Origin of the sequence: Synechococcus sp. CBW1107 (genome assembly GCF_015841355.1) — a bacterium.
Taxonomy (GTDB): domain Bacteria; phylum Cyanobacteriota; class Cyanobacteriia; order PCC-6307; family Cyanobiaceae; genus Regnicoccus_A.
This window is the reverse complement of the sequence record NZ_CP064908.1, coordinates 441,352-877,824: the sequence shown is the minus strand read 5'-3', so window position 1 is coordinate 877,824 and position 436,473 is coordinate 441,352. Positions and strand designations below refer to the sequence as shown.

The 436,473-nt window shown below is 66.7% G+C and carries 472 protein-coding genes, 7 tRNA genes, 1 other RNA gene and 5 pseudogenes (2 of these 485 cut by a window edge); 241 read left to right on the top strand and 244 right to left on the bottom strand.

What is annotated here, in order from left to right:
• Positions 1-66 carry the start of a hypothetical protein gene (locus tag I1E95_RS04700; protein ID WP_197165892.1) on the bottom strand. Its footprint begins 222 nt before the window's first position, so only the first 66 of its 288 coding nucleotides appear in the window; it begins with the start codon at positions 64-66; the stop codon falls past the left edge of the window.
• 231 nt (positions 67-297) lie between these two features.
• Here I1E95_RS04700 and glyQ point away from each other — a divergent pair, with 231 nt between their 5' ends.
• Genes glyQ through I1E95_RS04685 form a run of 3 tightly spaced genes read left to right on the top strand, consistent with a single transcriptional unit; the run spans position 298 to position 3,516 of the window.
• On the top strand, positions 298-1,206 hold the full coding sequence (gene glyQ / locus I1E95_RS04695) for a glycine--tRNA ligase subunit alpha (protein WP_197165890.1): 909 nt from the start codon (positions 298-300) through the stop codon (positions 1,204-1,206).
• 10 nt (positions 1,207-1,216) lie between these two features.
• Positions 1,217-1,396 carry a hypothetical protein gene (locus I1E95_RS04690; protein ID WP_197165888.1) on the top strand — a complete coding sequence of 60 codons (180 nt, stop codon included), beginning with the start codon at positions 1,217-1,219 and terminating at the stop codon, positions 1,394-1,396.
• Positions 1,397-1,446: 50 nt separating this feature from the next.
• Complete coding sequence (locus I1E95_RS04685; RefSeq protein ID WP_197165886.1) at positions 1,447-3,516, top strand: ComEC/Rec2 family competence protein; 2,070 nt, start codon at positions 1,447-1,449, stop codon at positions 3,514-3,516.
• A 56-nt stretch (positions 3,517-3,572) separates the two neighbouring features.
• On the opposite strand, the gene I1E95_RS04680 is transcribed toward I1E95_RS04685, so the two are convergent.
• The 4 genes from I1E95_RS04680 to I1E95_RS16800 all read right to left on the bottom strand — a co-directional run bounded on the left by I1E95_RS04680 (position 3,573) and on the right by I1E95_RS16800 (position 7,148).
• Positions 3,573-3,704 (bottom strand): hypothetical protein, encoded by a 132-nt coding sequence (locus I1E95_RS04680; protein ID WP_197165882.1) that lies wholly within the window; start codon positions 3,702-3,704, stop codon positions 3,573-3,575.
• Positions 3,705-3,734: 30 nt separating this feature from the next.
• Positions 3,735-6,206: a plasma-membrane proton-efflux P-type ATPase gene (locus I1E95_RS04675; RefSeq protein WP_231594870.1), complete on the bottom strand. Its 2,472-nt coding sequence runs from the start codon at positions 6,204-6,206 to the stop codon at positions 3,735-3,737.
• A 90-nt stretch (positions 6,207-6,296) separates the two neighbouring features.
• A complete protein-coding gene (locus I1E95_RS04670; RefSeq protein WP_197165879.1) occupies positions 6,297-6,698 on the bottom strand; it encodes a DUF302 domain-containing protein in 402 nt (133 codons plus the stop codon).
• A 99-nt stretch (positions 6,699-6,797) separates the two neighbouring features.
• On the bottom strand, positions 6,798-7,148 hold the full coding sequence (locus I1E95_RS16800; RefSeq protein WP_231594869.1) for a CsbD family protein: 351 nt from the start codon (positions 7,146-7,148) through the stop codon (positions 6,798-6,800).
• A gap of 388 nt (positions 7,149-7,536) precedes the next feature.
• Here I1E95_RS16800 and I1E95_RS04660 point away from each other — a divergent pair.
• A tRNA-Ser gene (locus tag I1E95_RS04660) sits at positions 7,537-7,621 on the top strand.
• A 223-nt stretch (positions 7,622-7,844) separates the two neighbouring features.
• A complete protein-coding gene (locus I1E95_RS04655; RefSeq protein ID WP_197165877.1) occupies positions 7,845-9,125 on the top strand; it encodes an integrase arm-type DNA-binding domain-containing protein in 1,281 nt (426 codons plus the stop codon).
• Here the strand turns inward: I1E95_RS04655 and I1E95_RS04650 are convergent.
• The 5 genes from I1E95_RS04650 to I1E95_RS04630 all read right to left on the bottom strand — a co-directional run bounded on the left by I1E95_RS04650 (position 9,098) and on the right by I1E95_RS04630 (position 12,389).
• A complete protein-coding gene (locus tag I1E95_RS04650) occupies positions 9,098-9,304 on the bottom strand; it encodes an AlpA family transcriptional regulator (protein ID WP_197165875.1) in 207 nt (68 codons plus the stop codon). The two genes, I1E95_RS04655 and I1E95_RS04650, sit on opposite strands and share 28 nt — an antisense overlap.
• A 50-nt stretch (positions 9,305-9,354) precedes the next feature.
• Positions 9,355-10,119, bottom strand: a complete 765-nt coding sequence (locus tag I1E95_RS04645) for a BRO family protein (protein WP_197165873.1) — start codon at positions 10,117-10,119, stop codon at positions 9,355-9,357.
• Positions 10,116-10,400, bottom strand: coding sequence for a hypothetical protein (locus tag I1E95_RS04640; RefSeq protein ID WP_197165871.1), 285 nt, complete (start codon positions 10,398-10,400; stop codon positions 10,116-10,118). Before I1E95_RS04640 ends, I1E95_RS04645 begins: the two co-directional genes overlap by 4 nt.
• Positions 10,400-10,915, bottom strand: coding sequence for a hypothetical protein (locus I1E95_RS04635; protein WP_231594868.1), 516 nt, complete (start codon positions 10,913-10,915; stop codon positions 10,400-10,402). The genes I1E95_RS04640 and I1E95_RS04635 overlap by 1 nt, the downstream gene beginning before the upstream one ends.
• A gap of 217 nt (positions 10,916-11,132) precedes the next feature.
• Positions 11,133-12,389 carry an IS256 family transposase gene (locus tag I1E95_RS04630; RefSeq protein ID WP_197161565.1) on the bottom strand — a complete coding sequence of 419 codons (1,257 nt, stop codon included), beginning with the start codon at positions 12,387-12,389 and terminating at the stop codon, positions 11,133-11,135.
• A 240-nt stretch (positions 12,390-12,629) separates the two neighbouring features.
• Between I1E95_RS04630 and I1E95_RS04625 the strand changes: the two genes are divergently transcribed.
• Positions 12,630-14,195, top strand: coding sequence for an IS3 family transposase (locus I1E95_RS04625; RefSeq protein WP_197165869.1), 1,566 nt, complete (start codon positions 12,630-12,632; stop codon positions 14,193-14,195).
• A gap of 183 nt (positions 14,196-14,378) precedes the next feature.
• Here the strand turns inward: I1E95_RS04625 and I1E95_RS04620 are convergent, their stop codons facing one another.
• The 6 genes from I1E95_RS04620 to I1E95_RS04595 form a co-directional block, all read right to left on the bottom strand.
• Positions 14,379-14,516, bottom strand: a complete 138-nt coding sequence (locus I1E95_RS04620) for a hypothetical protein (protein WP_197167593.1) — start codon at positions 14,514-14,516, stop codon at positions 14,379-14,381.
• Positions 14,506-14,745, bottom strand: coding sequence for a hypothetical protein (locus I1E95_RS04615; RefSeq protein WP_197165867.1), 240 nt, complete (start codon positions 14,743-14,745; stop codon positions 14,506-14,508). The genes I1E95_RS04620 and I1E95_RS04615 overlap by 11 nt, the downstream gene beginning before the upstream one ends.
• Positions 14,742-15,497 (bottom strand): hypothetical protein, encoded by a 756-nt coding sequence (locus tag I1E95_RS04610; RefSeq protein WP_231594867.1) that lies wholly within the window; start codon positions 15,495-15,497, stop codon positions 14,742-14,744. The genes I1E95_RS04615 and I1E95_RS04610 overlap by 4 nt, the downstream gene beginning before the upstream one ends.
• A 126-nt stretch (positions 15,498-15,623) precedes the next feature.
• A complete protein-coding gene (locus tag I1E95_RS04605; RefSeq protein WP_197165865.1) occupies positions 15,624-16,307 on the bottom strand; it encodes a helix-turn-helix transcriptional regulator in 684 nt (227 codons plus the stop codon).
• 30 nt (positions 16,308-16,337) lie between these two features.
• On the bottom strand, positions 16,338-16,865 hold the full coding sequence (locus I1E95_RS04600; RefSeq protein ID WP_231594866.1) for a hypothetical protein: 528 nt from the start codon (positions 16,863-16,865) through the stop codon (positions 16,338-16,340).
• On the bottom strand, positions 16,823-17,164 hold the full coding sequence (locus I1E95_RS04595) for a hypothetical protein (protein ID WP_197165863.1): 342 nt from the start codon (positions 17,162-17,164) through the stop codon (positions 16,823-16,825). Before I1E95_RS04595 ends, I1E95_RS04600 begins: the two co-directional genes overlap by 43 nt.
• A 71-nt stretch (positions 17,165-17,235) precedes the next feature.
• Here I1E95_RS04595 and I1E95_RS04590 point away from each other — a divergent pair, with 71 nt between their 5' ends.
• The 8 genes from I1E95_RS04590 (at position 17,236) to I1E95_RS04555 (ending at position 24,515) form a co-directional block, all read left to right on the top strand.
• Positions 17,236-17,424 (top strand): hypothetical protein, encoded by a 189-nt coding sequence (locus tag I1E95_RS04590; RefSeq protein ID WP_197165861.1) that lies wholly within the window; start codon positions 17,236-17,238, stop codon positions 17,422-17,424.
• On the top strand, positions 17,411-19,909 hold the full coding sequence (locus I1E95_RS04585; RefSeq protein WP_197165859.1) for an AAA family ATPase: 2,499 nt from the start codon (positions 17,411-17,413) through the stop codon (positions 19,907-19,909). Before I1E95_RS04590 ends, I1E95_RS04585 begins: the two co-directional genes overlap by 14 nt.
• A gap of 402 nt (positions 19,910-20,311) precedes the next feature.
• The gene (locus tag I1E95_RS04580; protein WP_197165857.1) at positions 20,312-21,022 is read left to right on the top strand and encodes a hypothetical protein; all 711 of its coding nucleotides are present in this window, start codon (positions 20,312-20,314) and stop codon (positions 21,020-21,022) included.
• Positions 21,023-21,119: 97 nt separating this feature from the next.
• Positions 21,120-21,467 (top strand): hypothetical protein, encoded by a 348-nt coding sequence (locus I1E95_RS04575; RefSeq protein ID WP_197165855.1) that lies wholly within the window; start codon positions 21,120-21,122, stop codon positions 21,465-21,467.
• Positions 21,468-21,470: 3 nt separating this feature from the next.
• Entirely contained in the window at positions 21,471-21,875 is a 405-nt protein-coding gene (locus tag I1E95_RS04570) for a hypothetical protein (protein WP_197165853.1), read from the top strand.
• On the top strand, positions 21,872-22,405 hold the full coding sequence (locus tag I1E95_RS04565; protein ID WP_197165851.1) for a hypothetical protein: 534 nt from the start codon (positions 21,872-21,874) through the stop codon (positions 22,403-22,405). The genes I1E95_RS04570 and I1E95_RS04565 overlap by 4 nt, the downstream gene beginning before the upstream one ends.
• Positions 22,402-24,060, top strand: coding sequence for a terminase (locus I1E95_RS04560; RefSeq protein WP_197165850.1), 1,659 nt, complete (start codon positions 22,402-22,404; stop codon positions 24,058-24,060). Before I1E95_RS04565 ends, I1E95_RS04560 begins: the two co-directional genes overlap by 4 nt.
• Positions 24,061-24,065: 5 nt before the next feature.
• Positions 24,066-24,515, top strand: a complete 450-nt coding sequence (locus I1E95_RS04555) for a hypothetical protein (RefSeq protein ID WP_231594865.1) — start codon at positions 24,066-24,068, stop codon at positions 24,513-24,515.
• Positions 24,516-24,707: 192 nt separating this feature from the next.
• Here I1E95_RS04555 and I1E95_RS04550 read toward each other — a convergent pair whose 3' ends face one another.
• A complete protein-coding gene (locus I1E95_RS04550; protein ID WP_197161565.1) occupies positions 24,708-25,964 on the bottom strand; it encodes an IS256 family transposase in 1,257 nt (418 codons plus the stop codon).
• Positions 25,965-26,931: 967 nt separating this feature from the next.
• On the opposite strand from I1E95_RS04550, the gene I1E95_RS04545 reads away from it, so the two are divergent.
• Positions 26,932-27,669 (top strand): hypothetical protein, encoded by a 738-nt coding sequence (locus I1E95_RS04545; RefSeq protein WP_197165848.1) that lies wholly within the window; start codon positions 26,932-26,934, stop codon positions 27,667-27,669.
• Positions 27,670-27,908: 239 nt separating this feature from the next.
• Positions 27,909-28,751: a DUF5677 domain-containing protein gene (locus tag I1E95_RS04540; RefSeq protein ID WP_231594864.1), complete on the top strand. Its 843-nt coding sequence runs from the start codon at positions 27,909-27,911 to the stop codon at positions 28,749-28,751.
• A 52-nt stretch (positions 28,752-28,803) separates the two neighbouring features.
• Here I1E95_RS04540 and I1E95_RS04535 read toward each other — a convergent pair whose 3' ends face one another.
• Both I1E95_RS04535 and I1E95_RS04530 read right to left on the bottom strand, forming a co-directional pair.
• Complete coding sequence (locus tag I1E95_RS04535; protein ID WP_197165845.1) at positions 28,804-29,655, bottom strand: GIY-YIG nuclease family protein; 852 nt, start codon at positions 29,653-29,655, stop codon at positions 28,804-28,806.
• A 147-nt stretch (positions 29,656-29,802) separates the two neighbouring features.
• A complete protein-coding gene (locus I1E95_RS04530) occupies positions 29,803-30,936 on the bottom strand; it encodes a hypothetical protein (protein ID WP_197165843.1) in 1,134 nt (377 codons plus the stop codon).
• Between the two features lie 193 nt (positions 30,937-31,129).
• Between I1E95_RS04530 and I1E95_RS16795 the strand changes: the two genes are divergently transcribed.
• The 7 genes from I1E95_RS16795 (at position 31,130) to I1E95_RS04500 (ending at position 37,954) form a co-directional block, all read left to right on the top strand.
• Positions 31,130-31,639 carry a transposase gene (locus I1E95_RS16795; protein ID WP_231594670.1) on the top strand — a complete coding sequence of 170 codons (510 nt, stop codon included), beginning with the start codon at positions 31,130-31,132 and terminating at the stop codon, positions 31,637-31,639.
• Positions 31,636-32,694, top strand: a complete 1,059-nt coding sequence (locus tag I1E95_RS04525; RefSeq protein ID WP_231594669.1) for an IS3 family transposase — start codon at positions 31,636-31,638, stop codon at positions 32,692-32,694. The genes I1E95_RS16795 and I1E95_RS04525 overlap by 4 nt, the downstream gene beginning before the upstream one ends.
• Before the next feature lie 272 nt (positions 32,695-32,966).
• Positions 32,967-34,556: a DUF4055 domain-containing protein gene (locus I1E95_RS04520; protein ID WP_197165841.1), complete on the top strand. Its 1,590-nt coding sequence runs from the start codon at positions 32,967-32,969 to the stop codon at positions 34,554-34,556.
• A 16-nt stretch (positions 34,557-34,572) separates the two neighbouring features.
• A complete protein-coding gene (locus I1E95_RS04515; protein WP_197165839.1) occupies positions 34,573-35,070 on the top strand; it encodes a hypothetical protein in 498 nt (165 codons plus the stop codon).
• A 3-nt stretch (positions 35,071-35,073) separates the two neighbouring features.
• Entirely contained in the window at positions 35,074-35,958 is an 885-nt protein-coding gene (locus I1E95_RS04510) for a LysM domain-containing protein (RefSeq protein ID WP_197165837.1), read from the top strand.
• A gap of 131 nt (positions 35,959-36,089) precedes the next feature.
• Positions 36,090-37,316 (top strand): IS256 family transposase, encoded by a 1,227-nt coding sequence (locus tag I1E95_RS04505; RefSeq protein ID WP_197161492.1) that lies wholly within the window; start codon positions 36,090-36,092, stop codon positions 37,314-37,316.
• Between the two features lie 311 nt (positions 37,317-37,627).
• Complete coding sequence (locus tag I1E95_RS04500) at positions 37,628-37,954, top strand: LysM domain-containing protein (protein ID WP_197165835.1); 327 nt, start codon at positions 37,628-37,630, stop codon at positions 37,952-37,954.
• A gap of 13 nt (positions 37,955-37,967) precedes the next feature.
• On the opposite strand, the gene I1E95_RS04495 is transcribed toward I1E95_RS04500, so the two are convergent.
• Genes I1E95_RS04495 through I1E95_RS16790 form a run of 3 tightly spaced genes read right to left on the bottom strand, consistent with a single transcriptional unit; the run spans position 37,968 to position 39,540 of the window.
• The gene (locus I1E95_RS04495) at positions 37,968-38,771 is read right to left on the bottom strand and encodes a DUF429 domain-containing protein (RefSeq protein ID WP_197165833.1); all 804 of its coding nucleotides are present in this window, start codon (positions 38,769-38,771) and stop codon (positions 37,968-37,970) included.
• Positions 38,768-39,157 carry a PIN domain nuclease gene (locus I1E95_RS04490; protein WP_197165831.1) on the bottom strand — a complete coding sequence of 130 codons (390 nt, stop codon included), beginning with the start codon at positions 39,155-39,157 and terminating at the stop codon, positions 38,768-38,770. Before I1E95_RS04490 ends, I1E95_RS04495 begins: the two co-directional genes overlap by 4 nt.
• Positions 39,154-39,540 (bottom strand): type II toxin-antitoxin system VapB family antitoxin, encoded by a 387-nt coding sequence (locus I1E95_RS16790; RefSeq protein WP_231594863.1) that lies wholly within the window; start codon positions 39,538-39,540, stop codon positions 39,154-39,156. The genes I1E95_RS04490 and I1E95_RS16790 overlap by 4 nt, the downstream gene beginning before the upstream one ends.
• 22 nt (positions 39,541-39,562) lie before the next feature.
• Between I1E95_RS16790 and I1E95_RS04480 the strand changes: the two genes are divergently transcribed.
• Positions 39,563-40,447, top strand: a complete 885-nt coding sequence (locus I1E95_RS04480) for a hypothetical protein (RefSeq protein WP_197165829.1) — start codon at positions 39,563-39,565, stop codon at positions 40,445-40,447.
• 256 nt (positions 40,448-40,703) lie between these two features.
• Here the strand turns inward: I1E95_RS04480 and istB (I1E95_RS04475) are convergent, their stop codons facing one another.
• A complete protein-coding gene (gene istB / locus I1E95_RS04475; RefSeq protein ID WP_304623244.1) occupies positions 40,704-41,567 on the bottom strand; it encodes an IS21-like element helper ATPase IstB in 864 nt (287 codons plus the stop codon).
• On the bottom strand, positions 41,564-42,931 hold the full coding sequence (istA, locus tag I1E95_RS04470) for an IS21 family transposase (protein ID WP_197163956.1): 1,368 nt from the start codon (positions 42,929-42,931) through the stop codon (positions 41,564-41,566). The genes istB (I1E95_RS04475) and istA (I1E95_RS04470) overlap by 4 nt, the downstream gene beginning before the upstream one ends.
• Positions 42,932-42,984: 53 nt before the next feature.
• Here istA (I1E95_RS04470) and I1E95_RS04465 point away from each other — a divergent pair, with 53 nt between their 5' ends.
• Positions 42,985-43,218: a hypothetical protein gene (locus tag I1E95_RS04465; RefSeq protein WP_197165827.1), complete on the top strand. Its 234-nt coding sequence runs from the start codon at positions 42,985-42,987 to the stop codon at positions 43,216-43,218.
• Between the two features lie 460 nt (positions 43,219-43,678).
• Positions 43,679-45,301: an FAD-dependent oxidoreductase gene (locus tag I1E95_RS04460; protein WP_197165825.1), complete on the top strand. Its 1,623-nt coding sequence runs from the start codon at positions 43,679-43,681 to the stop codon at positions 45,299-45,301.
• Here the strand turns inward: I1E95_RS04460 and I1E95_RS17235 are convergent.
• The 6 genes from I1E95_RS17235 to I1E95_RS04435 all read right to left on the bottom strand — a co-directional run bounded on the left by I1E95_RS17235 (position 45,298) and on the right by I1E95_RS04435 (position 47,975).
• Positions 45,298-45,435, bottom strand: coding sequence for a hypothetical protein (locus tag I1E95_RS17235; RefSeq protein ID WP_370594575.1), 138 nt, complete (start codon positions 45,433-45,435; stop codon positions 45,298-45,300). The two genes, I1E95_RS04460 and I1E95_RS17235, sit on opposite strands and share 4 nt — an antisense overlap.
• Positions 45,436-45,674: 239 nt before the next feature.
• The gene (locus I1E95_RS04455; protein WP_231594862.1) at positions 45,675-46,004 is read right to left on the bottom strand and encodes a hypothetical protein; all 330 of its coding nucleotides are present in this window, start codon (positions 46,002-46,004) and stop codon (positions 45,675-45,677) included.
• A gap of 162 nt (positions 46,005-46,166) precedes the next feature.
• Positions 46,167-46,502: a hypothetical protein gene (locus tag I1E95_RS04450; protein WP_197165817.1), complete on the bottom strand. Its 336-nt coding sequence runs from the start codon at positions 46,500-46,502 to the stop codon at positions 46,167-46,169.
• Positions 46,503-46,616: 114 nt separating this feature from the next.
• On the bottom strand, positions 46,617-46,883 hold the full coding sequence (locus I1E95_RS04445; protein ID WP_197165815.1) for a hypothetical protein: 267 nt from the start codon (positions 46,881-46,883) through the stop codon (positions 46,617-46,619).
• Between the two features lie 54 nt (positions 46,884-46,937).
• Positions 46,938-47,681 (bottom strand): L,D-transpeptidase, encoded by a 744-nt coding sequence (locus I1E95_RS04440; protein ID WP_197165813.1) that lies wholly within the window; start codon positions 47,679-47,681, stop codon positions 46,938-46,940.
• A 96-nt stretch (positions 47,682-47,777) separates the two neighbouring features.
• Entirely contained in the window at positions 47,778-47,975 is a 198-nt protein-coding gene (locus tag I1E95_RS04435; protein WP_197165811.1) for a hypothetical protein, read from the bottom strand.
• 285 nt (positions 47,976-48,260) lie between these two features.
• Here I1E95_RS04435 and I1E95_RS04430 point away from each other — a divergent pair, with 285 nt between their 5' ends.
• Positions 48,261-49,424 carry a Fic family protein gene (locus I1E95_RS04430; protein WP_197165809.1) on the top strand — a complete coding sequence of 388 codons (1,164 nt, stop codon included), beginning with the start codon at positions 48,261-48,263 and terminating at the stop codon, positions 49,422-49,424.
• 121 nt (positions 49,425-49,545) lie between these two features.
• Here I1E95_RS04430 and I1E95_RS04425 read toward each other — a convergent pair whose 3' ends face one another.
• The gene (locus I1E95_RS04425; protein WP_197165807.1) at positions 49,546-49,902 is read right to left on the bottom strand and encodes a DUF5615 family PIN-like protein; all 357 of its coding nucleotides are present in this window, start codon (positions 49,900-49,902) and stop codon (positions 49,546-49,548) included.
• Positions 49,899-50,117 carry a DUF433 domain-containing protein gene (locus tag I1E95_RS04420; protein WP_037979383.1) on the bottom strand — a complete coding sequence of 73 codons (219 nt, stop codon included), beginning with the start codon at positions 50,115-50,117 and terminating at the stop codon, positions 49,899-49,901. The genes I1E95_RS04425 and I1E95_RS04420 overlap by 4 nt, the downstream gene beginning before the upstream one ends.
• A gap of 103 nt (positions 50,118-50,220) precedes the next feature.
• On the opposite strand from I1E95_RS04420, the gene I1E95_RS04415 reads away from it, so the two are divergent.
• The 7 genes from I1E95_RS04415 (at position 50,221) to I1E95_RS04385 (ending at position 54,601) form a co-directional block, all read left to right on the top strand.
• Positions 50,221-51,129, top strand: a complete 909-nt coding sequence (locus I1E95_RS04415) for a major capsid protein (protein ID WP_370594574.1) — start codon at positions 50,221-50,223, stop codon at positions 51,127-51,129.
• A 33-nt stretch (positions 51,130-51,162) separates the two neighbouring features.
• Positions 51,163-51,597 carry a hypothetical protein gene (locus I1E95_RS04410; protein ID WP_197165797.1) on the top strand — a complete coding sequence of 145 codons (435 nt, stop codon included), beginning with the start codon at positions 51,163-51,165 and terminating at the stop codon, positions 51,595-51,597.
• Between the two features lie 10 nt (positions 51,598-51,607).
• Positions 51,608-52,300, top strand: a complete 693-nt coding sequence (locus I1E95_RS04405) for a hypothetical protein (protein WP_197165795.1) — start codon at positions 51,608-51,610, stop codon at positions 52,298-52,300.
• Positions 52,301-52,380: 80 nt separating this feature from the next.
• Positions 52,381-52,623 (top strand): hypothetical protein, encoded by a 243-nt coding sequence (locus I1E95_RS04400; RefSeq protein WP_197165794.1) that lies wholly within the window; start codon positions 52,381-52,383, stop codon positions 52,621-52,623.
• A 40-nt stretch (positions 52,624-52,663) separates the two neighbouring features.
• Positions 52,664-53,341, top strand: a complete 678-nt coding sequence (locus I1E95_RS04395; RefSeq protein WP_197165792.1) for a hypothetical protein — start codon at positions 52,664-52,666, stop codon at positions 53,339-53,341.
• Positions 53,342-53,353: 12 nt separating this feature from the next.
• Positions 53,354-54,403: a hypothetical protein gene (locus I1E95_RS04390; protein WP_197165790.1), complete on the top strand. Its 1,050-nt coding sequence runs from the start codon at positions 53,354-53,356 to the stop codon at positions 54,401-54,403.
• Positions 54,404-54,406: 3 nt separating this feature from the next.
• Complete coding sequence (locus I1E95_RS04385; RefSeq protein WP_197165788.1) at positions 54,407-54,601, top strand: hypothetical protein; 195 nt, start codon at positions 54,407-54,409, stop codon at positions 54,599-54,601.
• A gap of 11 nt (positions 54,602-54,612) precedes the next feature.
• Here I1E95_RS04385 and I1E95_RS04380 read toward each other — a convergent pair whose 3' ends face one another.
• Together I1E95_RS04380 and I1E95_RS17190 are read right to left on the bottom strand one after the other, a co-directional pair.
• Positions 54,613-55,242, bottom strand: a complete 630-nt coding sequence (locus I1E95_RS04380) for a sigma-70 family RNA polymerase sigma factor (protein ID WP_197167093.1) — start codon at positions 55,240-55,242, stop codon at positions 54,613-54,615.
• 491 nt (positions 55,243-55,733) lie between these two features.
• Positions 55,734-56,030, bottom strand: a pseudogene (locus I1E95_RS17190) (helicase-related protein); the annotation flags it as partial.
• 71 nt (positions 56,031-56,101) lie between these two features.
• On the opposite strand from I1E95_RS17190, the gene I1E95_RS04370 reads away from it, so the two are divergent.
• The 16 genes from I1E95_RS04370 (at position 56,102) to I1E95_RS04295 (ending at position 72,718) form a co-directional block, all read left to right on the top strand.
• Positions 56,102-57,277 (top strand): DUF3293 domain-containing protein, encoded by a 1,176-nt coding sequence (locus I1E95_RS04370; RefSeq protein WP_197165786.1) that lies wholly within the window; start codon positions 56,102-56,104, stop codon positions 57,275-57,277.
• 149 nt (positions 57,278-57,426) lie between these two features.
• Complete coding sequence (locus I1E95_RS04365; protein WP_197165784.1) at positions 57,427-59,583, top strand: class I SAM-dependent DNA methyltransferase; 2,157 nt, start codon at positions 57,427-57,429, stop codon at positions 59,581-59,583.
• A 78-nt stretch (positions 59,584-59,661) separates the two neighbouring features.
• Complete coding sequence (locus I1E95_RS04360; RefSeq protein ID WP_197165783.1) at positions 59,662-60,264, top strand: type IV toxin-antitoxin system AbiEi family antitoxin domain-containing protein; 603 nt, start codon at positions 59,662-59,664, stop codon at positions 60,262-60,264.
• On the top strand, positions 60,261-61,190 hold the full coding sequence (locus I1E95_RS04355; RefSeq protein WP_197165781.1) for a nucleotidyl transferase AbiEii/AbiGii toxin family protein: 930 nt from the start codon (positions 60,261-60,263) through the stop codon (positions 61,188-61,190). The genes I1E95_RS04360 and I1E95_RS04355 overlap by 4 nt, the downstream gene beginning before the upstream one ends.
• On the top strand, positions 61,157-62,506 hold the full coding sequence (locus I1E95_RS04350; RefSeq protein WP_197165779.1) for a restriction endonuclease subunit S: 1,350 nt from the start codon (positions 61,157-61,159) through the stop codon (positions 62,504-62,506). The genes I1E95_RS04355 and I1E95_RS04350 overlap by 34 nt, the downstream gene beginning before the upstream one ends.
• On the top strand, positions 62,503-63,648 hold the full coding sequence (locus I1E95_RS04345) for an ImmA/IrrE family metallo-endopeptidase (RefSeq protein WP_231594859.1): 1,146 nt from the start codon (positions 62,503-62,505) through the stop codon (positions 63,646-63,648). The genes I1E95_RS04350 and I1E95_RS04345 overlap by 4 nt, the downstream gene beginning before the upstream one ends.
• Positions 63,648-64,148 (top strand): DUF4411 family protein, encoded by a 501-nt coding sequence (locus I1E95_RS04340; protein ID WP_197165769.1) that lies wholly within the window; start codon positions 63,648-63,650, stop codon positions 64,146-64,148. The genes I1E95_RS04345 and I1E95_RS04340 overlap by 1 nt, the downstream gene beginning before the upstream one ends.
• Positions 64,145-67,111: a type I restriction endonuclease subunit R gene (locus I1E95_RS04335; RefSeq protein WP_197165767.1), complete on the top strand. Its 2,967-nt coding sequence runs from the start codon at positions 64,145-64,147 to the stop codon at positions 67,109-67,111. Before I1E95_RS04340 ends, I1E95_RS04335 begins: the two co-directional genes overlap by 4 nt.
• Before the next feature lie 54 nt (positions 67,112-67,165).
• A complete protein-coding gene (locus tag I1E95_RS04330; RefSeq protein WP_197161742.1) occupies positions 67,166-68,656 on the top strand; it encodes an IS66 family transposase in 1,491 nt (496 codons plus the stop codon).
• A gap of 123 nt (positions 68,657-68,779) precedes the next feature.
• Entirely contained in the window at positions 68,780-69,298 is a 519-nt protein-coding gene (locus I1E95_RS04325; protein ID WP_197167091.1) for a helix-turn-helix domain-containing protein, read from the top strand.
• A gap of 79 nt (positions 69,299-69,377) precedes the next feature.
• The gene (locus I1E95_RS04320) at positions 69,378-69,752 is read left to right on the top strand and encodes a hypothetical protein (protein ID WP_197165765.1); all 375 of its coding nucleotides are present in this window, start codon (positions 69,378-69,380) and stop codon (positions 69,750-69,752) included.
• A gap of 174 nt (positions 69,753-69,926) precedes the next feature.
• A complete protein-coding gene (locus I1E95_RS04315) occupies positions 69,927-70,826 on the top strand; it encodes a hypothetical protein (RefSeq protein WP_197165764.1) in 900 nt (299 codons plus the stop codon).
• 68 nt (positions 70,827-70,894) lie between these two features.
• Positions 70,895-71,077, top strand: coding sequence for a hypothetical protein (locus tag I1E95_RS04310; RefSeq protein ID WP_231594858.1), 183 nt, complete (start codon positions 70,895-70,897; stop codon positions 71,075-71,077).
• A 328-nt stretch (positions 71,078-71,405) separates the two neighbouring features.
• Positions 71,406-72,008 carry a hypothetical protein gene (locus I1E95_RS04305; protein WP_197165760.1) on the top strand — a complete coding sequence of 201 codons (603 nt, stop codon included), beginning with the start codon at positions 71,406-71,408 and terminating at the stop codon, positions 72,006-72,008.
• Complete coding sequence (locus I1E95_RS04300; protein ID WP_197165759.1) at positions 71,992-72,513, top strand: hypothetical protein; 522 nt, start codon at positions 71,992-71,994, stop codon at positions 72,511-72,513. The genes I1E95_RS04305 and I1E95_RS04300 overlap by 17 nt, the downstream gene beginning before the upstream one ends.
• A gap of 16 nt (positions 72,514-72,529) precedes the next feature.
• On the top strand, positions 72,530-72,718 hold the full coding sequence (locus tag I1E95_RS04295; RefSeq protein ID WP_197165757.1) for a hypothetical protein: 189 nt from the start codon (positions 72,530-72,532) through the stop codon (positions 72,716-72,718).
• Positions 72,719-72,810: 92 nt separating this feature from the next.
• Here the strand turns inward: I1E95_RS04295 and I1E95_RS04290 are convergent, their stop codons facing one another.
• On the bottom strand, positions 72,811-73,326 hold the full coding sequence (locus I1E95_RS04290) for a GNAT family N-acetyltransferase (RefSeq protein WP_231594857.1): 516 nt from the start codon (positions 73,324-73,326) through the stop codon (positions 72,811-72,813).
• Here I1E95_RS04290 and I1E95_RS04285 point away from each other — a divergent pair.
• Positions 73,320-73,787, top strand: coding sequence for a secondary thiamine-phosphate synthase enzyme YjbQ (locus tag I1E95_RS04285; protein ID WP_197165755.1), 468 nt, complete (start codon positions 73,320-73,322; stop codon positions 73,785-73,787). The genes I1E95_RS04290 and I1E95_RS04285 overlap by 7 nt on opposite strands.
• 481 nt (positions 73,788-74,268) lie before the next feature.
• Here the strand turns inward: I1E95_RS04285 and I1E95_RS04280 are convergent, their stop codons facing one another.
• The gene (locus tag I1E95_RS04280) at positions 74,269-74,907 is read right to left on the bottom strand and encodes a thermonuclease family protein (RefSeq protein WP_197165753.1); all 639 of its coding nucleotides are present in this window, start codon (positions 74,905-74,907) and stop codon (positions 74,269-74,271) included.
• 110 nt (positions 74,908-75,017) lie between these two features.
• Between I1E95_RS04280 and I1E95_RS04275 the strand changes: the two genes are divergently transcribed.
• Positions 75,018-75,578, top strand: a complete 561-nt coding sequence (locus I1E95_RS04275; protein WP_197165751.1) for a DUF4236 domain-containing protein — start codon at positions 75,018-75,020, stop codon at positions 75,576-75,578.
• Positions 75,579-75,597: 19 nt separating this feature from the next.
• Here the strand turns inward: I1E95_RS04275 and I1E95_RS04270 are convergent, their stop codons facing one another.
• From I1E95_RS04270 to I1E95_RS04260, 3 genes are read right to left on the bottom strand one after another with little or no spacing between them, the layout of a single operon-like run.
• Positions 75,598-76,266 carry an alpha/beta family hydrolase gene (locus tag I1E95_RS04270; protein WP_197165749.1) on the bottom strand — a complete coding sequence of 223 codons (669 nt, stop codon included), beginning with the start codon at positions 76,264-76,266 and terminating at the stop codon, positions 75,598-75,600.
• Positions 76,256-76,942, bottom strand: a complete 687-nt coding sequence (locus I1E95_RS04265; protein WP_197165747.1) for an HD domain-containing protein — start codon at positions 76,940-76,942, stop codon at positions 76,256-76,258. The genes I1E95_RS04270 and I1E95_RS04265 overlap by 11 nt, the downstream gene beginning before the upstream one ends.
• Positions 76,943-76,962: 20 nt before the next feature.
• Positions 76,963-77,223 (bottom strand): hypothetical protein, encoded by a 261-nt coding sequence (locus I1E95_RS04260; RefSeq protein WP_197165745.1) that lies wholly within the window; start codon positions 77,221-77,223, stop codon positions 76,963-76,965.
• 506 nt (positions 77,224-77,729) lie between these two features.
• Between I1E95_RS04260 and I1E95_RS04255 the strand changes: the two genes are divergently transcribed.
• Positions 77,730-78,188 (top strand): hypothetical protein, encoded by a 459-nt coding sequence (locus I1E95_RS04255; RefSeq protein WP_197165743.1) that lies wholly within the window; start codon positions 77,730-77,732, stop codon positions 78,186-78,188.
• A 36-nt stretch (positions 78,189-78,224) separates the two neighbouring features.
• Here I1E95_RS04255 and I1E95_RS04250 read toward each other — a convergent pair whose 3' ends face one another.
• The 8 genes from I1E95_RS04250 to I1E95_RS04215 all read right to left on the bottom strand — a co-directional run bounded on the left by I1E95_RS04250 (position 78,225) and on the right by I1E95_RS04215 (position 84,361).
• Positions 78,225-78,596 carry an AbrB family transcriptional regulator gene (locus I1E95_RS04250; protein ID WP_197165741.1) on the bottom strand — a complete coding sequence of 124 codons (372 nt, stop codon included), beginning with the start codon at positions 78,594-78,596 and terminating at the stop codon, positions 78,225-78,227.
• A 106-nt stretch (positions 78,597-78,702) separates the two neighbouring features.
• Positions 78,703-78,915, bottom strand: coding sequence for a hypothetical protein (locus I1E95_RS04245; RefSeq protein WP_197165739.1), 213 nt, complete (start codon positions 78,913-78,915; stop codon positions 78,703-78,705).
• Positions 78,916-79,337: 422 nt separating this feature from the next.
• Entirely contained in the window at positions 79,338-79,898 is a 561-nt protein-coding gene (locus tag I1E95_RS04240; RefSeq protein ID WP_197165737.1) for a class I SAM-dependent methyltransferase, read from the bottom strand.
• 60 nt (positions 79,899-79,958) lie between these two features.
• Positions 79,959-80,213, bottom strand: coding sequence for a hypothetical protein (locus tag I1E95_RS04235; RefSeq protein WP_197165736.1), 255 nt, complete (start codon positions 80,211-80,213; stop codon positions 79,959-79,961).
• 132 nt (positions 80,214-80,345) lie between these two features.
• Positions 80,346-80,633, bottom strand: a complete 288-nt coding sequence (locus I1E95_RS04230; RefSeq protein WP_197165734.1) for a DUF167 domain-containing protein — start codon at positions 80,631-80,633, stop codon at positions 80,346-80,348.
• A 496-nt stretch (positions 80,634-81,129) separates the two neighbouring features.
• Complete coding sequence (locus I1E95_RS04225; RefSeq protein ID WP_231594856.1) at positions 81,130-82,482, bottom strand: transposase; 1,353 nt, start codon at positions 82,480-82,482, stop codon at positions 81,130-81,132.
• Positions 82,483-82,867: 385 nt separating this feature from the next.
• Positions 82,868-84,094 carry an IS256 family transposase gene (locus I1E95_RS04220; protein ID WP_197165731.1) on the bottom strand — a complete coding sequence of 409 codons (1,227 nt, stop codon included), beginning with the start codon at positions 84,092-84,094 and terminating at the stop codon, positions 82,868-82,870.
• A 105-nt stretch (positions 84,095-84,199) separates the two neighbouring features.
• Positions 84,200-84,361 carry a hypothetical protein gene (locus I1E95_RS04215; RefSeq protein ID WP_197165729.1) on the bottom strand — a complete coding sequence of 54 codons (162 nt, stop codon included), beginning with the start codon at positions 84,359-84,361 and terminating at the stop codon, positions 84,200-84,202.
• Positions 84,362-84,534: 173 nt separating this feature from the next.
• On the opposite strand from I1E95_RS04215, the gene I1E95_RS04210 reads away from it, so the two are divergent.
• Both I1E95_RS04210 and I1E95_RS04205 read left to right on the top strand, forming a co-directional pair.
• Positions 84,535-85,464 carry a calcium-binding protein gene (locus I1E95_RS04210; RefSeq protein WP_197165727.1) on the top strand — a complete coding sequence of 310 codons (930 nt, stop codon included), beginning with the start codon at positions 84,535-84,537 and terminating at the stop codon, positions 85,462-85,464.
• Between the two features lie 265 nt (positions 85,465-85,729).
• Complete coding sequence (locus I1E95_RS04205) at positions 85,730-86,248, top strand: hypothetical protein (RefSeq protein WP_197165726.1); 519 nt, start codon at positions 85,730-85,732, stop codon at positions 86,246-86,248.
• Positions 86,249-86,397: 149 nt separating this feature from the next.
• Here I1E95_RS04205 and I1E95_RS04200 read toward each other — a convergent pair.
• Positions 86,398-87,036: pseudogene (locus I1E95_RS04200) on the bottom strand (MBL fold metallo-hydrolase); the annotation flags it as partial.
• A gap of 139 nt (positions 87,037-87,175) precedes the next feature.
• On the opposite strand from I1E95_RS04200, the gene I1E95_RS04195 reads away from it, so the two are divergent.
• Positions 87,176-87,523, top strand: a complete 348-nt coding sequence (locus I1E95_RS04195) for a helix-turn-helix transcriptional regulator (RefSeq protein ID WP_197165724.1) — start codon at positions 87,176-87,178, stop codon at positions 87,521-87,523.
• Here I1E95_RS04195 and I1E95_RS04190 read toward each other — a convergent pair whose 3' ends face one another.
• On the bottom strand, positions 87,524-88,819 hold the full coding sequence (locus I1E95_RS04190) for an FAD/NAD(P)-binding oxidoreductase (RefSeq protein WP_231594855.1): 1,296 nt from the start codon (positions 88,817-88,819) through the stop codon (positions 87,524-87,526).
• Between the two features lie 109 nt (positions 88,820-88,928).
• Here I1E95_RS04190 and I1E95_RS04185 point away from each other — a divergent pair, with 109 nt between their 5' ends.
• Positions 88,929-89,870, top strand: coding sequence for an ion channel (locus tag I1E95_RS04185; RefSeq protein WP_231594854.1), 942 nt, complete (start codon positions 88,929-88,931; stop codon positions 89,868-89,870).
• A 30-nt stretch (positions 89,871-89,900) separates the two neighbouring features.
• On the opposite strand, the gene petC (I1E95_RS04180) is transcribed toward I1E95_RS04185, so the two are convergent.
• From petC (I1E95_RS04180) to psbA, 7 genes are all read right to left on the bottom strand, one after another.
• Positions 89,901-90,449, bottom strand: coding sequence for a cytochrome b6-f complex iron-sulfur subunit (gene petC / locus I1E95_RS04180; RefSeq protein WP_197165723.1), 549 nt, complete (start codon positions 90,447-90,449; stop codon positions 89,901-89,903).
• 70 nt (positions 90,450-90,519) lie between these two features.
• Positions 90,520-91,164 carry a DUF3365 domain-containing protein gene (locus I1E95_RS04175; protein ID WP_197165722.1) on the bottom strand — a complete coding sequence of 215 codons (645 nt, stop codon included), beginning with the start codon at positions 91,162-91,164 and terminating at the stop codon, positions 90,520-90,522.
• 4 nt (positions 91,165-91,168) lie between these two features.
• A complete protein-coding gene (locus I1E95_RS04170; RefSeq protein WP_197165720.1) occupies positions 91,169-91,426 on the bottom strand; it encodes a DUF4079 domain-containing protein in 258 nt (85 codons plus the stop codon).
• 242 nt (positions 91,427-91,668) lie between these two features.
• Positions 91,669-92,727, bottom strand: coding sequence for an IS3 family transposase (locus tag I1E95_RS04165; RefSeq protein ID WP_231594669.1), 1,059 nt, complete (start codon positions 92,725-92,727; stop codon positions 91,669-91,671).
• Positions 92,724-93,233: a transposase gene (locus I1E95_RS16780; RefSeq protein ID WP_231594670.1), complete on the bottom strand. Its 510-nt coding sequence runs from the start codon at positions 93,231-93,233 to the stop codon at positions 92,724-92,726. The genes I1E95_RS04165 and I1E95_RS16780 overlap by 4 nt, the downstream gene beginning before the upstream one ends.
• Complete coding sequence (locus tag I1E95_RS04160; RefSeq protein WP_197165718.1) at positions 93,230-93,493, bottom strand: DUF4079 family protein; 264 nt, start codon at positions 93,491-93,493, stop codon at positions 93,230-93,232. The genes I1E95_RS16780 and I1E95_RS04160 overlap by 4 nt, the downstream gene beginning before the upstream one ends.
• Positions 93,494-93,672: 179 nt before the next feature.
• Positions 93,673-94,752 (bottom strand): photosystem II q(b) protein, encoded by a 1,080-nt coding sequence (gene psbA, locus I1E95_RS04155; RefSeq protein WP_197165716.1) that lies wholly within the window; start codon positions 94,750-94,752, stop codon positions 93,673-93,675.
• A gap of 186 nt (positions 94,753-94,938) precedes the next feature.
• On the opposite strand from psbA, the gene I1E95_RS04150 reads away from it, so the two are divergent.
• On the top strand, positions 94,939-95,430 hold the full coding sequence (locus tag I1E95_RS04150; RefSeq protein ID WP_231594853.1) for a DUF3122 domain-containing protein: 492 nt from the start codon (positions 94,939-94,941) through the stop codon (positions 95,428-95,430).
• A gap of 207 nt (positions 95,431-95,637) precedes the next feature.
• Here I1E95_RS04150 and I1E95_RS04145 read toward each other — a convergent pair whose 3' ends face one another.
• The 12 genes from I1E95_RS04145 to I1E95_RS04095 form a co-directional block, all read right to left on the bottom strand.
• Entirely contained in the window at positions 95,638-95,892 is a 255-nt protein-coding gene (locus tag I1E95_RS04145; protein ID WP_197165714.1) for a DUF1651 domain-containing protein, read from the bottom strand.
• On the bottom strand, positions 95,889-96,401 hold the full coding sequence (locus I1E95_RS04140; RefSeq protein WP_197165713.1) for a cytochrome: 513 nt from the start codon (positions 96,399-96,401) through the stop codon (positions 95,889-95,891). Before I1E95_RS04140 ends, I1E95_RS04145 begins: the two co-directional genes overlap by 4 nt.
• Complete coding sequence (locus I1E95_RS04135) at positions 96,398-96,640, bottom strand: galactose oxidase (protein ID WP_231594852.1); 243 nt, start codon at positions 96,638-96,640, stop codon at positions 96,398-96,400. Before I1E95_RS04135 ends, I1E95_RS04140 begins: the two co-directional genes overlap by 4 nt.
• Positions 96,641-96,712: 72 nt before the next feature.
• Positions 96,713-97,201 (bottom strand): hypothetical protein, encoded by a 489-nt coding sequence (locus I1E95_RS04130; protein ID WP_197165711.1) that lies wholly within the window; start codon positions 97,199-97,201, stop codon positions 96,713-96,715.
• Entirely contained in the window at positions 97,198-97,536 is a 339-nt protein-coding gene (locus I1E95_RS04125) for a hypothetical protein (RefSeq protein ID WP_197165710.1), read from the bottom strand. The genes I1E95_RS04130 and I1E95_RS04125 overlap by 4 nt, the downstream gene beginning before the upstream one ends.
• Positions 97,537-97,619: 83 nt before the next feature.
• Positions 97,620-97,871 carry a hypothetical protein gene (locus I1E95_RS16775; protein ID WP_231594851.1) on the bottom strand — a complete coding sequence of 84 codons (252 nt, stop codon included), beginning with the start codon at positions 97,869-97,871 and terminating at the stop codon, positions 97,620-97,622.
• A gap of 96 nt (positions 97,872-97,967) precedes the next feature.
• Positions 97,968-98,426: an RAD52 family DNA repair protein gene (locus I1E95_RS16770; protein WP_231594850.1), complete on the bottom strand. Its 459-nt coding sequence runs from the start codon at positions 98,424-98,426 to the stop codon at positions 97,968-97,970.
• Between the two features lie 34 nt (positions 98,427-98,460).
• Positions 98,461-98,679 carry a hypothetical protein gene (locus I1E95_RS04115; RefSeq protein WP_197165709.1) on the bottom strand — a complete coding sequence of 73 codons (219 nt, stop codon included), beginning with the start codon at positions 98,677-98,679 and terminating at the stop codon, positions 98,461-98,463.
• 85 nt (positions 98,680-98,764) lie between these two features.
• Positions 98,765-99,385, bottom strand: a complete 621-nt coding sequence (locus I1E95_RS04110) for a siphovirus Gp157 family protein (protein WP_197165708.1) — start codon at positions 99,383-99,385, stop codon at positions 98,765-98,767.
• Positions 99,386-99,437: 52 nt separating this feature from the next.
• On the bottom strand, positions 99,438-99,959 hold the full coding sequence (locus tag I1E95_RS04105; RefSeq protein ID WP_197165706.1) for an SLOG family protein: 522 nt from the start codon (positions 99,957-99,959) through the stop codon (positions 99,438-99,440).
• A 433-nt stretch (positions 99,960-100,392) separates the two neighbouring features.
• On the bottom strand, positions 100,393-100,779 hold the full coding sequence (locus I1E95_RS04100) for a hypothetical protein (protein WP_197165697.1): 387 nt from the start codon (positions 100,777-100,779) through the stop codon (positions 100,393-100,395).
• A 604-nt stretch (positions 100,780-101,383) separates the two neighbouring features.
• Positions 101,384-101,896, bottom strand: coding sequence for a cytochrome (locus I1E95_RS04095; RefSeq protein WP_197165695.1), 513 nt, complete (start codon positions 101,894-101,896; stop codon positions 101,384-101,386).
• A 196-nt stretch (positions 101,897-102,092) separates the two neighbouring features.
• On the opposite strand from I1E95_RS04095, the gene I1E95_RS04090 reads away from it, so the two are divergent.
• Positions 102,093-102,287 (top strand): hypothetical protein, encoded by a 195-nt coding sequence (locus tag I1E95_RS04090; protein WP_197165693.1) that lies wholly within the window; start codon positions 102,093-102,095, stop codon positions 102,285-102,287.
• An 84-nt stretch (positions 102,288-102,371) separates the two neighbouring features.
• On the opposite strand, the gene I1E95_RS04085 is transcribed toward I1E95_RS04090, so the two are convergent.
• Together I1E95_RS04085 and I1E95_RS04080 are read right to left on the bottom strand one after the other, a co-directional pair.
• A complete protein-coding gene (locus I1E95_RS04085) occupies positions 102,372-102,608 on the bottom strand; it encodes a chlorophyll a/b-binding protein (protein ID WP_197165691.1) in 237 nt (78 codons plus the stop codon).
• Positions 102,609-102,838: 230 nt separating this feature from the next.
• On the bottom strand, positions 102,839-102,982 hold the full coding sequence (locus I1E95_RS04080) for a chlorophyll a/b-binding protein (protein ID WP_006171031.1): 144 nt from the start codon (positions 102,980-102,982) through the stop codon (positions 102,839-102,841).
• A gap of 578 nt (positions 102,983-103,560) precedes the next feature.
• Here I1E95_RS04080 and I1E95_RS04075 point away from each other — a divergent pair.
• From I1E95_RS04075 to I1E95_RS04050, 6 genes are read left to right on the top strand one after another with little or no spacing between them, the layout of a single operon-like run.
• The gene (locus I1E95_RS04075; protein WP_197165689.1) at positions 103,561-103,860 is read left to right on the top strand and encodes an acyl carrier protein; all 300 of its coding nucleotides are present in this window, start codon (positions 103,561-103,563) and stop codon (positions 103,858-103,860) included.
• A complete protein-coding gene (locus I1E95_RS04070; protein ID WP_197165688.1) occupies positions 103,857-104,666 on the top strand; it encodes a ferritin-like domain-containing protein in 810 nt (269 codons plus the stop codon). Before I1E95_RS04075 ends, I1E95_RS04070 begins: the two co-directional genes overlap by 4 nt.
• A 14-nt stretch (positions 104,667-104,680) precedes the next feature.
• Complete coding sequence (locus tag I1E95_RS04065; protein WP_197165686.1) at positions 104,681-105,514, top strand: ferritin-like domain-containing protein; 834 nt, start codon at positions 104,681-104,683, stop codon at positions 105,512-105,514.
• Positions 105,471-106,349 carry a cyclopropane-fatty-acyl-phospholipid synthase family protein gene (locus I1E95_RS04060; RefSeq protein ID WP_231594848.1) on the top strand — a complete coding sequence of 293 codons (879 nt, stop codon included), beginning with the start codon at positions 105,471-105,473 and terminating at the stop codon, positions 106,347-106,349. Before I1E95_RS04065 ends, I1E95_RS04060 begins: the two co-directional genes overlap by 44 nt.
• A gap of 11 nt (positions 106,350-106,360) precedes the next feature.
• On the top strand, positions 106,361-108,001 hold the full coding sequence (locus I1E95_RS04055; protein ID WP_197165676.1) for an AMP-binding protein: 1,641 nt from the start codon (positions 106,361-106,363) through the stop codon (positions 107,999-108,001).
• Positions 107,998-109,758 (top strand): fatty acyl-AMP ligase, encoded by a 1,761-nt coding sequence (locus I1E95_RS04050; protein WP_197165674.1) that lies wholly within the window; start codon positions 107,998-108,000, stop codon positions 109,756-109,758. Before I1E95_RS04055 ends, I1E95_RS04050 begins: the two co-directional genes overlap by 4 nt.
• A gap of 39 nt (positions 109,759-109,797) precedes the next feature.
• On the opposite strand, the gene I1E95_RS04045 is transcribed toward I1E95_RS04050, so the two are convergent.
• Entirely contained in the window at positions 109,798-110,016 is a 219-nt protein-coding gene (locus I1E95_RS04045; protein ID WP_197165672.1) for a hypothetical protein, read from the bottom strand.
• Between the two features lie 805 nt (positions 110,017-110,821).
• Between I1E95_RS04045 and I1E95_RS04040 the strand changes: the two genes are divergently transcribed.
• Positions 110,822-111,364, top strand: coding sequence for an isoprenylcysteine carboxylmethyltransferase family protein (locus I1E95_RS04040; protein WP_197165670.1), 543 nt, complete (start codon positions 110,822-110,824; stop codon positions 111,362-111,364).
• 29 nt (positions 111,365-111,393) lie between these two features.
• Here I1E95_RS04040 and hemN read toward each other — a convergent pair whose 3' ends face one another.
• Positions 111,394-112,773: an oxygen-independent coproporphyrinogen III oxidase gene (gene hemN, locus I1E95_RS04035; protein WP_197165668.1), complete on the bottom strand. Its 1,380-nt coding sequence runs from the start codon at positions 112,771-112,773 to the stop codon at positions 111,394-111,396.
• 70 nt (positions 112,774-112,843) lie between these two features.
• The gene (locus tag I1E95_RS04030) at positions 112,844-113,545 is read right to left on the bottom strand and encodes a biliverdin-producing heme oxygenase (protein ID WP_197165666.1); all 702 of its coding nucleotides are present in this window, start codon (positions 113,543-113,545) and stop codon (positions 112,844-112,846) included.
• Positions 113,546-113,939: 394 nt separating this feature from the next.
• Between I1E95_RS04030 and I1E95_RS04025 the strand changes: the two genes are divergently transcribed.
• On the top strand, positions 113,940-114,239 hold the full coding sequence (locus tag I1E95_RS04025; RefSeq protein ID WP_197165664.1) for a Mo-dependent nitrogenase C-terminal domain-containing protein: 300 nt from the start codon (positions 113,940-113,942) through the stop codon (positions 114,237-114,239).
• Between the two features lie 23 nt (positions 114,240-114,262).
• Here I1E95_RS04025 and pdxH read toward each other — a convergent pair whose 3' ends face one another.
• From pdxH to I1E95_RS04010, 3 genes are read right to left on the bottom strand one after another with little or no spacing between them, the layout of a single operon-like run.
• A complete protein-coding gene (pdxH, locus tag I1E95_RS04020; RefSeq protein WP_197167083.1) occupies positions 114,263-114,916 on the bottom strand; it encodes a pyridoxamine 5'-phosphate oxidase in 654 nt (217 codons plus the stop codon).
• Between the two features lie 31 nt (positions 114,917-114,947).
• Positions 114,948-115,394, bottom strand: coding sequence for a hypothetical protein (locus tag I1E95_RS04015; RefSeq protein ID WP_197165663.1), 447 nt, complete (start codon positions 115,392-115,394; stop codon positions 114,948-114,950).
• Between the two features lie 12 nt (positions 115,395-115,406).
• Entirely contained in the window at positions 115,407-115,949 is a 543-nt protein-coding gene (locus tag I1E95_RS04010; protein WP_197165661.1) for a rhodanese-like domain-containing protein, read from the bottom strand.
• A gap of 399 nt (positions 115,950-116,348) precedes the next feature.
• On the opposite strand from I1E95_RS04010, the gene I1E95_RS04005 reads away from it, so the two are divergent.
• The gene (locus I1E95_RS04005; protein WP_197165659.1) at positions 116,349-116,654 is read left to right on the top strand and encodes a hypothetical protein; all 306 of its coding nucleotides are present in this window, start codon (positions 116,349-116,351) and stop codon (positions 116,652-116,654) included.
• A 95-nt stretch (positions 116,655-116,749) separates the two neighbouring features.
• Here the strand turns inward: I1E95_RS04005 and I1E95_RS04000 are convergent, their stop codons facing one another.
• Positions 116,750-117,271, bottom strand: a complete 522-nt coding sequence (locus tag I1E95_RS04000; RefSeq protein ID WP_197165657.1) for a hypothetical protein — start codon at positions 117,269-117,271, stop codon at positions 116,750-116,752.
• 334 nt (positions 117,272-117,605) lie between these two features.
• On the opposite strand from I1E95_RS04000, the gene I1E95_RS03995 reads away from it, so the two are divergent.
• From I1E95_RS03995 to I1E95_RS03980, 4 genes are all read left to right on the top strand, one after another.
• Positions 117,606-117,818: a Nif11 family protein gene (locus I1E95_RS03995; RefSeq protein ID WP_231594847.1), complete on the top strand. Its 213-nt coding sequence runs from the start codon at positions 117,606-117,608 to the stop codon at positions 117,816-117,818.
• A 121-nt stretch (positions 117,819-117,939) separates the two neighbouring features.
• Positions 117,940-118,185, top strand: coding sequence for a hypothetical protein (locus tag I1E95_RS03990; RefSeq protein WP_197165654.1), 246 nt, complete (start codon positions 117,940-117,942; stop codon positions 118,183-118,185).
• Between the two features lie 90 nt (positions 118,186-118,275).
• Positions 118,276-120,456: a PhoX family phosphatase gene (locus I1E95_RS03985; RefSeq protein WP_197165652.1), complete on the top strand. Its 2,181-nt coding sequence runs from the start codon at positions 118,276-118,278 to the stop codon at positions 120,454-120,456.
• Positions 120,457-120,477: 21 nt separating this feature from the next.
• Positions 120,478-122,919 carry a plasma-membrane proton-efflux P-type ATPase gene (locus I1E95_RS03980; RefSeq protein ID WP_197165651.1) on the top strand — a complete coding sequence of 814 codons (2,442 nt, stop codon included), beginning with the start codon at positions 120,478-120,480 and terminating at the stop codon, positions 122,917-122,919.
• Positions 122,920-122,932: 13 nt separating this feature from the next.
• On the opposite strand, the gene I1E95_RS03975 is transcribed toward I1E95_RS03980, so the two are convergent.
• Both I1E95_RS03975 and I1E95_RS03970 read right to left on the bottom strand, forming a co-directional pair.
• Positions 122,933-123,808 carry a sulfite exporter TauE/SafE family protein gene (locus tag I1E95_RS03975; RefSeq protein WP_197165649.1) on the bottom strand — a complete coding sequence of 292 codons (876 nt, stop codon included), beginning with the start codon at positions 123,806-123,808 and terminating at the stop codon, positions 122,933-122,935.
• 3 nt (positions 123,809-123,811) lie between these two features.
• Entirely contained in the window at positions 123,812-124,969 is a 1,158-nt protein-coding gene (locus I1E95_RS03970; protein ID WP_231594846.1) for a rhodanese-like domain-containing protein, read from the bottom strand.
• 248 nt (positions 124,970-125,217) lie between these two features.
• Here I1E95_RS03970 and I1E95_RS03965 point away from each other — a divergent pair, with 248 nt between their 5' ends.
• A complete protein-coding gene (locus I1E95_RS03965; protein WP_231594845.1) occupies positions 125,218-125,439 on the top strand; it encodes an ArsR family transcriptional regulator in 222 nt (73 codons plus the stop codon).
• A gap of 150 nt (positions 125,440-125,589) precedes the next feature.
• Here I1E95_RS03965 and I1E95_RS16765 read toward each other — a convergent pair.
• Positions 125,590-125,728, bottom strand: a pseudogene (locus I1E95_RS16765) (photosystem II q(b) protein); the annotation flags it as partial.
• Between the two features lie 213 nt (positions 125,729-125,941).
• Here I1E95_RS16765 and I1E95_RS03960 point away from each other — a divergent pair.
• From I1E95_RS03960 to I1E95_RS03935, 6 genes are all read left to right on the top strand, one after another.
• Entirely contained in the window at positions 125,942-126,262 is a 321-nt protein-coding gene (locus I1E95_RS03960) for a YciI family protein (RefSeq protein WP_197165647.1), read from the top strand.
• A 240-nt stretch (positions 126,263-126,502) separates the two neighbouring features.
• Positions 126,503-128,395, top strand: coding sequence for an APC family permease (locus I1E95_RS03955; RefSeq protein WP_231594844.1), 1,893 nt, complete (start codon positions 126,503-126,505; stop codon positions 128,393-128,395).
• A 150-nt stretch (positions 128,396-128,545) separates the two neighbouring features.
• Entirely contained in the window at positions 128,546-129,955 is a 1,410-nt protein-coding gene (locus I1E95_RS03950; RefSeq protein WP_197165645.1) for an efflux RND transporter periplasmic adaptor subunit, read from the top strand.
• Positions 129,955-131,232 carry an ABC transporter permease gene (locus I1E95_RS03945; protein ID WP_197165643.1) on the top strand — a complete coding sequence of 426 codons (1,278 nt, stop codon included), beginning with the start codon at positions 129,955-129,957 and terminating at the stop codon, positions 131,230-131,232. The genes I1E95_RS03950 and I1E95_RS03945 overlap by 1 nt, the downstream gene beginning before the upstream one ends.
• Positions 131,233-131,235: 3 nt before the next feature.
• Positions 131,236-131,931 (top strand): ABC transporter ATP-binding protein, encoded by a 696-nt coding sequence (locus tag I1E95_RS03940; protein WP_197165641.1) that lies wholly within the window; start codon positions 131,236-131,238, stop codon positions 131,929-131,931.
• Positions 131,932-132,025: 94 nt separating this feature from the next.
• Entirely contained in the window at positions 132,026-133,939 is a 1,914-nt protein-coding gene (locus tag I1E95_RS03935) for a transketolase C-terminal domain-containing protein (protein ID WP_197165639.1), read from the top strand.
• Here I1E95_RS03935 and I1E95_RS03930 read toward each other — a convergent pair.
• The 3 genes from I1E95_RS03930 to acsF are packed head-to-tail and all read right to left on the bottom strand — an operon-like array spanning position 133,911 to position 136,608.
• A complete protein-coding gene (locus I1E95_RS03930; protein WP_197165638.1) occupies positions 133,911-134,645 on the bottom strand; it encodes a hypothetical protein in 735 nt (244 codons plus the stop codon). The genes I1E95_RS03935 and I1E95_RS03930 overlap by 29 nt on opposite strands.
• A 50-nt stretch (positions 134,646-134,695) precedes the next feature.
• A complete protein-coding gene (locus I1E95_RS03925; protein ID WP_231594843.1) occupies positions 134,696-135,556 on the bottom strand; it encodes a fatty acid desaturase in 861 nt (286 codons plus the stop codon).
• 23 nt (positions 135,557-135,579) lie between these two features.
• Positions 135,580-136,608 carry a magnesium-protoporphyrin IX monomethyl ester (oxidative) cyclase gene (gene acsF, locus I1E95_RS03920; protein WP_197165634.1) on the bottom strand — a complete coding sequence of 343 codons (1,029 nt, stop codon included), beginning with the start codon at positions 136,606-136,608 and terminating at the stop codon, positions 135,580-135,582.
• A gap of 134 nt (positions 136,609-136,742) precedes the next feature.
• Here acsF and I1E95_RS03915 point away from each other — a divergent pair, with 134 nt between their 5' ends.
• From I1E95_RS03915 to I1E95_RS03890, 6 genes are read left to right on the top strand one after another with little or no spacing between them, the layout of a single operon-like run.
• A complete protein-coding gene (locus tag I1E95_RS03915; RefSeq protein WP_185466874.1) occupies positions 136,743-137,048 on the top strand; it encodes a helix-turn-helix transcriptional regulator in 306 nt (101 codons plus the stop codon).
• A complete protein-coding gene (locus I1E95_RS03910) occupies positions 137,048-137,731 on the top strand; it encodes a pentapeptide repeat-containing protein (RefSeq protein ID WP_197165633.1) in 684 nt (227 codons plus the stop codon). Before I1E95_RS03915 ends, I1E95_RS03910 begins: the two co-directional genes overlap by 1 nt.
• Entirely contained in the window at positions 137,722-138,894 is a 1,173-nt protein-coding gene (locus tag I1E95_RS03905) for an HlyD family secretion protein (protein ID WP_197165632.1), read from the top strand. The genes I1E95_RS03910 and I1E95_RS03905 overlap by 10 nt, the downstream gene beginning before the upstream one ends.
• Positions 138,872-140,815, top strand: a complete 1,944-nt coding sequence (locus tag I1E95_RS03900) for an ATP-binding cassette domain-containing protein (RefSeq protein ID WP_197165630.1) — start codon at positions 138,872-138,874, stop codon at positions 140,813-140,815. Before I1E95_RS03905 ends, I1E95_RS03900 begins: the two co-directional genes overlap by 23 nt.
• Positions 140,812-141,939 carry an ABC transporter permease gene (locus I1E95_RS03895; RefSeq protein WP_197165629.1) on the top strand — a complete coding sequence of 376 codons (1,128 nt, stop codon included), beginning with the start codon at positions 140,812-140,814 and terminating at the stop codon, positions 141,937-141,939. Before I1E95_RS03900 ends, I1E95_RS03895 begins: the two co-directional genes overlap by 4 nt.
• A complete protein-coding gene (locus I1E95_RS03890) occupies positions 141,936-143,072 on the top strand; it encodes an ABC transporter permease (protein WP_197165627.1) in 1,137 nt (378 codons plus the stop codon). The genes I1E95_RS03895 and I1E95_RS03890 overlap by 4 nt, the downstream gene beginning before the upstream one ends.
• Here I1E95_RS03890 and I1E95_RS03885 read toward each other — a convergent pair.
• Positions 143,038-146,367 carry a chemotaxis protein CheB gene (locus I1E95_RS03885; protein ID WP_197165625.1) on the bottom strand — a complete coding sequence of 1,110 codons (3,330 nt, stop codon included), beginning with the start codon at positions 146,365-146,367 and terminating at the stop codon, positions 143,038-143,040. The genes I1E95_RS03890 and I1E95_RS03885 overlap by 35 nt on opposite strands.
• A 450-nt stretch (positions 146,368-146,817) precedes the next feature.
• On the opposite strand from I1E95_RS03885, the gene I1E95_RS03880 reads away from it, so the two are divergent.
• Positions 146,818-147,888: a helix-turn-helix transcriptional regulator gene (locus I1E95_RS03880; protein ID WP_231594842.1), complete on the top strand. Its 1,071-nt coding sequence runs from the start codon at positions 146,818-146,820 to the stop codon at positions 147,886-147,888.
• 106 nt (positions 147,889-147,994) lie between these two features.
• Positions 147,995-148,921, top strand: coding sequence for a cation diffusion facilitator family transporter (locus I1E95_RS03875; protein ID WP_231594841.1), 927 nt, complete (start codon positions 147,995-147,997; stop codon positions 148,919-148,921).
• 7 nt (positions 148,922-148,928) lie between these two features.
• Here the strand turns inward: I1E95_RS03875 and I1E95_RS03870 are convergent, their stop codons facing one another.
• The 3 genes from I1E95_RS03870 to I1E95_RS03860 all read right to left on the bottom strand — a co-directional run bounded on the left by I1E95_RS03870 (position 148,929) and on the right by I1E95_RS03860 (position 151,201).
• Positions 148,929-149,363 carry an Rrf2 family transcriptional regulator gene (locus I1E95_RS03870; protein WP_197165621.1) on the bottom strand — a complete coding sequence of 145 codons (435 nt, stop codon included), beginning with the start codon at positions 149,361-149,363 and terminating at the stop codon, positions 148,929-148,931.
• 503 nt (positions 149,364-149,866) lie between these two features.
• On the bottom strand, positions 149,867-151,033 hold the full coding sequence (locus tag I1E95_RS03865) for a glycoside hydrolase family 10 protein (RefSeq protein WP_197165619.1): 1,167 nt from the start codon (positions 151,031-151,033) through the stop codon (positions 149,867-149,869).
• 83 nt (positions 151,034-151,116) lie between these two features.
• Positions 151,117-151,201, bottom strand: a tRNA-Ser gene (locus I1E95_RS03860).
• A 34-nt stretch (positions 151,202-151,235) separates the two neighbouring features.
• Between I1E95_RS03860 and I1E95_RS03855 the strand changes: the two genes are divergently transcribed.
• The 3 genes from I1E95_RS03855 (at position 151,236) to I1E95_RS03845 (ending at position 153,137) form a co-directional block, all read left to right on the top strand.
• A complete protein-coding gene (locus tag I1E95_RS03855; protein WP_197165617.1) occupies positions 151,236-151,607 on the top strand; it encodes a hypothetical protein in 372 nt (123 codons plus the stop codon).
• Position 151,608: 1 nt separating this feature from the next.
• Entirely contained in the window at positions 151,609-152,436 is an 828-nt protein-coding gene (folP, locus tag I1E95_RS03850) for a dihydropteroate synthase (RefSeq protein WP_197165615.1), read from the top strand.
• A gap of 116 nt (positions 152,437-152,552) precedes the next feature.
• Positions 152,553-153,137, top strand: coding sequence for an EF-1 guanine nucleotide exchange domain-containing protein (locus tag I1E95_RS03845; RefSeq protein ID WP_197165613.1), 585 nt, complete (start codon positions 152,553-152,555; stop codon positions 153,135-153,137).
• A gap of 65 nt (positions 153,138-153,202) precedes the next feature.
• Here the strand turns inward: I1E95_RS03845 and I1E95_RS03840 are convergent, their stop codons facing one another.
• The 4 genes from I1E95_RS03840 to I1E95_RS03825 form a co-directional block, all read right to left on the bottom strand.
• The gene (locus I1E95_RS03840) at positions 153,203-154,165 is read right to left on the bottom strand and encodes a carbon-nitrogen hydrolase family protein (protein ID WP_231594840.1); all 963 of its coding nucleotides are present in this window, start codon (positions 154,163-154,165) and stop codon (positions 153,203-153,205) included.
• Positions 154,158-156,371, bottom strand: coding sequence for a catalase/peroxidase HPI (gene katG / locus I1E95_RS03835; RefSeq protein WP_197165612.1), 2,214 nt, complete (start codon positions 156,369-156,371; stop codon positions 154,158-154,160). Before katG ends, I1E95_RS03840 begins: the two co-directional genes overlap by 8 nt.
• Before the next feature lie 223 nt (positions 156,372-156,594).
• A complete protein-coding gene (locus I1E95_RS03830; RefSeq protein WP_197165604.1) occupies positions 156,595-157,425 on the bottom strand; it encodes an SDR family NAD(P)-dependent oxidoreductase in 831 nt (276 codons plus the stop codon).
• 40 nt (positions 157,426-157,465) lie between these two features.
• Positions 157,466-158,071 (bottom strand): nitroreductase family protein, encoded by a 606-nt coding sequence (locus tag I1E95_RS03825; protein ID WP_197165602.1) that lies wholly within the window; start codon positions 158,069-158,071, stop codon positions 157,466-157,468.
• A 78-nt stretch (positions 158,072-158,149) separates the two neighbouring features.
• Here I1E95_RS03825 and I1E95_RS03820 point away from each other — a divergent pair, with 78 nt between their 5' ends.
• Entirely contained in the window at positions 158,150-159,103 is a 954-nt protein-coding gene (locus I1E95_RS03820) for a glutathione S-transferase family protein (RefSeq protein WP_197165600.1), read from the top strand.
• Positions 159,104-159,107: 4 nt separating this feature from the next.
• Here the strand turns inward: I1E95_RS03820 and I1E95_RS03815 are convergent, their stop codons facing one another.
• Positions 159,108-163,130 carry a magnesium chelatase subunit H gene (locus tag I1E95_RS03815; protein WP_197165598.1) on the bottom strand — a complete coding sequence of 1,341 codons (4,023 nt, stop codon included), beginning with the start codon at positions 163,128-163,130 and terminating at the stop codon, positions 159,108-159,110.
• Positions 163,131-163,272: 142 nt separating this feature from the next.
• Here I1E95_RS03815 and dapB point away from each other — a divergent pair, with 142 nt between their 5' ends.
• The 5 genes from dapB (at position 163,273) to I1E95_RS03790 (ending at position 166,710) form a co-directional block, all read left to right on the top strand.
• Complete coding sequence (gene dapB / locus I1E95_RS03810) at positions 163,273-164,130, top strand: 4-hydroxy-tetrahydrodipicolinate reductase (RefSeq protein ID WP_197165597.1); 858 nt, start codon at positions 163,273-163,275, stop codon at positions 164,128-164,130.
• A 4-nt stretch (positions 164,131-164,134) separates the two neighbouring features.
• Positions 164,135-164,779 carry a hypothetical protein gene (locus tag I1E95_RS03805; protein ID WP_197165595.1) on the top strand — a complete coding sequence of 215 codons (645 nt, stop codon included), beginning with the start codon at positions 164,135-164,137 and terminating at the stop codon, positions 164,777-164,779.
• Between the two features lie 77 nt (positions 164,780-164,856).
• Complete coding sequence (locus tag I1E95_RS03800) at positions 164,857-165,141, top strand: high light inducible protein (protein ID WP_197165593.1); 285 nt, start codon at positions 164,857-164,859, stop codon at positions 165,139-165,141.
• Between the two features lie 74 nt (positions 165,142-165,215).
• A complete protein-coding gene (locus I1E95_RS03795) occupies positions 165,216-166,448 on the top strand; it encodes an FAD-dependent monooxygenase (protein ID WP_197165591.1) in 1,233 nt (410 codons plus the stop codon).
• 49 nt (positions 166,449-166,497) lie between these two features.
• Positions 166,498-166,710 carry a DUF2949 domain-containing protein gene (locus I1E95_RS03790; RefSeq protein ID WP_197167078.1) on the top strand — a complete coding sequence of 71 codons (213 nt, stop codon included), beginning with the start codon at positions 166,498-166,500 and terminating at the stop codon, positions 166,708-166,710.
• Positions 166,711-166,712: 2 nt separating this feature from the next.
• Here I1E95_RS03790 and I1E95_RS03785 read toward each other — a convergent pair whose 3' ends face one another.
• Positions 166,713-167,270, bottom strand: coding sequence for an adenine phosphoribosyltransferase (locus tag I1E95_RS03785; protein WP_197165589.1), 558 nt, complete (start codon positions 167,268-167,270; stop codon positions 166,713-166,715).
• A 51-nt stretch (positions 167,271-167,321) separates the two neighbouring features.
• Here I1E95_RS03785 and I1E95_RS03780 point away from each other — a divergent pair, with 51 nt between their 5' ends.
• The 4 genes from I1E95_RS03780 to I1E95_RS03765 all read left to right on the top strand — a co-directional run bounded on the left by I1E95_RS03780 (position 167,322) and on the right by I1E95_RS03765 (position 169,368).
• Positions 167,322-167,903, top strand: a complete 582-nt coding sequence (locus tag I1E95_RS03780) for a DUF3038 domain-containing protein (RefSeq protein ID WP_197165588.1) — start codon at positions 167,322-167,324, stop codon at positions 167,901-167,903.
• Entirely contained in the window at positions 167,900-168,538 is a 639-nt protein-coding gene (locus I1E95_RS03775) for a DUF4335 domain-containing protein (protein ID WP_197165586.1), read from the top strand. Before I1E95_RS03780 ends, I1E95_RS03775 begins: the two co-directional genes overlap by 4 nt.
• A gap of 119 nt (positions 168,539-168,657) precedes the next feature.
• Positions 168,658-168,900, top strand: a complete 243-nt coding sequence (locus I1E95_RS03770; RefSeq protein ID WP_197165584.1) for a hypothetical protein — start codon at positions 168,658-168,660, stop codon at positions 168,898-168,900.
• 12 nt (positions 168,901-168,912) lie between these two features.
• On the top strand, positions 168,913-169,368 hold the full coding sequence (locus I1E95_RS03765; RefSeq protein ID WP_197165582.1) for a hypothetical protein: 456 nt from the start codon (positions 168,913-168,915) through the stop codon (positions 169,366-169,368).
• A gap of 15 nt (positions 169,369-169,383) precedes the next feature.
• On the opposite strand, the gene I1E95_RS03760 is transcribed toward I1E95_RS03765, so the two are convergent.
• Positions 169,384-169,884, bottom strand: a complete 501-nt coding sequence (locus tag I1E95_RS03760) for an EF-hand domain-containing protein (protein ID WP_197167077.1) — start codon at positions 169,882-169,884, stop codon at positions 169,384-169,386.
• A 181-nt stretch (positions 169,885-170,065) separates the two neighbouring features.
• Between I1E95_RS03760 and I1E95_RS03755 the strand changes: the two genes are divergently transcribed.
• The 4 genes from I1E95_RS03755 to I1E95_RS03740 all read left to right on the top strand — a co-directional run bounded on the left by I1E95_RS03755 (position 170,066) and on the right by I1E95_RS03740 (position 173,595).
• Positions 170,066-170,791 carry a response regulator gene (locus I1E95_RS03755; RefSeq protein ID WP_197165580.1) on the top strand — a complete coding sequence of 242 codons (726 nt, stop codon included), beginning with the start codon at positions 170,066-170,068 and terminating at the stop codon, positions 170,789-170,791.
• A gap of 3 nt (positions 170,792-170,794) precedes the next feature.
• Positions 170,795-172,159: an ATP-binding protein gene (locus tag I1E95_RS03750; RefSeq protein ID WP_197165578.1), complete on the top strand. Its 1,365-nt coding sequence runs from the start codon at positions 170,795-170,797 to the stop codon at positions 172,157-172,159.
• A 66-nt stretch (positions 172,160-172,225) separates the two neighbouring features.
• Positions 172,226-173,233 carry a polyphosphate kinase 2 gene (ppk2, locus tag I1E95_RS03745; RefSeq protein WP_231594839.1) on the top strand — a complete coding sequence of 336 codons (1,008 nt, stop codon included), beginning with the start codon at positions 172,226-172,228 and terminating at the stop codon, positions 173,231-173,233.
• Between the two features lie 35 nt (positions 173,234-173,268).
• Complete coding sequence (locus tag I1E95_RS03740) at positions 173,269-173,595, top strand: hypothetical protein (protein ID WP_197165576.1); 327 nt, start codon at positions 173,269-173,271, stop codon at positions 173,593-173,595.
• 180 nt (positions 173,596-173,775) lie between these two features.
• On the opposite strand, the gene I1E95_RS03735 is transcribed toward I1E95_RS03740, so the two are convergent.
• Complete coding sequence (locus tag I1E95_RS03735) at positions 173,776-174,285, bottom strand: hypothetical protein (protein ID WP_197165574.1); 510 nt, start codon at positions 174,283-174,285, stop codon at positions 173,776-173,778.
• Between I1E95_RS03735 and I1E95_RS03730 the strand changes: the two genes are divergently transcribed.
• Positions 174,284-174,688: a hypothetical protein gene (locus tag I1E95_RS03730; protein WP_197165572.1), complete on the top strand. Its 405-nt coding sequence runs from the start codon at positions 174,284-174,286 to the stop codon at positions 174,686-174,688. The genes I1E95_RS03735 and I1E95_RS03730 overlap by 2 nt on opposite strands.
• On the opposite strand, the gene I1E95_RS03725 is transcribed toward I1E95_RS03730, so the two are convergent.
• From I1E95_RS03725 to I1E95_RS03715, 3 genes are all read right to left on the bottom strand, one after another.
• On the bottom strand, positions 174,636-174,845 hold the full coding sequence (locus I1E95_RS03725; protein WP_197165571.1) for a hypothetical protein: 210 nt from the start codon (positions 174,843-174,845) through the stop codon (positions 174,636-174,638). The two genes, I1E95_RS03730 and I1E95_RS03725, sit on opposite strands and share 53 nt — an antisense overlap.
• 107 nt (positions 174,846-174,952) lie before the next feature.
• The gene (locus I1E95_RS03720) at positions 174,953-175,204 is read right to left on the bottom strand and encodes a DUF6737 family protein (protein ID WP_197165569.1); all 252 of its coding nucleotides are present in this window, start codon (positions 175,202-175,204) and stop codon (positions 174,953-174,955) included.
• Positions 175,205-175,217: 13 nt separating this feature from the next.
• Positions 175,218-175,460, bottom strand: coding sequence for a hypothetical protein (locus I1E95_RS03715; protein WP_197165567.1), 243 nt, complete (start codon positions 175,458-175,460; stop codon positions 175,218-175,220).
• A 103-nt stretch (positions 175,461-175,563) separates the two neighbouring features.
• Between I1E95_RS03715 and I1E95_RS03710 the strand changes: the two genes are divergently transcribed.
• Positions 175,564-176,775: a glycosyltransferase gene (locus I1E95_RS03710; protein WP_197165566.1), complete on the top strand. Its 1,212-nt coding sequence runs from the start codon at positions 175,564-175,566 to the stop codon at positions 176,773-176,775.
• A 134-nt stretch (positions 176,776-176,909) separates the two neighbouring features.
• Positions 176,910-177,578: a sugar transferase gene (locus I1E95_RS03705; RefSeq protein ID WP_197167075.1), complete on the top strand. Its 669-nt coding sequence runs from the start codon at positions 176,910-176,912 to the stop codon at positions 177,576-177,578.
• Here the strand turns inward: I1E95_RS03705 and cbiB are convergent.
• The 6 genes from cbiB to I1E95_RS03675 form a co-directional block, all read right to left on the bottom strand.
• Entirely contained in the window at positions 177,572-178,648 is a 1,077-nt protein-coding gene (gene cbiB / locus I1E95_RS03700; RefSeq protein ID WP_370594573.1) for an adenosylcobinamide-phosphate synthase CbiB, read from the bottom strand. The genes I1E95_RS03705 and cbiB overlap by 7 nt on opposite strands.
• A gap of 5 nt (positions 178,649-178,653) precedes the next feature.
• The gene (locus I1E95_RS03695) at positions 178,654-179,739 is read right to left on the bottom strand and encodes a hypothetical protein (protein ID WP_231594838.1); all 1,086 of its coding nucleotides are present in this window, start codon (positions 179,737-179,739) and stop codon (positions 178,654-178,656) included.
• 50 nt (positions 179,740-179,789) lie between these two features.
• On the bottom strand, positions 179,790-180,785 hold the full coding sequence (ilvC, locus tag I1E95_RS03690) for a ketol-acid reductoisomerase (RefSeq protein WP_197165562.1): 996 nt from the start codon (positions 180,783-180,785) through the stop codon (positions 179,790-179,792).
• A 50-nt stretch (positions 180,786-180,835) separates the two neighbouring features.
• Complete coding sequence (locus tag I1E95_RS03685; RefSeq protein ID WP_006170202.1) at positions 180,836-181,438, bottom strand: ATP-dependent Clp protease proteolytic subunit; 603 nt, start codon at positions 181,436-181,438, stop codon at positions 180,836-180,838.
• A gap of 82 nt (positions 181,439-181,520) precedes the next feature.
• Complete coding sequence (locus tag I1E95_RS03680; RefSeq protein ID WP_197165560.1) at positions 181,521-182,195, bottom strand: ATP-dependent Clp protease proteolytic subunit; 675 nt, start codon at positions 182,193-182,195, stop codon at positions 181,521-181,523.
• Between the two features lie 32 nt (positions 182,196-182,227).
• Complete coding sequence (locus I1E95_RS03675) at positions 182,228-183,340, bottom strand: PIN/TRAM domain-containing protein (protein ID WP_197167072.1); 1,113 nt, start codon at positions 183,338-183,340, stop codon at positions 182,228-182,230.
• A 139-nt stretch (positions 183,341-183,479) separates the two neighbouring features.
• Between I1E95_RS03675 and hemW the strand changes: the two genes are divergently transcribed.
• A complete protein-coding gene (gene hemW / locus I1E95_RS03670) occupies positions 183,480-184,706 on the top strand; it encodes a radical SAM family heme chaperone HemW (protein WP_197165559.1) in 1,227 nt (408 codons plus the stop codon).
• Here hemW and panB read toward each other — a convergent pair.
• Positions 184,603-185,445, bottom strand: coding sequence for a 3-methyl-2-oxobutanoate hydroxymethyltransferase (gene panB / locus I1E95_RS03665; RefSeq protein ID WP_231594947.1), 843 nt, complete (start codon positions 185,443-185,445; stop codon positions 184,603-184,605). The genes hemW and panB overlap by 104 nt on opposite strands.
• 46 nt (positions 185,446-185,491) lie before the next feature.
• Between panB and ffs the strand changes: the two genes are divergently transcribed.
• Positions 185,492-185,588, top strand: an RNA gene (ffs, locus tag I1E95_RS03660) — signal recognition particle sRNA small type.
• Positions 185,589-185,596: 8 nt separating this feature from the next.
• Here ffs and ftsZ read toward each other — a convergent pair.
• The 5 genes from ftsZ to miaB form a co-directional block, all read right to left on the bottom strand.
• Positions 185,597-186,703, bottom strand: coding sequence for a cell division protein FtsZ (gene ftsZ, locus I1E95_RS03655; protein WP_197165556.1), 1,107 nt, complete (start codon positions 186,701-186,703; stop codon positions 185,597-185,599).
• A gap of 213 nt (positions 186,704-186,916) precedes the next feature.
• Positions 186,917-187,756, bottom strand: coding sequence for a cell division protein FtsQ/DivIB (locus tag I1E95_RS03650; RefSeq protein WP_197165554.1), 840 nt, complete (start codon positions 187,754-187,756; stop codon positions 186,917-186,919).
• Positions 187,753-188,163: a hypothetical protein gene (locus tag I1E95_RS03645; RefSeq protein ID WP_197165553.1), complete on the bottom strand. Its 411-nt coding sequence runs from the start codon at positions 188,161-188,163 to the stop codon at positions 187,753-187,755. Before I1E95_RS03645 ends, I1E95_RS03650 begins: the two co-directional genes overlap by 4 nt.
• On the bottom strand, positions 188,160-189,281 hold the full coding sequence (locus I1E95_RS03640; RefSeq protein WP_197165551.1) for a D-alanine--D-alanine ligase family protein: 1,122 nt from the start codon (positions 189,279-189,281) through the stop codon (positions 188,160-188,162). Before I1E95_RS03640 ends, I1E95_RS03645 begins: the two co-directional genes overlap by 4 nt.
• A gap of 49 nt (positions 189,282-189,330) precedes the next feature.
• Positions 189,331-190,755: a tRNA (N6-isopentenyl adenosine(37)-C2)-methylthiotransferase MiaB gene (miaB, locus tag I1E95_RS03635; RefSeq protein WP_197165549.1), complete on the bottom strand. Its 1,425-nt coding sequence runs from the start codon at positions 190,753-190,755 to the stop codon at positions 189,331-189,333.
• 34 nt (positions 190,756-190,789) lie between these two features.
• On the opposite strand from miaB, the gene I1E95_RS03630 reads away from it, so the two are divergent.
• On the top strand, positions 190,790-191,920 hold the full coding sequence (locus I1E95_RS03630; protein WP_197165547.1) for a dipeptide epimerase: 1,131 nt from the start codon (positions 190,790-190,792) through the stop codon (positions 191,918-191,920).
• Positions 191,914-193,002, top strand: a complete 1,089-nt coding sequence (locus I1E95_RS03625; RefSeq protein ID WP_197165545.1) for a DUF1611 domain-containing protein — start codon at positions 191,914-191,916, stop codon at positions 193,000-193,002. Before I1E95_RS03630 ends, I1E95_RS03625 begins: the two co-directional genes overlap by 7 nt.
• Here I1E95_RS03625 and I1E95_RS03620 read toward each other — a convergent pair.
• Positions 192,972-193,044, bottom strand: a tRNA-His gene (locus I1E95_RS03620). The two genes, I1E95_RS03625 and I1E95_RS03620, sit on opposite strands and share 31 nt — an antisense overlap.
• Positions 193,045-193,086: 42 nt before the next feature.
• Between I1E95_RS03620 and I1E95_RS03615 the strand changes: the two genes are divergently transcribed.
• Genes I1E95_RS03615 through I1E95_RS03605 form a run of 3 tightly spaced genes read left to right on the top strand, consistent with a single transcriptional unit; the run spans position 193,087 to position 196,372 of the window.
• A complete protein-coding gene (locus tag I1E95_RS03615; protein ID WP_231594837.1) occupies positions 193,087-193,536 on the top strand; it encodes a DUF4359 domain-containing protein in 450 nt (149 codons plus the stop codon).
• On the top strand, positions 193,530-194,852 hold the full coding sequence (locus tag I1E95_RS03610; protein WP_197165543.1) for an amidohydrolase family protein: 1,323 nt from the start codon (positions 193,530-193,532) through the stop codon (positions 194,850-194,852). Before I1E95_RS03615 ends, I1E95_RS03610 begins: the two co-directional genes overlap by 7 nt.
• 47 nt (positions 194,853-194,899) lie before the next feature.
• Positions 194,900-196,372 (top strand): FAD-binding oxidoreductase, encoded by a 1,473-nt coding sequence (locus tag I1E95_RS03605; RefSeq protein WP_231594836.1) that lies wholly within the window; start codon positions 194,900-194,902, stop codon positions 196,370-196,372.
• A 5-nt stretch (positions 196,373-196,377) separates the two neighbouring features.
• On the opposite strand, the gene I1E95_RS03600 is transcribed toward I1E95_RS03605, so the two are convergent.
• The 5 genes from I1E95_RS03600 to murA all read right to left on the bottom strand — a co-directional run bounded on the left by I1E95_RS03600 (position 196,378) and on the right by murA (position 200,968).
• Positions 196,378-196,980 (bottom strand): pentapeptide repeat-containing protein, encoded by a 603-nt coding sequence (locus tag I1E95_RS03600; protein WP_231594835.1) that lies wholly within the window; start codon positions 196,978-196,980, stop codon positions 196,378-196,380.
• A 38-nt stretch (positions 196,981-197,018) separates the two neighbouring features.
• Complete coding sequence (locus tag I1E95_RS03595; protein ID WP_197165541.1) at positions 197,019-198,272, bottom strand: folylpolyglutamate synthase/dihydrofolate synthase family protein; 1,254 nt, start codon at positions 198,270-198,272, stop codon at positions 197,019-197,021.
• Between the two features lie 13 nt (positions 198,273-198,285).
• On the bottom strand, positions 198,286-199,473 hold the full coding sequence (locus I1E95_RS03590) for an aspartate aminotransferase family protein (RefSeq protein WP_197167064.1): 1,188 nt from the start codon (positions 199,471-199,473) through the stop codon (positions 198,286-198,288).
• Between the two features lie 80 nt (positions 199,474-199,553).
• Positions 199,554-199,635: transfer RNA gene (locus I1E95_RS03585), tRNA-Leu, on the bottom strand.
• A gap of 31 nt (positions 199,636-199,666) precedes the next feature.
• Positions 199,667-200,968 carry a UDP-N-acetylglucosamine 1-carboxyvinyltransferase gene (murA, locus tag I1E95_RS03580; protein ID WP_197165539.1) on the bottom strand — a complete coding sequence of 434 codons (1,302 nt, stop codon included), beginning with the start codon at positions 200,966-200,968 and terminating at the stop codon, positions 199,667-199,669.
• Positions 200,969-201,156: 188 nt separating this feature from the next.
• On the opposite strand from murA, the gene I1E95_RS03575 reads away from it, so the two are divergent.
• From I1E95_RS03575 to I1E95_RS03550, 6 genes are all read left to right on the top strand, one after another.
• Positions 201,157-201,240, top strand: a tRNA-Leu gene (locus I1E95_RS03575).
• Positions 201,241-201,313: 73 nt separating this feature from the next.
• Positions 201,314-201,562 (top strand): hypothetical protein, encoded by a 249-nt coding sequence (locus tag I1E95_RS03570; RefSeq protein ID WP_197165531.1) that lies wholly within the window; start codon positions 201,314-201,316, stop codon positions 201,560-201,562.
• Positions 201,537-202,409 carry an RNA methyltransferase gene (locus I1E95_RS03565; protein WP_231594834.1) on the top strand — a complete coding sequence of 291 codons (873 nt, stop codon included), beginning with the start codon at positions 201,537-201,539 and terminating at the stop codon, positions 202,407-202,409. The genes I1E95_RS03570 and I1E95_RS03565 overlap by 26 nt, the downstream gene beginning before the upstream one ends.
• A complete protein-coding gene (lpdA, locus tag I1E95_RS03560; protein WP_197165529.1) occupies positions 202,406-203,854 on the top strand; it encodes a dihydrolipoyl dehydrogenase in 1,449 nt (482 codons plus the stop codon). The genes I1E95_RS03565 and lpdA overlap by 4 nt, the downstream gene beginning before the upstream one ends.
• Before the next feature lie 84 nt (positions 203,855-203,938).
• Positions 203,939-204,823 carry an indole-3-glycerol phosphate synthase TrpC gene (gene trpC / locus I1E95_RS03555; protein ID WP_197165527.1) on the top strand — a complete coding sequence of 295 codons (885 nt, stop codon included), beginning with the start codon at positions 203,939-203,941 and terminating at the stop codon, positions 204,821-204,823.
• Positions 204,824-204,854: 31 nt separating this feature from the next.
• Entirely contained in the window at positions 204,855-205,859 is a 1,005-nt protein-coding gene (locus I1E95_RS03550) for an amidohydrolase family protein (protein WP_197165525.1), read from the top strand.
• 96 nt (positions 205,860-205,955) lie between these two features.
• Here the strand turns inward: I1E95_RS03550 and rpsD are convergent, their stop codons facing one another.
• Entirely contained in the window at positions 205,956-206,564 is a 609-nt protein-coding gene (gene rpsD / locus I1E95_RS03545; RefSeq protein ID WP_094554269.1) for a 30S ribosomal protein S4, read from the bottom strand.
• Between the two features lie 73 nt (positions 206,565-206,637).
• Here rpsD and yidD point away from each other — a divergent pair, with 73 nt between their 5' ends.
• The 4 genes from yidD (at position 206,638) to aqpZ (ending at position 209,666) form a co-directional block, all read left to right on the top strand.
• Complete coding sequence (gene yidD, locus I1E95_RS03540; RefSeq protein WP_197165519.1) at positions 206,638-206,934, top strand: membrane protein insertion efficiency factor YidD; 297 nt, start codon at positions 206,638-206,640, stop codon at positions 206,932-206,934.
• Positions 206,931-207,245: a glutaredoxin family protein gene (locus tag I1E95_RS03535; protein ID WP_231594833.1), complete on the top strand. Its 315-nt coding sequence runs from the start codon at positions 206,931-206,933 to the stop codon at positions 207,243-207,245. The genes yidD and I1E95_RS03535 overlap by 4 nt, the downstream gene beginning before the upstream one ends.
• 51 nt (positions 207,246-207,296) lie before the next feature.
• Positions 207,297-208,823 carry a UDP-N-acetylmuramoyl-L-alanyl-D-glutamate--2,6-diaminopimelate ligase gene (locus tag I1E95_RS03530; RefSeq protein WP_197165517.1) on the top strand — a complete coding sequence of 509 codons (1,527 nt, stop codon included), beginning with the start codon at positions 207,297-207,299 and terminating at the stop codon, positions 208,821-208,823.
• Between the two features lie 120 nt (positions 208,824-208,943).
• Positions 208,944-209,666, top strand: a complete 723-nt coding sequence (gene aqpZ, locus I1E95_RS03525; RefSeq protein ID WP_197165516.1) for an aquaporin Z — start codon at positions 208,944-208,946, stop codon at positions 209,664-209,666.
• 4 nt (positions 209,667-209,670) lie between these two features.
• Here aqpZ and I1E95_RS03520 read toward each other — a convergent pair whose 3' ends face one another.
• Together I1E95_RS03520 and I1E95_RS03515 are read right to left on the bottom strand one after the other, a co-directional pair.
• Entirely contained in the window at positions 209,671-210,846 is a 1,176-nt protein-coding gene (locus I1E95_RS03520; protein ID WP_197167060.1) for an aminotransferase class V-fold PLP-dependent enzyme, read from the bottom strand.
• Between the two features lie 139 nt (positions 210,847-210,985).
• The gene (locus tag I1E95_RS03515; RefSeq protein ID WP_197167592.1) at positions 210,986-211,156 is read right to left on the bottom strand and encodes a hypothetical protein; all 171 of its coding nucleotides are present in this window, start codon (positions 211,154-211,156) and stop codon (positions 210,986-210,988) included.
• 122 nt (positions 211,157-211,278) lie between these two features.
• On the opposite strand from I1E95_RS03515, the gene I1E95_RS03510 reads away from it, so the two are divergent.
• From I1E95_RS03510 to I1E95_RS03500, 3 genes are all read left to right on the top strand, one after another.
• Positions 211,279-211,521 (top strand): hypothetical protein, encoded by a 243-nt coding sequence (locus I1E95_RS03510; RefSeq protein ID WP_197165514.1) that lies wholly within the window; start codon positions 211,279-211,281, stop codon positions 211,519-211,521.
• A gap of 100 nt (positions 211,522-211,621) precedes the next feature.
• Positions 211,622-214,003, top strand: coding sequence for a phosphoketolase (locus tag I1E95_RS03505; RefSeq protein WP_197165513.1), 2,382 nt, complete (start codon positions 211,622-211,624; stop codon positions 214,001-214,003).
• 2 nt (positions 214,004-214,005) lie between these two features.
• Positions 214,006-215,133, top strand: coding sequence for an acetate/propionate family kinase (locus I1E95_RS03500; protein ID WP_197165511.1), 1,128 nt, complete (start codon positions 214,006-214,008; stop codon positions 215,131-215,133).
• Here the strand turns inward: I1E95_RS03500 and I1E95_RS03495 are convergent.
• The 9 genes from I1E95_RS03495 to sppA all read right to left on the bottom strand — a co-directional run bounded on the left by I1E95_RS03495 (position 215,078) and on the right by sppA (position 221,313).
• Positions 215,078-216,559 (bottom strand): AAA family ATPase, encoded by a 1,482-nt coding sequence (locus I1E95_RS03495; RefSeq protein ID WP_197165509.1) that lies wholly within the window; start codon positions 216,557-216,559, stop codon positions 215,078-215,080. The genes I1E95_RS03500 and I1E95_RS03495 overlap by 56 nt on opposite strands.
• Positions 216,556-217,098 (bottom strand): DUF177 domain-containing protein, encoded by a 543-nt coding sequence (locus tag I1E95_RS03490; RefSeq protein ID WP_197165505.1) that lies wholly within the window; start codon positions 217,096-217,098, stop codon positions 216,556-216,558. The genes I1E95_RS03495 and I1E95_RS03490 overlap by 4 nt, the downstream gene beginning before the upstream one ends.
• The gene (yidC, locus tag I1E95_RS03485; protein WP_197165504.1) at positions 217,098-218,234 is read right to left on the bottom strand and encodes a membrane protein insertase YidC; all 1,137 of its coding nucleotides are present in this window, start codon (positions 218,232-218,234) and stop codon (positions 217,098-217,100) included. Before yidC ends, I1E95_RS03490 begins: the two co-directional genes overlap by 1 nt.
• Positions 218,235-218,354: 120 nt before the next feature.
• Positions 218,355-218,783, bottom strand: a complete 429-nt coding sequence (locus I1E95_RS03480; RefSeq protein WP_197165503.1) for a PH domain-containing protein — start codon at positions 218,781-218,783, stop codon at positions 218,355-218,357.
• Positions 218,780-219,169, bottom strand: coding sequence for a ribonuclease P protein component (locus tag I1E95_RS03475; RefSeq protein WP_197165502.1), 390 nt, complete (start codon positions 219,167-219,169; stop codon positions 218,780-218,782). Before I1E95_RS03475 ends, I1E95_RS03480 begins: the two co-directional genes overlap by 4 nt.
• A gap of 25 nt (positions 219,170-219,194) precedes the next feature.
• Complete coding sequence (gene rpmH, locus I1E95_RS03470; protein WP_006170261.1) at positions 219,195-219,332, bottom strand: 50S ribosomal protein L34; 138 nt, start codon at positions 219,330-219,332, stop codon at positions 219,195-219,197.
• 53 nt (positions 219,333-219,385) lie between these two features.
• The gene (locus I1E95_RS03465; RefSeq protein WP_197165500.1) at positions 219,386-220,018 is read right to left on the bottom strand and encodes a DUF2808 domain-containing protein; all 633 of its coding nucleotides are present in this window, start codon (positions 220,016-220,018) and stop codon (positions 219,386-219,388) included.
• A 105-nt stretch (positions 220,019-220,123) separates the two neighbouring features.
• Positions 220,124-220,504 carry a chorismate mutase gene (aroH, locus tag I1E95_RS03460; RefSeq protein WP_197165498.1) on the bottom strand — a complete coding sequence of 127 codons (381 nt, stop codon included), beginning with the start codon at positions 220,502-220,504 and terminating at the stop codon, positions 220,124-220,126.
• Positions 220,501-221,313, bottom strand: a complete 813-nt coding sequence (sppA, locus tag I1E95_RS03455) for a signal peptide peptidase SppA (RefSeq protein WP_197165496.1) — start codon at positions 221,311-221,313, stop codon at positions 220,501-220,503. Before sppA ends, aroH begins: the two co-directional genes overlap by 4 nt.
• A 53-nt stretch (positions 221,314-221,366) precedes the next feature.
• Here sppA and I1E95_RS03450 point away from each other — a divergent pair, with 53 nt between their 5' ends.
• The 3 genes from I1E95_RS03450 to I1E95_RS03440 are packed head-to-tail and all read left to right on the top strand — an operon-like array spanning position 221,367 to position 225,302.
• Entirely contained in the window at positions 221,367-222,332 is a 966-nt protein-coding gene (locus tag I1E95_RS03450) for a DMT family transporter (RefSeq protein WP_197165494.1), read from the top strand.
• The gene (locus tag I1E95_RS03445) at positions 222,329-223,420 is read left to right on the top strand and encodes a glycosyltransferase (RefSeq protein WP_197165492.1); all 1,092 of its coding nucleotides are present in this window, start codon (positions 222,329-222,331) and stop codon (positions 223,418-223,420) included. Before I1E95_RS03450 ends, I1E95_RS03445 begins: the two co-directional genes overlap by 4 nt.
• 25 nt (positions 223,421-223,445) lie before the next feature.
• A complete protein-coding gene (locus I1E95_RS03440) occupies positions 223,446-225,302 on the top strand; it encodes a glycosyltransferase family 39 protein (RefSeq protein ID WP_231594832.1) in 1,857 nt (618 codons plus the stop codon).
• Here the strand turns inward: I1E95_RS03440 and I1E95_RS03435 are convergent.
• On the bottom strand, positions 225,296-225,829 hold the full coding sequence (locus I1E95_RS03435; RefSeq protein ID WP_197165490.1) for a DUF721 domain-containing protein: 534 nt from the start codon (positions 225,827-225,829) through the stop codon (positions 225,296-225,298). The two genes, I1E95_RS03440 and I1E95_RS03435, sit on opposite strands and share 7 nt — an antisense overlap.
• Before the next feature lie 90 nt (positions 225,830-225,919).
• On the opposite strand from I1E95_RS03435, the gene I1E95_RS03430 reads away from it, so the two are divergent.
• From I1E95_RS03430 to I1E95_RS03410, 5 genes are all read left to right on the top strand, one after another.
• Complete coding sequence (locus I1E95_RS03430) at positions 225,920-226,696, top strand: PspA/IM30 family protein (RefSeq protein WP_197165488.1); 777 nt, start codon at positions 225,920-225,922, stop codon at positions 226,694-226,696.
• Positions 226,697-226,769: 73 nt separating this feature from the next.
• Positions 226,770-227,090, top strand: a complete 321-nt coding sequence (locus I1E95_RS03425) for a co-chaperone YbbN (protein ID WP_197165480.1) — start codon at positions 226,770-226,772, stop codon at positions 227,088-227,090.
• A complete protein-coding gene (locus I1E95_RS03420; protein WP_197165478.1) occupies positions 227,077-228,306 on the top strand; it encodes an aminotransferase class I/II-fold pyridoxal phosphate-dependent enzyme in 1,230 nt (409 codons plus the stop codon). Before I1E95_RS03425 ends, I1E95_RS03420 begins: the two co-directional genes overlap by 14 nt.
• A gap of 7 nt (positions 228,307-228,313) precedes the next feature.
• On the top strand, positions 228,314-229,069 hold the full coding sequence (locus tag I1E95_RS03415) for a biotin--[acetyl-CoA-carboxylase] ligase (protein ID WP_197165476.1): 756 nt from the start codon (positions 228,314-228,316) through the stop codon (positions 229,067-229,069).
• A 64-nt stretch (positions 229,070-229,133) separates the two neighbouring features.
• Entirely contained in the window at positions 229,134-230,312 is a 1,179-nt protein-coding gene (locus I1E95_RS03410) for a M23 family metallopeptidase (protein WP_197165474.1), read from the top strand.
• Between the two features lie 28 nt (positions 230,313-230,340).
• Here the strand turns inward: I1E95_RS03410 and I1E95_RS03405 are convergent, their stop codons facing one another.
• Both I1E95_RS03405 and I1E95_RS03400 read right to left on the bottom strand, forming a co-directional pair.
• Positions 230,341-231,072, bottom strand: coding sequence for an ABC transporter ATP-binding protein (locus I1E95_RS03405; protein ID WP_231594831.1), 732 nt, complete (start codon positions 231,070-231,072; stop codon positions 230,341-230,343).
• On the bottom strand, positions 231,069-232,634 hold the full coding sequence (locus I1E95_RS03400) for an NAD(P)H-quinone oxidoreductase subunit N (RefSeq protein WP_197165470.1): 1,566 nt from the start codon (positions 232,632-232,634) through the stop codon (positions 231,069-231,071). Before I1E95_RS03400 ends, I1E95_RS03405 begins: the two co-directional genes overlap by 4 nt.
• Positions 232,635-232,756: 122 nt before the next feature.
• On the opposite strand from I1E95_RS03400, the gene topA reads away from it, so the two are divergent.
• Genes topA through I1E95_RS03375 form a run of 5 tightly spaced genes read left to right on the top strand, consistent with a single transcriptional unit; the run spans position 232,757 to position 238,966 of the window.
• Positions 232,757-235,510, top strand: a complete 2,754-nt coding sequence (gene topA, locus I1E95_RS03395) for a type I DNA topoisomerase (RefSeq protein WP_197165468.1) — start codon at positions 232,757-232,759, stop codon at positions 235,508-235,510.
• On the top strand, positions 235,510-236,037 hold the full coding sequence (locus I1E95_RS03390) for a hypothetical protein (protein WP_197165466.1): 528 nt from the start codon (positions 235,510-235,512) through the stop codon (positions 236,035-236,037). The genes topA and I1E95_RS03390 overlap by 1 nt, the downstream gene beginning before the upstream one ends.
• 11 nt (positions 236,038-236,048) lie before the next feature.
• Positions 236,049-236,708, top strand: coding sequence for a DUF2232 domain-containing protein (locus tag I1E95_RS03385; protein WP_197165464.1), 660 nt, complete (start codon positions 236,049-236,051; stop codon positions 236,706-236,708).
• A 6-nt stretch (positions 236,709-236,714) separates the two neighbouring features.
• Complete coding sequence (locus tag I1E95_RS03380) at positions 236,715-237,869, top strand: nicotinate-nucleotide--dimethylbenzimidazole phosphoribosyltransferase (protein WP_197165462.1); 1,155 nt, start codon at positions 236,715-236,717, stop codon at positions 237,867-237,869.
• 20 nt (positions 237,870-237,889) lie between these two features.
• A complete protein-coding gene (locus I1E95_RS03375; protein ID WP_197165460.1) occupies positions 237,890-238,966 on the top strand; it encodes a hypothetical protein in 1,077 nt (358 codons plus the stop codon).
• On the opposite strand, the gene I1E95_RS03370 is transcribed toward I1E95_RS03375, so the two are convergent.
• Together I1E95_RS03370 and I1E95_RS03365 are read right to left on the bottom strand one after the other, a co-directional pair.
• The gene (locus tag I1E95_RS03370; protein WP_197165458.1) at positions 238,963-240,141 is read right to left on the bottom strand and encodes an aldo/keto reductase; all 1,179 of its coding nucleotides are present in this window, start codon (positions 240,139-240,141) and stop codon (positions 238,963-238,965) included. The genes I1E95_RS03375 and I1E95_RS03370 overlap by 4 nt on opposite strands.
• Positions 240,107-240,715 (bottom strand): bifunctional nuclease family protein, encoded by a 609-nt coding sequence (locus I1E95_RS03365; RefSeq protein WP_197165456.1) that lies wholly within the window; start codon positions 240,713-240,715, stop codon positions 240,107-240,109. The genes I1E95_RS03370 and I1E95_RS03365 overlap by 35 nt, the downstream gene beginning before the upstream one ends.
• A 55-nt stretch (positions 240,716-240,770) precedes the next feature.
• Here I1E95_RS03365 and I1E95_RS03360 point away from each other — a divergent pair, with 55 nt between their 5' ends.
• Both I1E95_RS03360 and I1E95_RS03355 read left to right on the top strand, forming a co-directional pair.
• Entirely contained in the window at positions 240,771-241,421 is a 651-nt protein-coding gene (locus tag I1E95_RS03360) for a riboflavin synthase (RefSeq protein ID WP_197165454.1), read from the top strand.
• Between the two features lie 44 nt (positions 241,422-241,465).
• Positions 241,466-242,062, top strand: coding sequence for an HdeD family acid-resistance protein (locus tag I1E95_RS03355; RefSeq protein WP_197165452.1), 597 nt, complete (start codon positions 241,466-241,468; stop codon positions 242,060-242,062).
• A 27-nt stretch (positions 242,063-242,089) separates the two neighbouring features.
• Here I1E95_RS03355 and I1E95_RS03350 read toward each other — a convergent pair whose 3' ends face one another.
• From I1E95_RS03350 to I1E95_RS03335, 4 genes are all read right to left on the bottom strand, one after another.
• On the bottom strand, positions 242,090-242,521 hold the full coding sequence (locus I1E95_RS03350; protein ID WP_197167057.1) for an AbrB family transcriptional regulator: 432 nt from the start codon (positions 242,519-242,521) through the stop codon (positions 242,090-242,092).
• Between the two features lie 96 nt (positions 242,522-242,617).
• Complete coding sequence (locus tag I1E95_RS03345; RefSeq protein ID WP_231595032.1) at positions 242,618-243,142, bottom strand: cytochrome c oxidase subunit 3; 525 nt, start codon at positions 243,140-243,142, stop codon at positions 242,618-242,620.
• 209 nt (positions 243,143-243,351) lie between these two features.
• Positions 243,352-245,022, bottom strand: a complete 1,671-nt coding sequence (gene ctaD / locus I1E95_RS03340; protein ID WP_197165450.1) for a cytochrome c oxidase subunit I — start codon at positions 245,020-245,022, stop codon at positions 243,352-243,354.
• Positions 245,023-245,125: 103 nt separating this feature from the next.
• A complete protein-coding gene (locus tag I1E95_RS03335; RefSeq protein ID WP_197165448.1) occupies positions 245,126-246,025 on the bottom strand; it encodes a cytochrome c oxidase subunit II in 900 nt (299 codons plus the stop codon).
• A gap of 200 nt (positions 246,026-246,225) precedes the next feature.
• Between I1E95_RS03335 and I1E95_RS03330 the strand changes: the two genes are divergently transcribed.
• From I1E95_RS03330 to I1E95_RS03305, 6 genes are read left to right on the top strand one after another with little or no spacing between them, the layout of a single operon-like run.
• Positions 246,226-247,188 (top strand): heme A synthase, encoded by a 963-nt coding sequence (locus tag I1E95_RS03330; RefSeq protein WP_197165446.1) that lies wholly within the window; start codon positions 246,226-246,228, stop codon positions 247,186-247,188.
• Positions 247,181-248,179 carry a heme o synthase gene (locus I1E95_RS03325; RefSeq protein ID WP_197165444.1) on the top strand — a complete coding sequence of 333 codons (999 nt, stop codon included), beginning with the start codon at positions 247,181-247,183 and terminating at the stop codon, positions 248,177-248,179. Before I1E95_RS03330 ends, I1E95_RS03325 begins: the two co-directional genes overlap by 8 nt.
• A 52-nt stretch (positions 248,180-248,231) precedes the next feature.
• Positions 248,232-249,239: an ATP-binding cassette domain-containing protein gene (locus I1E95_RS03320; protein WP_197165442.1), complete on the top strand. Its 1,008-nt coding sequence runs from the start codon at positions 248,232-248,234 to the stop codon at positions 249,237-249,239.
• A gap of 60 nt (positions 249,240-249,299) precedes the next feature.
• Positions 249,300-250,172: an ABC transporter permease gene (locus I1E95_RS03315; RefSeq protein ID WP_197165440.1), complete on the top strand. Its 873-nt coding sequence runs from the start codon at positions 249,300-249,302 to the stop codon at positions 250,170-250,172.
• Between the two features lie 8 nt (positions 250,173-250,180).
• Complete coding sequence (locus I1E95_RS03310) at positions 250,181-251,497, top strand: hypothetical protein (RefSeq protein ID WP_197165439.1); 1,317 nt, start codon at positions 250,181-250,183, stop codon at positions 251,495-251,497.
• 6 nt (positions 251,498-251,503) lie between these two features.
• Entirely contained in the window at positions 251,504-252,211 is a 708-nt protein-coding gene (locus tag I1E95_RS03305) for an N-acetylmannosamine-6-phosphate 2-epimerase (protein ID WP_197165438.1), read from the top strand.
• Positions 252,212-252,233: 22 nt separating this feature from the next.
• Here the strand turns inward: I1E95_RS03305 and groL are convergent, their stop codons facing one another.
• Entirely contained in the window at positions 252,234-253,904 is a 1,671-nt protein-coding gene (gene groL, locus I1E95_RS03300) for a chaperonin GroEL (RefSeq protein ID WP_197165437.1), read from the bottom strand.
• A gap of 199 nt (positions 253,905-254,103) precedes the next feature.
• On the opposite strand from groL, the gene I1E95_RS03295 reads away from it, so the two are divergent.
• Complete coding sequence (locus I1E95_RS03295; RefSeq protein WP_197167591.1) at positions 254,104-254,352, top strand: hypothetical protein; 249 nt, start codon at positions 254,104-254,106, stop codon at positions 254,350-254,352.
• A 7-nt stretch (positions 254,353-254,359) separates the two neighbouring features.
• Here the strand turns inward: I1E95_RS03295 and fabG are convergent, their stop codons facing one another.
• The 3 genes from fabG to I1E95_RS03280 form a co-directional block, all read right to left on the bottom strand.
• Complete coding sequence (fabG, locus tag I1E95_RS03290; RefSeq protein ID WP_197165436.1) at positions 254,360-255,118, bottom strand: 3-oxoacyl-[acyl-carrier-protein] reductase; 759 nt, start codon at positions 255,116-255,118, stop codon at positions 254,360-254,362.
• A 62-nt stretch (positions 255,119-255,180) separates the two neighbouring features.
• Positions 255,181-256,311: a TrkA family potassium uptake protein gene (locus tag I1E95_RS03285; protein ID WP_197165435.1), complete on the bottom strand. Its 1,131-nt coding sequence runs from the start codon at positions 256,309-256,311 to the stop codon at positions 255,181-255,183.
• Between the two features lie 29 nt (positions 256,312-256,340).
• Positions 256,341-257,159, bottom strand: coding sequence for a glycosyltransferase family 9 protein (locus I1E95_RS03280; protein ID WP_231594830.1), 819 nt, complete (start codon positions 257,157-257,159; stop codon positions 256,341-256,343).
• A gap of 108 nt (positions 257,160-257,267) precedes the next feature.
• Between I1E95_RS03280 and ispD the strand changes: the two genes are divergently transcribed.
• Positions 257,268-257,957 (top strand): 2-C-methyl-D-erythritol 4-phosphate cytidylyltransferase, encoded by a 690-nt coding sequence (gene ispD, locus I1E95_RS03275; RefSeq protein ID WP_197165433.1) that lies wholly within the window; start codon positions 257,268-257,270, stop codon positions 257,955-257,957.
• Here ispD and I1E95_RS03270 read toward each other — a convergent pair.
• Positions 257,954-258,883, bottom strand: a complete 930-nt coding sequence (locus I1E95_RS03270) for an LD-carboxypeptidase (protein ID WP_197165432.1) — start codon at positions 258,881-258,883, stop codon at positions 257,954-257,956. The two genes, ispD and I1E95_RS03270, sit on opposite strands and share 4 nt — an antisense overlap.
• On the bottom strand, positions 258,880-259,761 hold the full coding sequence (locus I1E95_RS03265) for a 4-hydroxybenzoate polyprenyltransferase (RefSeq protein WP_197165431.1): 882 nt from the start codon (positions 259,759-259,761) through the stop codon (positions 258,880-258,882). The genes I1E95_RS03270 and I1E95_RS03265 overlap by 4 nt, the downstream gene beginning before the upstream one ends.
• Positions 259,762-259,872: 111 nt before the next feature.
• On the opposite strand from I1E95_RS03265, the gene I1E95_RS03260 reads away from it, so the two are divergent.
• Positions 259,873-261,501, top strand: coding sequence for a Ppx/GppA phosphatase family protein (locus tag I1E95_RS03260; protein WP_197165430.1), 1,629 nt, complete (start codon positions 259,873-259,875; stop codon positions 261,499-261,501).
• Positions 261,502-261,569: 68 nt separating this feature from the next.
• Positions 261,570-261,989 carry a tellurite resistance TerB family protein gene (locus I1E95_RS03255; RefSeq protein ID WP_197165429.1) on the top strand — a complete coding sequence of 140 codons (420 nt, stop codon included), beginning with the start codon at positions 261,570-261,572 and terminating at the stop codon, positions 261,987-261,989.
• Between the two features lie 40 nt (positions 261,990-262,029).
• Here the strand turns inward: I1E95_RS03255 and I1E95_RS03250 are convergent.
• The 5 genes from I1E95_RS03250 to petC (I1E95_RS03230) all read right to left on the bottom strand — a co-directional run bounded on the left by I1E95_RS03250 (position 262,030) and on the right by petC (I1E95_RS03230) (position 265,426).
• A tRNA-Val gene (locus I1E95_RS03250) sits at positions 262,030-262,101 on the bottom strand.
• A 28-nt stretch (positions 262,102-262,129) separates the two neighbouring features.
• The gene (cobM, locus tag I1E95_RS03245) at positions 262,130-262,903 is read right to left on the bottom strand and encodes a precorrin-4 C(11)-methyltransferase (protein ID WP_231595031.1); all 774 of its coding nucleotides are present in this window, start codon (positions 262,901-262,903) and stop codon (positions 262,130-262,132) included.
• A 77-nt stretch (positions 262,904-262,980) separates the two neighbouring features.
• Positions 262,981-263,841, bottom strand: coding sequence for a prolipoprotein diacylglyceryl transferase (gene lgt / locus I1E95_RS03240; RefSeq protein WP_197167054.1), 861 nt, complete (start codon positions 263,839-263,841; stop codon positions 262,981-262,983).
• 69 nt (positions 263,842-263,910) lie between these two features.
• On the bottom strand, positions 263,911-264,843 hold the full coding sequence (gene petA / locus I1E95_RS03235; RefSeq protein WP_197165428.1) for a cytochrome f: 933 nt from the start codon (positions 264,841-264,843) through the stop codon (positions 263,911-263,913).
• A 46-nt stretch (positions 264,844-264,889) separates the two neighbouring features.
• The gene (gene petC, locus I1E95_RS03230; protein ID WP_197165427.1) at positions 264,890-265,426 is read right to left on the bottom strand and encodes a cytochrome b6-f complex iron-sulfur subunit; all 537 of its coding nucleotides are present in this window, start codon (positions 265,424-265,426) and stop codon (positions 264,890-264,892) included.
• 144 nt (positions 265,427-265,570) lie between these two features.
• Between petC (I1E95_RS03230) and I1E95_RS03225 the strand changes: the two genes are divergently transcribed.
• Positions 265,571-265,924, top strand: a complete 354-nt coding sequence (locus I1E95_RS03225; RefSeq protein ID WP_370594605.1) for a DUF3067 family protein — start codon at positions 265,571-265,573, stop codon at positions 265,922-265,924.
• Positions 265,925-265,949: 25 nt separating this feature from the next.
• Here I1E95_RS03225 and tatC read toward each other — a convergent pair whose 3' ends face one another.
• The gene (tatC, locus tag I1E95_RS03220) at positions 265,950-266,765 is read right to left on the bottom strand and encodes a twin-arginine translocase subunit TatC (protein WP_197165425.1); all 816 of its coding nucleotides are present in this window, start codon (positions 266,763-266,765) and stop codon (positions 265,950-265,952) included.
• A complete protein-coding gene (locus I1E95_RS03215) occupies positions 266,762-268,558 on the bottom strand; it encodes an NFACT family protein (RefSeq protein WP_231594829.1) in 1,797 nt (598 codons plus the stop codon). Before I1E95_RS03215 ends, tatC begins: the two co-directional genes overlap by 4 nt.
• A gap of 67 nt (positions 268,559-268,625) precedes the next feature.
• Here I1E95_RS03215 and gmk point away from each other — a divergent pair, with 67 nt between their 5' ends.
• Positions 268,626-269,192 (top strand): guanylate kinase, encoded by a 567-nt coding sequence (gene gmk, locus I1E95_RS03210; RefSeq protein ID WP_231594828.1) that lies wholly within the window; start codon positions 268,626-268,628, stop codon positions 269,190-269,192.
• 143 nt (positions 269,193-269,335) lie between these two features.
• Here gmk and psaJ read toward each other — a convergent pair whose 3' ends face one another.
• Together psaJ and I1E95_RS03200 are read right to left on the bottom strand one after the other, a co-directional pair.
• Complete coding sequence (gene psaJ / locus I1E95_RS03205; protein ID WP_185465876.1) at positions 269,336-269,452, bottom strand: photosystem I reaction center subunit IX; 117 nt, start codon at positions 269,450-269,452, stop codon at positions 269,336-269,338.
• A 103-nt stretch (positions 269,453-269,555) separates the two neighbouring features.
• Positions 269,556-270,035, bottom strand: coding sequence for a Photosystem I reaction center subunit III (locus tag I1E95_RS03200; RefSeq protein WP_197165423.1), 480 nt, complete (start codon positions 270,033-270,035; stop codon positions 269,556-269,558).
• A gap of 76 nt (positions 270,036-270,111) precedes the next feature.
• Between I1E95_RS03200 and tsaD the strand changes: the two genes are divergently transcribed.
• Both tsaD and I1E95_RS03190 read left to right on the top strand, forming a co-directional pair.
• Complete coding sequence (gene tsaD, locus I1E95_RS03195; RefSeq protein WP_197165422.1) at positions 270,112-271,167, top strand: tRNA (adenosine(37)-N6)-threonylcarbamoyltransferase complex transferase subunit TsaD; 1,056 nt, start codon at positions 270,112-270,114, stop codon at positions 271,165-271,167.
• A 42-nt stretch (positions 271,168-271,209) separates the two neighbouring features.
• Positions 271,210-271,392, top strand: a complete 183-nt coding sequence (locus I1E95_RS03190; RefSeq protein WP_006170318.1) for a hypothetical protein — start codon at positions 271,210-271,212, stop codon at positions 271,390-271,392.
• 34 nt (positions 271,393-271,426) lie between these two features.
• Here the strand turns inward: I1E95_RS03190 and I1E95_RS03185 are convergent, their stop codons facing one another.
• Complete coding sequence (locus I1E95_RS03185; protein WP_370594572.1) at positions 271,427-272,599, bottom strand: type IV pilus twitching motility protein PilT; 1,173 nt, start codon at positions 272,597-272,599, stop codon at positions 271,427-271,429.
• A 139-nt stretch (positions 272,600-272,738) separates the two neighbouring features.
• On the opposite strand from I1E95_RS03185, the gene wecB reads away from it, so the two are divergent.
• A complete protein-coding gene (wecB, locus tag I1E95_RS03180) occupies positions 272,739-273,863 on the top strand; it encodes a non-hydrolyzing UDP-N-acetylglucosamine 2-epimerase (protein ID WP_197165413.1) in 1,125 nt (374 codons plus the stop codon).
• 19 nt (positions 273,864-273,882) lie between these two features.
• Here wecB and I1E95_RS03175 read toward each other — a convergent pair whose 3' ends face one another.
• Complete coding sequence (locus I1E95_RS03175; protein WP_322782580.1) at positions 273,883-275,076, bottom strand: efflux RND transporter periplasmic adaptor subunit; 1,194 nt, start codon at positions 275,074-275,076, stop codon at positions 273,883-273,885.
• Positions 275,077-275,180: 104 nt separating this feature from the next.
• Between I1E95_RS03175 and ychF the strand changes: the two genes are divergently transcribed.
• Positions 275,181-276,272: a redox-regulated ATPase YchF gene (gene ychF / locus I1E95_RS03170; RefSeq protein ID WP_197165411.1), complete on the top strand. Its 1,092-nt coding sequence runs from the start codon at positions 275,181-275,183 to the stop codon at positions 276,270-276,272.
• A 132-nt stretch (positions 276,273-276,404) separates the two neighbouring features.
• Here the strand turns inward: ychF and I1E95_RS03165 are convergent, their stop codons facing one another.
• Positions 276,405-277,229 (bottom strand): proteasome-type protease, encoded by an 825-nt coding sequence (locus tag I1E95_RS03165; RefSeq protein ID WP_231594826.1) that lies wholly within the window; start codon positions 277,227-277,229, stop codon positions 276,405-276,407.
• An 18-nt stretch (positions 277,230-277,247) separates the two neighbouring features.
• Between I1E95_RS03165 and I1E95_RS03160 the strand changes: the two genes are divergently transcribed.
• Positions 277,248-277,484, top strand: a complete 237-nt coding sequence (locus tag I1E95_RS03160; RefSeq protein WP_197165409.1) for a hypothetical protein — start codon at positions 277,248-277,250, stop codon at positions 277,482-277,484.
• Between the two features lie 17 nt (positions 277,485-277,501).
• On the opposite strand, the gene I1E95_RS03155 is transcribed toward I1E95_RS03160, so the two are convergent.
• Positions 277,502-278,677 carry an MFS transporter gene (locus I1E95_RS03155; protein ID WP_197165407.1) on the bottom strand — a complete coding sequence of 392 codons (1,176 nt, stop codon included), beginning with the start codon at positions 278,675-278,677 and terminating at the stop codon, positions 277,502-277,504.
• A gap of 50 nt (positions 278,678-278,727) precedes the next feature.
• Between I1E95_RS03155 and I1E95_RS17185 the strand changes: the two genes are divergently transcribed.
• Complete coding sequence (locus I1E95_RS17185) at positions 278,728-280,326, top strand: alpha/beta fold hydrolase (RefSeq protein ID WP_304623249.1); 1,599 nt, start codon at positions 278,728-278,730, stop codon at positions 280,324-280,326.
• 9 nt (positions 280,327-280,335) lie between these two features.
• Here the strand turns inward: I1E95_RS17185 and I1E95_RS03145 are convergent, their stop codons facing one another.
• The 14 genes from I1E95_RS03145 to I1E95_RS03080 form a co-directional block, all read right to left on the bottom strand.
• Positions 280,336-281,355: an ABC transporter permease gene (locus tag I1E95_RS03145; RefSeq protein ID WP_197165403.1), complete on the bottom strand. Its 1,020-nt coding sequence runs from the start codon at positions 281,353-281,355 to the stop codon at positions 280,336-280,338.
• The gene (locus tag I1E95_RS03140; RefSeq protein ID WP_197167050.1) at positions 281,352-282,947 is read right to left on the bottom strand and encodes an ABC transporter substrate-binding protein; all 1,596 of its coding nucleotides are present in this window, start codon (positions 282,945-282,947) and stop codon (positions 281,352-281,354) included. The genes I1E95_RS03145 and I1E95_RS03140 overlap by 4 nt, the downstream gene beginning before the upstream one ends.
• Before the next feature lie 47 nt (positions 282,948-282,994).
• Positions 282,995-283,273, bottom strand: a complete 279-nt coding sequence (locus I1E95_RS03135) for a hypothetical protein (RefSeq protein ID WP_231594825.1) — start codon at positions 283,271-283,273, stop codon at positions 282,995-282,997.
• Positions 283,274-283,572: 299 nt separating this feature from the next.
• Positions 283,573-284,877: a homoserine dehydrogenase gene (locus tag I1E95_RS03130; RefSeq protein ID WP_197165402.1), complete on the bottom strand. Its 1,305-nt coding sequence runs from the start codon at positions 284,875-284,877 to the stop codon at positions 283,573-283,575.
• A 34-nt stretch (positions 284,878-284,911) separates the two neighbouring features.
• Positions 284,912-285,331, bottom strand: coding sequence for a SufE family protein (locus I1E95_RS03125; RefSeq protein ID WP_197165400.1), 420 nt, complete (start codon positions 285,329-285,331; stop codon positions 284,912-284,914).
• Between the two features lie 43 nt (positions 285,332-285,374).
• On the bottom strand, positions 285,375-285,902 hold the full coding sequence (locus tag I1E95_RS03120) for a hypothetical protein (protein ID WP_231594824.1): 528 nt from the start codon (positions 285,900-285,902) through the stop codon (positions 285,375-285,377).
• Between the two features lie 51 nt (positions 285,903-285,953).
• Positions 285,954-286,169: a hypothetical protein gene (locus I1E95_RS03115; protein ID WP_197165398.1), complete on the bottom strand. Its 216-nt coding sequence runs from the start codon at positions 286,167-286,169 to the stop codon at positions 285,954-285,956.
• A 53-nt stretch (positions 286,170-286,222) separates the two neighbouring features.
• Positions 286,223-286,828 carry a 5-formyltetrahydrofolate cyclo-ligase gene (locus tag I1E95_RS03110; protein WP_197165396.1) on the bottom strand — a complete coding sequence of 202 codons (606 nt, stop codon included), beginning with the start codon at positions 286,826-286,828 and terminating at the stop codon, positions 286,223-286,225.
• The gene (ruvC, locus tag I1E95_RS03105) at positions 286,828-287,289 is read right to left on the bottom strand and encodes a crossover junction endodeoxyribonuclease RuvC (RefSeq protein ID WP_197165394.1); all 462 of its coding nucleotides are present in this window, start codon (positions 287,287-287,289) and stop codon (positions 286,828-286,830) included. The genes I1E95_RS03110 and ruvC overlap by 1 nt, the downstream gene beginning before the upstream one ends.
• A gap of 4 nt (positions 287,290-287,293) precedes the next feature.
• Entirely contained in the window at positions 287,294-288,379 is a 1,086-nt protein-coding gene (gene bchI, locus I1E95_RS03100) for a magnesium chelatase ATPase subunit I (RefSeq protein WP_197165393.1), read from the bottom strand.
• On the bottom strand, positions 288,376-289,854 hold the full coding sequence (locus tag I1E95_RS03095) for a DUF3370 domain-containing protein (RefSeq protein WP_197165391.1): 1,479 nt from the start codon (positions 289,852-289,854) through the stop codon (positions 288,376-288,378). The genes bchI and I1E95_RS03095 overlap by 4 nt, the downstream gene beginning before the upstream one ends.
• A 6-nt stretch (positions 289,855-289,860) precedes the next feature.
• Entirely contained in the window at positions 289,861-290,949 is a 1,089-nt protein-coding gene (locus I1E95_RS03090; protein WP_197165389.1) for a serine hydrolase, read from the bottom strand.
• A 33-nt stretch (positions 290,950-290,982) separates the two neighbouring features.
• The gene (locus I1E95_RS03085; RefSeq protein WP_197165387.1) at positions 290,983-291,771 is read right to left on the bottom strand and encodes an RNA methyltransferase; all 789 of its coding nucleotides are present in this window, start codon (positions 291,769-291,771) and stop codon (positions 290,983-290,985) included.
• Positions 291,768-292,166 (bottom strand): cytochrome c, encoded by a 399-nt coding sequence (locus tag I1E95_RS03080; protein ID WP_197165385.1) that lies wholly within the window; start codon positions 292,164-292,166, stop codon positions 291,768-291,770. Before I1E95_RS03080 ends, I1E95_RS03085 begins: the two co-directional genes overlap by 4 nt.
• 73 nt (positions 292,167-292,239) lie before the next feature.
• On the opposite strand from I1E95_RS03080, the gene petG reads away from it, so the two are divergent.
• Entirely contained in the window at positions 292,240-292,353 is a 114-nt protein-coding gene (gene petG, locus I1E95_RS03075) for a cytochrome b6-f complex subunit V (RefSeq protein WP_006170345.1), read from the top strand.
• Between the two features lies 1 nt (position 292,354).
• Here petG and I1E95_RS03070 read toward each other — a convergent pair whose 3' ends face one another.
• From I1E95_RS03070 to I1E95_RS03040, 7 genes are all read right to left on the bottom strand, one after another.
• Positions 292,355-292,933, bottom strand: coding sequence for an RsmD family RNA methyltransferase (locus tag I1E95_RS03070; RefSeq protein WP_197165383.1), 579 nt, complete (start codon positions 292,931-292,933; stop codon positions 292,355-292,357).
• Positions 292,930-293,562, bottom strand: coding sequence for an imidazole glycerol phosphate synthase subunit HisH (gene hisH / locus I1E95_RS03065; protein WP_197165381.1), 633 nt, complete (start codon positions 293,560-293,562; stop codon positions 292,930-292,932). Before hisH ends, I1E95_RS03070 begins: the two co-directional genes overlap by 4 nt.
• Positions 293,559-294,614 carry an LOG family protein gene (locus tag I1E95_RS03060; protein ID WP_197165379.1) on the bottom strand — a complete coding sequence of 352 codons (1,056 nt, stop codon included), beginning with the start codon at positions 294,612-294,614 and terminating at the stop codon, positions 293,559-293,561. Before I1E95_RS03060 ends, hisH begins: the two co-directional genes overlap by 4 nt.
• A gap of 35 nt (positions 294,615-294,649) precedes the next feature.
• The gene (trxA, locus tag I1E95_RS03055) at positions 294,650-294,973 is read right to left on the bottom strand and encodes a thioredoxin (RefSeq protein ID WP_006170349.1); all 324 of its coding nucleotides are present in this window, start codon (positions 294,971-294,973) and stop codon (positions 294,650-294,652) included.
• 213 nt (positions 294,974-295,186) lie between these two features.
• Positions 295,187-296,350, bottom strand: coding sequence for a GuaB3 family IMP dehydrogenase-related protein (locus I1E95_RS03050; RefSeq protein ID WP_197165377.1), 1,164 nt, complete (start codon positions 296,348-296,350; stop codon positions 295,187-295,189).
• Between the two features lie 83 nt (positions 296,351-296,433).
• Complete coding sequence (locus tag I1E95_RS03045; protein WP_231594823.1) at positions 296,434-297,117, bottom strand: CAAD domain-containing protein; 684 nt, start codon at positions 297,115-297,117, stop codon at positions 296,434-296,436.
• 69 nt (positions 297,118-297,186) lie between these two features.
• Complete coding sequence (locus I1E95_RS03040; RefSeq protein ID WP_197165375.1) at positions 297,187-298,350, bottom strand: homocysteine biosynthesis protein; 1,164 nt, start codon at positions 298,348-298,350, stop codon at positions 297,187-297,189.
• Positions 298,351-298,418: 68 nt separating this feature from the next.
• Here I1E95_RS03040 and gyrA point away from each other — a divergent pair, with 68 nt between their 5' ends.
• Positions 298,419-301,022 (top strand): DNA gyrase subunit A, encoded by a 2,604-nt coding sequence (gyrA, locus tag I1E95_RS03035; RefSeq protein ID WP_197165373.1) that lies wholly within the window; start codon positions 298,419-298,421, stop codon positions 301,020-301,022.
• Positions 301,019-302,260: a lycopene beta cyclase gene (crtL, locus tag I1E95_RS03030; protein ID WP_197167042.1), complete on the top strand. Its 1,242-nt coding sequence runs from the start codon at positions 301,019-301,021 to the stop codon at positions 302,258-302,260. Before gyrA ends, crtL begins: the two co-directional genes overlap by 4 nt.
• 15 nt (positions 302,261-302,275) lie before the next feature.
• Here crtL and I1E95_RS03025 read toward each other — a convergent pair whose 3' ends face one another.
• The 3 genes from I1E95_RS03025 to I1E95_RS03015 all read right to left on the bottom strand — a co-directional run bounded on the left by I1E95_RS03025 (position 302,276) and on the right by I1E95_RS03015 (position 305,429).
• The gene (locus tag I1E95_RS03025; protein ID WP_231594822.1) at positions 302,276-302,674 is read right to left on the bottom strand and encodes a universal stress protein; all 399 of its coding nucleotides are present in this window, start codon (positions 302,672-302,674) and stop codon (positions 302,276-302,278) included.
• A 120-nt stretch (positions 302,675-302,794) separates the two neighbouring features.
• Positions 302,795-303,055: a hypothetical protein gene (locus I1E95_RS03020; protein ID WP_197165370.1), complete on the bottom strand. Its 261-nt coding sequence runs from the start codon at positions 303,053-303,055 to the stop codon at positions 302,795-302,797.
• A 763-nt stretch (positions 303,056-303,818) separates the two neighbouring features.
• The gene (locus tag I1E95_RS03015; protein WP_197165368.1) at positions 303,819-305,429 is read right to left on the bottom strand and encodes a glycoside hydrolase family 57 protein; all 1,611 of its coding nucleotides are present in this window, start codon (positions 305,427-305,429) and stop codon (positions 303,819-303,821) included.
• Between the two features lie 78 nt (positions 305,430-305,507).
• On the opposite strand from I1E95_RS03015, the gene I1E95_RS03010 reads away from it, so the two are divergent.
• The 6 genes from I1E95_RS03010 to I1E95_RS02985 all read left to right on the top strand — a co-directional run bounded on the left by I1E95_RS03010 (position 305,508) and on the right by I1E95_RS02985 (position 310,808).
• A complete protein-coding gene (locus I1E95_RS03010; RefSeq protein WP_197165366.1) occupies positions 305,508-306,179 on the top strand; it encodes an NYN domain-containing protein in 672 nt (223 codons plus the stop codon).
• Positions 306,180-306,218: 39 nt separating this feature from the next.
• On the top strand, positions 306,219-307,841 hold the full coding sequence (locus I1E95_RS03005) for a 2-isopropylmalate synthase (RefSeq protein WP_197165364.1): 1,623 nt from the start codon (positions 306,219-306,221) through the stop codon (positions 307,839-307,841).
• A gap of 65 nt (positions 307,842-307,906) precedes the next feature.
• Entirely contained in the window at positions 307,907-308,671 is a 765-nt protein-coding gene (locus tag I1E95_RS03000; protein ID WP_231595028.1) for a carbohydrate ABC transporter permease, read from the top strand.
• A 164-nt stretch (positions 308,672-308,835) separates the two neighbouring features.
• Positions 308,836-309,831, top strand: coding sequence for a sodium-dependent bicarbonate transport family permease (locus tag I1E95_RS02995; RefSeq protein ID WP_197165361.1), 996 nt, complete (start codon positions 308,836-308,838; stop codon positions 309,829-309,831).
• Positions 309,832-309,858: 27 nt separating this feature from the next.
• A complete protein-coding gene (locus tag I1E95_RS02990; protein WP_197165360.1) occupies positions 309,859-310,140 on the top strand; it encodes a transcriptional regulator in 282 nt (93 codons plus the stop codon).
• Positions 310,141-310,160: 20 nt separating this feature from the next.
• A complete protein-coding gene (locus I1E95_RS02985; protein WP_197165358.1) occupies positions 310,161-310,808 on the top strand; it encodes a TMEM165/GDT1 family protein in 648 nt (215 codons plus the stop codon).
• Between the two features lie 18 nt (positions 310,809-310,826).
• Here I1E95_RS02985 and I1E95_RS02980 read toward each other — a convergent pair whose 3' ends face one another.
• Positions 310,827-311,180 (bottom strand): DUF6464 family protein, encoded by a 354-nt coding sequence (locus I1E95_RS02980; RefSeq protein ID WP_197165356.1) that lies wholly within the window; start codon positions 311,178-311,180, stop codon positions 310,827-310,829.
• Between the two features lie 5 nt (positions 311,181-311,185).
• A complete protein-coding gene (locus tag I1E95_RS02975) occupies positions 311,186-311,974 on the bottom strand; it encodes a DUF475 domain-containing protein (protein WP_197165354.1) in 789 nt (262 codons plus the stop codon).
• 60 nt (positions 311,975-312,034) lie between these two features.
• Here I1E95_RS02975 and I1E95_RS17180 point away from each other — a divergent pair, with 60 nt between their 5' ends.
• Positions 312,035-312,862 carry a hypothetical protein gene (locus tag I1E95_RS17180; RefSeq protein ID WP_197165352.1) on the top strand — a complete coding sequence of 276 codons (828 nt, stop codon included), beginning with the start codon at positions 312,035-312,037 and terminating at the stop codon, positions 312,860-312,862.
• On the opposite strand, the gene I1E95_RS02965 is transcribed toward I1E95_RS17180, so the two are convergent.
• The gene (locus I1E95_RS02965) at positions 312,813-313,673 is read right to left on the bottom strand and encodes a hypothetical protein (RefSeq protein WP_231594821.1); all 861 of its coding nucleotides are present in this window, start codon (positions 313,671-313,673) and stop codon (positions 312,813-312,815) included. The two genes, I1E95_RS17180 and I1E95_RS02965, sit on opposite strands and share 50 nt — an antisense overlap.
• 140 nt (positions 313,674-313,813) lie before the next feature.
• Between I1E95_RS02965 and mfd the strand changes: the two genes are divergently transcribed.
• Together mfd and I1E95_RS02955 are read left to right on the top strand one after the other, a co-directional pair.
• Positions 313,814-317,377 (top strand): transcription-repair coupling factor, encoded by a 3,564-nt coding sequence (gene mfd, locus I1E95_RS02960; RefSeq protein WP_197165350.1) that lies wholly within the window; start codon positions 313,814-313,816, stop codon positions 317,375-317,377.
• A gap of 109 nt (positions 317,378-317,486) precedes the next feature.
• Positions 317,487-317,669, top strand: a complete 183-nt coding sequence (locus tag I1E95_RS02955; protein ID WP_197165348.1) for a hypothetical protein — start codon at positions 317,487-317,489, stop codon at positions 317,667-317,669.
• Positions 317,670-317,761: 92 nt separating this feature from the next.
• Here I1E95_RS02955 and I1E95_RS02950 read toward each other — a convergent pair whose 3' ends face one another.
• The 3 genes from I1E95_RS02950 to I1E95_RS02940 form a co-directional block, all read right to left on the bottom strand.
• Positions 317,762-319,108, bottom strand: a complete 1,347-nt coding sequence (locus I1E95_RS02950) for a S41 family peptidase (RefSeq protein ID WP_197165346.1) — start codon at positions 319,106-319,108, stop codon at positions 317,762-317,764.
• 100 nt (positions 319,109-319,208) lie between these two features.
• Positions 319,209-320,453, bottom strand: coding sequence for a (E)-4-hydroxy-3-methylbut-2-enyl-diphosphate synthase (ispG, locus tag I1E95_RS02945; RefSeq protein WP_197167039.1), 1,245 nt, complete (start codon positions 320,451-320,453; stop codon positions 319,209-319,211).
• Between the two features lie 38 nt (positions 320,454-320,491).
• The gene (locus I1E95_RS02940; RefSeq protein WP_197165344.1) at positions 320,492-321,148 is read right to left on the bottom strand and encodes a uracil-DNA glycosylase family protein; all 657 of its coding nucleotides are present in this window, start codon (positions 321,146-321,148) and stop codon (positions 320,492-320,494) included.
• Positions 321,149-321,350: 202 nt separating this feature from the next.
• On the opposite strand from I1E95_RS02940, the gene I1E95_RS02935 reads away from it, so the two are divergent.
• The 7 genes from I1E95_RS02935 (at position 321,351) to I1E95_RS02905 (ending at position 327,879) form a co-directional block, all read left to right on the top strand.
• Entirely contained in the window at positions 321,351-322,529 is a 1,179-nt protein-coding gene (locus I1E95_RS02935; protein ID WP_197165342.1) for a pyridoxal phosphate-dependent aminotransferase, read from the top strand.
• Positions 322,530-322,534: 5 nt separating this feature from the next.
• On the top strand, positions 322,535-323,500 hold the full coding sequence (locus I1E95_RS02930; RefSeq protein ID WP_197165340.1) for a putative selenate ABC transporter substrate-binding protein: 966 nt from the start codon (positions 322,535-322,537) through the stop codon (positions 323,498-323,500).
• Between the two features lie 16 nt (positions 323,501-323,516).
• Entirely contained in the window at positions 323,517-323,774 is a 258-nt protein-coding gene (locus I1E95_RS02925; RefSeq protein ID WP_231594820.1) for a hypothetical protein, read from the top strand.
• A 58-nt stretch (positions 323,775-323,832) separates the two neighbouring features.
• Positions 323,833-324,588: an ATP-binding cassette domain-containing protein gene (locus I1E95_RS02920; protein WP_197165338.1), complete on the top strand. Its 756-nt coding sequence runs from the start codon at positions 323,833-323,835 to the stop codon at positions 324,586-324,588.
• On the top strand, positions 324,585-326,156 hold the full coding sequence (locus I1E95_RS02915) for an ABC transporter permease (protein ID WP_197165329.1): 1,572 nt from the start codon (positions 324,585-324,587) through the stop codon (positions 326,154-326,156). The genes I1E95_RS02920 and I1E95_RS02915 overlap by 4 nt, the downstream gene beginning before the upstream one ends.
• Positions 326,157-326,167: 11 nt before the next feature.
• Positions 326,168-326,848: a GDSL-type esterase/lipase family protein gene (locus I1E95_RS02910; protein WP_197165327.1), complete on the top strand. Its 681-nt coding sequence runs from the start codon at positions 326,168-326,170 to the stop codon at positions 326,846-326,848.
• 110 nt (positions 326,849-326,958) lie between these two features.
• On the top strand, positions 326,959-327,879 hold the full coding sequence (locus I1E95_RS02905; RefSeq protein ID WP_197165325.1) for a sigma-70 family RNA polymerase sigma factor: 921 nt from the start codon (positions 326,959-326,961) through the stop codon (positions 327,877-327,879).
• Here I1E95_RS02905 and I1E95_RS02900 read toward each other — a convergent pair.
• Positions 327,797-328,555 carry a DUF92 domain-containing protein gene (locus I1E95_RS02900; RefSeq protein WP_197165323.1) on the bottom strand — a complete coding sequence of 253 codons (759 nt, stop codon included), beginning with the start codon at positions 328,553-328,555 and terminating at the stop codon, positions 327,797-327,799. The two genes, I1E95_RS02905 and I1E95_RS02900, sit on opposite strands and share 83 nt — an antisense overlap.
• A gap of 128 nt (positions 328,556-328,683) precedes the next feature.
• Between I1E95_RS02900 and I1E95_RS02895 the strand changes: the two genes are divergently transcribed.
• Positions 328,684-329,076 carry a hypothetical protein gene (locus I1E95_RS02895; RefSeq protein WP_197165321.1) on the top strand — a complete coding sequence of 131 codons (393 nt, stop codon included), beginning with the start codon at positions 328,684-328,686 and terminating at the stop codon, positions 329,074-329,076.
• Between the two features lie 15 nt (positions 329,077-329,091).
• Here I1E95_RS02895 and I1E95_RS02890 read toward each other — a convergent pair whose 3' ends face one another.
• Both I1E95_RS02890 and I1E95_RS02885 read right to left on the bottom strand, forming a co-directional pair.
• Positions 329,092-329,856: a 16S rRNA (uracil(1498)-N(3))-methyltransferase gene (locus I1E95_RS02890; protein WP_197165320.1), complete on the bottom strand. Its 765-nt coding sequence runs from the start codon at positions 329,854-329,856 to the stop codon at positions 329,092-329,094.
• 5 nt (positions 329,857-329,861) lie between these two features.
• Positions 329,862-330,314, bottom strand: coding sequence for a DUF3531 family protein (locus I1E95_RS02885; protein WP_197165318.1), 453 nt, complete (start codon positions 330,312-330,314; stop codon positions 329,862-329,864).
• An 84-nt stretch (positions 330,315-330,398) separates the two neighbouring features.
• Between I1E95_RS02885 and I1E95_RS02880 the strand changes: the two genes are divergently transcribed.
• Both I1E95_RS02880 and hslO read left to right on the top strand, forming a co-directional pair.
• The gene (locus I1E95_RS02880) at positions 330,399-331,046 is read left to right on the top strand and encodes an ABC transporter ATP-binding protein (RefSeq protein WP_197165316.1); all 648 of its coding nucleotides are present in this window, start codon (positions 330,399-330,401) and stop codon (positions 331,044-331,046) included.
• A gap of 19 nt (positions 331,047-331,065) precedes the next feature.
• Complete coding sequence (gene hslO / locus I1E95_RS02875; protein ID WP_197165314.1) at positions 331,066-331,980, top strand: Hsp33 family molecular chaperone HslO; 915 nt, start codon at positions 331,066-331,068, stop codon at positions 331,978-331,980.
• Here the strand turns inward: hslO and I1E95_RS02870 are convergent.
• From I1E95_RS02870 to I1E95_RS02860, 3 genes are all read right to left on the bottom strand, one after another.
• Positions 331,977-332,666, bottom strand: coding sequence for a CPP1-like family protein (locus I1E95_RS02870; RefSeq protein WP_197165312.1), 690 nt, complete (start codon positions 332,664-332,666; stop codon positions 331,977-331,979). The genes hslO and I1E95_RS02870 overlap by 4 nt on opposite strands.
• Positions 332,667-332,773: 107 nt before the next feature.
• The gene (locus tag I1E95_RS02865) at positions 332,774-332,998 is read right to left on the bottom strand and encodes a hypothetical protein (RefSeq protein WP_197167031.1); all 225 of its coding nucleotides are present in this window, start codon (positions 332,996-332,998) and stop codon (positions 332,774-332,776) included.
• 60 nt (positions 332,999-333,058) lie between these two features.
• The gene (locus I1E95_RS02860; RefSeq protein WP_197165310.1) at positions 333,059-334,723 is read right to left on the bottom strand and encodes a peptide chain release factor 3; all 1,665 of its coding nucleotides are present in this window, start codon (positions 334,721-334,723) and stop codon (positions 333,059-333,061) included.
• Positions 334,724-334,899: 176 nt separating this feature from the next.
• Here I1E95_RS02860 and nrdJ point away from each other — a divergent pair, with 176 nt between their 5' ends.
• The 9 genes from nrdJ (at position 334,900) to I1E95_RS02815 (ending at position 343,890) form a co-directional block, all read left to right on the top strand.
• Complete coding sequence (nrdJ, locus tag I1E95_RS02855; protein WP_231595026.1) at positions 334,900-337,224, top strand: ribonucleoside-triphosphate reductase, adenosylcobalamin-dependent; 2,325 nt, start codon at positions 334,900-334,902, stop codon at positions 337,222-337,224.
• Positions 337,221-337,490 (top strand): hypothetical protein, encoded by a 270-nt coding sequence (locus I1E95_RS02850; RefSeq protein ID WP_197165308.1) that lies wholly within the window; start codon positions 337,221-337,223, stop codon positions 337,488-337,490. Before nrdJ ends, I1E95_RS02850 begins: the two co-directional genes overlap by 4 nt.
• 18 nt (positions 337,491-337,508) lie before the next feature.
• Positions 337,509-338,087: a TMEM175 family protein gene (locus tag I1E95_RS02845; RefSeq protein WP_197165306.1), complete on the top strand. Its 579-nt coding sequence runs from the start codon at positions 337,509-337,511 to the stop codon at positions 338,085-338,087.
• A gap of 123 nt (positions 338,088-338,210) precedes the next feature.
• Positions 338,211-338,966: a class I SAM-dependent methyltransferase gene (locus tag I1E95_RS02840; RefSeq protein ID WP_197165304.1), complete on the top strand. Its 756-nt coding sequence runs from the start codon at positions 338,211-338,213 to the stop codon at positions 338,964-338,966.
• A gap of 458 nt (positions 338,967-339,424) precedes the next feature.
• On the top strand, positions 339,425-339,577 hold the full coding sequence (locus I1E95_RS02835; protein WP_197165302.1) for a hypothetical protein: 153 nt from the start codon (positions 339,425-339,427) through the stop codon (positions 339,575-339,577).
• Between the two features lie 123 nt (positions 339,578-339,700).
• Positions 339,701-341,053 (top strand): IS21 family transposase, encoded by a 1,353-nt coding sequence (istA, locus tag I1E95_RS02830; RefSeq protein ID WP_197163515.1) that lies wholly within the window; start codon positions 339,701-339,703, stop codon positions 341,051-341,053.
• On the top strand, positions 341,050-341,916 hold the full coding sequence (istB, locus tag I1E95_RS02825; RefSeq protein WP_197163513.1) for an IS21-like element helper ATPase IstB: 867 nt from the start codon (positions 341,050-341,052) through the stop codon (positions 341,914-341,916). The genes istA (I1E95_RS02830) and istB (I1E95_RS02825) overlap by 4 nt, the downstream gene beginning before the upstream one ends.
• Positions 341,917-342,111: 195 nt before the next feature.
• Positions 342,112-342,360 carry a dihydrofolate reductase family protein gene (locus tag I1E95_RS17230; RefSeq protein WP_370594571.1) on the top strand — a complete coding sequence of 83 codons (249 nt, stop codon included), beginning with the start codon at positions 342,112-342,114 and terminating at the stop codon, positions 342,358-342,360.
• 231 nt (positions 342,361-342,591) lie between these two features.
• On the top strand, positions 342,592-343,890 hold the full coding sequence (locus tag I1E95_RS02815) for a serine hydrolase (RefSeq protein WP_231594819.1): 1,299 nt from the start codon (positions 342,592-342,594) through the stop codon (positions 343,888-343,890).
• Between the two features lie 593 nt (positions 343,891-344,483).
• Here I1E95_RS02815 and I1E95_RS02810 read toward each other — a convergent pair.
• Positions 344,484-344,651, bottom strand: coding sequence for a hypothetical protein (locus I1E95_RS02810; protein ID WP_197165296.1), 168 nt, complete (start codon positions 344,649-344,651; stop codon positions 344,484-344,486).
• A gap of 216 nt (positions 344,652-344,867) precedes the next feature.
• Here I1E95_RS02810 and I1E95_RS02805 point away from each other — a divergent pair, with 216 nt between their 5' ends.
• Together I1E95_RS02805 and I1E95_RS02800 are read left to right on the top strand one after the other, a co-directional pair.
• Positions 344,868-345,527, top strand: coding sequence for a GDSL-type esterase/lipase family protein (locus I1E95_RS02805; protein WP_197165294.1), 660 nt, complete (start codon positions 344,868-344,870; stop codon positions 345,525-345,527).
• Between the two features lie 188 nt (positions 345,528-345,715).
• Entirely contained in the window at positions 345,716-345,943 is a 228-nt protein-coding gene (locus tag I1E95_RS02800) for an SDR family NAD(P)-dependent oxidoreductase (RefSeq protein ID WP_197165292.1), read from the top strand.
• 50 nt (positions 345,944-345,993) lie between these two features.
• On the opposite strand, the gene I1E95_RS02795 is transcribed toward I1E95_RS02800, so the two are convergent.
• A complete protein-coding gene (locus I1E95_RS02795; protein ID WP_231594537.1) occupies positions 345,994-347,487 on the bottom strand; it encodes an IS66 family transposase in 1,494 nt (497 codons plus the stop codon).
• Positions 347,488-347,593: 106 nt separating this feature from the next.
• Here I1E95_RS02795 and I1E95_RS02790 point away from each other — a divergent pair, with 106 nt between their 5' ends.
• On the top strand, positions 347,594-347,791 hold the full coding sequence (locus tag I1E95_RS02790) for an SDR family oxidoreductase (protein ID WP_231594818.1): 198 nt from the start codon (positions 347,594-347,596) through the stop codon (positions 347,789-347,791).
• Positions 347,792-348,172: 381 nt separating this feature from the next.
• Here I1E95_RS02790 and istB (I1E95_RS02785) read toward each other — a convergent pair whose 3' ends face one another.
• Both istB (I1E95_RS02785) and istA (I1E95_RS16745) read right to left on the bottom strand, forming a co-directional pair.
• Positions 348,173-348,955 carry an IS21-like element helper ATPase IstB gene (istB, locus tag I1E95_RS02785; protein ID WP_197165288.1) on the bottom strand — a complete coding sequence of 261 codons (783 nt, stop codon included), beginning with the start codon at positions 348,953-348,955 and terminating at the stop codon, positions 348,173-348,175.
• A gap of 622 nt (positions 348,956-349,577) precedes the next feature.
• Positions 349,578-350,414 (bottom strand): annotated as a pseudogene (gene istA, locus I1E95_RS16745) (IS21 family transposase); the annotation flags it as partial.
• A gap of 99 nt (positions 350,415-350,513) precedes the next feature.
• Between istA (I1E95_RS16745) and I1E95_RS17225 the strand changes: the two are divergent.
• From I1E95_RS17225 to I1E95_RS02770, 3 genes are all read left to right on the top strand, one after another.
• The gene (locus tag I1E95_RS17225; RefSeq protein WP_197165286.1) at positions 350,514-350,666 is read left to right on the top strand and encodes an SDR family oxidoreductase; all 153 of its coding nucleotides are present in this window, start codon (positions 350,514-350,516) and stop codon (positions 350,664-350,666) included.
• A gap of 201 nt (positions 350,667-350,867) precedes the next feature.
• Positions 350,868-351,401, top strand: coding sequence for a hypothetical protein (locus tag I1E95_RS02775; RefSeq protein ID WP_231594817.1), 534 nt, complete (start codon positions 350,868-350,870; stop codon positions 351,399-351,401).
• Between the two features lie 105 nt (positions 351,402-351,506).
• Positions 351,507-351,677, top strand: coding sequence for a DUF1214 domain-containing protein (locus tag I1E95_RS02770; protein ID WP_197165282.1), 171 nt, complete (start codon positions 351,507-351,509; stop codon positions 351,675-351,677).
• Between the two features lie 29 nt (positions 351,678-351,706).
• On the opposite strand, the gene I1E95_RS02765 is transcribed toward I1E95_RS02770, so the two are convergent.
• Positions 351,707-353,251 carry a glutamate synthase-related protein gene (locus I1E95_RS02765; RefSeq protein ID WP_197165280.1) on the bottom strand — a complete coding sequence of 515 codons (1,545 nt, stop codon included), beginning with the start codon at positions 353,249-353,251 and terminating at the stop codon, positions 351,707-351,709.
• A 278-nt stretch (positions 353,252-353,529) separates the two neighbouring features.
• Here I1E95_RS02765 and I1E95_RS02760 point away from each other — a divergent pair, with 278 nt between their 5' ends.
• Positions 353,530-353,820 (top strand): hypothetical protein, encoded by a 291-nt coding sequence (locus tag I1E95_RS02760; RefSeq protein WP_197165271.1) that lies wholly within the window; start codon positions 353,530-353,532, stop codon positions 353,818-353,820.
• Positions 353,821-353,832: 12 nt separating this feature from the next.
• On the opposite strand, the gene I1E95_RS02755 is transcribed toward I1E95_RS02760, so the two are convergent.
• Positions 353,833-354,168: a hypothetical protein gene (locus I1E95_RS02755; protein WP_197165269.1), complete on the bottom strand. Its 336-nt coding sequence runs from the start codon at positions 354,166-354,168 to the stop codon at positions 353,833-353,835.
• 3 nt (positions 354,169-354,171) lie between these two features.
• Here I1E95_RS02755 and I1E95_RS17115 point away from each other — a divergent pair, with 3 nt between their 5' ends.
• The 7 genes from I1E95_RS17115 to I1E95_RS02720 all read left to right on the top strand — a co-directional run bounded on the left by I1E95_RS17115 (position 354,172) and on the right by I1E95_RS02720 (position 359,384).
• On the top strand, positions 354,172-354,414 hold the full coding sequence (locus I1E95_RS17115; RefSeq protein ID WP_197165267.1) for an MFS transporter: 243 nt from the start codon (positions 354,172-354,174) through the stop codon (positions 354,412-354,414).
• On the top strand, positions 354,408-354,665 hold the full coding sequence (locus I1E95_RS17110; RefSeq protein ID WP_197165265.1) for an MFS transporter: 258 nt from the start codon (positions 354,408-354,410) through the stop codon (positions 354,663-354,665). The genes I1E95_RS17115 and I1E95_RS17110 overlap by 7 nt, the downstream gene beginning before the upstream one ends.
• Positions 354,666-355,511: 846 nt before the next feature.
• Positions 355,512-356,276 (top strand): hypothetical protein, encoded by a 765-nt coding sequence (locus I1E95_RS02740; RefSeq protein ID WP_197165257.1) that lies wholly within the window; start codon positions 355,512-355,514, stop codon positions 356,274-356,276.
• Between the two features lie 116 nt (positions 356,277-356,392).
• Entirely contained in the window at positions 356,393-356,935 is a 543-nt protein-coding gene (locus tag I1E95_RS02735) for a cupin domain-containing protein (protein ID WP_197165255.1), read from the top strand.
• A 350-nt stretch (positions 356,936-357,285) separates the two neighbouring features.
• The gene (locus I1E95_RS02730) at positions 357,286-357,603 is read left to right on the top strand and encodes an HPF/RaiA family ribosome-associated protein (RefSeq protein WP_231594816.1); all 318 of its coding nucleotides are present in this window, start codon (positions 357,286-357,288) and stop codon (positions 357,601-357,603) included.
• Between the two features lie 348 nt (positions 357,604-357,951).
• Positions 357,952-358,968, top strand: coding sequence for a zinc-binding alcohol dehydrogenase family protein (locus I1E95_RS02725; protein WP_231594815.1), 1,017 nt, complete (start codon positions 357,952-357,954; stop codon positions 358,966-358,968).
• Positions 358,969-359,138: 170 nt separating this feature from the next.
• Positions 359,139-359,384: a GlsB/YeaQ/YmgE family stress response membrane protein gene (locus I1E95_RS02720; protein ID WP_197165251.1), complete on the top strand. Its 246-nt coding sequence runs from the start codon at positions 359,139-359,141 to the stop codon at positions 359,382-359,384.
• A 90-nt stretch (positions 359,385-359,474) separates the two neighbouring features.
• On the opposite strand, the gene I1E95_RS02715 is transcribed toward I1E95_RS02720, so the two are convergent.
• Entirely contained in the window at positions 359,475-360,212 is a 738-nt protein-coding gene (locus I1E95_RS02715) for a hypothetical protein (protein WP_197165250.1), read from the bottom strand.
• A 105-nt stretch (positions 360,213-360,317) separates the two neighbouring features.
• Positions 360,318-360,566, bottom strand: a complete 249-nt coding sequence (locus I1E95_RS02710) for a hypothetical protein (RefSeq protein ID WP_197165248.1) — start codon at positions 360,564-360,566, stop codon at positions 360,318-360,320.
• 210 nt (positions 360,567-360,776) lie between these two features.
• Here I1E95_RS02710 and I1E95_RS02705 point away from each other — a divergent pair, with 210 nt between their 5' ends.
• Positions 360,777-361,358: a PliI family lysozyme inhibitor of I-type lysozyme gene (locus tag I1E95_RS02705; RefSeq protein WP_197165246.1), complete on the top strand. Its 582-nt coding sequence runs from the start codon at positions 360,777-360,779 to the stop codon at positions 361,356-361,358.
• 27 nt (positions 361,359-361,385) lie between these two features.
• Here the strand turns inward: I1E95_RS02705 and I1E95_RS02700 are convergent, their stop codons facing one another.
• Complete coding sequence (locus I1E95_RS02700) at positions 361,386-362,123, bottom strand: hypothetical protein (RefSeq protein WP_197165244.1); 738 nt, start codon at positions 362,121-362,123, stop codon at positions 361,386-361,388.
• Between the two features lie 28 nt (positions 362,124-362,151).
• A complete protein-coding gene (gene dnaG / locus I1E95_RS02695; protein ID WP_197165242.1) occupies positions 362,152-364,224 on the bottom strand; it encodes a DNA primase in 2,073 nt (690 codons plus the stop codon).
• 109 nt (positions 364,225-364,333) lie between these two features.
• Here dnaG and I1E95_RS02690 point away from each other — a divergent pair, with 109 nt between their 5' ends.
• The gene (locus I1E95_RS02690) at positions 364,334-365,185 is read left to right on the top strand and encodes a DMT family transporter (protein ID WP_197165240.1); all 852 of its coding nucleotides are present in this window, start codon (positions 364,334-364,336) and stop codon (positions 365,183-365,185) included.
• 16 nt (positions 365,186-365,201) lie between these two features.
• On the opposite strand, the gene I1E95_RS02685 is transcribed toward I1E95_RS02690, so the two are convergent.
• Together I1E95_RS02685 and I1E95_RS02680 are read right to left on the bottom strand one after the other, a co-directional pair.
• Entirely contained in the window at positions 365,202-366,650 is a 1,449-nt protein-coding gene (locus I1E95_RS02685) for a glutamate decarboxylase (protein ID WP_370594570.1), read from the bottom strand.
• 87 nt (positions 366,651-366,737) lie between these two features.
• Positions 366,738-367,247, bottom strand: a complete 510-nt coding sequence (locus tag I1E95_RS02680; protein ID WP_197165238.1) for a hypothetical protein — start codon at positions 367,245-367,247, stop codon at positions 366,738-366,740.
• A gap of 23 nt (positions 367,248-367,270) precedes the next feature.
• Here I1E95_RS02680 and ruvA point away from each other — a divergent pair, with 23 nt between their 5' ends.
• The 3 genes from ruvA to I1E95_RS02665 all read left to right on the top strand — a co-directional run bounded on the left by ruvA (position 367,271) and on the right by I1E95_RS02665 (position 368,741).
• Positions 367,271-367,936 carry a Holliday junction branch migration protein RuvA gene (ruvA, locus tag I1E95_RS02675; RefSeq protein ID WP_197165236.1) on the top strand — a complete coding sequence of 222 codons (666 nt, stop codon included), beginning with the start codon at positions 367,271-367,273 and terminating at the stop codon, positions 367,934-367,936.
• A gap of 71 nt (positions 367,937-368,007) precedes the next feature.
• A complete protein-coding gene (gene rpsO, locus I1E95_RS02670; RefSeq protein WP_006170432.1) occupies positions 368,008-368,277 on the top strand; it encodes a 30S ribosomal protein S15 in 270 nt (89 codons plus the stop codon).
• Between the two features lie 8 nt (positions 368,278-368,285).
• Complete coding sequence (locus I1E95_RS02665; protein ID WP_197165234.1) at positions 368,286-368,741, top strand: PAM68 family protein; 456 nt, start codon at positions 368,286-368,288, stop codon at positions 368,739-368,741.
• 4 nt (positions 368,742-368,745) lie between these two features.
• Here the strand turns inward: I1E95_RS02665 and I1E95_RS02660 are convergent, their stop codons facing one another.
• From I1E95_RS02660 to I1E95_RS02620, 9 genes are all read right to left on the bottom strand, one after another.
• Positions 368,746-372,285 (bottom strand): DNA polymerase III subunit alpha, encoded by a 3,540-nt coding sequence (locus I1E95_RS02660; protein WP_197165232.1) that lies wholly within the window; start codon positions 372,283-372,285, stop codon positions 368,746-368,748.
• A 77-nt stretch (positions 372,286-372,362) separates the two neighbouring features.
• Positions 372,363-373,823: an Asp-tRNA(Asn)/Glu-tRNA(Gln) amidotransferase subunit GatA gene (gene gatA / locus I1E95_RS02655; protein ID WP_197165230.1), complete on the bottom strand. Its 1,461-nt coding sequence runs from the start codon at positions 373,821-373,823 to the stop codon at positions 372,363-372,365.
• Positions 373,824-373,852: 29 nt separating this feature from the next.
• Positions 373,853-374,101: a DUF1816 domain-containing protein gene (locus tag I1E95_RS02650; RefSeq protein WP_197165228.1), complete on the bottom strand. Its 249-nt coding sequence runs from the start codon at positions 374,099-374,101 to the stop codon at positions 373,853-373,855.
• Positions 374,102-374,183: 82 nt separating this feature from the next.
• A complete protein-coding gene (rlmB, locus tag I1E95_RS02645; protein WP_197165226.1) occupies positions 374,184-375,968 on the bottom strand; it encodes a 23S rRNA (guanosine(2251)-2'-O)-methyltransferase RlmB in 1,785 nt (594 codons plus the stop codon).
• Entirely contained in the window at positions 375,965-376,387 is a 423-nt protein-coding gene (locus tag I1E95_RS02640; protein ID WP_197167025.1) for a ribonuclease III domain-containing protein, read from the bottom strand. The genes rlmB and I1E95_RS02640 overlap by 4 nt, the downstream gene beginning before the upstream one ends.
• Positions 376,388-376,406: 19 nt before the next feature.
• A complete protein-coding gene (locus I1E95_RS02635) occupies positions 376,407-376,757 on the bottom strand; it encodes an STAS domain-containing protein (RefSeq protein ID WP_197165224.1) in 351 nt (116 codons plus the stop codon).
• Between the two features lie 95 nt (positions 376,758-376,852).
• Positions 376,853-378,067 carry a glutamine-hydrolyzing carbamoyl-phosphate synthase small subunit gene (gene carA, locus I1E95_RS02630; protein ID WP_231594813.1) on the bottom strand — a complete coding sequence of 405 codons (1,215 nt, stop codon included), beginning with the start codon at positions 378,065-378,067 and terminating at the stop codon, positions 376,853-376,855.
• A gap of 14 nt (positions 378,068-378,081) precedes the next feature.
• Positions 378,082-379,128: an anthranilate phosphoribosyltransferase gene (gene trpD, locus I1E95_RS02625; protein ID WP_197165222.1), complete on the bottom strand. Its 1,047-nt coding sequence runs from the start codon at positions 379,126-379,128 to the stop codon at positions 378,082-378,084.
• A gap of 153 nt (positions 379,129-379,281) precedes the next feature.
• Positions 379,282-379,611 (bottom strand): DUF3288 family protein, encoded by a 330-nt coding sequence (locus I1E95_RS02620; protein WP_197165220.1) that lies wholly within the window; start codon positions 379,609-379,611, stop codon positions 379,282-379,284.
• 38 nt (positions 379,612-379,649) lie between these two features.
• Between I1E95_RS02620 and I1E95_RS02615 the strand changes: the two genes are divergently transcribed.
• From I1E95_RS02615 to ppk2 (I1E95_RS02595), 5 genes are all read left to right on the top strand, one after another.
• Entirely contained in the window at positions 379,650-381,401 is a 1,752-nt protein-coding gene (locus I1E95_RS02615; protein ID WP_197165218.1) for an ABC transporter ATP-binding protein, read from the top strand.
• 73 nt (positions 381,402-381,474) lie between these two features.
• The gene (locus tag I1E95_RS02610; RefSeq protein WP_197165216.1) at positions 381,475-381,738 is read left to right on the top strand and encodes a hypothetical protein; all 264 of its coding nucleotides are present in this window, start codon (positions 381,475-381,477) and stop codon (positions 381,736-381,738) included.
• Between the two features lie 24 nt (positions 381,739-381,762).
• The gene (msrA, locus tag I1E95_RS02605) at positions 381,763-382,521 is read left to right on the top strand and encodes a peptide-methionine (S)-S-oxide reductase MsrA (protein WP_197165214.1); all 759 of its coding nucleotides are present in this window, start codon (positions 381,763-381,765) and stop codon (positions 382,519-382,521) included.
• Positions 382,522-382,773: 252 nt separating this feature from the next.
• A complete protein-coding gene (locus I1E95_RS02600; protein WP_197165212.1) occupies positions 382,774-383,592 on the top strand; it encodes an SDR family NAD(P)-dependent oxidoreductase in 819 nt (272 codons plus the stop codon).
• Positions 383,593-383,728: 136 nt separating this feature from the next.
• Positions 383,729-384,568: a polyphosphate kinase 2 gene (gene ppk2, locus I1E95_RS02595; RefSeq protein WP_231594812.1), complete on the top strand. Its 840-nt coding sequence runs from the start codon at positions 383,729-383,731 to the stop codon at positions 384,566-384,568.
• Positions 384,569-385,620: 1,052 nt separating this feature from the next.
• Here the strand turns inward: ppk2 (I1E95_RS02595) and I1E95_RS02590 are convergent.
• Genes I1E95_RS02590 through I1E95_RS02580 form a run of 3 tightly spaced genes read right to left on the bottom strand, consistent with a single transcriptional unit; the run spans position 385,621 to position 388,502 of the window.
• Entirely contained in the window at positions 385,621-386,037 is a 417-nt protein-coding gene (locus tag I1E95_RS02590; RefSeq protein ID WP_197165202.1) for a cyclic nucleotide-binding domain-containing protein, read from the bottom strand.
• On the bottom strand, positions 386,038-386,856 hold the full coding sequence (locus tag I1E95_RS02585; protein WP_197165200.1) for a PEP/pyruvate-binding domain-containing protein: 819 nt from the start codon (positions 386,854-386,856) through the stop codon (positions 386,038-386,040).
• Entirely contained in the window at positions 386,853-388,502 is a 1,650-nt protein-coding gene (locus tag I1E95_RS02580) for a PEP-utilizing enzyme (protein ID WP_197165198.1), read from the bottom strand. The genes I1E95_RS02585 and I1E95_RS02580 overlap by 4 nt, the downstream gene beginning before the upstream one ends.
• A gap of 162 nt (positions 388,503-388,664) precedes the next feature.
• On the opposite strand from I1E95_RS02580, the gene I1E95_RS02575 reads away from it, so the two are divergent.
• The 4 genes from I1E95_RS02575 (at position 388,665) to I1E95_RS02560 (ending at position 391,352) form a co-directional block, all read left to right on the top strand.
• A complete protein-coding gene (locus I1E95_RS02575) occupies positions 388,665-389,324 on the top strand; it encodes a cupin domain-containing protein (RefSeq protein ID WP_197165196.1) in 660 nt (219 codons plus the stop codon).
• 405 nt (positions 389,325-389,729) lie between these two features.
• On the top strand, positions 389,730-389,897 hold the full coding sequence (locus I1E95_RS02570; protein ID WP_231595024.1) for a chlorophyll a/b-binding protein: 168 nt from the start codon (positions 389,730-389,732) through the stop codon (positions 389,895-389,897).
• A gap of 414 nt (positions 389,898-390,311) precedes the next feature.
• Positions 390,312-390,875 carry a tetratricopeptide repeat protein gene (locus tag I1E95_RS02565; protein ID WP_197165194.1) on the top strand — a complete coding sequence of 188 codons (564 nt, stop codon included), beginning with the start codon at positions 390,312-390,314 and terminating at the stop codon, positions 390,873-390,875.
• Positions 390,876-390,980: 105 nt separating this feature from the next.
• Positions 390,981-391,352 (top strand): hypothetical protein, encoded by a 372-nt coding sequence (locus I1E95_RS02560; RefSeq protein WP_231594811.1) that lies wholly within the window; start codon positions 390,981-390,983, stop codon positions 391,350-391,352.
• A gap of 15 nt (positions 391,353-391,367) precedes the next feature.
• Here the strand turns inward: I1E95_RS02560 and I1E95_RS02555 are convergent, their stop codons facing one another.
• Positions 391,368-392,453 (bottom strand): class I SAM-dependent methyltransferase, encoded by a 1,086-nt coding sequence (locus tag I1E95_RS02555; RefSeq protein ID WP_231594810.1) that lies wholly within the window; start codon positions 392,451-392,453, stop codon positions 391,368-391,370.
• Positions 392,454-392,754: 301 nt separating this feature from the next.
• On the opposite strand from I1E95_RS02555, the gene I1E95_RS02550 reads away from it, so the two are divergent.
• The gene (locus tag I1E95_RS02550) at positions 392,755-392,976 is read left to right on the top strand and encodes a GlsB/YeaQ/YmgE family stress response membrane protein (RefSeq protein WP_197165190.1); all 222 of its coding nucleotides are present in this window, start codon (positions 392,755-392,757) and stop codon (positions 392,974-392,976) included.
• 25 nt (positions 392,977-393,001) lie between these two features.
• A complete protein-coding gene (locus I1E95_RS02545; RefSeq protein ID WP_231594809.1) occupies positions 393,002-393,277 on the top strand; it encodes a hypothetical protein in 276 nt (91 codons plus the stop codon).
• Here I1E95_RS02545 and I1E95_RS02540 read toward each other — a convergent pair.
• Positions 393,267-393,827 carry a TspO/MBR family protein gene (locus I1E95_RS02540; RefSeq protein WP_231594808.1) on the bottom strand — a complete coding sequence of 187 codons (561 nt, stop codon included), beginning with the start codon at positions 393,825-393,827 and terminating at the stop codon, positions 393,267-393,269. The genes I1E95_RS02545 and I1E95_RS02540 overlap by 11 nt on opposite strands.
• Here I1E95_RS02540 and I1E95_RS02535 point away from each other — a divergent pair.
• From I1E95_RS02535 to I1E95_RS02500, 8 genes are all read left to right on the top strand, one after another.
• Positions 393,808-394,356: a DUF4334 domain-containing protein gene (locus I1E95_RS02535; RefSeq protein ID WP_231594807.1), complete on the top strand. Its 549-nt coding sequence runs from the start codon at positions 393,808-393,810 to the stop codon at positions 394,354-394,356. The two genes, I1E95_RS02540 and I1E95_RS02535, sit on opposite strands and share 20 nt — an antisense overlap.
• 37 nt (positions 394,357-394,393) lie before the next feature.
• Entirely contained in the window at positions 394,394-395,395 is a 1,002-nt protein-coding gene (locus tag I1E95_RS02530; RefSeq protein ID WP_197165179.1) for an NAD(P)-dependent alcohol dehydrogenase, read from the top strand.
• Positions 395,396-395,420: 25 nt separating this feature from the next.
• Entirely contained in the window at positions 395,421-395,837 is a 417-nt protein-coding gene (locus I1E95_RS02525; RefSeq protein WP_197165177.1) for an NUDIX hydrolase, read from the top strand.
• On the top strand, positions 395,834-396,634 hold the full coding sequence (locus I1E95_RS02520) for an ABC transporter ATP-binding protein (RefSeq protein ID WP_197165175.1): 801 nt from the start codon (positions 395,834-395,836) through the stop codon (positions 396,632-396,634). Before I1E95_RS02525 ends, I1E95_RS02520 begins: the two co-directional genes overlap by 4 nt.
• Before the next feature lie 78 nt (positions 396,635-396,712).
• The gene (locus I1E95_RS02515) at positions 396,713-397,069 is read left to right on the top strand and encodes a hypothetical protein (protein WP_197165165.1); all 357 of its coding nucleotides are present in this window, start codon (positions 396,713-396,715) and stop codon (positions 397,067-397,069) included.
• A gap of 4 nt (positions 397,070-397,073) precedes the next feature.
• Positions 397,074-397,259 (top strand): hypothetical protein, encoded by a 186-nt coding sequence (locus I1E95_RS02510; RefSeq protein ID WP_197165163.1) that lies wholly within the window; start codon positions 397,074-397,076, stop codon positions 397,257-397,259.
• Between the two features lie 5 nt (positions 397,260-397,264).
• A complete protein-coding gene (locus I1E95_RS02505) occupies positions 397,265-397,630 on the top strand; it encodes a hypothetical protein (protein WP_197165161.1) in 366 nt (121 codons plus the stop codon).
• A 15-nt stretch (positions 397,631-397,645) separates the two neighbouring features.
• A tRNA-Pro gene (locus tag I1E95_RS02500) sits at positions 397,646-397,719 on the top strand.
• A gap of 4 nt (positions 397,720-397,723) precedes the next feature.
• On the opposite strand, the gene I1E95_RS02495 is transcribed toward I1E95_RS02500, so the two are convergent.
• Positions 397,724-398,707 carry a CHAD domain-containing protein gene (locus tag I1E95_RS02495; protein ID WP_197165159.1) on the bottom strand — a complete coding sequence of 328 codons (984 nt, stop codon included), beginning with the start codon at positions 398,705-398,707 and terminating at the stop codon, positions 397,724-397,726.
• 55 nt (positions 398,708-398,762) lie between these two features.
• Positions 398,763-399,554 (bottom strand): substrate-binding domain-containing protein, encoded by a 792-nt coding sequence (locus tag I1E95_RS02490; protein WP_231594806.1) that lies wholly within the window; start codon positions 399,552-399,554, stop codon positions 398,763-398,765.
• A gap of 401 nt (positions 399,555-399,955) precedes the next feature.
• On the opposite strand from I1E95_RS02490, the gene I1E95_RS02485 reads away from it, so the two are divergent.
• A complete protein-coding gene (locus I1E95_RS02485; protein WP_231594805.1) occupies positions 399,956-400,360 on the top strand; it encodes a hypothetical protein in 405 nt (134 codons plus the stop codon).
• Positions 400,361-400,365: 5 nt separating this feature from the next.
• Here I1E95_RS02485 and I1E95_RS02480 read toward each other — a convergent pair whose 3' ends face one another.
• The 6 genes and pseudogenes from I1E95_RS02480 to I1E95_RS02450 all read right to left on the bottom strand — a co-directional run bounded on the left by I1E95_RS02480 (position 400,366) and on the right by I1E95_RS02450 (position 404,208).
• Positions 400,366-400,626, bottom strand: coding sequence for a Nif11-like leader peptide family natural product precursor (locus I1E95_RS02480; protein WP_197165155.1), 261 nt, complete (start codon positions 400,624-400,626; stop codon positions 400,366-400,368).
• Positions 400,627-400,733: 107 nt separating this feature from the next.
• Positions 400,734-401,024 (bottom strand): annotated as a pseudogene (locus tag I1E95_RS16735) (CorA family divalent cation transporter).
• A gap of 64 nt (positions 401,025-401,088) precedes the next feature.
• Positions 401,089-401,241: a hypothetical protein gene (locus I1E95_RS02465; RefSeq protein WP_197165151.1), complete on the bottom strand. Its 153-nt coding sequence runs from the start codon at positions 401,239-401,241 to the stop codon at positions 401,089-401,091.
• A gap of 52 nt (positions 401,242-401,293) precedes the next feature.
• Complete coding sequence (locus I1E95_RS02460; RefSeq protein WP_197165149.1) at positions 401,294-402,928, bottom strand: Na/Pi cotransporter family protein; 1,635 nt, start codon at positions 402,926-402,928, stop codon at positions 401,294-401,296.
• Positions 402,929-402,930: 2 nt separating this feature from the next.
• A complete protein-coding gene (locus tag I1E95_RS02455; protein ID WP_197167004.1) occupies positions 402,931-403,188 on the bottom strand; it encodes a hypothetical protein in 258 nt (85 codons plus the stop codon).
• A gap of 108 nt (positions 403,189-403,296) precedes the next feature.
• The gene (locus I1E95_RS02450) at positions 403,297-404,208 is read right to left on the bottom strand and encodes a 3'-5' exonuclease (RefSeq protein ID WP_197165147.1); all 912 of its coding nucleotides are present in this window, start codon (positions 404,206-404,208) and stop codon (positions 403,297-403,299) included.
• Between the two features lie 112 nt (positions 404,209-404,320).
• Here I1E95_RS02450 and I1E95_RS02445 point away from each other — a divergent pair, with 112 nt between their 5' ends.
• The 3 genes from I1E95_RS02445 to I1E95_RS02435 all read left to right on the top strand — a co-directional run bounded on the left by I1E95_RS02445 (position 404,321) and on the right by I1E95_RS02435 (position 405,983).
• Entirely contained in the window at positions 404,321-404,818 is a 498-nt protein-coding gene (locus I1E95_RS02445; protein ID WP_370594569.1) for a peroxiredoxin, read from the top strand.
• 5 nt (positions 404,819-404,823) lie between these two features.
• Positions 404,824-405,570, top strand: coding sequence for a DUF1350 family protein (locus I1E95_RS02440; RefSeq protein ID WP_197165145.1), 747 nt, complete (start codon positions 404,824-404,826; stop codon positions 405,568-405,570).
• 95 nt (positions 405,571-405,665) lie between these two features.
• A complete protein-coding gene (locus I1E95_RS02435) occupies positions 405,666-405,983 on the top strand; it encodes a DUF805 domain-containing protein (RefSeq protein WP_197165136.1) in 318 nt (105 codons plus the stop codon).
• A 21-nt stretch (positions 405,984-406,004) separates the two neighbouring features.
• Here the strand turns inward: I1E95_RS02435 and acs are convergent, their stop codons facing one another.
• Positions 406,005-407,972 (bottom strand): acetate--CoA ligase, encoded by a 1,968-nt coding sequence (gene acs / locus I1E95_RS02430; RefSeq protein ID WP_197165134.1) that lies wholly within the window; start codon positions 407,970-407,972, stop codon positions 406,005-406,007.
• Between the two features lie 47 nt (positions 407,973-408,019).
• On the opposite strand from acs, the gene I1E95_RS02425 reads away from it, so the two are divergent.
• Positions 408,020-408,670, top strand: a complete 651-nt coding sequence (locus tag I1E95_RS02425; protein WP_197165132.1) for an HAD family phosphatase — start codon at positions 408,020-408,022, stop codon at positions 408,668-408,670.
• Positions 408,671-408,691: 21 nt separating this feature from the next.
• Here the strand turns inward: I1E95_RS02425 and I1E95_RS02420 are convergent, their stop codons facing one another.
• Positions 408,692-408,913, bottom strand: a complete 222-nt coding sequence (locus I1E95_RS02420; RefSeq protein WP_197165130.1) for a hypothetical protein — start codon at positions 408,911-408,913, stop codon at positions 408,692-408,694.
• A gap of 129 nt (positions 408,914-409,042) precedes the next feature.
• On the opposite strand from I1E95_RS02420, the gene I1E95_RS02415 reads away from it, so the two are divergent.
• The gene (locus I1E95_RS02415) at positions 409,043-410,239 is read left to right on the top strand and encodes a fatty acid desaturase (RefSeq protein ID WP_322781400.1); all 1,197 of its coding nucleotides are present in this window, start codon (positions 409,043-409,045) and stop codon (positions 410,237-410,239) included.
• An 8-nt stretch (positions 410,240-410,247) separates the two neighbouring features.
• Positions 410,248-410,553, top strand: a complete 306-nt coding sequence (locus tag I1E95_RS02410) for a hypothetical protein (protein ID WP_197165128.1) — start codon at positions 410,248-410,250, stop codon at positions 410,551-410,553.
• Between the two features lie 160 nt (positions 410,554-410,713).
• On the opposite strand, the gene I1E95_RS02405 is transcribed toward I1E95_RS02410, so the two are convergent.
• Positions 410,714-411,649, bottom strand: coding sequence for a phycobilisome rod-core linker polypeptide (locus I1E95_RS02405; protein ID WP_197165126.1), 936 nt, complete (start codon positions 411,647-411,649; stop codon positions 410,714-410,716).
• A 250-nt stretch (positions 411,650-411,899) separates the two neighbouring features.
• Complete coding sequence (locus I1E95_RS02400; protein ID WP_231594804.1) at positions 411,900-413,345, bottom strand: adenylate/guanylate cyclase domain-containing protein; 1,446 nt, start codon at positions 413,343-413,345, stop codon at positions 411,900-411,902.
• A gap of 109 nt (positions 413,346-413,454) precedes the next feature.
• Between I1E95_RS02400 and I1E95_RS02395 the strand changes: the two genes are divergently transcribed.
• Positions 413,455-413,718: a hypothetical protein gene (locus tag I1E95_RS02395; RefSeq protein WP_197165124.1), complete on the top strand. Its 264-nt coding sequence runs from the start codon at positions 413,455-413,457 to the stop codon at positions 413,716-413,718.
• A 34-nt stretch (positions 413,719-413,752) separates the two neighbouring features.
• On the opposite strand, the gene lipA is transcribed toward I1E95_RS02395, so the two are convergent.
• Positions 413,753-414,655, bottom strand: a complete 903-nt coding sequence (gene lipA, locus I1E95_RS02390) for a lipoyl synthase (RefSeq protein WP_197167000.1) — start codon at positions 414,653-414,655, stop codon at positions 413,753-413,755.
• Positions 414,656-414,672: 17 nt separating this feature from the next.
• A complete protein-coding gene (gene recR, locus I1E95_RS02385; protein ID WP_231595023.1) occupies positions 414,673-415,242 on the bottom strand; it encodes a recombination mediator RecR in 570 nt (189 codons plus the stop codon).
• Positions 415,243-415,366: 124 nt separating this feature from the next.
• Here recR and psbP point away from each other — a divergent pair, with 124 nt between their 5' ends.
• Positions 415,367-415,951: a photosystem II reaction center PsbP gene (gene psbP / locus I1E95_RS02380; RefSeq protein WP_197165122.1), complete on the top strand. Its 585-nt coding sequence runs from the start codon at positions 415,367-415,369 to the stop codon at positions 415,949-415,951.
• A gap of 12 nt (positions 415,952-415,963) precedes the next feature.
• Complete coding sequence (locus tag I1E95_RS02375; protein ID WP_231595022.1) at positions 415,964-417,085, top strand: FAD-dependent oxidoreductase; 1,122 nt, start codon at positions 415,964-415,966, stop codon at positions 417,083-417,085.
• A 3-nt stretch (positions 417,086-417,088) separates the two neighbouring features.
• On the opposite strand, the gene I1E95_RS02370 is transcribed toward I1E95_RS02375, so the two are convergent.
• The 4 genes from I1E95_RS02370 to I1E95_RS02355 form a co-directional block, all read right to left on the bottom strand.
• Positions 417,089-418,003 carry an LCP family protein gene (locus I1E95_RS02370; RefSeq protein ID WP_197165118.1) on the bottom strand — a complete coding sequence of 305 codons (915 nt, stop codon included), beginning with the start codon at positions 418,001-418,003 and terminating at the stop codon, positions 417,089-417,091.
• Positions 418,004-418,222: 219 nt separating this feature from the next.
• Entirely contained in the window at positions 418,223-418,864 is a 642-nt protein-coding gene (locus I1E95_RS02365; protein ID WP_197165116.1) for a ParB/Srx family N-terminal domain-containing protein, read from the bottom strand.
• A gap of 57 nt (positions 418,865-418,921) precedes the next feature.
• A complete protein-coding gene (locus I1E95_RS02360) occupies positions 418,922-420,718 on the bottom strand; it encodes an ABC transporter ATP-binding protein (protein ID WP_197165114.1) in 1,797 nt (598 codons plus the stop codon).
• A gap of 133 nt (positions 420,719-420,851) precedes the next feature.
• A complete protein-coding gene (locus tag I1E95_RS02355; RefSeq protein ID WP_197165112.1) occupies positions 420,852-421,172 on the bottom strand; it encodes an RNA-binding protein in 321 nt (106 codons plus the stop codon).
• 337 nt (positions 421,173-421,509) lie between these two features.
• On the opposite strand from I1E95_RS02355, the gene I1E95_RS02350 reads away from it, so the two are divergent.
• On the top strand, positions 421,510-421,710 hold the full coding sequence (locus I1E95_RS02350) for a hypothetical protein (protein ID WP_197165110.1): 201 nt from the start codon (positions 421,510-421,512) through the stop codon (positions 421,708-421,710).
• 20 nt (positions 421,711-421,730) lie between these two features.
• Here I1E95_RS02350 and I1E95_RS02345 read toward each other — a convergent pair whose 3' ends face one another.
• From I1E95_RS02345 to I1E95_RS02330, 4 genes are all read right to left on the bottom strand, one after another.
• Entirely contained in the window at positions 421,731-422,090 is a 360-nt protein-coding gene (locus I1E95_RS02345; protein WP_197165108.1) for a hypothetical protein, read from the bottom strand.
• 41 nt (positions 422,091-422,131) lie between these two features.
• Complete coding sequence (locus I1E95_RS02340; RefSeq protein WP_197165106.1) at positions 422,132-424,057, bottom strand: DEAD/DEAH box helicase; 1,926 nt, start codon at positions 424,055-424,057, stop codon at positions 422,132-422,134.
• A gap of 174 nt (positions 424,058-424,231) precedes the next feature.
• Entirely contained in the window at positions 424,232-424,597 is a 366-nt protein-coding gene (locus I1E95_RS02335; RefSeq protein ID WP_197165104.1) for a phosphomannose isomerase type II C-terminal cupin domain, read from the bottom strand.
• Positions 424,598-424,603: 6 nt separating this feature from the next.
• A complete protein-coding gene (locus tag I1E95_RS02330) occupies positions 424,604-424,825 on the bottom strand; it encodes a hypothetical protein (protein WP_231594803.1) in 222 nt (73 codons plus the stop codon).
• Positions 424,826-425,007: 182 nt separating this feature from the next.
• On the opposite strand from I1E95_RS02330, the gene I1E95_RS02325 reads away from it, so the two are divergent.
• A complete protein-coding gene (locus I1E95_RS02325) occupies positions 425,008-427,176 on the top strand; it encodes a glutamine synthetase III (RefSeq protein ID WP_197165100.1) in 2,169 nt (722 codons plus the stop codon).
• Positions 427,177-427,192: 16 nt separating this feature from the next.
• Here the strand turns inward: I1E95_RS02325 and I1E95_RS02320 are convergent, their stop codons facing one another.
• The 4 genes in view from I1E95_RS02320 to I1E95_RS02305 are tightly spaced (at most 30 nt apart) and all read right to left on the bottom strand, a layout consistent with a single transcriptional unit that may run on beyond the window.
• On the bottom strand, positions 427,193-428,902 hold the full coding sequence (locus I1E95_RS02320; protein ID WP_231594802.1) for an AAA family ATPase: 1,710 nt from the start codon (positions 428,900-428,902) through the stop codon (positions 427,193-427,195).
• Positions 428,899-432,777 carry a UvrD-helicase domain-containing protein gene (locus I1E95_RS17175; RefSeq protein ID WP_197165098.1) on the bottom strand — a complete coding sequence of 1,293 codons (3,879 nt, stop codon included), beginning with the start codon at positions 432,775-432,777 and terminating at the stop codon, positions 428,899-428,901. Before I1E95_RS17175 ends, I1E95_RS02320 begins: the two co-directional genes overlap by 4 nt.
• Positions 432,774-436,106, bottom strand: a complete 3,333-nt coding sequence (locus I1E95_RS02310; protein WP_197165096.1) for an exodeoxyribonuclease V subunit gamma — start codon at positions 436,104-436,106, stop codon at positions 432,774-432,776. The genes I1E95_RS17175 and I1E95_RS02310 overlap by 4 nt, the downstream gene beginning before the upstream one ends.
• 30 nt (positions 436,107-436,136) lie before the next feature.
• A protein-coding gene (locus tag I1E95_RS02305; RefSeq protein ID WP_197165094.1) for a metallophosphoesterase crosses the window boundary here: on the bottom strand, positions 436,137-436,473 show its final stretch. It continues 344 nt past the right edge of the window; only the last 337 of its 681 coding nucleotides appear in the window; the start codon falls outside the window, past its right edge; it ends in the stop codon at positions 436,137-436,139.

Sequence of the window (436,473 nt, the reverse complement as noted above, 5' to 3'; positions counted from 1 at the left end):
GATCACGGGCATGGACAGCGACGCCAGCACGTAACAGCTGAGCCCCAGGGCCTGGAGTGTCGTCATGGGCGATGTCCGTGCGGATTCTCAGGGTAGTGAGGCCTTCGGGCCCGTCAGCCGTTGTCGTCAAAGCTGCGGTTTGTGCTGCCCTGGGCTGGCCCAGGACCCACCAGTGGGGTTGCTTCTCGCCCTGCAGCACAGTGGTGAGCCCCGGCCCCTGGGCGCCGTCTCCCTTCAGAATCCCTGCCAGCGGGTGTCTGCCCCGCCCACGACTCCCTCCCAGATCCGGTCAGCTCCGTGCACTTCCAGGACATCATCAGCACCCTGAACCGCTTCTGGGCCGATCAGGGTTGCCTGCTGCTGCAGCCCTACGACACCGAGAAAGGCGCCGGCACGATGAGCCCCCACACGGTGCTGCGGGCGATCGGTCCCGAGCCCTGGGCCGTGGCCTATCCGGAACCCTGCCGCCGTCCCACCGACGGCCGCTACGGCGACAACCCCAACCGCGCCCAGCACTATTTCCAGTACCAGGTGCTGATCAAACCGTCTCCGGACGGCATCCAGGAGACCTATCTGGCCTCGCTCGAGGCCCTCGGCATCCGCCAGCGCGAGCACGACATCCGCTTCGTGGAGGACAACTGGGAGTCGCCCACCCTCGGCGCCTGGGGCGTGGGCTGGGAGGTGTGGCTCGATGGCATGGAGGTCACCCAGTTCACCTATTTCCAGCAGTGCGGTGGCCTCGACTGCCGGCCGGTGTCGATCGAGATCACCTATGGACTCGAGCGTCTCGCCATGTACCTCCAGGACGTGGAGAGCATCTGGGATCTGAGCTGGAACGGCCAGCGCAGCTACGGCGATCTCTGGCTGGCCTCCGAGAAGGGCCAGTGCACCTACAACTTCGAGGCCTCCAACCCCGAGCGCCTGCAGCAGCTGTTCGCCCTCTACGAGGCGGAAGCCGGCGACCTGGTGGCGGCGGGCCTGCCCGCCCCGGCCCTTGATTACGTGCTCAAGTGCAGCCACACCTTCAACCTGCTGGAGGCCCGCGGCGTGATCTCGGTCACGGAGCGCACCGCCACCATCGGCCGCATCCGTCACCTGGCGCGCCAGGTGGCCGAGGCCTGGCTGCAGGAGCGCCGCGCCCTGGGCTTCCCCCTGCTGAACGACGACCAGCGCCGCGCCCTGGCAGCGGAACCGGCTCTGGCCTGAGGGCACTCCGATGAAACGCAGCCTGCTGGCGGTGGTGCTGATCGCCGGGAGCTTCCAGGCGGGCCGGCTCACGGAGCGGGCGATCTGGCCCTGCCGGCTGCGGCCCCTGGCGGTCCTGGTGGCTCCGCTGCTGGGTCAGGAGCTGCCCAGCCGCCAGCTCTGTGAACTGATGCTCAGCCTGCCCGGCTGACGACCGGAGGCCCCTGGGCTGGGAACCCTTGCGGGGCTGGTGTTGGTCCCATGCCCTTTCTGGTGGTGTCGCTCGCCCTCGCGGGGCTGGCCCTGGGCACCGTGCCCCTGGCCGCCGCACCCCGGCTGGCCCTCCTGCTCCTGCTGGGCGCCGCCGGCTGGTGGCGGGCGCGGCGGCTGGGGGCACGGCCGCTGCCGGCGCTGGCCCTGCTGGTGATCGCCCCGTCGCTGCTGCTCTGGGCGCTCTGGCGTCAGCCCCATCCTGGTCCCGCCGATCCCGTTCAGCTGTTGCAGGGCCTGGACGGCCGTGAGCTGGTGCTGCGTGGCCAGCTCAGCAGTGATCCCCGCCTGCGCGGCGATTCGGCGGGCTGCTCGGTGCCGCTGCGGCTGGCGGGCGGCAGCACCGAGCTGCAGCTCCAGCCCTGCCCGCCCCTGCGTCAGGGCTGGCTGGTGGAGGCCCATGGAATTCTGCGGCGGCCGGCCTCAGGGCCCCATCCGCTGCTGAGCGGTCCGGCGGAGCGCCTGGCCCGCCGCGGCATCTGGAGCCAGCTGCGCCTGGGGGCCAGCACGGATCTGAAGGTGCTGGCGCGCCCGGCCACCCCCATCGCCGACCTGCGCCGCCGCATGGCCGCCACCCTGATCCGGCAGGGCGGCGAACGCCGGGGAGGGATTCTGGCGGCCCTCGGGCTGGGCAGCGCCGTGGTGCCTCTGCCGGCGGATGTGGCCGCCAGCTTCCGCGCCGCCGGGCTCTCCCATGCCCTGGCGGCCTCCGGCTTCCACCTCTCGGTGCTGCTCGGCGCCGTGATGGCTCTCGGACGGCGGCTGCCGAGGCCCCCCCGCTGCGCCCTGGCCCTTGGGGCCATGCTGCTGTTCCTGCTGCTGGCGGGCCCCCAGCCCTCGGTGGTGCGGGCGGTGCTGATGGGTGGGGTGGCCTTTGCGGTGCTGGAGAGCGGCGGCCGCAGCCGGCCCCTGGGGGTGCTGCTGCTGAGCGTGCTGCTGATGCTGCTGGTGCAGCCCTGGTGGCTGCAGGACGTGGGGTTCCAGCTCTCGGTGGCGGCCACCGCCGGACTGATCCTCACCGCCCGCCCCCTGGAGACGGCCCTGGCCGGGCGTCTGCCGGCCTGGGCGGCGGCGGGGCTGGCGGTGCCCGTGGCCGCCTCGCTCTGGACCCTGCCGCTGCAGTTGCACCACTTCGGCATCGTGCCGTTGTACGCCGTGCCGGCCAACCTGCTGGTGGCCCCCCTGCTCAGCCCGCTCACCCTCGGCGCGATGGCCCTGGCCCTCTCGGCGGTGCTGCTGCCGCCCCTGGTGCCGTTGCTGGCCTGGCCGCTTCTGCCACTGAGCGGCCTGCTGCTGGCCATCACCCGCGCCATCGCGGCCCTGCCGATGGCCCAGTGGCAGCTGGGTCGTCCGCTCCCGGCGCTGGTGCTGCTCTTCGGCCTCTCGCTGCTGCCCTGGTTGTTGCCGGGCGCGGGGGCCTGGCCGCGGCGGCTGGGGGCGGCGGGGCTGGCCCTGGTGCTGGCGGTGCATCTCGCCCTGCTCGGCGGCGATGCGCTGCTGCTGGTGCACCGCTGGAGTGGCGATCTGCTGGTGGCCCGCCACCGGGGCCGCGGCGCCCTGGTCAGTGGCAAGGCCGATGGCCTCAGCTGCTCCGATGCCCGCAAGCTCGCGAGCGGCCTGGGCATGGAGCGCTACGACTGGATCACCCTGCTGGATCCGGTCGCCCCGGACGATCCGGCCTGCTGGAGCGGCCAGACCTCCCTGCTGGTCTCCAGCAGCGCCGGCCAGAACAGCCTGCAGCCGGGTCAGCGCCTGGAGAGCCCCGGCCTCAGCCTGGCTCCCCTCAGCGGCGACAGCCAGGCCCTGGCCCTCGGCATCGGCCGCCACCGCTGGTGGCTGCTGCCGGATCCCCAGTCGCTCGAGGCCTGGAGCCATCAGGGCCCGGCCGGCGGCGAACCGGTGGCGGGGGTGTGGCTGGGCTTCCGTCCCAGCCGCCGCCAGCAGCGGCAGTTGAGCGCGGCTGGTCCCCGGCAGGTGTGGCTCAGCGGCGAAGCCCCCGGGTTGCCCCAGGGCTGGAGTGCCAGCGGGGCGAGCGGATCCCTGCAGGGCGCTCCAGGCTGATGGCTCCGAGCTGATCACCATGTGCCGTTCTCAACGGCGTGTTGCCCAGAGCAGTCCTAATTCTGTTGCTCAATCATCTCCTTGAGCTTTGGATGAATTGTGGTGGCTACGGCAAGCCGTCTGAACCATTGGTGATCTGCGGGGATGATCGACCTGGGTGCGTGGGCTGTGCTCGTGTGGTTGAACATGGCCCCATAGGCAGCCCTGGCGAGTCTGCTTTAGGCATGCATCTGCCGGCTTGAATCGGCTGGGTTGAGGCCTCCTGGCCGCTGGTGATGGGGCTGTGGGATCAGGATCCGATAGGTGAGTAATTTCAAGCGGTCGTTGACGAGGAACCAGGCAAGGGCATAGCCCCACACCAGCAGGGCCCAGCCCCAGCCGAGGGGGGTCATGAACCATCCATACACCGCGATCAACGTCGCCACCAGCTGTGTGCCGCAGACTGCCCACAGCAGAACCCGTGCGGGACGGATCGACCAGAAGGGTCCGCGGGTGCGTGTGAGGAAGATCGTCAGATGACCGGCCACAGAGAGCTTCAGATACATCAGAGTCTGGAGATGAGAGCGATCCAGCTGAAAGACGCGCTCTCCGAGATAAAACAAGCCAAAGGCTGAGACGACTCCGACAAGGCCCAGGATTGTCGCGACCCCCATCACCACGCGCATGTTCCATCGTTCTGGATCGTTGCTGTAATGAACGTTGTCATAGGCAATTGACAAGATGGCGCCGTCGTTGAGCAGGGCCAGCATCACGATCATCACGGCCGTCACAGGATAGAAATTAAAGGCCAGGATCGAAAGCGTCATGAAGAACAGCACACGCAGTGTTTCGGCGATGCGATAGATCGCATAGCTGTTCATCCTCTGGAAGATTTTGCGGCTCGTCTTGATGGCCTCGACAATCACGGACAGTCCCGGTGTCATCAGCACGATGGAGGCCGCGCCGCGCGCCGCATCCGTTGCATCCGCAACGGCGATGCCGCAGTCGGCCTTTTTCAGCGCGGGTGCATCGTTGACCCCATCACCGGTCATGCCGACGATGTGGCCGTGCCGCTGGAGGACATCCACAATCTGAAACTTGTGCTCAGGAAACACCTGGGCGAAGCCATCCGCCTTCTCGATCGACTGCGCCAGCTGCTCCGATGGCTGGGTCGTCGTGGTTCCGAAAACACTGGCATCGAGGATCAGGGAGCCCATCCCCAGGTTCTCGGCTGTTTCTTGGGCGATCGGTAACTGATCACCCGTCACCATCTTGGTCTTCACGCCCATCTGGAGCGCGGTCGCGATGGTCGCCTTGGCTTCCTCTCGAGGAGGATCAAACAGGGGAAGGACACCGAGAAACTGCCATTGGTCTTCCGCATCCGTGCGGGCCACTCCCAGTGAGCGGAAGCCCCGTGCAGCAAACCCGTTGATTGCGCGCTCGACGGCGGTCTTCACCTGGGCAGCATTGGCTGACAACGCCAGAATCACCTGCGGGGCGCCCTTGGAGACCTTGAAGGCCACTCCATCCAGCCCCCTGACGGTGGCTTCAGTTCGCTTATGCACCGGGTCGAAAGACTGGAAATGAACCACCTGGTAGTCCTCCAGACTCTGGCCCTCACTGAGTCCATCAAGCACAGCCCGGTCGATCGGATCCTTGTTGTCAGCTCGCGACGCCAGGGCCGCGGTGAAGATCACCAGGTCCGGCCCACTGGCAACGGCCGATGAATCCACGCTGAAGGGATCGCCAAGGGTCAGAGCGTTCTTGGTCAGCGTGCCGGTTTTGTCCGAGCAGAGCACATCCACCCCAGCCAATTCCTCGATCGCCGCCAGCCGCGTCACGATCGCCCCTCTCATCGTCAACTGGCGCGCCCCCACAGCCATGGTCACTGAGAGCACCGTGGGCATGGCCACGGGGATCGCGGCAACGGTCAACACCAGGGCGAACTGAAGGGTGGTGAGTAGGGGGTCGCCGCGCAACACCGCCACGGCAATGATCACCGTGACCAAAGCCAGTGCCAGCAGGATCAGGACATTTCCGATCTTCAGAACGGCTTGTTGGAAATGGCTGACGCTGTGAGCAGCCTGCACCAACTCCGCTGTTTTGCCGAAGTAGGTGTTCGCACCTGTGGCATAGACCATCGCATCGATTTCACCCCGGCGAATGATCGATCCCGAGAACACGGCTTCACCGCATCGGCGCGTGGCTGGCAACGATTCTCCCGTCAGGGCAGATTGATCGACTTGCAGCGGCTCCCCATCCAGCAGGCGGGCATCCGCCGGCACGATGTCGCCGAGGCGTACATGGATGACGTCGCCCGGCACCAGTTCACGTGACTCCACGGAGGTCCACTGGCCATCGCGTTTCACCTGGGCCTTGATGGCCAGCTTGGCTTTCAGTGCCGCGATGGCATTGCCGGCCTGGTGCTCTTCCCAGAAGCCAATCCCAGCGTTGGCAAGAAGCAGCAGCAGGATGATGGCGAAGTCGGGCCAATGCTGGGCCAGCGCGGAAAGAACCACGGCTGCTTCAATCATCCAGGGAATTGGTCCCCAGAAATAGGTCAGAAACTTCAGAATCTGATTCGTCTTCTTTTCGGCAAGCTCGTTGCTGCCGTACTGCTTCAAGCGGCGCAGAGCTTCACCCTGGCTGAGCCCGTCCGGAGAAGACTTCAGCTTGTCCTGCAGTTGCTGGGTGTCCAGATCGTCCAGCAACTCATTGTGGCCATGGCGTTGATGTGCTGGATTCATCGTCCTTTCCCTGGAGCTAAGCCAGCTCGGCCACGCATGGATCAGGCATCATCCTCAGGTGCTGTGGGACGCTGCTGCCTGGATGATGGCTGTGGTGGAGGATTCGACCTCTCGCGCCACCTCCGCCAGCTCCGGTTCCGAGGACAGATTGAGCAACATGCCCTCGGGCCGGATCATGCCGATCCGGGTCTGGCCAGCCTCGGTGTAGATGGAGATCCGGCAGGGCAGAGCCATGGTCAGCCTCATGTCGTTCATCAACACCTTGGCCGCCTGCCTGGGGTTGCAGACCTCGAAGACCCGGCAGTTCTCAGCGAAGGTGATGCCCTTGCTGCGCAGGCTGTCGCCAAGATCAAGCACAGTCAGAACACCGAACCCCTGGGCGGCAACAGCAGCCTGAAGATCGCTGCTGGCCTGCTCGAACGATTTGTCCGTGTCAACGATGAAATAGGGATTCATAGAATCAGATTCTTCGAATGCTCAGAGCCGATGCCCGCTGATCAGGCGTGCCTGGATGGCAAGCAGCGCGCTGATCAGCAGGCCCTTGTGGCGCGTGATTCAGCTGAGATCGTCGGCCACCTGTCCGGCGGCATCACGAACATTTCTGGCGACTGATTGTGCGCCTTTCTTCAGGTTCTCTGCTGTGTTCATGGCAGAAGCCTGGACCTGCTTGGCCTTGCCTTTGATCTGGTGGCCTGTATCGCCTGTGAGTTCGCCGTAGGCCGATTCCAGTTTGCCTTCGGCCTCTTTGGCAGCGGCGTCCATTTTGTTTGACATGGTTGCGAATGCGATGGGGTGAGTGAGAGGCGTCATGGCCATGGCTGAGCCAGTCAATGGAATCAGCATGGTGACGAGCGTGATGGCCAGTGCCATCAGCGAGGCCATCAACTTGGTTGGGAGAATGGTCATGGAATCTGCAGCGGCACCTCTCTGAGTTCAAGGCTAGCCACGCGTTCAGGCAGGGAGCCTGGGTGCCTGTCCGTAGGGGCTGTTCACGGCTCCACCCTGCAGATTGACCTGTCGTCGCAGGCGGTTTCATTGTAATAACGATTCATGTAGTTATTTCCCGTTCTCCTGTGGTGTCCGAGGAGTCTTTGTTCCCGCTCGGCCGACAGCTGGGATGTGGGTGCCCTCTCCAAGACACCCAGCGGCAACCGTCAGGTCGTCCCGCACGGATCGACGGTGATCGCCTCGATGCCGAGCCCTTCAGGCCTCCGGGCCTCGGCCCCGGACGGCGGCTCCGTAGAGTGGCGCCTGGGCGATTCACCGGTGTCCGCGGGCACGGGCGGTTGGCTCTGGAGAGGTGGCTGAGTGGTCGAAAGCGAACGACTCGAAATCGTTTGAAGGGAAACCTTCCGTGGGTTCGAATCCCACCCTCTCCGCTTTCACAGGATCCGAAGGGATCCGCGGAAATTCTGAAACCGTTGTGGGGCAGTCGATCTGCGCTTTTAGGTCGTACGGGCAGATCCGCTGAGAGCCCGCTACAGCCGCTGCGGATGACGGTATTTTTGACGGTATAGCCAGCCGGGTCCGGGTCTATACCGTCACCTGGCTTGCCGAACCGCCGACATCCCCTCCCGCGCCAGCGTTCCGGCGCTGTCCGTCATGCTCAGTGACAAGGCGATCCAGGCCCTGCGGCCCGATCCGGACCGCCCGGGCACCAAGCACCACGACCGTGACGGCCTCTACCTCTGGGTGGCGCGCTCCGGCTCCAAGACCTGGCGTAAGGACTACCGCTGGCAGGGAGTACGCCGCACCTTCACCATCGGCTCCTATCCGGCCGTGCGGCTAGCCGATGCCCGCAAGCTGGCCCTGGAGCTGAACACCTGGATCAAAACCGGCATCGACCCACGCACCCAGGCCCCAGGCCAGCAGCGCAAGCAGGTGCAGAACAGTCGCCGACCGTTCACCCAGATCGCACAGGTCTGGTTTGAGCACCACAGCGCCAGCTGGAGCCCCCGCTACTGCAGAGATATGCGGGAGAAACTTGATCACTTCGTGATCCCGGTACTGGGTCAACTGGATATCGAGGCGATCACGCGCAGCGATATTGAAACCCGGCTGCTCGCACCCATCCTCGCCAGGGGTGCCCATGAACAGGCCCGTCGCTGCAACGACGTCACCCGTCGCGTGATTGAGCACGCCGTTGACCTCGAACTTCGGCAGGACAATCCCGCCGTCAAAGCCCGCAAGGTCATCGCCGCCACCCGCGTCACCCACTACCCCCGCATCAGCTGGGTGGAGCTTCCCGAGCTGCTGGCAGTGATCGATCGCTTTGAGCGGCAGCGGCTGGCTGAGCGCAGCAGCATCATCGCGCTGCGCCTGATGATGCTCACCCTGGTGCGACCCAGTGAACTCAGGGAAGCCCGTTGGAGCGAAGTTGATATCGAGGGTCGTCAGTGGATCATTCCCGCTGAACGCATGAAGACGCGCGTTCGTCACATCGTGCCGCTCTCATCGCAGGCGCGGCTGTTGTTTGACCTGCAGCGGCCGATCAGTGGCCACACCGATCTGGTCTTTCACACCCCCAACCACCGAGGCAATGGAGAACTGCGGGTGATGAGCAATGGCTGCCTCTCGATGCTGCTGCGGCGCATGGGCTTCCAGGGGCGGCAGACACCCCATGGTTTCAGGGGGTTTGGGCAGACGAACTGCATCGAGCAGCTCAAGATCCCCAGGGTGGTCACCGAAAAGCAGCTGGCCCATGCCGATGGCAACAGCGTCAGCCGCGCCTACGACTGGGCCGAATACCTCGAGGAGCGGTCCGACATGCTGCAGCGCTGGGCCGATCTGCTCGATCAGGTGGCCGTCGCTGCCGCTCTGGCGCCGGTCTCAGAGCTGAGCGCAGAGATGGCTGGTCAACCATCAGCGCTGCAGGCCGCCTGACGCTTCGAAGTGATCCAGTCCTCCAGCTCCTGCTGGGACCAGGCCACCGCCCGCGGGCCAATCACGATTTGCCTAGGGAACTCGCCTGTGGCGATCAGGCTGTAGATGGTGGTGCGTGAAAGGCCGACCCGGTGGATCACCTCCGGGAGCCGCAGCAGTCGATCGGTTGCGGATGTCATGGCTGATGGTCTGGGTCTCAGGTGCGTGTCTTGGATTGGTTGGGTGCCTTTCAGTTGGTCTGGTGCAGCAACGCCACCACTGCCGGATCCCAGAGGATCTGCTGGCGGCGCTCTCCCCGACTGCAGAGCGGCAGGGCGACGCCCCAGTCGCGACCGGCTTCTGTGAGCTGCCAGTCGTCGTCCTCGTTGCGCTGCTGCAATTCGGCGGCAGCGAGCCGCTGGTTGGTGTGGCGAAGCGTGCCATCCAGTCGGTCCGCCAGTTGATCGGCCGTCAGCCAGGCCGCCCCTGCGCGGTGCGAGACGCGTTGCTGCACCTCAGCGCCGGCGGTACTTCTGCTGGCCTGGATCTCCTCCAGGACGCTGAGCAGGGCCTCGGCCTGCGACACGCCGGTGAGGTGGATGATCTCGTCTGCCCCGCGCAGCACCTCTGTTGCGGTCTCCTTGCGGATCGCCTCGATGTTGTGTCGCGGCAGATCCCCTCTGCCCTGGTGACGGCGCTGCAGGGCGGGCAGCAGCTCGTGGGTGAGCCAGCGCCTCATCCGGGGTGCGCTGGGGTTGTCACTGTTCAGCAGCCTGCGCAGCAGCGCGGCCTCGTTGATCAGCGCCAGCGTGAAACCACCGGCGCCGGGACCCTCTTCTGAATGGAGGCAGTGCTCCTCCTCGCGCTGGATCGCCATGGCCCAGACCATTGGGCTTACAGGTAGCGCGTCGCAGACATCGGCGACGACGAACCAGGCCTCGCCCTGTTGATCGGTGCTCACCCGGATGCGGTGCCCCTCGAACACGTAGGGCACCAGAGCGGACGTGTTGCTCATGGCTGGGAAGGTGAGGGGACAGAGGTGCCATGCGGCGACGCGAACACTGCAGGGGTGAATCGCCCCGGGGCCGAGGCCAGTGGTGCCGGCACCGGGCCCGCCAGGACCAGCAGCACCGTGCTCAGCTGCAGGGCCAGCACCAGCCACAGCAGCCACTGCAGCTGCCGCATGCTGCTCAGCCGCACGGTGGTGGTGATCGGCCGGCGCGTGCGGCAGAAGGCCGGCAGCTGTGGCTGTGCCATAGGCCGCGGCGTGCGGCCGGGGTGTTGGGGGTGGGCCATCAGAAGGGCACCTCCTCATCGGCGAACTCATCGCCGTAGTCCTCCCCATCCGCCAGCGGGATCGCCTGCTGCTGGCGGGCAGCGGCTTCATCGGAGCGGTAGGCCTGCTCCGCCGCCTCGATCCAGGCCGGATCGCCGCCCTCGCGGATGCTCAGCGGGCCGTAGAAGCCGATCGTGACGTTGCGCGGCACCGCATCGGCCGCGGCCTGGTCTTCGATCTTGGGGCCCTTGGGGTTGCCGTCCTGGTCGTACTGCTGGGCCCAGCGGGTCTCCAGCACCAGCACATCCCCCACATTCAGCCGGCCGCGGCGATGCTGACGCCGTGCCTCGATCCACTCGCCGAAACCCTTGGCCTTGAGGATCAGCCGCACCCGATCCCCCGGTGCCGGAACGCCGCCCTCATCACCGATGCGAGCCTCCATCGTCGTGCCGGGCATGGCGATCGCATGGACGACCATCTCCTGCTTGACCTTGGGCCGGCCCTGGCGGTCAATGCCGTTGGGGATCGGCTCCATCGCGCCGCTGGTGAGGTTCTTGCGGGTAGCGCCCCTCCGAGTGGTGTAACTCAGGAGGTCCTGTGACCCTCTCCGGAGGGTGAACAGGAGCAGTCAGGGGATGACTGCTTGGAAGCTGATTGCGCAGCTCCATTGATCCATTATGAACCCTGATCGCTGAATTGGCAACTCAGCGATCGATGTGTTCTGTGTAGATCGAGGTAGAAGCTGGTGCGCTTCAGCTGATGGTTGCAGCCGGCTGGGCGTTCGGATCTGCATCGGTGAGCTCCAAGGGCTCTTCTGGCTCTGGGATCTTGGCCATGGTGGCCTCAGAGAAGAAGCGGCGACGCTCCAGCTGCCATTCCTCCTGCTGCTCCAGCAGCTGGCTGCCCACCAGGCGCACGATCGCTGGATCATTGGGGAAGATGCCGACCACGTTGGTGCGGCGTTTGATCTCCTTGTTGAGGCGCTCGAGCGGGTTGGTGCTCCAGACCTTGCGCCAGTGCTCCTGGGGGAAGTGCAGGAAGGCCAGCACGTCGTCCCGGGCGGCTTCCATCACGGGCACGGCGCCGGGGAACTGCTTGCGCAGCATCTCGGTGACCCGCTGCCAGTGGGCGCGCACCTGATCTGGAGCCTGGATCACGAACACCGCTTTCATGGCAGCGGCCACCATGTCCTGGCCGGCCTTGGGCACATGGCTCAGCAGGTTGCGCAGGAAGTGCACCCGGCACCTCTGCCAGCTACTGCCCTGGAACATCCGCTTGATCGCTGCCGTCAGGCCCAGGTGGGCATCCGAGATCACCAGGCGGGTGCCGTCGAGGCCACGCTCCTTGAGTGAGCCCAGGAACTGACGCCAGAAGCCCTCCGCCTCGCTGTCGCCCACGGCAATGCCGAGAACTTCGCGGTAGCCGAGGGCATTGATGCCGATCGCCACCACCACCGCCCGCGACACCACCTGCATATTTCGGCCCAGGCGGCCGTGGAGGTAGGTGGCGTCGAGGTAGACGTAGGGAAAGCGGGCATGGTCAAGCGGCCGGCCCAGAAAGGCTTTCACCTGCTCATCGAGCCCCTGGCAGATGCGGCTCACCTCCGATTTGGAGATGCCGCTGGCCCCGCCCAGCGCCTCCACCAGGGCGTCGACCTTGCGGGTGGAGATCCCGCCGGTGTAGGCCTCCATCACCACGGCGTAGAGCGCCTTGTCCACCCGGCGGCGTGGCTCCAGCCAGCTGGGAAAGAAGCTGCCCTGCCGCAACCTGGGAATGGCCAGGCTGAGGTCGCCCACCTGGGTGGTGAGCAGCCGCTCCCGGTAGCCGTTGCGATGGGTGGAGCGCTGATCGGGGCAGCGCTCATGGAGTTGAGCGCCCGTGAGGGCAGAAACCTCGGCTTCCAGCAGGTCCTGGAAACCCCGGCGCACGATCTCTGGGATCAGGGCGCCAGCGGTGGTGCCCTCCATGAGCTGGCTCAGCTCGGAGGCGCCACTATGGGTGAGGGTCATGGTCTGTGTTCGGTTTGGTGGTAGTTCTCCGAACAGGGTCACAGACCGGCCCACCCATTGCCACAGCTGAAATCTGAGGGAGGTGAGCCGTCAGCCCCGGCTACGCCGGGGCTGATCCTCCTGAGTTACACCACTTGCTGGGACGCCGCTTTCTTGCGTAATCGGTCGCGCTGCTCCCCCTGCGTCAGGAAAGTTGTCCGCTCGGTCTGACCCATCCACCAGGGGGCCAAACCGACGACCATGAAACCGACCTATGACACCGCTGTGCGGGACCAAGTCCGCCAGCGCATGAGCCCGCCAAACCGGGAGAGCGTGGCCGAGATCGCCCGCTCTACCGGGATCACGACCCAGACCCTCTACAACTGGCGCAGCCAGTGGCAGAAGCAGGGTCAGCTCGTGCCAGCCACCACCAAGCCGCCAGAGCAGTGGAGCGCTCTCGACAAGCTGGCCGCTGTGATCCAGGCGGCCGGCCTGAGTGGCCCTGATCTCGGGGCCTTCTGCCGTGAGCGGGGCCTCTACCCCAAACAGCTTGCCCGCTGGCGGCAGGCCGCCGAGGATGCCAATGGCCCCAGCGCTCCGAGCATGGCTGATCAGCGAGAACTTCAGCGTAAGAATCAGGAGCTGATTCGCCAGAATCGCCGCTTACAACGCGAATTGGAGAAGAAGGAGAAGGCTCTCTCGGAGGCGGCAACACTGCTGATGCTCTCAAAAAAAGCTCGATCAGCTGTGGCCACGGGACGAGGAACAATGATCCCGCCAGAGGATAGAAGTCAGCTGATGGAATTGTTCCGAGAAGGTCTCAAAGAAGGGGCTTCTGCCACGGCGATTGCAGATCTGATCGGTATCTGCTCACGCACGTTACGGCGCTGGGGCATTGCGTTCCAGACACATGGATTCAGCCAGGATCGCCGCAAAGGCTCTCCACGGAATGTGGCGCACCGATTCACACCAGAAGAGCGGCAGCGCTTAATTCACATCGTCAACGATCCGCGATTCGCGGACCTCACTCCCGCCCAGATCGTGGCCATCCTTGCCGAGGAGCGAATCTATGTGGGTTCAGAGTCCACGATTTACCGCATCATGCGGCAAGAGGGTCTGCTGAACCACCGTGGCAGAACCCGCCTGCCGCGTGAGCCCAGGGAGGTTCCGGTGTTGGAAGCAACGGGCATCCATCAAGTACTGGCCTGGGATATCACCCTCCTCCCCGGCCCCGTGAAGGGGCAGTTCTATTACCTCTACATGGTGATGGATGTATGGAGCCGGCGCATCCTCGGCGCAGAGGTGCATGAGCATGAATGTAGCGAGTTGGCCAGCGCATTCTTTGATCGTGTCTGCCGCGATGAAGGGATCAGCAAGGAGACTGCTGCGGTCCTGCACTCGGACAATGGCGCCCCCATGCGCTCATTCACTCTGGCGGCCAAGATGGCGGAGCTGGGGGTGTCGCTTTCGTTCTCGAGGCCACGCGTCAGCAATGACAACGCCTATGCCGAGTCGTGGTTCCGCACGATGAAATACCACCAGAGTTATCCGCTCAGGCGATTCCGGGATCTGCTTTCGGTGAAAGCCTGGGTGGATGGCTTTGTCGAGTGGTACAACGCTGAGCACCGGCACAGCGGCATCAAGTACGTGACGCCCAATCAGCGCCATTACGGCCAGGCTGACGCGATCTGCGCCATCCGCCAACAGACCTATGAGGAAGCTCGGCAGAGGCATCCTCAGCGCTGGAGCCGGCCACCCCGCAACTGGTTACAGCCACAGGTTGTGAGCATCAACCATCCGCGACCGCAGAAACCTGTGGCTGCTTGACCCTCAACAATCCAGGCCCCCGTGGCTGTCCGATGGCGCCCCTCCAAGGGCGCGATCGGCAACAGCCGCGATCAGGGACCGGACGCCCCAACCCCGACCGAAGACAGCCATCGATGACAACAACACCCCGGCCGTGCGGCCCCTGAACCTCAACTCGCAGTACAGTCCATCTCGGTGCTCAGCTCAGCACCCCGAGCGGACAACTTCCCTGATAGGTCCCGGCTCGGGGCGCACGATCGCCAGATAGGCCACCTCACCGAGGCGCTGCTGACGGATCACCGGCGCCGCGATGCGGCTGCCGTCGTTGAGTTCAATCGCCATGGGACTTGCTCGAAAGAGTGGACGGGGAAGAGGTCAGGGGAAGCAGTGGCTCCAGGCCGGCGCCCAGCCGCAGCAGGTGATGGGCGGCGCCGGAGAGGCTCAGCTGGTGCTCGGCCGACAGTTGCCGCACCTGCCGGTAGACATCGCTGTGCACGCAGACGCACAGGTAGTGACGGCCGTGCTGTGAGCGCGGCTGGGGCCTGGCGTAGGCGCGGCGGCAGACGCTCATGGCGTTCCCCCCGCCAGCTCGCGCTCGAACACGTCGATGAAGTCCTTGTGGCGCCGCTGGGTGATGCGGTCCTTGATCGTCCGCACCTCCCTGGGCACCTGGAAGTGGTGGCGGAACTCGATCGTGAACCGCTTGCGCGCCTCCTGAGGCATCGCGGCCAGGAACTTGTGCAGGGTGGCGATCTCCTCGTCCGTCAGGGGCTCCAGGCCGGAGTCGCTGGCTTCGGGGCCATCCGGAGCGCCGGTGTCCCACTCGTCGTCTGCGGCTTCAGTGTCGTCCGCAGCGGGGGAGGCGGCTGCACTGCCGGCGCCTGCGGTGTCCGCCACCGACGGCTGCGTCTGTTCCGGCTCGATAGTCCGAGGAGCGCTGCCCACGGGAATGCCCAGCAGGCCCGCCAGCAGGGAGGCGGTGAGCGCATGCCAGGCCGCACTCCCCTCCTGCGGTGCCTGGGCTTCGCTGAACTCCTCGGCGCCGCCGCGGTGCCGCAACGTCACCCGCAGCACTTCGTGCTCCTCGTTGATCAGCTTCTGGGCGCTGAACGAGAAGCCCAGGGCAAAGGCCGGCGCCGCCGCCTGAACAACCTCCTGCATGGAGGTTTCGGCGATGGCGGCCATCTGGGACTGGAACTGGGCCAGGCCCTCGGCCCACAGGGCGCGAGCCTGCTCGCGGCTCTGCAACAGGGCCTGGTTGAGATCAAAGGCGGAGGTGGGACCTGGCGTCGGCTCCATCCGCCCGCAGGGGGTGGTGGTCATCGAAGGCGCTGCGGGACCGGCGCCCGCTTGCCTCGGATATTAGCGGCTCGCTAATCCGAATCTGTATCTTGCGCAACGCAAGGCATGGCGTACTCCGAACCTGCTCCGAGCCTGTTTGTGCATCCCTCAGCTGGCACCCGACTTGATGGACCATTCCTCCAGCCAGCGCTGCGGCAGCCACGCCTCTCCGTCCCACATGCCCTGCAGCTGCTCGGCGGAGTACGGCTCAAAGCCGGCCAGCATCGCCTGAAAGGCCTGCCGCTGCTTGGCTGGCGCCGCCTTGGCGGCGGAACTCAGGGCCTCCATCACGCCGATGCCGTGCTGCTTGGCGGTCTGCACCAGCTGGCTGCGCCACTGCTCGCTCAGCTTCGCCGCTTCTGCGGCATCGACCTCTGGCTGGGCCGGCACCGCAGGCGCCTGGTAGGTGGTCGGCACCGGCAGCAGGCCCAGGTGGCAGCTCCAGAACTCCGCCGGCCCCCACACCCGTCCCTCGTCATCCACCAGAGGCCTGGCCTGGCTGATCAGGTCCTTGAGGGCTCGGGTGCGCACGCCGCTGAAGTCTTTGGCGGCCAGTCGGCGGTTCACCTCCGCCAGGGCAAAGAAGCTCTCCGGGCGTGGCTTGGGTGCCTTGCCGTTCTCGAACACGCTCAAGGTGCTGGGGGCCATCACTTCAAAGCCGGCCTCCTTGGCCCACTTGTAGGCCGTGTACTGGGTCCAGTTGTTCAGCTCCCGCCAGCGCCTCAGCATCCGGCCGAACTCCTGACCGGCTTCGAGCTGTTTGGCCTCGATGTACCGGTACTCAGAGGACATCAGGACTGGGTTCTGGCCATTAGCGAAAGGCTAAGGCTTTTGCTGCCGATTGGAATTGGCAGCATCGTGATGCCAGAACGCCATGGGCCTGGCCCGCTGTCGCCAGTGCCGGCCCTTGCCGCGGCGAACCTCAGGCTCCACCAGGCCACAGAAAATGGCTTGATCAGGCGTGAGCAGAGGCGCTGGCCAGCAGATGGCCTCCCGCAGCCGCAGCTCCAGGTGTTGGCGGTGCTTCAGCTCCAGCAACGCCACCGGCTCCACGATGCGGCTGTCGGGCCCCAGGGTCCAGTCGTCGCGCTGACAGCCGAACTCCCAGTCGCGGCCATCGGCGGCCCGGGCCCAGAGCAGTGCTCCAAGCTGGTCGCGTTCGATCGCGATCTGCAGCTGCCAGCCGCTGGCCAGATCGAGGCGCATCCTCCCCCACCAGATCTCGTGCCAGGGCCTGTCCGCCAGGAAGGCCTCTCCCGCCAGCAGGGCCAGCAAGGCATGCTGGATCTCGGCGGCGCAGCAACGGCTCAGGTGGCGCAGAGCGGGTGACGCAGGCCAATGCCACGGCACCAGAGCGCCCACTCCCCCGGCGCGATCGGGTTGGCGCAGCACAGGCAGCGGCCGGGATGGCGTACGCGGATGCGGCGAAAGCCCGCCGGGTCTTGCCCCTGCTCCACGCCCGTCGCCACAGGTGACTTGGCGGGCGAAGGGCGATGGGTTGCGATCTGCAGCCCGTGCTCGCGAATCAGGCGACAAGCCAGGAAGGCGCTGGTGCGCGCTTCCTCCAGGTGGGGCGAGGCGCTCATCGCCACCAGCTTCTCGACCTTGGCCAGCGCTTTCTGCGCCGCTGCTCCAGCGTCCATCGCCATTCAACTCACCGGTTCAGCCTAGCGAGCCCGAGTTAGTGCCGATAGGCTGGCTCGGTCCATCGAAGTCCCCCATGGCTCCGCTGATGACCCCGCTCTCGGTGCAGTTCACCCCCGAGCAGCAGGCCTGGCTGGACCGGCGCACCCGCGGCGGTCTGCTGTCGCGCTCCTCGGTGATCCGCCTGATCGTCGCCGAGGCGATGGAGCGGGAACAGCTGAGCGCCCAGGCACTGCAGCGTCAGAGGCTTCATGGCCAGCGCTGAACCAGCCTCCGCCCCCACGCTGGCCTGTATCGACCACGCCGCTGCCCAGCAGTTCCTCTCCCTGCTGGGCAAGGACCCCACCAGCGCCCGGCTGCGCGCCTTCCCCCACCGCGCCAACCCCGCCAAGGAAGTGATTGGCGCCCGCAAAGGCCCCTTTGACCTGGAGCTGGCGGACCAGTGGCAGCGGGAAGGCCGCGGCATCTACCTGGTGATCAACGACGGCGGTGACCGCAAGAGCGAGATCACCGCTTGCCGTGCCCTGTTCGTGGAGTGGGACGACCGGCCGATCGATTGTCAGCTGAACGCCTGGCGGGAGCTGGCACTACCGGAGCCGTCGCTGATCGTGCTCAGCGGCGGCAAGTCAGCCCACTGCTACTGGCTGCTGCACCGCCCCATCCCGCCGCAGGAGTGGGCACCGCTGCAGACGGAGCTGATCGCCTATGCCGGCGGCGACCCCCACTGCAAGGACGCCTCGCGGGTGATGCGGCTGCCGGGCTGCTGGTACGTGGATGCCTCCGGTGAGCCCACCGCTCTGGTGGAGCTGGTGCACGTGAGCGGCCACCGCTACACGCCGGAGGACATTGCCCTGGCGCTGCTGCCAGATGAGTTCGCTGAATCCGCTGCAGACCCGTCGCCCCAGCAAGCCATCCCCTTGGAGCAGCCCTGCGAGGGTTCATCCAGCGGCATTCCGCTGCCCGAGCTGGGCGACGAGGACTACGGGCCGCCGCGGCCACTGGAGCAGATCCGCGCTGCCCTGACGGCCATCCCCCGCCGCGTGGCGGGCAGCAACACCTACGCCGACTACCGCAATCTCCTCTGGGGACTGATCCAGGCCTGCGAGCAGGCCGGCCACGACCGTGAGCTGGCGATCGCCCTGATGGAGGCCCACAGCCCATCGGCCAGCTGCGGCTGGGACATCCGCCAGGTGGCCAGCTCCGGCGGCGAGCAGATCAGCGCCGCCACCTTCTGGTTCCACGCCCGTCAGCACGGCTGGCTGCCGCCGGAGCCGGCCCACACCCCCAGGCCTCCCGGAGCGCAGGCCACAGGCAGCCGCCGAAGCCAGGGCGACACCGGCGGGCGCCATCCCGGTGGCAGGAGCAACGAGCGCAGCAGCAGCACCAAAGGTGCCGGCACCCGCCAGCAGCGCTTCTACCCCAGACCCGACACCCCGGTGCGCTGGGGAAAGGTGCATCTGCCGATCAACCGCCGCCTCAACGCCTTGGAACACTGCATCCGTTCCCTGGTGGGGCGAGAGCGCAACAGCCTGCGCCGCTCCGCTCGCGTCCGCGAGGCCCACGCCGCCCTGCAACTGAAAACGGCCCTTCGGCTGCAGGAGATCGGCCAGCTAATCCTCGAGGCCCACGACCTGCGCAACGGCAACCGCTTTCGCGGCCTCGATCAGGCCGAGCGCCTGGCGATGCCGCAACCCGTGGTGGCCTGGGAGATCCCCGGCTGCATCCCCCGCCGCGACCTCTCGATCGTGGGCGGCCGGGCCAAGGTGGGCAAGACGCGGCTGGTGCATGCCCTCGCCCGCTGCCTGCTCTGCGTCGAGGACTTTCTCGGGTTCGGGGCCCCGGACGAGCCAAGGCCGGTGATCCTGGTGACCGACGACCAGGGCGACGGCGACACCGCCCAGATGCTGCAACAGCTGGGGATCTGGGATCACCCGTTGCTGCTTTGGTCGCGCCGCTTCCGGGTCACCGAGGCCAACCTTGATGCCCTGCTGGCCTGCCTGGCCGCACACCCGGGGGCTGTGGTGATCCTCGATTCGCTGCGCTCAATCACACGCAGCTGCTGCTTTGGCGAAAACGACCCCGAGATGGGCTCGCTGATCTACGACCTCAAGCACCAGATCACCGATGCCGGCGGCACGTTGCTGTTGATCCACCACTGCAACAAGGCCAACGACACCACCGGTACCGAGGCCCTCTCGGGCCACAACGCCATCGCCGGAGCGGCCAACACGATCCTCACCCTGCACTACCTGGCCAAGGGCAACCGGCTGATCAAGGACTCGCCCCAGCGACGCCTGGTGCGCGAGGCCCGCTCTGGGCCGCCGGCGGATCTGGTGGTGGCGATTGACGGCAACAGCGGGACCTTCGCGCGGCTCGGCACCTACGACGACCTGCAGGAGCAGCAGGAGCAGGAGAGCGATCTCGATCGCGCCGGCCAGAGGCTGCGCAAGGCCAATGAGAAGCAGCAAGAGGCCCTGCGTTACCTCCAGGCCCTCCATGCCAGCGGTCTGGCTGGAATCGGTCTGCTGGAGCTGCTGCAGGCGATCGGCATGGCGCCGGCTGAGGCACGGCTCAAGCGAGACCTGGAGGGAGAAGCCCTGACCACTTACAAGGGCCTGGGCCGATTCCTCGGCAGCCTGGATGGCCTGGTGACGTCCACCCGTGTGGGCACCAGCGGCCAGAGTTACTACCTGCGCTACGGGCTCAGTGACGCCGGGGCGGAATGGCTGGCCCGTGAGTTCAATCTGTAGAGGTGGATTCTTGCGATTCTTTCGATCCCCCTCCAGCGCAGACCATCTCACGGCCCCAGGTGAGCGGACGCTTTCGGGATTCTTTGGATTCTTTGCTGGCCACTCCCTGTCCGCCGCCGCTCACGTGCCACTGACCCACGACGGCTGGAACGGGAGCTGGATTCTTGGGTTTCTTTGGACCCGCCTCCAGCGCAGGCACTTTGGCGCCCCAATGGGGATGGATCCGATCTGGATTCTTGGGATTCTTTGCGGCATCCCCTTCCCTGGGGTCGAAAGCTCCTGGGCACCAAAGAATCCAAAGCAGCCAAAGAATCCCACGTCCGATCTTCTGCCCAGAACCCTTGCGCTGCAACGGGATCCAAAGAATCCAACCAATTTGGTGTTTCACGTGAGGTTCTGGTGATGGCGCTTTCCACCAAGGCCCCCTGCTCAGAGCGCCTGAGTGAATCCACGGGCTGGTTGGCGCCGATCCCAGGCTTGCGGCGCACGGATCCGCAGCACCGCTACTGGCTGGGGGATCACCTGTTCGCCGTGTCCGTCACCGGTGTGGTCGGCTCCAGCAAGAGCGACTGGGCGATGGCCCGCATCGAGGCCACCCGCCACCTCTGGGAGCCGCGCGGCCACACCGTGCACCTGGCGCTGGAGGCCCTGCTGCACAGCCGCTTTCATCCCCTGCACCAGACCCGCCAGCAGGCCAGCGAGCTGCTGCAGCACCTCCGCTCTGGCGACTACCGGGACTGGATCGAGCCCTTGCTGGCCCACCCCCACTGGCGGCAGGTGACGGTGATCGCCTCTGAGCGGCCTACCTGCTGCCTGATCCGCAACCTGGCCGGCACCTACGACACCGGCTATATCCAGCACACCAGCGGCCTGCGGGTGCTGGCGGACCTGAAAACCCTGTCTGGGCGCCACTCGAGCAGCTACTGCACCCGCGCCCAGCTGGGCGGCTACTTGGCCCTGGAAGCGACCTGGGGGGTGCACTACGACGCCGGCCAGACGATCTGGGCGCGGCCGGGTGAGACCCGCTTCTCGCCGCTGTATTCCCGCGAGGAGTGCCTGGCGGCATGGGCAGCGGCATGGGCGGGCTACGTGAGTCGCTTTCGGCCGTGGTGACCCGCTATCCGAATCGTTGTATTCGGACTATCGAGCCGCTATCCTGCATGGCAGGCCCTGCTTCCTGCGCCGCACGACGCTTCCCTTGTTCTCGCCCATGGCTGCCAGCTCCACCACTCCTGCAGCCGCTGGCGCCGGTGATCTCGATGCGCTGCTGGATCGCATCACGGTCCTCAAGGTTGAGCAGAAAGCGATCGAGGCCGCACTCACACCGCTGCTGGAGCAGCTCAGCGGCGCCCTGGAGGCCGGCGAGCTGGATGCGAACTTCTCCCACAACGACTGCAGCTTCTGCTGGTCGGCTGGCCGGATCAGCTACGTCTACCCCGAGCCGCTGCAACAGCAGGAGCAGGCCCTGAAGCAGGCGCAGCGGTTGGCGGTCGCCAGCGGGACGGCCAGCCAGAAGCAGGGCAAGGCGTTCTGGACGATCAAGCCGGGCCGGAGCTGAGCGATGGCCAATCCCCAGAAGCGCAAGGGGGATGCGGCGGAGCGGGAGGCAGCGCTGCTTTTGAGCGAGCTGCTGGGGATGACGGTGCGCCGCCGACTGGGGGCAGGGCGGACCACCAGCGCTGGCGGTGACACCGGTGATCTCGATGGCGTGCCCGGCCATGTGATCCAGGTGGCCAGCTGGGCTAACACCGCCGCCGCGGCCCGCACCAAGCCCGAGGAGGCCGCGCTGCAGTCCGTGCATGCCGGTGTCCCGTTCGCGGCGACGTTGGTGCGGTTCCGTGGCGGCACCTGGCGGGTTGTGCTCACCCCCCAGCAGTGGGCTGCCTATGTGGCCTGGATCCTGCGGCAGTCCCCCCAGGGGACTGCGCTCCCTGATCTGCCGCCCAGTAGTGGAGGTGGAGCATGAGCCCCGAGCAGCCACCGACAGCGGGCGCTTGCTCAGACGCGGGCGTTGAGTCGCTGGAGGAGCTGCGTACTGCCCCGCCCCAGCAGGACGACGACGGCAACCCGATCTGGCCTGCCGCCGACCCCAGCAGGCCGGTGGGCAAGGGCAACCCGCCGCGGGGGCGCCGCAGCAAAACCCACAAGCCCCGCGCCACCCACATGGAGGTGGAGACCCGCATCGCGGAGGCGCAGCTGTGGGTCGCGAAGCGGCTGCCACTGGCCGTAATCAGGGAAAAAGCTGCCCAGAACTGGGGAATCACCAACATCAAAACGGTGAGCCGCTACCTGGCCCTGGCGCGGCAGCGAATGGTGGAGGAGCTGCTCACCGATCGGCGCCGGCACCAGGCTGAGCAGATCTTTGCCCTAAATGAATGCGCCAGGCGGGCGATGGACGCCGAGCAGTTCAACGCGGCGGTCGGTGCCTTCCGGGTGATTGCCGAGATCGGCGGATTGCTGCGGGCACCGATCAAGCCGCCGGAGCCACGGGCATGACGGCGAGCACCACCATCACCGCGATGCCTGCACCGGTGTTCACGCCACAGGCCCCTGCAGAAGGCGGATTGCTGTTGCCGGAGCTCGACCCATGGGGCGACGGTGGCCTGCTGTACCTCCCCACGGCCACTGCTGCCGAGCCATCGGAACCCCAGAGCCTGCGCAGCTTCATCGCCGAGGCCTACCCCCGCTACGGCTTCCACCACTGGGCTGAGCTGCTGATCGACCTGCTCCAGCAAGTGGCCGATGGCCAGCTGAGCAGGCTGATCGTCACCTGTCCTCCCCGGCTGGGGAAGAGCCTCCTGGTGTCCAAGCTGTTCCCGGCCTACTTCCTGCAGCGCTACCCGCATCTCTTTGCGGCGATCGCCTCGTACTCAGCCGAGCTGGCCTACGCGCACTCCCGAGAAGCCCGCCACTTCTACCGGGTGACCGGCCACCTGCTGGCCCGCGATTCGGCGGCGGTGGGCAACTGGCTGACGCGGCAGCGGGGCGGCTGCATCGCCGCCGGTGTGGATGGGCCGTTCACGGGCAAGGGCTACAGCCTGGGAATCATTGACGACCCTTACAAGGGTCCCGGTGATGCCGCCAGCCCTGCGCTGCGGCAGAAGCTGATCGACTGGTTGCGCTCGGTGTGGCTGACCCGCGCCGAGCCGGCTTCTGTGTTGGGGCCGGACGGCAGGGAGCAGCCGAACCTTTCGGCCCAGGTGGTGGTGCTCACCCGCTGGGACCACCAAGACGTGATCGGCTGGCTGTACGAGCAGGAGCTGGGCGAGGCCCCCCAGCACTGGACCGTGCTCGATCTGCCGGCCATCGCCGAGGACCCGACCGATCGCCCCCAGATGCCGCCCACCTGCACCCTTATCCCCGACTGGCGCCACCCAGGCGAGGCGCTGTGTCCAGAGCGGTTCCCCCTGCCGGAACTGCTCAAGATCAGAGCCCGCCTCGGTGCCTACTGGTGGGCGGCGTTGTACCAGCAGCGGCCCAGCCCGGCGTCGGGCTCGATTTTCCTGCGCCAGTGGATCAGGCCGCCCTTCCCCCGCGAGGGGACAGGAACGGCCGCTGGCCGGCAGCGGCAGTACGCGCTGCTGGCCCTCTCCTGCGACCTGAGTTTCAAGGGGGAGGCGGAGAGCGACTATTGCGGCTTCTGCCTGGCCGGCCTGCTGGCACCACCGCCCAGGTCGATCAACCCGCGCAGCGGTGAACCCGAGGGGCAGCTGCAGTGCAACGCCTTGGAGATGGAAGTGCTGTGGGCAGCGCGGCATCGCTTTGGCCTGCCGGAGGTAATCCGCTTCCTGCTCGGCTGCCTGGAGGCATTGGAGCAGCAGGGCTTGAGGCCCAATGCGGTTCTGATCGAAGACGCCGCCAATGGCCCGGCGGTGCTGCAGATCCTCAGGCGCCGCGTGCCGGGGATGCTGCCTATCACCGCTCGCGGCAGCAAGGAAACCCGCGCCCATGCCGTCGCCCCCCTGGTGGAGGCGGGGCAGATCCGTTTCCACCACCGCGCCCAGCCCCTGGTGGAGGAAGCGATCCGCTTCCCCAAGGGCAGCAAGGACCTGGTGGATGCCTTCTGCCAAGGAGCCCTGTGGCTGGAGGGCCGCTACTGGAAGGCCCAGGGCATCCAGCCGGTGGTGACGCCGCTGCTGGTGAGTCGGTGAGGGGGATGGTGAGCGAGCCGATGGTGTCCGCGGTGCGGGAACTTCCCACGCCATACCTACCGGCGAGTCCAGGGGCTGCCGTGTTGGCACCGGATGTGGTGCAGCTGGTGCTGCCGATCACGGTGGTGCTGGTGGGCGATGCCGCTGGCGCAGAGCGGATGCTGCGGCAACGGCGCTACCACCGGCCGGCGTGCCATGCCCGAGCACAGCAGCTGGAGATCAACCTGCAGACACCGGCACGTCACCCGCCCAGAGGCCAGGGTCAGCGGCCTCAGCGCTGCAGACCCCGTCGCCAGCGCCCGGTGCGGCCCCATGCCGCTGTCGATGCCCTGGCGCTGGAGCACATGGATCTGGCCGAGAAGATCGCCGGCAACTTCGCTCGCCGCACCGTCCATCCCAAGGAGGACTTGCTGCAGCTCGCGATGATCGGGCTGATCAAGGCAGCGCGCCGCTAGGTAGCGCCCCTCCGAGTGGTGTAACTCAGGAGGTCCTGTGACCCTCTCCGGAGGGTGAACAGGAGCAGTCAGGGGATGACTGCTTGGAAGCTGATTGCGCAGCTCCATTGATCCATTATGAACCCTGATCGCTGAATTGGCAACTCAGCGATCGATGTGTTCTGTGTAGATCGAGGTAGAAGCTGGTGCGCTTCAGCTGATGGTTGCAGCCGGCTGGGCGTTCGGATCTGCATCGGTGAGCTCCAAGGGCTCTTCTGGCTCTGGGATCTTGGCCATGGTGGCCTCAGAGAAGAAGCGGCGACGCTCCAGCTGCCATTCCTCCTGCTGCTCCAGCAGCTGGCTGCCCACCAGGCGCACGATCGCTGGATCATTGGGGAAGATGCCGACCACGTTGGTGCGGCGTTTGATCTCCTTGTTGAGGCGCTCGAGCGGGTTGGTGCTCCAGACCTTGCGCCAGTGCTCCTGGGGGAAGTGCAGGAAGGCCAGCACGTCGTCCCGGGCGGCTTCCATCACGGGCACGGCGCCGGGGAACTGCTTGCGCAGCATCTCGGTGACCCGCTGCCAGTGGGCGCGCACCTGATCTGGAGCCTGGATCACGAACACCGCTTTCATGGCAGCGGCCACCATGTCCTGGCCGGCCTTGGGCACATGGCTCAGCAGGTTGCGCAGGAAGTGCACCCGGCACCTCTGCCAGCTACTGCCCTGGAACATCCGCTTGATCGCTGCCGTCAGGCCCAGGTGGGCATCCGAGATCACCAGGCGGGTGCCGTCGAGGCCACGCTCCTTGAGTGAGCCCAGGAACTGACGCCAGAAGCCCTCCGCCTCGCTGTCGCCCACGGCAATGCCGAGAACTTCGCGGTAGCCGAGGGCATTGATGCCGATCGCCACCACCACCGCCCGCGACACCACCTGCATATTTCGGCCCAGGCGGCCGTGGAGGTAGGTGGCGTCGAGGTAGACGTAGGGAAAGCGGGCATGGTCAAGCGGCCGGCCCAGAAAGGCTTTCACCTGCTCATCGAGCCCCTGGCAGATGCGGCTCACCTCCGATTTGGAGATGCCGCTGGCCCCGCCCAGCGCCTCCACCAGGGCGTCGACCTTGCGGGTGGAGATCCCGCCGGTGTAGGCCTCCATCACCACGGCGTAGAGCGCCTTGTCCACCCGGCGGCGTGGCTCCAGCCAGCTGGGAAAGAAGCTGCCCTGCCGCAACCTGGGAATGGCCAGGCTGAGGTCGCCCACCTGGGTGGTGAGCAGCCGCTCCCGGTAGCCGTTGCGATGGGTGGAGCGCTGATCGGGGCAGCGCTCATGGAGTTGAGCGCCCGTGAGGGCAGAAACCTCGGCTTCCAGCAGGTCCTGGAAACCCCGGCGCACGATCTCTGGGATCAGGGCGCCAGCGGTGGTGCCCTCCATGAGCTGGCTCAGCTCGGAGGCGCCACTATGGGTGAGGGTCATGGTCTGTGTTCGGTTTGGTGGTAGTTCTCCGAACAGGGTCACAGACCGGCCCACCCATTGCCACAGCTGAAATCTGAGGGAGGTGAGCCGTCAGCCCCGGCTACGCCGGGGCTGATCCTCCTGAGTTACACCACTTGCTGGGACGCCGCTACGGGTTCCTGCTGAAGGTTCCACCGACATGGCGGGAAATTCATGCTCGGGGACAGCGGTTGTTGACCTCAGGAGTAGGCGTGTGCGATATGCTGGAGCGAATAGGGATCAGCCGCGTGCAGTGGATTCAGATCGTTGATGCTTGCTCAGTACGGGTGGTTGCTTTTCCAGGGCACCTCGAAAAATAGCCTCTACCAAGACGGAGCACTCAAGCTTGGCCTGTCGGGGCAATGAGTCTCAATTGCCGGATCCCGCAGATACCGAGTTTTTCGAGGTGCCCTCCAGTCGAATGATCCCTGTTCCTGGGGAGTGGACAGCAAAGGATTAACAACTAAAGTTAAATATGCAATGCGGTCCACCAATGGGAGACAGTGCGCGAAGGCCAGGTCAATCTGGCTGCATAATGCCCATGCCTCGATGCTTGCAATAGATAAATTACAATCCGATCTCAATCAGACATTCACCCGTTGAGACAATGTTCTCGATAAGCCCCCTGCTTCCCAAGTCATGCGCATGTAAGGTGAAACCACGGTTGTCCCCATGCTTCTTAAGGAGCAATCAGACAGCCTGATAATTTGCAGCAATAGTCGAAAAATCTAGCAATCCGACTAGGGCGCGCTCTCGCAGTCTCCTTGACTACAATTGAGCAAGGCTATGATGAACCCCATCGCAAAACCGGCATGAAAAGAGAGGCATCTCTTCAGCTTATGGTTGCCAAGCGAATGTTTATACAGGGTGTCGAGCATGCGTGTTCAAACAATAAGTTGTTATCGGGCATCGCAATCTCGCTATTCCAAGACTCAATAGAGTTGGCCTCTTGGCCGCAATCAACAAGAATGACATTGATCCGGGAAAGCGCACTTGCGACTTGAATAGGTACATCGAGCTTCTAGAGAAAGAAGACATCGAAGTCCCGTTTAAGCAGCGAATACGCCAGATCAACAATACTCGGATTCAGTTTAAGCATTATGGAGTATGCCCTGATCCGTCAGAGGCCTTAAGATTTGAGGAGGCTACAAAGGCTTTTCTGAATCAATTTCTGTTGCAGTGCTTTGACTTAGAAATTGAACAAGTCTCGCTTTGCAGTCTCATCGAGGACGACGAGCTTAGATCTATTTTAAGCCAAGCCGAAGATAATCTGAATTCACAAGATCTTTCTGGCTGCCTGGTGCACCTATGCGCGGCGAAGACAATTATCTTTGCACGGCATGCCAAACTATTGAAGCCTCCACGGACTGGAAGCACTGGTCATGATCAGGGCATCAAGGATATAGTTCAGAACTCCATTAAGCCCTTGGAGACAGTTGCTATTGCCGGAGTCCTTGGCATTAATGCTTTTGAGCTGAGAAAGATATTGCCACTACCTTCTGCCTCTAAAAAGCAAGATGGTGAATGGAATGCCGTTTTTCATGCTCCATTCTGGAACTCTGAGACATTAGCAGATCGTGACTTGGCATTAGAGACTCTGGATATTCTGGTTTCTATCTCCATACGAATCGAGGAGTCTCTTAAGCCTGTTAGATACGGTCGTGAGTGGATGAATGCCTTCTACTAATTCATATTTCTCCCCCATGCTGCCTCACCAGTACGGAGGAGCCAACCGTTCTGGCTTCGGTCTGTCAGCCCTTCAACGCTGCCCCTGAGTGGTAGACAGGCAGCCTGCGGTGGCGCAGCAGAGATTATCGGTGGCCTGACCACTCGAGGGGTTTGTTGGGCTGGCTGATTGTGACGATGATATAAAGGTTAGAGTATAGAATAAACAATCTGCGGTTGTGATTTATGGACCGAGCTCAAGTGTCGCACGAGCTTGACTCTGCAGTAGCCGCAATCCTTGATAGGCTTGGCTCCTGGCTTGATTCAAGAGTCGAAACTAGTGAATGGAGATTACCAGGTTCCAAGGACGAATCCGAACAAGATCAGAAGGTAAGGGTCGTGATATCTTTTTTGCTAAGAGCATATCACGATCTACATGCTGTTAAACATCTGGCCTCTAGTGGCATGGTGGTTCAAGCGCTTGTCATTGTCAGATCTCTCGTAGAAATGGCAATTGACTTGAGATACATTGCTACAAACCCGCTGCAGCTTTCATCCCTCTATGTGGAGCACGAAGGCATCTCCCTGCTTAGAGATGGTGTTGAAATAAGGGATCAAGGTGTGACGCTCCCTCAGCAAGTATTGGATAGACTTGATGGCTTGCATGAGAGAAGTATCAGATTCTATGAGCTGTTATCGCATATAGAAGGAAAGGAAATCCGTAAGGTCCCGGGTGGCTCATGGACTATTCAGGACAGGAAGCACCGAGAGCAGATTGGTCGCGCGACGATTAACGACGGAATCAACCTTTATAGTCTTTATAAATCGCTTTGCGTCTTTGCGCATGGCGAAGCGCGAATGGTCAAAAACTACCTTTGCATGAAAAATGGATCAATGGCATTCAGACTAGGTCCTTCGTGGCATAAGCAACCCTACGCGCTCTATCTCTCTATCTTGGCGATTAGGTCGATTCTGATTGCTGCAATGAGGATTGGAGCCCCAATTCAGAAAGAGGTGTTTGATATCGACTTACAGCTCGACCAAGAACTTATTGATGAAATACTGGCTAGCGGCGGCGCTTTGGAGCAATTTTCAGGCCAATAGATAACGCTCAGCATCAGCGGCGGCGCGCAGCGCCGTCGGCTGGATGCTGTTGTTAGGCCTTTTCATCGAGCTCTTTAAGTGTGATCCCATCCTTGGTCTTCCATTCCGTAAGTCCATTTGCGCCGCCTCCATGCACAGTGGCTGCTGCAGCGCTCGGGCTGGAGAACTCAGCGTCCCTGGTGAAGGTCAAGTAGCCGCCCTTCTCAACAAGGACTCCGTCTGCGATGAGCTTCTTGCGAAGCGTGACCACGAACGGGTGCTGCTGTTGTGCAGACGGCCGGTCTTTCAGCACGGCTGTCGATCCACTGAACACGACGAACCCGTCAGGAGTGCGCTGTCCCCGAGCCTCTGCACCCTTGATGCGACAGATGAGTTGGCCCCCGGACTGGCCCTTGGCGTGCGCCTTCGTGATCGGTGTGAGAAGGTCGGATCCGAGGACGGGCAGTAGTTGACGAATACGACCAAGGAAGACCTCCATGTCTTCGCGATCGGACTCCGGCAGCTTCGAGCCTCCGGCCTGATTCTGCTCAATGGAGAAGCGGCCGACCTGAATGGCTTCGGCCAACAGGCGACTCTCTAGGTACCGAACATGAGCCTTCGTAAGATTCTCGTCCTTGCTGATGAACACAATCGCCGAGACCCAGAACTCCTTCCCCTTGTGCTGCTTTAGCCTGTCACGAATGACCTCTGCCTCGCCAATGTAGGCGTGCGGCCCGTTTGTAGCCGGGTTGGTGCCTGTAAGGATATAGACGCCAGCCTTCTCACACTCTTCACGGGCAACTAGACCGTCCAGCTCAGTACGAGGTGCGGCGAGGGCCTTGCCAGTCCAGTTTGAGATCTCCGCCGTGCGAAGCGCTTTCGCGTCTCCGTGCGGGAGGAAGAGCTTGATAGTTGCTGATGTCACGTGTGCAGCATAGGCCTAGCGCCTCGTATAAGTGGCGCAGGGAGCACATCATAGCAGGCGAACAGAAGCCAGATTCTTTAGTCATCAACACTTGAGAATATACACAGCCCTTCGCCCATTCCATGCTTACGATATGTGCCCACGCAGCTACTGTTTCTGAACCGTATCGATAAATCCCTCGAAGACGCCGAACAGTTGCTTCAGATTCTGCTCCTCGGCGAAAACCTTGAGAGGGATTGATGGACGCCTATTGATGGAATTCTTCGGCAGCGATACGCCCGCAATGGCATTCAACTGCTGGAGTAACTCCAAGCGCTTCACCTCATCATCGAATGGTGGCTTCCTCGCATACCAATAAAAGTAGATCTCGATGCTACCTGCTGTCCATACGGCAAACATCGGGTGGTGAGCCCCATCATGCTGGTAGACGGGGATGAAGGAGCCAAGGCGCTGCCCTTTGCCCCACCACACGTACTCCGTGCGTGGGCGTGCCCACTCCAGAATGCGACGTGCCACAGATACTTCTACTTCCGAGCATCTATCAGCCAAGTGGTGGAAGAAGCTCGGCTCGTCCCACTGACGCTTCTCGGCAGTGGGCGTACCTTTACGCTGCTGAGCCTCTGCAGTTTGGCCGATGAGCGTCGGGACAAGCGTGCGCAGACCCTCTCCGGTGTACTGTTTGATCTCCACGGCCAGCACTTCCGCTGGATCCATCTGCTGATTGAGGAACTCCACAATCCTTCGCAGCTCTGAGGGGATCTCATCGGCTACAAAGACGAGCCGAACCTTTCCTGCCTGGAGATTAGTCTTTGCCTGCTGCCAGAAGGTGCTTGGCTCATCTTCTGGGCCGAGGAAGCTTGCCAGTTCTTGCTCAGGATCGAGACTGCGGGCGGTACATGTTGATTCGAACTGCGCCCGAAGATGCTCGACGGGCCAGTACACCACGGCGTTGGCTGCGTAGTCGAGCATCTGGCTCACCACCTCGCGACGAATCCGGGAATCGGTGCTTCGCTTCACCTCAACAAGCGTCGGGATCGCATCCTGGTCCAGGAAGAGATGGTCAATGGACCAACGCCCAACACCCCCTTCCTCCCCCGGAATGCCCGCTTCGCGCGCAATAAGAAGCCAGCGCCGGGGGGAGGACCGATCTATCTGGTCACCTGCGAGCAAGCTCGGGTGCGTTGCAAGCAGACGCTGGAGTAGATCCTCGGAGTCGTACAACTCCTCACGGAGCTCCACCAGCTGCTCTCCACCGTCGATCAGAAAGATGGTTCGATTCACAAGAGGCTGAAGAGAGGGTAGAACGTGTTGTTGCGCCTAACGCTAAATGGGCGGACCCTCGCTAAGAGGTAGCCGGGCCCTTCGTTGTCCATATAAGAAGCCAATGCAGATCCTGCATAGCTTCTCCTCCCCCTGCGTCAGGAAAGTTGTCCGCTCGGTCTGACCCATCCACCAGGGGGCCAAACCGACGACCATGAAACCGACCTATGACACCGCTGTGCGGGACCAAGTCCGCCAGCGCATGAGCCCGCCAAACCGGGAGAGCGTGGCCGAGATCGCCCGCTCCACCGGGATCACGACCCAGACCCTCTACAACTGGCGCAGCCAGTGGCAGAAGCAGGGTCAGCTCGTGCCAGCCACCACCAAGCCGCCGGAGCAGTGGAGCGCTCTCGACAAGCTGGCCGCTGTGATCCAGGCGGCCGGCCTGAGTGGCCCTGATCTCGGGGCCTTCTGCCGTGAGCGGGGCCTCTACCCCAAACAGCTTGCCCGCTGGCGGCAGGCCGCCGAGGATGCCAATGGCCCCAGCGCTCCGAGCATGGCTGATCAGCGAGAACTTCAGCGTAAGAATCAGGAGCTGATTCGCCAGAATCGCCGCTTACAACGCGAATTGGAGAAGAAGGAGAAGGCTCTCTCGGAGGCGGCAACACTGCTGATGCTCTCAAAAAAGCTCGATCAGCTGTGGCCACGGGACGAGGAACAATGATCCCGCCAGAGGATAGAAGCCAGCTGATGGAATTGTTCCGAGAAGGTCTCAAAGAAGGGGCTTCTGCCACGGCGATTGCAGATCTGATCGGTATCTGCTCACGCACGCTACGGCGCTGGGGCATTGCGTTCCAGACACATGGATTCAGCCAGGATCGCCGCAAAGGATCTCCACGGAATGTGGCGCACCGATTCACACCAGAAGAGCGGCAGCGCTTAATTCACATCGTCAATGATCCGCGATTCGCGGACCTCACTCCCGCCCAGATCGTGGCCATCCTTGCCGAGGAGCGAATCTATGTGGGTTCAGAGTCCACGATTTACCGCATCATGCGGCAAGAGGGTCTGCTGAACCACCGTGGCAGAACCCGCCTGCCGCGTGAGCCCAGGGAGGTTCCGGTGTTGGAAGCAACGGGCATCCATCAAGTACTGGCCTGGGATATCACCCTCCTCCCCGGCCCCGTGAAGGGGCAGTTCTATTACCTCTACATGGTGATGGATGTATGGAGCCGGCGCATCCTCGGCGCAGAGGTGCATGAGCATGAATGTAGCGAGTTGGCCAGCGCATTCTTTGATCGTGTCTGCCGCGATGAAGGGATCAGCAAGGAGACTGCTGCGGTCCTGCACTCGGACAATGGCGCCCCCATGCGCTCATTCACTCTGGCGGCCAAGATGGCGGAGCTGGGGGTGTCGCTTTCGTTCTCGAGGCCACGCGTCAGCAATGACAACGCCTATGCCGAGTCGTGGTTCCGCACGATGAAATACCACCAGAGTTATCCGCTCAGGCGATTCCGGGATCTGCTTTCGGTGAAAGCCTGGGTGGATGGCTTTGTCGAGTGGTACAACGCTGAGCACCGGCACAGCGGCATCAAGTACGTGACGCCCAATCAGCGCCATTACGGCCAGGCTGACGCGATCTGCGCCATCCGCCAACAGACCTATGAGGAAGCTCGGCAGAGGCATCCTCAGCGCTGGAGCCGGCCACCCCGCAACTGGTTACAGCCACAGGTTGTGAGCATCAACCATCCGCGACCGCAGAAACCTGTGGCTGCTTGACCCTCAACAATCCAGGCCCCCGTGGCTGTCCGATGGCGCCCCTCCAAGGGCGCGATCGGCAACAGCCGCGATCAGGGGCCGGACGCCCCAACCCCGACCGAAGACAGCCATCGATGACAACAACACCCCGGCCGTGCGGCCCCTGAACCTCAACTCGCAGTACAGTCCATCTCGGTGCTCAGCTCAGCACCCCGAGCGGACAACTTCCCTGATAGGTCCCGCCTGCTGCTCATTGCTGCCGCTGGCAAGAGCTGTGACCCCACCAACAGCCAGTGCCCACCACCCGCCGCCGCAGGACAACTACCTCCAGCAGCCCCTCCTCCCCACCTGCGCTGCAGCCCCAAGCACTGGCTGAGCCCCCCTGGCTGGAGCACCCCACCCTCTTTGGCCTGCGGGAGCGCCTGCAGCTGGTCTACGACTGCTGGACCCTGCTGGAGCTGCCTGACGGCACCAGTCGCCGGCCGGTTTATCTCCCCCGCGGCATCGAGGAGCCCGAGACCTGCTACTTCAAGCGACTGGAAGCGGCCCGGCCAACGGGCTTTTACCGCGATGCCCTGCGTACCTACGCGGGGATGCTGTCGAGGTTGGCCTGGCACGAGTTGCCCGACTCCCTGACCCGGGTGGCCACCGATGTGGACGGCCAGGGCACCGACCTGGGGGTGTTCCTGTTCCTGGCCGACCTGCTCACCCTGCGGGATGGCGGCTGCCTGATCTTGCAGCTGCCGCCCCACCACCGCTGGCCCTCAGAAGGGGACCGGCTGGAGGCACTCGCCAAAGGCGACCGGCTCTCCCTGCCCCGCCTGCAGCTGGTGCCCCGGGGCGACCTGCTCAACTGGCGCCTGCCCACCGATGGCGCCACAGGCGCTCCGGCATCGGGGCCGGTGGAGATCGTCTGGCGGGAGCCACGCAGACAGGCCCTGCCGCCCCGGTTCGCCAGCGGCAATGCGGCAGTGCCCACGGTCGTGATCGACGCCCACGGCGGTTTGGTGCCCGATCCGCAGGCCTGGCTCTATCGCAGCCTGTCGGTGACGGATGACGGCCTGGTGCTGCGCAGCTGGCAGGCCAACCCCAACCCCGGCGCGGTCGATGGCTACGACGTGGTGCCGTTGGGTGAGCCGGAGCGGATGCCCCAACGTTTTGACCTGCCGGCCCTCTGGTACTCGGTGGATGGCACCGCCTTTGGCGAGGGCGATCTGCCCCACCTGGGCCTGGCGCACCAGTACCTCAACCACTACCGCTGCCGCAGCGACTACGAAGACCTGCTCTCCCGCACCGCCCTGCCGGTGGGGGTGCGCACGGGCCTGGTGGATGCCTACGGCTTCTGCCGCAGCGACGGCGCCCTTGGGTCGGGTGCAGCCACCGGCGGCGCAGGAGGCCAGCGCCCGCAACGCCTGGTGCTCTCCACCTCCTCCTTCATGGACCTGCCCGAGGGGGCCACGTTCCAGTGGGTCGAAATCGAGGCGCGTTCGCTGGCGGAGCACCGGGCCTACCTGCAGCAGCTGGAAGAAGCCATGCGCCGCGATGCGCTGATCCCGGCCGGCGGCCAGGGCCCGGCCCGCACCGAGCTGGAGGTCTCGCTCACCGCCGGCCAGAGCTTTGCGGTGCTGCAATCGCTGGCAGGCCAGAAGGCCTCAATGCTCAGCACCCTGCTGCGCCAGTGGACTCGCCTCACTGGCGAAAAGCTGGCGGATGTACCCGCCTGCAGCGTGGAGATCTGCCCACTGGTACCGCCGCAGCCGCCGCGGAAACCCCAGCCCTCGGTGCAGGAGTGGCTGGTGTTGCATGAGCGGGGGGTGATCGACGGGGCTGAGCTGCGTCAGCAGCTGGGGCTGGGCGAGCCCAACGGGACCAAAGGCGGCTGAGCTGGCAACGGAGGGCATGACCCAACCTTCCCCACCCACCTGCACCTGGCGCTCCGGCGATACCGAGGCTCTACGCGTCGCCCTCTCCATCCCGGTGACCAGTGCTGCCCTGGCGGCCCTGAACCGGGAGATGGCGCAGCTGCAGACCCACTACCCCACGGGGGTTTGCACCGCCCAGGGCCACCTCGATTCCATCGCGGCGCTGAATGAGCAGCTGGCGGCGCTGACCCCGGCGGAGGTGAACAGCCCGGTGCGCAGCAGACGCAAGGGCGTGGCCGGTGGCGTCGTGCCCAACCCGCTGCCGCTGAGCAAGTTGGCGGTGGTGGAGTACGCCACCGAGCTGCTGCTCGAGGAAACCGAGAGCGAGTGGGACCCCGCGGCCCCTTCACCGGCGGTGGTGCTGGGGAAGCAGCGCAGCCAGCACATCGGCCAGCTGGCGCTGCTGCTGCCAAGGCTGCAGAACTGGCGCCAGTGCAACCCGGACCCCTTCCGGGGATCGCTGGTGCGGGGCTGAGCGATGGAGCAACCCCTCTCGCCACTCAACCAGGGCCTCAACCCCCTGCGGGGTGGGCCGCTCTGGGGCCAGCTGGTGTCTCTGCCGGCAGCTACCCCGGGGATCGACAGCCGGGTGGCCCAGCCCGCGTCTGCGCCCCCTGGGGCTATGCCTCTTTGGCTGGCGCTGCAGCCCTACGCCAACGCTCGCCTCTGCTTATTTGAGGTGGACCGGCCCGAGAGCCGCAACCCCATTCCGATCCGCCGACACGTGATCGACTGCTTCCTGGAGCAGAGCGGCATCGTCAGCGGCTACAACGACACCGCCCTCACCGACCCGGGCGATGTGCTGCTGCGCGGCTACCTCTGCCGGGCGGCGATCCTGCCGGTGAGCACCAGCAACACCTTCGATTGGCTGGCGGCCGAGCTGGACTGGGCCATCCCAGGGTTCCGCGATGAGGCGCCATTGCCCTGGGATCCAGAACTGCTGGGCACCACGGTGCAGGCCCCCTGTCAGGGGGTGATGTGGCTGGGAGACCTGGCCCTGCTCCACCCTCAGGGCGGTCTGCCATCCGGCGGCCGGGCCCAGTTCGCGGGCTGCCAGGTGATGCACTTCGGGGCGGACTACGGCCCGGGCGGCATCGGCCTGCTGCTGCAGCCGCTGCTGGGGGAAGCGATCCAGCTGGTGCTCAGACCCCACAGCGTGCTGGTGCTGCGGGATGGCGACACGCTGAACCTGATCGCTGAGCGCTACGGCACCACGGTGGCCACTTTGCGGCGGATCAACCCCCAGCTGGAGAGCACCCAGACGATCATTGTCGTCGAGGGGGATTCCCTGGCGGTGCTGGCTGGCCGCCATGGCACCACGGAAACCAAGCTGCGCAGGCTGGCGTCCCCGGCAGTGGTGTAAATCCCCAGGGCCTCAGCCCGGCGTAGCCGGGCTGAGCGTCCGCACCTCAGGCGATCGGCTCCACGGCTGACGTTGCAAGGGGTGGGCAGGCCCGTTTCCCTGGTTTGAGAACCACCTCAACCAGACAGACCATGCCCAAGACCCATGCTGCCGTACCTGAGCTGGCCTCGCTACTCGATGGCAGCAGTGCCGGGGAGCTGATCCCTGAACTGGCACGCCACGGCCTGCAGCAGCTGATCGAGCTGGAGCTCGCTGCCTTCCTCGGTGCGGACTGGCACGAGCGCACCGAGGAGCGGCTCGGCCACCGCAACGGCTACCGGCCTCGCACCCTGACCACCCAGGTGGGGGATCTGGCACTGCAGATCCCGAAACTGCGCGCGGGCAGCTTCCTCCCCTCGATCCTCGAACCCCGCCGCCGGGTTGATCAGGCCCTGTACGCGGTGATCATGGAGGCTTACATCGGTGGGGTCTCGACCCGCAAGGTCGATGCCCTGGTGGCGGCGCTCGGCTCCCAGAGCGGCATCTCCAAGTCGCAGGTGAGTCGCATCTGTCAGGAGATCGACCAGCAGGTGCAGGCGTTCCTGGGCCGGCCGCTGGAGAGCAGCGGCTACGCCTACGTCTACCTCGATGCCACCTACCTCAAGGGGCGGCTGGGCAAGGCTCAGCAGGTCTGCTCCCGCGCCGTCGTCGTCGCCATGGGGGTGAACGAGGACGGGCGCCGGGAGTTGCTGGGCCTCAAGGTGGGCGACAGCGAGAGCGAGCCCTTCTGGGCGGAGTTCATCGCCCACCTCAAGGAGCGAGGCCTCGCTGGCGTCAAGCTGGTGATCTCTGACGCCCACAGCGGACTCACCAAGGCCATCCGACGGCAGCTGCAGGGCAGCGTCTGGCAGCGCTGCCGGGTCCACTTTGCCCGCAACCTGCTGCAGTGCGTTCCCAAGGCTCACCAGGGCATGGTCACCGCCGCCCTGCGCAGCGTGTTCGCTCAGGAGAGCGCGGAAGAGATCGAGTCCCGCTGGGATGATCTGGCGGCCTCGCTGGCGGAGCGCTTCCCCAAGGCCGCTGCGCTGATGCATGAGGCCAAGGAGGACGTGCTGGCGTTCCGCCACTTCCCCAAGGACCACTGGCGCAAGATCTGGAGCACCAACCTGCTCGAGCGGGTCAACGAGGAAATCAAACGCCGCACCAGGGTCGTCGGCATCTTCCCCAACGACGCGTCGATCACCCGCCTGGTGGGCGCGGTACTGCTGGAGCAGCACGAGCACTGGCAGCTGGAGGGCCGGCGCATGTTCTCAGCCGAGAGCATGGCGACCATCCCGGAGCTGGATGCCATCCCTGCTCTCCAGGCCCTCAGCACCTGAGAGAGGCAGGACGCAGGCCCCAGGTGATCGAGGCTGCAGCGCCCCCAGAGGGCGCAGCGGCCTTGATCGCAGCCCGGGGGCCGGCCGCTGCCACCTCCAGGCCGCAGAAGTCACTCCAACTCACAACACATCCGCAAGCTGACGAAAGACTTGACAAGTCATTCGTCCTGATTCATCGTGATTGAACGAGGCGCATCTGCACCTCCGGAATGACAGCCCGTCATTCCACCCTGTTCACCCTCTGACTAGGGCATTCGGGCCTCGGGTTTTACACCACGCAAAGGGACGCGGCCCTGCGCAGCCTCAACCCGGTGCTGCAGCAGAGCGAGCCCTATGTCACCGCAGAAGGAGACACGTTGAGCAGCGTGGCGAGTGAGCAGCAGCTGAGCCTGACCCTGCTGCGCCAGTTCAACCCAGAGCTGAGCAGCTGGCCCAGCGAGGAACCGTTGCCGACTGGCAGCACCCTGCTGCTGCCCATCTATCGCTCCACTACGCCGATCCCGGCAGGGATGCAACTGCTGGTGCCGGGTTATCTGCCCTCCACGCCCTTACCTGCTGGGGAGTGGATCTACCTGCCAGCCCGGCGCTCAGGGGGCGTGGCGGATGACCTTGCCGATCTGCCATCGGCAGGGGCCTGACTGCAGCTGACGGTTAGTGCGGACACCAGATCGCGGCCGTGCTGTCGCCCAGGGCGCACGTGCGGCCGCGGAGATGCTCCATCGCCACCCAGGCGCAGACCAGGGCATCGAGGCTGTCTTCCAGGGGTTTGAGCTCCGTCAGCGTCGCCACCGCTGCGGGCTGCGGCAGGGGCTGGTTGATGGCCCCGATCTGCTGCTGCAGCGCGTTTTGAATGCGCTGGAAGTTGGCCAGGAGCTTCTCGATCCGCTGCCGGATTGAGGCAGCAGGCCAGTAGCGAGAGGAGCGGCTGACCTTGTACTCCAGTCGGTAGTCGAGACCCAGCAGGGCGAGCAGGGCCACATGGGGATAGACCTCCAGCACCCCACCAGAGCCATGGCGAGGCGTTGCCGTGGTTTGCAGGGGGTGGCCCAGCTGCTCCAGCTCTGAGCGCAGCCCATCCGCCAGGGCCCCGGGTCTGGCGGTGGTGGGGCTGTGCACCGCGCAGCCCCGGCTGCCGTACTGGATGGAGACCTGCTGATCGGCATTGCGGCGGCCGCCGATGGGCTCGGTGGAGAGGGGCATGTCGATGGCGATCAGATCCACCGGCCGGCCCGCCAGGCGGGCGCTGGCACGCAGCAGTGTCCCCATCTCGGGTGTGCTGCCGCGGTGGCGTGCCTCCCAATCCACCGGGTGGCCCTCGGCGCAGGCCAGAAAGCTGGCGTAACTGGGTGCCACCGCCAGGCAATGCCAGCGCTGACCCTGCTCCTGCACCAGCGCCACCCCGCTGGGCTGATGGGCCGTCCAGGCGGCATCGATGCCCAGCACGGTGCGGCTCATGCCGCTTCCAGACCCAGATGATCGACGTAGGGCTGAAAGTCGCGGTCGCTGAACAGCAGCGGCAGGTTGGCCTCAATGCAGGCGGTGGCGATGATCCCGTCGATCGTCTTGCGCACCGTGATTCCCTGGCGGCGCAGCGTTCTGTAATTCTCTGCTGCCTTCCAGGCGTTGCTGCCACCAAGCATCGGCAGCAGAGCCAAGGAGCGGAACAGTTGCCGGGCGGTGGCCACGTCGCGCTCGCTGCGGAAGCCCTGCATCACCTCCACCAGGATCAGATCGCCGATCGCCAGCGGTGTCACCCCGAGCCATCCATCCAGCCGCTCCACCTCGGGGGTGCTCACCCCATTGAAGAAGTCGATCCAGACCGAGGAATCGACCACGATCACGGCTGATGCTCGGCCGTCTCCATCCCGGCATCGAGCCGTTGGGCGTCCAGATCGCCATCCCAGGCCAAGCGGCCGCGGAAGGAACGGATCTGGGCCTGCTGCTGCAGCTTGACCAGCGTGCGCAGACCGAGCTCCACCGCTTCTCGCTTGCTGCGGGCACCGCTGGCCTGCATGGCCTGCTTCATCAGGGCGTCGTCGATGACGATGTTGGTGCGCATGGGACCCATGGGCGATGTGTAAAGCGTAGGGCGGCTATACACATCCGGGATCGGGCCGGCTGGCAACAGGAAGAGCGAGCGCAGCCCGGACGGGGCGCCCGCAGCACCACAGCCGTGATGGGTGATGCCCTCCTCCTTCTTCTCCTCTGATTCCAGCGTCGCCAACAGCGGCGCTGCTCCAGGTCCCATGGTCCCTCCTGGCCGATGGCAGACCTACCGCCAACAGCAGCAGCAACCCAACCAGGGCCCTACGGGCTCAGCTCCACCTGCCACCGACCCTGACCTGCTCGACAGCGACGGCGCTGCTGACGCTGGTCTGGATGCTGCCGACGGCGACGACACCCTCGACCTCTCCCTGCCACAGGACTCCAGCCCCAGCGACAACGACGACCCCCCTGCCGCTGCTCCCAGCAGTGCTGATCCCCTGCGCGCCGAGCGCCGCCGCAGCAACCAGCTCGAGAAGGAGCTGCGCAAAGCCCGCGCCCAGCTCTCGCGTTTCTCCGAGATCAACCCGGATGAGTACGCCCGCCTGCAGGACGCCGAGCGCAAGCGCGAGGAGTTCGAACGCCAGGTGGGCGAGCGCGAACGCCAGCTCAATGAGGCCAACCTGCGCCGGGTGCGCAGTGTGGAAAAAGAACGCGACGAGGCCCGCTCCCAGGTGCAGAACCTGCGCAAGGAGCGCTTGATGGAGCGCCTGTTCTCCGAGGCCGAGGGCCGCGTCGGCGGCGATGAGCGGGGCACGTTCTTTGACACCTTCGTGACGCTGTGCGGTGGCCACTTCCAGCTCGGCGAGGTGGACGGCCGCGAGCGGCTGCTGCCGGTGGATGGCAAGGGCCAACCCCTCACCGCCGATGGCGTGGCCCTCAGCGACGGGGACTACATGGAGGAGCTGCGCCGCCACCCGGTGTACAGCTTCCTGTTCCAGCAACGCAGCGGCCTCTACTCCGCTGCGGTGCCTGAAACGGGCCATGAGCACGGCGGAGCGGTGAACCTGCAGACCCTGAGTACGGCCGAGCTCTATCTGGAGGCCGTCAAGGGCACCACGCCCAGGGCTGCTGCACCGCGGCGCTGATCACCCTGCCGGTAGCGCGATGGCCTGGTATCTGGTGTTCTGGCGCAACCGATCCACCGCCACGGTGGTGCCGGCCGCCAGCGCCAGCCAGGCCCGCTCCCGTTGTCAAGCGACATCCGGAATTGGTCCTCCGGCGACACGAAATCTGGCCCACTCTGTGAGGCTGTAGCACCGGCTTGTTGACGCCGTGGCCGGCGTCGGTTGGTCTTGCTCATCAGTCGTTGGGAATGGGGGTGGAGGGGGAGGGGCGGGATGCTCATGGGCTCCCTTCCTCCCCGGTGGCGGGGATGGTCCTCACCGCACTGCTGCTCTTGATCAGACCGGAGCGGCGTTTCTCACGCAGGCGGTAGCTGTCGCCCCGCACGGTCAGCACATGGCTGTGGTGCAGCAGCCGATCGAGGATCGCGGTGGCGACGACCTGATCACCGAACACCTCGCCCCACTCCATGACGGGGCGGTTGGAGGTGATCAGCACGCTGCCGCGCTCGTAGCGACGGGAGATCAGCTGGAAGAACAGGTGGGCCGCATCGGGCTCCAGCGGCAGGTAGCCCAGCTCGTCAATGATCAGCAGCTTGCTCTTGCCGTACTGGCTCAGCCGGCTCTTCAGCGCCGTCTGGTTGTGGGCCCGGGCCAGGGTGGAGATCAGCTCCATCGCCGAGACGTACTGCACGGTGTAGCCCTTGCTCACCGCCTCACGCCCCAGGGCGACGGCCAGGTGGGTCTTGCCCACCCCCGGCGGACCCAGCAGCAGCAGGGTGTCGCCGTTGGCGACCCAGCGGCAGGTGGCGAGTTCCCGGATCTGGCCTGGATCGAGCGAGGGCTGGGCCTCGTACTCAAACCCCTCCAGCGTCCGCACGAACGGGAATTTGGCAATGCTCATCGCCATCGCGATTCGCCGCTGGTCCTTGCGGGCGATCTCCGCCGCGCACAGCCAGGCCAACGCCTCGCGCAGGTTCAGCTCCTTGCGGGCCGCCTCCTCGAGCAGGTTGTCGAGCTGGTCCCGGATCGCGGTCAATCGCAGGCGGGTGAGCATGTCATCGAGCTCCAGGGCGGAGACCGGCGGTGTCGTGACCATCAGCTCCTGACGACGATCTGGTTGACCGGTTTTGGCGGGACTCATGCCGCCACCTCCTCGCCCACCTCGGCGGCATAGACCGCCAGGGAGCGGGCCAGTTCTGAGCTGCGCACCACCGGTGCCCGCCGCCGCGTTCCGCCCCCACAGGGCGGGGACGTGGTGGAGGCGGGCCCAACGCAGAGCGCGCCATCGGCTGACGGCAGTGACCGTTCGGCCAAGTCCTGCTGCGGCGCTGGAACCAGCCCGTCCCAATGCCCCCGCAGCACGGAGCGATGACGACGATTGGCCGCCACGCGCCCATGCCGGGCAACAACCCGGCCGCCATGGCGGATCTGCACCTGCTGATCCCCCACCAGCACGCTCACCCGCTGCTTGAGCAGCGCCCAGGGCACGCTGTACCAGTTGCCCTCCACCTCGACGCAGGCGTCGTTGTGGACCACCCGCACCAGCTCCCGTTCCGCCAGGAACGACGGCTTATGGGGTAACGGCTGCAGGGCAGCGGCCTCCTCCCGCTGGAATCGCAGGAGCGGTTGTTCGCCGGTCGTTCCGTGGATGCGAACATCGGCCACCTCCCGGCTCCAGCGCTCCAGGTGCGCTTCCAGCGCCTCCCAGCTGGCGAACTCACGGCCGGCCACCGCATTGGTCTTGACGTAACCGACGCCGCGCTCGTCCTTTCCCTTGGTCCTGGCCCGGTAGGGCCGGCAGGCTTTGGGGAGGAACCCCCAGTAGCGGGCAAAGGCATCGAGCCGTTCGTTGAACACCAGCACCTGGCGAGCCGGATCGTGCTCCTTGACCAGGGCACGGGCGTTATCGAACAGCACCTCGGCCGGCACCCCCCGCCAGTGGCGGAAGGCCTCCTCCATCGCCAACAGCCAGTTGACCTGGCGCTCGTGCCGGTAGGCCCGCACCACCAGCCGCCGCGAGTACCCCAGGGTCAGCACGCACAGGTGCACCTTGGCCCTCTCGCCGGCGATGCGGGCGTAGGTCTCACCGAAATCGGCCTGCAGTTGCTTGCCCGGCGGCGTCTCAAACCGCACCGTTGCCAGGGCAGCGGCCCGCAGCTCCTGCCGCCAGGGCTCCACCGCCCGCTCCACGGTGCGCAGTGACACGGCGATGCCTTTCTCGCTGGCCAGCTCCTGGCGCACCACATCGGCATTGCCGTTGTGGGCCAGGAACCGCTCCTTGAGCCAGTCGTACTGACCATCGAGAACGCCGATCCGTCGGGGTTTGCCGTAGGCCTCCCAGCCGCCCTGCCGCCGGTACTTGCGGACGGTCTCAGGCGAGCAGCCCAGTTCCCTGGCGATCCGCCGCCGGCCCCAGCCAGCTGCGGTGAGGCCAAGGATCGCCTGGACATCCTCTGGGGTTTCCAACGCCGCATCCCGGGAGCTCTGCTCCAGAGGTGACAGCACCGCAGGCTGCGCACTGGCCCTGATCAGTGGCTCGCGGAGGGGGGCCAGATTTCGTGTCGCATCTGGGCCAGTTTTCGCTGTCGCCTGACACCCGTGCCCAGCGCCGACACAAGAAGGGCTATGGGTCGATCGTGGCTGCACGCCGCGCCAATTCAGAGGACTCTCGTCTGATTCGCCGCGGCGTCTGGGTGCGGCGGCGGCGAGATGGCTCCAGCCCTCAGTTCAGCAGCAGCGGCCATAGGACTGCAGCACGGCGCCACCGCAGCCGCTACCGCTCCTGGCTGTAGCTCACGGCTGCAAGCCCCGGCTGTAGGCCAGCCGCACGGGCGACCGTGGGCGACCGTCCCTACCCGCGCCATCCACCAGCGGAGCGGGCACTGCGGCTGGAGAAGCGAGCGCAGCGGGCGGTCGTTCCCCTGGCTGCTGGAGGGCTACCGGTTGCATGCTTCGCAGTCAGCTGTCAGTCGAGCCCACCCGAACCCAGCGAAATCAATCGAACAAAAGAACAATCAAATTGTATTCAACAAGGCGGTATATAGGGTGAACTCGCTGAAACGTAGCCAACGTGCTTGCGAAATCTCCCAAATTCTGGAGATTGAATTATTCACCTGAGACAGTCACGCTGCAGCATTCATGGCATCCGTCGCGCCTCTCCCAACGCTCCAGATCAGAAGCGGTACGACGGAACGGCGAGCTCCATCACTCTCTGAGTAACTTGCAGAAGATGAGCCGACGTTCGTAGCAGCCATGCCAGACGAGACCATGCCCGGCGGAAGGCCATCCCATGTCGTCGTCATCGGAGCCGGATGGGCTGGTTGGGGCGCAGCCAAGGCACTCTGTGAAGCCGGTATTCGTGTCACCTTGATTGATGGGATGCCCGATCCAACAGGCAGTACACCAATCACAACCAAAAGCGGCAAACCTTTCGAAGCAGGCACCAGAGGTTTTTGGAAAGACTATCCCAACATCAATGCCCTAACCGATGAACTCGGCGCTGGTGATATCTTCACTGACTTCACAACCAGTGCCTTCTGGTCTCCCGATGGGTTAGAAGCAACAGCGCCTGTCTTTGGAGAGGCACCCCAATGGCCAAGTCCCCTTGGCCAGATGGTGGCGACAATCACCAACTTCACACGACTACCCATTCAAGACCGGCTCAGCATTGCAGGGCTTCTCTATGCGATGCTTGACCTCTATCGCAGCGACAAGACTTTCCAGAGGTACGACGATCTCGATGCGCAATCACTCTTTGTCAAGCTCGGCATCAGCGATCGGCTCATCAATGAGTTCCTGCGCCCCACCTTGCTGGTTGGCTTGTTCAAGCCGCCCGAAGAGCTTTCGGCCGCGGTCACCATGGAGCTCCTCTATTACTACGCCCTGGCCCACCAAGACTCTTTTGATGTCCGTTGGATCAAGTCGAAAAGCATCGCTGAACATCTGTTTTCGCCTCTGAGTCGAAGGCTGATCTCCCGCCATCATCTGCAGGTTCTTGGGGGAACGTTGGTGAGACGGGTGAATGTGTCGTCTGACTCGCGGCGGGTCAGCTCGGTTGAGGTGAAGAACGTGGCTACCAATGCAGTTCAGGTGATTGACGAGGTGGATGCTCTGGTCTTGGCCGTTGGTGCAAAAGGGCTCAAGTCTCTGATGGCTCAATCTCCAGAACTCAGCAAGGCAGCACCACAGCTTGTTGGCGCTGCTTCGCTTGGTTCCATCGATGTCGTGTCAGCACGTCTATGGCTGGATCGTTATGTTCCAATCGCTTACCCAGTCAACGTGTTCTCCCGCTTCGAATCACTGAAGGGCTCTGGGGGCACTTTTTTCATGCTGGATCAGCTGCACAAGGATGCTCAACAGACTCTCTGGGGTGATGAGCGGCCCCAGGGCTCCGTGGTCGCCAGCGACTTTTACAACGCATCGGCTATCGCAGCGATGAGCGATCAGGAGATCATCGATCGGCTCACGCGCGACCTGCTTCCCATCGCTCATCCAGAATTCACCAATGCCAGGGTGGTTGATTCCGAGGTACGGCGCTATCCAGGCTCGGTGTCGCTCTTTTCTCCGGGCAGCTTTAGAAAACGGCCACCCTTGGAAACCTCAGTGGAGTCGATCGTCTGCGCTGGCGACTGGGTGCGGATGGGCGACAAAGAACATGGAGCCAAGGGCCTGTGTCAGGAACGAGCCTATGTGTGCGGGCTGGAGGCAGGGAACTCGCTGATCAGGCGCAAGATTGTCAACGGTGCCGATCAGTCGCATCCCGTTCTCCCTATTCGGGCAGACGAGCCACAAGTCGTTCTAGGCCGTGCTCTCAACAAGCTCGTGATGGATCCAATCGAAGCCCTTGGTCTGAAACTGCCGTGGTTCAACTCCTAACGAGTGCTGGACTGACGGCTGACCTCATCCAGGGTCCTCTCGCTGGGAGTCCCCCGCTCGTGGAGCAGCGGCTCGATGCGGAAGTTGAGGTCACTCACAATCTTGTATTGCCGCCTGGGTTCCCGTGTCCACACCAGCCAGGTGAAGTTGAGAGCACTGTCTGACAGTGCTGATTCCCGGCAACTCGGGCACGGAGTCGGTGCTGCGGCTTGCGCTGCGCCGGGTTCTGGCGGTGCTGGTTTTGCCGGTGCTGCACTTGCGCGGGCGGCGGCTGGTTCTGGTGGCCATGGCCTCGCTGGGCTTACTGCGGCTCTTGCCAGCCCTGCTGCAAAGGCCCGGCCACCAACCGGCAGCCGGGCCTGACCCCCCTGGCTCAGCAGACCGAGACTGTGCAGCCGGGGGTGCCCTGCAGCTTGCGGGCAAAGGCGAACGCCTTCTCAGCAGGGATCAGCCGCATCTTCTTGACGGGCTTGCCGCGGCGGCCCAAGAACTCGACCTCACAGGGGGTGGTGCCGAGCTTCTGGACTCCTGGCTGATAGCGGTGAACCACAAGCAGGCGGACTTCGCAGACGGGGCCTTGGGGAGTGGCCATGGCTGGGGTGGAGCGGAGAACACCGACCAGACGCCCCGCAGGCGCAGTGCTGGCCAGGGGCGAGCCCAGCGAGCCCGCGTCAGCCCTGGCCAGCGCAAGCCGGAGGGGCATGCTGCGGAGGGGTTTTGCTCCGCCCAGCCAGGCACGTCCCACGGGCATGGATGCAACTCCGTGCTGAACGCCCACCGCGCCCGAGCCGTGGAGCTGCTGCGCCAACCCTGGGATCGAGAGACAGGCAAGGGGGCCGCAGCTGCAGCCCCCAATCCATGGCGCTCAGGCCATCTGCAGCTTCTGCACAGACAGTGGCTGGCGCTGCAGCTCGAGCTCACAGCGCTGCAGCAGCTCCTGCTGGGCCAGGAGCCGCTCATCCAGCTCATCCACCCGTGCCAGACACTGCTGGATCGCCGGAATCACCTCCTCCTCCAGCAGGGTGATCTCTTCTTCTCCATAGGGCTGCTCGATCCAGGTGCGGCGCAGCGGCAGCCCACGACGACGCAGCAGGATCTCCTCCACCGAGCGCAGCGTTGATTCGAGCAGCAGGAACGGATCCTCTTCTGGCCTGCAGAACGGGGAGGTGGCAGCGGCACTGCCTGCAGAGAGCGTGGCCATGACGATCGGCGCCCAAACGGCGCAGCGACGGGACCGATCCCAGCGGAGGCGCGGCCGCAGGACGGGCCTCAGACTGGAGAGGCCCGGAGCAAGCCCTCCTCCCGCTCCCAGGCGTTACCGATCCATACGCGTCAGCGCTGCTCCGCCCAGCAGCGCCAGCAGCAGCTTGAGGGTGGAATCAAAGCCGCCCTGCAGCTGCTCCAACGTGCCGGGGCAGATCTGCCCGATCGATCGCCCCTCCAGCGCCCGCTGGCCGCAGACCCCAGCGGCGAGGGAATTGATCAGCAGCTGGGTGCCGATCACCACCGCCAGGATCTTGAAGACGAACCGTTCGCGGTCGAACGGCGGCTTGGGCGGTCGGGCCAGTGGGCCTGAGTCCATTGCTGCTCTTCCCTCGCGATCAGGCCCCAGCCGGTGGAAGCACCAGAGCCGCCGTCACTTTTTTTCCTGGAACACCCCCACATAGACGGTGCCCTGCCGACAGAGGGGCAGCACCTTGTCGCGCAGATCGGCGTTATGGAGCCGGATGCAACCGAGGGTGGGGTGCAGGGGTTGCTGCGGTGCCCAGGCGCCGGGCCAGCCACAGGCCGAGCCGCCGCCGTGGAGCATGATCCCGGCCCGACCATGGGCCACCTCCTGGCCCTCCAGCTCTTCCATGTCGAAGGAATACCAGCCGTAGCCCATGGCGGTGTCGCTGCAGGGCGGGTTGGGGTACTGCTCGTAGTCGGCATACAGCTGCCCCAGTCGGTAGAGCCCAGGCGGGGTGTCGGTGCTGTTCTGGGTCCAGTCGGTGTCGCTCCCCTGGCCGCGGGCCAGGCAGGGGATCTTCCAGAGGAAGGCCCCGGTGTAGTCGTAGGCCTCCATGTCCTCGTCCCGGTCGTTCACCAGCAGATAGGAATCCCCGGGCTGGACGGGTGCTGCCAGCTGCGGGCCGGCCATGCCGGCCTCCTCTGAACCGCGGGGATCCAGACCACCGGCAGGAGCTGCTGGGACCGGGGGCGCAGCGGGTTTTTGGCTGAAGGTGAGCGCCCAGGGGGCCTGCTCATCGAGGACGGCCTCGCTGCCAGGCAGGCCAGCGATCACGGCATGGAGGGTCCAGACGCCGGAAACCTGCTGGGGTTCACCGAGGAACGCTTCAAAGCGGTCCTGGAACCGCTCGGGTGTCATGGGGCTGGCCATGGGCGTGGTGCTGCTGAGCCCTGTTGCCAGTGGTCGCTTCGGAGCGCCGGCTGCGGGCAACAAGAGAGCGCCCCAGCCGCAGCCGGGGCCGCCCCTTCAGAAGGGCAGCTCGCTTTCGGGGAAGGAGCTCACCCGGTGAGGATTGAGGAGCTGGCGATCGAAGAGCAGATCAGCGCAGAGCCGCTCGAGCCGCTCCAGAGGAGCAGGGCGGTGGGCCGAGGCCTCCTCGCACAGGAACTCCAGGGTGCGGGAGCTCAGGAGCTGGAAGGTGCGGATCCGGGATGCGGAAGCCATGGCAGGCGTAGCGAAGACCCCGAAGCAGGCCGGGCGGGGTCAAGGGGCAGCCACCGCTGCAATGCGGAGCGCAGCGCAGCCAACGCACCAGTCCGGCTGACTCGCGCAGCCCTTGAGGCCGCCCGGACCATGAGGAGGGCTGCGCTTAGCCGATCCACTGAGCGCCGGTGGGGAAGAGCCGCAGCCTGCCTGACGATTCGAGCGCATGCCCCAGCCGCGGCGGCGGCCATGAAGCGAATACCTGTCACTAACCGCTTCATCGGATGAAGCGATTAGGCTGCGGTGATGGCTTCATCCTGGATCTGGCAGCAGCCCGACTGGCCCCAGTTCCGCTGGAAGAGCTCCGCTCTGGATCCTCTGCTGGAGCAGGCCCGCTCTGCACGCCAGGAGCTGCTGAGCCGGCTGGAGACGCTGGAGCCCCCGCTCGATCGGGAAGCGATCTCCGCCTTGCTGGGTCGGGAGAGCCTGGGCACGGCCGCCATCGAAGGCGAGCTGCTGGATCCCGGCCAGGTGCGCTCCTCGATCGCGCGCCGGCTGCACCTTCCCCTGGCCGAGGGGCAGCCGGCCGCCAGCGCCCAGGTGGAGGGCCTGCTGGATGTGTTGCTGGAGGCCACCAGCACCCTGGAGGCGCCCCTCACCCTGGCCACGCTGAACCACTGGCACCAGCGCCTGTTCGCCGCTGGCCCCGATGGACTGCGCGCCATTCGGATCGGTGGGCTGCGCGATGAGGCCCCGATGCAGGTGCTCTCCGGCGCCATTGGCCGTGATCGCCTGCACTTTGAGGCGCCGCCCCGAGACCAGCTCGAGGAGCAGCTGGAGGCCTTCCTGGATTGGGTCGCCTCCCCCCCTGCGCAGCTGGACGGGCTGTTGCGCGCCGGCCTGGCCCACCTCTGGTTTCTCACCCTCCACCCCTACCAAGACGGCAACGGCCGCCTCGCCCGTGCCATCACCGATCGGCTGCTGGCCCAGGACTGCAGAGCCCAGAGCCAACAGGCGTTAGCTGCCTGCGCCCTTTGCATCTCCGCCCAGATCCTGCGGGAGCGGGAGGGCTATTACACGGCACTGGAGCGCTGCCAGCGGGGAGATTTGGATGTCACGAGCTGGCTGAGCTGGTTCCTGGAGCAACTCACGGCAGCGGCGGCCACCAATGGCGCCGTGATCGATGCGGTGCGGCGCAAGGCGGCCTTCTGGTGGAGCCACCGGCACAGCGGCTTCAACAGCCGCCAGCAGAAACTGCTCAATCGCTTGCTGGATGCCGAACCGGAGGGGTTCACGGGCGGCATGACACTGCGCAAGGCCATCGGCCTCACCAAGGTGAGCCGCGCCACGGCCTGGCGCGATCTGGCCGAGCTGGTGGAGCAACAAGCAATCGAGCCGATCGGCGAAGGCCGCAGCCGCGCCTATCGCCTCCATTGGCCAGGCGGGCCCTCACCAGGAGATGGCGCGTAAGCCGGGAGCAGCTCCAGGGAGCGCAAGCTCAGCAAAAGGGAGGCGCAGATCAGAGCTGCGGAAACGGACAAGGCGGATCGGGCAGGCAGGACGCGACCACTCCGCCTCGGTGCTGCCGGGATCAGGCCTCTGCGTTGGCCTGCGGCCGGATCTCCACCCAGGGTTCACCGGTGCGCAACAGCTCCAGCGCTGGCAGCAGGGTCGTGCTCAACACCTGCTGCAGTGCGGCATTGCTGCTGTTCCCCAGCCGCAGCCAGATCACCTGGGGAGGAGGGCTCTGCTCATCCAGCAGGCGGATGAAGTCCCGGTCTTTGGTCATCACCACCGCCTCAGCGGCCCGTGCCTGGCGAAAGATCTCCGGATCGCTGGCATCCCGCAACCCGATCTCCCGCACAGGGACGGCATCCACTCCCCATGGCTGCGCACCGATCCAGAGGGCCAGGGCTGGCGGCAGCTGGGCATCCAGCCAGAGCCTCATCCCACCAACACTGGATGGTCGATCTCCCGGGCTGCGTAATCCAGTGCCGCACTGAGATCCTCCGGCTCCAGATCCGGGTAGTCGGCAAGGATCTGCTCGCTGCTCAGCCCAGCGGCATAGAGCTCCAGGACATCCCGCACGCGAATGCGCATGCCGCGGATGCAGGGCTTACCGCCGCACTGCTCCGGGTTGTGGGTGATACGGGATGGCGCCATGGGTTCAGGCTAAGCGGCTTCTTTGGCTGCTGATCACGCCACCAGGGCAACGACCTGGCAACAGCTGCTGTTGTCACTGGGGCGAGGCCCCGGGAGCGTGCCCTTGGGCCTGACCTTGATCGAGGCGCAGAAATACGCCCGCCGCGCCGAACAGCTGGCGGTGCTCAAGACCTTTGCGGAGGGGGAGCTGCTGCGCCGCCTGCCCTTCCGCAACCTCGTCGGTGGCTCCCTGAGCTTCCCGGCGGAAACCAAGTTGCCCCGCGTGGGTTTTCGGGCCGTCAACGAGGGCTACCGCCAGAGCTATGGGGTGATCAACTCCGATTCGGAGTTCGTGCACCTGTTCGGCGGCGACCTGGATGTGGACCGCTCGATCGTGGACCTGCAGGGCCCCGAGGCCCGCGCTGCCCAGACCGAGATGAAGGTGCGCTCCATGCGCCTCACCCTGGAGGCGGCGATCATCAATGGCGACGACACCTTTGACCCGCGGGCCTTCAACGGGCTGAGCAAGCGCCTGGTGCCCGGCGAGGACCAAACGATCGACAACGGCGGCAGCACGCTCAACCTGCTGGCGCTGGAGGCGTTGACCGACAGCGTCATCGGCTACGGCGGCGACAAGGTGCTGATCGGCAGCAAGGCGGCCCGCCGCCAGATCAGCACTGCCTCCCGCCAGGCCGGCGGCGACCTCTACGAGGTGATCGACGGTCGCCACTATTTCGAGGGGATCGAGATCCTGCTGGTGGAGGAGGACGCCGAGGGCAACGCCGTGCTCGGCTACGACGAACCGGGGGACACCACCTCGATCTACTGCTGCGTTCTCGGTGATGCCGCCGTCTGCGGTCTGCAGGGCCCGTTCGAGGGTCGCTACGGCATCTCGGTGCGGGACTTCGGGGAGGTGCACGACGCGCCGGTGTTCCGCACGCGGGTGGATTGGTACGTGGGTTTTGCCGTGTGCAACCGCAAGGCGGCGGCCCGCCTGTTCAACGTCGCCCCCATGCCGCTGGTGCTGCCCTGAACCCTTCATCCCATCCCTTCCGGAGACCCTTCCATGACCTCTCAAGCCACCCGGCTGCTCGATGCCCAGACGGTGCTCGTCGGCTGGATCAACCACTCCGCCACCGACTGCTACGAACACACCCGCAGCAGCGGTGATGTCGTCAACCTCGGCACCGATCTCGATGCCACCAGCTCCTTTGTGCTGGTGGCCTCCCACCCCGGCCACAGCGAGGCCGTGACCGTGACGCTGGAGCTGGCGCCGCTGCTGGCCGATGGCAACGCCGGCAGCTGGATCACCGCCGCGGCCGTCGCCATCCCCGCCGCTGGCGGCAAGGTGGAGGCGATCATCAGCGGCGCCGCCCTGCTGATCAACCCGGCCGACAGCGCGCTGATCACCCCGCCCTGCCTGCGATTGGCGCGGGCGACGGTCTCTCCCGCCACGCCGGTGGGGATGACCGTGGCGCTCACCGCCAACCAGGGGCTGTGAGGTGAGCGCCATGAGCAACCCACTCGACACCCTCAATGTGGCGGCGGAGGCTGAGGCCCTGCCGCTGGAGCTGCTGCAGCCCCTCGACAGCAACAACCCCTCCTCCACGCCTGTTCGCCTCTCGGGCCCGGAGCAGCGGCTCACCGTCACCCCGGATCCGGGTGTGGGCGATGCATCGCTGTTGCCTCCCAGCCAGCTGCTGATCGGCAAGGACGGCGTGACCCGCTCGATCTGGCCGGTGCACCTGGCCGGCTGGCAGGCCCTGGGCTGGCAGTTGCTCAGCCCCGCCAGTGGCGGCGATGAGCCGGGCCCGGTGGATATCGGCGACAACACGCCGGAACCGGAGCTGGTGGACTCGCTCGACCTCGAGCCGGAGCAACCGGCAGCGACGGAGACCGCCCCGGCACCAGATGAGCCCACTTCTGCCGACGACCCGCTGGAGACCACCACCGATGGTGGCGAGGCCCTGCTGGTGAGCGAGCGCACCGACTTCCAGGCGATGACCAAGGCCCAGATCGTGGAGTTCTGCTCCACCGTCTACGGCGTGGAGCTCGATGGCAGCCAGACCAAGGCCGAGCTGGTGGAGCAGGCCATGGCGATGGAAGCCCAGGCCAGTGCATCGGGCACTGCCAGCGGCAGCAACGAGGGCATCAACGATGCCGCCGATCTCGCGGCCCTGGAGCTGGGGAGTGCCCTGCTCTGATCCCAGCAGCCAGCGCTGCCCCGGCCAGCGCATTCCTGGCTGGGGGCTGGCAACAGCTCAGCAGCACTGCCCTGGCGCCGATGGCCACTCCCGATCCGGCTGTGCTGGCCGAGCTGACGGCCCAGTGCCGCAGCAGCAGTCGGCCGCAGGGGGTGATTTTCCTGGGACAGGCCCAGCTGCAGGACGGCGGCACCCCTGAACCGCCGCCCACCGGTGGTATCACGGCACTGCAGGCACTGGCGCCGCTGCTCAGTGCCACTGCTGGCGAGGGAGTGGTGGTGATCGCGCTGGACCTGCGCCTGCTCAATCCCCTGCCGCCTTGATCGTTCCGCTCAACCGCCTTCCCCTTCTGTACTGATCGCCATGGCCACCACCACCGAGAGCCGCACCGCCGGCCGTTCCCTGCCCCAGCCCACCGACCTGCTGCTGATGCAGCGCGGCAGCACGCCCTACCGGGCCACTGCCGAGGAGGTCAAGGCGTTCATGCTCACCCCGGCCACCGCGGCGGCGATCGGTGCGATCAAGCCCGGCACCAACCTCTCGGTGGATGGCGACGGCACCCTCCATGCCGCCATCCCTGGCGCGCTCACCTACAGGGGCGCGATCGACCCCACCACCACCGAGGCCCCGGCTGGGGCTGAGGCGGGGGATGTGTACCTCGCCAGCAGCGGTGGCCCTGCCCTGGCCAGCTGGAGCGGCATCGCCGGCCAGGACATCGCCCAGGGGGATCTGCTGCTGTTTGACGGCAGCAACTGGAGCGCCAACGCCGCCCTGGGGCCCGATGGCGCCGGCGTGATCCGCATCCAGGTGGTCGCACCGCTGGCCGTCGATGAGAGCGATCCCGCCCAGCCGCTGCTGAGCGTTGCCCTGGCCACCTCTGATACTGCCGGCGTTGTGCAGCTGGCCGACCCATTGGCGCTGGCAGACGGCACGCCCGGGCGGGTGGTGGATGCGGCCCAGCTGCAGGCAGCGATGGCCACCGCCCAGCCGGCCGGCGACTACATGCCGCTGGACCTGAGCACCCTGCCGGCCCTGCCCTGATCGCCGCAGCTGATGACCCTCCAACCAGGCGACCTGCTGGCGATCACCCGCCCCGCTGGGCCCCAGGCCGGCACCTACCAGCTGCCGGCAGCGGCGATGGCAGACCTCCTGAGCCCGCCGCCGGTGCTGGGAATCAGCGGCGTGCTCTGGTCGACCGTGCGCTCGCCTGCGGACAACAGCTGGCAGGCGATCTGCTGGTCGCCGGAGCTGGGGCTCTACGCCGGCGTAGCGGGTAGCGGCAGCGGCAACCGGGTAATGACCTCAAGCGATGGCATCCGTTGGAGCACCCAACCGGCTGCCGCCGATCAGAACTGGGTGGCGCTCTGCTGGGCCGCGGAGCTGGGGCTGTTTGTCGCCGTCAGCGACAGCGGCACTGGCCAGCGGGTAATGACCTCACCGGATGGCAGCAGCTGGACCATGCGCCAGACGCCTGCCAACAACACCTGGACTTCGATCTGCTGGGCACCAGAGCTGGGCCTGTTGGTGGCGGTCGCCAGCAGTGGTACGGGCAACCGGGTGATGACCAGCAGCGATGGCCTCACCTGGACAGCCGGCCCGGCTGCCGCCGATCAGGAGTGGCGATCGGTCTGCTGGGCGCCCCAACTGGGGCTGTTTGTAGCGGTGAGCAGCACGGGCGCCGGGCAGCGGGTGATGACCTCCAGCGATGGCCGCAGCTGGAGCCTGCGCAGCACCCCAGCAGACGTGAACTGGATGGCGCTCTGCTGGGCGACGGAGTTGGGCCTGCTGGTGGCGGTGAGCAGCAGTGGCAAGGGGAACCGGGTGATGACCTCCCCGGATGGCATCAGCTGGAGCAGCCGCAGCTCGGCGGCCGACAACGCCTGGACCTCCCTCTGCTCGGCGCCGGAGCGGGAGCTGTTGGTGGCGGTGAGCAGCAGCGGCACCGGCAACCGGATCATGACCAGCGTCGATGGTCTCAACTGGACGGTGCGCAGCTCCCCGGCTGATCTGGGCTGGCGCTCGCTTTGCTGGTCGCCCCAGCACAGGCAGTTTGCGGCGGTGAGCAACAGCGGCTCTGGCAACCGGGTGATGGTGAGTCCTTGACCCATGCCTGACACCACGACACCCCTGCCGGCGATTGGCTCGCGTTGCTGGCGCGACCAGATCAGCTCAGAGACCGGCGCCACTGTGCTCAGCCTTGCAGCCGAGACGCCCGAGGACGATCCGATGGTGGAGCTGGCCTACGACGAGGGCAGCAGCGGTTGGTGGCCGCTCTCCACGTTGGTGTTTGAGCAGGCCTGAGCCGAGCGGCCTCAGCCCGCCCCCACCAGCTGATGGCGCAGGGCGGCGAGGGCCTTCTTCTGGGCCCGCTGCACGGCCATCGGGCTGATCTGAAGCTGCGCCGCAGCGGCTCGCAGGGACAGCCCCTCGAGGACGGTGAGCCGCAGGGCCGTGGCCGGGGCCGCCGGCAGCTGATCGACCAGCTGCTCCAGCGCCAGGCCATTCACGGCCTCGCCCCAGGCCGGCTCGGCATCAGGCGCTGCCAGCTGATCGAGCATGCAGGGCTCGCCATCGGATGTGGCATCGAGGCTGATGTGCCCCAGCGGGCAGGTGCCCTTCTCATGCTCTCGGCGGGAGATGCGCACGAGGCGGACACGATCGCGGAGGTGGTGCTGCAGGGCCCCGGTGATGCAGCGACGCAGATAGGGCCCAGCGGGCTCGCCTGCTCTGCAGCGGGGAGCGGAGCGAACCAGGGCTTCACGGGCCACCTGGATCAGATCCTCCCGCTCCACCAGCGGGAACAGGAGCCTGGCGGCGGCCGAGGCAATGGCATCAGCCAGAGGCAGGTGCTCCAGCACCAGAGCATCGCGGGCCCGCAGGGCAGAACGGCCGAGAGGCTGGGACTGCTGCTGGCGGCGGCGGGGGGAAGCGGAGGAAGCCATCTGGGAGACGGCGGAGAACCCCACCCCCACCGGCCGGCCGCAACGGCGAGACAAGGACGCCCCCCTGGGGGCGCCTGGCCCGATCCTTGACGCGGCGTGAGGACCGGCCGAGGGATGCGGCGGGTGTGCTCTGGCCCGGTGGCAACTCACTCCCCCACGCATGAGCAGCAGCACCATCCGCAGTCTTCCTGGCTCATGGTCAGAAAGTCCTGGGCCTGAATGCTGGAGATCTCCGCTGAGAGAGGGCCCTCCGCCCCCACTATGGCGGCAGCGCCTCCAGCTCAAGATCCAGCGGCGGCTCATTTCGGCCGAGCACCGCACCGACAGCCTCAGCGCCTTCTTCGGTAACTGAGGCGGGAGCTACACCGGTGACCACACGAGCTGCTACCTCGAACTCTGCACCCACCTGGGCGTGATCGCCACCCGCAGCACTGCGGCGTGGCCCACAAGAACGGCGAGATCGAGGGGCGAACCGGCACTGGAAACACCGGCTGGCCGATGAAATCCAACACTGTGAGGCAGCTCTTGCCGGTTTCAGGCGACAACCGCAGGCCCCGGCCCAGCTGCTGCGGGAACACCACCGCGCTCTCGGTGGGACGCAGCAGCAGCACGGTGTCGATCGAGGGGATGTCGAGGCCTTCGTTGAACAGGTCGACGGCGAAGAGGATCTGCAGCTCGCCGGTGTGGAGGCGGCGCAGGGCTTCGCGGCGCTCTTCAGCGGGGGTGGCTGAGTCGAGCTGTTCGGTGACGAGACGAGGCGCCGCGAGGCGTGCGGCCATGAATGATGCGATAAGCGGCTTAGCAATGTGCTGCCATGACAGATAGTCATGGATAACCTCGGTTAAGCGGACGGGGCTTGATGTTCAAGGACTATGCAGGCGTCGAGATCCTCGCAAAAGAAGCCATTCGAGCTGAACATTTCGCCACATCTGACTTGCTATTTGCAAAGCCCGATGACATTGCTGGGGAAGTTCTGGCATGGATGACCGGGAACGACTTTGATATTGTGCCAGTTAGAGGCAATGTCGATCGCGGATTTATACGCAAAGAAGCCCTTCGGGAAATCGACCGGCAATCTCGCATCAGAGATATAATTCAACCACTTGACGAAGCTCTGATCTTCACACCATTGCTTCCCCTCGAGGACGCGCTCTTTCAACTTGCAGAGAACGGGTGGTTCTTCCTCGAAGAGAATGGAACGCTAGTTGGCATTGCCACACGTGAAGACCTTGGTAAGCCAGCCGTTTCCCTGTATCTATTCGCCAAGACGATTGCCTTTGAAACAGGCCTTCGTCGGCTCGCTGGCACGTACGACACGACACCCATCCCCGATTCGCCCCCAGACGAGGATGATGAGACTCCTGGGCCAAGATTTCTTCGAGAAGTGATTCTCAAGGCAAAGCAGAATAAGGCACTCCTAAAAGATCTTGGATATTCAGGAAAGGGCTCAAGTGGCAGATTCGATGAACTGACAAAGTTTATCAATAGACTGCGGAACCATATCGCCCATGGCAGGAGCATCCTTGCGATCAGTGAAAAGTCTGAAAGCTACAGTAGCCGGCTGAAAGAGCTGGATGCTCTACTCGGGACAATGAGAACACTCACAGAGCATTCGACCCAGGCATGGGAGGCCTATGCTTCGACGCAGATCATTCATCGTGTCGTGATCGAAGAGATCTGGGCAGGCGTTGACGCAGGAGATCTCCCCGAGGGTGGACCGTGGATCATTCTTACTGCGTCAAATCCGCATGAAGAAGTGCTCGGCAAAGCTGAGAATCGAGCGCGAAACCATGAGCTTGTGAATCTCATCAAACAGAGGGGCTACGAGTCGATTCCTGTGGAAGGCCGCTCACGTTGTGGCCGCTGGACTGAGGAGAGCGTTGCTATTCATGGAATGCCGAGGGAAGAAGCCGCCGAACTATGTAGGCTGTTCCGACAACGGGGATTCTTTGAGATCACCGACTCGGAACTCGTAGTTTATTCCGCAGATGGCCTAAAAATGCGACAGCGGCGCAGAGTTTTTAAGCCAGAGTGAGTTTGCATGGATACTTTACCGGCAGCCTTCCTGCAGCCTCATGGCAGCAGCTTTCTTGCCTTAAGAATTGCCAATAAAGTGAACATTCGCCTTCTTTGTGAACATCAGCAATGCATTGCTACACTGCCTTCTAATGGCGACCGGCCTCTATGAACCACAATGAGATCGTCAGCTTCCTGTGGGGTGTCGCCGACCTGATCCGGGACACCTTCAAGCGCGGAAAATATCAGGACGTGATCCTGCCGCTCACGGTGCTGAGGCGGCTCGATTGCGTGCTCGCTGAAACCAAGCAGCAGGTGCTGGCAAAGCAGGCCGAACTGCGCGAAAAGAAGCTGGAGAATCTCGATCCCCAGCTGCGCAAGGCGGCCGGCTTTGCGTTCTACAACACCTCCCGCTACGACTTCGAGAAGCTGCTGGCCGATGCGCCCGATCTGGCCAAGAACCTCCGCAACTACATCGCGGGTTTCAGCCCCAACATGCGCGAGGTGATCGAGAAGTTCGATTTCGATAACACGATCAGCAAGCTCGATGAGGCCGGGCTCCTCTTCCAGGTGCTGGAGCGGTTCAAGAAGGTGGATCTCCACCCCGGCAAGATCGACAACGCCACCATGGGCACGATCTTCGAGGAGCTGATCCGCAAGTTCAACGAGGCGCTCAACGAGAACCCAGGGGAGCACTTCACCCCGCGCGATGTGGTGCACCTGATGGTGGATCTGATGCTGGCCGGCGATGAAGAGCGCATCCGCCGGCCAGGCGTGGTGGCCACCGTGTACGACCCCTGCTGCGGATCGGGCGGGATGCTGATGATCACCAAGGAACACATCACAGCCGGCCTGCGCAAGAACGGAGAGCTGCTGCGCCCGGCGATCAACGAACAGGCCGAGATTCATCTGTTCGGGCAGGAGGTGAACCCTGAAACCTGGGCCGTGTCCAAGTCGGACCTATTCATGAAGGATCCCAGCGGTCGCGATGCCGACAACCTCGTGTTTGGCAGCACGCTCTCGGCCGACAAACTCAGCGGCAAGACGTTTGATTATCTGATCGCCAATCCTCCCTACGGCAAGGACTGGAAGCGGGACGAGAAAGATGTGCGCGCCGAACACGAACGGGGCGCCGCCGGACGCTTCCAGCCCGGCCTGCCCCGCATCAGCGACGGTCAGCTGCTCTTTCTGCTGCACATGCTGGCCCACGTGAAGGATACCGCCGAAGGCGGTTCCCGCATCGCCATCATCATGAACGGATCACCCCTGTTCACCGGCGACGCCGGCAGCGGCGAAAGCGAGATCCGCCGCTTCATCCTCGAGAACGATCTGCTGGAAGCGCTGATTGCCCTGCCCGAGCAGCTCTTCTACAACACCGGCATCGCCACGTATGTGTGGGTGGTGACGAACCGCAAGGCCCCACAGCGCCAGGGGAAGGTGCAGCTGATCGATGCCACCAGCTTCTGGGTGCCGATGCGCAAGAGCCTGGGCGACAAGCGCCGCGAGATCTCGCAGGAGCAAGCCCAGGACATCCTCCAGCTCCTGGCGGACTACAGGGACGGCGAAACCTGCACTGTGACGAAGGACGGCAAGAGCGAGGAGATCGTGGTGAGCCGCATCTTCCCCACCACCCACTTCGGCTTCCGCAAGATCACGGTGGAGCGGCCCCTGCGCCTCAGCTTCCAGGCCAGTCCCGAGCGGATCGCGCGGCTGGAGCAGGAGAAGGGCTTCCAGGCGCTGGCCACCAGCAAGAAGAAGGGAGAGGCAGCGGCTAAGGAGATGGCCGCTGGCCGCGCCCTGCAGGAGCAGATCCGCGCCCTGGTGAATGATCTGCCGGAGGAGCCGTTCTCGGATCGCGAGGAGTTTGAGAGGCTGATCACTCTCGCCGCCAAGCACGCGGGTGTGAAGCTCACCGCGCCAGCCCGCAAAGCGATCCTCGCCGCCCTGGGTGAACGGGATGAGAACGCGGAGATCTGCACCAACAGCAGCGGCACGCCTGAGGCCGACCCCGAACTGCGAGATGCCGAGAGCGTCCAGCTGCCATCAGGACCAGACCCGGTGGATGCCGAGGGGATTCCGGCGAGCGTGCAGGCGTTCTTCGAGCGCGAGGTGCTTCCCCATGCGCCGGATGCCTGGATCAACACCGGCAAGCGCGACGAACTTGACGGCCTGGTGGGGCTGGTGGGCTACGAGATCAACTTCAACCGCTACTTCTATCGCTACACTCCGCCTCGGCCGATCGAGGAGATCGAGGCCGACATCCGCACGATCGAAGACGACATCCTGAGGATGCTGGCGGAGGTGACGGCCGCCGGCAGGGCCTGACGCAAGATGCCGGCACCTTGCCACAGGATGCCGACAACTCGCGTTGACAGCGGCCCCGAACTCGCTCAGATTGTCGGCATGGCTGCTCCATCTGCCGACATTTCGCGCCAGGAGGCCGGCCTCGGCGCCTTCTTCCGCTCAAGTGATCTGGATGCGGCTGGCCTCAGCCGCCACCAGCTACCCAGCCTGCTGCGCTCCGGGGCGGTGGAGCGACTCGGCCGTGGCCTCTACCGCCGCACCGACGCTGAACCCAGCGAGCTCTATTCCCTGGCGATGGCCTGCGCCGCCGTGCCCCAGAGCGTCGTGTGCCTGCTCACGGCCCTGCAGGTGCATGACATCGGCACCCAGTCCCCATCGGCCATCTGGCTAGGCATCCCCCACAAGGCCCGGCTGCCGCGACTGCAGGCTCCCAAGCTGCGGATCGTGCGCTTCAGCGGCCCGGCCTGGACCTACGGCGTGAGCGACACCACGTTCGAGGGTGTGCCTGCCCGGATCACCTCGCCGGCGCGCACGATTGCCGATTGCTTCCGCTTCGAGCGGCTGGTGGGCGCCGAGGCGGCGATCGAGGCTCTCGACGAAGGCCTGCGGCAACACAAGGTGAGCGTGGCGGAACTGGAGCGGGTGCTGGAGGTGCTGCCGTCGCGGCGGCTGCGTGCGGCCCTGGCGGTGCTACAGCGATGAAGGCGAACCCGGCCGCGTCGGTGAAGGCACGCCTGCTGGCGCTCGCCGGTGGTGAGGATTTCCAGCGCACCCTCACGCGCTATGCAGCTGAGCGGTGGCTCTTTCGGCTCGGTGCTTCGGCGGTGCGGGAGCGTTTCGCCCTCAAGGGGGCGAGCCTGCTCACGGTGTGGATGCCCGATCCCTACCGCGGCACCAAGGATGTGGACCTGCTGGCATCCGGCGATCCCAGCGATGAAGGCCTGCGGGCTTTGCTCGAAAGCGTCTGCACGGTGCCTTGCCCGGAGGATGGCCTGATCTTTGATCTCAGCTCCCTCCGTCTGGAGACGATCCGCCCCGAGGAGGAATACTCCGGCAAGCGGGCCCGCTTCCACGCCCTGCTGGGCACCACCAGGATCCGCGTGCAGCTGGATCTGGGCTTCGGTGATGCTGTGGTACCGGAGCCCGCCGACATCACCTACCCCACCCTCCTGAACGATCTGCCGGCGCCGGAGCTGCTGGCCTATCCGCGGGAGGCGGCGGTGGCGGAGAAGTTCGAAGCGATGGTGAAGCTCGACCTGAGCAACAGCCGCATGAAGGACTTCCATGACCTCTGGGCCCTGGCCAGCACCTTCCGCTTTGAAGGGCCGCTTCTGCGGGCGGCGGTGGAGGCCTGTTTCCAGAGGCGCGGTACCCCTTGGGCTGAGGAGATCCCCACCCCGCTGACCCCCGGCTTTTACCAACGGCCGGAGTTAGCGGCACGATGGGCGGGTTATCTCGCCCGCGAGGCCGTGCTGGTGCCGCCGCCGAATCGGTTCGAGGAGATCGGAGAGGTGGTCGTGGCCTTTGTCGGGCCTGTGCGGAAGAGCCTGGTGGAGGAGGGACCCTTTGACCGGAACTGGGAGCCTGGTGGACCATGGTTGGCTCTGAGCAAGGAGGAGTCACCGTGACAGCGATGGAAACGGCCATCCAGGAGGAGGCGCTGCAGCGGTATCGGCCTTACCCCGCATACAAGGATTCGGGGGTGGATTGGCTTGGCGAAATTCCGACACATTGGGAGATCGCGCGCGTTGGGGATCTCATGAAGCTCGTTAACGGCTATCCATTCGATTCCGAGTTCTTTTTGCGAGGGGAAGGCGTGCCGCTGGTGCGAATCCGTGACTTGGGTTCGACTGAGACCGAGGTGAACTATACCGGGCCTGTAATCGACGAGGCATGGATCGAGACGGGAGACATCATTATCGGAATGGATGGTGACTTCAATGTGGGTCGTTGGCGTGGACCGAGAGCGCTACTCAACCAGCGCATGTGCTGCCTCCGTGCGCGCTCCAGTACAGATTCGGGCTTCGCCTCGTACCTTCTTCCTGCCCCGCTGAAGGTCATCAACGACCTGACCTACTCGACGACGGTTAAGCACTTGTCTTCGAATGATGTCCATAAGATCCGCCTTGGCCTTCCCCCCGAGCCCGAGCAACGCTCCATTGCAGCCTTCCTCGACCGCGAGACCGCACGGATCGATGCGCTGGTGGCGAAGAAGCAGAGGCTGATCGAGCTGCTCCAGGAGCAGCGCACCGCCCTCATCACCCGCGCCGTCACTACGGGTCTAGATGCAAGATCCGATGCCTATATAGCTGGCACTGAAATTTTCCCTTTACTCCCCTTGGGCTGGAAAATTCGTAAATTGCGCCGGATCCTTACTCAGAAGAAGCGGCCTGTTGAGGTTCAGCAGGATTCCGATTATCAGGAAATCGGAATCCGCTCGTGGGGTCGAGGAATCTTTCACAAGGAACCCCTGAAGGGGGCCTTGCTGGAGGAGAAAAGCGTGTACAGAATACAACCAGGCGATTTTGTTCTCAATATAGTCTTTGCATGGGAAGGGGCTGTTGCTATTGCCAGCGAACAAGAGCGTGGAATGATTGGTTCTCACCGCTTCCCGACATTTCTTGTCTCCGAGGAAGTTGATCCTGATTATCTTCTGATGGTTTTTCAAGTGGGTCAGGGTCGTTGGCTTATGGAGGTGAATTCTCCTGGGGCGGCCGGCAGGAATAAGACCATTCGGCTCAATCAATTTCTCGACGAGCTCATCCCTCTGCCGCCCTTGGCGACCCAGCAAGCATTGGTCCGCAGAGTTCGTGAGGAAGAACAGAGGCTGGCTGATTTAACCCAGAAACTTCGGATTGCGATTGCCCGACTCCAAGAGCTCCGAACAGCCGTGATCTCCGCCGCCGTCACCGGCAAGATCGATGTGCGGGAGGAGGTTGTATGACCCGCGTGGCAGTCGAGGGCACCATGCTCTCGTGGGCGCGCGAGCGCGCTGGGAGAACCAGAGAAAGTCTCACGCCCAAATTTTCCCGCCTCGCGGAATGGGAGCACGGAGAAGTGCAGCCCACCCTGAAGCAGCTGGAGGCTTTTGCCAAAGCTGTTCATGTTCCGATCGGCTATCTGTTCCTACGCGAACCCCCCGAAGAGCCTGTACCGATTCCTGATTTCCGCACCGTTGCGGACCAACCCCTCCGCCGCGCGACCCCAGACCTTCTGGACACGGTGTATCTGTGCCAACAGCGCCAGGAGTGGTACCGGGATGATGCCCGGCAGGCAGGCGCTGAGCCGTTGCCCTTCGTGGGATCTCTTGCGCTTGGTGCTGATGTGATTCGCAGCGCCGCCTCCATTCGTGCAGCCCTCGGCTTGGATCTGGAGGCTCAGAGCCGCCTGCCGACATGGACCAATGCCCTGCGCGCCTTCATTGAGAAAGCGGATGCGCTTGGCGTTCTTGTGATGGTGAGTGGAGTCGTGGGCAGCAACAACCGGCGTCCGCTCGATCCTGAGGAGTTCCGCGGCTTTGCCCTGGCCGATCCCGTGGCGCCACTCGTGTTCATCAATGGAGCCGATACCAAGGCGGCGCAGATGTTCACCCTGGCCCATGAGCTGGCCCATCTCTGGCTGGGCGAAAGTGCCCTCTCCGATGCCCGTGCCGCAGAGGCCCCCACCCAGGCCGTGGAGCGGTGGTGCAACAAGGTGGCTGCCGAGATGCTCGTACCTCTCAGCGTGTTCTCGGCAGTCCATGATCTCGAAGCTGATCTGCGCGGTGAGCTCGATCGCCTGGCGAGGCGATTCAAGGTCAGCACGTTGGTGGTGCTGCGGCGGATGCACGATGCAGGCAGCTTGACAGGGGATGCCTATTGGCGGGCATTCAACGACGAAGTTGAGCGGCTTCAAGAGCTTCCCGGTGGCAGTGGTGGAAACTTCTATCTCACCCTGGGGGCAAGGGTCAGCAAGCGATTCGCCCGAGCGGTGGTGAGCAGCACCCTGGAGGGGCGCTCTTCCTTCACAGAGGCATTCCGGCTGTTGGGATTCAAGAAGATGAACACATTCAAAGAGCTCAGCAACGGCCTTGGAGTTGCGTTCTGATGGCCTACCTGCTGGATGCCAATGTCTTCATCTCAGCCAAGAACCTTCACTATGGGTTCGATTTCTGCCCGGCATTCTGGCAATGGCTGGACGATTGCAACGCGGATGGAACGGTCTTCAGTGTCGAGAAGGTTGGAGATGAAGTGCAGGCAGGGGCCGATGATCTGTCCACTTGGGCAGCTGCGAGAGGAGCGCGTTTCTTCTTGCCACTTAGCCCTGGCGTAGTGCCATCGCTGGCGGCTGTCAGTGCTTGGGCCACTGCGCAGAGCTACGACCCGGCGGCAGTGAGCACGTTTCTGAGCATCGCTGATTATTATCTGGTTTCCCAGGCTCACGCAGGTTCGCACACGGTTGTTACCCATGAGAAGCCGCGTGCCTCCATCAAGATAATTAAGATCCCTGATGCCTGTATAGGCCTGGGCATTCGATGCATCACTCCCTACGAGATGCTCCGCAATGAACGTGCTTGCTTTGTATTGGGGACTGGAGGCCCACCATGACACCTGACATCTCCGAACGTGTTCTTGAAGACGCGATCGAAGCATCCCTGCTCAACAGTCGTTACCACAAACGCACCCCTGAGCAGTACGACCGCAGCCTCTGCCTGCTCTCACAGGACCTGCTCGACTTCGTGCTCGCCACCCAGCCGAAGCCATGGAAGCAGCTCACCCAGCACCATGGCGCCGCCGTGCGCGAGCAGTTCCTGCGCCGTGTTGCAGCCGAGATCGAGCGCCGCGGCACACTCGATGTGTTGCGCCAGGGCGTCAAGGATTCCGGCTGCAAGTTCCGGCTTGCCTACTTCCAACCCGCCAGCGGCCTGAACGAGGAAACCCGCAGGCTCCATGGCGCCAATCTCTTCTCCGTGGTGCGCCAGCTCCGCTACAGCACCCGCAATGAGAACAGCCTCGATCTGGTGCTGTTCCTCAATGGCATCCCCCTGTTCACCGCCGAACTGAAGAACCCCCTCTCGGGCCAGAACGTCGAAGACGCGATTCACCAGTACAAGGCCACCCGCGATCCCCGCGAACCACTGTTCTCCTACGGACGCTGTCTGGGCCACTTCGCAGTGGATTCCGAACTGGTCTATGTGGCCTCCCAGCTGGCGAAGGAGAAAACCCGCTTCCTTCCCTTCAACCAGGGGCGTTTCGGCGGTGCCGGCAACCCTCCTGTTCCACCCACCCGTTCCGGTTACGCCACCGCCTACCTCTGGGAGCAGATCTGGGCGCCCTCCAGCGTGCTGGATCTGGTGCGGCAGTTCATCCACGAGGTGGAAGAGGAAGACGACAAGGGCCGCAAGACCGGCAAACGCTTTCTGATCTTTCCTCGCTACCAGCAGCTCGACGCCGTGCGCCGCCTGGTGGCCGATGCGCGCAGCCGTGGCCCCGGCCAGCGCTACCTGATCCAGCACTCGGCCGGCAGCGGTAAGAGCTTCACGATCGCCTGGCTCGCCCACCAGCTCAGCACCCTCCACAACGCCTCCGATGAGCGGGTGTTCGATTCGATCGTGGTGATCACCGATCGCCGCATCCTCGATCGCCAGTTGCAGAGCACCATCCGCCAGTTCGAGCAGACTCTCGGCGTGGTCGAAACCATCGACACCACCTCCCGCCAACTGAAGGACGCGCTCGAATCCGGCAAGACGATCATCGTCACCACCCTCCAGAAGTTCCCGGTGATTGCCCAGCAGATCGGGGAACTGCCAGGCAAGCGCTTCGCCGTGATCGTGGATGAGGCCCACTCCTCCCAGTCGGGCGAAAGCACCAAGAGCCTCAAGGCCGTGCTCAGTGCCCCCTCCTTGGCGGCTGCCGAAAGCGAGGAAGAAACCGCCACTTCCCTAGAGGAGGAACTCGAAGGCACGATCCTGGCCGAGATGGAGAAGCGTGGCCAGCAGCCCAACATGTCCACCTTCGCCTTCACCGCTACCCCCAAGCCCAAGACTCTCGAGCTCTTTGGCGTGCGCCGGCCCGATGGAACCTTTGCGCCGTTTCACCTGTACAGCATGCGCCAGGCGATCGAGGAGGGCTTCATCCTCGATGTGCTCGCCAACTACACCACCTATCAGGCCTTCTGGCGCCTGCTCAAGAAGGTTGAGGATGACCCCCGCTACGACAAGCGCAAGGCGGAATACCTGCTCAAATCCTTCGTGGAACTCCATCCCCACGCCATCGGTGAGAAGGTGCGGATCTGCGTGGAGCATTTCGCCGCCAATACGCAGGATCAGATCGATCGCCTGGCCAAAGCGATGGTGGTGACGCGCTCACGCCTCCATGCCGTTCGCTACAAGCTGGCCATCAATCGCTATCTCGCCGAGCACGGCTATCCCTTCAAGGCGCTGGTGGCCTTCTCCGGCACCGTGCAGGACGGCGGCAAGAGCTACACCGAATCCGGCATGAACGGGATCCCAGAAGCGCAGACCGCCAGCACCTTCGAGCAGGCTGAGGTCCGTTTCCTGATCGTGGCCAACAAGTTTCAGACCGGCTTCGATCAGCCCCTGCTCCACACCATGTATGTGGACAAGAAGCTCGGGGGTGTGGGTGCGGTGCAGACCCTCTCACGTCTGAACCGCACCCATCCCAAGAAGACTGGAACGCTGGTAGTGGACTTCGCCAATGACGCAGACACGATCAAGAAGGCGTTCGAACCCTATTACGAAGCGACCCTGCTCTCGGAAGCCACCGATCCCAACATCCTCTACGAAATCGAAACGCGCCTCTCGGCCTTCCCCGTCTACACCCCAGCCGATATCAACGCCTTCGCCCAGGTGTTCTTCAGCCCGAAGGGCACCCAAGACGGCATCTACCAGGTGTTGCTGCCGCTGGTGGATCGTTTCGAAGCCCTCGGCGTCGACGAGAGGCACGAATTCCGCGGACAGCTCACCGACTACGTACGCCTCTATGCCTTCCTCGCTCAGGTGCTGCCCTTCTCTGATGCCGATCTCGAAAAGCTCTACCAGTTCGCCCGCTACCTGCGCCGGCTGCTCCCAGCTGATCAACCGGAACTGCCGCGTGAGGTGCAGCAGAACATCGACATGGAGTCGTACCGCATCCAGGAAACCAGCAGTGGTGGCATCCCCTTGGAGCGGGGCAATGGCGCGCTGAAGCCAGTAGGCACGAAAGGCGGACACACCGCCGCACCGGAAGAGCTGGAGACGCTCTCGCGCATCGTGGCCGAGCTCAACGAGCGCTTCGGGCTGAACCTCGGGACCGAGCACCGCCTCACCCTCAGCCAGATGATGGATCGCCTGGCCGATGATGTGGCCCTCGATGCCGCAGCGCGCGTCAACACCCGCGAGAACGTCCGACTCACCTTTGATCAGAAGGTGGAGAATGTGATCCAAGACATCGTTGATTCCAACTTCGATCTCTACAAGCGCATCACCGACGACGCGGCCTTCGGTGAAACCGTCAAAAACTGTATCCGTTCAGGGGGCGTGACAGCTCGCGGCGAACATCGGCCCTGCTGAACCCTTGACGACAGCTTGATTTCCGGTTGCATCTCAGGTAGAGACCCGCCTGTGATGACCGCACATCCGGCTGGAATTCCAGAAGCCGACTGGCTGGAAACTCCCGCCAGCGTCAGAGCGCTGATCAACGCCCAGCAGCAGGAGATCGAGCTGTTGCGCGGCCAACTCACCTCCTTGGCCACCGAGTTGGCAAACCTGCGTGAGCGGATCGGACGCAGCTCTCGCAACTCATCCAAACCTCCCTCCAGTGATGGTCTGGGTTTTAAGCCGCCAGAACGGCGCAAGGGCAGTGGCCGCAAGCGGGGCGGCCAGCAGGGCCATCCCGGATCCGGACCAGAGCTGCTGTCGATCGAGCGGGTGGATCAGGTGGTGGATCACCACCCTGATGCCTGCCGCCGCTGTGGCACCTTGCTCCAGGGAGAGGATCTCGATCCCCTGCGCCATCAGGTGATCGAGATCCCGCCGATTACCCCGCTGGTGATCGAGCACCGGCTGCATCGCCTGGTCTGCCCCTGCTGTTCCACCAGCACCTGCGCCTCGTTGCCGGCGGATGTGGAGGCCAGTCACTACGGCCCAAGGCTCAGTGCACTGGTGGGCCTGCTGGGCAGTGCCTTTCCGTTGAGTTTCAGCAAGACCCAGGCCCTGCTCCAGCAGCTGGTAGGAGTGGAGATGAGCCGCGGCGCGATTGGACGGGTCCGCCAGCGCTTGAGTGCAGCACTGGAGCAGCCCATGCAGGAGGCCCTTGCTTTTGCCCGCGTGCAGCCGGTGGCCTACGTAGATGAAACTGGCGCCCCCACCGGCAATGCCGACGGCAACAATCCCACTGGAAAGCGGGGCTGGCAGTGGGTCATGGTCACCGCCGTGGTGACGGTATTTGTGCAAGGGCTGAGTCGATCGACGACCGCTGCCATCGAGCTGCTGGGGAACGCCTTTGGCGGGATTGTGGTGAGCGATCGCTTCTCGGCCTACAACCACCTGCCCACCAAGCAGCGCCAGCTGTGCTGGGCGCACCTGATCCGCGACCTGACGGCCATCGCCGAACGCCCGGGCGCCAGCGCTGAATTCGGAGCCCAGCTGCTGGGCCTGCAGCAGCAGCTGTTTGGCCACTGGCACCGCTACAAGGAGGGAAAGATTGACTGGCCCGCCTTGCAGCAAAGCTGCCGGCCGATCCGCCAGACCTTTGAGACCACGCTGCAGCGGGTAGTAGAGCTCGGCTACCAGCGCGGCGAGCGAACGCCTTGGGCCAGCACAGTGCGCACGTGCCAGCAGCTCCAGAAGGTGACAGGTGGGTTGTGGACCTTCCTGGAGAACGAGGGAATAGAGCCCACCAACAACGCCGCAGAACGTGCCCTGCGCCAATCGGTGATTCAGCGCAAGATCAGTCAAGGAGTCCAATCCCGCCAAGGTGCGATCTGCCGGAGCCGCCTGCTCACGGTCACCACTACCCTCAGGCAACAGGGGCGGGATGTCTGGGAGTTCCTGGAGCAGGCCTGGATCGCCCATCACCGCGATGGGGTGATGCCGTCACTGCTGAGCGATCCCTGAAGGCAGAAGAAAGGACAAGGAAGAGTCTCTGATCGCTCAGCGGTGAGCGATCAGGCTTGCATTCGTGCGGTGGGGCGTCCCGACCCCTGAACGCATACCAAAAACTTTCTCTTTGATCAATACCTGCGCGGCCATCGCAATGCCGAAGCCCTGATCCAGCGCGGTGAATCCAAAACCCTCGAATTCAAGTCCACCCTGCGCTGGAGCCTCAAGGAGAACCGCAAGGACGACAAGGGCGTCACCCACGCCGCCCTGAAATCCATCGCCGCCTTCCTTAACACCGAAGGAGGCGATCTGCTGATCGGCGTCGCCGACGATGGTTCGATTGTGGGCACTGAGCTCGACCAGCTCGAAAGCGACGACAAGTTCTTGCGTCACCTGGCCCAAGTGGTGCGCAACGGCCTCGGCGATCGCGCCGGCACCTGTATCGACCCACACAGCCAGACCATCGACGGCAAGACCGTGTGCGTGGTGAGCTGTCAGCGCAGTCCGGAGCCGGTGTTCCTGCAGTGGAAGGGGGTGGAGGCCTCGCCGGAAGGAGATTTCTTCGTGCGCAGTGGTCCTGGAACGGTGAAGCTCCCGCCGGAGAGCGCCCAGGAGTTCATCCGCACAAGATTCCCTGTGCACAAGGCAAGCGAGTGAGCCGGGCGAGAGGCCGCAAGCCGCACCCGGGCAATCAGGAGACACCGGTGGCACCTGCCATTGCAGCCGCCCCAGCCCCATGGCCACCCGTGCCGTCTACTCGTTCACCGGCTTTCCCGGCTTCCTGGAGCAACACCTCTACCTCCACCACGACGGCTACCCCAGCGGCGCCGCCTGGCGTTTCGCGGAGACCTTGCGCGAGTCCCCAGAACCCGCTTCCTTCCTGACCACGTTCCTGAGATCCCAGCCCAGGGCGGAGCCGATCGAGAACCCCGAGCAGGCTGCCGATGCCGAGTACCGCTACCTGCTGCAGTTGCTCCCTGGCCCCGTTCCCCAGCTGCAGGTGCAGGGCTGGCGGCGGATTCCTGGCGGCATTTGTTGGATTCCCCGCTGCGGGCCAATGGCGCTCGCGGTGTTCATCCATCGCTTCCTGCCCGGAGGCATTCCCGGCTGAGTGGAGTTCAGAGCCGCAGCAACTCCCGTTGAGCGCTGAGAAACTGCTCCTGCTCGCGGCTGAACGGCCGGATCAGGTTCGCCCCCTCAACATCCCCCAGCAGCGCAACGCCTCGCGGGCCGCTTCGTCCTCACGCAGCAACTGCCCGCCAGCATTGAGGCCGGCGCGGGGGTGATGAACGAGCTGGCTGACACGATCGGCTTCTGGGCTGCCACCACCTGCCGCTGGGCCCAGATCGTTGAGGCCCCGCCCCGCTTCCTGGCGCCGGAGCTGGCCGAGGCCTTCCTCCGCACTCCCTCACCCCGCCTGGATGACGAGCTGCCGCAGGTACTGCCATGCTTCCGGCTGATGCTTCCCGATGGCGCCCTATTCACAGAAGACGGGGTGCCGATCCCGGTAGTGATCGTGGCCGACCTGCGGGCGATTGCCCTCGATGGCACCAGCTACCTCACCCGCCATTCCTTCCAGCAGATCGGCGAGCGGAACCCCACGGTCGATGACCTCAGCCATCCGGCCTGGCAGTGGGACGAGCAGGCGGTGCAAAGCACCAACCAGCGGATGGAGGGCCTGGCGATCAATGCCCTGCTGGTGCAGCTCTACCAGCCGGAGCTGCTCACCACAGGCCCGGCGGCCAAGGTGCCCAGCGGCAAGGGCTTCTCCGCTGGCTGTGCTGACGACACCGGCGCCGTGAGGCCCCAGGGCCCGGTGTGGATCGGCAAGGACTTCCGCCTCGATCGCACCCCCCGGGCCCCATCAGAAGGGACCCCGGCTGGAAGCAGCAGCAGCTCGTCCCGCCGGCCCCACTGGCGCCGAGGCCATTGGCACAACCGTGCTGCACGACGAGAAGCGCCAGAGCCGCCGGATGCAGTGGTTTCAGCCGGTGTACGTGGGACTGAGCTGAGCACATTGACCCGGCCGCGACCCACACCTCCAAAGGAGAAAACCCGGCGGGGATGCTGCCGGGCAACCACCCTCAGAGCACCTGCACCCTGGCCTGTGCCCCGAGGACCCGCTGCTGATTGGCAGCAAGGATCAGCGCTTCCTCGCGGGGAACAAAGTGCGGCTGGGCGCTGATGTGCCCCTCGCGATCGAGGAAGAGCACCCTCAGGAGCTCACCGGCAGCCCCGAGCAGATGCACCGAGATGATGCGAATCGGGCAGGTGCGGCTGAGAGGAGTGGCGGCCATTGCTGTGCTGGCGAACGACACCGCCGTCAAGCCCCGGCACCGCCTGCGCCGCGCAAGGGTCGCGCAGCGCAGCGCAGCGACTCGCGTCAGCCTTTGCGTGGTGCGCAAGCCGGGGCATGCCGGGTGGCGTGATCGCTAGACCTCAGGGGCGCCTCCCCGTTTCGCTTCCGGGTGGATCAGCTCTACAGGAGGGACTGGCTGGTGGAGGATGCACCTATCGGCAGCGGCCGCCAGGTGCACTGGGCCACGACCGGGCTGGACCAAGGCGGATTCGGTATGGGCTGGTGTTGTTGCTGTGAGGGTCTGTGAACCTCCGCTGGCCGTCGCAGCTCCCGGCGTCAGCGCCAAAACCCCAGTGCTGCAGGGCATCGCCGCAGGCGTATGCAACTTCTGCATTGTTCTCTGACCCGATGTGGCCTGGGGCTGGGTGCTGTACGAGGCAGGATTGACCCTGAGTAGCCAGCCGCATGGTTTTTCTACCGCCCACCTCGGATTTTCCGCCTGATCCCGAGCCCCTGAGCCGGGAAGATCTCAACAGCGTCTACCTCGAGCTGCGCAACTGCTACAAGAGCTCGATGATCAGCCGCGGGCAGTACAGAAGCCGCTCGATCAAGGCGCGTGATGAAACCGCCACCCTCCGGCAGAACCTGCTGGATCTGGCAGCGCGGGAAGCCAGCGTTCGCACAGACATCTACCAGATGCTGGAGATCGTCACCGCGATTGCCGGGGATCTGGAGGATGCGGGCGATGACATTGTGAATGAATTCGGCCGCTACAAGCTCGGCCGTAGGACCTATCAGGGCGGCTCCTTTCTTGGCGGCCTGGTTCAAGCGGTGATCCGCTTCATCAATCGCTGGACCCGCACCAAAGAGAAGGTGGTGGAGCTGGATCAAAAGCGCCAGGAGTTCATCGAGAAGACCAAGGAGCTGCCGCCGCTCACCTTGGGGGGCAATGGCCACAAGGGTTCCGTGAGCCTGTCAGAACCGGTCGTGCCAGCGACGGTGGAGACAGTCGACAGCTCGGCGGATCCACAGGCCGAGCAGACGGAGGCCCATGGGCCAGATCACTGACAGCCTGCGGGCCACGCTGCGGGACCTGGCCCAGTCCGACGCCAGGCTCTACCGCGGTTTGCAGGAGGAGCTGGGCGACACGCCCCAGGCCACCAGCAAGCCACCACCGGTGCTGGAGGGCGATGCCCCTGCCAGTCGGGAAGACCTGGAGGGCCTGTCGATCGCTGCTCTCTGGACTCTCTGCAAGGGCCGCGGCATCAAGGGCCTCAGCAAAGGCCCGGTGGAGAAGCAGGCGGACGCCCTGCTCAGCCATCCCGACGGTCCCCCCTTGCGCAGCGCCCTTCCCGTCAAGGCCGCCAAGGGCGGCAGAGCCAGTGGCAAGTTGGCAGCCAGCGGCAGGAGCGACCGCAAGGCAGGCAGCACGGCCAGCGGCCCTGAGCTGCAGCATCTGGAACATCGCCTTGATCGCCTGGAGCAGTTGGTGGTGCTGATCGCCCAGCAGGTGGGCGTCCCTCCCCAGGCGATCGCCCAGCTGCTGGCGGGATCTACCCTCCCGCCAAGCTGAAGCTCAAGCTCTGCCCATGCCCTCGAACCTTGAGAAGCTGGGTCGCTTTCTGCTGCGTGGCCTGCGCATCGGTGCCAGCACGATCTCGATCGTGGAGCTGCTGCGCAGCGACTGGACCGGTGGCATCACTGCGGGGGTGGCCTGGCTGGTGTTTCTGCAGGTGGAGCGGCGGCTTCCTCCTGTGACCCAGGCGCCCGAGAACTGATCCGTAGCCGGCATGTTCATTCTGCTGTCTCACCCAGGCCTCGAACGCCCTGCGGAGGTCATCCCCGGTCTTCAGCCGCAGCGGAATCGCCTTCATGCGCTTGGCCCCTCCACCAGACCCTTGAACATCACCAGGGCATCGACATAGCCCAACTGCTTGTGGCGAAAGGCCCCCGGCAGGGTGCCGACGATCTGAAAGCCGTTGTGCTGCCAGCAACGGATGCCAGCGGTGTTCGTGCTCACCACCAGGTTGAACTGCATCGCCCGGAACCCCAGCCGCCGAGCCGCCTGCAGGGAGTGCTGGCAGAGGCGGCTGCCGATTCCCTGGCGCCGGCAGTGCTCGGCCACCACGTAGCCCGCGTTGGCGACATGGGCGCCGAGGCGCAGGGAGTTGGGCCTCAGGTAATACGTGCCCACCACGGCCCCGGCGGCATCCACAGCCACCATCACCGCCTGGTTCTGCTCCACCCAGGCCACCTGGGCCTCGGCCTCCGTGATCGCCGGGTCGTGGGGGAAGGTCTCGCCAGCGCGGAACACTGGCTCCAGCAGCCGCCACACTCCACGCCAGTCGAGGGGCTCAAACGGGCGGATCTGCAGCGGGGATGCCACCGGCGCCGGCGATGCCGATCATCAAGGCTGTGATTGTCTCGCCCTTTGATGCCGCCATGCGTGAGCTGCTGCACTTCGCCACCCATCGGGCCCAGGAGCTGGTGGACATCACTGAGGCCGTGACCGCGGTGGTGCGGCGCAGCGGCATCGCCAACGGGCTGGTGCATGTCTACGCCCAGGGCGCTACCGCGGCTGTGATGATTCAGGAGAACTGGGATGAGAGCGTTCAGGAGGACGTGATCGATTTCCTGCGCCAGCAGATCCCGAAAGGTGTCTGGAAGCATGACGCCCAGGACGGCAACGGTGATGCCCACCTCAAAGCCGGTCTGGTGGGGCCGTCGGAAACCATCCCGCTGATCGACGGGCACCTGGGCCTCTCGCGCTGGCAGAACATCTTCTTCTGCGAGTTCGATGGCCCGCGCCAGCAGCGCTCGTTGGTGGTCACGGTGCTGGCCGCCTGATCACCCCATAACGGAAGGCGCCCCATGTGGGGGCGCCTTAGCACCAGTTGCGGCGGTCACCTCCTCACACCAAGGACGGCCGATCGGGTGTCTGTGGGTTCACGCATGACCTGTCTGGGGCCTGGCAGGGAAGGGATGGGATCACGTCTCCGGGAAGAGATGCTCGGGGCTTGACCTTCTCGGCTGTGATCCGGGCCCGGGTTATGCAGCCCGGGATTTGAACACGCGGGAAACGGAACTGGCGTATTGCTCTGTGCGGCTACGGGATGGCGTTCGCGCTGCGCCATCAAGTTCACAGTTGATGCCTCGCATGTTGGGCGTTCCTCCGTTTTGCGCACCGGCTCGGGTGATCCCTGGCCGGACTCTCTTGGAGGGTGAGGGTCGGGTTGGCTACCGGGCCTCCCCTCAACTTCAAAGTACGCCTTCTGTGCGGCTGTGGGGGTCTGTTGGAGTACCTGTTCCCGTACCCCCTAAAAACCAGTCATCGCAACGATTCACAGGCTTGCCCATCGCCGTTGCTGTCGAGATAGGTGTGTCCCTGGCGCAGCAGCTCCTGAGCACGGTCGTAGGAGCCGATCTCGCTGCAGCGGTATCGCCGCCCACCGGGAGTGGTGCCATCGGGGATCTCCGCGGCACTGCGGCCCCGGCGGAAGTCCCAGGGGCGGGTGATGCCGCCCTCCACCTGCCAGACCCCGTAGCGGCGCCGGCTGGCCCGGAACTCGGCATCGAGATACTCCTTGGCATCACAGCCGCTCAGGTAGCGGCGATAGGTGAACGCCTGGCCGTCTTCCACCATCGCCAGACCGATGTTGATGTCTGCGATCACCTCAGCCACCAGGCGGCCATAGCGATCCGTGGTCTTGACGCCGAGCGCTACGACGCGGCCGATCGGCAAACGCTGCTGCAGATAGCGGCGGGCCTGCTGGCCATAGGGGTTCTGGGCTGTCTCTGGAGCATCGATGCAGGCCAGCCGAATAGTGACCGGCCGGCCGCCCTGGCGGACGCGCATCGTGTCGCCGTCGCCGATGGAGAGCACCTCCGCCTGCCTGGTCTGGGCCGATCCGGCAGCCGGCAAGGTGACCACGAGGGCCAGCAGCAGGGTCAGCCAGCGCGATGCCATGGCTGGAGTCTGCATCGCTGCCAATTCGATGCGCTGGGTGCATGAATTTGCCGCCAGCCAGTACAGAAGGCAGCCTGGTGATTTGGCCCGGGGGGGCGTACCGCTGAACCATGGGCTTCCGCTTCCGCCGCTCCACCCACCTCGGCCCCTTGCGCTTCAACTTCGCCAAGGGTGGGCTCAGCTCGATCTCCGTCGGTGGCCGCGGCGCGTCGTTCAACATCCCGGTGGCCAGGTCCGGTGGCCCCCGCACCACGGTGGGGTTACCTGGCACCGGTCTGAGCTGGAGCGTCGAGCACAGCGGGGAACCAATCACCCGGCCAGCAGCGATCCCAGCCGGGTCTGCCGCAGGTCTGCCCAACAGCCGTCGTCTCAAGCCCGGTCAGCTCGATGCGCTCAAGCAGAGCTGCCTGACCATGCTGCGTGAGCAGCTTCTGCATCCCGGCAGCAGCACCCAGCAGCTCTGGGAGCTGGGCCTGGTGAGCCGCCTGCTGGTCGATCCTGCAATCGGCGCCCGAACCACAGGCCTTCTGGCCGTGATCGAAACACCAGAAGCGATGGAGGACTATCTGCTGCGGGCCCAGGGCCAGGACGATCTCAAACGCCGTGCCCATCGCTGCATCGAGGCAGCCCAGGAAGCAGTCCGCTTGGCCCAAGGTCGGGGATGGCTGTAGGCGAAGGCAGCAGAGGGGCTCAGCAGTTGAGCAGCTGCCGCAGGAACCGATCGCTCAAGGCCACCGCCGTGGCCCAGTTCTCCGCTTCGCTGAGGCCGGAGCTGCGGGTGGGCTTGAAGCTGTGGTCACCGCTGGGGATCCAGCGCAGCTGCACCTGCGGCGACAGGCTGTAGGTCTCCACCTCCTCGCGGCGCCCGAAGCTGTCCCGCTCCCCTTGCAGGATCAGGGTTGGAATGTGCAGGTCGGCCAGGTGCTCGGTGCGCAGCTTCAGCGGCTTGCCGGGCGGGTGGAAGGGATAGCCCAGGCACAGGCAGCCGCGCACGCCATCACTGGCGGCCAGCTCATCGGCCAGCAGGCTGGCCACCCGGCCGCCCATCGACTTGCCACCGATGAACAGCGGCCGGCCCGGTCGCTCCGTCTTCTCCAGCTGCACCTGCTGGCGGAACGCCTCTTGCAGCACCGGCATCCGATCAGGCCCCTGGCGGCGCTCCAGTATTCGCTGCCGGGCCATGTACGGAAACTCGAAGCGCACCACCCGCCAGCCCGACTCGGCCAGTCCGCTGGCGATGGCCGCCATGAACGGGCTGTCCATCGGCGCTCCAGCTCCATGGGCCAGCAGCACGCTTGCCGGCGCGACCTCAGGTCCATCGATCAACCGCGGCGCGGTGGTGGTGGCCTCAGCCGTCATGGGCTGATCTGCTCCGGTGCGTCTCCGGTCGCTCCAGGTACCCCGCCGCCCACACCGCCGGGGCCAGGCCTGCGGGTACCAATCTCCCGTAGACCTCGCTGGTGAGGATCTCCTTCACGGATTGTCCGAGCAGCTCGGTGGAGCGGCTGCCGGGCAGCCGGTGGCTGAGGGTCTGGTGGATCCGCAGCAGGTACCAGGCGGTGCCATCGATCCCCGCATTGAACCGCTCCCAGCTGCTGGGGTCCCGGCGGGCATCGAGCACCATGTCGCGGGCGTTGTGGGCCTTGTCGGCTGCCGTGACACGCAAGGAGCCCACACTCTTGTGCTCAAGCGAGGCCACGTATCGGGTCTTGCGCAGCAGCCAGGGTTCCTTGCCTGCACCGGACAGGCCGTCGGCGGTGTCGGTGCAGTCGCGCACGATGCCGGCCACCTCCGGCCCAAAGCACTGGGCGATCGAGTCGTGGCTCTGGTCAGCGTCTTCAATCGCATCGTGCAGCAGGCCGGCGATCGCCTCGTTCTCGCTGCCGCCGTCCTCCCAGACCAGGCCGCTCACGGCGATCAGGTGGGAGATGTAGGGCACGGGCTTGCCCTTGCGGGTCTGATTGCGGTGCAGCTGGGCGGCCCAGAGGAGGGCCTCGTCGTAGCGCTCGCTGTGGGTGGGGGGTTTGTTTGTCATCGGCTTCATCTGCTGGGGGTTCATGGTTTGGCTTTGGCCTCCGTTTCTCGCACTTTGCGGGCCTCACAGGCCTCACAGAGCAGGTCCATTTCGGCTTCCGGGAGGGGCTCCTGGATCTCGCCGCCATCAAAGGCTTCGGCGTCGAAGTAGCAGCGGGCCCGCTCCTCGTGGATCCGGTCCCACCAGTCGCCACCGATCAGGCGGCCCCAGAGATCGGGGAAGGGTTGCCAGGCCCCGCGGACGGCAGTCCAGATCGCTTCGGTGTCAGGGCCATCACCCATGCGGGCCAGAGTGACGGGCCTTTCGTGATTGACGTCGTCATCATCTTGCCAGGGATCTTCCTTGGCGTCATACCTTAATGTCATCGGTGTCTCCGGGGTTAGGAACACCCCCCGGGCAGCGCCTGGAGGTTCATTCTCACCCGATGAGCCAGCCATCACGCTCGAGCTGATGACGGCACAGGCGGTGACCACAGAATCAGAAAGTTCGAAAAGATCGTCATAAGATGGATCCAATCAGAGCTGGAACCAGCTCCCCACAGCCACAGGATCGGGGAGCTTTCTCATACCGGCTGACGTGGAGTTCACGGCCTGACGGCTTGCCCCTCAGCGGCTGCAACCAGTGGGCTGTCGGCATAAACCCCTATTGCACCCCTCGACCAGCCCATTCCAGGGTCGTGTCATCGGGGTTGGGAGGCCCTGTGACGGATGACCTGCCCCTGCTCTGAAACGCTCCACCGGCGTTCCTGTCATCGGGGCGGTTCATGAACCTCAACCACTGCACCTTGATGGATCTCAGACATACCCTCAGGACCCTGGCCGAGAACTACCGGGATGCCCTGGCAATCGCGATGGGGAGGCTGCTGGACCAACCCAGCTGGAGCCTGGAGGCCACGATGGTGCTGATGCACACCGAGAAGCGTTGCGCCACCATCGGCCCGGTGAGTGCACTCTCATCATTCCTGGAGCACACCCGACCGGAGCTCGATACCTTCCTGAGGCTGCAGGACGAGGGGATGGAGTTCGAGGAGGCCTACCAGCAGTGCCTCGCGGAGCAAGGCCAGGACTTCCTCGAGGCCTGTGAGGTCGCCGAAACCAGCCCGGCCCTGCTCACCCACGACACCCTCGTCGAATTTGCCGCCCTCTCCCAGAAGGGCTTTGCCCGCACCCCCCGTGAACTCCTGGTGGTGGCGAAGTGGCCGGACTACGTCAGCGCGTTTCTGGTCTCCTGCCGGCAACTCCACTGAGATCAACTCCACCGCAGCTGGTGGCGAGGTTGACCCTCACGCCGCCTCATCAACGTCTCCGGCAGGGACCAGACGAATCGCCTTCCTGCCGATCTTGATCTCGAACTCATCGCCGGGCTCGAGGTCGAGCATGGCGGTGTAGGCCTTGCCCACCAACAGGTTGCCGTTGCCCTGCACCCTGGCCACGTAGCTGAGCGAACGGCCTCCGGGTCCCTTCCCCGTGCCGTCTCCATGTCCGAGATTGACGCCCTTGGCCTCCAGCAGGGCCTCATAGAAGGCCGTGAAGTTCAGCCGCTCGCTGCCGTCCTTCTTGGTGCTCACATAGCCGGCAGCACGGACCAGATCGGACTTGGAGGCATCTCCCAACTCCTTGACCTTGGCGAGCAGGTCAGCACCGGTGAGGGCCATGAATGCAACGAGTTGATAGATACAAGCTTACGCCAGGCTGGTGGAGGTCTCAACAACCTGATGCAGCTGGCGGTGCCTTCAGCGGAGGCTCTCGCAGGCTGTCCTGTCACTGTTTGCGGTCAAGATCTCCAGGTCCGGTTGCATCAACGTCGATACATCCCTGCACCAGGAGCCCCGAAACCAGCTCCAGGGCGAACCCCGGCTCCGGAAGCAGGCCCACCGACACCGCCAGGATTTTCCATGGGCCGTGCTTCCACTCCCAGCCCTGGTTCGCCCACACCGGCGCCAGGCAGGACCCCTGCGCCGGAGGCAGGACCACCAACACCGCCGACACCTACACCAGGTTCCCGATCGAGGCCAGGCCCTGCCGCTCCGAACCCTGCACCAGGAGCCACACCCGCCCCGGATGCCGGGCCCCCGATCCCCCCGGGGTTCGGCCGAGCCAGACAGACACTGCCGGCGGCCAGGAAGAGGGCCACACCACAGACGGCCAGAAAAGCGAGGTCATGGATCCTTTTCATGGCAGGGGCGTGGCAGACGGCACCTACCGAGCAGGAGCCGCTGCTCAGAGGTCTTTCCCAGTGCATTCCTTCGCTGTCCAACATCACCAAGTCTTGACTGATCGCCTCAACGTTCTGCCGGGGCGGCCAGGGACGCGCCCAGCAGCAGAGCCGCTCCCTGTCCAGCCGCCATGCTCAGGAGTCGGCCAGACAGAAGTAGGGATCCGCAATGGGTGCCCCCTCACTGCTGCAGGTGGAGGTCTGCGATCGCATCGCCGGCCTTCCTCCGTTGCGCCATGAGGTATCCAGACGTGTAGGTCAGCGGCACCGATTCCCCGTGCAGCCGCTCCAGCGCCTGTCTCAGCTCAGCCAGCAGAGTTTCCCGCACCGCCGGATCGAGGGCCAGAAACGGCGAGTAGGTGGTCAGAAGGGTGAGGTAGTCGTCGATTGTCAGGCGGCTCTCCACCACACACCGATTCTCGTGAGCTCCCTGATAGAGCGGAGACTCCAGCAATGGTTGCCCCAAAACCGCGAGAATCCCCGCCACCGTGGCGGCATCTTCATAGGGGCGGTCCAGCTCAGGCGCATGGCGGCGGTAGATCGTCCGCAGTGCCTCATGGGTCAGAACCGGTGGCTGCAACTCCTTGTTCCACAGCAGGATCAACCAGCCGTTCTGCCGCAAGGCTTGGGCTGCTTTCGGATAGGCGATCTCCGGAGGGATCCAGTGAAACGAGCTGGCGGCCACAACCGCATCGAACCGCTCCTGGTGAGGTTCCCATTCCTCCAGAGAGGTGGTGACCACCTCGACGTTCGGAAATCGTTGACAGGCCTCCTGGGCGAGCAGACAGAAATCAGGGTTGGGCTAAATGGCCACGATCCCGCAACCCAGCTCCGCGAACGACACCGTGGCCGTGCCTGGTCCACAGCCCACCTCAAGAACCGTCGACGTTGCCGTCAAACCAGCCCGCGCCACCACCGCCTCCACCAACTGCTGCGGATATCGGGGCCGGGTGGCGGCATACGCCGCGGCGGCCGGCGAGAACCAGCCACGGCGATGCTCCACGCTCTGGGCCGCATAGGTGGCGATGGTCTCCTTGATTTTGGCCACGGGATCCATGGAGCCTGAGCGGTCGAGGGAATCGCCCCCAGGCTGTAGCAGGTAGGCAGTCGCAGTTGACAATCAGAACCCAGTTGCCGACCTGCTCCGATCGAGCAAAGCCGCAGGGCATCAGCTCCAGAGAGGCTCTGCTCATTTCTGGCGGCCCCTCAACCCAAGCAGGGCACACCGCACCTCGTCCACCGAGAACCCTTCCACGGCGATCCATTTGCGCCGGCTGCTCTGGCCACGCACCAGGGCCACCCTGCTGGCAGCGACGCCAAGACGCTCGGCAATGAACCGCTGCAAGGCCTCATTGGCAGCACCCTCAACCGGCTGGGCCGTCAGGCGGATCACCACCGCGTCATCTCTCAGCCCCACCACCTCGTTGCGACGGCTGCGCGGCTGGATCCACAGGGCGATGCTCTCGCTGGCCGTCATTCATCCCATCCCACTGCCTGCGCGGCTTGCATCTACATGCCGCCGTGCCAGCCTGCGGGCCTTGGGCGTGCTGCCGGCGACGAAGTCCTTGGCCCGGCCCGTGAAGGCGCCTTCATGAAGACCCATGGCTCCGCGTGACGAGCGGTGTCGACTGTGGGGGTGCCCGTTGCTGGCTCCCGTGGGCTGGCCCATCGTGGCAGCAACGGGATTCGGAGGCTCCATCGATGGACGACACCCCCCCTGAGCAGCAGCAAGGAGCGCGCTGACGATCCGGCCCCTGCTTCAACACCCTCAACGGATCACTGGCTTCCCTGGCGTGTGACGCCGTCGCCGTCCATTGCACCGCCCTAGGAGTTTGTCGCCAATAGAGCAGCGGGCCCCTGGCCACGACGAACCGTGGCTGAGGTGAACTCCAGCAGCATTGTTCGTCTGCTGAGCAGGTTCATTCAGGCGGGTTTGAGTCAGCCCTGGCCGTGCTTGCCAAGGCCGTTGCCCCTCATCCCGTCGTTGCCGCCAGCGCCAGCTGCTGTGATCGCCTGAACCGGAACAACTTGAGCAGGTTGTGTGTGGCAGCGATCAGGTGCCATTCACCATCGACCTTCTTCAGACCCCGCAGCAAAAAGCGCCGCAGGCCCCTTGCTTCCTTGATCTGGCCATTCACCGGCTCCACGATCGCCTTGCGCTGGGCGTAGATCTTGGAGCCCTTCTTGCTTCTGATCTTTCGGACCATGCGGGCCTTGGCGTCGGCATCCTTGGGCATCGGCCCGCGTTTCGGCGGTAGCGGCTGGCCGTGGGGGAGGCGACCGGTGGCGATGTAGGCGTCAACGCCCTGATCAGCGCAGACCTTGGCGTTGGTCTCGCTCCAGTAGCCCGCGTCCATCGTCATCACATCCGGCAGTGCGCCAGCGCTGTCAGCGATGCGCCCCAGCATGGGAGTCAGGTGCTCGACATCTGGGGGCTGGTTGCTCACACCCACCGCCACGATCACCTGGTGGTCGCTGTCGACCGCCAGCTGACAGTTGTAGCCCTGCAGATAGGAGCCGCCTGACTGCATCAGATGGCTCTCGGGGTCAGTGAAATTGCGCTGGGTCTTCTTGGTTGGTGTGCCGTCGACCCTCCTGGCCAGGCCACGCCTGGGCATCGCATCAGCCGTAAGCGGCTGCAGATCCGGCAGCTCCTGGCCGGCGTTTTCGGCGGTCTCGATGGCCTGCTCCCTCGCAGCTTGAGCTTTGGCAGCTGCAGCCTCAGCTTTTCTGGTCAGCTCGGCCTGTTCCGCTGCTGGTGCATCGGCCTCGCGCGCAGCCGCCGCTTTGGCGCTGGATTCCTCTGCTTCCTCCCATCGCTGCCGCGCTGCTGCTGCAGCGGTTTCCGCCTCCATCTCCTTGCGCGCCTGGCGGATCCTGGCCAGGCGGCTCTGCTTGTGCCGCAACGCATCGGGCAGCTCGCTGCCGCGTTTGCCCTTGCCGTACCGGCGATCCTCCTGGGCATCCAGGATCTCGGCCTTGCGCATCAAGGCGTTGATCTCTTTCTCCAGTTCCTTCTCAGCCCTGAGCATCCGCTCGTGGCTCATGGCTTTGTGTTTGGAGGCACTGGCCTGCACCTTGGTGCCATCGAGGGCTACATGGCCCAGGCTCACCATGCCGGCCTTCTGGCAGAGCCGCAGGATCTGAATGAACAGGCCTTTGAGGGCATCAAGGTTGCGGCGCCGGAATTCACTGATGCGGCTGTGATCAGGTTGCTGATTACCAGTCAGCACCCGGAACGCCAGGTCCTCGTAGCAGGCACGCTCGATCTTGCGGGAGGAGACGGTGCCGACGCAGTAGGCGTAGAGCAAAAGCATCGTCATCATCCGCGGATCAAACCCTTTCTCCCCGCGGGGATCCTTGGCCTGAGCGGGAATCAGGACCTGTGAGAGATCCAGCTCATCCACCAGATCCAGCAGGCCGCGTCCCTTTGCGTGGTGTAAAACCCGAGGCCCGAATGCCCTAGTCAGAGGGTGAACAGGGTGGAATGACGGGCTGTCATTCCGGAGGTGCAGATGCGCCTCGTTCAATCACGATGAATCAGGACGAATGACTTGTCAAGTCTTTCGTCAGCTTGCGGATGTGTTGTGAGTTGGAGTGACTTCTGCGGCCTGGAGGTGGCAGCGGCCGGCCCCCGGGCTGCGATCAAGGCCGCTGCGCCCTCTGGGGGCGCTGCAGCCTCGATCACCTGGGGCCTGCGTCCTGCCTCTCTCAGGTGCTGAGGGCCTGGAGAGCAGGGATGGCATCCAGCTCCGGGATGGTCGCCATGCTCTCGGCTGAGAACATGCGCCGGCCCTCCAGCTGCCAGTGCTCGTGCTGCTCCAGCAGTACCGCGCCCACCAGGCGGGTGATCGACGCGTCGTTGGGGAAGATGCCGACGACCCTGGTGCGGCGTTTGATTTCCTCGTTGACCCGCTCCAGCAGGTTGGTGCTCCAGATCTTGCGCCAGTGGTCCCTGGGGAAGGGCCGGAAAGCCAGCACGTCCTCCTTGGCCTCATGCATCAGCGCAGCGGCCTTGGGGAAGCGCTCCGCCAGCGAGGCGGCCAGATCGTCCCAGCGTGACGCGATCTCCTCAGCGCTCTCCTGGGCGAACACGCTGCGCAGGGCGGCGGTGACCATGCCCTGGTGAGCCTTGGGGACGCACTGCAGCAGGTTGCGGGCGAAATGGACGCGGCAGCGCTGCCAGACGCTTCCCTGCAGCTGGCGGCGGATCGCCTTGGTGAGGCCGGTGTGGGCGTCAGAGATCACCAGCCTGACGCCACCCAGGCCCCGTTCTTTGAGATGGGCGATGAACTCCGCCCAGAAGCTCTCGGTCTCGCTGTCGCCGACCTTGAGGCCCAGCAACTCCCGGCGACCATCCTCGTTCACCCCCATGGCGACGACGACAGCGCGGGAGCAGACCTGCTGAGCCTTGCCCAGCCGCCCCTTGAGGTAGGTGGCATCGAGGTAGACGTAGGCGTAGCCGCTGCTCTCCAGGGGCCGGCTCAGAAACGCCTGCACCTGCTGGTCGATCTCCTGACAGATGCGACTCACCTGCGACTTGGAGATGCCGCTCTGGGAGCCGAGCGCCGCCACCAGGGCATCGACCTTGCGGGTCGAGACCCCACCGATGTAAGCCTCCATGATCACCGCGTACAGGGCCTGATCAACCCGGCGGCGGGGTTCGAGGATCGAGGGGAGGAAGCTGCCCGCGCGCAGTTTCGGGATCTGCAGTGCCAGATCCCCCACCTGGGTGGTCAGGGTGCGAGGCCGGTAGCCGTTGCGGTGGCCGAGCCGCTCCTCGGTGCGCTCGTGCCAGTCCGCACCGAGGAAGGCAGCGAGCTCCAGCTCGATCAGCTGCTGCAGGCCGTGGCGTGCCAGTTCAGGGATCAGCTCCCCGGCACTGCTGCCATCGAGTAGCGAGGCCAGCTCAGGTACGGCAGCATGGGTCTTGGGCATGGTCTGTCTGGTTGAGGTGGTTCTCAAACCAGGGAAACGGGCCTGCCCACCCCTTGCAACGTCAGCCGTGGAGCCGATCGCCTGAGGTGCGGACGCTCAGCCCGGCTACGCCGGGCTGAGGCCCTGGGGATTTACACCACTGCCGGGGACGCCAGCATCCAGCAGGAAATACACCTGATGGTCATCCGACAGCCATTCACTCGGTGAGGCCGGCAGCAAGGAGGTCTGTCCCGGAACCCAGGGGCGGAAGGTTTTGGGCTTTTGCATGCCCCATTTTATCGAGCAGATCCATTGCAGTCACTGGGATCTGGGCAGATTCAGGGGCGTCTGTGGAGAGTGCGGGCGACGATCTATGCGCGACAGGCTCCTAGCCGCCTTCTCTCTGTTGTGATTTGCCGAGAATCAGGATATGATTTGAGAAAAGTCAAGGCCTAACTATTATGGCTAATAATCTTAAGAGCTTTAAGTTCACTAACAAAGCAGACACAGCGATTTCAGTGACAGGCTGGGAGGCCCCCGAGGGTGTTGTTATAAATGCACTTGCTGGCAATGACATCATTAAAGGCACCAGCACCTACTCCGGCATCTCCAACTACGGCACAATCAATACCGGCGATGGCAATGACAGGATTACAGGCACCGGCGGCACCGGTATCTACAACGACGACGGCACAATCAATACCGGCGATGGCGATGACATCATTAAAGGCACCGGCACCGGCTCCGGCATCCTCAACTACGGCACAATCAATACCGGCGATGGCAATGACAGGATTACAGGCACCGGCGGCGACTTCTACGGCATCTTCAACTACGGCACAATCATTACCGGCAATGGCAATGACATCATTAAAGGCACCGGCACCGGCGGCACCGGCGACTTCGACGGCATCGAGAACGACGGCACAATCAAAACCGGCGATGGCAATGACATCATTAAAGGCACCGGCACCGGCTCCGGCATCTCCAACTACGGCACAATCAATACCGGCGATGGCAATGACAGGATTACAGGCACCGGCGGCACCGGCTCCGGCATCTCCAACTACGGCACAATCAATACCGGCGATGGCAATGACATCGTCGATGCACTTGAAGGTGGATTCGATGGAGATGGAACAACATATCTTGATGCTGGCAATGACACCCTAAAAGGATTTGGTACTGGTAATTTTTATGGCGGCGCTGGCACAGACAAGTTATTTTTTGGCGAAGGCACCTACGTAATTAGTGGATCCACTGTCGTATCCGATGGCGAGACAATGAAAGTTTTTGAGTTTGAGAAAATTGGAGGCGCCAATGGCGGGCACTTCGACTTCCAAAATGGGACTCTTACTGTTAACGCCGCAGGAGTTGGCACATTTGCTTGATTGCCAGTCGCAATAGCTGTTATGTCAAGTCATTAGGAGCTTGCTGTCCCCGGCCCCGTCCCCCGCCTGATCGCCACCCTGCATCTGCAGGCCCGAGCGGTGGCAATTCCCTGGCCATCGCCCCCTCGAGCAGCACCCCTAGTCGCTGCATAACTGCCAGAAGTGCCAAAAGCGCCCCCTAGATGACCTGCAAAAGCTCGAAAAGTGAAGACCATCACCGGCCACTGGTGGGCGCCTGCGGGAGGTGGTTTCCTGCTGCCTAGGGATGCCTAGTGCTGCCATGGCCCGCGATCGCAAGGGAGCCCAGCTGAACCTGGAGGTGGAGCCCCAGCTGCTGGAGCGCCTGCGGGCCCGAGCTGCAGCTGATGGCCGCCCCCTGGCTGCCCTGGTGCGCCGCTGGCTGGAGGCTGGGCTGAGTGGTGCGCTCGAGCAGCCGGCCGCCCCTGCTGGCCCTGATCTGGCCGATCTGGCCGCCCGGGTGGGGTGGCTGGAGGCAGAGCTGGCCCAGCTGCGCAACGCAACCCCTAAACGGGTGGCCCCGGCGCCCCGAACGGATGAGCCGGTGACCCCTAATCGGGTGATTCCTGATCCCCCGACCGGGGCAATCACCACCGCCGAGCTGGCTGAGCGAACCGGCGCCAACCGGGGCGCCTGGAATACATGGGCCACCAAGGCCACCCCCGGCGATGTGCGCCACCACCCCCAGGCCGGGAGCTGGCGGCTGGTTGGCAAGTCCGCCCTTGATACAGGAGGCCCGGCCCGCTGGATGTGGGAGCAGGCCTAGGGATGCCTGGAGATGCCTAGTGCAGCTGCCTAGGGATGCCTGGTGTTTTGCCTAGTTGTGCCTAGTGCTGATCGCCGCGGCCCCTGCCGATCGGCTGTGCTGGCTGAGCTGGCTGCCTAGGGATGCCTAGTGCTGCCCCTTGCGTACTAGCCACACCGGGCGTTGAAGGCCTTCTCTTCGGCCACCGAGGTGACGGCGCGGCCGGTGTAGTCGTGGCCGGGATAGAGCAGGCAGCGCTCGGGCAGCGAGAGGATCTGCTCGTTGATCGAGGTCCAGAGGGTGTGGGCATTGCCCTGCTGGAAGTCGCAGCGGCCGCAGCCGCGAACCAGTAGCGCATCGCCGGTGAAGGCCATCGACTGGTCATCGAGCACGAAGCTGATGCAGCCGTCGGTGTGGCCTGGGGTGGCGCGCACCTCCAGGGAGCGACCGCCGAAGGCCACTCGATCGCCGTGTCGCAGCGGCAGGGTGACGTTCTCGGCACGGGCGGCGGCGGCCAGGCCGATGGCACAGCCAGTGGCCTCGTGCATCAGCCAGCTCCCTGTCACATGGTCGGCATGGGCATGGGTGTCGATTGACGCCACCAACTCGATGCCCAGCTCGCGAATCAGGGAGAGGTCGCGGCCATGCTGCTCGTAGACCGTGTCGATGATCACCCCCTTGCGGCTGGGCACGTCGGCCAGCAGGTAGGTGAAGGTGCCGGTGTCGCCGTCGAACAGCTGGCGGAAGAGCAGGGAACCACCGCCGGCGGCGGCAGAGAGGGACAGGGCGAGCGCGGGAGCGACGGCCATGGGTGATCGATCACGAACTTGTATGAGTGTAGCCGCATTATGGGCGTTAAGGCGATTTCGGTCGTCCGGGCCGCGGCGCTCCTCAGGCCCCCGCCATGCGCGCTTCGTGCATAATGCGTGTATCGACATAAGCCCGTCCATGCGCCGGACCCCGCCCCCGTCACTGCCCAGTCCCCAGCTCCTCGATGAACTCAGCGCCTTCTTCCGCCTGCTGAGCGAGCCGGCCCGCCTGCAGTTGCTCTGTCAGCTCAAGCACGGCGGCGCCATGGATGTGGCCTCCCTGATCGAGGCCACCGGATTCAGCCAGTCCCACATCAGCCGCCAGCTGGGGCAGCTCCAGAGGGCTGGCCTGGTGAGTTGTGTGCGGGATGGCACGCGGCTGATCTACGCGGTGGCCGACCCCCTGGTGGAGGACCTCTGCAACCTGGTGCAACGTCGGCTCAAGCAGCGGTTGGAGCAGCAGCTCAGCCAACTGCAGGCGGTGTGATCACGGCTGCTTGAACGCCAGCCCCAACGCACGCACCAACGGCGCCAGCGGCTTCAGGAAGCGGCTCTCGTGCAGACGGCCCTTGAGCACCCGGTGCCAGTACACCCACGGGAACACCCGCGTTTCCACCAGAAACATGCTCCAGCGCTCCTGGGTGGGATCCACCAGGAAGGAGCTGACGGGCTGGAGGTCATAGTCGAACTCCGCCATCACCACGCTGTGGAAGCTGGTGATCAACGGGCAGGCGGTGTAGCCGTCGTAGTAGGCCGCAAGCGGGCGTCCATCGACCTGAGCCAGCAGGTTGGCCACCAGCACCGGCGCCTGACCACGGATGGCGGCCAGGCTTTTCGAGGTGGGGAGAGAGCTCACATCTCCGAGAGCGAACACATCGGCAAATCGCTTGTGCTGGCAGGTGAGTTTGTTCACCTCCACCCAGCCGCCCGGACCCTCGATCGCCAGGGGGCTACGGGCCACCACGTCCGGAGCAGCCATCGGTGGCACCACATGAAGAAGGTCGAAGTGAATCTCCTCAAGGGAAGGTTCACGGCCTTCCACCCTGACCTCGAACACCGCCACCTGCTCCTCGGCGCGCACCTCGATCAGGTTGTGCAGCAGACGAGTTTCGATCCCCCGCCGCGCCACGACGCGCTCGACAGTGGCGTTGTAGGCCTTGACCGGATACAGCTGCGCCATGGCGGTGCAGAAGATCACCCGGGTGTTCACCCCCACGCCGCTGGTGGCCTTGAACACGTCGTCGGCCAGGTACATCACCTTCTGGGGGGCGCCGCCGCACTTGATCGGCGTGGCCGGATGGGTGAACAGGGCGGTTCCCCCCTGGAAGCCGCGGATCGTCTCCCAGGTGGCGGCGATGTGGGCGTGGGAATAGTTGCTGACGATGCCGTGGTGGCCGAGGCCCTCCGGCAGGCCCTTGATGGCGCTCCAGTTGAGCTGGAGGCCCATGGCCACCACGAGCACGTCGTAGCCGAGGGATTCACCGGCTGCGGTGATCACCCGGTGGGCCTCCGGCTCGAAGGTTGCCGCGCTGCCCTGGATCCAGACGGCACCCGCCGGGATCACAGCGGCCTCAGGGCGGTGGGTTGCTTCGTAGGGGAGCAGACCGGCGCCGGCCAGGATCCAGCCCGACTGGTACTCGTGAACGCAGGAGGGTTCCAGGATCGCCACATCGAGGCCGGGGCGGGTCCGCAGGAGCTGGCTGGCCACGGTGACGCCGCCAGAGCCACCGCCCACGATCAACACCTGATGGTGGCGGTGGCCCATGGTGCCGTATGCGGCCATCGATCACCTCTGAGCCTTCCTCTGTCTAGTCAGGCCCTGGTGAAACGGTGGCATCCCATACATAAATACATGCTTGCAAGCGCATAGGAGGATAAAGTCTGTTGGCGTGATGACGGTGCGTTCGATGGCGCCATGGCAACAGGCTTCAGCTGAGGGCGACCGAGTGCCTCCGGTGCGGCTCCAGAAGCATGGCGGCATCTTCTCGTCGGTGAATCCAGCCGACTGGATGCGCCAGTGGCGCTATCCCAATCACCTGATGCTGGCCGTTCCGTGGCCGGTCTTCTTTGCGTTGATCGCCGTGGGATACGTGCTTCTCCACCTGGTGTTCGCCGCCCTTTATTGGCTGGATCCCCATGGGATCTCGGGCGTGGCTGGCCCTGCAACAAGTTTCCTGGAAGCATTCTTCTTCAGCGTGCACACCCTGGGGGCGATCGGCTATGGAGCGCTCTATCCCAGCAGTCTCTTCACGAATCTGATTGTCACCATCGAGTCATTGGTGGGGTTGATTTTAATTGCCCTGATCACAGGATCGACCTTCAGCCGTTTCTCGAGGTCCACAGCGCGGATCCTGTTCTCGGATGTGGCTACCGTACATGCCTATAACGGACTGCCCACCTTGATGTTCCGTGTGGCCAATGAACGGCGCAAGACCATTCTCGATGCCAAGATTCGGACCTATCTCGCCATCGATGAGCGCACTTCGGAAGGTCACCGGATGCGACGTCTGCACCCGATGACGTTGAACCGCGATTGTGCGCCTCTCTTCCTGCTCACCTGGACAGTGATGCATGCGATCGATCAGCACAGCCCCTTGCATAGACTTACTCCCCAGGAGCTGACCGCAAGCCAAGCCGACATCGTGATTTCGTTCAGTGGCATTGACGAAACTCTGGAGCGGCCGATCCACGCCCATCACAACTACCCAATTGCCCAGGTGCTCTTCGGTGAGCGCTTCGTGGACATGATGGAGGAGCAGGATGGCGAGGGCCAAAGCTTCGACTTCGCCAATTTCAACCGGACCTCGATCTGTCCCTCCGTAGAGCCGTCCTGACCAGCTGGAGCCAGATCCCTCACACCAAGCTCAGCTCCACCACGGCTTCCCCCCGGCGCGGGGATCGATTTCGCTCCAGGGGTTGAGCTGCACCCGTTCGCCAGCCACCGCCACATGGGCCATGGCCCGGGGGAGCGGGGCGGGACCGCGGACCACAGCCCCCTCAGGGTCGTACTGGCTGCCGTGGCAGGGGCAGATGAACTTGTTCTCGCCGCTGTTCCAGGGGACCACGCAACCCAGATGGGTGCAGATGGCATGGATGCCGATGGCACCGATGGCACCCTGCCCTTCGACGATCAGACAGGTGGGATCGCCCTTGAGGCCCTGCACCAGGCTGCGGTCGCCTTCCGGGTGGCTGGCCAGCCAGCCGTTGGCCGCGATCGGATTGCCGAGTTCATCCAGGGCAAGGGCACCACCCGATAAGCCAGCCTCCCGTGGAGGGATGAAGTAGCGCACCACCGGATAGAGGGCGCCGAGCGCCACCCCGGTGACGGCACCGAAGGTGAGCAGGTTCATGAACTGACGACGGCCCAGGTTGGGGGCCTCGCTGCTGGACGGTCGTGAGGGAATGAGGGCCATGACCCTGGACTTCCAGTTCGGCCTATGACGAGATACACATAAAGCAGAGAAATCCTTGGGCTGGCGTGGCTCAGCCCGCGGCGGCGGCGAGAGCCGCCTGAACCTCCGGCAGGTGCACGGCATACATGCCGCGCAGGTCACCCACCTTGAAGTCGAAGGCCTTGTCGTCGGGGTAGTTGTCCTTGATGAATGCCGGCCGACTGGCCTTGGTGCCGTGGCAGGCCAGGCAACTCGGCTGCACGTTGATGCGGCGGTAGTAGTTCAGGCCGGTACCTTGTTCTGCCATGGCCGGTTCCCAGAGCCCGTTGATCTCAGGATGTCTGGTGAACAGATCGATCACCTGACTCTCCTGAGGGTTGGCGGGGGCGTGGTCGGGGTTGCGGTACTTGCCGGCCACCTGACGCACCTGCCAGCCGTTCTCCTTACCGATGGCGATGGCCCGCATGCCCACCGGTTTGCACACCTCCTTCATTGTTTCGATGGTGGGCTCCTCGGTGCGGCCCTCGAGCGTGGAGGCCAGGGAGATGCGCATCTGATCGAGCTGCTCCATCGCCACCACGGCCTTGGCGAGGGCTGCCGAGTCGACCGGTGGCGTGGCCTCGGCAGCCAGGGTGGTGCTCGGCAGGGCTGTCAACAGCCCAACGCCGACAAGCATCAGCAGCAGGGTGGAGAGGGCCCGCCGTGCCAGCCGCTGGAGAAGAGTGGTGGAGGTCATCGGATCAGGTGCCAAGGGACGTTGGTGCTGCCGCTGAACTCAGCAGCTTCTGGACGATGGCGATGCCGCTGATGGCCTGCCAGCCGAACAGCAGCAGCACCCCCCCATTGATGGCTACGTGCAGGCCCCGAGCCCAGTCCTTGCCCTTCTGGAGGGAAGGGCCCAGGGAGGCCGTCGCGATCACCAGCACGACAACGGTCAGCCCCACGAACAGGTGGGGGCCGATGATCAGCTTGCCGTTCTTGAGGAAGGTGGCAGCCATCCCCCCGGCAGCTCCCAGCAGCGGGACCTATCAGGGAAGTTGTCCGCTCGGGGTGCTGAGCTGAGCACCGAGATGGACTGTACTGCGAGTTGAGGTTCAGGGGCCGCACGGCCGGGGTGTTGTTGTCATCGATGGCTGTCTTCGGTCGGGGTTGGGGCGTCCGGCCCCTGATCGCGGCTGTTGCCGATCGCGCCCTTGGAGGGGCGCCATCGGACAGCCACGGGGGCCTGGATTGTTGAGGGTCAAGCAGCCACAGGTTTCTGCGGTCGCGGATGGTTGATGCTCACAACCTGTGGCTGTAACCAGTTGCGGGGTGGCCGGCTCCAGCGCTGAGGATGCCTCTGCCGAGCTTCCTCATAGGTCTGTTGGCGGATGGCGCAGATCGCGTCAGCCTGGCCGTAATGGCGCTGATTGGGCGTCACGTACTTGATGCCGCTGTGCCGGTGCTCAGCGTTGTACCACTCGACAAAGCCATCCACCCAGGCTTTCACCGAAAGCAGATCCCGGAATCGCCTGAGCGGATAACTCTGGTGGTATTTCATCGTGCGGAACCACGACTCGGCATAGGCGTTGTCATTGCTGACGCGTGGCCTCGAGAACGAAAGCGACACCCCCAGCTCCGCCATCTTGGCCGCCAGAGTGAATGAGCGCATGGGGGCGCCATTGTCCGAGTGCAGGACCGCAGCAGTCTCCTTGCTGATCCCTTCATCGCGGCAGACACGATCAAAGAATGCGCTGGCCAACTCGCTACATTCATGCTCATGCACCTCTGCGCCGAGGATGCGCCGGCTCCATACATCCATCACCATGTAGAGGTAATAGAACTGCCCCTTCACGGGGCCGGGGAGGAGGGTGATATCCCAGGCCAGTACTTGATGGATGCCCGTTGCTTCCAACACCGGAACCTCCCTGGGCTCACGCGGCAGGCGGGTTCTGCCACGGTGGTTCAGCAGACCCTCTTGCCGCATGATGCGGTAAATCGTGGACTCTGAACCCACATAGATTCGCTCCTCGGCAAGGATGGCCACGATCTGGGCGGGAGTGAGGTCCGCGAATCGCGGATCGTTGACGATGTGAATTAAGCGCTGCCGCTCTTCTGGTGTGAATCGGTGCGCCACATTCCGTGGAGAGCCTTTGCGGCGATCCTGGCTGAATCCATGTGTCTGGAACGCAATGCCCCAGCGCCGTAACGTGCGTGAGCAGATACCGATCAGATCTGCAATCGCCGTGGCAGAAGCCCCTTCTTTGAGACCTTCTCGGAACAATTCCATCAGCTGACTTCTATCCTCTGGCGGGATCATTGTTCCTCGTCCCGTGGCCACAGCTGATCGAGCTTTTTTGAGAGCATCAGCAGTGTTGCCGCCTCCGAGAGAGCCTTCTCCTTCTTCTCCAATTCGCGTTGTAAGCGGCGATTCTGGCGAATCAGCTCCTGATTCTTACGCTGAAGTTCTCGCTGATCAGCCATGCTCGGAGCGCTGGGGCCATTGGCATCCTCGGCGGCCTGCCGCCAGCGGGCAAGCTGTTTGGGGTAGAGGCCCCGCTCACGGCAGAAGGCCCCGAGATCAGGGCCACTCAGGCCGGCCGCCTGGATCACAGCGGCCAGCTTGTCGAGAGCGCTCCACTGCTCTGGCGGCTTGGTGGTGGCTGGCACGAGCTGACCCTGCTTCTGCCACTGGCTGCGCCAGTTGTAGAGGGTCTGGGTCGTGATCCCGGTAGAGCGGGCGATCTCGGCCACGCTCTCCCGGTTTGGCGGGCTCATGCGCTGGCGGACTTGGTCCCGCACAGCGGTGTCATAGGTCGGTTTCATGGTCGTCGGTTTGGCCCCCTGGTGGATGGGTCAGACCGAGCGGACAACTTTCCTGACGCAGGGGGCAGGGTGAGGCCCAGGATCACCGCACCGAGCTGGGCGTGACGCTGGCCAAAACGCAGGGGAACCATCGTCTTGCGTTCCTCGGCGCTCACCTTGCGGATCAGGCTGGCCTTGAAGCCGAGGTAGCCCGAGTAGAGCATCAGGCCAAGCAGCACCCACATGAGCACTGGATGGACGAAATTCAGGGCGAAGGGCATGGTGCCAGGGCAAGGGAACTGGTCCGCGTCGGCGGCATCATCTGAAGTCTGGACAGGAGGCCCACGGGTGATCGGCAGGGATCCTGGAGATCGACAAGGGCCCGGATCACTCCAGGCCCCGGTTCGATGCTCAGACCGTTGAGCGAAGAGGGATCGACTGGGCGGGGGTCAAAGTCCCGCTAACCGATCGCCGGCGCGCTGAGCACCACGGGGGTGCTGGCGGTCGTGGCCAGATCGAGGGGGAAGTTGTGCACGTTGCGCTCATGCATCGCCTCGATGCCCAGACCGCCCCGATTGAGGATGTCGGCCCAGGTGTTCACCACCCGGCCCTGGTGATCCACGATCGAATGGTTGAAATTCAGGCCGTTGAGGTTGAACGAGAAGCTGGCCACGGACAGGGCCGCGAACCAGATGCCCACCACGGGCCAGGCCGCCAGGACAAAGTGCAGGCTGCGGCTGTTGTTGAAGGAGGCGTACTGGAAGATCAGCCGGCCGAAGTAACCGTGGGCCGCCACGATGTTGTAGGTCTCCTCCTCCTGGCCGAATTTGTAACCGCGGTTCTGGCTCTCGGTTTCCGTGGTCTCCCGCACCAGTGAGCTGGTGACGAGCGAGCCGTGCATGGCCGAGAACAGGCTGCCGCCGAACACGCCGGCCACGCCGAGCATGTGAAAGGGGTGCATGAGCACGTTGTGCTCGGCCTGGAGCACCAGCATGAAGTTGAAGGTGCCGGAGATGCCCAGAGGCATGCCGTCGGAGAAGGAACCCTGCCCGATCGAGTAGATCAGCAGAACGGCCGTGGCGGCGGCCACCGGTGCGGAATAGGCCACGGCGATCCAGGGGCGCATGCCGAGGCGGTAGCTGAGTTCCCACTCGCGGCCCATCCAGCAGAAGATGCCGATGAGGAAGTGAAAGATGATCAGCTGGTAGGGGCCGCCGTTGTAGAGCCATTCGTCGAGGCTGGAGGCGGCCCAGATCGGGTAGAAGTGCAGGCCGATGGCGTTGCTGGAGGGGACCACCGCGGCGGTGATGATGTTATTGCCGTAGAGAAGTCCCCCGGAGACCGGCTCGCGGATGCCGTCGATGTCGACGGGTGGAGCGCCGATGAAGGCGATCAGGAAGCAGCAGGTGGCGGCGAGCAGGGTGGGGATCATCAGCACACCGAACCAGCCCACGTAGAGGCGGTTCTCGGTGCTGGTCACCCAGTCCTTGAAACTGTTCCATGGATTGCCCCAGGAACGCTTGAGGATGGTTGTCGTCATGGCCAGGAATGAAGACGGGGCTGGGGAGAGCTGTGAAGGCGCGGGCGGCCCACAGTGGTGGACGACCAGCTGGACGCCGACTCTTCCCGATAAAACAGTAGCGTTGAAACCTTCTATGACGCGATAGGCGTTATGAGCATTTCTTCTCAAGGTGCTGGTGCGGGTTGCCGCCCTGCTCCTCACCGGTTGCATCGACCCAACTGGCGACCCGTCTTCGCCGCTGTTCTGCTTGCCCTGACCCTGATGGTTCTGCCGCTCCAGGCCCAGGCAGCAATCGATCCACAGCGCTGGACCCTCACGGATTCCTCGGGTCATTCCTGGGGCATGACCCTGTTTGAGCAGCCTGATCCCGCCTACCCAGCCGGCTGGCGCCTACGCCTGACGGCCCGCTCACCAGGACAGGTGGTGGATCACCAAAGGCCGCTGCTCCTGAGTGATGGCCTGGGCGGTGCCTGGAATCTGCCGAACCGCAGTGAGGAACTGGTGCGACAGGGGGAAGAGGTGATCCCCGAGGCCTCGGCCCAGTTCGACGCCCATGCCCTGGATCCCAGGCCCAGCGACGTGCTGCCCCTGCAACTGGAGGTGCCGACCGACAATCAACAGGGGACGACCTTGGTCATGCTGCAACCTGAAGTGGTGCAGGCGCTCCATGAGCTGCCACCGAGCCTGGCGACCTGATTGCCTTGGGCTTTCGCGCCATCGGTCCTCTCCCCCTGCATCCGTACGGCAAACCGCTGCTGGTCACCACTGTGGGGAACTGAATCCCCAGTCCTTCTCGCGGATCTCACACCCCAGCTTGACGGCTGCTGATGATCGGCAAGGCGGTGGGCATCGGTTCAGAGCTCAGCTTGGTGGGGGGTGGATCGCTCTGGGCGGTCGTCGCGGTCACCATTGGGGACTGCAAGGGGTCCAGCCCGCCTTGCGTTTCTCCTCCCAGAGCTTGAGGGCCTCAGCCCGGCTCAGCTCCCGGCGTGATTTCAGCATGGGGATCTCCTGATCGGGAAGCAACTCGCCGGTGGTGATCTCAAGCCGTTGCACCTGGCGCTCCCAGCGGGTCGGGCGAAAGCGCAGCACCTGGCGCCCGTCGCTGATCCAGCCTTCCTGCGGGGTCAGGGGGACTCGAGGTGATGGCCGGCTCATGCCTCCTTGAGGCGGGCCTCGATCAACCGGCAGCACTCCTGCACGTCGTTTGCGTTCTGTACTCCCTTGTCGAGCGAGCAGAAAAACTCCCGCCACAGCACCGGCACCGCCAGCAGGATCAGCGGCCTGCCGCCGTTGAGCGCGTGGGCGGCTTCCGAGGCCGTGCCGGGGCCACCTCCCCCGCAGACCACCACCACATCGGCGCTGAGCACGTTGATCACGTTGCGGGCCTTGCCCATGCCGGTGAACACGGCCAGATCAAGGTCCGCCGTTTTTTGCCTGTCATCACCGTTCCCTTCACCGGGCAACACCCCCACCACCAGGTGCCCCTCCACCCGAGCCGCGCCGCGACTGGCCGCTGCCATCACCCCCGCCGGCCGGCCACCGGTGAGCAGAACCCACCCCCGGGCGCTGATGCATTCCCCCAGCTCCTCGGCCAGACGCATGGCTGCAGCCGAGGCACCTTCCCCCGCACCCATCACGCCCACCACCGTTCGCCGGTTGCTCATGCCACCTCCGGTGCCCAGCCCCGCTGGCGCGTCATGTCATCGGTCCAACCCTGACAGCGGTGAGTGAGGTGCTCCCCGTGGGCCAGCAGTCCCTGGTGCAGCTGGCAGGTGAGCAGTGGGATGCAGTTAGGGCCGGCGTGATGGCGAAACCAGTGGCAGGTCATGCAGACCTTGCGACTACGGCTGTGGCGCAGCACCTCCGCATCGAGATATGACCACTCCTCGATGGAGGACTCCATGAACCCGGCATCTTCCGCGAGGGAGCGGCGCAGACGGACACCCATACCCCTGTACCCATGCGTACACCTGTACTAGCACGTTTGCTCTGACGGCCGCAGCGCTGATGGGCGCAGCGCCTCGATGCGGACCGGCAGCTCTTCGTAGCTGATGCCTTCCCCGTAGGCCCGAATCAGCGGTTGCATGCCGATCGATTTGCGTTCGGCATGCAGCCTTGCGGTGGGCACCACCCAAAACCGCCACTGGCTGAGGTTCTGCGGATCCACCAGCTCGGGGTCCTGCTCCGCCAACAGGCAGAAGACGTAGGCGGTGGCGACCCGCTGCTCGATCGGGAAGCTGATCACGCTTCGCCCCTCCTGCGGCCAGGACTGCACATAGGCCGCCGACTTCACCTCCAGGCTGATCGCGCCATCGGTCACGTCCACCTCGGCCCACTCGATGCGGTGCTCGCCGGGATCGAGCCCCAGGGCCCGGTGCACAAGCCACTCGGCATAGGCACCGCGGGTGCGGTTCTCCAGCAGGTGGCCGGAGTTCCAGCGGAGGAACCCGTTGAGGTCATTCATGGCCGGTTTGCTTCAGGACGCAAGGGCACAAAGATCCGATTGCCGTTCGCCTTGTTGGTGAACACGGCATTGCCCTGGACGAAGATCTGCCGCTCCCAGATCCCACCGAGCGAATCCCGGAGAGTGGAGAACGGGAAGCCCTGTTTCTCGAGGCGGTAGGTCATCGCCTTGCCGTCCTGCCAGACGATGCGCACCGTGCCATCCGGGGAGTGGGTATCGCGGCAGCCGATCGGCTGGTCGTTGAACGCGCAGGCCTTCCAGCCTTCGGCGCGGCCGATCATCACGAGACCACAGGTCAGCCAGCCGAGCGAGAGGACGGCACCGCCCAGGAGCATCCGCAGCATCGGTGGTGTCCACTCTCCTTGGAGTATCGCCACCCCGCCGGTTTTTCTCCCCCCGGAGGCCGGGAGACCTACGGCTAGGCCGCCACCTGCTGGTGCTGAACCAGGTAGGCCTCAATCCAGTCGTGATGGCGCTTCTGGAGGATCCGATCCGCGATGGAGGTGGCCTCCTCCGGCACCTGAAACCGCTTGCGGAAGGCCTTGGTGAAACCTTCGAGCACCGGCCGGGGCAGTCCGCGCAGGGTGGCGAGGATCTGGCGGGTGGTCGCCGGGTCGAGGGGGATGAGGCTGGGGTCGTGGCTGGCTTCCGCTGCGGCGGCTGGGGTCACTGGGGACGGGCTGCGCTGGATCGATCGTGCGCCGTTGCTGGCAGTGGCAGGCGGAGGAGCGCCGTTGTCCCCTGCCGAGTGGGTGACCTGCCGCTGCTATTTGTCGTAGAGCGCCAGGCCGAACGGGTTCCCGAAGGTCATCAGCGCCCGCTTCATGGCATCGGTTTCGGCCTCCTTGAGGGCCGATTCATGGGCCTGGCCCAGATCGGTGTCGATGCCGTGGCCGGCACCGCTGCCCTCACGGATCACTTGGGCCCCTGGCCCCTCACCGACGGTGATGCGGACCCGGGCGGTGTAGGTGACACCCCAGCCAGGCCTGGCCTCACGGCCCGTGCCCCTGGCACCGATGGGGCGCTCGGACTGGTTCACGCAGCGGACCTCGATGGTTTCCCGCTGCCAGCCATCGAACCCGAAGATCCGATTGGCTTCCGCGATCACCTGCCACCCCTCCAGGTAGCTGACCTTGGAGCGACCCTGCTCGCGTTGGCGCACCTTGGCGCGATCGAGGGGGGCGGAGAGGCAGGCGATCTGTTCGGTGGAGAAGGTGCACGTCATGGCTTCGAGGGGTTAGTGGGAACGGGGACCGGAATTAGTGGGCGGAGGTTTCAGGCGGCAGTGGCTCGATCAGTACCCAGCAGGGCGGCTCGCTGCAGTGGAAGTGATCCGGCGAGGGCCTGCGGCCCGGCTTACGGGTGATCGGCACCACCCAGCTGCTCAGCCGTGTGGACCAGATGTGGCCCCTGGGCCGTGGGCTGGTGGGTGTGGTGGTGGAGCTGGAGCTGGCGCTGCCGTAGGTGGAGAGATTCATGGGTTCTGGTGATCTGGTGATGGCTCTGAATGGATGACCTGGGCCCGCCCCTGCAGCAGGCCCATAACGAGGGGGCACTGCCCCCTCAGTGGATGCGCCAGGAGCGGCGGGAGAGGAGCTGGGCGCCAGGGATCTGCTGGCCGGCCTTGAGGGCTTCCTTGATGGCGGCCTTATCGGGCTGGGTGGTGGTTTTCACCGTCAACCACTCGGGAGCCAGGGCCTGCTCGTCCTCGATCTCAACGGCCTGGGACTTGCGGCTGCTGAGCTCGTGATTCGGGAACAAGAAGCGGGTGGCCGAGGGCTGCAGGCGGGTGAGCACCAGCACCAGCGATTCCTCCAGGGCATCAGCCCGGCTCCCATCGGAGCGCGACAGCTCGGTGAGCCGCTTGGCCTGCTGCTGGCGGTAGGCAGCCTGGCCGCGCAGGTGCTTGATCACCCAGCAGGTGGCATCGGCCTTGGCGGCGAGGGCCTGTTTGTTGCCCTCCTCGGCCAGCAGGGCGGCCTCCAGATCAGAGAGGGCCTGGGCACGGGAGTTGTCGTCGTCGGCTTCCAGCTGTTGGGCCAGCTGGCTGATGGCGGTGGTGAGCTCCTGGGCCTCGATGCCCAGCTGCCAGAGGGAACCGGAACGATGCAGGGTGCAGGCCGGCCCGGCGGCCTGGGGGAGAGCTGGGGAGAGAGGAGCGGCGGGGGCAGTGAGAACGGCCATGGGGTGGTGAATGGGGATGAGGGACAAGAAGAACGGAGGCGGCGATTGCCGCTCAGGCGGCCAGGGGCTCCGGAGAGAACGGCGGCTGCACTTCCATCACCACCACCGGCACCGGCGAACGGAAGGAGCAGCGGCGGGCCTGCTGAACCAGCGAGGCCGTGCCAGGCCCGCCGGGGAAGGCGATCACCAGCACCGAGGCGCTGGATGCTGGGGAGGTGAGGGCCTGGGCTTCCACCAGGGCCTGCTCAAGCAGAAGGCGATTGCGGATGGGGCCGGCACTGCGGCCATAGCGGCGCCAATCAGCAGCGAGGGACTGGACCCGCCAGCCGAGCTGATGGGCAGCGCGGCCGATGGCGCGATCAGCGCCACGGGCTCCGCCATGGAGCAGCAGATGGACAGGCCGGCCACCGCTGCGCTGGAGCAAGGCGGAGGCGATGAGCTCCTGGGGCCAGACGAGATCACGGCCACCGGCAGCGACGATGACGACAGCTCGAGGCGCCAGCACCGGCGGCGGCAACAGGCCAGGGAGAGGCAATGCAGCGGCCTGGGCCACTGCAGCAGAGGACAAGCTCATTGGCTTCAGAGCAAACGAACGGGGCAAGTTGTCCGAGGATTTCGTTGCCGCAGGCGATGGGCTCGTGGCCTTTGGCGCAGTCCTTATTCTACCAGTACAAACGCACTGCTCAGCAGGTAGAACGACTACGGGGCAGCGGATCTGCGCAAAGCAAAGCCATGCGCAGGCGAACTTGAAAGCTGATAAGCAAGACCACCAGATTCAGTACTGACTGCCCAGCTGGCCGCGCAGTCGCGCGAGGAGACTTGGGGCCTCATTCCAGCCCCATCAACGCGGGCGAATGCCCGGCCACCGCAGCCGCGGGAGAGCGGCCCTGCCCACCACCCCCACATCGGCCCCGGAGCGGAGGGCGGCGGCTGGCCGATGCACGCCACGGCGCAGCCGTGGCACGCTGAAGGACGGCCGTCGCCGACCGGAGCCCTGCGGTGTCTGCTCAGCCCCAGGGAACGTCCAGGAACTCCACCAGCAGCACGCCCCGGTGGGTGCCAAGGATTCTCACTAGCCCTGCCTTGGCAGCACGTTCCATACCGGGACGTTCCTTGCGCACCTGCTCGGCGGTGGCCAGCACCCGCACCCAGCCGCCGGTCATGAAGTCCTCGCTGCCTGTCTCAAAGGCCTGCAGCCGCCGGTGCTGGTTGCTGTTGCGTTCGTAGTACAGGCCCCCGCTGGTGGGGTCCGTCCCCTCTGCCCAGACCTGATCGACCATCAGCTTCCCGATCGCCAGTGGGTCCTGCGTCGCTGCGTCAATGGCCTCGCCATCGAGCACCAGCGGGTTGCCCGGGTCGTCACGGTTGTCAGAAACGATCAATCGGTGGCCCATGACCGGGTTCTGCTCAGCCCCTTGCTGTCGCGTGATCTCGCTGCATCGGGTGATCCGGCGATGTCGCTTCTCAGTCTGGCTGCGGAACAGATATCAGCCCCAACCTGCTCCCATCAGCAGCCTCTCCTGTACCCGCTGGACCGCGCCTCAAGCTGGTGCCACAGCGCTCATGCCGCCGCTGCCAGTGCCGGAACGACAGGGATCTGGAGTCTCCAACTCCGTCCATCCATCACAGACCGTGAATGGCGGTATAAAAGACGGTATAGATAGAACCGCTTACCGTCCCAAGCCTTCCTACAGCAGTCGATCCCGTCCGATGTGCACGGACACCCTCTCCGTTGACAGATCAGAGATCAGAGCGGTGAGACCCCGTTTGATCCCCTCACGGCCTCATTGAAAGGGCGCCCCGTGTCGAGCGCCCTTGGGCCGGTTGCAGGGTCTCGGCTCGCGCTGCCCTGGTCGTGGCCTCTGATTCATTAATAGAACCGTCTGGCCGTGGTGTCAGTACGGCAAACCTCACTCCTGGGCCATCGCCTCACCGCCGGGGCTGAGTGGGTCTCCAGCTCTCCTGTGGGGTCAGGGGACCTGAGCTGATGGCCGGCTCTCATGCCTCTCTGAGTCGTGCCTCGATCAGGCGGCAGCACTCCTGCACGGCGCTCGCGCTCTCCACCCCCTCACCGAGCGAGCAGAAGAACTCCCGCCACAGCTCCGGCACTGCCAGCAGAATCAGCGGCCTGCCACCGTTGAGCGCATGGGCGGCTTCCGAGGCCGTGCCGGGGCCACCGCCCCCGCAGACCACCACCACATCGGCGCTGAGCACGTTGATCACGTTGCGGGCCTTGCCCATGCCGGTGAAGACGGCCAGATCCAGGTCCGCCGTGTTTTGCCTGTCGTTGTCGGTCCCTTCACCGGGCAACACCCCCAACACCAGGTGCCCCTCCACCCGAGCCGCGCCGCGGCTGGCGGCCGCCATCACCCCCGCCGGCCGGCCACCCGTGAGCAGCACCCACCCCCGGGCGCTGATGCACGCTCCCAGCTCCTCGGCCAGACCCATGGCGGCTGCCGAGGCTCCCTCTCCGGCACCCATCACACCCACCACCGTTCGCCGGCTGCTCATCTCACCTCCAGGCACCAGCCCCGCCGGCGCGTCATGTCGTCACTCCAACCCTGGCAGCGGTGAGCAGAGGCATGGCGTGGACCCCGATCCGGTGCCGATCTGCAGCGCCGTACCGGCGTTGGCTGGTTTCACGATCCAACTCACGCTAAGCCGCGGGCTCAGCTGGATACGGTTGCAGCAGAGACAGGCGAAATCGATGCTCGGCGAGCTGGTGCTGGCCATCGGACTCCCCCTGGCCCTGCTGCTGCTGGCGATTCTTGCGCTGGAGCGGTGGGGCGATGGTCTGCCCCCCTGGCTGCGGAGTCTCTCGCAGCGGCCCTCGATGCTGTGGAACACCGGAGTCGGACTGATCATCGGCCTGTCGCTGCTGCGCTGGTTGCTGCAGCGCTGAGGTGGACGCGATGGTGGGTGTACACAACAAGACCCCCAGGCAGGGCCCGGGGGTTCGCGGTGGCTGGCGCCTGGGCGCGGAAGGTCAGAAACAGAACGGCAGAAACTTGGTGCGGCAGGCGACGTACCCGTCCACAAGGGGTCCGAGGCCGATCTGGTGGGCGATGCCGAAGCCTGTGAGGCCCTCGACCACCACCCCGATCACCAGGCCCAGCATGGCGGCGCGGCCATTGAAGAGCTCGGCGTGCTTGAGCTGATCCAGATGGATCTGCCGTTCGGTGGGCTCCTGGAAGCGCGTCCCGTCGGCTGGCGTGTTGGTCATGGGTCTCCAGATGTGGGTGAGTGGGGTTGAGGGGTCAGTCCGCGAGATCGGGTTGAAGCAGGGCTCCGGCCAGCCATGCGCTCAGAAGGACGACAGTGAGAGTGGCGATCATCGTGTCTACTGAGCCAGGTCGCTGGGACGACTGAGCAGGTAGGTCACCATGCCGGTCAGAACAACCACAAGGGCGATGACGGCGGCTGTGGCTGCGGTGTAGTCGGTGCTCATGGTGTTCAGCCCAGTCCGATCTGGGAGAGGATGCCCTGACCGGTGAGCAGCTCGGTGCCGAGGCCGATCACGAAGCCGAGCATGGCGAGTCGGCCATTCCAGGTTTCGGCGAAGGCGACGAACCCGAAGCGGGAAGCGGAGTCAGTCATGCGTGTTTCGGATTGTTTCGCTAACTGTAACAGACTGTAAAGCTCGCTGTGGATCCCGGGCGGCCCTGAGGCCATGAACAGGTCCGGTGCAGCGCTCGCGGCTGAACAACGTCGACTGGAGCGCGAGCCTGAGACGTTTGATGAACCCTGGCGAACGCAGCGGCGTTTTCCGAGGTCCGTCAACACCACGCGATCACTGATCGAATCGGGATCTGTCGCTGCCTGCTGGGGCGCCTGCGGAGCGCAGAGGGGAACGAACGGCGCGTCTGAGAGGTGGCCATGACGCATGGGGCCAGGTCCGCGTCTGTTCCCGAACGAATCCGTGAGCGCACCGTTCGTGAGCATGAACGATGAACACACGGATCAGCAGGGCCATGCGGATACGACGCCTGCAGGTGTAGTCAGGACTACCAGATATTGAGCCACTTAACCGGCTGTCCAGTTGCCCATCATATAACGATCACGTTGAAGATCGCCGGATGGTGAGCGCTTCGCAACAGAAATGAGCGAATGACAATAAGATTCTTTGCGCTGCTTGGCAGAAGAAGAAATTGGCGCAGATAGTGATAATCTGCGTGGTGAGTTTTGATCCGAATATGAATGTGGCCAATTCGTCAGTCGTGCTTGACGAGCAAGTTCTTGATAAAATGAAGCTCATCATTGAGGATCTTCTGCAACTGGAAGGAACAGAGGAAATCACCGAGAACTCCCGTCTCAAAGAAGACCTGGGTATCGACTCCCTGGGTTTTGTTGATTTCATTGTGGTGGTCGAGGAGAACTTTGCGGTGCGCTTCCCTTCGACCGTCAACCCTGCAGACCTTCAGACCCTCGGCGATGCTGTCAAGCTCATCATGGAACTCAGTACGGAGCAAAAATGAACAATAACGACCAGATGGTGCTGGAAGACAACGAGACTCTGGAGCACTTCTTTACGATCGGCAGAAGCCTCTGGCCTGATCTCAAAGAGATCAAGAAAGGACTGGCTCTGGATAAAAGCAAGGTTCCTGACAAGGTGATTTCATTCATGCGCAGTACGTGCATGAATGAATACGGGATTGCGCACTATGTGAAGGCTTACTACCGTTCCTACGGAGACAACTACAGGATGTCCGTATGGGCCACCCTGTGGGGCGGCGAGGAGTACCTGCACTATCTGGTGCTGAGGCAGTGCCTCAAGGCGCTGGATGCGGACATCACCACTGATGAATACATCGGGCTGGAGAAGGGCAGCTATGAAGGCAACAGCGAGCAGTATCTGGATGAGATGCAGGTCAGCCCTCACATCAGTCGGCACGTGCAGCAGATGGTGTACAATGTCTTACAAGAATACTCGGCTTATGTTGCTTACAACAGTGTAAGCGAAGCTGTCGAAGATCCGCGGCTTGCCGATATCCTACGGCGCATGGCCAACGACGAGATGCGTCACTGCAGCTTCTTTCAGATCGCTCTCAAGGAGTACGTCAAAACGGCCAGCCCAGAAGAAACGGCTTGCATCTGGCCTCAGTTCAAAGCCATCTGGAACAATTTCTCAATGCCTCAGGAGCACATTGAGATGTTTGAAGAAAAAGGATATGCCACCGACCTCTACATCAGCTTCTGGGAGCCGAAGTGGAGATCGAAGATGGCGATCGACCTCACTCATTACTTCAAACAGTTCCGGGTTCCCAGCGCGGTGATCGCTTAGGGGGAATGCTGCCCATGACGAACGATGCCCTCTACGACAAGATCTTCAAGCAGCTTGAGCCCGTCAGGTGGACATTGAAGAGTATCGCCTTTGACGCAATCGATCACTCTCTCATCAATGAGGCAGAGATCGAGCATGTCAGGGTCAACTGCTGCTATGAGCTGTCATCTCTTTACGCCACGCGGATGTTTCTCCGCGATTTCAAGCACATGCCTGACTTCTGTCAGTTCATGAGTGTTTGGTATTACGAAGAGATGAAGCACTATCTGGTGCTGCGTGAGTACCTCAAACAGTTCGGCTCCGAGCCGTCCGAAGACGACATCAAGCAGCTTGATGTCGAGCTGGCGCCGGCGCCATGGACGAGCACCCTGGCCATGCACTTCTGCGGTGAACTGAGGCTGGGGATGTGGTACGAACGCTGGAGTGGAGTCTTCAGGGAGCCGATCCTCAAGCAGGTTTATCATCTCATCAGTCAGGATGAGTATCGGCACGCAAACTGCTACAAGCTGTTCATGCTTGAAGCTGTTAAACGAGAGCCTGCTGTATTGACCGACTTCCTGCAGATGTCAAAATGGATGATCTACAATCCTACAGGTGATAAACATCCAACAACGCTGCGCCTGAACGGCCCTGATACGGATTCTGTTAAGGATCTGATCCCCAATCATGAGAAATTCGAAAGAATGATTATTGAGACGATCTCTCCAGAAGATGAACAGAGGCTCAGCGACGGGATCCTCTCTGTCCTCTCCGACATGACGGGGACGAAGCTGGAATCCTTGCCTCAGCTGGCTAGATTCATTCGTGCTGGTCAGAAGCAAGTTTCAGTGGAACCAGTCAATGCTTGAGTCAACACCGGTCCGTGACAGCGGGGTTCACTACAACAACGATCCGAGACTGTTTGAGCTGTTTCTGGACTCGAATCTCAACTACTCCTCAGGGGTATTTTGTGCCGACGATGAGACTCTGGATCAGGCTCAGATCAATAAGATGCAAGGCATAGCTGCCTCACTAGGCATCAAGGAGGGCCAGAGAATTCTTGATGTGGGCTGCGGTTGGAGTGGGCCGGCTGTCTACTTCGCGGAACACTATGGCTGCCATATCACAGGGGTGAACCTCAGTGCTGCCCAGCGAGCTTACGGTCTCAACCGTGCTGCCCAACATGGGGTTGATGGCCGAGTTCAGATTGAGGTCAAGAATGTTCTGGACCTTGACTATCCAGCAGCATCATTTGACAGCATCATGTTTCTGGAAAGTATTATCCATATGCCTGAAAAGGAAGCCATATTCAGGAGCTGCCATGATCTGCTGAGGCCGGGCGGGAAGATCTTCATCCAGGAAAGTCATTATGATCGGGCGTCCATGCGTGGGCGTTATCTGAGTGATCGAGGTGCTACGGAAGTCGATCGTTCGTTTGGAAACACCATGGACATGGTGACCGGAGGAGAGATGCTTTGCCTCCTGGAATCTGCCGAGTTGATTCCATTGGCTCTGCAGGACATCAGCATGGACTACGTCAGGACCCTGTCGCTGTGGTTGCAGAACATCGATCGGCACGCCGAGCCGATGATGGAGCTTTCCCGGGATGCCTATCTGATGCTGCGCCGCTACCTGATGATCGCACTCAACACGTACCGAGAGGGTGGCACCGTCTGCTATCAGATCACAGCATCGAAACGCTGAACGTTGTGAGCATGAGCGGTGATCTCAACTCCATCATCAGGTATCGAGCTGAGTACCAACCCTCCGACATAGCCCTCCAGATCATCGGAGAGCCCAAGGAGCCCTACACGATCCTCAGCTATGCCGATCTGCTCGGGTGTGCTCAACTCGGCTGGGCTCGTCTGCAGAACAGTGGCATCAGGACTGGAGATCGGATCATCCTCAGCCTGCCCACGGGCAGGGAGTTGATCACAGCACTCCTGGGGGCGTTCTGGGGAGGTGTCACACCGACGATCATGGCTCCACTGCAGAAGGATTTTCAATCTCAGTGCAGTCAGCGCCTGGCGATCCTGAATACTCGTGCTGTCGTCACTGACCTGAGCGTTGAGATTCCAGACCTGTTGGTTCTTCCTTCGAGTGTCTTCAGCGGCGTCGATGACCAGGCCTCTGAGCCGGCTGTTTTCGATGGGCATGCCTACATCCAATTCAGCTCAGGTTCAACAGGCAGCGCCAAAGGAATAGCCTTGGAATGGTCGGCCATCACCAGTAATCTTCAGAGCATGGCCGATAGACTCTCGCCTGAGAGCCTGGCAAGAAGTTGTTCGTGGCTTCCTATGTATCACGACATGGGTCTGTTCGGTGGACTGCTTCTTCCGCTCTATGTCGGTGGTTCCTGCCATCTGATGGATTCGGCTCAGTTCAGGCGAAATCCCCTGCGCTGGATGCGGATCCTTTCCGAAGCCCAGTCCACCCTCTCGGTGGCCCCTCCCTCGGCCCTTCTGGCGGTCATCCGATTGCTGAAGCGCAGCAGGGATCTGTCCCTGGACCTGAGTTCACTGGTTCGATTCGTGGTGGGAGCTGAACTGGTGTCCCATCAGCTGATCGAGGCCTACAATGAGGTCCTGGTCCAGCAGCATTCAGCCAGGCCCGAAGCACTGAAACCCGTCTATGGTCTGGCTGAATCAACCCTGGCCGTCACAATTCCCCACGATCAGAAGAAGCCGCTGATCGACTGGATCGATCCGGATGTTCTGATGTCCGCTGGGATCGCCAGACGATCAGACCCTGCAGCGGGCAACCGCTTTGCCGTCGTTTCGACAGGCCCGGCCGTCCAGGGCCAGGAGATCACGATCCGCGATGCGGCCGGACAGATCCTGCCGGATCGCACCGTCGGGAATGTATGGATCAGGAGTCCATCCCTGATGAGTGGTCTTTACAACCAGGAGGGCTTTGTGGCCCACGCTGGGGAGTGGCTGGATACGGGGGATCGTGCCTATATCAGCTCAGGGCAGCTGTACATCATCGGCAGAGAAAAAGATATCATCATCAAACATGGCAGGAATCTTTATCCAGACACCATTGAACAGATTGCCCTGCTGCAGGCTGGAGTCCGACGGGCCATCGCATTGGGCATCTACGACTCCGATCTCTCCAGCGAACGCCTGATTCTGCTCGTCGAGTTCAAGGAGTCTTCCGCTCAGTCCAGAGACAAGGTACGGCTTGCGATCAGGTCCGATCTGATTGCCTGCGGCTATGAGGTCGACGAGATTCATCTGGTTGATCGCCAGGCTCTGCCGATCACGACCAGCGGCAAGCCAAGACGGGCCGAAGCCAAGGCCATGTTCCAGCGGGGTGATCTCGCATCGCGTCAACGTCAGATCGGCAAGCGATGAACCAGATCTCGAGCCATGGCCAGGCCACCCCGACGACCCTGGTGACCTGCCTGCAGCACTGGGCTGAGTCACGGCCGGATGCCATGGCGTTCGACTTTCTCCCCTCTCACGGAGAGGCGGCAGCGGACACGATCACCTACGCCCAGCTTCACTCCCGCGTCGTCTCCAGTGGTGAAGGCCTGAAGGCGCTTCTGCCTCCAGGCGAACGGATCGTCCTGATGTTCCCGGCTGGAACGAGCTTTCTGCACGCCCTCCTGGCCTGTTTCTATGCCGGAGTGATCGCCGTGCCTGTCGTGACCCCTCACCACAGGCGCAGCCTTCCCAGGCTCAGCCGTGTGCTGACGGACAGTGGGGCGCGGCATCTGCTCACGACTCAGGCCACGTTGAACCGCCGGAGAGAACTTCTGGACGGCCTGGTGGATCAACCTCACTGGCTGACGATCGAAAGCCTTGAGGTGGCAGGCTCCGGCTGGTCTCCCGTGACCAACAACACCAGGATTGCCTTCATTCAGTACACCTCCGGGTCGACAGGTGAGCCCAAAGGTGTCGTCCTGTCGCATGAGAACCTGATCTCCAATATCAGTCTGATTGCCTCTGCCCGCGTTTCCGGCAACAGCCACAGGCTGGTGTGCTGGTTACCGGCCTTCCATGACTGGGGCCTGATCGGTTTTCTTCTGCATGCACTCTATTCAGGAACACCTTGCACGTTCATGGATCCGCTCTCGTTCCTGGAGCGTCCGCTGCGCTGGCTCGAGGCGATCAGCCGGACCAGAGCAACCTTCAGTGGCGGGCCCAACTTTGCCTACCAACGCTGCATCCGATCCATCCCCCCCGAGGACCGGCTCCACCTCGACCTCTCCTGCTGGGAGTCTGCCCTGGTGGGAGCCGAGCCTGTCTATGCCGACACCCTCAGGGAGTTTGCCGAGGCCTTCGCCGTCTCAGGGTTCCGGTCCAGTGCGTTCGTGCCCTGTTATGGCCTGGCCGAGAACACACTCTGGGTCTCGGGAACGATCGAACAGACGGAGCCTACTCTGCTCCATCTTGATACCAGGCAGCTTCGTGAGCATCGCGTCGTGCCCGTGAGGGGCGAGGAGCCAGGCACCACGCTGGTCGGCTGCGGCAGAGTCGTTCGCAACCATCACGTCCTCATCGTTGACCCGGACACTCTTCTGCAGTGTCAGCCTGATCGTGTCGGGGAAGTATGGGTTTCCGGCCCCAGTGTGGCGCAGGGCTACTGGCGGAACCAGAGGAACTCTCAGCAGGCCTTTGATGCCTATCTCGCTGACACGAATCAGGGGCCATACCTGCGCACGGGTGATCTGGGATTCATGCATGATGGCCAGGTTTTCATTACCGGCAGATTGAAAGATCTGCTGATCATTGCCGGTCGTAATTTCTACCCTCAGGACATTGAGCGTAGTATCGAAACCTGTCATCCCGATATCAGGCCTGGCCACTGCGCGGCCTTCAGCGTGGAATCGGATCGTCAGGAGCACCTGGTGGTGATGCAGGAGGTGGCGCTGGGCCGCCGGCCGGATCTGGACGCCTTCATCGGCTCGATCCAGATGGCGATCATGCAAGGCCATGGCCTCTCCGCCGGAGCCATCCTGGCGGTGCGGCCAGGCACGATTCCCCTCACGTCCAGTGGAAAGATCAGGCGCAGCGCCTGCCGGGATCTGTTCTGGTCGCGCCAGCCTGCACCACTGGCGCTCTGGCAGAACGCCAGCCTGCAGACCGGCTTCGGGGCCGGCCGCTGATGCAGGCCTGCCTGCGCGGACGCACTCGACCTGCGGGACTCAGCTCTGGGCTGTCCGCTTCTGACGCAGGCTGCGGATGGCGTCCCGTTCCGTCTTCATGCAAGTCCGGAGATCGGCTTGCGCCCTGGCCGCCTGGAGGCACGAGCGGGTCGAGGCATTGATCTCGAGCAGCCTGGACTGCTGCTGGGAGAACCGTTGCTGTTGCTGGGCCTCAGCCCTGTCAGCACCGATCAGAAGAGTGGTGGCCAGGATCAGCATCGACCCCCCGGCAACCAGGCCTGGGTGGAGAGTCCTGCCAGGCATCCAGAGAGCACGGACCATCGTGGGACGCAGAACGAATGACGTGATCATTGCGCAACCGGCGCCGGAGGCTCTGCGCAGCCGGCTGCGCCTGTCTCGAGCAAATCCACTGGGGTTGGTGGGATCAGCTCAGTCGATGGAGAGGGATCATGAGAAGGCGCCCCATGGGGGGGCGCCTTTGCACGGGTTGCGGGTGATCACCCTGGCAGTTGGGGTGCACCCGGTCGGGTGTCTGGGTTCCAGCGGTCAGCCTGTCCTGAGCCTGGCAGGTAAGGATCCGGTCACGCCTCTGGGGAGAGATGCTCGGGGCTTGACCTCCGCAGTTGTGACCGTTGCCCGGGTTATGCAGCCCGGGATTGCAATGGACGGGAACCGGACATGGCATGTGGCTCAACACCTACGGGGTGGCGTACTCGCCGCGCCACCGAGGCGACGTTCAACAGCAACTGCACCTCCTTGGCGTACACCGGCTCTGGCGAACCCCTGGCCGGACTCTTCTGGAGGGAAAGGCCGGGTTGGCTCCCAGGCCTCCCCTCAACTTCAAGTTACGCCTTCCGGCAGTCGGAGAACGCCTCACGGAGTACCTGTTCCCGTACAACCCGTTCCGCTGCCGGCCGGGGCTGATGGCGGCAGAGGTGGGTCGGTTGGAGGTGGATGGGTTCGGGACTTCCTCCATGCCAGGACTGGCATGCTGCGAACAGCTGAACCAGGTTGGGGTCATGGCGCCGAGCGCTCTGCTTGATTCGCCTGCGGAGACCTGATCATGTGGCGTCAGCTGAGTGACCGGCTTCAGGACTTGGGCTTTTCCTGGGAGGGCCTGCGCGACAACCGCCATGGGGAGTGGTGGCTCCTGGCGCAGATGCTGCTGATCGCCGCCCACTGGCTGCCGCCCACGCCTCCCCCGGCCTCCCTGGGGATTCACTGGCCCCTGGCCATGCGCCTGATCGGAGCGACCACCCTGCTGGTGGGTCTGGTCCTTGGCGCGCAGGGGGCACGCAATCTGGGGGCCAGCCTCAGCCCCCTGCCGGAACCGATCCCCGGCGCCGCTCTGGTGACGGAGGGGGCCTACGGGCGCTGTCGCCATCCGCTCTACCAGGCGTTACTGATCTGCTCCCTCGGTGTGGCCATGGCGCTGGGCAGCCTGCTGCACCTCGGGCTGCTTCTGGCCCTCGCGGCGGTTCTTGGCCACAAGGCGCGGCGGGAGGAAGCCCGGCTCTGCGAGGCCCATCCCGACTACGCGGCCTACCGGACCTCCACCGCGGCGATCGTTCCCTTCCTTCCCTGGCTCGACTGGCGCTCGGCCTGAAGGTCCTGCTGCACCAGCCCGGCCCTGGGTCAGATCAGCCGGGAGCCGCTGGGGCACTGCCGTTGCTGGGGGTCGAACACCGCCGCGATCAGGCGGATCAGCCAGCGCCCCTCCATCGTCACGCTGAATCCGTTGCGCTCCAGGCGGAGCAGGCCGTCGGCCGCCAGAGCCTCCAGCTCGCGCCATTCCCCCGCGAAGCATCGGGGTCCATCCAGGGCGGCCTCGCCTTCGAGGTCGTCGAAGTCGATCCGGAAGTTGGCCATCAGCTGCTGGATGATCCGGCGCCGCAGCAGTACCTCCGGGTCGTTCACCACCAGCCCCCGCTCCACCGGCAGCACGCCGGCCTCGAGGCTGGCGTAGTAGGCCCTGAGATCCCGCAGGTTCTGGCTGAACAGGGTGGGGTACTGGCTGATCGCTGTGACGCCGATGGCCATCAGATCCAGCTCGCCGCCGGTGGTGTAGCCCTGAAAATTGCGGTGCAGCCGGCCCTCCCGCGCCGCCACCGCCAGGCTGTCGCCGGCCAGGGCGAAGTGATCCATGCCGATGGCGTCGTACTTGCAGCGGGTGAAGGCGTCGTAGGCGGCCTGAAGCATCTGCAGCCGCTCCCGTTGGCTGGGCAGATCGTCGGCGGCGATGCGGCGCTGCAAGGGCAGCTGACGGGGGAGGTAGGCGAAGCTGAACAGCGACACCCGATCCGGACGCAGCTCCTCCACCAGGGCGATCGTGGTGGCGAAGCGTCCGGGGGTCTGCAGGGGAAGCCCGCAGATCAGATCCACGTTCACGCTCTCGAATCCCGCCTCCCGCATCCAGGCCATCGCCCGCCGCAGCTGATCCACCGGCACGATCCGGTTCACTGCCGCCTGCACCTCGGGATCGGCATCCTGGATGCCGAAGCTGATGCGGTTGAAGCCCAGCCGGCGCAGGCCCAGCACCTCTTCGCGGGTGAGGAACTCCGGGTTCACCTCGATCGAGGCCTCCAGGTCGGGGGCCAGATCGAAGTGGTGGTCGATCAGCGCCCACAGATCCGCCTGCTCGTCGACGCTCAGGTAGTTGGGGGTGCCGCCGCCCCAGTGCAGCTGTCCGAGCCTCCGGCGCTGAGTGGAGGCCTGCTGGATCAGCTCCAGCTCCCGGGCCAGGGCCCGCAGGTAGGGCCCCACCACCTTGGATCCGGCCTGGGTGGTGATGCGGTTGCAGCCGCAGTACCAGCAGGCATGGCGGCAGAAGGGGATGTGCACGTAGAGGGAGAGATCCTCATCGCTGGGGCGCGCCAGCTCGGCCGCCAGCTCGCTGGCCCCCACTCCGGTGTGGAAGCTCGCGGCGGTGGGGTAGCTGGTGTAGCGGGGGACCGGCTTGTCGTGCTTGAGCAGCAGCTGCAGCGGATCGAGGCGAACGGGTGCGGTGGTGGGCATGGAGGCGATCGGGTGGGAGGCCGGGTCGACGGCTTGGACGCAGGGGGATGGGCTGTGGATTTCTGGGGTGTCAGGCTTCGGCCAGGCTGCCCAGCTCACCCAGTTCGGCCAGCAGGCGCTGGGTGTCGTGAAAGGCGATCACGGCCTCCTCGAGCAGCTCGGCCTCTTCCGCCGCGCTGAGCTCGAGCTGCTCGAACCCGGCGTGCAGGGCGGCCTTGAGCTCGGGAATCGGCCGATCGAAGCTCCAGAAGCTCACTCCCGGCAGGCCGTGGGCGGCCAGGATCGCGTTGGCCTGCACCGCCAGCTGCTGGCCGCCGGAGAGGTCGCCGCCGTAGCGCACGTACACATGGGCCAGGAAGCGATGGGGCGCCTGCCGGGCCAGGCTGCGCAGGTGCTCCAGCCACAGGGCCGCGGCGGCGGAGGGCGGTGTGGGCGGGGCCACCTCCAGGGCGGCCGCGTCGGCGGCCAGGGCGGCACCCCGGGCCAGCTGGGCCCAGGGGAGATCGGCGGCGCCCAGGGCGGCGGCCAGCTCCGGGCCCCGCTGCTCGATCAGGGCGTAGCCCGGACCCAGGGCGCGGATCAGGGCCGCCAGCTGCAGCGGACTGGCCTGGCCGTCGAGCAGGGCGCGGGAGAAGGCCATGCCCTCGGCCTGGTGGTGGGCGGCGCCGATGCGGGCGTGCAGGCGCCGCACCCGCGGGCCGAAACCCTTGCGGGCGGCCACATCGGCGCTGCTGGCGTGGTCGGAGATCGGGGCGGGGAGCGTGGTGGTCATGACGATCGCGAGCGAGCGTGGGCGGCCTGTCGGTCCAGTCGGGCCAACCGGTCCAGCCGGGTCAACTGTGGCACGTTATCGCGCTAGCGTTATGTCGTAGTTCTCGCGTTGCGGATTCGTTGCATCGCCCATGACCATGGCCGCCGTCCCCTTCCAGCCCTGTGAGCCCCCAAGCCCGGAGTTCTGCCTCTGTTGCTGGCGCCGCTGGCGCTCGAGGTGGCCAGGAGTCGGGGCGTCAGGGCTGCCGCACAGAGGTGTCCGGCACGACAGCACGCCCCCTTGAGCACTTCACAATGAGGGTGGAGCATGAACCATCCGGGTGATCTGAGCCCGCCCATCGCCAGTCTCCAACCGTCTTGTCTGTCGCTCCCCTGTCGTCCAGGGAACTCACGCCATGACCCTCAGCCCTCTCAGGGGCCCCCTTCATGGGGCCCTGCTCGATCGGCTCCGGCGCTGGCTCGATGGCATCGGCCCGCGTCGCGCCTCCGTCGCCCGCCTGCTGGTGTGGTTGATCCCGGCCCGCTGCCCCTTCGAGCGCGACGTGGTGATCGCCGGCCGCAAGATCCTGCACATCCCGCCTCTGTGCAAGATCAACCCTCTGTTCGAGGAAGTGGCGGCGCTGCGCTTCCGCGCGCTCTGCCTTCTGGAAAGCCAGCAGGCTTCAGCCCAGGGCGGGCCCGACGCCCGCTCCTGAGCCGGCGGCACCCCCACGCCGGTTCAGGGAGCCAGGCGCTCGAGGATCCAGCCTTCAGCGTCGGCGTTCCGGTAACGAAAGCGATCATGCAGGCGGTTCTCGCGGCCCTGCCAGAACTCGACTTCGAACGGCACCACCCGGATGCCGCCCCAGGAGGAGGGCAGCGGCACCTCACCGGCGGCGAAGCGCCGTTGCATCTCCTCCCATTGCATCTCCAGGATCTGCCGGGAGCTGATCACCGAGCTCTGCTGCGACACCCAGGCCCCCAGGCGACTGCCGAGGGGCCGGGAGGCGAAGTAGGCCAGCGACTCGGCTGTGGAGATCCGCTCGGCCCGGCCCAGGATTCCCACCTGACGCTCCAGGGCGTACCAGGGAAACAGCAGGCTCACCTGCGGGACGGTGGCGATCTCGCGGGCCTTGCGGCTCTCGTAGTTGGTGAAGAAGACGAACCCTCGCCGGTCGAAGGCCTTCAGCAGCACGGTGCGTGAGCTGGGGCGAACACCATCGCTGGTGGCTAGCACCATCGCGTTGGGCTCCAGCAGCTCCGCCGCGGTGGCCTGAGCGAACCAGCAGCGAAACTGCTCCACAGGGTCGGGGTGAAGATCGGCGCGACGCAGGCCTCCGCGGCGGTAGGTCTGGCGCAGCTGGGCGATGTCGGTCTGGGCTGGCGGGTCCATGGCGCTCCGATCGACGGCATCGCTCCAGCGTTCAGCCAAGCAGGCGGAGGTCGATGCGCTTGTGCACCCCGCCTGGGAGGTTGCGGGAGACGGGGCAGAGCGTCATGCGCTCCTGCAGGTGAGCCATGGCCTCGGCATCGACGCGGCCTCTCTCCTGGTCAGCGGCGGCAGGATCCAGGCGCAGACGGAAGTCACCCTCCACACGCTTGAGGATCCAGTCGCTGCTGGTGGTGACCTTGAAATCAGCGTCCACCGCTTGCAGCGGGAGGCCCCTTTCCCTGGCATTGGCCACCAGATAGACGTGCTGGCAGAGCAGCAGCGAGATCAGGTAGAGCCTGAAGCCCGGCATGGTGAGGCTGAGCTCCTGGGATTGCCACTCACCGGCATCGGTGAGGAACTCCACCACCACATCCTCGCTCTGGCGATCCGGACCATGGTGGCTGCTGTGCAGCCGGAACTGGAAGAGGCGTTCAGCCATTGCAAGAGGCCCTCACAACGTCACCTTGTTCCAGGGCATGGCAGCCAGCAGCCTGGCCATGCCGCAGAAGCCGGTGATGCCGGCGAAGGTGAGACCCGCCCCCACGAACCAGGTGAGCAGGATCCAGGCAGGGGCCACGGTGTTGCTCAGAATCAGTCCGAGCAGCACCAGGGAGCCTGCGGCGATCTGCACCTGGCGCATGAGCGGCAGGGGGGCCCCCTTCAGTTTCCGCAGCGGGCGGCCAGCCTGCTGCCAGGCGGGCACTCCCCCCTCAAGATCCGCCAGCGGATGGGGATGGCCCTGCTGCAGCAGCTGGGTGAGGGCCTTGGTGCTGCGCTTGCCGCTCTGGCACACCAGCACGAGCGGACCGCTGGGCAGGTCGGTCTCGGTGATGCGGGAGAGGGGGACATTGAGACTGCCGCTGATGTGCCCGCTGGCGTACTCCATCGGTTCGCGCACGTCGATCAAGGTGACCTCGCGGGCCGCCAGTTGCTTGGCCAGGTCCTTGGCGGTGATTCGGGAGGGAGTGGCCATCGCAGTGGTGGTGGTCGTCATGGCGCAGAAGGGCCTTTGGTGCTGTTATGACCATAGCCACATAAAAGCCAAAAAGGCAAGGGGTCGGGTCCCGTGGTCCATGGCGAGGCAGGGCAGTCGTCGCACCTCAAGCGTGTGGGCCATCCGGATCACCGGCGGGCCGATCCTCCCGGACAGCAGTTCTCTCCTGTCTCACCTCGCGGGACCACAGGTCTGGTCCAGGGATGGCGCACATCCGGCTGACTGGACTCATCAGTGTCGGCATGAAATCACTCGAATTCAGCCGTTCCTTTCCCGGCCGTTCTGAGGCCAGCCAGGCTCAGTAATAGCTGATAACGTCTGACGGTTCGACATCTCATCGTTCAGTCACATCGCCTGGTGATGCTGATGGGGTTCCAGTACACGAATTTTCCGAGAACCATGTTCAAGAGCAACCCCACAACCGCGATCAGCCGAATGGGTCTGGCCGGTTCAGCCCTGTTGCTGGGAACCGTCATCGGTTTCTCCACCCAGAGCCTTGCTCAGCAACAGCCCATGATGCAGGCCGCGCTTGAGAGCCTTCGCGAGGCGAGAACCCAGCTGCTCAGAGCCACACCCGACAAAGGTGGCTATCGAAAGCAGGCCTTGATCGATGTCGATAACGCGATTGCGAACGTGGAAAAAGGAATCCGTTTCGACTATCGAACCCCCAACCGCAACTCTCCTTATCTCTGGCGGTATCGCTAGTCGCCGGGCCAGTCAGGCACGACTGAACATCCGGGCTGTCTGCACTCAGGCGCCCGGCACCGCATCGGTCCGAGAGGGCATGGGTGACTCTGCGCTCACCCGAGAGCTGTCCGACCCAGGCCCTCGCCGTCGTTGCGGAAGAAATCGCTCAGGCTGACGCCGGCCTCGTGGGCGGCCACGGTGACCTGCAGCTTCTGCTGGTCGTCGAGGCCGTCCCAGAAGGCATGGAAGAGATCGAGGGAGGCCTTGGCCGTGCCCACCACCCCCAGTAGCGAGAGGGGAACCGTGAGCCAGGGAAAGACCAGCAGCACCACGGAGAGCACGGCGCCCACGGCCACGCCGGTTTTCGCGGATTCCAGGCTCGTGCTCAGCACCAGACGAACCTGGGTGAAGCGGTCGAGTTCACCACGCTTGCGCAGGGCTTCGGTGCGCAGGGCCGTGAGCAGGGCCTGATAGGCGGCAAAGCAGAGGACGCCCCCCACGGTCGACTCGGAGAAGAATTCCCGTCCCGTGAAGGCCCCGCCGTTCTGGTTGAGGTCGATCGACGCCAGCCCCGCCAGCGGGGCGGCCTCCCAGCCGGCTCTGGGAATTCGGAAAGGGTCGCGCTCGCGTGTCATCTCAGGGAACGGCACCACTGGTTCCAGCATGCTCCAGATCCATGGCCACTGCCAAGGCATCGAGGACGACCGGAGCCTCGGGGATTGGTGCGCCGAGGCTTGGAGGATCTGATCTCGAGAGTTGGATCTCGCCAATCAGGAATGAACGGCTTGCTCAAAAAGGAGTCATGACTGTGATAAAATAAGTGCGTGATTGTCGGGCTGTCAGGCGAATTCGGCTTAAGTAAAGATAGGTACGAATACTGATCAATGCCCGTGGCTATCTGCTTAGGCTTGGGGAAGAGATCGGGAGATTGATGAGATGATGCAAGCTGTTCCGTCCGCTCCAGGCCTGATGGCTCCGGAGCGAACCGTTCACACGAGCCTCGATGACCTCCACGCCCTGCAGAGGCTGGCCAGCCACGATCCGGTCTTTGCCCAGGCGCTGAAGAACACCGGTTCCACCCATGCCGCCGCCAGCCTGGCGGCCCGTCATGGCCTGCACGTGAGTGCTGAATCCCTCTGGCGCAACCGTGGTCGCCATGGGTTGCCCACCTGGCGGGGCTGATCACACGCGACTGATCGCGTCTTGAGGCGGTTGTCCGCCACGGTTCCGTTGCCGTTGAGCCATGGTCACTCCACCAACTCGCCCGTCGTCCCTCGCGCCCTCCCCATCCGGGTGTGAGGAATTGACTGTGTCCTGCCCCATCGAGGCGGGAAGCATCGCTGACCGCCTCACGCACTGGTGCGATCAGGATGCCCTTCAGCAGGAGAATGCCGTGCTTGAAGCCCTGGCCTGCTGCCGGGAATGGCTCCATGCCCTTCCCAGCAGCACCCAGTCCGGCGATGCCGTGCCCTTCCCGGCCGGTGCGGTGGCCACCCTGGTGTGCTCCGTCCAGTCGCAGGTGAATCATTCGGCGCGCTGCGGCCACTGAGGTGTCCTGGGCCACCGCCGCTCACCCCCTTGCTGTGAGAGCTGTGGGGGCCTGGCCTTCGTCACCTCTGCTGCGGGTCGGGCTCCAGCCATGCACCGCCGTGATCTGTTCGTCCTCCTCGGTCTTGCCGCCGGTGCATCCCTCGCCACGCGGGTGGAATCACGCGTCGCGGCCTCGGCGCTCCAGCCTTCCCCTGCACAGATCCCTTTCGAGCCCGTCCCGTTGCCCCTGCCCCTGTGGGGCGATGGTCGCTCGGCTGCCGAGCAGCAGCGTCAGTTGCGGCGCGTTTCGCTCGAAGATCGCCTGGTGGTGCCGCGCGGCTACCGCGCCGATCTGCTGGCCGCCTGGGGTGATCCGCTCGGCGATGGCCGCTTCGGCTTCAACAATGACCACCTGGCGTTCACCCCGCTGGGAGAGGGGCGGGCGTTGCTCACGGTCAATTTCGAGTACATCAGTCCAAGGGGCTGGAGCGAGGGGTATGGCGAGGCCACCGGCATGGCCCTGCCCTGGGCGGAGCTGATCGAGGGGCTCAGACCGCACGGCGGCTCGGTGGATGCGACGTCCCTGGCGCCGGATGACCCTCTGCTTCAGCTGGTGCGTGCGGTGGCGAGAGCCGCTCTCGAGGATCAGGGCATCGGTGTGATCGAGCTCCGGCAGGAGGCGGGGGGGCTCTGGCGTCGCCGGATCGGACCGTACGACCGCCGCCTCACGGGGCTTGAGGGGTTGGAGGATCCATCCCGCCGGCTGCGCATCAGCGGACCGGCCGCCGCCGTCTTCCGCCTGGGGAAGCGCCTGGGCCACGACGACGGACTGGCTGATCGCAGCATCGGCACCTTCGCCAACTGCGCAGGTGGGGTGACCCCCTGGGGCACGGTGCTCTCGGCCGAGGAAAACATCCAGTTCCACGTGGTGGAGGCGGTGTACGCCGATGGCACGTCTCCGTCTCCCGCGACGCAGCCGTTTCGCTGCGATGGCAGGAAGCTGGACGGGCTCGGCAATCCCTTCGCGCTGTCGGGCAACAAGTACGGCTGGATGGTGGAGGTCGATCCCCGTCAGCCAGGGCGGCCCGCCGTGAAACATTCCGCCCTCGGCCGCTTCCGTCACGAGGCGGTGGCCGTGAGGGCCAAGGCGGGTCAGCCGCTCGTGGTCTATTCCGGCTGCGATCGCCACGGCGGACACCTCTACCGCTTCGTGAGCGAGGCGCTGATCGCTGATCCCGCCGATCCGGCCAATTCGGCCCTGCTCGAGGCCGGACGCCTGGAGGCGGCCCGCTTCGAGCCCGATGGCACAGGCCGCTGGCTTCCGCTCGATCCCAGCACCCCCGTGAAGCCGCAGCGGCCCAGTCACTACGCGGCCTATGCCTTTCAGCAGCCCTCTCTGCTCCCCCACGGTGACCGCGGCCAGCCAGGCGCCGAAGCCCTGGCCAGCGACGAGGCGGTGGAGGCCTACTGCCGGCGTTACGCCACCCTGGCCGACCTCTACCCCGGCGAGGGCGAGGAGCGCCTGGGCGCCATCCTGATCGATGCCCACCTGGCCGCCAGCGCCATCGGCGCCACCGCCGCCGCCAGACCGGAAGACACGGTGATCGATCCCCTCAGCGGCGATCTGCTGGTGGCCTTCACCGCCGCGGGCTCCGATGACGGCGGCCGCGCCGATCCGGCGGTGTTTCACGGCCCCAACGGCGAGACCGCCTGGCCCCACGGCTGGATCATGGTCCTGCACGAAAACGGCTCCGCCGCGACGACCTTCCGTTGGCGGATGCTGGCCACCGGCGGCGCCCCCTGGCAGGGGGGCCAGGGGTTTTCGGGTCCCGACAACCTGGCCGTCGACCGCTCGGGCAACCTCTGGATGGTGACCGACCGCGGCGGTGGATCGGCCGACCTCGAGGTCTTCGGCAACAACAGCTGCTGGGTGCTCCCCAGCCAGGGGGCCGCTGCTGGAGGAGCCTTCTGCTTCGCCACCGGACCGGTCGAGTGCGAGCTCACCGGCCCCTGCTTCGATGCCGGTGACAACACCCTGTTCCTCTCGGTCCAGCATCCCGGCGAACGCCATGGCACCCGCCAGGGGAGTGCCGGGGACTGGCAGGTTCACCGACTGGTGGACCGTGACGGCCGCGCGTTCGAGCAGCGGCGCTGGGTGCCCCTGGGCTCCAACTGGCCCTCCGGCGTTCCCGGTCGCCCGCCGAGGCCCGGCATCGTGGCGATTCGCCGCCTCGCCGGCGGACCGTTGCTGAGTGCCGAAGCGCCGCCGTCCCGCCAGGGCTATCCATGAGGGAGCCTCCGGTGCACGCCCATGGCCGTCACCCCGACCACCCTCGCTGAAGCGCAGCAGCGTCTGCAGACAGATCTGGAGGGACTGAGCGGCGAGGAGGCCCGGCAGCGGCTCGAGCGCCACGGACCCAACACCCTCCCCGAAACGGCTCGAAGCGTCTGGAGTCAGCTGCTGGAGCACCTCTGGGGGCCCATCCCCTGGATGATCGAATCAGCGGCGCTGCTCTCGGCGCTCGTGGGCGACTGGACCGATTTCGGCATCATCATCACCCTTCTGGCGGTGAATGCGCTGGTGGGCTTCTGGGAGGAACACCAGGCCGGCCATGCCATCGAGGCCCTGCGCTCGCAGCTGGCCCTGCTGGCCCGGGTGAAGCGGGATGGCCGCTGGAGCACCATCCCCGCCCGGGACCTGGTGCCCGGTGATCTCCTGCATCTGCGCTCCGGTGACATCGTTCCCGCCGATGCGCTCCAGGTCGGCGCTGAGGCGATCGAGGTCGACCAGTCGGCCCTGACCGGGGAATCGTTGCCCGTGGCGAAGCAGGCGGAATCCATCCTCTACTCCGGCTCCATCGTCAAACGGGGTGAAACCGACGCTCTGGTCCATGCCACCGGTGCCGCCACCTCCTTCGCCACAACGGCCCGGCTGGTGCAGGGAACCCGTTCGGTCAGCCACTTTCAGCAGGCCGTCCTGAACATCGGCGATTACCTGATCGCCCTGGCTCTGGTCCTCGTTCTGGTGATCCTGATGGTGGGGATCTTCCGGCATCAGAGCCTGATCACGATCCTGACGTTCTCGCTCGTGCTCACCGTGGCCTCCATCCCGGTGGCCATGCCCGCCGTGCTCTCGGTCACCATGGCCGTGGGGGCGGAGAGGCTCGCCAGGAAGCAGGCGATCGTCAGCAAGCTCGCCGCGATCGAGGAGCTGGCGGGCATCGATGTGCTCTGCTCCGACAAGACCGGCACCCTCACCCGCAACCAGCTCAGCACGGGTCCCCCGTTCTGCTTCGGATCCTCCACGGCCGCGCAGATCCTGGAAGCCGCTGCCCTGGCCTCCCGCTGGGAGAGTCAGGATCCGATCGATCTGGTGATCCTCAACTCCGCTGCCGAGCAGGGCTTGAATCCAGAGGCCACGCTCGAGCGGTTCATCCCCTTCGATCCCGTCGGCAAACGCACCGAAGCCAGCCTGAGAACAGCCGCCGGTGAGTGCTTCCGGGTCAGCAAGGGAGCCCCTCAGGTGATCCTCGCCCTGGTGGGGGGTGACCCTGCCCTGGCTGCGCAGGTGGAGGCGGTGAGCCTCAGCTTCGCCGGGCGCGGTTTCCGCTCGCTCGGGGTGGCGCGTACCGATGCCACGGGACACTGGAACTATCTGGGAATCCTGCCGCTGCTGGATCCACCGCGGCCGGATTCCGCCACCACCATTGCCGAGCTCCAGCAGCTGGGAGTGTCGGTGAAGATGATCACCGGCGATCAGCACGCCATCGCCCTGGAAATGGCCAGGCAGCTGGGTCTGGGCCAGCGAATCCTGGACTCGGCTCTGTTGCTCGACTCACCGCCCCATCACAGCGGCCAGCTGAGCGAGGCGATCGAGCAGGCGGATGGCTTTGCTCAGGTCTTTCCAGAGAACAAATATCACATCGTCGATGTGCTCCAGCAGCGCGGACATTTCGTGGGCATGACTGGTGATGGGGTCAATGACGCCCCTGCGCTCAGGAAGGCGGATGCGGGCATCGCCGTGTCGAATGCGACCGATGCCGCCCGGGCCGCGGCCGACATCGTGCTCCTGACTCCAGGCCTCTCGATCGTGGCCGAGGCGGTGCGCGAAAGCCGCCGCATCTTTCAGCGAATGAACCACTATGCGATCTACAGAATCGCGGAAACGATCCGGGTGCTGCTGTTCACGACACTGTCGATTCTTGTCTTCGACTTCTATCCAGTGACGGCGGTGATGATCGTGCTGCTGGCCCTGCTCAACGATGGCGCCATCCTCTCGATCGCCTATGACCGTGCATCCTTCTCCCTCCGGCCCGAGCGCTGGAACATGCCGGTGGTCCTCGGCGTGGCCAGCGTGCTGGGGGTTCTGGGGGTGGCTGAGTCCTTCGGCCTCCTCTATGTCGCGGAGCATCTTCTCGAGCTCGGCCGGGACACGGTCCAGACCCTGCTGTACCTCAAGCTGTCCGTGGCCGGGCATCTGACGGTGTTCGTGGCGCGGACCCGCGGACCCTTCTGGCAGTCGCGGCCGGCCACGATCCTGACCACGGCGGTGCTCGTGACCCAGGTCGCCGCCACGCTGCTGGCGGTGTACGGCGTGGTCATGACTCCCCTGGGCTGGCCCCTGGCCCTGGCCGTCTGGGGGTACAGCCTGATCTTCTTCGTCTTCAATGACCGCGTGAAGATCCTGGCCTACGAGCTCTTTGATCCCCGCCGGCAGCTGCTGGGTCTGCAGGGACGGCCCAGCGGGATCTGAAGTCCATGCCGGATCAAGGCCTTGATGCGGCGTCGTGGCGCACCGACATGGCCGGCGATGGGGGTTGTGCCGACTCCGCCTGCTTCATCGTTCCCGGTGGCGTCTGCCGCTTCCAGGCTTCCGCGCCGGTGAGAAGGGCCGAGCCGATCAGCAGGGCCGCAAAGCCACGCCGCAGCTGCCGTTCCGGCAGATGCGGTGCCAGCCACTGACCCACCAGGCCCCCCAGGGCTCCGCCGGCCAGCAGCGGCAGCATCATCGGCAGGCTGGTCGCAGGCCAGTGGCCCTGCGCCGTCAGGGCCACCAGGCTGTTGGCCGCGATCAGCAGCAGGCTGGTGCCGCTGGCCAGGGGCATGGGCAGGCCGGCCAGCAGCACCAGGGCCGGCACGATCGCGAACCCGCCTCCCACGCCGGCGATGCCGGTGAGCAGACCCACCACCACCCCCTGCAGGGCCAGGGAGACCGTGGTGCTGATCGGCGCTCCTGCACTGCCGGCCCGGGGCAGGGGCTCCCGCGGCGTCGAGCGGCGGGTCAGCAGCCAGGAGGCCACCAGCGCCGCCAGGGCGAACACCGCCAGCTGGACGGGTTCAGGGATCAGGCCGGCCTTCACCAGGCTTCCGCCGATCCAGCTGCCGGCCAGGGCCGGCACACCCAGGATCAGGGCCGGCCGCCAGGCCACCTGGCGGCGACGGAGGTAAGGCCCCACGTTGCCCAGGGCCAGCAGGGTAACCACCAGCAGCGACAGGGGCACCGCCTCCCGGGTGGGCAGGGCCACGCCGCTGATCAGCAGGGGCATCAGCAGGATCGATCCTCCGGCGCCGAGCACCGCCAGCAGAAAGCCGATCAGGCCGCCTCCCGCGGCCAGCAGCGCCAGGGTGCCTGTGGTGAGCACAGCTCAGGAGTGGGTGGGTGTGGGGTGGTCCAGCGGCAGGCCGTCCCGCTGCCAGGCGCGCAGACCCCCCTGCAGATTGGCCACATGCGGGCGACCGGCCTTGAGCAGCTCCAGGGTGGCCAGGGCCGAGCGGCTGCCGGAATGGCAGAGCACCACCAGCGGCCGGCCGGAGGGGATTTCGCCCTGCCGCTGCTCCAGCTCCGGCAGGGGAATCAGCAGGCTGCCGGGGATGTGCCCGTCAGGTCCGTTGAATTCCTCGGCCGAGCGCACGTCCAGGAGGGTGAGATCAGCCTGGTGCTCGCGCACCCAGCGGGGCCCGAGCTGGGGCAGGCCGGCATAACTGCGCTGGATCGGGGCCCAGTCGTCCGGGCCGGGGGCCGTGTCCCCCCGGGGCCTGCCGCTGCGCAGGTTGGCGGGCAGGGCCTCGGCCAGCCTGCGGGGGTGGGGGAGCTGGAGATTCTCCATGTAGCCCACGAAGTCGCGCTCGTCGGCCTCGCCGCCGAGGCGGGCGTTGTAGGCCTTCTCCTCCGCGACCGAGCTCACGGTGCGCCCGTTGTAGTCGTGGCCGGGGTAGAGCCGACAGGTTTCGGGCAGGGAGAAGATCTGCCCGGTGATCGAGCGGTAGAGGGTGTGGGGGTTGCCGTCCTGGAAGTCGCAGCGTCCGCAGCCCCGCACCAGCAGCGCGTCGCCGGTGAAGGCCATCGTCTGGTCGTCGAGCACGAAAGTGAGGCAGCCGTTGGTGTGGCCCGGGGTGGCACGCACCTCCAGGTGGCGTCCGCCGAATGGCACCCGATCGCCGTGGTGGAGCGGCAGGGTGACGTTCTCGGCGCGGGCGGCGGCCGCCAGGCCGATGGCGCAGCCGGTGGCGTCGTGCATCAGCCAGCTGCCGGTGACGTGATCGGCGTGGGCATGGGTGTCGAGGCAGGCCACCAGCTTGATCCCCAGCTCCTGGATCAGGGAGAGGTCACGCTCGTGCTGCTCGAAGACCGCGTCGATCAGCACACCCTGTCTGCTCGCCACATCGGCGAGCAGATACGTGAAGGTGCCGGTGTCGGCATCGAACAGCTGCCGGAGAAGCAGAGTGGATCCGCCGGAGGCGGCCGCGAGCATGGCGGCCGCCTCCGGGGCGGAGCGAGGATCGGTGGAGAGAGACTGGGCCATGGGCTCCCGGGGGTGGAGGACTGACTTGGCTGCTATGAGCATAGCCACATAGCCGTGAGCTGGATCCATCCACCGCGCCTGGACAGGGTGCATAATGTCTCTAGAGACATAAACAAGTGCCATGGCTGTCCCCTCCGGCGGGACCATGCCGAGTCCCCGGCTTCTCGAAGAGCTCAGTCATTTCTTTCGTCTGCTGAGTGAGCCGGCCCGTCTTCAGCTGCTCTGCCAGCTGAAGACGGGCCGGCCCCATGGATGTGGCGTCGCTGATCGAAGTCACGGGCTTCAGTCAGTCCCACATCAGCCGACAGCTCGGCCAGTTGCAGCGCGCTGGCCTGGTGCGGGCGGAGCGTGAGGGTACACGACTGATCTATGAGGTCGCGGATCCTCTGGTCCATGAACTCTGCAATCTCGTGCAGGGCCGGCTGCGCAAGCGTCTGGAGGATCAGCTGCATCAGCTGCAGGCCATCTGAGTCCAGGCGGCCCGCGCACGCCGCCAGCCCGCGCAGGTCGTCCGGCCTGAAGTCGAAAGCCCAGCCGCCAGGGATGCCAGAGGGGTGGAAGGGAGCGGCTGGGTCGGTGTCAAAGGCCGACGAACCGATGGCCTCGATCCCAGACGCGGATGATGGGGCCGTGAGTGCCACCGGCGTGGTGGCGCCGCTGGCGAGATTGAGCGTGAAGTTGTGCATGTGGCGCTCGTGCATCCCCTCGATGCCAAGGCCGCCCCGATTGACGATGTCCGTCCCAGGTGTTCACCACCCGGCATGGACTGGAGAAGGGCCAAAAAAAAGAGGAGGGCCTACCACAGCCCGCCCTCGGAACGTCTAACGAAATGTAACAGCTCCGGCGGGTTCTGCGTGGATTTCCCTAAGGAGTATTTCTGCTCGGGTTCGCCCCCCTGGGCGGCTGTCCCCGCCTGGACTGTCGGCCTAGGTTGGAGATCCTTCCTGGAAGGTGTCCCATGGCCTGGAGCCCATGGCCTGGTTCGTGAAGCTCGAGCAGGGTCTGGTGGACCGTGACCATTTCGACCGTCACCTTCAGGATCATCTCGATTGGGTGGCCGATCTCGCACGGCGCGGGCATCAGCCCAGCAGCGGGTACTGGCGGGATCGCAAGGGCATGAACGGCGCCGGTGCCGGTGGCATGCTCCTGTTCCAGGCCTACGACTGGCAGGAGGCCGAGGAGATCGTGCGCGGCGATCCCCTCATCCGCTCCGGTTGTGTCAGCTGGGTGCTCCACGAATGGCGGGTGGTGGCCGGGGCGATTCCGGCCGGATCCCCCGCTCCCGCTCCATGACCACCCCCACGCCCCGATCACGGCGGCCCAGCAGGCTCTCCCCCCGATGGTGACCCTCTCCGATCGCCAACACGATCAGCGACCTGATTCAGGGGGATGTGAGCGATGTGGCGGTGGCCGTGGTGATCAACGATCTCTAGTCGGACCATCGCTACCTGCGAATTCCCTGGTCCTCTTCCCTCGGTTGGAGTTGCGCTGGATCGCTGCCTAGGTTGACTCCCTCACCTGGTTCCTCCGGCCTTGTTCCCTGGATCCGCGGGCGGCACGGGCCGTTCAGGTCTGCACCGCTGGTTGATCGGTGAGCCCCTGCCCACCAGCGCCCATGCCGAGGAGCGCCTCAGTAACGGCGAAGCCCTGGCGATCCTGAGCTCCGACGCTCTCTCCTCGGTGGCCTATGCCAGCCAGGAGATCCTGCTGGTGCTGAGCCTGGCCGGTGCCGCCGCCCTCAGCCTCACCGTGCCGATCACCGGCCTGATCGTGGCGCTGATGCTGGTGGTGGCGGTCAGCTACCGCCAGACGATCAAGGCCTATCCCCATGGGGGAGGCTCCTACCGGGTCTCCCACGACAACCTGGGGGTGGTGCCGGGTCTGGTGGCCGGGGCCTCCCTGGCCATCGACTACGTGCTGACCGTGTCGGTGAGCGTGGCGGCCGGCATCGCCGCGATCACCTCCCTTCTGCCGCAGCTGGCTGTGGAGCGGATTCCCCTCTGCCTGCTGGCGGTGGCGCTGCTGATGCTCGTGAATCTGCGCGGGGTGCGCTCCAGTGCGCGCCTGCTCAGCCTGCCCACCTTCCTGTTCATGGGCCTCGTGCTCACCCTTGTGGTGCTGGGGCTGGTGAAGCTCCGGCTCGGCCTGCTGCCGCCTCTCGACGTGCCTGATCAGGCCGGGCAGCTGGCGCGGATTCAGGGGGGTGAGCTGGCGGTTCTGGGGCCGGTGCTGCTGATGCGTGCCTTCAGTTCCGGTTGCGCGGCCCTCACGGGCATCGAGGCCATCAGCGACAGCGTGATGGTGTTCAAGCCGGTGGAATGGCGCAATGCGCGCCGGGTGCTCACCGGCATGGTGATCGTGCTGGCGGTGATGTTCAGCGGCATCAGCGTGCTGGCCAGTCAGCTGGGCCTGGTGTATGTGGAGAACGGTCCCACGCTGCTCTACCAGCTGGGGGAACGCATCTTCGCGAATGGACTGCTGCTCTCGGTGCTGCAGCTGAGCACCCTGCTGATCCTGCTGCTGGCGGCCAACACCGCCTATGCCGATTTCCCCCGCCTCTCGGCCTTCCTGGCCCAGGACGGCTACATGCCCCGGCAGCTGGCCTCCCTGGGTGACCGTCTGGTGTTCAGCAACGGCATCGTCCTGCTGAGCGGATTCGCCACGGTGCTGCTGCTGGTGTTCGAGGGCAGCGTCACGCGCCTCCTCCCGCTCTATGCCGTGGGGGTGTTCACCAGCTTCACCCTCTCCCAGGCGGGCATGGTGGCGCACTGGTGGAAGGAGCGGCAGAAGGGCTGGCTCGGCAAGGCTCTGGTCAATGGATTCGGTTCTCTGGTCACGGGGGTGGTCTGCGCGGTGCTGCTGTACAGCAAATTCCGCCTCGGCGCCTGGGTGATCGTGGTGGCGGTGCCGCTGCTGGTGACCCTGCTGCTCACGATCAAGGCCCACTACCGCCAGGTGGCACGACGCCTGCGCCTGGCTCCCGAGGTGCGCCTCCACCTGCCGGAACCCCTCCGGGAGGGCGGCTCGCCGGTGGTGCTGCTGGTGGGGCAGTTGCACCGCGGCAGCTTCGAGGCTCTGCGCTATGCGCGCACCATCGCCGACAGCCTGGTGGCGGTCCATGTGGATCTCGGAGACGGCCGCGCCGAGTCTTTCCGGGAGCAATGGCAGCGCCAGCTGCCGGACGTGGAGCTGGTGATCCTGCCCTCCCCCTACCGCTCCCTGATCGATCCGGTCAGAGCGTTCATCCACCAGTTCGAGATCGAGCACGGCAACGGAGGTGACCAGTTCTGCACCGTGGTGCTGCCGGTGTTCGTGACCCGGCACGGGTGGGAGAACCTGCTGCACAACCAGTCCACCTACGTCCTGCGCCATGCCCTGCGCCGGGAGGGGACCCGGGTGGTGACGACGGTGGGGTTCTATCTCTGATCGACCACCCCGCAGGATCCCCATGGACCCTGCAGTCGGCGGGGCCACTCACACCTGCTCACAGCTGAACACGCCGGCGTCATCCCACAGGCGCAGATCGGAGCCATGGTTGGGACAGAGTCGCTCTCACCCGCCGCGAAGCCTTCCGGAATGCTGCCGACCAGCCTGCGCCGATGGCCGGTACCGGGATCCTCCGCGGCTACGGATGCTGATCAGCTCCAACGGCCAGCGTGGCGCTGGCCGCCCCCACGCCGGCTGATCGCTGCGGCAGCGCTGCTGGCGCTGGGGCTGGCCGGCGGTGGCTGGCTGGTCTGGCACCAGCGGCAGATCCGGGCCAGGCGGGCAGACCTGGCCGCCCGGACCGCGCCGGTGGAGCGCCGTGACGTGATCCTGAAGGTCACGGCCGCCGGCTCGATCCGTCCCACGACGCCGGTGAACATCAGTCCGAAGCAACCCGGCCGGGTCACGGCGCTGAGCGTGGATCAGGGGGATCGGGTCAGCGCCGGACAGGTCCTGGCGCGGATGGACGACAGCAACCTGCTGGGCAGCCTGCTCAGGGCCCAGGGAACGGTGGCGGCGGCGCTGGCGAACCTCGAGAAGCTCCAGGCCGGCAACCGGCCCCAGGAGATCGAGGAGGCCCGGCGCACTCTGCAGGCGGCCGTGGCCGAGCAGATCGCCGTGGGCTCCACCTATCGCAGCAATCTCCAGCTCTATGGCTCCGGAGCGATCGCCCGTGTGGCCTTCGACGCCAGCCGCTCGGCGTTTCTCGCCAGCGAGGCACGGGTGAGCGCCCTGCGGGCACACCTGGATCTCGTCCGGGCCGGCAGCCGCGCCGAGGACATCGCGGCGGCCCGTGCCCAGCTGCAGCAGGCACGGGGTGATCTCGCCACGATCCAGGCCCAGGTGGAGGACACCGTGATCCGTGCCCCCTTCGCTGGGGTGATCACCCAGAAGTACGCCGATGTGGGCGCCTTCGTGACGCCCACCACCTCGGCCAGCGCCACCAGTTCGGCCACTTCCTCGTCGATCCTGGCGCTGGCCAGTCAGCTGGAGGCGGTGGCCAACGTGGCGGAGGTGGATGTGGGGGCGATCAGACCTGGCCAGGCGGTGGATCTTCAGGTGGATGCCTTCCCCCGCCAGGTGTTCCGGGGAACGGTGCGGCTGGTGGCTCCGGAAGCGGTGGTGGAGGACAACGTGACCAGCTTCCAGGTCAGGATCGCCCTGGGTGAGCAGGCACGCGCCAGGCTCCGCTCCGGCATGAACCTCACGGCCAGCGTGCTCGTGGGCCGGCAGCCGGATGCCCTGCTGATCCCCACCCCGGCGATCGTCAGCGAGCGGGGCGGCACCGGCGTGATGGTGCCGGGCGCCGGCCAGCGGCCCCAGTTCCGCCCCGTGCAGGTGGGCGCCACGATCGGCGCCAGCACGGTCGTGGTGAGCGGCCTGCAGGACGGGGATCGGGTCTATGTGTCGGCACCGGGACGGCGCCGCCCCAACAGCCGGCCGGTCACGGGTGCCTCGCCCTTCCAGCAGCCGCGCGGCCAGGGCCGGATGCCGCGCTGATGGGTCCCTCTCTCCCGGGTCGTCCGCGCCGGCGGCAACGCGGCGATCTGGCCGAAACGGTCGCCCTGGCCTGGTCGTCGCTGCTGGCCAACCGGATGCGCTCGGCCCTGACGATGCTGGGGGTGATCATCGGCATCGGCGCCGTGATCAGCATGGTCACGATCGGGCGTGGCGCCCAGCTCCAGACCGAGAACCAGCTGAAATCACTGGGTTCGAACCTGCTCTTCGTGCAGAGCGGCGTCGCGGCCGGAGGAGGCCCTGTCTCGCGCGGCGCGGGCTCGGCCACCACCCTGATCTGGGACGATGCCAGGGCGATCGCCGCCTCCTGTGCCGCCGTGGCCGACGTGGCCCCGAACCTCTCCCGGCGCAGCCAGGTGGTGCTGGGCGAGCGCAACACCAGCACCACCATCGTGGGCACCACCCCGGCCTACGAGGCCGTCAGGGATTTCCTGCCCCTGAGCGGTCGCTTCTTCAACGAGGCCGAACTCAATCAGGCCGCCAGGGTGGCCGTGCTTGGGCAGACGGTCGTGGACAGTCTGGGCCTGACGGCCCAGAGCGCCCTCGATCGCATGATCCGCATCCGCGGCGAGACCTTCACGGTGATCGGAACGCTGGAATACAAAGGCAGCACCGGCTTCCGCGATCAGGACGATCAGGTGCTGATCCCACTCACCACGATGGCGTCACGCATCGTCGGGGTGAACACCACGGCGGGCGTGTCGGTGGACAGCATCGCCGTCTCGGCGCGCTCGGCCGAGAGCATGGAAGCGGCCGAGTATCAGATCACCAATCTGCTGCGCCTGCGCCACCGGATCGTGCCGCCGCGGGACGATGACTTCTTCATCCGCAACCAGGCGGATCTGGTCAATGCCTCCAACGCCGTGGCCAATGTGTTCACGGCTCTGCTGGGGGGATCCGCGGCCATTTCCCTGCTGGTGGGAGGAATCGGGATCATGAACATCATGCTGGTGTCGGTCACCGAGCGCACCCGGGAGATCGGCATCCGCCGCGCCATCGGTGCCCGCTGCAGTGACATCCTGCGCCAGTTCCTGATCGAGTCCACCGTGCTCTCGTTGGCCGGTGGACTGCTGGGGGTGCTGCTCGGGGTGGTGGCGTCGCTGGCGATCAACGCGGCTTTCGGCTGGAGCAGCGGCATCGCCGTCGATGCGGTGGGATGGTCGCTGGCCTTCTGCCTGCTGATCGGGGTGTTCTTCGGGGCCTATCCGGCCAACAGAGCCGCTCAGCTCGATCCGATGACAGCGCTGCGCAGCGACTGAACCATGCTGCAACTGCGCCGGATCACCAAGGTGTATCGGATGGGCGAGGTGGACGTGCCGATCCTGCACGGCATCGATCTCACGGTGCTGCGCGGCGAGTACGTGGCGATCGTGGGAACCTCCGGCTCGGGGAAATCCACCTTGATGAACATCCTCGGCTGTCTGGAGCAGCCCAGCAGTGGCCAGTACTACTTCGATGCCCGCGAGATCACGCGGCTGAGCGACAACGAACGCACCGACATCCGCAACATCCAGATCGGGTTCGTCTTCCAGCAGTTCAATCTGCTGCCCCGCCTCACCGCTCTCCAGAACGTGATGCTGCCGATGGTCTATGCGGGTTACGCCAGGGCCGAGCGGCGCGAGAGAGCCGAAGCCCTGCTGGAGCAGGTGGGGCTCGCCGATCGCCTGGCCAATCGCCCCAATCAACTCTCCGGAGGGCAGCAGCAGCGGGTGGCGATCGCCCGGGCGCTCGTGAACCAGCCCGAGCTGCTGCTGGCCGATGAACCCACTGGGGCGCTGGATACCCGCACCGGCGGGGAGGTGATCGAGCTGATCTCGGGGCTCCACGCCAGTGGCCTCACGATCGTGCTGGTCACCCACGACCCTTCAGTGGCCCGGAACAGTGGCCGGATCATCCAGCTCCAGGACGGCCGGATCCTCGCCGATCAACCTCTGCCGCCCGTCGGCCAGGGGCGCTGAATCCCTCCGCGAGAAAGGGTGTTCATCCATGCCTTCAGCGCGCCCCGGCGGGTCGGCGGAGGCATCCTGGGTCCAGCGCCTGGCTTCTCCTCCCATGACCGCCTCCACGACTCCGTTTGCGATCGATCTGAGTGCCTACCGGCCGCTGAGCCTCGATCCCGCCCAGACCAGCCTCAGCGTCAGCGAGCGGGAGGCCCTCAGCGCCAACATCCAGCTCTGCCGCGACGCGATCATCTTCTTCACGGCCACCGGCGCGGCCCGGGGCGTGGGCGGCCACAGCGGCGGTCCCTACGACACCGTGCCGGAAGTGATGATCCTCGATGCCTTCTTCCGCGGGGCACCCGATCGCTTTCTGCCGGTGTTCTTCGACGAGGCGGGCCACCGGGTGGCCACGCAGTATCTGATCAGCGTGCTGCGCGGTCAGCTGCCGGCGGAGGTGCTGCTGGAGTACAGGGCCGCCCATTCGCGGCTGCCGGGCCACCCGGAGCTGGGCCTCACGCCGGGTGTGCAGTTCAGCTCCGGCCGCCTGGGGCACCTCTGGCCGTTCGTGAACGGCGTGGCCCTGGCCAACCCCGGCAAGACCGTGTTCTGCCTCGGCTCCGACGGCGCCCAGCAGGAGGGCGATAACGCCGAGGCGGCCCGCTTCGCCGTGGCCCATGGGCTGAACGTGAAGCTGGTGATCGACGACAACGACGTGACCATCGCCGGCCATCCGTCGCAGTACCAGCCCGGCTACGACCTGGAGCGCACCCTGGCCGGCCATGGGCTGGCCACCCTCAGTGGCGACGGCGAGGATCTCGATGATCTGCATGGTCGCCTCTGCCGCGCGGTGGCCAGCGACGGCCCGGTGGCGGTGATCAACAAGCGGCCGATGGCGGTGGGAATCGACGGGCTGGAGGGTTCCACCCACGGCCACGACGTGATCCCGGTGGACCTGGCGATCGCCTACCTGGAGAAGCGCGGCCAGGACGGGGCCGCCACGTATCTCAAGGGCATCGTCAAGCCCGCCAATCCCGCCACCTTCCTGGGCTCAGGCCAGCGGCTGGAGGCGAACCGCAACGTGTTCGGCGATGCGGTGGTGGAGATCCTCGGCGCGATGGCTCCCGAAACCCGCAAGGACACCGTGCTGGTGGTGGACAGCGATCTGGAGGGCTCCTGCGGCCTGGCCCAGATCCGCAAGGCCCATCCGGAGATCTTCGTGAGCGGCGGCATCATGGAGAGGGCCAACTTCTCGGCGGCCGCCGGCTTCGGCATGGAGGCCGGCCGCCAGGGAATCTTCGCCACCTTCAGCGCCTTCCTGGAGATGATCATCTCCGAAATCACCATGGCGCGGCTCAACGGCGCCAATGTGCTGAGCCACTTCTCCCATGCCGGCATCGACGACATGGCGGACAACACCTGCCATTTCGGCCTCAACAACCTCTTCGCTGACAACGGCCTCGAGGAGGACAGCACGACCCGCCTGTACTTCCCGGCCGATGCGGCCCAGATGAAGGCCTGCGTGCAGGCCGTGTTCAACGATCCGGGTCTGCGCTTCATCTTCTCGACCCGCTCGAAGGTGCCCAACCTGCTTGATGCCGACGGCGGCGAGCTGCACGGGGAGGGCTATGTCTTCGAGAGCGGCAAGGACGAGCTGGTGCGCCAGGGCAGCGCCGGCTATGTGGTGAGCTTCGGGGAATGTCTCTACCGCGCCCTCGATGCGGTTGAGCGGCTGCGGGCCGAGGGCCTCGACGTGGGTCTGATCAACAAACCCACCCTCAATGTGGTCGATGAAGCGATGCTCGCCAGAGCGGGCGCCTCACCCTTCGTGCTGGTGGTGGAATCCTTCAACCGCCGCACCGGACTGGGCAGCCGCTACGGCACCTGGCTGCTGGAGCGGGGGTTCACGCCGCGCTACAGCCACCTGGGCACCTACCGGGAGGGCTGCGGCGGCCTCTGGGAGCAGTTTCCCCACCAGGGCCTCGATCCCGACGGCATCATCAGCCATGTGAAGGGGATGCTGGGCTGAGGGGCTGCTCCACCGGCAGGGGCAGGTTCATCGCCGCGCGGGCCTCGAGCCAGCGCCCGGATTCGGGCATGGTGCGGCAGTCGTCGAACCAGGGGCCGCCGAGGGTGTAATGCAGGATCTTCGGCTCAGCCGGCACCGGTTGCACCCCCACCAGCACGTTCCATTCGGGCGGGAGTTCGCCGATCTCCTCATCCGCCAGCCAGCGGAACTGGTGCAGCTCCAGCCCCGTGGCCGCGTTCACGTACTCCGGGGTCAGGGCCCGGCAGCGCTCGCAGTTGAAGAGCATCACCGACGACCAGTTCTTGCGGCCATAGGGCGTCTGCGGCATGCCCTGGAACTTCAGCCCCGGCTCGCACTCGTGCCGGTGCTTCACCACCTGCACCGCCCTGCGCTCGTCACGCTGCGCCCAGAGCTCGGCGATGTCGCCCAGGCAGAGCATGTCGGCGTCGATGAACAGGGCCCAGCCCCGGTAGCCGGCCAGCCAGGGCACCAGGAAGCGGCTGAACGAGAACGCGGTGCTCTGCTTCGGGTCATGGGCGCGGGTGTACACGCCCCCGAGCTGATCGAGCCGCACCTGGGCGATCTGCACCGGGATGGTGGCGTGGGCCTGGAAGGAGGCGGTGAGCACGTTCACGGCCACCTCCTCGCGGGGGTCGTAGCCGATGAACACGCGCGCCGGCTGGCAGCCGTGGGGATCGGAGGGCATCGGTCGGTCCTGTCGGTCGAAAGGCGAGAGGAGAAGCGCTGTCGCTGCGCTCAGAACCGGGCCAGCCGGATCCGGTCGGCCAGTCCCAGCCGGCGCAGCAGCTGGATCTGCCACCAGGTGAGATCGAACTCCCACCACGCCCAGCCCATGCGGGCGCTGCTGGGCTCGGCGTGGTGGTTGTTGTGCCAGCCCTCACCGAAGGTGAGCAGGGCCACCCACCAGGTGTTGCGCGAGCAGTCGTTGCTCGGGTGGCTCACGTAGCCCCAGCGGTGGGTGGCGGAATTCACCAGCCAGGTGGCGTGATACACGAGCACCAGCCGCAGGGGGATGCCCCAGAGCACCAGGGCCCAGCCGCCGGCGCCGCTCCACGCGCCCAGCCCATACAGGAGCAGGCCCAGGGGCAGCTGCAGCAGCAGAAAGCGGCGGTTCAGCCACTGGTAGTAGGGGTTGCTCTGCAGGTCGGGGGTGAGCTGGGGGACGCTGCGGGCCGCCGGAACCTCCCGCAGCATCCAGCCCATGTGGCTCCACCAGAAACCCAGATGGCTGTTGTGGTGATCGGCGGGATCGTCGGAATGGAGATGGTGATGGCGGTGCAGACCCACCCAGTCGATCGGTCCCTGCTGGCAGCTCAGGGCACCGCAGGTGGTGAACACCGCCTCCAGCCAGCCCGGCACCCGGAAGGCCCGGTGGCTCAGAAGGCGGTGGTAGCCCAGGGTCACCCCCACGCAACCGGTGAGCCAGTAGAGCAGCAGCAGCACCGCCACGGCGGTGGGGCTCCAGAAGCGCGGCAACAGGGCCACCAGGGCCAGGGCATGGATCGCCACCATGAACAGCACGATCGACCACTGGGGGTGCAGCGACGCCGGCCGCACCGGGATGCCCTCACGCCTGGAAGGAACGCCTGCCGTCATGCGTCGCGCCGTTGTCGTGACGCTCATCCTGCCGAGGCCGGAACCATCGGTTGCAGGAACTGCTCGAGAAGCAACCGGCCGAAACGCAGCCGCCTTCCCAGTTGCCGGAGGGGCCCGGCACCCTCGGCCTTGCCGGCCTGGAATTCGCGGTGGCAGGCCACCAGGCGGTCGCGCAGCTCCAGGAAGTGACCGTTCTCCAGGTCGAACACGGCGGGGAAGGCGCGACGGGCGGTGCGGTTGGTCTGGCGCATCACCTCGGCATCGAAGGCCGCCGGATCCATGCCCAGCAGACGGTAGAAGTCGCCCCGCTCACACACCGTCAGGCTGTGGGTCAGGAACACGCTCCAGAGGAAGAAGCGGCTGAGCAGCCGTCCCCGCAGGCCCTGGCGCAGGGATGGCCAGCAGCGGATCAGCATGTTGAAGATGTCGCCGTGGCGGTTCTCGTCCTGGCACCAGGGCTCGAAGAAATCGAACAGCGGCGCGAAGGCGTTGTCGGGATTCGCCTTGAGATGGCGGTCGATCAGGATGTAGCGCCAGTAGCCGATCTTCTCGGAGAGAAACACGCTGTAGAGCACCCAGCTGAGCGGGAACCAGGTGATCGGCCTTCCGGTGCTCAGCCTGGGCAGATCGAGCGTGATGCCTTCAGCCACCAGCGCCCGGTTGAGGAAGCCGGCATGGCGGGCCTCATCGCGGGCCATCAGCTGGAACAGCCGTCCGAGCTCGGGACGTTCCGCCTGAAGCAGGCGCCTGGAGAGTTCCTTGAACAGCAGGAATCCGGAGAACTCCGAGACGCAGGAGCGGACCAGGTAGCTCTCGTAGGCCTCCTTCTCCTCGGAGCTGAGGTTCTTGAGCCGATCCAGTGGTGCCTTGCGATCGAAGTGGTCGCGGTTGTAGTCGGTCTCCATTTCGCTGAGCATCGCCTCGAAGGCCGGCCGCTGGCCGTTGAGGTCGGTGCGGGCCGCCTTCTCGATCTCGGTGGTGTAGAAGCGCGGCGTGAGCAGGTCCTCGCGCAGGTGCGGGGTGGTGGCCGGGGCTGCAGTGGCGGTGGTCATCGGCGGGGTGCGCTCTGACGCGTAGTGCATAACGACAGCATGATACTGCGAAGCCTTGGGATTGCATTCAAGTGTTGCCGCGGCAGCGCGCTAAAGTTTCATTGCAGCCTGTGCTCCCGAGTCATTCCACCGCCATGGAAGCCCTCGCCGACTACTTCAAGGTGTTCTCCGAGCCCAACCGCCTCACGGTGCTCGAGGCCCTGCGCTCCGGAGCTCTCAATGTCACTGCCGTGGTGGAGAAGACCGGTCTGAGCCAGGCTCTGGTCTCGAAGCATCTCAAGCTGCTGATGATCGCCGGCGTGGTGCGCCGCCGCCCTGAGGGCAGCCTCGTGTTCTATGAAGTGATCGACAAGGGGGTGTTCCGGCTGATGGCCCAGGCCGAGAAACTGCTGATGGCCGCCCGCCGCCAGCAGCTCGACGATCTGGCGGCGATCTTCTGATGGCCGCAACAGCCCCGCTGCCGCCGCCTCTGCCCGCTTCGATCGGGGAGCTGCGCCAGGCCCTCGCCAGCGGCCGGCGCAGTTTCATCGGCCTGCGTCTGCCCGATGCCGACGGCCTCCATCTCGATCTCTCCGGCTGCGACCTGAGCCTGGGCTGCTTCCGCGAGGCGCGCTTCGGCCATGCGTCTCTGCGCGAGGCCTGTGTCGAAGGCGCCAGCTTGCAGCAGGCCCTGATCTGGGGTGCCGATCTCTCCGGTCTCCGGGCCGCGGGCTCCAGCTGGCAGGAGTCCGACCTCTCGGGATCCCGCCTGCAACGGGCCGATTTCAGCTGTGCCCTGATGCACCGCTGCTGCCTGCGCGGTGTGGTGGCCGCCAACAGTCGCTGGCGCGGGGCCCGGCTGGTGGAGGCCGATTTCCGCTCCGGGCTTGATCAGCACACCGATCTGGGCGGCGCCGACTTCGAGGGGGCCGATCTCAGCTACGCCCAGTTTCAGGGCGCCCAGCTGCGCGGCGCCAGCCTGCGCGGGGCCTGCCTCTATGGCGCCAACCTGCGCGACGCCGACCTGACCGGTGCCGATCTCAGCGGCTGTGACCTGCGCGACTGTCAGCTGGGTGGCACCGATCTGGGCGGCGCCTGCCTGGAGGGAGCCCGTCTGCCCGCGGACCACTCGGGGTGCGCCTGAAGCTGCGGCCCCTGCCCTGGTCCCGGCGTCAGCAGCTGTTGACCGCAGCCGGTGTGGCCGTGGCGGCCGCCGGTCTGGCGGGCTGGCTGTGGCTGGGGCGGTCCAGCCCCGGCCCCCTGAGGTTGAGCGGTCGGATCGAGGGCTACGAAACCGATCTCGGCGCCAGGATCGGCGGCCGTGTGGCTGAGGTCACGGTCCGGGAAGGCGAGCGGGTCAAGCCCGGGCAGCTGCTGGTCCGCCTCGACGACGATGAGGTGCGTGCCCGCCTGCGCGGCGCCCAGGCCCGGCTGGCCGCTGCCCGTCAGCAGCTCAACCAGGCCCGCTCTCAGGTCGATGTCCTCGACAGCCAGATCCGCGAATCCCGTCTGACGGTGGCCCAGGCCGAGCAGGACAACCTGGGGCGAGTGGAGCAGGCCAGAGCCAATCTGGCCAGCGCCGAAGCCCAGCTGGCCCAGGCCGAGGCCCAGCAGCGGCTGGCGAAGGTCACCCTGGGCCGCACCGAATCGCTGGTGCGGGAGGGTGCGGCCTCGCCCCAGTCCCTCGATCAGGACCGCACGGCCCTGGAGACCGCCGAGGCTGTGGTCAACGCCCAGCGGCGCCAGGTGGAGGCGGCCCGCGGTGCTGTGGCGCTGGCGGCCTCGACGGGACTGAATCCCTCCATCCGCTCGGCCCAGCTTGAGGCTCTGGGCGAGCAGCGCCAGCGTGCCCTGGCCGGGGTGCGGGGTGCCGAGAGCGATGTGCGCAGCGCCCAGGCGGCTGAGCAGCAGGTGAAGGCGGAAGCCGCCTACCTGACCATCCGCTCGCCCCTGGCCGGGGTGGTGATCTCCCGCAGCGTGGAGCCTGGCGCGGTGGTGGCCAGTGGCCGAACCCTGCTCACCCTGCTCGATCCGGCCACGGTGTACCTGCGTGGTTTCATTCCTCAGGGGGACATCGGCCGGGTGCGTCTGGGCCAGCGGGCCAGGATCTTCCTCGATTCCGACCCCAGCCGGCCGCTGGCGGCGCGGGTGGCGGAGGTGGATGCCCAGGCCTCCTTCACCCCCGAGACCATCTATTTTCAGCGCGACCGGGTGCGCCAGGTGTTCGGCCTCAAGCTGGCCATCGAGAATCCGGCCGGTGACGCCAAACCGGGCATGCCCGCCGATGCCGAGATCCTCACCCCCTGATCCCGCCCCCGCCGCTGTGGTGGTGAGCGTGGAGGGGCTGCACAAGCGCTATGGCAGCCGTCCGGCCGTGGCCGGTCTGGAGTTCAGTGTCCGGGAGGGGGAAATCTTCGGTCTGATCGGTCCCGACGGCGCCGGCAAGACCACCACCTTCCACATCCTCGCCGGGGTGAGCGAACCCAGTGGCGGCCAGGTGCGGGTGCTGGGCCAGCCTCCCCGTGAGGCCCGGGAGCGGGTCGGCTACCTCACGCAGCAGTTTTCCCAGTACCCCGACCTCAGCGTCGAGGAGAACCTGCGCTACGTGGCCGGACTGCGGCTGGTGCCTCCCGAGCTCTGGCGGGAGCGGCGCCGTTCCCTGCTCCGGCGCCTGGGCCTGGAGCCCTTCGCTGATCGTCTGGCCAGTCAGCTCTCCGGTGGCATGAAGCAGAAGCTGGCCCTCTGCTGCGCCCTGATCGACAGACCCCGGTTGCTGCTGCTCGATGAACCCACCACCGGCGTGGATCCGGTGTCACGCCGCGACTTCTGGGATGTGCTCACCACCCTGGCGGAGGAGGGGGTCACGATCGTGGTCGCCACCCCCGATCTGGTGGAGGCCGAGCGCTGCCACCGCATCGCCCTGATGCAGCAGGGGCGCCTTGAGGGCCTGGGCAGTCCGGCCGATCTCAAGCGGGAGCTGGGTCTGAGCCGGCTGGAGCTGCAGGGCGCCGCCCCGGCGGCGGCTGAACCGCTGCTGCGCGGTGGCGCGATCGTCGATGTGCAGACCTTCGGTGACCGGCTCGATGTGATCGTCAACGATGCGGCCGCGGGGGAAGCCCAGGTGCGGGATCTGTTCCGGCGTCAGGGTCTGCCGCTGCTGGAGCTGCGGCACACCAGCCCCACCCTCGAGAACGTGGTGGTGATCCGCCAGCGCCGCCAGGCCGGGGAGCTGCCGCTGCTGCCCTTCCCCCGGGCCCGGGCCGTGCGCCGCCAGCGCTCCGAACTCGCCATTGACGCCCGCAACCTCTGCCGCCGCTTCGGGGCCTTCGAGGCCGTGAGCCAGCTGACGCTGGAGATCCGCTACGGCGAGATCTTCGGGCTGCTCGGGGCCAACGGCGCCGGCAAGACCACCACGATCAAGATGCTCTGCGGCCTGCTGGCCCCCAGCTTAGGCCGGATCGTGCTGGCGGGGGAGTCGGAGCAGCTGCGCGGGCCGGATCTGCTGAAGCGGATCGGTTACATGAGTCAGAAATTCACCCTCTACGACGACCTCTCCATTCGCGAGAACCTGGAGTTCTACGCCGGGGTCTACGGCATCGCCGGTCCCCTGCGCCAGCCACGCATCGACTGGGTGATCGCCAGCTGCGGCCTGCAGGGTCAGGAGCACCTGCTCACCGCGACGCTGCCCGGAGGCTGGAAGCAGCGGGTGGCCTTCGGAGCGGCGGTGCTCCACGATCCCGAGGTGCTCTTTCTCGATGAACCCACCTCAGGGGTGGATCCCCTGGCGCGGCGACAGTTCTGGAGCCTGATCAACGACTTCGCCCGCCGGGGCACTGCGATTCTGGTGACCACCCACTACCTGGAGGAGGCCGAGCAGTGCAACCGGCTCTGCTTCATGGTGGCCGGCGAGAACGTGATCGAAGGCAGTCCCGGAGCGATCAAGGCCGCCCAGCCGGGCCAGGTGCTCGAGCTGCTGCTGCCGCCTGATCAGCTGCAGAGCGCCACCCTGCTGCTGCGTCGCCACTGGCCGTCCTGGCGGGTGAGCCGGTTCGGTGACCGGCTCCATCTGGTGCTGGATGACCCCGAGCGGGAAGTCGAGGGCCTGCGGCGGCTGCTGGCCCAGGCCCAGCTCAGCCTGGAGGGGCTGCGCCGGCTGCCTCAGTCCCTCGAAGATGCCTTCATCGGTACCGTGCAGCGGGCCCGGGCGCGGGACGGGAGGGGCGGATGAGGCGAATCCTGGCCCAGTGCCGCAAGGAGCTGCTGCAGTTCCGTCGCGACCGGCTCACGCTTGGCCTGGCCTTTCTGCTGCCGCTGCTGACCCTGCTCATCTTCGGTTTCGCCATCCGCCTCGAAACCAAGGTGATCCCGATCGTGGTGCAGGACTTCGACCGCAGTCCCCTCAGTGCCGCCTACACCGACCGCCTGTTCGCCACCGACCAGTTCCGCCCTGCTCCCTGGCGGGGCAGCGGCGACCCGGTGGCCGGGGCGATCGATCGGGGCCTGGCCAAGGCGGCGGTGATCATTCCTCCGGAATTCAGCCGCCGCCTCAAGGCCGGCCAGCCGGTGGAGGTTCAGGTGCTGGTGGATGGCACCGATGCCAACAATGCCCGGGTGATCCGCAACAGCATCCAGGGCACCACGGCCTTCTTCCTCGCCGGACAGGAGCTGCTCAACGACCCGCCGCCTGTGCAGGCGCTGACGCGGCTCTGGTTCAATCCCGGCCGCAAGGAGTCGCTGTACATCGTGCCCGGGGTCTATGCCGTGGTGCTGTGGATCTTTCCCTCCCTGCTGGCCGCCATCGCCATGGTCAAGGAGAAGGACAAGGGCACGATCCTGCAGGTCTATGCCTCGGGCATCCGCGCTCCGGAGCTGCTGCTGGGCAAGGCCCTGGCCTATCTGCTGGTGGGGGAGAGCGTGGCCGTTGTGGTGATGGGGATGGGCGGGCTGATCTTCCGGCTCGGCTTCGCCGGCGACCCGACGCCTCTGCTGGTGGGCACCACGCTGTATCTGGCGGCGGCGGTGCTGTTCGGGCTGCTGCTGGGGGTGCGCAGCGCCAATCAGAATGCGGCGGTGCAGGGGGTGTCCCTGGTGGGCTTTCTCTCGGCCCTGCTGCTCTCGGGTTTCATCTATCCCCTGAGCAACATTCCCCCGCCGCTCTCGCTGGTGTCGGCCCTGATCCCGGCGCGGTACTTCATCGTGATCAGCCGCGATGCCTTCGTGAGGGGAACGGGCTGGGCCGGTGTCTGGCTGGATGTGGTGATGATCCTGGCCCTCGGTGCGCTGCTGTTTGGGGCCACCTGGCGCTCGCTGGGCTCCCTGCAGCTGGCCGATGGCGGCGAGGGCGGGGCATGAGGATCCTGCGTCACTGGTGGCGGCTGATCTCGGTCAGCCGCCTCTGGGCCCTGGTGCGCAAGGAGGTCCAGCAGATCCTGCGCGACCGGCAGCTGATCAAGCTGCTGATCATTCCTCCCACCCTGCAGCTGCTGATCTACGGCTTCGCCCTCAACCCGGAGGTGCACGATCTCAGGCTGGGAGTGGTTGATTACGCCCAGGTTTCGGCCAGCCGGGAGCTGGTGTCGGCCCTCACCGCCAACCGGATCTTTCTGGCCTCCTCCTATCCCCGCAGCGAGCGGGAGCTGGCGCGTCAGGTGGAGCGCGGTGAGCTCACGGCCGGCCTGGTGATCCCGCCCAACTTCAACAAGCGGCTGGCCGCCGGGGACACCGCCCAGGTGCAGGTGTTCATCGACGGGGTCGACGCCAACAGCGCCGGGATTGCCAGTGGCTACATCCAGCAGATCCTGCGCCGGTTCCGTCCGGACGCGGGGGCTTCGCCGCCCACGCCGCCCGTGCGCACCCAGGTGAGATTTCTCTACAACCCTGGCCTCACCAGCAGCTGGTTCTTCGTGCCCGGGGTGATCGGCCTGGTGCTCACCCTGATCGCCACCCTGCTGTCGGCGGTGACGCTGGTGCGCGAGAAGGACACCGGCACGCTCGAGCAGCTCCTGATGACCCCGGCTGCCGCCTGGGAGATCCTGCTCGCGAAGATCCTGCCCCTGGTCGTGCTGCTGATGGGGGATGTGCTGCTGGCCCTGCTGCTCGGCCGGCTGGTGTTCGGCGTGCCGATCCGGGGGAATCCGCTGCTGCTGCTGACCCTGTCGGGCCTCTATCTGTTCGTCGGGATCGGGGTGGGGATCATGCTGGCCACGGTCTGCCGCTCCCAGCAGCAGGTGATGCTCACGGCCTTCTTCATCACCCTGCCGATGGTGCAGACCTCCGGGGCGATCGCGCCGATCGAGAGCATGCCGGCCTTCTTTCAGGTGCTCTCCCTGCTCAACCCCCTGCGCCACTACATCGCCATCCTGCGGGGGCTGCTGCTCAAGGGAGTCGGCCTCGAGGCGCTCTGGCCCCATGCCCTCGCCCTGCTGGTGATGGCACCGCTGCTGATGGCCATCAGCGTGTCGAGGTTCCGCGGCCAGCTGAGCTGATCGCCTGCTCGTGCTCCCCTGGGCTCACGGGCACAATCACCGTGACCAACGTCCCGACAGCGGGATCCTTGGTGGTGCGGATCTCGGCCTCCAGATCACGGCCGGATCCATCGGCCAGCTTCAGCCGCAGTGCCGAGAGCACCCCCGTGCTGCCTGAACCTGCCAGGGCGGCCGCGGCCAAGGTACTGAGTGACTGGGGATCGTCCTGGCGTGAGAGCCAATCGGCATGTGCCCCAAGGATGGAGTCCTGGTTGTGGCCTGCGATGCGGCAGAACGTGGCGTTGGCTCTGATGATGCGGAGGCGGTCATCCAGCACCGCCACACCAATGCTCTGGGCTTCAAAGACGGTCTCGAAGACGACAGAGGTGTTCCTGGCCTTGTTCTCAAGGACCTCGATCCCGCTGACATCCAATAGTGTGCCAACGATGAATCCATCATCGGAGTCATGCACCACCGTGCACGTCTCGGCCACCCAGAGGCTTCGTCCATCGCGGCTGGTCAGGCGGTAGCGCACGGACCAGCGGGGTTGGTTGAGGTCGCGGGCCAGCCTCACATGAACTCGATCGTCGGGATGAATGGCCGCCTGCAGTAACTTGGGCTGGTCGCACAGTTCAGCCGGGCTCCATCCTGTGATGGCTTGAATCCTCTGGCTGGCGTAGAGCAGGTGCTGCATGGTTGGATCCCATTTCAGGACGGCCTGCTCAAGGGCATCAGTCAGCGTTGAGAACTCATTGAGTGAGGCCTCGGCCGCTCTGCGCAGCGCCACAAGTTCAGAGATGTCCGTAAGCGTGACAATGGCACCCAGACGCCGGCCATCTCGTTCCCGATAGGGCAGGATCTGGACCAGATACGACACCTCTTCGCTGCTCGCCTCGATGGTCTGACGCAGCTCTCCCCTGATCACCGCCATCAGCGCCTCCTGGAGGCCGGGAAGGGGGAGAGTTGTCGGCACATCCAGCAGTGGCTGGCCATGGTCGGCCTGGACGAGCCCGAACACCCTGACGGCCAAGGGGCTGAACCTGAGAACGCAGAGATTGCGATCAACGATGACCATGCCCTGACTCAGGGAGTTCTGGATGTTTTCCAGATCCGTGTTCAAGTTTTCGAGTTCATCACTGCGCGATCGCAGCTGTTGGTTGAGGGTGCCCAGTTCCTCATTGGTGGCCTGCAGCTCTTCGTTCGAGGCTTCCAGCTCTTCATTGGAGGATTGCAGTTCTTCCGATGAAGCCTGGAGCTCTTCCGATGAGGCTTCCAGCTCTTCGTTGGCTTGCTCCAGTTCGCTGAGGGATCGACGTAAGGTGTTCTGACTGCTCAGCAGCTCCTGCTCCAGCCGTTTGATTTCCCGATCGAAAACATGATCACGAAGGCCCTCCTGATCGACCCTGGCGGCATCAGTGGAACCCTCGTCATCCTCAAGAAATGTGAGAACCCACAGCCTCCGATCACCGACATCTAAAGGCCTCACTTCCATGTGGAAGGGCTTGTCGTGGCCTGAAAGATGTAAGGCCGGGCTGGTGATCGCCTGGCCATCAGCCCGTGTCAACAGGAACAACGCTCGAGCTTCCGACTGAAGCTCCGGGAGGAGAAATGAAGTGGCCGATGAGCTGATGCGACCTTCAGGAAGGCGGCAAAATGGTGTGACATCACCGATCACCTCAATGAGATCATGGTTCTCATCCAGCACCAGGCAGGGCTTGCTGATCAGGCGGATCAGTGACTCCAGCAGAGCCACGTGCTGCTCCGGTACCGACTCCCGCAAGACGGCCACCCTCTCCAGAGGGGCGTAGGCCATGGGACCCCGTGGCGCTGGTAGGGCCAGGGCCTGACGTGGTTTCAGCATCCCCTCCGCTGTTCGCAGGAAAATCCGCTGCTCGGGATCGACGACCTTGAAGCCGGGCGTGCGGTTGGCCAGCGACTCGGAGCATCCCAGAAAGAGCAGGCCTCCGGGGACCAGACCAAAGCGGAACAGATTCAACACACGCTCCTGCATTGGAGCGGTGAAATAGATGAGCGTGTTGCGGCACGAAACCAGATCCAGCTTGGGAAAGGGTGGGTCGGCACCAACATCATGACGGGCGAAGACAGCGCAGCTACGAAGCTCCTCCGTCATCTCGATTTCCGTCGTCGTCTCGATCACGAAGCGTTCGCGCAGCTCATCGGGGATGGCCTTGGCTTCTGAGATCGGATAAACACCACGCCGACACACCGACAGGCTGACGTCATCAAGGTCGGTGCCGAAGATCTTGATGTGGGAGGCCAGATGGGCTGGATGCCCCAGAACCTGGCTGAGCAGCATGGCAATCGAGAACACTTCCTCCCCCGTTGCACATCCAGGCACCCACACCCGCAATGGTTCGGTGCTGCTGTGCTGCTTGACATACACCTGCAAGTGCTCGCCAAGGGCCGCGAAGGCCTCACGGTCGCGAAAAAACGAGGTCACGGTGACCAACAGGTTCTGCACAAGGGCATGAGCCTCTGCAGCATTCCCGGTCAACAGCGAAAGATAGTCGTCGAGGGTAGTGATCTCCAGGCTCAGCATGCGACGCTGGAGTTGCCGAATCAGGGTCGACTCCTTGTACTGGGAAAAGTCGATTCCAGTGGCATGCTTCAACTGGGAAATCACACTGCTGAGCAAAGCAGGTGCGGGTGCCGGCAGGGCTCCACTGACCCAGTTGCCGCCACCGGTGGCGATCCATTCGCCGATCTTCGGCCCGATGGCGCTCGCCTCCAGGACCAGATCCGCGCAGCCCAGGCTGATGGCGGCACTGGGCATGGCGCTGAACTTGGCACTCTGCGGTGATTGAGCGATGGTCAGGCCGGCGGCCGCTCGAACCGCGCGCACGCCCCGCGCCCCATCGGCTCCTGTTCCCGAGAGCACAATGGCCAGGCCGTGATCACCCCACTGCTCGGCAATCGATTCAAACAACAGGTCGATGCATGGACTCGGGCCGAACCGGGGAGTTGGTTCACTGAGCCTCAGCTGATGCCCCTCAACCACCACATCATGGTTGGGAGGTGCGATCGCGATCACATCGGCTTGGAGCGGTTCCCCATCAACGGCTGTCACCACGCTCAGCTTGGTGGAATGGGCCAGAAGATCGACAATGAGGCTGGGGTGATCAGGGGAAAGGTGTTGGGCCACCACATAGGACACACGGCCCAGACTCGTGAGATTCCTGCTCAACTCCTGGAGGGCCTCCAGCCCTCCAGCCGAGGCGCCGATACCCACCACATAGTCGACGCCTGCCGAGGCTGGGTTGACGGGTCTGCTCTCAACCTGGGGCTCGGCCGGCAACGACTCAGGTTGCTGATCGCTTGATCCGTGTACCAATCAGATCCTCTCTGGCCACCTGGGCCAAAGCTAGTCGTCCTGGCTCCCCCCGAGGCCATGTTTGCCGTGAGGGCCAGCGCCGGCCATAGTTCCGATTCTTGTGAGTAAGACTACTCATTTCAAAGGTGTTGTTCATGGCTAAGGGGTTTTGATGGTATTGGCTTAAATCGACTCAAGGTTCTGGGCCATGCGACAACATGACGCAGCTTGGCTAGAATGGCGCAATCGTCCATGACTGGACGCCTGTGGTAGAGCCAAGGAGAGTAGTTGAATGCATTGATCTTGAACGTTTAGATCTTGAATGTGTAGATCCTTGGCCGAGTCCAGCACATGCCCCCTGTATGTCTCCAGTCGGTCAACCCTGTTCTGAGGATCAGCCTGATCTGATCCGGAGTCCATCCAGTGCGCAATTCAGTGTCTCTCTCTGTCGCGTCTGCTGATGTTCGTCAAGGGTTTGACGCTCATCAGGAGGCTGCTGCCCTGGCCAATCCTTTCAAGCGTCGCTTAGGGCTTGTTGGAGACATCAATGCCAGTGCAGAGCTCTTCCGCAGAGTTCTGCCGGTCAGTCGGCTCAAGGCCATGGGTCCTGAAAGGACTTGGTGGCACTATGGCGTTGCCTCGAGATTTGGTTCCATCGTCCTGGGGGCATGGATCCTTCCGCAGGTGCAGATGGTGGTCGCGGAACGCTACGGCTTGTCCGTTTTTCTGGGCTACGCAGGAGAGCAGGTCATTCAACAGGATTCACGGCATTGGATTTGCCGTTCCAACACCTGCCTGATTCTTCCTGGTAAGTCCCTCTCGATTGAGGCCAGTCTGTGCAGTGGTCTGGCCTTTCATCTCGATAGCCAACGCCTCCTGCAAACGGCCACAGGCATGGCTGGCCTCAGCCAGACGCCAGATGCCTGGGTCAAATCGGTGCATGAGACGCCTGGCTGGGAACCATCAAGGGAGCCCGGCCTGGCCGCGCTTCAGGACATGCTGAGGCAGACCATCGTCATGGCCGAACTGCAAGCTGGCTCGAGTCAGAGTCTGCTCGACCGGCTGCAGCTGGATGACCTGATCTACCGGCTGCTTGCCGCCATGATCTTCCCGGAGCTGCGGGAGGAATCCTCATTTGAGCGCCTGACCCACATGATCGAGGCAGGGCGTGACTCCTTCGATGAGCTGCTCGATTTCATCAAGTCGAATCTTGCTGAGCCTCTGAATCTGACGCAACTCGAGATGCAAAGTCATTATTCACGCCGAGCTCTGCAGTACACATTTCGTGAGAGGCTTGGCTGCACGCCATTGCAATGGATCCGCAATCAGCGTCTTGATATGGCCAGGCTGAGGCTGCAGAATCCTTCGCCTGGGGAGACTGTGGCGAGTATTTCTTTCGAGTGCGGTTACAGAACCCAGAGCTTATTCAGCGTCGATTTTCAACAGCGCTTTCATGTCAGGCCCTCCCAGCTCCTACGTGAGGCCCGCGCGTCCCGGACCCGCTAGCTAGCTGCTGGGTTTGGCGCTCTTGGTGCTGGATTCTGGAGTCTGTTCGTCGTCAAAAGCGCTGATCGGCGCCACTCTGGCAGTGGCCGCTGACCTCGATCAGACCATGCCTCCAGCCCCATCCGATTCCGGAGAGTCCCAGCACCCGGCCGTTGGCATTCAGCGCCAGCCTCACCGGCGTCAGCATGAGCATCGGCCCGGCTCGGCCGCAGCCTTTCGCTGGAGCGTGATCCTCAACAGCGCTCTCTCAGGCCTGCAGCTGGTGATCGGGGTGGCCTTCGGTTCCCTGGCGCTGATCGGGGACGCCGTGCACAACATCGGCGACGTGGCGGGGCTGCTGTTCGGCTGGGGGGCCGAGCGGTTGAGCTCCCGGCCGGCCACGCCCCGCTTCACCTATGGCTTCGGGCGCAGCACCCAGCTGGCGTCGCTGGTGAATGCGGTGCTGATTCTGATGGCGGCCGCGGTGGTGATCGTTGAGGGCTTCCAGCGGCTTCTTCATCCGGTGGCGGTGGTGAGCACGCCGGTGGCCTGGGCAGCGGCGGCCGGAATCGTCGTGAACCTGCTCTCGGCGCGCCTCTTCGGCGACGACCACAGCCATGACCTCAACCGCCGTGCCGCGGTGGTGCACCTGCTCACGGACGCCGCCGTGTCGGCGGCGGTGCTGATCAGCGCCGTGCTGGTGGGGATCACGGGCTGGCCCTGGCTGGATCCGTTCACCGCGGTCGGTGTGGGTCTGGTGGTGGCCTGGAGTGGCTGGGAGTTGCTGCGCGAAGCCCTGGTCGTGGCCCTCGACGCGGTGCCGCGCGGCATCGACATCGCCCAGGTGGATGGCGCCCTGCGTTCCCTGCCCCAGGTGGTGGATGTGCATCATCTGCACGTGTGGGCGATGAGCACCTCCCAGAACGCCCTCACCGCCCATGTCATCCGAGAGCCTGGTGCCGCGGATGACATGGAACTGCTGCATGAGGCCAAGCGCCGCCTGGCTCAGATCGGGATCGCCCACAGCACCCTGCAGCTGGAGCCACCGCCCTGACGCGCGCTCAGATGTGATACATCAGGGTCGGCTGGCTCCTGGCCCTGCAGTCGTCCAGCAGCTGCTTCAGGGTCAGGGCCGCCAGGACCCTGGCGCGGGCCTGCTCCAGTTTCTGCTCCAGGGCCGTGAGCACCAGGAAGGCCGTGGTGGAACGCCTGCCATCGGGGCTCGCTCCACCTGCCTTGCCCTCCAGACAGGCGAGCACCTCCGCCACCGTGATCAGCTCCGCTGACCTGGCCAGCTGATAGCCGCCCCGGGGGCCGCGCAGGCTGCGCACCAGTCCACTGCGGCGCAGGCTGGTGAGCATCTGCTCGAGATAGCGCTCAGGGATCCCCTGGCGGCGGGCGATTTCACCGGCCTGGAGCACGCCACCGTCTGAGAACACCTCAGCCAGCTCGATCAGGGCCACCAGTCCGTATTCCGTTTTGGTGCTGAAACTCACGGATCACCGGATGCCTGGGGTCATTGTGACAAGGAATCCACGCGTTCCGTGCGGGGTTTGCGGGAGGCGTCGGTGCCCGGCTGTTGACTCCCCGAAGGCCCGGCAGCAAGAAGCCCGGTGAGGAGGGCACCGGGCTCTGGCTGCGGATCGGTAGGGGGGCGGAGCTGCTGACGTTGGCACCTGGGGCCATGGGTCCAGTGGGGTTTCCCGTTGGGTCCGGGGCACCTGAGGCAGGGCCGTGAGCGGTGCAATGGACGGCGACGGCGTCACACGCCAGGGAAACCAGTGATCCGTCGAGAGTGTTGGAGCAGGGGTCGGATCGTCAGCGCACTCCTGGTGGCTGCTCAGGGGGGGTGTCGTCCATGGTCTGGAACCTCCGAATCCCGATGCCATCAGCTTGGGCCTGGGCAGCGCCGGCGGCAAGGGGGCGGCCGGCGCTCGCAAGCCCTCGTCATCGCCCGCAAACGCCCGTCATCACCCGAGATGTTGCTTCACCATTGGCCTCAGAGCGGCGTTCTCGGCGCGGGGCTGGGGAACAGGGAGAGGAAGCCCTCGCGGCGCAGATCTTCCGCCTCGGCGGTGGCATTCCAGAGGGATTCGAAATAGAAGAACGCCACACCCATCCCCTTCTGCTGGGCCGTCTGCACCTGAGCCTGAATCAGCTGCATCGGAGCGGGCTTGGTGCGCAGCCCTGTCATCACCCCGATCGCGGTGGGGATCTTCTTGCGGGCTTCCGCGAGCTCGGGACGCGCCACTTCGGCGGCGAAGCTGGCCACATCAGGTCGGTAGAGCTGCACGATCACCTCATCGACGATGTTGCGCCGCAGCCAGCCCAGCCAGTCCTGCAGTTGCAGCTTGTAGGCGAAGTCGTAGTAGTTCGGGGAGACGGAAAAGATTGCCTTGGGCTTTTTGGCGTTCACGGCCTTGTGCAGTTCGACCATGAAGGCCGTGATCTTGTCGGCGCGCCACTTGATCCAGGCCTGATCCATCGGGTTGCTCGGCACGGCACGCTTGGTCTCCTTGGCGTAAAGCGCTTTGGTGTAGCTGTCGTAGCCGAACTCGTTGGGCAGGCTCATGTGATCGTCGAACTGAATGCCATCCCCGTCGTAGTTGCCCACCACCTCCAGCACCAGATCGGTGATGAATTGCTGCACCTCCGGCCTGAATGGATTGAGCCAGACCACTTCTCCGGCAGCGCTGATCGAGGTGCGGCTGCCGTCCTGCCGCTGGGTGAGCCAGGTGGGGTGTTGCAGAGCCAGCTCCGAAAACGGTGGCGCCATGAAGCCGAATTCGAACCAGGGGATCACGAGCATGCCCTTGGCATGACCCTCGCTGATCACATCCGCGACAATGTCCTGGCCTTCCAGTCCCTTGTAGGAAAACGACTGAATCTTGCGCGAACGGGTCACCTCACTGGTGTGAATGGCGTAGCCCGAATTCCAGACTACCGGATAGACGGTGTTGAAGTGCATGTCCTTCAACTGGTCCATCGCCGTTCGCAACTTGGTGCGATCGCGCATGGTGGTCATGTCGTTGGTCGTCATCCAGACCCCCCGGATCTCGCTGCGGGCGCCCTGGGCGGCACTCGGCGCGTTCAGCGCGGGAACCCCCACGACCAGCAGCAAGCTGCAAAGCATCAGAACCGGCAGCAGCCAACGCGTTCGTTTCATGGCGGCGGTCCGATCAGAGGCGGCCCGACCCTAGCGGTGGTTTCGGAGGCGCTCCAGCCACCGCGCTGGGAGCATTCCGGGAACGGAGGGGGCGGGATTCGAACCCGCGGAAGGTTTCCCTTCGCCGGTTTTCAAGACCGGAGCCATCAACCACTCGACCACCCCTCCAGGGGCCTGCCATCGGCCCACAGGGCCTCCGGCCTTGACAGTTTCCCATGGAACCTCCGTCATGGCCGCCGCCGCCGGCGCTCCTGAGCCGTGGGCGGATCGCTGTACGTTCTTGGCAGCCAACCTGGATGCCATGGGATCAGCTCCCGACTCAGCGGTGGACGCTCTGATGCATCGTCTGGAGCAGGACCCGGTGTTGCGGCAACGGCTCGAGGACGGCAACGATGAGCACCTGATCGCCTCGGCCCATGATCTTGGCTGCGCGCTCAGGAGCCACGAGGTGGGGCAGATCCGTCAGCGGATGCGTCTCCTTCACCTGGCGCTCCTGACCCGCCCCAGCCCCAGCGCTGACCAGGACCTCCAGCAGATCCTGATCGACCTCACTGATCTTCCCGGCCCCGCCTGAGATGGCCCTGAGCTGGGGCGAGCGCACCTATGTGATGGGCGTGATCAATGTCACGCCCGATTCCTTCAGCGATGGCGGTCGCTTCGTGGGCCCCGAAGCGGCGCTGCGCCAGGCCCGCCGGATGCTGCGCCAGGGGGCCGATCTGCTTGATCTCGGCGGCCAGAGCACCCGGCCGGGCGCGGCGGAGATCGACTCGGAAACGGAACAGGCGCGGGTGCTGCCGGCCCTGGCCCTGATCCGCTCCACCGGCGCCGATGTCGGCAGCCCCCTGGTCTCGATCGACACCTTTCGTGCGCCGGTGGCGGCAGCGGCCCTGGCCGCCGGTGCTCACTGGATCAACGATGTCAGCGCGGGACGCCGCGATCCCGACATCCTCTCGGTGGTGGCTGATTTCGGCTGTCCCTATGTGCTGATGCACAGCCGCGGTGACAGCCGCAGCATGGATGATCTGGCCAGCTATGGGGATGTGGTGGCGGAGGTGTGTGAGGAGTTGCTCCGTGCCACCGACGCCGCCATGGCGGCCGGTGTCCGCCCCCAGCAATTGATCTGGGATCCAGGCCTGGGCTTCGCCAAGACCACCGAACAGAACCTGGCGCTGCTGCGGGGATTGGCGGTGATGCGCCGCGAGGGCTTTCCCCTGTTGGTGGGTCCCTCGCGCAAGCGCTTCATCGGTGCCGTGCTCAACGAACCCAGACCAAGGGCGCGGCTCTGGGGAACAGCGGCTGTATGCGCTGAAGCGATCGCCGCCGGTGCGGATGTGCTGCGTGTTCACGATGTGGGCCCGATCGTGCAGACGGCCCGGATGGTGGACGCGATCCGGCGCGTCTGACCCGCCCTTGGGGAGCCATCGTGACGGTTCTGCAACGTTCTGGCGCTGATGGGCCGGAACTGTTGGGAGTCGGGCCACGACGTGGCTAGCTCTGGGGGCGTTGAATTGTTCTCAGCATGAGCCTCTCGGCGGTCGAGTGCCCTAACGGCATCTGCCACAGCTTTCACGGCGGTCACACCGTGGAGCGCATGAACCTGGATGACAGCCTCCAGCGCCACGGGCGCGACTGGTGCGAACGGCTGGCTGAGCGGGTCTATGAGCTCTCGGTGGACAGCTTCAGCGAAAGTGTCACGCCCCACCTCCATCAACCCGGCTGGCAGCGTCGCCACCTCGACTGGGAGTTCCACCTCCAGGCCGAGGATGCCGAAGCCGAACGCACGGTGGTGGACGGGACCATCAATGCCGTGGAGAGTTTCCTCCGCAGCCATGAGGTGCAACGCCTGTTCGTGCGCGAACTCGTGCAGGGCACCCTGGCGGAGGCCGGATCACGGGGGTCGCTGCGGGCCCGGGTGCTGCAGCAGCTGATCGAGCGGGAGCTGCTGGTGCTGATCAGTGAACAACGGGAGGAGTTGCTGGATCGGGTTGCCATGGCGATGCTCGATGAAGCCGATGGCCAGTTCGAGCCGGTGCGCAGCCTCGCCGGTGAGGCGCTCGAGCAGGTGGAGCACCTGCTGGTGAACCACGCCGAAGCCTCCCGCTGATGGATGGGGGGCGGGGCCGCAGACACCGCGCCCCCCTCATTCCATCGCTTCAGGACACCACCGGTTCAGCCGCTGACGAGATCGCCGTAGAGATCCGGGCGGCGATCGGCGAGGTAGGTGGTCCCCTCCGGATGGGGATGGCGGTACTCGCCGGGCATCAGGTCGGCCAGCAGCAGGCAGGGCCTGTTGACGGCCGCCAGCAGCAGGGACCCGTCCGGGGCGCAGATCACGCTGTTGCCGAGGTAGTGGGCCCAGGGCTCGCCGGCCACGGTTTCGAGGCCACAGCGGTTGGCGTAGGCCACGAAGCAGAAGTTCTGGAAGGCGTGGGCCGGCAGGAGGGTGCGGGAGACATCGGGGTAGGGAGGCGAGGTTCGCCGGCCGTCACTGAGCCGCACCCAGGTGTCGGCGGCGGTTGGAATCAGCACCAGCCGGGCACCACGAAGCGCCAGCAGACGGGTGAGCTCGGGAAATTCGGCTTCGTAGCAGTTGAGCAGGCCCACGCCGATCCCGTTGACGGCGTGCACGGTGAAGGCCTCCCCCTCCTCCGCGAAGCGGTAGCCCTCGCTCCAGAACTTCCGCTCATCGGGGCCCCAGAGGTGGGTTTTTCGGTAATTCTTCAGCAGGCTGCCGGTGCCATCCAGCAGGGCGATGGCGTCGTAGAAGCGCTCCTCACCCGCCACCCGGGCCCGCTCGGCGTAGGGGCAGGCGATGGCCAGCCCCTGGCGCCGGGCACAGGCCGCCACCCGCTCCAGGCTGGGGCCGTCGAGGGGTTCCGCCAGCTGCCGTACCCGAGCAGGATCGCTGGCGTAGCCACTGAGGTACAGCTCCGGGAAGGCCAGCAGCTGCGCACCCCAGCCGGCGGCGGTCGCGCACACCTGCTCGAGCCGCTGCAGGTTCTCCTCCACGGCCGCCTGAGTGCCGGCCCGCCCCTCGCCCTGCCAGAGCGCCAGCCGCAATCCTTCCCCCGAGGCCGGGGGTTCCGGCAGGATCCGGCTCAGCAGCAGGGCCTGGGAGGGCAGCTCATCCACTCTGGCCGGCAGCGCGCAGGTCGAAGCGATCCAGGTTCATCACCTTGCACCAGGTCGCGATGAAATCGGCCACGAACTTCGCCGGCGCGTCGTTCTGCGCATAGACCTCCGCCAGGGCCCGCAGCTGGGAGTTGGAGCCGAACACCAGATCCACCCGGGTGCCCCTCCAGCGCAGTTCGCCGCTGTGGCGATCGCGCCCCTCGAAGGTGTCCGCGGCTTCGGAACTGGGCGTCCACACCGTGGCCATATCCAGCAGGTTCACGAAGAAGTCGGTGCTGAGGGTGCCGACGCGGTGGGTGAACACGCCATGGGCTGAGCCGCCGGCATTGGCCCCCAGAACCCGCAGGCCACCCACCAGCACCGTCATCTCCGGCGCACTCAGGCTGAGCAGCTGGGCCCGGTCGATCAAGAGCTCCTCGGCCCGCACCCTGAAGGCCTGCTTCTGGTAGTTGCGGAAGCCGTCGGCCTGGGGCTCCAGCACCGCGAAGGAGGCGGCATCGGTCTGCTCCTGGCTGGCATCGGTGCGGCCCGGGCTGAAGGGCACCTCCACCGCGTGGCCTGCGGCTCGCGCCGCCGCTTCCACGGCGGCACATCCCGCCAGCACGATCAGATCCGCCAGGGACACCCGGGTGCCATCGGTCTGGGCGGTGTTGAAGCTCCGCTGGATTCCTTCGAGCACGCCCAGCACCCGGGTCAGCTGCTCGGGCTGGTTCACCTCCCAGCCGTTCTGGGGGGCCAGGCGGATCCTGGCGCCGTTGGCGCCGCCGCGCCTGTCGGAGCCGCGGAAGGTGGAGGCCGAGGCCCAGGCCGTGGCCACCAGCTCCGCCGTCGTGAGCCCGGAGGCCAGCACCCGGGCCTTCAGCTCGGCGATGGCGGCGGGGCCGATCAGCGGATGGTCGACGGCGGGGAGCGGGTCCTGCCAGATCAGATCGTCGGCTGGCACCTCAGGACCGAGGTAGAGCGCCTTGGGCCCCATGTCGCGATGGGTGAGCTTGAACCAGGCGCGGGCGAAGGTGTCGGCGAAGGCCTGCTGGTCCTGGTGGAAGCGGCGGGCGATCGGCTCGTAGATCGGATCGAAGCGCAGCGACAGATCGGCCGTGGTCATCATCGGCCGGTGCCGCTTCGATGGATCGTGGGCGTCCGGGATCAGGTGCTCCTCGCGCACATCCTTCGCCCGCCACTGCCAGGCGCCGTACGGGCTTTTCTCCAGTTCCCACTCGTAGCCGAAGAGCATCTCGAAATAGCCCCGGTCCCAGGTGGTGGGGTTGGGCTTCCAGGCCCCTTCGATGCCGCTGGTGGTGGCATCGGCCCCCTTGCCGCTGCCGAACCGGTTGTGCCAGCCCAGCCCCTGCTCCTCGATCGGGGCCCCTTCCGGTTCCGGTCCCATCAGATCCGGGGATCCGGCGCCGTGGGCCTTGCCGAAGGTGTGACCACCGGCCACCAGGGCGACGGTCTCCTCGTCGTTCATGGCCATGCGGTCGAAGGTTTCGCGGACGTCCCGCCCGGAGGCCACAGGGTCCGGTTCACCGTTGGGGCCTTCGGGATTCACGTAGATCAGGCCCATCTGCACGGCCCCCAGGGGCTGCTCCAGCTCCCGATCGCCGCTGTAGCGCTCATCGCCGAGCCAGGTGGTTTCCTTGCCCCAGTAGATGTCCTCTTCCGGCTGCCAGATGTCCTCGCGGCCGCCCCCGAAGCCGAAGGTGGGGAAGCCCATCGACTCGAGGGCACAGTTGCCCGTGAGGATGATCAGATCGGCCCAGGAGAGACGGTTGCCGTACTTCTGCTTGATCGGCCAGAGCAGGCGGCGGGCCTTGTCGAGGTTGCCGTTGTCGGGCCAGCTGTTGATCGGGGCGAAGCGCTGGTTGCCGGTGCCGCCACCGCCGCGGCCGTCGCTGATGCGGTAGGTGCCGGCGCTGTGCCAGGCCATGCGGATGAACAGACCGCCGTAGTGGCCCCAGTCGGCGGGCCACCAGTCCTGGGAGTCGGTCATCAGGGCGTGGAGATCCCGCTTCACGGCGGCGAAATCCAGTTCGTTGAAGGCCTCGGCGTAGTTGAACTCCGCCCCGAGCGGATTGGAGGCCGGCGCGTGCTGGTGCAGGATCCCCAGGTTGAGCTGGTTGGGCCACCACTGCCGGTTCGACTGATCCCCGGCCGTGGTGGGTGCTCCGGTGCGGCCAGCAAACGGGCACTGGCTGATGGCGGTCATCGACGGTCTCCTGACAAGCGACGTGGGCTGGAGTCACCCCTCTCGACCGTATGCAGCACCGCCGGGGGGAGCAGGCGCCCAACACAATCCGTAGCGGCTGAGGGGCCAGGCTGAGTGGCTCGACGCCCAGGGATTCGCTGTCTGAGTAGTCGGCTCTCCGAGTCGCTGCAGATCAGGGACGAGCCCCGGTCATGGTCATCGCCGAGGTCGGCCTGCAGGCGCTCTAAGGAGCGATGGTCAAGCCTCCATCCAAAGGAAGAGAGACTCCCTGGACAAAATCCGATGCGGCACTGGCCAGAAACAGGGCCACATTGGCTACTTCTGACGGTTCTCCAAAGCGATGCAGGGGTATTCTTTGCTCTTTCTCCCGTCTGGGTTTTTCCATGGAAGGACTGTCCCAGATGTCATGGCCCATTTCGGTCAGGATGACCGTTGGACAGAGAGCGTTGACATGAATATTGTGTGGACCCCATTCAACGGCCATGGTCCTGGTCAGTTGGTTGAGGGCTGCCTTTGATGCCGCATAGGCGCCTAATCCAGGAGTGCCGATGAAGGCTCCAATCGATGAGATGTTGACCACCTTGCCGTGTCCCCTCTTGATCATCTGGGGAACAATGGCCTGAGAAAGAAGCAAGACCGAGCGAAGATTGACTGAAAATACATCACTCCAGTCGTCCTGGCTGGTTTCAAGGATCGACTGGACCCTGGCGATGCCGGCATTATTGACAAGGACATCCCATTGCGAGGAAAGAGCCAGTGCTTTTTCACCTGCTCGTCCCGCTCCCTTGATCGACGACACGTCTTCTTCGATCACCCAGCAGTTGCGATGATTGTTCTCGACGATCTCTTGGATCCTTCTCAGTCCCTCCCTGTCCCTGCCGATCACGCCGATGTCTGCTCCGGCTTCGGAGAATCGTTCAGCGATTGCCGCACCCAGGCCCTTGGAACCTCCGGAAATCAACGCCCTCTGGCCATCGAGTCGAAAATCCTTCATCCCCGGCCTCTCCAGATCACATGTGACGTCTGCTCTTTTCGGTGCTGGTTCCTGAGCCATCGAAGCGAAGTCGTTTCGATCCTCTCAACTCCTGCCAGGGTCAGAATCCGTTCTCGACCACCAGGTCCTCGAGCGCCAGCTGCCCCGGTCTGGGCCAGGGGTCCTGGGTGCCTTTGCCGATCGCCACCATCGGACCCATCACATGGTCTGCCGGCAGGCGGATCAGCTCAGCCAGCTTTTCGATCTCGAAGCCGATCATCGGGCAGCTCTGGTAGCCCATGCCGGTGGCTGCCAGCATCAGGGTCTGCATCGCCAGGCCGATGGAGCGCTGGGCCTCATCGCGCTGGAGCCACTCCCTGCCCTCATGGAAGGGGCCCATCCAGCCCACCAGCAGTTCAGCGACAGGCTGCGGAGCATTCACCCAGTAGCGCTCGGGTTGTTTGCTCCAGGCCTTCATGTCGGCGGTGAAGAGAACCAGCAGGGAGGCATCGGTGATCTGGGCCTGATCGTTGCCATAGTCCCGGCGGATCGTGGCCCGCAGAGCCGGATCGCGCAGGATCACAAAGCGCCAGTGCTGAATGTTGAAGCTGGTGGGTGCCTGGATGGTGGCCTCCAGCAGGCGCCTTTCCTCTTCCGCCGTCAGGCGGTGGCTGGGGTCGAAGTGCTTCACCGCCCGCCTGGCGTAGATGGCGTCGATCACGTCCATGACAGAGGAGTGGCAGAGGCTCAGGAGGCGACCCTACCCGCTCTCGCTGGTTACGGTGGTCGCCTCTGGAGTTCAGGCGTGGGACTGCTCGTTGACGGGGTCTGGCACGACCAGTGGTACGACACCAGCAGCAGCGGTGGCCGGTTCATTCGCTCCGCCTCGCAGTTCCGCCACTGGGTGACGCCGGACGGCCGGCCCGGTCCCACGGGCACAGGGGGGTTTTGCGCCGAGGCGGACCGCTATCACCTCTACATCTCCCATGCCTGCCCATGGGCCCATCGCACAGCCATCTTCCGCAGCATCAAGGGTCTGGGCCCGATGGTCTCGGTGTCGGTGGTGCACTGGTTGATGGGTGAGGAGGGATGGACGTTTCAGCCGGGTGAAGGGGTGATCCCTGACCCGATCCATCATGCCCGGGTTCTGCACACGATCTACACGAACTCAGATCCGAGCTACAGCGGACGAGTGACTGTACCTGTGCTCTGGGACAAGGCGACGGAGCAGATTGTGAACAACGAATCCTCGGAAATCATTCGCATGTTCAACAACGCCTTCGATGGCCTTTGCGCGGCTCCCGGTGATTACTATCCAGAGAATCTATGGGATGAGATTGACCGGCTTAATCAACTGATCTACGACACGGTGAACAACGGCGTGTACCGCTGCGGCTTTGCCACCAGTCAGGAGGCCTACGATGAGGCGATCCAGCCCCTGTTTGCCACCCTCGACCTGCTAGAGGAGCGCCTCGCGGATCAGCCCTACCTGCTGGGCAGCCGGCTCACCGAGGCCGACTGGCGGCTGTTCACCACCCTGGTGCGCTTCGATGCGGTGTATGTGGGGCATTTCAAGTGCAACCTGCGCCGGATCGTCGACTACCCCAACCTGTGGCGCTACGTGCGCGAGCTCTACTGCTTCCCGGGAGTCGCTGAGACTGTGAACATGCAGCACATCAAGGGTCATTACTACCAGAGCCACCCCAGCATCAATCCTGCTGGGGTGGTGCCGGCTGGTCCCGTGATCGACTGGCCGTAGCCGTTCAGGGGGCCGTGACTCCCTCGATCCGGTCTTCGATCTCCTGATAGATCTCCTGGAGCTGGGCGATGTTCTCCTCGCTGGTGTCCCAGTAGCCTCGGCCGTTCACTTCCAGCAGGGTGCCGACGATGCGGCGGAAGCTGTGGGGATTGAGTTCCATCAGCCGTTTGCGCATCTCGGCGTCGTTGATGAAGGTGTCATTGGCCTCTTCATACACGAAGTTATCCACCGCGCCACTGGTGGCGCTCCAGCCCAGGGTGAAGTTGAGCCGCTTGGCCACTTCGCGCACCCCTTCGTAGCCGGAATTGAGCATGCCTTCATACCACTTGGGATTGAGCAGCTTGGTGCGGGAATCGAGTCGGATCGTTTCGCTCAGTGATCGCACCTGGGCGTTGGCGGTGGTGGTGTCGGCGATGTAGCTTGTCGGAGCTTTGCCATCGTCGCGCAGCCCCGCGATCAACTTGGTGGGGTCGGAGTCGAAGTAGTGGCTCACATCGGTGAGAGAGATCTCAGCCGAATCGAGGTTCTGGAAGGTGACGTCGACGGTTTTCATCGCCGATTCGAAGACTTCGCGGTTCTGGTTCATTTCGCCGGGGTTGTCGGCGTTGAAGGCGAAGGTTTTTCGAGAGAGGTACATCTCCTGCAGTTCTCCCTCCTCTTCCCAGGTGCTGTTCTCGACAGCCAGGTTCACATTGGAGGAATAGCTGCCGCTGGCATTGGAGAACACCCGCGTGGCCGCCTCGCGCAGGCTGATGCCCTGGGCCGCCGCCTGGTCCTGGGAGTGCTTGCGAACGAAGTTCAGCTCCAGCGGCTCATCAGCCTCGGCGGCCATCTTCACGCCCTGATCGATCAGGCCCATCTGGTTGATGAACAGATCGCGGAACACTCCGCTGCAGTTCACCACCACGTCGATGCGCGGACGGCCCAGCTCTTCCAGGGAGATCAGCTCCAGCTTGTTGACCCGGCCGAGGGAATCGGGCACGGGGCGCACGCCGATGAACCAGAGGATCTGGGCGAGGGATTCGCCGTAGGTCTTGATGTTGTCGGTACCCCAGAGCACGCAGGCGATCGTTTCGGGCCAGGTGCCCTGTTCGGCCCTCTGGCGCTCGATCAGACGATCCACCACCACCTTGGCGGCGGCGATGGCGGCGCGGGTGGGGATCGCCTGGGGGTCGAGGGCATGGATGTTCTTGCCGCTGGGCAGCACGCCGGGGTTGCGGATCGGATCACCACCAGGGCCGGGGATCACGTATTCGCCGTCGAGAGCCCGCAGCAGGCTCTCCATCTCCATGTCGGCGCAGATCTGCTCGAGGCAGAAGCGCAGGTAGCCGAAGAGCCGGTCGAGCTCCGTGGGCTCGACCGCCGCAAAACCCGAGGCGCGGCAGGAGCTCAGCCAGGGGCTGGGCCGCTCATAGCCGAAGCGCTCCAGCAGGGCGAAGAACCAGCCGAAGCGGCCCTTGAGATCCACCCGTCCATCGCTGCCGGTGACCGCGCGCACCATCGAGGCCACCGCCCCGCGGCAGGCCTCGGTGATCCGTTGGTTCAGCTCCACATCGGCCAGGACCCCGGCGTCATTGCCGCGGTACACGTCATCGATCGTGCGGCCCAGGCTCTCGGCCAGCAGAGCCGGCAGGCTGCGGTAACCCTCCTCCTCCCGCTCCAGCGCGGCGATGTTCACCAGGGTGGCGATCGCCTCCTCGGCGGTGGGCGGCTTGCCGATCGTGTGCAGGCCGCAGGGCAGCAGCCGGCTCTCGATTTCCATCAGCTGGCTGTAGAGCGCCCCCACCACGCGATCACGGCCGTCGAGGTCGAGCTCGCCGGCATCCGCCTGCGGCAGGGTCACGTCCTTGTCGAGATTGCACTGGCGGGCCGTTTCCACGATCGCGTTGACGATCTGCACGCCACGGCTGCTTTCGCGCAGCTGCTGGTAGGAGCCCACCAGTTCGCCCAGTTCCTTCAGCCCCTTGTAGAGCCCGGCATTCTCGGCCGGTGGGGTGAGATAGCTGATCGTGGCGGCATAACCCCGCCGCTTGGCGATCGTGGCTTCCGAGGGGTTGTTGGCTGCGTAGTAGTACAGATTCGGAAGGGCGCCGATCAGTGAATCCGGGTAGCAGGTTTCGCTCATGCCCATCTGTTTGCCGGGCATGAATTCCAGCGAACCGTGGGTGCCGAAGTGCAGGACCGCATCGGCGCCCCAGACCTTCTCGAGATAGGTGTAGTAGGCGGCGAAGCCGTGATGGGGGCTGGCACTGCGGGAATACAGCAGCCGCATCGGATCGCCTTCGTAGCCGAAGGTGGGCTGAACGCCGACGAACACGTTGCCGAAGTGGCGGCCGTAGATCAGCAGGTTGGTGCCGTCGGAGTTGAGGTTGCCCGGGGGCTTGCCCCAGTTCTCCTCCAGACGTTCGGAATAGGGGGTGAGCCGCTCATACTCCTCGACACTCATTCGGTGGGCGATCGCCAGCTCAGGTGCACCCTGGAGTGCTTCGGGGTCGTTGATCACCGCCTCCATCAGCGCCTTGGAATCCCGTGGCAGGTTCTGCACGTCGTAGCCCTTGCGCTTCATCTCCTCCAGCACCCGGTGGATGGAGCCGAAGACATCCAGGTAGGCCGCGGTGCCGACGTTGCCCTTGTCAGGGGGGAAGCTGAAGACCGTGATCGCCAGCTTCTTGTCGATGCGGGGCTTGGTGCGCAGAGAGGCCCAGCGGATCACCCGCTCGGCGATCGCTTCCACCCGGTCCTGGAGGGTGTGAGCCTTGCCGGTGGCGTCATCGCGGCCGCTGAGCACGATCGGCTCAATGGCGCCATCGAGTTCGGGGATGGCGATCTGCAGGGCCACCTGCACGGGGTGCAGGCCCAGGTCGCTCTCCTCCCACTCCTGGGTGGTCTGGAACACCAGCGGCAGGGCGACCATGTAGGGCCGGTTCAGTTTCGAGAGCGCCTCGATGGCGCGGGGGTGGTCCTGGCGGGCCGGGCCGCCGATCAGAGCGAAGCCCGTGAGACTCACCACCCCATCCACGATCGGCTGATCGGGATTGAGCGGGTCGTAGAAGAACGCCTTCACGGGCTTGGAGAAGTCGAGCCCGCCGCAGAACACCGGGATCACCGTGGCGCCCCGGTATTCCAGTTCCTGGATCACAGCCACGTAGTGGGCCTCATCGCCGGTGACGATGTGGCTGCGCTGCAGCACCAGGCCGATCACCGGTCCGCCTCGGGCCTTCTCGCTCAGGTCGGCTCGGCTGTCGCTCCAGTTCAGGTATTCCTTGAGATCCTCGAACATCCCCGGCGCCAGGGGGTGCCAGAGACCCAGGTCCGGGAACACCACCGGCTCGGCCACCTCGAGCTCGGGCCGGCCGGTGTCGCCCCGGGGGAACACGTATTTGTCGGCCAGCATCAACAGGAAGTTGCGCAGGTTGTCCGGCGTACCCCCGAGCCAGTACTGGAAGCTGAGCATGAAGGAGCGGGCGTCCTGCGCCTTCTCCACCGGCAGATACTTCAGAACCGTGGGCAGGGTGTTGAGCAGTTTCAACATCGCGTCCTGGAAGCCGGCGCCATTGGCCTCCTTCCGCTTCTTCATGAAGCTGGCGATGGCGCTCTTGCTCTGGCCCAGCTGGGCCATCGAGAACGTGCCCAGCTTGTTGAGCCGCATCACCTCCGGCATGGAGGGGAACACCACGGCAGCCTTGAGGCGATCGCGGTGGGGCGCCACGGCCTCCACCACCTTCTGGGCCAGATCCTCGATGAAGATCAGCGAGGCGATGAAGACATCGGCTTCGGCCACATCGGCGCAGAAGGCGGCGTAGTTCTCCGGATCACGCAGCTCCTCGATCAGGTAGCCGCTCAGATCGACCGCCAGGGCGGGGTTGGTGGCGTTGAGGCTGGTGGCCGCCTGGGTGAGCGCGTTCTGGTACTGGGGCTCGAGCACCACGTAGACCGCACGCATCACCGCCCGACCTTCACTGCCGGCTGGGGCCTCGCCGTTGCCGGGGCTGACCCGGCGGTTGGCGGAGCGGACCTGCGTGAACATCGGCGCTGGAGTTGAGCAATGTGAAGGAGCCTACGAAAGCTCCTCCAGCCCCGCGACTTTGCTCCCCAAGGCTTTACAGGAGTGACGCCGGGGTGGGAATCGACGCCATAGGCTCCCTCCACGCAGCGATCACGTCCGGCCCATGACCCCCACCGACGCGCGCCCCGCCTCGATTCCGGTGGTGGTGGCCGGTGCCCTGGGCCGCATGGGGGCCGAAGTGGTCAAAGCCGTGACTGCGGCGGAGGATTGCCGCCTGCTCGGCGCGATCGACACCACCCCTGACAAGGAGGGGCTCGACGTGGGTCTGGAGCTGGGGCTGGGGGAACTGGAGGTGGCGATCACCGCCGACTTCGAAGGCTGCCTCTGCCAGGCCAGCCAGCTGGTGCGGGGCGATGGTCCCGGCGCCGGCGCGGTGCTGGTGGATTTCACCCATCCCTCCGTCGTTCATGAGCACACCCGCGCCGCGATCGCCTACGGCGTCCATCCGGTGATCGGCACCACCGGCCTGAGCCCCGAGCAACTGGCTGAGCTGGCGGTGTTCGCCGACAAGGCCGGCATCGGCGGTGCCGTGATTCCCAATTTCTCCGTGGGCATGGTGCTGCTGCAGCAGGCCGCCGCCGCCGCCGCCCGCTTCTACGACTTCGCCGAGCTCACCGAGCTTCACCACAACCGCAAGGCCGATGCCCCCAGCGGCACCTGTCTCAAGACCGCCGAGCTGATCGAGGAGCTGGGCAAATCCTTCAACGTCCCCCAGGTGGAGGAGCACGAAACCCTGGCGGGCTGCCGCGGCGGTCAGCGGCCGAGCGGCCTGCGGTTGCACTCGCTGCGGCTGCCCGGGCTGGTGGCCCACCAGGAAGTGATGTTCGGCGCGCCCGGAGAGACCTACACCCTGCGTCACGACACGATCGAACGCTCCGCCTACATGCCCGGCGTGCTGCTCACCCTGCGGCGGGTGCGGCAGTTGCAGGGCCTGGTCTACGGGCTCGAGCGCCTGCTCTGACGCCATGCTGATTCCCCTCAAGCCCGGTGAACTGCAGCGGCTGATTCCGGCGGTGGCCAGCGGACCCCAGTTCAGCTTCTGCAGCGGCAATCCTCAGAAGATCCTGCAACGGGTGCTGATCTCGGTGATCGGCGGGGTGATCTCGCTGCTGATCGCCCAGAGCCAGTTCTCCTACCGCTTCGCGTCGGTCTGGCTGGTGGCGGGCTTCGTCCTGCTGCTCTATGTGCTCTGGGGCCCGATCCTGGAGGCTGGCCGCAGGAATGCCACGCTGCGCCGCTATCCCCGCGCGGCGCTCTACGAGGCGCGGGTGGGCGATCTGTTCACCAAGGAGCTGGTGGAGCAGCGCAAGGAGCAGGCGGATCAGCGCGGTCGGCTGGAGCTCGTGGAGAACCGGCGCACCTGGCTGTCCCTGGAGCTGGAGGACGACGACGGCTACCTGGGCTCGGTGCGCTTCCCGATGGAGAAGAAGCACCAGACCATCCGCCGCGGCATGGTCGTGCGCGGTCTGGTGCTCAGCGAGCGTCCCGACTTCTCCCGGATCGATGCCATGAGCGACGCCTGGATCCCGCAGCTCAGGATCTGGGTGGGCGAGTACCCCTACCTGCTGCGGCCGGCTTTCGAGGAGCTGTGCCTGAAGCGCCTGCGCTGAAGCGCCCCGCTTCCGCCAACGGGTGTTTACGTTCCGCAACAATGTGTTACATTGAGTTCATCGAAACGGAGACCTCCATGGCTCAATCCACCGCCACCGCCCCCAGCTCGGCCCCTGTGACCGCCAGCGAGCGGGCCACCATCCGCGGCGCCACCGTCACCACCGAAGACGGCGGCCGCCTCAATGCCTTCGCCACCGAGCCCCGCATGGAAGTGGTGAGCCCCGAGAGCGGCTGGGGTTTCCATGAGCGCGCCGAGAAGCTGAACGGCCGCATGGCCATGCTGGGCTTCATCGCTCTGCTGGCCACCGAATTCGCCCTGGGTGGCGAGGCCTTCACCCGCGGCCTGCTCGGCATCGGCTGAACCCGGCCAACGCACTCATCTTCAGGCCGCAGCAGACTTTCTGTTGCGGCTTTCTTGTGGCCGCCGCTGAGTCCATGAGCGCCCTTGCCCCGGCCCCTGTGCTGGCCCCACCCTGTCCTCGCATCACTGGGCCGTCGCCCCTGCTTCGGGCCCGTGTGCTCGGTGGGGGCCCGACCGGTGCCCTGGCGGCCCTCGCCCTGGCCCAGGCGGGCTGGCGGGTGCAGCTGGTGGATCCGCTCAGCGGCGTTCAGCTGCAGGCCCGTCGTCGCGCCTATGCCCTCAGCCACTCCAGTCGGCTGTTTCTGCGGCGCCTGGGGCTCTGGTCGCAGCTGGCGGAGGCGGCGGTTCCGTTCCGCTCGCTCGGCCTCTGTGATCTGGAGGCGGGGCGAGCGATCGGCTTCGGCCCTGTCGACGTCGGGTTCGGCACAGGTCGCTGCGATCACGGCGCCGCCGTGGGCTGGATCCTGCAGCATCAGCCGCTGATGCAACGGTTGCTGGAGCACCTTGAAGCCCATCCCGGCATCAGCCTGAGCCTGGGCGAGACACCACCCCCTCTTCCCGACTCCCTCGATCCGCCCGACCTTGTGGTGGCCGCCGACGGCAGCGCCTCGCCCACCCGGGAGGCGGCGGGGATCAGCCGCTGGAGTCGGCCTTACGGCCAGGGCTGTCTGACCGCCCAGGTGCGTCTGCGTGGCTCGGCCCCCGATCGGGCCTGGGAGCTCTTCCGCCGCCAGGGTCCCTTCGCGGTGCTTCCCCTTGGCGACGGTGCCGCCCAGCTGGTGTGGAGCGCACCGGCTGAGCATCTGCGACGGCTGGAAGGGCTCGATCCCGTGGCCTTTCTCGATGCCCTCGCCGCCGCTCTTCCGGACAGCCTGCAGCCCGAGGCACTGCTCGACACGCCCCGGGCCTTCCCGGTGGCCCTGGAGCTCGCCTGCCGCTTCCACCGCGGCTCGCTCGCCCTGGTGGGTGAGGCGGCCCATCGCTGCCATCCCGTGGGCGGCCAGGGGATGAATCTCTGCTGGCGGGATGTGGAGGAACTGCAGCGGCAGGCCCTGCGGGCGGCGGCAGGACAGCTCTCACCTGCCGCGGTGGCGGGGGCCTACGGACACCGCCGCTGGCCAGATGTGCTGCTCACCCTGCTCAGCACCGACCTGCTGGTGCGGATCTTCTCCAACCGGCAGCCTCTGCTGCTGAAGGTCCGCCGGCTGGCTCTGGGTCTCATGCGCCGCTCCGGTGCCCTGAGGCACCTCAGTCTCAAGGCCATGACCCTGGGCCCTTGCCGCCTTGCGGCACGCTGGTCAGAGTGAAGGCAGAACGGCCACGACCCCGGTGAGCCCGAGCGCTCTGGATATTCCGATGGTGATCAGCACCTCCCCCCAGCCGGTTCCCTCCTCAGCCCTGGTGCGTTATCTGCGCTATGAGCAGGGACTGAGCGAGAACGCCCTGGCGCTGGGAATCCGCCAGGCCGATCAGGAGCAGGCTCCCCTGCCGGTGATCCTCTGGCGTTTCGGACTGATCAGCCTCGATCAGTTTGATCAGGTGCTGGCCTGGCAGGACCAGCAGATCTGAAGTCAGGCGTAGACGATCAGGGATTCCACCGGATGGTCTCCCAGCAGGCGCGCCCGCCCGCCGAGGCCCGCCAGCTCCGCCACGAAGCCATAGCCGCAGAGGTCGCCACCGGCTTCGGTCACCAGTTGGGCGCAGGCCGCGGCAGTGCCGCCGGTGGCCAGCAGGTCGTCGACGATCAGCACCCGCGGCCCGCCCGCGAGGGCATCGTGCTGGATCTCGAGGCGGTCGTGGCCGTATTCTAGGGCGTAGTTCACGGCGCGCACCTGGCCGGGCAGCTTGCCGGGCTTGCGCACCGGCACGAAGCCGATCTCCACAGCCGTGGCCAGGGCGGTGCCCACGATGAAGCCGCGGGATTCGATGCCCACGATCAGATCCGGGCGCAGCTGCGCGCAGACCCCCGACAACAGGCGCACCACTTCCTTCCAGCCTCGTGGGTCACGCATCAGCGGAGTGAGGTCGCGGAAGAGGATGCCGGGCTTGGGGAAATCGGGCACATCCCTGACCAGTCCCCGCAGATCAATGGGCTCGTCCAGCTCGGGGGGTGTGGTGCTCAGGGCCATGGAGAAGCGATCGGGTGACGGATCGGCGCGGGCGCTGGCATCATCGCAGCCATGGCCGACATCACGATCACCGCTCCAACCGGGGAAGCCCCCGTGGAGCAGTCCCCACCGCCAGGGCCTGCGTCCCGACTCTCGCGCCGTGGGCTGGAGCGCCTCGACCTGATGCTGCTCAGTGTCGAGGCCCTCGATCTCAATGGCGGTGAAGCCATGGTCTGGATGGCCAGCCAGCTCGGTTTCGGTTCGCTCTTTCCCAACCGTGTGGAGCTGTGGAAGCGGCGCTGCTACAACCCGTTGAGGCTGGCCTGCCGCCGGGGCGAACTCAGCGAAGCGGAAACCGATGCCCTGATCAGCCTGCTCTGTGCCATGGCCGAGCGGCTCTACCCGATGCTGCGCCAGCTGCTCTCGGCCTCTGAACCTGAACCGGTCACCCAGCAGCGCTGGCAGCTGTTCCGCTCCAGGCTCGATGAGCTTGTGCGCGAACGTCTCAATCCCCGCCGTGGCGGCGTGCAGAAGTTGCTGGATCCCCAGGAGGGGCTCCGGCTTCAGCGTCAGCTGGTTCAGGGGCTGGCCTTCGGCGCCGGCCGGGGCGGTTTCGATCGTCTCAAGGCCAGCCTGATGGATGCCGTGGCATGAAACTCAGTTACCGCTACGAGCAGACCAGCTGTCGCCTGCGCATCGACGGACTCCCTGATCTCTCCGCCGGCCACGGCCCGGAGGTGATCGGTATCCTCTCGGGTTGGGAGCTCGATCTGGCTGGTCATCCCACCCTGGAGGGCAAACGCGATCACCTCCAGGCCCTGCTGGCCGTGGTTCTGCCCTACGCACGCCATCTCGTGAGTTCCGTGCCGCGGCCGATGGGGGCGGCCACGGATCCGGTGCAGATGGAGCCGGTCTCCTCGTCCCGGGGCGGCCTGCGCAACCGTCAGGCCCACCGCCTGCGCCTGCTCAGCAGTCAGCCCGAAACCCAGCCCCTTGAGCTCAGCTTCGATGATGCCGAGCTGGCGGATCTGGTGCGCTGTCTGGATCAGCTCCGCCTCGATCCCCGTGTTCAGCTGGGGTTCAGCCTGCCCCCCGATCGCCCCCTGCACCGCCGCGAAATCCTGGAGCGCGTGCCTCTGCGCCAGCGCCTGGCCGCCCCCGCCGCCGGTCTGGCGGCCCTGGCGATCACCGCCGCCTTCGGCCTGATGGTGCCCCTGCCGCGGCGCACGGCCACCCCGGCCGCCAGCCCCGCGGTCACCCCCACCTCCCCGCTCACCCCTCCCCGCTAGGTGCCTGCCCCATTGACGAACAGGAACCTGTGGCCACACTCAGAGGGAAAGTCCGACTGGGTCGGTTGGCCTGCCGATGATGCTGAACTCCATGGCCCTGCTGCGATGACGACAAAGCCATGACCAGCAGCTGGTCCGAACTGCGCCGCCGGGTGAATCGGCTGGGGGCCTCCCTCGATGTGGTTGTGCGCAGTGATCCCGAGGTCTGCGGCCTCAGCGGCAAGGACTTTCACCTCTCGCTTCACCACGGCGGCCAGGGGGATTGCACGGTGGCGGGTCTCAGCCTGGTGGATTGCCCCAATGAACTGGTGCTGCTGGAATTCGAGCGCTGGATGCGAGGTGCGGGCTACACGCTCGATTGAGAGGCCGCCGCCATGAAGCCCCACCTGCCGGATCCGGGCCGCAAGAGTCAGTTGCCCCGCAAGGTGTTCTCCTCCCGCCAGCGGCGGAGAGGGTCCTCCTGGCGGGAGGCGGGGATGGCCCTGCTGAACGGGACGGCTGGAATCGGTGTGCTGGTGCTGCTGATGCAGCTCCCCAGCCGGCTGGATTCACTGCTGGTGCTCAGCAAGGTGATCAGCGCCCTGATCAGCGGACTCAGCGAGATCGGCCAGGGGTTGATCCGTCTGCTGGTGGGCCTGCTGCAGGCGTTCGGGGTGCTGCTGGTCCTGGGGCTGGCCGTGGCTGCGCTGCTGTTGCTGATCAACGGGATGTACCGCCTGCTGCGCCTGGCGATGCCCGGGCTGGGTGGGGTGCTGGCACTGCCGGCTGGTGTGGCCCGGCTGGTGTGGTCAGTGGTGCGCATCCGTCCGCCCGACCGGCCTGAGCGCTGAGCGCAGCCCCCGCGCTCAGGGCCGAGGAGCCAGCGACTTTCTCGACTCCCACACCTCCTGCAGGGTCACGGCTCCATCTCGATTCAGGTCGATTTCCGAGAACCGACGGTCCAGCCAGGGGAAGGACCGTGCCTCCTGGCGGCTGAGCCGACCATCGCCATTGCGGTCGGACTGGGCGAACACCGTGCGCAGCCGCACTCCCAGAAAGACCTTCTGACGGGGACTCAGGTCGCTGGGGAGAAGGTAGCCCCGGCCCTCCTGATCCAGCCGCTGGAAATTCGTTTCCAGGTAGGGCTGGCCCCGGCTTTCCTGGGGAGTCAGCCTGCCATCGCGGTTGCGGTCCAGGCGCTCGAACCAGGCCTGCATCCGCTCGTGGTAGAGCTGCAGCGACCGGGTGTCCTGGGCGAGCCCCGGTCCCGCCAGGCTCAGCAGCAGGCCGGCCACCACCACCAGCCACAGCGGGCCTTGGCCGGCTGAGCGGTCGGGTCGTCTTCTGGAGCTGGTGGTGGTCGCCATGGCGTTCACCCTATGGAGGTCGGCGGCCCCGGTCAGCCCCTGCGGCAGCGGTTGCCGGGGCCAAGCCATGACCGGACCTGTCTGCAGAGCCGGGGAGTCACCTTTGGCAAGCCCCGCGGCTGGATCCCCCTGGGCGTGACGGCGTCCACTCCATACAGTCGGGCCAGCTGCGGCCTCCGCCTTGAGCCGAACCCACACGATCTGGGTGGTCGATGACGACCCCGAACTGCGCCAGTTGCTGGGCACTTATCTCACCGACCAGGGCTATGAGGTGCGCTGCCTCACCGACGGCCGCCAGCTGATGGCCCGGCTGGAGTTCCAGCGCCCCGACCTGGTGGTGCTCGATCTGATGCTGCCAGGCGACGACGGCCTCACCCTGCTGCGGCGCCTGCGGGATGCCAGCGACGATCTGCCCGTGGTGATGCTCACGGCCCGCGGCGAGGCGGTCGACCGGATCATCGGGCTGGAGCAGGGCGCCGATGACTATCTGGCCAAGCCGTTTCTGCCCCGGGAGCTGATGGCCCGCATCGAAGCCGTGCTGCGCCGCCGCGGCACCCTGCCCGCAGGCACCCCGCTCGCCGATGGCGAGCTGGTGCACTTCGGCGACAATGTGCTGGATCTCTCCGCCCGCACCCTGGAGCGGCAGAATCAACCTGTGACGATCACCAGCGGTGAGTTCAGCCTGCTGGCGGCCTTCGTGCAGCATCCCCACCGCCCCCTGTCGCGGGAGCGTCTGATCGAGCTGGCCCGAGGTCCCGCCAGCGACACCGACACCCGCAGCATGGACGTGCAGGTCTCGCGGGTGAGGCGGCTGGTGGAGCCCGATCCCAGCCGACCGCGCTACCTCCAGACGGTCTGGGGCTATGGCTACGTGTTCGTTCCCGACGGCCAGCCCCGCAACCGCTGAGCCATGGCCCCCTCGATGCGCTCCGCTGCCCTCTCGCTGCGCCTCGGGGTGTTCTTTCTGGGGGGGTGGGCCCTCAGCCTGGTGTTGCTTCAGGCCCTGCTCGGTACTCGGATCGGCCAGGCTCAGATCGCCCAGATGGGTCCCCAGGTGGCCCTGAACCTGAGGCTCTCGGAGCTGGCGCTGGAGCGCTTCCCGCCGGCCACCGTCTCCCAGCTCAGCGGCCTGCAGCTGGGCGTGGGTCAGCCGCCTCGATCCCCCCGCCGCTGGAGTCTGCTCGGCCAGGGGGATGATGCACGCCTCGAGCGGCAAGCCGATCAGCTGCAGCTCGAGCTGTGTCGCCGCCTCCCCCGCTGCCCCGAGGTGGTGCCGAATCACGGTGCGGCCCGAGGTGTCTGGATCGAGCTGGCCTCACCCCTGGAGCCGGTCTGGCTCTATGCCCCCATTCGGCCCCGTTTCGGCTGGCCACCCGACCCGTTGCTGGTGACGCTCTCGCTTGTGAGCGGCAGTGTGATGGCCGGGGCCCTGTTCCTGCTGCTGGAAGTGCAGCGGCCGCTGCAGCAGCTGGAGCGGGCCCTGGCTCGGGTGGGCCTCGATGCGCAACCGGAGCCCATGCCCCAGCGCGGCGCTCCCGAGGTGCGCCGCCTGGCCCAGCGCTTCAACGCCATGCTCCAGCGCCTGGAGGACAGTGAGCGGGAGCGGGCGACGATGCTCGCGGGCATCGCCCACGACATCAAGACCCCGCTCACGCGGCTGCGGCTACGTCTGTCGCTGCTGGGGGACGCCTCCGCCAGCGCCAGGGCCGGCGCCGATCTCGACGACCTCGAGCGGATCACGGGCCAGTTCCTGCTCTTTGCCGGTGGCGGGGGAGGAGAGGTGGCGGTGAGCGTGCCTCTGGCGGAGCTGCTGGCGGAGCTGGCGGCCCGGTACGACGGCCAGCCGGTGGAGCTCGATCTGGCCCCTGTCACCGCCACGGTTCAGCCGATCGCCCTGGGACGCGCCGTGGCCAACCTGATCGACAATGCCCTCAGCTATGGGACGCCTCCCGTGCGGTTGGTGCTGCGGGCCTGGCAACGGGACGGCTTCGAGCTGCAGGTCTGGGATCAGGGTGAGGGCATCGCCGAGGATCAGCGTTCCCAGGCGCTGATGCCTTTCCAGCGGCTTGATGAGGCCCGCAGCGGTCACGGTCACTGTGGTCTGGGTCTGGCGATCGCCCAGAGGGTGGCCCGCACCCATGGCGGTGAATTGCGGCTGGGGGTGGAGCCCCTGGTGGACCTCTCACCCCAGGAGTCCCCCGGGACGTTCTGCGTGAGCCTCAGTGGCCATTCCCTTGCCGATGGCCGTGTCAGGGCCTCAACAATCTGCCCTTGACTCACACTCTGTTCACGGGGATGCCTCTAGACAGGAGGGATCGTCGGGGGTTCGGAGCAGAGCTTGATGGGTAAAGGCAAAGGCAAGAGTGAGGGCAAAAAGGCCACCCCCGGCCAGCAGGGCTCCGCCAAGACCAAGCCCAGGAAGGACCGCCACGGAGACACCGGTCCGGAGTCTTTCCTGCCCGGGTCCCATTCTCCTTATGCCCCCAACGGTCAGCAGGACCGCTACCACCCCTCCCATCTGCTGGGGGAAAGTGAAGACGATCTGGGAGCGCCACCTGAAGATAAACAGGTCAAACTCAGCCGCAAATTTTACGAGAAAGAGCTGGAGAAACTCCAGGTCGAACTGGTGAAGATGCAGTACTGGATCAAGCATGTCGGCTTTCGCCTGATCATTCTTTTCGAGGGTCGTGATGCAGCGGGCAAAGGAGGGGCCATCAAGCGCATCACCGAACCACTCAACCCTCGGGGTTGCAATGTCGTCGCGCTCGGCACGCCCTCGGATCAGCAGCGCACCCAGTGGTATTTCCAGCGCTATGTGGAGCACTTCCCGGCTGCCGGTGAGATCGTGATGTTCGATCGCAGCTGGTACAACCGTGCCGGCGTGGAACGGGTGATGGGCTTCTGCACCGACGAGCAGGTGGAGGAGTTCATGCAATCGGCCCCTCAGTTCGAGCGCATGCTGGTGCGCTCCGGCATCGTTCTGCTCAAGTACTGGTTTTCGGTCAGCGACGAGGAGCAGGAAGTCCGCTTCCGCTCCCGGCTGGATGATCCAGCCCGCCGCTGGAAGCTCTCGCCGATGGATCTGGAGTCGCGCGACCGCTGGGTGGAGTTCTCGAAGGCCAAGGACCAGATGTTCGCCCACACCAACATCCCCGAGGCACCGTGGTTCACCGTTGAGGCCGATGACAAGCGCCGGGCCCGGCTCAACTGCATCCGTCATCTGCTCTCCAAGATCCCCTACGAGGACATGACGCCCGCTCCGATCGAACTGCCTCCTCGTAAGACCGTCGGTGATTACCACCGTCCGCCGATGAATGAGCAGTTCTTCGTTCCCAACGCCTATCCCTGAATCCGCAGCTGCATCCGCCCCATTGCCCCCTCGCCATGACCCGCTCCGACGACGACCCGTCTCTGGGTCCCGACTCCTCTCTGACCGTTCCCGCCACCGCTCCCCTGCGGGGACCCGAGGGCAGCCTGCTCTACACAGGCAGTGATGGCCGCCAGTACATCGTCTGCGGAGATCCTTCCCAGGCCCTGGACCAGGACCTGATGGCCTCCTTTCAGGCCCTGCGTTCGGGAGCGCCGGGTCTGGAGGCCCTCATCCAGGCCGCCCAGGAGTGGGTGAAGGAAGCGAGCGACCAGGGCCTGAGCCCGGAGGTGGCCCGCCGCACGCTGCTGTCGCGCCTCAGGCAGGCCCTCGACGATCAGTAGGGCGACGCCATCACTGCAGCCGCTCGAACCAGAACCCCGCCAACTGCCAGCTGCTCCAGAGAAAGATCAGCAGGAACAGCCAGTTCAGCCAGGGGGGGCGTTGCTTGTTCTCCAAACCCATCGGCCTGCGGCAGCGGCAACGGCCCAAACCTATCGGCTCGCCTGCCATGGGCACCCGGCTCAGTCCTGGCGCCTCTCGGGGCTGCAGGGGGCCAGCTCACCGGAGGGGTCGTCCTGACAGAGACCCCAGCGCTGACCGCTGGCTTCATCGATCCAGCGCAGCACCTGGGGCCCGTCCCGATGGTCCGACACGGACGGCAGCGTGATCACCGCCAGCCTGGCCCTTCCCCTGCGGTAATCGAAGCGGCAGTAGCCCGGTCCCGTGCCGGCGCAGCCACTGAGGCTGGCCAGGCGGCTGCCGGAGCGCTCCCGGTCGAGGGCATCGGCGCCGGCGGCCGCTGCGGGCCGCCAGCCCAGCTGCAACAGGCGTTGGTCGGCCGTGACGATCGGTTCACCCACCCGCAGGAGGGAAGCCAGGCTGGCGGTGTCGCCATGGTGCTGCTGGGCCAGGGCCATTCCGGCACAGACCATCAGGCCCAGCAGCAGCAGGGACCCCAGGGAGCGGCGACCCCAGCGACCACTGGGACAGCCGGGGCATTGAGGAAGCGGACCTTCTTGAGCCGTTGCCATGGACATCCCCGCGGTGTACTCCTTCCTGGGCTTTCCCGGCTGGGGACCTGTTCATCTCTACTTCCCCCGTCAGGGGGATCCAGCCGGGGCGGCCCTGAGGCTGGGTACTGCCCTCGAGACCTGCCGGACCGATGGGCACGGTCCAGGCGGTCTGGTGGCCGGCTTCCTGCGCTGCCATCTCCATGCCGAACCCCTGGGGTCGCCGGAGTTTCGCCGCGATTGCCGTTACCGCTATCTGATCGTGTACAGACCTCAGGGACGCCTGCCGCTTCGGATCACCGCCTGGAGGCACCCCATCGCCGAGCAGGGCTGGCGGCGGCGCTGCGGACCGATCGAGCTGGATGCATTCCTCAGGCGCTTCCATCCCTGCCTGGGATCGCCGCGGCTGGCTTGCTCCGCCTGAGGTCGTGGAGACCTTCCAGCTGGTTGTAGACCGCCAGCAACTGCATGCGGATGTGATCGGTGTTCTCGAGCTTGGCGAGGTTGGCCAGGACTGCTTCGATCTGGTCCTTGCTGTCGATCAGCAGCCGGCATTCACTGGTACCGGGTTCGTAACTCATGGCGACTCGTGGTTGGGAAGGAACGGAATGGCGTACGCCCTCTGGATCGTGCCGTCATCACCATCCAACGGAAAGGCTGGAGCTGACGCTGTCGGATCGGTTGCATTTCAACCGATGTCCTCCGGTCCTGACAGGCTGCTCAGCTGACGGGGCATCAGCACGAGGAACAGCCACCACCACAGCAGCACGCCTGTGGAGAGAGGAACGGTAAGCCACCAGCGGCCCAGCCAGAACCAGCTGCCGGCGATCAGGAGCACCCCGGTGAGCAGGATGGACCAGGGCTGGCACCACCAGGGCTTGAGCTGCCAGATCGATACCGCCCCCCGCGCTGGAGTGGAGTTGCCGGGGGGCTCACTCATCGGTTCGGCTGCATCAGGAATGGAACAGAAGCACCAGCCCCATGCGCACCTGGTGGAACTCCCGTTCTTCGCGGCTGAGATCCAGCCCGACGTCGAGCCCTTCCTTGAGGGCGGTCTCGTACGGAGGGATGGCTGGAGCCGCTCCAGCACGCCAGAGGGCAGCGATTCCCACGGGGGTGGCATGCCAGCTGAAGCATGGGGTGAGCCCGATCGAGGGTTCCTCGAGGGCATCTTCAAGCAGGTCGCGGATGGGCATGGCTGGCTGAGCTCAGTTCAGCATCCAGATCCAGGCCTGGGCACGCAATCAGCTGAGAGTTTTCGTGATGTGATCGCACAGGCGCGGGCCCTACCGTGCCGGCATGTCAGGACTTCCCAGCCGGATCGCCCTCGTGCACGAGTGGTTCACGCCGCGCTCGGTCGGTGGGGCCGAACTGGTGGTGCAGCAGATCGATCGGCTTCTCGGCGAGGGCCGTCCCGCCGCCAGCCTCTTCGCTCTGGTGGATGGCGAGAGTGCCCGGCCGGGCAGCTGGCTGGAGGGCCGGCACATCCGGACGAGTTTCATCCAGCGCCTGCCCTGGGGGGTGAGCCATGTGCAGCAGTACCTGCCGTTGCTGCCGCTGGCGATCGAGCAGCTCGATCTCGGGGGCTATCCCCTGGTGCTCAGCAGCAACCACCTGGTGGCCAAGGGGGTGCTCACCGGCCCCGATCAGCTCCACATCAGTTATGTGCACACACCGGTCCGCTACGCCTGGGACCAGATGCAGGCCTACCTGGCCGGGTCTGCCATCGCCCGAGGCCCCCTGGGCCCCTGGGTGCGCTGGCAGCTGCATCAGCTGCGCCAGTGGGATGTGAGCAGCAGCACACGGGTCGACCATCTGCTGGCCAACTCGCGCTTCACGGCACGGCGGATCTGGCGCTGCTGGCGCCGCTTCAGCCAGGTGCTGCATCCGCCTGTGGCGGTCGACCGTTTTCGCTGGGACCTGCCCCGGGGCGACTTCTACCTGAGCCTTTGCCGCCTGGTGCCCTACAAGCGGGTGGATCTGGTGATCGAGGCCTGCAATCGCCTGGGCCTGCCCCTGCTGGTGGTGGGCGACGGGCCGGAGCGGGCCCGCCTGCAGGCCCTGGCCGGCCCCACCGTGACGCTGCTGGGGGCCTGTTCCGCCGAGCGGGTGACTCATCTGATGGGCCGCTGCCGGGCCTACCTCTACGCCGGTCTGGAGGATTTCGGCATCGCCCCTGTGGAGGCCATGGCCGCGGGTGCTCCTGTGATCGGCCTCGGCCAGGGGGGGCTGCTCGACACGGTCCGCTGCCTGACCGCCGAGGCCCCCCATCCCACCGGCCTTCTGTTCGAGCAGCAGACCGCCACGGCCCTGGTTCAGGCGCTGGAGCATTTCGAGCAGGGACAGTTGTGGCACTGCCTGCCCGCGGAGCGCCAGCGCCAGTGGGCCGAGCGTTTCTCGCCGGAGCGCTTCCGCCAGCGGCTGCAGGCGGTTCTGGAGCGCCGCTGGCAGGGGCATCAGCAGCGACTGCGGCGCTGTGCCTCTGGGGTGAGTGACCGCGAGAGCTGGTGAGTTGACCAATCGATTTTTAGAGTTCGCTCACCTTGGGGGCGTTGATGTCCGGAACGTTGCTCAGCGCCTGTGAGGCCGCCGGCTCCGTTGCCCGGCCTCTGCACTTGGTCCCCCCGCTCGTGGTCGCTGATTCGATGATCACCGCGGTGCCCACGGCCGAGCAGCTGATCCAGGCGCAGTCGAAGCGATCCCGCGTGCTCAAGCGCAGCGGCGACATCGTGTTCTCCCTGGCGGTGCTGGCCCTGGGCAGTCCCCTGCTGCTGCTGCTGGCGGTGCTGGTGAAACTGAGCTCGCCCGGGCCGGTCTTCTACGTGCAGCGTCGGATCGGCCGCGGCTACAAGGGCTTCGGTTGCATCAAGTTCCGCACGATGCGCAAGGATGCCGACCGCATCCTCAAGACCCTGCTGGAGCAGTCGCCTGAACTCAAGGCGGAATTCAAGAAGGACTTCAAGCTCAAGGCCGACCCGCGCATCACCCCGATCGGTGGATTCCTGCGGCGCTCCAGCCTCGACGAGCTGCCCCAGTTCATCAATGTGCTCAAGGGCCAGATGAGCGTGGTCGGCCCGCGGCCGATCGTCTGGGACGAACTGGACCGCTACGGCCGTCAGATGGATGAGGTGCTTGCGGTGCGACCGGGCCTCACCGGGCTCTGGCAGGTGTCGGGGCGCAACAACCTCAGCTACGACGCCCGTGTCCGGCTCGATGTCAGCTACGTGCGCCGCCGCACGGTCCTGCTGGATCTGGCGATCATCCTGCGCACGGTGGGAGTGATCCTCTACCCGCGAGATCGCGGTGCCTACTGAACCTGACTCAGACTGAGCAGCAGGGGCAGAGTCAGGGCCAGCCAGAGGGCCTCGAGCCGGGCGGTCAACCTCAGAATCCGGGCGATGGCGGCGGGATCGGCTGATGGGTACCCCCGGCCGAGGATCGGTTTGGCCCTGGCCACTCCGCCGTAGTGGTTCACGCCGCCCAGCTGAACCCCGGCCGCCAGGGCGAAGGCCGCCATCGACACCCCGGCGTTGGGGGATGGATCGGCTCGCCCCTGGCGCAGGGCCTCCCTCCCCAGGCGAAGACTCTCACCGACTCTGCCGGCCGCAGCCGGCAGGCTGAACGCCACCAGTCGGGCAGGCAGCCAGGTGAGCAGGTCATCGAGCCGGGCCCCGGCGGTGCCAAGCCAGCGCAGGCGGCCCCGCCTGTAGCCGAGCATCGAATCCAGAGTGCTGGCGGCCTTGTACATCCAGGCCAGGCTCAGGGGGCCAGGAACACCATCAGCGACCCCCAGGGCCGACCAGAGCCCGGCGCCGGTCAGCATCCAGAACAATGGGCCGAAGAGGCCATCGACGGCGTTCTCCGCGGCGGTTTCGGCCACTCCGCGCATCACCTCCTCCCGGCTGAGCCCCTGCACATCCCGGCCCACGATCAGGGCCAGCTGCCGGCGCCCCGCTTCCAGCCCGGCCTCCTCCTCGTCGGCCTCTGGACACGGCGGGGCGCTGATCGGTGCCAGGACGGCCCTCACGGCCGTCTCGAGGCTGCCGGCGGCCAGGGCGCTGGCCAGAGCCACCATCAGCACGGGCAAGCCGAGCCAGGCCAGCGGGGACGGCATGGGGAGAGCTGGAGCGGAGCCAAGCGCCAGCCGTTCCAGGCTCCAGCCGGCCAGGCCACTGACGCTCACCACCAGGGCGGTGAGCGCCATCCCCACCAGGCGCAGCCGGAGGGGATGATCTCCGGCCCAGCGCTCCCCGGGGGCGCGCAGCCGCTGGATCGCCCAGCCCATTGCCTGAACGGGATGGGGCCAGCTGATCGGATCACCCACCAGGCGATCCAGGGCGCCGGCCAGCAGCAGCAGCAGCCAGAGCTGGAGCGAGGCCGCCACGCTGATCACTGCCGTCGCGGCGACAGCAGCAGGGCCGCCGCCAGGAACAGGCCGATCTGCACGGGCAGGGCCACGGACAGCCCGAGCAGCTGCGCCATCAGGCCCATGGCCAGGCTGCCAAGCAGGCCGCCGATGGCCCCGGAGCGCGCCAGGATCTGCCAGCGCAGGGGCTCATCGCCCAGCTGAGACAGGCCCCTGACCTGGGCCAGGTCGCTGGCCTGAGCCAGCCCGCCCAGGGGGAGGAAAATCAGCAGGGACCCCCAGCCCGGCAGCCAGCGGGTCGCGATCAGCACCAGGGCCATGGCCAGGAAGCGGAACGCTCCTTCCCGGCGTGTCCCCACCAGTGACCGGGCAGCCGGCCACCAACCCAGTCCCCAGGTCCCGCCCAGGCTGCGTCCCAGGCCATAGGCGGTCAGCACTAGGCCGAAATCCAGGCAGGTGCCGGCTTCCACCTGGCGCACCCACAGCGGCAGCAGTCCGAAAAGTCCGCCGAACAGCATCCCCTGCAGGCAGCAGCGCCAGCTGAACGTCAACGGCGCCGACGCGGTGCCTGCGTCCGGTGCCTGGTCGCCCCGGGCGACACCCCCGGCCTGACGGGCCAGGGGCAGCACCGGCAGCAGCAGCAGCAGGGCCTGGCTGAACTGGAGCAGGGCACGGCCAATCGGGAACAACAGCGCCGTGAGCCCATGGCCGAGCAGGGAACCCAGTTCCCCGGCCCGCCTCAGCTGACCCATCGGCAGCTGGTGCCTCGCCAGCAGGGTCCTCTGCAGGGGCAGGTCGGTCATCCGCGTTCCCAGCGCGACGGCCAGCACCGAGGCCATGGCCAGCAGCACGGGACTGGAGGTTCCGGCTGCCGGGGAGCCAACGGCCGAGCTGGTGCTCACCCCCAGGCCCAGCAACAGGAGCACCGCCACCAGCTGGAGCATCACCCCGGCCAGGGGACGGCGGATCAGGGGCAGCAGCGCCGGCAGGGTGACCAGGCCCGGCAGCAGGCTGTTCACCAGGGGGGAGGCGCTCAGTCCGCTCACCATCCAGGCTGCTGACGCCAGGGTGAGACTTGTGCTGGCCTGGGCACTACCCCAGGCCAGCACAGGCAGATTCAGCCTGTACCGCAGGTCTGAGCCACCGGGGAGATCCCGCTTCAGGAGGCCTTCAGCCAGCTGAACATGGACCGCAGGCCAACGCCCACCTGCTCGACCGGATGGGCTGCGTCGCGGTGGCGAGCCTTGATCATCTCCGGCTTGCCGGCCTCGCATTCGGCCACGAAGTTGCGGGCGAAGGTGCCGTCCTGGATGTCGGCAAGGATGCGCTTCATCTCGGCCTTGGTGTCGGCGGTGATCAGACGCGGACCGCTTACGTAATCGCCGTACTCAGCTGTGTTGGAGATCGAATCGCGCATGGCGGTGAGGCCGCCCTTCACCATCAGATCCACGATCAGCTTCACTTCATGCAGGCATTCGAAGTAGGCGAGTTCGGGCTGGTAACCCGCATCCACCAGGGTTTCGAAGCCAGCCTTCACCAGCTCGCTGAGGCCGCCGCAGAGCACGGCCTGCTCACCGAAGAGGTCGGTCTCGGTTTCCTCCTTGAAGTTGGTTTCCAGGATGCCGGCGCGGGTGCCCCCGATGGCCTTGGCATAGGCCATGGCCAGGTCGCGGGCCTTGCCGCTGGCATCCTGATGGATGGCGAACAGGGCAGGCACCCCCTGGCCGTTCTGGTATTCCCAGCGCACGGTGTGGCCAGGTCCCTTGGGGGCGATCATCACCACATCGACGTCGGCGGGGGGCTGAATCAGCCCGAAGCGGATGTTGAAGCCATGGGCGAAGCTGAGGACCTTGCCGGGCTTGAGATGCGGCGCGATTTCAGCGTCGTAGACGGCCTTCTGGGTTTCATCGGGCAGAAGCACCATGATCCAGTCGGCGCGCTCGGCCGCCTCGGCCACGCTCATCACTTCGAGGCCATCGGCCCTGGCCTTCTCCGCCGAGCGGCTGCCTTCGTAGAGGCCCACCACCACATTCACGCCGCTGTCCTTGAGGTTCAGGGCATGGGCGTGGCCCTGGGAGCCGTAGCCGATGATGGCCACCGTCTTGCCGTCGAGCAGGCTCAGATCGGCGTCGGAGTCGTAGAAGAGCTGGGCCATCCGGCGAATCGGGCAGGGCAAACAGCGACTTTAGGGTCGCGCCTGGCCGCTCAGGCTTCACTCGGGTGGGAGATCACCCGGTCGATCAGGCCGTAGTCCTTGGCCTCGGCCGCACTGAGGAAGTAGTCGCGGTCGGTGTCCTTGGTGACCTTCTCGAGGCTCTGACCGCACATGTCGGCCAGGCTCTGGTTGAGCATGTCCTTGATCCGCAGGATCTCGCGGGCCTCGATCTCGATGTCGCTGGCCTGACGCTGGCTGGTGCCACCCAGGGGCTGGTGGATCATGATCCGGGCGTGCGGCAGAGCCAGACGCTTGCCCTTGGTGCCCGCCGCCAGCAGGAAGGCACCCATGCTGGCGGCGAGGCCCACGCAGATGGTCACCACGTCCGATTTGACGTACTGGATCGTGTCGTAGATCGCCAGCCCGGCGGTGACCGATCCACCCGGGGAATTGATGTAGAGGTAGATCGGCTTGCTGCTGTCCTCGGAATCCAGGTACAGCATCTGGGCCACCAGGCTGTTGGCGATGCCGTCATTGACCTCCTGGCCAAGGAAGAGGATCCGCTCCACGCCGAGGCGGGTGTAGATGTCGACCCAGCGCTCGTACTGGCTGCCGGGCAGGCGATAGGGAACGCTGGGGGTGCCGATGGGCATGGCGGTGGGTTCGGAACGGGGTGGTGACGGGGTGACGGACGAGCGGGGGCCGGCTCAGATCAGCGAGTTCAGCGGTCCAGGGTCAGACCGAGCCGGCCAGGGGGACCGGCAGCGGCTTCTGGCTGGTGAGGATCCGGTCGATCAGGCCGTATTCCAGGGCCTCCCGCGGCGTGAGGTAGGTCATGCGGTCGGAATCCTTCGAGAGCTGCTCGACGCTGCGGCCGGTGTTGTGGGAGAGCATCTCCAGCATCACGTGCTTGTTGTGCAGCACTTCCTGGGCGCGGATCTGGATGTCGCTGGCCTGGCCGCGGGCACCCGAGCGTGGCTGGTGCAGAACGATCGAGGCGTGGGGCAGGGCGGCCCGGTGGCCCTTGGCGCCGGCCGAGAGAATCATCGCGGCGGTGCCCATGGCCTGGCCGATGCAGATGGTGTGCACCGGCGGCTTCACGTAGCGGATGGTGTCGCAGATGGCGAAAGCCTCGGTTTCAAAGCCGATGGCATCCCCGGAGTACCAGCTGGTGCCGGTGGAGTTGATGTAGAAGAAGATCGGCTTCTCGGGATTGTCGAACTCGAGATAGAGAAGCTGGGCAATGATCAGCTGGGTCACATCGATCCCCATCTGACGCTTGGCGTCGTCATCGGAGAAGAGGGGCAGGCCGAGGTAGACGATCCGCTCCTTCAGCAGCAGCGACGGCAGATCGGGCGGCGGTGTGCGCATCACGGCGGAATCGCCGTAGTAAGGGGCCGACACCGACATCTGAAAACGCTCTACAGGGCCTGGATGGGAGCCTAGCGGGGGCCCGTCGGCTGCTGGACCGTGGCGGGCTGTTTCGGGCCATCCTGGTCACAGCGGGCGAAGACCATGCGTCCGGCTGGGGTCTGCAGGGCTCCGGTCACCGTCACGGGCAGGCGCTGGCCGATGCGCGCCCGGGCGGATTCCACCACCACCATCGTGCCGTCCTCCAGGTAGCCAACCCCCTGGTTGGCCTCCTTGCCCTCGCGCACGATCTTGAGCTGCAGGGCGTCGCCTGGCTGCACTTCGGGCCGCAGGGCGATCACCAGGGCGCTCAGGTTCATCACTCGGAGATCCTGCACCTCGGCCACCTTGGCCAGGTTGTAGTCGGCGGTGAGCAGGGTGCCGCCGGTGTCGGCGGTCAGCTTGAGCAGCTTGTCGTCGGCGCCGTTGCCCTCGTAGCGGGTGCTGTTCACCACCAGGCGGCGGCCGTAGGTCTCGCGCAGGGCGGCCAGCAGGTTGAGACCGCGCCTGCCCTTGCCCCGCTTCTCGGCATTGCCCGAGTCGGCCAGCTGCTGCAGTTCATCGATCACGGCCTGGGCCACGATCACCTGACCCTCCAGCAGGCCCGAATCCAGCAGACCACGGATGCGTCCGTCGATGATCACGCTGGTGTCGAGGATCTTGGCGGTGGCTGGCTGCAGGACCCCATCGGCCACGAGCAGAGCCTCGGTGCTGGCAGGGTTGAACAGCCGCAGCAGCGTGCGCCCGTGCACCTCGGCGAGGTTGTACCCCAGGACCCCGAAGAACACGTTGCTCAGCACCGCCGCCAGCGGCTTCACGAAAATCACCTCCCAGGGCAGGGGAAGCAGCAGGATCGGGGCCAGCAGCAGGTTGGCCACCAGCAGGCCCAGGATCAGCCCCACGGCGCGGCTCACCAGGAGGTCGGTGGGCATCGAGCGCACCTGGCGCATCAGACGGCGCCGCAGCAGCTGAAAGAAGAATCCGGCCAGCAGCCCGAAGAAGGCCCCGAAGCCTCCCAGCACCCAGCGCAGGCCCTCGAGGTTCGTCACCTCGATCAGCAGGTTCTCCGGCAGCAGATCCACCCCCAGCCAGCCGGTGGCTGCGCCGGAGATCAGGAACAGCAGCAGGATGAGCGGGTCCACCATGTGCCTGTTGTGGCTGCCCAGGGCCAGAACCCGCAGCATGGCTGATCCCGCCCCGTTTGACCGGGAAAGGTATCCGTACATTTGCCTATGGACATGTGGCGAATCCTGAAGGCGACCGCGCCCAACCCCATTCCAGGTCTTGAACGCACCCCGCGCCGCCTACCTCCACATCCCCTTCTGCCACCGCCGCTGCTTCTACTGCGACTTCGCGGTGGTGCCCCTGGGGGACAAGGCCGACGGTGCCCATTCCGCCTCGATCGCCGCCTACCTGCCACTGCTGCAGGCTGAGATCGCCGTTTCTGAGAACCCGGCCCCTCTCTCCACCGTCTACATCGGTGGCGGCACCCCGTCGCTGCTGACCCCCGAGCAGATGGGGAAGCTCCTGGATGGCCTGCGCCAGCGCTTCGGCTTCTCCCCTGGAGCTGAGATCACCCTGGAGATGGATCCGGCCAGCTTCGACCGCCCGAGGCTGGAGGGGATGCTGGCGCTGGGCATCAACCGGGTGAGCCTGGGGGGGCAGAGCTTCGATGACGCCGTGCTGGAGCGTCTCGGCCGCCGCCATCGCCGTCAGCATCTGCTCCAGGCCGCCGGCTGGCTGAGCCGGGCCCAGGCCGCCGGCGACCTGGTCAGCTGGAGTCTGGATCTGATTCAGGGTCTCCCCGAGCAGGATCTGCCCCACTGGCGGCAGCAGCTGCAGCAGGCCCTCGAGCTGGGGCCTCCCCATCTTTCCGTCTACGACCTGATCGTGGAGCCGGGCACCGTGTTCGAGCGCCTGCAGAAGCGCGGAGAGCTGCCCCTGCCGGATCCGGATCTGGGGGCCGACCTGATGGACCTCACCGGCGAGCTGCTGCGGAGCGCCGGCTTCGGCCGCTACGAGATCTCCAACTACGCCCTGCCCGGGCACGCGTCCCGCCACAACCGCGTTTACTGGAGTGGGGCCGGCTGGTGGGGTTTCGGACTGGGGGCCACGTCGGCTCCCTACGGCCAGCGTCAGGCCAGGCCCCGCACCCGGGAGGCCTATGCCGCCTGGCTGCAGACCAGGTCGGCCGTCCCGGCGGCGGGGCAGCCGCCGTTCGATGAGTGGCTGATGGTGGGTCTGCGCCGACGCGAAGGGGTAAACCTGGAGCGGCTTGCCCAGGCAGCGGGCCTGAGTGAGGCTGATCGCGCATCGCTGCACGGCTGGATGGCCCCCTGGCGCGAGCGGGGGCTGCTGCTGGTGGAGGGCCGACGCTGGCGTCTGGCGGATCCGCAGGGACTGGCCCTCAGCAATGCGGTGCTGAGGGAGCTGCTGGCCTGGTGGGACGCCCATCAGCCTGCCGAGACGCCGCCGGTCCCGGAGGTGTCGCCGATTGCAGCCAGCCCCTGAGGGCCTCCACGCAGAGCTGGCGCCCGGCCAGCAGTGGCGTACTGAAGGGAGGTTGGCTCGGGGTCAGGCCCAGCAGATCCGCGGTGACCCGCACCTGGCCGTCGCAGTCGTCGCCGGCGCCGATTCCGATCACCGGAATGGCCAGCTGCCGGCGCAGGCTGCCGGCCAGATCCGCCGGCACGTGCTCCAGCACCAGGGCGAAGCAGCCGGCGGCCTCCAGATTCAGGGCCTGGCGCCTCAGGCGCTCCTGGCTGATCGGATCCCTGGCCTGGCGGCGGTAACCCAGCCTGTGCACCGACTGGGGGGTCAGACCGAGGTGGCCCATCACCGGGATCCCGCTGCGCACCAGCCGGTCGACCACAGCCACGGTTTCCGGTTCCCCTCCCTCCAGCTTCACGGCCGCCGCAGCGCTTTCCTTGAGCACCCGGCCGGCGGCGGCCACCGCCTGATCACCGCCGCACTGATAGCTCAGGAAGGGCAGATCGCAGATCAGCAGCGGTTGCTGCCCCTCGGGCCGGCGCAGACCCCGGGCCACGGCCTGGGTGTGGCCGATCATCTCCGTCAGGGTCACCGGCAGGGTGGTGGCATGGCCGAGCACCACCATCGCCAGGGAATCGCCCACCAGCACCACTTCGGCTCCGGCCTCCTCCACCAGCGCCGCCGAGAGCGCATCCCAGGCGGTCAGCATCAGGATCGGCCGACCCTCCTGCTTGCGGGCCACGAGATCACCGGGTCGCAGGGGCACGGGCAGGAACCTCCAGAGCTTCCATTGCTACCATCAACCCGACTCGGACCCACGCGGCCCGGACGCCCAAATCTGGTCAGGACCGGAAGGGAGCAGCCACACGGGATGCTCCGGGCAGGCGTGGACTCCGGGTCACCCCCTTGAATCAGCTGTCGCTGGAGCGGCTCTGGCGGTTGAGCAGGAACGGTGGAATCTTGGCGCCGCGCTGGTCGGCCTCGGCTTCGGTGTGGGTGAGTTCCGGGCTCGTGGCGAACGTCGCGCGGGGTCGCTCGGTGCGGTAGGAGCTGCCTGCCTCGAAGCCGGTGGCGATCACCGTCACGTGGATCTCGCCCTCGAGCTTCTCGTCGACGACCGCGCCCACGATGATGTTGGCGTCGGGATCGACCACGTCGTAGATCACTTCAGAGGCCGTGGTCATGTCCTCGAGGGTCATGTCCTTGCCGCCACTGATGTTGATCACGCAGCCCTTCGCTCCATCGATCCGGGCTGCTTCGAGCAGGGGGCTGCTGATGGCGGCCTGGGCGGCCTCCACGGCCCGTGAGCGTCCGGAGCCCACGCCGATACCGAGAAGGGCCGTGCCCGCCAGGGTCATGACCGAGCGCACATCCGCGAAGTCGACGTTGACCAGTCCAGGCCGGGTGATGATGTCGCTGATGCCCTTGACGCCCTGACGTAGCACATCGTCGGCGGCTCGGAACGCCTCCTGCAGGGGCGCGCCGGAGATGGCGTCCCGCAGGCGGTCGTTGGGGATCACGATCAGGGTGTCGACGTGCTCCGCCAGGCGGGCGATCCCCTCCTCCGCCTGCTTCATGCGCTTGCGGCCCTCGAAGCCGAAGGGCTTGGTGACGATGCCCACGGTGAGGGCCCCGCATTCCTTGGCGACTTCGGCCAGGATGGGCGCAGCGCCGGTGCCGGTACCGCCACCCATGCCGGCAGCGATGAACACCAGGTCGGCCCCCTCCAGAGCTTCCTGAAGCTCGTTGCGGGATTCCTCGGCGGCCTTCTGACCGATCATGGGGTTGCCGCCAGCCCCGAGACCCCGGGTGAGCTTCTGGCCGAGCTGCACCCGCCGCTGGGCAGCTGACTGCAGCAAGGCCTGGGCGTCGGTGTTGAGTACCCGGTAGCCGACTCCATCGAGATCGGAGGCGATCATCCGGTTGACGGCATTGCTGCCGCCACCGCCAACACCGATCACTTCGATCCTGGCGCTCTGGCTGGGAACAATGCCGTTACTGGAGGGCGAGGAGGTCAAAGGGGTTCCGAGTAAGGCTTCTGGTGGGATGGTGTGCTGGTGTGCGATGGGGTGGTCGCCCGGGGAACCGTTCACACTCATCTCGGGAAGCATTATGTCGGCGGCGGACTGGAAAAATCCTGTGCGATGCGGCAACTTTGCGTGAAATGCGTATTCTCGCAATGGGCCTGTGCGGGTTTGCGAGCCATTGGCGAGTCTGCGGTCTGAACGGCATCAATCCACTCCGTTCCCGGCCTGTTTCGGATTGCCGGAACCGACGGCTGGAGCTGGCAGCCCCAGCTCGGGTTGGTCCGGGTCGCTGAGGTCGATCGAGCGCACCCCCTGGCCCTGGACTCGCTTCGGCAATTCCCCGGACAGATAGCGCAACACATCGAGGCGGCGGGCGAGATCGCCGTCAGCTCCGCCGAGCTTCACCTCCCCGAGGCTGCCGGTGGTCAGCCAGATGGTGCCATCGGGCTCGAAGCGGATGGTCCTGAGTGGGCTGCCCAGGTCATTGCGGCGGCTGATCAGCTTCACGATCGTGGGCTTGAAGCGAGCCTGCCATCCCTGCACCAGGACCGCCGTTTCGGGCTGGCTGCCGCTGGATCCCATGGCCTGCTGGCTGCTGCTGATCCAGTTGCCCAGGCGGTCGACATAGCCCTGCTCATTCCCTTTGGCTGTGCGGCGCTCCGCCCGAGCCACCACCTGGCGGTCCACCAGCTCGATGCGCAGCCGGGGCGGAAGGATCAGACGCTGCACCGTCACCTGCTCCACGGGCAGGGCGTCCAGCAGTTCCGCGCGCAGCAGCCTGGGATCGAGAGTCAGCAGGGGCATGGGAAAGCGAAGCTCGGCCGCGGCGATCGCCTGCTCACGGCTGACGCGTTCGCTGCCGCTCACGTCCACCTGGGATGGGCTGCTCAGGGTCCAGCCCTGACGCAGAAGTCCGTAACCAAGGCCCGCGGCGGCCGCGGAGAAGACCACTAGCCGCCAGAAGTTGCGCAGGCGCTCCTGACGGCGCTGCAGCCTCAGCTGTCGCCGTCGTTCAACACCTGGCGCCTGGGGTGCGGGGCTCACAGCTCACAACGGGAACGGGCCATCAGTTCGTCCATCCAGCGCCGGGCACGATCGGCATCGGAGAACGGCACATCCTTCTGCTGGCCATCACCCACCAGCCTCACCCGGCAACTGCCCTGACTTTCGTCGGTGAGGGGAGCGTCACCCGATCCCAGGGACATCAGCTCCAGCAATTCCAGCTTGCTGATGACGAAGGATCCCTGGGGTTTGAGCACCCCGGCTTCGAAGGTGCTCCAGGTCAGGACTCCATCAGCGAGCCGTGCCGCTCCGCAGCCATCGAGCTTCGCGAGTTCCGAGCCCGCCGCCCAGTCACGGAACAGCCGTTGACGGCGCCGCTCGAGCCAGCCGAGGGCCGTGAGCAACACGAAGACCACCAGCAGGGGCAGCCAGACCAAGCCGTGACTCATTCCGCCGGGTCCTCTCGAGATGATCCACCGTCCCATTCTCCCGCGCTCTCCACCAGCTGGTGCACGAGATCCACCAGGGGTACGCCGCTGGCTGCCCAGAGCATCGGATACATGCTCTGGCTGGTGAAGCCGGGCAGGGTGTTGATCTCGTTCAGCCAGAGCCGCTGCGCGGTCTCGTCGTAGAAGAAATCCACCCGGGCCAGCCCCTCAGCCGCCACGGCGGCGCAGGCCTGCAGAGCCATGCTGCGCACGCTCTCGCTCACGGGCTCGGGCAGCTCTGCGGGAATCACCGTGGAGCTCAGCCCTGCGGTGTACTTCGTCTCGTAGTCGTACCAGTCGGCGGAGAAGCGGATCTCCCCCACCACCGAAGCCTGCAGGCCGCCCCGGCCTCCCATGCCCTGGCCGAGTACGGCGCACTCCAGTTCCCTGGCCGTGACCCCCTGCTCCACCACCAGCCGCGGATCCAGGGCAGCGGCCAGTTTCAGCCCCTGCAGCAGAGCGTTGCGGTCGCTGGCCTTGCTGATGCCCACCGAGGAGCCCATGTTGGCCGGCTTGACGAAGCAGGGGTAACCCAGATCGCGCTCCAGCCGCCCGAGAAGCCCTTCAGGGTCACGGCGGAGGTCAGCCGCCTGGACGGCCGCGTAGGGCACCTGGGGCAGGCCTGCGGCGGCGAACGCGGCTTTCATGGCCTGTTTGTCCATACCCAGGGCCGAGCCGAGCACGCCCGAGCCCACGAAGGGCACCTGCATCAGTGCGAACAGACCCTGGATGGTGCCATCCTCACCATTGGGCCCGTGCAGCACCGGAAACCACACGTCCACCTCAGCAGCCCCCGGGGGAAGGCCCCGGAAGCCCGGACCCGTCAGCGAAGGATCTGCAGCCGTCCCGATCAGCTGCCCATCAGGCGGTGGCTCGCCGCTGGAGAGCACGGCCTCCGCCAGTTCGGGCCCCCACCAGCGGCCGTCACGATCGATGTAGAACGGCCGAACCCGGTAGCGAACAAGGTTCTCCCCCCCCCTGAGGCCGCCCACCACGGTGATGGCCGAGCGGATCGAGACGGCGTGCTCGTCGGAAGCCCCCCCGAACACCAGGCCGACGCAGCGGGGGGGGCTGGGCATGGGGTCGGCTGGATCCGGATCGGCGCCAAACGTATCAGCGCCCCGCGTCTCAGCCCACCGCCACCCCGGTGAGGGAGAAGGCACGCACCTCCTCGATCCGCACATTCACCAGATCACCCGGCTGAATGACGGCGCCGTCGCGCTCCCCGTGGCCGGGGGATGGGGCGCGGTCCGGGAAGAAGGTCAGCCGGTTGGTGCGGGTGCGGCCCATGCGCTGAGCGGGGTCCCGGGGGTTGGTGCCCTCCACCAGCACCTGCTCGATGCGTCCCCGGTAGCGCTCGCTGCGTTGCCGTGCGGTGCGCTCCACCAGGGCATTGAGCTCCTGCAGCCGCTCCACCTTCACGGCCTCCGGCAGTTGACCGGGCCAGTCGGCGGCGGGAGTGTTGGGTCTGGGCGAGTAGGCGGCGGTGTTCACCTGGTCGAAGCCGATCGCCTCGATCAAGGCCAGGGTGCGGCGGTACTGGGCGTCGGTTTCGCCGGGGAAGGCCACGATCACATCGGCGCTGATCGCCGCATCGGGCATGCGCTCCCGGATCCGCTCGAGGATCCGGCGGTAGCGCTCCACCGTGTAGCCGCGTGCCATCGCCTTCAGCACGTCGTCATCACCGCTCTGGAAAGGGATGTGGAAGTGATCACAGAGCTTGGGCAGCTCAGCGCAGGCGTCGATCAGACGCTCGGTGAAGTAGCGGGGATGGGAGGTGGCGAAGCGGATCCGCTCGATCCCCTCCACGTCGTGGACATGGTGGAGCAGGTCGGTGAGCGTGTGCTCGCGGCGGCCTTCCGGGGTGATGCCGGGCAGGTCGCGGCCATAGGCATCGATGTTCTGGCCCAGAAGGGTGATCTCCTTGAAGCCCCGCTCCGCAAGCCCCTCCATCTCCAGGCGGATGGCCCCCGGGCTGCGGCTCTGTTCCCTGCCGCGCACCGAGGGCACCACGCAGTAGGTGCAGCGCTCGTTGCAGCCGTAGATCACATTCACCCAGGCGCACACCTGGGAATCGCGGCGGGCGGTGGTGATGTCCTCGAGGATGTGATGCTCGCCGGTGGCCACCACCTGCTGGCCGCTGGCCACCTGCTCCAGCAGAGTGCCCAGCCTGTTGGCGTGCTGGGGGCCCATCACCAGGTCGAGTTCCGGCACCCGCCTCAGCAGCGACTCGCCCTCCTGCTGGGCCACGCAGCCGGCCACCACCAGCGTGAGGTGGGGGTTGCTGCGCTTGCGCTGGGCCTGACGGCCCAGGTAGCTGTACACCTTCTGCTCGGCGTTGTCGCGGATCGTGCAGGTGTTGTAGAGCACCAGATCGGCACTGTGCTCATCGCTCCCGGGGTGATAGCCCATGCCTTCGAGGATTCCGGCCATGCGCTCGGAATCGGCCTTGTTCATCTGGCAGCCGAAGGTGGTGATCCAGTAGCTGCCGGGCTGTGCGGTCCCGGGTCGTGCCGCTGCTGTGGCACTCGCTGTTGTGGTGGTCACGCTCATCGCACAAGTTTCGACCATGGCCGAAACTTGTGCGATGCAGGCAGGCCTTCGCTGGATCACGCTCACCAAGGCGGTGCCCCTGGCGATCAGCCGGGGCACCACGGCTTCGGTGCGGCGGCTGGTGGTCGAGCTGGCGCACGAGGGGCTGGTGGGGCGTGGCGAAGCCGGGGGGTTCGACACTGGTCAGCGGGCCTACGCCACCGAAACGGTCGCCGCTGAACTGGAGGCCCTGCTGGCACGCTTCGCTTCCGCCGAAGGGCGGAGTCTCAGCGCGGAACTACCGGCCTTTCAGGCGCTCGAGCCCTGGCTGGCCCCCCTGTCGCCACCGGCCCGCTGCGCCATCGACCTGGCTCTGCATGACTGGTGGGGCCAGAAGCTGGGTCAGCCCCTCTGGCGTCTCTGGGGCCTGGATCGGGCCGCCTGCAGCCCCACCAGCGTCACCCTCGGCCTGGCTGGGGTTGAGCAGGTGCTGGCCCGGCTGGATCTCTGGCAGGACCGCCTGGGCTGCTGGCCCAGGCGGCTGAAGCTGAAGCTGGGCAGCCCTGATGGCCCGGATCACGACCGGGCCCTGGTGCTGGCGGTGGTGCAGAGGTTGCAGGAACGGGCCGGTGCCGCCGGCAGGGTCAGTGAGCTGCAGGTGGATGCCAACGGCGGCTGGGATCTGGCCACGGCCCAGCAGCTGATTCCCTGGCTGGCGGAGCAGGGGGTGGTGCTGGTGGAACAGCCGCTGCCCGCCCAGCTCGACCCCGACGCCGACACGGCCGGCTTCGCGGCCCTCGATCTGAGCTGCCCGATTCCCCTGGTGGCCGATGAGAGCTGCTGGACTCTGGCCGACCTGCTGCGCCTGGCCCCCCATGTCGATGGGGTGAACATCAAGCTCCTCAAGAGCGGCGGGCTCAGTGAGGCGCTGCTGATGGCCCGCACCGCCCGCAGCCTCGGGCTCGAGCTGATGCTGGGCTGCTACTCCGACAGCGCCCTGCTCAATGGAGCGGCCTCCCAGTTGCTGCCGCTGGTGCGCTGGCCCGACCTCGACAGCCATCTGAACCTGATCGATGACCCCTTCGAAGGCCCGGAGCTCCGGGCGGACCTCCTGCTGCCCTCCATCCATCCTGGGCTGGGGGTGATCGAGGTCGACGGCCCCAGGTCGGCGAGTGACCCGTGCTGAGCGCCGATGCGCCCGTGGTGCTGCTGCTCCACGGCGGCCTGGACAACCTGTCGGGCAAGACGGGCCTGGCGATGTTGCGCTACCGGCAGGGTCCGGTGGTGGCCGTGGTGGATCCGGCCCATGCGGGCGCTGAACTCGAGCCCATCACCGGCATCTCCCGGCGGGTGCCGATCGTGGCCGATCTCAACGCCGCGCTGGCTTACCGGCCGGAGGTGGCGGTGGTGGGGCTGGCTCCGTCCGGCGGGCAGCTGCCTCCGGAGCTGAAGGCCGATCTGGCGGCGGCGCTGCGAGCCGGGCTGCACCTGGCCAGCGGTCTGCACACCCCCCTGGCCTCGGATCCGGAGCTGGCCGCCCTGCGGGGTGCCGGGCAGTGGATCTGGGATCTGCGCCAGGAGCCCCCAGGTCTGGAGGTGGCTGCGGCCCGGGCGGCGGCGCTGCCTGCCGGGCGCGTTCTGGCGGTCGGCACCGACATGGCCGTGGGCAAGATGAGCGCCTGCCTGGAGCTCACCTCGGCCGCCAGACGCGCCGGGCTGGATGCCCGTTTCGTCGGCACCGGCCAGGCCGGCATCCTGATCAGCGGCAGAGGGGTCCCCCTGGATGCGGTCCGCGTCGATTACGCCGCCGGCGCGGTGGAGCGGGTCCTGCTGGAGGTGGCTTCAGAGCCGGCCTGCACCGAAGAGAGCCTGCTGTTCGTGGAGGGCCAGGGCTCCCTCTGCCACCCCGGCTCCTCGGCCACCCTGCCGCTGATCCGGGGCTGCCAGCCCACGGCACTGGTTTTGGTCCACCGGGCCGGCCAGAGCCATGTGAACAAGCACCCCCAGGTCGGCATCCCGCCTCTGAAGGACCTGATCGATGTCCTGGAGGGACTGGCGGCTCTGGGCCGGCCCGCGGGACCCCAACCCCGGGTGAGGGTCGTGGCGCTGAACACCGCCGGATTGTCCGAGACCAGCGCTGCCAGGGCCTGTGCGGCCATCAGTGATGAACTGGGCCTTGCCTGCACCGACCCGGTGAGAAATGAACCAGCAGCCGATCGGCTGCTGGCCTCGTTGAGGGCGAGCGAGGGGACTCGAACCCCCGAATAGCGGCGCCACAAGCCGCTGCCTTAACCACTTGGCGACGCCCGCCGTGGTCTTTGCCAATGTATCAAGCAGCCCTGCACCCTGACCTTGCGGCCCGCCACTTCCCCTTGCTACGCCCGCTGGTGCACGGCTCTGGCCCTGGGCGGTGGGGTCACCGGGGTCGCCCTCGCCTTCACCAACCCTGGGCTGGAGGAGTTCGAGAGCTTCGCCGGTGACCATCTGGCTGAACTGGCGGTGGAGGAGGTCTGCGTCAATCGCCTGCCGATGCCGCTGAAGCTGGCGATCCAGAACTGTCCTGACCTGATCCGCAGCCAGAACCGGGTCCTCGGAGAGCTGGCCCGTCGCAACACCCGGCGGCAGAACTTCGGACTGTTCAGCCTCTACCGCACCCAGATCGGAGGCCCCTCGGTGCTGCCGTTTCTCGAACTCCCTCTCTACAGGGTGCTCACCGTGGCGGTTGCCGGGCACTTCAGGATCCTGAAAACCTCCAGCGACAACGACTCTGACAGTGCCAGCGCCGACCGTGCACCGTGGTGAGCGCGGCTGAGTCCCTGCCGCCGCTGCTGCTGCCGCGCGCCCTGATCGACCCCCGGCGGCTCGACCTGCCCCCTGCGGATGCGAGCGGCCTGGTGGCCGTGCGTCTGAGCCATCAGCATGGACGGATCACGGCGATCGAGACTCACCAGCGGCGTGACGGGGACCTGCTGCCGCTGGCGCTCACACCACTGGTGGAGCCCCATGCCCACCTCGACAAGGCCTTCAGCTGGGAGCGCCACCCGAACCCGGCGGGCACGATGCAGGGGGCCCTGGCCGCCAACCAGGCTGAGCACCAGGACCGCACTCTCGAGCAGGTGCTGGAGCGGGGTGAGCGTGCCCTGGAGCAGGCCTGGCGCTATGGGCTGAGGGCTGTGCGCAGCCACATCGACAGCCTCGGCCCAGGCGCCGAGCCGGGATGGGAGGGGCTGCTGCAGCTGCAACGCCGCTGGGCGCCGCGGCTGGAGCTGCAGCTGGTGGCCCTGGTGCCGGTGCGCCACTGGGACTCGGCGGCGGGCGAGGCCCTGGCCCGGCGGCTCGTCAGCCGTGGTCCGAGGGGATCGGTGCTGCTGGGTGGGGTTCTGGGGGCTCCCCTGGCCTCCGGCCGTGGCGATGGCGAAGGGCTGCTGGCCCTGCTGCGGCTGGCCGACAGCCTCGGTGCCCCAGTGGATCTCCACGTCGACGAGAGCGGCGAGGGGGGGGGAGCGGGGGTGGCCCTGGTGGCCAGTCTGGTGCGGCGGCATCGCATCGGTGTGCCGGTCACCTGCAGCCACAGCTGCTCGATGTCGCAGTTGAAGGCTCCCCGCCTGAGCCGGCTCGCCGATGCCATGGCGGACGCCTCCCTGGCGGTGGTGGCCTTGCCCCCCACGAACCTCTGGCTGCTGGGACATCACGCTGGAGACACCCCGGCCACCCGGCCCCTGGCCCCGATCCGCCAGCTGCAGCGCGCCGGTGTCACGGTGGCGGTGGGGGGTGACAACGTTCAGGACCCCTGGTATCCGGGAGGGGATTTCGATCCGTTGGAACTGCTCCGCTTCTCCCTCCCGGCGGCCCACCTGGCCCCCTGGCAGCGGCAGGGGCTGGCTCCCTTCACCACCGCCGCCTCGCGGTTGATGGGTCTGGAGTGGGATGGGGTGCTGCGCTCCGGGGCGCCAGCCGATCTGGTGGTGCTCGCCGCCGGCAGCTGGAGTGAGTTGCTGGCCCGCGCTCCCCAGCGCCGGGTGCTGCGCGCAGGCGAGTGGCTGCCTCTGCCGTCGCCGCCGGCGCTGGCGGCACGGCTGGAGGCGATGGCCGCGTCCTGGCCCGGCCCGGCTGAGTAGAACGGAAGCAGGCGCCAGCTCCGCCTGCCGTTCGCTGCCCCCGCTCCTTGTCCTTCGATCCAGACACCCGTCCCCCTGCCCTGGCTGTGGCCACCCAGCTGCCGAGCGGTCTGCCGGCGCCCGCCAAGGACTCCCAGCTCGAGGCTCTGGTGGCCGAGCTGACAGCCGTGGCCGCCGCAGATCCCTCAGCCGCCGCCAACGCCGGCAAAGGTCTGGTCGTGATCCGCAGCGGGCCTGAGCTGGAGCGACTCTCCAGGGATTTCTTCGGCTACTCCCCGGTGCTGACGCCGCTGCTGCAGGACAGGCTGGCCCAGCTGGTGGTCAGGGCCAGCTGTAGCGAGCAGGTGCGGCTGGTGGCGGGAGCCTGTGCCCGTCATGGGGTGCCGCTCACGCTGCGGGGAAGCGGCACCGGGAACTACGGCCAGTGTGTCCCTCTGGCGGGGGGAGTGGTGCTCGACCTCAGCGGCCTCAACCAGCTGCGGCAGCTGGATCCCCTCAGCGGGGTGATGACCGCCGAGGCGGGATGCCTGCTGGCCGACCTGGACCAGCGGCTGGCCCCCCATGGTCGGGAGTTGCGTCTCACCCCGAGCACTCGCCGCAGCGCCAGCCTGGGGGGGTTCATCGCTGGAGGTTCAGGCGGCATCGGCTCGGTGCGCTGGGGCTTCCTGCGGGACCCGGGTCATCTGCTGGGGCTGGAAGTGGTGACGGTGGAGCCAGAGCCCCGGCTGCTGCAGCTCGATGCCAGCGCCAGTGCACCCCTCAACCACGCCTACGGCAGCAACGGCATCCTCACCGCCGTGACCCTGGCCACAGCCGCGGCGGTGCCCTGGCAACAGGTGGTGATCGATTTCCGCAGCTGGACTGCAGCGGTGGCGGCGATTCGCACCCTGCCGGCCACCGCCCTTCTGCTCAATGGCCTCTGCCTTCTGGAGGAGGCGGTGGCCGCGCGTCTGCCCTCTCCGGGGGGCCATGGCCCCGCCATCTGTCCACCGGCGGATGGGCATCGACTGCTGCTGCTGGCGGCCCCGGACGCCCTGCCGGCCCTGGAGCCGCTGCTGGCGGCCATGGGCGGGAGGCTGGTCTGGCAGGCGCCGGAGCAGGGCAGCCGTGGCGTGCCCCTGCGCGAGCTCTGCTGGAACCACACCACCCTGCACATGCGGGCCCATGACCCCGGTTGGACCTATCTGCAGATGCTCCTGCCCCAACCGGAGGCTCCGGCCCTCGCCGCCCTCAAGCATCGCTGGGGCGATGATCTGCTCTGGCACCTCGAGGCCGTGCGTCAGCAGGGCTGCCAGCGCCTGGCAGCCCTGCCGCTGGTGCGCTGGCGTGGCAGGGAGGCGCTGCTGGAGCTGATGGAGCAGGCTCGGCAGCTGGGAGCCTTCCTGTTCAACCCCCACGTGCTCACGGTGGAGGATGGGGGCCTGGGAGTGATCGACGCCGACCAGGTGGCGGCCAAACACGCCTACGACCCGGCGGGTCTGCTCAACCCCGGCAAATTGCGGGGCTGGGGTGAACGCTGAAGGGCCTAGGGGCAGTCGAGGCTGAGGCGGGTGCTCACGCCCGTGGTGGGATTGGTTCCCTGAGCCCGGAGGCAGAGGGCGCGCTGATCGGAGCGATCCAGCAGGGCCTCGCTGAAGTCGGCGCCATCGATCACCGCGCCGCTGAAGCTGCTCCCGGCGGCGATCACACCCCGCAGCAGGGCTCCGCTCAGGTCGGTGCCGCTGAAGTCGGTCCGGTCCATCAGGGCATCGGAGAGGTCGGCGCCGCTGAAATCGGAACGCAGGAACGAGGCCTGCGTCAGGATTGATCCGTGCAGATCCGCGCCGCTGAAATCGGCATCCCGGGCCATCACCCCGGCGAAGGAGGTGTTGGCCAGCTGCTGGCCGCTGAAGTCCTTGCCGTCCTGGTTGGTGAGGGTGTAATCGACCCTGTCCTGGAACAGGGCGCGATCCTGCAGGCCCACCCCTGCGCTGGTGTCGAGGGCGAAGGCTGCTGGGCAGCAGGGACTGCCCAGCAGCGAGACCGCCAGCAGGGTCAGCAGCACGACGGTCAGGGCTCCGGGCCAGCCGCGACGCTGGTTCTGGTCGTGCCCCTCCTGCGGCTGGATCGGAGGTGTGGCAGGGGTCATGGCACTGCTGCGGGATGCGGCCTCCACTCTCCCCCGGATCACGCCCGTTGCTGGAGGGTGCCTGAAGCGATCAGGTCTCCGATCAGGTAGAGCGATCCCGCCACGACCACCGTCCCTCCCGCGGCACAGGCTGTGGCGGCACTCAGGGCTTCGGCCAGGGAGGCGGTCGCCCCGAGGCGTCCGGCCAGCTCGGGGGCTTCCGCCAGCACCGCCTCCAGGCTCCAGCAGGGATGGTCCGGCACCGGCACCAGCCAGGCCCGATCGGAGGGGGCCAGCAGGGCCCTGACCATCGCCGGCGCGGGCTTGTTCGCCAGCATCCCCAGCACCCAGCAACATCCGCGTCCATTGGCCTCGCCCTGATCCAGTTCCCGGCGCAGGGCTTCGGCTGCCGGCAGGTTGTGGGCCCCATCCAGCAGCATCGGCTGGCTCCGCCAGAGCACCGGTTGCAGCCGCGCCGGCCAGCGCGCTCCCTCAAACCCCTCGACGATGGCCTGGTCGGGGATCGTCCAGCCCAGCTGGCGAAGGGCCTGCACCAGTCCGAGGGCCACGGCGGCGTTGTGGCGCTGGACCAGGCCCGGCAGGCCGCTGCGCCAGCGCAGGTGGCCGGCCACCAGATCCTCCCGGTCCGTGGCGAGCGGGCTGACCCAGCGCAGGCGGCTGCCGCTCTCGAAGGCGCGCTGGCGCAGCACGGAAGCGGCTTCCTCCTGCTGGGGGCCGCTCACCGCCAGGCTGCCGCGGCTGAGGATCCCCGCTTTCTCCGTGGTGATGGCCTCGATGGTGGAGCCGAGCACCTCGGCATGGTCCATGCCGATGGCGGCGAAGCCCAGCACCTGGCGCTCGGGATGGACGGTGGTCGCGTCCAGCCGTCCCCCCAGTCCCACTTCCAGCACCACCAGGTCGAGGCCGGCGTCGGCGAAGGCCTGGAAGGCCGCCAGGGTCACCAGCTCGAAGGGGGTCAGATCGTGGCGCCGGGCCAGGGGCTGCAGATCGCTCAGCAGCCGGCGCAGCTCCTGGGCGGCGATCGGCTGGTCCCCCAGCCGGATCCGCTCGCACCAGCTCACCAGGTGGGGGGAGGTGTAGAGACCGGTGCGCAGGCCACTGGCCTGGAGGGCTGCGTGCACCAGGGTGCAGATCGATCCCTTGCCGTTGGTGCCCGCCACCTGAACCGCCGCGAAACGGCGCTCGGGATGGCCCAGCTCCGCCAGTGCGCGGCGCATCCGCTCGAGACCCAGGTCAACACCCCGGCGGCTGAACGGCTCGATCAGATCGGCGAACGAATCGATGGCTTGCAAAGGCCGCCTCGAGTCAGACCCGTTCGCTGATCGCCAGCAGAGCCTGCTCCAGCAGTGCCACGGCCTGGCGGAGCTGGCGGGGCTGAATCACCAGGGGCGGCACCAGACGCACCACCCTTGGCCCGGCGGGCACCACCAGCAAGCCCTTCTCAATCGCCGACTGCACGATCTGAGGGGCCGTGGGGGCTTCCGGCCTGAGCACCAGGCCCTGGAGCAGTCCCCAGCCGCGCACCCCCTCCAGAAGCTGGGGGTGACGGCCCACCAGCTCAGCCAGCAACTGCTGCAGGAGTTCACCCATGCGTTGCACGTGGGGCACCAGAAGCCGCCGTTCCAGCTCCTGGGCCACCGTGAGGCCGGCCCGGCAGGCCAGGGGGTTGCCCCCGAAGGTGCTGGCGTGGTCACCTGGTCGGAAGTGATCGAAGGCCTGCTTCACCGCCAGGGCACCGATCGGGAAGCCTCCGCCCAGTCCCTTGGCCGTTGTGAAGGCATCGGGTTCAACACCCAGTTTTTCGTAGCCCCAGAGGCAGCCGCTGCGGCCCATGCCGATCTGGACCTCATCGAAGATCAGCAGGATGCGGTGCTCATCGCAGAGCTGGCGCACACGCTGGAAGAAGGCCGGATCACCGGGGTTGACCCCCCCCTCGCCCTGGAGAGGTTCCAGCATCACGGCCGCCACCCGAGCTCCGTCGGCTTCGCTGCGGCTCAGCAGGGCTTCGAAGGCGGCGGTGTCGTTGTAGGGGAAGAAGTGGAATCCCTCCACCATCGGCTCGAAGCCCTGGTGGTATTTGGGCTGACCGGTGGCACTGACGGTTGCCAGAGTGCGGCCATGGAAACTGGCCTGGGCCGTGAGAATCAGCGGGCGTTCAATCCCGCGCACCTGATGGCCATGCTTGCGGGCCAGCTTGATGGCGGCCTCGTTGGCTTCGGCGCCGGAATTGCAGAAGAAGACGCGGTCGGCACAGCTGCGGCTGACGATCCAGCGGGCCAGATCCTCCTGCTCGGGGATCTTGTAAAGGTTGGAGACGTGCTGAAGCCGACCCAGCTGGCGGCTCAGGGCCCGGCGCATCACCCTGTCGCTGTGGCCGAGGGTGCAGGTGGCGATCCCGGCCACGCAATCGAGATATCGGCGCCCCTGCCGGTCACGGACCCAGACCCCCCGTCCTTCGACGAGCTCCAGGGGCAGACGGGCATAGGTGTCCATCACCGCCGAGACCGGGGTGTGAGCCACCTCCAGCGGTGCCTGTGGCTGGGGTGGCGCCTGGCTGGCCCGAGCCACGGGGATGGGAGCGGTGGGACTTGAACCCACATGCCCGAGGGCGCTCGATTTTGAGTCGAGTCCGTCTACCAATTCCGGCACGCTCCCGCAAGGGGAACCTTACTGGGCAAGAGCAGGCTCAGGGCTCCAGGCGCCGGATCGAGGCGCCGACGGCATTGAGCTTGCCTTCGAAATCGGCGTAGCCGCGATCCAGGAACTCCAGCCCCTGAACGGTGGTGATGCCATCGGCGGCCAGGCCGGCCAGCACCATGGCGGCCGAGGCGCGCAGGTCGGTGCCCTGAACAGGGGCACCGCTGAGGCGAGACACACCCTCCACCAGGGCGGTGTTGCCCTGCATGCGGATGTCAGCGCCCATGCGCTGCAGCTCAGCCACGTGCTGGAGGCGGTTCTCGAAGATGTTCTCCACCACCATGCTGGTGCCATGGGCGGTGGCCAGCACGCTCATGAAAGGTGCCTGCAGATCGGTGGGGAAGCCGGGGAAGGGCTGGGTGCGCAGGTCGACAGCCTGAATGTGTTCGGCGCGGAGGGTCATGCCCTCGCCATCGGGAATCAGCTCGCAGCCTGCATCCACGAGTTTGGTGAGCACGGCGCCGAGGTGATCGGTGATCACCGGGGTGACGCGCAGGGCTGAACGGGTGATGGCCGCGGCGAGCAGAAAGGTACCGGCTTCAATGCGGTCGGGGATCACGGCGTAATCGGCCCCGTGCAGGCGATCGACGCCATCGATGACGATCGTGGGAGTGCCTGCGCCCTGGACGCGGCCTCCCATGGCGTTGAGCAGACCGGCCAGATCCACCACCTCAGGCTCGAGCGCCGCGTTCTCGATCACCGTTTCCCCCTGCGCCAGGGCGGCGGCCATCATCAGGGTCTCGGTGGCGCCGACGCTGGGACATTCCAGGTGGATGCGGCCACCGGTGAGGCGCAGGCTGCGGCCCGGAACGGCGGCTGAGACCACTCCATGCTCGATGCTCACCTGGGCACCGAGGGTCTTGAGGCCCTTGACGTGCTCGCTGACCGGCCTGGAGCCGATCTTGCAGCCACCCGGCAGGGGCACTTTGGCCATGCCGAGTCGGGCGAGCAGGGGGCCGATGCAGAAGAAGCTCGCCCGCAGGCTGTTCACCAGTTCATAGGGAGGAGTCGACTGACTGAGATGGCTGGCGTCGAGCTCCACCCAGTCGAGGCCCCGTCTCACGCGCACACCGAGGGCGGTGAGGATCTCTCCCATCCCGGCGATGTCGGTCAGGGGGGGCACGTTGGTCAGTCGCAGGGTGTCGCGGCTGAGCAGGCAGGCCGCCATCAGCACCAGGGCGGAATTCTTGGCACCGCTGACCCGGACCTCACCGGAGAGCCGCCGTCCACCCGTGATCTCCAGCTGGGGGGTGACCAGGGAGGTGGGCGTCGGAGCGACGGTCAGGGTCATGGCGGTCGTGCCGACTTTTGGTTCCGGAATCTTGACAACCAAGCCGGAGACCGTCTAGGCGTCCGCCCAAGGAACTGTCATGGTTGGTTGCAAGTCTGCCTGAACGCCTCGGCCAGGGGTCCGGTCCGTCGCTGGTCGGTGCGGCCCTCCGTGATTTAAGGTTTCACGGTCGCTTCGGCGGCACGCCAGCGGATGTGGCGGAATTGGTAGACGCGCTAGTTTCAGGTACTAGTGGCAGCAATGTCGTGGGAGTTCAAGTCTCCCCATCCGCACTTTCCCTCAGCCCACGCCCTCCTCACCTCCCCTGCAGGGGCCCGTGCCCTCAGCCGTGGTGCAGCCTCACCCATGATTGTCATCAAGATCACGAATTCTTCTGAGGTGGTTGCCAAGAAGATCGGCAAGTTTCTCGAGAGCCTCACTCCCGATGGCATGGATGAATCCACCATCGAAGACATCGTGGTGAGCCGGCTGGTGGAGAACCTCAGCAGCGAGGGCATCGAGGGTGAGGTGGCTTCGATCCGGGGTGTCGATCTGGAGGAATCCGGGCTCCTGATCAAGGACCCGATGCATGTGCGCCGCCGTCAGTCGTTCTGAGGCCGGCTCAGGCTCCCCCTGGGTGCCCCTGGCGCGTGAGCTGATCACCAGCCGGCGCAATCCGTTGGTTGGACGGTTGCGCACTCTTCACCAGTCCCGTGGTCGCCGGGAGCAGAACCTGCTGCTGCTGGAGGGCACCCATCTGCTGGAAGAGGCCCTGCGCCTGGGCCTGCGGCCCCGCCAGGTGCTGGCCAGCCCGGTCTGGATCGAGCGTCAGCGCTCGCTTCTGGAGGCCCACCCGTGGATGGCCGCGGTGCTGCAACCGGTTGCTCAGCCGGTGCTGGAGGCGGTGGCCACCACCACCCATCCCGATGGAGTGGTGCTGACGCTGCCTTGGCCGGAGCCGCCGGCTGGCGAGGGTGCCGAGTTCGTGCTGGCCCTCGATCGCCTTCAGGATCCAGGCAACCTCGGCACTCTGATGCGCACCGCCCTGGCGGCGGGGGTGGAGGAGCTCTGGCTGGCGGAGGGGGCCGACCCCTTCCAGCCCAAGGTGCTGCGCGCCTCCGCCGGCGCGGCCCTGGCCCTGCCCTGCCGTCGGCTCGAGCAGCTGCTGCCCCGCCTGGAGTCGGCCCGCAGGGGCGGCGCCCAGGTGGTGGCTTCGGTGGTGGCTGGTGGGCTGCCCTACTGGCAGCTCGACTGGACCCGCCCCACGGTGCTGCTGCTCGGCAATGAGGGGGCCGGGCTGGCTCCGGAGTTGCTGGCAGTCAGCAGCCACCAGGTCACCATTCCCCACAGCGGGGCAGTGGAATCGCTGAATGTGGCGGTGGCCGCCGCACCGCTGCTTCTGGAGCGCTGGCGTCAGCTGACGGGGGAGAATGCGGGGCACCAACCGCAGCAGCCCAGGTGAGCGACGCCAGCGCAGCCAGCTTTGACTTCGATCTGATCGTGATCGGTGCCGGTTATGGCGGCTTCGATGCCGCCAAGCATGCCGCCGACCATGGCCTGCGCACGGCGATCGTGGAGTCGCGCGACATGGGCGGCACCTGCGTGAACCGGGGCTGCGTGCCTTCCAAGGCCCTGCTGGCCGCCAGTGGCCGTGTGCGGGAGCTGGCGGACGCCGAGCATCTGCGCGACTTCGGCATCCATGCGGCCCCGGTGCGCTTCGAGCGCCAGAAGATCGCCGACCACGCCAACCAGCTGGTGGCCACGATCCGCTCCAACCTCACCAAGACCCTCGAGCGCGCGGGGGCCACGATCCTGCGGGGCAAGGGGCGGCTCGAGGGCCCGCAGCGGGTGGCGGTGCGCGAAGCCAGCGGCATCGAGCGGGTGTACTCCGCCCGTGACGTGATCATCGCCACCGGCTCCGATCCCTTCGTGCCGCCCGGCATCGAAACCGACGGCCGCACCGTCTTCACCAGCGACGAGGCCATCAGTCTGGAGTGGCTGCCCCGCTGGATCGCGATCATCGGCAGTGGCTACATCGGTCTGGAATTCGCCGACGTCTACACGGCCCTGGGCTGTGAGGTCACGATGATCGAAGCCCTCGACCGGGTGATGCCGACCTTCGATCCCGACATCGCCAAGATCGCCGCGCGCAAGCTCATCGACGGCCGCGACATCGACGCCCGCTCCGGGGTTCTGGCCAAGACGGTGACCCCGGGATCGCCGGTGCGGATCGAGCTGGTGGAGATGGCCAGCCGCGAGCCCGTGGAGACCCTGGAGGTGGATGCCGTGCTGGTGGCCACCGGCCGGGTGCCCGTGAGCAAGGACCTCAACCTGGAGAGCGTCGGTGTGACCACCAACCGCGGCTTCATTCCGGTGGACGAGGCCATGCGCGTGCTGGTGGATGGCGAGCCCCTGCCGCATCTCTGGGCCGTGGGCGATGTGACCGGCAAGATGATGCTGGCCCACACCGCCGCCGCCCAGGGGAGCGTGGCCGTGGACAACATCCTGGGTCATCAGCGCCTGATCGATTACCGCTCGATCCCGGCGGCCACCTTCACCCATCCCGAGATCAGTTCCGTTGGCCTGAGCGAAGTCGAGGCCAGGGAGCTGGCGGCGGCGGATGGTTTCGAGCTGGGCCTGGTGCGCAGTTACTTCAAGGCCAACTCCAAGGCGCTGGCGGAACTCGAAAGCGACGGCCTGATGAAACTCCTGTTCAACCGCAGCAGCGGCGAGGTGCTGGGGGCCCACATCTACGGACTGCATGCCGCCGATCTGATCCAGGAGATCGCCAATGCCGTGGCCCGGCGCCAGAGCGTGCGCGAGCTGGCCAACGAGGTGCACACCCACCCAACCCTGAGTGAAGTGGTGGAGGTGGCCTACAAGCAGGCGGCCGCGGCACTGGTCTGATCCTTCGCCCGCCGCCGGCATGTCCGATTGGCCCGGCGCGCAGCGCTCCTACGATCGTGGTCCGTGTTCCGCTGCCACCAGCCCTTGGAGATCCGTCGACGCCCCCCCAATCCCCCCGTGCGGGTGGCCCACCTGCAGTACGGCATCCCTCACGACGAGGCGGCCCCCCGTCACATTCTCGAGGAGATCCTCTGGGAGAAGGACCGGGACATCACGGCGTCGCGCGAGAGGGTGCCCCTGGAGAAGCTCAAGCAGCAGGTGGCCGAACTCCCCCCCTGCCGCGACTTCGTGGCGGCCCTGCGCGCCAGCTGCCGCAAGCCGGCCGTGATCGCCGAAGTGAAGAAAGCCAGCCCGAGCAAAGGGGTGATCCGCGCGGATTTCGACCCCGTGAGCATCGCCCGTGGCTACCGGGCCGGCGGGGCCAGCTGTCTGTCGGTGCTCACCGACAAGGCCTTTTTCCAGGGGGGTTTCGAGGTGCTGGTGGAGGTGCGTCAGTCCGTCGACCTGCCCCTGCTCTGCAAGGACTTCATCCTCACGCCCTATCAGCTGTATCAGGCCCGTGCCGCCGGGGCCGATGCCGCCCTGCTGATCGCCGCCATCCTCTCTGACCAGGACCTCACCTACCTGCTCAAGGTGGCCCACAACCTGGGGCTGGCGGTGCTGCTGGAAGTGCATGACGCCGGCGAGATGGAGCGGGCGCTGGCGCTTGAGGGCGTCGACCTGATCGGCATCAACAACCGTGACCTCACCAGCTTCCACACCGACCTGGCCACCACCGAGGAGTTGATGGCCCGCTACGGCGAGCGTCTGCGCTCCAATGGTGCCCTGCTGGTGAGCGAGTCGGGGCTGGCCAGTCGGGATGATCTCGACCGGGTGATGGGCGCCGGCGCCGATGCCGTGCTGGTGGGCGAGGCCCTGATGCGCGAAGCCGACGTGACAGCCGCCCTCGAGAATCTGATCGATGGCTGATGCTGGCTGAGCTGATTCCTGTTGAATAGGTATGACCATTACCCATGGTCCTTCCGACGCCATCCACTCCATGCCAGGGATTGTCAACAAAATTGCTTTAGAGGAACATTTCAGCGCCCCTGGCCTCGAACCATCGATTAACGAGGTGAGTTTTTTTGATCCTGAAGTTTTTCCCATTATTGAGGCCGCTTTGCCGGAGATTGCAGAGCATCGCCTTCTCGCCATGGATCGGGCTGGCATCTCCATTGCTGTGCTGTCCCAGACGCTGCCGGGTGTCCAATCGATGGGAGATGTAGCCCTTGCGGTGGATCTTGCCCGCCGCGGGAATGATTTTCTGCACACACGCATTGCGCTAGCCCCTGAGAGGTTCCGCGGCTTCGCCTGTTTGGCCTTACAGGATGTTGATGCCGCTTGCAACGAGCTCAAGCGTTGTGTCCTGGAGTTGGGGTTTCTGGGAGTGCTCGTGAATGGCGCCACTGATGGAGTTTATCTCGACGAGCCGCATTTCTCTCAATTCTGGCATACGCTTGAGCAACTTGATGTCCCCCTTTACTTGCATCCAGGCCTGGTGAAAGGACAGGTCGAGGCTTTCCGAGGATATCCCGAGTTGGAGAGCGCTCTATGGGGTTGGACCTGTGACACGGCCACCCACATTCTCCGACTGGTGTTTAGCGAGGTGTTTGATCGACACCCTCGGGCGAGGCTGATTCTCGGCCACATGGGCGAAACCCTCCCGTTCATGCTCTGGCGGCTGGACAGCCGGGCCGGGGTGACGACAATCGGGCGCTCCCTGAGTCGCCCTCCATCAGAGACGATCAAGAAGCATGTCACTGTGACAACATCCGGAGTTTGTGCTGATGCACCTCTTCGATGTGCGCTGGAAGCGATGGGGGATGACGCAGTGATGTTTTCCACTGATTATCCCTATGAAGACATACAGCTGGCTGCTGACTGGATCGATAACGCTGACATTTCCGAAGACCAGCGGATCAAGGTGTGCCGCACCAATGCTCAGCGTGTCCTGGGTCTGGGATGAGCAGTCGACGTCTGAAGCAGCTGACACGCCATCGCTACAAAAAAAGCCCCTGCGCAGGGCAGGGGCCGTTTGAGAAAACGAGGCTGTGAACGTGCCTCAGACCTTGCGGCTGTAGAACTCAACCACCAGCAGTTCGTTGATCTCGAGGGCCACCCACTCGCGCTCGATCCGGCCGTTCACCTTGGCGGTGAACTTGTTCTTGTCGAGTTCGAGGTTGGGGGGGATGTTGGCCAGACCCGGGAATTCCAGGTTGCCCTCGGCGAGCTGGCGGCTGGCCTTGCGTTCGCGAACGACGATCACGTCGCCGGCACGGCACTGGTAGCTGGGCACATCGACCACGCGGCCGTTGACGGTGATGTGGCCGTGGTTCACCAGCTGACGGGCACCGGGCACGGTGGGGCCGAAGCCGAGGCGGAAGCAGATGTTGTCGAGGCGGTTCTCCAGCAGCTTCAGCAGGTTGGTTCCGGTGGAACCCTCCTGGGCGCGCGCTTTCTTCACGTAGCGCACGAGCTGGCGCTCGGAGATGCCGTAGTTGAAGCGAAGCTTCTGCTTCTCTTCGAGGCGGATGGCGTATTCGGAGCGCTTGCGACGGGCTTGGCCGTGCTGACCGGGGGGATAAGCCCGCTTGGCGGACTTACGGGTGAGACCGGGAAGGTCTCCCAAGCGCCGCGTCACCCTCAGACGAGGACCGCGGTAGCGAGACATGCAGACAGGAACAGAGGACGGGGTTCTGGAACGAAGCGCGCAGGCTGGCCGTGGGCCAGGCCTTCCGGGGAGCATGCTGGAGGCATCCTCCAGGCACCCGGTCGTGCAACGCCAGTTGTCGATCTTATCCGTTGGCTTCTCCAGCCTCAGCCGGGCCCTGCAGCTCGCCCTGCTCGCCCTGATCGCTGGCTACCGCCGCTGGCTCTCCCCCCTGCTGGGTCCACGCTGCCGGTTCATTCCCAGCTGCAGCGCCTATGGCCTCGAGGCGATCCAGCGCCATGGCCCCTGGCGGGGTGGCTGGCTCACGCTGAGGCGCCTCCTGCGCTGCCACCCCTTCACACCCTGCGGATGCGATCCGGTGCCCGAGTGAATCAGCCGACTCAGCCCGCCCCCCCCCTGCCAGCACTGCTCCTCTACAGCCGTGATGGCTGTTGCCTGTGCGAGGGCCTCGAGGAACGTCTGCGGGCCCTGGTGCCGCCGCCGCGGTTGCAGGTGGTGAATGTGGATCACGATCCCGACCTTCAGGCCCGTTACGGGCTGGAGGTGCCGCTGCTGGCGGTGGTGAGGCAGGGGCACGCGCAGCTGTTGCCACGGGTCGGGCCACGGCTGGGGGGTGATGGCCTCCAGCGCTGGCTGCGGAAGTGTCTGGCCGAGCTGCCCGGCCCGCCTCCAAACGCTTAAAACAGCCCGAACTCCTCAGCACCAGCCCCCGCCCCTGGGGGTGACCTCCCGATGCCACAGCTGCTTCATTCCCTTCTGCAGGACTGTGCTGTGGCGATTCCCGCCCAGCTGCCCGATGCCGTGGTCACCGGCCTGAGCTGCGATTCACGCCGCGTGGCCGCCGGCACCCTCTTCATCGGTCTGCCAGGCAGTCAGGTCGATGGGGGCAGTTTCTGGCCCGCCGCCCTGGAGCGGGGGGCGGCGGCGGCGGTGATCGGGCCGGCGGCAGCGGCCCAGCGTCCGCCAGGGCCGGACGATCCGGTGCTGGTGCTGGAAGAGCCGGTGGCGGAATGGGCCGGACGGCTGGCGGCCTCGTTCTGGCACGACCCCAGCCGGCACCTGGCCCTGATCGGCGTGACCGGCACGAATGGCAAGACCACGACCACGCACCTGATCGAGCACCTCGGCGCCGCCTGTGGCCGGTCCACGGCCCTGTTCGGCACCCTGATCAACCGCTGGCCCGGATACAGCGTCACGGCTTCTCACACCACAGCCTTCGCCGATGTGCTGCAGGGGCAGCTGGCCCGGGCGGTGGAGGCCGGAGCTCAGCTGGCGGCCATGGAGGTGAGCTCCCACGCCCTCGACCAGCGCCGGGTGGCCGGCTGCCACTTCGCCGGGGCGGTGTTCACCAACCTCACCCAGGACCACCTCGATTACCACCCCTCGATGGAGGCCTACTTCGAGGCGAAGGCACGACTGTTCTCAACGGACCTGCTGGATGGTTCCGCCGTGGTCAACATCGACGATCCCTGGGGCGCCCGGCTGGCCGAACGCCTCTCTGAATCGCTGGGCGAACGGCTCTGGCGCAGTTCCCTGGTTCCGGCGACCCCCGGAGTGCCCCAGGAGGATCCACCCGAGCTGCGTCTGGACGACCTGATCTTCGCCGCCGATGGGGTGAGCGGCACCCTGATCACGCCTCTGGGGCGCGGAGCGTTCCGTTCCCCCCTGGTGGGCCGCTTCAATCTGATGAACCTGCTGCAGGCGGTGGGGGCGTTGCAGCAGCAGGGCCTGCCGCTGTCCCAGCTGCTGGAGGCCATCCCCAGTTTCCGGGGCGTGCCCGGACGAATGGAGCGGGTGGTGCTCCCAGAGGCCGCTGAGCTGCCGGCGGTGCTGGTCGACTATGCCCACACCCCCGATGGTCTTGAAAATGCGCTGGCGGCCTGCCGGCCTTTTGCCAGGGGTCAGCTGGTCTGCGTGTTCGGCTGCGGCGGCGACCGCGACCGGGGCAAGCGTCCCCAGATGGCCGCGATCGCCGCGCGGCTGGCCGACCGGGTGGTGGTGACCTCCGACAACCCCCGAACCGAGGATCCCCAGCGCATCCTCGACGACGTGGTGGCCGGCATCCCTGCCGGCACCGACCTGACGGTGGAGGTGGATCGGGCTGCCGCGATCGCCGCGGCCGTCGCCGCGGCAGAGCCCGGCGATCTGCTGCTCATCGCCGGCAAGGGCCATGAGGACTACCAGATCCTGGGAACGACCAAGATCCACTTCGACGACCGGGAGGAGGCCGAGAAGGCCCTGCGCTCAAGGCTCGGCTGAGCCGCCCGCGAGTGACAGGAACGTTGACGTCTGCAGCAACACCCGGTCGAAAAATCCCCTGGCCAGTACCTTTGCCCCGTCCGTTAGCGCTTACACCGTTCCATGTCTTCCCCTGTGCCCATGTCGAGGAAGTTCCTCGCTGAGCTGATCGGTACCTTCTGGCTGGTGTTCGGCGGCTGCGGCAGCGCCGTGCTGGCCGCCGCCTTCCCCTACGACCAGGCAGGAGCCAATCCCCTCGGTCTCGGTTTCCTCGGGGTGTCACTGGCCTTCGGCCTCACCCTGCTCACCATGGCCTACGCCATCGGGCACATCTCCGGTTGCCATATCAATCCGGCGGTCACCTTTGGCCTCTGGGCCGGTGGCCGTCATCCCGGCTCGCAGCTGCTTCCCTACATCGCCGCCCAGGTGCTCGGCGGTCTGATCGCTGGTGGCCTTCTTCTCGGCATCGCCAGTGGCCGGCCCGGCTTCGAGCTCACCGGCAGCAACCCCCTGGCCACCAACGGCTTCGGCGCCCACTCTCCTGGTGGCTATGGCCTGCTGCCGGCGCTGATCATCGAGGTGGTGCTCACCTTCATCTTCCTGCTGGTGATCCTGGGTGCCACCCACAAGGATGCGATCAAGGACCTGGCCGGGGTGCCGATCGGCCTGAGCCTGGTGCTGATCCACCTGATCAGCATTCCGGTCACCAACACCTCGGTGAACCCGGCCCGCAGCACCGGCGTGGCTTTCTGGGTGGGTGGTGATGCCGTGGGTCAGCTGTGGCTGTTCTGGCTGGCCCCGATCGCCGGGGCTTTGCTGGCCGGCTGGGTGCAGCGCCACCTGCTCGACAGCCGCAGCGACTGAGCGATCAAAGGCCCCGGCCGGGCGCAGTGAGCTTGGCCAGGGCCTCTAGCAGCCATTCCACTTCCTCGGCCGTGGTGGTGATGTGGGTGCAGGCCCTGAGGCAATACGGATCGTCGAGGGTGCGCAGCCAGACGGCTTGCTCTCCCAGCCGGCGCACCAGATCGGCTGGATCAAGCCCTTCCACGACAAAACTCACCAGCCCCGCCGGCGGCGGCGCTTTGAGCAGGGGCCGAACGCCCGGCAGCTGATACAGGCCGCTCCAGAGCTGCCCACTGCGCTGCCGGATCAGCTCCAGCCGTTGCTGAGGCGCGGCTACGGCATCCAGGAGCTCCAACGCGGTGCGCAGGCCTGCCAGCAGGGGGGTGCAGGACGTGGCTACTTCGAAGCGGCGGGCATCGCTGTGCCAACCCGCTCCGTTGTTGCTTTCGTTGGCCAGGCTGCGCCAGCCTCCCAGGGTGGGTTGCGATTCCGCCAGCAGCCGCTCCGAGAGCGCCACGCCCCCCAGTCCTTCTGGACCGCAGCACCATTTATGGCCGGTGAAGGCGTAGATGTCGGCCACCGCTGCCGCTCCAGGCGCACCGGCCTCAGCCAGCGGCAGGCTCCCCACCGACTGGGCCGCATCCACCAGTAGCCAGGGCTGGCGAGGGTGCGCGCTCAGCCGCTGGGCCACCGCCGTGATCGGCATCAACTGGCCGGTGTTCCAGAGCAGGTGCGAGAGCACCACCAGGCGGGTGCGTGGGGTGAGGGCGCTCTCAAGGGCTTGGAGAACATCGGTGTCGGTGGTATCAGCGTCGTAGCGCAGCTCCTTCACCGCCAGGGTGGAGATCGTGAGCCCCTCGCGGCGGGCGAGCTCACGGCAGGCGGCCACCACGCCCGGATGCTCGCAATCGCTGATCAGCAGTTCATCGCCCGCCTGCCAGGGCAGACCCCAGAGCGGCAGCACGCAACCGCTGGTGACGTTCTCGGTGAGCGCCAGACGGTGGGGCGGAACCCCGCAGAGCGCGGCCAGAGCACTCCGCAAAGTCCCCACCTCCAGCTCCAGCCAGGGCCAGATGTCGGCGGTGAAGGGCCCCAGCTCCTGGATGCACTGCCAGCTGGCGGTGATCGCCTGCAGCGCTGGTGTGGGAAGGGGGCCCTGGCCCCCGTAGTTGAAATAGGTCTTGTTGGCCAGGGCGGGCATCAACTCCCGCAGTTGCTCGGGGCTGAGGGGACTGGCCGCTGGGGCGAGCTCGCTGGTCAAGGCGTTGGGATCAACCATCGCTCGCAGCATGACCACTGGCCGTTTGGAGCGGATGGGCTGCCGGGACAGCGGCGGCCTTTCAGAGCACCTGGCCGACCATCACCGCGGCGAGGGCGGAGAAGAGGGTGATGCCGAGGGCCGTGAGGGGGTTCTGTCCCTGTGCCACCGCAAAGCTGGTGACGACACCGGCACCCAGGCAGGCGACGACGATCTGAGTGGCGGCGGAGGGACGATCCACGTGGACGGGCACGACTGATCGGAACAGTAGGGAGCGCTTTTGGGGGAATCTGGCGGGGCCGAAGCTTTTGTTACGGGGCGTCGGGGTTCTTTACACCGCGACATGGATGCTGGTTCTCAGCTGGCGGCTTCCCGATGGAAATCAACCATCCCAACCAGAAGCCTCTCACTCCAGTGGAGCAGGCCCTGCTTGACGAGTTCCGCGCCAAGTTGCACGAGCGAGTCTTGAGTGTGGGCCTCGCCAGTGACGATGTGCGCCGAATTATCGAGGGCAGGCGTGCCCATCCAGACGCCAGCATGGAGGTGATTCAGGCGGTGCTGGATGAGGCCAGGGCCCTGGTTCCTGGCCGCCGGCTGCTGCGCTTCGACTGGGTGTGACCTTGCCCCCATGGCGGAAGGCGGTGCTTTGGATCGCTGACGGCACTGCTGCGATCTGAGGCGCCGCATAGGCTTAAAGCAGTGAGAGCACCAATCCGTGATGGAACTGGAGCACGAGCTCACGCTGGTGGATATCTGGTGGCGAGCCGCGAATTATCTGGCGGTAGGGATGATCTACCTGCAGGACAATCCCCTGCTGCGTGAACCTCTGCGCAGGGAGCACATCAAGAACCGGCTACTCGGTCACTGGGGCTCCAGCCCTGGCCAGGCCTTCATCTGGGCCCACGCCAATCGGGTGATCCGCCACCACGACCTGGAGATGATCTACCTCTCCGGGCCCGGCCACGGGGCCCCCGGCGTGCTCGGCCCCACCTATCTCGATGGCAGCTACAGCGAGGTCTATCCCGACAAGTCGCAGGACGCCGAGGGAATGCGGCGGTTCTTCAAGCAGTTCTCCTTTCCCGGTCGCATCGGCTCCCACTGCACCCCGGAAACACCGGGCTCGATCCACGAAGGAGGGGAGCTGGGCTATGTGCTCTCGCACGCCTGCGGGGCGGTGTTCGACAACCCGGAGCTGATCGCCCTGGCCTGCGTCGGCGATGGCGAGGCCGAAACCGGCCCCCTGGCCACCTCCTGGCACATCAACAAATTCCTCAACCCGATCAGCGACGGGGCGGTGCTGCCGGTGCTGCACCTCAATGGCTACAAGATCGCCAACCCCACCCTGCTGGCCCGCATCCCCTCCGAGGAGCTGGTCAGCCTGATGCGGGGCTATGGCTGGGAGCCCATCCTGGTGGAGGGGAGCGAACCGGTGGCCATGCACCGGGCCATGGCCGCCGCCATGGACCAGGCGGTGGCCGCCATCCAGCGGGTGCGCCGGGAGTGCCGCGACATCGGCCAGGCCGTGCGGCCGGCCTGGCCGATGATCGTGCTGCGCTCCCCCAAGGGCTGGACCGGTCCCGAGGCACTCCACGGCAGAAAGCTGGAGGGCTTCTGGCGGTCGCACCAGGTGCCCCTTCCGGCACCGAACAAGGACCCCGAGCAACTGGCGATGCTCGAGGCCTGGCTGCGCAGCTACCGCCCCGAGGAGCTGTTCGACGCCGACGGCACCCTCCGCTCCGAGCTTCAGGCGCTCTCCCCCAAGGGGACACGCCGGATGGGCTCCAGCACCCACGCCAACGGCGGCCTGCGGCGGCGGCGCCTGCGGCTGGCACCGATCGAGGACCATGCGGTGCCTGTCGAGGGCCCTGGCCAGAGCGAGCACGAGAACACCGCACCCCTCGGGGCGCTGCTGCGCGACACGATCGCCCGCAACCCCGATTCGCTGCGGGTGTTCGGCCCTGATGAAACCGCCTCCAACCGGCTCCAGGCCATTTATGAGGTGAGCAAGAAGGTGTGGATGGAGCAGCTCCTGCCGGAGGATGCCGACGGCGGTGAGCTGGCCCGCAATGGCCGGGTGGTGGAGATGCTCTCCGAACACACCCTGGTGGGAATGATGGAGGGCTACCTGCTGACTGGGCGCTACGGCTTCTTCCACACCTACGAGGCCTTCGCCCATGTGATCGCCTCGATGTTCAACCAGCACGCCAAATGGCTGGAATCCTGCAACCTGCATGCCAGGTGGCGTGCCCCGATCGGGGCCTGGAACTGCCTGATCTCCTCCACCGTCTGGCGACAGGACCACAACGGCTTCACCCACCAGGATCCCGGCTTCATCGACCTGGCCGGCAACAAGAGCGGTGACGTGGTGCGCGTCTATCTGCCCCCCGACGCCAACTGCCTGCTGGCGGTGGCCGAGGAGGCCCTGCAGGAGACCAACGTCTGCAACATCATCGTGTCCGACAAGCAGAAGCACCTGCAGTACATGACCCTGGAGCAGGCCAGGGCGCATGTCGCCAAGGGGATCAGCATCGTGCGCTGGGCCAGCAATGATGACTGCGGCGCGGAGCCCGACGACCCCGACGTGGTGATGGCCTGTGCCGGCGACATCCCCAGCAAGGAGACGCTCGCCGCCGTCGAGATCCTTCGGCGCGAGATCCCCCACCTGCGGATCCGCGTGCTGAACGTGGTGAAGCTGTTCGCTCTCACCCAGCCCAGCGAGCATCCCCATGGCCTCTCCGACCGTGATTTCGACAGCCTGTTCACCACCAGCCAACCGGTGATCTTCAACTTCCACGGCTACCCGTGGCTGATTCACCGGCTCACCTACCGCCGCACCAACCACCCCAACATCCACGTGCGGGGCTACAAGGAGAAGGGCAACATCAACACGCCCCTGGAGCTGGCGATGAACAACCAGATCGACCGCTTCAACCTGGTGATCGATGTGATCGATCGGGTGCCTGGCCTCGGCTCCCGCGCCGCGCACATCAAGGAGCGGATGAAGGACGCCATCCTCGGCCACCGCCAGTACGCCCACACCCACGGGATGGATTCGCCTGAGGTGACCGACTGGCGCTGGTCGCTTCCCAGCCAGCGCTAGGCATGGACGATCCGGGTTCCCCCGGCGGACGCGGGGGAACGGCGCTGGTCCTGAATGCGGGCAGCTCCAGCATCAAGGCTGGGCTGTTCGCTGCTGATGGCCGTTGCCTGTGGCGTGAGCAACGCCGCTGGCAACCCGCCTCCGGCGCCATGAACGAGGTGCTGGACGACTGGCTGCCCGCGGCCATGGAGTCGCTCGATGGTGAACCGCTGCTGGCGGCTCACCGGGTCGTCCATGGCGGGGAGCACTTCACCGCCCCAACCCCCTTGAGTCCCCCGGTGCTCGTGGCCCTGGAGGCCCTGATCGATCTGGCGCCCCTGCACAACGGACCGGCCCTGGCGGTGATGCGCTGGTTGAGCCGCTGGCGCCCTCAGCTGCCCCAGTGGGCCTGCTTCGACACCGCCTTCCACAGCACCCTGCCGCTGGAAGCCCGCACCTACGCTCTGCCTGAGGCCTGGCGGGAGCTGGGTCTGCGTCGTTTCGGGTTTCACGGTCTCAACCATGAGCACATCAGTGAAACCATCAGCCGCCGCTGGACGGCAGCACCCCAGTCACCGCCCCGGCCGTTGCGGCTGATCAGCTGCCACCTCGGTGCCGGCTGCTCCCTCTGTGCCATCCGGGATGGCCGCAGCGTGGCCACCACCATGGGATACACCCCCCTGGAGGGGTTGGTGATGGCCACCCGCAGCGGCTCGATCGACCCGGGTGTGCTGCTGCAGCTGCTGCGACAGGGGCTGCAGCCCGAGCAGCTCGAGCAGGGGCTCCAGCAGGCCAGTGGACTCCTGGGTCTCTCCGGCGGCCTCAGCTCCGACATGCGCCAGCTGCGGGAGGCTGCCGCTGGAGGCCATGACGGGGCCCGTCTGGCCCTTGCCGTGTTCCGCCACAGCCTGCTGGAGGGCATCGGAGCGATGGCGGCCAACCTGGGTGGCGTGGATGTGATCGCCCTCAGCGGCGGCATCGGTGAGCACGATGAGGCCCTGCTGGCCGATCTGCAGTCGTCCCTGGGCTGGCTCGGGAGCTTCGAGCTGGTGCGGGTTGCGGCTGATGAGGAAGGCCTCATGGCCCGCCGCTGCCTCAGCGCAGGAGGCGGGAGGCTGGACGGGCCCGGCCGCTGCTGGCCCACTGCTTGAGGGCATCGAGCTGCTCCCTGGCCGTGCGCGAGAGGGGCACCAGGTCGCTGGCGGCGGCGATCAGATCCGCTTCGCCGAATTCACGGTGTGCCGCAAAAGCCAGGTGCATCGCCTCCACCACCGTCTGCTCCAGTTCGGCTCCCGAGAATCCGGCTGTGCGGTCCACCACCACATCCAGGGGAATGCGGTGGTCGGGTCGGCGGCGGCGCAGCTGGAGGTCGAGAATCGTGCGCCGCTCGCCGGCATCGGGCAGATCCAGCAGGAAGATCTCATCGAAGCGGCCCTTGCGCATCAGCTCCGGTGGCAGGCTCTCCACCCCGTTGGCCGTGGCCACGACGAACACCGCCGAGCGCTTCTCCGCCATCCAGGTGAGCAGGCTGGCCAGCACCCGCTGGCTGGTGCCGCCATCGCTGCGGCTGTCGCCACCGAAGCCCTTGTCGATTTCATCGATCCAGAGCACGCAGGGGGCCATGGCCTCGGCGCGGCGGATCATGTCGCGGGTGCGGGCCTCGCTGGCGCCGACGAGGCCGGCGAACAGCCGCCCCACATCCAGGCGCAGCAGCGGCATGGCCCAGCTGTGGGCGATCGCCTTGGCGGTGAGTGATTTTCCGGTGCCCTGGGGACCCACCAGCAACACGCCCCGCGGCAGGGGCAGGCCATAGGCGGCGGCCTCATCGCTGAAGGCCAGCCGTCGCTGCTCCAGCCAGTGCTTGAGCGCCTCCAGACCGCCGATGTCGGCGGGACTGGCCTCGGTGGGGCAATACTCCAGCAGTTCGCTGCGGGCGATGGCCTGGCGCTTCTCCTCCAGCACCTCCGCCAGATCAGGCTCCCCCAGCTGGCCACGCCGGGCCAGGGCCCGCGCCGCCACCTGCCGGATGCGCTGTTCACTCAGGCCGCTGCAGCAGTGGGTGAGCTGCTCGAGCACCGCGGGATTCAAGGGGTGGCCGCAGGCCTGGCCGATGCTCTCCAGCAGGGAGCGGATCTCACCGGCATTGGGCAGGGGCAGGTCGAGGATGGTGAGGCACTCCTCGAGCTCCCGCGGCACCTGCCATTCCGGGGCGGTGATCACCAGGGTGCGGGGTTTCTGGCGCAGGCTGGCGGACAGATTGCGCAGCCGGCGGCCGATGCCGGGGTCGTCGCAGTAGCGGTGGAAATCGAGCAGCAGCAGGATCGCCGCCTGATCGGGGGGCAGGCTTTCGATCGCCTCCAGCGCGCCCATCGGATTTCGGGTGGCTTCGCCCTCGCGGTTCGGCAGACCCTGGAGCCCTTCGACGAAATCCCAGCGCAGCAGGGTGCGCTGGCCCAGGCGCTGGGCCGCGCACTGAAGCAGGGTGGCGATGCGCTCCTCCTCGGGGCTGCGGATCCAGATGATCGGGGCCCGGGCCCGGATCAACAGATCAAGCTGATCGGCCCACTCCTCGCTCATCGCCACTGGCGCAGGGCCGACCAACGGGGATCGATGGGGGGCTCGCCCTTACCGGCACTGAAGGAGGCTTCCTCTCCGGCCTCAGGGTGATCCGGCAGCGCCGGTCCTGGACAATCAGGGCCGCAGCGGTTCTGCAGGGGAAGCTGCAGGCTGAGCTGCTCGAACAGCCAACGGGCAGGATCGAAGTCGCCTCGCGGATCGAGGCACTCGATCAGCTCGCTCGCAGCGAGGTCATCGCCCAGCTGATCGGCCTCTCCCAGCCAGAGGCGTTCTTCCCCCCGGAAGTGCAGGGCGTGGTTGTAGTCGCACAGGCAGCGGTCGCAGCAGAGGGTGACGATGGTTTCGGCCTCCCCCTCCACTTCAAGCACCGTCTCGCTGTGGCGGGCGCTCAGCCAGCCTCTCACTGGCGTGAGGCTCTCGAGATCCTGCAGCGGCTGGTCCACGGCCCACAGCCTTGGTTCCTGCAGAACGCGGAGGTCCTGCAGGGGCACGGGCCGCAGCAGAGATGGTTCAGGCAACGGCGAGGGACGCCGCTTCATCACTTCTTGCCCTTGGGCTCGAAGGGCAACCGTTCGGCTCCGCCGCTGCTGGCGGCCACGGCCACGGTCTGCTGGCTGAGTTGCTGATCCAGGATGTCCTGAAGGTTCTCAGGCAGGGCCTCACGGCTGAGCAGGAAGGTCTGCAGGGCCTGGAAGATGTTGGCCACCACCATGTAGAGCAGCACCCCGGCGGGCAGCGGGAAGAACAGGAACATGCCGGTGATCATCACCGGAGTGATCTTGTTGGCCGTCGACTGCTGAGGGTTCGGAGGCATCCCGGCTCCCGAGAGAATCTGGGAGATGAACAGGCTGGCGCCGAAGGCTCCCACCAGGATGGCGATGTCCCAGTTGACCGACCCGTCGGTGTAGAAGCCCACCTGGCCGAGGGCCTTGATGAACAGGAATCCGCTGCGGGCGGCCAGGCCAGGCACCGTGGCTTCCACCGTGGCGTCACCCGGGGCGAGCGCCTCGATCAGCCCTGACTCGCTCACGCGCACCACACCCTCGCCTTTGCTCACGCGCCAGGCTGGGGCGAACTTGTCTCCGTTCTCCACCCCCTCGAGCACGCTGCTGAAGGGCTGGCCATCCTTGGTGTGCAGATTCACCTGGGCGGAGTCGCCGATGCCGAGCTTGGTGCCGGCCTCCAGGCTGGCGACCACAGGAACATGGCTGGTTTCGGTGATGAAGATGGAGTGGCTGGCGCTGTTGAACGGTTTGATCTCCACAGCCGCGATCTGATCGGCCGGCAACACCTTGAGATTGAGGGTGTAGGGCACATCGGCGAAGGGTGAACCGCGCAGGGTGGCGAAGAGGGCGAAGAGGATCGGCATCTGCACCAGCAGCGGCAGACAGCCGGCCAGAGGGCTGCCGAACTCCTTCATCAGCTTGCCCAGTTCCTCCTGCTGCTTCTGGGGGTTGCTGGCGTAACGGCTCTTGATCTCCGCCTGGCGCTTCTGCATCACCGGCTGGGCGATGCGCATCCGCCGGGCACTGCGGATGGAGCCTGCGCTGAGGGGGAAGAGGGCCAGACGGATCACCACGGTCAGGGCGATGATCGCCAGCCCGTAACTCGGCACCAGCCCATAGAAGAAGTCGAGGATGGGCAGCAGCAGGTTGTCGGAGATGTAGCCGATCACAGCGGGGAGGCGGCGGAAGGGTGAGGGTTTGGCACAGTGTGCCCGAGCAGCTGATCAGGATGCAGCCGATGCGGGCAAATCCCGCATGCAGGGCTCAAAACGGTGGCAGATGACCGGAGGTCAGGCACTGGCGGCCTGGGGGTCAGCGAAGCCCTTGTTGTCGGCAGCCACCTTGCCGCCTCCGCGGCGGGCCATCTGCTCGAGGATGTAGGCCTCGGTTTCGCGGAAGCGCGGCACTGAGCGCATCTCAAGTTTGGCACCGTCGTTCAGCACAAGCACCATGTCGCCCCAGGCGCCGAAGCCGCGGGGCACCGAGCGCACCTCCCGAACCTGGCTGTAGACCACCTGAGTGCGGTCGCGGCCCAGCCAGCCTCCGCTGACGGAAATCCGTCGGCTGGTGATGCGGAAGCGCAGCCAGAGGGCCCGCACGATCGCTCCGACGGCGAAGGGAATGCCGATCAGGGTGAGGCCGAAGAGCAGGTTGAACAGCAGATCTCCACGGGCCGGGCCCCCCTCGTAGAACGTGGTTTCGGTCACCTCAACGGTCATGGGCTCAGGCCTGCCTTGCGGAACAGCTCTGAACATTCTCCCAGCAAGGCCTCGGGAGTGGCCTCGAGGCAGCCTGGCTTGAGGCTGAGCAGCACCCACAGTCCGTTGGGATCCGTGGGCCTGTGGCGGCAGTGGGTGCTCATCCAGCCGTGCAGCAGACGCCTGAGCCGGTTGCGCCGTACCGACCGTTTGCTCACCTTGGTGCTCACCACCACGGCACAGCGACAGCCCTGCAGTGGCGCCTGACCCAGAGGAGGACGCAGAAGCGAAGGCTCACCAACCACGGAGCGAAGCACCAGGTAGGTGCCATGAAGGCGGCGGCCCTTTCGATAGAGGTGATCGAAGGCTCTGTCGCCCCGCAGGCGCAGATCCCTGGGAAGGGCCATGGGGAGGGGGATCTCCCTTCAGGACTCAGACGGCCAGGCGAGCGCGGCCGCGGCGGCGGCGGGTGCGGATCACACGGCGGCCGGTGTGGGACCGCATCCGCACACGGAACCCCGACACCCGCTTGCGCTTACGGCTCGTTCCTTCCAGGGTGCGCTTGGTCATGGTGCGTCTCGGCGTCTGGCCTGTTGTCGATCGCTCAACCTAACAGCCAGAGGTCAATCGATACCGGGATCAATCTGGATCAGCCAGCTGCCCAGGTAGCCGCCGAAGGGCACATCACCCGGAGCCTGGGCCAGGGCATTGAACTGGTACATGCCGATGTTGAACGGATTGAAGAGCGACATGTAAACGCCGATGGTGCCATCAACCGGCACGGGACGCTCCGGGAAGATTTCGATCGACTTGCCGTTGGCATTCACTTCGATGACAGCAGGAATCGTTTCCTTGCAGCGGGTGCGGGAGAGCATTCCGCCTTCCTGCATCACGCAGAGCTTGACGTCTTTGGGATCGATTTTGGCATCGAAATTCGAAGGAACGTCAATGGTGAGCTTGAGCATGGCCGTCTTGCGATCCTTCGGCCTGAGAATCAGGTAATACTCCGAGCGCTTCAACCGCGAGGTGTTGGTCATGAAGTAGTAGAGCCTGCGGTAGTCCTTGTTGTTATCCCAGCGGAACTCCAGCAGGCTGGGAGTGCCCTGGGCAAGGCTGACCGCGGGGGCGATCCCGGCGCCGGCGCTCGCGATCACGGCCCCCAGGCCCACGCCCGCGGCAGCCATCAGCAGGCCGGCACGCCTCGGCAGGGTGGCCTTCAGCCGGCGGAGCCGTTGTTGCAGGGTCGGGAGGGTCATGGAAAGCGGATGAGGGTCGGCCAGCGCAGGGCAGGCCCGGGTGTTCTCTGGATTGTCGACCGGCGTCACCGAGGGCAGCCCCGCGGGGGGGCAGCGTCGCAGCTGTCAGTTGTGACCGGATCTGTCCGGTCGGAGCCGAGCCGCCCCCCGCAGGTAAGGGTGCAGGGGGGGACGGCCTGGCTCCATCCAGGCGTGAGCCAGCAGACGGATGCAGCGGGGAAGGTCACCGGCCACGGCCATCTGCTGACAGTCCAGCAGGGCGACGCCATCCCAGCCGGGCTGCCGCCGGGCGACGGCCGCAGGGAAGCCGGCATTGAGATCGGCGGTGACCGAAAAGGTCACCGACAGAACCCATGCTCCGGTCAGGCCGTTGCCGTCGATCAGGCTGGCGAGCAGTTCGCTCACGGCCTCTTCGATGGCGGCCGCGGTGTTGGCCGTGGCGGTGGTGGCGCCCCGCAGCGCCCGCAGCTCCCTGGTCTCGCTCATGGCCGCCAGAGCCACAGGGGTTGACCACACCAGGCCAGCTCCAGGCTGAGGGCCTGCTGCAGGCCGCCCAGCAGGTTGCGTCCGGGGATCAGGCCCGCCAGGCGTTTCTGGGGCTTGCCGAAGATCACCGGCTGGGTCTTCGCCTCATCCAGACCGGCCAGCCGTGCCGCCAGCCGTCGGGCATGCTCTTCGTCGCCGAGTTCATCGATCAGACCCAGGGCGATGGCCTGGGCACCGCTGAACACCCGTCCGTCAGCGAAGCCGCGCACCTCGGCCTCGCTCAGACCGCGGCCCGTGGCCACCGCCTCGACGAATTGTCCGTAGCTGGAGTCGATCAGCCCCTGCAGAAGCTCCCGCTCATCAGCGGTCAGGGCCCGATCCGGAGAGAGGATGTCCTTGTAGAGACCGCTCTTGACGGTCTCGAAACTGATGCCGATGCGCTCCAGCAGCTTCGAGATGTTGTTGCCGCGCAGGATCACGCCGATCGAGCCCGTGATCGTGCCGGGGTTGGCCACGATCTTCTCCGCCGCCACCCCCACATACACGCCTCCGGAGGCGGAGATGTTGCCGAAGCTGGCCACCACGCGGCAGCCCTTGCTGCGCAGGCGGCCAATGGCCGCATGGATCTCCTGGCTGTCGCCCACCGTGCCGCCGGGGCTGTCGATGCGCAGCAGCAGCGCCGGGAATTCCCTCTCCTCCACCTGACGGAGGGCCTTGACCACCCGCTCCCGGGTCGGGCCGGAGATCGCCCCCTCGATCGCGATCTTCGCCATGCTCTTGCGGGACTTGCGGCGCCAGGGCCAGGGCATGCGATGCAGATCGGATTCGCTGGATCTTAAAAAGGTCACCGTCGACCGCTTCGATGACACCTGCGCTGCGTTGGCTGCTGATGCTGCTGCCCTTCGCCCTCTGGGGTACGGCGATGGCGGCGATGAAACCCCTGCTCGAGACGGCCGGCCCGCTCACGATCGCCTGGATGCGCCTGCTGCCGGCAGCCCTGGCGGTTCTGGTGGTGGCACGGCTGCAGGGGCGTTCCCTGGCGGTGGCCCCCTCCGATCGCCCCTGGCTGCTGGCCTTCGCCCTGGTGGACGGCACCCTCTTCCAGGGGCTGCTGGCCCGGGGGCTGGAGAGCACCGGTGCCGGTCTGGGCTCGGTGCTGATCGATTCCCAGCCCCTGCTGGTGGCGCTGCTGGCCCGCAGCCTCTTCGGGGAGGCCATCAATCCGGTGGGCTGGTCGGGTCTGCTGCTGGGCCTGGCCGGCATCGCCTGCCTGGGTCTGCCTGCGCCGCTGCTGCGGCACTGGTGGCTGGATGGACCGGAGGCCCTGGGGCTTCATCCCTGGAGCCATGGAGAGACCTGGATGCTGGGGGCGGCGGTGGCCATGGCGGTGGGCACCGTGCTCTGCCGATACGCCAGCCGTGCCAGTGATCCGGTGGCCGTCACCGGCTGGCACATGCTGATCGGAGGAGTGCCCCTGCTGATCGGTTCGCTGGGGGTCACCAGGGTGAATGCCGCCGCCTTGCCCTTCTGGCCGGCCTGGAGCCCCCTGGAGTGGGGGCTGATGGCCTATGCCAGCCTGCTGGGCAGCGCCCTGGCCTACGGCCTGTTCTTCTGGTTCGCCAGCCGCGGCGATCTCACCGGCTTCACCGCGCTGACCTTCCTGACCCCCGTGTTCGCTCTGCTCTGCGGCCTCTTGCTGCTGGAGGAACGGTTGCGGCCGCTGCAGTGGTTCGGCTCCGTGCTGGCGCTCGGCTCGGTGCTCCTGATCAACCAGCGCCACCGCCTCTGGCGCCCGGCTCTGCCCGAACCGCCCGGCTTGTCGCCATGACGCCCCCCTGGCGCCTGCTCGTGGTGAGCACGCCGGTGGGAACACTCGGCTCCGGTGGCGGCGGCGGCGTGGAGCTCACCCTCGAGAGCCTGGTGGCCGGACTGCTTGGCCGCGGCCATCAGCTCACGGTGCTGGCCGGAGAGGGGTCGCGGCTCTCCAGGGGGTGCCAGGCCGCCCGACTCTGGACGGTTGCGGGTGTCGATCAACCCAGCTGGCAGCACCAGCATCGGGATGCTCCCGTGCAGATTCCCGCTGCCGGGCTGCTTCCGGCCCTCTGGCAGCAGGTGCGGGCCCGCCATGCGGAGTTCGACGTGGTGCTGAACCTGGCCTACGACTGGCTGCCCTTCTGGCTCACACCCTGGCTGCCGACGCCGCTGTTTCACCTGGTGAGCATGGGCTCGGTGGCGACGGTGATGGATGAGGTGATCGAGGCGGTGGCCCGAAGCGATCATCGCCGCCTGGCCTTTCACACCAGAGCCCAGGCCGGTGATTTCCGCCTGCCCGCCCCGCCTCTGGTGGTGGGCAATGGCTTCGACCTGTCCGCTTACAGCTTTCGCGAGCGGCCGGATCCGGAGCCCCTCCTGGGCTGGGCCGGCCGCATCGCGCCGGAGAAGGGTCTGGAGGACGCTGCGGCTGTGGCGGCCAGCCTGGGTGAGCGTCTGCTGGTCTGGGGGGTGCGTGAAGACCCGGCCTATGCCGCCGCTGTGGAGGCTTCCGTCCCCCCCGGCACCATCGAATGGCGTGGCTTCCTGCCCACCGCTGCGCTGCAGCTGGAGCTGGGTCGCTGCCGGCTGCTGCTGAACACGCCCAAGTGGAACGAGGCCTTCGGGAACGTGGTGGTCGAGGCGATGGCCTGCGGCGTGCCCGTGGCGGCCTATGCCCGGGGCGGCCCCGGCGAACTGATCGTGCCGGGAGTCACCGGGCTGCTGGTGCCCCCCGACGACGTGGCGGCCCTGACTCAGGCGGCCCGGAGCGCTGCCGGGCTGGAGCGCTCCGCCTGCCGCCGCTGGGTGGAGCGCCACGCCTCCAGGGAGGCCTTCGCCGAGCGGATCGAGACCTGGATCCAGGAGGGCCTGCCCCCGGCCTAGGTTCGCTGCGATCCAGGCTCCACCCGTGTCCCCGACCCCTTCCCGTTCCCCGGATGGGGGCCAATCCGCCCTCGGCCACTGGGCGGTCCTGGGCCTGATCCTGGTGCTGGGCCTCGCTCTGTTCGTCTGGCAGCTGGGCGCCACCGGGCTGGTGGATGAGACACCTCCCCTGTTCGCCGCTTCCGCCCGGGCCATGGCCGAAAGCGGTCAGTGGCTGATCCCCCACGTCAATGGACTGCCTCGCTACGACAAGCCGCCGCTGATCTACTGGCTGATGGCTCTGGGCTATGGACTCCCGGGCCAGGAGCAGTGGAACCCGCTGGGCACCTGGGCTGCCCGCCTGCCCTCGGCCCTGGCGGTGATCGCCGTGATGCTCAGCCTCGGGTCCACCCTTCTGCGCTGGCCCCAGGGCGGTGCAGGCGGGCTGCGTGCCGCCTGCACCGCCCTGGGTGCGGCCCTGGCCTTCGCCCTTTCACCGTTGATCCTGCTCTGGGGGCGGATCGCTGTCAGCGACGCGCTGCTCACCGGCTGTCTGGCCGTGTCTCTGCTGCTGTTCTGGCAGGCCTGGGCTGACCCCCGCCGAACGGTCTGGCCTGCCTGGATCGCGCTCGGGCTGGCGGTGCTCGCCAAAGGGCCGGTGGCGCTGGCTCTGGCGGGCCTGACCCTGCTGGGCTTCGGACTCAGTCAGCGCCGCCTGGGGTCGCTCTGGCGACGGCTGCGACCCCTGCCCGGACTGGCGCTCACGGCTCTGGTGGGTCTGCCCTGGTACCTGGCGGCCCTGGCGCTGGAGGGAGAGGCGTTCTGGACCAGCTTCTTCGGCTACCACAACCTGCAGCGCTTCACCTCGGTGGTGAACCACCACCTGCAGCCCTGGTGGTACTTCGGGGCGGTGCTGCTGGTGGCCGGCCTCCCTTTCTCACCCCTGCTCCTGCTGGGCCTGCTCAGGGCCCTGGGCCGTTGGTGGCGTCGCTGGAGCAGGCCGGCAGCTCCTGGCGTCGCACGGCATGACATGGCCGGTTCCCTGGCCAGTTACGCCGCCTGCTGGCTGTTGGCGGTGCTGATCTTCTTCACCCTGGCCGCCACGAAACTGCCCAGTTACTGGTTGCCGGCCACGCCGGCCGCCGGTCTGCTGATCGCCCTCACCGCCGCCGAGGGCAGCCGTGCCAGCCGCTGGGCTCTGGGGGCCTCGGTGGCGCTGATGGCCCTGCTCAGCGTGGTTCTGGCGCTCTCCCCCGGCTGGATTCCCCTGATCAGTGATCCGGAGATGCCGACCCTTCCGGGGGAGTTGCTGGCCAGTGGTCTTGTGCTGCGTGCGGCGGCCTGCTTCGCCCTCGCCACCCTGGCCGGTCTCTGGCTGTGCTGGAAGCCGACGCCTCGGCCCTGGGGGCTGGTGCCCGCCCAGCTGGCCCTGGTGCTCTTCCAGTTGCTGGCGGTCCTGCCGATGTGGAGTCTCGGGGACGGTGTCAGGGGGCTGCCGGTGCGGACCGTGGCCGGGCAGGTACGGCTGGCGCGACGGGGCGCCGAGCCCCTGGCGATGGTGGGCATCCTCAAGCCCTCGCTGCACTACTACACCCGCCAGGTCGTGCTCTACGAGGGCATCTCCCCCACCGCGCTCGTGAATCTGGCCGACCGCCTGGAGCGGGAACACCGCCAGGGGTTGAGCCCCAGCTCCCCTGAGGCCCAACCCACCGTGCTGGTGGTGATCGATCAGGGCACAGCCCAGGAACCCCACTGGCAGGGGCTGGATCCCGTCGAGCTGGGCCGCTCGGGGCTCTACCGGCTCTGGCGTCTCGATCGGACCCGTCTCCAGCGTCGGGCTGAGGAGCTGCGGGCCAGCGGGCTGACCCCGACCTGGCAGGAGCCGGTGCCGGAGCGCTACTGACCTTCGCTCTCCACCCGGTTGCGGCGGCAGAGACCGCAGTGCCCCCAGCGGGTCAGTTCACCGGCTGGGGCAGGGCTGCCACAGGCCGGGCAGATCCCCAGCCCGTGCACGTCAACCCGGCTGGGGTGGGCGGCCCAGACCCGGGCAATGTCCTCGCTTCCCGGGAGTCCGCCGGTCCTTGCCTGGTGCTGACGGAAGCGCAGGTCGCGGACGGGGAAACCGGCCCCGCGCAGGGCGCCCAGGAGCTGATGGCGGTTGTATCGCAGGGCCTGCAACCACTGAGGATGCTGCGCACCCACGGTCAGCACGCCGCCATGGAGGCTGAGGGGTCGGCAGTGGGGAGCGAGCTGGTCGCCGGCGATCCGAGGCCAGGCCTGCCAGAGGGCGGCCAGGCTGCCGGCCCGGCGCCACTCCTGCTGCATCTGCTCCAGACAGGAGCCCAGCGCCACGATCGGCGCGGGAGGTGCCGGCATCAGCACGCTCACGTTGCCGATCCGGCGCACCTGATCTCGCGGAGCCTTGGCCATGATCTGAGATTAGGAAGTGAGGGTGCGGGCAACCGTCCGTGGTGCTGCGGGCCACAGCGGCTACCCTCCGGGTTGCCCCCGCCTCGACCCATGGGCTTCTTCGACCGGCTCAGCCGCCTGCTGCGGGCCAACCTCAACGATCTGGTCAGCAAGGCCGAGGATCCCGCCAAGATCCTGGATCAATCCGTGGCGGACATGCAGTCCGACCTGGTGAAGCTGCGCCAGGCCGTGGCCACCGCCATCGCCAGCCAGAAGCGGATCCAGAACCAGGCCGAGCAGGCCGAGGCCCAGAGCCGCACCTGGTACGAACGCGCCGAGCTGGCCCTGAAGAAGGGTGAGGAGGACCTCGCCCGGGAAGCCCTCAGCCGCCGCAAGACCTATCAGGAGACGGCCACCGCCCTCAACAATCAGCTCAATGGCCAGGCCGGCCAGGTCGACACCCTCAAGCGCAGCCTCACGGCACTCGAGGGCAAGATCGCCGAGGCCAAGACCAAGAAGGACATGCTCAAGGCCCGTGCCCAGGCGGCCCAGGCCCAGGAGCAGCTTCAGAGTGCCGTCGGAAACCTCGGCACCAACTCCTCGATGGCCGCCTTCGAGCAGATGGAGGAGAAGGTGCAGGCACTCGAAGCCCGCAGCCAGGCTGCAGCGGAACTCGCTGGCGCCGATCTCGAAAGCCAGTTCGCGGCCCTTCAGGGGGGCAGCGATGTGGATGATGAACTCGCCGCCCTGCGCAACCGCCTCGAGGGCGGGGCCGCCGCCGAGCCGCTGCTGCCCGTCAACGCCGAACTGCCCAAGCTGGAGCCCGTTCAGGAGGCCCAGGTGGACGCCGAGCTCGAGGAGCTGAAGCGTTCGATCGACAAGCTCTGAGCGCGGAGGAGAAAGGCGATCCGCCAGGCGCACCGGTCCGGCTCCATACAATCCCTGCAGCTGAACCGGGTCCGTGGCCGTTGCTGTTTTCACCGATGCCAACTTCGAGGCTGACGTGCTCGCTGCCTCCGGCACGGTTCTGGTGGATGTCTGGGCCTCCTGGTGCGGCCCCTGCCGGCTGATGGCACCCCTGATGGACTGGGCCGCGGCTGAGTACGGGGACAGACTGCTGGTGGGCAAGCTCGAAGCCGACCCCAATCCCTCCACCCGCGACAGCCAGAAGATCCAGGGCCTTCCCACCCTCATCCTGTTCCGCGACGGCCAGGAACTCGCCCGCCATGAGGGAGCCATGGCCAAACCCCAGCTCAAGGCCTTCCTGGATGCCCATCTCTGAACGGGTCACCCGCCTGGGGCAGGGGGTCTTTGCCCGCAACGACCGCCGCAAGATCGCCTATGGCGAGAGTCTGCTGAATGCGGGGCTGCCCACAGGGCGGCCGCCGCTGCTGGATCTCTCCCTCGGCTCCACTGACCTGGCCCCGCCGCCGGTGGCCCTCGAGGCCATGGCCTCAGCCCTGCGCGAGCCCAGCAGCGCCTCCTACTGCCTCCATGGGGCCACCCTGCCGTTCCGGGAGGCGGTGGCGGCCTGGGCCCAGCGCCGCTTCGACGTCGCGGTCGACCCGGAGCGAGAGGTGCTGCTGCTGGTGGGGTCCCAGGAGGGGACGGCCCATCTGCCCCTGGCGGTGCTGAACCCAGGCGATCCGGCACTTCTGCTCGATCCTTACTACCCGTCCCACCGCGGTGGGATGCACCTGGCCTCGGCCAGCACCGAGTTACTGCCCCTGCGCGCCGATCAGGGCTGGAAGCCCCACTTCGAGGCCATCTCCCCGGCGGCCTGGGATCAGCTGAAGCTGTTGGTTCTCGGTTTCCCCCACAACCCCACCGCCACGGTGGGGGAACAGGCCTGGCTGGACAGGGCCGTCTCTCTGGCCCGACACCATGACGTCGTGCTCGCCCATGACAACCCTTATGTGGATCTGGCGCTCGACGGCGAGGCACCGGCGCTGCTGCGCAATCCCCACTGGCGCAGCTGCGGCATCGAATTCTTTTCCTTCTCCAAAAGCTGGTGCCTGGGGGGCTTCCGCCTCGCTTTCGCCATCGGCGCCGAGCCCCTGATCACCGCTTTGCGTCAGCTCAAGGGAGTGGTCGATTTCAACCAGTCGCTGGCCCTGCAGGCCGGGGCGATCGCAGCCCTGGAGGAGGCACCCGAGTGGCCCGCGAAGCTGCGGGAGGTGTACCGGCTGCGCCGGGATCGCATGGCAGCGGCCCTCGAGGCCCAGGGCTGGTCCCTGCAGCGGCCCACGATGGCGCTCTACCTCTGGCTGGGTCTTCCGGAGGTTGCTCGGGCACGGGGTCTCGATTCGGAGTCGTTCTGCGCGGCCCTGCTGGAAGCCACCGGCGTGGCCCTGACCCCCGGCAATGGCTTCGGCCCCAGCGGTGAGGGCTGGATGCGGCTGGCACTGGTGCACCCGGTGGAGGAGCTGGAAGCGGGGGCCGAGCGGATCGGAGGGTGGCTGCGACGTCTCGATGGGGCGCTGAGCCCCAGCCGTTGAGAACAACGTGATCGGCCGGATTCAGGCGGCACGTCTCCAGCAGGGTGCCCGGCCGCTGAGGGCCACGGCGCCGCGGCTGCCCTGGCGGCTCCTGTGGTGGCCCTGCTGCGGCAGCACCGAGCAGAGGCTCGACCAGGTGCTGGCCTCCGGCGGTCAGGCTCCTGTGGCGCTGCTGGCCGGCCACCAGCGGTTCGGCCATGGCCAGCGGGGCCGGCCCTGGATCTCACCGCCGGGCGGGGTGTGGCTCAGCGCAGCCCTTCCCTGGCCTGAGGAACCCGCCACCGGTGCGGCACTGGGGCTGGGTGTGGCGGTGGGACTGGCCCTGCAGCTCGAAGCACTGGGCCTGACCGTGCAGCTCAAATGGCCGAACGATCTCCTGGTGGAGGGGCGCAAGCTGGCGGGCCTGCTGCCGCGCCTCAGCCTGCGTGGGGCCACGATTCGTCTGGCTCGGGTGGGGGTGGGTCTCAATGGACACAACAGGGTGCCGCCCGGGGCGATCAGCCTGCGCGAAGCTCTCGGGCGTCGTACCGCGGCCAGCGATGTGCCGTGCCTGGCGGCTCGCGTGCTCACCGCACTGGAATGGGCGGTGTCCAACAGCACCGACGCCGAGTTGGTGCGCAACCTGGCTGAACGGCGCCTGCTGGTGCCCGCGGAGGGGGTGGCCTATCGCCAGGACCGCTGGAACGTGGAGGGCCTGAGCGTGGATGGGGGTCTGCTGCTGAGTCGCGCTGACGAGCGGATCGTGCTCAGGCGCAGCTTCTGAGCCCTTCGCTGGCAGGGGTCAGTTGTGCGGCTGAACACTGACGGTCTTCCTTAAGCTCCTGCTGATGAGCTCGAATTCCGGTTTGCGTCGCTACCCCTGGCCTTCCCGCCTGCTGCTGGGCTCGCTGGTGCTGGCATCGGCCCCCCTGAGCCTGGCCCAGTTGCAGCCTCCGGCCGAGTTGGTGGCCCCTGTGGAGCCGCCCGCCCCAGCCGCATCTCCGACCCCGCCGCCCCCGGTGGAGGCTCCGCAGGCGCCAGCTCCCCGTGCCCTGTCCCCTCGCCCGGCCGATCCCCCGGCAGCCCTGAAGCCGAGCTTCGACCGGGTTCCCCAGGCCAGGACCCGTCGCTTTGATCAGTCGCTGGATGAACTGGTGCGCCAGGGGATCGTCACCCCTGCCGAGCGCAGCAGAGTCCAGTCCTCCGGTGCCCTGCGGCCCGCTCAGCTGCCGGCCCATCAGCAGGCCTGCAGCAGTGGGGCTCTCTCCGAGCAGGAGTGCCGCACCGGGGTGTCCGTGCGCTGGCGCGGGCGCAATCCCCTCGAGGCGGAACTGCTCGAGGATGGCGGCACGTCCAGCGGAGCTCTGATGGCCGGCATGGGCCGCCTCGGCAGTGACGGCATGCCCCTCCCGCCGATCACCGTGCCTGTCTCGGCGCTTCTCTCCGGTGCCGGCGGCAGTTTCCGCCTCAGTGATGTCTTCGGTGTCACCCCCCGCCCTGCCCCCCTGGCAGGCAATGGCAACCGCGGGCTACTCTTCCCCCTGATCGGCTCCGCCGTCACCACCAGCGGCTTCGGCTGGCGCCTGCATCCGGTGCTGGGCAGCTGGCTGATGCACGCCGGGAAGGACCTGGCGGCTCCGGAAGGCACTCCCGTGGTGTCAGCCCTCTCCGGGCGGGTGGTGAGCAGTGGTGTGGCGGGCGGCTATGGACTGGCGGTTGAGATCGAGCACAGGAACCCCCTGCGCCGCACGCTCTACGGGCACCTCTCTGAGCTGTACGTCAAAGAAGGGGAACTGGTGAAGCAGGGAGCGGTGATCGGACGGGTGGGCAGCACCGGCCTGAGCACGGGTCCGCACCTCCACTTCGAACTGCGGCTGCCGGAGAATGGCGGCTGGGTGGCCGTTGATCCGGGCATGCTCGATCCCGGTGGTTCGGAGGTCGGTGGCCCCGATGCCATCGCCCTGCTGATGGGCCAGCTGCTGCAGAGCCTGGAGCGGCCTGTGGCCCCGGCCCAGACGGCAGGCTGATCTGCTGGCGGATTCTGGGTCCGTCGATTCAGTCAGCGATGCGGCCGTCGCGGAAATGAACCACGCGCTGGGCCCGTGCGGCCACGTCGTCCTCGTGGGTGACCAATACCACCGTCATGCCCTGGCGATGGAGATCATCGAAAATCTCCAGCACCTCCTGGGTGGTGTGCGAATCGAGAGCACCGGTGGGCTCATCGGCCAGCAGCAGGGCCGGCTGGTTGATGATCGCCCGGGCCACTGCCACCCTCTGCTGCTGTCCCCCTGAGAGTTCGTTGGGCTTGTTGCGCAGGCGCTGGGCCAGCCCCACCCGTTCCAGGGCCGCCACGGCCCGTTCGCGACGCTCCCTGGCGGGAATGCCGGCATAGACCATCGGCAGGATCACATTGTCGAGCGCACTCATCTGCGGCAGCAGGTGGAATTGCTGGAACACGAAGCCGAGACTGCGGTTGCGCAGGTCCGCGAGGGCGTCGTCATCGAGTTGCTCCACTGGAATCCCCCGCAGCAGGTAGGTGCCGGAGGTGGGGCGATCGAGACAGCCAATGATGTTCATAGCTGTACTTTTCCCCGACCCGGAGGTGCCCATCACGGCGAGATAGTCTCCCGGCTGGACGGTGAGGCAGAGGTCGTCGAGGGCCCTCACCTCCGTATCTCCGGATCCATAGATCTTGGTGATGTGCTCGAGGCGAGCCACAGGTTCTCCCTGTGGCACCGGACTGGGGCCGGGACGAGTTGACGTGACTGGGGCGCCCTGTCCGCTCATCCCAGGGCGGCGGCGGCGGATTCACTGGCCGCGATGGCGTGCTGCAGCATCGGCGTTCCCGACACAGCCGCATTGGCCCAGGTGAACAACGGATTGGAGAGGATTCCACCGATGGCGGTCACCAGCACGCAGCCCACCAGAGCGGCCCTCAGGGGTTGCATCCCAGCGAGGCTCCAACTGATCTCCGGATAGGCCTTCACCACATCCGAGGCTTCCTGGGGTTCCTTCACCACCATCATCTTGATCACGGAGATGTAGTAGTAGATCGACACCACCGACGTGATCAGGCCGACCACCACCAGGAGGTATTGCTGGTCGGCCCAGCCGGCGAAGAAGAGATAGATCTTGCCGAAGAAACCGAGCATCGGGGGGATTCCGCCCAGGGAGAGCAGGCAGAGGCTCAGCCCCAGAGTGATGAGGGGATCCTTCTGATACAGACCGGCGTAATCCGAGATGCGGTCGCTGCCGGTGCGCAGGGAAAAGAGAATGATGCAGGCGAAAGCGCCCAGGTTCATGAACAGATAGGCCGCCATATAGAGCACCATCGCGGCGTAGCCATCCTCGGTGCCGCAGACCAGCCCGATCATCACGAATCCGGCCTGACCGATGGAGCTGTAGGCCAGCATGCGCTTCATCGAGGTCTGCGCCAGGGCCACCACGTTGCCCAGGGTCATGCTCAGGACCGCCAGCACCGTGAACAGCACCTTCCACTGGGCATCGAAGCTCTCGAAGCAGCCCACCAGCAGCCGCAGGGCCAGGGCGAAACCGGCCGCCTTGGAGCCCACCGACAGAAACGCGACCACGGGGGTCGGTGAGCCCTCATAGACATCCGGGGTCCATTGGTGGAAGGGCACTGCCGCGATCTTGAAGGCCACCGTGGCGAGCACGAACACCAGGGCCAGGGCCGTGACGGGAGTGGCGCTGGTCTGCAGGGCCAGGCCGACGGCCTCCAGGCTGGTTTCGCCGCCGGTGAGGCCATAGAGGAGCGAGGCGCCGTAGAGGAACACCGCCGCGGCGGCTGAGCCAACGAGGAGGTACTTGAGGGCCGCTTCCCCGGACCGGGCATCCCTCTTCATGTAGCCGGAGAGCAGGTAGCTCGAGACCGAGAGGGTTTCCAGAGAGATGAAGATGCTCACCAGATCGGTGGCGCCGCAGAGGAACATCGCCCCCAGGGTTGCCGCCAGCAGGATCGCGGCGTACTCCCCGACCGGTGTTCCGCTGCGTTCGACGTAGCGCCAGCTGATCAGCAGGGAGAGCAGGGTGGAGGCGGCCACGACTCCGCGGAAGGCGACCGCCAGGTTGTCGGCCAGGAAGGAGCCAAGGAACGAGGGCTCCAGGGGAGCGTTCCACTGCAGGGCCAGCAGGACCAGGGCCGTGCCCAGGCCCCCGTAGCAGATGGGCGGAACCCAGCGGCTGGCGGCCTCCTCCCCGGCCAGATCCACCAGAAGGCAGGCCAGGAGGGCCACGAGCACGGCGGTCTCGGGAGCGATGGCGCCGGCGTTGAGCTGCAGGGCCGTGATGACCGGGGCTCCTCCACCGGCCAAGGCGCAAAACACCGACATCACTGGTCTATGGCAGGGCGTGATGGTGCGGACTGTAGCCGCGATGGCAGGGCGTGTTGGGCAGCCGCTTCGGCAGGGCGGCCCCCCGATGCGATAAAGAGGGAACCGGTTCATGCCTGCCTGTGGCGCACACGCTGGTCATCGTCGAGAGCCCCACCAAGGCCCGCACCATCCGCGGCTATCTGCCGAAGGATTTCCGGGTCGAGGCGTCGATGGGACACGTGCGTGACCTGCCCAACAACGCCAGTGAGATTCCGGCGGCCCACAAGGGCGAGAAGTGGGCCAACCTCGGCGTCAACACCGCCCACCAGTTCGAACCGCTCTACGTGGTTCCGAAGGACAAGAAGAAAGTCGTCAAGGAGCTGAAGGAGGCCCTCAAAGGTGCCGATCAGCTGCTGCTGGCCACGGACGAGGACCGGGAGGGGGAGAGCATCAGCTGGCACCTTCGCGAGCTTCTGAACCCCAAGGTGCCCGTGAAGCGGATGGTGTTTCACGAGATCACCAAGGAGGCCATCGGCCGCGCCCTCGAGGAGACCCGCGACCTCGACATGGAGCTCGTCCATGCCCAGGAGACCCGCCGCATCCTGGACCGGTTGGTGGGGTACACCCTCTCGCCCCTGCTCTGGAAGAAGGTGGCCTGGGGGCTTTCCGCCGGCCGGGTGCAGTCGGTGGCGGTGCGGCTGCTGGTCCAGCGGGAGCGTGCCCGCCGGGCCTTCCGCAGCGGGTCGTACTGGGATCTCAAGGCCCGCCTGGAGCACGACGGCAGCGCTTTCGAGGCCAGGCTCACCCATGTCGGCGGCGAGAAGATCGCCGGCGGCTCGGATTTCGATGAAACCACCGGAGCCCTCAAGGCCGGCAGCAAGGTGCGCCTGCTGGAGGAATCGGAAGCCCGCAGCCTGCGCGAAACGGTGCTCAGCCAGCCCTGGCGGGTGGCTGAGGTGGAAGCCAAGCCCACCACACGCAAGCCGGTGCCGCCCTTCACCACCAGCACCCTGCAGCAGGAGGCCAACCGCAAGCTGCGCCTCTCGGCCCGCGACACCATGCGCACCGCCCAGGGCCTCTACGAGCGTGGCTTCATCACCTACATGCGCACCGACTCGGTGCATCTCTCCGATCAGGCGATCAATGCCGCCCGCGCCTGCGTCAGCGAGAAGTACGGTGCCGAGTATCTGAGCCCGGCGCCCCGGCAATTCACCACCAAGGCCCGCAACGCCCAGGAGGCCCACGAGGCGATCCGCCCCTCCGGTGACGCCTTCCGCACCCCCAGGGACACTGGCCTGGACGGCAAGGATCTGGCTCTCTACGAACTGATCTGGAAGCGGACCGTGGCCTCCCAGATGGCCGAGGCGCGGCTGACGATGCTGAGCGTGGAGCTGAAGGTGGCGGACGCCAGCTTCCGCGCCAGCGGCAAGCGCATCGATTTCCCCGGGTTCTTCCGGGCCTATGTGGAGGGCAGCGACGATCCCGAGGCCGCCCTCGAAGGCCAGGAGGTGCTTCTGCCGTCCCTCGCCGTCGATGACCGGCCCGAGTGCGCGGGCGTGGAAGCCCTCGGCCACCAGACCCAGCCGCCGGCGCGCTACAGCGAGGCCGCGCTGGTCAAGATGCTGGAGAAGGAGGGCATCGGCCGCCCATCCACCTACGCCAGCATCATCGGCACGATCATCGATCGGGGATACGCCACCCTCGCGGGGAATGCCCTGACTCCCAGCTTCACGGCCTTTGCCGTGACCGCTCTGCTGGAGGGCCATTTCCCCGATCTGGTGGACACCAGCTTCACCGCCAGGATGGAGTCGAGCCTGGACGAGATCTCCACCGGCAAGCTGGAGTGGCTCCCCTACCTCACGGACTTCTACAAGGGTGAGAAGGGCCTGGAGACCCAGGTGCAGCAGCGGGAGGACGACATCGACCCCACCGTCTCGCGCACGATCGAGCTGGAGGGGCTGCCCTGCGTGGTGCGGATCGGCCGCTTCGGTGCCTATCTCGAGGCCAGGAAGGTGGGCGATGACGGCAGCGAGGAGCTGATCAAGGCCACCCTGCCCCAGGAGATCACTCCGGGAGAACTTGACGGTGAGCAGGCCGAGCTGATCCTGCGCCAGAAGAGCGAAGGCCCGGAATCGATCGGCGTCGATCCGGAAACCGGCGACGCGATCTACCTGCTCTTCGGTCAGTACGGCCCGTACCTCCAGCGGGGCCAGGTCAGCGACGAGACACCCAAGCCGAAGCGGGCATCCCTTCCCAAGGGCATCAAGCCCGAGGAGCTCAGCCTTGAGGATGCCCTCGGCCTGCTGCGGCTGCCGAGGTTGCTGGGGGAGCACCCCGAAGGCGGCAAGGTGCAGGCGGGGCTGGGGCGCTTCGGTCCCTATGTGGTGCATGACAAGGGCAAGGGCGAAAAGGATTACCGGTCGCTCAAGGCCGAGGACGATGTGCTGATGGTGGGCCTCTCTCGGGCCCTGGAGCTGCTGGCCATGCCCAAGCGTGGGCGGGGCGGTCGCACGGCCCTGAAGGATCTGGGCACCCCCGAAGGAGCGAGCGAACCCGTCCAGGTCTTCGATGGCCCCTATGGCCTCTATGTGAAGCAGGGCAAGGTCAACGCCTCCCTGCCCGAGGGCACCGGCTCCGAGGACATCACCCTGGAGCAGGCCGTGGCGTTGCTGGCGGCCAAGGCCAGCAGCGGCAAGGGCAAGACCGGCAGGACCGCCAAGGCCGGCACAACGAAAGCCGCCGCCACCAAGGCCACCACCGCGTCGAAGGCCAAGCCCAAAGCTCAACCCAAGCCCAAAGCCGACGCCGCCGGCAAACCCAAGAGTCCCACCACCACCAAGACTGGCCGCCCCAGGGCCAGCGCGGTGCGGATCATCCAGGCCGGCCAGGGCTGATGCCCCTCGCCCGTGGTCTGAGCCTGGTGGGGTTGGCGGCCGTCCTGACCACCTCCCTGGCCGCCTGCAGCGGCACACCCCTGGGTGAGCGACTCTCCGGCAGCTTCGGGACACCGGCCACGCCCGCGGCCGCAGGCACGGCCTCCGGATCTTCAGGGGCCGGCCCGGTCGGCGGACCAGCCGCCGCGACGTCTCCGTCGACGTCGTCTCCGTCCACTGCGCTGCCTGCGCCTTCCCCGCCGGCGGCTGCGGCTCCTGCCAGCGGTGCGGCCAAGCCTGATGGGGCTGTCGCCTCCAGGCCCGTCAAGCCGACCGCCGGCTCCGCCGCCTACCGGATCACCATCAAGCTGCCTGGGGCTGACCCCTCCGCCCCCGCCGAGGCGGTCACCGAGGCCCTGCGGGCCGCTGGGGTGAGCTTCGAAGTGGAGACGATCGAGCGGATGCCCGCCGATGGGGGCCGCTCCGCCGCTGCCGCAGGCACCAGCCCCGCCGCCCCAGCCTCCAGCCCCGCCCCGGCCCCCCGCTGAGTTCCGCTGTGGTGCCTCCGTCGTCTCCCAACACCAGCCTCAGCCGCCGCCAGGCCCGTCAGCTGGTGGAAACCGCCTATCTGGCCTCCGCCACCGCCCTGCTCTGGGCAGGGCTCTACTACCTGCCCGTGGGCGGAGCCCTGTTCCGCCTCGCCCTGCCCCTGCCTCTGGCCCTGCTCCAGGTGCGTCAGGGCTGGAGGCCCGGCTGGGAGGGGGCGGTGGTGGCGTCTCTGCTGCTGGTGGCGCTGATGGGCCCGATCCGGGGCCCCCTGGTGCTGTTCCCCTACGGACTGCTGGCCCTGTGGCTGGGCTGGGGCTGGGGTGCACGCCGCAGCTGGTGGCTCACCTGGGGCGTGGGCCTGCTGATCGGCAGTGCCGGCTTTCTGGTGCGGGTCGCCGTGCTCTCCGTGCTGCTGGGGGAGAATCTCTGGGTGCTGATCACCGCCGCCGCCGCCGGCGTCCTCGAGCGACTCAGCTCAGTGCTCAACCTTGGAGTCGGCCCTGACCTGCTGCAGGTGCAGCTGATGGCTCTGGTGCTGGTGCTGGTGCAGAACCTGATCTACGTTCTCGCCCTGCATGCTGTGGCGTACTGGATCTTTCCCCGGCTGCAGGCCCCGATCAGTGAACCGCCGCCTCTGTTGCGTTCCCTGGTGGCGCTCGATCCCCTCTGATTCCCCTTGATCAGCCTCTGCGGTGACCCCGACCAGGCCCGACGCTGGTGCGAACGCCTGGCGCGCGACTGGCCCGCCAGTCAGGTGCTGGTGCTGCTCGCCGGGACCGACACTGCGGCGGTGCCGGGAATCTCCGCGGCCGGAGCCACCCCTGAGGTGCGGCTGGGCACCGCCGCAGCCGACGCCGAGCTGCTCCTGCTCGGTCCGTCAGGGCAGCGCCCCCATGCCCTGCCGCCGCTGCCTGCCGGGGTCAGCCCGGCCCTGATTTCCCATGTGGTCTGCAGGGAGCTGGCCCTGGCGCCCCTGGTGGCCGACCTGGGCTGCGCAGTGGCCCCGGAGGTGCCCCATCTGCGCCTGGGCGGCACACCGGCCCGCTGCCTCAGCAGCGGTGCGGCGATGCCTCGGCAACGGGTGGAGCGGCTGTTGCGCCTGGGCCAGCGCTGGGCTGCCCGCTGGGCTGCGGCGCGCCACGACAGCGCGACCGGTGAGCCTCCCCCCGTGTTGATCGCCGAATGCGTGCCTGGGGGCACCAGCACGGCCCAGGCGGTGCTCACCGGCCTTGGGGTGGAGGCTGCGGGCCTGGTGAGCGGCAGTCTGCGTCTGCCGGCCCATGCACTCAAGAGCGAGCTCACGGCTCGGGGGCTGGCGGCAGTGGCGGCTGCAACGGGTCCAGGTCCATCCCTGGCCCTGGATCCCGTGGCGGTGCTGGCGGCCGTGGGGGACCCGATGCAGGCGCTGGCGGCGGGGGTGCTGCTGGGGGCCGCAGGCCGGCGGGTGCCGGTGCTGCTGGCCGGTGGCAGCCAGATGGCCGCCGTGCTGGCCCTGGCTCTGGCCCTGGCGCCGGCCCACCAGCGCACCTGTCTGGCGGAACACGGGGCCCTCGCCACCACCGCCTGGGTGGCCGAGGAACCCGGCAGCGACCTGAGCCTGCTGCTGGAACGCCTCGGGGAGCGCTGGGGAGTGAAGCCGATGGCCTTTGCCAGCTCCCTCCGCTTTGATCACTGCCGCAGTGCCGCCCTGCGCGACTACGAGCGGGGCTACGTCAAGGAAGGGGTGGGGGCTGGCGGTCTCGCCCTGCTCTGGGAGCTGAGCGGCCGCTCCACCGGGGCGTTGGCTGCCGCCTGTGATCAGGCCATGGAGCGGATGCGGGAGGGCTCCTGATCGCCTCCTAGGGTCCAGCCATGCAGGCCGATCCCCGCCCCCTCAGCTGCTCCATGAGCCGCCGCAGGCTGCTGCAGCTCTCCGCCCTGGCAGGCCTGGGCCTGCTGGGGGGCTGCAGCAGGGGTTCAGCGGTGCAGCTGGTCTACGGGCGCGGAGAGTTGCCCGCTGCCTGGGCGAAGCGCCTGCCCGATCCCTGGCGGGCCATGCCCGTGGATGACCCCGCAGCGGTGCTGTCGGCCCGCTCTGCTGCCCTGGTCCAGCTGGGGGACGGCTGGCTGGATGCGAGCGAGGCCACGGCCTGGCAGCCGTTCGTGTCGGCGGCCTCCCCTGCAGCCGCTGAGCTGTGGGAGGGGCTGGCGCCCGAGGCCCAGCCGCTCACTCGCCTGTTTCGCCCTGAGCCGGCCCCGGCCCTCGCCTATCCCTGGGCCTTCGGCACCTGGTTGCTGGTGCTGCGCAACCGCCGTGACCTGGTGGCCCGGGCGGCCGAGGGCTGGTCACTGATGCTGGATCCCAGCCTGCGGGGAGAGCTGCTGCTGCCTTCCTCACCCCGGCTGGTGATGGATCTGGGCCTGCGCCAGCTGGGGTTGCCTCCGGGCGATCCCGCCAGCTTCGGGGACCCCCGCCTGGGCGCTCAGCTCAGCCGTCTGCGCGGCCAGGCCGCCGCCTTCGACGACCGCGATGGCCTCAACCTGTTGCTCTCCGGCCGGGTGGAGGCCGCCGTGCTCCCCAGCCAGAGGGTCCTGCCGCTGCTGCGCAGCGACACCCGCCTGACCGCCCTGCTGCCCGCCAGCGGGTCAGCTCTCTGGTGGAACCTGCTGCTGCGCCCGTCCCAGACCCGGGACGTCCCGCCGCTGAGATGGTTGCTGGAGGCCCGCGAGAAGCCCCTGCTCAGCCGCCTGCTGGCAGCCGGCTGGGTGCCGCCTCTGCGCCGGGAGCTCCTGGCTGAGGCCCTCTCCAGCTGGCCACCCGCGGTGGCCGCCCTGCTCTATCCGCCGCCAGCCGTGCTGGCGCGCTGCACCTCCCTGCCGCCGCTGGCGGAGGACCAGCGTCGCCAGCTGCAGTCGCTCTGGGACCGGAGCGGCTCCTCCCTGCCCTAGCCCCAGAGCCGGCGCCGTGGGGCCGCCGCCAGGCGCCGATGGGTGTCAGCCAGCAGGACGGGGATCTCCAGCCCATGGGGACAGCGGGGCAGACAGGCGGCGCAGGATCGACAGGCACGGGCATCGAGCGCTTCCCACCAGTGGCCAGCCCTGCCGATCAGGTTGTAACGCTCCCGGGCGAAGGTCTCCATTCCATGGCCCAGGGCCAGATTGCGCAGCCGCAGCAGCTCGGGGATCGGTACGCCGCTCGGACAGGGCAGGCAGGCCCGGCACTGGCCGCAGCGCTCGGCGCCCAGGCGGGCACGGCCGCTGGCCTCCAGGCGTCCGAGGGCAAGGAGTTCCTGGTTGTCCAGGGGGCCGGCAGCGGCCCTGAGCTGTGCGGCGAGTTCCAGATCCTGCCGTCGTTCGGCCCCGAGAGTGAGGCTGCTGATTCCCTGGGCCAGCAGGAACCGGTAGGCCAGCCGCAGGGGCTCCAGGGGTGCGCAGTCGGCGGTCAGTTGCGCCGGTGGGTCGTAGAGGCGACCTCCTTTGTCAGCCGGTGAAATGGCCAGGACTCCCAGCCCCCCGGCCAGGGCCCGCCGGGCCAGCGGCAGCCTCTCCTGATCGAAGAGATGGAGGTGAAGACTGCAGAAGCTGAACCGCCCGCTGGCCAGGGCCTGCTCGATCAGGGGAGTGGAACCATGGCTGCTGAAACCAACCTGACCAACGAGCCCCTGTGCCAGGACCCACTCCAGCAGCCTGGCCCCTGCCCCATGAAGGGCCCAGTCCAGGTGCTCGGGCCTGTTGAGTCCATGCACCGCGAGGTTGTCGAGGCGGCCTGTCCCCAGCCGCTCCAGACTCGCGAGCAGCTGGGTCTGGCCGATCTCGAGGGAGGCACCGGGAAGGATCTTGCTGGTGAGCACCAGATCGGCGTGGTCCCGGGGGCGGCGGGCACCGATCCGGGCCAGGGCCTGACCCAGGTAGGCCTCGGCTGGACCGTAGGAGGGGGCCGTCTCGACGTGGTTGATGCCCGCATCCAGTGCTGCCTCGAGCACCTCCAGCATCTGCTCGGGGCTGCCGAGGGCCCGCATCGTCCCCAGGCTGAACAGGGAGACCTCGGGGCCCGTGCCGAACGGGCGACGCTCGGACGCCCCAACGACCTCAGGCGTTGCTGGAGGAGGGGGCTGGTGGTTCATCCATCGGTCCGTTGGCGGGACTGTCGCCCGCATCATCCGGGCCTGACTCGTCGTCACCGCCCTCAGGGCTGTCCTGACGCTGGGCCCTGCCGAGGTTGCGGATCAGCTCGGCGGGGCTCACCTGGTCGAGAAAGCGGCGGAAATCGGCTTTCTCCTCGGCATCGGCTTCGGAATCCACAGGGATCGAGGCATCGGCCACCACCTCCTCCAGCATCCAGATGCCGCTGCCGGTGCGCAGAGCCAGGGCGATGGCATCGCTGGGCCGGCAGTCGAGTTCGCTGGCCTCGCCATCGGAATCAGTGAGCTTGAGCACGGCCCGGAAGTTGGCGTCCTCGATCGAGTGGATGATCACCTTCTCGAGGCTGACTCCTCCCACCGCCATCAGGGCGGCCATCAGGTCGTGGCTGAGGGGGCGGGGCGGGGTCGTTCCACCCAGGCCCGCAAGGATGTTCTGGGCCTGGGCCTGGTCGATCCAGATCGGCACCTGGCGGCGTCCGGAGGGATCCCGGAGCAGCACGATCGGGCTGCGGCTGGCCGCATCCAGGGCGATTCCGGCAACGCGCATCTCCACCATGGTCCTGAAGCGCTGGCCCTTTATCCGATTATGGCCAGCAGCGCCGCAGCCCTCCATGTTTACCGGTCTGGTTCAGGCGGTGGGCCGTCTGCGGCGCCATGTCCACGGCGTCACCGTCGAGGGACTGAGCGGCCTGGATCCCCTGGCCCTCGGCGACAGCGTGGCGGTTGATGGGGTCTGCCTCACGGTCAGTGCGCTGATGGCGGATGCCTTCCGCGCCGATGTCAGTGAGGAGACGCTGCGGCGCAGCACCCTGGCCGCCAAGGCCGAAGCCGGTGCGGCCGTGAATCTCGAGCCGGCGCTGCGGCTTTCGGATCGTCTGGGGGGGCACCTGGTCAGCGGCCACGTCGATGGCCTTGGTGAGGTGCTGGCGGTGGCTCAGGAGGCGGGCTCCTGGCGGCTGGAACTGGCCTGGGAGGATCCCGCCTATGGCCGCTATGTCTGCGACAAGGCCAGTGTGGCCGTTGACGGCATCAGCCTCACGGTGGCGGGCAGCAGCCCGGCCGGGGACCGCTTCTGGATCGCCGTGATCCCCCACACCTGGGTGAGCACCACGCTGCTGGAGCGGAAGGTGGGCGATCGGGTCAACCTGGAGGCGGATCTGCTGGCGAAGTACACCGAACGTCTGCTGCAGCAGGAGCCGTCCCCTCGGGTGTCAGGTCCCCGGCTCGATCGGGCCTGGCTGGCGGAGCACGGCTGGGGCTGAAGTGTCGCCGTAATCTGATCGCCCCAGCCCCTGAATGGCCCACCATGACGTCGCCGCTTCCGCCTCTGCGTCCTCTCGAGCGGCACCAGGTGGCTGCTCTTCGCACCTTCACCATCGCCGAAGGCGTGCTGATGCTGGTGCTGGGGGTTCTGGCGCTGGTGTTCCCGGTGGTGGCCTCCTTCTGGATCACGGCGATGGTGGCCCTGGCCTTCCTGGTGGGGGGGCTTGTGGGCTGGATCGACAACCTGGTCAGGGCCCGTCAGCTCAGCCGTCGTCACACCTTCTGGCGCCTGGTGGTCTCGACTCTGTTCCTGGTGACCGGCGGCTGGATGATCTCCCAGTTCCGCGGCGGTCCGCTGCAGGTGGCCGATCAGGTGGCGGCCCTGTCGCTGGCCGTGGGGGTGGTGTTTCTTGTGGAAGGTCTGGTGGCGGCACTGGTGGCGATCAGCCACCGGGGTGCGCCCGGCTGGGCCTGGGGATTGCTCAACGGCCTGGTCACCCTGGTGCTGGGGATTCTGATCCTCTCGATGAAACTGGCGGGGCAGCTCTCGGTGCTGGGGATCCTGGTGGGGGTGAGCTTCCTGTTCAGCGGTGTCGACCTGCTCGCCTTCGGCGCCAGCTTCCATCCCGATGAGGACTGAAGGCGAGTCCGGCAGCCGCCACGCGTGTCAGGGATGCGGCGCCGACGGAGGAGCGCTGGCTGGAGAGGCATCGGACTCACCGCCGCCCGTCTCCGGTTCGCCTGAACCGCTGGTGTCTTCGACGGGCAGAAGCCAGATCGAGCCTGTTTCGTGGTGGATCTGGATGTGGAACTCCTGGCCGGGCTCCAGACCCATGCGCCGTGTGTAGGCATGGCCGATGAGCAGGTTGCCGTTGCCATGCACGCGGGTGCGGAACTCAGCCTGGCGCCCCTTGCTCACTCCGGAGCTGGTCGCGGCTCCTCCAAGCTTGTAGCCCTTGGCTTCCACCAGAGCCCTGTAGAAACTCTTTTTCAGCAGCCGCCCCCCCGGGCTCACATAGCCGCAGCCCCGGGCGATTTCATCTTCCGAGCAATTGCTCAGGGAGCGTGCCTTGTCAAGCAACTCCTTGCCCTGGAGCATGGTTCTGCCGAGCGAGGGCATGACATTCGACATGGTTGTGACAGTCCTGTCCACGATTCTGGCCATGAGGATGCAGATTCGGCAAGGCTCCTCTGTTCAGAGCAGGTAGAGAATCCCGTAGAGAATCAACCAGATTCCATCGACGAAGTGCCAGTAGAGCTCGGCGGCTTCGACCCCGAAGTGATGATCGGCGGTGAATCGCCCAGGGGTGCGGGCCTGCCACCAGACGATCAGGATCATCAGAGCCCCCAGCGTCACGTGCAGCCCGTGGAATCCCGTCAGCGCATAGAAGGTGCTGGCGTAGAGATTGTCGGTGAGCCCGAAGGGCAGGGAGAAGTACTCCACCATCTGGCCACCCAGGAAGGCCAGGCCCAGGCCGGCGGTGATCAGCAGCCAGAGGCGGCAGGCCCCGAGCTGATCCTGGCGCAGCTCCCTGGCGGCGCGATGAAAGGTGAAGCTGCTCAGCACCAGCAGCACGGTGTTGATCGTGGGCAGGATCAGCTCCAGCTCGTAGACCGCACCTGCCGGAAGGGGATTCACGGCCCTGAAGGTCAGGTAGGCGGCGAAGAAGCCGGCAAAGGTCATGCCGTCGGCCACCAGGAAGGTGGCCAGGCCGAACATGCGGTGATCGGGATGGCCCTCCTCGGCCGCAGCGTGGGGCACGAGCGCCGATCCCTCGGACAGAGGCGGGGCGAGGGTGTCGGAGGGGGATTGATCCGAGCTGGGGGAGAAAGCTGTCATGGCGGCTCCTGGCGATGAAGGAGGAAATCAGGGACGGCTGGGAATGGGGCTGGCCCGGCAGTCATCGCGACGGCCGGAGCTGTCCCCGGTCATTGACCGCTGGACCAGATCTCGCGGCCGGTGGCCGCCCCGAGATCGATCCGGCCAGGAGGAACTCCGTAGCCATAGGGGTGGGTCACCAGGGGAGCTTCACCGGCCCAGTTCTCCACCGGCGGCGGAGAGGTGGTAAGCCACTCCGGCGTGAGGGCGTTCCAGGGGTTGTCTCCGGCGACACGCCCCGAAAAGGCACTCCAGAACACGTTGATCAGGAAGGGCAGGGTGCTGAGCGCCATCAGCAGGGCACCGACGCTGCTGATCTGATTCACCAGAGTGAACTGGGGGTCATACTCGGCCACCCGGCGGGGCATGCCATTGAGACCAAGCCAGTGCTGGGGGGCGAAGCAGAGGTTGAAGCCGATGAAGGTGATGAGGAAGTGGAACCTGCCGAGATCCTCATTCAACATCCGGCCGGTGAATTTAGGGAACCAGTGGTAGATCGAGCCGAAGATGACGAAGACGGTGCCGCCGTAGACCACGTAGTGGAAATGGCCTACCACAAAATAGGTATCGTGAACGTGGATGTCGAAGGGGACCTGGGCAAGGGCCACTCCGGTGATGCCCCCGAAGACAAAGTGGACGATGAAGGCACAGGAAAACAGCATGGCGCTGTTCAGGGCAATCTTTCCCCCCCAGAGCGTGGCCAGCCAGTTGAAGAACTTGATGCCGGTGGGTACCGCAATGAAGGCCGTGGCGATCGTGAAGAACAGGCGCATCCAGGGGGGTGTGGCGCTGGTGAACATGTGGTGCGCCCAGACGATCAAACCCAGAAAAACAATGCCCAGAATCGAATACACCATGGTGGTGTAGCCGAACAGAGGTTTGCGGGCATGCACCGGCAGGATCTCGCTCACCAGGCCGAAGGCCGGCAAGACCATGATGTAAACGGCTGGGTGTGAGTAAAACCAGAACAAGTGCTGATACACCACCGCGTTGCCGCCCAGGGCAGGGTTGAAGAAGCCGGTGTGGGCAATGATGTCGAAGCTGAGCAGCACCAGCGTGCCCGCCAGCACAGGGGTCGAGAGCACCACCAGGATGCTGGTGCCCAGCATCGCCCAGCAGTACATCGGCAGCTGCATCATCTTGAGGCCCGGCCGACGCATCTTCAGAATCGTGGCGATGAAATTGATGCCACCGAAGATGGAACTGCCCCCGAGGAGCAGCACACTCAGAATCCAGACCACCTGACCCGCCGCCGGCGTGGTCAGGCTCAACGGTGGGTAGGCCGTCCAGCCGGACTGAGCGGCACCGGCGATGAAGTAACTGGCGATCAGCAGGAATCCGGCCGGAGGGATCAGCCAGAAGGCCACGGCATTGAGCCGTGGAAAAGCCATGTCACGGGCACCGACATAAAACGGAATCAGGTAGTTCCCGAAGGCTCCGTTCACCACCGGCACGATCCAGAGAAAGATCATCACGGTGCCATGGAGGGTCAGCACCTCGTTGTAGACCTCCCGGCTGAGGAAATCCGAGATCGGGCTCACCAGCTCAGCCCGGATCATTCCAGCCAGCGCTCCGCCGACCAGATAGAAGAAAAAGCCGGCCACCATGTACTGCAGGCCGATCACCTTGTGATCAAGACTGAAGCTGAGGTAACGGAGCCAACCCTGGGGCTGAAGCCCAGGCGGCGACGAACTGGTCTGCGGCGGGAGGGTGATGGTCATGGTGGCGAGCGGCGTGGCGGTGGGTGACGGGTCAGAAGCAGGATTTCCGGACGCTGACGCTGGGGGCTCTCACGGTCCCGCCCAGCGAGCGATGCGGCTCCGATCAGCCTGTGGAGCTGGCGCTGGGGGCTGTGGCCACGGTGGCGGTGTTGTTCTTCTCGAACCAGGTGGCGAACTCATCGGGTTCATGCACCACGACAGTCGAGCGCATGCCGCCGTGATATGGGCCGCAGAGCTCGGCGCAGATGATCGGATAGCTGCCGGCCCTGGTCGGAGTGAAGGTCAGCAGGGTGGGCTGTCCGGGGATGACGTCCTGCTTGAGTCGAAATTCAGGCACCCAGAAGGCATGGATCACATCCCGTGCCTCCATGCGCAGCTCAACCGGCTGGCCCTTCTGAACATGCAGCTCTCCGCTGGTGATGTCCCCCTGGGGGTAGTGGAAGAGGAAGGCGAACTGGAGTGCGGTGACTTCCACGGGGAGAGGGGCACCGGCTGAGGCCTGGGCGGACCCGATCCCACCCCAGATCCGAGCGGATGGCTCGGGAGGAGTGCCCAGCACCGAGGCCTGGATCACGGCATTGCCGCTGCCGTCGGTCTCTTGCGACGTGATCATCGAGCCATGCATGGCGTGGGGGTCGCTGAGGGGAACCATTCCGCCCATGCGGTCATAGATGTCGTAGCTGTAGATGCCGACGAACAGCACGACAACCGCCGGAATGGCGGTCCAGAAGATTTCCAGCTGCAGATTTCCTTCCACAGCCACTCCGTCGCCGGATTCACCTTCACGGCGGCGAAAACGGATCAGACTGAACACCAGCAGGCCAAAAATACCGATGAAAAGGATGCTGCCAATGCTGAAGAGAACCTTGAAGAGTTGGTCGTAGATCGGAGCATTCAGGCTTGCCGCCACCGGCAGCAGCTCGACATTCTGGCCAATCCAGAGGCCACTGAGCACAAGGGCCATTCCCACGACGAGGCTGAGAACGGCAGACGGGATCGGCACGACTGGCACAAAGCTCTCTCCACCATATGGGGATCGCCGGCACAGCGCTCGCAGTCGCCCGCAAGCTCTCGGTGTGCTGCGAAAGCCTGTGCGGAACTCAGCACATGATGGCGAGTCGTTGCGGATGGGCCCTGCCCGGACACGTGCGTGCTTCCCCACAACCGAACAGCAACACCGACCGTGATCGCTAGCTTTCCCCCATGCAATCCGCCCGCCTCACCACTCTCCTGACCTCCCATCTGGTGGTGGCCCTGATCGCGCTGGTGGGCATCGGCGGCGCCACCAGGGTCATGGAAGCCGGGCTGGCCTGCCCCGACTGGCCCCTCTGCTACGGCACCTTTCTGCCGGGTCGACAGATGAATCTCCAGGTGTTTCTGGAGTGGTTCCACCGGCTGGATGCCTTCCTCGTCGGTCTGGCGCTGCTGGCCCTTCAGCTGGCGGTGCTCCGGCGCCCCCCCGGCCGCCGTCCGCTCTGGCTGATCGCTGCCAGCGCCGCCGCCCTTGTCCTGGTCGCCGTTCAGGGGTTGCTCGGTGCCCTGACGGTCACCCAGCTGCTCCGGTTCGACGTGGTCACGGCCCACCTCTTCACCGCCCTGGTGCTGGTGGCCCTGGTGAGCGCCATCCACCAAGGGCTGGTCGAACCCGAACGACAGCCGATCACCACCACATCCCCTCCGGCTGTTTCTCCTCTGACGGGGCTGCGGCGCCACGGCTGGTGGCTGGCCAGCGCCGTCGCCGCCCTGGCGGTGCTCGTCCAGGCGGTGAGCGGTGCCCTGATGGCCACCCAGTGGGCCTCGGGACGCTGTCTGACGTCGGGGGTGGCCTGCAGCTGGCTGGCCTTGCATCGTCAGCTGGCCGCGCCCGTGGCCGCGGCGGTCGTGGTGCTGGCGGCTGCCCATCTCCTGGTGCGTGAGACATGGGGCCGTCAAGGTCCCTATGCCCTCGGGGCTCTGCTGTTGGTGGCCCTGCAGATCGCCCTCGGCGTGCTCACCCTGCGCCTCTCCCTCGCGGTGCCCCTGGTCACCGTGGCCCATCAGCTCACGGCGGCCCTTCTGGTGGCCGTGCTGAGTGCCCTGGCCATGCGCCATCGGCCGATCCCCGTTTCCGCAGCGATCGCCGTCGTCCAGCCCCAGACCCCCCGCCTCGAGTCCTGCCATGGTTAGCGCCACCAGCCTCAGCCCTCAGCTCAGCAGCCGCGACCAGGTGGTTCCTTCCCGCTCCAAGGTGAGGCTGCCCCCCTGGCTTGAAATCGCCAAACCCAGGCTCATTCCCCTGCTTCTGGCCACCACCCTCGGGGGTATGGCCCTCTCCGAAGGCTGGCCGATGACGGCGCCTCGCCTGGCCTGCACCCTCGGCGGTGGAGCCCTGGCCTCCGCGGCCGCCGGAGTGCTCAACTGCCTCTGGGAGCAGGAGCTCGATGGGCGCATGGTGCGCACCAGCGGCCGCGCCCTTCCCTCAGGTCGGTTGTCGGCCGGCAACGCCTTCGCTGTGGCGGTCTCGCTCACCTGCGCGGCTGCCCTGCTGCTGGTGAGCGGTGTGAACTGCCTCGCTGCCGCGCTTTCCCTGCTGGGCCTCTGCAGCTACGTGTTGCTCTACACAGCCCTGCTCAAGCCCCGCACCACCCAGAACATCGTCATCGGGGGCGTGGCCGGAGCGATCCCTCCCCTGGTGGGTGCCGCCGCGGCCACGGGCCATGTGGGCCTGGGCGGCTGGTGGCTGTTCGGCCTGGTGATGCTCTGGACTCCCGCCCATTTCTGGGCTCTGGCCCTGCTGCTCAAGGAGGACTACCGCTCGGTCGGTATTCCGATGCTGCCTGTGGTCAAAGGAACCGAGGTGACCGCCGAGGCGATCGGCCACTACGCCCGTGCCACCGTGCTGGTGAGCCTGCTGGGGGTGCTGGCACTGCCCACCGGCGGCTGGCTCTACGGCCTTCTCGTGATTCCCTTCAACGCCCGGCTTCTGCAGATGGCCCACACCCTGGGTCTCGCTCCCGATGAGGTGGCTCCGGCCCGGGGGCTGTTCCGCTGGTCGATCCTCTATCTCTTCGGCATCTGCCTGCTGCTGCTGCTGGCCAGGCTTCCCGGCGCCGAGATCTTCAGCCTTCAGACCGGCGAATTGCTGGCTGCGCTCAATCTCCCCTCCCCCGCTTTCTAGATTGCACGCTTCCATTGGCCGGGCCGGAGTGTCAGCAGCGCAGCCAGAAGCCATGATCCAGCTGGATCAGATCAGCAAGACCTACGGGTCTGTCATCGCCCTCGACGGCCTCAGCCTGCGTGTTCCGGCCGGCAGCCTCTATGGCCTGCTCGGACCCAACGGGGCCGGCAAGACCACGGCTCTGCGCATCCTCTGCACCCTGCTGGCTCCGGATTCCGGTGCCGTTCGCGTGGCTGGGCTCGATGCTCTGCAGCAGCCCCGCCAGGTGCGGGAGCGCCTGGGCTACGTGGCCCAGGACGTGGCCATTGACAAGATTCTCACCGGCCGGGAGTTGCTGCGCCTCCAGGGTGCCCTCTATCACCTGGCGCCGACCCACCTGCGCCAGCGGATCGAGGAACTGATCCAGCTTCTGGGCATGGGTGGATGGATCGACCGTCGCTGCGGCACCTATTCCGGAGGCATGCGTCGCCGCCTCGATCTCGCCAGCGGCCTGCTGCATCAGCCCTCGGTGCTGGTGCTGGACGAACCCACCGTGGGGCTCGACATCGAAAGCCGCGCCGTGATCTGGCAGGTGCTGAGGCAGCTGCGCGACGCCGGCACCACGGTCCTGCTCAGCAGCCATTATCTGGAGGAGATCGATGCTCTCGCCGACAGGCTGGCGATCCTCGACGGGGGCCGTATGATCGCCGAGGGAAGCCCCGGCGAGCTCAAACGCGCCCTTGGCGGTGATCGCGTCACCCTGAGGGTGCGCGAATTCAGTGATGAGTCGGAGTCGGCCCGGGTGCAGCAGGTGCTCCAGGGCTGCCCAGGTGTGCGCCAGGTGGTGGTGAACCGTGCCCAGGGCCATTCCCTCAACCTGGTGGTGGATGGGGAGGCCGTGATCGATCAGCTGCGCCATCAACTGAGCGAGGCTCAGCTGCCGGTGTTTTCCCTCTCCCAGAGCCGCCCCAGCCTCGACGACGTCTACCTCCAGGCCACCGGCCGTACGTTGATGGATGCCGAACTGGAGGTGGTCGGCAGCCGTGATCCCAAGGCCGAGCGCAAACAGGCCATGCGCTGATTCCCCTGTCGTGATGTCCCGCCCGATCCTCCGCCCGCCCGCTACTCCCGTCCCCCGGCCATGACCAGCGCCTCGCCCCTGACGCTCAACGCCGCACCGCCCGATCAGGTTCCGGCCCGGCGTTCCGCCTTCGCCGACCTCAGCCAGGAGACCCTGGCACTCACCCACCGGCTGTTCCTGCAGCTGGCCCGGCGCCCCTCCACACTGGTGGCCGGTGTGCTTCAGCCACTGATCTGGCTGGTGCTGTTCGGGGCGCTGTTCGCCAAGGCGCCGGAGGGCCTGTTGCCGGATGGCATGAGCTATGGACGCTTCCTGGGGGCGGGGGTGATCGTCTTCACCGCCTTCAGTGCGGCCCTCAACGCCGGCCTGCCGGTGATGTTCGATCGGGAATTCGGATTCCTCAACCGGCTGCTGGTGGCTCCCCTGCGCTCCCGCAGCTCGATCGTGCTGGCCTCGGTGCTCTACATCACCACCCTCAGCCTGATCCAGAGCCTGGCGATCATGGTCACGGCGGCCCTGCTGGGTTACGGCTGGCCGGGAGGTGCCGGTCTGCTGCTGGTGCTGGTGACCCTGCTGCTGCTGGTGTTCGCCGTGACCGCCCTCAGCCTGGGGCTGGCCTTCGCCTTGCCGGGGCACATCGAGTTGATCGCGGTGATCTTCGTGGCCAACCTTCCCCTGCTGTTCGCCAGTACCGCGCTGGCACCGATTTCCTTCATGCCCACCTGGCTGGGCTGGCTTGCGGCCCTGAATCCACTTACCTTCGCCATAGAACCCATCCGCGCTGCCTACGCCGGCAGCTTCTCCCTTCAGGCTGTTGTGCTGGAAGCTCCTTACGGGGATCTCACCGGCCTCACCTGCCTCGGACTGCTCGCCGCCCTCGCCCTCGGCCTCTTTCTCCTGATCCGGCCTCTGTTGGATCGCAAACTCAGTTGAGTCCCCCCGTGTCCACCACCCATCCCCCCCTTGCTGCTGACCCGATGTCCCATGGCAGCTCGAGGCTCTCGCCGCAGCATCTGCTCAAGGCACTGGAGCAGCGGGATGGAGCCCTGCTCGCCGCCCACTCCCTGCGCTGGGCCCACCGCCATGGGGTCGAAGCGCTGGAGAGCCTGATCCAGGGCCAGGCTCTCGATGAGACCGCCCGCCTGTGGTGGCGCGAACAATTGCTGCGTCCTACCCCGGAGGCCGTTGCCAACGAGGCTCGTTCTGGTTCCCAGCCTGCGGGGGCGGCCACGATCTCCGTTGCCACGGAGCCGTTGCTCACCGCTCCCGCGCCCGAGGACACTCTCCCCCTGCCGGCCGAGTGGCTGGTCCCTTCAGCCCTCGAGCAGCAGGCTCAGCCGGCCCCGGAGGCTGAACCTCAACTGGAGCCTCCGGCAGCCGTTGACGACGGAGAGTCAGGTCAGGTTGAAGACATGGACGTCGCTGCCGTTGAACCTGCTGCTTCTGAACTCGTCGGCATCGAAGCCGCAGCTCCCGAGCCGCCAGTCGTTTCGGCCACCGAGCCCCTGCCCCCCCTTGCGGAAGCGTTCGGTCCGATACCTGATCTCGAACCCCTGCCCAGCTTCAACGTGCAGGCCATTTTCGCGATGCAATCGGAGCTGGCGGAGAAGCCCCTGGCTCCCCCGATCGTTCCGCCGGTGATGGCCCCACCCCCGGAGCTGCAACTGGAGGCCTTCCCTCCTCTTGAGGCTCAATCCCAGCCTGAATCCCTGACACAACTCCAGCCGGAGACGCCAACCGAGCCCATCGCTGGTCCTGCTGATCCCGCTTCAGAGGAGACGGTTTCCGAGAAGCCGTCCGGACAACGGCGCAATCCCTTCTCCCGCCTGCGCGGACTGCTCAAGGACTGCGTCGAGGAGGTGGCCAGCACCTTCGGCAACGAGCAGGAGGAATCCCCACTCCAGTCCCACAGTCCCATGGAGCCTGGTTTTTCCAGAGACGGGACCCCTTGGCCGAGGGACGATCAGGCTGGTCCACAGGCCTTCACGCCTTCTGAGCCGTTGCTGGATGCCTTCCCTGCCCAGCCGCCGGCTCCGCGCGGCCCGATCGCGCCACCTCCCTTCGCGCTGCAGCAGCCGCCTCAGGCCTCCCGGCAGACACGTCGGGGGCGTGGCGAGTCGGGCAGCAGCGCAGGTCGTGGTGCTCGGACGAACCGGCCGGCGACCCCATCACCCGCACCCAGCCATCCCGCCCTCGACTCGCTGCGTTCCTGGCTTCCGGATTCGCTTGAGCAGGACGACCATCGTCAGGCCTCCTGAGGGTCTGTGGTCGTTGATTCGCGCCTGGTTCGAGGAGCCCTGCAGGGCCGTCTGATCGTCTCGGTCCAGGCTCCCCAGGGGTCGCCGATGCGTGATCCCTCGGTAATCGCCGCCATGGCGGAGGCCAGCCTGGCCCAGGGTGCGGTCGGGGTTCGCCTCGAGAGCCCCGAGCACATCGGGGCTGTGCGGCGGCGCTGCCCCGGGGCCCTCATCGTTGGCCTCTGGAAGCGGGTCTACCCCGACAGCTCCGTGTACATCACACCGGGCTGGGAGGAGGTGCGCGCTGTGTGGGCGGCAGGGGCCGACATCGTGGCGATCGATGCCACCTCCAGGGCCCGCCCGGGCGGGGAGGATCTGGCCAGTCTGATCAAGCGGGCTCAGCGTGATCTCGGGGCCCCGCTGATGGCTGATGTCGACAGCCTCGAGAACGGGCTGCGGGCGTCGGCTCTCGGCTGTCAGTGGGTGGGCACCACCCTGTTCGGGTACACCGAGGCCACAGCCGATCGGCGTCCCCCGGCCTGGGAGTTGCTGCCGCTGTTGCGCCAGCAGTTGCCTCCAGACGCCGCCCTGATCTGCGAAGGGGGAGTGTCCAGCGCAGATCAGGCGGTCAGAGCTCTGGAGGAGGGAGCGGACGCTGTGGTCGTTGGCACAGCCATCACGGGGGTGGATCTCCAGGTGGCCGCCTACGTGGGGCGGATGGCCGCCGACCTCTGACGGAGCGGCCCGAGGGGAGGGATCACATCATTCCGGGCATGCCCATGCCGCCCATGCCGCCCATCCCTCCCATGCCACCCATTCCTCCCATGCCATCCATGCCGGCACCGGCCGGGGCGGGTGGTTCCGGTTTGTCGGTGATCACCACTTCGGTGGTGATCAGCATGGCCGCGATCGAGACGGCGTCCTGCAGGGCCAGGCGCACAACCTTGGCGGCATCGAGGATGCCGACGGCCACCATGTCGTCGTAGGTGCCACTGACGGCGTTGTAGCCCTTGCCCAGGCGCTGGGCCTCGGCGACCACCACCGAGCCGTTGGCACCGGCATTGTTGGCGATCTGTCGGGCCGGTGCCGCCAGGGACCGCTGCACGATCTCAGCGCCGGTGCGCTCATCCCCGCTCAGGTCGGCGATCAACCCGTCGAGTCCCGTGGCCAGCTGCAGCAGCGTGAATCCGCCGCCCGCCACGATGCCCTCCTCCACCGCCGCACGGGTGGCATTGAGGGCGTCCTCAATGCGCAGCTTGCGGTTGCGCAGCTCGGTTTCGGTCGGGGCTCCCACCTTGATCACGGCTACGCCGCCGGCCAGCTTGGCCAGGCGCTCGTTCAGCTTTTCGCGGTCGTACTCGGAGTCGGTGGCGTCCAGCTCTCGGCGGATCGAGGCGACGCGGTCGGCCACGGCGGCGCTGTGATCCTCGGTGCCCACGATGGTCGTGGTGTCCTTGCTGATCGTGATCCTGCGCATGCGGCCGAGATCACCCAGAGCCACTTTCTCAAGGGTCATGGCCCGGTCTTCGCTGATCAGGGTGGCGCCGGTGAGGATGGCGATGTCCTCGAGCATGGCCTTGCGGCGGTCACCGAAGCCGGGCGCGCGCACGGCCGCCACCTGGAGTACCCCCCGGTTCTTGTTGACCACCAGGGTGGCGAGCGCCTCGCCGGAGACCTCCTCCGCCAGGATCACCAGGGGTGAGCCGGCCCGGGCGACGGCCTCCAGAACCGGAACCAGATCGTTGAGGCTGCTGATCTTGCGATCGGTCACCAGCAGCAGGGCGTTGTCGTACTCGCACACCTGGCGGTCGCCATCGGTGACGAAGTAGGGGGAGGAGTAGCCACGATCGAAGGCCATGCCCTCGGTGACCTCCAGCTCGGTGGAGAGGGAGCGGGATTCCTCCACGGTGATCACCCCGTCGGTGCTCACCGTGTCCATGGCCTCGGCCACCATCCGGCCCACTTCCTCATCACCTCCGGAACTCACCGTGGCCACCTGACGGATGGCGTCGCCGGCAACGGGCTGGGCCAGGGAGGCGATGCTCTTCACCACCCGTGCCGCCGCCTTCTCCATGCCGCGGCGCAGCCCCACAGGGTTGGCGCCGGCGGCCACGTTGCGCAGTCCCTCGTGCACCAGTGCCTGGGCGAGCACCGTGGCGGTGGTGGTGCCGTCGCCGGCCTGGTCCTTGGTCTTGGAGGCCACCTGCTGGATCAGCCGGGCCCCCACATTCTCGAAGGGATCCTCCAGGCTGATTTCCTTGGCGATCGTCACCCCGTCATTGACGATGTCGGGGGCTCCGAAGGACTTCTCCAGCACCACGTTGCGGCCCTTCGGTCCGATCGTGACCCGTACGGCATCCGCCAGGGCATTCACCCCACGCTCGAGCGATCCCCTGGAGGCGTCGGAAAAACTGATCAGCTTGGCCATCGGTCGTGCAGGAGGTGGTGAAGGTCTGACGCCGGGGTGGGACGACCTCCCGGGCGGAAAAGGGTACGGCCGCCGCACCCAATGGAATTCAGCGTCCCACAGCGGCCGGGACCCAGTCTGGGGCTGGCTGGTGGGGAAAGCCGAATCGCTTGCCCACCCGGGCGCTGCGGCAGGCCGCATCTGCCGATAAGGTCCAGTCATGGAGGAGAACCTGCGTGCCAGCCTCTCGGCCTCGGTGGCCGATGCGCTCACCGATCCCGCGATCGACTCGGTTTCGGGAGCCAGCCTGATGGTCTTCCTGGTCATCGCCGGCCTGGGACTGGCCATGGCCCTCGTCTATGTGCCCCTGCGCCTGTTCCTGACGATCACGGCCCGCAGTCGGCGTCTGAGGCTGCTGCAGCGCATCCGCCGCCTGAGGGAGGAGCTGGGGCAGCCGATCCAGTCGTGATCGGGCCTCAGCGCATCACCAGGCCGCCATCCACCTGCAGCACCTGGCCGGTCATGTAGGCGGCGGCGGGATCGGCGGCCAGAAAGCGCACCACACCGGCCACGTCCTCGGGCTGACCCAGCCGGCCCAGGGGAATGGCCGCCTGGATCCGCTCGACGTCCAGATCCTTGGTCATGTCGGAGGCGATGAAACCCGGGGCCACGGCGTTGACGGTGACTCCTCGGCTGGCCAGCTCGGCGGCGGTGCTGCGGGTGAAGCCGATCACACCGGCCTTGGCGGCGCTGTAGTTGGCCTGGCCGGGGTTTCCCATCAGCCCCACCACCGACGTGATGTTGATGATCCGGCCGCTGCGGGCCTTGAGCATCGTGCGGCAGACAGCACGGCTGCAGAGGAAGACGCCGGTCAGGTTGAGGTCGATCACGCTCTGCCAGTCCGAGGTCTTCATGCGCATCAGCAGCCCGTCACGGGTGATGCCGGCGTTGTTCACAAGCACGTCGAGCCGGCCGCTGCGCTCCAGCACCTGCTTGACCATCGCCTCCACCTCCGTTTCCTGGGAGACGTCGGCGCGGTGACTCCAGGCCAGGCCGCCGGTGGCGGTGATGGCCTCCACCACCGCTTCGGCAGCGTCAGCGGACGCGGCATAGTTCACGACCACCTCGGCTCCGCTGGCGGCCAGGTCCAGGGCGATGGCCCGGCCGATGCCGCGGCTGGCTCCGGTGACCAGAGCCACCTGGCCCGTGAGTGGGGCAACAGCGGATCCGGTCATCGGCGGGGCGGCGAGGAGAGGGCGATCGTATGCGCCCCCCTGGCCACGTTCAGTTGGCCACCTCAGTTGGTCATCGCTTCGACTCCCTCCAGCGCGGGGCCCAGCAGCTGGGCGAAGCGTTGCAGTTCCTCCTTGCTGCCCATCACCACCAGCAACTGGCCCGGCATCAACCGCACATCGCCATTGGGGTTGGCGATCAGTTTCGGGGGAAGGGGAGCACTGGTGATCCCGCGGTACACGGACGGGTTGTTCGCCTTCGGGGCGGGCATACGCACCGCCAGCACAAGGGCACCGGTGCGCCGGCGCAGTTCCAGCTCGGCCAGGGTGCGGCCGTTGAGATCCCCGAGCAGCTGGCCGTTGCTGCTGATCTGAAACTCCTCCACCTCGCACTCCGATCCGGCCAGCAGGTCCATGAACTGCACCGCCAGGGGACGCAGGGCCGTGGCAGCCATGCTGCGCCCGCCGGCCACATAGGGACTCACCACCTGATCGGCGCCGGCCAGCCGGAGCTTTCGTGCCGCCTCGTCGCTGTCGGAGCGGGCGATCAGGCGGCAGCGGGGCGCGATGCCACGGGCGCTGAGCACCACGTAGAGATTGGCGGCGTTGCTGGGCAGGGCGGCCACCAGGCTGCGGCAGTGGTGGATCCCCGCTTCCATCAGGGTCTCATCGAGGGTGGCATCGGCCTGAAGCACCGGCAGGCCATGTTCCTCCGCAGCTTCCTTGCGGCCCTGGTCCATCTCGACCACCAGCAGCGGCACCCCCTCGGCGGTGATCTGGTCGGCGATCTCCCGGCCGATCCGGCCATAGCCGCAGAGAATCACGTGATCATGCATCGTGAGAAGCCAGCGGCGGAAGCGGAGTTCGCGCATCCGGCGGAAGTAGCCGGAATCGGTGAGCCCGAGCAGCCCCTGGATGGTCATCTGGACCACCACCAACCCCCCCGCGATCGAGAGGGTGGTGACCACACGGCCGGCCCCGGAGAGGGGCTGGGTGGTGCCGTCGCTCCAGCCCAGGGTGGTGAGGATCACCAGCACCATCCAGTAGCAGTCGCCCCAGTCCCAGCCCTCGGTGAACCGGTAGCCCGCCGCCGAAAAATTCACCAGGGCGATCAGGGCGATCAGGGGGGATCGCCAGGGCTGCCGGATCCTGGTGGAGGGAGGCCTGGGGCGTCGACGCCTGGGGGGTGGAGGCATCCGAGGCGCCGGGGTTGAAGAGGGGACGCTCAGCCCAGTCCAAGGGCCTGCAGGACGTCAGCAACATCGAGCTCGTGCAGGGACGTTGCCTCACCGAGTCCTTGTACACCAGGGCGGGAGGGCAGGCTGTCGCCACTGCGACCCAGGGCCACCAGGGGAGTGCCGGTCAGGAGGGCCAGTTCGGTCGTGATCGGATCGCGGCTGAGCACCACGTCGGCGGCGGCCACCTGGGCGGCTCGCTCCAGAGGGCTGCCATCACCGCGGGCCTGCTGCACGCGCAGCTGGGGCAGGCGGGCCCGGATCGCCTCCGGCAGCTCCTGCCAGCGCTGGGCCGGCCAGTCAGGTTCCGCCGCGGTGGGCTGGGGGTCAGGGGCCAGCAGAAGCAGGGGGCCATCACCTGCCGGTGCAGCGGCCAGCGCCTTCTCCAACGCGGATTTGGGCAGGCTGAGACGGAAGCCGGCCGCATCGAGGGGCACGCCGATCGGGCGCAGCCAGGCCTCGAGGGTCTGGTTGGGCCAACCCGGCTGGCGGCTGACGGTGCTGGTGGCGGAGAAGCCCCCGGTCGCGATCCGGGTGGGGATGTGGCCGAGGGACAGCATCAGATCGATCGGCCAGCCACTGCCCAGGTTCAGGCAGACCTGGAAATCGGGTTCGCGAACGCCCCCCAGCAGGTTGGCCCAGTCGGCCAGGCTCACCCCCTGATCGAAGCCATAGCCGAGAACTTTCTCCACCGCCGGCACCAGCCTCCAGGCCGCGGCCACCCCGGGGGGGCAGGCCACCTGAATCTGGGCATGGAGATGGCTGGCGACGGCGGCCACCGCCGGAACGGCCTGCAGCTGAGTTGCCATGCCGCCCGGGATCAGTACAAGAACACGCATCGGAGCGGTGGCTGGAAGGCGGCGGGCGGCCTGATTGTATGAATCTGGTCAGGTTTGTCCGCTGCGAGGGAGTCCCTTGTGCATTTGCTGATTGCCGCCGCCGGCAGTGGCCGCCGGATGGGTGCCGAGCGGAACAAGCTGCTGCTGCCTGTGGCGGGGCGCCCTGTCCTGGCCTGGACCCTGGAGGCGGCCCTCGCCACGCCGGAGATCAGCTGGATCGGGGTGGTGGGCCAGAGCCGGGATCAGGCGGAGGTGGAGGCCCTGGTGGCCGCCGCGGCGCCCGATCGTCCCGTGCACTGGATCCTGGGCGGTGACACCCGCCAGGAGTCGGTGCGCCTCGGCCTGGCGGCCCTGCCGCCGGAGGCTGAAGCGCTTCTCATCCACGACGGAGCCCGCTGCCTCGTGGAGCCGGATCTGATCAGCCGCTGCGCCGCCGCGGCCGCCCGGGGGGAGGCCGTGATCGCCGCGGTGCCGGTGTCGGACACGATCAAGCGGGTGGCGGCCGACGGCACCATCGAGGACACCCCCGACCGCCAGGTGCTCTGGGCGGCCCAGACTCCGCAGGGCTTCCCTCTGGCCCAGCTGCGCCGCGGCCATGCCACGGCAGCGGCCGAGGGTTGGAGTGTCACCGACGACGCCTCGCTGTTCGAGCGTCTGGGCTGGCCGGTGCGGGTGATCGAGGCCTCAGCCTCAAACATCAAGCTCACCACCCCGTTTGATCTCACCATCGCCGAGGCGGTGCTGGCTGCCCGCGGCGGTGGTTCCTAGAGCAGCAGGTTCAACTCGCCGCATTCCCCATCCAGGCGGCAGGGCACCCCCAGGGGCAGGGCGCCGTTGCCGGGATCATGGCCCACGGGCAGCCCCGCGAGGACGGGGATGCCGAGGTCGGCGGTGCGTTCGCGCAGCACATGCTCGAGGCTGAAGCGTTCACCTGCCGAGACCAGGGCTTCGTCGGGTTCCTCACAGCCCTGGAAGCTGCCGAAGCCGATCCCGGCCAGCTGCTGCAGCGCGCCACAGAGGCGCCAATGGGTGAGCATGCGCTCGATCCGGTACGGGGCTTCGCCCACGTCTTCCAGGATCAGCACTGCCCCCCGGAGATCGGGCAGGTGCTTCGTTCCCAGCAGATGGGTGGCCACGGTGAGATTGGCCACCAGCAGCGGACCTTCGGCCTGCCCGCCCCGCCATGGGATTCCCTGCAGCGCCCCCGGGGCTTCGCCGAAGAGCAGCCGGCGCAGCCGCTCCTGGCTCCAGGGCGGCTCGGCCGCCAGGGTGGTGACCATCGGGCCATGGACCGCTCCCCGCAGGCCACGGGCCTGCTGGGCCAGCAGCAGGGAGGTCACGTCGGAGAACCCCAGCAGCCAGCCCTCAGGCAGGGGCAGCGGCTGCTCCAGCAGGCGTGCTGCACCCCAGCCGCCGCGTACGCAGGCCAGCAGCCCGGCCGGCTCGACTGGAGCGGTCCGTTCGCCGGTGCCGGCCTCTCCACCCGGCAGCAGGTCGGCCAGCCGTTCATGATCCCGCCCCGCCAGGTAACCCCAGCGCCGCTCAGGAGTGAAGGGGAGCTCCACGTTCAGTCCCCAGCCCTCCAGCACGGCGATGCCCGCCTCCAGCCGCTGGCGCTCCGCCAGAGCGGAGCTGGCTGCCACCAGCCTCACCCGGTCCCCCGGCCGCAGGGGGGCTGGCAACCAGACGCTCATGCCCCGCGCCCCAGTACCAGGGCCAGGAGCAGCAGGGAGCCAAGCTGCACCTGGCGGCTGAAGTGCTCCCCGTAGCGGGAGCGCGGCGGCTGCCCCCGCAGGCGCCAGGCTTCCCGCTGCATGCCCGCCGCCGCCACGCTCCACAGGGGCCAGAAGATCCAGCTCACCCCGGCAGCGGTGGCCGCCACCGCCAGCAGCAGGGCGGCGGCGGCATAACTGAGGGCCACCGCGGCGGCAGCGTTGTCCCCCAGGCTGAGGGCACTGCTGCGCACCCCCAGGACTGCGTCATCCGTCCGGTCGGCCATGGCATACACCGTGTCGAAGCCGAAGGTCCACAGCAGCGTGGCCAGCCAGGCGAGCGGCAGGGGCCAGCCTCCTTCCAGGCCGGCCGTGGCCGCTGCCCAGGGGATCAGCACCGCGAACCCCCAGCAGAAGGCCAGCACCAGCTGGGGATAGGCGAACCAGCGCTTGGCCGAGGGGTAGAGCAGCACCGGTGGCAGGGTGGCCGCCGCCAGGGCCAGGCAGAGACCTCGGCCGGCAGTCGGCAGAGCCAGCACCACCGCCAGAGCGACCAGCAGGCAGCCCATCAGCAGGACCACCGCCTCGACCACTCCCACCCGGCCACTGGCCATCGGGCGGGTGCGGGTGCGCTCCACCAGGCGATCGATGCGCCGGTCCCAGAGGTCATTGGCCACGCAGCCGGCTCCGCTCACGGCCAGACCCCCGGCCACGATCAGGCCCACCAGGGAGGGGGATGGTGGGGCCTGGGGGGTGAGCCAGAGGGCCCAGCCGGCCGGGATCAGCAGGATCAGACGTCCGCTGGGCTTGTGCCAGCGCAGCAGCTCGAACCAACCCCGCAGGGAGGCGCGGATGTTCATCGGCGCAGGTTACGGCCCTCTGAGCCAGGGGCGGCCTGGGGCTGTGGCCCGTGGCGAGCGGTTGTGCGCTTCGGTGGCAAAGTGACGCGGTCAGTGCCGGCTGGTCGCCCGATGGTCCCTCCCGACCCCGCCGCCACGGTGGCCGCTCCCGCCAGCCAGGCCGCCGGTGACGGGCTCCGGCATGTGGCCGCCATCGACATCGGCACCAACTCCATCCACCTGCTGATCGCGGCGGTGGACCCGCACTTGCGCAGCTTCCGCCTGGTCCTGGCGGAGAAGTCGACCACCAGGCTGGGGGAGCGGGATCCCGAGACGGGGGACCTCACCCCCGAGGCCATCGAGCGCGCCTTCATCGCCCTGCGCCACTGCCGTCAGCTGGCCGAGAGCCATGGGGTGGAGCAGATCCTCACGGCCGCCACCAGCGCGGTGCGGGAGGCACCCAATGGCCGCCTGTTCGTGCAGGCGGTGCAGGAGCAGCTGGATCTGGAGGTGGATCTGGTCAGCGGCCAGGAAGAGGCCCGCCTCATCTATCTCGGGGTGCTCTCGGGCATGGCCTTCGGTGACACCCCCCACCTGATCCTCGACATCGGTGGTGGCTCCACCGAACTGATCCTGGCCGACGGGTCCGATGCCCGTGAACTCACCAGCACCCGGATCGGGGCGGTACGTCTGCAGAGGGATTTCATCCACGAGGACCCGATGCCTCCGGCCCGGCTCACCTTCCTGCGGGCATTCATCCAGGGGTCGCTGGAGCCGGCCGTGGAGCGGGTGAAGCGCCAGCTGCGGCCGGGGGAAGTACCGGTGATGGTGGGCACCAGCGGCACCGCCACGGCCCTGGCGGCCCTGGTGGCCGCCGAGCAGGAGCGCACCCCCCTGCGTCTGCAGGGATTCCGCATGAGCCGGGAACAGATCGATCAGCAGGTGAACCGGCTGACGACTCTGACCCCGGAGCAGCGGCGCTCCCTGCCCGCGATCAATGAGCGCCGCGCCGAGATCATCGTGCCGGGGGCGCTGGTGCTTCAGCAGGCGATGGCGATGCTGCAGACGGCGGAGATGGTGATCAGTGAGCGGGCCCTGCGCGAAGGCCTGATCGTCGACTGGATGCTCCGCCACGACCTGATCGTCGACCGCTTCGCGTACCAGAGCGGCATCCGCAGGCGCACGGTGCTTCAACTGGCCCAGCGCTACGGCGTCGACCAGACGCGTGCCGATCGGGTGGCTCAGCATGCCCTCAGCCTCTACGACCGCTGCCGAGGGGTGCTGCATCACGACGAGGGGGAAGGGCGGCAGCTGCTCTGGGCCGCGGCGATGCTGCATGGCTCAGGCCAGCACATCAACATCGGCGCCTATCACAAACACAGCTGGTACCTGATCCGCCATGGCGACCTGCTCGGCTACTCCGAAACCGAGCAACTGATGGTGGCGGCCATTGCCCGCTACCACCGCCGCAGTCTCCCCAAGAAGCGTCACGAGGCCTGGCTGCTGCTGCCGGGCCGTGAGCAGAGGCGCGCCGTCAACGCGATGGCGATGCTCCTGCGGCTCGCCGCTTCCCTCGATCGACGACCCACACCGGCGGTGGCAGGCCTGCGCATCTCCTGCAGCACCAGTGAGCTGAGCATCGGGCTCGAGCCGGCTTCGGGACTGGATCTGAGCCTGGAGCGCTGGAGCCTGCACGCATGCGCCGAGCCCCTGGCGGAGGCCACTGGCGTGAAGTTGCTGGTGGAATCCGACAGCCGGTAGCGACGACGACCGCAGGACCGGCCCTGCTGTCGCCATGACAGAGGCAGGACATCCCTGCTGCCAGTTCCATGGACTCTCCGACTGCCTTCGTGGCCGTGGCCCTTGCCGCCGTGTCCTGGGATGGGGTGCTCACCCGAGCCGGTTCCCGGGCCCTGCGCCATTCGCTCGACTATCGAGTGCCCTTCAATCAGATGGGCGATGCGGCGATGATTCAGCTGTTCGATCGGCTGCTGGCTGATCTCCGCAGCGATGGGGCCCCGATCCTGATGGCCCGAGCCGCGCTGCAGCTGGATCCCCACGAGCGTCGCACGGCCTTTGCCGTGGCGGCTGAGATCATGCGCTCCGACGGGCCATTGGTGGCTCAGGAACAGCAGATCCTTGCTGATCTTGCGGCTCAGCTGGAGATCGAGCCGAGTGAATCAACCCGGATTCTTGAAGTGATGGACATCCTGCATGCCGAGCTGGTCTGCAGCCCTGTGGCGGCCTGATCCCGGGCAGTCGGTCGAAGCTCCGGCCTGAACAGGAGAATGGGCGATACTGGATTCGAACCAGTGACCCCTTCCGTGTGAAGGAAGTGCGCTACCGCTGTGCTAATCGCCCGCACCTGTTGATCCTAAAACACCGGGGTTCAGCTCCCTGAGCCCCCTGCCTGCACCGCTTCAGTCTCTGCCGTGCCTGAAGCGTTTGCCGCCGCGGTGTCGGCCCGGAACAGGTGATCATGGCTGGCGGAATACAGCCTGGAGCGGGCCTGAGCGGGAGCGGCCAGCGCTGGGCTCACCACGTAGAGGGTGGTGCGGATCAGCTGTCGTTCCCGGCTCACGGCCGCCATCTGCTCCAGGGGGACCACCTGCAGCCACTGGTCCGGCCAGCTCACGCGGTAGCCGATGGCCACGGGTGTGTCGGGGGTGTAGTGCTCCAGCAACTCCTGCTGCACCGATTCCACATGGCGGGCGCTCAGGTACAGGCAGAGGGAGGCCCGCAGGGACGCCAGATGCGCCAGCGACTCCCGCTCCGGCACTCCCGTGCGTCCGCCGGCACGACTGAGCACGATGGTCTGGACCAGACCCGGGATGGTGAGCTCAGCCTTGAGGGCCGCGGCGGTGGCCTGGTAAGCACTCAGGCCCGGAACCACGTCCACCTCCAGACCAGCGTCGGCCAGACGGCAGATCTGCTCCGCAAGGGCTCCGTAGAGGCAGGGGTCCCCATCGTGCAGGCGCACCACCCGCAATCCCGTCCTTGCCCGCTCGACCACCAGCTCCATCACTTCTTCCAGGGTGAGCATGCTGGTGCGGATCCGTTCGCAGTGCTGCGGGGCCAGGGCGGCGATCTGGGGTGACACCAGGGAATCGGTCCAGACCAGAACGTCGGCGGCTTCGACGGCACGGGTGGCCCGCACGGTCATCAGATCGATGGCGCCCGGGCCTGCACCCACGATCTGCACAGGTCTGGCAGCTCCAGGCACGGGAGTCGAGGTTGCGATCAAGAGGGGGTCCTCGGCTGGGCGGGAGCACCGCCGGGATCGGGGAGGGAGCGATGCCGGCCGTAGATCCACCAGAGGCCGAAGCTGCCGAGGGCGATCAGCAGCAGGCTCATCAGCTGGGCCATGCGCAGGCCTCCTTCACAGAAGGGCGGTGAGGAGAACAGGCAGAGGGGGTCGGTGCGCAGCCCTTCGATCCAGACTCTGCCCAGGCTGTAGCTCACCAGATAGACGCAGCTCAGGGCCCCGGCCGGCAAGGGGATGCGTCCCTTGAGACCTGCGCGGAACAGCAGCAGCAACAGGGCCACCACAGCGAGATTCCAGAGAGATTCGTAGAGGAACGTGGGGTGGAAGTACTGCTGATCGAGGAACGGTGCAGGCCTGTTGAGGGTTGGGATATAGAGCTTCCAGGGCAGGTCGGTGGGCAGACCGAACGCTTCCGAATTGAAGAAATTGCCCCAGCGCCCGATCGCCTGGCCCAGGGCTACGGACGGGACCAGCACATCGAGCAGGTTCCAGAACGCCAGCTTGCGCCAGCGGCAGTAGGCGATCACCGCCAGGGTGCCGCCGATCAGGGCTCCATGGATGGCGATGCCGCCACGCCAGATGGCCAGGGCCTCCAGCCAGTTGAGCTGATACTGGCGCCACTCCAGCAGGACGTAGTAGAGGCGGGCGCCCAGCACGGCAGCCAGCACCAGCAGAGGCAGCAGGTCAGCGATCAGCACGGGGTCAATGCCCCGGGCCTTCCCCAGCCGGGTGGCCAGCAGCAGACCGATCAGCACCGCCAGGGCGATCAGCAGGCCATACCAGCGCAGGGAAAAGGGGCCCAGCTGAAAGATCAGGGGCCCCGGTGAGGCGAACACAGCAAGGGCCGTGGCCGGGGAGAGAAACTCCAACGAATGCACTCAGGCGAACGGCGTGGTGGCCAAGGCTCAGATGCCCTCGGCGGCCTGGACTTTCTCCACCTGCTTCTTCTTCAGCACCAGCATGATCTGGGCCAGAGCCACCGCGGCGAAGAAGGCGAGCATCCCGTAGAGACGGACAGGATTCTGAAGCACGATTTCAGCATCGAGCTGACCGAAGCCGCCCACGTTGGGGTCGTCGGTGAGGGGGGAACCGGCGCTGACGCTGTCGCCGACCGCCACGGTGAGGGATGGCCCAGCGGGAATGGTGTCGCTGACGCTCTGACCATCGCTGGTGCTGATCTCCACCACAGAGGCTCCGTTCTCACCGGGGGTGATGGCGGCAACCGTGCCGTCCACAGAGGCATTGAAGACCCCGTTGTTGCTCTTCTCACCGGTGGGGTACACCTGGCCGCGGCCCCGGTTGCCGCCCACGTGGATCGAATACTTGCCGAAGTGAATGGAGCTGTCGCTGCCGGGATCAGGCGAGAGAATCGGGAAGACGATCTCCTGATGCTGGTCGCCGGGCAGGGGACCCACCAGCAGAATGTTGGGGTCGTTGTCGCTGTACTGGGTGAAATAAACCCCAGCGGTTTCTTCTTTCAGTTCGTCGCTCAGCCGCTCAGGCGGAGCCAGCTTGAAACCATCGGGGAGCATCACCACGGCCCCCACGTTCAGGCCGGAGCGGCTGCCGTCGGCGCCCACCTGCTGCACGGACGTGTCGTAAGGGATCTTGACCACCGCCTTGAAGACGGTGTCCGGCATCACGGCCTGCGGAACTTCGACCTGGGTGGCCTTCTTGGCGAGGTGACAGTTGGCGCAGACGATCTTGCCGGTGGCTTCGCGGGGGCTGGCGTAATTCTGCTGGGCCCAGAACGGGTAGGCCCAGCTGGCCTGGGGAGCCACCAGGAGGGCGGCAGCGACGAGCAGGGAGCTCAGCAGCAGGGAGAGGGAGCGACGCATGGGGGGTGGGCGAACGGGCGACGAAGGAGAGGGAGAACGCGGTGGATCAGGCCCACCAGGGCTTGTCGCCGGTGCGGAAGTCGGTGTCGCTCCACTGGCTCAGGAACACGGTGTCGTTCTCGACCGTGACGTTGGCCAGGGCCAGGGAGAGAGGGGCAGGACCGCGCACCACCTTGCCGGTGGCGTCGTACTGACTGCCGTGACAGGGGCACATGAACTTGTTGGCGCCGCTGTTCCAGGGCACGACGCAGCCCAGGTGCGTGCAGATGGCGTTGATGCCGTAGCTGCCGATCGCCTCGGGGCCTTCCACCAGCAGGTAGGTGGGATCACCCTTGAGCCCCTGCACCAGGCTGCGGTCGCCTTCCTTGTGGGTGGAGAGCCAGCCCGTGGCCGTGACGGTGTTGCCCAGTTCATCCTTGGCCGTGGTGCCGCCGCCACTGCCCGCGGCTCTGGGGGGGATGAAGTAGTTGACCACCGGGTACAGAGCGCCAAGGGCAACCCCCGTGACCGTGCCGAAGGTGAGCAGATTCATGAACTGCCGACGACCCATTCCGGGCACATCGCTCACAGGGATCTGGGTCATACGAGGCGTTCCTTGGTGCCGAAGCAACGTGCCGCCCATTATGACCGTTGCCCCTCCGGCCACCGGCTGCCAGAGCGGGGGGCTGACCAGCTGGCGCAACATGCTGTTGTCACTCCCAACGGTGCGCCCATCCCGCCGTCCTCGCTGTTGTCCGATCCCGCCGCTCCCCACACCCCAGCGCCACTCCGTTACGAGGAGGTGATCGAGTTGCTGCGCTCCCGCTGGCAGGCCTCCTACGACCTGCAGCTGGTTCAGCGCCGCGGGCGCCTGTACCTGCAGGTGATGTGGGCCTACCTCGAGCAGCAGTCCTTCCCCCTCGATGCCGCCGGCTACGAAGCCCGCCTGCGGGAGCTGGTGGAGGTGCTCAACGATCTCCGGGTGGCGGAGCAGGTGAGGGGTTGGCTCAGCACCACGAAGGACCGGCCTCGGCTGGGCAAGGCGATGAGCCTGGCCCTGCAGCCCCCGGCGGACGGGCGCAGCAGTGAATTCCTGCTCTGACCTCGGCTCCGCAAAGGATCTCTGATCAGCCGGGCTCGGGGCGCACCTGCTCCACCAGAGCCACCAGCGCCACCCCGATCAGGAACAGGGCCGTGATCGCTCCGGTGAGCAGCAGCATCGTGACCGGGTCGGTGGAGGGGGTGAGCACGGCGCCGGCCAGGGCCGAGCCCAGGACCACCCAGCGCCAGGACCCCAGCATGGTGCGCGATCCCACCAGGCCGAAGGCCCCGAGCAGCAACTGCAGCACCGGCAGCTCGAAAGCCAGCCCAGTGGCCACCATCAGCAGGAGCACGAAGTCGAGATAGCGCTCGATCGACCAGATCGGCTCCACCACATCGGCGCCGTAGTTCACCAGGAAGCGCAGGGCCGCGGGCACCAGCGCCCACCAGGCGAAGGCCAGACCGGCCAGGAACAGCACTGCCGAGGCCGCCACCGCCGGCGCCACCAGCCGGCGCTCGCGCCTGGTCAGGCCTGGAAGAACGAAGGAGAGCACCTCATAGAGGATGTAGGGCAGCACCAGGGTGAGGCCGGCGTAGCCGGCCACCTTGAGCGAGACGAACAGGAATTCCCCCGGGGCCAGCTGCAGGAAACGCATCCCCACGGCCGGCACCTGCAGAAGGCGCACCAGGGGCCGCACCAGCACCAGGCAGACGGCCGCCGACACTACAAGGGCCAGCAGACTGCGCAGCACCCGCCGCCTCAGTTCCTCCAGGTGCTCCAGCAGGGTCATCTCCACCTCGCCGGGGAACTCATCCGGACGGCTGACGCGGATGGGCTCCGGCACGGGCAGGGCCGTTCCCGTGGCTCCGCTGCTGGCTGTGGATGGGGTTGGTTCGCTCATGGCCCTGGCTCCGCAGGGACCTTAGGCACAGATTCCGCCTCAGCGAGCCAGTGGGCGGCTCGCTGAGGCGAGGCCCAGACCACCTCTCCCCCTCGGTGGGTCACGGTGCCGGCGGCAGCTCCCGCGATTCGTTGCAGCTGATCGCAGGGCACCTTCAGCACCGGAACCCGCCCATTGTGACGGGCCCGGCTGAAGTGGGCGGCCAGATCAGCGGCCAGCTGAAGATCGGCGTCGGCGGCCTCCGCGGCCGAGGACTTGAGCATCACGTGGCTGCCCGGGCATTCCTGGGCGTGGAACCAGAGGTCGCCCCGGCGGGCCTGGCGCAGGCTGATCCACTCGTTCTGCCGGTGGTTGCGGCCCACCTGCACGCGCAGTCCGCCGGGGGTGAGCAGCTCCAGCGGGGACGGGGTGCTGGCCGCGGCTGAGCGGGGCGGGGAGCGGCGTCCTGAGCGGCGTCCTTCGGAGCCACCCCGGACCAGCAGCTCCTCGCTCTCCTGCTCGAGGGCCTCGAGTTGACTGAGGGCGTCGTCCAGATCCATGCCCCGGGCGTCGCCGGGGTTCAGCTCGGGGCCATGCAGGGCGAGGAAGGCCAGGCTGGCGTCGATCCGCTCCAGCTGGCGCTGATGCAGCTCCAGCCGGGGGGTGATCGAGACCACCGAGCGCCGCAGCCGCCGGGCACGCCTGTAGAGGGCCTGGGCTTCGGCCACCTGGTCGCGGCTGGGTGCCGCCAGGCAGAGCAGAGCGTCGGCCTGACGGCTCAGATCATCCCCGCCGTCCACCTGATCGAGCAGATCCTGCTGCTGCTGGCGCTGGCGTTCCTCGCGCTCCCGGGCGGCCAGGAGTTTCAGCTCCAGGCTTGCCCTCCGTCGCTGCAGCTCCTCCTGGCCCAGCCGCTGGCGGTAGTAGGCCGCCAGGGGGGCGTTCACGGGGCCACAGCAGGCGGTACCCCAGCAGCGGTAACGGCCTGAGCCACCAGAGCCACAGCTGGAGTCATCGACGTCCCAGCCGAAGCGCTCCTGCTCCAGGTCCTGCAGCCAGCGCTGCCACCGCGCCCAGAGGTGAGACCACTGCTCCTGGGTGAGCGCTCCCACCGGTCGGGCCAGCAGCTCCTCCGCCGGTTCCAGCCCCTGATCGGCCAGCTGCAGCGCCAGGGCCGGACTGATTCCCTGGTAGGTCTGCTGCAGGGCCTGACGAAGGGACACGGGCACCAGCAGCAGCCGCCGCTGCCAGCGCTCCTGGGACTCCTCGAGGCTGGGGGGATCCGACCGCAGGGCCGGCGGACGCACGTAACTGGAGCCACTGGCGATCGGCCGCAGCCGTGACTGCTGCTCCCGCACCTGGCGGGCCAGGCTCACCACCCGTCCCTGGGCATCGAGCAGAAACACATTGCTGTGACGGCCCATCAGCTCCACCACCAGACGGCGGCCACTGGGCTCCCCGGGTCGGGGTGCGAAATGCAGATCCACCACCCGCTCGAAGCCCGCCTGCTCGATCGCCACAAGGGCCAGCCCCCCCAGCCCGTGCTGCAGCACCCGGGCCAGGGTGCTGCCGTCCCCCTGCTTCGGTGGTGGATCGATCGCCATCAGCCGGGGGGCCGCCGCCAGCCAGCTGATCTCCAGCCAGCGCATCCCGCTCAGACCTCGAAGTCCAAGCTGCAGGGTGTGGGGGCTGGGCTGCTGGGCCTTCTCGAAGCGGGCCGGCACCAGCAGGGGACGCAGCTCCGCCAGCACCGCCCTCAAGGTGGTGAGGTCCATGGCCTGGATGGCCAGGTTCGGCTGGGTCTGGGGCGCCATGGGCTGCCGCTCCACGCCGGAGCGTGCGGTGGGATCCCACTACTCTGCTGGCCAGCCGGAGACCTCCATGGGATCGCCTTCAATGCCAGGACGGCTCACCGTGATCAGCGGCCCCAGTGGTGTGGGCAAGGGCACCCTCGTGGCGGCTCTTCTGAAGCGTCACCCCGCGCTCTGGCTGTCGGTCTCGGCCACCACCCGGGCGCCCAGACCAGGTGAGATCGACGGGACCACCTATCGCTTTCTCGATCGCGGGCGCTTCGAGGCCCAGGTGCAGGCTGGTGGCTTCCTGGAGTGGGCCGAATTCGCCGGCAACCTGTACGGCACGCCGCGCGCCCCGGTGGAGGAGCATCTGGCCCAGGGACAATCGGTGGTGCTGGAGATCGAACTGGAGGGAGCCCGTCAGGTGCGGCGCAGTTTTCCAGCCGGGTTCCAGGTGTTCATCAAGCCCCCCAGCTTCGAGGAGCTGGAGAGGCGCATCCGTGGGAGGGGCACCGAGGGCGAGCAGGCCATCCAGCGGCGGCTCAGCCGTGCTCAACAGGAACTCGAGGCGGAGGCGGAATTCGATGCGGTGCTGGTGAACGGTGACCTGGATCAGGCGATCTGCAGCCTGGAAGGGTTGCTCAACCTCGCGTGATGCCGGTTGATCCAGGGGGAGGGTCTCTCGAGGGACAGGGCGGACGCGTTCGCCAACAAAAAACGGCCCTTTCGGGCCGCTCGATCATGGGTGTGGTCCGAGGCTCTGGCTCCGAGAGGGCCAGAACTGAGGAGGCTCTGGACTCAGAGGGGATGGAAGAGCAGGTCGGGGAAGAAGCGGTTGAACTCGATCATGATCCCGGCGGTGATCGTGAACCAGATGGCAGCGAACACCGGGGCGGTGGTCAGAAATTTCTTCATGGAGTCAACCCCTGGCGGGGCCGGGAGACGTTGGGGGAGGGGCTGGAGTTGAGGAAACCGGCCCGTGGTCATGGACCCGGGCCTGAGCTGAACCTTCAGATCCTCAGCGAGGCGAGATGGTGATCTTGGAGTCCGACTCCAGCAGCTTGCCGCTGGTGAACTCGCCGAAGGCGGCCAGGGGCCAGGTGGCGGCGGCCAGGGTGCTCTTGAGGGCGAGGGGCAGGTCGATCTGGATCTCACGCATGGTGGCGTCCTTGCTGCCGCGGATCGCCTGCAGGTAGGAGCGGCCAGCCCAGCCGATGCAGCCAGCGATGTAGAGGAAGGCGATGCCGGGGATCATGAAATCGCCCGCATGGCTCCAGCGGCCATCCACGATCAGGTGGGGCAGCCCATCAGGACCGCAGACGGCCTGGCTGTACATCTCGAAGCGTGCCTTGGCCTGCGGGGTGGCCGCGGAGCTGGCCCGCTGCTGGAAGCGTGAGCTCTCAGCACAGGGGGTGAGCCCGGCGACGTCGGCGTTGGCCACGGAGGCGAAGCCGAACAGCAGCAAGGCGGAAATCAGAACGGCGAAAAGACGGCGCATCGTGTCCGGTTCCGGGGAAAGCCCTGCCGGAAGGCAGGATGTCACACGCGGACAGTAGGGGACTTCCCTGGAGCCCATGCCCACCATTCTGGCCGTCGAAACAAGTTGTGACGAGTCCGCCGCCGCCGTTGTGCGTGATCGTCAGGTGCTCGCCAGTGCTGTGGCCTCCCAGGTCGAGGAGCATGCCCGCTGGGGAGGCGTGGTGCCTGAAATCGCCTCCAGGCGCCACGTGGAGGCCCTGCCCCAGCTGGTGGAGCGGGTGATGGCCGAATCGGACCTGGGGTATGCCGATCTCGACGGCATCGCCGCGACGGTGGCGCCGGGTCTGGTGGGGGCCCTGCTGGTGGGATCGGTCACCGGCCGGACCCTTGCCCGCCTGCACGACCTGCCCTTTCTGGGGGTGCACCATCTGGAGGGTCACCTCTGCTCGGTGCAACTGGGGGACCCTCTGCCAGCGGGTCCTTACCTGGTGCTGCTGGTCAGCGGCGGTCACACCGAGCTGGTGCGGGTGGAGGGGGTCGGGGCCTACCGGCGCCTCGGACGCAGCCATGACGACGCGGCCGGTGAGGCCTTCGACAAGGTGGCGCGGCTGATGGGACTGGGTTATCCCGGAGGCCCCGCCATCCAGGCGGCGGCAGCCGCCGGCGATCCAGAGCGCTTCCCCCTGCCCAAGGGCCGGGTGTCCAGGCCTGAGGGTGGCTTCCATCCCTACGACTTCAGCTTCAGTGGCCTGAAAACCGCGGTGCTGCGGCTGGTGCAGCGCCTGGAGCAGGAGCAGCAGCCGCTGCCGCTGGCCGACATCGCCGCCAGTTTCGAGCGGGTGGTGGTGGATGTGCTGGTGGATCGCAGCTGCCGTTGCGCCCTGGATCAGGGGCTGGACACCGTGGTGCTGGTGGGCGGGGTGGCGGCCAACCGCCGCCTGCGCCGGACCATGCAGGACCGTTGCGATGCCCTCGGTCTGCAGTGGCGTGTCGCTCCCCTGGCCTACTGCACGGACAACGCCGCGATGATCGGCGTGGCGGCCGCGGCTCGCCTGGCCGGCGGGGCCTGCAGCGACTGCGATCTGGGGGTTTTGGCAAGGCTGCCGCTCGAGCAGGCCGGCAGCCTTTACGAAACACGGTCAGGTCGTTAATCCCTTTAGAGTGATTTCAACTCTGTCTTGGGACGAGAACAGATGGCCCCTGCTGAGATCAGCGAGAACCGGCTCGAGCCCGTCGATGTCGATCCCCAGGAACTGAATGCCTGGCGCCGTGGCTTCACCCCCCAGGCGGAGATCTGGAACGGACGTCTGGCCATGCTGGGCCTGTCCCTGGGCCTGGCGAGTCTGCTGCTCATCCGCCTGGCCACTCGCTCCTGAGCTTCAAGCCATGGCGTCAGCTGAGCGGGCTGCGTCAGCTGATCCGGCCGCGCAACGTCTGGGCCAGTTCGTTCGGCTTGAGACTGTGGGAGAGGGCCTCCCGGGGGGCCACCGTCCCAGCCTCCACCAGGGCTGCAAGCGACTGATTGATGGTTTGCATCCCATCGAAGGCACTGCGCGCCATGATCTGCTCCACTTCATCGAGATCCCCCCGCTGGATGTAGTCGCGGCAGGCTTCGGTGTTGACCAGCAGATCGTGATAGGCGGTGCGCGTTCCATCCCGGGTGCGGATCAGCCCCTGGGAGATCACCGCCAGGAGGGATTCCGCCAGCTCCCGGCGCATCTGCTCCTTGCTCTGCGGATCGAACAGGCCCATCACCCGGTCCACCGAGCGCACCGCTGAATTGGTGTGGAGGGTGCCGAAGACCAGGTGGCCGGTCTGGGCTGCTTCGAGGGCGGTGGAGAGGGTGTCACGATCGCGGATCTCACCGATCAGGATCACATCGGGATCTTCCCGGAGAGCCGCACGCAACGCCGTGTGGAAGCGCTTGGTGTGATGTCCCACCTGCCGCTGACGGATCAGGCAGGTGCGGCTGGTGTGCACGAATTCCACCGGATCTTCGATCGTGATGACGTGCTTGGCGACGGTTCTGTTGATCCAGTCGATCATGGCCGCCAGGGTGGTGCTCTTGCCGCAGCCTGTTGGACCGGTCATCAGCACCAGCCCTTTCGGATAGGTGGCCAGCTCTTTCAGAACCGGCGGCATGGCCAGCTGATCCAGGCTCGGCACCTCCAGGGGGATCAACCTCAGCACCATGGCGGGCCCGCGCACGCTCTCCAGCAGGTTGATGCGGACTCGCGCAAAGGGAAAGGCGTGGGCCCCATCGAAGTCGAGGCACTGCTGGAAGTGATCCAGATCGCTGGCCGGGAGGATTTCCTCCAGCCAGCGCTGGAATTGCTCCCGATCGGTGATGGGCCAACCCGTGGGCAGGATGACTCCCTGGCCTCGGTAGCGAGGGGATTCACCGACCCCGAGATGCACATCGGAGTAGCCCCTGGCGTCGGCGATCGCCACGATCGCTTCCAGGCTGGACGGCAGATCGCCGAAGCTGGCTCGCCCCACTTCCGGCATGGAAGGCACGGAAGCTTCCGTCGAGGGTGCCGGCGGAGGTGGGGGAGGCCGCCTGACGGCAGTGGACTCGACCATGACCTGTGGGGCGCTGCTGCTCTCGAGCGGGTTCACGGTCCAGGGGCGTCCATCGCTCTCAGCATTGCTCGAAACTCAGCCCGTGTCACCAAGCGCCTCAGGGCCACTTCCCTAGGATCCCAGCCACCGCCTCGCCCCCTTGACCGCCACCGCACCGCTCGTGAGCATCGTGCTGGGCACCCGGCCTGAAGCGATCAAACTGGCACCGGTGATCCTGGCGTTCCAGCGTGATCCGGGCTTCCGCACCCGGGTGGTGCTCACCGGTCAGCACCGGGAGATGGTGGCTCAGGTGATGGATCTGTTCGGGCTCACCCCCGATCGCGACCTGGCCCTGATGACCCCGAAGCAGACCCTCACCCATGTCACCTGCGCGGCTCTCCAGGGCCTGCGTGAGGAGTTTCTGGAGCATCGCCCCGACCTGGTGCTGGTGCAGGGCGACACCACCACCGCCTTCGCTTCAGCCCTGGCCGCCTTCTATGAGCAGATCCCCGTGGGTCACGTGGAGGCGGGGCTGCGCACCGACAACCTGCTCGATCCCTTTCCGGAGGAGGCGAACCGTCGCCTGATCTCCCAGGTGGCCCTGCTGCACTTCGCCCCCACCACGGTCTCCGAGGCCAACCTGAAGGCCTCAGGTGTGGTGGGGGAGATCCTGGTCACAGGCAACACCGTGATCGATGCGCTGCTGCTGATGGCCGCTCAGGCCCCCCTGCCGCAGTTCCCCGGGCTCGACTGGGAGCGACAGCGGGTGATCCTGGCCACCGTTCACCGCCGCGAGAACTGGGGGGAGCGGCTCACCAGCATCGGCCAGGGGTTCCGTCAGCTGCTGGACAGCCATCCCGACACGGCGCTGCTGCTGCCCCTGCACCGCAACCCCACGGTCCGGGAGCCCCTGCAGGAGCTTCTGGGCGATCATCCCCGCGCCCATCTCTGCGAACCGCTCGACTACGACCAGCTGGTGGGGGCGATCCGGGGCTGCACTCTCCTGCTCTCCGATTCCGGTGGTCTGCAGGAGGAGGCACCGGCCCTGGGCAAGCCCGTGCTGGTGCTGCGGCGCACCACGGAAAGGCCGGAAGCGGTCACGGCTGGAACCGCGCGGCTGATCGGCACCGCCAGCGAGTCGATCGTGAACGAGGCCAGCCGCCTGCTCGAGGATCCCCAGGCCTACGAGGCCATGGCCCAGGCCCACAACCCCTTCGGCGATGGTCAGGCCAGCGGTCGGATCCTGGAGGCCAGCCGCCGTTTCCTCAGCGGAGGCCGGAGCTGATCGGTGGCCCCGGACGGATTCAGGACCCCCGTTTCTTCGCCCAGGGGGGCAGGTCGATGAACACACTTGTGCCCTCCTCGAGACCGGAGATGATCTGTGTGTTGCGGCCACTGCTCGAGCCCAGGGTCACCGGCTGAAAGCGGGGCTGGTTGTCCTTGCCCACCAGCAGGACGCCCGGCCGTCCTTCCTCCGTGACGACCGCCACCGTGGGCACCAGGGTCTGTGGGGGGAGGCTGCCGGTCTGAAAGTCGATGTCGGCCGTCATGCCGATGCGCAGCAGATTGTTGGGATCGCTGAGGCTGAGTTTCACCTCGAACGACGTGACGTTGTTGTTCTTCACCGCCCGCGGAGCCACCTTGACCACCCGGGCGGCGAATCGCTTGTCGGGAAAGGCATCCACCCGCACACTGGCGGTCTGGCCGACGCTGATCCGGCCGATGTCGTTCTCGGGCACCTTGGCGACCACCTCCAGCCCCTGGGCCAGCTCCACCACCGAGGAGCTGGATGCGCCGGCGTTCGCCGAGGCGGACGTGGTGGGAGTCACGAAGGCACCGGGATCGGCGAATCGCTGGGTGATCACCCCGTCGAAGGGAGCCCGGATCGTGAGCTCATCACGTTCCACCGTGCGCTGGTTGAATCGTTTGCGCGCCACGTCCAGTGAGGCCCGGGCCGTGAGGGCTCGGGTTCGGAAGGAGACGATGTCGTCTTCGCTGATGGCCCCCTCATCGAACAGCTTGAGACGGCGTTCGTAGTCGGAGCGGGCGCGGCTCTCCTCCGCCTCCGCAAGGCGCACCTGGGCCCCCAGTTCCAGCTCCCGCTGGCGCAGGTCACCACTGTCCATCAGGGCGATCGGCTGGCCCCTGGTCACCCGGTCGCCTTCATCCACGAACAGCGACTCCAGAACCCCGCCGCGCTTGGGGCTCACGTTGACGCTGCGGCCTGCCTCCAGCTCGCCGCTGGCGCTCACCACCCCCGGCAGGGAGCCGCGCTTGGCCACGACGGTGAAGTCAGCCAGGTTGCTGCGCTTGGCGGCCTGGCGCTGCCTCTGCCAGAGAGTCACGCCACCCACCACCAGCAGCAGGGCCGCGGCTCCGGCCGCCAGCCGCCGCCGCCAGCGGTGGCGGGGAGCCAGGCCTCCGACTCCGGTCGCCGTGGTCACGCCGGGAGACAGCGCAGCTTCCGGCAGCTTCGGGGCTGGGGGTTGTTCGAGCATCCGCGTGGCGATGGCCGTGCTCCGTTCACTGAGACCAGTCTTCCTGGTGGGGCTTCCAACTGTGGCCCCCAGTGTCTGGAGGACCCCCGTCTAGATTTCGCTCCATGCTCAAAGCCGGAATCGTGGGGCTGCCCAATGTGGGCAAATCCACCCTGTTCAACGCCCTGGTGGCCAACGCCCAGGCCCAGGCGGCCAATTTCCCCTTCTGCACGATCGAGCCGAATGTGGGCGTCGTGGCGGTACCCGATCCGCGGCTGAAGATGCTTTCGGATGTGTCCAGCTCCCGTGAGATCGTCCCCACCCGGGTGGAGTTCGTCGACATCGCCGGCCTGGTGAAAGGTGCCAGCCAGGGAGAGGGGCTGGGCAACAAGTTCCTCGCCAACATCCGCGAGGTCGACGCGATCGTGCACGTGGTGCGCTGCTTCGAGGACGATGACGTGATTCACGTGTCCGGGGCTGTGGATCCGGTGCGCGATGCCGAGGTGATCAATCTGGAGCTGGGGCTGGCGGATCTGGGCCAGATCGAGAAGCGCCGCGAGCGTTTGAAGAAGCAGGCGCGCACCAGCAAGGAGGCCCAGGCCGAGGATGCCGCCCTCGCGCGGATCCAGGCCGAGCTGGAGCAGGGCGGTGCCGCCCGCAACGTGGAGCTGAGCGAGGAGGAGGCGCCCATGCTCAGGCCCCTGGGGCTGCTCACCGCCAAGCCGATCATCTATGCCACCAACGTCTCGGAAGATGACCTCGCCGAGGGCAATCCCTTCTCCCGCGCCGTGGAGGAGCTGGCGCGCAGGGAAGGCGCCGAGGCCGTGCGCATCTCGGCCCAGGTGGAGGCGGAGCTGATCGAGCTGGGCGAGGCTGAGCGCGCCGATTACCTTGAGGGCCTCGGCGTGAGCGAGGGCGGGCTTCAGAGCCTGATCCACGCCACCTACCGCCTGCTGGGTCTGCGCACCTACTTCACAACCGGTGAGAAGGAAACCCGCGCCTGGACCATCACCGCCGGCATGACCGCCCCCCAGGCCGCCGGGGTGATCCACACCGATTTCGAGCGGGGGTTCATCCGCGCCCAGACCGTGGCCTATGCCCAGCTGGTGGAGGCCGGCTCCCTGCCCGAAGCCCGCAACCGCGGCTGGCTGCGCAGTGAGGGCAAGGAGTATGTGGTGCAGGAAGGCGACGTCATGGAGTTCCTGTTCAACGTCTGAGGGAACCATCCCCTCAGACGTTCACTCCGGGAGGGCTGCCCATGCTGCGACGGCCAGGGTCGGGCACAGGCGCTTCACGCCCACAACAGGCCCATCCCCGCTGGCCTGAATCGTTGCGTCTCAGGTCAGGGATCAGGACCATTCCAGTGCTGGAAGGTCCCGGAATGCCTGGCGGACGCCGGCGCTCCAGCCGGTGCTCAGGGCGGAGAAGTAGGGATCGCCTTCTTGGAAGCGGCGCCTTTGATGAATCGCCAGGCTGTCGCGCTCGTAGCAGATCAGGTCGATCGGCATCCCCACGGACAGATTGCTGCGCATGGTGGAATCGAAGGACACCAGCACACACTTGGTGGCGTCGGCCATCGTCGTGGCCGGGGTGATCACACGGTCGAGGATCGGTTTGCCGTATTTCGCCTCGCCGGTCTGCAGGAAGGGCGTGTCGTCGCCGGCTTCGATGAAGTTCCCTTCGGCGTAGATGCGGAACAGCCGCGGGGCTTCTCCCTTGATCTGGCCGCCCAGAATGAACGAGGCGTTGAATCTCACCGCACTGCCCTCGAGGAAGGGGGCATCGCGATGTTCGATCTCACGCATCACATCCGACACCAGCACGGCCACATCGAACAGGGTCTGGGCGGTCCACAGGGTCATGGCGCCATCGTCGCGGCTGGCCCGTTGCTTCAGCAGACTCACCACCGCCTGGGTGCCGGCCAGGCTGCCGGAACTGAGCAGCACGATCACCCGGTCCCCGGGCCGCTCGAAGGTGGTCATCTTGCAGAACCTGGCGAAATCATCGACACCGGCATTGGTGCGGGAGTCGGAGGCCATCACCAGGCCCTCGTCCAGCAGCAGGCCCACGCAATAGGTCACGGCCAGGTCATCACTCGGGGCGCTCCATTGTTGCGGCGGACCCGCTCCAGGGTCTGTGCCGGCGACGTCCCCGGCCAGGGGGGACAATGGCATCAGCTGCAGTGGCCGGTGATGCCCTCATCCCAGACGTCCCCCGCCAACGATCCGAACGCCGCTCCGAACGCCCCCGTTGATCCGGCCGCTCCGGCCGATCACCCCCACAACTTCGACGTTCAGAAGGAACTGCACCAGCGGATTCGCAATGATCCCGACTACGACGACTGGGAATACGGCACCGAGCCGCTCCCCCATGAATCCGAGGCCTGGATCCGTGCCCAGAAGGCCAGGGCCCAGGTCAAGGACTCCTGAGGGGGGAACGCCGTCGCTCAGGGCTGCGGTCGGGTCCGCCGTTGACCGGGGTGGGGATGGAAGCGGTTCAGCTGCCCCACCAGCAGCAGCCCCAGCAGACTCAGGAGTGTCATCAGCAGCCAGAGGCCGGCTCCATGCCGCTGGCTTTCCAGCAACCAGCCCCCGACCAGCGGGGCCACGAAGGAGCTGATCGCGAAGCACTGCGAGAACAGGGCCAGGGCCATCCCCTGGTGCGAGACCGGTGTGACCTCGATCACCGCTTCGCTGGCGGTGGGGAGGAAGGCCGCCGCCGCTGCCGCCAGGGGCACCTGGGCCAGCACCAGCAGGGAAAGGCTCTGCCAGCCCAGCGCGGAGAGGGCCAGCAACAGGCTGCCGAACGCAAAGCCCAGCAGGCTCCAGCCCAGCCCGAAGGACACCGGCCGCTCCCCCAGCCAGCGCCCCAGGGGCCACTGGAACAGCAGCAGCAGGCTGAGCTGGAGTCCCAGCAGCAGGGCTCCGAGGCTCTCGCTCAGCGGCGCACGCTCCAGACCGCCCCGCACCAGATCCAGAGGCAGGGCGCTCTGGAGCAGTGACACCATGCCCGTGGCCAGCAGCGTGACCCCCAGCAGGGGCAGCAGGGGTTTCACCCACTGGTGCCAGGGCAGGCGGCGATCCTGGTCGCCGGTGGGCGCCGCCAGGGGCAGGGGTGAGCGCAGCAGCAGGCTGATCACCACCGTCATGCAGACGATGTCCACCAGATAGATGCCGCGCAGGTGCCGGCTGCCCGCCATCAGGGCTCCCAGCAGCACCCCAAGGGCCACGCCGAGGGCATCACCGGTGCGCACCAGGGCATAGCCACGGCTGGTGGGCAGAGGCGGTGCGCTCAGGGGCACCGCCAGCTCGATGGCCGGCCAGTAGATCCCCATCGCTGTGCCCAGAAGCACTTGCCCCAGCACAAAGGCGGGGAAGGTTTCCGCAGTGAACAGTCGGCTGTCGGCCAGCACCGAGATCAGAGCCGCCAGCAGGACCGGCCGGGTGGTGCTGAGGCCACGGTCGAGCCACCAGCCGCTCAGCAGCCGCCCCAGGGTGCCGGCCAGTGCCGCGGCGGCCAGGCCCTGGCCCACTGCCAGGGCCGAGAACTGAGCCTGGTGGAACACCACCGGGGTGAGGTAGAGGATTCCCCCGGCCCCGAAGCTGCCCACCAGGCGGATCACGGTGAGTTCGCGCAGCGGCGCGGGAAACTGGAGCCACCAGATTGGTTGGCTTGCTCCTGCCTGCGGCTCTGTCACAACACGTCCGTCGGGGGCTGGCACTCCTGACCAGTCTGCTGGTGGGCTCGGTGGCTCCACGGCTGGTGGAGCCGGTCAGCGCGGCCGACCGGCTGGATGTGCAGCTCGATGGTCTCTCGCTGCCCCTCGATCTGCATCAGCTCGACGCCTGGAGCCGGGACCCGAAGGGCAGCCGCAATGAACTGGCCATCTGGCTCGAGCTGCTCGACCAGGGCAGCCGTGACGATCTGGTGACCCTGCTGCGATCACCCCTGTTGCCCGATCGGGGCTTCGCTCTGCAGTTGCTGCAGAGCTGGGCGGGGCGCCAGGTGCTGGAGGCGGTGGGAGAACTGTTCGCCGGAGGCAAGCCCGGCAGTGGCGTGCTGCTGCTCACCACCCTGCGGGAACGCCTGCAGCGGCCCGAGCCGATCCGGTTCGTGGACCTGCTGCTGGCGGTGCCCACCCCCCGGCTCACCCTTGATCTCGATGGGCTGCTGCAGCTGGCGGGGCTCTGGCGGCATCAGCTGGAGGAGCAGACCCTGGCGCTGGAGCGGTTGCGGGATCTGCCGCTGCGCAACCGGGAGGATTCGGAGACCAGTGCACGGCTGGCGGCGATTCAGCCTGACCCCAGGCCCAGGACCATCGCCCTGACGGTGGCCCACAGGTCAGCCCCCCTGGAGATTGAAGTGTGGCCGGCCGTCCCGCCACGCCAGGGCTCCTGGGTGGTGCTGATGCCGGGACTCGGGGGCAGCAGCGCCCAGCTCGGCTGGTTGGCCCGGGGCCTGGCGGCCCGTGGCTGGCCGGTGGTGCTGATCGAGCACCCCGGCAGCAACGAGACGGCGGTGCGCCAGATGCTTGACGGCCAGCGCCCCCCACCAGGGGCTGAAACCCTTCCCGATCGGCTGGCTGATGTCGAGGCGGTTCTGGCGGCGGAACGGCAGGGGCGGATCCCCCCTCTCGGCCACTCGGTGGTGCTGATGGGCCACTCCCTGGGAGGGCTTTCTGCGCTGCTGGCCAGCGGACTGCGCCCGGTCCCGGGGCTGGCTCGCCGCTGCGAGCGGGCTCTGGATGTGATCCCCCTGATCAACATCTCCAGGCTGCTGCAATGTCAGCTCCAGGAGGTGCCCCTGCCGGAGCCCGCAGGTGGCCCGCCAAGAGCCCTGGCCGCGGTGGTGAGCCTGAATGGCTTCGGCAGCCTGCTCTGGCCTGGCCGGGGTCTGGAGCATCTCAAGGCTCCGCTGCTGATCATCGGCGGCGGGCTGGATCTGGTCACCCCGCCGGTGAGCGAGCAGCTGGCGCTGTTCCTGCAGCACCGGGATCCTCGCAGCCGTCTGGTGATGGTGGACGGCGGGAGTCACTTTTCCGTGGTGCGCGTCAAGGAGCATGAGCAGGCTCTCTGGCGGCTCGGCGATGGTCTGGTGGGGATGGAGCCGGTGCGGGTCCAGGAGCTGCTGCTGAGCCTCACGTCCGATTTCCTGGCATCGGTGGACACGGCCATTCCGATGGCTCCGCAGCGGCGCAGCCGCGATGGCGTGACGGCCTACGTGCTCGATGGGCGCAGTGCCAGGCGATGGCGCGGCCGCATCGGCCCCTGAACGGGCTGCTCAGAAGCGGATGCGGGGATCCAGCACCGCCACCAGCATGTCCACCGTCACGCTCACCAGCACCACCAGGGCTGCCACCACCACCACGATCCCCTGCACGAGGGGGTAGTCGCGTTGCCCGATGGCCTCCTGCAGCCGGAAGGCGATCCCGGGCCAGGAATAGGTGACCTCGATCAGCAGAGCGCCGCCGATCAGCGAGGCCACGGTGATGCCGGTGATCGTGAGCACGGGCAGCAGCGCATTGGGGAGGGCATGGCGGAGCACCACCCGGGTTTCGCTGAGGCCGCGGCTGCGGGCCGCCTCCACGTAGTCGGAGCGCAGCACCCGCCGCAGGTTGAGCCGCAGGGCGTTGGCGAAGATGCCGCTGAGCAGCAGGCCGAGGGTGGCGGCGGGCAGCACCAGGTGCCGCAGGCTGCCAGCCAGCTGCTGGGGATTGGCGGCACGCAGACTGTCGAGCAGATAGAAGCCGGTGCCGCTGGGGGGCATCAGAGTGGCGGGGAAGCGCCCCCCCACCGGCAGCCAGCCCAGCCAGACGGCGAAGATCAGCTGGATGACCATCGCCGCCCAGAACGGCGGCAGGGCATAGGTGCCGATGCCGTAGAGGCGTCCGGCCAGGTCGAGCCTGCCCTCCGGGCGGGCGATGCCGCTAAAGCCCACCGCCAGCCCGAGAACCGCGGCGATCAGCAGCGCGCACAGCCCCAGCTCCAGGCTGGCGGGCAGGCTCTGGCGGATCACCTCCAGCACCGGGGTCTGGTTGGTGAGCGATTCCCCCAGATTGCCCCTGAGCAGATCAGCCAGGAAGTGACCGTACTGGGCGGGCAGGGGCTGGTCGAGGCCCAGCTGCTGGCGAAGGGCCTGCCGCGCCGCCTCCGGTGCCCGGGTGCCCAGCAGGGCGTCGATGGGATCCCCAGGGGCCAGCCGCAGCAGCAGAAACACCAGGGTGGCGATCAGCCAGAGCATCACAGGGGCCAGCAGCAGCCGGCTGCCCAGGTAGCCCAGCAACTGGCGGCGGCGGCTCATGGCGCAGGCCTCGAAGCGCTCGAAGCCGCAGGCCGCTGCTGGAGCCGGCTGAGCACGACGCGGCCGGAACCATCGAACTGCGGAGTGCTCAGCCCAGCCTGGGCCCAGGCCCTGGGCGCCACCAGCCAGACCGGGATGTAGGGGGCCGCGGCGGCGGTGTCCCGCTGCAGACGCTGGAGGAGCCTGATCCTCTCGGCCCCCTCCAGGCTCTGGCTCAGAAGCAGCTCCTCGTTCAGGCCAGGGCGGGTCCAGAAGCTGCCGCTGGAGGCACTGGGCCCTTCCAGACAGCGATGACCCACGGCCTTGTCACAACCCAGGAGCGGCTGCAGATAGTTGTCGGCGTCGGGGTAGTCGCCCATCCACTCCAGCAGGATCGAGGCGAAAGCTCCCTCGCCGAGCTGACGGTAGGCCGTGGTGGATTCCATCCCGTTCACCTCCAGGACGATGCAGTCCCCCAGATCCCGGCGCAGCTGTTCCTTCCAGATCAGGGCGAACAGCTTGTCGGCGGGGATGTTGGAGCGGAAGGTGAAGGGCAGGTTCAGCGTCCGGCCCCGGCAGTAGCCGGCCTGTTCGAAGAGTCGCCGGGCCTCCGCCGGGTCGTAGGCCGGCCAGGCCGTCGGTTCGGAGCCGCTCAGGCTGGGGGGCACCAGATCCCGCAGCGGCGGCCGCAGGCCATGGGTGACCCGCTGGCTGATCAGGTCGTGGTCGAGGCTGTGGGCAATGGCACGGCGCACCACGGGGTTCTTCAGGGGCGGCTGGTCGCTGAGCAGGGTCAGGTAGCCGATCTCAAGCGCGGGACCCACCCCTTCCAGGAGGCGGCCCTTCTGGGCGTCCTGGTGCAGCGAGAGCTGCTGGTCTCCCTCCAGGCTGGTGGAGAGCAGCACATCCACCTCGCCGCTGCGCAGAGCCCCGTAGAGAGCGGTGGAGTTGCTGAGGTTGACCAGGTCGAGACCGCTGTTGGCGGGACGCTCCCCCCAGTAGTCGGTGAAGGGCTCCAGCCGCTGCTGCTGGTCGGCGAAGAAGGTGAGCCTGTAGGGGCCTGTTCCCACGAAGCGGTCGTTGAGAAAGCGCTTGCCGTGACTTCGGTAGGCGGTGGGGGAGAGGGGGGTGAGACTGACGGCGCTCAGCAGCTGGGGCAGGGCGCTGAAGGGACGCCGCAGCCTCAGTTCCAGCTCATGGCTGCCGCTGGCGCGCACGGAAACGATGCGATCCCCCAGCAGGTAGCTCAGCTTGCCGATGGCCAGAAAGCGCTCCAGGGTGAACACCATGGCGGCGGCATCGAAGCGGGTGCCGTCGTGGAAGCGCACCCCACGCCTCAGCGGCACCCAGGCGGTGAGGCGATCAGGACTCATCCTCGGCAGAGCCGTCGCCAGACGGGGCTGCAGCTCCCCCCTGGCATTGATGGCGTAGAGGGGATCACCGACCGCGCTGATCAGCTGCAGGGCCCCGAAGCTGTAGGTGGCCGCCGGGTCTACTGAGTCGATCCTCGTGCGGCTGCCCACCACAAGCCTCCCCCCCGGACGTTGGGGCTGGCAGCCCAGCAGCAGCACCACCAGGGCGGCCAGCAGGGAGACCGAACGCAGCGGCTTCAGGCCAGGCAAAGCGTGCAGGATGCTCCCGGGTGCTCAGAAGCCCCCATTCAAGACCGAGACGGGCAGCTCCGGGACTGGGGAAGGTGATGAAGCTCCACCTGGCGGATCGACACCTCGAACACCGGAGAGCCGTGCCGTGCCAGGGGCCAGCGCCGCACCCAGCAGCGGTCACGGAGGGCATCCACACCGATCACCTGATACACCGTGTCCTGAGTCTGAGCGGTCTCGCCGATGGTCCAGGTGGAGGAACTCTCGCCGCCAGGGAGACCGGCGCTGATGGCCAGATCGGTGGCAAGGTACACGCAGTCACCCTGATGAAGGGTCATGACGGTCGCGGGGTGGTGGGACGAACAGCTGCCCTGATCAGGGCTGGCAGGGAAAGCGGTCAGGGCTCGGTACCGGGAAGCGGTGAGGAGAGGTGATGGGGAACGTCCGTGATGGATTCAGGGTTTCGCAGGGACGGCTGAGCTGGCGTTCAGGCTGAACAACTGGAGGGGACCGATGAGGGCGTCCGCATCCGCGTGAAATTTGCGGAATGTTTCCATCTTGACTCTGCCCGCCCCCTGCCCGTCAACCATCGCGGCATGAGCACTCGTTCTCGACACCAGCAGGACTGCTGATGACCTCAGAGGGTGCGCAGGCATGCCGCCACGCTCTGGACTTCGCAGAGGGCCCTGATTGCGGCGAGTGCCGCCTGAAATCGGGCCTCCTCCACTTCGTGGGTGATGACCACGATTTCGGCCTGGCCGCCGCTGGCCTCCAGCTGCACGATCGACTGGATCGACACTTCCTCCTGACCGAAGCAGCTGCCGATCCGACCGATCACCCCGGCCTGGTCGTTGGTCTGCAGGCGCACGTAGTTGCGGTGGCTGGTGCGGGAGCTCTCCACCAGACGGCAGCGGCGCCAGCGGCTGGCCGCCAGCAGGGGATCCAGCCCGCCGCCGGAGCCGCCCACCTGGCGGATGCCGGCGATGTTGAGGATGTCGGCCACCACGGCCGAGGCGGTAGGCCCTGCCCCTGCCCCGGGACCGTAGAACATCACCCTCCCCACGGGATCTCCCTCGACCAGGATCGCGTTGTTGACCCCATTGACCACCGCCAGGGGATGATCGGCGGGCACCAGCGTCGGGTGCACCCGGACATCAAGGCATTCTTCGCCGTTGGCCTCTGTGCCCAGGTGCTGAGCCACGGCCAGCAGCTTCACCCGGTAGCCCAGCTGGCTGGCGTAGCCCACATCCCGCGCCTGAAGCTCACTGATGCCGGCGGTGGGAATCAATGAACGCTCCACGGAGCCGCCATAGGCCAGGCCGGCGAGGATCGCGATCTTGTCGGCGGCGTCATGCCCCTCGACATCGGCGGCGGGGTCAGCCTCGGCGTAACCCAGGCTCTGGGCCTCCGCCAGAACCTCGGCGTAGGCGGCCCCCTCATCCGTCATGCGGGTGAGGATGTAATTGGTGGTGCCGTTGATGATGCCGCTCACCCGCTGGATGCGGTTGCCCCCCAGGGATTGCTTGAGGGGCTCGATGATGGGAATGCCGCCTCCCACCGCTGCTTCGATCAGCACGTAAACCCCCTGGCGGGCGGCGGCATCGGCAATCTCCTCTCCATGGCGGGCGATCACCGCCTTGTTGGCCGTCACCACCGACTTGCCGGCGGCAATGGCCGCGAGGATCAGCGTGCGGGCAGGCTCCAGCCCGCCCATCACCTCCACGACGATCTCCACCGAGGGGTCGTTCACCACCTCGGCCGGGTCGGTGCAGAGCAACTCAGGAGCCAGGGTCACGGGCCGGGGCCGGTTCGGATCGCGTACGGCGATGCGCCGCAGCTCAAGCTCCGCCACCAGTGGATGGCGACCGGCCGGGGAGGTGAGGATCTCGGCGACACCGGCTCCCACCGTGCCCAGACCGAGCAAGCCGATGCCGATGGTCATGCCGATTGCGCCGCGAAACTGATGATCCTAGAAATCATTCCGCTGCCAGGCTCCTGGCCTGGGCCTGCATCATCTTGAGGATGTTCAGGAATCCATTGGCACGGGAGGGGGTGAGGCTCGCCTGCAGGCCCGTCTCGGCCAGAAAACCGGGGTCGAGCTCAGCAGCCTGGTCTGGCGAGAGTCCCTCCAGCCCAGCGATCAGAAGGGCCAGCAACCCCTTGGTGATCTGAGCATCCGAATCCCCTCGCCAGTGGAGCTTGCCATCGATCAGCTGCCCCACCACGTACACCTGCGAGACACAGCCCTTCACCTTGAACACCTCCTGACGGAATTCGTCGGGCAGCGGTTCGAGTTTCTTGGCCAGCCAGAGCACGTACTCGTAGCGGCGTCTGGGGTCACTGGTGCCCCGCAGGCGCTCCACGATCGCGTCGAGGCTTTCGCTGCCGGTGCTCATGAAGGGGGTCAGGGCGGAAGTGGCCCCAGTGTGGCGCTTGCCTTCAGCCGCGGCGGCGCCGCTGCACCGCCAGACCACCCACCAGAGCGCCCAGTCCGGTGATGCCGCCGATCAGCAGCATCGAGCCGTGCCGATGGGCCAGGTCCTGTGTGGGCTTCAGCCACTGACCGGAGCTGGAGCTGCTCACACGATCGAGCTGTGCCTGGCCCGAATGGGTGGGCAGCTCGAGAAAGTCACGGTGTCCGGGGCCCCCATCCACCTGCAGCTCCCAGTCTCCTTCGGCGCCCTTGGGCATGTTGAAACTGAGGCGCCCCTGGGCATCGATCCGACCCACCTCCAGGGGCTGGCCGCCATTGGGAGGCACCAGCCTCACCATGGCGCCCTTCACGGGCTCACCATTGGAGAAGCGGCTTTCGAGCATCAGCCCATCCCTCAGGGATTCCAGCCGATCCAGGCTTGATTCGATCGCATGGGCCTCGACCCTGCCTGGAGCTGCGACAAGCCCAACCAGGGTTCCCAGGACTGGGAGGGAGAGCAGGCTGCAGAGCCGTGCGAAGCGTGAAGTCGTCATCGGCAGAGCGTGGTCGCGTCCGAAAGGACAGGAGGCCAGGTTAGGGCGCCCTCAGGAGGCTGACCAGCGGCTGCCGGCGGCCTGGCCTTTGCCGGCCTGAACCATGCGGACCATGGAGCTGACCATCATCGAGAGGGCTTCACTCGGCTGAGAGCGGTGGCCAAGCTCCGCAGCCATCACCCGCTCGGGCACCGTGCCGGACCCGATCGCGGGGGCACCGACCCGCCGGGCGGGTGATGGGCGGGAGTGATCGAGGCTGAGATCCAAGGAAACACGGGGTCGCACCCGGGGATCCTGGCAAAGGATCGGCGCGGGGAGCATCACGCCGAGTCCCTCTCAACAGGTTGCAACCATTCGATCCCCCCGTCGCTGAGCCAGCCGTCGAACGGCACATCCCACGGATCCACCGGCAACCGCTCCACGGCGCAGGCGGCGGGAGCCACGATCAGGGCCGGCACCGATCGCCAGCGGGGATCGGCCCGCAACCTGTCGAACCAGCCGCCGCCATAGCCGAGCCGGAAGCCGCGGCGGTCGAACGCGAGGGCCGGCACCAGCAGCAGGCCGAGCGACGCAGCCGGCAGCGGCGTCCCGGCTGGCCCCGGCGCCGGCACCCCCGCCGCATCGGGCCGGAGTGGATCGCCGGGCCGCCAGATCTCGTAGCCGAGCCTGGCCTCTCCTGCCGGAGCCCGGATGGCGGGCAGGGCCAGCCGGGCTGGAAGGACCCCGGCCAGGTCCCGCAGATCCGGCTCACCGGCCAGGGGCCAGTAGAGCCCAAGCCGTTGATCTGCCCCGATCAGGGGGGGCACAGCACTGAGGGCCTGCTCCAGCAGCCGCCTCCGCTGCGCCTCCGGCTGAGCAGCCCGTCGCTGGCGGAAGTGTCGGCGCCAGAGAGCTTTGGGGTCGGCCGGCCCCGGTTCACCCGCCATCAGCGCTGAAACCAGCCGGTGAGGGCCACGGCCAGGGCATCGGCGGCGTCATCGGGGCGGGGGGGATGGGCCAGGTCCAGTTCCCGCATCACGGCATCAAGCACGTCGTTCTTGTCGGCATGACCGGAGCCCGTGAGCGCCAGCTTGATCTGCATCGGCGGGAACTCCACCACCGGCACCCGCAGCCGGGCCAGCGTCATCATCACCACCCCCCGGGCCTGCACGACGGAGATGGTGGTGCTGGAGCGGTAGAAGAAGAATTTCTCGACGGAGGCCAGCTCGGGGCCCCAGCGGCGCACCAGCCAGCGCAGGTCGCGGGCGATCTCCACCAGTCGCTCCCCCTCCGGTGTGCCGGCCTCGGTGCGAATCATTCCGCAGTCCAGCAGCCGCTGGGGCGGACCGGTCTCGATCAGGCCATAGCCGACACGGGCCAGGCCTGGATCGATGCCGAGGATGCGCAAGGCTTCAGGCCGCCAGGGACAGCTGGAAGGCGTCGCGGGAGGTGTCCGCCATCTCGAAGATCTTGCAGAACACCTTGATCACACGATCACCGGAATCGATCTGCTCAAGCGGATCCTTGCGAAGCCGGTGGCGCAGGCAGCAGGCCACCACCCGGGCCACGTCGTCGTCGGTCACTTCGGTACGTCCTTCGAAGGCGGCCAGGGCCCGGGCCGCCCGGTTGGTGACGATGTCGCCGCGCAGGCCGTCCACATCCAGCTCACCGCAGACCGCCGAGATGCGGATGCGCAGATCAGGATCGATCAGCACCTCGGGGAGCCGCTGCTGGGCGTCCACCACCCGCTGCTGCAGCGCCTGCTGCGCGCTCAGGTGGTGGCTGTTGAAGCCGTCGGGATCGCTGTCGTAGCCGGTGCGCTGGTCCACCACCTGCACGCGCAGCTCCGGATCGCGAACCGTGCGCACCTCCACGCTCATGCCGAAGCGATCGAGCAGCTGGGGCCTCAGTTCTCCTTCCTCGGGGTTGCCCGAGCCGATCAGCACGAAGCGCGCCGGGTGACGCACCGAGACCCCCTCCCGCTCCACCGTGTTCCACCCGGAAGCGGCCGAATCCAGCAGCACGTCCACCAGATGGTCGTCGAGCAGGTTCACCTCATCGACGTAGAGCAGGCCGCGGTTGGCCTTGGCCAGCAGACCCGGCTCGAAGGCCCGCACCCCTTCGCTCAGAGCCTTCTCGATGTCGATCGTTCCGCAGAGGCGGTCTTCGGTGGCACCGAGGGGAAGGTCGACCATCGGGACCTGGCGCGCTTCCACCGGCAGTGCTTCGCCGCTCTCCACCCGCTGGCGCACTTCGGCGCTCTGCAGGTCGGGGTCGCTGGGGGAACTGTTGTAAGGATCTCCGGCAACGACCTCGATCTCCGGCAGCAGATCCGCGAGGGCGCGGATCGTGGTGGATTTCCCCGTGCCCCGGTCGCCCATGATCATCACCCCGCCGATGCGGGGATCGATCACGTTCAACAACAGGGCGAGCTTCATCTCCTCCTGGCCGACGATGGCGGTGAAGGGGAACGCCCTGCGTTTGCGGGTCTGACTCACGGACGGGGGGCCGGCACGGATTCGGATTGTTTCACAGCTGCCTGTGGGAGCACCGGAGCGGGCAGCAGGCTCAGCACCTGGGGGGGCGTGGCGTCGGCGGGGTAGATCAGCCGCACCCTCACCTGCCGTTGCTGGCCTGGGGCCAGGCTGATGCGCCCGAGGCTGGGGCCCTTCTCACCCTGGCGCTGCACCAGATGGAACCAGCGACGTCCGGCTGGACGGCCTTCCGGGCCATCCAGCCCGCTCACCTCCACCGTGCCGCGAAAGACCACCGCCCTGGGCGGGGTGAGGTTGAAGCGCAGACCGCCTTCGGGTCTGTCGGTTTTGCGCGGGGATTCCAGGGCCAGATCGAGGGCCACTGGGGTCTTGGTGTCGTTCACCAGGGGCAGGGTCAGGTCGTATTCCACGCCGTAGTTTCCGTGCGCGGCCCAGGCGGTGCCCGGGTAGAAAGCCTGCAGTTCGGCGGTCTGCACCTGGCCGCTGCCCAGGCTGCCCCGCTCCAGCGAGGCGATCGGCCAGGACCCCGGTGCACTGCGCACGGAGAGTGACCTCGTGCCGGGATCGGTGAGCCGTGCGCTCCAGCGGCTGCCCGTCTGCACGCCGCTCACCCGCGAGTAGATGATGCCCCCGGGCTGCCCCCTGGGTGTGGGCACGTGCTCCTTGGCGCTGAGTCCGGCGCGCAGCAGGCGGCTCCAGACCTCCGCTTCCGGTGGCTGCTCGCCTCCGAAGGCGGCCAGGGTGGCCAACTCCACGGGACCGTCACTCTCCAGCCGCAGCTGCAGGTTGCGGCCGTTGAGCAGAGGATCGAGCCCCTTCACGGGAATCGGCAGGGCCAGCAGGGTGGTGAGCTGACCCGCAGACAGGGTCCACTCCTGGGGAATCCCACTGCCGCGGCGGTTCTGCAGCAGTTCGGCCGCCACCCGTGACCCTGGGCCGGCGAACACCGATGTGCCGTCGTGGGTCATCAGGGGCGGCAGCGGCAGGAAGGGAGCCGCCGGCTGGCTCGGATCGCTCGACTGGGACAGGGCCGTGGATCCGCTCAGCACCCGAAGCCGCACCGGCTTGCTGTTCACCGGAGCGGCCACCACCCCCAGCCAGAGCACCGAGTCGAGGGTTTCCGGCCGGCCGGCATAGACGTGGTGGCTGAACAGATCGAAGCGTCCCTGCAGAGGAACGTTCAGGTGGGCCTCAGGGGTGGAGAACGGCTGGCCCGCGAGCGTTCCGCGGCCGTTGAAGGTGGAGAGCAGGATGCCGGGCTGGATGATCAGCTCGGGGTTGTTGTCGTTGATCACCGCCACGCGGTCGAGTCCGCCACTGAGGGGACGCACCTGCTGGGTCCTGAACTCGGTGCTCGGGGCGACGGCCGGGGCCGGAGCAGGGGCCGGAGCCGGGGCCGGGACAGCCGCAGCCGTGGCGCCCAGCTGGGCTACGGCTGCGGTGAGCAGCAGGCCGGCGGCCATGGTCAGGACGGGCATCACACCTCAGCGCGGTTGGGGAGAGGACTCGCTGCGACCCACGAGGGTTTCGCTCACGGCCGCGGCCATGGCCCGGATCAGATCGGTGGAGCGGGGGTCGTTGAACGGGCCTTTCACCATGAACCCTGCCACGGCTCTCTTGCCGTTGGGGAGTTCGATCAGCCCGGCGTCGGCATAGGCGATGCCGATGTCGCCGGTTTTGTTGAGCACGGTCAGTCCCCGGGCCATCAGCTCGCTGTCGGGGTCGCTGGAGTTGCCCCCCAGGCCCTTGAGCAACCCTGCGGGCAGAAGGGTGTTGGTGCGGGAGGTGGCCATGATCGTGCGGAAATGGTCGCGGGCTCGCGGGCTGAGCTTCTCGCCGATGTCCACCAGGGCGATCGAGCGGGCCAGGTCGCGGGGGCTGGTGGTGTTGGTGCCCTCGAGGTCGGGCAGCCAGTTGTTGACCACCGTGGCGGGCAGGCCCAGGGCCTGGAAGTGGGCATTGGTGGCGGCCTTGCCACCGAGGCGCTTGATCAGCAGGTTCGTGGCGCTGTTGTCACTCACCCGGATCATCTCGGTGGCGGCCTCATAGAACGGGAAGCGGGTGCCCAGCGGACGGCTGGCCATCCAGCCGGCTCCGCCTCCCACCACCTCCTTGGTCAGCGGCAGCGGTTCGTTCCAGCGCAGCTTGCCGGCGTCCAGGTCGTCGAGGGCCGCCAACAGGATCGGGGTCTTGATCGAGCTCGCGGCGGGCAGGGGTGTGTCGGGATTGAGCTGGGCGAAACGGCCGTCATCCAGCACCAGCAGGAAGCCGCCCACCTTGAGATCCTTCTGCTCGGCGGCAAGGGCCTTCCAGCGCTGGCTGAGCTTGGTGAGTTCCACCCTGGACTCGAAGCGCCCCAGGGCCAGGCCTCCCTTGGGGGTTGGCACCGGTGAGCTGGCGCTGCTGGCCTTGGGGGCGTCCATCGCGCCCTGGGCGAGTTTCGGGGCGAGTTGTTTCAAGGCGGTGCCGGTGAGCACCCCGAGGCCAAGGCCCATCACCAGCAGGCGCAGGACGAGGGCGAGGGGCTGGAACCAGCCGGGGGATCCGGAACGGGGGGGACGGCCCGTACGCACGATGAAGCCAGGGGCGATGAAGATGGCAGGACCTTAGGGGGTTCCCCGCTGGCTGGCCCAGCGCAGCTGACGGACCATCCCCCGGACCAGGGCCACTTCCTCGGAGCTGATCTGGGCCCGCTGCAGCAGGGCCCTCAGCTTGGCCATCCGGGCATGGGCCGTATGAGGGAGCAGGAACCCCACCTCCAACAGCAACTCCTCGGCATCGGCGATGGCGGCCTCGAGCAGCTGCCGATGGGCGGGTTCCGGCCCGTTCACCGGCGCCGGACCGCTCGCTGGGCGGTTGCTGCTGTCCTGCTGCCAGCGCCGGAGCTCGTGCAGGGTGATGGCCACTGCATGGGAGAGGTTGAGGGAGGGGCGTCCGGGGTCGGTGCTGATCCGCAGGATGCGACCCGCCTGGAGCAGTTCGTCAGTGCTCAGGCCCCGGTCCTCCCGCCCGAACACCAGAGCAGGCGAGCTGGGGCGATCCGCCGGTCCAGCTCCCCGGTGCTGGTCCAGCAGCCAGGGGATGGCCTCGCCGGGGCCTTCGATGGGCACCGCCTGGGAGTCCACCCGTCCGCTGGCGGCGACCACCCGGGTGCGGTCGGCGATGGCCGCCGCGAGATCGGGATAGACCTGGGCCCGCTCCAGCAAGGCCCCGGCGTGGACGGCCATGCGCCGGGCTTCCTCACCGAGGTGATCGCAGCGAGGGGCCACCAGCCGCAGGTCCCGAAGCGCGAAATTGGCGCAGAGCCTGGCCACGCTCCCCACATTCAGGGGGCCAGCGGGTTCCACCAGCACCAGGGCCAGCGCAGGGAGGTCAGGCGGCGCACCGCCGCTCACTCCAGGCTGTGCAGATGGGCCAGCAGGTCGGCCATGGCCTGGGGTTCGGGCTGGAATCGGGGCATCGGCGGAGTGCGGCCGCTCACAACCTGGCGGATCAACTGGCGGTCGCTGCGGCGCTGGCTGACCCCGTGCAGGCTGGGACCCACCAGCCCCTGAGCGGCGATGCCATGGCAGCCCGCGCAGTTCATTCGAAACAGGCGCCCCCCGTTCTCGCGCGAGCCCGAAAGCTCCAGGGTGCGCCGGGTGTAGGGGTCGCTGCGGGCCGCCGGCAGGACGAGCAGCAGCAGCAGGATGCAGCCGGCTGCGGCCAGCAGCACCAGGGCGGTGATCAGGCCCTGGCGCTTCACGGGCGTCTGGGTGGCCTCCAGGGTGGTGGAAGGATCGCCGGTCACGGATCACTCGGAAGACGCAACCAGCCTGCCTTGGCCGTGGGAGAATTGCGCCAGGCACGACTTCCAGCTCCCGATGATCGAACCCCTCCTCTGCGGCATCGTTCTGGGTCTGATCCCGATCACCCTGGTGGGCCTGTTCGTGGCGGCCTGGAACCAGTACCGCCGCGGCAGCGCCCTGGGCGGTTGAGTCAGGCCACAGCAGGCACCAGAATCATCAGGCCACAACTGCCGTAGCGCCGTCGGTCGCTCAGCTGCCAGCCGGGAGGGACGTCCGGGTACGTCTCGCTTGAGCATTCCCACAGCAGGCGTCCCCCCTCAGCCAGCCAGCCCGAGGTGGACACCGCCTCGGCAATCGGGGCGTACAGACCCGAGGCGAAAGGGGGATCGGCGTAGATCAGATCGAAGCCTCCCGCCGCTTCCTCCCCCAGCTGCTGCCCGGGGCCCCGGCACAGCCACTCGGGCAGCTCTGCCCTGATCAGCCGCAGATCGCAGGCCCCAGCCACGCTGGCCCTGACCGCCTCCAGGTTGCGTCGGGCGATGCCGAGGGTCGTCCTGTCGTGATCCACGGCGACCACCCGCCGGGCGCACCGTTGCAGAACTTCGCAGCTCATCACACCGCTGCCGCAGCAGAGATCGAGCCAGCGGCATCCGCTCAGTTCAGCGGCCAGCAGGTTGAGCACCGCCAGCCGCACCCTGGCGCTGGTCGGTCGGGCGTTCAGACCTTGCGGACTGAGCAGTCGGCGTCCGCCACTCAGCCGCAGACTCATGCCCCGTCCTGGTCCACCCAGGCCAGCCAGCGCGCAAGCATGCGTTGCCCCTGGGGTCCTGACTTCTCGGGGTGAAACTGGCAGGCCGCCAGGGCCCCTTGCCAGACCGCCGCAGTCACAGGCTGATCGGCGAAGAGGACTTCGGCGGTGCTGCAGGCCGGATCGTCGGGAGCAGCGGCGTAGGAGTGCACGAAATAGACCCAGGCCGCTGGATGACCTTCCGGCAGCAAGGGACTGGGGTTGGTGGAGATCAGCGGTGCCCAGCCCATGTGGGGGATGGGATGCCCCGGAGCGGAGGGCAGGGCCCGAACCCTGCCTCTGAGCAGGCCGAGGCCAGAGGCTTGTCCCTCCTCGCTGCCCTCGAACAGCAACTGCAGGCCCAGGCAGATCCCCAGCAGGGGGCGACCTCTGGCGCTCCACTCCCGCAGTGGATCCACCAGACGGGCCTCATGGAGACGTTCCATCGCCGGATCGAATGATCCCACCCCCGGCAGGATCAGGGCATCGCACGCCTCCATCGCCGGGGCATCCAGCACGGGAATCAGGTCGGCCCCGAGACGCTCCACAGCACGGGCCACCGAATGCAGGTTGCCCATGCCGTAATCGATCAGGCCGATCCGGCGGCTCATGGCTGCGGCTCCAGACAGCTGCGTTGCTCCGGATGCAGCAGGTCGTCGCTGCGGGGCAGATCGAGCGCGTTGATGGCGGCGATGAGCTGATACAGGCGGCCGACTCGGCGTTGATCGAAGTCGAAGCGCAGGCAGTGCCTCAGGCGATCGTTGTCGTCGCAGCTCTCCCCCAGCTCGAAATCGCCGCTGCGCAGCAGATCCTGGAATCCGGAGCGGATGGCCAGCAGCTCACCCTCCCCCAGGGGCACATGCAGCAGCAGCTCCAGCTCCTCGTCTCGGATGCGGGTGGTGTGGAACACCCGGTAGAAGCGGCGGATCAGCCCGATCGCCTCGCCGGCGCTGCCGGCTCGGCTGATCAGCCCTGCGTCATCAGGACCGATCAATCCTTCGCACTCGAGGCGGGCAAGCAGCTCCTCAGGCCAGTCCTGCCAGAGCCCCTGGCCCGGGGGTGCCAGCAGCACCACCGGAATGGGGGCCGTTCGCCCCGTCTGGATCAGAGTCAGGGCTTCGAACAGTTCGTCGAGGGTGCCGAAACCGCCGGGGAGCACCACCAGGGCGTCGCTCTCGCGCAGGAAGAAGAGCTTGCGGGTGAAGAAGTAGCGGAAGTGCACCAGGCGATCGCCTGCTGTGGCGACGTAGGGGTTGGGCTCCTGCTCGAAGGGCAGCTGGATGTTGAGGCCGAAGCTGTGCTCCGCTCCGGCTCCCCGGTTCGCCGCCTCCATCACCCCGCCGCCAGCACCGGTGATCACCTCAAAGCCTGCGCCCATGGCTTCCCGGCCGACCTCCGCCGCCAGCCGGTAGGTGGAGCTCCCGGGCAGGCTTCGGGACGATCCGAACACCGCCACCTTGCGGGTGGTGCGGTGGGGGTGGAAGGTCGCGAGGGCCTCATGCAGATCGCTCAGGGCACCGGAGATCAACCTCCAGTCGTCCGTGTCATCGGCGATGCGGGCCATCTCCAGGATCGAGTGAAGCGAGCGCTCGATCAGCAGGCGATGGGGATGATCAGCCAGTGAATCCGCCAACCGCTCCAGCGAGGGAGAGGCCGGAGTCATCGCTGAGGGTGAGGGGGCAGGAGATGAAGGGCTGCTCAGAGGTATTTGGCGATCGTGCCGGAGAGGGTGTTCTTGGGAACGGCGCCCACCACGGTGTCCACTTTCTGCCCTCCCTTGAAGATCATCAGGGTGGGGATGCTGCGGATGCCGTACTGGCTGGCGACGTTGGGGTTCTCGTCGGTGTTGAGCTTGTAGACCTTCAGCTTGCCCTCGAATTCCTTGGCGATCTCGTCGACGATCGGGGCCACCATGCGGCACGGGCCGCACCAGGGGGCCCAGAAATCGACCAGCACGGGCACGTCACTTTTGAGCACATCCAGCTCAAAGGAAGCATCGGTGACGGCAGTGGCGCTGGACATCCGAGGGAGGGGACAAGGTGCCTGGAATCTAGCAACGAGGGCCAGGAATCCCCCATGACGGCGGAGGGACCGTAGGAAGACAAAATGCCCGGACGCGCCGGGCGGGTTGGTGTGAGGAGTGTGCGAGCCGGAGCCCCCACACCTTGAGGTTAACGCCCGTCTCCACCGGGATTCCCTCGATTCGTGCCGAAACTGGATCCCTGTTGCAAGGGGCTACTTGCCCATGCCCAGTTGCTGGGCTTTCTGGTACACCTTCCCTTCGGTGAGCAGAGATGGGGCCACCACCACATCGACCTGCTGCATCTCTTTGATCGTTCGTGCACCAAGGGTTCCCATCGACGTGCGCAGGGCGCCGAGCAGGTTCTGGGTGCCGTCGTCCAGGCTGGCCGGACCGCGCAGGATCTTCTCCAGGCTGCCGGTGGTGCCCACGCTGATCCTGGTGCCCCTGGGCAGCACCGGGCTCGGGGTGGCCATGCCCCAGTGGAAGCCACGGCCTGGGGCTTCACTGGCGCGGGCGATCGGCGATCCGATCATCACCGCATCGGCGCCGCAGGCGATGCACTTGCAGATGTCACCGCCGGTGACGATGCCGCCGTCGGCGACGATCGGCACGTAACGGCCGGTCTCGTGCTCATGGTCGTCGCGGGCGGCGGCGCAATCGGCCACCGCGGTGGCCTGGGGGATGCCCACACCCAGAACGCCCCGGGAGGTGCAGGCGGCTCCAGGGCCGATGCCCACCATCACCGCGGCGGCGCCCGCGCGCATCAGCTCGAGAGCCACGTCGTAGGTGACACAGTTGCCGATCACCACCGGAATGCCGAGATCCCGGCAGAGGGCGGCCAGATCGAGGGTTTCGCGCCCGGCGGGCCCAATGTGGTCGGTGGAGACCACCGTGGCCTGAACGAAGAAGAGGTCGGCGCCGGCTTCGGCCACTGCCTGACCGAAGCGCAGCGCCGCGGCAGGGGTGGCACTGACGGCTGCGATGCCACCGGCGGCCTTGATCTCCGCGATGCGCTGGCGGATCAGGTCCTCGCGCACGGGCTGCGCGTAGAGCTCCTGCATCAGGGGCACGAAGGCCTCCTTGCCCACTTCAGCGATGCGATCCAGGATCGGATTCGGGTCGTCGTAACGGCATTGGACCCCCTCCAGGTTCAGCACACCCAGAGCCCCGAGCCGGGACAGTTCCACGGCGACCGACACATCCACCACACCATCCATGGCGCTGGCGATGATCGGGATCTCCCTCTCGATTCCACCGATGGTCCAGCGGCTGTCTGTCACCTCGGGATCCACGGTGCGACCGCCGGGCACCAGGGCGATCTCGTCGATCCCGTAGGCGCGGCGAACGGTTCGGGATCGACCTAACTGAATGGACACCACTGGGGTTTCTGCAGTCGGGCCAAGCTATCAACCGGTCTGGCCCTGCCAGGGCTGCAGGGAACCGGGCCTCTGGTCGGGCCTCAGGGTTGACCACGGAACGACGTCCAGCGCTCCCGCCAGGAGGCGAGCAGCGTCCGGCGGTCGCTGCTGCGCACCAGATGGGTGAGTGCGAAGCGACTCAGCCAGATCACCCCGGCCAGCTCCAGCAGGCCGGGGACCAGGGGCAGACTCTCGATCGCACCCAGCAGCGCGGCGTAGATCCTCAGCAGCAGCAGCAGGCCCACGAAGCCCGCCAGCAGCTTGAGGGGGCCGCTGTACTGCTGCACCTGCCGCTGAAAGGCCCCGCTGCTGAACCAGTCACGCACCTTGCCGCTGAGCAGCTCCCACTCGCCGCCGCTTTCCCCGTTTCCGCTCTCCACACTGGCAGGGACATGCAGGGTGGCGGCCACGGCAGGGTCGGCGGGGGCGGCAGGAACGGGCGCGGGTTCGGTCTCAGGAGCCGGCTCAGGCTCCGGCTCCGGTTGAGGCTCCGGGTCCTGGATGGGCTGCGGTTCCGGTTCCGATGTGGGTTCTGGTTCCGGGGCCGGCTGCGGTTCGGCCTCCACGGCTGACACGGCGCCCGTGCTCAGCTCGGCCTCAGCGGTGATCTGGTCGTCCGGGACAGAGGCACCAGGCCCGGGCACGGTGCCGGGTTCCTCCTCAGCGGGGGATGGCAGGTCCTGGCCCTGATCGGGCTCATGGGATCCAGCAGAGGACTCGACCACCGGTTATCGCGCAAAACCGCCGGTGGAGCTTACGCCGATTCCTTCGGCTTGTCTTTGCCGCCGATGCCTTCAGCCCTCGAGGGGAATCAGACCCGGCCGATCACTCAGGGGGAGCAGGGGAAGCCTCAGGGGAAAGGAGCCATCGAGCAAGCGCTGGATCAGCCCGGCGGCGATTTCATCGGCCAGGCGGGGGCTGTGGGCAGGCGCGCAGCGCAGATGGCGGGCGTCCACCTGGATCTCGCCGGCAAGAAGCTGGCTGTAGGGAACGAAGCCGAAGCTCGGCCGGATCCGGCGTGGAATCGAGAAATCGAGGACGGGGGCCTCGAGCTGGTCGTCGCCGCAGGCCGCCTGGCGGGCCACGGCCAGGTTGATCAGAGGCACAGGGGCCGCGATCGCCACCAGCAGGGCACTGCCATGGCCTTCGAAATGGCAGGGCCGGATCCACTCGGCCTTCAGCTCCGCCAGGTCGACGCTCACGGCCGCCACGGCCCCAGGACCGCGGGCATGGCCGCTCGGCAGCCGCCGGATCTGCGGCTGATGGCCGCTGCCGGCGCCGATCACCCAGCCGATCCCTCCTCCCACCAGAACCGGCGAGCCGGGGCCCAGCAGGCTCAGGCCAGGCATGGTCAGGCCGATGCTGCGAGATCCACCACTGCTGTACAGGGCGCTGCCGTAGGGGCCCAGCAGGGGGCCGTACGGACTGTGGGTGACTCCTTCGGCGCTGCTCACCGCCACGATGCCGTTTTCGCTGATGGCCCGTTGCAGCAGCAGGCGTGCCACGCCAAGGCGTTCGAGCTGAAGGCGGGTCTGGAGTTCACGGCGTGGATGCAGGGCCGTGCCTTCACCACTGGCCACCAGCTCCACCTCCAGGCCCGCCAGCAACTTGCCCAGCACCTGGGCGCCGCCACGCTGCTCCGGGTCCGAGAGGCCACCACCGATCGGAAGGGTCAGGCCGCCGCTGCCGCTCGAGCCCAGGGCCGTGACCCCATCCAGCCGCGCCTCGCGCAGGCGCATGGGCGGGTCGCAGGGACCGAGGCTGAGCTGGAGTGTGGCCTGGTCGGTGAACTCGGCGTTGGCGGCCACCACCACATCGGTGCGGGAGTAGGCCGCTTCCAGTCCCTCGGAGGCCACCAGGGCCCGGAAGTCCGCGGCGCTCCTCACCGCCAGATCACCGGCGCTCTGGCGCTCCTGCAGCTGCGCTTCGGTGCGGGAGCGAGGGGGGGCGGATCCCATCGGCGCAAGCTGCCCGGAGACGGTGACCCCAGCCTCGCTTAACCTGGCCTTCGGCAGTGTGGTGAGAGATGGCGGATCCAACGGGTCCCGGCGAGTCCGACGGACGGATCATCCAGACCGACCTGCGCAATGAGATGTCGCGCTCCTACCTGGAGTACGCGATGAGCGTGATCGTGGGCCGGGCTCTGCCCGACGCCCGCGACGGGCTCAAGCCGGTGCACCGGCGCATCCTCTACGCGATGTACGAGCTCGGTCTCACCAGCGACCGGCCCTACCGCAAGTGCGCCCGGGTGGTGGGCGAGGTGCTCGGCAAGTACCACCCCCATGGGGATACGGCCGTCTACGACGCCCTGGTGCGCATGGCCCAGGACTTCTCGATGCGCATGCCGCTCATCGACGGGCACGGCAATTTCGGCTCGGTCGACAATGACCCTCCGGCCGCGATGCGGTACACCGAATCGCGGCTGCAGGCGCTCACCACCGACAGCCTGCTTGAAGACATCGAAGCGGAAACGGTCGATTACATCGACAACTTCGACGGCTCCCAGCAGGAACCCACGGTGATGCCGGCGCGGGTTCCTCATCTTCTGTTGAATGGATCGTCGGGTATCGCGGTGGGCATGGCCACCAACATCCCCCCTCACAACCTCACCGAACTGATCAATGGCCTGCTGGCCCTGATTGCTGATCCGGAGCTTGATGACCGGGCTCTCCTGACCCTGATTCCCGGACCTGATTTCCCCACCGGCGGCCAGATTCTCGGCCGCCGCGGAATCCGCGAGACCTACACCACCGGCCGCGGTTCGGTGACCATGCGCGGGGTGGCCTCGATTGAAACGCTGGAAGTCCCCGGCCGGCCCGATCGCGATGCCGTGATCATCACCGAGCTCCCTTATCAGACCAACAAGGCGGCGCTGATTGAGCGTATCGCCGAGATGGTCAACGACAAGAAACTCGACGGCATCTCCGACATTCGCGATGAAAGCGATCGCGATGGCATGCGCATCGTGATTGAACTCCGCCGGGATGCCTACCCGCAGGTTGTACTCAACAACCTGTTCAAGCTCACGCCTCTGCAGAGCAATTTCAGTGCCCATATGCTGGCACTGGTCAACAGTGAGCCGGTGCTCCTCACCCTGCGGCGGATGCTGCAGGTGTTCCTCGAGTTCCGCATCGAGACGATCGAGCGGCGTACCCGTTACTTCCTGCGCAAGGCTGAGGAACGGGATCACATCCTGCTCGGTCTCCTGCTGGCCCTCGATCAGCTGGATCCGATCATCGCCCTGATCCGGGCGGCCTCGGATGCGGCCACGGCCCGCCTGCAGTTGCAGGAACGCCATGGCCTCAGTGAGATCCAGGCTGACGCGATCCTGCAGATGCAGCTGCGCCGGCTCACTGCTCTCGAAGCTGACAAGATCCGCCTGGAGCATGAGGATCTTGTTGCCAAGATCGCTGACTACAAGGACATTCTTGGCCGACGTGAGCGCGTGCTCGGACTGATCGAAGCTGAGCTGATCCAGCTGCGTGAGCGTTACCCGTCTGAGCGCCGTACCGAGATTCTTGATCTCGAGGGTGGGCTTGAAGACATCGATCTGATCGCCAATGAGCGATCCGTGGTGCTGCTCACCGAGAACGGCTATCTCAAGCGCATGCCGGTGAGCGAGTTCGAGGCCACCAGCCGCGGGACCCGCGGCAAGGCCGGAACCCGCAGCCAGGGTGAGGAGGCGGTGCGTCTGTTCATCAGCTGCAACGACCACGACACCCTGCTGCTGTTCAGCGATCGCGGCGTGGTCTATGCCGTGCCGGCCTACCGGGTGCCAGTGGGAAGCCGCGGCGCCAAGGGAACGCCGGTGGTGCAGCTGCTGCCGATTCCCCGTGAAGAGCAGATCACCTCCCTGGTGGCGGTGAGTGCCTTCGACGACGATGTCCAGCTGCTGATGCTCACCAGCGGTGGCTACATCAAGCGCACCAGGCTCTCGGCTTTCGCCAACATCCGCTCGAACGGCCTGATCGCCATCAGCCTCGAAGACGGCGATGCCCTGCGCTGGGCCAGGCTGGCCCTGCCGGGCGACAGCGTGCTGATCGGTTCGCTCAAGGGGATGACGATCCACTTCCGCCTCACCGATGGAGAACTGCGTCCCCTGGGCCGCACCGCCCGGGGTGTGCGCGCCATGGCCCTGCGGCCGGGCGATGAGCTGGTGAGCATGGACGTGCTTCCTGCTGAACTGGCGGATCGGGTGGCCAGCTCCTCCGGATCCGAGGGCGATAACGAGGAGGAGGCTCCGGATCCAGGTGAGAGTGCCGAGGGCCCCTGGGTGCTGGTGGCGTCCGCCAGCGGTCTGGGTAAGCGGGTGCCGGTGACCCAGTTCCGTCTGCAGCGCCGGGCCGGTCTGGGTCTGCGCGCCATCAAGTTCCGCCGCGACGGCGACGTGCTGGTGGGGCTGACGGTGATGGGTCCCGGGGAGGAACTGCTGCTGGTGAGTGAGCGGGGGGTGATCGTGCGCATGCAGGCGGATGCGATTCCTCAGCAGTCGCGGGCCGCCACGGGTGTGCGCCTGCAGAAGCTCGACAGCGGTGATCGTCTCAGTGAGGTGGTGCTGGTGCCTCCGGCCCCCGAAGAGGAGCAGCTCGCTGACACCGTTGAGACCACCACGGCACCGGAGTCCCCCTGACGCTTCCCGCCGCCGCGGCCGATGTGCTGGTGCTCGGGGCCGGTCCGGCAGGGCTGGCCATCGCCAGTGAGCTCGTCTCCCTCGGCCTGCGGGTCACAGGGCTGGCCGCAGGCGATCCAGCCAGCCCATGGCAGAACACCTACGGCATCTGGGCTCCCGAGCTGGATCAGCTCCAGCTCTCCCATCTGCTGGAGCATCGCTGGTCGAACTGTGTCAGTTATTTCGGTGCCGACCCTGTGGCTCTCAGCCACGATTATGGCCTGTTTGATCGCGCGAAACTCCAGGACCACTGGCTGGGGCGCTGCTCCGGCATGGACTGGAAGCGGGGACTGGCCGCTGAGCTGATCCACGACCCGCAGGGGTCCCAGGTGACCACCCGGCAGGGGGAGGTGATCAGGGCCCGCCTGGTGATCGACACCACTGGCCACGACCCCGTCTTCGTGCGCCGGCCGGTCCTGGGGCCCGTGGCTGTACAGGCGGCCTACGGGATCGTGGGCTTCTTCACGGCAGCTCCGGTACCACCGGGCCAGTTCGTGCTGATGGACTATCGCAGCGATCATCTGAGCCCGGAGGAGCGCGAGGGTCCGCCGACCTTCCTGTACGCCATGGACCTGGGCGGGGGGCGCTTTTTCGTGGAGGAAACCTCCCTGGCCCTGGCACCGCCGGTGCCGATCGAGGTGCTCCGGGGTCGCCTGCTGAGGAGGCTGGCCCACCGGGGCGTGGCGGTGCTGCAGGTGGAGCATGAGGAGCGCTGCCTGTTCCCGATGAACCTGCCCCTGCCCGACCTCAGCCAGCGGGTGCTGGGCTTTGGAGGGGCCGCCAGCCTGGTGCACCCCGCTTCGGGCTACATGGTGGGCTCGCTGCTGCGGCGCGCTCCAGGCCTGGCGGCTGCCATTGCCGCCGCCCTGGCCAGGCCTGATCAGTCCGCCGCCCAGGTGGCCGAGATCGCCTGGGGTGCCCTCTGGACCCCGGAGCTGGTGCGCAAGCACGGCATCTACCAGTTTGGCCTGGAGAAGCTGATGCGTTTCTCGGAGCGGGACCTGCGCCAGTTCTTCACCACCTTTTTCGCCCTGCCCGAGCGGGAGTGGTACGGATTCCTGACCAATACCCTCAGCCTCGGCGAGCTGGTGGCGGCGATGGTGCGCCTGTTCGCCCAGGCACCGGCCGATGTGCGCTGGGGGCTGATGCAACCGAAAGGGCGCGAAGCCGCCTTGCTCTGGCGGGCCGTGCGGGGTTAGCTGTCCCGCAACCGCTCAACGGAACACCAGGACCGGCAGGTCGGCATGGATCAGCACCCTCTGGGTCTGGCTGCCCAGCAACAGGCCGCTGAGGCCGCGGCGTCCATGGGAGGCCATGAAGATCAGATCGCAGCCATGGCGAGCGGCCGCCTCGATGATCGCCTCATGGGGCAGATCGTTGATCACCCCCTCACTGCTGCAGGGCACCCCGGCGCTCTCGGCCACGGCCTGGGCCTCAGCCAGAATCCGTTCGGCGTTTTCCCTCGCCACGAGGCTGAGGTGCTCCAGCGTGCCGGCATCCAGCATCGTTCCGGTTCCCACCATCGACACCGGCAGAACACTGCGGGCATTGAAGAAAGTGATGCGCGCACCCATCTCCTTGGCGAAGGCCACGGCTCCGTGAACGGCTTTCACGGAGACGTCGGATCCGTCGATGGGGACGAGCAGATGGGAGTACATGGCTGGAGGCCCTGGGTCTGACAAGCCCGAGGAAGTCCTTATTAGGAAGCGTACCCGGGCTGGTGACGGAGTTCTTCAGCCAGCGGCGAACGCTGGAGTCTGCCACCCTCGCACCGCGGCGTCGTCGAGGTCCTGCCCCTTCCAGGAGACCGCCACAATCACCGGCAGGGTCAGCAGGAGCAACACGCTGAGCTGGAGTGGCGCGCTGCTCGGGAATCCGTGGGTGGTGAGCAGCAGACAGATCGGCCGGTGAAAGCGATCCATGACGAAACCGGCGGTGCTGACCGCCAGGATCAGGGGGGGGCAGACGCAGCAGATGGCGGCCCCAGCGCTCACAGACCGGAAAAGCCAGCAACGGGCCGAACACCGCCAGGGGGATGGCATCGAGGCTTGAGTCGATCCTGCCCTTGTGATGGGAGGAGAACAGGCGCGCCGTCACCGAGGCCAGGCCCGTGAGGGCGACGGTGCGGCCTCTCACCCTCGGTTCCACCAGTGCCGGGGAGAGCAGATGGCCGGCCAAGAAGGACGGGAAGTAGAGGAACAGGCGATGCCCCCCACTCTCCAGAAGCTTGCCCAGCATCACGTTGAGGCCGATGATCCCGACACCCATCACCTGGGGGCTGGATGTCCATCGCCGGGGGTCTGGCCCAGCTGTGCGCCAGCAGCAGCATCGGCGCCAGCAGGGAGAACACCCCGATCATCGAGATGTACCAGAGGGTCAGGGGAGGCTCCAGGCTGAAACCGGAGCTCAGCAGCGCCGCCCCGACGAACTGCCAAGGCTTGAGCAGCCCGAAGAGATCGACGAGCAGCAGTGCCGCCAGGTAGGGGGATAGATCCGGATCATCCGCCGCAGGTAGAACGTCCACAGTGCGGCGGCATTGGTGATCAGGGACCTGCCGATCCGATGCCCGGAGATGAACACGAACTGCCCAGCACCACCACGGTCAACCGGTCAGTGAGGTCGTTCTTGTAGCCATCGATCGATCCGGCTTAGCCCAGCGGGTGCCAGAAACCGACGATCCAGAGGATGCAGGTGGCCCGCATCAGATCGATGGCCTGATTGCGCTGGCGTGGAGCCGGCATGATCAGAGGCTGTTGCTCAGGCATGGGTGAGGGGGCGCTCGTCGGGTGGAGAGGGTGGCTGGGCGCTGACACTGGCCCAGTCCGCCGCGTTCAGCTGGGGGAACAGACCATCCTCGGCCTCGATGGCCTCGAGCCAGCCCTCGGGCAAGTCCGCGCCGGTGTCGATGGCATGCATCAGCCGCCAGAAACGGTCGAGATGGCGGTGAATCCGCTCCCGGGCCAGAGTGGTGGTGGTGCCGGCCCGGAGGATGAAACTCCAGTCTGAGCTCTGAGCCAGCAGCAGCTCCCGACCCGCCTGGGTGAGCAGCCGCCGCTGGCGCTCCGAGGCCACGCCGCGATTCACCTGCTTGACCATCGCCGCGGAAGCCCGATGCCATTCCGGCACCACCCAGGCATTGCTCTGGTGGAGCCAGTAGTGGTGATACCCACCCTGCCCCCAGCTCGAGGGGGACGGCCGGCAGATCTGCAGGGGCTCCTCGCGCTCGAGGGCTCCGCGAAGGCTGCTGAATGCCACGCCAGCGGCAGGCCCCTGGCGAAACAGTTCGGCGAGAAACAGGGGCCCCTCGTACCACCAGTGGCCGAACAACTCCGCGTCGAAGGGGGCCACCAGCAGGGGGGGGCGTGCCATGGCCGCGGCGAGGGACGCCAGCTCCTCGCTGCGGCCGGCCAGGTAGTCGCTGGCGTGCTCCATGGTCCGACTGGCCGCTGCCTTCGGTTCGTAGGGCAATTTCTGATCGAGTGGCGAGCCCTGGCTGCTGACCCGGTGCAGTTTCAGCCCCAGGGGCCGTGAGCTCGTGATGCCATGGGCGTGCAGCTCGGCTTCGGGCAGATCCCAGCCCAGGTCACGGTGAAACTCCCTGTAGGCGCCATCCCCTGGATATCCTTCCGAGGCCGACCACACCGGCAGGGTGGCGGCGCCATCGCGGGCGAAGAAGGCGATGCCCGCAGGCGAGCAGATCGGCGCGTACACCCCATAGCGAGGCCTGGGCAGTGCATGCAGCAGGCCATGGGCGTCGAGAACGGAATAACGCAGGCCGCACTGCCGCAGCAGCAGATCGAGACCTTCGTAATAGGCGCACTCCGGCAGCCAGATGCCCAGCGGGCGCTCCCCCAGCAAGCGCTGGTGCTCCCGCACGGCATTGATGAGCTGGGCTCGCACGGCTTCGGGACTGTGGCGCAGGAGCGGCAGGTAGCCGTGGGTCGCGGCGCAGGTGAGCAGGTCGAGCACCCCGTCCTGCTGCAACTGGCGGAAGCGGTGCAGCAGCTGACCGCCGCTTGCGATCCAGCTCTGGCGGGTGTTCTCCAGGGTGTCGGCCAGGGCGCTGGCGGCGGCGCGGTGGCTGGAGGGGGCGTGACGCAGCAATCGCTGACGCTGGGCGAGCCAGTCGGGGAAGCGCGCGCTCAGCACGGGATCGCTGATCAGGCTGAGCAGGGTGGGCGAGAGCCCGAGGCTGAGGCAGGGGTGCTGGCTGGGATCATCCCGGCTGGCTTCCAGCACCTGGAGCAGCGGCAGATAGCTCTCGAGCAGGGCCTGGAAGTACCAGTCCTCCTCCAGGGAGCCCGGCTGGCTGTCCCGGACGAAGGGGAGATGGGCATGAAGGACCAGGGCCAGGGTGCCGGTGGCCATCGACCATCCATCAATGAGGCCACCTTACGGCGCACGCTTCGTTGAGTCCCGACAGCCACACGTCTCTACGCTGAGTGGATGAGACAAGACGGGTTGCGGGTGGATCACGACAGGATCCGGCGTGTGGTGATCGTGGATGGACACGGCATGTTCTACGCCCAGCAGAAGCTGGGCTGGTTCTTCGATCCACGCCGGTTGCTGGAATTGGCCGTCGCCGACCCCGGCGTGGAACTGGATGGTGCCTACTGGTACACGGGCCTGAAGGATCCGGCCGATCAGAGGCCGTTCCGTGATGCGCTCACCAGCCTGGGCTACACGGTTCGCAGCAAGCCCCTGAGGGAATTCGGCACCGATCCCGATCATCGCCAGTTCGCCCGGGCGAATCTGGATGTGGAGATCTGCCTGGATCTGATGACGGTGGCCCACCGCCTGGATGAGGTCTGGCTGTTGAGCGGCAGCCGGGATCTGGAACGGGTGGTGGAAACCCTGCGGGCGAAGGGAATCCGGATCACGTTGCTGAATGCCGACGGGATGGTGCCCCGCGAGCTGCGCAACGCTGTGGATGTCTTCCAGGATCTGGCCGGGTGGCGCAAGCAGCTGGAGAAGGCCGAAGCAACCCAGGTTCCGGTGTTCCAGCGGGACCCGGAGAGTCCCCTGCGGGTCGAGCCGCTCAGCCGGGAGCTGGTGCGCCGTCCACAGGATCGTCAGGAGAGCGGTCCCAGGGAAGTGGTGATCGCGCCACCCCTCTAGGATCGGTTCAACTCATAGTCACATCGACTTGCAACGGTCATGGCCAAGGACCCCGGCCGGGTACTGATCTTCGACACCACCCTCCGGGATGGTGAGCAATCCCCCGGGGCCAGCCTCAACCTGGAGGAGAAGCTGGCGATTGCCCACCAGCTGGCCCGTTTGCGCGTCGACATCATCGAAGCCGGCTTTCCCTTCGCCAGCCCCGGTGATTTCAACGCGGTTCAGCGCATCGCCGCCGCCGTCGGCACCCCCGACGGTCCGGTGATCTGCGGCCTGGCCCGGGCCGCCCGCGGCGACATCAAGGCCTGCTCCGAAGCGGTGGCCCCTGCTGCCCACCGCCGGATCCATACCTTCATCGCCACCAGCGACATCCATCTGGAGCACAAGCTGCGCAAGACCCGAGCCGAGGTGGTGGCGATCACCGCGGAGATGGTGGCCTACGCCCGCTCCCTCGTCGAGGATGTGGAATTCTCCTGCGAAGACGCCGGCCGCTCCGATCCGGAGTATCTCCATGAGGTGATCGAAGCCGCCATCACCGCCGGTGCCACCACGATCAACATCCCCGACACGGTGGGCTACACCACCCCCGCCGAGTTCGGCGCCCTGATCGACGGCATCAACCGGCACGTGCCCAACATCGATCAGGCGGTGATCTCGGTGCATGGCCACAACGACCTCGGACTCGCGGTCGCCAACTTCCTTGAGGCGGTCAAGAACGGCGCCCGCCAGCTGGAGTGCACGATCAACGGCATCGGTGAGCGGGCCGGCAACGCCTCGCTCGAGGAGCTGGTGATGGCCCTGCATGTGCGCCGCAGCTACTTCAACCCGTTCCTGGGCCGTGAGGCCACCAGCACGGAGCCCCTCACCGGTGTGCGCACCGAGGAGATCTACAAGACCTCCCGCCTGGTGAGCAACCTCACCGGCATGGCGGTGCAGCCCAACAAGGCGATCGTGGGCGCCAACGCCTTTGCCCATGAATCCGGCATCCATCAGGACGGTGTGCTCAAGAACCGCCTCACCTACGAGATCGTCGATGCCCGCACCATCGGCCTCGCCGACAACCGCATCTCCCTGGGCAAACTCAGCGGCCGCAGTGCCTTCCGGGCCCGCCTGGAGGATCTCGGCTACACCCTCGAGCGTGACGACCTCGACGACGCGTTCACCCGCTTCAAGGAGCTGGCGGATCGCAAACGGGAAATCACCGACCGGGATCTCGAGGCGATCGTGAGCGATCAGGCCCAGCAGACCGAGGCCCGTTACGTGCTCAAGCTGGTGCAGGTGAGCACCGGCACCCATCTGCAACCCACCGCCACCGTCACCCTCACGACCAGTGATGGGGCCGAGCTCACCGAGGCTGCCATCGGCACCGGTCCGGTCGATGCCGTCTGCCAGGCCCTCAACAGCCTGGCGCGGGTGCCCAACGAGCTGGTGGAGTTCAGCGTCAAGTCGGTCACCGAGGGCATCGATGCCATGGGCGAGGTCACGATCCGCCTGCGCCATCAGGGGGTGCTCTACGCCGGCCATGCCGCTGACACCGACATCGTGGTGGCCGCGGCCCAGGCCTTCGTCAATGCCCTGAACCGCCTGGTGTACGGGATGGAGCGTCAACCCCTGCATCCGCAGAAAGCGTCTCTGCCGGTGGCGGAGCTGCCGCGGCTGTGAAGCATCAGCGGCCTCTCTGGGTGAGTGCCCTGCAGCTGGCGGCCCTGTTGCTGCTGGCTCTGCTGATGCTGGTGCCTCTGCTCTGGCTGGTGAGCACCTCGCTCAAGAGTCCTGCTGAAAACATCTTCTCCACCCCGCCGTCGCTGATTCCCGCCCAGCCGAGCCTGGAGGCCTATGGCCGCCTGTTCGCCGACCATCCCCTGGGCCTGTACCTGTTCAACAGCACGGTGGTGAGCCTGCTGGCAGTGCTGGGAAATCTGCTGTTCTGTTCGCTGGCGGCCTATCCGCTGGCGCGGATGCGCTTCGCCGGCCGTGGTCTGGTGCTGGCCCTGGTGGTGGCCACCATCCTGATCCCCTTCCAGGTGGTGATGATTCCGCTTTACCTGATGATGGTGCAGCTGGGTCTGAGAAACACCCTCTGGGCCTTGATCGTGCCCCAGGCCGCCACGGCCTTCGGCATCTTTCTGCTGCGCCAGAGTTTTCTCGGGGTGCCGGTGGAACTGGAGGAGGCGGCCCGCATCGATGGCTGCACACCCGTCGGGGAATGGTGGAACGTGATGATTCCCGCAGCCCGGGCCGATCTGATCACCCTGGCGATGTTCGTGTTCATCGGCACCTGGAGCGACTTCCTCTGGCCTCTGGTGATCCTCGACGACCCCAGGCTCTACACCCTGCCCCTGGGACTGCAGCAACTGGCCAGCAGCTTCTCCCTCGACTGGCGCCTGGTGGCGGCAGGATCGGTGGTCTCGATCCTGCCGGTGCTGGTGCTGTTCGTGCTGCTTCAGCGCTACATCCTTCCCAGCGCCAGCGGTGATGCGGTGAAGGGCTGAGGCCCGACCACGACCACGACCACGACGACGACCAGCTCTCCTGCCCTCCGGGTCCACGGGCGGGGATTATTTCCTGTGCGAACAAACCGCATCGCTGCCGCTGGGGTTGGTGCAGCCCTCGGTACTCTGCGTTCCACAGAGTCGATCACGCACCGGGCGCCGGAATGGAGACCAGCCTGGTTCTGCAGAATCTGCTCTCACCGCCGGTGCTGTTCTTCGCCCTCGGGGTGATCGCCGTGCTGGTGGGCTCCGATCTGGAGATCCCGGCACCACTGCCGAAGCTGTTCTCCCTCTACCTGCTGCTGGCGATCGGTTTCAAGGGGGGTGTGGAGTTGCTCCACAGCGGCCTCGGTCCCCAGGTGATCAGCACGATCGTGGCGGCGATGCTGATGTCGGCCCTGGTGCCGCTCTACAGCTTCCTGGTGCTCAGGCGCCAGCTCGACACCTTCAATGCGGCGGCCATCGCCGCCACCTACGGCTCCATCAGCGCCGTCACCTTCATCACGGCCGAGAGCTTCCTGGGCCTCACCGGCATGCCTCATGACGGCTTCATGGTGGCGGCCCTGGCGCTGATGGAATCCCCTGCGATCATCGTCGGCCTGCTGCTGGTGAAGCTGGCCTCCAGCGCAGCGGCCGAACAACCCCGGGAGGGGATCCGCTGGGGCTCACTCCTGCATGAGGCCTTTCTGAACAGCTCCGTGCTGCTGCTGGTGGGCAGCCTGGTGATCGGGGGGCTGGTGGCGGCCTTCAGTCCGTCGGGGCTGGGCAAGATGGAGCCCTTCACCGGCGAGCTCTTCTACGGAGCCCTCAGCTTCTTCCTCCTCGACATGGGCATCGTGGCGGCCCAGCGGGTGGGGGATCTCAGGCAGGCCGGGGCCTTCCTGATCGGCTTCGCCCTGCTCATGCCCCTGTTCAATGCCGGGGTGGGACTGGCGGTGTCATGGATGCTGGGGCTTCCTCAGGGGGATGCCCTGCTGTTCATGGTGCTCAGCGCCAGTGCCTCCTACATCGCCGTGCCAGCGGCGATGCGGATGACCGTGCCCCAGGCCAGCCCCAGCCTCTACATCTCCACCGCTCTGGGGGTGACCTTCCCGTTCAACATCGTCGTGGGCATCCCGCTCTACATGGCGATGGTGAGGCTCGTCATCCCTGCCGTCTGACCCCTTTCCGACTGTCCGGCCCTTGCCATGCAACGCCTCGATCTCATCTGCAGTGAACGGGAACTCGAGCGGGTGGTGCGCCTGATCGATGCCGCCGGTGCTCCCGGCTACTCGGTGGATCGTCATGTCACGGGCCGTGGGCCCCATGGCTCCGTCTCGGAGTCGATGGAGTTCAGCGGTCTGGGCGCCAATGTCCACGTGATCGTGTTCTGCGAGAGCGAGGCGCTCGAGACACTCCGCCAGGGGCTGCGGCCGATCCTGGAGTACTACGGAGGGGTTGGCTTCGTCTCCCGGGCCGAGCCGCTCTGAGCCCCAGCCCCACCCCCTTCATGGCCAGCGATCCCGCCATCGCCGCATTCGGCTCTAGCTTCACTGCGATCACCCTGGCGGAGCTGGGGGACAAGACGTTCTTCGTGGCGTTCCTGCTGGCCGCCCGCCACCGGGCCCGCTGGGTCTTCGTCGGGGCGTTCGCCGCCCTGGCGGCCGTCACGCTGATCTCCCTGGCCTTCGGTCTGGGGCTGCGCAGTCTGCTGCCGCCGGAGCTGGTGCCGTGGCTGGCGGCCCTCCTCTTCGGCGGGTTCGGCCTGAAGCTTCTGATCGATGCCCAGGCCATGGGTGCGCAGGCCGCCGAGCAGGAGGCCCAGGAGGCGGAGGATCTCGTCAATGCCGCCGAAGCCAACCAGGACCAGAGCCGGGCCGGGGGCTGGCTGGTGGTGCGAGAAGCCTTCCTGCTGGTGTTCATGGCCGAACTGGGGGATCGCACCCAGTTCGCCACCATCTTTCTGGCCACCGCACCGGGGTTCACCTTCAGTGCCCTGCTGGCCGGCACCCTGGCGGGCCATGCCCTGGTCACGGGTCTGGCGGTGGGGGCGGGAAAATGGATCGGCCAGATGCTCTCCGAACGCCTCCTCTACCGGCTCAGCGGCGGCCTGTTCCTGGCCTTCGCCGTGGTGGCCCTGCGGCAGGCCCTGGGCTGAGGTGGTGCCGTCGGTTGCTCAGTTCTGGCGGCCGGTGTAGTGGGCGCAGCACTCGCAGGGACCATCAGGCAGCACGGCGCAGCGCAACAGCGGTGAACGGGCATTGAAGCGGCAACTGGGGTCGCCGATCACCCAGCCTCCGTTCCACCAGCGCGCGTCTGTGGGCTGCCGCTCCGCCTTCACCTGCAGGGCCACCGTGACCAGTTCGTAGCGGCCATTGCACAGCTGGTAGCGGTGGTGCCGCTGCAGCACCAGGAAACTGCGGCTGCCATGGAGAAACCAGCGGCCAGGCTGGGGAATCTCCCCCAGCTCCTCGAGCTCGAGCTGGTCCAGCAGCTGGCCACTGCCGGCCTGACGAAGTTCGATGCGCAAGGGTTTCAGGGGTTCACCTCACCGGCCTCAGCGCTCACGCGCCTGGAGAATCCCCACAGGAACAGGCCCGCCACCAGCAGCAGCAGGGCCCACTCGGGCGGCACCAGCTGGGGCAGCCCCAGGCGGAGCAGCAGGCGCAGGCCCACCAGCCCGACAGCGAGGTACCCGGCCCGCTCCAGGTTGGGGTAGAGCCCCAGCCAGCGGATGAACAGCTCGGCGGTGAGACGCAGGGCGATCACCCCGATCACCCCGCCGGTCATCACCAGCCAGAGACGATCGCTCACAGCCACAGCCGCCGCCACGCTGTCGAGGGAGAAGGCGAGATCGGTGACTGCAAGGGTGAGCACCACCGCCCCTAGTCCAGTTGCCCCGGCATGGCTGCTGGTGGCGGCGCCCGGGTGAGGAGCCTGCTCAGCAGTGGCGGATGCACCCTCGCTGGGGGGCTCAGGCTCATCACCACTTGATTCATCGCCGGGCCGCAGCAGGTTGGTACTGCTGAGCCAGAGCAGATAGGCGGCGGCCGCCAGCTGCAGGGGCCAGAAGTTCAGCACCCAGCGGGCCAGCAGGATCAGCCCCAGACGGAAGACCAGGGCCAGGCCGAGGCCGAGGTTGAGGGCCTGACGCTGGAGTTGCGGTTCGTGCAGCCGCCTTGAGATGGCCGCCAGGGCAATGGCGTTGTCGGCGGAGAGCACCGCTTCGAGAGCCACCAGCAGCGGCAGCAGCAGCAGCAGCTCCCCCCACTGATCCGCCTCCTCCAGCAGGGGTGTGAGGGAGGTAATCGACTCCGCTTCCATTGGCGTGCAGCGGGTTCGGTGGCGCCACTCTAGAAAGTCCCCTACACCGGCTTCCCCGCGATGCAGCTTCGGGCGCGACTGGCCCACGCCGACCCCGGCCTGCGGGTGGTGGAGGTGAGTGCCTGGGATGGTGGCCGCTGTCTGGGCAGCGCCCTCGGGGAGGCCCCCAGCGTCGAGGCCGCCGAAGACCGGGCGCTGCAGCGGCTGCTGCTGCGGCTGCAGGAACCGGCCCCGCTGTCAGCACCGATCGTTGCCCCCCAGCAGGGGGTGGGGGCCACGACGCCGCCGGCGCGGACAGACGTCCGCCCAGCTCCATCACCCGGTCCAGCCCCAGCCCCAACACCAACACCAACACCAGTGCCAGTGCCACCAGTGCCCGCGCCGGCCCTGGAACCCACAGGTGGCCCCGACCGCCCGACCGTCGCGGAAGCCGAACCGCTGGCCGATCCCGACGACTGGAGTGAGGAACTGGCCGAACTGGAGCGGCTGCTGAGGCAGCTGGGCTGGGAGCGGGAGCAGGAGTCGATCTACCTGCAGCGGGCCTTCGATCACCCCAGCCGCAGCCGCCTGATCCGCTATGCCGATCTGCTGGCCTACCTCGCCGCCCTGCGCCAGCTGGAGCCTGGGGTGGATCCGGCCCAGGCCGCCCTGCCCCTGCGCCGCTCCGACCTCCTGCGCCGCTCCGATGGGTTGCTGGCGCGACTGGGCTGGGGAGCGGCCCAGGGGCGCGCCCTGCTGGAGCGCGAATTCCACCTCGCCAGCCGCCAGCAGCTCAGCGACGAGGACCTGCTGCGCTTCAACGACCTCCTGGCGCAACAGCTGGAGGCCCTGACCGGGGTCAGCCCTGAGCACGGCATTCCTTCGCCAGCAGAGCCGGCCCCAGGGTGAGCCGGTGCTGGTTGGCGTAGGCCTCCTGCTCCAGCCGGAGCTCGGTGGGGCTGGCCCTGGCATAGACGGGATCCTGCAGATTGCGCCGGCTGACCGGGTCGAGGACGATCGAGAGACCGAGCAGCCTGGGCCGGGCCCAGAGGCCTCCATGGCGGCAGCTCTGGGCGACGTGAATCGCTTCGTGGTTGAGCACCCGCGCGAACTCCACGCTCCCCTTCTCGATCACATCGGGGCGAATCCGCAGGGTCCGGGCGGCCGGTTCCCATTCCCCGGCAGCCCTGGCTTTGCGGGGCGGTCCGATCACCACCTGCACCCCGGCCCGCTCCAGGTTGCTCAGCAGGCTGGCGATGGCGTCGCGTTCCAGCTGGTGGCTGGGTGGATTGCGGCGCAGCTCCTCGATCTGGGCGATGCTCAGGGGCGGATCCTCCAGGCGCCGTTTGTAGAGGTAGCGGATGCGTCCGTCGCCGAGGGGTTCAGCCCGCGGCAGCCAGCTCTGATCGGCCGTGTCGAGCTGGGACAGAAGCTCAGGCAGACCGGCGCTGGTGAGCACCCGATCGCCGGGCCGCGGCGGCTCCGGACGGCTCGCGAGCACCACCTCCTGCAGCTGGATGGTGAGGTCCTGCAGGGCCAGGAGGGTGTCACTGCGCTGGGGCTGGGGGGAGAACAGCATCAGGGCGGCCAGACCACCAGCGGCACTGAGGGCCAGACCGATCAGCAGCGGTGTGGGGCTCCCGGCGGCTGAGCGGCTCCCGGCGCCCCGGGTGCGGCGGGCTGGCCTCGATCGGCGCGAGGGGCGGCGGGCGTTGCTCATGACGGCGCCAGGCGCGCGGACGGAGGCTGGATCTGATGGCCTCGGGTGTTCGTTCATAGCGCGGGGGCGTGTCCCTGGCGGCGGGCCGCGGCCGACGGCTCCGCTTGCGAAGATCGGGTCCCGTGCCGGTCCGCCCTCCGATGCCCCTCACCGCCCTGGTGCGCCAGCTCGAGCAGGTGCCCCTCACCGGGGAGGTGCTGGAGCGCAGCGGACGGCCCGAGCGGCTGCGGCTCAGCGGGGCCGGCCGGGCGGCCCGCGCCCTGATCACCAGCGCCCTGGCCCGGCGGGGCGGCAGGCCCCTGGTGGTGATCGTGCCCACTCTGGAGGAGGCGGGCCGCTGGGCGGCCCTGCTGGAGCTGATGGGCTGGCCCACGGCTCAGCTCTACCCCACCAGCGAGGGCTCCCCCTACGAACCCTTCGATCCCACCAGCGAGATCACCTGGGGCCAGCTGCAGGTGCTCAGTGAGCTGATCGATGGCACCGGCCGTTCCTGGGCCGGAGCGATCGTGGCCACCGAGCGCGCCCTGCAGCCCCACCTGCCGCCACCCGCCGCCCTGGCCGCCCGCTGCCTGAGCCTGCGCAAGGGCAGCAGCGTCGATCTCGACGACCTGGCCGACACCCTCACCCGCCTCGGCTACGAGCGGGTGCCGACGATCGAGCAGGAGGGCAGCTGGAGCCGCCGCGGCGACATCGTGGATGTGTTCCCGGTGAGCGCCGAGCTGCCGGTGAGGCTGGAGTTCTTCGGAGAAGACCTGGAGAAGCTGCGGGAGTTCGATCCCGCCACCCAGCGCTCCCTCGACGCGATCGAGGCGGTGCGTCTGACACCCACGGGCTATGCCCCGCTGATCGCCGACGCCCTGCGCGAGTCGATGCCGGAGGCCCTCACGGAGCTGCTCGCCCCCGAGGCCCTCGAGCAGCTGCTCGAGGGCGGCACGCCCGAGGGCATGCGCCGGCTGATGGGCCTGGCCTGGGAGCGGCCCGCCACCCTGCTCGACTATCTGCCGGACGCCACCCTGATCGCGGTGGATGAGCGGCGCCACGTCCTGGGCCACGGCCAGCAGTGGTTCGACCACGCCAGCGACCACCACGCCGAGGTAAGCGCCGCCCTGCCGCCCGGCTTGCTGCCGCCCTCACTGCACCGCCCGGTGGAGGAGGCCCTGGCGGCCGCCGAGCGCTTCGCCGGCTTCGATCTGGCCGAGCTGCACGAGAGCGACCGGCACCCCAACAGCTTCGATCTCTCCAGCCGTGCGGTGCCGGCCCACCCCAATGCCTTCGGTCGCCTCGCGGCCCTGGTGAAGGGCTACCAGCAGGAGAAGGCCCGGGTGTGGCTGGTCTCGGCCCAGCCCAGCCGGGCCGTGGCCCTGCTGGAGGAGCACGACTGCATCACCCGCTTCGTGCCCAACCCCCACGATTTTCCCGCGATCGAGCGGCTGGGCGAGCAGAACACGCCCGTGGCGCTGAAGCTGCGCGGCACCGCCGAGCTGGAGGGACTGCAGCTGCCGGCCTGGAAGCTGGTGCTGCTCACCGACCGGGAATTCTTCGGCCAGCACAGCCTGGCCGCCACCGGCTACGTGCGCCGCCGCCGCAAGGCGGCCAGCCGCACGGTGGACCCGGGCAAGATGCGCCCCGGCGACTTCGTGGTGCACCGCAACCACGGCATCGGCCGCTTTCTCAAACTGGAGAAGCTGGCGATCAGCGGCGAGTCGCGCGATTACCTCGTGGTGCAGTACGCCGATGGGCTGCTGCGGGTGGCGGCCGATCAGCTGGGCAGCCTCGGGCGCTACCGCGCCAGCACCGACAGCCCTCCGGAGCTGAACCGCATGGGCGGTGTGGCCTGGACCAAGGCCAAGGAACGCGCCCGCAAGGCGGTGCGCAAGGTGGCGATGGACCTGGTGAAGCTCTATGCGGAGCGTCAGCAGGCCGCCGGCTTCCCCTTCCCCCCCGATGGCCCCTGGCAAGACGAGCTGGAGGACTCCTTCCCCTACGAGCCCACGCCCGATCAGCTCAAGGCGATCGCCGACGTGAAGCGCGACATGGAGAAGCCCGAGCCGATGGACCGGCTGGTGTGCGGGGATGTGGGCTTCGGCAAGACCGAGGTGGCGATCCGGGCGGTGTTCAAGGCGGTCACGGCCGGCAAGCAATGCGCCCTGCTAGCCCCCACCACGGTGCTGGCGCAGCAGCACTGGCGCACCCTGAGCGAGCGCTTCGCCCCCTACCCGCTCAAGGTGGCCCTGCTCAACCGCTTCCGCACCGCCGCCGAGCGCAAGACGATCCTCGATGGACTCAGGGACGGCACGGTGGATGTGGTGGTGGGCACCCATCAGCTGCTGGGCAAGGGCACCACGTTCGACAAGCTCGGGCTGCTGGTGGTGGATGAGGAGCAGCGCTTCGGTGTGAATCAGAAGGAGAAGATCAAGGCGCTGCGCAAGGACGTGGATGTGCTCACGCTCTCGGCCACGCCGATTCCGCGCACGCTCTACATGAGTCTCTCGGGGGTGCGCGAGATGAGCCTGATCACCACACCACCGCCCCTGCGCCGGCCGATCAAGACCCACCTGGCGGCCCTGGATGAGGAAGCGGTGCGCAGCGCCATCCGCCAGGAACTCGACCGCGGCGGCCAGGTGTTCTACGTGGTGCCGCGGGTCGAGGGGATCGAGGAGGTGGCCGGATCGCTGCGGGAGATGCTGCCGGGCCTGAAGCTGCTGATCGCCCACGGCCAGATGGCGGAGGGGGAGCTGGAGAGCGCCATGGTGGCCTTCAACGCCGGCGAGGCCGACGTGATGCTCTGCACCACGATCATCGAATCGGGTCTCGACATCCCTCGGGTGAACACGATCCTGGTGGAGGATGCCCACAAGTTCGGCCTCGCCCAGCTCTATCAGCTGCGCGGCCGTGTGGGCCGCAGCGGCATCCAGGCCCATGCCTGGCTCTTCTATCCCGGCGACGCGTCGCTGAGTGAGGCGGCGCGTCAGCGCCTGCGGGCGATCCAGGAATTCGCCCAGCTGGGCAGCGGCTATCAGCTGGCCATGCGCGACATGGAGATCCGTGGCGTGGGCAACCTGCTGGGGGTGGAGCAGAGCGGCCAGATGGAGACCATCGGCTTCGACCTCTACATGGAGATGCTGCAGGAATCGCTCGCAGAGATCCAGGGCCAGGACATTCCGGTCGTGGAGGACACCCAGATCGATCTGCCGGTCACCGCCTTCATTCCCGCCGACTGGATCCCCGAGAGCGACGAGAAGATGGCCGCCTACCGCGCCGCCGCCGACTGCCGGGTCCGGGAGGAGCTGGTGCAGCTGGCCGCCGACTGGGTGGACCGCTACGGCGCCATGCCCACGCCGGTGGCGAGCCTGCTGCAGCTGATGGAGCTGAAGCTGCTGGCACGGCGCTGCGGCTTCTCACGCATCCGCGCCGAGAAGCCCAACATCGTGCTGGAGACACCGATGGAGGAGCCGGCGTTCCGCCTGCTGCGCCAGGGTCTGCCCCAGCACCTCCATGGCCGGCTGGTGTACCAGGGTGGTGGCGGCAGCACGGCCAGGGTGCTCGCCCGGGGGCTGAACGTGCTGGCGGCCGACCGGCAGCTGGACACCCTCAAGGACTGGCTGGCGGCGATGGCCGATCAGATCCCCGGTGCCGATGGTCTCACTGCCGCCCAGAGGGTGGAGCAGGCGGCCGCCAAGAATGCGGCGGTGCTGGCGGTGTGAGGAGGGGAAGCTCTGATGGGCGTCCCTGGCGGGTAAAGGAAAGCTTCAGAATCACCGTTGTCTCATCTCCGCAAAAGTTCGTTACAGTGCAACGAATTGAAACGCGGTCATGGGTGAACTGGTGGGTGGGACAAGCGGCATCACGGCTGAGCTCCAGAGCGGCTACGCGCTCGTTTCGGCTGTGATCAGCGTGCTCGCCCTCGGCCTCTTCGCCCTGTTCCAGAACGACCAGGAGAACAACGACGACGACGATTCCAACCCCGGTGGCGGGCTGATGCAGCCGGTGGCCTGAGGCCACAGGGACCGTGAATGACCCAGGAACCCCAGCACTCAGCTCCTTGAGTGCTGGGGTTCAGGTCTGTCTCCCGTCTCTACAGGGTCTGTTCAGGGCGTGCTGGTCCCAGGGGTCTTCAGAGCCGCCGGCAGGTTGGCACTGGTGGGATTGAAGGTGGTCCGGGAGGCGCTGGTTTCACGCAGCTTCTTGACCAGGGTCGATTCGGCTGCGCGGTACTGGACATCCTTGGAGGTGCCCAGATCCTCCAGCTTGAGCTTGGCGGCCTCGGCCTCGCTCAGCTTCACCGACACATCCGGGGCGATGCCGTGCTTGTGGATGTCGCGGCCACTGGGGGTGAGGTACTTGGCGATGGTCACGGTCATGCCGGAGCCATCGGAGAGACCCCTCACCGACTGAACCAGGCCCTTGCCGAAGGTTTTCTGGCCCACCAGCACGGCGCGTTTGTTGTCCTGCAGAGCACCGGAGAGAATCTCGCTGGCGCTGGCGGAGCCCTCGTTCACGAGCACCACGATCGGTGATTTGGTCAGGGCGCGGCCGTTGGCGCGGCGCACGTCCTGGATGCCGTCGCGGGTCCGGGTCGAGACGATGATGCCCTCATCCAGCAGCTGACGGGCAATCTCCACGCTGGCCATCAGCAGACCACCGGGGTTGCTGCGCAGGTCGAGCACGTAGCCCTGCACGCCTTTCTGCTCCAGGTCGCGCAGGGCGGCGCGCATGTCCTTGGCGGCGTTGGCGTTGAACTGCTTCAGGCGGATGTACCCCACCTTGATGCCGTCGGGCCCGGTGTTGATCTGGTGCTCGACCGCATGCAGCTCGATGCGGGCGCGGGTGAGCGGCACGGAGACTACTTTGCTGTTGCGACGCAGCTCCAGGGTGACCTTGGTGCCGGCCTGACCGCGGATCAGCTTGACCGCATCCTCGGTGCTCATGCCCTTGGTGCTCTTGCCGTCGATCGAGACGATCACATCCTTCGGCTGCACACCGGCTTCGGAGGCCGGCGAGCCGTCGATCGGCGAGACCACCACAAGTTCCTTGGTCTCCTTGTCGAGGCTCAGCTGGATGCCCACCCCGGAGAGTTCTCCGGAGGTGTCGATCTGCATCTCCTTGAACTCCCGCGGATCCATGAAGCGGGTGTAGGGATCATCGAGGGTGCCGAGCATCCCCCGGATCGCCTCATAGCTTTCCTTGGTGCTGCCGTAGCTCTTGGCGAGAAGGTCGCGGCGCAGTTTGCGCCATTGATCGGGGGTGTATTTGCCGGTGGTGTCGAGGTAGTCGCGGAAGACGATCTGCCACGCCTGATCCATCACCTCCTTGGGACTGTCGGTGATCAGGGAGGCGGCGCTGGGGGAGCCCAGCCAGTCGGTGCCGACGATCACGGCGGTGGCGCAGGCACCCAGTCCGGCGAGAACGGCGATCCCGGTGCGACCCCTGCCCATTGGCTGATTCCCTGGCGTTTGACGGTCTCCTCAAGCTAGCCCGCTCACCGGGGTCGGGCGAGGGATCGGGGACGGTCACAGGCAAGTCAGGATGTGACCGTCAGGGATCGACCCAGCGGCCGTCCTCCTTGATCAGGGCGATCAGGGCCTCCACGCCCTCGGCCTCGGGAACCCGGCGGATCTCGTCGCGGCCGCGGTAGAGGGAGATGGTGCCGGGGGTCTTGCCCACGTAGCCGTAGTCGGCGTCGGCCATCTCGCCGGGTCCGTTGACGATGCAGCCCATCACGGCGATGTCCAGGCCGGTGAGGTGGGCCGTGGCGTTGCGAACCACGTGCAGCACCTCCTCCAGATTGAAGAGGGTGCGGCCGCAGCTGGGGCAGGCCACGTATTCCACCATCGTTTTCCTGAGGCCCAGGGCCTGAAGGATCGAGTAGCAGACCGGGATCTCCTTCTCGGGCGCCTCGGTGAGCGAGACCCGGATGGTGTCGCCGAGGCCTTCGGCCAGGAGGGTGGCGATGCCGGCCGTGCTCTTGATGCGGCCGTAGTCGCCATCGCCCGCTTCGGTGACTCCCAGGTGCAGGGGGTAATGGAAGCCGCCGGCATCCATCCGGTCGGCCATCATCCGGTAGGCGGCCAGCATCACCGGCGCCCGCGAGGCCTTCATCGACACCACGATGTTGTGGAAGTCGAGGCGATCACAGATGTGGATGAACTCCATGGCGCTCTCCACCATGCCCAGCGGCGTGTCGCCGTAGGTGAACAGCATCCGCTCCGCCAGGGAGCCGTGGTTGACGCCGATGCGCAGGGCCTTGTCCTGCTCCCGGAGCAGGCTCACCAGGGGTTCGAGGGTGGCCTGGATGCGTGCACCGATCGCCTCCACTTCCTCGGGGGTGAACTCGGTGCGGTTGGGATCGGGCTTGTCGAACACGTAGAGGCCAGGGTTGATGCGCACCTTGTCGACGTGCTGGGCCACCTCCAGGGCGATCTTCATGCCGTTGTGATGCACGTCCGCCACCAGGGGCACCGGGCGGTAGCTGTCTTCCAGGCGCCTGCGGATCTCGCCCACCGCCTTGGCATGGGCCAGGCTGGGCACCGTGAGCCGCACGATCTCGCTACCGGCCTCATGCAGACGGCGGATGCCGGCGGTGGCGCCCTCGATGTCGAGCGTGTCCTCGTTGATCATCGACTGCACCACCACGGGGTGCTCGCTGCCGACCCAGACGTCTCCCACCCGCACGCTGCGGGTCTTGCGGCGGTGGATCAGGGTGTCGTAGCGGGGGTTGCTGGCCCAGTCGGCGGGGAGCCCCGGAAGGCTGGTGTCGGGGCGGGCGAGGGTGCCGGTCATCGCCAGGGGGCCGGGAAGTGGGCTCACCCTGCCACAGATCAGGGGTCGCCTGACGAATCCCGAGCGGGGTCCGGGGCGGCCCTGAGCTCGTCGAGGCGGCGCCTGACCGCCTTGAGGTCCTGCCAGGTGTGCCACTTGGGTGTCTCCGGCTCCCGCGAGGGATTGCGCAGCAGATAGGAGGGGTGAAAGATCGGCAGACACCAGCGCCCCTGCCACGGCCGCCACTGGCCCCGCAGGCGGGTGATGCCTCCCTTGATTCCCAGCACTCCTTCCACCGCGGTGGCGCCGGCCAGCAGCACCACCTGCGGCTGCACCAGCTCCACCTGCTGCAGCAGCCAGGGCAGGCAGGCGGCCATCTCCTGGGGCGTGGGTTTGCGGTTCTCAGGCGGACGGCACTTCACCACGTTGCAGATGTAGGCGTCGCGGTTGCTGTCAATGCCGACGCTGGCGAGCATCCGATCGAGCAGCTGCCCCGCCCGGCCCACGAAGGGGGAGCCGCTGGCGTCTTCCTGGGCGCCGGGGCCCTCACCGATCACCATCAGGGCGGCACCGGGGTCACCCCGGCTCACGACCACCTGCCCCCGGCCGTCCGCCAGGGAGCAGCGGCGGCAGGCGGCGCAGCCACCGGCGAGTTCCCGCAGCGCCGCGTCCCGCCGCGCCGTGTCCAGCCGCACCCCGCCGGGATCACCCTCCACCCTGTGTTTCCCCTGTGGCTGAGCTGCCACGCTGGCGGCAGCGGGGGCCTGCTGTCCAGGGGCCTGGCGCGACGGTGCCCGCTCGAACCTTTCCCAGGAGGGGCGTCAGGCAGGATGCAGGATCTCTCTGGCGCTTCTTCTCCGGAGCGCCGCGGCCGTTCGTGGCCGCTTCGCGCTGCGGCCGTCGGCCGCGCCCCCGCCGATGCCCCGCCCGTTGAAGCTCTCGGCCCGGGCCGAAGCCCTGCACCCTTCTCTCACCCTGGCCATCGCGGCCCGCGCCAAGCAGTTGCGCGCCGAGGGTCAGGACATCTGCAGCCTGAGCGCGGGCGAACCCGACTTCGACACCCCGGCCTTCATCCGCCAGGCGGCCAGCGAAGCCCTTGAGGCCGGTGCCACCCGCTATGGCCCGGCCGCCGGTGAGCCGGCCCTGCGCGAGGCGATCGCCGTCAAGCTGAGCGAGGAGAACGGGGTCCCCACCAAGGCCGAGCAGGTGCTGGTCACCAACGGCGGCAAACAGGCTCTGTTCAACCTCTTCCAGGTGCTGCTGGGCCCCGGTGATGAGGTGCTTCTCCCCGCCCCCTACTGGCTCAGCTACCCCGAGATGGTGCGGCTGGCCGGGGCCTCGGTGCGGCTGCTGCCCAGCGACGCCGAGCACGGCTTCCGCCTCGATCCTCAGCAGCTGGAGGCGGCGATCACCCCGGCCAGCCGCCTGCTGGTGCTCAACAGCCCCTCCAATCCCACCGGGATGGTGCTCAGCCGCCCGGAGCTGGAGGCCATCGCCGCTGTGCTGCGCCGCCATCCCCAGGTGGCGGTGGTCTGCGACGAGATCTATGAATTCCTGCTGGCCCCGGGCCATGTGCACCACAGCTTCGCGGCGGTGGCACCCGATCTGAGCGATCGGGTGTTCATCGTCAACGGCTTCGCCAAGGGCTGGGCCATGACCGGCTGGAGGCTGGGCTTCCTGGCCGGCCCCAGCGCCGTGGTGAACGCCGCGATCGCCCTGCAGAGCCAGAGCACGAGCAACGTCTGCTCCTTCGCCCAGTTCGGTGCCCTGGCGGCGGTGAGCGGCCCGCGTGACTGCGTTGTGGAGATGGCCCGGCAGTTCAATGAGCGACGCGCCCTGCTGCATGAGGGGCTCGCCTCCCTGCCGGGGCTCACCCTGCAGCCGCCGGAGGGGGCTTTCTATGCCTTTCCCGATGTCAGCGCCCACGGGCTCGATTCGATGACCTTCTGCAACCGCCTCCTCAACGAGGTGGGCCTGGCCCTCGTCCCTGGGGTCGCGTTCGGCGACGACCGCTGTGTGCGTCTCTCCTGCGCCGCTTCCCCCTCCACCCTGCGCGATGGTCTGGGCCGGCTCCGCCGCTTCATGTCCTCCCTCTGATCCCCATGCCACCTCTCGCTGTCCGCCCTCGCCTTCAACGCCCCGGGGTTCCGCTGGCCCTGCTGGCCGGCCTCGCCCTGGCCGTGGCGCCGGCGGCGCTGCCACCCCGGCTGCAGCAGGCCGCCCCCCAGCTCGCCGGCGCCCAGGCCCAGCAGAAGGTGCTGCGCATCAGCGCCATTCCCGATCAGAACCCCGAGAAGCTCAACCGCCTCTACGGGCTGGTGGCCGATGAGCTCAGCCGCCAGCTGAAGGTGCCCGTCAAGTACGTGCCCGTGACCGATTACACCGCCGCGGTCAGCGCCTTCCGCACCGGTGATCTGGACCTGGTCTGGTTCGGTGGCCTCACCGGCGTCCAGGCCCGTCTGCAGAAACCCGGCGCCCGGGTGCTGGCCCAGCGCGACATCGACGCCGCCTTCACCAGCGTCTTCATCGCCAACACTTCAGCGGGCCTCAAGCCGGTGCGCGGTGTGAAGGGCCTGGCGGAACTGAAGGGCAAGCGCTTCACCTTCGGCTCGGAGAGTTCCACCTCCGGCCGTCTGATGCCGCAGTACTACCTCAGCCAGGCCGGGGTGAAGCTCAAGGATTTCGCGGGGGGCGCCCCAGGCTTCAGTGGCAGCCACGACGCCACCATCGCCCTGGTGCAGAGCGGTGCCTACCAGGCCGGCGCGGTCAACGAGCAGGTGTGGAAGAGCAGCCTGCGCTCGGGCAAGGCCGATCGCCGCAAGGTGAGCGTGATCTGGCGCACCCCCGGCTATCCCGACTACCACTGGATCGCGCAGCCCAATCTGGATCAGCGCTTCGGCAAGGGCTTCACCGGCAAGGTGCAGAAGGCCTTCGTGAGCCTGCGCCGCAGCAACCCGCAGCAGGCCCAGATCCTGGAGCTGTTCGGGGCCCAGCAGTTCGTGCCGGCCCCTGTGGGTCAGTACAGCGCGATCGAGAAGGTGGGCCGCGAGATCGGCAAGATCCGCTGAGGCACGGCCCACACCCATGCCCCTAGCCTGGGGTCCGGATCCGGGCGGTGGCATGCGCTTCAACGGCAGTCTGGAAGAGCTGCAGGCTCTGGTCGCCCAGCTGGGGCAACCCGGCCACTGGGTCCACCAGGGGGCGTTCGAGATGTACGTTCTCGACGACGAGGAGACCAACATCCGCCTGAACTGGTGGCCCCGCAGCGGGGACCTCCGCCTGGTGGGTGATCCGGCCCAGCGGCTGGATCTGGAGGCGGCTCTGAAGGCGCTGCTTCCCTGAGCTCCAGGATGCTGGGGACCGAGTGCTCCCCGTTCTCATCCGGTCTGACTCTTCTGCCTTGATCAGCTCCCCCGACCGTCCCCTGCTGGAGCTGCGCGCCGTCCGGGTGCCGGGCCGCACCGCCCCCCGTCTCGACGAGGTGTCGTTGCAGCTGCGGCCCGGCGAGCGGGTGGCCCTGGTGGGCCCCAGCGGCGCGGGCAAGAGCACCCTGCTGGCTGTGGCCAATGGCCTGCTCAGCCCTGAATCCGGCGAGGTGTTCTGGAATGGCGCGGCCCCGGCGCGCTCCAGGAGAAAGCGCCGGCGGCAGCAGGCTCTGATCGGCACCCTCTGGCAGGACCTGCGCCTGATCGAGGAGCTGACGGTGCAGCAGAACCTGAATGCGGCACGGCTGGCCCGCTGGGGCTGGCCGCGGGCCCTGCTCAACCTGGTGCTGCCCCTCGAGACCGCCGCCAATGCGGCGGTTCTCGCCCGGGTCGACCTCGGCGCCGAACTGCTCGAGCAACCCGTGACCGCCCTCTCCGGCGGCCAGCGCCAGCGCCTGGCCCTGGCCCGCTTGCTGCGGCAGGACCCGCTGCTGCTGCTGGCCGATGAACCCCTGGCCCACCTGGATCCGCGCCTGGCGCGCGACCTGCTGAGCCTGCTGCTGGAGCAGGCGAGTGGCCGCCGTGCCCTGCTGCTCAGCCTGCACCGTCCCGATCTGCTCGATGGCTTCGACCGGGTGGTGGCCCTGCGCCAGGGCCGCGTGGTGCTGGATGCGGCGCCCTCGGCCCTGGCGGGCCCCCAGCTGGCGGCCCTCTACCGCTCGCAGCCATGACGGTCGCCTCCACCCCGGGCCGGGGGCCGCTGCATCTGCCCCCGCCGCTGCTGCCCCTGCTGCCGGCCCTGGTCTGGCTGCCGGTGCTGCTGGTGCTCCCTTCGCTCAGCCACGGCGGGGGCTGGGACCTGATCGGTCAGTTCGCCGGGGCGGCCTTCACCCCGTCGCTGGATCCGCTGGTGCTGGGCTCGGCCTTCTCCGGCCTGGGGGTCACCGCGGGGATCGCCCTGCTCGGCTGGGCCCTGAGTCTGGTGCTGGGGGTGCTGGGAGGGGTGCTGAGCTCCCGCACGGTGTGGCGCACGGCCAGCGGCAGTGCCCTGCCGGCGGAGTGGATCCGGCGGCTGCTGGCGGTGCCCCGGGCGGTGCATGAGCTGCTCTGGGGTCTGCTGCTGCTGCAGCTGCTGGGTCTGCAGCCGGTGGTGGCGGTGCTGGCGATCACGATCCCCTACGCCGCCCTGGTGGCGCGGGTGGTGAGTGATCTGCTCGACGCTCTCCCAACCCGCGGACTGGACGCGCTGCGCCTGGCGGGTGCGCCGGCGGGTCCGGCCCTGCTGACGGCGCTGGGACCGGCGCTTCAGCCGGGGGTGATCAGCTATGGCGGCTACCGGCTGGAGTGTGCCCTGCGCAGTGCCACCCTGCTGGGGGTGTTCGGCCTTGGCGGGCTGGGCACCGACCTGCGCCTGACGCTCCAGTCGCTGCAGTTCCATGAGCTCTGGAGCGGGCTGTGGATGCTGCTGCTGGTGATGCTGGCGCTGGAGGCCATGCTGCGGGTGTTGCGGCAGCGCTGGGCAATGCCGGCCCGCTTCGGGCTGACACGCCGCTCCGTGGGGCGCGGTGGCCGGGAGGTGGCGCTGGGCCTGCTGTTGCTGCTGCCGCTGCTGGTGCTGGTGGCCGTGGCCCTGGGGGTCAACCCGCTGCAGCTGGGTCAGCTCCAGCCCCTGCCTCCCTGGACGGCCGACTGGCCGGCGGTGGCGGCCTTGCCCTGGCCCTCGCTGATCGGCTCCACCATCGGCCTCACCCTGCTGGCGGCCGCCCTGGCGGTGGGAAGCGCACCGCTGCTGCTGCTGCTGATGGCGCCCTGGCCCTGGGGCCGGGCGCTGATGCAGGCGGTCTGGGCCCTGGGGCGCCTCTGGCCCCCGCCGCTCACAGCCCTGCTGCTGCTGTTCGTGCTGCAACCGGGTGTGCTCACGGCCGCCCTGGCCCTGGCCTTCCACAACCTGGGTATTCTCGGGCGCCTGCTGCTGGAAGCGGAGGACTCGGCCCCGGTCCTGGTGGAGGAGGCCCTGACCGTAGCCGGCACCGGGCCGCGGCTGGCCCTGCTCTACGGACGCTTCAGTGCCCTGGCCCGCTCCTACCTGGCCTATGGCGCCTACCGCGCCGATGTGATCCTGCGCGAAACGGTGGTGGTGGGCCTGGTGGGGGCCGCCGGGCTGGGCAGCCTGCTGCTGGAGGCCCTCAGTTCCTTCGCGATCGATCAGTTGATCGCCCTGGTGGCGGTGTATGTGCTGCTCACCCTGATGGGGGAAGATCTCAGCGACCGCCTCCGCCGGCGCCTGCTGGCGGCCTGACGACCGAGCCCATGGCCCTGACCGCGACACCGCGCAAGCTGATCGTCCTCGGGGACAGCGGTGTCTATGGCTGGGGCGATCCTGACGGCGGCGGCTGGTGCGAGCGGCTGCGGCGCCACTGGATGGGTCTGCCCGATGGGCCCGTGCTCTACAACCTCGGGGTGCGTGGTGATGGCCTGGAGCGGCTGGCGGCGCGGCTGCATGGGGAGGTGAGCTCCCGGGGGGAGCTGCGCCGTCAGGCACCCCAGGGGATCGTGATCAGCGTGGGTCTCAACGACACCGCCCGGGTCGGGCGGCCCGACGGCCGCCACCAGCTGGCTCCGGAGGCCTTCCTGTTCGGGTTGCAGCAGCTGTTGCGGGAGGCGGTGCAGCTGGCGCCGGTGCTGGTGACCGGCCTCACGCCCGTGGACGAGGCGGAGATGCCCTTCGCGGGCTGCCTCTGGTATCAGCTGGCCACCGTGCACCAGTACGAGCGTCTGCTGGAGGAGGCCTGCCTGGAGGCTGATGTGCCCTTTCTTCCCCTCCTGGAGCCCCTGCTCGGGGATCCCCACTGGAGCCGGCTGCTCAGTGCCGACGGCCTGCATCTCAATGCCGAGGGCCACGACCGGGTCTACGAGCAGGTGCGCCGGTGGCCGGCCCTGCTGGCCTGGGCGGGGCTGGAGACGCGACTGGAGCGCACGCCGGCGCACTGAGCAGCCGGATCCTTCACCCATCCGGGGGAGGTGGGTTCCCCGGATGGGGTGAAGCGCCGCCGGGGCCTGGCGGCAGAGGGTGGAAACACGGACCCACCGCTGTCCCTTCCATGCCCGATCCACGCCCTCAGCCTCACCAGGACCAGGACCTCCACAGCCGCAACGCCGAGCTGCTCAGGCGCTTTCACAGCAGCGGGGACCACCGCCTGCGCAACCGGCTGGTGGAGCTGAATCTGCCCCTGGTGCGCCAGGTGGCCAAGCGTCAGAGCGGGAGCACCAGGGTGCCCCTCGACGATCTGGTCCAGCTGGGCTGCCTCGGGCTGATCCGTGCGATCGAGGCCTTTGATCCCTCGCGCCCCACCGCCCTGAGCAGTTACGCGGTGCTCTACATCCGCGGGGAGATGCAGCACCATCTGCGCGATCACGAGCAACCCCTGCGCTGCTCCCGTCAGCTGCGCGAGCTGCACCGGCGTGGCCAGGCCCTGCAGCAGCAGCGTCAGCATCGCCAGCTGCCCGTGCTGGGGGAGGACGCCCTGGCGGAGGCCCTGGGCTGCTCCTCGCAGCGCTGGCGCGAGGCCCTCGAGCTGCACCAGGCCCTGCGCCTGCGCAGCCTCGATGCCCCCGCCAGCGACGGGGAGGAGCGGGCCGGCACGCTGCTGGAGCGCCTGCCGGCCCGGGAGCAGCCGGATCCCTGCCGCCCTGATCACATGGCGGAGTCCGTCTGCTGCGAAGGCGAGACCCAGCTCTGGGTGAAGCGCCGGCTGGAGCGGCTCGATCCCAGCCTGCGCCAGCTGATGCTGGAGCGGGTGCTCGACGGCGCCTCCTGGCGGCGGCTGGGGGCCGATCAGGGGCTGACGGCCCGGGCCACCCAGAGGCGCTTCGATGCGCTGGTGCTGCTGTTGCGCGAAGAGATCCAGCAGCTGGTGCGGGCGGGCCAGGCCCCCGGGCTCAGAGCCCCAGAATCGGGGCCAGCGCCATCGCCAGCACGGCGGCGATCAAGGTCTGCAGGCCGTTCACCAGTTCATTGCTGAGCCAGGCCAGACGCCCCTGCAGCGTGGCGCCGATCAGGCTTTCGATCAGCGTGGCCACCAGACCCACCGCCGTCACCAGCAGGGCCGCGGCGGCGGTGGGCAGCAGGCCTAGGACCAGCAGCACTGCGGCCATCACGGCGCTGCCGCCGAGGCTGGCGAGGCTTCCCTCGAGGCTGATGGCCCCTTCGCTGCCCGGGGGCACCGGCCGCAGGGTGGTGATCAGCACGGTGGTGCGGCCCCAGCGCTTGCCGATCTCGCTTCCGCAGGTGTCGGCCAGCTTGGCGGCGAAGCTGGCGGCGAAGCCCAGCATCAACAGGGGACCAGGCGCTCCCGGCACGGTGGTGAGCAGGGCCAGCACGGCGCCGGTGGCCGCCGAGCCCCAGACGTTCTCGGGCCCGCGCCGGCCGCCACGGCCTTCCGCCAACCCCTGCTCCCGCTTGCGCCGGATCCCCAGCCGGGTCACGGCCGAGCCCAGGGCCAGGTAAAGCACCACTGAGAGCCAGCCGCGCCAGCCGAGGGAGCCCCAGAGCAGGGTGCCGAGGATGCCGGCGTGCACCCAGCCGGCCCTGGTGAGCAGCGGCAGCCGCTGGGCCAGGGCGATCAGCACGGTGTTGATCACGAGGGCCAGCAGCCACTGGGCCGCAGGCGGCGGGGCGGAGGGCAGGGCGGTCAGCACGGCGCACGGACGGAGGCCACCAGTTTCCCCGGCGCCGCCGCAGGCCTCTGTTGCACTCCCCTAAGGGCCGGCGGTGACGGAGCGGCCGCGGCGGATAATCAGCCCACACGTCCTGGCTGGCCGGCGACATGATCTTCAAGCCCAAGGGGTTCTTCCTCAACCTCGACAAGGACGCGGACGTCAAGCCGGCGGTGGTGGCTCCCGTGGCGGCCAGGCCGGCCAAGCCAGCCAAGGGGGCCAAGGCTCAACCAGCGGCGGCCGTGGCGGCCCCTGCTGACGCGCCCACCGCTGCTGCCGCTTCTGCTGACGCCGCCTCCACTGGAGCGGCCCCTGTGCTCACCACCGCCGAGGCGATCGCAGCCGAGCTGCGTCGTGAGCAGGAGAACCGTCCGGCCCCAAGCGTCGTCACCTTCTCCCCCGAGTGCCTGACCCCCTCCGGCGCACTGCCCCGGGCCCGCCGCCGCGCCGGCGCCAATCTGGGCCTGTTCAAGGAGATGGTCGGCAGCCTGCGCGGCCGCTGAGTGAAGTCCAGGCCATCAGGGCCCAAGGCTGGTCTGCTCTCGCCACTGCTCACGCCACTGCACCAGCGAGGCCAGCCCCGCCACGGCCGCCGTGGAGGTGCGCAGGATGTGGGGGCCGAGGCTCACGGCCTGCCAGCCGCCGGCCTGAGCGGCCGCGGCCTCGGCTGGACTCCAGCCGCCCTCCGCTCCGATCGCCAGCGCCACCCCGGCCACGGACTCCGCTGACACCGGCGCCAGCGCGGTCCCCAGCAACGGCAGCTCCGCCTCACGGGTGGTGGCCAGGAGCGACAGTGCCTTCCGCGGTTGGCCCAGGTAGGTGATCGCCTCCTGAGGCTCCAGCAGCTGCGGCAGCCAGAGGCGTTCGCACTGCTCGCAGGCCTCGCGCAGGATCGTGCTCCAGCGGGCCGCCTTCCAGCTGCCGCGCAGCGTCCCATGCTCGGCCAGCAGGGGCTGGAGGCGGTCCACCCCCAGCTCGCAGGCCATGCGCACCACCACGTCGAAGTCGAGGCGGGGGATGGCCACCGCCAGCTCCAGCCGGGGACTGGCGGCTGCCCGGCGTTGCAGGGGCTGATCAAGTGGCTGCTCCAGCCGGGCCTGGGGGCCGTCGAGCAGCACGGCACTCCAGAGCTGCCCCTGGCCATTGATCACGGCGAAGCGCTCTCCGGGGCCGTAGCGCAGCACGCGGCTGAGATAGCGGCTCTCCTCGGGGGCCAGAGCCAGGGTGGTGCCGGCCGCCAGCCGCTCCGGGGCGATCAGCAGCCGGCGCAGCTCACGCACCACGGGCCTCAGTTGGCGCCATGGGGGAAGAGGGCCTCGGGCACCTCCTCCACCGGCCAGTCGTCATTGACGCCGCCGATCACGATCTCCTCGATCTCCACCACGTCGTTGTCGAGCTGACGCAGGGCGTTGATGAGCACATCGAGGGCCACCCCGTCGCTGGTGCCCAGATCCACCCAGCAGCGGCACCAGGCGTCGCGGTATTCCGGTTCACCCATGCTGTGCATCAGCGCGGGGAGGGTCGCCTCGGCCGCCTCGATGTCGTACTGCATGGCGCTGAGGTCGATCCCCTCCTCATGCACGTGCAGGCATTCGGCGTTGAAGCCCCCCAGCTTGCCCAGGAAGAACCAGCTGTCGAACACCGTATCGACATAGCCCCGCTCCCCCTGACCGGGGGGATTGGGGAAGCGCAGCCAGATCCAGCAGTTGAACGGATCCACCTCGCGGAAGCGAATGTCCATGGGCGTTGCTCCTTCCAGCATCGACTGGTGACCCCATCAAACTCGGTGGCGGCTGCTGCAAGCTGGTGCGGTCCGTGGTCCCCCATGCTGGAGCTCCGATCGGTCCGCTACCACCCGGCCACCACCCCCGAGCCGGTGCTGCGCGATCTCAGCCTGACCCTGCCCGTGGGCGAGCCGGTGCTGGTGGCCGGCCGCAGCGGCAGTGGCAAGAGCACCCTGCTGGAGCTGATCAGTGGGCTGGCGGAACCGAGCTCCGGAACGATCCTCTGGCAGGGTCAGCCGGTGACGGGCCGAGCGCGCCGCTGGCTGAGCGGCCTGGTGTTCCAGTTCCCCGAGCGCCATTTCCTCGGCCTGAGCGTGGGTCAGGAGCTGAAGCTGGGGCAGCGCCGGCTGGGGAGCGAGCGGCTGGAGGCGGTGCTGGGCCAGGTGGGTCTGCAGGGTGTGTCGCTGCAGCAGGCGCCGGAGCGGCTCAGCGGCGGCCAGCAGCGGCGTCTGGCCCTGGCGGTGCAGCTGCTGCGGGACCCGAAGGTGCTGCTGCTGGATGAGCCCACCGCCGGGCTCGACTGGTCGGTGCGCCATGAGGTGCTGCAGCTGATCGCCCAGCTCGGCCGTCAGCGGGCCCTGCTCGTGGTCACCCATGAGCCGGAGGTGTTCCAGGGCGTGGTGGGGCGGGCCTGGCGCCTGAGCGACGGGAGCCTTCAGCCCCTGCCGGCGCTCCGTACGATGCCCTGAGTCGGTGGAGGGCGCAGCGATGCCCGATCAGTTGGTGCGGGCCACGGCGGCCGATGGGGGAATACGCCTGGTGGCGGCGCTCACCACGGTCACCAGCCGCTACGCCCGGCGGCGTCATGGCCTCTCGTACCTGACCACGGCGCTGTTGGGGCGGGCGATGACGGCGGGACTGCTGCTGGCCAGCTCGATGAAGGTGGCCCACGGGCGGGTGAACCTGCGCATCCAGTCGGACGGGCCCCTGCGCGGGCTGATGGTGGATGCGGGCCGCGACGGCAGCGTGCGCGGCTATGTGGGCAACCCTGGCCTGGAGCTCGATCTGATCGAGGAGGCCGACGGCCAGCATCAGTTCGACTTCCGCCAGGCCACCGGCACCGGCTACCTGCATGTGGTGCGTGACCAGGGCAAGGGGGAGCCGTTCAGCAGCACGGTGGAGCTGGTGAGCGGCGGCATCGGCGACGACGTGGCCTCCTACCTGCTCCATTCCGAGCAGACCCCCTCGGCGGTGTTCGTGGGTGAGCAGATCGACAGCAGCGGCGTGCGCTGCTCAGGCGGGGTGCTGGTGCAGGTGCTGCCCAAGGCGGCGCGGGAGCCGGCGCTGGTGGCGCTGCTGGAGGAGCGTTGCCGGGAGATCAGTGGATTCAGCGCTCGCCTGGCCGCCTGCAAGGACGACCTCAAACTGCTGCTGGAAGACATCTTTCCCGACCTCGATCCCCAGCTGCTGGAGGACGCCGAGGCCCGTCAGGATGTGACCTTCCACTGCCCCTGCACCCGCCGTCGCAGTGTCAACGCCCTGCGGCTGCTGGGTGAGCAGGAGCTCGCCTCGATCCTGCGCGAAGACGGCCGCGCCGAGCTCACCTGCCACTTCTGCAATGAGGTGTACGGCGTGGAGGAAGGGGAGCTGCGGGAGCTGATCGCCGAGCTGTCGCTGGCCTAGGCGATCAGCAGGGCTCCGAGCAGCAGCAGGATCAGGGCGGGCAGGCTCTGCACCTGATTCAGGGCCAGGGGCAGGCCGAGCGGCAGGGCCGGATCGAGCCCGAGGGTGAGCAGACCTCCCAGCAGCAGGCCGACGCTGAGCAGGGCGAAGCTCCAGCCCACGGCGGCCAGGAAGCGGCCGTTGCGGCGCCGCAGGTTGACCACCGTGACCCCGGTGGCCAGGGCCAGCAGCACCTCGGCCGAACCCGGCGGGGTGATCAGGACCAGCAGCAGCAGCAGCCCATCGGCCACCAGGGGAAACCAGCGCTCACGGCCCTCCGCCAGGGCAAAGCTGGGCATGGAGAAGCTGGGGGCCTGCAGCTTGTTGCCGCCGTTGAGCTGGGGCAGGGAGGGCAGCTGGGGCAGGGAGGGCCGGGAGGGGACCCGCGCCGGCACCGGCTTGAGTTCCTCGCGCTTGGAGGCGGTGACCGCGGCGCTGCTCACCTTGCCCTGCTGACGCTCCCGCAGCCGCTCCATCAACACCGCGTCGTAGGCGGCCTCCACCCTGGCGCGCCCCTGGGGGTCGTCGCCGACCGCCTCGAGCTGATGATGGCGGGCCGCCTGCACTTCGTCGAAGCTGGCGTCGGGGCTGACACCGAGCCGTTCGTAGGGGCTGCCGCTGGGGGCTGGTTCAGAACCGTTGGTCATGGCCTCCGGTGCGTGGGGCTGGGTCGTGGCCCGAGCGTATCGAGGCGCGGGGCCGGTGGCTGTCCGTCAGGAGTGGATTGAGACCTGCCGCTGCCGCTGGCGGCGGCTCAGAACAGGGGCTCGCTGCGGCGGTAGCCCGCGTCCTGCTGTAGCTCGAGGCGCCGGGCCTCGGCTTCGTCAACCGCCAGCCAGCGGCGGCTCTTGAGCAGCGGCATCTGGGGGGGGAGGTGACTGCCTTCGCGGATTTCCACGGCTTCCTGGCTGGGCAGGAAGCGGACGTAATCGGAACCTCCATCCCTGCGGGGGCGAACCAGCCAGATCGGCTGAGGCATGGCCGTGACCTTGACCTTTCGTTGCAATTGATTCTGGCGAGGCCGGCGCCAGGCTGTGGCTCAGATCGCGATCGGTTCGACGCCGCTCACCACCGGCGCGACGGCGCTGAGCCCGAGCTCGGGGTGATCCTCCTTGAGCTGGTTGAGGTTCCACTCGTTCTTGAACAGCAGCACCGGCCGGTCCCAGGCGTCGCGCACGGTCTTGCAGTTGAAGATGCGGCCCACGCGCTCCAGGGCCGGCCAGCCGCCGGTGACCCAGCGCGCCACGGTGAAGCCCAGCGGCTCCAGCCGCGTCTCGACGCCGTACTCGTTCTGGAGGCGGTACTGCACCACCTCCATCTGCAGCTGGCCCACCGCCGCCAGGATCGGATCGCGCTTGCTGGCGTCGGTGTCGTAGAGGATCTGCACGGCCCCCTCCTCGCGCAGTTCGTTGACCCCCTTGCGGAAGCTCTTGAAGGCCGAGGGATTGGGGTTGCGCAACCAGGCGAAGATCTCCGGGCTGAAGCAGGGGATGCCCTCGTACTCCACCCGGGCGCCGACGTAGAGGGTGTCGCCGATGGCGAACATGCCGGGGTTGTTGAGGCCGATCACGTCGCCGGGGTAGGCGTCCTCGACCACTTCCCGGTCCTGGCCGAAGAGCTTCTGGGGGCGCGAGAGACGGATGCTGCGGCCGCTGCGGGCATGACGCACGGTCATGTCCTTCTCGAAATGGCCGGAGCAGACGCGCACGAAGGCGATGCGGTCGCGGTGGCGGGGATCCATGTTGGCCTGCAGCTTGAAGACGAAGCCGCTGAACTCGGGCCGCAGGGGGTCGACGGGGCCGTCGTGGCTGCTGCGGGCCACGGGCCGCTGGGCCAGTTCCAGGAAGGCATCGAGGAAGGGGCGCACGCCGAAGTTGGTCATCGCCGAGCCGAAGTACACCGGCGAGAGCTCACCGGCATGGACCAGTTCCAGGTCGAGGTCGGCACCGGCGCCATCGAGCAGCTCCAGTTCCTCGAGGGCCTGAGCCAGGAGCTCGGGCTCCACCAGATCGGCCAGTTCGGGGCTGCCGGCGGCCAGACGCTGCTCGGTGGCCTGGCGGCCCCGCTCGGCGCGGGCGAACAGGATCACATCGCGGCTGCGGCGGTCGATCACGCCTCGGAAGCGGTCGCCGCTGCCGATCGGCCAGTTCACCGGCCAGCAGGTGAGGCCCAGCTCGCTCTCGATCTCATCGATCAGCTCCAGGGGGTCACGCCCCGGACGGTCCATCTTGTTGATGAAGGTGAAGATCGGAATCCGCCGCATGCGGCAGACCTCGAACAGCTTGCGGGTCTGGGGCTCGAGGCCCTTGGCGGCGTCCTCGAGCATCACCGCGTTGTCGGCGGCCGCCAGGGTGCGGTAGGTGTCTTCGGAGAAGTCCTGGTGGCCGGGGGTGTCGAGCAGGTTGATCGTGCTGCCGTCGTAGTCGAACTGGAGCACGGTGGAGGTGATCGAGATGCCGCGCTGCTTCTCCAGCTCCATCCAGTCGGAGGTCACCTTGCGCTGCTCGCCCTTGGCCTTCACCGCCCCGGCCTGCTGGATGGCACCGCCGTAGAGCAGCAGCTTTTCGGTGAGGGTGGTCTTGCCGGCGTCGGGGTGGGAAATGATCGCGAAATTGCGCCGCCGGGCCACGGCCTCCGCCAGGGCCTGCTGCTCGGGGTCCACGGCCCCGTTCAGGGCCTCCTTGGTGCTGCTGCTGCTGGTCATGGCCTCAGCCTGACAGGCCATCCCGGGGCGCTGCCGCTGGTGGCCGCTGACGCTTGCACCCCCCACAGGTGGCGGTATGGTTCACCAACCTGACCACCCTCTCCGCCGTGACCCTCACCCCAGCGCGTCCCGATCTGATCGATCCCGCCGGGACGGTGCGCCCGGAGGCTGAGGCCGTGAGGCTCCAGGGCGGCCAGATCGGTGCCCATGGCCTGCTGGAGCCCGATTTCCCGGCCACCGCGCCGGCGGCGAACCCGGTCTTCTACCGCACCTATTCCCGCCGCACCGCGGGCGGCCGCGAGAGCTGGCACCAGGTTTCCGAGCGCAACCTCGAGGGGCTGCGTCAGCTCGGTCATCTCGATGCGCAGGAGGTGGAGCTGATCCGGCGCATGCAGAAGCACCAGCAGGCCCTGCCTTCGGGGCGCTGGCTCTGGATCGGCGGCACCCCCTGGATCGAGCAGCGCCACAATTTCTCCGGCGCCTACAACTGCACCTCCACCAACCTGATCGACTGGGAAGCCTTCGGTCTGATGATGGACCTGGCGATGATGGGTTGCGGCACCGGCGCCATCATCGAGCCGCACCTGATCGAGCGCCTGCCGCTGGTGCGCAACCGGCTGGTGATCGAGAGCGTGACGCCGATCGGCCTCACCCCCGCCGGCGCGCGCCAGGAGGCCACCAGCCACACGGTGGAGGGGCAGCGGGTGGCGATCAAGGTGGGTGACACCCGCCGCGGCTGGGTCGACAGCTACCAGCTGCTGCTCGAACTCTGCAGCGACGAGCGCTTCGAGGCCGGCAGCCCGATCCGGGTGAGCGTGGATCTCTCCGATGTGCGGCCGGTGGGTGAAACGCTCAAGGGCTTCGGCGGCATGGCGAATCCTGTCAAGCTGGGCGACCTCTACGGCCGCGTGGCCCAGATCCTCAACAAGGCCATCGGCCGCCGGCTCACCTCGGTGGAGTGCTGCCTGCTGATCGATGAGGCGGCGGTCACGATCGTGGCCGGCAACATCCGCCGCAGCGCCGGCATGCGCCAGTTCGCCGCCGAGGATCTCTCCGCCGCCGGCGCCAAGGAGAACCTCTGGCAGCAGGACGCTGAGGGCAACTGGAGCATCGATCCCGAGCGCGATGCGCTGCGGATGGCCAACCACACCCGGGTGTTCCACAGCCGCCCCACGAAGGAGGTGGTGCTCGAGGCGGTGGTCAAGCAGTTCCAGAGCGGGGAAGGGGCGATCCAGTTCGCCCCCGAAGCGATCGCCCGCTCCAATGCCGATCTGCTGCCCACCCCTGAGCTGCGCGGTGAGTTCATCGACATCTACGTGGACCAGGGCCGCGAGGAGGCCGGCCGCTGGCTGCAACTGCATCACCCCGAGATCAGCGCCTCCGAGCTGGAGCACCGGCTCGGGCGCTACGGGCTGAATCCCTGCGGCGAGATCCTCGGCGCTGATTTCCACTGCAACCTGGCCGAAATCCACCTGAACCGGATCGATCCGGCGGATCACCAGGCCCAGGCCGATGCCTTCAGGGCCGGTGGGCTGGCGGTGGCCTGCCTGCTCAACCACGACTTCGAAGTGGAGCGCTACCGCCAGAGCCGGGCCTGGGATCCGATCGTGGGGGTGAGCTTCACGGGTCTGTTCGACTTCTTCGTGCATGCCTTCGGCACGCCCTGGCTGCGCTGGTGGGAGCAGGGCCGACCTGAAACCGAGGAGGGCCTGGCCTTCAAAGCCCGGGAAGCCGAGTACCTGAGCCGCTGGAAGCAGATCGTGAACGAGGCGGTGTGGGACTACTGCGACCGCCATAACCTGCGTCGCCCCAACCGCTGCACCACCGTGCAACCGGCCGGCACCAAGAGCCTGCTCACCGGCGCCAGCCCCGGCTGGCATCCGCCCAAGGCGCAGCGCTTCATCCGCCGCATCACCTTCCGCAAGAACGATCCGGTGGCGCTGGCCTGCATGGATTACGGCTACACGATCGTGCCCAGCCAGTCGGACAAGGACGAGAACGGACGGCTGCTGGATGATCCCTTCGATCCACGCTGCGGCGAATGGCTGGTGGAGATCCCCACCGAGGTGAGCTGGGCGAACATCCCCGGCGCTGATGCGGTGGAGATCAACAACTTCTCGGCTCTGGCCCAGTTCGACTTCTACATGCAGGTGCAGAAGCACTACACGGCCCACAACACCTCCGCCACGGTGGAGTTCCGCGAGAACGAGATCGAGCCGCTGGCCGAAGCGATCTACAAGGCGATCGATGAGGGCGAGGGCTACATCTCGGCGGCGCTGCTGGCCCGCTTCGATGCCAATGCCACCTTCCCGCGGCTGCCGTTCGAGCCGATCGATCAGGCCACCTACACCCGGCTGCAGCAGGAGGTGCTGGCCCGCCGGCGCACGGCTGATTTCTTCGAGGCGCTGCAGCGTTACGACCAGGGTGAACTGATGGAAGCTGGTCCTGCCGGTTGCGATTCCGACAAGTGCCTCCTTCCCCTGGCCAAACCAGCCTCATGACCAGCCGGATCTGGCCAGCGGGCCTGGTGATCAGCCTGCTCTGCCTGAGCCTGCCCGCCTGGGCCAGCACTGACCTCAACCCCGACATCGACAAGATGTGCCAGGGTCTGGCGGTGATCAACACCGAACTGGGGGCCACGGCGGCGCCGGGCACACCGATGGGCCAGCGCATGCAGACCGAGCTGTCGCTCACCCAGGCTCAATACGGCGCGCTGTGGTCGCTGATGAAACTCACCTCCACCAGAACCTGCTCGTCGTTGTTCTGAGTGAACCGCAACTCAGCCATGGGTCGCGGACGCCTCGAAGCGTTCAGTGACGGGGTGCTCGCGATCATCATCACCATCATGGTGCTGGAGCTCAGGAGCCCGGAAGGGGAAGGTGTCTGGGCACTGCTGTCCATGGCACCGATCTTCTTCAGCTATGTGCTGAGTTTCGTGTATGTCGGCATCTACTGGACCAACCATCACCATCTGCTGCAGGCCTGCCGGCGGGTGAGCAGTGGCGTGCTCTGGGCCAATCTGCATCTGCTCTTCTGGTTGTCCCTGGTTCCCTTCGCGACGCGCTGGATCGGCGAAAACCACGACGCCGCCGTGCCCACGGCGGTCTACGGCCTCAACCTGCTGCTGGCCGCGGTGGCCTACTCGATCCTGCAGCAGGCGATCATCCGCAACGACGGCCAGAACTCCCTGCTGCGCAAGGCCATCGGCCGCGACCTGAAGGGTCGCCTGTCGCTGTTGCTGTATGCCCTGGCCGTGCTGGCGGCCTTCGCGGCGGCGTGGCTGGCCCAGGCGATCTATGTGCTGGTGGCCCTGATCTGGATCATCCCCGATCGGCGCATCGAGCAGGCCCTGCTGGAGGAGTGAGCTGATGATCCGGCCTACGGACTGCATCGCAGTGAACAGGTGGTTCACGGAATGCGGGAGACGGTGGCAGGTGGTTCTCGGAACCGTCCAATGACAAGTTCGCCATGAAAGGAAAATGAATCAATGGATGACTACACTCTTCTGATCGACCTGCATAAACAAGGCCATCGACAAGGCCCTGGGGGTGATGCCGAGACAGAGCTTGCTCTGAATCTCGCGATGATCGACCGCGATGCCTCGCTGAAAGTCGCAGATATCGGTTGCGGAACAGGCGCGTCCACAATCCTGCTTGCACGACTCTTGAACAAGTCCGACATCACGGCAGTCGATTTCCTACAGGACTTGCTCGATGTCTTGAATGAAGAAGCCAAGAACTCGGGAGTTGCTGACATGATATCGACACTTCCATGCTCGATGGAGAACCTGCCGTTCGCCGACGAGGAGTTGGATGTGATCTGGTCGGAAGGAGCTATCTACAACATGGGATTCGAGAAGGGCGTAGCTGAGTGGCGACGCTTCCTCAAAACGGGAGGTCTACTGGTTGCGTCTGAGATTACATGGCTGACAGACTCTCGACCGGAGGAACTTCAGCAATATTGGGATAGCGAGTATCCAGAAATCAATACGGCATCGGCAAAGATCGGTGTTCTGGAGAAGCATGGCTATTCTCCTGTTGGCTACTTCGTGCTGCCAGAACACTGCTGGCTCGACGAGTACTACCGCCCCATCCAGGCGAGGCTAGGTGATTTTTTGAGCCGCAACGGGAACAGCAAAGAAGCACATGAGATAGCGGATGTAGAGCAGAAAGAAATCGCACTCTACGAAAAGTACAAGACGTACTTCGGCTATGGGGTGTATATAGCAAGGAAAATCAACTAGACCGGCGAACAAGAACATCGACGGTCATGTTGATCGTTAGCCCGAAGTTGACGCGGCCGAGCCCCCAGATCGGAATCCGTCGGACAAGCGAAAGGTCAATGGGGCTAATTCTTTTGCCGTTGCCGGGTTCGGGTTCCGTTTTTGGCTAGAGATGACCCGTCGCGGTTACTTGGTGATGGCGTTAACCAGAGTAGGCTTTATCACAGGTTAAATCGTGCACGATCTCACGGCCACGAATCACGCTTCAGTGACACTACTTCCGCTGATCATCGGACTTGTCTTGATAACCTTCATGCTTGTTGAAGCCTTATCTCGATTAGCGGTTAGATATTTTAGAGGCAATGCCTAACAGCATCATGCATTCGACCCACTTCCAGGTCCATGCTCGTCAGCGGTAGCACCTGTGAGTATGTGATGAAGAGCGGTAGGCCTCAGAGGCAACATCTGGGCCGGACATCTTGGGACTCCTGATCTTCAGTATCAACGTCACACTGGACGGTTATGTCGACCTCCAGGAAGGAATCGTCGACGACGAGACACACGCCTTCTTCACACGCCTCATGGACGAAGGCGGGGCGATGTTGTGGGGCCGTGTCACCTATACGAGATGATGGAGATCTACTGACCAGCGGTGGCCCGAGGCGACACGGAGGCAGAGCCGGCGATGCGCGAGTGGGCGGTGTCAGGCGACAGCGAAAACTGGTCCGGAGGCGACACGAAAACTGGTCCACCCCGTGGAGCGAGCCAGGCAGGACGACAAGGGCAGCGCAGGGGCGCCATCTCTGGAGCCGATGGTTCTGGAGACAGCTGTGCAGACCCCTCAGGACGTGGAGGCGATGCGACGGCTATCGGCAGCAGGTTGGGGCCGGAGGCGGATTGCTAAAGAACTGGGCTGTTCACCGGAGACGGTGCGCAAGTACCTGCGGCAGGGTGGCTGGCAGCCCTACGGGAAGCCCTGCCGCAACACGGTTCTCGATGGCCAACGGGAGTGGCTGCGGCAGCGGTTTATGGCCCACCGCGGCAATGCCGATGTGGTGCGGCAGGAGCTGGCCAGTGAGAAGGGAATCGAGGTGAGCCTGCGGACAGTGGAGCGTGCCGTGGAGCCGTGGCGGCGGGAGCTGCGCAACGCGGCCCTGGCGACGGTGCGGTTTGAGACCCCGCCGGGCCGGCAACTGCAGGCAGACTTTGGCCAGTGCCTGGTGAGCATTGGCGGCGAGCGGGTGCGGGTGCACCTGGCGGTGCTCACCCTGGGGTACTCGCGCCGGCTGCTGGTGCGGGCATTCCGCAGCGAGAAGCAGGACCACTGGCTCCAGGCCCTGGAGGAGGGTTTCCGCCACTGGGGCGGGGTACCGCAGGAGGTGCTGGTGGATAACGCCCGTGCGCTGGTGAGCCAGCACGATCCCGAGCGCAACATCCTGGTTTTTGCCGAGCGGCTGGAGGAGTTCGCCCGTTACTGGGGGTTCAAGCCCCGTGCCTGTCGGCCGTACCGGGCCAGAACCAAAGGCAAGGACGAGCGTGGGGTGGCGTACGTCAAGAGGAACGCCATCGCTGGGCGGGAGTTCAGCAGCTGGGCGGAGTTTGAGGCCCATCTGGTGCGCTGGACCCGCGAGGTGGCCGACCTGCGGGTGCACGGCACCACCGGCGAGGCGCCGCTGGACCGGTTTGTGCGGGCAGAAGCCCAGGCGTTGCAGCCGCTGGAGGCCAAGCCGTCGTTCCTGGCGGAGCGGGAGCTGGTGCGGATCGTGCACAGCGACTGCTGCGTGGAGGTGGAGGCGAACTGGTACTCGGCGCCGCAGGCGCTGATCCGTCAGCGGGTGAGCGTGCTGGTGCGCGATCAACAGGTACTGATCCGCCACGGCGGCCGGATCGTCGCTGAGCACAGGCGCCAGCGGCCCGGTAGCCGCAGCCGCCAGGTGATCGACGGCCATTGGGAGGGCCTGCTGCCGCAACGGCAGCAGCGCGAGGCGGAGCGATCGCTGCGGGATGGCAACGCAAGACGTGATCAGGAGCAGCGCCCGGTCCGCAGCTCTGAACTGGCCCGGCCTCTGGCGGTTTATGCCGAGCTGATCGGGGAGGTGGCGGCATGAGTCCCACCAACCCACGCAACCGATCCACAGCGGCGATACCACCGGTACCGACCGAGGAGCTGGAGGCAATGCTCACCCGCCTACGGCTCCCAGCAATCCGCGACCGCCTCGATGCGCTGCTGGAGGAAGCGGCAAGGCGGGAGATGAACCTGCGCGAGGCCCTGGCCTGGCTGTGCGCGGCCGAGGTGGCACGCAAAGACCAGCTGCGGATGGAGATGGCGCTGCGGCTGGCGCGCTTCCCCTATGTGCGCACGCTGGAAGCGTTCGATTTCGAGGCCCAGCCGTCGATCGACCCGGCCCAGATCCGTGAGTTGGCCACCTGCCGCTGGGTGGCCAACGGCGACACCCTGCTGCTGCTCGGGCCGCCGGGTGTGGGCAAGACCCACCTGGCGGTGGCGCTGGGCCGGGAGGCGGTGCGTCTCGGTCACAGCGTCCAGTACGTCGGTGCCATGGAGCTGATCAGCGCCCTGGCCAAGGCCCAGGCGCAGCACGCCCTGGAGGGCCGGCTGACGCAGTACGCCAAAACCCGGCTGCTGATCATCGATGAGCTGGGCTACCTGCCGCTGGAGCCGAACGCTGCGTACCTGTTCTTCCAGCTGATCTCCCGCTGCTACCAGCGCGGCAGCGTGCTGATCACCTCCAACCGCCCCGTCATGGAATGGGGCGAGGTGTTTGGCGATCAGGTGGTCGCCACAGCGATCCTCGACCGGCTGCTGCACCACAGCCACGTGCTGACGATCCGGGGCGACAGCTACCGGCTCAGGGAGAAGCGGCGCAGCGGCCTGATCCGCCCGCAGGCGGGCGGTTCCTCCTCACCGGACAGCGCTGGCCTACGGCCACCACCGCCCGGTGAGAAGGCCTAAGGGGAACCCGGATCAAGCGGCACAGATGCCGCAGCCAACAACAACGACACGACACCCACCGATGAAACACCGATCCAAGGGCAGCCGTAAGGCCCCCATCAGCAAGCCATCAGGTGGACCAGTTTTCGTGTCGCCGGAGGACCAAAAGCGGATGTCGCTTGACAGGCGGTAAAGCTGGAGACCGAGCCTAAGTACGTGGTGTCCTCGACGCGAAAGGACTTCCCATGGATCAACAGCCAACACATCACCGACGACCTGAGATCCGGCGTACAGAAGCTCGAGGACGCGACCCCAGGCGGCGTCCTCGGTAGCGGCAAGCTCGCGACAGAGCTGAACCAGCTGGATCTAATCGACGAGTATCAATTGCTCGTCCATCCCAGGATCGTCGGCCACGGCCCACGCTGTACGAGGCTGAGCTGCCCAGCACGCGATCGCTTCAGTTGATCTCGGCGAGGCCGTTCCGCAACGGCAGGGTCGCCATGCACGACCGGCGCGCGCGCTAGTTCAACGATGGGTGAGGCCCACCATCAAGATTCAGTAATCGGAAGTGAATGGTGTTGTCTATGCCAAAGTCATGGCCCGCTTCTGATCCTGAGCGCTAGCATCGATTGATGAGAGGAATGCCAGTAATCACATGGCAGTATCAGCATGAAACGTCTAATCCGAATTTCATTCTTGCTGGGCGTAGATCTCCTGGCCACGCTCAGCCTTGTTGCGCAAGCCCATGCGCCAGCCAGTTCATTCATGAATGCTGAGGACTCTGACCCCACGCGGTTGGGCTGGATGGAGGGATTTCCCTCTCCATCTGAGAAGTTGATCATGCAGCCGGAATCCAATTTCTTTAGCTTCCCAAAGTTGCGTTGGACGGTCTGCCACATTCGAGAACTGATGCCCACGAAGCAAGTGAGCAGGGGCATCGGCTCGCTAACTTCGCTCGCCTACGCAATTGATGCCGGTATTGAGGCCGTGACCTTCACGCCTATGGGTGGCGAAAAATCCTTGACATGGAAGGAATCGCTTTCGGCAAACTTTACCGATGGCATTCTGATCCTCCACAAAGATCGAATTGTCTATGAGAAATATGCTGGCTGTCTCGACGAGATGGGCAAGCATGCCGCTATGTCGATGACCAAGTCCATGACAGGACTCCTTGCCGAGATGCTCGTGGTCGAGGGGCGCCTCGACGAAAGAGCAATGGTGTCTTCCATCATCCCAGAACTGAAGGACAGCGCATTCGGCAGCGCGACCGTGCGTCAGGTCATGGACATGACCACGGCGCTCGATTACAGCGAGGACTACTCTGACCCAGACGCGGATATCTGGGTCTATTCAAAGGCAGCGAGCCCGTTCCCGAAGCCAGTGGACTATGCGGGCCCTGACGGTTACTTTGAGTATCTCCAGACTGTCAAGCAGAACGGCGTACACGGTGATGCTTTTGGCTACAGGACAATCAACTCGGACGCTCTTGGTTGGATCCTGTCGCGGGTCACGGGCAAGGATGTTGCACAGCTGTTGTCGGAGCGCATCTGGAGCCGAATGGGCGCGGAGCAGGATGGATACATGACCGTGGACGCCAAGGGGACACCTTTTGCCGGCGGCGGACTCAGTGCAGGCATGCGAGACCTTGGGCGTCTTGGGCTGCTCATGCTTAACGGCGGCATGATCAATGGGCAACGGTTGTTCCCGAAAGAAGTGACGGAGAACATCCGGGCCGGTGGCGACAAGACCGGCTTTGCCAAGGCTGGCTATGCAACGCTTGCCGGTGGAAGCTACCGTAGCATGTGGTGGGTTCTTCATAACAGGCACGGCGCTTTTGCAGCACGTGGTGTTCATGGGCAAACCATCTACGTGGATCCAACTGCCGACATGGTCATCGTGCGGTTCGCGTCTTTTCCCACGGCTGGGAACGCGACGATTGACCCAACCTCATTGCCCGCCTATCAGGCTGTTGCTGAATACTTAATGAATAGGTGACGGGTCCATAAACATGTGCTGACAATACGTTTCAGCGGTACCCATGGAGCGCTGCGGAATGACTGCTGGTGAGCTTTGCTGTTGGATGATAAAAACAAGTTGGCGATGAAGGACATCCCCCCTCCTCGGATCTACTGCATTCCGGCGACAGAGGCGCCGGTGATCGCTGTGTTTCGGCGTGGACCGTCGAACTGGTCTCATGTCGGCCGCTGGGATCTCGCAGAGAGACGTTACGAACCCGGTGCATGGTTTCGAGGCCGGATCTTTCCACGACGGTCTGATCTCTCCCCGGATGGTCGTTTTCTGAGCTACTTTGCACACAAACCCAGTGCTATCTGGGAGTACGGCGAAACTTACGTGGCGGTATCAAAGCTACCGTGGCTGACGGCATTAGCCGCCCTTCGGACGTGTGGGACTTGGACTCGCGGATTCTATTTCACCGAAGATCAAGACAATCAGATTTTGCAGGGCAGACAGTTGCCAATTCCTTATGGATTAGCCCCCATTCCCGTGGTTCAGTTCGCCAACGAACGGCGACGCGGCTGGACGGAAACCGAGGACTCTCCCCGCCGAGCCCAGGATGACGCCGGGGATCACCCCAGGAACGCCCGCATCTGGAACGCCAGGTTGGCGGAGACCGCCTGCTCGGTGCAGAGAGCCTCGGCTGGGCCGGGGGCGAGTTTGGCATCGGTCAGGCCGTCGACGGGCTGCGCGTCAGTTACTGGCTGGAGACAAATCAAGATAGTCAGCCGTTGAGTCATGTCCAGTGGGCAGACTGGGATCAGGAGGGACACCTTCTGCTGGCCACACGCGGTGGGACGCTCCAGGCCTGGGATCTGGATGGTGAAAACCCTGATCTACTCTTTGAAGAGGATCTTGCGCTTTTCGAGCCAAACCCAACCTCTGCGCCGGTGTGGGCCCAGCGATGGTGAGGCCGTGTTGCGCCGCCGCTGATCTTTGGCTTCAGTGCGGGAACCATGGTTCAACACAAGAACATCATCCGTATTGCCGTTGCCGCAGTCTGTACTTTGGCCTTCCCCCTTGCCGTGGTCTCCCTCAGCAGTGAAGAGGTCCGCTACGAAGCCCTGCAGATAGTCACGAGCTGGCGCGGAAGGCTGATCGGCATTCATTCTGTCTATGTCGGCGACTCGATCACGTCAGCAGGGCGACATTGGGGAGCTGCCCTGGGCAGCATCAATCTTGCTGAGGATGGATACACGGTTCGACAGATTGGAGATCAACTTGTGCAAGCCAAGCAATACTCCCCAGAACGAATCTTCATGCTTGCTGGAACCAATGACGTTCTTTCAGTCAAGACGTTTGATCCCAGACAATTTGAGTTGGATTATTCAAGTCTGCTTGATCGTGCGCAGCAGACGAAGGCCCAGGTGTTCATCACGTTGATCCCGTTCACATCGCGAGCAGAGGCCAATCAGTTCATCCCGCCCGCGAATCAGATCATTAAACGGCTGGCTCGTTCCAGAGGGATTCCCGTCATCGACTTGAATCCGACCATCGCACCACGGGGACTACTTCTGACCCGGTACACCGTTGATGGCGTGCATTTCTCGGATGCCACCTATAGCCTTTGGCGAGCCGAAATTGAATCGGCAATCCGACAAGACGACGCCAAGTAGGAGGCTGCAGACAACGCGGAGATGTTACGTGGCTGAACGTCTGTGCTCGGCCGATGATAAGACTTTTGCCCGAGCGCTCTGGGATAGAGCGAATCACGTCAGGATGCCAGCACGCTCGTGCGGATCAACCGTTCAATGGCGGACGTCATGGGCTTCCTTGAAGACCACCCTCTGGACGGACTTGATCGATGTCTTCCCGCCGCTTTGAAGGCAAGATCGCTTTCGTCACCGGTGCGACGTCCGGCATCGGACGGGGAGTGGCACTCGCTTTCGCACGGGAGGGAGCAGCGGTGATCGGCTGCGGTCGGAATGCCGCACAAGGGGCTGAATCGCAGCGCCTGGCGGAGGCTGAAGGTGGAAGCTTTTTGGTATGCGTTCAGGGGTCGGGACGCCCCACCGCACGAATGCAAGCCTGATCGCTCACCGCTGAGCGATCAGAGACTCTTCCTTGTCCTTTCTTCTGCCTTCAGGGATCGCTCAGCAGTGACGGCATCACCCCATCGCGGTGATGGGCGATCCAGGCCTGCTCCAGGAACTCCCAGACATCCCGCCCCTGTTGCCTGAGGGTAGTGGTGACCGTGAGCAGGCGGCTCCGGCAGATCGCACCTTGGCGGGATTGGACTCCTTGACTGATCTTGCGCTGAATCACCGATTGGCGCAGGGCACGTTCTGCGGCGTTGTTGGTGGGCTCTATTCCCTCGTTCTCCAGGAAGGTCCACAACCCACCTGTCACCTTCTGGAGCTGCTGGCACGTGCGCACTGTGCTGGCCCAAGGCGTTCGCTCGCCGCGCTGGTAGCCGAGCTCTACTACCCGCTGCAGCGTGGTCTCAAAGGTCTGGCGGATCGGCCGGCAGCTTTGCTGCAAGGCGGGCCAGTCAATCTTTCCCTCCTTGTAGCGGTGCCAGTGGCCAAACAGCTGCTGCTGCAGGCCCAGCAGCTGGGCTCCGAATTCAGCGCTGGCGCCCGGGCGTTCGGCGATGGCCGTCAGGTCGCGGATCAGGTGCGCCCAGCACAGCTGGCGCTGCTTGGTGGGCAGGTGGTTGTAGGCCGAGAAGCGATCGCTCACCACAATCCCGCCAAAGGCGTTCCCCAGCAGCTCGATGGCAGCGGTCGTCGATCGACTCAGCCCTTGCACAAATACCGTCACCACGGCGGTGACCATGACCCACTGCCAGCCCCGCTTTCCAGTGGGATTGTTGCCGTCGGCATTGCCGGTGGGGGCGCCAGTTTCATCTACGTAGGCCACCGGCTGCACGCGGGCAAAAGCAAGGGCCTCCTGCATGGGCTGCTCCAGTGCTGCACTCAAGCGCTGGCGGACCCGTCCAATCGCGCCGCGGCTCATCTCCACTCCTACCAGCTGCTGGAGCAGGGCCTGGGTCTTGCTGAAACTCAACGGAAAGGCACTGCCCAGCAGGCCCACCAGTGCACTGAGCCTTGGGCCGTAGTGACTGGCCTCCACATCCGCCGGCAACGAGGCGCAGGTGCTGGTGGAACAGCAGGGGCAGACCAGGCGATGCAGCCGGTGCTCGATCACCAGCGGGGTAATCGGCGGGATCTCGATCACCTGATGGCGCAGGGGATCGAGATCCTCTCCCTGGAGCAAGGTGCCACAGCGGCGGCAGGCATCAGGGTGGTGATCCACCACCTGATCCACCCGCTCGATCGACAGCAGCTCTGGTCCGGATCCGGGATGGCCCTGCTGGCCGCCCCGCTTGCGGCCACTGCCCTTGCGCCGTTCTGGCGGCTTAAAACCCAGACCATCACTGGAGGGAGGTTTGGATGAGTTGCGAGAGCTGCGTCCGATCCGCTCACGCAGGTTTGCCAACTCGGTGGCCAAGGAGGTGAGTTGGCCGCGCAACAGCTCGATCTCCTGCTGCTGGGCGTTGATCAGCGCTCTGACGCTGGCGGGAGTTTCCAGCCAGTCGGCTTCTGGAATTCCAGCCGGATGTGCGGTCATCATAGGCGGGTCTCTACCTGAGATGCAACCGGAAATCAAGCTGTCGTCAAGGGTTCAGCAGGGCCGATGTTCGCCGCGAGCTGTCACGCCCCCTGAACGGATACGCTTTTTGTTCTTGCCGATCGACCTTGGCGACGAGGCCCAGGTCATGGACGGCCTGCGAGCAGTGCTGGATCGCTATGGACGGATCGACTGTGCGGCGAACTGTGCGGGGGTCGACAGGAGCGCAGGCATCCTCGACTACACCGCTGCGGATTTCGACCTCATCTTCGGCACGAATGTTCGCGGCCTGTTCCTCTGCCTGTGAGAGGAGGTGGGCGCGATGCGCCGTGGCGGCGGGGACGCGATCGCCAACATCGGCTCGGTTGCCTGACTGCCCGGTGTCAACTACGTAGGCGGCTCGCGTCAATTACTTAGGCGGGTTCCTCCCGCCTTCTCACCCCCTGCCATGGCAGGGGGGAGGCGACACGAAAACTGAGCCACCCTCAGTCGAGAAGTCGGAGCACGGCTGGGGTTCCTTGATCGGCATCCGGCGGCGTCAATCCGGTTGGCCGGTGCCCCTGCTCAGCTTCTGCCCGATTGTTGCCGCGGAGCGCACGGGCCGGTGGACCCCACAGTCCGCCGGCAGCGCGGAGCTCGTCACCGGCAGCTGGCGTCTGGGGTCGGTTGGCGGGTAATTGACGCCTGGTCAGGACGCAGAACGGCGGGCCCGCTTGCGGCGGTAGCTCTCACCACTGATTTGAACGATGGTGCTGTGGTCCACCAGCCGGTCCACCGCCGCCACGGTCATGGCGCTGGTGGAGAACACGTTCTCCCACTCGCTGAACGGCTGGTTGCTGGTCACCAGCAGCGATCTGCGCTCGTAGCGGTGCATCACCAGCTCAAACAGCACTGAGGTCTCGGCCTCGTCCTTACGGACGTAGCCGATGTCGTCGATCACCAGCAGGGCGTAGCGATCGAGCTTGGTGAGCGCCTTGGCCAGCGCGTAGTCGGCCTTGGCCTGCTGCAGGTGCTGCACCAGCGTGGTGCCCGAGAAGAAGCGCGCCGAGCGGTCCAGGGCGATCAGGCTGCGACAGATCCCTGAGGCCAGGTGGGTTTTGCCCACCCCGCTGGGGCCGAACAGCAGCAGGTTCTCGGCGCGGTCCAGCCAGCTGGTGTCGTGGGCGAGCTGCTCAATCTGGTGATGGTCCAGATCGGGGATGGCGCTCCAGTCGTAGTCGGCCAGGGTTTTGGGCCAGGGCAGCTGGGCCTCATGCAACAGCCGCCGCAGCCGTGCCTGGTGGCGCTGCTGGTGTTCCTGCTCGGCCAGCACATAGAGGTAGCTGGCCGGGCTCCAGCCATCGGCTATGGCCTGCTGTTCGGCCGCCTGCCACTGGCTGCGGAACTGGGCCAATTTCAACTGTTTCAGGAGTGAGGGCAGGGCACTCTCCAGTGCTGGCCTGCTCGGGGGCTCCACCCAGGAGTTCGTCATAGCTGCTCAGTTGGTGTTCGGGGATGTCGAGTTGGGGAAGGGCCGCCAGGCCCCTCGGGGGCCGCAGGCCGTAGTGATCGCGCAGAGCGGTGAGGCTCACCTCGCCGCTGCGCAGCTGACGCCGCAGGTAGCGCTCCACCCCGGCGAGGTCGTCCTGTTTGGCGGCGACATGGAGGGCATCGACCATGACCTTGGCGGCCTCATCCGGCGGCAGGGCCGCCAGCAGCTGCCGCCAGAGCCGATGCCACCTCGGGCCCGGAAGGATGTCGGCCTGCAGCTGGGCCCGCAGCAGCGCCCGCGGCTTGCGCCGGAGGCTCTCGATCACGTGGCGGAAATCGATACGTCGCAGTGGACCGCTCTCTCCCGCTCGCCGATGTAACCGCGGCAGAGTTTCAACGAACTGGCTGCGCAGGAACAGATCCAGCCGGTCATGGTGCAGGTGCACCGTCAGCTGATGGCCGATCAGCCGTGAGGGAACGCTGTAGGTGACCGAGCGCACCTCAATCGTGCTGGTGCTCCGCACCCGCACCACCAGCGGCTCGTAGTCGGCAAAGCGCTGCACCGGCAGCGGCTGCAGGTGCAGCCGCTCGATCTCCAGCTTCCCCTGCACGCCAGCACGGCTGTTGAACGTAGTGGTGACCTGACTCACCAGCTGCCGGTACTCGCTCTCAGTCTCGAAATCCCTGCTGCCGCGCTGAATCAGCTGCTGCTCCAGCCGATGCTTCCAATGCCGATGCGGTCCCTCGATCGCGCCGTTCTCATGGGCCACGCCGCGGTTGTTGCGGGTGGCGATCACTCCGAGATGAGCGCAGAGCTCGCGGTAGCGGCTGGTGTAGTCGCCTGCGTAGCTGCCGTCGCGGTTACGAAAGCAGGCGCTGAGGCTGTCGGTGCGGTGTTCCGCCGGCACGCCACCGCAGAGGACCAGGGCGTTCTGCAGAGCCTCGGACAGGGCGACAAAGCTCTCACCGCCGTGGATCACCTCCACATGGCACCAGCCACAGAACGGCAGACGGAAGTGGAACAGCCGGTGCTCAAGCACCACACCAGCCACGGTGATGGGTGCGCCCTTGAGCAACGTGAAATCGGAGATGCCCATCACCCCGGCGCGGTGCTCCTGCAGGAACATCACCTCCTGAGCCGGGCCGTACAGCGCCCGCCACTGCTCAACACGCCGCTGCAGGGTGCGTTTGCGGCGATACCACTCCTGGCCAGGGAAGCTTTGCTCGAGATGGAGCAGCAGGGTCTGAGGTTCAAGCTGCGGCGCCTGCTCAAGCATCGGCACCAACACGCTCTCCCATACGGCGGCGAGTGGATCAGCTCGGGTGCGCCAACTCCGCCCGCGCTGCGGCTGGTTCTGGGGCTGATGGTCTCCTCGATCGATGCGCTGGGCGCTACGCACCGAAATACCGGCTCCATCAGCGGCGATCTGCTGGCTGAGGCCCTGGGCCCGTTTGGCCATGTACCGCTCCTTGATCCGCAACGACAAAGGGGCGGGCATGACAACGCTCCAGACCGGAATCGGAGCCCTGTTGTCGCGTCTTGAGACCCGCCTATGTAGTTGCGCGGACCCGCCTACCTAATCGTCGCCGAACAGGGTGGGATTCTCACGCCCCAGGACATTGCCGACAGTGTCCTGTTCCTGTGCTCATCGCAAGCCTCAAACATTACAGGTGCAGCCCTGGTGGCTGATGGCGGATTCGTTCTCGGGTGACGATGTGTTTGTCGGACAGGCAACCACGCATTGACCGGGATCAGGGACCGTGGCTGGCCTGAACCAGTCCGTTGCTGTTGAGTCGTGGAGAGCTACGAACTTATATTCTGCAGCGATTGGCTCCAATGCTGTGATCCACGAATTCCTGAATCTGTTGGCATCTGCCAGACTGCTGCTGAGGATTGCTGAAGACACCCATCCATGATGATTCGCAAGCCAGTTCAGGACTTCGTCCTGTTCCTCATTGGAGGTGCTCTGTTTTCAGCAGGTATTTTCCTGTTCAGCAATCAGGTGATGGTAGGCACTGGCATCCATGGGATGGGTTGGGGGCGACGTTTCGGTGGAGGGATGGGGTCCTCCTTCGGTGGACTGTTGTCCTTTGGCGCGGGGGAGGGATTTGGATTGCTGATGATTCCCTTCGGGATCGGGGTGGCGCTTCTGTTGGCTGATTCGTTCAGAAAGGTGGGCTGGTTTCTTCTGTTGGCGTCCTCGGCGGCGGTTGGAGTGGGAGTGCTGCAGAGCCTGCTGTTCAGCTTCAGAATCACCAGCCTGTGGAGCCTGATGACCATGGTGGTGATGATCGCCGGCGGTGGTGGATTGATGTTCAAATCTCTCAGGGACTATCAGGGAGAAGAGCAGGAGCGCAGGCGTCTTGAGCTCGACGACTCCAGACGGAACCTTGATGAACTCAGGGAAGAGCTGGAGAAGCTGAAGTCCAGAATCAACAAAGATTAGAAGCAACCCGATTCAATCGTTTATGGCGTTCTACTCCGCCCCTGTTTGTGAGTTTGATCGCGTCAATCACCTCATTTTCAGTAGGCTGTTGAAACGCGCTCAATCATGTGTCCGACGACCATCTGGTTCGGACCGAAGGCGCCGGCCGGCAGGGAGGCCAACTGGGTGCAGACGATGCCGGGCAGGGGGTACAACGTCATCCTGCGGCTCTATGGCCCTCTGGAGCCCTGGTTCAACCAGACCTGGCAGCCGGGCGATCTCGAAGCACAGACGTGAAGGCGCGCCGGCACTCACGCTGAGCGGGCTCACTGGCCTTCCGCCCCGCTCCAGGCGATGCCGGCCAGCGTCGCCATGTCCTGATGCCAGCTGGTCAGATCGTCTCTGTGGAAGCTGTGGAGATCCGCGTGACCGCAGGCCCGGGCCATGACCTGCATCAGCTGCACGCTGGCCTCGAGAAAGCGGGCCAGACGATCGGCGGCATGGTCGATGTTCAGTCGCCGCCGCAGGGTTTCATCCTGGGTGGCGATGCCGGCCGGGCAGTTGTTTGTGTGGCAGATTCGGGCCCCGACGCAGCCGATCGCCTGGATCGCGGCATTCGCCAGGGCGATCCCATCGGCACCCAGGGCCATGGCCTTGATGAAGTCCGCGTGGGTCCGTAGTCCGCCCGTGATGATCAGGGTCACGCGGCCGCTGGCCCCACGGCGATCCAGATGGCGGCGTGCCCGAGCCAGGGCCGGGATCGTCGGTACCGAGATGTGATCACGGAACAGCAGGGGGGCCGCCCCCGTGCCGCCGCCGCGTCCATCGAGAATGATGTAGTCGGCCCCGGCATCAAGGGCGAAATCCAGATCGGCTTCGATGTGCTGGGCACTCATCTTGAAGCCCACGGGAATTCCCCCGCTGACCTCGCGCACCCCGTCGGCGAAACGCCGAAAATCATCCACCGTCGTCAGATCCGTGAACGCTGGCGGAGAGATCACCGCCTCGCCCACCGGGACGCCACGCAGCTCAGCGATGCGGGCGGTGGTCTTGATGCCGGGCAGGTGGCCTCCGGCTCCGGTCTTCGCCGCCTGTCCGCACTTGAAGTGGAACGCCTGGACCTGGGTGAGCAACTCCTCCCGGTAGCCGAATCGACCCGGGGCCAGCTCATAGAGATAGCGGCTGCTGGCCGCCTTCTCCTCGGGAAGCATGCCCCCCTCCCCGGAACAGATCCCGGTTCCAGCCTGTTCGGCTCCTCGCGCCAGGGACACCTTCGCCTCCTCGGAGAGGGCGCCGAAACTCATGTCGGACACGAACAGCGGAATCCGCAGGTGCAGGGGCTTGGCGGCCTGCGGACCCAGCACCAGCTCCGTGGCGACCGGCACGTCGTCCTGCAGAGGCTGCCTGGCCAGCTGGGCCACCAGGATCTGGAGGTGATCCCAGTTGGGCAGCTCGCTGCGGGGAACGCCCATTGCCGCGATCGGCCCCTGGGGTCCCACGTGCTCGAGCCCATGCTCGGCAAGGTCATGGATGAGGCTGAGCGTGGGTTCCTCCCGGGTGGGATGGGGTTCAGGCATCCGGTCCCGCTCGGCTGAACTCTTCAGCGACAAGCTTTGCCCCACCTGATCATCGGAAACCTGGGCATGGCTGCCGTCGCAATAGGGTGCCTGTGCCGTCTGCTTGCAGCGGCAGAGCCAGGCTTCTCCCTCATCGTCGGCCGTGAACGGCAGGGGTGACATCCCGCTGCCCTTGTGGGAGCCGTCGCAGAACGGTTGATCCTTCGACCGTCCACAGGTGCAGAACAGGTAGGTTTTGCCCTTCTTCAGATCGACGGCAATGGGTGAGTTGGCCGCCACGATCGGTTTGTTCATGCATGGCCTCGTCAGGGGGTGATGGGGACCATTCTGATGGGGATGAACGGAGGCCCGAAGATCGCCAGAAGCGCTGGTTTGCCGGGTCCCTCAGGCTTCTCAGCTCCAGCGGGTCTGCGACTGGATTTCATGTCGATGACGGCTCGACTGATGCCATTCAGCCGAAATTCTCAGTCACTGAATCCTTATACCTTGGACGTACTGCCTGCCACTCCGGCGCGGGGCAGGCCTCGTGATCACCATCTCGCGAACACCATGAATCTGCAGGTCCTCTGTCCATGAACCATGTCCTCTGGCTGCTGCTCGGAGCAGCACTTGCCTCGCCTGCATCTGCCGCTCTTCCACCGCAAGACCAAAACGCGAAGGATCTCGACGTCATCGTTGCGTTCGTCAAGCAACATCCGAAGGTCATGGCTTCTCTCAACACCATCGATCTCAGCCGACGCACCGTGACCTTTGGAGACAACTGCATCGCAACATTCGCGCGCGAGCAGAAGACCGTCCCTCCCGGCTTTGTCAGTCCAGCCGCGTCTCTTGTGTTCAGCTCGTCCACATGCCCGATCAATTGACTGCACCACTGGTCACGGCCACAGCATTGCGCCTGAATCCCCGTGAAAACATTTATTTATAGGAGAATCTTCTGCCCCTGACTGTGATGAATACTGGGTTCTAGCAAGCTCCTTCGTGGCAGAAGATTGTGCAGCCTGCCACTGAATTTCAATCAGGTCAGGCTTGTGGCTGAGGGCTGATTCAGCCTGCACATAACGTGCATCTCCCTCAGTCAGGAAAGGCTGTTCCAGGTCGAGAGATTTCAAGACAGACCAAAATAATGAGGCAACCTTGAAGCCAATCATTGCAGAACCGTCGGAACGCACTTCGTCGGTTCGCTGGGCGCCGGCCAGCCTCTCCCTCTCCATGTTATGCCCTCGCTGGATACGAGCATCGCCAATGCCGGCCGGCCGACGCTGGCCCAGGCGTTCTCCTCCTCTTTCCAGTCCGTCCAGTGGATCGTCCTGGCGTATCTTCTCGCTATCACCACCCTGATCGTCAGCGTCGGACTGCTCGGAGACATCATTGGACGTCGACGACTGTTACTGGCTGGAATCAGCCTGTTCACGATTGCGTCGCTTCTGTGTGGCCTCGCGCCCACGCTCGGGTGCTGATTGCCGCCCGTGCCCTGCAGGGCCTCGGAGCCGCGATCATGATGGCTCTCACCGTTGCTCTCGTCAGTGAGACGGTGCCGAAAGCAAGGATCAGCAGCGCGATGGGGTTGCTTGGAACGATGTCCGCGATCGGCACCACGCTTGGTCCCTCGATCGGCGGTCTGCTCATCGCCGGACTCGGCTGGCGGACCATTTTCCTGGTCAATGTGCCGCTGGGCATTGTGAATGTTGTGCTTGCCGAGCGCTACTGACCCATGGATCGTCGGGTGCCGAACGTCAATCGGGCTGGTTTTGATCATTTCGGTACGCTGCTGCTGGCACCTTCGGTCTGCTCAACATTGTGTTGCTGCTCACCACCGCACATCACGCGATCGGGCCCTCGCACTGCAAGTCAAGTGACTGGCTGAACGTACGCTGAAGGGAGATCTGCATCGACCTCACAGCCACTTGATCATGCGGGCTGCTCCTCAGCAACTCCAGGAATCTGTCGAAGGGCGTCAGTACACGTGCGCTTGTGGGGGGGACTGATCGGGCGCTTGTGCTTCGTTAACGGGCGCAAGGTCTGTTTGGAGAAGTGTTCAATAGCTGTACTGCAGCACTTGTCGGCTGCTTGGGCGAATCATTGGCAGATGAGTACCGAGAGAGTCTCGAATGCTTGCTGCTCTTGAGCTTGGTTGGTGTTGTGAGTGTTGCGTTCAGGTGTGAACAGGGGCTTCTCAGATCAGACCTGAATCTCATCGCAACCTCGACGCCCATGGGCTTTAGGCGCTCAGGCTCCGGCGTAGCGGCCTTCTCCTCAGGCATCCAGACCACACGCGTTCAACGGGGCACGATCGGCGTCGGTGCGTTCAGAACGATCCGATGATTCCAGTGGCTTGAGTGAATGATGCTGACGGCGGCCACAGCCAGGATGCGGCTTCCTCCAGCATGAGGTTGCGAGTGACGGTCCACTGCGTGCAGACCAGAGGGACCAGCGTCCCTGGCGAATGGATCGGCCCAGGGCAAAGAAATGCAACGGTTCGACGGGGATGTTGTTGTGGCACAGCAACAAAGTGGGGCCACGGGTAGTCTCTTGAACAGTTTTTGCCCGTGAGTCGATGAAGTTTTCCTTCATGGAGGAGTCCTTCGCTGCGCCCATCGTCGATTCACTGACTGGGCAGGCCTGGGAAGCCTGCAGCGCGTTTCTGCCGAGTGCAGCGATCTCCACGCCGGGATTCAGAATCGAGGCCTCCGATTTCAATCTCTTTCCTGAGCCGGAGGTGGTGATCAGCCCGGGATTCACGGCCTACAATGAATCCATCCTGGGTGCTGATGAAACCCTGGAAATCTATTTCGAAACTGATTCAGGCGTGATCACCTCGGATCGTGGCAGGGTCGACAGTGTCGGGCTCACCAGCACCGAGGAAAGCTACGGCCAGGCAGTCTTCACTGGTATCGATCCGATCATCGATGCAGACTTTGTCTTTGTTGATAACCCGGACGAGGCTTACATCTCGATCTATTATGTCGAAGATGTTCCCGTTCTCCTGCCTGGAGTTGTTGGTCTGGCCCATCAGACTGGCGACGACTGGGAGATTTTTGTCAAGGAAACCGGCGATAATCAGTACGATGCCAATACCTTTGTTCACGAAGTTGGTCATACGCTTGGCCTCAGGCACCCGAACGAGCGGCCTTCAAGTTCTCTGTATGACACTTCGGATGCCGTGATGTCCTACAACCCCAACAGCAACGGCGGTTACGACACCACCTACTCCCCAACCGACATCGCCGCCCTGGTGACGATCTGGGGCTTTGAGTCGGACAGCAGTCAGGAGGTTGCCCTGGACGCTGCCTTTGCCTATCTGGGGGTGACCCCGGCCTGAGCCGGGCTACGAATAACCGCGGTCCCCCGATGGTTGTGCCTGGTTGCGATCATTCAATGGAGGCCAGACACTCCCGCGCCGAATCCCCCAGACGTGCCGTTGATCTCGTGCCTCCCATGCCCGTCCGTCCTGCGATAGGGCCCCTGCTGAGGCTCCAGATCTGGCAGCGCCGGCTGGCCATGATGTTGCTCGGCGGCTGTCTGCTGCTGTCAGCCCCGAAGGTGCAGGCTGGTGGGGAACTGCCCGGAATCAAGGTGCAGACACTGGTCCGATCAGGCAAGGCCTGGAACGGCACACGGCTGCCCGCCTATCCCCGTGGGGAGCCTGAAGTCACCGTTCTGCACATCACGATTCCCCCTGGGATGGAGCTGCCGATGCACATGCACGCGGTGATCAACGCCGGCATGCTGATCCGCGGGCAGCTGCTGGTGATCAGCGAGGCGGGCCCCAGGTTGCAGCTGAAGGCGGGAGACGGGCTGATCGAAATGGTGAATCAGCCCCACTACGGCAGCAACAACGGCACGGAACCGGCCGAGATCGTGGTGGTTTACGCGGGGGTGAAGGGGACGCCGATCACGGTGCTCGAACCCGCGCCATCAGCAGATCCGATGCACCGCCCTCCCGCTTCCGGACCGGCGGGTTATCGGAATCCCGGGTAATTGCTGATCTGAGATTACAATAGTCGTTGGGAAACTGAGGTCAGCTGACTGGTCCGCTTCTTCAGGAGATATTGGTTCGCAATGGTGCATAGTCAATGGCGCTCAGTTCGATGAAGCGTAACTCTTGTGAAATCTGCAACTTGTTCAACCCTGTTCCTCTCGACTGAGACCATTGATGTCAGGGTCCGAAGCTGTCGAATGGCGGTCAACCCAACCCACCGCAGGCTGCAGGCAGTGTCCCAGGGAATGAGCGCCTTATACGGGATGTGAAGTCATGACTGGCATCTTGTGTGGATCTGGCTAGTAGTGAGTTGAGCCCACGACGCTCACTATCGCTCGAGGCAGTCGTCATGCAGATCCAGGTCAACACAGACAAGAATATCTCTGGGCACGAAGCTCTGGCTCAGAATGTTGAGGACACTCTTCATCGTATTCTTGCACGCTTCGCTGATCATATCACCAGGCTGGAAGTGCATCTCAGCGACGAGGACAGCACCTCAAAAGCAGGCATGGTTGACAAGCGATGCCTACTTGAAGCTCGGCTTGCTGGGCGTGAACCGACAGCTGTGAGTGAACTTGCGCTTACAACTGAGCAAGCAGTGACCGGCGCTGCTCATAAGATGGTGAGCATGCTTGACAGTGAATTAGGTAAGCTTGCCATGCACTAGGGTGCCTGTACTGCCTTGGTGGTCATGGGCCGAGCTTCAGGATCCAGCGGACGGGCTCAGAAGCTTATGGTGGATGATGAGAGTCACTTCTCGCCGCTCGTCTTGAGCGGCAGTCGATGCTTCCATGGGCGAATAAGAATTCAATGAATTCTGTGCTCCTCGTGAAGACACCTCCTGCCTCAACCACTGGAGAGGTGCCTATGCCTGGAAGGTGGGTGGGATGATGTTTGCCATTGGTGGTAGAGATAAGGCAGGCAAGCTGGCCTTCACCTTCACAACATCTGAGCTCGACTTTTATCTCCTGAGCGCCGAGCCTGGCTTCCGCCCTGCTCCCTGATCTTTTCTCCCATGTCCATGAAGGCTGTCACCGTCGGCGCCTCCCTGCACGAGTCCGATCCGCGCCGCCTTCAGGACCGTGAACTGCCCATACCCACTCCCAGCAGCCACGATCTGCTGGTGGCGGTGGCCGCCGTCGCCGTGAATCCGGTGGACCTCAAGGTCCGCGACGCCACCGGCGCCGATTCACCGGCCCCACGGGTGCTCGGCTGGGATGCCAGCGGGGTGGTGCGGGCGGTGGGCGCCGAGGTGAGTCTGTTCCGGGTGGGGGATGCGGTGTTCTACGCCGGGGAGATCACACGGCCTGGCAGCAATGCCGAGTTCCAGCTGGTGGATGAGCGACTGGCGGGCCGCAAGCCTCGATCGTTGTCCTTCGCCGAAGCGGCGGCGTTGCCGCTCACCACGATCACCGCGTTCGAATCCCTGTTCCACCGGCTGCGGATCCCCCGTGATGGCAGCGCCAGGGGTCAGACGATCCTGCTGATCGGTGCCGCCGGCGGTGTCGGCTCGATCGCCATTCAGCTCGCCAGCCGCGCCGGGCTCACGGTGATCGCCACGGCTTCCCGGGCCAGCTCGATCGCCTGGGTGCAGGAGCTCGGTGCCCAGCATGTGGTCAATCACCACCGCCCGTTGGTGGAGCAGGTGCGTGCCCTCGGGCCTCGCTTTGTGGATCACATCGCCATCTTCAGCGACATGGGTCACTGGCCTGAGGCCGTGGAGCTGATCCGTCCCCAGGGCGGCATCGTCTGCATCGAGGCCACAGATCAGCCGATGCCGATGGCCGAGATGAAAACGAAGGCCGCCAGCCTGCACTGGGAATACATGTTCGCCCGGGCGCTGCATCAGACGCCAGACATGATCGAACAGCATCACCTGCTCAATCAGGTGGCCGATGAGATCGATGCCGGCCGGCTGCGCACCACCGTCACCGGGATTCTCCGGCCGATCAATGCCGCGAACCTCGAGCAGGCCCATGCCCGGATCGCTTCGGGTGAGGTGCACGGCAAGATCGTGCTGGAGGGATTTTGACCAGCGGCAGGCACAGGTCTATGTTCACGCTCCCTGGTGCAGCCTGATCGATGGGTGTGATCAAGGGTCAGGATTGACAATGAGTTTCTAAGGCGATCAGGTCCGCTGATTGCAGCTCTTGGCCCCACATCTACGGTGTGACTGATCGTCAGGACCAACGGCGAGTGCCTATGAACGTTCTCTGGTTTCTGCTGGTCGGCGTGATCGCCGGCTGGCTGGCGGGTGTCCTGGTCAAAAGAAGTGGCTTCGGCCTGATCGGTGATCTGGTCGCCGGCATCATCGGAGCCCTGATCGGTGGCCTGTTCTTCGGCGGTCTGGGTGGAGCCTTCGGAGGTGGCGTGCTGGGCAGCATCGTGGTGGCCACCCTTGGCGCCGTGATCCTTCTAGTGATCCTGCGCCTGCTCAAGCGCGCCTGACCTCCGCTGGCCTCGACGTCAGGCCACCAGCAATCCCCCTGTGGCTTAGGGCCACAGGGGGGACATCTCAGCCGCTGATCCAGCCGCTGGTCAGTTGCAGTCGCTCTTTGTTGTGTAGGTGATGGACTGATAGCGTCCGTTGGTGGTGCGAATCGCCACGCAGTTTTTTGTGCTGGGCTGCTGCCAGTAGCTGAAGGAACTGTCGGCCAGCTTGGTGCCGCCGCGGTAGGTGTAGCCCTTGGACGTCAGGGTTCCTTCGGCCTGGCCCCCTTTGGCGCCCACCAGGGATTGCAGATCGGAGACCGGAGCGCCCTCCCGGGCTGGCTCGGTCGTGGTGATGGGCTTACCGGAGATCAGCCCGCCGATCAGAGCACCCACCGCGGCACCCAGGAGCGTGCTGGAATCAGCCTTCTGGGCGGAATCCTCGAAACGGACGTCGGGGTTCTCGACGCGGTCGAGCCGAACGGAGAGCTTTCGGGGTTCGCCGTCATTCCAGCTGAAGACCTCATGGTCCGGTTGGATGCTGTGACTGACGCTGCGAATGCCGTCGTAGGTCTGCACACTCAGCGCCTGCACGTTGGGGCCCGAGAAGCTGAACTCCGTGCCGTCGTCGAGCTTCACGACATAGGCATCGACGCTTCCAGCCTTCTTGTGCTTGAAGAGGCAGTGTCCGTTGAAGGCTTCGTACCCACCGCTCATCAGTTTGCAACGGCCCTGGGCCCGGACCAGGACTTCGGCCATGGCTGCCGGCGCGAAGGGGGCGGACAGGCCCGACAGCAGAAGACCCGCGCCAAGGGCTGCGGAGTGGTGACGAAGGCTGCAAACCATGGGTGATGTGGACATTGAAGGTCGGATCGAACCGCCTCGCTGGGCAATCCAGAGAGCATTCATAACACATCTTTCAGGACCAGGCCACGCCGAGTGGCACCCAGCTCAGCGTCTTGCCCCGATGGTGCAGCTGATCAATCCGACCAGCGTCAGCGCGGCCAGCAACGGCCAGATCAACAGCAGATCCACCCGGATGTTGGCCTCCGGCGTGCGCAGCTGCACCAGCGCCTCCCAGGCGGCGTACAACCCCCAGGCCAGGGAGGCCCACAGCAGGGACCAGCCCGCCAGCAGCACCAGGGCCACGATCAGACAGTGCCCCGGTTGCCCGACCAGGAGTTCAGCGAGGAGGGTCACCGTTCACCACCGAGGGTTCCCACAGGAGCGTGGGAGTGTTCTGTTCCAGAGAACATGCCGCCCAGCATCGCGTCGGGACCTGCCGGCGTTTTCCCTGCTGGGCCTGAGGGGGGCGGAGGTGCAGGGGCATCGGCTTCCGCAGTGGCGCAAGGCCGTCACTGTGAGAACCCGCCGCTGACGATGATGGCCAGGGCAACAGGACCATCTGCCATGGCACTTCACCACGATCGGATCGGGCGTCTCGGGTCATGGGCCCTCGGATCGGCTCTGCTTCTGGCCGGAGCTTCGGCGCTCGCGGCTCCGTTCCGCAGCAACCTCAGCCTCCAGGGAGTCAGCTTCGCGGTGACAGCCAGCGGTGAGGGCTCGACCCAGCAGCTCACGGTGAAGGCCCGCCGCGGCGACAAGGCCTTCCCGTCCATCCAGGAGACCGTCGAGGGCCGTGTGGTCGGTGCCGAAGTGGAGGACCTCAACAGCGACGGGCTGCCTGATCTGTTCGTCTATGTGCAGAGCGCCGGCAGCGGCAGTTACGGCTCCGTGAAGGCCTGGACCACCACCAGGGCCGGGGGCCTGCTGCCGATCCATCTGCAGGACATGAGCTCCAACGATGCCAGGGGTTACATGGGCCACGACCAGTTCGCCGTGGTGGAGACCAGCCTGGTGCGGCGCTTCCCCGTCTACAGGAGCGGCGACAGCAATGCCAGGCCCACCGGTGGCACCCGCCAGGTGACGTACAAGCTGGTGCCCGGCGAGGCGATGTGGCAACTCAAGCCGGTGCGTTCCACCCAGTTCTGAGCAGGGGGCAGCCAGGCCTTGCCTGGATCAGAGGCTGCGGGGCGGCGCGGCGATGGCGGGCCTGTCGCAGGGCAGGGGATGGGTGGGGTTGGCGTCGTCGTCGGTGTCGAGCAGGACCACGCCCCGAACCGCTTGACGCAGGGGCTCGGCGGGGGGCGCTGAAGGGTTGCTCGGATAGCCGCGGCCGTTGAAGGGCAGACGGGCGTAGTAGCCGTGGCCCGCATCGATCCTCACCCGGCTGATCAGGTCTCTCCAGCCGTTGTGGCGCTGGTCGCTCACCACAAGGGGCGGCTTGAACAGCGACATCCTTGACACCAGGCGCAGACCCTTCTCCTTGGGACCGTTCTTGAACACATAGGCGTTACAACCGCCTGTGCCGCAGGTGTAGGGGCCGATCACGCTGGCCACCAGCTCGTCCTGCCGGTCTCCGTTCAGGTCGATGCGGTTGTAGGCGTAACGCAAGGGGCCAGCCGCCCGGCAGGCGTTGCGGCGCTGATGGATCTCGGCCTGCCGCCATTCCGCCGTGCCCGGGTCGGGACCATGGCCCTGGTCGTCCACCACCGCTACGGGGAACAGGTCCTGTCGCAGGGCGTCCTCCAGGAGGCGGTTCGGCGTGGCGATCGGAGCCACCGTCTGCCGGATCCGGGGGGCCGGACCGCTCGGCTGCGCGGAAGCGGTCCCCAGGGGGCCCGCCAGTGCCATCAGCCCGGCGAAGCCCAAGGCCTCCGCCGGGCTGATGCGGACGCGCGGTTTGCCTGGGGCCATGGGGTTACTGGGCGAAGGCGGGTGCGGCTCAGCTGGCCAGCCGTGCCGCCGCCAGGGGATCAGCGCAGCGCTGCTGGTCGAGGTGATGGATGTGCCGACGTTCGTTGTAGTACAGCTCCTGGAAGCGCAGGGCATCGCCGTTCAGTTCGCTGAACATCGAATCGATCCGGCTTTCCATGCTCAGGGCGGCGGCGGCGCTGGCTTCCGCCTCGCTCTCCTCCAGCAGGCGGGCGATGCAGCGCTCCAGCGTTTCCAGCCGCTGGGATCCCCAGGCATCGAGCAGGTGGCGGCAGCGCTTGAGGCTGCGCTGGCGCTCCAGCACCGCCGTGGTGCCGCGCAGCTGCAGCAGGGGTTCGGCCAGGGCCATGCGCTGCAGTTCGTTCGGCTCCAGCAGGGGGGTGAGCCGATTCAGCAGCTCGCTTTCCTCCACCAGCAGCCGGTCGCTCAGGAGACGCGGCAGATCCAGATCGGCCAGATCGTCGCCCGGATCACTGCCCCGGTTGATCGCCTCCAGCCGGCCCACGCCGAGGTTGTCTTCCTCCAGTTCGCTGATGCTGGCCCAGAGCAGACGGTGGTGGGCGATGGCGAAATCCTCCAGCTCCCGCTGGCGCAGCTCTCGGCGGATCGCGCCGCGGTGACGGCCCGCATGCAGGTAGAGGCGCAGCAGCTCCGCTTCGGCGCGCTCGCGCAGGCCGATCTCCCCGGGTTGCTCCCAGCGGCTGGCCCGGCCATGCCAGCGCTCACCCTTCACCTGCTGGCGCAGGTCCTCTTCCAGCTTCTGGGCCAGCCGGGCCTGGCCGCCGCTGAGCCGCTCGGCCACCTGCTGCAGGTAATGGCTGCGCACGGCGCTCTGGGGCAGCTTGCCCAGCAGGGCAACCAGGGAAGCCACCGCCTGCTGGAACTGATCGGAGCGGGCCAGATCCTTGTCCTCCAGAACCTGCTCGATCTGCCAGTCGAGCCAGAGGGGTGCCCGCTCCAGCAGGGCGCGGTACTCGCCGGCGCCATGCTGCCTGAGGAATTCATCAGGGTCCTTGCCGGCGGGCAGGTGCAGCACCCGCAGCTCCAGCTGCCCCTGCAGCGCCTGCTGCTCCACCGCCCCGATCGCCCGCTGGGCGGCGCGCACACCGGCGCCATCGGTGTCGAAATTGAGCACCAGGCGGCGGCTGTCGCAGCAGCGGCAAAGCTGGGTGATCTGCTGGCTGCTGAGCGCCGTGCCCAGCGACGCCACCGCATTGGTGATGCCGGCGGCGTGGAGGGCGATCACATCGAAGTAACCCTCCACCACCACCGCCTGGTCGTCCTTGCGGATGGCGTTGCTGGCACGATCCAGGCCGAACAGGTGCTTGCCCTTCTCGAACACCTCCGTTTCCGGGGAGTTGAGGTATTTCGGCTCACCGCCATCAAGGCTGCGGCCGCCGAAGCCGATCACCCGACCCTGGCGGTCGCGGATCGGCACCATCACCCGGTGGCGGAAGCGGTCGTAGAACCCGTCGCCGCCCTTGCGCGGCACCACCAGCCCGGCCGCCTCCAGCAGCTCCGGCGGCAGGTTCTCCACCTGGCCGAGGTGCCTGAGCAGCGCATCCCAGCTCTCGGGGGCGTAGCCCAGGTCGAAGGCGTCGATCGTGCCCTCGCTCAGACCCCGCTCCCCGGTGAGGTAGGTCAGGGCGCCGGCGCCTTCGGGGCTGCGCAGCTGACTGCGGAACCAGCCCGAGGCCAGGCTCAGGGCGCGCAGCAGGGCCTCACGGCGGGAGAGCTGCCTGCGCAGCCGCTCCTGCTGCGGCCCATCCACCGTTTCCACCGGCAGCTGGTACTTGCGCGCCAGATCCAGCACCACCTCGCTGAAGCTGGTGCGCTGCAGCTCCATCAGGAACTTGATGGCGTTGCCGCCGGCCCCGCAGGAGAAGCAGTAGTAGAACTGCTTGGCGGGCGACACCGTCATCGACGGCGATTTGTCGTCGTGGAAGGGGCAGATCCCCACGAACTCCCGCCCCTTCTTCTTGAGCACCACGTGCTCGCCCACCACATCGACGATGTCCGCGCGCTCCTTCACCGCTTCGATCGTGCGGGGGTGGAGGCGGGCGTGGGGCTGGGACTGGCTCAAGGGATGGCGCTACCGCTGGGGTCGCTCTGGCCTCCATTCTGCCGCACCACACCAGAAGTGGGGCGAGCGCGCCCATGGCGAGCCCCCGGCCTGGCGGGCGGGTCTGTGGATGGTCGCCAGCGCCCTGGCCTTCAGCCTGATGGGGGTGTGCGTCAAGGCCCTGGGGGGGCGCCTGCCGGTGGCGGAGGTGGTGCTGGCGCGGGCGGTGGTGAGCGTGCTGATCAGCTGGTGGATGCTGCGGCGGGCCGGTCTCCACCCCTGGGGTCAGCGGCGGCGGTTGCTGGTGGGGCGGGGCATCCTCGGCACCGCCGGGCTCTACTGCGTCTATCTGGCCCTGATCGGTCTGCCGCTGGCGGTGGCCACGGTGCTGCAGTACCTCCACCCCACCTTCACGGCCCTGCTGGCCTGGCCGCTGCTGGCCGAGAAGCCGGGCTGGCGGGTCTGGGGAGCCGTGCTCCTGGGCTTTCTGGGGGTGGTGGTGCTGGCCGCCCCGGGCGGGGTCGGTGCGGCGGCTGGCGCCGGTCTGCCGGCCCTGCCGCTGCTGTTCGCCCTGGCCGGTGCCCTGCTCTCGGCCCTCGCCTACGTGAGCGTGCGCGCCCTGCGCAGCAGCGAGCATCCCCTGGTGGTGGTCTTCTATTTCCCGCTGATGGCCCTGCCGCTCAGCCTGCCCCTGGTGCTGCTGTGGCCGGTGGCCCCCACGGTCGCCGAGTTCGGCTGGCTGCTGGGGGTGGGGGTCTTCACCCAGCTGGGGCAGATCGCCCTCACCTACGGATTGATGGGCATGGCGGCCGCCCGGGCCACGGCCATCAGCTACGTGCAGGTGCCGTTCTCGGCGCTGTGGGGCGTGTGGTGGTTCGGCGAGGCCGTGCCGGCCCGAGCTGGGCTCTCGGCGCTGCTGGTGCTGCTGGCCACCCTGTTGAGCCTGCGGGCCAGGCCAGCCCCGGCGGCCTCAGACCCCTGAGCTGAAGCTGAGCGCTTCAGTGATGGAATCCCGTCGCTTCCTGGCTGGTCAGCGAGGTGCTCACGGGATGGAGCCGGAGATGGTCGATGGCACCCCTGATGTCCTCCAGCAGCAGGTCGGCGAGGTCACGGCTGACGCCATGCCGCACCAGGATCCGCTGCACGGCCTGATCGCCGCAGTGGGCCGGCAGGGTGTAGGCCGGCACCTGCCAGCCCCGCACCCGCAGCCGGTCCGCCAGGTCGAAGAGGTTGAAGCCGGGATCGTCCCCGTCCCTGATCCGCCAGCAGACGCACGGGATGCCCGTGTGCGGATCACCGCCGTAGATGATCTCGAACGGGCCGAGTGTCACGAGTTCCGCCGCCAGATGCTGGGCGGTGGCATAGCAGGCGTTGTGCACCTTTCGGTAGCCTTCCTTGCCCAGTCGGATGAAGTTGTAGTATTGGCAGACCACCTGGCCGCCGGGCTTGGAGAAGTTCAGGGTGATGTCACGCATGTTCCCGCCGAGATAATTCACCCAGAACACCATCTCCTCGGGAAGATCCTTCTCGTCCCGCCACAGCACCCAGCCGGCCCCCAGCGGCGCCAGACCGAACTTGTGGCCTGAGGCATTGATCGATTTCACCCTGGGCAGACGGAAATCCCAGAGCAGATCGGGGTGGCAGAAGGGGGCGAGAAAACCACCGCTGGCGCCATCCACATGGATGGGGATGTCGAGGCCGGTGTCCCGCTCGAAGGCATCGAGGGCGGCGGCCACCTCCTGCACGGGTTCGTACTGGCCCGTGAACGTCACCCCCAGGGTGGGCACCACCCCGATGGTGTTCTCATCGCACCGCTCCAGCACCTGCTCGGGTGTCATCAGCAAGCGGCCGGGGTCCATTGGGATCTCCCGGTGCTCGATGTCCCAGTAGCGGGTGAATTTGTGCCAGCAGATCTGCACGGGCCCGGTGACGAGATTCGGCTTCCCGACCGGTTTCCCCTGCTGACGCCGGCTGGCTTCCCAGCGGCGTTTCATCGCCATGCCGCCGAGCATGGCCGCTTCGCTCGATCCCACGGTGGTGCAGCCGATGGCGCCATCGATCGACGGGGCATTCCAGAGATCGGCCAGCATGCGGGCGCAGCGGGCTTCGATTTCGGCAGTCTGTGGATATTCGTCCTTGTCCTCCATGTTCTTGTCGATGCACTCATTCATCAAGCGATGAACTTCCGGCTCCAGCCACGTCTGGCAGAAGGTGGCCAGGTTCTGGCGTGAGTTGCCATCGAGCATCAACTCATCGTGAATGGCGGCATAGACAGACCTGGGATCGTTCTCCTTGGTCGGAAACGTGCGCTTCGGCATGCCGGCCGCGAGATCACCGGAGGCGTAGATGTCATCGTTACTGGAATGGCGCTGTGTGGAACGGCCTTTGTGGCGATCTGAAGGCTGATCTGAATGGCGTTCAGAATGAAGATCTGACTTGTCGGCCATTGAACTTCCTGGTGATTCGCGTGAACTAACTCTATGGCATCTGCGGATTGATTACCGGCATCTTTGTTGTGGGAAGGCTGGCTCTGATCAGGCTGGCCGGTCGCCTTCGAGCGGCAGGGGATCCACCAGCCAGTCCTGGCTGAGGCTGTTGGCGGCCATCCCGACCGGACGGGCCAGCCGCCAGCTCTCCCCCCTCTCCCCCCGCAGCAGATACAGCTCGAAGGGGCTGTCCACCCGGTAGGGATCGTCCGCCAGGCGCCAGTCGAACCGGCCGGTGAGGTGCAGGCCCTTGCCCAGCCCGATCGGAATGGCCTCCTGGTGATCGACGCGCACCCGGCTCACCTGGGGTCGCCCCACGCCGGCGTCCAGTTTCAGGGCGTCGGCGATGGCCTGCTGGGTGAGCTCGATCTGCAGCCCCAGGGCCTGCAGCAGCACGGCCCGGGGCGGTTGGCCCGCCGCCTGGCAGCCCCCGAGACCCAGCAGCCCCACCCCGAGCAGGACCACCAGCACGGCATTCAGCAGCGACCGCCTCCAGCGGCTCCACGGGGAGGGAATGGCCACAGACCGGCTGGCGGGGGTTGGCGGACCGGGCAGCATGGGTCGGATCGGTAGTGATCTCCATGATCGGCTGGCTGCAAGGCCATGTGGCAGAGCCGTGGCAGCAGGGCAACCGCTGCGGGCTCCTGCTGGCCTGCGCCGGCGTGGGCTACGAGGTGCAGATCACCCGCCGCCACTGGGAGCTGCTGCCACCGGCGGGCAGCCCGCTCAGCCTCTACACGCACCAGTCGGTTCGTGACGACGGCTGGACGCTCTTCGGTTTCGGGGCCCGCCACGAGCGCGATCTGTTCCGTCTGCTGGTGGCCGTGAGCGGCGTCGGACCCCAGATGGCCCTGGCTCTGCTGGGCACCATGCCCTGCGAGGAGCTGGTGCAGGCCATCGTTCAGGCCGACCTGCGCCGTCTCTGCCGGGCGCCCGGGGTGGGCAAACGCACGGCCGAGCGGCTGGCGGTGGAGCTGCGCGGCAAGCTGGCGGAGAGCTTCGGGGCGGCCGCCGCCGCTGGCGATGACGACCTGCTCGATGGGGCGACCGGCGGCTCAGGCGGTGATCCGGGGCCGGCAGCCTCCACTCGCGAGGAACTGCAGCTGACCCTCACGGCCCTGGGCTACGAGCCCCTGGAGATCAGCCGTGCCCTGCGGGCCCTCGGCCGGGAGGGCCTCGATCCGGCCCACGACGCCGAGGCCTGGCTGAGCGCCTGCCTGCGCTGGCTCGCCCGCGAGGCCGCCTGAGCGAATCGCTTGGGGTTCAGAACCCCGAGGCGTTAGGTTGATTGTTTGCACCGTCAGGGCCCGACGCCGGCATGCCGCTCGATACCACCAAGAAGCAGGAACTGATCAACTCCCACCAGACCCACGGCACCGACACCGGTTCGGTCGAGGTTCAGGTGGCGATGCTGAGCGAGCGGGTGACCCAGCTCACCGGCCACCTGCAGAAGAACAAGCACGACTTCTCCTCCCGCCAGGGGCTGCTGAAGATGATCGGCCGCCGCAAGCGCCTGCTCGGTTACCTGCGCGCCGAAAGCGAAGAGCGCTACAGCCAGCTGATCGCCAAACTCGGCATCCGGGGCTGAGCTCAGCCATGGCGGCCAAGCGCAAGCCTCTGCCGTTCGAGCCGGAGCGTCAGCCCAGGGCCGGCGCCACAGCCAAGGCCGGTACGAAAGCCAAGGCCGGCGCGAAAGCCAAGGTCGGTGCCCAGGCTCAGCCCAGGGGTTCCCAGGTGATTCCACCGGCCGTGGCCAACCGCATGGCCCGCCGCATCGGTGTGGCCACCGGTGTCCCGTCCGTGCTGGGCATGGGCGTGTTCATCGGCAGCTACCTGCTGGTGAGCCGCGGCATCCTCGACGTGCCGCCCGTGGTCACCCTGGCCAGCTCCGGGGGGCTGTTTCTGCTGGGCGTGCTCGGCCTGAGCTACGGCGTGCTCTCCGCCAGCTGGGAGCAGGAGCCGGGCACCCTCCTGGGCACCGAGCAGATCGGCACCAACATCGCCCGCATGAAGGCTTCGATCAAGGCCATCCGCCAGGGCAGCGGCGCCTGAGGCCTCAGGCGTTCTGCAGCGCCGAGTGCAGCCTGGCGGTGAAGGCCGCTTCGGTGAGGGTGTTCAGGGCCGCGGCGCCGTCGCGCACGCAGAACTGGTGGCCGAGGCGCACGTAACGGGCTTCGTCATGAAGCTGCACCTTCGCCACCACCGGCACCCGCACACCGGCCTCCTCCTGCTCCGGCCTGTGCCGCACCAGGCACTCCCTCAGGCGGTGCTGCACGGTGATGTCACTGGCCTGATCCGCCATCAGCTCCACCAGCAGCACATCGAGGTCGTCGATGGCGCGGCAATCATCCAGGATCAGCTGCACCCGATCGTCTCGGCGGTCCACCGATCCCCAGATCATCAGCCGCGCATCCACCATCAGGTGGTCGCTGAGGCGGGCGTAGGCCTTGGGAAACACCACGCACTCGGCGCTGCCGCTGAGGTCCTCGAGCTGCAGCACGGCCATGCGATCGCCCTTGCGGGTGGTCACCTGGCGCACCTCCGGCAGCATCGCCACCACACTGACGCGAGCCTTGTCGGCCTGCTCCTCCAGCCGCCCGAGACTGATCGGCGAGAGCATCCGGATCGGCCGTGCCAGCTGGCGCAGGGGGTGATCCGAGAGGTAAAAGCCCACCAGGTCCTTCTCCAGGCGCAGTTTCTCCTTGGGGGGATAGTCGGCCACCGGGGCCGCCTTCGGCGCGGTGCTCTGAAGGGCCGGGGCCGATACGACACCGGGGGTTTCGGCGTCCGATCCTGAGCTGGCGAAGAGGTCGAACAGGTTGCCCTGGCCGCTGGCGCGGTCCCTGGCGCGGGAGCTGGCCCAGTCGAGCACCAGATCGAGGTCGGCCATCAGCTGGGCGCGGTTGGCACTGGGCTCCAGCCCATCGAGGGCACCGCAGTGGATCAGCGACTCCAGCGCCCGCCGGTTCATCAGCGTGGTGGGGATCCGGTCGCAGAGGTCGGCCAGGGAGGCGAAGGGACCGTCCTGGACGCGGGCCTCCAGCAGCTGGCGAATGGCGCCATCGCCGAGGTTGCGCACCGCCGAGAGTCCGAAGAGGATCTTCTCTCCTTTCGGGGTGAAATCGATGCCGGACGCATTGAGATCAGGGGGCATCACCTCGATGCCCATGGCCTGGCAATTGGCGATGTACCGCTGCACCTTGTCGGTGCTGCTGGCATTCACCGTCAGCAGGGCGGCCATGTAGGCCACGGGGTAATGGGCCTTGAGGTAGGCCGTCTGATAGGTCACGGCGCCGTAGGCGGTGGAGTGACTCTTGTTGAAGCAGTATTCAGCGAACAGCACCATCTGCTCGAACAGCGCTTCGGCCACCGCGGCGCTCACCCCCCGCGCCGTGGCTCCCTCCACGAACTGGCTGCGGTGCTTCTCCATCTCCGACACCTTTTTCTTGCCCATCGCCCGCCGCAGCAGATCAGCTTCTCCGAGGGAATAGCCGGCCAGATCCTGGGCAATGCGCATGATCTGCTCCTGGTAGACCATGATCCCGTAGGTCTCCTTCAGGATCGGCTCCAGGGCCGGGCAGGCGAAATCGATCGCTTCGCGGCCATGCTTGCGGTTGATGAATTTCGGGATCAGGCCGGCATCCAGCGGACCCGGCCGGTAGAGGGCCAGGATCGAGGAGATGTCCTCCAGCGAGGAGGGTTTGAGGTCGCGCACGATCTGGCGCATGCCGCTGGATTCGAGCTGGAAGATGCCCTCCAGGTCGCCGCGCGCCAGCAGGGCGAAGGTGTCGTCATCGCAGGGGGGCAGGTCGTCGGGATCAAGGCGCTCACCGCTGCACTGCTCCACGAGATCGAGGGTCTTGTCGATCATCGTGAGGTTCTTGAGGCCGAGGAAGTCCATCTTCAGCAGCCCCATCGCCTCCACGTCTTCCATGAAGTACTGGGTGATCACCTGGCCGTCGTTGTTGCGCTGCAGCGGCACCAGTGAATCGAGTGGTTCAGCCGCGATCACCACACCGGCGGCATGAACGCCGAAGGTCTTGTTGGTGCCCTCGATGCGCCGGGCCATGTCGACCCAGCGGCGCACCTGGGCATCGTTTTCATACTTCTCGCGGAACTCCGGTGCCGGCGACTCGGGGCCGATCATCTCCTTGAGTTTGGCGGGCTTGCCCCGCACCACGGGAATCAGTTTGGCCAGACGGTCGGCATCGCCGTAGGGGATGTCGAGCACGCGGGCCACATCCTTGAGCACCGCCTTCGAGGTCATCCGGTTGAAGGTGATGATCTGCGCCACCTTGTCCTCGCCGTAGCGCTGGGTGACGTACTCGATCACCTCCCCGCGGCGCTCGATGCAGAAGTCGGTGTCGATGTCAGGCATCGACTTGCGCTCGGGGTTGAGGAAGCGCTCGAACAGCAGCCCGTTGCTGACCGGATCGATGTTGGTGATGCCCAGGGCATAGGCCACCAAGGAGCCGGCGGCCGACCCCCGGCCCGGCCCCACCGGGATGCCCTGCTCCCGCGCGAAACGGATGTAGTCCCACACCACCAGGAAGTAGGTGGGGAAGCCCATCTGCTCCATGACCTGGAGCTCGAAGGCCAGCCGCTCGCCATAGAGCGGATCGATCGGATCGTGGCTGCCCAGGTGCAGCCGTTGGCGCAGCCCAGCCTCCGACACCTCCGCCAGATAGCTCACGGCCGTGTGCCCGTCGGGGATCGGGAAGCGGGGCATCTGCTGGCGGCCAAGGATGTCGTAGGCCTCCACCTTCTCGGCCACCGCCGCGGTGTTGGCGATTGCTTCGGCCACCACCTCGGGCTCGAGGTGATCGGCGAAGAGGCGTCCCATCTCCGCTTCGCTCTTGATGTATTCGGTGCCCGTGTAGCGCAGCCGCTTCTCGTCGGTCACAAGCTTGCCGGTGAGCACACAGAGCAGGGCGTCGTGGGCCTCCACATCGGCACTGCTGAGGTAGTGGGCGTCGTTGGTGGCGATCAGCTCGATGCCCAGCTCCCGGGCGATCCGCACCAGCTCCACGTTCACGATCCGGTCTTCGGGCGAGCCGTGGTCCTGGATCTCCAGGTAGAAGTCGGCTCCGAAGCGCTGCTGGTACCAGCGGGCCACATCGCGGGCCACATCGGGTCGGCCCTTGAGGATCGCCTGGGGAATCTCGCCGCCCAGGCAGGCGGTGGCCAGGATCAGCCCTTCGCGGTGCTGCTCCAGCAGCTGCTTGTCGATGCAGGCCCGCGCGAAGATGCCGCGGCCGCGCATGCCGCGCAGGTGGCTGAGGCTCGTGAGCTTCACGAGGTTGCGGTAGCCGGTGTCGTTCCTGGCGAGCACCACCAGGTGATAGCGGCGTTCGCCCTTCACCCAGGGATCATCGATCGAGCCGTTGATCACGTACATCTCGTTGCCGATGATCGGCTTGATGCCGGCCGTCCGGCAGAGCTTCAGCAGCTCGATCGCGCCATACATGACGCCGTGATCGGTGAGCGCCAGGGCGGGCATGCCCAGCTCCACGGCCCGCTCCACCATCTGCGGCAGCTGGCTGGCGCCATCCAGCAGGCTGTAGTCGCTGTGGTTGTGGAGGGGGACGAAGGCCAAGGGCTCGGGCGTCGGACGCCACCACGGGGTGTTGCCACGTTACCGGCCACCAGATGTGGTGTCAGCCGGCGGCTGACTCAGGGCACCAGGGCGGCGGTGGGCCTGGTGTCCATCACCCGGGCGGCCTGCTCGTAGTGGTGGGCCACCTGCAGCAGGCGGGGCTCCTCGAGCACGCCGGTGATCAGCTGCAGGCCGATCGGCAGGCCGCCGTCGTCGAAGCCGCAGGGCAGGCTGATCGCCGGCAGGCCGGCCATGTTCGCCGGGATGGTGAGCAGATCGGCCAGGTACATCGCCAGGGGATCCTCGGCGTGGGCGCCGAAGCGGAAAGCGGTGGTGGGAGAGGTGGGTGTGAGCAGCACATCCACCGCACCAAAGGCCGCATCGAAATCGCGGCGGATCAGCGTGCGCACCTGCTGGGCCTTCTTGTAGTAGGCATCCACGTAGCCGGCCGAGAGGGCATAGGTGCCGATCAGGATGCGGCGCTGCACCTCATCTCCGAAGCCCTCGGCGCGGCTGCGGGCCGTCATCTCCGCCAGGCTGCCGGCCTGCTCGGAGCGGTAGCCGTATTTGACACCGTCGTAGCGGGCCAGGTTGGCTGAGGCCTCCGAGGGGGCGATCACGTAGTAGGTGGCGATGCCGTCGTTGAAGCGGGGGCAGCTCACCTCCACCAGCTCGCAGCCGAGGGCTTCGAGCTGGGCGGCGGCCGCCAGCACCGAGGACTTCACCTGGGGATCGAGACCGTCGGCCTCGAAGCACTCCTTCACCAGCCCCACCCGCAGGCCCTTCACGGGTGCCTGCAGGGCGGCGCTGTAGTCGGGGACGGGAGCCCTGAGACAGGTGCCATCACGGCGGTCCTCACCGGCGATCACCTGGAGCAGCTCGGCGGCATCGGCCACGCTGGTGCTGAAGGGTCCCACCTGATCGAGGGAGCTGGCGAAGGCCACCAGGCCCCAGCGGCTCACCCGCCCGTAGGTGGGCTTGAGGCCCACCACCCCGCAGAAGGCGGCCGGCTGGCGGATCGAGCCGCCGGTGTCGGATCCGAGGGAGGCGACGCATTCGCCGGCGGCCACGGCGGCGGCACTGCCGCCGGAGCTCCCGCCCGGTACCCGCTCGGGGTCCCAGGGGTTGCGGCTGGGTCCGAAGGCGGAGGTCTCGGTGGAGCTGCCCATGGCGAACTCATCGAGGTTGGTCTTGCCGATCAGGATTCCGCCGGCCTGCCACAACCGCTCGGTGACGGTGGACTCATAGGGCGGCACGAAGTGCTCCAGCATCCGGCTGGAGCAGGTGGTGCGGATGCCTTTGGTGCAGAGGTTGTCCTTGATGGCCAGGGGGATTCCCGCCAGGGGCGGCAGCGATTCACCGGCGGCACGGGCGGCATCGATGCGGTCGGCATCGGCGCGGGCCCGCTCCGCTGTGACCTCCAGGAAGGAATGGAGCGTGCCCTCGACGGCCTCGATCCGGGCCAGATGCTGGTCGGTGAGTTCCCGGGCCGACACCTCGCCGCGCTCCAGTCGCCCACGCCACTCGGCGATCCCCATCAGCCCCTGCCTTTCATCGAGCGACGCTATCAGCCAGGCTCCAGGTCTTCGGTGAGGGGTTCACCGCGGCGGACCTGCATCAGTTCGTGTTCGATCGAGCCCGGCTGCTCGCTGTTGACATCATCGAGAAAAACAGGAAGTTTCGCCTCCAGATCCCCCCGGCGCACGAAGGGCCCGAACCAGTAGATGACATGCGGCTCCTGGGTTTCCACCCGGGCCCACCAGGCCACCCCAAGACCGTTGGCCATGCCTCTGAGCAGCCGAATCAAGGGGTTCATCGAACCTTGGCGAACCGCACCATTGTGCCGATCGAAGGGCCCAGGTTTTTTGCGGAATTCGCCACGGGCCGATGCCGTGGACTCACAGGCGGATGTCCCCCTGGAAGGGCGAGCCGGTGGGGGGCGTGAAGGTCAGCTCGATGGCTTCGGGGAGGGCCACCTGAAGCTCCAGCTCGGCAGGCTGGTCCTCCGGAGCCGCCTCTGGAGCCGCCTCCGGAGTCCCGTCCTGGATCCGGTCCTGACTGTCCTCCTGAATCTCCTCCTCGTCGATCTGCTCGACCAGCTCCTCGATCAGGTCCTGGATCTCGACGGTCGCCTGAGGAGCTGGATCGCCGCAGGCGTCAGTCTCCGGGGTTGTGGTCTCCGGCGCTGGTTCGGCGGCGACGGTCGTCGTGGTGTCCTCGCCTGCCGTGGCCGTCTGGACCGGCTCCTCCTGGACGGCCTCCTGATCGGGGGCCACGGCCGGGATGCTGCTGGCGGCCGCGGTGGTGGGCACCTGGGGCCGCACCAGCCGCGGTGCCGGGGCGTTGCCGCTGATGTTCTTCATCCAGCCCCGCCGGGCGATCTCGTAGAGCAGCAGGGCCGTGGCCACCGACGCGTTCAGGCTTGGGGTTGCCCCGCGCAGGGGGATGCGGATCAACTGGTCGCAGTGCTTGCGGGTGAGCATCGAGAGGCCCTGGGCCTCCGAGCCGGTGACCACCACCAGGGGGCCATCGAGATCGGCCTCCATCAGGCTCACGTTGCCTTCCTCGGCCAGTCCCACGACGCGGTAGCCCGCGTCCTTGAGCTGCTCGATCGAGCGGTTGAGGTTCACCACCCGGGCCACGGGCAGGTGCTCCAGGGCCCCGGCCGCCACCTTGGCCACCGAGCCGGTGAGGCCCGCGTTGCGCCGCTGCGGCAGCACCAGGCCATGGGCGCCGAGGGCCTCGGCGCTGCGCACGATCGCTCCCAGATTGTGGGGATCGGTGAGCCCGTCGACCGCCATCAGCAGCGGTGCTTCGCCGATCGTGCTGCAGCCGTCGATCAGGCTGGCCAGATCCAGGGTTTCCGCCGCTGCGGCCTGCAGCACGATCCCCTGGTGCACGGCGCCGCCGCTGATCTGGCCCAGGCGCGCCCAGGTGACTTCCTCCACCAGCACACCGTTGGCCTTGGCATCGCGCAGCAGTTGCAGGAAGCGTGGGGCGAAGCGCAGTTCCGGGGTGCACCAGATCCGGTGGATCGGACGATCCCCCTCCAGGGCGGCCTGGGCCGGGTGACGGCCCCAGACGAGGTCGTCGGCGGGCTCGGCGCCGAAACGCTCGGAGCTGCCGCTGGCCTCAGGACCCGGGGCTTCGGGCTCGCTGAATCGGGACGGGCGGGCGGGGGGACGACCCGGCTGGAAGCGGGGCCTGTCGCCATCGGGTCGGCTGAAGCGGGGTGCCCTGAAGCTGGGCCGGCGGCCCTGATCACGGCCCTCGGGACGTCCTTCGGGACGTCCTTCGGGGCGGCCCTCCGGGCGGCGCTCGGGCCTGCCCTCGAAGCGGCCCTCAGGCCGGCGGCCCGCTCCCGGACGCTGGTCGTCGAAACGCCGCGCCGCGGGGCGGGCGCCGATCACGCGGGTGGGGCGGCCGGCAGGGCGGCCCTCCCCCTGGGGACGCTGGAAGCTTTCACGCCGGGGGGCGTCCGGGCGGTAGCCACCCCGGCTGTCCCTGGGGCGGTCCTCACGGCCGTCGCGCCCTTCACGCCCCTCGCGACCGCCACCACCGGAGTCGCGCCATTCGGGACGGGGCCCGCCGAAGCGGGAGGGTTTGCCTCCCCTGGCTCCCCCGGTGGGGCGATCACCGGAACCGGCACCCTTGGGCCTGCGGCGCTCAAAACGTTGGCTCATGGGTCGCTCGGCAAAGGGTCAGAAAGGTCGGTCTCGTCCAGATGATCCAGAAGCTGGGCAAGCCGCTCGGGATTCCGCAAAAAGAGCCAGCCCACCATTGTCTCAAATCCCGTGGCACGGCCATAGCTGGCCGGATCACCGCCGCGAGGTCCCCGGCCGGCCCGGTTGCGGCCGCGGCGCACCAGGTCGCGCTCCCGGTCATCCAGCAGCGGCTCCAGGCGCTGCAGCGCCCGGGCCTGGGCCTGGGCCCGCACCCGGGCCACCACCGCCTGGTGCAGCTCCTCGGGGCGGCCCGCCTGATGGCAGTGGCGCAGGCGCTGGTGGAGCTCCCACACCGCGTCCCCCAGCCAGGCGAGCTGGAGGGCGCCGAGGGTCTCGGGCTGGAGACGGTGCCGGGGATCTGGCTGGATCTGGCGCAACCAGGCCCGGCCGTCGTGATCAGGGTTTGGCAAGGGCGGCCAGGGCCGTGTTCAGATCGGGCTGGAGGTGCAGGAACTGCTCCAGCCGCACCAGTTTCACCGTCTGGATCACGCGGGCATTGCCCACCATCACAAAGCCGACCTTGTCATCGGCACACTGCTTGGCCAGCTGCACCAGCACCCCCAGACCGGAGGAATCGATGAAATCGATGTGGGTGAGATCCAGCAGCACCGCCCGCTTGTCGGTCCCGCGGTGCTCGGTGATGAAATCGCGGAACTGCTTGTCGGAGTAGGCGTCGAGCTGGCCGGTGAAGCTGAACAGCAGACACTCCTCCCGTCGCTCGAAGCCGCCCCGCAGAGATACGGTCAACCGGTGCAGTTCAGGAATCGTTCCAGCCCTCGCGGGGAATGAAGACGCTGAAGTGTAAGCAGGTATCGGTGCGGGTTCACCTCTGACCCACAGGTTCAGGGGCGACGCTCGGCCATCAGGCGCACGAACCGGCCGAAGTGGTGGTCCGCGTCGTGGGGGCCGGGGCTGGCTTCGGGGTGGTACTGAACGCCGAACACCGGCTGATGGCGATGGCGCAGGGCCGCCACGGTGCGGTCGTTGAGGTTGTGGTGGGTGATCTCCACCAGCTCCCCGGGCAGTGAGCTGGCCTCGAGCGCGAAGCCGTGGTTCTGGCTGGTGATCTCCACCAGTCCGTCGCCGCCGCAGGGGTGGTTCAGACCACGGTGGCCGTATCCCAGCTTGAAGGTGCTGCCACCGAGGGCCAGCCCCAGGATCTGGTGGCCCAGGCAGATGCCGAACACCGGCAGATCGACGCGTTCGAGCAGATCCCTGGCCAGGGCGATGCCTTCCGTGACCGCCGCCGGATCGCCCGGGCCGTTGGAGAGGAAGACCCCCTCCGGCTCAAGCGCCAGCACCTCGGCGAGGGTGCTGCTGGCAGGAAGCACCGTGACGGCGCAGCCATGGGCCGTGAGTCGCTCGAGGATGGCCCGTTTGATGCCGAAATCGATCGCCACCACCCGATAGGGCCGCTCGGGCGACGGTTGCCGGCGCTGATCGAAGCCGGTGGCGCTGAGTTGCTGCCAGGGGTAGGCGCTCGGGGTGGTCACCCGCACGGCCAGGTTGAGTCCCTCCATCGAGGGGCTGCGGCGCACCAGCTCCAGCAGCTCGCGGGGGGCGGTGCCATCGCTGCTGATCACGCCGTTCATGGCCCCCCGCTCGCGCAGGTGGCGCACCAGGGCGCGGGTGTCCACCCCGGCGATGCCCACCACCCCATGGGAGGCCAGCCAGCTGGGCAGGTCGCCCCGGCTGCGCCAGCTGCTGGGGATGGGCGCCAGCTGGCGGGCGATCACGCCGCGCACATGGGGGGCATCGGCCTCCTGATCCTCCGGGTTGACACCGGTGTTCCCCAGTTCCGGATAGGTGAAGGTCACCAGCTGACCGGAGTAGCTGGGATCGGTCATCACCTCCTGGTACCCCGTCATGCCGGTGTTGAACACCACTTCACCGATGACGGTGCCGCGCGCCCCGAAGGCCGTGCCCCGCAGCAGGGTGCCATCCGCCAGCACCAGCACGGCCTCGTTGGCGGCCGGGCGGCCGCTGGCGGACTCGGTGGTGCTGGCCGGAGCGGGGGCTGCAGCGCTCAAGGGGAGAGTGTCGAGTGTCCCGATCATCCCGCAGGCGACGCTCAGCTGACGGGCGGCGGCGCCTCCAGCGCGGCCCTGAGCTGCTCCAGTCGCTGCCAGGGGGCTTCCCCGCTGAGGGCCACGAGGGCCTGCTCCAGTCCGGCCTCCACTGAGTCCGCCAGTCCGGCGGCCCAGAGCACCAGAGCCGTATTCAGGGCCACCACCTCCCGCTGGGCGGTGCTGCCCTGCCCGCGCAGCACCGCTTCGAGAATGCGCCGGTTGGTTTCGAGATCCCCGCCCGCCAGCGCGGAGAGGGGGGCCAGCTCCAGCCCCAGCTGCTGGGGGTCGACCTCCATGGCCCACACCAGGCCCCCCTCCACCAGCCGCAGGTGATTGACTCCCGCCAGGGAGGCCTCATCCAGGCCGCCATGGCCATGCACCACCACCGCCCGATCCAGTCCCAGGCGGGCGAGGGCATCGGCCATCGGCTCCAGCAGGTCGGCCCTGGCCACCCCGAGCACCTGCGCTTCCGGCCGCAGGGGATTCACCAGCGGTCCGAGCAGGTTGAAGACGGTGCGCACCCCCAGGCGCCGGCGCACGGGGGCGAGCTCCACAAGGGCCGGATGCCATCCCGGGGCGAACAGGAAGGTGACCCCGCTGCCGGGCAGGGCGGCCACCACCGTGCGGGGATCGGCCGTGAGGTTGAGGCCGATCGCCTCGAGCACATCGGCGGAGCCCACCTTGCCGCTGGCACTGCGGTTGCCGTGCTTGGCCACCGTGGCGCCGCAGGCCGCGGCCACGAAGGCCACGGCGGTGGAGATGTTGAAGGTGTCGGCGCCGTCGCCGCCGGTGCCGCAGGTGTCGACCAGCTTCAGGGGCGGGCGCTCGCCGGGCAGGCAGGACGCCTCCCGCAGCACCCGCGCCATCGCCGAGAGCTCCTCGCCGCTCACCCCCTTGCAGCGCAGGGCCGCCAGCAGGGCCCCGGTGAGTTCGGGCTCCAGGCTCCCCGCCAGCCAGCCCTGCATCAAGGCCGTGGCCTGGGGCTCCGAGAGCGCCTGACCCTGCAGCAGCTGCTCCAGCAGAGTCGGCCAGGGGGAGGGGGCAGCCATCGGGGCGAGAGGAACGAGGGTGGAGGCCCGGTCAGAAAAAAACCCGGGTGCAGGGCACGCCGGGCCGGGTGATGAGGCTCCCTCCACTATCTCTCGCCACAGCGCTCCGCCGCGCTACTCCCCGGGCTTGATCCGGCCCTTGCTCACGGTTCGTTACCCCTCGGTCGAGGAGGTGTCGAAGCCGCTGCCCACCGCCTCGGCGCCCACCACTGCTCCGGGCCTGTAGCCCTGCGCCCAGATGGCGCGGGTGCGGCGCTGCAGCTCCTCCAGGCTCAGGCCCCAGAGCCGCAGGGTCTTGCGGAGGTCGTCCTGAAGGTCCTCCGCGCCGGGGAAGCCGTCGTAGCGGTTGAGCAGCCGGGCCAGGTCCACCAGCTGGCCGTCGCTCGGCTCCCGGGCCGCCAGCAGGCCGTCCACCAGGTCCCGGTCGGTGGCATAGAGGGGATGGGCCTGGGAGGGGGAGGCGGAGCCATCGGACGAGGCCATGGGGCGAATCCTTAGGTTGGGTCCATCTGCTCCGCATCATGGCCGCCATTCGTCTGGGCCTGATCTGGCGCTACCTCCGCCCCCACAGGCGTGAGGTGTACCTCGGTGTCACGGCCCTGGTGGTGGTGAACCTGCTGAGCGTCAGTATTCCGCTGCTGGTGAGAGGCGTCATCGACGACCTCCAGGACGGTTTTTCCTCATCGACGCTGCTGCGACATGCCGGGGTGATCGTGCTGCTCGCCACGGTGATGGCGGGTGCCCGCCAGCTGTCGCGCATGCTCGTGTTCGGCGTCGGCCGGCAGGTGGAGGCCAACCTGCGCCAGCGCCTGTTCGATCACATGCTGCGCCAGGAGCCCGGCTGGGTGCAGGCCACCGGCAGCGGTGAGGTGATCAGCCGGGCCACCAGTGATGTGGAGAACGTGCGCCGGCTGCTGGGCTTCGCCGTGCTCAGCCTCTCCAACACCGCTCTGGCCTATGCCCTCACCCTGCCGGCGATGCTGGCGATCGACCCCGCCCTCACCCTGGCGGCGGTGGGGCTCTACCCGGTGATGCTGGTGGTGGTGCGCCTGTTCGGTGGGCGGATGATGCGCCAGCAGAGGCGCCAGCAGGAGGCCCTCGGCAGCCTCAGCGATCTCATTCAGGAAGATCTCTCCGGCATCAGCGCCATCAAGATCTACGGGCAGGAGGACCACGAGCAGGAGGCCTTCGCCAGCCGCAACGGCCGCTACCGCGATGCGGCGCTTTCCCTGGCACGAACCCGCAGCACGCTCTTCCCCCTGCTCGAGGGGATTTCCTCGATCAGCCTCTTGCTGTTGCTGGCCCTGGGCAGTGGCCAGCTCGAGAGCGGCCGGCTCAGCATCGGCAATCTGGTGGCCCTGATTCTGTTCGTGGAGCGGCTGGTGTTCCCCACCGCCCTGCTGGGCTTCACCCTCAACACCTTCCAGACCGGCCAGGTGAGCCTGGAGCGGGTGGAGGAGCTGCTGGCGCGTCAGCCCAGGGTGGTGTCACCGCCCGTGCCCCAGGCCCCGGCCAGGGCCGGGCGCGGGGCTGTGGAGGCCCGTGGGCTGAGCGTGCGCTACGACGGCGCCCAGCGGGAAGCCCTCCACGAGGTGAGCTTTCAGCTGCGGCAAGGGGAACTGGTGGCGCTGGTGGGCCCGGTGGGGTGTGGCAAGACCACCCTGGCCAGGGCCCTGGGGCGGATGGTGGAGGTGCCTGAGGGGCAGTTGTTCCTCGATGGGGTCGATGTCACGGCCCTCTCCCTCGGTGACCTGCGCCGTCAGGTGGCCCTGGTGCCCCAGGAGGGCTATCTGTTCACGGCCACCCTGGCCGACAACCTGCGCTACGGCGACCCGGAGGCCGACGACGCCCGGGTGGAGGCGGCCGCCCAGCAGGCCCGCCTGGCCGGCGACATCCGCGGTTTTCCCGATGGCTACCAGACCCTGGTGGGGGAGCGGGGCATCACCCTCAGCGGCGGCCAGCGCCAGCGGGCGGCCCTCGGGCGGGCGCTGCTGGTGTCAGCTCCCCTGCTGGTGCTCGATGACGCCCTGGCCAGCGTCGACAACAACACGGCCGCTGAGATCCTGGATTCGATCCGCGCCGAGAAGGGGCGCACGATCCTGATGATCAGCCACCAGCTCTCCGCCGCCGCCGCCTGCGACAGGGTGCTGGTGATGGAGGATGGTCGTCTGGTGCAGCAGGGCCATCACCAGGAGCTGCTGGCCGTCCCCGGCACCTACCGGCGCCTCTGGGAGCGGGAGCAGGCGGAGGAAAGGCTGCAGCAGGTGGCCTGAATCGCACGAGTTGTTGAACAGCACAGACAAGCCCGCGGGGAGGGGCTTAGCTGAGGCAGATCACGCGAGGACGATGGAGAACCCCAAGGGCTACAACCTGCGCTGCACCCTCACCTTCGGCGACATCTACGGCCAGGTTCTGGTCTGGATGCTCGTGATCTTCGTGAGCCTGGCGGCGGGGCTGGCGCTGATGGGCTCCAGCAAGCCGATCTTCGCCCTGGTTGGCGTGGGGGTGATCCTGGTGCTCTCGCTGCCGTTCCTGCTCTTCGCGTTCACCACCACCCTGCTGAACCACATCGCCCTGGATCCCGCTCCGGCCCCGGATCGCGTTGCCTAGGCTCGAGGCCTCAGCAATCCTGTCGTGTTCGGACTCTTCAACCAGGCCCCCGGTGCGGCCAAGGGCAGGATCGTGTCTGCCGAGGAGGCCCTGCCGGGACGCGACACACCGATGGCCACGGCCAGCACCCATGTGGTGCTCGGCACCCCTCTCCAGGCGCCTCTCCAGCCTGGCCAGGAGGAAGCCTTCTTCGGGTGCGGCTGTTTCTGGGGGGCCGAGAAAGGGTTCTGGCGCCTGCCGGGTGTGATCACCACAGCCGTGGGCTACTGCGGCGGCCACACCCCCAATCCCACCTACGAGGAGGTGTGCTCCGGCCGCACCGGCCACACCGAGGCGGTCCGGGTGGTGTGGGACACCAGCCGGGTGGGCTTCTCCGACCTGCTCAAGCTGTTCTGGGAGTGCCACGATCCAACTCAGGGCATGGCCCAGGGCAACGATCGCGGCAGCCAGTACCGCTCGGCGATCGTGACCACAACGGAGGCCCAGGCCGAGTTGGCCGCTGCCAGCCGTGACCACTACCAGCAGCAGCTCGCCGCCGCCGGTTTCCCGGCGATCACCACCGATCTGCTCTCCGGCAAGCCCTTCTACTTCGCCGAAACCCACCACCAGCAGTATCTGGAGCGGCCAGGCAGCCGCCCCTATTGTTCCGCCCGGCCCACCGGCGTTCGACTGAGTGCCTTCCCCGGCTCCGACTTCAAGCTCCCGGCCTCCGTCTGGGATCACTACGACTGGAGTCAGCCCCACTGCGTCCTGCGCAGTCCAGGCGGCCCCATCACGCTCTGAAGCTTCTCGGCGACGCCTTGCCTGTTTGAGAGTCAGCCACTGAGCAACGGGATCAGGAATCCAGTCTCCACAGGCAGCGAACTGCTGCGCTCAGCGTTGCAATCGACGCCGATGACCAGTAGATCGCGCAGGAATCAGGACCCGCTGCAACTGCTGGCCGCGCAGCCTGACGATCGGGGAGGCAGTACGTTCCCGTTCCAGTGCCAATGGATCGAGACAGCGCCCCGCTGGTCTGAACTCATCTGAACCGCCATGGCCGCTGAATCTCGTACTGTCCTGATCACCGGCGCCTCCTCTGGGATCGGTGCCGCCACGGCCGAACGCTTGCTCCAGCGGGGATGGCGGGTGATCGCTGCGGCACGGCGAACTGATCTCATGCAGCCCCTGGCCGAGCGGGGGGCCATCGTCGAGCCCCTCGATCTCACCGACGGCAAGTCCCGGCAGGCCCTGGCCGATCGGGTCAGGGAGCGATTCGGTGCCCTCGACGCCCTCGTGAACAATGCCGGCTTCGCGGAGGTGGGGCCACTGGAGACCATGTCCCTTGAGCGTGCCCACGCGATCTTCGATGTGAACGTGTTCGGGCTCATGGGCCTCACCCAGTTGCTGCTGCCGCCGATGCGCGAACGCGGCCGAGGCCGGATCATCAACATCTCCTCGATCGCCGGTCGCTGGGTGACGCCAGGCTCGGGCTGGTACGCAGCCAGCAAGTTCGCGCTCGAGGCCCTCAGTGACGCGCTGCGACTGGAGCTGAAAGCCTTCGGGCTGGAGGTGGTGGTGATCGAACCCGGGCTGATCCGTACCCCCTTCCCCGAGGTCACGGCTGCATCGATGCGCCAGGCCCAGAGCTGTGGGGTCTATGGCGGGATGATGCGGAAGGTGGAGCGGAGCTGGGACGCGATCTATCGCGGGGCCTCCTCGCCCCAGGACGTGGCCGGCGTGATCGAGCAGGCCCTCACCCAGCCCGACCCGGCCGCCCGCTACCTCTGCGGCCACCAGTCGACATCAGTCCTGGCGAACCGATTGCTCCCAACCGCGCTCTGGGACCGGCTGATCCGGAGCCGGATGACCTGACTGGCGACTGCTGCATCAGGGTCGTCCGCGTGCGCCGATCTGGTGATTGCTTTTCGGAGCTACCGTTCATGGAGGGCGTGGACCGCTCCGCCCGGTACAAGCGGCTGGCTTACCCTCTCGCCGGTGTGGGAGCAGCTTGACGATCGCCACTCTCATGAGTAAGAAGCAACGCCCATCACCCATCGAGTCGATCGAGGAGATGCAGAACGATCTTCCCTACGACGAACCGATCGACAAGAAGGACTACAAACGAGACCTGGAAACGCTCCAGATCGAACTGCTCAAGGCGCAACGTCACATCAAGGCTGTCGGACAGCGCGTGGTCATCCTGTTCGAAGGTCGCGATGCGGCGGGCAAGGGTGGAGCGATCAAGCGCTTCCGCCAACACCTGAATCCTCGCGGTAGTGAGCATGTCGCGCTGCCGAAGCCCAACGATGCCGAAGCGACCCAGTGGTACTTCCAGCGCTACGTCCCTCACCTGCCATCGGCCGGCGAAATCACGATGTTCGACAGGTCGTGGTACAACCGGGCCGGCGTCGAGAAGGTGATGGGCTTCTGCACTCCCCAGGAGCACGCCCTGTTTCTCCGCCAGGTTCCCGCCTTTGAACAGTCACTCGTCAGCAGTGGGATCCTGGTCTTCAAGATGTGGTTCACCGTGTCGCAGGCCAGGCAGAAGCTGCGTTTCGCCGATCGGCGTGAGGATCCGCTCAAGCAGTGGAAGATCTCGTCCATCGACGAGGCCAGCACGGCGAAGTACGACGAGTACACCAAAGCTCGCAACGAGATGCTGCTCGCCACCGACACCCTCGTGGCGCCATGGACCATCGTCAACTCGAACGAGAAGAGGCGGGCCCGTCTCGGTGCCATCCGCAGTGTCCTCCACTCACTGGACTATGAGCACAAGGACCACGATGTCGTCGGTGAACCCGATTCCCGGGTCGTGCGCACGGCTCATTCGGTGTTCATCGACAACTGAGCTGATCGCCTCGGGTGCGGCTTCGCTCCAGGCGGCTTCCGCCGCCTCCGCCTTGCAGAAAGGTCTTCCCTGTCAGAATCTGATCCTCAGCATAGGTCGCTGCCTGAAGAACCACCTACGGGCCTAAGTTGAGTTCGCCAGCAATGGAGCGACCGCAAATTATTTCGGCTGCAATGACAGGAATGAGCAGCTCGATGATCATGGATATAGAAGAATGGTGTTTTCAGGCCTTATTGATGGAATGCAGTCGAGATTTTATCTGCTCCTCAAGTCACAGATGTTAACAGGAAATCAGGTACCAATAATCCGGAAGTCAGACCAAAAAAAGTTTGATGTAAGCCCCTTCCCTTACTGATGGTCGGCCCTGGAAGGCATCGAGGTGGCAGACGATGGAATGAAGGCTACCGATAGCCTGATCTGGTCGCTTAGGGATTCGCCGCAGAGGATGGCTGGCTCGAATCCACTCCTCCATCGGGGGGTAGGAGTACAGACCGCCGCTGTACTTTTGTAGGCCTTGAATCAGGACTGGGGCTTTTCCCCTATCTCGAGCATTTGGGACGGGTATTCTGAGAACGCATTGGTTGGCGGTGTCGTTCCTTGTTCGCTGACTTTGGTGCGCCTTGGCTTCTGTCGTGCCCACAACAAAGCCCGGAGCGTCGGCCCCGGGCTTTGTCTGGTCAGCTGTGTTGCCGATGAAGGATCGCAGCTGCTCAAGCGGACGTTGCGTCCGTTCTGTGTCTTCAATTGTGTGGCGGAGCTGCCTGGCGATGGCACCTGGGGCCATGGCTCTAGCGGGGCCTCCCGATGGATCCGGGGCACCTGAGACGGTGCAATGGACGGCGTCGATATCGAACGCCAGGGAAACCAGTGATCCCTGAAGATTGTTGGAGCAGGGTCCGAACGTCAGTTCGCTCCTGGTGGCTGCTCAGGGGGGGTGTCGTCCATGTCCTGGAACCTCCGAATCCCGATGTGCACACAATCGGACGGATGTCCTGTCCATGCAAGGGAAAGCGCTCCGGGCGCAATGGGTCTTCATCTCATGACAAAGGTCTTCACCTGCCGCCGGCCCTGGCGTCGCGCAGCATCATCGCCATCCGCTGCAGCAGCTTCCAGCCGATCACGCCGTTGGCCTCCACGAGCGGCCTGAAGTCCCAGTAGGTGAGCCCCCAGCAGTCGAGGCGGCTGGCGGCGGTGATGGTCGCCATGCGTGGACCCTCGTCGATCAGGGCGATCTCGCCGAAATAATCCCCCTGCCGCAGGATCGAATGGGGTTTGCCCTGAATCGTGACGCTGGCCTCGCCCGCTTCGATCACGTAGAAGGCCGCGCCGCCCGAGCCCTCCTGGATGATCGTTTCGCCGGCCTCGAAATCCCGTTCCTTGAACAGCAGGGCGATCTGCGCGAGCTCGTCGCGGTCGAGGTCGTGGAACAGGGGGACGCGCTCGAGCACATCGATCGGGGCACCGCGCATTCAGGCTCCGGCTGTGGTGATTGCCCGGCACTGAAGCAGATGGAGCGTGCCGCCCTCGAAAGCCCACTCCAGATCGCGTCCGGGCCCGAACACCTGCTCGCAGCGGCCGGCCAGCTGGTTCAGGGCCTCCAGCTGACGCTCGTCGAGGCAGAAGCGCTCCACCAGCTCGGCAGGAAGCTCCTCCTCCACGGTGCCGCCGCCGGCGACGGGACGGATCGCCACCGTCTTGTACCCCGCCTGGCGCTCGCGCACCTGGCCCTGGCGGCTCAGGCAGACGTGGTCGGGGATCACCAGGCCGGCCACCACCGCTTCCCCCAGACCCCAGCTCGCCTCGATCACCCGTACATCGGCGCCGTTGATGGGATTGCGCGTGAACAGCACGCCGGCCGTGTCGGGGGCCAGCAGCTTCTGCACCACCACCCCCACGCTCGGGCGGGAGAACAGCCCCACCTTCTTGCGGTAGGTGATGGCGGCGTCGGAATTCGCCGACCACCAGATCTCGCGCAGGGCCTCCGCCAGCTCGCCCACGGAGGGCACATTGAGGAGGGTCTGGTGCTGACCGGCAAAACTGGCGGCGGCTCCGTCCTCATCGATGGCGGAAGAGCGCACCGCCAGCGGACCGGCCAACGGTGCCACCTCCCGCACCAGCTCGGCGATGGCGGCGTCATCGGCGGCGGCCACCGCCTCCACGAACGTTCCGGAGAGGGCGAATCCCGGCGGCACCGGCAGGCCATCGCGCAGGGCCTGGCCCAGGCTCACGGCCTTGGCGCCGAAGGCCGCCAGGTCGCTGGCCTGCTCGAGCGCGACGACCCCGTTCACGGCAGCACTGTGACCTCGCCGGCCGTGCCGTCGACCCGGACCCGCTGGCCGTCGATGAGGCGCCGGCTGGCTTCGCGGGTTCCCACCACACCAGGGATTCCGTACTCCCGCGCCACGATCGCCGAGTGGGACAGCAGGCCGCCCCTGTCGGTGACGATCCCGCCGAGCAGGGGCAGCAGGATGTTGAAAGCCTCCGTGGTGGATTGGGTCACGAGCACGTCGCCCTTCTGGATGCGATCGAACTCCGAGGGGTGCGAGACCCGCCGGACCGGGCCCTCGTAGACCCCGGGACTGGCGGCCAGGCCCCGCAGCATCTGCTGCTCGTGTTTGGCCTCGGAACTCCCGAACAGGGCCTGCAGCGCCAGGCCGCTGGCCTGCATCATCCGCGCGGCGGCGGGCGGCAGGCTGGAGGGATCCGGCGGGGGCGGGGGAGTGGGTCCCAGGCTGGGGGGAGCCTCGTGCGCATCGTGGGCTCCGCGGTAGGCGGCGCGCTCCGCCAGCTCATCGGCCGACGGAGCGCCATCAGCCGAGGGCGTGGCGGCTCCCAGCAGGGCGAGCATCTCCGTGAAGCCGGCATCGACGATGTGGAGCGGATCGTGCAGCAGCCCCCGCTCCGCCAGGCGGCGTCCGGCCGCCAGGGCGGCCCGGCGCATCAGTCCCGACGCCCAGATGTCGCTGAACACGCCCCGTTCATCACGGATCGGGTACATGAGCCGGGCTTCGGCCAGCAGCTCATCGAAGGCGTCTCGCTGGGCTTCAGGCACCCAGGCACGCACTTCGGCGCTGCGATCGCTGCCGCCAGGCGTGGCAGCGTCGGTCGTCAGGGCGGCGCGGATGGCCCGCAGCAGCACGTCGGGCAACTCCAGGGCACAGGGGTTGGTGATGTCGAAGCCATCGAGCAGGCGATAGCCCACCAGATCGAGATAAGCGCCCATCGCCCGGCCCGTGCGTCCAGCGCGCGTCCGCAGGGCCGACAAGGCGGCGCCGGGATCGTCCGTGGTCATGAGGATGTCGCGGGCCGGAGGATCCTGTTGCAGCGCGGCGATCAGCTCGGCCAGCTCCTGGGACGCTCCGGCCGATACCGGCGAGGTGCCGCGCATCAGGCCCAGCAGCTCGGCCGCGGGCAGCCCGGTCCAGGCTGCGGCGTGGGCCAGGAAGTCGCCGATGGACACGATGGCGGCCGCTGTGTAGCGCATGTGCTGAGCCAGCATTGCGGCGTGGTGGTCGCGGCAGCGCTGCAGGTAACCGGCCAGGTCGTCGTCGCTGAGGGCATCCGGCTCCACCGCCTGGATCTGCCGGTGCGCCGCGATCGCCGCGGGCTTCACGGTGTCGTTCCACTCCTGCAGCTGCTGCCGCCAGAACTTCTGGGCGAACACCTCCTCGGCGCGCCGGAAGCGCTCCGGCAGCTCGGCGTCGGCCAGGGGGGTCACCCGCCGGTAGGCGAAGCCATGGATGTAAGCCATCTCCAGGGCCTCGAACAGCAGGCCGTAGGCACGAGCGAAGTCGGCGGTGCCGCGTCGGAACGCGGCCGGGTGGATCTCCCGCCAGTAGCGGCTCACCGGGCGGGGGAAGTGCACGGGATCGAGCTCCCAGAACCCGTCTCCAGGAGGCGTGAAGACGAGCTCACTGGAGGGTGCTGGAGACATCGGCGAACCCGGTGGATCGAGCGAACACTGCAGTCTCACTCAGTCGTGAGCCCCTTCATGCCGGTGGCGCTACCAGGAGCCACGGTGGCGGCTCGCTGGCCCTCGCCCTGCTGATGCTGGGCTGGGCGGCCCGCTCGGTGGGCTAGCAGCAGAATCAAGGTCATGGAACTCCACGCCGATCTCGCCCAGCGGGTGGTCCTCGACACCACGGTTCTGCCCTGGAGCCCCTCGCCGATGGCCGGTGTGGAGCGGCGGATGCTGGATCGCCGCGGCGGGGAAGTGGCCCGCGCTACCTCGATCGTGCGTTACGTGCCAGGCAGCCACTTCGAGCGCCACAGCCATGGGGGCGGCGAGGAGATCCTGGTGCTGGAGGGCACGTTCTCCGACGAGCAGGGGGACTACCCAGAAGGCACCTACCTGCGCAACCCGGCCGGCTCCGCCCATGCGCCCTTCAGTGAGCAGGGCTGCACTCTTCTGGTGAAACTGCATCAGATGCACCCGCTCGATCAGCAGACCGTGGTGATCGACACCCGCAGCAGCGACTGGTTGCCTGGCCTGGTGGCTGGCTTGCAGGTGCTGCCGCTGCACGCCTTCGGCTCCGAGCATGTGGCCCTGGTGCGCTGGGCGCCGGGTACGCGCTTCCAGCTCCATGGGCACCCTGGCGGCGAAGAAATCTTTGTGCTGGATGGAGTCTTTCAGGACGAGCAGGGCAACTATCCCGCCGGCAGCTGGCTGCGCAATCCCCACGCCAGCTCGCACCGGCCCTGGAGTGAGGCGGGTTGCACCATCTGGGTCAAGACCGGGCATCTGCTCACCCATTGAGCAGGGTGGATGGGCCATACGGATTTCCCCACCCAGAACCGGGTCAATGCTGACCCATGCCTGATCCGAGCAGGCGGTAATCCATCACTGGCAGATTCGGCGTATCGCTATTCGATTCCATGAGATTAATTCGACTAGAATTGTGGTCAGGAAGGGAAGACTGATCAAGATTAATTCGATGCGTTTGATGAAAAATCCACAAAATCTGCAGTCGAACGCCATGGATCGTGAGGCCATGGATGCTCCCCTCAGTTCCCTTCGCCACAGCCCATCACATTTGCCAGGGTGAATGCCATGACAGCTCCATCAGAACTTGCCAAGGTCAAGACTTATGCAGAATCAGAGGGAGGCATGTGGGAGTCCGAAGGCTCCAGGCTGCTCGATCCCGCTGTCGTTGAACCGAGGATGTACCGTGCCAGCCCAGATAGCGAAAGCGGGTGGGGCTTTCACCGTCGTGCAGAGCTCCTGAACGGGCGGCTCGCCATGCTTGGTTTCGTGATCGGGGTGTTGGTCGAGGCTTTCTTTGGCCAGGGGATTCTCCACCAGATTGGCCTCGGTGCCCTGCTGAATTAGGCCAGCAAATTTCTGCGAGTTTGTTGCTCATAGCGAAGGCCAGATCTGGCTGGCGGGTGTGGCATGAAGCTGCACCTATTTCTGCACATGCTCTGACCGTTGCCGCCAAGAAAACCAGGCCAGCACAGTCATTCCCTCTCTATGGCTCCATTGCTTTCCCTCTGGCATCACGGAAGGACAGCACCGTGATCTTTCTGGGGTCAAAGTGTCTACGCTGGCTTCAGCCAACGATTCACCACCATGGCTCTTCGGATGCGCTGGCACCTGCACACCGTGCTCACGGGCATGCTCTCCATGCTCCTGCCATGGGGAGTGGCGCCACCCGCCTCACGCGCCAGTGACCTTGGATCCAGATCGGCCCTCGCCATGGGGAACCCCGCGGCCATGGACGATGCTGCGGCACGATGCAGAGCCATGATCCAGGTCTCGGATTGGCAGGGTGCAGTGGAGGCTTGCAGCCAGGCCATTGAGAGGAATCCGAAGCTGGCCACCGCCTGGATCGACCGTTGCCAGGCCCAGCTTGAACTGACCCGGTTGAGCGGAGCACTGGCCGATTGCAAGCAAGCCATCCGGCTGGAGCCTGACAATTCAGAAGCCTATCTTCGCCTTGCCGACGTGAAGGCGGCCGTCACCCCTGTGAACTATCCCAGCGTGCTGGAGGACTACGGCAAAGCCATCGCGCTTGATCCCAAGAATGCAACGGCCTACAACAATCGTGGGGTGACACGGAACTCCCTGAAGGATTACAAGGGAGCTCTGGCTGATTACGACAAAGCAATTGAGCTGAACCCCGACGATGCTCTGTACTACTTCAATCGCGGCGAGACACTCTTTCTCAAAGGGCAGCGCGAGCTGGGATGTACCAGCTTTCGCCAGGGCCATGAGCTGAATCCGGATTTCAGCTTGACTGCGCCGGATTTCGACACCGCCTACCTTCAATCCTGCAACAAAATCAAGGGGACCATCCAAGCCCCCTGAACCGAGCCGGGCCGTCGGTCTGTGGGCGATACTCCAGCACACCACAGTCAGCCGGGCCATGGCTCCTAGGCTCAGGCCGATGTGAAGACCTGATCGGGGGTCGTGATGAGGGCTCGAGACGTCCGATTCAGAGGTGGTGCTGAATCGTTTGGTGTTGCCTCCCTTGGTGCTGCCATCCTTGCCATGGCCATGGTTGATACGGCCGTGATGGCTGCTCCCTGCCTGTCTCGGGTGAAGGGGCCCACAGCCGGATCCTATGGGTTCGACTGGCTTCAGCCCAGCTCAGCCGCCTGCACCCGACTTCAGCCGGACGACATCCGTCAGTTTCGCACCTGTACCCATCAGACCAACGGCACCTTCGGTCTCAAGGATCCGGCATTTCCCTGCAGGAGATCCGAGCACAGTGAAGTTCTCATCTACGTCGACAAAGCCACCTGTGAGCGTAATCTCGAAGTGATGCAGTCAAATGGTCCTTGAAGATCCAGCGCGCGCTCAGAGTCGCTTCAACAGGGCACCGATGGAGATGTAGTGAAAGGGATAGCGCTCGGGAGTTGCGATCAGGCGCTGCTGGATCCGTTCGTAGATCCACTCGAGGATGTCCGCCTGGGGCAGAGTCTCGGGAAGAGCAGCGGCCAGGATGGCCTCAGTGAAGGCCCGCATGAAGCCGGTGTATTGCCTGGCCCACGCGTTCACGTCGCCGTCGAGTTGCCGTTGCTGGTTGAACGGAACCTCAACCTCCCGGACCTCAGCTTGAAGCACCTCGAAGCAGGCCCCATGCTCAGCCCCAGGCTGCACAGGCGCCAACAGCTCCTCAAGGCTGCGAAAGTAGATCGGAAAGAGGAGCTGCTCGTAGACCACCTGCGGGAGTCGTCCCTGCTCAACGGCATCGAGCAGGGCATCACTGAGCACGTCATAGATCCCATGGCTGGTGGAAAGTTCCCCACGGCGACCAAAGACCTGCACAAGCAACTGCCCACCGCTCACCAATTCGGCCGCACGTGCGGCGTAGAAGGCCTTGAGGTCTGAGGCGGCCTGGGTGCGGAAGGGAATCAGGTCCTGATCCGTCACGTGCACACCAGGCCGAGGAGCATGGGGTCCTGGTGCCATCGGCAGGATGAACCTGGGAAGTTCGGCCTTTGGCTTCTCGTTCAGAAATCCGATGGCATTGAACGTGGTGGCGAGCTGAAGCGAGCCGGCCGGCACCAGACGGCCAAAGGCCGTACCGGCCACGGCACAGGCATAGATCTCTTCAGCCGCGAGATCAAGCTGACCCTGGGGGAAGAGATTAAGAAACAGCCTGTTGAAATCATTGCTGGGGAGATCATCGAATCCCACCTGAATGGGCAGGGAAGACACCCTCCGCAGAGCCCTGATCAAGCGTTTGATGGCATACACGGCGTTGGCTCCTTCGGAGCTGCCGATGTCAAGGAAGCGGTAACAACCCTGCTCCTGGGATGGAACTGGTACATGCTCGATCGAAGCCTCCAGCCAGGGCAGAAAGGGCTCCATCGCTGCGCGTTGGGCCTGGGAGTTGGCGTCGTAGTAGCCCCCTCCCTTCATCCCTGTGGTGGTTGGCATGGCGGTCTCCAGAATGTCTTGGTGGCTGCGAAGCCTCCAGGTTCCACGGAGGTCACGATCGGCCGGGTCGGGCGTCAAGACCCTGTGCCCCGGAACAACCGCCATGGGTCTTCACCTTGTGCTGCATCGCTTCGGTGTATTGCATCGCTTCGGCCTGATGTCGAATCAACCCACGATGGCCGGCCGATCAGGGATCATCATGTGATCTGACCGCTGAAGTCCCCAAGCAGCTTCCGGTTGCCGTTTCCGAGCCGGGCGCGTTGATGGGGGAGTGTGTTTCATTCACTGCTTTCGTCAGCCCATGAACGTTCTGCTGGTCCTGCTCGTGGGTGTGGTCGCCGGATGGCTGGCGGGTGGGCTGGTCATGCATCTGGTGGCCGGGATCCTCGGTGCCCTCATCGCTGGCCTGGTGCTGGCGGGCCTGGGCCCCTCGCTTGGCGCTCCGCTCCTGGACAGCGTCATCAGGGCGGCGATCGGCGCCGGGCTGGCGGTGCTGGTGTTGCGGCTGATCAAGCGGACCTGAGCGAGATCTGACCTGCTGTGGCAGCTTGGAGTCGGGAGCCCGCCACGGGCTGCCCAGCCGCTGGCTTCACGAGGAGGAGGAGGTGTTCCCCATGCCTGTTCATTCACTGGAACTGCCCGAAGCTCTGAGCCTGCTCGATCTGGAGCGGTTGCCTGAGGATTTCGGCGATCTGTCCCGTCAGGTGGCCTGGCATCAACCGGCTGTCCAGGCCTGGAGTGAGTCTCAGAGCCTGGCCTATCGGGTGGTCTGGGAGGCCGTGGAGGAGAAGATCGAGCACCCAGCTGAGTCCCTCAGCGGTTGAGGCCCTCCATCCGCCAGGTCACGAAGCTGCCCACCGGGCTCCAGAGGAGGAAGGGGATCAGCAGCAGGGCCGCCGGACGCGACAACGGCACCACCACCACCGCCAGAGCCACGCCCCAGGCCCAGCCGGCCAGGCCGATCAGGGTGCCGTTGCGCAGGGTCCGGCTGCGGCAGATCAACCAGGTGTAGCTCTGCACCAGCAGCACCAGCCCCAGGTAACCGCCCATCAGCACCAGGCTCGTGCTGGCCTGCCACGCCAGCAGGGCCGACACGTAAAAGCAGATGTAGATCGCCAGCCAGATCGCCGGGATCCAGCGCTCGAAAGTCAGCCAGCGGGGGCGGCGCAGCTGCAGAAACCAGCGGAAATCCTCCCGGTTGGGATTGAGCAGGACTCCAACCGCCACGATCGCCACCAGGATCACCAGGGCTGCCACCATCGCCGGTCCATGCATGGATCTCCAGGCTGATCGGGCCTGGGGCACCACGACGGCTGTTTCGCCTCTGCCGTCATCAATCCCTACCCCGCAGGTCTTGTCCATCTCCAGCGCCATCACGCTTCAGCGCCTGCTGCGGGAACGCCGTTCCGGCCTCGAGGAGGCCCTGGCTGTCTTCGATGCGTTGTCGCCGGTGGATCCGGCCATGCTCTGGGGCCGCTGGCAGGGCAGCGAGATCCGCACCGGTCATCCGCTGGAGGGCTGGCTGGAGCTGTGTGGCTGGTACGGCAAGGAGTTTCTCGATGCCGAGACCGTGCATCCGCTGCTGATGCGCATCGGCTCGGGCGATCCGTTCCCGATCCGGCCGCTGCCGGGGGCGCTGAATCTGGCCCGCTGCCTCTCCCCCCAGGCGTTCCCCCTGCCTGGCCCGCTGCTGCGCCGGTCACTGCTGCTGCTGCGCACCCGGCAGTCCCAGGCCCGCCTGCGGAGCATGGAGGTGCGCGGCGTGGTCAGCGCCACCATGCTCTACGACCATCTGCCGGTGCATGACGCCTTCCGCCGCGTCGACGAGGACACCGTGCTCGGCCTGATGCAGGCCAAGGGTGACCCCCGCCCCTACCTGTTTCTGCTCGAGCGCCGTCCCTGAGGCCTGGGTTACGTTGACCTTAAGCCGCTGAGATCCTGTGCAGATCACCGTGTGGCAAGCGCTGGCCAGAGGCGCCCGGCTCGAGCGCTCCCAGGCCACCCTGCTGGAGCCCGGCCCGGATGAGGTCCTGCTCGAAGTGCTGCACTGCGGGCTGTGCCACAGCGATCTCTCGATGCTCGACAACTCCTGGGGGATCAGCACGTTTCCGCTCGTCCCCGGCCACGAGGTGGTCGGGCGGGTGGCGGCTGTGGGGGCCGGCGTGGACAGCGGCCTGCTGGGATCGATCCAGGGTCTGGGCTGGATCTCCGGCAGCTGCCGCCACTGCGACTGGTGCCTCGGCGGAAACGCCAACCTCTGTCCCTCGCTCGAGGCTTCGGTGGTGGGTCGCCATGGTGGCTTCGCCAGCCATGTCATGGCCCATCAGGACTGGATCGTGGCCATCCCCGACGGTGTTTCAGCCGCCGATGCCGGACCCCTCTTCTGCGGTGGCATCACGGTCTTCGCTCCGCTCTTCGATGAGGCGGTCTCGCCCACCGCGCGGGTGGCGGTGATCGGCATCGGCGGGCTGGGGCACATGGCCCTTCAGTTCGCCCGCGCCTGGGGCTGTGAGGTCACTGCGGTCACCACCTCCCTGGCCAAGGCGGACGAGGCCCGCCGCCTCGGGGCCCATCGGGTGCTGGCTCTCTCCGAGCTGGCTGCCCATCCAGGTGGCTTCGACCTGGTCATCAACACCAGCAACCACGATCTCGACTGGTCTGCCCTGATCGCCAGCCTGGCTCCCCTGGGCCGGCTGCATCAGCTGGGGGTGCCCCTCAACCCTCTGCAGATCCCGGCGTTCCCTCTGATCGCCGGCCGTCGCAGCGTCACCGGCAGTCCCACGTCCTCACCCGCCTCCCTGCGCCGCATGGTCGAGTTCTGCGCCCGCCACGGCATCGCACCACTGGTGGAGCATCTGCCGATGGCCGAGATCAATACGGCCATCGAGCGGCTGCGCCTGGGCGATGTGCGGTATCGCTTCGTTCTTGATGGGCCCGCCTGATGGCGGCCCCGGCTGAGCTCTGCTGATGCTGGAGGTGGCCCTGGCGATGCTGGAGCGCGACGGCCGCTGGTTGGTGCAGCTGCGTGATGACATCCCCGGCATCGTCTCCCCGGGGACCTGGGGCCTCTTCGGCGGCCACCTCGACCCGGGGGAGAGCCCGGATCAGGCCCTCAGGCGTGAGCTGCAGGAGGAAATCAACTGGTGTTCCGGCGACCTTCCCTTCTGGTTCCGCCACAGCACCTCGCAACGGATCGCCCATTTCTTCCGCTCCAGCCTGCCGCTGCCTCTGGAGAAGCTTCAGTTGCTGGAGGGTCAGGACATGGTCCTGGCTGACCCTGAGGAGCTGGCCACAGGCCAGGTCTGGAGCCCGAAGCTGCAGCAGGCCCGGCCCCTCGCCCCCTCCCTTCAGCTGGCGCTGGAGGCCCTGCGCCGGACCCCATGACCGCGGCTGATCCTTACCTCGAGCTGCAGGCCGTGGAGGCCTACCTGGGGACCCGCCGGGTGTTCGACAACCTCAGCCTGCGCCTGCACCGGGGGGAGAACAGCGTCATCCTGGGGCCGAACGGGGCCGGCAAGAGTGCCCTGATCAAGCTGCTCAGCCGTGAGATCTACCCCGTGGTCAAGCCGGGGTCACACCTGCGCCTGTTCGGCCAAGAAACGGTCAACCTCTGGGATCTGCGGGCCCGGATCGGGCTGGTGTCCCGCGACCTCCAGGCTGGCTATGTCGGCGCGGTTCCCGCCCGTGATGTGGTGCTCTCGGGCTTCTTCGGTTCGGTGGGGATCGGCCCCAGCCAGCATCCCGCCCCGGAACAGCGCCAGCGGGTGAGGGACCTGATGGTCCGGTTGAGGCTGGAGGATCTGGCCGATCGCCCCTACCGCCAGCTCTCCGATGGCCAGCGCATGCGCCTGTTGCTGGCCCGCGCTCTGGTGCACGATCCCCAGGTGCTGGTGCTGGATGAACCCACCACCGGCCTTGACCTGCGCGCCAAGCACCAGCTGCTGCAGGTCCTGCGCGGCCTGGCGCAGGCCGGCACCACCCTGCTGCTGGTCACGCACCAGATCGAGGCGATCATCCCCGAGATCAGCCGTTGTCTGCTGCTGCGCCAGGGGGCCCTGGTGGCCGATGGTCCGGTGCCTGAGCTGCTGGCCGATGGACCCCTCAGCGATCTGTTCGGCACTCCCCTGCAGGTGTTCAGCGCAGGCGGATTCCGCCAGGTACTGCCGGCCCCCTCCCCGTGAGCGGGGGCTCACCAGGGCTCACGGGTCCTGGCGTTCCCCATGAGGCTGGGGCAAACTCACACCAGGCAGGGCATGGGGATGTCATCGACCAAGCACCACTGCGGGCCGCGCTGGCTTCGGCTTCTGGCCTGGGCTCCCCTGCTGGGTCTTCCCCTCTGTGGCACCGCTCTGGCGATGTCCTCGCCCTGGTGGGAGAACTACGAGGTGCGTGAAACCTTTCTCTGCAACGGCATCAACCAGGTGGTGGTGGAGCGCAACGAGGCCCAGGCCTCGCTGCTGGCCGGCCGCACCCGCACCACCCTCTTCCGGGAAGACTCTCCGCTGCCGGGCCTGCGCTACGGCACCGATCGTCTGCGCCTGATCCTGCGCGGGGATGAACTCACCCTGGAGCGGCTGCCGCAGCGGATGCTCTGCCTGCGCACGGATCAGGTCTGATGGCATGAACCCCCTCCCCGATCGAACCGTGCTGCTGCTGATGGCCCTCACCCTCGGAGCGGTGGCGGCCCTGGTGTTCTGGAGTGTCCGGCTCCAGCCGGCCCGGGAGACCCCGCTGCTCTGGAAGGACCCCCCCGGCCGCAGCAGCCCGGCCGCCCCGGCGGCCCAGCCGAAAGGCACCCTGCTCTGAATCCCTTGGCATCCCCCGACGACGGCCCGGAGGGCAAGCGACAACTCCACCCCCTGCCCAAGGGGCTGGTCGAGCTCTACGGCCTGCTGGCGGTGCTGTTCGTGCTTGTGCCGGAGTGGATGGCCGGCGGCGCCATGCGCTCGATTCCCGGAGTGCACCAGGGCAACCCCCTGCCGGTCACGGCCAGTGCCTGGCGCCGTCTGCCGGAACTGCGCCTGGCGGCCCTGAACCTGGCCCAGCTGCGGCAGCTGGCGCGCCGCCTGCGCCTCTGGGGCTACGCCAGCCAGAGCCGGGAGCAGCTCACCAGGCGGATTCTCAGGCGGCTGAAACGGGTGCGAGCCTGGGAGTCGTTGCTGCCGCGGGGGCTGTGATAGCTTCCATTTCGCCGGGGCGTAGCGCAGCTTGGTAGCGCACCACTTTGGGGTAGTGGGGGTCGTGGGTTCAAATCCCGCCGCTCCGATTCTTCAGCCGTTGATCCTGTCCTGACCGGCTTCCCCAGCCGGTTTTTTCATGCCCTCAGCCGCCAGCAGGGACTGCAGCGACCAGCGGCTGCTGTCCTGGCTCAGCCGGCCTCCAAGCTCGAGCCAGTGTTGCCAGCCTTCGCTCCGCTGCCGCTCGATCCAGTGGTTGAGCTGGGGGAAGGATGGGCTGGGGGAGGAGCCGAGCACGTCCTCGAGCACCTCCGCCAGCACCTGCAGGTCGTGGAGATCCCCGAGGATGTCCTGGGCCTTCCTGAGGTCGGTGAGCCAGCGGCTGAGAGCAGGATCGAGATACGGCTCCAGGTTCTCGAGGCCGTAGCGCACCCCCTTGATCCGCTTGCGCAGCCCATGCAGTGCCGGATCGCCGGGGTCGTCGCTGAACCAGCCCGGTTCGAGAAACAGCCCCGCCGCGGCCTGGGAACACCACTCTCCCAGCCAGGGCTCCAGGGGCAAGGCTCCCAGTGTGGTGAATTGGGGGTGATCCTGCCAGCGATGCAGGCGTTCCAGCAGTTTCAGGTAGCGGTGGCCGCGCAGGGCTTCCGTCAGTCCTTCGAACGCCCGGCGCCGATCGCGGCTCAGCTGCTTCATGGCGGGCCGCAGCGCCTTCGATTCACAGTCGGGCAGCGCAGGCAGCAATCTGGTGTCCAGGCGCTCGCGCAGCACATCGAGATCACGGCAGAGCCCGGTGCGCCGGGCCACCCGGGCGATGCGACGCTCGCTGATGCCATCGGGCAGGGTGAGGGCCGGCTGGAACTGCACCAGGGCGGTGCGCAACCGCCGCAGGCTCACCCGCAGCTGATGCAGGGGCTCGGGATCGGTATCGGCCAGCACCTCGGGCTGCAGACGGCCCAGCCGCCTGGTCTGCTTCTGGATCAGCTGGGCAGCGTGGACCCCGTTGCTGATGGCGTCAGGGTTCGGCTGCGGGGGTGCGCCGGACTGATCGAGACCGTGGTCCCTGGGTGGTTCCATGCTCGCGGCTGGCAATGACTCCATTCTCAGGCTGAGTCCTGCCCCGGGCCGAGGCTCAGCGGGGCAGCGGCCGCTTCAGCTGCTGAAAGCTGCGGCCCAGGGCCTGGCTGACCGTGAGGCCCACCGGCAGATCACCGGAGAAGGAACTGCCCAGCACGTGGCGGTAGAGCTTGGTTTCCACCAGCCGGTAGGTGCTCTCAGGCAGGGGGATGGCGCCAGCTGTCTCGACGATCCGGGGGGCCTGGCGCACGAAGGCCGTGACGAACCGCTGCAGCTCAGGGCGCTCCAGCAGCTGTGCATTGTTGATGTACAGGAACAGAGGACGGGAGAAGGGGAGGTAGCGCTCCTTCTGCACGGCTTCGAGCGAAGGATGCACAGCTCCCTTCGGCCCCTCCACCGCCAGGGCCCTCAGGCGGTTGCGATTGGCGGCGTAGTAGCTGTAGCCGAAATATCCGAGCGACTGCAGGTCACTGGCCACACAGTTCACCAGAACGTTGTCATCTTCACTGCTGCTGTAATCACTGCGGGAGTTGGCGGCATTGCCGTTCACGGCTTTGTTGAAATAGTCGAAGGTGCCTGAATCCTTGTCGGGCCCGCAGAGCGTGATCGGCCGCGCCGGCCAGGCGCTGTTCCCCTGATTCCAGCGCTTGATGCGGCCCTGGGCCCCGCGGTTCCAGAGACGCCCCAACTCCTCCGTGCTGATCGTCCTGGCCCAGCTGTTGCGGGGGTTGACCGCCACGGTCAGGGCATCGAAGGCGATCGGCAGTTCGATGAAGCGAATGCCCCTGGCTGCACAGGCCTTCAGTTCCTGGCTGTTGATCGGCCTGGAGGCGTTGCTGATCGCCACTGCCCCGGAGCAGAACGCGCGGAACCTCCGGAGGTGCCCGTTTCCCTGAGCTCGAAGCGCACCTCGCGTCCGGGGGGGCTCTGGCGGAAGCGGCGGATGGCTTCGGAGGTGATCGGGAACACCGTGCTTGATCCGCTGATGCGGATCACCCCCTTGCTGCTCTGCCCCAGGGCTGGGCCGGACAGGCCGAGCGGCGGGAGCGAAGCCAGAGCGGCCAGAAGACAGATCCACAGCCCACGAGGCAAACGAAGCAACGTCACAGCCGTGCCCATGGAATGGATGTCCTGCCAATCCACTCTGGGGGCTGTGGGACAGCTTCTCCGTTAATGAGGGGTTAGGGCTGGGTTGTGATTGCCGCAACCCCATAGGCTCGGCTCAGGGTGTGCGGACGGTCAAGGCGGATGAATCCTGGCTGGAGTGACATGCCCGCCTTTGATGACCGGCTCGGTGATCAACCGCCGGAGCACTGGGCTGAGCTGGTGCGCCAGCGGCGCTGCTGGTTCTGGACTGAGGGGTATCCGCTGGTGCGGATGCTGCAGCGCTTCCTGCTCGAGGCGCCGGAACTGGCCGAGCGTCTTGGCTACGCCGACACCGAAGGCCTGCTTCAGGAGGGTTATGGCCTTGATCTGGTGCTGGGTGAACGCATCAGCCAGCGGCTGCTTGAGGATCCCAGTACGGCCTCCGTCCGGCTCTGTCGCTCCTGCGGTGACGTGTTCAGCGCGCGTCGCCGCGATGCCCGTTACTGCTCCAGCACCTGCCGCTCCCGGGCGAGCCGGCAGCGCCGGCGTCAGGATCAGCGACCCTGACGCACTCAGCCTGCCCAGCTTTTGAGGGACCAGAGCAGCTCGCCGGCGTCCCAGCCCAGATCATCGAAGAGAGCAACGGCCCTGGCATCCTCACTGTCCAGCAGCAGCTGGGCGAAACCCTTCACCAGTTCCGCTGCCGTGAAACTGAATCCCGCATCGCCGGCCACCACCGCCAGTTCCTCGGCTTTGAGGGCCCGTTTGACCTTGTGCTGAAGATCTTCGTCAGCTTTCAGGCGCTCGATGAACTGTTCAACGGATGGAATCATCGGCGGTGAGCAATCAAGCTGAGCCGTCAGCCTCAGGCAGCGCCATTGATCTGTCAATCCAACTCAGACCCAGCCCGGCCCAGACAAGACAGGACGAGCTGGGCTGATCAGCGTCCAGTGATCGTCCAGTCCTGAAACCAGCCTCGGCGCCACAGCCAGACACACTGCATCAGTGCCAGCAGCCCCATCAGCACCAGAACCATGAAGTAGCCATAGCTGAGCCTGAGCTCAGGCATGTTGACGAAATTCATGCCCTAGATGCCGGCGATGAAGGTGAGCGGGGCAAGGATCGTCGACACGATCGTGAGCGTCTTCATCACCTGGTTCATCCGGTTGCTGATGCCTTGCAGGGCCGCCTCCTCCAGCTGCTCCAGCAGCTTCGCCAGTTGTTCCAGCAATGGAAAGAGGCCGTCTCACCGATCGCATCGACCCCGGGGCGCAGGGTGCCCGGATCGAAGCGTGTCATCCACGCGTTGTGGCGATCCGTGCTCCGCCGGGGGTGGGGATGGTGCGCTGGAGCAGGTGCTCCAGCAGCAGGCCCGTCGCCAGCAGGCTTCCCTGCAGCAGCAGGCAGCAGCCGATCTGTGCGCGGCGTTCCCAGAGCAGACCCGGCATGGCCTCAGCGGAAGGAGTCCAGCAGTTGAGACGAGATGCCTTCGCCGTGCTGCTATCCGGGCGACATCGTGGGGCATGGGGGAGCACCGGAGCCCCTGGCCAGGGCCGCGGCTTCGAGATGGCCGCTGATCCGGCCCAGGTGCTGGCTCACCCGCCGCAGCCAGCGGATCGCCTCCAGCCGCTGACTCGCCAGCTCCACCTCGACGCCCCCGCTGGCCACCTCCGCCAACACCTCCTGCCTGAAGGGCTTCACCCGCCGGTGCAGGCTGCGGCCGGTGGCCTGACTCCGCCGTGCCACCTCTCCCCACTGCTGCGACTCCACGAGGGGCTCCAGCTGCTCCAGCGCCGTCAGCAGGTCCTGGCGTTCCCGTTGCAGGGAGCTGCTCTGGCGCACGGTGCTGGCCCGCTCCGGTTCTTCCTCACAGCGTTCATGCAGGCGCTGCAGATGGTCGAGGCTGTGCAGAAGGTGCAGCAGCCGCTGGGCTTCGGGTTCATCCAGATGGCGCAGATGGATCTGATCGAGGTACTGCTCGATCCGGGCCAGGTCGGCCTCCAGGTCGTCGAGGCTCATCGCCCGGCGCTGGCCGTTGCCGGCGGCGGCGCCCAGGGCCTGGTGCAGATGACGCATCAGCTGCAGCAGCCCCCGTTGCTGAGCGGTCTGAGCGAGGTCCAGGGCCCGCACGGTGTCTGCACTGGGAGCCTCATCGAGATCATCGGCCGCCCGCCCGTCCGGAGAGGGCAGCAGCGCCTGGATCAAGTGGGCGAATGACCGGGTGAAGGGCAGCAGCAGGGCTACTCCCAGAAGGTTGAATCCCGTGTGGAAGGCGGTGAGTGCGAATTCGGGATCCGCTGCGATCGGCCCCGCCAGCCAGCGCTGGCCCAGGCCCAGATACAGCGGCAGCAGCAGGAAGGCCATCACCGCCGTGGCCAGGTTGAAGATCAGGTGAGCGGCGGCCGTGCGCCGGGCACTGAGGCTGGCGCCAAGGGCCGCGATCTGGGCGGTGATCGTGGTGCCCACGTCCATACCGATCACCAGCGCTCCGGCCTGGCCCAGATCGATCGCTCCGGCCGTGAGCGCCGTCAGTGCCGTGGCCACCCCCGCCCCCGACGACTGGGTGATCACGGTGGTCAGCAGGCCCAGCAGCACCAGCTGAAAGCGACCGGTCACGCTGGCTCCATCGAAGCGCTCGGGTTGCAGCAGCGCACCATGGCCGGCCATGGCCTGCTGCAGGGTGTCGATCCCCAGGAAGAGCACCCCGAAGCCTGCCAGGGCGAAACCGATCTGGGCCAGCCGTCCCCGGCCCAGCAGCCGCAGGCAGGCGCCGAGGGCGACCAGGGGCGGCATCAGCCCGGCCAGGTCGAGCTTCAGGCCCAGCAGGGCCACCAGCCAGCCCAGGCCGGTGCTGCCCACGTTCGCTCCGAAGATGATGCCCAGGGAGCTGGGAAAGCTGATCAGCCCGGCCTGAACGAATCCCACCGTGGCCACGGTGGTGGCCGACGACGACTGCAGCGCCGCGGTGGTGGCGGCGCCGATCAGGGCACCGGACCAGGGGGTGCGTGTGAAGCGCAGGAGCCACGCCCGCAGGCGGCTGCCGGCCAGGGCACGCAGGGCCTCGCTCATCACGGTCATGCCCATCAGGAACAGACCGAGCCCCCCGAGGGCCCCGATGGCGGCACTGCCACCCATGCTCAGGCCAGCCTGGTGAGCGCTCCGTACCCCGCCAGCCAGCGGTTCACCCGAGGCCGGATCGAGGGCGGCACCTCCTGCAGCAGCTGGTCGAGCTCCAGGGCCCCCAGACGGCGGAGATCACGCACGTTCACCCTCCAGAGGGCCTCCGCTTCACGGATCAGACGGGCCCAGGTCCGCGCCTTCTGCCAGCGCCGCAACTGCTGCTGCTGGCGGCGTCTCTCCAGCGGGGCCGGTCCCGCCCGCTGCTCCATCGCCATGGCTGCCCTCACGACTCGTTCTGATGCCCACAGCTTGCGCTCGCTCGCTGCACTTGACAGCCCTTGGCATGGATGGAGTCGTGATCGGAAGCAATCGGGCTGCTGGCTTCAGGCGGCGTGCCGCCCGGCGGCATCCGGCTCCACCGGACTGACGGGGAAATCGAGCTCCCGGGCCTCCCGCTCGCTCAGGCGCCGGCTCCAGGCCCTGGCCACGGGTTCGTTCCAGCGGAATCCCGCCTCCCGTGCCCGATGGCGCTGGTCGTAGGGCAGCTCGGCCCGGTAGAGCCGCCGTGGCTCCAGGCCAGCCAGCAACAGGGATTCCAGGGCGTCGCAGCGCTCGAAGACCTGGGCCAGATAGATGCAGTCGGTGAGGGCCCTGTGGGCGGCCCAGACCGGGATGCCATAGGCGAGGGCCAGATCCCGCACCGAAGGGCTGGCCTTCAGGCGGCGCTCGCTCGGCCAGCGCAGGTCATCCATGCTGCACAGCCAGGGCTTGTCGATCGCCGGCAGGGGCCCCCGGCCGAACCAGGCGCGGTCGAAGGCGGCGTTGTGGGCCACGATCACATCGGCGCTGGCCACCAGCTCCTGGAAATAGAGCAACCCTGCCTGCCAGGGCTGATCCAGCCGACTCACGGCGGCATCAATGCCGTTGATGCCCTCGGCCGCGTTGCTCTGGCAAGGCAGCAGCAGCGACAGCTGGCTGAGCACGGCGCGGCTGGACACATGAAACAGCACCGCTCCCACTTCGATGCAGTGGTCGTGCTCCGGGTCCAGGCCGGTGGTCTCGGTGTCGAGGATCAGCAACTGCTGAGGACAGATCGGCCCAGAGCCGGTGGCCCTGGCCGGCGGCGTCTGCACGGCAGCGGTGGGGGAGGCGGCCGCCGGCTCAGCCCGGATCGGTTCGGCCGGCCCCGGTTCAGCCGCCTCGGGCACAAGGCTGAGCAGGCTGGTCTGCTGCCAGCGGCTGGCCTGCTGGCCTGCTGGATCCAGGGGCTGAGGGGATCCCGACGGTGCTGCCATGGCCGGCTCCCCCCAGCGTGGTTGCCGTCCATGATCCCAGCTGCGGGGCGCGGATGGGGGCGGTGGGGGCGGCCCGTCAGCCTGGTCCGCTGCCGCTGCCACGCTGCCTAGGGTGACTTCCACTGTGTTCGAGACACCCGTGGGCAAGGCCATCCAGGTCGGTGACAGGGCTCCCCTGATCGTCCTGAAGGATCAGAACGGCACCGAGCGCCGCAGCGATCAGCTCGAAGGGCGTCCGCTGGTGCTCTTCTTCTATCCCAAGGACGACACCCCCGGCTGCACGATGGAGGCCTGCGCCTTCCGCGACAGTCACGCCGAATTGCAGGCCCTCGGCGCCGAGGTCTGGGGCGTGAGCGGCGATGACGGCGCCAGCCATGGGCGCTTCTCCCAGCGACATCAGCTCCCCTATCCCCTGCTGGTGGATCAGGGCAACAGCCTGCGCCAGGCCTTCGGCGTGCCTGGCGCCCTGCTCAACCTCCTGCCGGGCCGCGTCACCTATGTGATCGATGGCGAGGGCGTGGTGCGGCACGTGTTCAACAACCTGCTGGACGGGCCGGCCCATGCCCGTGAGGCCATGGCCGCCCTCAGGCGGCTGGTTCCCCAGGCCTGAGCGCGGTGAGTCGCTGGCGTCAGCAGGGAAGTCTCTGGTGTCTGGATTCTCCCGAGGCATCGGGTGTGATCGAGTTCATCGGTGGCAGTTATCTGGCGGCCACCCCCCAGATCAGCTACCGGCGTCTGCTGGAAGCTCTCTGCCGGCGCGGACTCAGCCTGCGGGCCTGGAGCTACGTGCCGGGGTTCGACCATCAGGCCCAGGCCACCGAGGCCTGGCGGGCCTTTCGGGGGGTGCGGCAGGACCCATCGGCGGGAACGCGGGCGTTACCGGTGCTGCGCCTCGGTCACAGCCTGGGCTGCAAGCTGCACCTGCTGGCCCCGGATGGAGGTCGGGGCAGCAGTGCCCTGGCGGCCATGAGCTTCAACAACTTCTCCGCCGACCGCTCGATCCCCCTGCTGGCCGACCTGGCCCCCCGGCTGGGGGTGCGCACGGAGTTCAGCCCGTCTCCGCAGGAAACCCTGCGCCTGGTGGGCCAGCTCTATGGCGTTCCCCGCAACCTGCTGATCCGCTTCGGCAGCGATCCCCTCGACCAGAGCCCCCCGCTGCTGGAGGTGCTGCAGCAGCGCCCCGGGGACGCCAGTTCCCTGCTGCAGCTGGGCGGAGACCACCTCACCCCCGCCAGCGCCGGCCTGCGCCAGAACCTGCTGGGGACCTGGGCCGACGACCCCCTGCGCCAGCGCCAGATCGACCGCCTGGCGGCTGCGATCGACACCTGGTGGCGTCAGGACGGAGCCAGGGGCCCCGCCTGAGGAAGAACGCAACGGTTCCTGCCTGTTGGATTGACATCGCTCTGATGGGCGCACACTGTTTGTGCGATCGGATACTCCATCAGGACAGCTACGTCATGCTCGATGCCTACATCTCCGGCTGGAAACGCGCATTTGATTACAGCGGTCGTTCCAACCGTGGCGACTACTGGTGGTTCTTCCTGGCCAACATCCTCGTGGCCATCGTGCTGGGACTGTTGGCCCAGCTGATCAGCCAGCTGAGCGTCCTCCAGAACCTCTACGCCATTGCCGCGATCGTGCCGGGCCTTCCCCTCTGTGTGCGCCGCCTGCGCGACGCCGGCAAGGCCTGGCCCTGGATCTTCATCTCACTGATCCCCATCATCGGCGCGATCTGGTTGATCGTGTTGCTGGTGATGCCCTCCGTACCTGGCTGAGCCAGGGCAGCCGGGGTCGACTCAGGCCCGCAGCGCATCGAGCACGGACCGGTCCTCCAGGGTGCTGGTGTCACCGCTCACCTCCTCCCCGGCCGCCAGGGCCCGCAGGATGCGGCGCATGATCTTGCCGCTGCGGGTCTTGGGCAGGGCGTCGCTGAAGCGGATCTCATCGGGCCTGGCGATCGGTCCGATCTCGGTGCCCACATGCCGGCGCAGGTCGGCGGCAAGGCCTTCGTCCCCGCTGAGGCCCGCCTGCAGGGTCACGAAGGCCACGATGCCCTCACCCTTGAGGTCGTCGGGGCGCCCCACCACCGCGGCTTCGGCCACGGCCGGATGGCTCACCAGGGCCGACTCGATCTCCATCGAGCCCAGCCGGTGGCCGGAGACGCTGATGACGTCATCGACCCGGCCCATCACCCAGTAGTAGCCGTCCGCATCGCGGCGGGCGCCATCGCCGGCGAAGTAGAGGGGGCGGCCATCGTCGCCGGTGATGTGCTCCCAGTAGCTCTTGCGGAAGCGCTCGGGGTCGCCGTGCACCGTGCGCATCATTCCCGGCCAGGGACGGCGCACCGCCAGATAGCCACCTTCATCCACGCCCACGCTGTGGCCTTCGCTGTCGACCACATCGGCGGCGATGCCGGGCAGCGGCAGGGTCGCCGATCCGGGTTTGGTGGGGGTGGCTCCCGGCAAGGGGCTGATCATCACGCCGCCGGTTTCGGTCTGCCACCAGGTGTCGATCACCGGGCAGCGCTCATGCCCGATCACCTCCCGATACCACATCCAGGCCTCGGGGTTGATCGGCTCGCCCACCGTGCCCAGGATGCGCAGACTGCTCATGTCGTAGCGATCGGGCACCTCGCGGCCGCTCTTCATGAAGGCCCGGATCGCCGTGGGAGCCGTGTAGAAGAGGCTCACCCTGTGCTTCTGGATCACCTCCCAGAACGCCCCCGGTTTCGAGGGCCTTGGGGCCCCCTCGTACATCACCGTGGTGGCGCCATTGGAGAGGGGTCCGTAGACGATGTAGCTGTGGCCGGTGATCCAGCCCACATCGGCGGTGCACCAGTGCACGTCATCGTCGCGGAGGTCGAAGATCCACTGGAAGGTGAGGTGCGCCCAGAGGTTGTAGCCGGCCGTGGTGTGCACGACCCCCTTGGGTTTGCCGGTGGAGCCTGAGGTGTAGAGCACGAACAGGCGGTCTTCGCTGGCCATCGGCTCGGCCGGACAGTCGGCGCTCTGGAGGTCCACCAGCTCATGCCACCAGTGGTCACGTCCCTCCTCCATCGCCGTGGGCTGGCCGGTGCGCCGTACCACCAGCACCCGGTCCACCGTGGGGCAGGCACCATCGGCGAGGGCCTGATCCACCGCGGGCTTGAGCGCCACGGCCTTGTCCTTGCGGAAGCCTCCGTCGGCGGTGATCACGGCCTTGACCCCGCCATCGATCAGCCTGTCGCGCAGGGCCTCGGCTGAGAAGCCGCCGAACACCACCGAGTGGGGGGCCCCGAGGCGGGCGCAGGCGAGCATGGCAATGGCCGCTTCCGGCACCATCGGCATGTAGAGAGCCACCAGATCGCCCTTGCCGATCCCGAGGGCCTTGAGGGCATTGGCGGCCCTGCAGACCTCAGCGTGCAGGTCGCGGTAGGTGAAACGGCGGCTGTCCCCGGGCTCCCCTTCCCAGATCAGGGCCGTCTTCTCGGCGCGGGGGCCGTCGAGATGGCGGTCGAGGCAGTTGTAGGAGACGTTGGTGCTCCCCCCCTCGAACCAGCGGGCGAAGGGCGGGTTGCTCCAGTCGAGCACCGTGTGGAAGGGCTCGAACCAGTGCAGCTGATCCCGGGCCTGCTCCCCCCAGAAGGCGTCGGGGTCGGCCTCGACACGCGCCACCAGCTCCCGGTAAGCGGCCATGCTGCCGATCCGGGCCCCGGCTGCCAGCTCCGCCGGCGGCTCGAAGACCCGGCCTTCCTGCAGCACCGATTCGATCGTGACCTGGCTCATCGGGTCGGGGGCGACACCTGGTCATTGTGGACTGAGAGGATGCGGCCATGAACAGCCCCGCGGCCTGTCTGTTCGACCTCGATGGTCTGCTGCTCGACACCGAGCCGCTGCACGGTCGGGCCTGGCGTCAGGCGGCCCTGGAGTTTGGCCTCGAGCTCAGCGATCAGCAGCTGCTGGAGCTGCGCGGACGCCGGCGCCTGGACAATGCCGGCAGCGTGATTGCCTGGATCCAGGCGGCGGGCCGTCTGCCTCCCACCACCGAGCAGCTGCTGGCGGTACAGCAACCGATCGCCCGGCAGCTCCTGCCCGGCGCGCGGGCGATCCCCGGAGCCCCTGAGCTGCTGCGGCGCTGCCGGGAGCTGGCGATTCCGATGGCCCTGGTCACCAGCAGCAGCCACGACTCGGTGGGGATCAAGTGTGCGCCCCATCCCTGGCTGGAGCAGATCGAGCTGATCGTCTGCGGTGATGATCCCGAGCTGACGCAAGGCAAGCCTGCCCCTGACATCTTTCTGCTGGCGGCCCGGCGCCTGGGGGTGGCCGCCAGCACCTGCTGGGCCTTCGAGGATTCCCTGGCCGGTGCCCAGGCGGCCCTGGCCGCGGGAGCCGTGGTGCATGTGCTGCTGCCCGACGGGCTCGGGCGGGAGCATTACCCCCGGGAGGTGCGCTGTCTCCGTTCGCTCGCCGACCTGAAGCTCTGAGCGTGACCCGGTGGCCGGCGTTCAGCCGTCCTGACCTGAACCTGTGAACCTCTGGTAAAGGCGAAAGCCCAGCCCGCCCCACAGCAGCGTCCAGACCGTGAAGGTGGCCAGAGTGCCCAGCTGGTTCGTCTCGATCGAGTACACCCCGGCCTGGATCAGACCGGCATCGATCAGGGAACCGCCGATCCCCCACCCCAGCACCCAGCTGACCATGAAGCCGATGGCCTGAAGGTTGCCGGTCATGGCAGCTCCGCTCAACACTCTGGCCATTCTCCAGCGCCCCCGGCTGGCTGGGTGGAGAGGCCGATCTGGTTAGGGTCTGCCGGTTTCTGGCGGTCCCGGCCCGTTCTCTTCCGTCATGCGTCAGCGTCCTTGATCCGTCCTCTCCCCCACCGGTCCCGCCTCCCGGTCCCGAGTCCCGCCCCTTCCCTGGAGGCGACTTCCCACTCAGAGCCTGCTTATCCCTCCAAGGCCCAGCTGCTGGCCTGTCTGCCGCCTGATCTGCTCACGATCGACACCACCAGGGCCTGGGGCAGCCTCGCCTTCTCCCTCGGTCTGTCCGTGCTGGCCTACGGAGTGGGCACCCGGATCCCTCTGCAGCCCGGTGCGGCCCCGCTCTGGCTCCTCTACGCCCTGGTCACCGGCACCGTGGCCGGTGGGTGCTGGGTGATCGCCCATGAGTGCGGTCACCAGGCCTTCCACCCCAACCGGAGAGTGGAGGCCGCCGTGGGATTCGTGCTGCACAGCCTGCTGCTGGTGCCTTACTTCAGCTGGCAGCGCAGCCATGCGGTGCACCATGCCAACTGCAACCACCTTGAGGGCGGTGAAACCCATGTGCCGGCCCGGGCGGGCTCGGCCGCCGGGCAGATGCTAGAGCGACTGGCCACAGGCCTCGGACCCCTGGCCTTCGGGCTGCTTTCCCTGGTCGTCCATCTGCTGCTGGGCTGGCCGCTCTATCTCCTTTTCGGTGTGGGCGGTGGTGAAGACCACGGCGCTCCCACCTCCCATTTCTGGCAGGGAGCCCCGTTCCGCAACGGCCGCCGGCCCCTGTTCCCCGCCTCCAGCCGCCGCTGGATGCTGCGCTCCAATGTCGGCCTGGTGCTGATGCTGCTGGCCCTGGCCCTGGCTGCGACTCACAGCTCCCTGCTCCGGGTGCTCGCTGTCTATGGGTTGCCTTATCTGGTGATCAACGCCTGGCTGGTGGGGTACACCTGGCTGCAGCACACCGACGTCACCGTGCCCCATTTCGCCTCAGCCGAGTGGACCTTTGCCAAAGGCGCCCTGCAGACCGTCGATCGGCCCTACGGACCCGTGCTCAACCTGCTGCACCACGGCATCGGTTCCACCCATGTCTGCCATCACGTGAACCCCAGGATTCCCCACTACAACGCCTGGCGTGGCAATGCCCTGCTGCGCCACCACTATCCCGAGCTCGTGCGCTTCGATCCCACCCCCATCCATCTGGCGCTGTGGCGGACGGCCAGCCGTTGCGCCGTGGTGAGCCAGGGGGGCTCAGGCGGAGGGTTCTATTTCCGGGTGCCAGTGACCGCAGCCGAGACCTCGTGCTGAGCTGACTGTTGAGCGGAACGGGGCTGCTGAGTCATCTGGACAGCGGTCACGGTCACCGAAGCGTCCATGGCCTGCTGGCGATAACGCCGCAGGCAGTATTTGCAGCCACCGGTGGTCTGCAGGTGACGTTCAGGCGTGATCACGATCAGACGAACGGGATGATCCAGGCAGCGAATCTTCACCGGAGTGCGATAACTGCGGTAATCAATTTCCTCGTAGCTGTAGTGGTGGCCAAACCGTTCCATGGCTCGCTTCAGGAAGGTTTCGCGGTCGATCCTCATAGCCATGGACTTGGTTTTTCAGCAAACAATTAAAGTTCTCTCAGGCCGCATGTCCGGCAGGCAGTCCGCCTCTCCAGCAACCCGAAGTTTGAGAACCAAACTATCGGACCAGATCACGGAGGTTCCCCAGGATTTCCATCTTTCTGAAGATTCGTTCTGACGATGGATGGCCTGGGGAACCCTGTGGCAAAGCTCAGCTCACCACCACGTTCGTGACCCGTCCACCGAGACGGTTGACCCGTTGCAGGGCCTCATTCATGCGGCTGAAGGGGACACGGATCACATAGGCGCCACTGCGGACATAGCTGTTGTCGGCCAGGCCCGTGGCCGAGATGGTGACCACCCGGCCACTGCCGCTGCTGCTCTCGCCCGATGACACTCTCAGGGCCTCCACCCGGTGCTCCTGGGACGGTGCCCTCATGGGGACCTCAGGGGAGTACTCGGAGGAAATCCCCGACTGGGTGCTCACCAGCGCCTTGAACGGTCCTTCGGTCGAGACGATCACCACCCGGCCAGCGGCGCCACGCACCGGCACCGCTCTGTCCTGATGGAGGGCCTTGCCGAGGCGGAACTGGGTGCCGCTGGACTCTCCCTTCACCGAGGCTGCGGCTCCGCGGGCGAGTTGCATCAGCCAGGAGAACTGCCGTCCCTCATGGCCCTTGGAGTAATCCCAGCCGTGCAGGTAGGGCACAGTGTCAAGACCGAAGCGCTCCTGATATTCGTCGCTGTCGATGTAGGAATCAATCTCTGCGTCATAACCCTGATCCTGCAGGATCGTGAAGTGATGCAGCATCTCCGCCTTGTTCTGCGGTGCCCTTCCCAGCAGATGCTTGTGGTTCAGTTCGATGAAGCGGTAGGGATTGCAGTTCTCGAAGAATCTGGAGCGATAGAGACCACTCTTGGCCACAGTCCGCACCAGTTCGCGCACGTTCAGAGCGCCATTGCGGAACAGGGACTCAGCCCCATTGAGCCGCTCGCTGGCCATCACATACTGCTGACCGAGCACCTGCTGATAGACGGCCCGGATGATCCCCTTGATGTCCTGCTCGGAGCCGTTTGACCAGCTTTCCCTGTTGCGATCATTGGCGAAGCGATCGATGCCTAGGGCGGGCGCCTGGACCAGTGCCATGGGATGCGTTGCGGGGGACAAGGGAGAAGAGAGAGGGCAAGTCAAGGTGCGCTAGTCGTGCGAATCATCGAGTGCTTGCTGCCAATGGCTTGCCAACAAGTGCTTGCTACGATTTCGTCACTCTTGCTGCCTTCAGCACTGTACGCTGAGTGAGCGTTTCCGCGCATTTCTCCACAAGCCTTCAATCATCGCAAGATTTCTTGATGCCCTGATTGGGTGAAGCCGGGCTCAGCAGCAGCCCTGACTGAGATCAGCGGCGCTGCAACAGCCAGTGGGTGGACATGTCTCCCACGCCCTTGATCGCGGTCAGGCCGCGACGGGTCAGGACATGGCTGGATTCCAGGTGGTGCCGGGTGGCATCCGTGAGCTGGATCCTGCCGGGCAGGCCGCTGGATTCCATCCGGCTGGCGATGTTCACCGTTTCGCCCCAGAGGTCGTACGTGAACTTGCGTCGACCAATCACGCCGGCAACCACGGGCCCGCTGTGAATCCCGATCCTCAGGGCCAGTGGGGATGCCCCATCCAGGCTGAAACGCGGGATGATGGCCTGCATCTCCAGGGCCATGTCGGCGATGGCTTCAGCGTGGTGAGGGATCGACCTGGGTAGTCCACTGGCAACCATGTAATTGTCGCCGATGGTCTTGATCTTTTCGAGGCCATGCCGATCACTGAGATCGTCAAAGGCACTGAACACGTCGTTGAGGCGCGAGACAAGATCGTGGCAGGTGAGCAATCGCGAAAGCTCCGTGAATCCGACGATATCAGCGAATAGAACACTGACTTCGTCGTGAATCTGAGCAATCAGATCATTTCCCTTCTTCATCTCGTCAGCGATTGGTTCGGGCAGAATATTCAGCAGGAGTTTCTCGGCCCTTTGTTGTTCAGTTTTGGCCAGGGTCTCTGCTTGTATTCTGCGACCCATTTCCCTGTATGTACGTAAAAATGACTGATTGAAGGCTGACTCAACGTCGCTCAGTTCGTCATTCCCTCTCGCCGGCATCAGAATAGTTGTCGGATCGATCGAGCTGCCTTCCAGGAATGCGCGGCCTGCAAGGATGAGTCGCTGACGCAGCTCCAGCACCCTTGAGATCACCAGCCGATCAAGAATGAACATGGTTGCGAAGGTGAGGAACAATGCAATCCCAAGAACGATCAGCAGGATCTTTCCCACATAGCGAATCAGGCCGGCTTGCAATCCACTGGCGTCATGGCGAATCACGAGTCGAAGATCACCGCCACCGAGCTCCTGAGGGCTCCAGACGGCGTCATATCGTGTAGTGAATAGCACCCAGGAGGACGCGTTCCCTGTGGTTTTGTCGGTCCTGATTCCGGATGCCGGAGCTTCTCCGAAGCTGCCGAGGACAAGTCCGTCTGAATCCTTGAGAAGGCTGGCCCCCCGGATCGTGTGCACCATCGAAGGTGAGGCCAGTTCTTCAATGGCGGCAAGCAGTTCCGTTGCCGTGGTGTTCAATCCTTTGGCAACAATCCACTCAATCTTGGCATTGGTCAGTGCACGCATCTGCTGCTCCAGCCGTTCGGCCTGCCGCAGGACAGAGGGGATGAGCACGAGGGCTTCCACCAGGATGAAGTTGAGAAAGATCCAGAAGCTGATGCGGCGTGAGAGCCGTCCCTTGAGGTCAACACCAGTGATGACTTCACGCCACCAGGAGCGCACGGGACTCGCGAGCTGGCTCATCCTCACCAAGATCACCTGAACCCATCATGGTTGCCCTCCTGCGACCCGCAACCAGCTGAGAGGCGTCGGGCCACCCATGGCAATGTGGTGTCCCGATTTTCGCTGGCCGATGCTTTCCAGGACATGCCAGATCACGGCGGTCTCCAGCCTGGCTGTGATTGCCCTGACCGCTGTAGCCCAGCTCTGGATTCGCTCTGCAGAGCACAGGTTGCACTGGAGTTGCCTGCTCTATGCCTCCGGGGAGAGTCCCGGTGTCGTCACGAAATCGATTCAGACGGTCCTGCCAGGATTCAAGGCCAAGGGGAAGGAGTCGGTGAGTGGTGAACGCCTTTACCGGCTCTGTTCAACCGTGCTCGATTCGGTGGCCTGGTAGTCCAGCAGGCCAAAGACCCGGGGATCGCAGGAACTCAATCGCCGGCAGCGTGATAGCTGCTGCGCACCAGGGGGCCGCTGCGCACCTGCTGGAATCCGAGCCCGCGGGCGATCGCACCGAGCTCCTCGAACTCCTCGGGTGTCCAGTAACGGGCCACCGGCAGATGGGCGAGGGAAGGGCGCATGTACTGGCCCAGGGTGAGACGCTGGCAGTCGGCCCTGCGCAGGTCTTTCATGGCGGCCACCACTTCCTGCGCAGTTTCGCCAAGCCCCAGCATCAACCCTGACTTCGTCGGGATCTGGGGGGCCAGGTCCCGGGCAGCCGCCAGCAAGGCCAGTGAGCGTTCGTAGGTGGCTCCCCGTCGCACGTCGCCCTGCAGCCGTTCCACGGTCTCCAGGTTGTGGTTGAAGCAGGCGGGACCTGCAGCCAGCACGGTGGCGAGCCGCCGGCGCTGGGCGGCTTCGCCCTCACTGCGCAGGGCATGACCCCCCCAGAAGTCAGGGGTGAGCACCTCAATGGCGATCAGGGGGTTGCGGCGCCGGATGGCGGCCATGGTGCCGGTGAACAGCGCGGCGCCGTGGTCCGCCAGATCGTCGCGGGCCACGGCGGTGAGCACCACATAGCGCAGGGCCAGCTGCTCCACCGCCTCCGCCACCCGCTCCGCTTCCTGGGCATCGAAGGGCTCCGTCGGGCGGCCCTTCTCCACCTGACAGAAGGCGCAACTGCGGGTGCACACCGGTCCACCGAGCAGAAAGGTGGCGGTGCCGGCGGCATAGCACTCCCCTCGGTTGGGGCAGCGTCCCTCCTCGCAGATGGTGTGCAGCCGCTGCCCCTTGACCACGGCCTGCACCGTTTCCAGGGCCGAGGCGCTGCCGATCGGCCGGCGCAGCCAGGCCGGCAACCGTTCGGCGGGGGGGATGGCACTGTATCGACTGATCGGGCGAACCATGGTGCTCACTCCATCCGGCGCCGGCCCTCGAGAGCGCGCGCCAGGGTGACGTCATCGGCATACTCCAGCTCACCGCCCACCGGCAGCCCATAGGCGATGCGGCTCACCAGGCAGAACGGCCGCAGCAGCCGGGCCAGGTAGAGGCTGGTGGTGTCCCCTTCCACGCTCGGCGGCAGGGCGAGGATCACCTCCGTCATCGCCTCGCGGTCCACCCGGTTCACCAGGGGCTGGATCTGCAGCAGTTCAGGCCCGATCCCATCCATCGGGGAGATCAGTCCGCCTAGCACGTGGTAATTCCCCTTGTATTCGCGGGTGCGCTCCAGGGCCAGGAGGTCGCGGGAGTCGGCCACCACACAGAGCTGGCCATTGCAGCGCTCGTCATTCCGGCAGATGTCACAGAGCGGATCGGCCGAAAGATGGAAGCAGCGGCTGCACTGACCCACCTGGCGGCGGGCAGCGGTCAGCGCATCGGCGAAGGCCTGCACCTGGTCTTCGGGCTGACGCAGCAGGTGCAGGGCCAGGCGCTGGGCGGTGCGCGGACCGATCCCAGGCAGGCGCTCGAACTGATCGATCAGCCGCGCCAGGGGCCTGGTGAAGCCGCTCAGGAATCCGCCGCAAGTGACGACAATCTAGGAGCGAGGCCACCGGCAACAATGGTGCCGGTGTGATCTCCCACCCTTCCCGCTTGCTCGGTTCCCCATGGCGCAGCGCCCCTCGTTCCCCTGGCTTCTTTCGGCGCGCCGGGGCCTGCTCGGTCTGCTGCTGGGCAGCCTGTTGCTGCTGGGAGGCCTGAGCGGTTGCAGCGCGGCGGCGGCCGGCCTGAATTCCTTTCAGAGCCCGGACGGGCGCTATGCCTTTCTCTATCCCACCGGCTGGACCCGGGTGGCGGTCAGCAATGGCCCCCAGGTGGTCTTCCACGATCTGATCAACAGTGACGAGACCCTCAGCCTGGTGATCTCGGAGGTGAACGCCACCAACGAACTGGAGTCTCTGGGCAGTGCCGTGGCGGTGGGCGAGAAGCTGGGCCGCATCGTGATCGCCCCCCAGGGCAGCGGCCGTGAGGCGGAACTGGTGGAGGCGCGCGAGCGGGAAGACGGCGGCCACACCTTCTACGACCTGGAGTACGCGGTGCACCTCGCTGATCGCGACCGCCACGAGCTGGCCACCGTGGTGGTCGACCGCGGTCGCCTCTACACCCTGGCGGCGAGCACCAATGAATTGCGCTGGCCGAAGGTGAAGGACCTGTTCCGCCAGGTGATCACCTCATTCACCCTGCAGATCTGAGGTTTGGCTGATGTGCTGGTCATCGGAGCCGGCCTGGCCGGCTCCCTGGTGGCCCTGGCCCTGGCCGAGCGGGGCGCAGCCGTGGAGCTGGTGGATCCGGGCCAGGGCTGCTCGGCCACCGGCCTGAGCTACGGCGGTGTGCCCTGGTGGGCCGGAGCCCCCGGGCCCCTCGACGCGCTCATGGCCGCAGCCCCGGCGGCCTGGCGGCAGCTGGAGCAGCGCCATGGCCCCCTGGGCTGGAGCCCATGCTCCCTGCGCCTGCACTGGAGCGACGCTGAAGTGGCTGCCGAGGCTGCCGTTGAGGGGGTCCAGGCCCTGGCCTCCCGCCATCTGGGTCCTGATCAGGTGGAACGGCTGGATCCCTCGCCTGCCTCGGGAGGCCGCAGGGTGCTGCGACTGGGGTACGGCCGCATCGACAGTCGCCGGCTGTCGCTGGCTCTGCCAGAAGCCCTGGAGCGGGCCGGAGTCCGGCGGCGACGGGGCCGTTGCGGTCCCCTGCGGGCCGACGCTCTGCCGGCCCGGCAGGTGGTGCTGGCCGCCGGGGCCGGCTGCCGGGCCCTCTGGCCGGCCTTGCCCGATCGCCTGCGGGTGAGCTGGGCCGGAGTGCTGCGGCTCGAGGATGCTTCGCTGAGCCGCGAGCTGCTGAGCCGTTCGGCTCTGATCCAGCCCAACGACATCCTCATGCCGCTCGTCGCCCGGCGCCAGGGTCTCGAGCAACGGGCGGATCGCTTGCAGCGGCCGGAGTGGATCGTCGATCCTGGCCTGGCGCCCTGGGGCGAGGGCCTGCTGCTGGGCCAGAGCAGCCTGATCAGGCCAGGCAGCGCCTGCGGCGCCCCACCCCAGGCTGCGGCTCAGGAGCTGGAGCTGCGGCGGGCCCTGGGGCGGATCGATCCTCGCCTTGGCCAGGTGCCGGCCAGCTTCGCGCAGGTGCCGGTGAGCTTCTGCAGCAGTGGACCGCCGCTGGTGGGTCCAGTGGCTGGGGCCGCTGGCCTCTGGTTGTTCGCCGGGCTCAGCAGCCCCTTCGCCCTGGTGCCGGCCCTGGCCGAGCTGCTGGCGGCAGCCCTGTGCGGTGAGCGGCCGGCCCTGGAGCGGCTGCCGGGGGCCTCGGCAGAGGCCGGTCCTGACTGGGGTTGAGCCTCAGAAGAGGAAGCGCTGGCGGTGGTCGCCATCGACCGTCGTGGCGTTGATGGCTTCCACATCACGGGGCGGCCAGTCGGCCTCCCAGTAGCTGATGCCGTTGAGATCAAAGGGCCGGCCGCTCAGGCGCTCCGCATCGAAGCGGGTGGTGGCCATGGCCGTGATCAGGCCACCGATTTCCATCGGCCCCAGGTCCGTCTTCAGGTCCTGGCCGGCCGCTGCGATCAGGCTGGGCAGCCGCACCAGATTCTCGGGGCGCGTCAGTTTGCTGAACAGGGCGGTGAGGACAAGCTTCTGACGGTCGATCCGGCCGATGTCCCCTTCCTCATCGTGGCGCCAGCGCAGGAACCCCTCCAGATCGCGACCCTTGAGGGTCTGAAGGCCCGGCTGAAGGTCGATGTAGAGGCCCTGGCTGTTGTCGACGTAATACATGCGCTTGGGCACGTTCACCTCGACACCACCGAGAACATCGCCCATGCGGCGTATCGCCCCGAGATTCACGAGCAGGTGGTGATCGATCGGGCGGCCCAGCCGCTCCGAGAGCTCCTGCTTGACCGCTTCGGCTCCTCCGTAGGCGTAGAGGGCGTTGGCCTTGATGCCGCCGAAACGGGCCGAGTCGATATAGGTGTCTCGGGGAACCTGGGTGACATGGGTGACACCGTTCTCGATGCGGATCGAGAACATCACATCGGTGTTGCCGCCGCCCACGTCGGTGCCCAGCACCAGCACATCACGGCCGTTGTCCCCCCAGGCAGCGAAGGGATTGCTGAGTTGACCGGTGAGCCTGGCGGTCTGGGAGGCCCAGTCCTTGGGCAGTAACGAGGCCAGGGGACCGGAGAGCGCCAGACCTCCTCCCAGACCAAGCAGCATCGCCAGGACGATGGGCAGGGGGCGGGATCCTTGGCTGGACGTCATGGGAACCTGGGGACGTTGCCGCTTCAAGACCACAGCGCCGCGACTGTCGTGAAGACGACGGGACAGCGGGCGGAAGAGGGGCCGGAAGAGCTGGGCATGGGCTTGTGCGACAGGGGAAGGTTGGGCCCTTTGTCACCTTCATGAAACCTTATTTCATCCAGGCCGAGCGGCTCTCCTCCCCCCCGGGCCGGTTTGTACCACTTCCCTGGCTGGACCCGCTCAGCTGGAGGGTGGTCCGCCAAGGCCCCCCTGGGCGCGCACCAGGCGCCGGGCCTCGGCAAGAGCGGGTTCGAGGTCCATCGAGCCGAAGCTGGGCAGATTCTGGCGACGCAACCAGCTGCCCCAGTGGAATTCCAGGAACGGCACCTGCGGCTGGGGGCGGATCAGGCCCTCCTGCTTCAGTTTCCAGACCAGGCTGCGAAAGGGGTCGTCCTCCAGGCTGACCAGGTCCGTCGGCAGCCGCTCGGGCGGGAGGGGGCCCCGGCCTTCGCCATCACGCAGGTAGAGCCAACCCCGCCGGTTGAGTTCCTCGAGACAGTGAGCGCGGCTGGCTCCCACCAGTTCCAGCACCACCGAGCAGAAGACGGTGGCGCTGGAATCCACCTCCATCAGGGCCCTCAGCCGGTGGTGCCGGTCGATCATCCAGTGCTCCCCCGCACTGCTCACCGCCACCGGCACCGGCCGGGTGCGCAGGTAGCGACGACGCTCCGCGGCCGTTTCTCTGGCGAAATCACTGGCCCTGGAGCGCACTTCCGCCAGTCCCAGGCAGAGCTGGGTGGGCTGCAGCGAAGTGATGGGCAGCTCCACCAGCTCCTGTCGGGCCAGGGGAGGCAGCTCAAAGGGACCGGATGTCTGGGCCATGGGCGAGGGCCCGCCGCCGCTGGGGACCTGGAATCACATCACCCCATGCTGGTGCATTCAGGCCAGGAGCGCCTCGTCTTCGCGCAGGCCGGCCTGAACCCGCCAGAGCCGGGCGTAGGCGCCTCCGCGGCGCAACAGCTCGTCATGGCCTCCCTGCTCGACGATCCGGCCGTGCTCCATCACCACGATCCGATCGGCATGACGCACGGTGCTGAGTCGGTGCGCGATCACCAGGGTGGTGCGCTCGGCGGTGATCAGCTCCAGGGACCGCTGGATGGCTGCCTCCGTTTCGTTGTCGACAGCCGCAGTGGCTTCATCGAGGATGAGCACCGGCGGATTCTTGAGAATCGCCCGGGCCAGGGCAATGCGCTGGCGTTGGCCCCCTGAGAGCCGCTGCCCCCGCTCCCCGACCACGGTGTCGTATCCCTGGGGAAGCGCTTCGATGAAGCCGCTGGCTTCGGCCAGCCGCGCAGCGCGCGCAATTGCGGCCGGGCTGGCGCCAAAACTCCCGTAGGCGATGTTCTCGCCCACGCTGCCGTGAAAAAGGAACACGTCCTGGCTCACCAGGCCGATGGCATGCCGGAGATCGCCCAGCCGCAGGTCCTGGATCGGCTGGTCATCCAGCAGGATCTCGCCGTCCTGGACGGCATAGAGCCGCAGCAGCAATTTCACCAGGGTGCTCTTGCCGGAGCCGGTGGCCCCCACGATGCCCACAGTGTGTCCGGCCGGAACCGACAGAGAGAAGTCGACCAGCAGGGGCTCCCGGCCGGTGTAGCCGAAACTCACCGAGCGGAACTCGATGGCACCGCGGACGCTGGCGAGGGGCAGGGGCCTGTCGCCCCCGGGGATGGCGATCGGTGTATCCAGCAGATCCAGGACCCGGTTGCTCGAGGCCATGGCCCGCTGGTAGTCATCGAGGGTGCGACCAAGGGTGGTGAGGGGCCAGAGCAGACGCTGAGTGATGAAGACGAGAAAGCTGTAGGAGCCCACGGCGATCGTGCCGCGCCAGGCCTGCAGTCCGCCGATCACCAGAATCGCCAGGAAGGCGAAGAGGATGGCAAAACGGATCAGGGGTATGAAGGCCGCTGACAGACGAATGGCGCGCTGGTTGGTGGTTCTGTAGGCCTCACTCTGGTGGCGGATTCGCTCCAGCTCCCAGGCCTCGGCGGCATAACTCTTGATCGTGAGCATCCCGCCGAGGTTGTTCGACAGGCTGCTGTTGAGATCGCCGGCCCGCTCACGCACATCGCGGTAGCGAGGAGCCAGCCGTTTCTGGAACAGGATCGAGCCCCAGAGAATCACCGGGATGGGCAGAAAGGCCACTCCGGCCACTCCGGGAGAGATGGCCGCCATCACTCCACCGACCGCCAGCACGGTGGTGGTCAGCTGCAGCAGTTCGTTGGCGCCGTGGTCGAGAAAACGCTCGAGCTGATTGATGTCGTCGTTGAGGATGGCCATCAGCCGGCCGCTGCTTCCGGCCTCGAAGAAGGCCATCTCCAGCTTCTGCAGATGGTCATAGGCCTCAAGCCTGAGCTCGTGCTGCATGGTCTGGGCCAGGTTGCGCCAGAGCACCCCGTAGAGGTATTCGAACAGGGATTCGGCACTCCAGATCACAAACGAGGCCACCGCCAGGGCCGTGAGCTGGGCGGGGACGGTCCTGAGCCCCAACTCCGCCAGCCAGGAGGTCTGCTGACGCACCACCACATCCACGGCCAGGCCGATCAGCACCGGTGGGGCCAGATCGAACAGTTTGTTGAGAACCGAGCAGCTCGAGGCCAGCCAGACGAGCCGGCGGTGGGGTCTCAAGGCCTCCAGCAGGCGGCTGATCGGGGTGCGCGCGCGCGGATGGGCCATGACGTCAGGCTGCTGGGCATCGGCCGGAGGGGCCGGAAGCCATTAAAGGGGCCCCGCCCCTGTCGGGCGGGGCCCCTCAGGGGCGGAGGATGCTTTATTGCGGGGCTTGTTCAGGCGTGATGACGATCAGGACTCACCAGCGACCGCCACCGCCACCGCCGCCGCCACCGCCGTAGCCGCCACCACCGCCCCGTGGACCACCGCCGCCACGTTCGCGGGGGCTGGCCTTGTTGACCCGGATCATGCGACCCATCCACTCCACATCCTGGAGGTCGTCGATCGCTTTCTGCTCTGAGGCGTCGTCGGCCAGTTCAACGAAAGCGAAGCCGCGTTTGCGGCCGGTTTCGCGATCAAGCGGCAGACTGCATTGACGGACTTCACCGTACTGGCCAAAAAGATCGAGCAGATCCTCCCGTTCGGCCTGGAAGGAGAGATTGCCTACGTAAATGGTCATTCCTTGAAGGGAATCTGGAACTGATTCGTGAATGCTTTGGGTTCCTCAAGGACTGCCCGTCTGGAGCGGGTCCTTTGGAGCGGATCGATGGGAGCCGTGAATCCTTGAATCGCCGCCCATGATACAGGGTGTCCTGCGGGAGATGGTGCCTTCCTGGCAGCGCTGTGCTCTGCGACACGGTTCAGCGCTTCTGCTGCCTCTTTGTTGCCCGGTCAGGCTGGGCCTTCAGGGCTGCATGGCGAAGCGTGAAGCGGATTGGAAGCAAATCCAAGGAACGGAGCCCGGCCGGGAGGGATGGCCCAATGTCATGAAACCAAGACGTACTGATCCCGAAGCAATGGTTGCCCCTGTTCCCTGGAGCCTCGATTGGTGTGAGGACGGCGAGCTCGCCCCACAGGATCGATTCGATCTTCTGCAGACTCTGGTGCTCTGCGAGACATCGGAGGCTCAACTCGGCCTGATCACCGCCATCGAGAGTCTGTCCCTGCGGCAGGTCAGCGTGATGCACACCGATGATGTCACCGGCATGTGTGCCTGATCGTTGACAGAGCTCAGCGCTCAGAGGCTGTAGCGGGCCATGGTGCGCTGGCGGCAGGTGCTCTGGGCCACGTCCAGTCCAGCGCCCTGGTTGACCTGATCCACGAAGCAGGAGCAGGCGAAGGTGCCAAGCCCAGGCGGGGGCACCTTGCGCGCAGCCTGGAAGGCCGCGCTCACGGTGGCCAGACAGAACTTGCTCACCTGCTCATCCCTCTGGCTGGTGCTGGCGGACGCTTTGAGCTGAGTCTCGGCTTCGACGGCTCCCGCAAGAGTCAGATCAGCGAGGCCTGCCAGGGCGACGGTGGCCAGACGCAGCATCACTCCCATTGGATTGGCAGGAGTGCGCTGACCTTTGGCCTCGGTGGTGGAGAGCAGTGACATGAAGTGGCAACAGGAACGCCGGATCGACGTATTGGGCTGGGTCAGGAGTGGTGGCGGGTGATCTGAAGCTCTTTGTTCATCACCCGCAGCCGCCGCAGGGCGTTGAAGACATCCTCGGGCATCCCACTGGGAAGATCGACGGTGCTGTGCGTGTCGAAGATCTGGATGCGGCCGATGCTGCGGCCGTTCAGACCGGCTTCGTTGGCGATCGCTCCGACAATGTTTCCGGGCTTGACCCGGTCCTGCCAGCCCACCTCGATCCGGAAACGCTCCATGTCGGCATCCGGGGGAGCGGAGGCGTCCAGGCGCCCGCCGCCGCCAGTGCGGGAGGGTGAGCGGCGATCACCGCGGCGGTCGTCGTCGCCGCTGCGCTGACGGTCCCGGCCGGCGGTGGTGGGCTGGCGCCAGGTTTCAGCCCCCTGAACCAGCAAGGGGCGGTCGCCCACAGCCAGTTGCAGCGCGGCCAGGGCCAGTTGCTCGGGGCTGGCGCTGATCTCGCTGCCCACCCGCTGCAGGATTTCGCTGAGCAGGGCCAGTTCCTGATCGTCAGAGCGGGGGGTTGCCACCAGGGCGGTGAGGCGCTCGCGCAGGCGATCCAGCCGGCTTTGATTGATGTCGGCGTTGGTGGGCACCTCCATCGGTGTGATGGCCTTGCCGACAGCGCGCTCCAGACCACCCAGGAAACGGCGCTCCCGGGGCGTGAGGAAGAGGATCGCGTCCCCCTGGCGGCCCGCCCGGCCGGTGCGGCCGATGCGGTGGACATACGCCTCGCTGTCGAAGGGGATGTCGTAGTTGATCACCAGGGTGATCCGGTCCACATCCAGCCCCCGGGCGGCGACGTCGGTGGCCACGAGCACGTTCACCTGTCCGCTGCGCAGCCGCTCAACCGTGCGCTCCCGCTGGTTCTGGGGAACGTCACCGTTGAGCACGGCCACGTCGTAACCCTGCTGTTCCAGGGCTTCGGAGACGGTGAGAGTGATCGCCTTGGTGCGGGCGAAGATGATCACTCCCTCGCTGCTCTCCGCTTCCAGCACACGGGTGAGGGCCTCCAGTTTCTGGGCGCCGTGCACCACCAGGTGACGCTGGCGGATGGTGCTGTTCTCAGCACCCTTCTGCTGGATGGTGACCTCAGCGGGGTCCTTCAGGTACTTGCGCGAGAGCCGGCGGATCTCCGAAGGCATGGTGGCGGAGAAGAGCACCACCTGCCGCTTCTCGGGGAGTTGTTCAAGCACCCACTCGACATCATCGATGAAGCCCATGCGCAGCATCTCGTCTGCTTCATCAAGCACCAGACAGCGCAGTCCGGAGAGGTCGAGAGTGCCCTGGCGCATGTGGTCCATCACCCTGCCCGGGGTCCCCACCACGATCTGCACGCCGCGCTTGAGGCGAACGATCTGGTCGCGGAAATCGGCACCGCCGTAGATCGGCAGCACACGCACCTGGGGGAGCTTGGCGGCATAGCCGTTGAAGGCTTCAGCCACCTGAAGAGCCAGTTCACGGGTGGGGGTCAGCACCAGCACCTGCGGTGTGCGCTGCTGGGGATCGAGGCGCGCCAGCAGGGGCAGAGCGAAGGCGGCCGTCTTGCCGGTGCCGGTCTGAGCCTGGCCCACCAGGTCGCGGCCGAGCATCAGCTCGGGAATGGCGGCCTTCTGAATGGGAGAGGGATCGCTGTAGCCGCAATCCGCCACGGCGGCGAGGATCTCAGCCCCCAGGCCAAACGCGGCGAAGGCTCCGGCGGGAGCGTCCTGAGTGGCTTCGCCGGGCTGGTCAATCGGGCCGATCAGGGTCGACTCGACCGCCGTGGTCTCGGCGGCTGACGGCTGCCCTTCGAGGGCACTCAGGTCGACACAGCTGGGTTGATTGGAAGTGATGGGATCGCTCGCGATGGGTGGGATGGGGGCTTGGGCGGGATGGGCGCTCAGGTCGATGGAGCACGCAAAGCTCTCGCCTGCGTTGAACTGGGTCACGATGAGTTGATGGGGGCCTTGGCCTGGGAGTTCCTTCAACGCAGGCCGGCAGGTACCCGTATCTCGCGGCCACAGGGCCTGAAAAAAGACTGCCTTGCCCTTAATCAAAGGGTGAAGATTCATGGTAACACCCGACCGAGCCGTTGCCCACATGCCAACGAAGCGGTCTGTGGGTCAGCCCACTCGTCCGTAGTCGTCGGCGAAACGCTCGATGTCGTCGTCGCTCAGGTCGTCGCCTCGCTGGATCTCCACGATCACCAGCCCGTGGTCACCTGCGCTGGCCCGGTGGATGGCCCGGGTGGGAATCGTCAGGGTGACGCCAGGAGATGCGCTCAGCTGCCCTCCCTCGCATTCCAGGACGCCATCCCCTTCGACAACCACCCAGTGTTCGCTGCGATGGTGGTGACGCTGAAGACTGATGCGGCTGGAGGGGAACAGCCACAGCCGCTTGATCAGGTAGCCCCTGGCAGTGGCCAGGGTTTCGAACCAACCCCAGGGGCGTTCACTGCGAGGCGTGCCTCCCCCGCCGGATACCGCCATCGCTGATCAATCGAAGGCGGCGGGTTTCCAGGCCTGGGCTCTGACCTGGCTGATTTCGGCGATCTTGTCGTGGGCGTGGAGACGGCGCTGAATCTGGTTGGTGCAACCCTGCCAGGCCGGGGGCGTGGTGCTTGCGTCGAAGCAGGCTTCGCTTCGGTCATCCAGCATCCGGCCCAGAGTCGGCTCCCCTCCCTGGGGTCCCGGCAGCAGGAGGTAGTAGCGGATCATGGGGACCGGGCTGGGGACAACTCCAGTCTGTCCCATGGTGGCGAAGCCGTCAGCGGCTGCGAGCGTCGGCGGGATGGCTGATCGGTGCTTCCGGTGCCGGTTTCGTGCTGCTCATCTGTAGCAACGGCTTCATCCCGAGGGCACCCCGCCTATTTGGATGTCTGCCAGACAGATGGTCTGACATGCCCAGCCCCCAGCGCCTCGCCGCCATTCAGCGCACCCAGGATCGTCCTGAGACGATCACATCCCCCCCCGGATCACTGGAGGAAATGTGGGCCAGCGATGTCTTCAACCTCTCCAAAATGAAGTCGTCCCTTCCCAAGGACATCTTCAAATCTGTTCAGACCACCATCAAGGAGGGAGGCAAGCTTGATGTCTCCGTGGCCAATGTGGTGGCCCAGGCCATGAAGGACTGGGCGGTCAGTCGCGGTGCTCTCTACTACGCCCACGTCTTCTACCCCCTCACCAACTCCACCGCCGAGAAGCACGACGGCTTCATCTCCACCCAGAGCGACGGCTCCGCCATCTGCGAATTCACCGGCAAGGTGCTGGTGCAGGGCGAACCGGACGGCTCCTCCTTCCCCAACGGTGGCATCCGCTCCACCTTTGAGGCACGTGGCTACACCGCCTGGGATATCACCAGCCCGGCGTTCCTGATGAGCACGCCCAATGGCGTCACTCTATGCATCCCGACGGTCTTCGTGTCGTGGACCGGTGAAGCTCTCGACAAGAAAACGCCGCTGCTGCGCTCCAACGCGGCCATGAACAAACAGGCCCAGCGTCTGCTCAAGATGCTCGGCAACACCGACGTGGCTCCGGTGAACTCCAGCTGTGGTGCCGAGCAGGAATACTTCCTGGTCGACAGTGCCTTCGTGAGTCTGCGCTCCGACCTGCTGCTGGCCGGTCGCACCCTCTTCGGCAGCCCCTCCCCCAAGGGCCAGCAGTTCGACGACCACTACTTCGGGGCCATCCCCCGGCGGGTTCAGGTGTTCATGCAGGACGTGGAGCAGCAGATGTACAAGCTGGGCATCCCTGCCAAGACCCGCCATAACGAGGTGGCGCCCGGTCAGTTCGAGATCGCTCCCTTCTTCGAGGCGGCCAACGTGGCCACCGATCACCAGCAGCTCACCATGACGCTGCTGAAGAACACGGCGCGGAAGCATGGCATGAACTGCCTGCTGCATGAGAAGCCGTTCGAGGGAATCAACGGCTCCGGCAAGCACGTCAACTGGTCGGTGGGCAATGCCACCCAGGGCAATCTGCTCGACCCAGGCAGCAGCCCAGAGGAGAACATGCAGTTCCTGCTGTTCTGCGGAGCCGTGATTCGCGGTGTCCACCTCTATGGACCGCTGCTGCGTGCTGTGGTGGCCACGGCCGGCAATGATCACCGCCTCGGGGCCAACGAAGCTCCTCCGGCGATCATCTCGGTGTACCTCGGCAGTCAGCTGGAGGAGGTTTACACGATGATCAAGAACGGCAATCTCGGTAGCACCGATCACGGTGGATTGATGCAACTGGGTGTTGACACCCTGCCCGAATTTCCCAAGGATCCAGGCGACCGGAACCGCACCTCCCCCTTCGCCTTCACCGGCAACCGTTTCGAATTCAGGGCCGTGGGCTCCAACCAGTCGGTCGCTGGTCCGCTCGTGGCGATGAACACGATTCTCGCGGATTCCCTCCAGTACATCTGCGATGAAATGGAGGCGAAGATGGGGGCTGGGGAATCGCTTGAGTCAGCCGCCTCCGCTGTGCTCAAGACGATCATGGAGAAGCATGGCAATGTCGTCTTCGGCGGTGATGGCTACTCCAGCGAGTGGCACCAGATGGCCGTGAACGAGAGGGGGCTGGAAAACCTGCCCACCACCGCTGATGCGCTGCTCGTGCTCGAGCGTGACAATGTCAAGGACCTCTTCCGCCGGACGGGTGTCCTCACTCCCGTGGAGCTGCAGAGCCGCTTCGAGGTGTACGCCGAGCAGTATGTGCTCGCCGTCGAAGTCGAGGCGAAGGTGGCCTTGAAGATCGCCCGCACCCAGGTGTATCCGGCCGTCATGGAGTACCTCGGCAACCTGGCCAATTCCCTGCGCTACCAGGAGGATCTCGGACTTCCTCCCGATCGCGCCATGGCCGGGCGGATCGCCACCCTCAATCAGGAACTGCTGGCGAACTGCGTGGCCCTCGAGTCCGCCCTGTCGGCCCCGCCCCACGGTGCAGTCGCCCACATGCGCCACTGTGCGGACACCCTCCTGCCCCTGATGCACAAGATCCGCGAGGCCGTCGACGGTCTGGAGACCCTGGTGGACGACAACGCCTGGCCGCTGCCCACCTACCAGGAGATGCTGTTCGTCCGCTGATCCTGTCCGGCTGCCCTCAGGCGGGCAGCCAGCCCTGGCCTTCGGGGGTGATCAGCACCGCCTGCCGCCGGGCCCGCGTCAGCGCTGTGTAGAGGAGGCGCCGGTCCCAGCGGCCCTCCCCTTCCGGCACCAGGACCAGCACCTGCTGGTACTGACTGCCCTGCGACTTGTGGATCGTGATCGCGAAGGCCGCGTCGGCGCCTGCCATCCGGCTGGGATGAACCAGGCGGATGGCAGGCGCCGACGCGCTGGTGCCTTCCTTGCCGGCTACGCCCGGTTCCTGGCTTCCCCAGAACAGCAGCTGGCGCTGGCCCTCCCGCACCACCACCACCCCCACATCGCCATTGGCAAGCCCCAGCTCCGGCAGGTTGCGCTGACAGAGCACCGGAGTGCCGGCTGGCCAGCCCGCCGGTCCCCGGCTCCAGTCGGCACCCAGCAGCCGCTGGTTCAGCGCCTCCACCCCCCAGCGGCCGCGGCGGGTGGGGGCCAGCGCCACACAGCGCTCCAGCTCCTCCAGCAGCTCCCGGGTCACTGCCTCAGGATCCTCACTCCAGCTGGCGGCCAGACGGGCCAGCTGCACCTGGTGGGCTCTGAGCCGCTCCAGCACCCCGGCGGGCAGCCGGCCGGCCGCGCAGCGCCACCAGCTGAGGTTGTCCGAGGAGCTGAGCCGGTTCAGATCCTGCAGAAACCCGGGGACGTCACCACGCCGCAACCGTCCGGCCGCCACGGCCAGGGCTCCGTCATTGCGGTAGGTGGTGATCAGCTCGATCGCTGAATCGCCCATGGCCTGGCGTCTGGCCGGCGCCTGCAGTTCCTGCAGCACCGCCCCGGGTCCCACCGGGGCCAGCTGATCGGGGTCCCCCACCAGCACCAGCTGGGCCTGGGCGGGCATGGCCTCCAGCAGGGCGGCCATCAGGGGAAGGTCCAGCATCGACACTTCATCCACCACCAGCAGATCCAGGGCCAGGGGGTGCTCACGGTTCCGCCCGAATCCCTCTCCGCGGCTCTCCAGCAGGCGATGCAGGGTGGTGCAGGGGCTGGCCGACAGCTGTGCGGCCAGAGGAGGCGGCAGGGTGCCGGCTCCAGCGGCGATGGCCTGGCGCAGTCGTGCGGCAGCCTTGCCGGTGGGTGCGGCCAGGTGCAGCCTCCAGCCGGGACGCTCCTCCAGAACCGCCGCGAGCATCTGCACGATCGTGCTGGTCTTGCCGGTGCCGGGTCCGCCCCCGAGCAACACCAGGCCCTGGCTGAGCAGGGCTGCCACCGCCGCCTGCTGACGGGGATCCAGCCGACCCCGTCGCCGGGCCCGCTGCGCGGCGGTCTGCAGGCAGGCGGGGCTCAGGGGCGGCTGCACGCTGGCCGTGGCCCGCCGCTCCAGTTCGGCCATCGTGGCTTCCAGCAGCAGCAGCCAGCGACGCCAGCCCACCCCGCGGTCGCCGAGCATCAGCGGCGGCGGTGACTCGTCGTCAGGCAGCCCAGGCTGCTCCGGGATCTGGATCCAGCCGCAGCGGACCAGGGCCTGGCGGTGACCCTCAGGCCACTGCTCCACGCTGACGATGCCCTCGGGAGCCGGCCCGTCGAAGGGGAGATGCAACTCCCCGCGCACCAGGGCCGTACTCAGGGCCCCGATCAGCTCGGTCAGCAACGGATCAGTCCTGATCCTATAAAGCCTGGGCAGGGCTTCGGCCAGGGCAGGCCCCAGGGGAGTGATGGGGGACTCTGGGGTCATCGCTGGCCCTCCCGCAGCAGGGCATCGAGGGCTTCGAGCCGGCCCAGAGGGGCCGGTTCCACGAACATTCCCGGCACCGACAGCTCCGCCATCGTCAGGCCCGGAGGCGGGCTGATCGCCCCGGGGACCCCGCGCAGAAAGATGTACACGAAGCCGCCGAGATCCTGCTGGGGGTTGTAGCCCGGCAGGCGCCAGCCCAGGTAGCGGTGCAGAGCCACCAGATAGAGGTGTGCCTGCAGCGGGTAATGGTGGCTCTCCATCACGGCGGCCATCCCCACCCGTCCGTAGTCGAGGGGTCCACAGGCGACCGGCAGGCCCTGGGGGTCGCGGTGTCCCAGCCAGTTGCTTTTCCAGTCGGCCACCCACCAGCGCTCCTGCCCGTCGGCCCCCGGGGCGGTGAAGACCAGATCGATCGAGCCGGTGAGGAAGCCGCGGCTGGCCACGGTCAGCTCCGCCAGCCGCTCGGCGTAGGCCGTGGTGAAGGTCCCCTCGGGGTACCGGCTGAACACCTCGGCCAACCCCCGGGCCCGCACCAGGGCACGTCCTGCTGAGGCGTCTGCGCCCGTGGCCAGGGGTAAATCGAAGGGCATCTCGCGCAGTTGCCGCCGAGGATCCAGCTGGGCCAGACACACCTCCCCCAGCACCCCTCCCATCGGCGTGCGGCGCAGCCGCTCGAGGAACTGCAGCGTGGCCGGAGCGTGCTCCAGATCCAGCCCAGCCCGCTCCAGCTCCCGATCCACGAGCTCCCGGTGGATCGGCTCGTCACCTGGCAGGCGGTGATCGACCCGCTCCAGGATGCGGTGCAGACAATCACCCGCGGCGGCACCGCGGGGAAACATCGCCAGAGGCCCATTACGGGCCTCCCCGATCTCCGGCCCCCACTCCGGGCTGACGGGGTCCGCGGCCTGGGAACCTGGGTCGTCCTTATCGCTGGCGGTGCGCTCGAAGCCATCGGTCTCGCGGCCCTCCTCGATCGCTTCCGGAGCCAGTGGACCTCCATGGGCCCCCTGGGTCCAGCTGGAGTAGCTGCTGCGCCCCCAGCCCGTGAGCAGCGACCAGCGGGGCACTGGGCCAGTGCGCAGATCTCCGGTCTCCGCCGGCGCATGCCAACGCGCCGAGGCCGGCTGCTCGGGATCGCCGCTGATCAGGGTGATCGGCAGCGCGCTCCGCTGGATCTCTCCCTCGAGATGCTCGAGCCACTGCTGATCGGAGCGGTCGGTGTAGAGATCTGTGTCGGACTCCAGGGGCTGCAGGGGCAGGTCGCTGAAGAGCCACGGCATCAGCGGGTTGGAGGCCTGGCCCAGGGCCGGTCCGAAGCCGAGCACCAGCAGGTCCCTGGCGCGGGTGAGAGCCACGTAGGCCAGCCGTTCCCGCTCCGCCGCCAGGGCAGTCTGCTCCTGCTCGGCTGCCTGCTGGCCAGGCCCCCAGCGCTGATCGAGATGCACATCGAGCTGGGGGCCGCCGGCGTGCTGCGGGGTCCAGCGGCGTCCAAGGCCCCGGCTCCCCCGGCGGTTGGCGCTGCCCACCCCCTGCCAGAAGTAGGGACAGATCACCACGGGAAATTCCAGTCCCTTGCTGCGGTGAACCGTCACGACGCCCACCGCGGAGCTGACCGCATCGCTGTGGGGCTGCTGGTTCTCCGGCACGGTCTCGGGGGGGTGCAGCCGCCGCCGCCGCAACCAGTCGGCGCTGGCGGCCGCCCCGAGCCGCTGCTGGTGCAGCCGCTCCTGCACCAGCTCCGCGCACTGCTGCAGGTCGGCCAGCCAGCGACCCTGCAGAGAGAGCCGGGCCAGCTCCTCACTGTGCAGCAGTCGTCCCAGGGTGGCCAGCAGTCCATCGTCGGGCAGGCGCTCAGCCAGGCGGGCCAGCTGGCTGGAGAGGCGATCCCACTCCTGGCTTCCGGCGGCCGCCAGCTGCTGTGGACTCCAGCCCAGCAGGGGGGAGGCGGCCAGCAGCCGCAGGCGTGGGCCGCTGCCGGGTTCCGCCAGGGCATCGAGCAACCTCTGCAGCAGGGCGGCTCCCTCACCGGCGAACACATCCCCCTGGCTGATCAGGCGGCTGGGGAGCCCACGGCGCTCCAGGGCCTGCCGCAGGTCTTCGGCCTGCTGGTGGCGGTCCACCAGCAGGCAGAGGTCGGAGGGCTGCAGGGCCCGGGTTCCCTCCCCTGCACCCATCCGCCATCCCCGCCGCAGCAGATCCAGCACCAGGGCCGCCACCCGGTCACTCGCCCGTTTCTCCAGCTCGCCGCGCCCGGGGGGGGCCTCTCCGGCGGCGCGATCGCTCCCCAGCCAGAGCAGCTGCAGGGGCTGTTGCCCCGCCGGCAGGATCAGGGACTCGTCCTCATCCCGGCGGGCGGCCCGCAGCGGCTTCACGGGCAGCTCCGAGCGGGGCAGGCCCGGGGCCATCAGCTCGTTGAGGGCATCCAGCAGGGGAGCCGAGGAGCGGAAGTTGCGCGCGAGCCGGTGACGGGCCGCGGCAGTCCTGCCGGCGGTCCGGTAGGTGTCGAGATCGCCTCCCCGGAACCGGTAGATGGCTTGCTTGGGATCTCCCACCAGCACCAGCAGGTGCCGGGGCTGGGCACCAGTGGTTGCGAAGGCCCGATGCAGGATCCGCCATTGCAGGGGATCGGTGTCCTGGAACTCATCGATCAGCACTGCCTCATAGCGCTGGGAGAGGGCCTCGATCAGGCCAGGTCGCCGGCCGCCGTCGCCACCGGGATCGAGGCCCACGAGCAGGTCGCCGTAGCTCATGCGCCCGCCCCGTTGCCGCCGCAGCGCCAGCTCCGCCCGGGCCCAGTGGCAGAAATGGCTGAGCACCGCCTCGGCGGGACCATCCACCAGGGCCGCCGCCGCTTCCAGCAACCGCGGCTGGGGCAGGGTCGCTTGAGGACCATCCAGCGCCGCCGCCTGGCTGATCGGCCCCGGGTGGAAGTAGTCGGGAATCCAGCTGGTTTTCTCCTCCAGCAGCTCGGCGTAGGAGCCCGGGCAGGGCTGGTCCTCCAGCCAGGCGGCCAGCAGCTGGGTGCGTTTGTGGCGGGGTTTGGCGCTGTAGGGCCCCTTGCTGCTGAGGCCGGCCTGCCTGCGCGCCGCCGCCGCCGCGCAGACCGCCTGCTCCAGTGCCTCCCCCTGCCGGTCCCAGAGGGCCTGAAACCGCTGCCAGTCGGCCTCCCACTGGGCGAGCCACTGTCCGGCCAGGGGGCGCTCGGGGTCCCAGCCCGGCGGCAGCTCCGGGCTGGCCAGGGTCGGATCCCCGTCCAGCTTGGCCAGCAGACTTTGAAGGGCTTCGATCTGGACCCCCTTGCGGATCAGTCCCCGCAGGGCGTGGGCCGGCAGGGGCAGCACCTGTTGCTGCCAGTAGTCGTGCACCACCTGCTCCTGCAGCAGCGACCCGTCGTTCTCCAGCTCCACCTCAGGGGCCAGAGCCGCCTCCAGGGCCTGACGCTGCAGGCTGCGATGGCAGAACCCGTGGATGGTGGTGATGTCCGCGGCGTCGAGTTCCTCGAGAGCCAGCAGCAGCTGGGCCCGCAGCCGCTCGCGGTGCGGGGGGGGGATGCTCCCCAGCCACTCCTTCAGCTCCTGATCCAGCCCCTCGTGCCCGGCAGGATCAGAGGTCTGCAGCAGCTGCTGGGCCTGCTGCAGCCGCCGGCCGATCCGGTCCCTGAGCTCGGCGGCGGCGGCCTTGGTGAAGGTGACCACCAGCAGCGCCCGCAGCGACAGCTCCCGCTCGCCCACCAGCCGCAGCACCAGATGGGCGAGGGTGAAGGTCTTGCCGGTGCCGGCACTGGCCTCGATCAGATGCACCCCTGGATCCAGGGGCAGGTCATTGGCCGCCAGCTCCAGGGCCGCCACGTCAGCCTCGGTTCCGGCGCTGCTCATGGCTTCAGCTGCTGCTCCAGCAGCGGTTCATGCAGGGCCATGGCCAGGGTCGAGAACGCTCCGAAATCACCCCGGAGGAGGGAGTCAGCCGGGCAGTCCCGGCCGAAGCAGAGGGCCATCACCTCCTGTTGCCGCTCGCCATCGGTCCAGGGGGGAGATCCCTCCCAGCTCTGCATCGCCTTGGCGGGGCCCTCTCCAGGGCGGTTGTGCTCGGCCTGGGCATAGGCCCAGCCGGTGTCCGGAGGCACCGGCCAGCAGCGGTGGCGATGGCTCTGGCGCCAGCTGAGCAACTGCTGCAGCAGTTCAGCTGAAGCCTCGGCTCCGACCCCCCGCAAGCGCTGCACCACCACGAAACGATCCTTCTCGCGGGCGATCAGGAGGGCCTGCCGCGGGGCCTGGCCGCTGGCACCCGCCAGCAGCAGCCGCAGCCAGAGATCGAGCCGGCGGGGGGTGCGGGCCCGGGCCGTGTGCACCAGCACCAGCAGATCGTCACGCCAGTCAAGCTCAGCCTCCAGGACCTGGCTCGGATCTGTGTCCTGCCGCTCCGGCCACCGCTGCCGGCGACGGTGGGGTTCCCCCAGCGACTCCAGGAGTCGCTGCAGCGAAGACCAGCGCTGGCTGAGGGCGCTGCTCTCCAGCTCCCCCGCCGTGAGGGGTGGGGCCAGGCCGCGGCCGCGCCACAGCCGCAGCCAGTCGGGCGGATCAGGGTCATGGCCGCCGCGGGCCAGCTGATCGCGCAGCAGCCGGGAGCGGCGCAGCTCATCGAGGCTGAGGGCTTCGAGGTCGTCCACCGGGTCGGCCCATTCCCGCGGCCGCAGCCCCAGCTGCTGAAGCCAGCTGTCCTGGGGAGCCATCAGCCAGTGGCGCAGGTCCTCGAAGGAATCGGTGCCGGGGGGGCCTTCCGGCCCGGTCGTCCCGTTGACCGCCTCTGATCCGGGTGCCCGCCTCCGGGCCAGGGGCTCCAACGGCTGTGCCGCCATGGCCGGATCCTCGAGGAGCTGGCGGGCCCGGCGCAGGCGCTGGTCACAGCTCGGTGGCGGCCGGTGACCTGCCGGCAGGAAATTGCGGCGATCGAGCGGGTTGACGGCATGGTCCACCACCAGCCCCTCGAAGCCTTCGGCGCCGAGCTCGGCGCGCAGCTGATCCAGCCACTGGCGCACCGGGGCCGGCGGTGGCAGTGGATCCCCCTTGCGCTCGTCCCGGCTGCTCCAGCTGATCAGCAGGTGATCTCGGGCCGAGAGCAGCGCCTCCAGCAGCACATAGCGGTCCTGGTCGGCCGGATCCGGGTCCCCCAGCAGGCGCTGATGCTCCATGGGATGGAAGCTGGGTCGCTGGCGCCGGCGGGGGAACACCTCCGCGTCGAGGCCCATCAGCACGATCACCCGGTAGGGGATGGCCCGCATCGGCTCGAGAGCGCTGATCGTCAGGGCGCCGCTGCGGTGGCCGAAGCGGCCGCTGTCGGCGGCCAGCCGCTCCTGCAGCACCGCTGCCACCACCGTGGCCGGGATCGTCAGGGTGCAGCCGGCGGCCCCGACCGTCCACTCAGCGATGGCCTGGTGGATCGTTGTCAGCTCCCAGGCCCTCTCGCCGCCGTCACCGAAGAGGTCCTCGAGCAGGGCCCTGAGACAGGGGCCCCACGCCTCGGCGCGGCGGCTGTGGCGCAGCTCCGCCAAGGCCCGCCTGAGGCGGCTGAGCAGCAGGATCCAGCGTCCCTGGCTCTCTGGGGTGCCGGCCAGGGGGTGGGGCGCGCAGTCGCCGATGGCCAGTCCGGGCCGGTCGGGGAGCACCAGGCCCAGCAGCAGCCGATCGATCGCCCAGCTGAGGCTGTGCTGCTCGACGCCGCCCCGCTCGTTCGCGTCCAGTCCCCAGCGAAAGCCGCTGGCCTGCAGTGCCCTGGTGATGGCGGCAGCCTCCCCGGGCTCCAGCTGATGGTGCTCCTGGAGAGCCGCGCTCTGGAGCAGGCCCTCCAGGCCCGAGGCCGTCAGGCGTTCTCCAGCCAGCCGCAGCACCTGCAGCAGCGACTGGGCGATGCCGGTGTCATCGAGCTGGCTGCGGTCCGTGAGCCGCCAGGGCAGCTCAACACCAGTGGCCTCGCTGTCCGAGAACACCGAGGCCAGCAGGGGCGCCAGCTGGTCCACCTGGGGAGTCATCACCAGGATGTGGCGCGGCTCGAGGCTGGGGTCAGCAGCCAGCAGTTGCAGCAGGCGGTCACGCACGATCTGCACCTGCCGCAGCCGGCCCGGACAGGGGTGGAACTCCAGGGAGTGGTCCTCCCCGGAGCGCTTCAGGGGAGAGGCAGCGTCCGGCTGGGCCAGTTGCTCCTGGAGCTGCTCCAGCAGGCTGGGGCTGCGCTGGGCGGCGGCCGCCGCCGTGGCGGGCAGCAGGAACAGGTCCCTCTCCCGTGCGCTGCCGAGCCCCGCCTCGCCGGTGCCCTCCAGCAGCTGCTGGAATTCACCCCCCAGGCGGCCGAAGCGGGCCTCGAGACCCGGGGTCTGCAGCATCCAGTCGAGGCCGAAGGGCTGCTCAAGGGCCAGCGCATCCTGGAGATCGCGGCGGCGCTCGACGCAGCGCTGCCAGAGGTCGGCGCAGGGGGTGAGCAGGTAGAGGTCTACGGGCAGCGTCAGGGCGAGGGCCTGGAGCAGCTGCACCTGCACCGGCGGGGCGCTGCTGAGGCCGAACAGGCGCAGGGGGGACGGGATCCCTTCGACGCTGATCCGGCCCTCGCGCAGGTGCTCGATCAGGTCCAGGGCTCTGAGCCCGAAGGGCTTCTCACCCAGCCGGTCCCGCAGGCGCTGAACCAGCAGGGGCTGCCAGGCCAGGGAGTCAGGCAGGGGATTTCCGCGGCTGTCGCCACTGCCGCCCTGCCACCACGCCTGCGTCAGGGCGGGCCTGTAGAGGCTGAGGTCATCGAGCCCATCGGCGATGGCGCGGGCCAGTTGCCAGAGGGGGACGTCCAGTTCGCCCCCGTCGTCGCGCTGCTCCAGCCAGCGCCGCAGCGGCGCGGCTTCCGGGGCCTCCACCAGCTGCGGCAGCAACTCCAGCACGGGCCAGACCAGGTCGCCCGCCCGCCAGGGGTCGCTCCCCTCGGCGCTCTCACCCAGGAGCTGCCCGACCATGGCGCGCAGCTGGCTTCCGGGAAAGGGGAAGCGGATGTTGGCGGCGATGCCCCCCAGCTCCAGAGCCAGCTGCTCCCCGAGCCAGCGGCTGGTGGGCCAGGTGTTCACCACCACCGACACCGTCTCGAAGGGATCCGGGGGGGCAAGAAGCAGATGCTGGCCCAGCAGCTGAGCCAGCAGGTCGGCCCGGTTGCTGCGATACACCGTCAGCATCGGATCGCCATGATCAGGACGAGGTCGCCGTCAGCGGGAGCCGGCCACTGCCCTGGACGAACGGCCCTGGCCCGCGGCCGGCAGCTGTGCCTCGATGCTGCGCAGGCCTGGCACGCTGATCAGATCGCCGGTTTCCGGGCAGTAGGCGCTGAGCCGTCCGCCGTAGCAGGCGCCGGTGTCGATCTTGACGATGCCGTTGGCACTGCGCTCCACCCGATCCACGGGGGTGTGGCCAATGATCACGTCCCCGAAGCGGCCGTCGTATCGACTCCAGAAGGGATGACGGATCGAGAGGTCGGGCAGCCAGCTGCCGGGATCGAAGCCGGCATGGGTGGCCACCCAGCCCTTGCCCCAGTAGGCCAGGGGA

Bases quoted from the DNA above. Each gene is read 5' to 3' on its own strand.
- I1E95_RS04690 (WP_197165888.1), top strand. From the start codon at position 1,217: ATGAAACGCAGCCTGCTGGCGGTGGTGCTGATCGCCGGGAGCTTCCAG.
- I1E95_RS04685 (WP_197165886.1), top strand. From the start codon at position 1,447: ATGCCCTTTCTGGTGGTGTCGCTCGCCCTCGCGGGGCTGGCCCTGGGC.
- I1E95_RS04680 (WP_197165882.1), bottom strand. From the start codon at position 3,704: ATGTTCAACCACACGAGCACAGCCCACGCACCCAGGTCGATCATCCCC.
- I1E95_RS04670 (WP_197165879.1), bottom strand. From the start codon at position 6,698: ATGAATCCCTATTTCATCGTTGACACGGACAAATCGTTCGAGCAGGCC.
- I1E95_RS16800 (WP_231594869.1), bottom strand. From the start codon at position 7,148: ATGACCATTCTCCCAACCAAGTTGATGGCCTCGCTGATGGCACTGGCC.
- I1E95_RS04655 (WP_197165877.1), top strand. From the start codon at position 7,845: ATGCTCAGTGACAAGGCGATCCAGGCCCTGCGGCCCGATCCGGACCGC.
- I1E95_RS04650 (WP_197165875.1), bottom strand. From the start codon at position 9,304: ATGACATCCGCAACCGATCGACTGCTGCGGCTCCCGGAGGTGATCCAC.
- I1E95_RS04645 (WP_197165873.1), bottom strand. From the start codon at position 10,119: ATGAGCAACACGTCCGCTCTGGTGCCCTACGTGTTCGAGGGGCACCGC.
- I1E95_RS04640 (WP_197165871.1), bottom strand. From the start codon at position 10,400: ATGGCCCACCCCCAACACCCCGGCCGCACGCCGCGGCCTATGGCACAG.
- I1E95_RS04635 (WP_231594868.1), bottom strand. From the start codon at position 10,915: ATGGAGCCGATCCCCAACGGCATTGACCGCCAGGGCCGGCCCAAGGTC.
- I1E95_RS04630 (WP_197161565.1), bottom strand. From the start codon at position 12,389: ATGACCCTCACCCATAGTGGCGCCTCCGAGCTGAGCCAGCTCATGGAG.
- I1E95_RS04625 (WP_197165869.1), top strand. From the start codon at position 12,630: ATGAAACCGACCTATGACACCGCTGTGCGGGACCAAGTCCGCCAGCGC.
- I1E95_RS04620 (WP_197167593.1), bottom strand. From the start codon at position 14,516: ATGGCGATTGAACTCAACGACGGCAGCCGCATCGCGGCGCCGGTGATC.
- I1E95_RS04615 (WP_197165867.1), bottom strand. From the start codon at position 14,745: ATGAGCGTCTGCCGCCGCGCCTACGCCAGGCCCCAGCCGCGCTCACAG.
- I1E95_RS04610 (WP_231594867.1), bottom strand. From the start codon at position 15,497: ATGACCACCACCCCCTGCGGGCGGATGGAGCCGACGCCAGGTCCCACC.
- I1E95_RS04605 (WP_197165865.1), bottom strand. From the start codon at position 16,307: ATGTCCTCTGAGTACCGGTACATCGAGGCCAAACAGCTCGAAGCCGGT.
- I1E95_RS04595 (WP_197165863.1), bottom strand. From the start codon at position 17,164: ATGGCGATGGACGCTGGAGCAGCGGCGCAGAAAGCGCTGGCCAAGGTC.
- I1E95_RS04590 (WP_197165861.1), top strand. From the start codon at position 17,236: ATGGCTCCGCTGATGACCCCGCTCTCGGTGCAGTTCACCCCCGAGCAG.
- I1E95_RS04585 (WP_197165859.1), top strand. From the start codon at position 17,411: ATGGCCAGCGCTGAACCAGCCTCCGCCCCCACGCTGGCCTGTATCGAC.
- I1E95_RS04580 (WP_197165857.1), top strand. From the start codon at position 20,312: ATGGCGCTTTCCACCAAGGCCCCCTGCTCAGAGCGCCTGAGTGAATCC.
- I1E95_RS04575 (WP_197165855.1), top strand. From the start codon at position 21,120: ATGGCTGCCAGCTCCACCACTCCTGCAGCCGCTGGCGCCGGTGATCTC.
- I1E95_RS04570 (WP_197165853.1), top strand. From the start codon at position 21,471: ATGGCCAATCCCCAGAAGCGCAAGGGGGATGCGGCGGAGCGGGAGGCA.
- I1E95_RS04565 (WP_197165851.1), top strand. From the start codon at position 21,872: ATGAGCCCCGAGCAGCCACCGACAGCGGGCGCTTGCTCAGACGCGGGC.
- I1E95_RS04560 (WP_197165850.1), top strand. From the start codon at position 22,402: ATGACGGCGAGCACCACCATCACCGCGATGCCTGCACCGGTGTTCACG.
- I1E95_RS04555 (WP_231594865.1), top strand. From the start codon at position 24,066: ATGGTGAGCGAGCCGATGGTGTCCGCGGTGCGGGAACTTCCCACGCCA.
- I1E95_RS04550 (WP_197161565.1), bottom strand. From the start codon at position 25,964: ATGACCCTCACCCATAGTGGCGCCTCCGAGCTGAGCCAGCTCATGGAG.
- I1E95_RS16795 (WP_231594670.1), top strand. From the start codon at position 31,130: ATGAAACCGACCTATGACACCGCTGTGCGGGACCAAGTCCGCCAGCGC.
- I1E95_RS04525 (WP_231594669.1), top strand. From the start codon at position 31,636: ATGATCCCGCCAGAGGATAGAAGCCAGCTGATGGAATTGTTCCGAGAA.
- I1E95_RS04515 (WP_197165839.1), top strand. From the start codon at position 34,573: ATGACCCAACCTTCCCCACCCACCTGCACCTGGCGCTCCGGCGATACC.
- I1E95_RS04510 (WP_197165837.1), top strand. From the start codon at position 35,074: ATGGAGCAACCCCTCTCGCCACTCAACCAGGGCCTCAACCCCCTGCGG.
- I1E95_RS04505 (WP_197161492.1), top strand. From the start codon at position 36,090: ATGCCCAAGACCCATGCTGCCGTACCTGAGCTGGCCTCGCTACTCGAT.
- I1E95_RS04495 (WP_197165833.1), bottom strand. From the start codon at position 38,771: ATGAGCCGCACCGTGCTGGGCATCGATGCCGCCTGGACGGCCCATCAG.
- I1E95_RS04480 (WP_197165829.1), top strand. From the start codon at position 39,563: ATGGTCCCTCCTGGCCGATGGCAGACCTACCGCCAACAGCAGCAGCAA.
- istB (WP_304623244.1), bottom strand. From the start codon at position 41,567: ATGAGTCCCGCCAAAACCGGTCAACCAGATCGTCGTCAGGAGCTGATG.
- I1E95_RS04460 (WP_197165825.1), top strand. From the start codon at position 43,679: ATGCCAGACGAGACCATGCCCGGCGGAAGGCCATCCCATGTCGTCGTC.
- I1E95_RS04455 (WP_231594862.1), bottom strand. From the start codon at position 46,004: ATGCCCCTCCGGCTTGCGCTGGCCAGGGCTGACGCGGGCTCGCTGGGC.
- I1E95_RS04450 (WP_197165817.1), bottom strand. From the start codon at position 46,502: ATGGCCACGCTCTCTGCAGGCAGTGCCGCTGCCACCTCCCCGTTCTGC.
- I1E95_RS04445 (WP_197165815.1), bottom strand. From the start codon at position 46,883: ATGGACTCAGGCCCACTGGCCCGACCGCCCAAGCCGCCGTTCGACCGC.
- I1E95_RS04440 (WP_197165813.1), bottom strand. From the start codon at position 47,681: ATGGCCAGCCCCATGACACCCGAGCGGTTCCAGGACCGCTTTGAAGCG.
- I1E95_RS04435 (WP_197165811.1), bottom strand. From the start codon at position 47,975: ATGGCTTCCGCATCCCGGATCCGCACCTTCCAGCTCCTGAGCTCCCGC.
- I1E95_RS04430 (WP_197165809.1), top strand. From the start codon at position 48,261: ATGGCTTCATCCTGGATCTGGCAGCAGCCCGACTGGCCCCAGTTCCGC.
- I1E95_RS04425 (WP_197165807.1), bottom strand. From the start codon at position 49,902: ATGAGGCTCTGGCTGGATGCCCAGCTGCCGCCAGCCCTGGCCCTCTGG.
- I1E95_RS04420 (WP_037979383.1), bottom strand. From the start codon at position 50,117: ATGGCGCCATCCCGTATCACCCACAACCCGGAGCAGTGCGGCGGTAAG.
- I1E95_RS04410 (WP_197165797.1), top strand. From the start codon at position 51,163: ATGACCTCTCAAGCCACCCGGCTGCTCGATGCCCAGACGGTGCTCGTC.
- I1E95_RS04405 (WP_197165795.1), top strand. From the start codon at position 51,608: ATGAGCAACCCACTCGACACCCTCAATGTGGCGGCGGAGGCTGAGGCC.
- I1E95_RS04400 (WP_197165794.1), top strand. From the start codon at position 52,381: ATGGCCACTCCCGATCCGGCTGTGCTGGCCGAGCTGACGGCCCAGTGC.
- I1E95_RS04395 (WP_197165792.1), top strand. From the start codon at position 52,664: ATGGCCACCACCACCGAGAGCCGCACCGCCGGCCGTTCCCTGCCCCAG.
- I1E95_RS04390 (WP_197165790.1), top strand. From the start codon at position 53,354: ATGACCCTCCAACCAGGCGACCTGCTGGCGATCACCCGCCCCGCTGGG.
- I1E95_RS04385 (WP_197165788.1), top strand. From the start codon at position 54,407: ATGCCTGACACCACGACACCCCTGCCGGCGATTGGCTCGCGTTGCTGG.
- I1E95_RS04380 (WP_197167093.1), bottom strand. From the start codon at position 55,242: ATGGCTTCCTCCGCTTCCCCCCGCCGCCGCCAGCAGCAGTCCCAGCCT.
- I1E95_RS04370 (WP_197165786.1), top strand. From the start codon at position 56,102: ATGTTCAAGGACTATGCAGGCGTCGAGATCCTCGCAAAAGAAGCCATT.
- I1E95_RS04365 (WP_197165784.1), top strand. From the start codon at position 57,427: ATGAACCACAATGAGATCGTCAGCTTCCTGTGGGGTGTCGCCGACCTG.
- I1E95_RS04360 (WP_197165783.1), top strand. From the start codon at position 59,662: ATGGCTGCTCCATCTGCCGACATTTCGCGCCAGGAGGCCGGCCTCGGC.
- I1E95_RS04355 (WP_197165781.1), top strand. From the start codon at position 60,261: ATGAAGGCGAACCCGGCCGCGTCGGTGAAGGCACGCCTGCTGGCGCTC.
- I1E95_RS04350 (WP_197165779.1), top strand. From the start codon at position 61,157: ATGGTTGGCTCTGAGCAAGGAGGAGTCACCGTGACAGCGATGGAAACG.
- I1E95_RS04345 (WP_231594859.1), top strand. From the start codon at position 62,503: ATGACCCGCGTGGCAGTCGAGGGCACCATGCTCTCGTGGGCGCGCGAG.
- I1E95_RS04340 (WP_197165769.1), top strand. From the start codon at position 63,648: ATGGCCTACCTGCTGGATGCCAATGTCTTCATCTCAGCCAAGAACCTT.
- I1E95_RS04335 (WP_197165767.1), top strand. From the start codon at position 64,145: ATGACACCTGACATCTCCGAACGTGTTCTTGAAGACGCGATCGAAGCA.
- I1E95_RS04330 (WP_197161742.1), top strand. From the start codon at position 67,166: ATGACCGCACATCCGGCTGGAATTCCAGAAGCCGACTGGCTGGAAACT.
- I1E95_RS04320 (WP_197165765.1), top strand. From the start codon at position 69,378: ATGGCCACCCGTGCCGTCTACTCGTTCACCGGCTTTCCCGGCTTCCTG.
- I1E95_RS04315 (WP_197165764.1), top strand. From the start codon at position 69,927: ATGAACGAGCTGGCTGACACGATCGGCTTCTGGGCTGCCACCACCTGC.
- I1E95_RS04310 (WP_231594858.1), top strand. From the start codon at position 70,895: ATGATGCGAATCGGGCAGGTGCGGCTGAGAGGAGTGGCGGCCATTGCT.
- I1E95_RS04305 (WP_197165760.1), top strand. From the start codon at position 71,406: ATGGTTTTTCTACCGCCCACCTCGGATTTTCCGCCTGATCCCGAGCCC.
- I1E95_RS04300 (WP_197165759.1), top strand. From the start codon at position 71,992: ATGGGCCAGATCACTGACAGCCTGCGGGCCACGCTGCGGGACCTGGCC.
- I1E95_RS04295 (WP_197165757.1), top strand. From the start codon at position 72,530: ATGCCCTCGAACCTTGAGAAGCTGGGTCGCTTTCTGCTGCGTGGCCTG.
- I1E95_RS04285 (WP_197165755.1), top strand. From the start codon at position 73,320: ATGCCACCGGCGCCGGCGATGCCGATCATCAAGGCTGTGATTGTCTCG.
- I1E95_RS04280 (WP_197165753.1), bottom strand. From the start codon at position 74,907: ATGGCATCGCGCTGGCTGACCCTGCTGCTGGCCCTCGTGGTCACCTTG.
- I1E95_RS04275 (WP_197165751.1), top strand. From the start codon at position 75,018: ATGGGCTTCCGCTTCCGCCGCTCCACCCACCTCGGCCCCTTGCGCTTC.
- I1E95_RS04270 (WP_197165749.1), bottom strand. From the start codon at position 76,266: ATGACGGCTGAGGCCACCACCACCGCGCCGCGGTTGATCGATGGACCT.
- I1E95_RS04265 (WP_197165747.1), bottom strand. From the start codon at position 76,942: ATGACAAACAAACCCCCCACCCACAGCGAGCGCTACGACGAGGCCCTC.
- I1E95_RS04260 (WP_197165745.1), bottom strand. From the start codon at position 77,223: ATGGGTGATGGCCCTGACACCGAAGCGATCTGGACTGCCGTCCGCGGG.
- I1E95_RS04255 (WP_197165743.1), top strand. From the start codon at position 77,730: ATGGATCTCAGACATACCCTCAGGACCCTGGCCGAGAACTACCGGGAT.
- I1E95_RS04250 (WP_197165741.1), bottom strand. From the start codon at position 78,596: ATGGCCCTCACCGGTGCTGACCTGCTCGCCAAGGTCAAGGAGTTGGGA.
- I1E95_RS04235 (WP_197165736.1), bottom strand. From the start codon at position 80,213: ATGGATCCCGTGGCCAAAATCAAGGAGACCATCGCCACCTATGCGGCC.
- I1E95_RS04230 (WP_197165734.1), bottom strand. From the start codon at position 80,633: ATGACGGCCAGCGAGAGCATCGCCCTGTGGATCCAGCCGCGCAGCCGT.
- I1E95_RS04225 (WP_231594856.1), bottom strand. From the start codon at position 82,482: ATGATGACGATGCTTTTGCTCTACGCCTACTGCGTCGGCACCGTCTCC.
- I1E95_RS04220 (WP_197165731.1), bottom strand. From the start codon at position 84,094: ATGCCCAAGACCCATGCTGCCGTACCTGAGCTGGCCTCGCTACTCGAT.
- I1E95_RS04215 (WP_197165729.1), bottom strand. From the start codon at position 84,361: ATGCAAAAGCCCAAAACCTTCCGCCCCTGGGTTCCGGGACAGACCTCC.
- I1E95_RS04210 (WP_197165727.1), top strand. From the start codon at position 84,535: ATGGCTAATAATCTTAAGAGCTTTAAGTTCACTAACAAAGCAGACACA.
- I1E95_RS04205 (WP_197165726.1), top strand. From the start codon at position 85,730: ATGCCTAGTGCTGCCATGGCCCGCGATCGCAAGGGAGCCCAGCTGAAC.
- I1E95_RS04195 (WP_197165724.1), top strand. From the start codon at position 87,176: ATGCGCCGGACCCCGCCCCCGTCACTGCCCAGTCCCCAGCTCCTCGAT.
- I1E95_RS04190 (WP_231594855.1), bottom strand. From the start codon at position 88,819: ATGGCCGCATACGGCACCATGGGCCACCGCCACCATCAGGTGTTGATC.
- I1E95_RS04185 (WP_231594854.1), top strand. From the start codon at position 88,929: ATGACGGTGCGTTCGATGGCGCCATGGCAACAGGCTTCAGCTGAGGGC.
- petC (WP_197165723.1), bottom strand. From the start codon at position 90,449: ATGGCCCTCATTCCCTCACGACCGTCCAGCAGCGAGGCCCCCAACCTG.
- I1E95_RS04175 (WP_197165722.1), bottom strand. From the start codon at position 91,164: ATGACCTCCACCACTCTTCTCCAGCGGCTGGCACGGCGGGCCCTCTCC.
- I1E95_RS04170 (WP_197165720.1), bottom strand. From the start codon at position 91,426: ATGGCTGCCACCTTCCTCAAGAACGGCAAGCTGATCATCGGCCCCCAC.
- I1E95_RS04165 (WP_231594669.1), bottom strand. From the start codon at position 92,727: ATGATCCCGCCAGAGGATAGAAGTCAGCTGATGGAATTGTTCCGAGAA.
- I1E95_RS16780 (WP_231594670.1), bottom strand. From the start codon at position 93,233: ATGAAACCGACCTATGACACCGCTGTGCGGGACCAAGTCCGCCAGCGC.
- I1E95_RS04160 (WP_197165718.1), bottom strand. From the start codon at position 93,493: ATGCCCTTCGCCCTGAATTTCGTCCATCCAGTGCTCATGTGGGTGCTG.
- psbA (WP_197165716.1), bottom strand. From the start codon at position 94,752: ATGACGACAACCATCCTCAAGCGTTCCTGGGGCAATCCATGGAACAGT.
- I1E95_RS04145 (WP_197165714.1), bottom strand. From the start codon at position 95,892: ATGAGCCGGCCATCACCTCGAGTCCCCCTGACCCCGCAGGAAGGCTGG.
- I1E95_RS04140 (WP_197165713.1), bottom strand. From the start codon at position 96,401: ATGAGCAACCGGCGAACGGTGGTGGGCGTGATGGGTGCGGGGGAAGGT.
- I1E95_RS04135 (WP_231594852.1), bottom strand. From the start codon at position 96,640: ATGGAGTCCTCCATCGAGGAGTGGTCATATCTCGATGCGGAGGTGCTG.
- I1E95_RS04130 (WP_197165711.1), bottom strand. From the start codon at position 97,201: ATGAATGACCTCAACGGGTTCCTCCGCTGGAACTCCGGCCACCTGCTG.
- I1E95_RS04125 (WP_197165710.1), bottom strand. From the start codon at position 97,536: ATGCTCCTGGGCGGTGCCGTCCTCTCGCTCGGCTGGCTGACCTGTGGT.
- I1E95_RS16770 (WP_231594850.1), bottom strand. From the start codon at position 98,426: ATGACGTGCACCTTCTCCACCGAACAGATCGCCTGCCTCTCCGCCCCC.
- I1E95_RS04115 (WP_197165709.1), bottom strand. From the start codon at position 98,679: ATGAATCTCTCCACCTACGGCAGCGCCAGCTCCAGCTCCACCACCACA.
- I1E95_RS04110 (WP_197165708.1), bottom strand. From the start codon at position 99,385: ATGGCCGTTCTCACTGCCCCCGCCGCTCCTCTCTCCCCAGCTCTCCCC.
- I1E95_RS04105 (WP_197165706.1), bottom strand. From the start codon at position 99,959: ATGAGCTTGTCCTCTGCTGCAGTGGCCCAGGCCGCTGCATTGCCTCTC.
- I1E95_RS04100 (WP_197165697.1), bottom strand. From the start codon at position 100,779: ATGGGCCACCGATTGATCGTTTCTGACAACCGTGACGACCCGGGCAAC.
- I1E95_RS04095 (WP_197165695.1), bottom strand. From the start codon at position 101,896: ATGAGCAGCCGGCGAACGGTGGTGGGTGTGATGGGTGCCGGAGAGGGA.
- I1E95_RS04090 (WP_197165693.1), top strand. From the start codon at position 102,093: ATGCTCGGCGAGCTGGTGCTGGCCATCGGACTCCCCCTGGCCCTGCTG.
- I1E95_RS04085 (WP_197165691.1), bottom strand. From the start codon at position 102,608: ATGACCAACACGCCAGCCGACGGGACGCGCTTCCAGGAGCCCACCGAA.
- I1E95_RS04080 (WP_006171031.1), bottom strand. From the start codon at position 102,982: ATGACTGACTCCGCTTCCCGCTTCGGGTTCGTCGCCTTCGCCGAAACC.
- I1E95_RS04070 (WP_197165688.1), top strand. From the start codon at position 103,857: ATGAACAATAACGACCAGATGGTGCTGGAAGACAACGAGACTCTGGAG.
- I1E95_RS04065 (WP_197165686.1), top strand. From the start codon at position 104,681: ATGACGAACGATGCCCTCTACGACAAGATCTTCAAGCAGCTTGAGCCC.
- I1E95_RS04055 (WP_197165676.1), top strand. From the start codon at position 106,361: ATGAGCGGTGATCTCAACTCCATCATCAGGTATCGAGCTGAGTACCAA.
- I1E95_RS04050 (WP_197165674.1), top strand. From the start codon at position 107,998: ATGAACCAGATCTCGAGCCATGGCCAGGCCACCCCGACGACCCTGGTG.
- I1E95_RS04045 (WP_197165672.1), bottom strand. From the start codon at position 110,016: ATGCTGATCCTGGCCACCACTCTTCTGATCGGTGCTGACAGGGCTGAG.
- I1E95_RS04040 (WP_197165670.1), top strand. From the start codon at position 110,822: ATGTGGCGTCAGCTGAGTGACCGGCTTCAGGACTTGGGCTTTTCCTGG.
- hemN (WP_197165668.1), bottom strand. From the start codon at position 112,773: ATGCCCACCACCGCACCCGTTCGCCTCGATCCGCTGCAGCTGCTGCTC.
- I1E95_RS04030 (WP_197165666.1), bottom strand. From the start codon at position 113,545: ATGACCACCACGCTCCCCGCCCCGATCTCCGACCACGCCAGCAGCGCC.
- I1E95_RS04025 (WP_197165664.1), top strand. From the start codon at position 113,940: ATGACCCTCAGCCCTCTCAGGGGCCCCCTTCATGGGGCCCTGCTCGAT.
- pdxH (WP_197167083.1), bottom strand. From the start codon at position 114,916: ATGGACCCGCCAGCCCAGACCGACATCGCCCAGCTGCGCCAGACCTAC.
- I1E95_RS04015 (WP_197165663.1), bottom strand. From the start codon at position 115,394: ATGGCTGAACGCCTCTTCCAGTTCCGGCTGCACAGCAGCCACCATGGT.
- I1E95_RS04010 (WP_197165661.1), bottom strand. From the start codon at position 115,949: ATGACGACCACCACCACTGCGATGGCCACTCCCTCCCGAATCACCGCC.
- I1E95_RS04005 (WP_197165659.1), top strand. From the start codon at position 116,349: ATGTTCAAGAGCAACCCCACAACCGCGATCAGCCGAATGGGTCTGGCC.
- I1E95_RS04000 (WP_197165657.1), bottom strand. From the start codon at position 117,271: ATGACACGCGAGCGCGACCCTTTCCGAATTCCCAGAGCCGGCTGGGAG.
- I1E95_RS03995 (WP_231594847.1), top strand. From the start codon at position 117,606: ATGGCTCCGGAGCGAACCGTTCACACGAGCCTCGATGACCTCCACGCC.
- I1E95_RS03985 (WP_197165652.1), top strand. From the start codon at position 118,276: ATGCACCGCCGTGATCTGTTCGTCCTCCTCGGTCTTGCCGCCGGTGCA.
- I1E95_RS03980 (WP_197165651.1), top strand. From the start codon at position 120,478: ATGGCCGTCACCCCGACCACCCTCGCTGAAGCGCAGCAGCGTCTGCAG.
- I1E95_RS03970 (WP_231594846.1), bottom strand. From the start codon at position 124,969: ATGGCCCAGTCTCTCTCCACCGATCCTCGCTCCGCCCCGGAGGCGGCC.
- I1E95_RS03965 (WP_231594845.1), top strand. From the start codon at position 125,218: ATGGATGTGGCGTCGCTGATCGAAGTCACGGGCTTCAGTCAGTCCCAC.
- I1E95_RS03960 (WP_197165647.1), top strand. From the start codon at position 125,942: ATGGCCTGGTTCGTGAAGCTCGAGCAGGGTCTGGTGGACCGTGACCAT.
- I1E95_RS03950 (WP_197165645.1), top strand. From the start codon at position 128,546: ATGCTGCCGACCAGCCTGCGCCGATGGCCGGTACCGGGATCCTCCGCG.
- I1E95_RS03945 (WP_197165643.1), top strand. From the start codon at position 129,955: ATGGGTCCCTCTCTCCCGGGTCGTCCGCGCCGGCGGCAACGCGGCGAT.
- I1E95_RS03940 (WP_197165641.1), top strand. From the start codon at position 131,236: ATGCTGCAACTGCGCCGGATCACCAAGGTGTATCGGATGGGCGAGGTG.
- I1E95_RS03935 (WP_197165639.1), top strand. From the start codon at position 132,026: ATGACCGCCTCCACGACTCCGTTTGCGATCGATCTGAGTGCCTACCGG.
- I1E95_RS03930 (WP_197165638.1), bottom strand. From the start codon at position 134,645: ATGCCCTCCGATCCCCACGGCTGCCAGCCGGCGCGCGTGTTCATCGGC.
- I1E95_RS03925 (WP_231594843.1), bottom strand. From the start codon at position 135,556: ATGACGGCAGGCGTTCCTTCCAGGCGTGAGGGCATCCCGGTGCGGCCG.
- acsF (WP_197165634.1), bottom strand. From the start codon at position 136,608: ATGACCACCGCCACTGCAGCCCCGGCCACCACCCCGCACCTGCGCGAG.
- I1E95_RS03915 (WP_185466874.1), top strand. From the start codon at position 136,743: ATGGAAGCCCTCGCCGACTACTTCAAGGTGTTCTCCGAGCCCAACCGC.
- I1E95_RS03910 (WP_197165633.1), top strand. From the start codon at position 137,048: ATGGCCGCAACAGCCCCGCTGCCGCCGCCTCTGCCCGCTTCGATCGGG.
- I1E95_RS03900 (WP_197165630.1), top strand. From the start codon at position 138,872: ATGCCGAGATCCTCACCCCCTGATCCCGCCCCCGCCGCTGTGGTGGTG.
- I1E95_RS03895 (WP_197165629.1), top strand. From the start codon at position 140,812: ATGAGGCGAATCCTGGCCCAGTGCCGCAAGGAGCTGCTGCAGTTCCGT.
- I1E95_RS03890 (WP_197165627.1), top strand. From the start codon at position 141,936: ATGAGGATCCTGCGTCACTGGTGGCGGCTGATCTCGGTCAGCCGCCTC.
- I1E95_RS03875 (WP_231594841.1), top strand. From the start codon at position 147,995: ATGCCTCCAGCCCCATCCGATTCCGGAGAGTCCCAGCACCCGGCCGTT.
- I1E95_RS03865 (WP_197165619.1), bottom strand. From the start codon at position 151,033: ATGAAACGAACGCGTTGGCTGCTGCCGGTTCTGATGCTTTGCAGCTTG.
- folP (WP_197165615.1), top strand. From the start codon at position 151,609: ATGGCCCTGAGCTGGGGCGAGCGCACCTATGTGATGGGCGTGATCAAT.
- I1E95_RS03845 (WP_197165613.1), top strand. From the start codon at position 152,553: ATGAGCCTCTCGGCGGTCGAGTGCCCTAACGGCATCTGCCACAGCTTT.
- katG (WP_197165612.1), bottom strand. From the start codon at position 156,371: ATGACCGCCATCAGCCAGTGCCCGTTTGCTGGCCGCACCGGAGCACCC.
- I1E95_RS03830 (WP_197165604.1), bottom strand. From the start codon at position 157,425: ATGGCTCAGGAACCAGCACCGAAAAGAGCAGACGTCACATGTGATCTG.
- I1E95_RS03825 (WP_197165602.1), bottom strand. From the start codon at position 158,071: ATGGACGTGATCGACGCCATCTACGCCAGGCGGGCGGTGAAGCACTTC.
- I1E95_RS03815 (WP_197165598.1), bottom strand. From the start codon at position 163,130: ATGTTCACGCAGGTCCGCTCCGCCAACCGCCGGGTCAGCCCCGGCAAC.
- dapB (WP_197165597.1), top strand. From the start codon at position 163,273: ATGACCCCCACCGACGCGCGCCCCGCCTCGATTCCGGTGGTGGTGGCC.
- I1E95_RS03805 (WP_197165595.1), top strand. From the start codon at position 164,135: ATGCTGATTCCCCTCAAGCCCGGTGAACTGCAGCGGCTGATTCCGGCG.
- I1E95_RS03800 (WP_197165593.1), top strand. From the start codon at position 164,857: ATGGCTCAATCCACCGCCACCGCCCCCAGCTCGGCCCCTGTGACCGCC.
- I1E95_RS03795 (WP_197165591.1), top strand. From the start codon at position 165,216: ATGAGCGCCCTTGCCCCGGCCCCTGTGCTGGCCCCACCCTGTCCTCGC.
- I1E95_RS03790 (WP_197167078.1), top strand. From the start codon at position 166,498: ATGGTGATCAGCACCTCCCCCCAGCCGGTTCCCTCCTCAGCCCTGGTG.
- I1E95_RS03785 (WP_197165589.1), bottom strand. From the start codon at position 167,270: ATGGCCCTGAGCACCACACCCCCCGAGCTGGACGAGCCCATTGATCTG.
- I1E95_RS03780 (WP_197165588.1), top strand. From the start codon at position 167,322: ATGGCCGACATCACGATCACCGCTCCAACCGGGGAAGCCCCCGTGGAG.
- I1E95_RS03775 (WP_197165586.1), top strand. From the start codon at position 167,900: ATGAAACTCAGTTACCGCTACGAGCAGACCAGCTGTCGCCTGCGCATC.
- I1E95_RS03770 (WP_197165584.1), top strand. From the start codon at position 168,658: ATGACCAGCAGCTGGTCCGAACTGCGCCGCCGGGTGAATCGGCTGGGG.
- I1E95_RS03765 (WP_197165582.1), top strand. From the start codon at position 168,913: ATGAAGCCCCACCTGCCGGATCCGGGCCGCAAGAGTCAGTTGCCCCGC.
- I1E95_RS03760 (WP_197167077.1), bottom strand. From the start codon at position 169,884: ATGGCGACCACCACCAGCTCCAGAAGACGACCCGACCGCTCAGCCGGC.
- I1E95_RS03750 (WP_197165578.1), top strand. From the start codon at position 170,795: ATGGCCCCCTCGATGCGCTCCGCTGCCCTCTCGCTGCGCCTCGGGGTG.
- ppk2 (WP_231594839.1), top strand. From the start codon at position 172,226: ATGGGTAAAGGCAAAGGCAAGAGTGAGGGCAAAAAGGCCACCCCCGGC.
- I1E95_RS03740 (WP_197165576.1), top strand. From the start codon at position 173,269: ATGACCCGCTCCGACGACGACCCGTCTCTGGGTCCCGACTCCTCTCTG.
- I1E95_RS03730 (WP_197165572.1), top strand. From the start codon at position 174,284: ATGGACATCCCCGCGGTGTACTCCTTCCTGGGCTTTCCCGGCTGGGGA.
- I1E95_RS03735 (WP_197165574.1), bottom strand. From the start codon at position 174,285: ATGGCAACGGCTCAAGAAGGTCCGCTTCCTCAATGCCCCGGCTGTCCC.
- I1E95_RS03725 (WP_197165571.1), bottom strand. From the start codon at position 174,845: ATGAGTTACGAACCCGGTACCAGTGAATGCCGGCTGCTGATCGACAGC.
- I1E95_RS03720 (WP_197165569.1), bottom strand. From the start codon at position 175,204: ATGAGTGAGCCCCCCGGCAACTCCACTCCAGCGCGGGGGGCGGTATCG.
- I1E95_RS03715 (WP_197165567.1), bottom strand. From the start codon at position 175,460: ATGCCCATCCGCGACCTGCTTGAAGATGCCCTCGAGGAACCCTCGATC.
- I1E95_RS03710 (WP_197165566.1), top strand. From the start codon at position 175,564: ATGTCAGGACTTCCCAGCCGGATCGCCCTCGTGCACGAGTGGTTCACG.
- I1E95_RS03705 (WP_197167075.1), top strand. From the start codon at position 176,910: ATGATCACCGCGGTGCCCACGGCCGAGCAGCTGATCCAGGCGCAGTCG.
- ilvC (WP_197165562.1), bottom strand. From the start codon at position 180,785: ATGGCCCAGCTCTTCTACGACTCCGACGCCGATCTGAGCCTGCTCGAC.
- I1E95_RS03685 (WP_006170202.1), bottom strand. From the start codon at position 181,438: ATGCCCATCGGCACCCCCAGCGTTCCCTATCGCCTGCCCGGCAGCCAG.
- I1E95_RS03680 (WP_197165560.1), bottom strand. From the start codon at position 182,195: ATGTCGGTGTCGGCCCCTTACTACGGCGATTCCGCCGTGATGCGCACA.
- I1E95_RS03675 (WP_197167072.1), bottom strand. From the start codon at position 183,340: ATGGTGGACCCGCTCATCCTGCTGCTGTTCCTGATCTCCGGCGCAGCC.
- I1E95_RS03645 (WP_197165553.1), bottom strand. From the start codon at position 188,163: ATGAGTCACGGCTTGGTCTGGCTGCCCCTGCTGGTGGTCTTCGTGTTG.
- I1E95_RS03640 (WP_197165551.1), bottom strand. From the start codon at position 189,281: ATGCCCAGCCCCCCCCGCTGCGTCGGCCTGGTGTTCGGGGGGGCTTCC.
- miaB (WP_197165549.1), bottom strand. From the start codon at position 190,755: ATGAGCGTGACCACCACAACAGCGAGTGCCACAGCAGCGGCACGACCC.
- I1E95_RS03630 (WP_197165547.1), top strand. From the start codon at position 190,790: ATGCAGGCAGGCCTTCGCTGGATCACGCTCACCAAGGCGGTGCCCCTG.
- I1E95_RS03600 (WP_231594835.1), bottom strand. From the start codon at position 196,980: ATGACCCCTGCCACACCTCCGATCCAGCCGCAGGAGGGGCACGACCAG.
- I1E95_RS03590 (WP_197167064.1), bottom strand. From the start codon at position 199,473: ATGGACACCTATGCCCGTCTGCCCCTGGAGCTCGTCGAAGGACGGGGG.
- murA (WP_197165539.1), bottom strand. From the start codon at position 200,968: ATGACCCTGACCGTCGCTCCGACGCCCACCTCCCTGGTCACCCCCCAG.
- I1E95_RS03570 (WP_197165531.1), top strand. From the start codon at position 201,314: ATGATTGTCATCAAGATCACGAATTCTTCTGAGGTGGTTGCCAAGAAG.
- I1E95_RS03565 (WP_231594834.1), top strand. From the start codon at position 201,537: ATGTGCGCCGCCGTCAGTCGTTCTGAGGCCGGCTCAGGCTCCCCCTGG.
- I1E95_RS03550 (WP_197165525.1), top strand. From the start codon at position 204,855: ATGACCATTACCCATGGTCCTTCCGACGCCATCCACTCCATGCCAGGG.
- rpsD (WP_094554269.1), bottom strand. From the start codon at position 206,564: ATGTCTCGCTACCGCGGTCCTCGTCTGAGGGTGACGCGGCGCTTGGGA.
- yidD (WP_197165519.1), top strand. From the start codon at position 206,638: ATGCTGGAGGCATCCTCCAGGCACCCGGTCGTGCAACGCCAGTTGTCG.
- I1E95_RS03530 (WP_197165517.1), top strand. From the start codon at position 207,297: ATGCCACAGCTGCTTCATTCCCTTCTGCAGGACTGTGCTGTGGCGATT.
- aqpZ (WP_197165516.1), top strand. From the start codon at position 208,944: ATGTCGAGGAAGTTCCTCGCTGAGCTGATCGGTACCTTCTGGCTGGTG.
- I1E95_RS03520 (WP_197167060.1), bottom strand. From the start codon at position 210,846: ATGCCCGCCCTGGCCAACAAGACCTATTTCAACTACGGGGGCCAGGGC.
- I1E95_RS03510 (WP_197165514.1), top strand. From the start codon at position 211,279: ATGGAAATCAACCATCCCAACCAGAAGCCTCTCACTCCAGTGGAGCAG.
- I1E95_RS03505 (WP_197165513.1), top strand. From the start codon at position 211,622: ATGGAACTGGAGCACGAGCTCACGCTGGTGGATATCTGGTGGCGAGCC.
- I1E95_RS03500 (WP_197165511.1), top strand. From the start codon at position 214,006: ATGGACGATCCGGGTTCCCCCGGCGGACGCGGGGGAACGGCGCTGGTC.
- I1E95_RS03495 (WP_197165509.1), bottom strand. From the start codon at position 216,559: ATGAGCGAGGAGTGGGCCGATCAGCTTGATCTGTTGATCCGGGCCCGG.
- I1E95_RS03490 (WP_197165505.1), bottom strand. From the start codon at position 217,098: ATGAAGCGGCGTCCCTCGCCGTTGCCTGAACCATCTCTGCTGCGGCCC.
- I1E95_RS03480 (WP_197165503.1), bottom strand. From the start codon at position 218,783: ATGACCGTTGAGGTGACCGAAACCACGTTCTACGAGGGGGGCCCGGCC.
- I1E95_RS03475 (WP_197165502.1), bottom strand. From the start codon at position 219,169: ATGGCCCTTCCCAGGGATCTGCGCCTGCGGGGCGACAGAGCCTTCGAT.
- rpmH (WP_006170261.1), bottom strand. From the start codon at position 219,332: ATGACCAAGCGCACCCTGGAAGGAACGAGCCGTAAGCGCAAGCGGGTG.
- I1E95_RS03465 (WP_197165500.1), bottom strand. From the start codon at position 220,018: ATGACCCTCCCGACCCTGCAACAACGGCTCCGCCGGCTGAAGGCCACC.
- aroH (WP_197165498.1), bottom strand. From the start codon at position 220,504: ATGAGCGAGACCAGGGAGCTGCGGGCGCTGCGGGGCGCCACCACCGCC.
- sppA (WP_197165496.1), bottom strand. From the start codon at position 221,313: ATGCCCTGGCCCTGGCGCCGCAAGTCCCGCAAGAGCATGGCGAAGATC.
- I1E95_RS03450 (WP_197165494.1), top strand. From the start codon at position 221,367: ATGACACCTGCGCTGCGTTGGCTGCTGATGCTGCTGCCCTTCGCCCTC.
- I1E95_RS03445 (WP_197165492.1), top strand. From the start codon at position 222,329: ATGACGCCCCCCTGGCGCCTGCTCGTGGTGAGCACGCCGGTGGGAACA.
- I1E95_RS03435 (WP_197165490.1), bottom strand. From the start codon at position 225,829: ATGGCCAAGGCTCCGCGAGATCAGGTGCGCCGGATCGGCAACGTGAGC.
- I1E95_RS03430 (WP_197165488.1), top strand. From the start codon at position 225,920: ATGGGCTTCTTCGACCGGCTCAGCCGCCTGCTGCGGGCCAACCTCAAC.
- I1E95_RS03420 (WP_197165478.1), top strand. From the start codon at position 227,077: ATGCCCATCTCTGAACGGGTCACCCGCCTGGGGCAGGGGGTCTTTGCC.
- I1E95_RS03410 (WP_197165474.1), top strand. From the start codon at position 229,134: ATGAGCTCGAATTCCGGTTTGCGTCGCTACCCCTGGCCTTCCCGCCTG.
- I1E95_RS03405 (WP_231594831.1), bottom strand. From the start codon at position 231,072: ATGAGCGGACAGGGCGCCCCAGTCACGTCAACTCGTCCCGGCCCCAGT.
- I1E95_RS03400 (WP_197165470.1), bottom strand. From the start codon at position 232,634: ATGTCGGTGTTTTGCGCCTTGGCCGGTGGAGGAGCCCCGGTCATCACG.
- I1E95_RS03390 (WP_197165466.1), top strand. From the start codon at position 235,510: ATGCCCCTCGCCCGTGGTCTGAGCCTGGTGGGGTTGGCGGCCGTCCTG.
- I1E95_RS03375 (WP_197165460.1), top strand. From the start codon at position 237,890: ATGCAGGCCGATCCCCGCCCCCTCAGCTGCTCCATGAGCCGCCGCAGG.
- I1E95_RS03370 (WP_197165458.1), bottom strand. From the start codon at position 240,141: ATGAACCACCAGCCCCCTCCTCCAGCAACGCCTGAGGTCGTTGGGGCG.
- I1E95_RS03365 (WP_197165456.1), bottom strand. From the start codon at position 240,715: ATGGTGGAGATGCGCGTTGCCGGAATCGCCCTGGATGCGGCCAGCCGC.
- I1E95_RS03360 (WP_197165454.1), top strand. From the start codon at position 240,771: ATGTTTACCGGTCTGGTTCAGGCGGTGGGCCGTCTGCGGCGCCATGTC.
- I1E95_RS03355 (WP_197165452.1), top strand. From the start codon at position 241,466: ATGACGTCGCCGCTTCCGCCTCTGCGTCCTCTCGAGCGGCACCAGGTG.
- I1E95_RS03350 (WP_197167057.1), bottom strand. From the start codon at position 242,521: ATGCTCCAGGGCAAGGAGTTGCTTGACAAGGCACGCTCCCTGAGCAAT.
- I1E95_RS03345 (WP_231595032.1), bottom strand. From the start codon at position 243,142: ATGTTCGGCCTGGCCACCTTCCTGGTGGCCGACGGCATGACCTTTGCC.
- ctaD (WP_197165450.1), bottom strand. From the start codon at position 245,022: ATGACCATCACCCTCCCGCCGCAGACCAGTTCGTCGCCGCCTGGGCTT.
- I1E95_RS03330 (WP_197165446.1), top strand. From the start codon at position 246,226: ATGCAATCCGCCCGCCTCACCACTCTCCTGACCTCCCATCTGGTGGTG.
- I1E95_RS03325 (WP_197165444.1), top strand. From the start codon at position 247,181: ATGGTTAGCGCCACCAGCCTCAGCCCTCAGCTCAGCAGCCGCGACCAG.
- I1E95_RS03320 (WP_197165442.1), top strand. From the start codon at position 248,232: ATGATCCAGCTGGATCAGATCAGCAAGACCTACGGGTCTGTCATCGCC.
- I1E95_RS03315 (WP_197165440.1), top strand. From the start codon at position 249,300: ATGACCAGCGCCTCGCCCCTGACGCTCAACGCCGCACCGCCCGATCAG.
- groL (WP_197165437.1), bottom strand. From the start codon at position 253,904: ATGGCCAAGCTGATCAGTTTTTCCGACGCCTCCAGGGGATCGCTCGAG.
- I1E95_RS03295 (WP_197167591.1), top strand. From the start codon at position 254,104: ATGGAGGAGAACCTGCGTGCCAGCCTCTCGGCCTCGGTGGCCGATGCG.
- fabG (WP_197165436.1), bottom strand. From the start codon at position 255,118: ATGACCGGATCCGCTGTTGCCCCACTCACGGGCCAGGTGGCTCTGGTC.
- I1E95_RS03285 (WP_197165435.1), bottom strand. From the start codon at position 256,311: ATGCCTCCACCCCCCAGGCGTCGACGCCCCAGGCCTCCCTCCACCAGG.
- I1E95_RS03280 (WP_231594830.1), bottom strand. From the start codon at position 257,159: ATGGCAACTCAGCTGCAGGCCGTTCCGGCGGTGGCCGCCGTCGCCAGC.
- I1E95_RS03270 (WP_197165432.1), bottom strand. From the start codon at position 258,883: ATGAGCGTCTGGTTGCCAGCCCCCCTGCGGCCGGGGGACCGGGTGAGG.
- I1E95_RS03265 (WP_197165431.1), bottom strand. From the start codon at position 259,761: ATGAACATCCGCGCCTCCCTGCGGGGTTGGTTCGAGCTGCTGCGCTGG.
- I1E95_RS03260 (WP_197165430.1), top strand. From the start codon at position 259,873: ATGGTCCCTCCCGACCCCGCCGCCACGGTGGCCGCTCCCGCCAGCCAG.
- I1E95_RS03255 (WP_197165429.1), top strand. From the start codon at position 261,570: ATGGACTCTCCGACTGCCTTCGTGGCCGTGGCCCTTGCCGCCGTGTCC.
- cobM (WP_231595031.1), bottom strand. From the start codon at position 262,903: ATGACCGTGCGGGCCACCCGTGCCGTCGAAGCCGCCGACGTTCTGGTC.
- petA (WP_197165428.1), bottom strand. From the start codon at position 264,843: ATGCGTCGCTCCCTCTCCCTGCTGCTGAGCTCCCTGCTCGTCGCTGCC.
- petC (WP_197165427.1), bottom strand. From the start codon at position 265,426: ATGACCCAGATCCCTGTGAGCGATGTGCCCGGAATGGGTCGTCGGCAG.
- tatC (WP_197165425.1), bottom strand. From the start codon at position 266,765: ATGAGCGAACCAACCCCATCCACAGCCAGCAGCGGAGCCACGGGAACG.
- I1E95_RS03215 (WP_231594829.1), bottom strand. From the start codon at position 268,558: ATGGCGCCCCAGACCCAGCCGAACCTGGCCATCCAGGCCATGGACCTC.
- gmk (WP_231594828.1), top strand. From the start codon at position 268,626: ATGGGATCGCCTTCAATGCCAGGACGGCTCACCGTGATCAGCGGCCCC.
- psaJ (WP_185465876.1), bottom strand. From the start codon at position 269,452: ATGAAGAAATTTCTGACCACCGCCCCGGTGTTCGCTGCCATCTGGTTC.
- I1E95_RS03200 (WP_197165423.1), bottom strand. From the start codon at position 270,035: ATGCGCCGTCTTTTCGCCGTTCTGATTTCCGCCTTGCTGCTGTTCGGC.
- tsaD (WP_197165422.1), top strand. From the start codon at position 270,112: ATGCCCACCATTCTGGCCGTCGAAACAAGTTGTGACGAGTCCGCCGCC.
- I1E95_RS03190 (WP_006170318.1), top strand. From the start codon at position 271,210: ATGGCCCCTGCTGAGATCAGCGAGAACCGGCTCGAGCCCGTCGATGTC.
- I1E95_RS03185 (WP_370594572.1), bottom strand. From the start codon at position 272,599: ATGGTCGAGTCCACTGCCGTCAGGCGGCCTCCCCCACCTCCGCCGGCA.
- I1E95_RS03175 (WP_322782580.1), bottom strand. From the start codon at position 275,076: ATGCTCGAACAACCCCCAGCCCCGAAGCTGCCGGAAGCTGCGCTGTCT.
- ychF (WP_197165411.1), top strand. From the start codon at position 275,181: ATGCTCAAAGCCGGAATCGTGGGGCTGCCCAATGTGGGCAAATCCACC.
- I1E95_RS03165 (WP_231594826.1), bottom strand. From the start codon at position 277,229: ATGCCATTGTCCCCCCTGGCCGGGGACGTCGCCGGCACAGACCCTGGA.
- I1E95_RS03160 (WP_197165409.1), top strand. From the start codon at position 277,248: ATGCCCTCATCCCAGACGTCCCCCGCCAACGATCCGAACGCCGCTCCG.
- I1E95_RS03145 (WP_197165403.1), bottom strand. From the start codon at position 281,355: ATGAGCCGCCGCCGCCAGTTGCTGGGCTACCTGGGCAGCCGGCTGCTG.
- I1E95_RS03135 (WP_231594825.1), bottom strand. From the start codon at position 283,273: ATGACCCTTCATCAGGGTGACTGCGTGTACCTTGCCACCGATCTGGCC.
- I1E95_RS03130 (WP_197165402.1), bottom strand. From the start codon at position 284,877: ATGACCATCGGCATCGGCTTGCTCGGTCTGGGCACGGTGGGAGCCGGT.
- I1E95_RS03125 (WP_197165400.1), bottom strand. From the start codon at position 285,331: ATGAGCACCGGCAGCGAAAGCCTCGACGCGATCGTGGAGCGCCTGCGG.
- I1E95_RS03120 (WP_231594824.1), bottom strand. From the start codon at position 285,902: ATGACGACTTCACGCTTCGCACGGCTCTGCAGCCTGCTCTCCCTCCCA.
- I1E95_RS03110 (WP_197165396.1), bottom strand. From the start codon at position 286,828: ATGGCGGGTGAACCGGGGCCGGCCGACCCCAAAGCTCTCTGGCGCCGA.
- I1E95_RS03095 (WP_197165391.1), bottom strand. From the start codon at position 289,854: ATGCCCGTCCTGACCATGGCCGCCGGCCTGCTGCTCACCGCAGCCGTA.
- petG (WP_006170345.1), top strand. From the start codon at position 292,240: ATGATCGAACCCCTCCTCTGCGGCATCGTTCTGGGTCTGATCCCGATC.
- I1E95_RS03070 (WP_197165383.1), bottom strand. From the start codon at position 292,933: ATGAGTCTGCGGCTGAGTGGCGGACGCCGACTGCTCAGTCCGCAAGGT.
- hisH (WP_197165381.1), bottom strand. From the start codon at position 293,562: ATGAGCCGCCGGATCGGCCTGATCGATTACGGCATGGGCAACCTGCAT.
- I1E95_RS03060 (WP_197165379.1), bottom strand. From the start codon at position 294,614: ATGACTCCGGCCTCTCCCTCGCTGGAGCGGTTGGCGGATTCACTGGCT.
- trxA (WP_006170349.1), bottom strand. From the start codon at position 294,973: ATGTCCAGCGCCACTGCCGTCACCGATGCTTCCTTTGAGCTGGATGTG.
- I1E95_RS03040 (WP_197165375.1), bottom strand. From the start codon at position 298,350: ATGGGATCCGCCCCCCCTCGCTCCCGCACCGAAGCGCAGCTGCAGGAG.
- gyrA (WP_197165373.1), top strand. From the start codon at position 298,419: ATGGCGGATCCAACGGGTCCCGGCGAGTCCGACGGACGGATCATCCAG.
- I1E95_RS03015 (WP_197165368.1), bottom strand. From the start codon at position 305,429: ATGGCCACCGGCACCCTGGCCCTGGTCCTTCATGCCCATCTCCCCTTC.
- I1E95_RS03010 (WP_197165366.1), top strand. From the start codon at position 305,508: ATGAGACAAGACGGGTTGCGGGTGGATCACGACAGGATCCGGCGTGTG.
- I1E95_RS03005 (WP_197165364.1), top strand. From the start codon at position 306,219: ATGGCCAAGGACCCCGGCCGGGTACTGATCTTCGACACCACCCTCCGG.
- I1E95_RS03000 (WP_231595028.1), top strand. From the start codon at position 307,907: ATGCTGGTGCCTCTGCTCTGGCTGGTGAGCACCTCGCTCAAGAGTCCT.
- I1E95_RS02995 (WP_197165361.1), top strand. From the start codon at position 308,836: ATGGAGACCAGCCTGGTTCTGCAGAATCTGCTCTCACCGCCGGTGCTG.
- I1E95_RS02990 (WP_197165360.1), top strand. From the start codon at position 309,859: ATGCAACGCCTCGATCTCATCTGCAGTGAACGGGAACTCGAGCGGGTG.
- I1E95_RS02985 (WP_197165358.1), top strand. From the start codon at position 310,161: ATGGCCAGCGATCCCGCCATCGCCGCATTCGGCTCTAGCTTCACTGCG.
- I1E95_RS02975 (WP_197165354.1), bottom strand. From the start codon at position 311,974: ATGGAAGCGGAGTCGATTACCTCCCTCACACCCCTGCTGGAGGAGGCG.
- I1E95_RS17180 (WP_197165352.1), top strand. From the start codon at position 312,035: ATGCAGCTTCGGGCGCGACTGGCCCACGCCGACCCCGGCCTGCGGGTG.
- I1E95_RS02965 (WP_231594821.1), bottom strand. From the start codon at position 313,673: ATGAGCAACGCCCGCCGCCCCTCGCGCCGATCGAGGCCAGCCCGCCGC.
- mfd (WP_197165350.1), top strand. From the start codon at position 313,814: ATGCCCCTCACCGCCCTGGTGCGCCAGCTCGAGCAGGTGCCCCTCACC.
- I1E95_RS02955 (WP_197165348.1), top strand. From the start codon at position 317,487: ATGGGTGAACTGGTGGGTGGGACAAGCGGCATCACGGCTGAGCTCCAG.
- I1E95_RS02950 (WP_197165346.1), bottom strand. From the start codon at position 319,108: ATGGGCAGGGGTCGCACCGGGATCGCCGTTCTCGCCGGACTGGGTGCC.
- ispG (WP_197167039.1), bottom strand. From the start codon at position 320,453: ATGACCGGCACCCTCGCCCGCCCCGACACCAGCCTTCCGGGGCTCCCC.
- I1E95_RS02935 (WP_197165342.1), top strand. From the start codon at position 321,351: ATGCCCCGCCCGTTGAAGCTCTCGGCCCGGGCCGAAGCCCTGCACCCT.
- I1E95_RS02930 (WP_197165340.1), top strand. From the start codon at position 322,535: ATGCCACCTCTCGCTGTCCGCCCTCGCCTTCAACGCCCCGGGGTTCCG.
- I1E95_RS02925 (WP_231594820.1), top strand. From the start codon at position 323,517: ATGCCCCTAGCCTGGGGTCCGGATCCGGGCGGTGGCATGCGCTTCAAC.
- I1E95_RS02915 (WP_197165329.1), top strand. From the start codon at position 324,585: ATGACGGTCGCCTCCACCCCGGGCCGGGGGCCGCTGCATCTGCCCCCG.
- I1E95_RS02910 (WP_197165327.1), top strand. From the start codon at position 326,168: ATGGCCCTGACCGCGACACCGCGCAAGCTGATCGTCCTCGGGGACAGC.
- I1E95_RS02905 (WP_197165325.1), top strand. From the start codon at position 326,959: ATGCCCGATCCACGCCCTCAGCCTCACCAGGACCAGGACCTCCACAGC.
- I1E95_RS02895 (WP_197165321.1), top strand. From the start codon at position 328,684: ATGATCTTCAAGCCCAAGGGGTTCTTCCTCAACCTCGACAAGGACGCG.
- I1E95_RS02885 (WP_197165318.1), bottom strand. From the start codon at position 330,314: ATGGACATTCGCTTCCGCGAGGTGGATCCGTTCAACTGCTGGATCTGG.
- I1E95_RS02880 (WP_197165316.1), top strand. From the start codon at position 330,399: ATGCTGGAGCTCCGATCGGTCCGCTACCACCCGGCCACCACCCCCGAG.
- hslO (WP_197165314.1), top strand. From the start codon at position 331,066: ATGCCCGATCAGTTGGTGCGGGCCACGGCGGCCGATGGGGGAATACGC.
- I1E95_RS02870 (WP_197165312.1), bottom strand. From the start codon at position 332,666: ATGACCAACGGTTCTGAACCAGCCCCCAGCGGCAGCCCCTACGAACGG.
- I1E95_RS02865 (WP_197167031.1), bottom strand. From the start codon at position 332,998: ATGCCTCAGCCGATCTGGCTGGTTCGCCCCCGCAGGGATGGAGGTTCC.
- I1E95_RS02860 (WP_197165310.1), bottom strand. From the start codon at position 334,723: ATGACCAGCAGCAGCAGCACCAAGGAGGCCCTGAACGGGGCCGTGGAC.
- I1E95_RS02850 (WP_197165308.1), top strand. From the start codon at position 337,221: ATGACCAGCCGGATCTGGCCAGCGGGCCTGGTGATCAGCCTGCTCTGC.
- I1E95_RS02845 (WP_197165306.1), top strand. From the start codon at position 337,509: ATGGGTCGCGGACGCCTCGAAGCGTTCAGTGACGGGGTGCTCGCGATC.
- I1E95_RS02840 (WP_197165304.1), top strand. From the start codon at position 338,211: ATGGATGACTACACTCTTCTGATCGACCTGCATAAACAAGGCCATCGA.
- istB (WP_197163513.1), top strand. From the start codon at position 341,050: ATGAGTCCCACCAACCCACGCAACCGATCCACAGCGGCGATACCACCG.
- I1E95_RS02810 (WP_197165296.1), bottom strand. From the start codon at position 344,651: ATGACTCAACGGCTGACTATCTTGATTTGTCTCCAGCCAGTAACTGAC.
- I1E95_RS02805 (WP_197165294.1), top strand. From the start codon at position 344,868: ATGGTTCAACACAAGAACATCATCCGTATTGCCGTTGCCGCAGTCTGT.
- I1E95_RS02800 (WP_197165292.1), top strand. From the start codon at position 345,716: ATGTCTTCCCGCCGCTTTGAAGGCAAGATCGCTTTCGTCACCGGTGCG.
- I1E95_RS02795 (WP_231594537.1), bottom strand. From the start codon at position 347,487: ATGATGACCGCACATCCGGCTGGAATTCCAGAAGCCGACTGGCTGGAA.
- istB (WP_197165288.1), bottom strand. From the start codon at position 348,955: ATGACGAACTCCTGGGTGGAGCCCCCGAGCAGGCCAGCACTGGAGAGT.
- I1E95_RS02775 (WP_231594817.1), top strand. From the start codon at position 350,868: ATGATGATTCGCAAGCCAGTTCAGGACTTCGTCCTGTTCCTCATTGGA.
- I1E95_RS02770 (WP_197165282.1), top strand. From the start codon at position 351,507: ATGTGTCCGACGACCATCTGGTTCGGACCGAAGGCGCCGGCCGGCAGG.
- I1E95_RS02765 (WP_197165280.1), bottom strand. From the start codon at position 353,251: ATGAACAAACCGATCGTGGCGGCCAACTCACCCATTGCCGTCGATCTG.
- I1E95_RS02760 (WP_197165271.1), top strand. From the start codon at position 353,530: ATGAACCATGTCCTCTGGCTGCTGCTCGGAGCAGCACTTGCCTCGCCT.
- I1E95_RS02755 (WP_197165269.1), bottom strand. From the start codon at position 354,168: ATGGAGAGGGAGAGGCTGGCCGGCGCCCAGCGAACCGACGAAGTGCGT.
- I1E95_RS17115 (WP_197165267.1), top strand. From the start codon at position 354,172: ATGCCCTCGCTGGATACGAGCATCGCCAATGCCGGCCGGCCGACGCTG.
- I1E95_RS02740 (WP_197165257.1), top strand. From the start codon at position 355,512: ATGAAGTTTTCCTTCATGGAGGAGTCCTTCGCTGCGCCCATCGTCGAT.
- I1E95_RS02735 (WP_197165255.1), top strand. From the start codon at position 356,393: ATGCCCGTCCGTCCTGCGATAGGGCCCCTGCTGAGGCTCCAGATCTGG.
- I1E95_RS02730 (WP_231594816.1), top strand. From the start codon at position 357,286: ATGCAGATCCAGGTCAACACAGACAAGAATATCTCTGGGCACGAAGCT.
- I1E95_RS02725 (WP_231594815.1), top strand. From the start codon at position 357,952: ATGTCCATGAAGGCTGTCACCGTCGGCGCCTCCCTGCACGAGTCCGAT.
- I1E95_RS02720 (WP_197165251.1), top strand. From the start codon at position 359,139: ATGAACGTTCTCTGGTTTCTGCTGGTCGGCGTGATCGCCGGCTGGCTG.
- I1E95_RS02715 (WP_197165250.1), bottom strand. From the start codon at position 360,212: ATGGTTTGCAGCCTTCGTCACCACTCCGCAGCCCTTGGCGCGGGTCTT.
- I1E95_RS02705 (WP_197165246.1), top strand. From the start codon at position 360,777: ATGGCACTTCACCACGATCGGATCGGGCGTCTCGGGTCATGGGCCCTC.
- I1E95_RS02700 (WP_197165244.1), bottom strand. From the start codon at position 362,123: ATGGCCCCAGGCAAACCGCGCGTCCGCATCAGCCCGGCGGAGGCCTTG.
- I1E95_RS02690 (WP_197165240.1), top strand. From the start codon at position 364,334: ATGGTCGCCAGCGCCCTGGCCTTCAGCCTGATGGGGGTGTGCGTCAAG.
- I1E95_RS02685 (WP_370594570.1), bottom strand. From the start codon at position 366,650: ATGGCCGACAAGTCAGATCTTCATTCTGAACGCCATTCAGATCAGCCT.
- I1E95_RS02680 (WP_197165238.1), bottom strand. From the start codon at position 367,247: ATGCTGCCCGGTCCGCCAACCCCCGCCAGCCGGTCTGTGGCCATTCCC.
- ruvA (WP_197165236.1), top strand. From the start codon at position 367,271: ATGATCGGCTGGCTGCAAGGCCATGTGGCAGAGCCGTGGCAGCAGGGC.
- rpsO (WP_006170432.1), top strand. From the start codon at position 368,008: ATGCCGCTCGATACCACCAAGAAGCAGGAACTGATCAACTCCCACCAG.
- I1E95_RS02665 (WP_197165234.1), top strand. From the start codon at position 368,286: ATGGCGGCCAAGCGCAAGCCTCTGCCGTTCGAGCCGGAGCGTCAGCCC.
- gatA (WP_197165230.1), bottom strand. From the start codon at position 373,823: ATGGGGATCGCCGAGTGGCGTGGGCGACTGGAGCGCGGCGAGGTGTCG.
- I1E95_RS02650 (WP_197165228.1), bottom strand. From the start codon at position 374,101: ATGAACCCCTTGATTCGGCTGCTCAGAGGCATGGCCAACGGTCTTGGG.
- rlmB (WP_197165226.1), bottom strand. From the start codon at position 375,968: ATGAGCCAACGTTTTGAGCGCCGCAGGCCCAAGGGTGCCGGTTCCGGT.
- carA (WP_231594813.1), bottom strand. From the start codon at position 378,067: ATGATCGGGACACTCGACACTCTCCCCTTGAGCGCTGCAGCCCCCGCT.
- trpD (WP_197165222.1), bottom strand. From the start codon at position 379,128: ATGGCTGCCCCCTCCCCCTGGCCGACTCTGCTGGAGCAGCTGCTGCAG.
- I1E95_RS02620 (WP_197165220.1), bottom strand. From the start codon at position 379,611: ATGGCCTCGTCCGATGGCTCCGCCTCCCCCTCCCAGGCCCATCCCCTC.
- I1E95_RS02615 (WP_197165218.1), top strand. From the start codon at position 379,650: ATGGCCGCCATTCGTCTGGGCCTGATCTGGCGCTACCTCCGCCCCCAC.
- I1E95_RS02610 (WP_197165216.1), top strand. From the start codon at position 381,475: ATGGAGAACCCCAAGGGCTACAACCTGCGCTGCACCCTCACCTTCGGC.
- I1E95_RS02600 (WP_197165212.1), top strand. From the start codon at position 382,774: ATGGCCGCTGAATCTCGTACTGTCCTGATCACCGGCGCCTCCTCTGGG.
- I1E95_RS02590 (WP_197165202.1), bottom strand. From the start codon at position 386,037: ATGCGCGGTGCCCCGATCGATGTGCTCGAGCGCGTCCCCCTGTTCCAC.
- I1E95_RS02580 (WP_197165198.1), bottom strand. From the start codon at position 388,502: ATGTCTCCAGCACCCTCCAGTGAGCTCGTCTTCACGCCTCCTGGAGAC.
- I1E95_RS02575 (WP_197165196.1), top strand. From the start codon at position 388,665: ATGGAACTCCACGCCGATCTCGCCCAGCGGGTGGTCCTCGACACCACG.
- I1E95_RS02570 (WP_231595024.1), top strand. From the start codon at position 389,730: ATGTACCGTGCCAGCCCAGATAGCGAAAGCGGGTGGGGCTTTCACCGT.
- I1E95_RS02565 (WP_197165194.1), top strand. From the start codon at position 390,312: ATGATCCAGGTCTCGGATTGGCAGGGTGCAGTGGAGGCTTGCAGCCAG.
- I1E95_RS02560 (WP_231594811.1), top strand. From the start codon at position 390,981: ATGAGGGCTCGAGACGTCCGATTCAGAGGTGGTGCTGAATCGTTTGGT.
- I1E95_RS02555 (WP_231594810.1), bottom strand. From the start codon at position 392,453: ATGCCAACCACCACAGGGATGAAGGGAGGGGGCTACTACGACGCCAAC.
- I1E95_RS02550 (WP_197165190.1), top strand. From the start codon at position 392,755: ATGAACGTTCTGCTGGTCCTGCTCGTGGGTGTGGTCGCCGGATGGCTG.
- I1E95_RS02540 (WP_231594808.1), bottom strand. From the start codon at position 393,827: ATGGCGCTGGAGATGGACAAGACCTGCGGGGTAGGGATTGATGACGGC.
- I1E95_RS02525 (WP_197165177.1), top strand. From the start codon at position 395,421: ATGCTGGAGGTGGCCCTGGCGATGCTGGAGCGCGACGGCCGCTGGTTG.
- I1E95_RS02520 (WP_197165175.1), top strand. From the start codon at position 395,834: ATGACCGCGGCTGATCCTTACCTCGAGCTGCAGGCCGTGGAGGCCTAC.
- I1E95_RS02515 (WP_197165165.1), top strand. From the start codon at position 396,713: ATGTCATCGACCAAGCACCACTGCGGGCCGCGCTGGCTTCGGCTTCTG.
- I1E95_RS02510 (WP_197165163.1), top strand. From the start codon at position 397,074: ATGAACCCCCTCCCCGATCGAACCGTGCTGCTGCTGATGGCCCTCACC.
- I1E95_RS02495 (WP_197165159.1), bottom strand. From the start codon at position 398,707: ATGGAACCACCCAGGGACCACGGTCTCGATCAGTCCGGCGCACCCCCG.
- I1E95_RS02485 (WP_231594805.1), top strand. From the start codon at position 399,956: ATGAATCCTGGCTGGAGTGACATGCCCGCCTTTGATGACCGGCTCGGT.
- I1E95_RS02480 (WP_197165155.1), bottom strand. From the start codon at position 400,626: ATGATTCCATCCGTTGAACAGTTCATCGAGCGCCTGAAAGCTGACGAA.
- I1E95_RS02465 (WP_197165151.1), bottom strand. From the start codon at position 401,241: ATGCCGGGTCTGCTCTGGGAACGCCGCGCACAGATCGGCTGCTGCCTG.
- I1E95_RS02460 (WP_197165149.1), bottom strand. From the start codon at position 402,928: ATGGGTGGCAGTGCCGCCATCGGGGCCCTCGGGGGGCTCGGTCTGTTC.
- I1E95_RS02455 (WP_197167004.1), bottom strand. From the start codon at position 403,188: ATGGCGATGGAGCAGCGGGCGGGACCGGCCCCGCTGGAGAGACGCCGC.
- I1E95_RS02450 (WP_197165147.1), bottom strand. From the start codon at position 404,208: ATGGCAGCACCGTCGGGATCCCCTCAGCCCCTGGATCCAGCAGGCCAG.
- I1E95_RS02435 (WP_197165136.1), top strand. From the start codon at position 405,666: ATGCTCGATGCCTACATCTCCGGCTGGAAACGCGCATTTGATTACAGC.
- acs (WP_197165134.1), bottom strand. From the start codon at position 407,972: ATGAGCCAGGTCACGATCGAATCGGTGCTGCAGGAAGGCCGGGTCTTC.
- I1E95_RS02425 (WP_197165132.1), top strand. From the start codon at position 408,020: ATGAACAGCCCCGCGGCCTGTCTGTTCGACCTCGATGGTCTGCTGCTC.
- I1E95_RS02420 (WP_197165130.1), bottom strand. From the start codon at position 408,913: ATGACCGGCAACCTTCAGGCCATCGGCTTCATGGTCAGCTGGGTGCTG.
- I1E95_RS02405 (WP_197165126.1), bottom strand. From the start codon at position 411,649: ATGGCACTGGTCCAGGCGCCCGCCCTAGGCATCGATCGCTTCGCCAAT.
- I1E95_RS02400 (WP_231594804.1), bottom strand. From the start codon at position 413,345: ATGAGCCAGCTCGCGAGTCCCGTGCGCTCCTGGTGGCGTGAAGTCATC.
- I1E95_RS02395 (WP_197165124.1), top strand. From the start codon at position 413,455: ATGCTTTCCAGGACATGCCAGATCACGGCGGTCTCCAGCCTGGCTGTG.
- psbP (WP_197165122.1), top strand. From the start codon at position 415,367: ATGGCGCAGCGCCCCTCGTTCCCCTGGCTTCTTTCGGCGCGCCGGGGC.
- I1E95_RS02370 (WP_197165118.1), bottom strand. From the start codon at position 418,003: ATGACGTCCAGCCAAGGATCCCGCCCCCTGCCCATCGTCCTGGCGATG.
- I1E95_RS02365 (WP_197165116.1), bottom strand. From the start codon at position 418,864: ATGGCCCAGACATCCGGTCCCTTTGAGCTGCCTCCCCTGGCCCGACAG.
- I1E95_RS02360 (WP_197165114.1), bottom strand. From the start codon at position 420,718: ATGGCCCATCCGCGCGCGCGCACCCCGATCAGCCGCCTGCTGGAGGCC.
- I1E95_RS02355 (WP_197165112.1), bottom strand. From the start codon at position 421,172: ATGACCATTTACGTAGGCAATCTCTCCTTCCAGGCCGAACGGGAGGAT.
- I1E95_RS02350 (WP_197165110.1), top strand. From the start codon at position 421,510: ATGGTTGCCCCTGTTCCCTGGAGCCTCGATTGGTGTGAGGACGGCGAG.
- I1E95_RS02345 (WP_197165108.1), bottom strand. From the start codon at position 422,090: ATGTCACTGCTCTCCACCACCGAGGCCAAAGGTCAGCGCACTCCTGCC.
- I1E95_RS02335 (WP_197165104.1), bottom strand. From the start codon at position 424,597: ATGGCGGTATCCGGCGGGGGAGGCACGCCTCGCAGTGAACGCCCCTGG.
- I1E95_RS02330 (WP_231594803.1), bottom strand. From the start codon at position 424,825: ATGATCCGCTACTACCTCCTGCTGCCGGGACCCCAGGGAGGGGAGCCG.
- I1E95_RS02325 (WP_197165100.1), top strand. From the start codon at position 425,008: ATGCCCAGCCCCCAGCGCCTCGCCGCCATTCAGCGCACCCAGGATCGT.
- I1E95_RS02320 (WP_231594802.1), bottom strand. From the start codon at position 428,902: ATGACCCCAGAGTCCCCCATCACTCCCCTGGGGCCTGCCCTGGCCGAA.
- I1E95_RS17175 (WP_197165098.1), bottom strand. From the start codon at position 432,777: ATGAGCAGCGCCGGAACCGAGGCTGACGTGGCGGCCCTGGAGCTGGCG.
- I1E95_RS02310 (WP_197165096.1), bottom strand. From the start codon at position 436,106: ATGCTGACGGTGTATCGCAGCAACCGGGCCGACCTGCTGGCTCAGCTG.